Consider the following 461373-nt stretch of genomic DNA (forward strand, 5'->3'; position numbering starts at 1 on the left):
AAAAACAAATTGCTTTAAAAACGCAAAGATTTTATATTGTAATATTTTAAGGGAGCAAAGATGGAATCAATTTCATTGATTCTTTCTAAGCGTACACATAACCACATCGCTTCATCAGCGACATTGTCGCCCTCTTTTGCTTTCTTAAGATAAACCAGTTGAACCACTCATTCTTTGCGTTTCAAAAAAGAGTTATTCAATAAAGGTTGGGTGCTGGAAGAGGAAAGCTGGAGGTTACTTTAAGTTATAGTAATTGGATAGCTATTACAAAAACAAATTGCTTTAAAAACGCAAAGATTTTATATTGTAATATTTTAAGGGAGCAAAGATGGAATCAATTTTATTGATTCTTTCTAAGCGTACACATAACCACATCGCTTCATCAGCGACATTGTCGCCCTCTTTTGCTTCCTTAAGATAAACCGGTTGAATCGCTCATTCTTTGCGTTTCAAAAAAGAGTTATTCAATAAAGGTTAGGAGCTGGAAGAGGAAAGCTGGAGGCTACTTTAAGTTATAGTAATTGGATAGCTATTACAAAAACAAATTGCTTTAAAAATGCAAAGATTTTATACTGTAATTGTAATATTTTAAGGGAGCAAAGATGGAATCAATTTTATTGATTCTATCTAAGCGTACGCATAACCACATCGCTTCATCAGTGACATTGTCGCCCTCTTTTGCTTCCTTAAGATAAAACAGTAAAATCACTCATCCTTTGCGTTTCAAAAAAACAGCTACACAAAGTTGCCTGATTTTGGGCCAATGCAATAAAAACAATTCCGTAAAAATACTCCAAAGCCAAAAGATTTTAATGGAAACGTTTTAAAAATTAGCGAACAAGAAGATATATTCCGGCAGCAATTCCGGCATAAGCAACAACGGTAATAATATCAGCTATGGGCTGTGAAAACCGTTTTTCCGCAATTTTCTCGCCGTTGATCTGGTTCTTATGGAATTTCAAAGTTTTTTTAGCATTATGAACCGGGTGTGCTACAAGGCTGTCGCCTTCCCATTTGTCAACGATTACTTTATAGCTCTTGCCGTCAACGTCAATTTTAACATTTTTATTAGAGGTAAGTTTCTCCTGAATATTGATGGGTACAGGTACTTGTTGAGAACTCATACTTTTAAATTCAGCTGGTGTACTTTCTATTGGTGAAGAGGTAATATTAGCACGAGCTGTAGTCTGTTTAGGTTCTTGCCTGTTGTCGGTTGCTGCATTCACTTGCTTTTTAACCTGGTAAGTATAGCAGCTGGTAAGAGAAAATAATATGATGATGAGATAAAGATTCTTTTGCATTGGTTAAATTTAAGAATTAAACGGAATATTTAGCATTTTCTTTTGAAAGATCCTGTTTTTTTGGAATAGGGTAACTGTTTATTGATGTTTTAGGGCATACATTATGGGAATTTGTTTTCTTAGTTCTTTTGCTTATATCACCACTTAAATATAACGCAAAGTTTTTATAATGTAATTGTAAAAGATGGAATCAACTTCATTGATTCTTTCTAAGTGCACGCATATCTATATTGCTTCATCAGCGACATTGTCGCTTTCATTTGTCTTCTTAAGATGAAACAGCAGAATCACTCATTCTTTGCGTTTCAAAAAAGCTGCACAATAAACCATTGTATTATTTTATGCTGACCACCAGTCGTTATAACTCAAAGTAACTTTCAGCCTCCCTCTTCCAGCTCCCAGCGTTTAATAAAACAGACCAACAGCCATCTTTATAACCATTATAACTTCCAGCCTCCAGCTTCAAGACAAAAAAAAGGCTTTCAGGATAACTGAAAGCCTTTTTTACTATTTAAAAACCTCATTCTGATAAAGAAGATTGTCATCTTCGTCAAAGCTTATAATGGTTACTTTATATTGTTTTGCACTGTCGTTATTGAAAAATTTAATTCTTGGTGGAACATAATCGCTGTCAAATAAATTAGGATTCCAGTATAATGTTTCGCGGGTGTCATTTTCAATTTTTGCACTCTCATCTATCATTTCAACAAGAAATTCTGAAGGTTTATCATAACCCTTTATAGCAGATGAGTTATTCTTTGGTGCTTCTTTTCCTTTATTTTTAGACTTCATATTGCCTTTCATGGTATAGATGGCTACTGCATCACCTACTAATCCGGCTCCTTTCAGAATTTTTACCATAGCAATATTATTGATCGGCAAAGTGGAAATCATGGTAGGATCGGTAAGAATTTCATCTAAATAAAGCTTAGCCTGCTGGCCGCGAATGTAAGGAATACTTATCCCTGAATTATTTTTTTGAAATGTTAAACCGGCCGCTCTTCCCTGTAGCCAGTCTAATATATTGGTCATTCCGTCGGCATGCTGATCTTCATTCACAAAATCAAATATAGTAGAGTTCATAGAACTGAACATTCCGGTAGAAAGCTGTTGGTCCAGTTCTTCTTTTGGATCTTTCTTTTTTCCTACTAATTCTACTTCTTTAATTTCAATATCGGTACTTTCTGTCTTTTTGATGTTCTTTTGAGTATTAATTGCTTTGGCAATGGCTGGCGGAAGGGTTTTATTTCCATTGGCTTTTACGAGTTTATATTTCGTTTCCGGAAAATTACCGGTAAATGGTGTGGGATTTACCAATGGTTCTGCCGTTACAAATAAATTATCAGCAGTTGATTCTTTCCCATTTTCTGAATTAGCGAATAAGGAAACAGTCAAAGGTTCATCATTGCTAAGATTGTTTAAATAAACATAGCCGCTTTGGTCGGTTTGAAACGGACTGATAATGGGTTCGCTTTTCCCTGACTTCAACAATAAAACCACACTGGAATTGGACATCAGTGCGTTATTTTTAACAAGTTTTACCCTGTAAGAAAGGAATTTTTGAGATTTGGTCTTAATGGTTGGTACAGATCCACTCAATACGGAATTCCAGTCAAACCTCTTCCATTTTTCAGAAATAAGCAGAGCGTCTAAAGCTTCACTATTGGCATTTTTAGAAAAATATTGAGCCGGACTGTCTATTTTGGTAGTAAAATCTCCTGTTAACCAAAGTCCGCTTAGAATATTGTCTTCTTCAGGCTTCTGAGTTCCATCATCCTCACTTACCAAAACGGTATAATTTTTAAAATAAGATTCCGGAGAAAGATCAATACTATTGAAAGATCTTGGAGTCTGTTTAATGCTCTGGCCTATAATTTCAGCTTTCTCAATCTTTAAATCATTGGGCTTTATGAAACACAGCCTTTGGGCAACCAGATTATCCTGATCGTCAAAAATGGCTAATTGGAAAACTCCGTTAGCTCCATTGCTGATTTTGGTAGGAATAAGACTGGAAGCCTCATTGTTTAACTGTTTAATAGTAGCCTTATAAGCAAGGTGGTTATTGATAGTTCCTACAATTTTATAATTCTGAAGCTGTTGTTTTAAATTAACGCCTTTTAAAGTATATTTAATTCCGTCTTTTGAACTGTTAACCTCTAAATGAAGACCGCTGTCTGCAACCTGTGGAAGATCTATTGTTTTACTTTTCCCGGCATTATCCTGAATGATAACCTGGTATTTTTTTCCTGAAGCAGGAGTTAGGGTAAAAGAAGCCACATTTTTATCAAAAGACTTAAAGGTTGTGATAGAAATATTGGGGTTCTGTGCATCTACTATTTTTCCGGACCAGTTTTCCGGCAAAGAAGTATTGCTTGAAAGTCTTACAGCAAATTTTGTAGGCATACCATTAATGAAATTTCCCCCTTCGGGAAAGGCTTTTGCAGACCAGTCGGAACTTTTAGAAACTACTAATGATTCTGTGGAATTGGGGTTGTATACCGGAAAAGATTTAACAATCTGAAATTCTTCGTTAAAATTGGTCATATAAGGCGTATAAGCTCTTACAAAATACACCTGCTCCGGAAGATCTTCTTTCAGTTGAAAATCTCCGCTGCCTTCACCATTGGTGAGAAGTATGGTTTTCCAGTTTATTAATTTTTTATCAGAATTGTAGAGTTCTACAAACAGGGTAGTAGATAATGCAGAACGGTTATATCCATCAAACACAAAACTTTTGAACCAGATTTTGTCACCAGCGGCATATTGTGATTTGTCAGTAAGTACATATACTTTTTCTTGTTCGTAATTATCCTCAAGACTTGTAATTGCTTTTTCCAGTTTCGTTTGGGCCAGTATAGGTTGCACCAGAGAAAGAAGCAATACTCCGAATATATTTTTCATAGAAATCTTAACGCATTTTAATTCAGCGCTAATTTAATCATTTAAAGATTTGAAAATTGATATTTAGTGGGTTATTTCAAAAGAAAGAAACTAATAATGAATATTTTCAGTTGTTGGGTTGCTTGTTATACATCAGTGTTCAAAAATAGAAATTATCCATAAGAAGAGTAGATTACTGCCATACAGCCAAAATATTTTTATTATTTAATTTATCTTCACATCATGAATGCTATAAACATGAAACATGATATTTCTTATCATCTCGAAGAAAACCGTTTTATACTTTATATAGATATCACCAACCATAGCGGTGAAGAACGGAAATTTTATTTCTCTAATGATACAGGCAGCTTGGCCAGGAACGGGATAAGACTTTTTGATGCAAAGGATGAGGTAATAGAAGTCTATGAAAGAGCTTTTATCTCGCCTGCATATAATGCTGAGCCGGTTCCTGAAAATATACTGCCTCCCAATGAAACGCAACGGTTCGAATTTCCGGCTAAGGTTTTTGAAGAAGATGGCGAGCAGATATTATCCTTCAAAGGAATTTCATTCAGGATTCCCAGACATGAAAAATTTTATATCACCTTTGAATTTTCGAGAATACTATCTAATAAGTTGGAAGTAATGGTTTGAGCTGGATGAATCACATTGAACATAAGGTTGAAGCAATTAATGAAATGTAATCAAATGAATAAAGAAATCCATGAACTGCTCTATCACTATAACGAAAATGGGGATGAAGGGTACGATTTGAACGAAGTACAGCTCCTTGAAAAAATAGATATTGAGAGGATTGAAGGATTGAAATTGCTGCTTCATAGTAACGATCGATATATTGCTTATCAGGCGATGCTTATTTTACTCGCATGGGCAATACCGGAGGGATTTGAATTCATCAATCGGTTTATGAGTAAAAAATGGGCTGAAAAAGAAGAATTTGAACCCCATAGGCTTTATGGTGAAGATAATGTGTATGATATCATTACCAATGCATTGTATATTTCGACTTTTAATGGGAAAGACGAGCAGGAATTATATCCATATATCAAACAGTTTTTGAACCTATACGGAGGCCAATTTTTTGAATATCATTTAAAGCATTTTTTACTGAAGAAAAATTGTAGTCCACTTTTCAAGGAAATGGAGAAAGCGATGCAAAATGCTTTGGACAATAAAAGATACTATCAGGCCAGCCAATTATTTCCGGTACTGGTTCATTATGACAAAAATAAATTTAATGAATATAGGGAGGTTTTTACTCTTTTAACAGGCCAGGATAACAGGATTGCGTACAATGTGGAAGAAGCAGAAAAAATACATCAGAAGAATGAGAACTGACAGATTCAGTATCTTTAGGCATTTCTAAATGAGCCGGGTTTTAGCGGAACCACCTGTTTCTTTTTTCATGCCGGTACATGCATTACTAAGAATAGCATCAAGACAGCAACTGAAATTAATTTTGAGCTTTCATGGTATCTTTTTGAAACGTTAAATAAATTATTGTTGTGGAAAAATATATATGAAATTTTTTAATGTTTTTTTATCTATTTTCGGTGAAAATTGTGATACGTGATGATTGGAATAATAAATAATTAGATACAATAATTATCACTAATAAAACGGATATAAAGAAAGTGGATGATATTGTTCCTCACATTGTATTAAAGAGAAAAATTTATCCTTGAAGATGAAGAATATTGGCCTTATCTCACCCAATACTACCGTAGGTTGTCAGATATAATTACAATACAACTATAAGTAGTGTAATTACAACTAAGAGTATTTATAATTCTGATAGATAAGGATGGACTGGAAGCTATCTTTGTCCTGTCAAAAAGACTAAAAATACAAGAATATGGATATAAAGAAACTAGGCGATAAAATCGTTCAGGCACGAAAAGAAAACAGAATGTCCCAGGCGCAGCTTGCCCAACTTCTGTTTATCAGTCCGCAGGCAGTTGGAAAATGGGAGCGTGGAGAATCAGTACCTGATTTTATTACCATTAACCGTCTCTCTGAAATTTTTAATTTAGACCTTAACTATTTTTCAGAGAATGCACCCGTTCAAAAAGAAGAGTTGGCCATTAAAAATATGGCTAATAATACTGACCAAACTGGGCAAAAAAATAATGCAGAGGTTGAGTCTTCACATTCTGTAAGTGAACCATTACTCACTAATTTTAGCGGTGGAGCTTTCGTAGGGACAGATTTTGCTGGAGTAAACGCTCCGGAGAGAAAATTTTGGGGAAGTGATCTGAAGGGAGCAGATTTTTCCGAAGCAGATTTAACAGGCAGTTCTTTTAAGAACAGTGATGTGAGTAATGGTAATTTTGAAAGTGCAGATCTTACAGATTGTGTTCTATCTAATAATAACCTCTCTGGAACAAACTTTAAAAAAGCTGTTTTGCTTCGAACTGAGTTTTCCTCATCTGATCTTACTCAGGCAAGATTTACCGATATCAACTTAATTGATGTAAAGATAATGGGTGGTGATCTGAGAAAAACAATTTTTGAAAACTGCGAATTTGACGGGGTAGATTTTAGCTCTTCAGATCTGAGTGGACTTTGTCTTGATGGACAGCTTTTCATTAATGTAAAATTTGATAATGCCGGACTAAAAGGGGTCTCTTTTAAAGGAGCTGCGTTAAAAAATGTTTCTTTCCGATCTACATTTGCACTTACCAACAGATATTATAAAACCCTTAAAAGTATTGATTTTGAAGGAGCAATGATGGATAAACTGACCTATGCAGCCCTCAAGGGAGCTGGAGTAGATTTACCGAATGTAATAAAAGTATAGATTGTTTAATAATAACCAAAGAACTTCGTTCCATACAGAAAATGCTGACTGCATCTTTAAAAATATATATTAGAAATAAAGTTTAACGCAAAAATAAATAGTATGTCATTTCAAACCTATATTAAAAACATTGAAGAAAAAACAGGAAAGTCCCGTTCTGATTTTGAAAATTTAGCTGGGGAAAAAGGATTTACCGAAGATGGAAAAATAAAAAAGGGAGTAAAAGCAACAGAAATAATCAATTGGTTAAAAGAAGATTTTGAACTAGGGCATGGGCATGCTACTGCTATGTATGCCTATATTAACGGAAAGCGCGAATAAAAAAAATCTATCTCTGTAAAAAATGATAGGCACCTATTTTCCTAAATAAGTGCCTATCATTTTGATGAACTTGAAGGGATTATTTTTACATCACTTTTTTACAAGATTAAGCTGTTCTGCCAAATCAGAATACCATTATTCTATCCAAAAATGTCCCGTAGAATAGGTTCTGGCCTTACCTGCCACAATCACTCTTTCATTTTTGTTTTCACAATAGAGCTGGCCGCCTCTTTCTGATAGCTGGCGGGCAAAAAGCTTATCCTTTCCAAGTCTTGAAGACCAGAACGGAATGAGAGAACAGTGGGAAGAACCGGTTACAGGATCTTCAAGAATAGATGATTGCGGCGTAAAATATCTTGATACAAAATCACTGTCAGTACCTGCTGCAGTCACTACAACACCTCCGGGATCCAGGTTGATAAGGTCTAAAATAGATTTTTCAACGGTGATCTTTTTGATGTCTTCCTCAGACTCATAAACCAGTACGTAGTCTCTTGATTTGAAAACCTCCTTAGGCTGTATACTAAGAGATTTAATGATTGTATCCGGAAGAGTGGATGGTTCGGGCATTCTTGAAGGGAAATCCATATAATAAAATCCATCTTTTACATCCACTGTTAATTCACCGCTTGTGGTTTCAAAAACGATTCTGCTATTCGGATAATTTAAAATGGTAGCTAAGCAATGTGCAGTAGCAAGGGTAGCATGTCCACATAAATCCATTTCTATTTCAGGAGTAAACCATCTCAGATGAATGGTATTGCCATTATCAATAAAGAAAGCTGTTTCTGCTACAGCATTTTCACGGGCTATTTTTAAGAGAACCTCGTCGGGTAACCATGTTTTCAATGGAACAACACACGCAGGATTTCCCTGGAAAATTTCTTCTGTAAATGCATCTATTTGATATAATTCTAACTTCATAATTGAGAAATTTTAGATCGGTAACAAAGATAATTTATTTTACCGGATGGCTCTTGGGCTTATGATTTTTAAATGCAGAAAAACCCTCTGAAGATTCACTTTTTTCTTTTGTTTTTAAAGAGAATAGGGGATGTTGGTTCAATAGTTTAATAGTGGGTGATTCAAAATTCCAGCCCATATTTTTCTCAAGAAAATAAAAAACTGCTCCATCATGGGTTGTAATTTCAACAAAATACGCAGGAAATTTGTTCAAAGCATGTCTTACAGGCATAAAGGCGACTTCTTCTATTTGTTCAGCAGGATAAAGCATTTTGTTAATGATAAGGCTGTCATCGGCTAGAAAAACATTCGCAAGAGGAAGATTTTTTCTCAGCATCCGATGGTCTGATAAACATACAAACACTAGAAATAGAAAACATAGAATACTTGTACAGGCCAAATAAGCAGGCTCTTTTTCTTCGGTGAAAAAATAAAGTGATATCGTAACTATCTGAACAAAAATAACAATGAATCCATATCTGAAAAAGAAGAATTCGAAATAACTTGGATTTAATTTTTTCATGAATAAAAAGAGTTTGGTGGTTTCTGCTGCCATTATATTGAGCGCGCAGAAAATGCATTCCATTCTATAAAAATACAAAAGTTTATAGTCATATCTAGTCTGATATTTCTCACTAGGTTGTACAGTTTTAAATCTTGTTTAGGTCTTATTTTTGAAGGAATAAGGTTGTGAAAAAATCTATTTCAAAAATTGATACGGGTTTCTAATCATCAATAAAAAAATATCGCTACTTATTTAAAATAGCGATATTTTACATGTGTGCCCTTCAGAGGGTTATATTAGAATACCTTTTTACGGATATGAAACTACGATAATGATTTAGTATTGAGGTCTGTATCTGCAATTTTTGTGAGGAGTTTATCACATTTTTTTTCCTCGCTCAGGGTTGCCAGAAGATTTTTAAGGCAAACATTCTCTTTCAGAACTTTTGCATAGGCAGCAAGCGTTCCATAGGTTGCAATTTCATAGTGTTCTACCTTTTGTGAAGCTGCTATAATTCCTGTATCTCTTACAGATCCTGATTGGGTTTCTTTCATGATGTTTTTTCCTTCATCAAGAAGGCCTTGCATTGCATCACATTTTTTGGCTTGTGCTTTTTTCTTCAGGGATTTAAAACATTCCTCCAGCCTTTTTACATGAATTTCTGTTTCTCTGAGGTGATTTTCAATAGCCAGTTTAAGCTTTTTATCTGTTGCATTCTTATACATTTTAGGCAATGCTCCTACCAATGCTTTTTCTGCCCAGTACATGTCTTTCAGTCCATCTTCAAACAGGTCTTTCAGTCCTTTGGCAGCATTTTTCTTTGCTGGAGTTTTGGCTGTCTTTTTTGCCGTAACTGATTTAGCAGGTGCTCTTTTTGCTGTTGTTTTCTTTGTTACATTTTTTGTTGCCATAATACTTTAGATTTAATGTGATTGTTTTAACAGCTATAATTCTAGACCACTCAATAAACTAATTATTTTGCCGGTCATCCCTTTTTAATTCTCTTTCCACTTCATCAATCTCTGTTAAAGGAAGAAGAAAGTTGTTTTCAATATAGCTGCGGATATTTTCATCCGTTTTATTATTTACTTTTCTGATAAAAAGCTGATTGCTGGATTTCAGAGACTCTATGTAATTCAGGATATCCTGCTTATTCTGAAAAATTGTCTTCTCAAATATTGCCCTTTTATCATCATTTACAATAATATCATTAAATGATGTATTCATAAGAACGGTCTGAAAAAATGATTCGGCAGGTAAAAAGGTATGAAGATAATAATCTTCAAAATCCATTACTTTTTTATTGCTTGTTAAGAAAGCACAGGTTTCTCTTGTAAATATAAACCATTTTCCTCCAATATAGGGAGTTACCCCTTTCATAAATTCTCTTTTATAAATGAATGAGGAGATTATATAGGCTAATTCGGTGAAATGATTTTGTATTCTTTTCAGGGTATCCGGTCTGTAAAATTTCTGGTCGTAATAGAACAGATAATTCCGGCCTTTATTCACTGTAAGGAATTTACGTATGATGGATTGGGATTTAAGAGGATAATCTTCACCACTGAGATTGATGAAATAATCCCATTCCCGACTTGCATTTAAAAGAAATTCCATAGCATTAAGCTCTGCCTGGATCATACTGAAGCCTCCTGAAACAATATTCAGACTATCTAAAATAAAAACATTGGGAAATTGTACTATGTAGAGCTGTATTTCTTCTGTGAAGGCCGGTTGAGCCTTTCTGTCAATATGAATAAGATAGAACTGATCTTTTGTGTAAATTTTCTGAAACATCTCCTTGAATACATGAGGTTTATGATGTATCATAATAAAATAAGCAATTTTTATATGCGGTGTTGCATATGATTCCAGGGTTTGGGGCTGGGTCTGGGGTATGGGAAAAGCTGTTTGCATTTTGGGAAGCTTAAAATCATCCGCGTCTGCAAATAATTCGATTGACGTGCGAAAGGTATGAATAATTTTTTGATAATCAACCAATTAAATGTGGTTTTGTTTGTTTTTTTTATCGTAAGTTTGTAGAGCATTTATAAAACAGGTCACTGCCTTTGCTATTCTGTAATAGTTTAAAATCACAATTTTCTTTTCCAGTTTTGCTTTTTCAGCTACCATTTATAATCTTGATTTCATGAGTGAAACGGAGAAGATTATAAAAGTCCTACCATCAATAGGAGCGATATGTTATTGCTGGTCATAAACAATATTGAATAGTATTGTTGCAGATAAAGCAAGCAAAACGATAAACCGGAAAAGTACTCTTTATTTGTTTATCCTTATACCAACTCAAATTCTGATAAACAGATTTGCTTACCAACTACCGGAAGACCGGAATTTATAATGAGCTTTAAAAATTTAAACTTAATCAATCCCATTGTTCGTGCTGTAACGGAAGCTGGATATTCCAAGCCTACCGAAATACAGAGTGCTGCAATTCCACATATTCTGGCAGGAAAAGATATTATAGCATGTGCACAAACCGGAACCGGAAAAACTGCAGCATTTGCTATGCCTATACTACAGTTACTGAAAAGACATAACCCTGAACATCAAGAAATACGCACCTTAATTCTCACTCCAACCCGGGAATTAGCCATACAGATAGAAGAAAACTTTGGCATTTACAGCAAATATCTGCCTTTATCCCAACTTTCTGTTTTTGGGGGAGTTTCAATAGGTGGCCAGCTTGCTGCCCTGAGAAAAAGAGTAGATATTCTTGTAGCAACTCCCGGAAGGTTACTGGATCTGGTGAATCAAAGACATATTGATCTCTCTAAGCTTGAAATATTGGTTTTGGATGAAGCAGACAGAATGCTTGATATGGGGTTCATCAATGATGTGAAAAAAGTTTTAAGTTTAATTCCCCGTAAAAGACAAACACTGTTTTTTTCTGCAACCATGCCGGTAAGTATAAAGAAATTTGCAGAAACCATTCTGAATAATCCTGTAGAGGTTACTGTAACACCAGTGTCTTCAACAGCACAAACAGTAAAGCAATCTGTATATTTTGTAGAGAAAAAAGATAAAACAGATCTGTTGATAGATATCCTGCAGGAAAAAAACACTACTAGATCATTAGTTTTCACCCGTACTAAACATGTTGCAAATAAACTTGTTCAACAGTTAGAGGATGTGGGGATTTTTGCAGCAGCTATTCATGGAAATAAATCACAGGCAGCAAGACAAAATGCACTTGATGATTTTAAAAGCAGCAGAATTAATGTATTGGTGGCTACAGATATTGCCGCTAGAGGCATTGATATAGATGATCTTCCTAATGTTGTCAATTATGAACTTCCTAATATCCCGGAAACCTATGTTCACCGGATTGGAAGAACAGGAAGGGCAGGAGCAGAAGGTACCGCCATTTCATTTTGCGATACAGATGAGCGTGTGGATCTTAAAAATATTCAAAAGCTGATCGGATTTACAGTGCCGGTCAGATCATTTTATAAATAAATTCTGTAGCGTTTACAGAACACAATATTCAATTTTTAATAATAATTACAATGCAACAAGGCACAGTAAAATTTTTCAATGAAGCAAAAGGCTTCGGATTTATTACTCCTTCAGATGGGAGTAAGGACATATTTGTACATTCTTCAGGGTTGAGCATAAGTTCAATTCGTGAAAACGATAAAGTCGTTTTTGATGTACAAAAAAGTGACAAGGGCTTAAATGCTGTCAACGTAAAATTGGCATAATTTAAACTTGATTGTAGATATTTCAAAAGATAATTTTTTACAATTCCAGTTTCATAATTTTTATATTTTTTAACAAATAATATATCCATACCAATTTGTCTGGATATATTATTTGAACGGACATTACTATAAATACATTACTTTTTATTTCCATAATGTTCATTAACCTCTTACTGGTTTGTAAGAGGTTTTTAAAGATTTTGGAAAGAAGAAATCTCATGAGTTTAGTATTGAGTTATTCAGTAACAGGATAATTAAACACCAACATATACGTTTATAAGAAAGAAGAACATCATATGATTATTATCAACAATTTTATTGAATATAAAGCTCTTGAAGGCAAAATGATTGGGATTTCTGCCTGGCATACGATAGATCAGACTCAGATTAACAGGTTTGCAGAAGCAACCTTAGATTATCAGTGGATTCACACGGATAAAGAAAAAGCAGAAAAGGAAGGCCCCTTTAAGTCCACTATAGCTCATGGTTATTTAACATTATCACTTATTCCTTATCTCTGGAAACAAATTGCAGAGGTGAGAAATGTAAAAATGGAAATTAATTACGGAATTGAGAATCTTAAATTTGGACAGGCGGTTCCTGTGGATAGTGAGGTGAGACTACAAGCTACAATAAAATCTGTGACAGATCTCAGAGGAACGGTAAAGGTAGTGATGGAAGCGAAACTTCTAATAAAAGACCAAGCTAAACCGGCTTATGTAGGAGATGTTATTTTTCTTTATCATTTTCATATAGAATCATAATGATCTAATCTTATCACAAAATAATGTTCGATTGTTTTTTGTGCTTCTTTGCACATTAATAAAAGGTCATTCTTGGAGGTGTTCTCGAAACTAAAATCATCATGGGTTTCCACAATATATTCGGTTACGATTTCAATATTCATTATATCGAGTTCTGTTACATCAGTTTCCAGTCTATGTTCCTCTTTAAAAAAAGGAATTTTATGGAAAATAGTATCGTTAAACCGAAAAAGATGTATTGTTTTCACTGCAAAAATATTTAATAAATGAAAATTGAGTTTGGTTTATTTTGGAAGCTTATCTTTCATTTTCCTACTGATCCATCTTTTAGACAAGGTACGTTTTGATGGCAATGGGTACATGCCTCCTGAAAGGATATATAATAAGCTGTTCCAAAAATTATTTTTTCTGTAGAATTCATGACTATAGTTGGTTAATACTTTTAAGTATTCATGTTCATATTCCTTTGCTTCCTGTAATGTGTAATTTTTCGGAATATCTTTAATAATATCCATAGCGGTTTGGTTAAAGACTTTAGGTGAGTATTTTTCTATAAAGTCCAATTCAAGTCTGGATATACTGGTAAGTGGAATGAGTAAAGAAAAAATTTCATCATAAAAATTGCAAATAGTTACTTTCCATGATAATCTTTCTTCTTTTGGTAAAACCTGAATGGCCAGTTGGATGAGTTTTTTATGGCTCACCTCCAGTTCATCCATATAGATTTTGTTTTGCTGCCAGAATATAGATGCATTGATTTTATTTTTTTTAAAAATATTTTCCAGTATATATTCAAACTGTATTCTAATATATTTTATGTTCTCGCTCTGGTCTTCTAAAACAGACTGCCACAGATTATGCTGGCTTAAACTGCAATATGTACTGAATACCAATCTTGATCTGTTAATAAGCTGCTGTAATTCTTTTAACATTCTAAGAATTTCCGTTGCATCCCTTTCTAGGGTGATATTGGTATTTCTAATATAGAATAAAGCAACAAACTGTGAGTAATAGGTCCTTCTTGAAATATTTTTTTTATTTCTGAGTCCCAATTTGCTCTTTGGATGCTTAGTTAGCTTTTTCATCAGAGTTTTATTGTAAATCATTTTTTTTGATAGTCCCTTTTTCAAAGGATTTTTGCTGTATTTTAAGAGAAATAAGATATTGTCTTAAATCTTTGATCGTGATATTTTTTTCTGCGAAAGAAAAAAATAACGGAGTTTCATCTAAAAGTTCATACAGTTCAGGAAATTCTTTTTGAATTTCAACCGTTTTTTTAAATATCTTTTTTGTTAGAATTGATATGGTATCTACATTATTCATAGCCACTTTTTATTATTGTTACTATCATCTTAAAGCGTTTATTTCCTTTTACAGAATGAGATTTATGGGCGGGAATGATAATGCATTCACCTTCTTCCATAAAATAAGAAGCTCCGTCTATAATGATTTCTGCTTTACCCTCAATGATCTGTGCAACAGCATCAAAAGGAGAAATTTTTTCGGGTAACCCTTCTTTGTCATCAAATGATAAAGCACTGATATTGCCGGTTAGTTTTTCCAGAATTGTCTTGCTGACTACAGAATTCGGAATGTATTCTACAATCTGGCTGGTAATATATACTTTTGATTTCTCTAGTTCTTTATGATTCATCACAGCTTTTTAAGTATAAAAGACTAGACAGGTATTGTAAATAAAAGGGACAGAACTGTCTAATATCCCATCCCTTTTTCCAGTGAAAACTTTTGATAAATATGTCTTTATCATAGGCTTTAACTGTCCTTGAAAACAATTTATGAAAGATTAATTTCTTTGATGATATTGAGAACCTCTTCACGGTTTTTTCTTAATCTGTTTCCGATTCTTTCAAGCATTTCCTTTTCTTTACCTTCTTCAAATTTCAGATCATAATCTGTTAATGTTGAGAATTTTTCTTTCAGTTGTTTAGACTGTTCATTCCAGTCTTCGGGAATTTTGAAAGATTTATCGCCTTTATTGTGGTTTGTGTCCATAAGGTGGATTTTAGTGTAACTTCATTGCTACAATACAAAGTTGGGTGTTTAATGATCTATTGTATTACAGATTGTTTCTTTTATGTTGCACATATCACACGTTTACAAAATACCAGCCTGTTTTGAGCATCTGAAATACGGTTGTTCAGTTTGATGACTCTGATGAAGGGGTGGAAGTTATTGGGACTTTGGAAAAAATTACAAACTTAAAATACTACTATATAACTCCAAATAAGTGATTGATTATTCGTACCTTGCTGAATAACTACATTGAACTGGTGATCCGGACTATCAGTTCCTACATATTCTCTTCTTTTCATTATTTAATATTTCCGGTATATTATTACCTCTAGTCTGCTTCAAATCATTAATAAAGCTGTTTTGAAAAGGAAAATATAAAACTCTTGATTTCCTCCAAAGGACAATTCAATTGTAAATTATTACTGTTTTTATGAATATAAAAAAATATTTATGGATGTGGACGTTTTTGGTTCCTATCCTGGCGTGGCTCTCTTATATTGGAAATTCTGTTTTTTCTTCAGGGTATTACTCTGTGATTCTTACTTTATTTTTGATAGGAAGTGTTTTGGCTGCAGTGTATCATTCCGAAGTCATTGCCCATCGTTTGGGAGAGCCATTCGGAACTTTACTTTTGGCATTTGCCATTACGGTCATAGAAGTAGGACTTATTATTTCTATCATGATGGGAGCAAAAGGTTTAGAAACCATTACCCTTGCCAGAGATACGGTTTTTGCAGCAGTGATGATAATCCTTACCGGAATCATTGGAAGCTGCATTATAATAGGCTCTTTAAGATATAGAGAACAAAGCTTTACACTACAAGGGGTAAGTACCGCACTGATTACGCTTACCTCTGTTATTATTTTTGTGCTTATTCTGCCCAATTATACGGTAAGTCATCTCGGAGGTGAATATACGTCCTTCCAATTGCTTTTTATCGCCTTGATTTCTTTAGGACTTTATCTCGGATTTACTACGATCCAAACGTTTAGACACCGAAGCTTTTTCATTTCTCCACAAAACAAACTATCTAAAAATGAGCCTGTACAAAATAGTCATGAAATGATTTCCCGAAAACAATTGTATATCAGTTGTATATTATTAATCTTGTCCCTGGGAATAGTTGTTTTACTGGCAAAGCTTCTTTCAAAGGATGTTGAACATATCGTTGTTTCGGTTGGTGCTCCAAGGTCTCTTGTAGGTATCATTATTGCCGGTATCGTTCTCCTTCCGGAAGGGCTGGCTGCATTCAGAGCTGCCAAAAGTGATGAAATTCAAACCTCATTAAATCTGGCTTTTGGTTCTGCTTTAGCAAGTATAGGGCTAAGTATTCCTGCGATTGCCATTATATCTGTAATAACCGGCATAAGAATGTCATTAGGGATAGATATCAAATCAACAATACTTTTAGGACTGTCGCTTTTTATTATTACCGTCTCACTGGCAACGGGCAGAACCAATATCATGCAGGGAATTGTATTGATTGCTATTTTTTTAATTTACCTTTTTATTACGATAGTTCCATAAACTGCTGTGTATTAATATATAAATATAACAGTAAGTAAGGGTTGTTATTTTGGAAAACAGAGCCTTGCCATGAGGTAGCTTACTGTTGATTCGGCTCCCTGATTGAGATTAACATTTTTCTCTTCAAGTCCGTCATAACATCCACCTGTTGCAGGGTTATAAATGATCTGATGTAAATGATTTTTTCCTAAAAACCAACTAAAAGCATTCATCATCATCTGCAAATATTTTTCATCCTTAAAAACCTTGTAGAATGTAGATAAGGCCAGTATGGTGTAAGCAACATCAATAGGTTGTTCACCGCCAATTGATTCAGAAATTTTAACCGTTTCTTTCTGCAGCCATCCTTTGTTGGATATTACTTTGATGCCTCCTTTACTAAATATTTTAGAAAGCAAAAACTTGAATGATTCATTGGCAACCTGCTTATACATTTCGTCTTTGGTCGTAATCCATGCACACAATAAAGCTTCAGGGAGTACACTGTTTCCATAGGTCAGATAGCTTTCAAACCAATGCCAGTCTTTATGTTTTTCATGCTGATACATTTTCACCAGCCGATTGGCGAACTTTTTCAATAATGGAATATTGTTTTCATAGTTTTGATAATGCAATCCCTTTATGATAAAAGCCATTGCTCGGGTAGAATGAATGTTCTCAATAGATGAAAGACTTTTTTCAATAATGGACTCCGCTTCATCAGAAAACTGTTGAGGTAAGATTGTTTTTATTGAAAGAAGATATCCCAGTGCCCAGATAGCCCTTCCATTGGAATCTTCGAGATTGGTCTCATAATTCTGCTGGGCAAATTCCTTGTGTTGGTTTATATAGTTGAGAAAACTTCCATCTGGTTGTTGGCAGAACTTAATAAGCTTCAGATAAGTTGAGATTAAATCAAGGTCAGATTCATCTTTGCTTAGTTCATAATGTCTGCAGGCTACAATCATTGCACGGGCATTATCGTCCAAAGTATACCCGGAATTGATATCAGGTTTGTTGATTTTAGAGAACTGGATCATCCCAAAATCTGTTGTCATATTTTTGATATGGCTGAGATTGATGATGGGAAATGTATAATGTAATGTCATTTTATCTTTGCTGTATTGTTGAAATAATAAGGCGTGTGCAATTGAAGAATTCTCCCAGGCTGTGGGAGCCATTTTTTCCAAACTATTCGATCGCAATTTTTCTTGTGCAGTTTCATTTTTTAATAATGTATTCACGGCAGCAGCAAGCTGTTTCGGAGCTTCAAAATCAATAATAATTCCCAGATCTTCATTTAATACTTCCAGAGCATGGGGAATAGGAGTGGAAATAATAGGACAGCCACAACTGATGGCATAGGAAAAGGTTCCACTTACTGCCTGGTTTCTGTCTTTTGAAGTGAAAAGATAAATATTGGTAAGCTGAAGATAATCTAACAACTCATTCAAAGGCAGGTATTGATTGATAAAGTAAGTGTGTTTTTCCAAATGGAGTCTCTTAACAGTATTCTGCAAAAAATCACGGTATTTTTCCCCTTCATACTTAGTGATACCGGGATGCGTTTTTCCAATAATCAGAAACATCACATCCGGGTTTTGGGAAATAATTTCAGGCAGAGCTTCTAATGTGGTTTCAATATTTTTCCCCGAACCCAGCAAACCAAATGTTGAAAGAACTTTTTTATCTTTAAATCCATATTTCGCTTTCAGTGAAATTTTATCGATAAATGGCAGTAAATGAGTGCCGTGGGGTATCACTTTAATTTTATGAGATGGAATATCATAATCATTGGCCAGGATATCCGCAGAAATACCGGTCATCACAATAATAGATTTTACGAAACTGCTGATTTCTTTTACCCTTTCTTTTAATTCCCGATCCGGTTTCGGCAGAACGGTGTGAAAAGTAATAATGATATCTTTCTCTAGATTTTGAAGAAAAAGCATTAGTCCGTTTTTAGCTTCAGTGAAAAATCCAAACTCATGCTGAAGCATAACAAGTTGAATATTGTCATTTTTGTTGATTTTATCAGCCAGTTCCAAATAAGAAATAGCATCGGATGTATTGAGTCGATATTGAGGATTTTCTTCGTATCGATAGCTTTCATCTTCAGTTTCCATTGGGCAGATGATGATGGTAAATGATTCTTTGAACTTTAGCTGAAGAGATTTTATCAAATCCTGACAATATGTTGCAATACCGCACACCTTAGGAGGAAAAGTACTTATAAAGATAATTTCAGGCTTATAATTAATTGTGTTTTTTTTATTTTGGACAGATTGCCTTTTTGTCTTTTCCTCCACGTCTGAGTTTATATTTTTATTCATGTTGATATCTGTTTTTAAAGTCTGACATTCTTTATAGAATAGTCAAATTATGATGCGTACTGTAGTAATTCCTTCAATAACTCCGGGATGCTTAAAGAAGCAACAGCTATTCTTTTATCTGCAGCTCCGTAATAAATATGGAGTGTATCTTCTTCTACGATAGCTCCTGTAGGGAAGCAGACATTGTTCACTTCTCCCTTCTGTTCCCATTCTTCTTCGGGTTTGAAAAGAGGATAAGGAAGTCTTGAAATTTCTTTTTCGGGATTATTAAGATCCAGTAAAGCAGCACATGCGCTGTAAACATACCCTTCAATGGTATCATGTACGGCATGGTATATCAAAAGCCATCCATGTTCGGTTTCTATAGGGGGACATCCTCCGCCAATATAGCTTACTTCATGCTCATATTGGGGAGATAATACAATATGCTCTTTAAAGTGAAGGAAATAATCTTTCCAGAAATCAGGATTCAGATCTTCAATATTTTCTATACTTGCAATTTGGATATCGGGTTTTATGCGATGAAGAAAATAAAGCTTACCATTAATTCTTCTTGGGAAAAATATTACATTTTTATCCCAAAGGAAGACATCTTTATCCTTTTTATGAGAAGGAGAGAGTTTGTTGAAACGGATGTATTTTTCTCCTATTTCACCTTGGGATTCTGATAAAAGTATAAATTCTTTGTATGGAATTTTGGGAACAATAATGCCCCGTTTTTGCCATGATGTAAGGTCCTTAGATACTGCAAGGGTTCCCAATGCATTAATCCCGTCATAACTTGTATAGGTAAGATAAAATAAATGATCTATTTTTACGATTCTTGGATCTTCAACACCATGTTTTTCGTATTCAAACTCGGGGATGATAACCGGATCGCTCAACCGGGTTTCTATAGTCTTATAATCTGATAATATACAGTATCCGATACTGGAGAAATTATTCTTTGCAAGAGCTCTGTAAAATAAATGTATTTTTCCGTTATCCTTGATGACTGCAGGATTTAAAACACCCTCACTCTCAAAGTCTAATGCCGTTTTTCTGAGTATAATTCCGTTTTTTTTCAGGGATACCATTTAGTTGCCGGTATTTTGGGCTTCGTTTTCCCTGTCTCTTCGTTTATTCATTTTATCCTCCCGTTTCTCTTTTGCGGATTTCGCGGGTGGAGTTTTATCTGATTTCTTTTTTCCGTCTTTTTCTTTTGACATTGTGAAATATTTTTTGTTAACTGTAAATTTCAATCATTATAAAAGGAAAGCTTTGCAATTGTCTTTCAATTTGTTGCATAAATCATAGATATTTCCGATTTAATAGACTAACTTTGGGTAAATAACTGTTAATGAAATAATTGGCAGATATAAACAGTAAGGGAGATGAAGTTGTATATAAAATACATGGTAAGCTTGCGCTGCAAAATGGTTGTCCATCAGGAACTGGAAAGGCTGGGCATTAAAAATGCTATTGTAGATTTGGGAACTGTAGAATTATTGGATAATATCAGCGTCGAACTAAGACAGATTCTAAAAGAAAACTTACTTAAAACAGGACTTGAAGTATTAGATGATAAAAAAAGTATCCTGATAGAAAAAATAAAAAATGTAGTCATAGAAATGATTCATTATTCAGATGAACTTCCAAAAGAAAATTTCTCAGATTATGTAAGTGAAAAATTAGGATATGATTATACCTATCTGGCAAATACCTTTTCAGAAGTGAAAGGAATGACACTTCAGCATTTTATCATTATTAATAAAGTAGAAAAAGTAAAAGAATTGCTGTTGTATGATGAACTCAATCTTACAGAAATATCTTATAAACTCAATTACAGCAGTGTGGCCCATCTCTCTAACCAGTTTAAAAAGATCACAGGGCTTTCTCCTTCATTTTATAAGCAGTTGAAACAAAGACGTCTTGGAAATCTGGAAGACTTGTAAATGTGTGATATATGTAAGATTATTCCGGATATATATAGTTTAGTATATATTGAAACAGCCATCTTTGTAGTATAATAATCAGGAATTTATCAAATCCATTAAAGTTTATGCTGCCATAAGGTAGTACAATTTTTAGACAGGGAAATATAGTGAGCCGTTGAAAGTATTCATTATACAAATTACTGGTATCCGGTATTTTAAAATATTGTAGTAGTAAAGAAAGACTGGAAAAATCCAATATACACCATGATAAAAAATTAATAGGCTTAAGGATTCTCAACTTTGATAATGAGCATATTAAAATCCCGATAAAATAGTAGATCTGTTTTTAGAAGGTTTTAATTAATTAAGGATAGGAACTTATGGTTTCTGTCCTTTTTATCCATGTTTATGTGATGTGATAGGTTGGTGTAGAATAAATACTATCACCTGAACCCACAAAAAGACGTATGTTTAAACAACGTTTTTTACTCACCAGACAGGCTGTTCTTACAATTAACCCAATATCGGAAATCATGAAAACAATACATCTTTTTCAGTTTAAGAATTCCATTTCCCGGAAGCTTCCTTTTTTTAAGGAAGAATGTAGACTAGATAATTTAAATGATTTAATGGCCTATGACCTGATGAACACCGAGAAAGTGACCGAGTTCATTATTGAGGTTCATGATGATTTTATTTTTGAAGATATGAGCAGAGAAGACCTTTTATTAATGTGCAAAAATGCCAAGGAAATGATTGAGCATTATTTTGCAACAACAATGAATGATTATGACGTTATCTGAACATTAATTTCAGCAGCGTAAAAAGTTTTTTAGATCAACATTAAATAGTAGATGCAATGAAATTTCAGCAAAGTTTACTTGATTATATCAGTACTTCACTCATTACAATGAATGAAACGGTTTCTATAGCAGAAAGTGTAACCTCGGGATTAATACAGCTGGCTTTTTCCCAGATGCCTAATGCAAAGCTGTTTTACAAAGGAGGAATAACAACTTTTACATTGCCTGAAAAAGTTAAATTTTTAGATATCAATCGAATTGAAGCTCAGGAAAACGGTTTTGAGACTCAAAAAATGGCAGATACAATGGCTGTAAAGGTCGCTGAATCATTTGGAACAGATTGGGGAATTGCTTCTACGGGATATGCTGCATCTGTAAGAAATTCAGGCTTTAAAGTATATTCATTCTGCTCATTCAGTTACAAAGGAGAGACCGTGCTTTCCAAACGGATAGAGCTCAATGAAAAGACCCTGGCTTTAGATGCACAATTATATTATACCGAATTTATTTTAGGGTGTTATAAAAGTGCACTTAATCAGATATTAATTTAATATATATTGCTTATTATCAGTTAGAAATATTGGCTTTTAAGCCGATATCCATACCTTACAAAGTATCTTTCAAATCCGCCTGTAAAAATCACCCTTACAATTTAGCTGTATATCTAATTATATCATTAACTTTATCAAATCAGAGATCAGATATAGTTGACTGAAAAGATTATATTATGATAATGCTTATTTTCAGAAAACTATAACTTATCAAACCATGAACCTATTTCAACACAACAATTTTCCAAATGTAAAGGGCAGCAGAGTATCATTAAGACAGATTCTGGATACGGATCTGGAGGATCTTGTTGAGATTTCATTTTATGATGCTATTCAGGCGAAAACCGTTCAGCAGGCAGCTGAAATGCAGGCAAAAATCAATCAGGATTATAAAGATGGAAATTCTATTCATTGGGGAATTGTAGATAACATGACCCATAAAATTGTTGGAACTTGTGGCTACTACCGTGGATTAGATAAAGGAGAAGGTGAACTAGGCTGTGTTTTATTATCAAAATATTATGGACAGGGATATATGACAGAGGGAATGTTACTGGCTATTGATTTTGGACTAAATCAAATGAAATTAGAGCGAATCTGGGCTGCAACAAGTCAACAAAATGGTCCTGCTATTAAACTTCTCGAACGGCTTAATTTTATGAGAGTTAATGAGATAGATAACGACGAAATCGAATATGAACTAAGGTAGTTTTATTTTAACTATTTGGCTTGTATTTTATAGAAAACCTTTGAAGGAGACAAATATTTACAGTATGGGAGAACTAATTACTGAAGAAGTGTTTGCAGCACCACAATGGCAGAAAATAACCTATCGGATAGTAAGTCTTTTAGTATTTGCACTAGGAGTTAACGTTCTCATGATAAAAAATGGGGGATGGCTGCTTTTTTTAGCTCCTCTGATTTTCTTTATTGCTGTTTCCATGTTTGTATACACTCGTCAAAAACTTATTATTTCGAATAGTGAACTCCGTTTTGTGGGTGATTTTAAGAGCTATTTTATTTCCTGGAGTGATATTACAAAGGTTGATATGGTAAGACTTGGAAAATATAGAACACCAACAGTTACCATTTATTATTCCGGTGGAAAGCTGAAATTGAACAGAAGTTTCTATCTTGAGCCTCAGTTCAAAAGAATGTTATCACTAATGGAAACTAGAATTAATCCGGAATTATACACAAAGAGATACTGGGAAGTTCGTAACCAGATTGCCTGGAATATAGTTTAGAAAATGACAAAAACTTGCTTTACATTCATTACTGTTTGTGGTTTTTTGAAGCTGCAGGCATTATAAATATATAAAAAATGATCAAAAATAGTATACAATGGTTCATTGTTTTTTCCTTTGCCACATTTCTTTTTTCCTGCTCAGCCACAAAAAAGGTGGCAGAGACCGATACTGGAAAGGCTGCTGATAAATCTGATTTGCTTTATACGGAAATCCATCGTGTAGCTTTAGAAGCCACCCAAAATAATCATGTTCCGGGGGTAGCTATAGCAGTTATTCAAAATGGAAAAGTTCTCTGGACACAATGTATTGGATTGGCTGATATGGAAAGTAAAAAACCAATTACTACGGAAACTATTTTTAATGTGGGATCTGTATCGAAAATGGTATCTGCATGGGGATTGATACAATTGAGTGAAAAAGGGCTTGTAACATTGGATGAATCGGTTGATCCGTTCTTGGTGCGCTGGAAGCTGCCAGTATCCCAATATGATATATCAAAAGTTACTTTGAGACGTATTCTCAGTCATACAGCGGGGCTTTCGGTACACGGATATGGAGGTTCGGAACAGGGAACTCCATTGCTAAGTTTAGAAGAGTCACTTTCAGGAAAGACAAAAAGAAATGGAGAAAGTGTGCGTCTTATCAGTGAGCCAGGAACAAAATGGGAATATTCAGGTGGTGGTTACACCCTTGCACAATTACTGCTCGAAGAGCGAACGAAAGAAAAATTTTCAGACTACATGAAAAAGAATGTTTTTGAGCCTCTAGGGTTGAATCATACCCATTATGAATGGACAGAAGAAATGATGACAAGCTCTGCAACGGCTTATGATGCTTCAGGGAAACCAATAAAGAACAGGATATTTACAGAACAGGCTGCAGCCGGATTGCAAACTACAATTTTGGATTTGGCCCATTTTGCTGAGCTATCAATAACCTCTGATTCAAAACAGTTGAATAAAGTTTTGAAATCAACAAACCTGCAATTAATGGAGAAACCTGTTTTACCATTTTCTGATCAGGGAAAAAGTGGTCTAGGCTATCGGTTTATGAATTATGAAGGGTTTGAAACCATTGGGCATACCGGTGAAAATGAAGGCTGGAGTGCTGGGGTGTTTATGCATCTGCCTACAAAGAGCGGTATTGTTATACTCTGTAATAGTTCTAATGGAGACCGCGTCTGGTATCCTATTTACCAGAGTTGGGTAAAAAGAATCAAGGTAGATTAAAAGTACCTGATGCACTACATCATCTAAGAAGTATTCAGAAAGTCAAATAGAGTGGCTGGGATGTACTAGCGAAAAGAACTCTCAGTAGGTGTTTAGAGTTTAGAAATACCCCAATTCATAAAAATTATCATTCATGATTTTATGATTGTAAAAAGAGACAACTATTTGCTGGTTGTCTCTTAAAGTGATCAAAACAGGATGATTTTCAAACGCGGTTATAGATAATTTGGTTTGCTTGAGTCATATTAAAAGAGGATTACAGAACTCTTTTTTTGTCCTTAAGTTTCTATTTTATGGTATTGATCCTATACTTTTGCTTCTTTGTAGAAGACAAAAATCCTTACTAGGCTTTAGTTTTTCAATATATTTGATATTAAAATCGGTAGCCAATACTCAATCCAAATTTTGCCACAACGTCATGATCTGTTTTGTCTGCATTGAACAAAAGCTTTCCATAGCCAACGTTGGCTTCAAAAACAAGTCCTTTTTTTGTGACCAACTTCCAGCCAAGACCAGCACCCAGTGCAGCATCATAAACATCTTTATTTTCAGTGAATGTCACGTTGTCTGGTGCGTATATTTTTTTTCCATCAATGGAAGTGAACATTCCAAATCCTTCGACAAAAAAACCGGAAGCATATTTTTTTCCAAAATAATATCTGTAATAGGGGGAGATGTTGTAATTCATATCCTCATTTTTTGTCTGATCATAAACAATAAATGTAGAGATCCCCAGTGATGAACGTTTGTTGAGATGTCGTTCAAAACCTACTTCTACAGAACCGGATAATGGCGCAAGTAAATTCAGTTTAATTTCATTTTTTTTCTCATACGGATCTCCATTGGTTTCGTTGCTTTGAGCATCTACAGAATAAAAAGCAAACAAAAAGATGAGTAATAAAAAGGTTTTTTCCATAAAAATTAATTTAAATTATTTTAGATGCAAAACTCAAATAATTCAAATTAGAACAGGTTTCAAAAGCTTAAAAATGGAGAAAATGGTACCTATTTGATGGTATTTTTATATTCATTGGGGGTCTGGCCGGTAACTTTTTTAAAGGCTTTAAAAAAAGTTGTTTTTGAAGTAAACCCAGCTTCTAATCCCATTGTCAGTAGATTATAGTTGTCATATTCCGGATCTGATATCATTTCCTTCACAGCTTCCACCCGGTATTGATTGATATAATGGGCGAAATTGTCTCCTGTTATCGTATTTACAATTTGTGAAACATATCCTGCACTTATGCCTAGTTTTTCAGCAACTTTTTCTCTGTTTAATGTACTGTCGGTATAAATGTGCTCGTCTTTACAAAGAAGTTCCAGTTTTTGAAAATAAAGATTGTCAGCTGTTATAGATTCCTTGTATGCTTCTGCAGTGCTATTTTCTTGCGTTGTACTGTTTTCTGCAACTTGCAGATTGGGATGTATAATAGCCAAATCGTTGTTTAGAAAATGGTAGACAGCGTCTTTATTTTTTGCAAGCTTGTATTTGTAAATGCCTATGTAGGCTGTCCAGTGCATGATAAATGTTGCCGATAAAGCCAGCCCACTCATGGTAGAGGAAATGTCTATTCCAAAAAAGAAGCCAGTCATATACGTAATTAGCCAGGTAGATAATAATAAATAGAGCGTCGTTAATAAGGTAATTACCCATTTTTTCTCTTGTGGGTCTTTTAAGTGCCTTATCATAAAATAAGAGTAAAAAGGTGGAAACAGGATGATGATAAAGGCAAATAAAAACTGAATCAGTCTAAGTATATTGATGATGAAAATGCCTGAACCTGTGATTTTATAAATTCCTAAAATATCATTAAGATGGTATAGAATAACAAAAGTAGAGGAATAGACAAATGGAATGTAGTACAAATACGTTCTTTGTCTGTTCTTTACGGTATCATCAATTCGGTTTATTATAAACAGGAAGATGAAGACAGGCAGTAAAAATATCCACTCAATATAGTCCAGAAAACGCAGCAAAGGATAGGATGTAAATGCACCTTCAAGTTCAAAAACATAATTCAGTAAAACCATGGAAAGTGCAAATAGTAAGTAGGCTAAATACTTATTTGAATTACTATTGAATAAGGAAGATTTTAGAATAACTACGCCTAAGACTATTCCCTGAAAAATAGCAATATTTAAAAGTGTTGTATAGATCAATTTTATAAAAGTGGTTATAAGGATTTATGGTGGCTAAATGTAGCTCTTTCATACGAATTGATAAAAACAATTAACTTTTTTAAGGATCAGGACATCTGCTCAGCTGAAATGATTTATTAATTGGTGTAAAAATAAATGTTTTTTTAGTATTAACCCCGCCATTTTATCAAACTGCTGTTATATGCCATTTATTTTTATTTTCCATTGATGTCATCATACAGCTTATCCACTACTTTTTCTAAAATTTCTCCTGTTTCATTAAAGCTGGTGTTGGTCAATATGGATATTCCTATATTTTGTTTAGGATAAATCACAAACCAATTCTGCATTCCGTATATCCCTCCGTGATGCCTGTACATTAATTCATTACCATTTTCTATGATGTACCAATGATACCCTTCCCAAAAATCAGAGCCTTCTTTATATAATTTTTTATGAGATTCGTTGACAATAGGATTTGATGAGTCAAGCTGCAATTTCATATACTTCACCAAATCGGTAGTCGTAGAGTGCAATCCTGAAATTCCACCCCATAAAGTTCTGTTGAAGTTGGGCATTAACTCGTTTTTATCGTTATAGCCTTTTACCAGTCTTGTTCTGTCATTTTCATTGAGTGTAAACTTGGTTTGGTTCATGGTATTGGGTTTCAAAACAAATTCAATGACCAGTTCCTCAAAAGATTTTTGATATACTTTTTCAAGGATATAGGCGGTCAGCTCCGGAGCCGTGTTTGAATAGTAATAGACTTCTCCGGGTTTCGTCTCAATGTTGATGAGTTTTAAACCCTCCAGAAAAGCCTTTTTATTTTCGCTTTTTATAGGGAAATTAGGAAATCCACTGGTATGGGTGATGAGGTGTTTGATTTTTATAGGTTCACCTTTAAACTCTAAATTAGGATAAGGTTCATTAAGATAGATTCTGATATCATCCTCTAAATTTATTTTTTTATCAAGCACGGCTTTAGCGGCTACATAACCTGTAAAGGTTTTAGTGACAGAAGCTAATTCATAAAGGGTAGAATCGTTGGGTTTGTTTCCTTTTCCAATCGTTAATTCTCCAAAATGTTTGATGGTAGATTTTCCATCTTTAAGCACGGCAATGGAAACAGAATGAAATCTTTTGTCCTCCAATAGCTGAAGAGCATTTTTTGTAATCGCATTTTCAACATTTTGTTTATGGATTGGGTGAACACTTTTACATCCAAGTAAGGCAAAAAATAAAATAAGGGTTACATATTTCATGGTCAGAATTTTAATTTGATATTCATAATCTGATGCAAATATGCTGTAGAGAATCTTGAATAAAGTCCGTATAAAAAAGTCGGACTCATTTTATTCATTAAAATGAGTCCGATTATCTGCAATCCAAAGTCCGATTATTTGCAATTGATTATTTATCAGCTGTTTCTGAATGCTGTTGGCGTTTGATTCGTATATTTTTTAAACGAAGTATGAAAAGAAGATTTTGAATTGAAACCTACTTCATATAAAATTTCTAGCACCGTATATTCTTTTTTCGTGGGATCTTTCAGAATCATCATTGCTTTTTTAACGCGGTATTCATTCACAAAATCAAAAAAATGCTGATTGAGGTGATGGTTAATTAATACAGACAACTCACGAACAGGAATACTCACCTGATCTGCAAGTTCCTGAATTGTTAATGAAGGTTCTAAGAAAGGTTCTTTTTCAACCATGAATTTTTTAAGCTGTTCGATCTGAATATTTTTTGTTTCATCGGTTTTATTTTCAATTTCCGGAGTTTCAGCAAAATCTTTTGTCGGCTGTAAGGTAGAATCAATTCTTCGGAAAAGCTCAGGATAATTTAATGCCTTTAATATAAACCAGCAGGCAGCCAGTAAAAAGGAAGTTCCTGCCAGAATATGCAGCCAGATAAACAGATCGTTGTATGCAGTATATCGTATGATATTTTTAAAAATAATACATACATGGATGAATAAGAAAATGAGGGTAAGCTGAAACAGCCATTGGTATAACAAGGTGTTAGGATTCGTGTAGTTTTCAAGATAAACCTTCTTGTATTTTTTGAGGATCATGAATATACCAACGATATAAAAGAAAAACTGCAGTTCCCCGATGAGCTGATACGCAAACATTTCAGGGGAGTGCCACATCGTTGTAAAGAATTCTTTTTTTGCAGTACCTTCTGCAAGATAAAGCCTTGGAACTAATATTAAGTTGGCAACAATGAAAGGAATAAGATGCAGTAAATGCTTTCTTTTTAAGGTGAAATCAGAATAACAAATAGCATTCACATACAGATAGAAAAGAGGCATTACCAATAAGTACGCAGATATTTTGAAAGCTTTCAGATTGTAACTATCTACAAAAAGATGCATAAAAATTCCGCTGATATCAATGGCATTGATGATCAGGAATGCTGCAAATAACCTGTTTTCCAGTTTTCTTTCTGTTTTTACTGTTAATAAAAAAACAGAAAGCAGCAGCGATACAAAAACAGCTATCGCAGCAATAACTTCCAGAAAACTTAATTTGTCCATTAGTTTTTTTACAAAAATAGGATATAAGTGATAAAGAGAAATGATTATCAATCATCATTTTTCAAATATTGTGCTCTGCTGTAGAAAGTCTAGCGACTTTGAGCTGGTAAATAAGATCATTTCCTTTACACTTGATCCAATGTCAGGAGACTTCGAAGAGCGGGAAAGGGACTTTTAAGTTAAATTACCGTTTTTGATAGATCTATTGATATTCAGATTAGTAATGCCGGCCAGGCACCAAACGAATATAAAAATACCAGCAAATAAGTACCATTTTATGCACTTTTAAGCTTTTGAAACCTCTTCTAATTTTTCTTATGTGAATTTTGCATTTAAATAATTCAAAGTACATTTTATGAAAAAGTTTTTATTACTAGCTGTTGTTATTTTTATCACCTCATGTAGTCATGACGATTCAAACCCCTCACCAGATAGAAAAGCACTGGCACAGCAAAAACTTGCTACAGCTTTGTCCAACTTCCCCGGTTTAAGCCTTAGTGTAAAGACAGCTTCCGAGAATTATACCCTGGTTGCAGGAGATGCGGTAATGAATGAAAAGTCGATGGCTGCTTCTGCACTTCACTATATGCAGAGTATTTCAAAAACCTTTACCGCAGTTGCTGTCCTAAAACTGAAAGAGGAGGGCAAAATTAATCTCGATGCCAAAGTAAACACCTATCTTCCTGCCATTTGTAATCATCTGCCCAACGGAAATATCATTACGGTAAGGCAACTGCTTACGATGACATCAGGCCTTCCTGATTATTTGGATAGTGATCCGTTTTTAAACGATGTTGTTGCAGGGCCACTGCCTATGACGAGCGAACAGGTGTTGAGCTATGTATATAATCAACCTGCAAAATTTGCACCCGGAACCTCATTTGGGTATTGCAATATAAATTATCACTTGCTGGCTCTTATTATTGATCGTGTTACTCCAAACGGACATCGACAGTATATTACAGACAAAATAATTAATGCCATTGGACTTTCCAACACTTATTATATAGCAGGCTCGGCAAGCCATACGGCTCCCGAAAGAACAACGGCTAACTATCTGGAAATAGATGGCACTTTTAACGATGTGAGCGAATTGCAGTTAGGTACAGTACGTACCTTCATTGGCGATGACGGTATTGTGGCTTCCGCTCAGGATATAGCTGGATTTTACTACAAGCTGCTCCATGACAAAACGGTACTGTCACCCGCATTGCTGGAAGAAATGAAGGTTACGGAGAGTGATCAGGGTACTCCGATATATGGCTTAGGGCTATATTTTTATAAAACCAATGGCGGCCTGCAGGCCATCGGTCACCAGGGTAGTGGTATCGGAGCCGGTGCCAATGCTTTTTATTTTCCTTCCAAAAATACCAGCGTCGTCCTGTGTACCAACGCGGGAACGCTTTTCGATGCATTAAAAGAGGAGCAGTTACAGGCGTTGTATGAGGAAATTATAGGGATATTGCTTGACTAAAAACTAATTTAAACCGCCGTATCGCGTTCCTTACTTACGAAGATATAAGCTAATGATGAGCCATCGGTTAGCAGTAATGGAAAGAGAAGTAAAGAAATTGCCATTGGTCTCTTCATCAATATTGATACTGTCAACAGTCTGCTGCGCAAAATCTCCCGACTTTGAGCTGGTAAATAAGATTATTTTCTTTAAACTTGCTTCAAAATCAGGAGACTTCGGAGAGCAAGTGATGCGAACATTACTTATGATTTTACATTCATAAATGTACCGTAAACTTCGTAGATAAATAAGAAATGCCCCTTTTTCAGGGGCATTATATTATGGTGCTTTTACTTGCTCTATCTTTATGAATACTTTAGAAAGGTTGGGTTGGGCACTGCCTGAAGTGGGTGCTCCTACCATAATGGTTGCGGTATAAGCGGTTTTTGAAGAAGAATTACTGTCTATCCAGGTATATCTTCTATGTTCAGGTCCGCCACCGGCTCCATCTATAATACCTATGTTCCCCCAGTAAGCAGTTCCTATTGGCCCTGTGCCTTGAGGAACCCAAGAAGTTGATGAATCTGCCATACCACCCCATACTCCTGAAGTAATATTGTTTGTTGTTACAGCTGAACCAATATAACCACCATATTCGGTATTATAATTCCAATATAGATTAACGGTAGAACCTGTATTATTATACAATTGTACATTAGGAATGGCAGGGGTTGTACCACTTGTGGTGTCAAATATTACCCTGATCGAATACTTACCATCTGAAGTAGCAAGAGGTAAAGTATAGGCTTGTTTCCCGTTGGGATCGGTTGTTAGGGTAGGATATCCCATTACAGCGAGAGATGAAATGTCTGCACGACTGGTATTTCCCACTGTAGCGGTACAGTTTTGTCCTGCTGTTAAGAAAGGAACTGCAGTGCTGTTCAGAGGAAGGGTCATATCATTACCAGTGGTAGGAGTCCCAGTCACGGAGAATACCAATTCGCCATCACCAAACTCTAAAGTTCCGGGTCTTAGCTGGAAGGTTAATCCGTTCACGGTAAAAGGAGCTCCTGAATTATACGCACCTCCGTTTCCTTGGCTATAAGTAACTCTCAGGTTTCCGTTGAAAGGAGTACCGGCAGTATAAGTAGAAGGATTTAAGTAAGCTGTGGTACATTGTAATGCGGAAATCGCCGGAGAGATGGCATTTGTTGCTTGTGTAAGTCTCTGCCATACTGATCCGTCAAAATAATAATAGCCCATAGCAGTAACAAGGATCCGTTGTCCTGTGGCATCTCCGCCAGTAACATCCGTAATGTAAATTAATGCTCCTCTCTGATCGCTGCCATAGGTAGCCGTATTGGCTGTAAGCTCAGCTCTTGTAAGCCTCGGAGCCTGTAATCCGAATGTTTGTGTGTTATCTGTAATCACTCCTGAGCCATCTCTTTTAGCAGATACATCCATCGTTGTTTTTGGTAAAGTTGTATTGAAGCCTACTTGGGCAAACGAGAATCCAGAAATAAGAATAGCACTGAATTGTGTAAATTTTGTTTTCATGGTAAGGTGTTATTTTGTGTAAATCAAATATAACTTTTTTTCATGAATAAATAAAAAAAAACATTTATAGTTGAAAAAAAAGTAATTAACTCGTAATATTCTATTAAAATATGGGGGTTTCGGATTGGTTTGTAATGTTTTTAATTTCAGTATTTTAAGTTTGATTAAAACTATTTATATCAAATTCTGTCAAATTCTTTTTTTCTCTAAAATGATATGATTTTTGCTTAATATATAGATGTTTATACTCATTGTTTTATTTCTAATCGGTTCTAATATCTTGAAAATATAACTAAATATATTATAGTTAAATATAAATGGTTATAGGTGAATTTAATAAATTATCCAAAGTCTAAAATAAACGAGTTGCATTTTCTTGATAGAATTCTAAATTGTAAACACTTTTTTGGGTGTCAAGAGAACTTGACGAGACATTATTCAAAATTATCCGGGGTCAAACTGTTTAATTTTTATCTAAATCACATGCTTTGAGTGTTCTTTGATTGAAAATATTTTGTGACTTTTAACCCCGTTGAGTCTTCAATTTTTATTTTATATAAAATAGTTTAAACAGCTTTAAAGTATAATTGGGTACATCCAGGTATATAATGCCATAATTTTTCTATATTTAGAAGTGTATTAGTATACATGTTTATGAATGTTTAGAAAAATAGTTTGTGTTTATATTTTGCACTCTAAAGTATGCCTATCCATATTAATATAAGGTGACTATATACAATTTTACACCACTGTCATTGACTACGTCGAATCTTCGATTTCTGACGAAGGAAGAATCTCATAATATGGCTTAGATTCTTCATTTCACTTCGTTACATTCAGAATGACAGAATCATAATAATAAGATAACCGCATTAGTGTAAAATTGTATATAATTACCTAATATAAAAAAGATAATGCCGATAAACCCAATACCTCCGGACGGAGGCATGTTATATAAAGAAACAGATATGGCTCAGTTATTCCCTGAGCCATTAAATGCAATAACTGCTCTGTTATTTTTAGCCTTAGCCATTTTTTGGACCTTTAAAATCAAGGGTAATTTTAAAGAATATCCTTTTTTAACATACTGCTTAATTTTATTATACATTGGTGCCATAGGGGGAACTGTTTATCATTCATTCAGACAATGGCCGGTATTTATTATGATGGATTGGATGCCCATTATGTTGCTCTGTTTGTCTGCCGGATTTTATTTTGTAGTTCAGAGAATCAGATGGTACTATGCTGTTTTAATGGTTCTTGTATATCTAATGCTCATGTTTGCTTTGAGAAACTGGATTTTGATAGACAACACTTCTCTCTTTATCAACGTAAATTATGCCGTCATGGCTTCATTTGTGCTTTTTTCGGTAGTAAGCTATTTAATCTATACCCAATGGAAAGCTGGCAAATGGGTAGGCTTTGCTTTATTGTCATTTGTTTTTGCACTTACCTTCCGTATAGCTGACAAATGGGACTGTTTAAGTTTCGGAACACACTTTTTATGGCATACTTTTGGGGCGGCAGCAACATTTTGCATGTTTAATTATATCTACCTTACGCGGAATAACATTAAAAAAACATAAGTAGTTTTTATTTCTTTGCTGTACAAATTCTCCCGACTTTGGAGCTAGTAAATAAGGTCATTTCCTTCAAACTTGCTCCAAAGTCAGGAGACTTCAGAAAGTGGGGGAATAAATAAAAAAGCGAATGCACAACTTCTAAAAAGAAATAAAATTTCAAAAATCTATATAAAAGCAATCTAGCTTTATAAACGAGTAATTGTCAATCGTTTTTTGTACTGTCAATCCAACCAAAGCAAAGTGTTTCATCAACGGCTTCACTCCAACTTATTGAAGGGAGGTTAGACTTGTTTGTGTAATAAAGTCAAACAGGTTGTTTGGACTGTTGGTTTTTCCCAACCATTGTTTCCCACCTGTTCTGCTTTGAGGACAATATGTTTCTCCTTCCTTGTTAAGCATTCTGTTGTTCTAACCATTTTAAAATGGAGTGGGTAGTTTCTTCTGGCTTTTCTTGTTGAATCCAATGGCCACAATCCAGTGTAACAATATCCAAATTAGGAACAATATTTTTTAGGTTTTCAGATTTGGGAATCGTGTCCTGTTCACCATATATCATAAGAGTTGGTTGATGAATGATTGGGGTTACGTCCGCCATTAAGTGCCAGTTTCTATCAAGGTTTCTGTACCAATTTATACTTCCTGTAAACCCTGATGCTTCGAAAGCAGAAACAAATACAGACAGTTCGTTGTCTTTCATTAAGGGTTCTCCCAGTGGATTTTCTGCTCTTGCAAGATTGATCATTAGCATTCCGGGCTCTGGTGGTGTCGCAGGTACATTTTTGCGGAATATGTTACGGAGGAACTGAGAGGTGTTTTCATTCATTATAGCATCCGCTACTCCTGGCTGTTGATTGAAGTGAACAAAATAGAAGTCTCCTCCAAATATAGCTTCCATAAACTCAATCCATGGTTGTTCTCCGCGCTCCTGATAAGGCAAAGCCAAATTTATTATTTTATTTACCCGCTCAGGATGCAATAGTGCCAGGTTCCAAACGACATTGGCTCCCCAATCGTGACCAACAAAAATGGCATCTTCATATCCAAAGTAATCGAGTAGTGCGACCAGGTCACCTGTCAGGTGTACAATATCATATTCAGTTACTTCGGTCGGGCGGGATGAGTTGCCATAACCTCTCTGATTGGGAATGATGACATGATAACCAGCTGCAACCAATGCTGGCACCTGATGACGCCAGGAAAAAGCATGTTCCGGAAAGCCGTGGCAGAGTACAATAGGTTTTCCAGCATTCTGCTTACCTGCTTCAAAGACTTCCAGTTCCACACCATTGACTGAAATAAGAGTGGGGTTGGGAAAATGGGTTGGCTTCAATACTGAGCTAATTGCGTTTGTCATTTTTATTCTTTTAAAGATTAATTAATGATGCAAACTTACAGCAGCAACGTGACAGCAGTGTGTCAGCAGTCAAAAATAAATTAGATCTATTACCTTATGTTGCGTAAAGTCTCCCGACTTTGAGCTGGAAAAAAAGATTATTTCCTTTAAACTTGCTTCAAAGTTGGGAGACTTCGGAGAGCTCGTAATACACCTTCGTTGAAGTCGGGCAAACTACCTGAAAAAGAAGTAATTTGCGATAAAGTTTACATATAATGTAAACTTTTTTTGTATATTTGTTAAGTAATGTACGTATTAAATAAAATTACGGGTAAGAAACAGGCTGCAACAATAACTAAAATTGCTGCTGCTGAAATTTCGCAAATTAATAAAACCGGGCGATTTGATTTTAATTGGAACAAAGAAAAAAACTTTCATGTTTATAAATTAACAGCAGAAGACAAAGAAGAACCCATAGGACTGCTGTCAATAGAGGAGCGGTCACAGGATTATGCTTTGGAAATCAGACTTCTGGCGGTCTCCAAAGAAAATGTTGGTAAATCGCAGAATTATAGCAGAATTGCGGGCTGTCTTATTGCATTTGTATGCAGAGAAGCATTTAAAAAAGGATTTGGAGGGTATGTATGCTTAAAGCCAAAAACAAAACTTGAAAAACATTATATACAACAATATGGACTACAGTCAACCAAACTATATTTGATAACTGAAGGAGAAAATTCATTAAAATTAATTCAGGAATATTATGAAGACAAATAGAAAGGAAAGTAAGGAAACAGATTTTTCAAAGTTTACAGGTGAAGAACTTGCGGATGCTTTTGTCTTTCCTGCAGATCAAATTTTGAATGCAAAAGAGAAAAAAGAGGAGGAGGACTTTTGGGTAGCTCGTCGGAACCAATTTGATAATCGCACTCACAGGCAAAAAATGTATTCAAGATTGTTACAGCTAAAGTTTCAATTGGAAGACTATATAGATAGCAGTCAATATTTGGAAGCTTTTAGTTTTGGATTTTTTTTAAATGAGTATGTTAGCAGACAAGACAAAAAAGATAAGGACTTTGCTGTTGAGGTGGATGTGAAGCCAGCTGTACTTAGCCAATATATTAATAATCATCGAAAGCCGACAGATGAGTTCATCATCAGGCTTGAATTACATTCCAACGGACTGATTCCCGCGATAAATTGGTTTAAGGTTATCCAAAAAAATAAAGAACATGAAATTATGACCAATCAGAAATTAAGAGATGAAGAAAGTAAGCATGTTAAAAACAGACTTGGGTTTGCTTATTAGCTTTCATTTACTATAGCTGGTAGCTTTCAGATAAATCAAGACTTTCAGCAGTAACTTCGGCAGCAAAAACCCGATTGCAGATAATAGTTCTGAAGAAGGAATGTGCAAAACCGGAGAGTGGAGCTGGTGAAAAAATAATGTAAATCCTGCAATAATATAGAATTGTAGGATTTTTGTTTTTATTTCTGCTGTGTAAAGTCAGGATATTTCGGAGATTGAGAATTAAACATGGTTTTATTTTTACATTCTTAAATAATGATACTTTATTACCCAAAATATAATAAAATTGTTAAGGCTGAAAAACGAAAAAACCCTCTATTTTAGAAGGTTTTCTTATGTTAAATTTTAAAACATTATTAAATGTTTACTTGTAATTCAAATGGATTACTAATAGATCTTTTTCCAAATCGTTCTAATAATTGAACATTATCGTCTGGACTAATATTTTCTTTTATCAATATTTCTTTAACCTTAGGTTGTTTTAATCCTGGAATACGAATGTTAAAAAATGGCCATAACTTATCACTTTCATATTTTTTATTTATATCTGGAAAGCCTATTATTAAATTATAATCATTACTATTATTTTTAAACTCTTCCGAATATTCAAAATGCCATATACTACTTTCTTTAGAATACGACAATACCCCTACCTTTAAATCTTTTAAAAATAAGTTAAAACTCTTTACAATTGGTTGTAATTCATAACTATTAGAAGCATCTATAATTTCATCTACTGATACAGAAGATCCTTCTTTGCGTAAAATTGCTAAAATACGTCCTAATCCTAACATAATTTACTTTTTAATTTTTGAAATCTTTCTTTAATAATAATTCGTATAATTTTTTTTCTTTGCTCTGAAAAATAAATAAAAATCTCTTTTTCTAATAGATTTATTATTTTATTTTCCATTTCATCGTTTACAAGTTTGTCAATTATAGATTTGAATTCATCATTATAATTCCAAAGAAATTTGATTAATTCAAAATGATTAATTGATTTATCATCTTCTATACTAATTCTTGGACACGAATTTTTTAAATATTTATCTATTAAGGTTCCCTTATCTCTATCATAATTAATAAGATACCTTTCAATATTGGCTTCGTCAAAATTCCAAAGCAATCCTCGTGCCGAATCATATATTGGTGCAAAGATAACACTATTTTTTGTATTTTTGATATTCCTTATTATACCCCAATTGTAAAAATGTCTATCATTGTTACCTACAATAGCATCAAAAGTCAGCATTTTAACAAATTCTAGCATAATATATTCAAATTCATCAGGAAAAACATTTCTAATAGCATCTTTTACAAACTCAAAAGTAAATAGTTCTCTTGCCATTTTTCTATTATTAGCAATAGATCTAGCTTCATCTAAGTTTCCTATATATTCACCACAAATATCTGCAGCATGAACTAAGACTTCTTCTTCAGAATTTAGAAAAAATTTACTTAAAAATCTTATTTGATTATTTGCAATTACTAGTCTAACTTCATTCATTTTCAAACATAAAATATCACCAATCCTATTTATTGCAAATTCTATAATAGATTCATGAGGATACCATTTTTCGGCTGTTTTTGCAATATATGGGGTCCATGTCTCTAATTTTTTCTTTTTTAATTTTGAATTTTTAATATACTCATACATAAAAATAAATTGTTTTGGAGCATCACCATCTAATGGTATATCTCTTATATAGTAATTTTTATTTTTAAGAATTTGAATTTTATTAAGATTAAAAATTTCTCCAGAATTACTAATTGAAGTTTCAAGTCTTAGTTTTTTATCAATCATAAACCAAAAATAATTATTTTTACTAGTATAAAATACAATATTGATAAAATGCTTATTAATCTTTAATTGTTTTAGATTTTGGAATAAATTAAAAATCATTTTAATTCTTATTTTGTCATGATGAAGCAAATTTCCGCAATGATAACGACAAAACACGTCGTATTAAAAATAATTAATATTTTGGCTTCTTAACCAGTTTGTATTGTATTTTTTATTACTAGAATTAACAAATTTCATAAATGCATAATAAATAAATTGGCATTGTTATAATTTACTTGTCAGTATTTTCTTGAACAGTTGAGACAGTCGTAATAGTAGCTTCTTCTAGATTTTCAATGGTGAATTCTTTTAATAATTTCATAATTAATTGAATTATAGTAATATGCGTGTTGGGTTTTATTGATTTATGACAGGCTACATCTGAAGTTTAATGATTTAATAAATTAATCACTAAAGATTCTTACAATTAAAAAGTTATTATTAAACATGTATTTTAACTAATCTGCTAATTCAACTTATTGTAATAAAAGCTGCTTTAAAACTATAAAATATTAAAAGTTACTAACATCTATTAACAACTATTGTAAAATTGATTTTTAAATTTCCTATCTTTGCTAAAGTAGATAATATAAATGTGGATATATTCCACAGGCGGTAATGCTGAGTTTGTAATCAGAACGACTCAGGTTGCAGCCTGAGTCGTTCGGTAATTGGTTTAATTCAAAAAATCCGGATCAATGGAAACTTTTGAAAAAAATGGAAAAACTTATAAAAAAGTTTTTACCAGATCAATTAAAAAGAATGGTAAAACTATTTACCATCCAAAAGGAGGTTTATTTGTTTTCTACGTAGAAATAAAATAGTTCCTTTTTAATGATACTCCTTGTTGACGCAGGGAGTATTTTTATTTGTATCAACTTTTAATTATTGCTATTTAAAAATTGTTGTTGTCATCTGCAACAATGCAAATATATAACAAAATGTTTTATTTGAAACAAAATGTCATGACATTTTGTATATACATTTTGTGTATGTAGTGTAAATGTAAAATAGAGAAATATTTTTGTGTTTTCAAAATGTCAAATAATTAACATCAAACTGAAATTTCTTTAATTATTTTGGTACATCATTATCTAAATTTAAACTCTCAGCAGTATTATTTAAATAATGAATCATTAAAAAAATCTTGTAAAGTAATTTTTAAAAGAATACAGAATCTTTTTATAGTGTAAATTGTGACGCCTCGTTCACTTTCAAAACTTTCCCATCTGTTTACTTGTTGTCTGTCAATATCATGAAGCTTAGCAAAATCACTTTGGCTCAATCCGGTAGACTCTCTTAAATCAATTAATCTTTGAGTTATTTTATTTCTAAGTTCAATATCTTCATTGTTAAGTTTGCTCATTCAACAATTTTAAATTATTTGATAAAAATATTTGTAATCCATTTGGTTTACAAAATGTATTTTCTTACATTTGTCCAATAAACTACAATAAAGTAGTTTTGCGATACTTCAAAGAATAATAGAAGCTATTGCTTAGAATCTCGATTCGAAAACTGGTAATTTTTAGCATACGAGACGATAAGCAGGAAGCTCACGACCTAGGCGTGGGCTCTCTTATCTGTATGCAAGGTATACCAGTGCCCCGAATCGGATATTGTAGAGTCCCATGCCGTTTTATTTTATGCTGTTCTGCTTTTCTACAATCATCTTTTTCTAAGCTGCTTCACTAAATAAAGTATCATGATAGGATACAATGGAGTGTACAATCCATTGCGGTCTCAGGGCTTTCACGGGAACACAGATTTTATTTCTATTCATCATTTATCATACAGCTCAGCGCACATCGGTAGGCTGGTGGTCTCATGCATTCTAAAAATACAAACAATGAAAAAGATAAAAACAGATTTTGCTCCCCGGTTTCGGGCAGGTAAGAAGTGCTCCGGGTTGCAGCTGATGGAAATTTTCTTTCAGTTCAATGAGCTGGATGCTTCCAAAGAATTGCTCAGCAACATTATGAATTATGCGGTAAAGAGGAATAGCTGGATCCATGAAGATCCGGCGGTTATCTTTGAGTTTTACCAGTCGATGAGGTCCTTGATCCGGGCAGGGTATCTCATCATGCTGAAGGAAAGGCAATGGACGGTCGATACCCGGCCGGAAAAGATTTCCCCATGGGTTCTTGGTCTGCTTTCGGAGAAAGAATACCGGAATCCTCTGCTGGTTTTCAAAACAGCATTCAGGGAATACACCCTCAAAGAATTTGATTATTTTATGTCCGGAATTGTCTATTTCTCAATGGGTGTCTATGAAAATCTACCGGAAAGGAATATCGTGATGCCCTACATTCATACGGTTAAAATGCTGGATGCCGCACACCTTATCCTTCAAAGAAGGAGAGAAAAGAAAATGGCTGACGCAACTTCAGGATAAGAAGGTTGAGCGTAAATAAAAGGTTGGGAGTTGTTGATACAGATATCCTTATATTTTGTTGACAAGACTCAATAGGACATGTTTGAAATTATTTTTTTGATTAAAAAGATTAACTCAAAGTTTATCAATAATTCCGCTTTATTTTAAGTGGGCAAAGTGATGCGACTTCGTCAGGGATGAAGCGGTATGCTTATCCGTACGCTTCGACGAATCAACGAAGTTGATTCTGTCTTTTTGCTTCCTGAAAATATGTGTAATGAAGTTAAAGCTTTACGTTAGAAAAACACTTCATCAGTACATTATCTTTTCATATCACGATTTGTATAAACAGACAAATGAATGACTGAACTATTTAGAATATTCATAATCAACAAATAAATTGTTTTCCACATGTTGTATTCCCGGGGTTTTCCAAGCAATACGACCCGCTTCTTCTTTCTGATGCCAGGAATTTACTGTTCCTGTTAAAGTAACTGTGGTGCCGGATACTTTTATATGGATGTCACTATCATATACAATCCAGTTCATTTTCATTGCATTTTCAACATCTTTTTGCTTAATGGCATCTATTATTTCTGATTTGATTTTAATATTATTGATGATAGCCTTCACCCCTGGAAGACAGTAGAGTGCGTTTTTTGTCATTTCTCTTTGATAATCCCACTGCACTTCACCCTCTAAAGTTACCTGGCCGTCGTCTACAATTACTTTGATCATATTTTCAGGAATTAATACATTTGATTTAAAAGCTTCTACAATTTCATCGGCAATTTCAATATCGGTCTTTGATGAGGAATTTGGAATTTTTACTTTAATATTATCTACTAATACTTTTACTCCAATCACTTTTTTTGCAGCCTTCTCCGCCTCAATTTTTTTTGCATAGTTGTCAACGATTCCTGTAATAGAAACCACACCGTCTTTTGCGGTAACGCCAATTTCTGCAGCGTGTAATAATGGTTCCCATGTAATGGCATCCTGAACATTTTTTTGTAGCTGGGCATTTGTTTTCATAATATGTTATTTCTTATCCAAAATTCCATAAACTTTGTAGAAGATACTATGATATGCATCACGATGAAATCTGATACTGATCAGATATAAAAATTTAATCTTTATTAACCTGAGTTCGGGATAAGACATTTCTGTTTTTAATAAGTAAGGAAGTCTGGAGCTGGGAGAGGGAAGTGAACTGAACTGAGGTTAAAAATCTTTTTTATCTGATTTAGCAATATCATGTTTTTAAATGATCAATGTCATTATTTATAAATAAGATATTTTGGAAATTTACAGTAATACATTCAGAACAAGGGAAACTTCACTGAATATGTAATCTTTGTTTGAATCATTTTCTTACAAAAAGGTATTCTCTTGAGGGTACCCTTCGTGTAGCTGAAAAAATAATGAAAGATCAATTTAACCATATAATATAGAAATAATGATAGGAAACCAGCACCCATGGCATGATATTCTACCCGGAAACGATGTTCCTCGGATGGTAACGGCAGTTATTGAAATACCCAGCGGTAGTCATGCGAAATATGAAATTGATAAGGTCTCAGGATTCATCAGATTAGATAGAATTCTTTTTTCTTCCATGCATTATCCTGCCAATTATGGTATTATCCCGCAGACTTATTACACTGATGGAGATCCATTAGATATTCTTGTTTTATGTTCAGAAAGCCTCGTACCGTTAACCGTGGTTAATGCAAGAGTTGTCGGCATCATGGAAATGACGGATGAGGACAAAAAGGATCATAAAATACTGGCGGTGGCTGAAAATGACTCATCCTTGAAGCATATCAATGATATTGAAAATATTCCTGTTTATACCAGAAATGAGATTCAGAATTTTTTTGAAGAATATAAAAAATTGGAAGGAAAGACCGTAAAGGTATTTGGTATCAAAGGCAAAAAGGAAGCTTTCTCTTGTATTGAAGAAAGTTTATCAATGTATATTAATGAAATCAAGCCTAAAATAAAAGAGGATTAATGTAATAAGATCTTTTGATTTTATAATTTCATACCCGGCATCATGGGGATAAAGAACCAGCACACTACCGAAATAATGATTATACATATGACATTAAGTACAAATCCTGTTTTCATCATCGTCTGAATTTTTATGTTTCCTCTGGCAAAAATTATTGCATTTGGAGGAGTTCCCATAGGAAGCATAGATGAGCAGCTTGCACTTAATGTCATGGGAATCCCTAAAAGTAGAGGGTCGATATGTAAGGACAATGCTAAAGTAGTTACTACCGGCGAAAGGATCATCACCAAAGCCAGATTGCTGATTACTTCGCTTAAAAAAATAGAAATGGCAGATATGGTTACGATAATTAAAAGCAGATTACCGGTGGTAATATAGGCTAAACCGTTTGCCAACTCATGAGCTAACTGTGATATCTCAAGAGCATTGGCTAATGCAATTCCTCCTCCAAATAGCAGTAGTATATCCCATGCCATCTTTTGAGTATCGCGCCAAACCAGTAATCTTTCAGGTTTCCTATTTTTCTTGTTTCCGGATGGAATTAAGAATAAAAGAACAGCACTCAATAGGGCAATAACCGTGTCGTCCAGTTTAAAAAAAATCTGCCAATTATTTAACAGGTCTTTTGAAATCCATAATAAAACGGTAAAAATGAAAATCAGCAAGACTCGCACTTCGGGTCTGCTTATTGCTCCCAACTGAAGCTGGGACTTTTTTATCGTGTCTGAGGCCTCATCATTGTGTTGAATATTATTAGGGTACATTATTTTTACCAGTACTCCATAAAGCATTAATAATAAAACTAAAGTCAGCGGCAAAAACAGCACCATCCAGTCAGAAAAGCCGATGCTGTAATTAAACCTGTCTTTAATGTAACCCACATACGCAACATTTGGAGGGGTAGCAATGACAGTACCCAGAGCAAAGTTGGAAGCATAAGCAATAGAAAGCAATAGTGCTAAAGAAAAGTTTTGTGTATTTTTTTCATTTTTATTGTGATTATTAACGACGTGGATGACTGATACAGCCAATGGATACATCATCATGGTCGTTGCGGTGTTACTGAGCCATAAACTGAGGAAGCCTGTTGCCATAATAAAACCAAGGATGATACGATTGCCATTGGTTCCTGTGATTCTTATAATTCCCAAGGCTATTCTTTTGTGGAGATTCCATTTTTCGATGGCTATTGCAATAAAAAAACCTCCCATAAATAAAAAAACGATTGGATCTCCATAGCTTTGAGCGACTTCTTTTATGGAAGAAACACCAAAAGCAGGAAATAAGACAATAGGTATTAAAGCGGTAACAGCCATAGGTACCGCTTCAAATATCCACCAGATAATCATAAGAACAGCAACGGAAAGAACCTGATTAGCATGATGAGATAATGTAAAAGGATTAATTATAAAACTTAATACACTGAGTAAAAGACCAATGATGAGGCCTATTTCTTTTCTGTGGTTCTTGTAGTAGGTTGGCATGGCGGTAAGAATAAATGAATCATACTTTTGAATGGATTAACAATAATCATCTTTTTTGTCTTTCGGTTTCTTTTTTCTTTTTATTAAAATAACCTCTTAGTAAAAAATTATTCCTGGCGGCGGCTTCAAGTTCTCTCAGTTCACCGACGCCTTTCTCAATATTGATAATCGTGGAATCAACTGACTTTCCAAGTTTAGGATTGTTGGTGAGCTTCGATAAAACATTCTCATCATTGTTTATTTTTGAAGTAAACTCTATTAAATCATCAGAGCTTTTTTCGAGATTGCGGAGTGTCTTTTCTATTGAAATAGCTAAAGTATCGTTGGAAGATAATTGAGAAAGCACATTATTTTTATCATTGAGTTTTGTGGTGAAAATACTGATTTCACGAGAACTGTTCTGTAAATTAGAAATGCTGTTTTCAATATTATCTGACCATTTCTTATCGGTAAATATTTTTGCAACCGTTCCGTTTTTATTATTCAGTATAGGTGTGAATTTTGCCAATTCCTGAGAGCTTATTTGTAGATTTTCTATGGTTCTGTCAATTCTTGCAGCAAAATCCTTACTGGTCATTATTTTTGTCAACAGGCTATTTTTGTTATTCATTTTTGCACTGAACTCAACTAGCTGATCGGTAATTGCTTTTGTATTATCAGCACTTTTCTTTACACTTGAAAAGATGTCGTCTATTTCAATGGTTTTATAAGAGGCAATCATATCATTATCCTTCACAATGGTAGTGGAAGTGTTACCGGGTGAAATAATAAGAATTTTGTCGCCCATTAACCCGTCTGATGCTATACTGGCAACAGCATCAGTTTTTATATATTTCTGAACATCCTTTTCAAGTAATAACTTTACCAGAACCAGTGAATCTGAAACAAAATCTATTTTGCTGACTGTTCCGATGTTAATGCCGGATAGACGAATCGTACTGCCTTGCTTTAGCCCGCTGACATTTTTAAATTCTGAACGCAGCACGAAATTAGAGCCAAACAGGTTTCTGTTGACACCAATAAAATAGATGGTAATTATAAAAAGAAGGACGCCTATTGTGACAAAAATTCCCAATTTCCAGTTGTTTGATGATTCATTACTCATAGCTGTTTTGTTTATTTTTTAAAAAAAGATTTTACCCAATTATCAGTATTGTTTTCTATGTCATTATAACTGCCTTCAGCTTTAATGATGCCATCTTTCAGTACTATGATCCTGTCACCGGTATGCTTTGCACAAATCAGATCGTGGGTTATAATAATAGAGGTTGTATTGTATTTAATTTTGACATTTCGGATAAGATCTATGATTTCACGAGCTGTAACAGGATCTAATCCTCCTGTAGGCTCATCATAAATGATGATTTCCGGTTTAATAATTAATGCTCTTGCCAGTCCTATTCTTTTTCTCATTCCCCCGGACAGTTCTGCCGGTAATTGATCAATCGCTTCTTCCAGTCCTACATTTTGCAATGCTTCTATGACGGCAGATTCCATTTCCTGATCTGTGAGATTCTTATTATTATGCTGTAATGTAAAGATTAAATTTTCTCTCACAGTCATAGAGTCATATAAGGCTCCGTTTTGAAATAGAAAGCCAATTTTCATTCGTATCCGGTTAAGCTCATCCTCATTGAGTTTTGTGATATCTTTTCCCTTTATGAATATATCTCCTTTGTCAACCTTAGTGAGCCCTACCAGACATTTAACAGCGACAGATTTACCTGAACCAGATCTTCCCAATATGATAAGATTTTCTCCTTTTTCAACAGTAAAACTTATGCCGTTCAAGACCTTGTTGCTACCATAAGATTTATAGACATTTTTAAATTCTATCAGAGGTGTAACAGCTGCCGGCTGGTTATTCACGCCAGGTAAATTTTCAGTATTTTTCATTATAATTCAAAAAATAGGTCAGTTATCTGTACTGCTATCAAATCAATAATAAATATCATAAGTGAGGCTACAACAACTGCTGAATTTGCTGCTTTTCCTACACTTTTTGTCCCGCTTGAAGCATTAAATCCTTCATAGCATCCAATAATCCCGATGAAGAAACCGAAAAAAAAGGTTTTTATGATAGCCGGCAGTATATCTGCATATTCGAGGGATTCAAAAACATGAGAAAAATAATGTACTAAATTACTTTCACTATGCATATTAAGCCCAATAAAACCGCCTATTATTCCGACCAAATTAGTGTAAATTACTAAGAGAGGGATCATTAATGTTGTGGCCAGGGTTCTGCTTACCACGAGATACCGATAAGGATTGATGGCAGATACTTCCATGGCATCAATTTGTTCGGTGACTTTCATAGAACCCAGCTCTGCTCCAATACCTGATGAGACTCTTCCTGCACAGATCAATGCTGTAATTACCGGGGCGATCTCTCTTATTAATGACAAAGAAACCATACTGGGGATTAAGGACTCGGCTCCAAACCTTGCCATAGTAGGGCGTGATTGTATAGTAAGTACCAGTCCCATGATGAAACCTGTTATCGTTACCAGCGGTAATGACTGGTAACCAACAATAAAACATTGTCTTATAAACTCTTTGAACTCGAACCCCGGTTTGAAAATTTCTTTAAAAAATCGGAGAGAGAATGAAGTTATACTACCTACAAGAGTAAGCTGCTTTTTTAAATATCTTTCCACACTGTGATGTTTTATATATTTTAACTATCCACTATTTTTAAGAAATATTCTCAAATGATAAGTGAAAATTTATAGCCCGGAACTTTAAAAATTAGTAGCGATTATAGATTATACTCATAATCTACCTTTAATTCATTTTTGACTTTTTGTATACCCGGTGTTTTCCAGACAATACGTTCTGCCTCTTCTCTTTGTTGCCAAGTGTGTACTGTCCCATTTAATGTAACTGTTGTTCCTGATACTGATACATTAATGTCACTATCATCTATTGCGCTCCTCTTCAGTGCTTTTTTAATATCACTTTTTTCAACGGTGTTTTGGATTTCGGGATTGATGATGATATTATTATAAATTCCCTTAACTCCTGGAAGATACTTTACAGCATTTTCGGTAATATCACTCAGATAGTTCCAGGCTACTTCACCATCCAGATCTACCCATCCCTTTTCTACTTTTGCGATTATTTTATCTTCAGGAATAAATGTGTTTGATTTGAATGCGGAAATAATCTCTTTGCCTATTTCAATATCAGTTTTTACCCTTGGGTCTGGTAATTTTATTTCGATATTTTCTATCAGTACTCTCACTCCCAAAACATTTTTTGCGGTATGTTCAGCCTGTATTTTTTTTGCGTAACTATCAACAGTACCCGTTAATGAAACAATCCCATCCTTTACAATAACTCCAATTTCTGCTGATTGTAACATAGGTTCCCACTTGATGGCGTCCTGAACATCTTTTTGTAATTCTTCATTTGTTTTCATTTTGCTGTACATTTATACATCAAAGTTCCAAAAACCATGGAGAAGATAATATGATGTATATCACGATGAAATATGATGTACATCAGAGTAAATATTTGGTAAACTGTCCTTTATTATGGAAATTTGAATAGGTAGGAGTGCTGTTTTCGGACTGGAGCTAAACATGATCTCTAAATGCCCAGTTAACGGGGAACGGTAAACTTATAATGCTAAAATTTGGTAGTTTAAAAATAATAAAAATGAAAAAATCTATTTTAACAATCACATTGAACCCGTCGGTAGATAAAAGCAGTAGTGTTCAAAATATAGTTTCTGAAAAAAAAATGCGTTGTAACTCTCCTAAGTATGAAGCCGGTGGTGGTGGAATTAATGTATCCAGAGGATTAAAGAGATTGGGGATATCATCAGATGCTTTTTTTACTTCGGGGGGAAGAACCGGCAAGTTGCTGGAAGACTTACTTCAAGGTGAGCAGCTGAATGTATTACCATTCTATGTTGTGGCAGAAACGCGGGAAAATTTTACTGTTTCAGATATTTCAGATAAAAAACAGTACAGATTTGTATTTCCCGGAGATCCTTTAACCGAAGGAGAGCAAAAGGAAATTTTAAATAGCATTGAGGTAATGGATCAATTACCTGATTTTGTAGTAATCAGTGGCAGTCTTCCTATTGGGGGTGATCAGAAGTTTATGAAACAACTTATTAACCGGTGCAAGACAAAAGGGAGTAAGTTAATTGTAGACTCTTCTGGGGAGGTTCTCAAAATAGCTGCGGAAGAAGGTGTCTTTTTATTAAAGCCCAATATAGGAGAGCTGGCTTCTTTAGCAGGAAAGGAAAAACTGGAAGAAATTGATATAGATAAAACTGCCCGACTGATCATTTCTCAAGGAAAAGCTGAGGTTGTGGTAGTTTCATTAGGATCTCAGGGAGCAGTTTTATTTTCAGCAACTGAAAAAATTCAAATTGTGGCACCGGATGTTGAAGTAAAAAGTACTGTTGGTGCCGGGGACAGCATGGTAGCCGGAATGATTTCAGTTTTGATACAAGGCGGAAATTATAAAGAAGTTCTGTCAATGGGTATAGCTTGTGGATCAGCAACTACAATGGTTGAAGGAACAGGACTTTTTACCAAGAAAAATGCAGAGCGCTTACTTATGGAAATAAAGCACTACTCAGAATAGTTATTCTTATAACCTGTAATAACATCATTTAATTTGTTATAGATGAACGTAAATGCCAGGCCATTTTCTGATGTGTTTCTAAGAGACGAGTTATCAAATGACTTGTTGCTATGTCATGTAAGTCGTCCTTACAGTTTATGATATATCTACAAAGTATAAGAATAAGACTTTCATGATCTTCCAACAACTCTGTGATAAAAGCCTGACTGTTGTTTTCCGCTCTATTTTTTTCTGTAAGATGCGATAAACTCAGGTAGGTTTGTAAAGTTGCAGGTACAGTGTGGCCAATAGAACGTATTCTTTTGGCAATACTGTTTATGATTTTATCCAATTGCTTAGACTGATTTTTAAAAAAATTATACTTATCATTAAAATCAGATCCTTCCATATTCCACTGGGCATTTTTTGTTTTCATCAACAAGATGTTTTCATCTGCCAATATATTTATCAGTTCATCAGCAACTGCTTTACGATGATTTTCAGCGATTCCTATTTGTATTTTCATTTTTTAATTAGATTTATTGTTTTATTACGATCTGATATTTCACAGATTGATAACTGTCTTTTTTATTCTGCTGTGCAAAGCCTGTTCTTCTTTTATGTTAAAATTCTAATCCAGATAACTGTAAGAAGTAATGCCTTTCCTGTTGAGATATTTTGTCATTTCATCTTCGGCACTTCTTAGGTTGTTTTCATTTCTCAATAGTACCATTGCCAGTACTTTTTTCCAATCATTAGCATGTATATGTTTATCCGGATTCTGCCAGCTGCTTGCTATATGAGTGGAACTGTAGCAATTGCAAAGAACTGTACATATAAATATTGTAAAAAGGATAAGTCTGTGATATGGTAATTTATTTATGATTATGTGTTATGTTAATTCATCCCAAAGGTCACGAAACTGCATGAAAAATAATATGACAGGTATCACTGCGAAAAATGATGCTGGTCAGTTCATCAATTCAACATCTTAGAAGCATAAATTTTTAAATCAATTTACTTATAGCAATTATTGGGGGAGTTTTTACAAAAATAGATTAAAGTATAGCTGCATCATTATTTTTAGTGATGGCAGTCATTATTTGACAGTAAGGTAATTTGGAAATTTGTAGTATAAATTTCAGATTATGAAAGCTTTTTTAACATTCACCATTATTCTTTGCTTTGCAATAATCACACAAGCTCAGGATTTGAAAACAACGCAGGAGATTACTTCTTCACTTAAAGACAATATTACGCTCTCAAAACTGCATTACCCCAAATCGGTCATTAGGTTTTATGCCAGAAATAACTCTGAATGGGCATGGATAAATGCACAAAAATCAGATCAGTCTGAAATTGCAATGTTACTGCTGGAGTATTCTGAACAATTTGGACTGTCTTTATCTGATTATCATTGGGATACCATTTCTCTTCAGAAATTAAGGAGTTTGCGAGATACTTCTGCAGAAAAGGATCCAAAAGAGAAAGCAGTGTTCGATATTCTGATGACGGATGCCCTTATCACTTTCATCAATAATCTGCATTTGGGAAAATACAACCCTTTGTACAATTCATCATATATTGATACAAATGATATTAATGGATTCCGATCCGAAGATATACTAATGAATGCAAGACAGCAGAAAGATTTCCTCAAGACAATCCTCGAGGTTCAGCCTAAAATAAAAGCTTACACAGACTTTCAGAACTATTTAAATACGCTCTATGCGGAAAATGACTGTATGGCTCCACAAACGGGAATGGAAAAAATCATCATCAATATGGAGCGCTTACGATGGATTGGTACAAAAGATACGACCTATATTCTGGTAAATATTCCTTCCTATACATTAGAATTTCACCAGAAAGAGAATATATTTGATTTCAAAGTAATTATTGGAAAGCCAACTACCAAAACTCCGGTATTGGAAAGCCGTATTAATTATTTTACAACAGCCCCTGACTGGAAGGTTCCCCAAAGTATTTTCGTAAAAGAAATGCTGCCTAAAATCTTAAAAAATCCTCAATATTTAGAGAGCCATCATTATTCTATTTATGATAAGAACGGTAATCAAGTTGAAATAAGTTCATCAAAACTAAAAGAGATCCGTCAAAATCCTTATCGATATAGTGTAAGACAATCATCCGGATGTGATAATGCATTAGGAGCGGTGGTTTTTAGATTTGAAAACTCTTATGGAGTATATCTCCATGATACTTCTCAGAAACAATTGTTTAATAAAGGTGAGAGAGCTTTGAGTCATGGATGTATTCGTGTTGAAAATGCTGAGACGCTTGCATCCCTTATCTTAAAAAACGATGGCTCTGGAAATAAGATTCCCCTTTTAGAAAATGCAATGACTGAGTACAATAGAAAAGATTTTGTTTTAAAACAACCGATTCCCATCATTATTACTTATCTGACTTGCTTGATAAAAGAAGGAAAACCTGTACTGTATAAAGATATTTACCATTTTGATGATTCACTTGAGAATAAATTTAACCAAAATAAATAATAGAATTATGAGAACGATTGTAGTACCTACAGACTATTCAAAGCCGGCAAAAAATGCTGCATTTTATGCACTTCATCTGGCTAATGCTCTAAAGTGTAATATTGATTTGTGCCATGCCTTTGCTCTGCCGGTTGAAAGTCCCATGCTTGGACAGACTGCGTGGGCCTTATATGAATATCCGGCTTTACAGGATGAAAACAGTAAAGAGATGAAAAAATGGGTAAAAGTGCTTGAAGATAAAGAGAAAGCTTTATGGGGAGATGAGACTTTTCCTTATCATCCGTCGATATATTATTCTTGCGAGGGAGGCGATGCTGTTCAGGTAATCAATAATACAGCAGCCCATAATAAAACATTGCTTATTGTAATGGGGACTCAGGGTGCTGGGATGCTTGCCCGATTTATTTTTGGAAGCAACAGTCTTAAAATGATTGAAAATACACAACATCCGCTCCTGTTAATTCCTCAAAACCATAAGTATAAGGAAATAAAAAAGATCGCTTTTGCAACAGATCTGAAGAAAAAAGATATAAAAATAGCTCAATCATTGATTATGTTTGCCCAATACTTTGATGCTGAACTTTTAATTACCCATATTATTCAGAGCAATAATGATGTGACCCAGAATACTGCTTATGAGCATAAAAAAGAAGTGTTTTTAAAGGCTCTGGAAGGTAAATTCTGTTATAACTGTATTTACAGCGAAAATATAGATTACGGTTTAGATATACTGAAAAATAAAGATATTGATATCTTGGCAATGGGTCACGATCATCGGGATTTTCTCGAAAGATTTATCAAAAACAGCCATGCAGCCCGACAAGCTGCTACATTAGAAATTCCACTACTAATCATTCCGGAAATTGATCAGCTGTTTTTTTAATTAAGAATTCATTTTTTTAATCTTATTTTATATATAATAATTTAATGTTTTAACATTTTTCACATTCAAATGCCTTTAGTGTACTAAAATTCATAACTTTAATAATAGTTAAGATATGGATTATGGAAAGTACTAAACTTTTGCATGCTATTATAGAAACAGCGATTGATGGTATTATAACCATTGATAACAGGGGGAGAATAGAAAGCCTGAATCCCTCTGCGCTAAAAATATTTGGGTATAAAGAAGAAGAATTAGTAGGTAAAAATATTTCAGTACTGATGCCGGAACCTGATAAAAGCAGGCATGATGGGTACCTTCTTCATTACCAGGATACAGGAGAAAAGAAAATTATTGGAAAAGGAAGGGAAGTTAGAGGATTAAGAAAAGATGGGACACAATTTCCTTTCAGGCTTGCTGTAAGCGAAGTGCAATATCAGGATAGAGTGATTTACACAGGTTTTATCCACGATCTTTCCAAAGAAAAAGAAGCGGAAGAATCCCTTAAAAAATATGCCGTTGAGCTGGAAGAATTGGTCGAAAACAGAACAAAATCACTTAAAAAAATGCTTTATGAATTGGAAAAAGCAAAAGAAGAGTCTAGTATGGCCTTGGAAAAAGAAAAACAACTCAATCGGATGAAAAGCCGCTTTGTTTCAATGGCATCGCACGAATTTCGCACCCCTTTAAGTTCTATGCAGCTTTCTGCCGTACTTATTGAAAAATATCTTCAAACTTCGGACAATATCCAAATATTAAAACATCTTCATAAGATAAAAAATGCAATTGCCAGTTTGAATTCCATTCTCAATGACTTTCTTTCCTTAGAAAAATTGGATACAGGGATTGTAAAACCTCATTATGACTCATTTGATATTGTTAAGTTTTCAGAAGAACTCACAGATGAAATGCAGCTTATAACCAAAGAAGATCAAATCATTATTTATCAGCACACAGGATCAGAAAGCGAAATAAGCTTGGATCAAAACTTATTAAGAAATTGTTTAATGAACTTAATGAGCAATGCTATAAAATATTCAGGAGAACATACGTTGATTGAATTCTCTACAGAAATAAATGAAGATCAATATATGTTTTCAGTAAAAGATAATGGAATAGGAATACCTGAAGAAGATCAATCCGGTCTTTTTCAGCCATTTTTTAGAGCGCATAATATAGGAAATATTCCCGGAACTGGGTTAGGGCTCAATATTGTGCAGCGGTATGTAAATCTTATGGATGGTAGGATCCTTTTTGAAAGTAAATCAGGTAAAGGTACCGAGTTTACCTTATCATTTCAGAAAAAGTCAGTTAATAATACTCCAATTTAGTTCCAATGGAAAAAACACGCCTATTGATTATCGAAGATAATGATGATATCCGCGAAAGTACTTCAGAGATTCTTCAGCTTGCCAATTATGAAGTATTTCAGGCTTCTAATGGTAAGCAAGGAGTAGATATGGCTATTAAACATATCCCGGATGTGATATTATGTGATATTATGATGCCTGAACTTGACGGGTATGGAGTATTACATCTTTTAAGCAGAAGAGAGGACACTGCACTCATCCCTTTTATTTTTATTACGGCAAAAGTTGATCGGGGAGAAGTCCGAAAAGGAATAGAAATGGGTGCTGATGATTATCTTACCAAACCTTTTGATGATATGGAACTTCTCAGTGCTATTGAAAGCCGATTGAAAAAGAAAGAACGTCAGAAAAGCCTTTATAGCAATATTCTTACTCAAATGACAAATTTATTTCATGGTTCACATGGACTTGATGAATTAAATAAAGCTTTTGATGAACGAAAAGTGAAGTCCTTTAAAAAGAAGCAGATTATATATTATGAGGGTGATACAGCCAATGCTGTTTATTTAATTATATCAGGCTCAGTGAAGACAACAAAGATGACAGAAGATGGGAAAGAACTTATGACAGGAGTCTATAGTCCGGAAGAATATTTTGGAATTACTTCGTTATTTGCAGGAAAAGAATATAAAGAGACGGCTCAGGTATTGGAGGATGCTACACTTTGTTCGGTTCCCAGAGACGTAATTGACCAATTACTGTATAAATATCCTGATATAGCAGAAAAGTTTATTAAAATCCTTGCTCATCATGTTATTGCCCACGAAGAACAGTTATTGCAGCTTGCTTATTTTTCTGTAAGAAAAAGAATGGCAGAGGTACTTCTTAAACTACATACAAAATATCCCCACACTGAAAATTTTGAGATTTCCAGAGAAAACCTTGCTTCCATGGCGGGAATGGCTATTGAAACGGTAAGCAGGATTCTCAGCGATTTTAAAGAAGAAAATCTAATAGACAGAAATGCGGGCAGGATTACGATACTGGATGTTTCACGTCTTCAGAAATTAAAAAACTAATACTTGTCACGTTTTATAATGATTTTATACATTGAATAGTTCTATTGAGTTCAATACATTTGACTATTCAACAGACATTATGAAAGTGATAGTTTATAACATAAATCAAGAAGAAAAAGAACTTCTTGCATTGGCTAATCATAAAACACACAAGATTACCATCATAACAAATCCTTTGAATGAAAATACAGTTCATTTTGCAGAGGCAAAAGATGCTGTCATTATCATGAGTCAGGAAAATCAGCTTTCACATAGTTTTATCCTGAAACTTATTTCATTGGGAATACAATACATCATTTTAAGATCGGCAGAAAAATTTTTTACTGATTTATCAACTATTATAAATTCAGGAATACAATATGATATTATTAAATGTGCCGATTCAAGACTGGCTGTTTCCTTGATTATTGAAACTTTAAATGGTTGGGAAAAAAGTGACCGGGATCATATGAAAACCTAACTGAAATCATAGTCTGCATGCTGTTTCCATAATACCTTTGGAGTATCAAACTAAAATAATTTTTATTATGAAAACTTTAGAAAAAACCAATCAGTCTCCACTGGCGAATGTGATAGAAGATTTCTGGAAAAATGACGGATTTTTAGATGAATCAATGAAAATGGAAATGTCCATTAATATCATTGACAGGAATGGTGTATATAAGCTTAAAGTATCAGCTCCGGGATTCAAGAAAAAAGATTTTAAGGTAGCAGTGGAAAACGGATCACTGGTTATCAGTGCTGAAAAGAGTGTAGAGAAAAAAGAAGAAAATGAAAATTTTGTAAGAAAAGAGTTTTCTGCTTCCTCATTTTCCCGCAGTTTTCGTTTACCGGAAAACATCACTTTGGGTCATATAAAAGCCAATTATAAAAATGGATTGTTAAATATTACGATCAGTAAAACTAATCTGGATAAAAGGGAAGTAAAAGAAATTAAAATACGTTGATTTTTTTTCACTATTAATTCATAAAACCTGTTATTCATTTGAATAAATTTTCAAATGTCGTTTAATCGAGATTATTTTCAAATGAGCAACTGGGGTATAAAAAATAAAGAGATGGATACTATGATTATAAAATCCTTTGGAGGAGCGGGAACGGTCACCGGATCCAAGCATTTGCTAAAAACTTCCGAGCTTACCATATTAGTCGATTGCGGATTGTTTCAAGGGGTAAAATCGCTGCGTGAACAAAACTGGGAATCGTTACATATCGATTTAGCAGAAATAGATGTTGTCATTCTTACCCATGCCCATCTGGATCATTGCGGATATATACCTCTTCTTGTAAAAAACGGGTTTAAAGGTAAAATTTATATGACTGAACCCACGAAGGAACTGACAAAGTTAATCTTACTGGACAGTGCAAAATTACAGGAAGAGGATGCAGAAAAAGCAAACTATCATCATTATACCAAGCATAATCCTGCAAAACCCTTATACACGATAAATGATACTGAAAAATCTTTTAAACAATTTTTTACTGTTAAGGAAAATATCAGCCTACAATTAAGCAATCACATACAGTGCAGATTCAAGTCCTGTGGTCATATCATTGGAGCTTGTTCTGTAGAAATTGTATGTTTTGATAAAACTATTATTTTTTCAGGTGATATAGGGCGAAACCACAGTGCTATTCTCCCACCACCTGATTTTTTCACTAAAGCTGATTTTTTAGTGATGGAATCAACTTACGGAGACAGGCTGCATGACAACACAAATTTGTATGATAGTTTGGAGCATTGGATCAATCTTACGGTTAAAAACCATGGAAATATAATTATTCCGAGTTTTGCCGTTGGCAGAGCACAGGAACTCATGTATATTCTTTATCAGCTCAAGAAGCAGAACAGAATCCCTTACAACCTTCCTGTAATTATGGATAGCCCGATGGCGGCTTCAGCCACTGATATTATGGTTGAATATGCAGAATATACCACTGTAACTAAAGAAAAATGGCTGGATATTATTGAGAATATCAATATTAATAGAGAGTATACGAATACTCAGGAAATCGTTCATGATAAGCAAAGTAAAATAATAATTGCTGGAAGCGGTATGTTGACAGGGGGGCGTGTGCTTGAATATTTGAAACATGATATAGGAAATAGCCGGAATACAGTACTGATTGTTGGGTTTCAAGCAGAAGGTACTCGTGGAAGAGCATTAATTAACAGGTCTCATGAGTTGAAAATTCACGGAAAATATTACCCTGTAAAAGCAAATATAGTTGAGTTAACGGGATTATCTGCCCATGCGGATCAATCTGAACTGATGGAATGGATAAAAAAATATAAGAATCCCCCTAAACAAATCATGCTGGTTCACGGCGAACCCTCTGCACAAGAAGCATTACGGGTTAAAATTCAAACAGATTTGAAAATACCTGTTAAAATTTTGATAAAAGATAAGGAAGTGGCGTTGAGATGAGGGATGATATCGTTTAATTGATTTATAATTTACTTTATGGAACTTCTTACCAAAAATGCCATACAAATTCCAGAAGACTGTTATCTTCTGAAAAATGATAAAGGTGTGGTAATTTAAAATATCAAAATTATTAGTTAATAGATTGATTTTTAAAGTGTTAATTGCTTTTCTGAGGTCTCGATATCATTATTTTGCAGATGTAATACGAATGTAAAAGCACACCGATGGAACATCCGATAAATACAGGAGGAGTATTCATCAAAACGCCATAAACAATAATAAATTGCATTGGCAGTAAGCGAACAAACCCTGAGATAAAGAATATTCTTCATCTATTACGGACATAAAAATATTACTAGAATATCTTTTCAGTATTAGATTTTATTTGTGATATAAAACCTTACTGTTTGATTCTCATATTTTTCTAAATAAAGCTAGCCTGTGAATGGTGTACACATACATACTATATAGATATAATGCGAATGAAATTAAAATAAATAAGGAGGTGGTATTTTCCCGAGTCTTGAATACTGGCATTCCTCCATAAGGCCATACTTCATGTAAGTGCTCATACGCTCTATAAATCGTTGTATCCATTCATCAGGAAGAAAAGACATGAATTCATTCCGCATAATAGCTGTCTCATGAAACAGTCCGTTCTCATGGACAGACGGATTTCTTCCCTGCAGTATAGAAAGCATTTGTATTCTTATTTTTTCCAACTCTTTTATAGGGCAAAGTCCATAGGTATCATCAAAGACGGCAATCCAGATCATCCAGCGGTTGCAGGGTATAATATGTTCGTCGGGAATTGATAATGCTTCAGGAGTCATTCTTGCAGCAGCCATATGCAGCATCTGCAGTTTGTATCTTTCTCTTGCCTCTTCAGTCAAAAAAGTGTAAGCGTTATCATACCAGTCATCAGCAGCTTTTTTCATAAGCTCTGTAGGGGGCGAAATACCATCGGCCCAGGGATAGTATCCTGGAGGGAAAAAATCCTTTGGGTTAATTGTTAATTTTCTCTCTGTTTTCATAGGTTTGATGAATAGATTTTTTTAAAATAAATTTGTCAAACGGGTTATCATGGTGTATGATCATTTATATTGAATAAAGCCTGCATATCCTCTTTGCTCACAATAGGTTCTGCAGCTTCCAGAATCCTTTATTGTATAATGCAAACAGATGGTATAACCGATTGAAGTGTCTTATTATTCCTTTATAAAAATACTGTGTGGAATAATAATATCATCACCTTCTCTACCGTATTGAGGTACAATAAATGCCTTATGCTCATATCTGCTGGTGCCTGAATTATAGTACCAGTCTGGACAGCCACTTATTTGCAATTTAATATGATAAACATGATTATATGCTTCTTCTTGAAAAGAACCAAAGTCCGGAAGAGATTGATGCAAATCATCCAGCTCCTGAGCATATGCGTCATGCAGTTTCATAGCTTCTGTACAGGCTTCTTGATAAGAAATTTTATATTGATGTCTTAGAATAAAAATAATATTCAAAGATTCACTTTCTATTTCAAGCTCTTTTTTAAGAGAGGCAAAGTCATTCTGTATCACAATAATCAGAGATAATAGTTCTCTGCAACGCTGTATAATAGGATGATTGTAAATATGAACAGGTAATGCATAATTAACTGCAGGATCTATCAGATCCCCATAAGGCCACATTCCTATAGAATATTTTCGGAAACTAAGATAGTGGGCAAGTAAGGGATATGTTCTATTTTCAGCTTGTTTGAAGGGTATTTCTTCCATCATGCCATACATGATAAATTCATAAAAGTTAATGGAGACACGGTCTATCCAAAAACGAGGCATAAATGTTTCCCATTCTTTTCTGGCTTGTGCCATCTGGCGCAGAATACCAATCTCGTCTTCATGTGGATCTTCACCCATCATCACTTCATATACACGGTCTGCCATTATTTTCAATTCATTTGCAGGAGTCATCCCAAAAAAATCATCAAATAATGTGATATAGATCATTAATCTGGCACAGGGACGCATGCGCTCCATGCTGTCGCATGTTGGGTTCATATAAGTAGCGACCCTCGATAGAAACTGAGGTTTACATCTTTTTATTCCCTCTTCAGAAATAAAAGTATAGTCATTATCATACCATGCCTTTTCTTCTTCATCAAAAGCATTGGCAATTGGGCTGGGAATAGTTGGCCATGGATAACGGCACTGTGGAAGGATTAATTCTTCTTTCATTGTTGATTTGTTTTTAATATACTACATCTGTAATCCATATTCCGGTCTTGGATATTCTCCCGGTACTTCGTAGTAAGGTGATTTCCCCAAATGGTACCAGGCTCCCAATCCTGAGATCATCAACGTCATATGATGTACAAAGTTTTCTACATCCTTTTGAATAGCACCAAATTCCGGAAGGGTAGTCTTTAGTTCTACAAATTCCCTTACATAGTCATCATGCATCTGCATAGCTTCCATACAGGCTTCCTCCAATGAAATTTTGTATTGATGTTTTATGACAAGTATAATATTGAGCACATCCGGGCTTATTACCAATTTCTTTTCTATAGATGCAAAGCTATTCTGGAGGACCATAATACGGGACATCAGTGTCTTCAGCCGCTTAATAACAGGATGTTTTGAAACAAAATCCGGTGCAATAAAACCCATAGACGGTTCAACCGGATCAGAATAAGGATACACAGAGATTGAATATTCACTCATGAGGAGAAGATGGCTTAATGTTGGAAATTCCTGTTTTAATTTATAGGGGTTTTCCTCCATCATTCCATAAGTGGTGTAGTCATGGAAAGACTCTGCCCAACGTTGAAACCAATTGTCGTTAACGTAAGGACGGAATTCATCTCTGCTCAATGCAACCTGTCTCAGTAATCCGATGTCACCAGGTCTGGGATCTTCGCCCAGCATCACATTCATAATGTCATCTCTGACGGAAGCTAATTCTTTTACGGGGCAAAGCTCATAATAATCCTCATATAACGTTAACCAAACCATAAATCTTGCAATGGGTCTCATCTGCTCCATTGTTTGGGTAGCCGGAAACATATATGAGGCTGCTTGTACCAGATTATTTCTTTTGTATTTGGTTCTCGTTGCTTCAGACATGAACTGGTAGTCTCTATCAATCCAGTCATTCTGTTCTTCATAAAATGATTCTGCAAAAGGTGCAACTTTATAAGCCCAGGAATGTTGTAAAATAGGGATGTCTGATTGTTTCATTATTGTATATTTTAGATTAAAAAATATTTTTGCTTAAAGTGTTATCGAACCTGGTTCAACTTTTCTTTTAGTTCTCCTGCTTCCGGAAATTCCATGGCATTGTAACGATCCAGTTTTGTAGATACATTTTTCCATCCACTAAGCACCATGCTCATATAATGAACCCAGTTAACCACTGCATCCTGCCATATTCCAAAGTCAGGAAGAGAAGCCTGCAATTCTACAAATTCTTTCAGGTCCTCATTGTGAAGGCGCAAATCCTCAAGACATGCCTCCTTCAGGGACATCTGCCGTTCATACTGAATCACCTTTACAATATTGTAATAAATACTGTCGGTTGCTTCGTCTTTCAATACAGATTGTACTTCATTGAAAAAAGTAACAAGGTGGCATGCCAGTGTCTGTAAACGGATGATCACGGGATGCTCGTGGATCTCTTGTGGGAGTACGATTCCTGTTTCTAATTCCGTAAGCTGTAGAAAAGGATAAAGACAGATAGAATTTTCACGCAAAGCAATGCATTCGCTCACACTGGGATAAGCTTTGTTTTTCTTGTATCTTAATTCCGTTTCTAATCCTGTAAAATACCTGCTGATCATTTGGGTGAAACGGGCTACTGACTCCTGCGGGATAAACTCCAATAGTTCTGCTCTTAATGAAGCCAGCATGGGGCCTAAGGGGATTCCTGAGTCCTCGGCATTGATCTCTCCATTCAGTATGGCAATAGATTGGGCGTGTACATATCCTATATCTTCAGGTTCACTTTCTTCATACAGATCATCATTGTATAGGGTCCACAGCATCAGTCTGCAGACGGGCTTGAATCTTTCGGGTGATGCCGTTGGAAACCATTGTGCTGCAATATGCGCTGTTTTGGTCTTTTTGTACTTTTTCCGAAGATCGGGGTTCTGTTCATACAGCCAGAGATATTCTCCATCAATCCATTGATTTTCAGTGAACTGTTGTAGTTGTTCAGCATTGGGGTTTTTTAATGTGGGGAACGGATACCTGAACTGTTTTCGAAGGAGTTCAAGGGTACTAAAATTTTCAGTATTCATATTGTGATGATTATTGGTTTTGTTTTCATACTAATATACAATCGTATTGTATTATAATTGCATTTTATTTCACATAAAATTGAAATTTAATGTTAATATGTCTTAAAATGGTAATATTGATAGGGGAATTTTAAATATGATTTTTTTTAAAATAGGGTAAGAAATTTGGAATATCTTAAATTAAATTACTCCATTGAATACTTTTTACGATCCCATTTTAACATAAGAAAACCCCGATAATATAAAATTGAAAAAGGAAATAGAGTAGAATCTGAAAAAAATGATTGATATGTTGAAGGACTTTCAATATTTTTTACCTTTTATCAAATCTGATCTTTGAATAAATATGTTTCGTGCAGCTATTGATTTCATTTGTAAATCAATTTTACCCGGTTGTTTTTTATTAAAGAACTTGTTTAAACTCTTTATTTAAAAAAGTTTAAACAAGTTCAATACCTTTAAATGAGATTGGAAAAGAAATAAATCACCTAAAGAAAAAGAGATCATATTTTTTCAAAGAAATTCACCACGAAACAATAAGAGAAATAGAAGTCATCTTGACTTTTGTATGACCTCCATCTACATCACCACTTATGATAATAACCAAAAACCGCTTTATAATGAAATATCATCTTACTAAAAAGCTGTAATACTGGTAAATGATATCATTGAATACCTGTTTTAAGTTTATAAAGGATACAATTAATGATCTCACAGATAGGAACTTTGGATTTGAAACCTCTTTTTCCTTGGGGAATAGAAGAATTCTATTATATCTTTGCTCAGTACTTAGTACAAGGGATTGGATTTTTTTTGTTTAGCAGCACAAATTTCTAAATCCCTTTTTTAATTTTAAAAAGTCAAGACCACTTCATTATAATAAAGACAGACCCGGAAGTCTGTCTTTATTTGTCTCCATAGGAATTTTAAAAGAGGGATTTTGTGTTCTTAGAATCGTAAATTATGGAGTTATTTTAATATAGGTCATGGAGGTTCTGCCATCTGCATTATTAAAAACAATACCTGCTAATGTTGTTGATCTTATACCAGCATAATAGGTGGTGGGTCCTGCAACAGTAGTTACCAAAGAACCTGTACCTGTTCCACCAATTACGTTCCTATTAGTATCAGCTGAAGTTACAATTAGTATTTCTGTATTAGGAACTATATTTCCAGCTGTTGGTGCAGTGCTTAAAAAACCAGTGAGATAACCAAACCCACCTGTTACCTGAATTTCACCACGTATACTATAGGTAATAAGATATGTTCCAGCAGTTGGCAGTGTAATACTGGTGAGGTTATAATTAAAACCATTGGCAGGTATATTGGCAGTGCTAGTTAGTACAGACCGCCCTGATGCAGGTGCAAAGGCATTCCCTGTAACTGTTACAACATTTCCTGACTGGTCGACACCTAAAGTAGCGCCGGCAGAAACAGGGGTAGAAGAATTTAAGTTGGAAAATTTTAATCCTGAAGTATTACTGATATTCGAATTAATTTCCAACTTGTTAGTAGGTGTAATCGTTCCTATACCGATTTGGCCCGTCGAAGTGAAAACAAAATCATTAGCCTGTTGTGCAATATTGGGAGTACCTGCTACAGGATTGTCTTTATTTCCATCTATATGGAAAGTGCCTTGTGGATTGTTTGTATTTATTCCTACTTGGGAAAAAGTCAAAATGGAAATTAAAAATAACGGTAAAAAAATAGTTTTTTTCATTTTTATATAATTTAAAATTTTATTGTTTACAAAAGGATTTCTTTGACTGTAAAAACTATTGTAAACGAAAGGATAGAAATATTTCACCGCAAAACTACTTATGGGAGTCATTAAAAAAAAACATTTAATCTATCATTATACTGTTATTGATAATTGTCTATTTGATTGTAAATTAGATATTTATATTTTTGCTTTCATGATTAAGAAGTTTAATGAATGCAGATGGCAATATTTCTGTTTCTTTTTTAAAAACAAGCGAAAATTTATTAGGAGACGAAAAACCACACTCTTCGGCTAAAGAAGCAATTTTAAATTTTCTGTATTCAGGATTATTCTTAAGCTTTTCGATAATATAGGCGATTTTCAGCTCATTGATATAATTATAAAAATCTTTTTTTTTGTGTGTATTGATAACATGCGAGAGATACCTGTTGTTAGTATTACAATAAGTAGCCAGATAAGGGAGCGATAAATTTTTTCGGTTAAAAATTGTAGATTTTTCAAATTCTTTTAGTTTATATAGAATTTTTTCCTCTGTATCGCTGGTCATGATTAGTGTTTTGCTTTCCAAAAATTTAGTTTCATTGATTTCTTCAGATAAAGCTTGTATAGGGGTGGTATTTTCAATTTCGGTACTGACTGTTGCTATTTTATTTATAGAACTAATGACATCCTGTTTTGTTTCGTTAGACTTTTTTAGAACTTGTTTAAAACGTTTAATAATTCTTTTTTGCTTTCTTCTGTAAAAAATAAAATAGATGCTACTGCCAAGTAATAATAAGCTGCCCAGCAAAAAAAGATATTTATTGACATTGCTTTCCTTTTTTATTACCTTATTTTCTTTTTTTAGATTGGAATAAGTGTGATTTATAATATTATAAGATTTATCTATTAAATCTCCTTTTATTGAGTCTCTCTTTTTTGCTAAGTCACTAACTTTATTCATATTGAGAGTAATTTCATAATATCTTTGAGTAGTACTGTACATCACATTCTTTAACTCAAGATCTTTTGTTTTTTTTGAATAATCTTCCATAAGGCCGATGTATTTTTTTGCTTCATGAAGATTATCCTGATCCATATATATCATAGCCAAACCATTATATACAAGACAGGTAATAAAGTTGGTAGGTATTGTACGTAATGATTTTAACGCATTCTCATAATGTAATTTTGCTTTGTCCGTATTTTTAAGGTTATAATAGTTAAGACCAAGTAATTGCTCGTTATTCCCTGATCTTGTAGATGTAATTTCAGGACTTTGTTGTATCGAATTGAAATAAGATTGAGCTTTATTGATATAGAAAATAGACCTATTATAATTTTTTTTATGCTCTTCATAATATGCCATTTCCTGCATGAGAAGACCTTTCATTTCATTTGCAAATTTTTTGTCTTCGATATTTTCAGATACTTCAAATGCGATTTGGTAATACATTTTAGAATCGTCGTAAAGTCCTAAAATTCGGTATTGAGTTGCAAGAAAACCATATACACGGGCTTTTCCAATATTATTATCCATATTAGAAATAATTTTTTCCGCTTTTAGGGCAAATTCAATGGCATTCTTCAAATCCCCGGAATGTTGATATAATGAAGCAGAAAGCATCAGGCTTCTAATTTTCAAAATAGGTGTTTCTGAAATGGTATATAGTGAATCAGCCACTTTCAGTGCTTTTTTCATATTTACCTCAGAGGTTTCTAGATAAGTTTTATTATAAATAGAATTGAAAGAAATAATATCCTGAGAGTAAATAAAATTAGTTAAAAAAAGAAAAAATAAAATAAAGGATTTGTTCATTTGGTTATTGCTTTTGTAATTTATTTTCCACTATAAATGAAAAATTTCCCTTCAAAATAAATTAGAGTTTTTATTTTGATGGAAAATTTATAGTGCAAAAATATGTTATTATGCAATGAATTATTACTTGTATATATTAAGAAAAAAATAAGAAACCGATTTCTATCGGTAAATATCAAAGGAGAAATCATGAGACGCTCGAATGATATTGGGATACTAATATTATTTGGTTTATCAAGTTGTTGAAATGCAATTGTTTATCTTGTGGTTAGCTAGGGTGCACAAAGGGATTTAGCTTTTCAATGGTTTAATAAATTTTATTTGTTTTTTATATTACCATTATACGCTTATTGATACATTATAGTATCAGATAAAGAAAAAATAAAAATTGAAATAAGTGAATGATTAAGTAATTATGAACCATATTACTGCTGTCAAAGAATGTCCAATAATTTTTTTCGGAGTTGAATGATACAGTCAATGTTATAACAGGTAAATGAAAGTTTCCTCTTTTGGGCTCATTAGATTTTAGAACAAAACGTTACAGCGAAATCGAAAGAGATATTCCCAAAATAAATCTAGGTATGCTATCCAAAGAGTTGAAGGATCTGGAAGCTAATCGTTTGGTTGTACAAAAAGTATATGACGCCATCCCATTAACATTGAATATGAACTGAATGAATCAGGGAGTACTTTTCAAACAGTTATCGACGCGGTGTTGGAATGGGGCTTGGAGCACCGGAAAAATGTGATAGGTGATAACTTCAAGGTGGTTGTGAGGCTTTCCTACCTACATCTCCGCTGCCATGAATCAGTTTTAGATTTATTCTTTTCTAAAAATACCACTCCAGCAGTCTTTCCGTATCCCGGCTTTACATCATTGGTAACTGTAGCCCCAAACTGTTTTGTAATGAAGAATTTCTTGGCTGATAAAATTATTGTTTCCAGTAAATACAAGATTTTGAATTTTGTAAATGATTGGAAGCTCAAAATAATTTTTGATACCTAAATTTTTATGAGACTTGTATTTATTTTAAAGCTATTCAGGGTGATATCATTAATGATACCCTATCAAATTATCCTGTTGTCTGGAAGAATTTTGTGACAAATATAGATGATAATATTGCTCCTGAAGTTGTAGATGCAGTAGCACATTATTCCTATCTTGGTGCTCTTGCTGTTCGTAAGGATTTTGAGAGATCAAAATATCTGGAAATGATCAACCCTGTACCTTTGATTAGTCAACATTTTGATTGTAAATCTACTTTTTATGACTGTTTCACCGGGGATATTCCATTTTCAGAGCAGCAAATGAAGGCTATCGCTCAAAAAGAACAAATAGAACACCTTCTTGACAAAGATAAAATTGTACAGCTAATCAAAAATGAAATCAAGAATAAAAGGCCCGCCTATTTTCATATAGGTAACTTTACTTCCTGTGGCCACTCTACAGTAATTATAACCATTAAGCCTCTCAAATAGAAGATCAAGCTATAGTAATTAATATATATAGCACAGAAATTAAAATTATTTCAGTGTGTTTAAAAACGATAAAAAAAGTATAAGATGTTCAACTGTAATTTTTTTAAAGTTGAAAGAAAAACGATTTACTTATATTTGCCTTGCAAAGCAAATCTAAATGTTCAAAAAAGTAATCATTGTATTTATTCTTGGCTTTTATACGGTTTTTTGTTCGGCCCAACAGGTTCGACCTTCCAAATCATCTGAAATTTACCGTGAACTCAAAACCCTTAAACAGCTGCCTAAAGTTTTATACCTTGCGGCTCATCCCGATGATGAAAATACAGGATTGCTCTCCTGGTTAATCAACGACCAAAATGTAGAAACAGGCTATTTGTCTTTAACCAGAGGTGATGGTGGTCAGAATTTATTAGGTACAGAGCAGGGGGCTGCATTGGGTTTAATCAGAACGCATGAGCTTTTAGAGGCAAGAAAGTTAGACGGTGCCCAACAGTTTTTTACCCGGGCGATTGATTTCGGGTTCTCTAAAAATACTACCGATACTTTTAAACAATGGAATGCAGACAGCATTACAGCGGATGTAGTCTGGGTAATCCGTAAATTCCGTCCTGATATTATCATTTGTCGTTTTCCTCCTACTGCTGCGGCAGGACACGGACAACATGCGGCTTCGGCCGTGGTTGCAGAAAAAGCTTTTAAGCTTGCAGGCGATAAAACGGCTTTCCCAGATCAACTGAAATATGTGAATGTATGGCAGCCAAAACGTGTATTGTGGAATACCTTCCGTTTTGGTGGGGTCAATACGACAGCTGAAAATCAACTGAAAGTCACTGTTGGGCAATATGATGCGCAGCTGGGAATGGGCTATGGTGAACTGGCCGGATTAAGCAGAAGTTTACATAAAAGCCAGGGTGCAGGAACACAGTCTGTAGCCGGGATCAGAACTGAATATTTTGCCCACGTTACTGGTGAGCCTGCAAAAGCGACACTTTTTGATGGAGTAGTTAAAACCTGGGCCGCAAAAGGAAACGCTGATATTGACCATTCACTAGATGAAATTATTTCCGCTTTCAATTTCAATAATCCAGACCTTAGCTTGCCTGCTTTGCTTGCTTTGCGAAAAAAGATTATGACGCTACAGAATGCAGACCTGAAAAGCGATAAGCTTAAATCTCTTGACAATATCATTTTAAGCTGTGCCGGATTTATGGGCGAGGTGGTTACCAATCAGGCTGAAGCTGTTGCCGGGGATCATTACAATTTCAGGTTAAATTTGATTTCAAGAGCTACAAATCCTGTCGTTTTAGAAAATGTGAAATGGTTAAGTAAGTTAGAAAGCTTCAACAGAAAACTATCAAAAGATTCTTTAATTACCATTCAGCATGACATTCAGATTCCTGCAGATGCAGCACTCACAGAACCTTACTGGTTAGCAAAACCTCCCACGAATGCAGCAACTTTCTCTGTTCCGAATGATACTTTAATCGGTTTGTCTGAGGCGGAATCACCACTGAATGTTTTGCTTGGTTTAAAAATCGGTTCTGAAAATTTTCAGGTTAAACTTCCTTTATCTTTCAAGAAATTAGACCCGGTGCGTGGTGACGTGGTTGAAGCCTTGCGTATTGTTCCTGCATTGGAACTGAAATTTACACAACCACTTTATGTGGCCAAAGAAAATGAAGATTTACATTTGAGTTTACACTTTAAGGTTAATTCTAACAGACAGTACAGTAATGGTAATCTAAACCTGATGTATAACGGAGAACGATTAGGCGGTGCTGATGTAAGTTCGCTCAATGGAAAAGATACTACCATCAATTATGTTATTCCAAAAGCTAAGCTTGCCGCAATACATTCGGATCGTTTTCAACTGGATGCAAATTATGTTGAAAATGGAGTAATGTATAATAAAAAACAAGTATTAATTCAATATCCGCATTTACCCTCCTTACAATATTTTGCGCCTGCAACGGTAACCGTAATGAAAGGTGATATTCAGGCGAAGGTTAAAAAAGTTGGGTATATAGAAGGTGCGGGCGATTTCATTCCTGAGTTTCTACGCATTGCAGGTATTCAGGTAGATGTTTTGAAAGACGAAGATTTTTATGGCAAATTGGATGAAACTGCTGGAAACGGCAGTCAAAACAAGCTATCACAATATGATGCCATCGTATTGGGTGTTCGTGCCAATAACACAGAGAAAAAACTGGGCCGCTGGATGCCTTTTTTATGGTCTTATGTAAAAGGCGGAGGTAATTTGATGATGCAGTATAACACCAACCAGGATACAACCGTTGACAAATTGGGGATGTACAATTTCAGTATTGCCAATAAGCGTGTTACCGAAGAAAATGCTGCGGTTACGTTTTTAAATCCAAATCATAAATTACTGAACTTTCCGAACAAAATTACTGCGAATGATTTTAAAGGTTGGATACAGGAGCGCGGTGCCTATTTCCCTGCTCAATGGGATGCAGCATATGAACCGCTTTTTGAAATGCACGATGCAGATGAAGAGCCTCTTCAGGGATCAACTTTATATGCCAAATACGGGAAGGGTAATTTTATTTATACACCATTGGCATTTTTCAGACAGCTGCCTGCGGGAAATGTTGGAGCGGCACGTTTATTTTTAAACTTTTTATCTGCACAGAAAAACTAATGAACAAGCAACTTAAAAATTGGAATACCTGGTACATATTATTAGCAGCTGCATTAGTATTGCAGATCGCATTTTATTATTTGTTTACTAAATTCTGGGCATGAGTAATATAGATTGGACAGTTCTTATTTTTACCCTTGTTGCAGTGGTTGTTTACGGCGTATTGATCGGCCGTGGCCAGAAAAGCAACGAATCATACCTGAAAGCAGATAATAAAATGCCTTGGTACATTGTGCTTATAGGTATTATGGCTACGCAGGCAAGTGCCATTACATTTCTTTCAGCACCGGGCCAGGCTTATACAGACGGGATGCGTTTCGTTCAGTATTACTTTGGTTTGCCTTTGGCGATGATAGTTATCTGTATCACTTTCATCCCGATTTTTCAGCGCTTAAATGTTTACACCGCCTATGAATATTTAGAAAACCGTTTTGATAAAAAAACAAGGGTACTCACTTCACTACTTTTCCTTTTTTCCAGAGGCTTATCAACAGGAATCAGCATTTACGCTCCGAGTATCATCTTGTCAAGCGTTTTAAACTGGAATATTTATTTGACCAATGTTTTAACAGGTGGTATTCTGTTGATTTATACCTATGTTGGTGGTGCAAAAGCGATCGCTCACACCCAAAAATTACAGTTTCTCATTATTCTGGGAACAATGGCTTTTGCAGGTTATTTGCTTATTCAGAATATGCCGAATGGAATTGGTTTTAAAGATGCACTTTATCTGGCGGGAAAATCCGGAAAACTCAATGTAATCACCACAGAATTCGATTGGAAAGATAAATACAATATTTGGAGCGGGCTAATTGGCGGTTTTTTTCTGGCGCTCTCTTACTTCGGTACTGACCAGAGTCAGGTGGGGAGGTATATTACAGCGAAAGATAATACCAATGCAAAAATGGGCTTGCTGTTGAACGGATTGGTCAAAATTCCGATGCAATTTGCTATTCTCCTGATTGGTGCTTTGCTTTTCGCTTTCTTTTCTCTAAAACCGGCTCCGATTTATTTTAATGAACGCTCTTATCAATATTTAAAGGAAACAAAACCTGAACAGGCTGCAATTTTTGAAAAAGAACATCAGAATTTGCAAATAAAATTTAATGCAGAATCGAAAGAAATTCTAAAACTGAAAGAAACTCATTCTCCCCAACTTAAGAAAACAATTCAGGATTTTAAAAACACACAAACCCAGGTAAAAGCACTTCACAGCAGGGTAGAAGAAGCTATCAATAATTCAAACTATAATGCAGAGAAAACGGATACCAATTATATTTTTCTGTATTTCGTAAAAAATACCTTGCCTGTAGGGATGATCGGTTTACTGTTTGCCGTTATTTTTCTGGCCAGCTGGGGTTCAATTTCCGCAGCGCTGAATTCCCTTGCTGCCTGCTCATTAAAAGATGTTCATTTGATATTTAAAAAAGAAATTCCTGATGATGCAACCGAATTGAAGTATAGTCGCCTGCACACTTTAGCCTGGGGGATCTTTTCAATCGGTGTAGCCATGTTTGCCACTCAAATGGGTTCCCTTATTGAAGCGGTTAATGTATTAGGCTCTCTTTTCTACGGCCCGATATTGGGGATTTTTCTTGTCGCCTTTTACTATAAAAAAATCACTGGTTCCAATGTATTTATTTCTGCAATCTTATCAGAAATTGCAGTTATTGCCGTTTATAAATTCGATATTGTTTCTTTTCTTTGGCTTAACGTCATTGGGGCAGCAGCAGTAATTATATTTTCAGCAATCGGATTACTGTTTTGTAAGCAGAAAGCAGTAAATTCGTAAACAAACAAAGTAAACAAACAAAGTAAACATACAAACAAACAAAAATATTATGAAAACCATCATTAAATCTGCTGCCGTACTTGTTGCGACAATGACAATCTCCATGAATGCCTTTGCACAGGATACTAAAAAACCTGCCAGCCCTCCAGCTACTGCAACGGGGAAAATTAAAGATGCAACCATTACAATTGCCTATAGCAGTCCTTCTGTTAAAGGGCGTACCATCTGGGGTGGTTTAGAAGCTTATAATAAAGTTTGGCGTGCGGGAGCCAATGAAGCAACTACTTTCGAAACGGATAAAGACATTACCGTTCAAGGTAAAAAACTATCTGCAGGTAAATATAGCTTTTTCTTAATCCCTAAAGAAAGCGGAACCTGGACTGCAATTTTTAACAAAGAGCCAAAACAATGGGGTGCTTATAAATACGAAGAAGCTAAAGATGCTTTACGTGTTGATGTAAAAACAAAAGCTTTACCAGCAACACAGGAAACTTTAGTGTATAAAATAAACAATAATGGATTCACAATGGATTGGGATAAAATCTCAGTTCCTGTAGAGATCAAATAAATTTAAATGTCAGAAATTAAAATCCCGTATTAACGGGATTTTATTGTTTAAAATTTGATTTGAAAATTTTACTTCCCTATTTCTTTTTCGATTTTATCGATCATTTTTTCAGCATTACCGTTAGTTCCGCCAAGATTGATAGCTTTTTTATAACTCTCTAATGCTAAATCATATTGCTTATCTGTAAAATAGGCTTCCCCTAAACTATCGAATAGATTAGCATCTTTAGGAAACTCATTGGTTGCCAATTTAAATATTGTTATGGATTCATTGATTTTTCCGAGTCTTGATAGTTCATACCCCAATTTATTAAGTTCTGCCGGGTTCTCAAAACTATATTCATTTTTAGAGTTTTCTTTGAGTAAATAATAAGTCTCTATACCTTTATTTACATCGTTGAGAGATTCCTTTCTTATCGCTTGATAAATAGATTTTTTAGGAATTTCGTAATCTTTCCCTAACATCAGGTTGTGAATAGTATATCCCAAATCCCAAACTCTATTGAGATTATTGGACACCAGAATTATTGTAATATTATTTTTGAAATCGTTTAAAAAGATGGATTCAAATTTATAAGAAACTCCGTTATGTCTTTGAAGGTCTTCTTTTTCAAAGTATCTGCCAAGTGATCCGCCTTCCTCTTTTGCATATGGGTTATTCAACAAAGTTTGAAAGGATTTTTTGGATATTAAACGATTAGAATTCATTGCTTCAATCCATTTATAGAGATCATTGATATCTACCCAAAGCCAGCCACTAATAAATTTCAATTCCGGGCATCGGACATTGTCCACATCATAACAAGAGGTTCTGTTTGTAGAGCCAAATGTTGGATCAAATACCGAATTGGTCATTTTCAAAGGTTTAACAATGTTTTTAATGACAAATTGCTGGAAAGACATTCCGGTTACCTTTTCAATAATTCTTCTTTGCAAAAAGACATTGCCATTATCATACCTGTAACTGGTTCCTGGTTCAAAGAGTAGACTATCATTGCTTCTCAAAATATTCCATGTCTCCGCATCATTTTCGGGTTTTAATCGTTCGATTGGAGGAATACCACTAGCATAATTAATCAAATGACGTATAGAAACTTTTTCTGCCCATTTTGGTAATCCTAAATTAAATTTAGATACCTTGTCATCAAGAGTAAGAAGACCACGTTCAACTAAAATCATGATGGCAACAGCATTAAATTCCTTTGCAATAGAGCCAATGTTGAATATTGACTTGTTGTTTAAAGGAGTTTGTCTCATTTCATCGGTAAAACCCAATGATTTTTGATAGATAATTTTATCATTTTTAGCAATAAGGACATTTCCATTGAACAAACCTCTTTCATAAGATTTTGTCATTAAGGAATCAATTTGATTGATTTCTGATTTTTGTTCAGTCGAATTTTGATGTATCTTCTTTGTTTCTTTGGGATTATTTAACCCTTGGGCAGAAAGTATATTTGTAAATAAAACAGTTGTTAATAATAAGAAAAATCGATTCTTCATTTTAATTAGAATTTGATTGATTGTCTAAAATTTTCTGCAAAGATGCCTTAAAATGCCTCAGTACGCGATCGATTAAAAAAAGTCGAACCCATTTCTTAGAAAAAGAATGGATTAATTTGGATTTTTTCTAAAATCTGTTGGAGTTGTTCCTGTATATTTTTTAAAAGAAGTACTAAACGACGATTTAGAATTGAAACCAACCTGATAAAGAATTTCTAAAATAGTCAGTTCTTTTTGCAAAGTATCTTTCAATATTTCTTTAGCTTTTTCAATTCGATATTCATTAATGAAATCAAAAAAATGCTTATTCATATACAGATTAATCAAAGCCGATAAATCTTTAACGGACATATTTAATTGTTCTGCCAAATCCTGAATCGTTAATGAAGAATCTAAATAAGGTTCATTTTTAATCATAAATTCTTTCAAAGCTAGGATTTGTTTATTTTTTTCATCATCAATTATAGGAGAAGATTTTTGTTTCGGAATTAGATCTACGATAGGTTTCAATTGAGAATTAACTCCTCTGAAAAATTCAGGTTTGTTTAATGCAACAAATAGATACCAACACGTACAAAAGAAAAAGGCAAATCCGTCAAGGGTTACAATCCATTGTCTGAGTTCTCCCCAACCAAAGATAAAACTAACCAACCATCTTATAAGAACTAAAAAATGTAAAACATAATATAGAATTGTTATTTTGTAGAGTGCATTTAGGATAGAAATATTTGGATTTGTATAATTCTCGAGATAAACGGTTTTAGACTTTCTAATAACAAGAAATGAAGCAATAAAATAAACTTGAAATAGAAATTCGAAAAGAAAATAAAAAAAATGCATGATAGGCGTTTGATTCATAGTATTTATGAAACTCACTTTCGCAGCTCTATCTTCAAAATATATCCCTGACATCATATACAAATTGAAAGCAACAAACGGAATAGTATGCAATAAATGTTTCGGTTTTAATCGAAATTTGGAAAAACAAACGGACAATACATAGAGATAAAACAATGCCGGAACCAAATAGTTAATACTCCAACGAAAAGCCTCGAGGTTAATGAAATTAACGGGAAAATCACGCATCAAAAATTTACAAGCATCTACGGCATTTGTAAAAAGAAAAAAAGCAAGAAGCCAATTTGCAAGTTTGTGTTTAGTTTTTACAGTCAATAAAAATAAGGCAAGAAACAGCACCAAAAATATTCCTATAAATGTTGCTATTTCCAAAAAGCTGTATTTATCCATAGTTTTTTAACATAGGTGCAATTTAATATTTAAATAGGAAAGCTTAAAAAAGTATAGATGATTTTATCCAAATGTTAAAAATATTCCGACCAAAAGCTAAAAGTTGTATTGTTATAAATCTCAATACTGCCATGCTCTTGACTTATTTTGAAATAGTTAAAGTAATTATTGAATGAGCAAGGTAGAAAGGGAAGGCAGGATATACAAAAAAATACTAAAAAATCTTCCCAAATTTTGTGCTTAATCCAAGATCTCGAACTCGTAATAAGTAAATAAAAATGGCACCAACAGTCTTTAGTTGGCGCCATTTAGCTTTTTGTGACCTTGATAGCGGTCCGTTTTCTTTTGTTAATGGAAATATTAGTAACTCAACCAATTCTGCCAATGCACCTTTGGGCTACTTCAGATTGTCAGAAGAGGATACCAAAGATTATACTATTCAGTAGATGGGTACAATTATTTTAACTATATCACTAAATTAATAATTTGAAATATTATTTTTCTGGTGCCTAATCAAATGTTAATTTTAAAATAAGGAATTTAGAAAATATTCTATCCGATTGTTGGTAATTCAGTAATAGGAAGCAACCTACTGTTTACAGGAGGTTGTTTTGCTTTTAAGTCAATATAATTCAAGATCTCATCCTAGCTTTTTAAGTAACTGTTTAAAAATAAAATGGGTATATCTACTAAAATTTTTTAAAGCTATTTCTCAATGAGTATCTTCCTATTACGGTGCTGCCTGATGTTAATTACCAGATATTTTATGTAATCCAAAACATAGCATAAGTGTTATTTAATTATACAATACTGAATGACAAGTAGGCTTTATAAATGATATGATTTCTAAATCAGATAAGCACTGTGTTCTTAGGTGTGTTGGAGAACTTTAACAAAATAAGATTAAATAAAAAAGATGATTTTTATATAAAATTGAATAGTGTAATCATAAAAATACGATATTTCGTAGTTTGTTTTATTGTTCTTTTTTGAATAATGTGTTGCAAATCAGCTTGTTTATTGTTTTGGGTTATTTTTTGGCATTATGCTCATAAGTTTAATTCAAAAAAATATTAAAACAATGAGCACATTAACATTAAAAGACGGAACAGAAATTTTTTACAAAGATCAGGGACAAGGACCCGTACTGATGTTTCACCACGGATGGCCTTTATCCTCTGATGACTGGGATGCACAGGTGATTTTCTTTTTACAGAGAGGCTACAGAGTTGTTACACACGACAGAAGAGGCCACGGACGCTCCAGCCAGAACATCTATAATCATACTATTGAACAATACGCTTCTGATGCTGCTGAGCTGGTAGAATTCCTTGACCTGAAAGATGTTGTACACATCGGGCATTCAACAGGAGGTGGTGAAGTGATCCGTTATGTTAACAAATATGCAAACGGAAGAGCTAAAAAAGCGGTTCTTATCAGTGCAATTCCTCCGGTAATGGTTAAGAGCGAAAATAATCCGGATGGCGTTCCGATGGAAGTTTTCGATAACATCAGAGAACAGACGATGAACAACAGAAACCAGTTCTATTTTGACCTGACTTTCCCTTTCTACGGCTATAACAGAGAAGGCGCGAATGTAAAGGACGGCGTTCAGAGAAACTGGTGGAGACAGGGACTGATGGGCGGAATCGTAGCTCATTATGATGGGATCAAAGCCTTTTCTGAAACAGATTTAACCGAAGATTTAAAAGCCGTTGATATTCCTGTTTTGGTGATGCATGGGGAAGATGATCAAATCGTTCCTATTGCAAATGCAGCATTAAAATCAATTAAATTACTGAAGAACGGAAAGCTGATCACTTATCCGGGATTCCCTCATGGCATGCCGACTACAGAGCATCAAACCATCAATAAAGACCTTTTGGAATTTATTACTGAATAATCATCACTCCATTCAAATCCAAAAAATATGGAAAACTCAAAAACTTACGAATCTGTATTCAATCCTGAAGATTTTTCTATTGTTCCGGCTCGTACGTTCGACGAACTGAAAGTAGGTGAGGTGTTCAGAGCGCCAAGCAGAACTCTTACTGATGCACATGCTTCAGCTTTTCAAACGGTCTCTTGTGATAATCATCCGATTCATTACGATGTGGAATACGCAAAAAGATACGGTCACGAAGCTCCAGTAGTTCACGGTTTGCAGGTATTGGCTTTTACCGCACCGGGAGCAACCCTTTTGCCTAATTACTTCGGAAATGTTTTCATTGCTTTTTTAGAATTATCATGCAATTTTTTGAAGGAGGTACATTCAGGAGACACTCTGTATTCTTCATTAGCAATTACCGATTTAACGCCACAGGGAGACAAGGGTATAGTTACCACAAAAGTGACAGTCTATAACCAAAAATCTGAACTCGTTTTGGAAGGCCAGCATAAATATTTACTAAAAAGATAATTTCTTTTTTTGAATCTGCTGTCTTCTTTTAAATGGAAAACCTTTTTAAAGACGGCAGCTGATTCAATACTTTATCACCACTTTGACATTTTTAAAATAAATCTGTCAAAAATCAACCATTAAATATCATCATTATGAAACTAAAATCAATTCTTGGTGCTGCCGTTTTATTGTCAACGGTATTCTTTACTCATAATAATGCACAAAATACGGCGAAATCTACAAAGGCCAGAGCAGAATATATTGAAGTGGAACCTAATGTAAGACTTCATGTTTCCGACCTTGGAGAAGGAAAACCAGTTGTTTTAATTCACGGTTATCCGGTGAGTGATGCTTCCTGGGAGTATCAATACCTTCCTTTAATCAAAGCGGGTTATCGGGTTATAGGAATCACTTTGAGAGGATTCGGACAGTCGGACAAACCTTATGGAAAATATGATTATGATCAGTTTGCCTCTGATATCAAAGCTGTTTTAGACAAATTAGATATCAAAGATGCTACGTTGGGCGGACATTCTATGGGCGGTGCGATTGCTTTGCATTACGTGGCGAAATACAATAGCGCTCATATCAGTAAACTAGCATTGTTTGCTGCTGCTGCACCTGTTCATACCAAAAAACCGGATTATCCTTATCCGCTATTTACGAAAGAAGACATTACCAAATGGGTAGACCTTGTAAGTGTAGACAGACCGGGATTATTGAACACGATAGGTGAAAGATTCGTTTTATCTGCAACTTCTGTTTCACCTGGCGTAGGTGCCTGGTTGGGAGGGATCGAAATGCAGTCATCTGCTTATGCAATGGAGCAGGCGTTAATTGCTTTAAGAGACGAAGATCTTCGTGGAGATTTACCGAAAATCAAGATTCCGACTCTTATCATGCAGGCAAAACAGGACAGAATAGTGGCTTATGCTTTAGCTGAGCAAATGAACAAAGCCATTAAAGGATCTAAGCTTATTCCTTTTGAAAACAGCGGGCATGCATTGTTCCTCGAAGAAAAAGACAAATTCAATGAAGAATTATTGAAATTTCTTAAGCAATAAAAATTAAACTAAAATAACATCTAAAATAAACTTTATGAAACCATCATCAAAATTACTTTCTCCTGAAAATCATGCATTGGTATTAATTGATTTTGAAGGACAAATGGCATTTGCCACTAAAAGTATCTCTATGAATGAGCTGCGTAACAACGTTGCGGTATTGTGTGGAGCATCCAAAATATTCAATGTTCCGGTCATCGTTACAACGGTTGCAGAACAAAGCTTTTCAGGTCCGGTTTTCCCGGAAATTGAGGAAGCATATCCGATGGCAACATCAGGCTATATCGACAGAACAACAATGAACACCTGGGAAGATGAAGCTGCTTATAAAGCAATCGTAGGAACACAGAAACGGAAGTTGGTTTTCGCAGGATTATGGACAGGTGTTTGTATTGTTGGTCCGGCATTATCTGCGCTTGAGGAAGGTTATGACGTGTATGTAATTACCGATGCTTGTGGCGATGTAAGCGATGAGGCGCACGAAAGAGCCGTACAGAGAATGATCCATTCAGGAGTAAAACCTATGACTTCAATTCAGTATATCCTGGAACTTCAGAGAGATTGGGCACGTCAGGAAACATATGGCCCGGTAACTGATCTTATGAAAAAATACGGAAGCTCTTATGGATTGGGGATCCACTATGCCCATCATATGCTGAATCATTAAAATCCATATACCATTTTCAATGTTGAAATCTGCACCTTCAATACTGCTTTTAAAAGCTTTTATCATTACAGCTTTTTTATGTTTTGAAAACATTTCAGCCCAGAGTTTTAAACTCTTGCGCTACGATGAAAACTATGAATATCTGAAAGATTCTGTGAAAAGTTTTTATGATAAAATTAAATATCTCCCTCTCAATGAGAAGAAAAATGTCTATCTCTCATTGGGTGGCGAAGCAAGGTATGAATATGTGGATTTCAACAACGAAGATTGGGGAAGGTTTAAAATAGGGCACAACGATTTTTTTCTGCAGCGCTATGATCTTCATGCAGATTGGCATTTCGGGAAAAATTTCAGAATATTCTCGCAGGTCAGAAGTGCTTTGCAGAATGGGCGAAAAAACGGTTCCAGAGGCATTGATGAAGACCAGCTGAATATTCAGAACCTATTTCTGGATGCCGGCTTAGTGAATAAAGAAGATCAGAAACTGATATTCAGACTGGGAAGACAGGAACTGGACTACGGTTCCGGAAGATTAATTTCTGTAAGGGAAGGACCGAATGCCAGGTTGTCTTTTACAGGAGCTAAAATCATGTATTTCTATAAAAATATTTCCGTGGATGCTTTTGTGATGATGGCAGACTCTATCAATACCGGCGTTTTTGATAATACCATTTCAAAGCAGCTTAACCTTTGGGGACTTTATTCCAAAATTATTATTCCTAAAGCTGGAAACCTGGATCTATATTACCTGGGAATCTGTAGGGATGAGTCTGTTTTTGAAGCTGGAACAGCCAAAGAAAAACGCCATACGGTTGGTGGAAGGCTCTGGAAATATGGTGGCGGATTTATTTATAATCTGGAAGCTGCCTATCAGTTCGGACGCTTTGGAAATGAAAGGATCAGTGCGTGGACAGGTTCTGTGGATGTTGGCTATCTCTTTGAAAACCTTAGATTCAGCCCGAGCATCAATCTGAGAAACGATTATATATCAGGAGATCATTCTAAAAACGATGGAAAGCTCAATACATTTAATCCTTTATATCCGAAAGGTGGGTATTTTGGCTTCAGCCCACAAGTGGGACCTGTCAATTTAATTGATATTCACCCGTATATGACCCTGGATCTGACGTCTAAACTCAAGATGCAGATGGATGTTGTCTTCAACTGGCGATATTCTCTGAATGATGGAGTCTACCGGCCAAGCGGAGCATTGAACCGTCCCGGAAGCAGCTCAGATAAAAGATATATCGGAACGGCTTATTTAACCAGTTTCACTTATAATTTCAATAAACATTTCTCTTTAGTGAGCGGACTTCAGTATTTCCACAAAGGGCCTTTTATTGAAGATATCATTCAGGATGCAAAAAGCGGTGTTTTCTGGAATATACGGCTGGGATTCAAATTTTAATCATTACTAAATCATTTATTATGCAAAATTCAATTTCAAAATATATCAATTGGTCAAAAACAATCTTTACAGCTTTGATTTTGGCAGCTGCGGGAACAAACTTTGTTTCAGCACAGACTGTCGTAGAAAAGACAGCGGTCGGAACCTCAAAAACATGGGGAACTGTTGACGGGATTTCTATTGTAGGCCTGGTACAAGGACCTTCTGCTGCCAAAGCAGATCTACAGATTGCCTGTGTTTTTGAGTATACAGAAGGAGATATTTTCAATCCGCCTGCACTTCCCAAAGAACTGAACGGAATGGTCCATCTGGATGAAGCATTAAAAGGAATTATTACAGAAGTTCGTAAAAAAGGACAGTTCAAAGGACATGCTTTGGAAACCTTATTAATTAATCCTCCGAAAGGAAGTCTTGCCTCAGGAAAACTGCTGTTGATCGGGTTGGGAAACAGAAATTCTTTTGATGCTGAACTCATGAAAGAAGTGGGAAGTGTTGCGATGAGGGAAGCTTTGAAACTGCAGGTACATACCGTATCATTTGCCAGTGATATCAAAGATGCCGGAATCGATTCTCCAACAGCTTTGGTGGCAGAAAATGTGGTTCTGGGTGCTTTTGATGCCTATCGTGCACAGTCTTATTTAAATGCCCAGCATTTGTCCGATAAAATAAAATTAAAAAAACTGATTCTGCTGGCCGGACCATCTTTTTTCACCGTTGCAGGAGGAGGAATTCAGAACGCTATTTCGAAGTTGAACACCAAATAATTAAAGATGAAAGCAGATCTTATTGTATACAACGGAAAAATACACACTTTTAATAAAGAGACTCCGGAGGTTTCTGCAGTAGCCATTAAAGAAGGGAAAATCATTGCGGTTGGAAATGACGGACTGGCAGACCAGTTCGCAGATGAATCCACGGAACTGATTGATCTTAAAAAGAAAAGGGTAGTACCCGGAATAAATGATTCTCATATCCATCTGATTCGTGGAGGATTGAATTATAACCTGGAATTAAGATGGGATGGCGTTCCCTCACTGGCTGATGCGCTCAGAATGTTAAAAGATCAGGTAGACCGCACGCCTTCACCACAATGGGTACGTGTAGTGGGAGGATGGTCAGAATTCCAGTTTGCAGAAAGAAGAATGCCTACTTTGGAGGAAATTAATGCCATTGCCCCGGAAACACCAGTTTTTATCCTGCATTTATATGACAGGGCTTTAATGAACAGGGCAGCATTGAAAGCGGTAGGATTTACCAAAGATACTCCGGCTCCGGCAGGCGGACATATTGAAAGAGATACTAACGGTGAACCCACAGGGTTGATTATTGCCACCCCAAATGCTATGATTTTATACTCAACACTGGCAAAAGGTCCGAAGCTTTCTTACGAACACCAGCTGAACTCTACCCGACATTTTATGACAGAACTGAACCGTTTCGGAATTACCAGCGTCATTGATGCCGGCGGAGGGTTCCAGAATTTCCCGGATGATTATCAGGTGGTGAACGAGCTGAATGAAAAAAAACAGCTTACCGTAAGAATTGCTTATAATCTGTTTACCCAGAAACCTAAGCATGAATTTGAAGATTTCAGCGATTGGATAGACACCGTAAAATTATATCAGGGTGATGACATGTACCGTCACAACGGGGCAGGAGAGATGCTGGTATTTTCGGCAGCAGATTTTGAAGATTTTCTTCAGCCAAGACCGGATCTGCCTGAAAACATGGAAGCTGATCTTGAAAAAGTAGTCCGTTTACTGGTAGAAAACCGCTGGCCTTTCAGACTTCACGCCACCTATAATGAAAGCATCTCCAGGTTTTTAAATGTTTTTGAAAAAGTAAACCGGGATATTCCCTTCAATGGTCTTCCATGGATTTTTGATCATGCGGAAACCATTGATGAAAAAAATATCGAAAGAGTAAAAATGCTTGGCGGAGGAATCGCTATTCAGAGCAGAATGGCTTACCAGGGAGAATATTTCGCAGACCGTTATGGCTCTCCTGCTGCAGAAAGTACACCACCCGTAAAAAAAATGCTGGAAATGGGAGTTCCTGTAGGTGGAGGTTCGGATGCCACAAGAGTAAGCAGTTACAATCCCTGGGTTTCCATGTACTGGTTAACAGCAGGAAAAACCGTTGGCGGACTTCAATTGTATCACGAAACAAAACTGGACAGGGCAACAGCATTGGAACTGTACACAAAAGGCAGTGCGTGGTTTTCTCAGGAACAACAGAAAAAAGGTGATATCAGAGTGGGAATGTTTGCCGATCTGGCAGTTCTTAATCAGGATTATTTCAGTGTTGATGATGAAGAGATCAAAAATATTGAAGCAGAAATGACCATTGTAGACGGAAAAATAGTATATGCAAAAGGAACCTTTTCATCCTATGCTCCACCATCCGTTCCTGTGCTTCCTGATTGGTCACCTGCGAATCTTTACAACGGATATTACCCTGCTGGCGGACATTTACAGAAAGAAATAGAGAAAAATACTAAGCAGGATTTAAAAGCACCGCTAACTTCACAAATTCATAGCTGTGCAGGGAGCTGTGATATTCACCATCATAATCACAACCAGGCAAGAATGAGCAGTGTACCTGTTAATAATTACCACGCATTTTGGGGAGCTTTAGGCTGTTCCTGTTTTGCTTTTTAAACGTAAAAACTATGGAAATTTTAAAACAGATCCTTTCCTCGGATTTAGGCTCACCAATGAATAATACTGCATTTCTGATTTTCCGGGTACTCCTTGCCATTCAGCTATTCAGAGTACATGGCTTAAAGAAATTCAGACTGGAAAACGGACAAAGAGAAGTGATTCCAAATCCCCTGGGGATGCCTGATAAACTCAATGCCTTGGCGGCTTCGTTTGCTGATCTGGTGGTTCCATTTCTGATCATTTTAGGACTGGGAACCAGACTTGCGGTTTTACCGACAATAGGCGTTACGGCTATAGGATATTTTGTGGTTCACAGGAAAGATTCGCTGGAAGTACGGGATGTTCCTTTTATGTACACGCTGTCGTTGTTACTGATTCTTGCATTGGGTGCAGGAAGATATTCACTTGATTATTACTTATTAAATATATTATAAAATGAAAACTTCAATCGGAATTAAAAACGAAAATTTAGCAAAAGTTGCTGAAGTGCTGGTTGCAACTTTAGCAGATGAATTTGTATTGTATACCAAAACGAAAAAGGCACACTGGAATGTGGAAGGACCGGATTTTTACAACAAACATTTGTTTTTTGAAGCACAATATGAACAGCTGGACGGCATGATCGATGATCTGGCTGAAAGAATCAGAATATTGGGACATTATGCGCCGGCTACGCTCAGGGAATATCTTGCTTTAACGCATTTGTCTGAGCATCACCTGGAATCGAACGACAGTCTGACTTATATCAGAGAGCTGCTTTCCGACCACGAAAGTATCATCATTCATCTTCGTGAAAATATTGAAAACTTTGCTGTTGAATTCCGTGATTCAGGCACAAGCGACTATATTACAGGATTGCTGGAAACACATGAAAAAATGGGCTGGATGCTCCGTTCACACTTAAAATAACAAAATGGAGGTAAAACATAATATTGGTTTTGTTACCTTATTGTTAACCATGATTGCCGGATACTGTGATACAGTGACCTTTGTAGCGGCAGATGCCCTTTTTTCGGCACATGTTACAGGAAACTTTATTGTATTTGCCTATCAGTTTGTGAAAGGGTCGGATATTCATGCGTGGGTAAAGCTGCTTACTTTTCCGATATTTATTCTCGCTGTTATGGCGGGAGGAAGGATTGCCGGGAAAGTAATCAATCATTATACACTGTTATTCTGGGAAGGAGCATTGCTTCTTTTAGCAGGAACTATTGTTATAATTTTCAGTTATTACGGAATGTTTTCGGAAGTGGTGATGTATGCTGTTGCTATGATTGCAGTCTTTGCTATGGGACTTCAGAATGCCTTCGGAAAACTGTATGCGAAAGAAACTCATGGTCCGACTACAATGATGACAGGAAATGTAACCCAGGCCTCTCTGGATTTCGGAACGCTTTTATCAAACGGCTTTCATCACCCTGAGGCATTGGCAAGCCTAAAGAAGCAGTTGATTACCATACTCGGATTTCTGGTGGGGTGTTTTTTAGGGGCTTATGCAGGAAAACAGCTAGGGCTGGTAACACTGATTCTACCGGGGCTGGCAATGATAATCTGCTATTTTTACCACCGTAAAAACTAGCACGGGACTATGGCAGATTACAGGATAATAGATTATCTTTAAAAAATGAATTTCAGCCTTTATTTTTTATCTAAAAATCTACTAAAGATAGTATGTTTTTCATTGGTTTTTATGTTTTCATGCATAGCAGAAGCACAGATCAAAGAAAATCCCGCACTGTTGAGAAAACAGATTTCCTCTTCCACAAATAATGCTCAGAAAACTGTATTATTGCTGCGACTGAGTAATTATTATGTTACTAAAAAAGGAGAATTAAAAGCTGATCTCGACAGTGCTGCTATTCTGAACAGACAGGCAAAAGCACTGAATATAAAATTCGGAGATCCAATGTCTGCCGGAAAACTCATATTTCTGGATGCGAAAATAAATAAAGAAAGAGGAAACAAAACCATGGCATTTTCCGGAATGAAAGAAGCACTTTCCTATTTTGAGGCCCATCAATTTAAGGAACAGGCCGGAGAGGCATACAATGAATTATCGTATATGTATGACAATAAACCTGAATACTTTGATACTAAAATTAAACTGAAAGAAAAAGCGTTGGAATTTTTTAAGAATTCAGGATCAAAGGTGAATCAGGCAGGCGTTTTAAAAGATATAGGCGAGCTTTATTATATCAAGGAAAATCCTGATAAGGCTTTGGGTTTGCTCAAGCAATCCTTGTCCGTGTATCAATCAGTGAAATTCAGAGAATTACAAAGTGTGTACAATCTTATTTCCCAGGTTGAAATTCAGAAGGGGGACTATGAGGAAGCTCTCCGCTATGGACTTCTGGCAGAAAAAACTGCGGAAAGCGTGAATGATTACTCTTTACAGATGTGTTCTATTTACAGCAATATCGGAATGGTGTATTATTATCTTCGTCAGAATGATGATGCCATGAAGTATTGGGAAAAATCATTGGCCACTGCGAAAAAAAACAAAGATAATAGCTATATCAGAACGGTTGCTAATAATATCTCTACGATGCTGATCAGACAAAAAAAGTTTAAGCAGGCCATTACCATGATAGAAGAATACAGAGAACGGTATCCGATAGTAGACCAGAATTTTGAAATGTCAGAAAATTATATCCTGTTCAGCACTTATACTATTTTAAAGCAGTTTAACGAAGCAGAAGCATACTACAAAAAATTGGTGGCCTATTACGGTGAAAATGCGGAAAAGAATAATCAACAGGCTTCATTGCTGCGAAGCTTTGTCTTTTATCACTACCAGACCCGGAACTTTGATAAAATGTATCGTGAAGCCAGACTTTTTGATTCAATAGCCAAAAATAACGGGAATGATATGCTTCGTTCGGAAAATCATTTAATGTGGTTCAAAGCAGATTCTATACAAGGAAAATACCTTGATGCCATACAGCATTATCAGCTGTATAAGAAACTTTCCGATTCTGTTTTTAATGGCGAAAAAAGCAAGCAGATCAACGGCCTTAAAATTCAGTTTGAGACAGAGCAGAAGGATAAAAATATTCAGCTGCTGACCCAGAAATCAAAACTGCAGGATATTAAAATTGCCAATGATACTTTTATCAGATATGTCTTTATTGGGAGCATTCTGGCACTGATTCTTTTTGCTGCCTTGCTGTATAACCGATCAAGATTAAAAAGTAATGCAAATAAAAACCTGGAACTGAAACGTAAGCAGATTGATGAACAGAATGAACAGCTGAAGAAATTACTTTCCGAGAAAGAATGGCTCTTAAAGGAAATTCATCACAGGGTCAAAAATAATCTGCAGATTGTGATCAGCCTGCTGAATACACAGTCAGCTTATCTGGACAATGAAGATGCCCTGATGGCCATTCAGAACAGCCAGCACAGAATGCACGCCATGTCCCTGATCCACCAGAAGCTTTATCAGTCTGACAATCTTTCAATGATTGACATGTCATGGTACATTTATGAGCTGATTACGTATATCAAGGAATGCTATTCCTCTGACAGAAAAATTAATTTCACAGTGGATACTGATAAAGTTTTTCTTGATGTTGCACAAGCTGTTCCTATGGGATTGATCGTTAATGAAGCGGTTAACAATACGGTAAAATATGCCTTCCCGGAGGATCAGAAAGGTGAAGTTTCTGTTTCATTTAAAAATACCGGTGAGGATCTTTGTGAACTGATGATTTCAGATAATGGAGTAGGGCTTCCTGAAGATTTTAATATCGAAGAAACAGAATCTTTGGGCATGAATCTGATGCGGGGGCTTACCGATCAGCTGGATGGTACGTTCCATCTCGAAAACAAAGGTGGATTAAAAGTTACGATTACCTTCAGAAAAAATACAGAAATTACTCCTTCAAATTAAAGGCTGATTATAATGAAAGAAAAAATATTAATTGTAGAAGATGAATTTATTGTTGCCAATGATTTGAAACTGATGCTGATGAAAGCCGGTTATCAGATCACAGGAATTGCATCTTCAGTGGTTCAGGCCAGAAAATTGATTGCAGAAAATAAACCTGACTGGGTACTACTTGATATCATCTTAAAAGGTGATCTTACAGGAATTGACCTCGCCTGGGAACTGCGTGAAATCAACCTGCCTTTTCTTTATATTTCAGCCAATACCAACCAGTCTACCCTAGAGGCAGTGAAAGAAACGCAGCCTTACGGATTTATGGTAAAGCCGTTCCGCGAACGTGATATGATTGTCATGCTTGATATAGCAAAATATCGGTATGATATGGAAAGGGGCGGTGAATTGTGCGTTGATACTGGAAATAATGAAGTGATTGAAGGAATTATCGGAAAAAGCAAAGGACTTCAGGATGTTGTTGAAAAAATAAAAGTTGTTGCCCCTACAGAAACTTCTGTTTTGGTGGTAGGAGAAAGCGGAACCGGAAAGGAAAAAGTGGCCCGTTCCGTTCATGATCTTTCAGACCGTAGTGCTCATCCTCTTGTTGTGGTCAATTGTGCAGCACTGCCGCATGCGCTTATCGAATCCGAGCTTTTTGGCCATGAAAAAGGAAGCTTTACAGGGGCTAATATATTGAGAATCGGAAAATTTGAACAAGCCAGCGGAGGAACGGTCTTCCTGGATGAAATAGGCGAGCTGCCATTGGATTCACAGGTTAAATTGCTCAGAGTTTTACAGGAAAAAGAAATAGAAAGGCTGGGAGGAAATAATACCATTAAAGTAAACGTAAGAATTGTTGCAGCTACCAATCGTTCCCTGGAAAAAGAAGTGGCAGAAGGAAGATTCAGGCTGGATCTGTATTACCGTTTGAATGTTTTTCCTATTGAACTGCCTCCGCTGAGAGAAAGAAAGGAAGATGTCGTATTGCTGGCCCTCTTTTTCCTGAATAAATATGCTGCTGCCTCAAGAAAAAATATTACTTCAATAAGCGAAAAGGGACTAGAACAACTGTTAAATTACCACTGGCCCGGAAATATCCGTGAGCTGGAACATCTTATTGAAAGAAGTGTTTTATTGACAAAAACCACAGAAATAGAAAGCTTCGATCTGCCTAAAACAATTGAAAAACCTTTGGAAAAGCAGGGCCAGCTGAAATCATTGGAAGATATGGAAAGAGATCATATTATGAATGCACTTCAGAGTTCCAACGGAAAAGTTTCCGGGCCGGGCGGTGCTGCAGAGCTATTGAAGGTTCAGCCTCAGACTTTATATTCCAAAATGAAGAAATTAGGAATTGACAAAGGATATAAATAATCAGGAACAGAGCTAATTCGCGAAAGACTTTAGCCGATATCTTCTTTTAATTTTATTAATAATCACTCTTCAAATTGTTTGAGGATAGAATATTTACGCCTTTACGTATAATAATCAAAGAACAAATAACCAGATCATTATGGAAAAAGAAACACTTAGAATAGAAGGATTCAGCGACGCTGTTTTTGCAATAGCTGTTACTCTTTTAGTATTAGATCTTCACTTCCCTGAAGAAAACTCAATAAAGAACGGGAATGACCTGCTAGTTTTCCTGAGAAATCAGTGGCCTTCATTTCTGGCATTTATCCTTTCATTTTTCAGCATTTTCATCATGTGGGTGAACCATCATAAGATCTTCAAACAGATTTACAGCCGGAATTCTGCCATTATGTTTGCCAATGGGCTGATCCTTTTTCTGGTTTCGGCAGTTTCTTATCCTACCGCTTTGCTGGCAAGGTATTTTGACGGTCAGGCTTCTTCTGTTGTTGTGGCGCTCTATACCGGTATTTTTGTTCTGATCAATCTGGCGTATAATTTATTATGGTTTCTGGCCACCCGGAACAAAAAACTTTTACGCCCCGGCATTACCGATGCTGCTATAAAACATATCCATAATAATTACTTATACGGGCTGCCTATCTATGTTATTGCATTAATCCTGTCTTTCTGGACCCCGGCAGTTTCTTTGCTGATCATTTTGGGACTTTGGATTTTCTGGGCGTTGTCTTCCGGGAAAATAGAAATGACGCATGACAGGCATTATTCAGTCCCCTTAAAATAGTGTTTTTTCTCTATTCCAAGCTTCTGCATTTTGGAAATCAGTGTGGTTGGAGGTAATCCCAGCAGCCTCGCGGCACCTGTTTCACCAAAAATACGCCCATTACATTTTTCAATAATTTTTAAAATATATTCCTTTTCGAATTCCTGCAGGGTTTTGACCTGAAAATCCTGATCTGTATTTTGATAATCAATAACTTTCGGAAAATCCATTTCCCTGATGATATCGCCTTTTGCAGTCAGCATGCTTCTTTCAATCATATTTTCCAGTTCACGGATATTGCCGAGCCATGGATTAGCGATCATCATTTTTACTATTTTCTGAGAAAAACCTTTGATCTTTTTGAATGTCTTCGGGTACAGTTTCTCAAGAAAATAGTTTGCCAGTAAAGGAATATCTTCCTTTCTTTCCCGCAGTGCCGGAAGATGAACAGGAAATACATTAAGTCTGTAAAAAAGATCACTTCTGAACCGTCCTTCCGCTACTTCTTTTTCAAGGTTTCTGTTGGTGGCTGTAATGATCCGCACATTTACTCTGATTCTTTTGTTTCCACCAATTCTTTCAATTTCTTTTTCCTGAAGAACCCTTAGAAGCCTGGTTTGTAATTCCAGGGGAAGTTCACCTATTTCATCCAGAAAGATAGTACTGTTGTGTGCCTGTTCAAATTTCCCTTTCCGCTGTTCCGTTGCACCGGTAAAGCTGCCTTTTTCATGTCCGAACAATTCAGATTCTATCAGATTGGCAGGAATGGCTGCACAGTTTATTCTGATCATCTTTTTCCCGGAAAACTCTGAAAGTTCGTGAATGGCCTGTGCTATAAGTTCTTTTCCCGTACCCGTTTCTCCAAAGATGATTACATTGGATTGCGAAGGAGCTACCTGTGAGATCTGTTCGAAAATATGCTGCATCACTTCACTTTGTCCCACAATTCCCTGAAAACCGTATCCGCTTTTCTTTACTTCTCCGATTTCTTTCGGAAAGTTCTGAATATTTCCCTTAAGTGCTATCAACTGTTCATGAACATTAATATTATGAAGGGTAATGGAAAGCTGGGTAGAAATACCATTTAAAATTCTTTCCGGAATATCATTGAATGAAATGAAATTTCTGTAAAAAAGGAAAATTACGTTTTTACTTTCATTGATACCAGGTAAACCCAACCCGATAACCATTCGCATTTCCGAATCTTTAGCTTTGGTAAAATAAGAAGGAAGCAATGACAATTCTTTAAGATCAAAAAGGAGGGGCTCCGCTGAATCAAGACAGTTTTTAACATAAATATCAAGCTGATTATCTATAATACAATTTTGATTTTCTACCCAGCTGCTGAGAATTTCAACAGATTGTTTGTAATCCTTTATAATAATAAAATCATTAAATCTTAGTTCCGTTTTGAAAGACTTATTTAAAACAAGCTGAAGTTGTTTTGAATCCATAATGGTAGACAACTCTTTCGTTAAATGAGAAATAATAAATTGTTCTTTCTGCATTTCCTGCAGGCGTTTCATCATTTCTGCATTGGGATCAGAAAACTTGCTCATAGAAAAATTCTTACTTGAAAGTTTAAAGATAGGGAAATTGAAAACATATTCTATGAAAACAAGGTTTCTGTAGTAGATTATATATAGAAATTAATGATGTTGTATTAAAGGATGCTGTTACATTGTTCTTTTACTTTATGACCAGATAATCTTAGTCTATAAATTCATTGTTTCGCAAAACTTTAGTCCCGGAGTAGTAAAATTGGTAAAATAAAGCGATTATTTATGTGGTTTTTAACAATGAAAAGTGTGCTTTTTACATTTTTTTTTCAAGCAAAATGAAAAAAAAAAAGATTCTTCTTATCATAATATTTATTCTGAAAATCAAATTTTTTTTTTGTGCTGATTGATATTGCAATTAATTGTAAATTCATGTCTTATGAAATAAGTAAGTGTAAAATTAATGATAACCTTATCATATTTTTTATACAATTGATATCATGAAAATTCGATATGTAATATATTGATAAGCAGTAGATAATGGAGGATTTATTTTTTTTATTCAGATGAATTTTTATATTTGTAATGTTACCAAAATGTTAACGAACTAATGAATCAGAACTTTATCCATACCTATGTCTCTGTAGATTGTGTTGTCTTTGGATTTGACCATGAAAACCGGTTGAATATATTATTAGTACAACGCCATGTTGATGATATACCATTGGAAAAACAGATCAAACTTCCAGGAAGTTTGATATTCAGTGACGAAGATGTAGATGATGCTGCACAAAGAGTACTTCATGAACTTACGGGGATTAAAAAAATGGTTCTCAAACAGTTCAAATGCTTTGCCGATCCTATGAGAGCAAGTAATGCGCATGATATCAAATGGATGGATCAGGAATACAAACATCATATAGACAGGATCATTACGGTTGCCTATCTTTCTCTTTGTAAAATAGATCACAAGATCAACAGTACAAAATATGATACCGTAGACTGGTATCCTATTGATGAGGTTCCGGTATTACCTTTTGACCATAACAAAATTATCAATGAATCTTTGATGGAGATCAGAAAATGGATTGAATCTGATTTCTCCATTATTTTTGAGCTGCTGCCAAAAAGATTCACCATAAGACAGCTCTATCAGCTCTATAGCGCTTTAAATGAAAAAAATATTGATATTAAGAATTTCCATAAAAAAATATCATCATTCCCCTATATTGTTCCTTTGGATGAAATTCAAAAAGATGTATCACACCGTGCGGCAAGATATTACAGATTTGATGCTAAGATTTACAAGAAAAACAATACAAAACTTATAAAATAACCCCTCTTAAATATTATGTACTTACTAGGCTATGACATTGGCAGTTCTTCTGTGAAAGTGTGTCTCATTGAGGCATCCAGTGGAAAAGTGATTGCTTCTGAATTTTCTCCCAAAAAAGAAATGAAAATCACTGCGATAAATCCGGGATGGGCAGAACAAAACCCGGTTGACTGGTGGATCAATCTGAAATTGGCACATGAAGCTGTTATGCATGAATCCGGAGTACATGCTGAAGATATTAAAGGAATTGGAATCACCTGGCAGATGCACGGTTTGATTTTGGTAGATAAAGACCAGAACCTTTTAAGATCATCCATTATCTGGTGTGACAGTCGTGCTGTGCCTTATGGTGAAAGAGCTTTTAAAACAATAGGAGAAGAAAAATGTCTCTCCCATCTGTTGAATTCACCAGGAAATTTTACAGCATCAAAGCTTGCATGGGTAAAAGAAAATGAACCTGAAATTTTTGAAAAGATAGATAAAATAATGCTCCCTGGGGACTATATTGCGATGAGACTCTCAGGACAGATAGGGATGACCATCGAGGGATTATCAGAAGGAATTTTCTGGGATTTTAAGAACAACTGTATTTCAGAAGATATCATTAATCACTATGGCATACCGAAAAGTTTTTTTCCTGAAATCGTACCAACGTTTGGTATCCAGGCAACGGTTTCCAGGCCGGCAGCGGAGGAATTAGGCTTAAAAGAAGGAACGCCCATCTCATACAGGGCAGGAGACCAGCCTAATAATGCTCTTTCCCTGAATGTTTTTAACCCGGGAGAAATTGCCTCTACTGCAGGAACTTCCGGAGTGGTGTATGGAGTTCTGGACCAGCTGGAATATGATAAGTTATCAAGGGTAAATACTTTTGCCCATGTCAATTATACACCGGAACAGATCAGACTGGGTGTTTTACTGTGTATCAACGGAACCGGTATTTTAAATTCCTGGTTAAAACATAATTTCGCGACCTCACTCTCTTCTTATGGTGATATGAATGATATGGCTTCGCTTTCACCTATAGGATCAAAAGGATTAAGCATCATCCCTTTTGGAAACGGAGCAGAGAGAGTGCTTGAAAATAAGGATACAAGCTGTTCGATTCACGGAATTAATTTCAATATCCATTCAAAAGGTGATATTCTTCGCGCAGCACAGGAAGGTATTGTATTCTCTTATGAGTACGGAATGGATATCATGAGAAATATCGGAATGGATATTCAGGTCGTCCGTGCAGGAAATGCCAATATGTTTTTAAGTTCAATTTTTCGCCAGTCGTTATCCAGTGTCAGCAATGCAGTTATTGAGCTTTATGATACCGATGGCGCAGTAGGAGCAGCAAGAGCTGCCGGAATGGGAATAGGATTTTATTCAGGTTCCGGAGAAGCATTTTCTTCACTTGAAAAAATAGCAGTGATAGAGCCTGAACATGAAAAACAAGAACAATATTTAGAAGCCTATGCCAGATGGAAACTTCATCTTAACGAAATAATCTAGAACAATTACAACAGCATTTTTTATCCTCTTACTGACTTTTAAGAACCAGTGAGAAGGGAGTCTCTACGCAAAAAATTAAAACAAATTAAAAATAATCAAATAAATATGAACACTTTAACAGGTACAAAAGAGTTTTTTACAGGTATTGAAAAAATTAAATTTGAAGGGAAGGAAAGCAAGAACCCGTTGGCATTCCGCTATTATGATGCGGAAAGGATCGTAATGGGAAAACCTATGAAAGACTGGACAAGATTTGCAATGGCCTGGTGGCATACCCTATGTGCAAACGGAAGCGATCCGTTCGGAGGACCTACAATTCACCACCCATGGGATATCGGAAATGATGCAGTGACCAGAGCAATGCATAAAATGGACGCAGGTTTTGAATTCATGTCTAAAATGGGCTTTAATTATTACTGCTTCCATGATATCGATTTGGTAGACCCCGCCAATAATTGGAAAGACTATGAGAAGAATATGCAGGCTATTGTGGAATATGCAAAACAAAAGCAGAAGGAAACAGGAATTAAACTTTTATGGGGAACAGCCAATGTATTCACCCATGAAAGATACATGAACGGAGCCTCTACCAATCCCAATTTTGATGTTTTAGCTTGTGCAGGCACTCAGGTGAAAAATTCAATAGATGCTACCATAGAGCTTGGTGGTGAAAACTATGTTTTCTGGGGTGGAAGAGAAGGATATATGAGTCTTTTAAATACCGATATGAAGCGTGAAAAAGATCATCTGGCCCGTTTCCTTTCCATGTCAAGAGATTATGCCCGTCAGCAAGGATTTAAAGGAACTTTCCTTATTGAACCTAAACCAATGGAGCCTACCAAACATCAGTATGATTATGACTCTGAAACCGTAATTGGATTCCTGAGACATTATGGACTAGACAAAGACTTTAAACTGAATATCGAAGTGAATCATGCTACATTGGCAGGTCATACATTTGAACATGAACTTCAGGTTGCTGTAGATGCAGGACTTTTAGGAAGTATTGATGCTAACAGGGGAGATTATCAAAACGGCTGGGATACAGATCAGTTCCCGATTGATTATTATGACATGGTGCAGGCATGGCTTGTATTGCTTCCGACAGGAGGTCTGGGAACCGGAGGAGTAAACTTTGATGCCAAAATCAGAAGAAATTCCATTGATGCTGAAGATTTATTCATTTCCCACATTTCAGGAATGGACGTATTCGCTAAAGGCCTTCTTGCAGCAGCAGATATTCTTGAAAATTCGGATTACAAAAAACTGAGAACAAACCGCTATGCTTCTTTTGATAACGGAAACGGAAAAGCATTCGAGGAAGGTGCGCTTACCTTGGAAGACCTTCAGAGAATCGCTCACGAAATAGGTGAACCACAGCCAAAAAGCGGAAAACAGGAACTGTTTGAGGCCATTGTGAATATGTATATATAATAAAAAGATAAAAGGCTCATAAACACTAAGGATTTTTATATACTATAATTATTAAATAGCCTTTTGTTCAACAACTAATTAAAATAATAATTATGAACCGATTTTATTTCAATAAAAGCAATAGGGCAGCATTATTTTTTGCAATGACTTTATTGCCTTCCGGCATAGCATATTCACAGGTTAAGAAAGATACAGTAGCTAAAGAAAATAAAATAGAAGAAGTTGTGGTAATCGGATATGGTACGCAGAAAAAAGAAGCTGTCACCGGATCTGTTGCTTCATTGAGTGGTAACGCTATAAAAGAAGTACCTTCTGCCAACATTACAGAAGCAATTCAGGGCCGCCTTCCGGGAGTTGATATTGGAAGGACTTCAACAAAACCAGGTGCTGTACAGCAGATTCGTATCAGAGGTGAACGTTCTTTAACAGGATCCAATGATCCTCTTATTGTATTAGACGGCATTCCGTTCGTTGGATCTTTGGGAGATATAAGTCCATCAGACATTAAAACTTTAGATGTTCTTAAAGATGCTTCCGCTACTGCTATTTATGGTTCCCGTGGTGCCAATGGAGTTATCATCATAACTACCAACAGAGGAGGAAAAGGACAAAAAGCGAGATTTTCATATAATGCATATACCGGATTTCAGACTGTGTTTTCTCAATATCCAATAATGGATGGTCCTAAACTCGCAAAACTAAGAGCTGACGCTAACCTCTTTACAAATGGTCCGGATGAGTCTAACGGGACAAATACAGATTGGCAGGATCAATATTATGGGGTAGGACTTATGATGAATCATGATGTTGCAGTTACAGGTGGAACGGAAAAAGGAGGGTACAATTTCGGAGTTGCCTATTTCCAGCAAAATGGAGTGGTACCATTGCAACAATATAAAAGGCTTTCTATTAGAGGCGCTTTGGATCAGGAAATTAATTCATGGTTAAAGGTTGGGTTTTCAACGAATTCTAATTTCTCAGTGAATGATTTTAATGGAATAAGCGGGGCACCCGTTTTAGGGTATTCACCATTGGTAAGTCCATATCTTGCAGACGGATCACTAAGATTAAGAACAACATTTGCAAATGTTGACCAAACAGCTCTTCAAACGAGATCAATTTTAGAAGGGCTGGGTGACGCTTATGCAGACCGTACAAATGCATTCAGTTCTTATAATAATTTGTATGGAGAAATTAAAATTCCAGGTGTTGAAGGTCTTAAATACAGATTAAACGTTGGTTTAACATACAGGAACTCAAACAGTGGTTATTATCTGGGAACAGGTGCATTAAACTATCAGCCGGCTACTTTATCTTCAGCAAGCATAGGCAATTCTCTGACCACACAGTGGGTTTTGGAAAATATGGTAACCTACGATAGAAGTTTTGGCAAGCATAAAATTAATGCAACAGCTTTATATTCAGCTGAACAGACAAGATTTAACAGCTCGTCGATTGCCGCTCGTGATGTGCCTATTGATGCTTTTCAGTATTTCAATTTAGGCCATGCCCAAGGTGAAATAACCATAGATCCTAACAACCAGGGATATTGGAGAAGAGGACTGATGTCTTTCATGGGAAGAGCAATGTATCAATATGATAACCGTTACATGCTGACGGCAACAGTAAGATCAGATGGTGCTTCAGTATTGGCTAAAGGGCATCAGTGGCATACTTATCCGGCCATTTCGGTAGGGTGGAATGTAGCGAATGAAAGTTTCCTCCGAAACTCGAAATACATCAACATGCTAAAGTTACGGGCTGGTTTTGGTCAAACATCAAATCAGGCTATTGCTCCATACACAACTTTTGGTAGCTTAAGTACTACCCCTTACAATTTTGGAGGTACTAATGTTATAGGTAATTATGTGAGTTCAGCTCCTAACGCGTCTTTAGGATGGGAATTTTCGAAAACCTGGAACTATGGTGTAGATTTTTCGATTTTTAATAGGAGAATAACAGGTACTGTGGAATATTATGTTACCAATACTGAAAAATTATTGCTGAGCAAAGGATTACCTTCATCCAGTGGATTAGGGTCAGTTACCGAGAATGTTGGGGCATCTCAGAATAAAGGTTTAGAGATATCACTTAATGCAGTGGTCATTGATAATCCTGATGGCTTCAGTTGGGAAGTAGGAGGTAATTTATCTGCGAACAGAAATAAAATTACAGCGCTTGCTTCCGGAATGGATAGAAATGTAAATAATTTATGGTTTGTAGGTTACAATATTAATGCCTTGTACGATTATCAATATGTTGGTCTTTGGCAGCAGGGAGATCCATATTTGAATATTCTGGAGCCGCAAGTGGGTGCAGCACCGGGAATGATCAAAGTGTTATACACAGGAGAATACAATGCGGATGGTACACCAAAGAGAGCAATTAATGAAGCTGATAGGCAAATTATTAACACAAATCCCGATTTCATCGGTGGTTTTAATACGAGACTTGCTTATAAAAATATAGATTTAAGTATTGTAGGAGCTTTCCAGAAAGGAGGGGTGCTGATCAGTTCTATTTATGGATCAGCGGGTTACCTTAACAGATTAACAGGTAGAGGAAACAATGTAGATGTAGATTACTGGACCGAAGAAAATCCTGATGTAAGATACCCGAAACCAGGCGGACTGTTAAGTGGTGATAACCCTAAGTATGCTTCAACACTTGCTCTGTTCGATGCCTCTTTTGTGAAAATCAGAACGATTACCTTAGGCTATAATTTTAATAAAAACACTCTGGCCAGCTTAGGCGTTAGTAATCTTCGACTGTATATTACAATACAGAATCCATTTGTATTTGGTTCTCCTTATTACAGGCATTCTGGTATGGATCCGGAACCGAACTCAAGAGGTAATGAAAATCAGGCTGTAAACTCATATAAAGCGAATCAGCTTATTATAGGTACAAACAACCCGTCTACGAGAAATTATATGATGGGGCTAAATCTAACCTTTTAAAAATCAGGAATCATGATCAATTTAAATAAAAAATTCATTGCTGCTTTATTTCTAGCTTCAGTAGCATTTACAACTACAGGATGTAATGAGATATTGGATGAACAGCCAAGAGGGATTTATACTCCGGAAGACTTTACAACAGAAAGAGGTATATCGCAGGGTGTTACGTCTTTATACAGACAGTTGAGATTGCTTTATGGAAACGGTTATTGGTTAAATGCTAATATGACTGGTACAGATGAAGCCACCTGGGGACAGAGCGCAGACGGTAATTTTAAAGATCTTGATATGACAGGTGGTGCAGGCAGTATCAATTCCAATACCTTTCCCACAAGTATGGTATGGGGATCCGTATTTCCGTCGATTAATACTGCAAATGGAATTATTCAGAACGGATCCGGAGCAGGTATAGCAGAATCATTGATTTCGGAAGCAAGATTTTTCCGTTCGTTCTATTATTTTTTATTAGTGCAGACTTATGGAGGTGTACCTCTTGATCTGGGATCCGGAGAACTGGCTTTTAATATCAATCCCAAAACGACTTCAGTTAGAAATACGGTTACGGAAGTATACACTAAAGCAATCTTCCCGGATTTAATTAAAGCTGTTGAAAATCTTCCTGTTGACCCGCGGGTTAAAGGAGGGATAACCAAAAATGTAGCCCGTTTATATTTGGCAAAGGCCTACTTAACTTATGGATGGTGGCTACAAAATCCGAACGGTATCCCGACATATCCTGAAACTTCCCGGACGGATCCTGATGGCCACAACGCACAATGGTATTTTCAGCAGGCTTATGATGTTGCTTTAGCTGCAATTAATAATCCCGGACCATACGCGTTGCAGCCAACTTACTATGATGTTAATTTAGGATCAAATGATCGTAATAGTGAATGCATGCTGTATGCAGATCATACAGAAACCAGTGCCTATTTCAATGAGGGGGTAATTCAGGCAAGCTATGGTGATGGATGGTCACCAAATAATTTTGCATCCTGGATGATGACGTGGAATTATACCAACCTTAAAAGCAGTACATCAGCAACAACATGGACACCGGCAAGCCCGGTACAACGTGCCGCTTTTCAGCCGCTGGGAAGACCTTGGGTGAGAATGGCTCCTACCATCGAAGTAATTAAAAATACATTTTCGGATAAAACCAATGATTCAAGATACGATGGAACATTTACAACAGTATACCGTGGTAACTGGAATAAAGAAGGAACCGGGCTTACCAATGTAGGGACACTCTATAATGCAAATAATCTTCCGATACAGCCTAATGCTCCGGTTTTAACCTTTTTAAATGATGATTCTCAGACCCCAACATATCCAACCAACGCCGGCCAAAACGGAATCGGTGCCGGTACACTGCCGGGAAGAGCGGATTGGGTGGTGGCTCCTAGCGGAATCAGCAGAATTGTGTATCCTGGGATATGGAAAACTGGTCCTTACAGAACGGATAACGGAAATGGGTTAGGATATCCAAATCCGAGTCATACACGCCCTTTCTATGCAGCAAAATTCTCCGAGCTGTATTTTATTGCAGCAGAAGCGGCTGTAAAAGGAGCGTCCGGCGCAGTGTCTGCCAGAGATTTAATTAATGTGATCCGTGCAAGAGCAGGAAAATGGCGTTGGGATAATAACGGAAATGCAACAAAAATACAGGATAACAGTGCTGTTATGATAGCTGCAACACCATCAACCATAACAGTTGATTACATCTTAGCAGAAAGATCCAGAGAATATTTTGGTGAAGGCTACAGATGGTATGATTTGGTAAGAACCCAAACTTGGACAGAAAAAGCTGCATCATACTCCATTGGCGGAGCCAATTATGGAAATCATACACCACAAACAGTTACCAGGACAATACAACCTTTCCACTATCTGAGACCTATTCCTCAGGGACAGTTAGATGCTATGGAAGTATCGCCAGATATTAAAGCAAAATATCAGAATCCTGGATATTAATTACATTTCATTCTACATTCATATCAGCAACAGAGTAGGTGTGAAAGCACCTGCTTTGTTTATCTGAATTAAAACTTAAAGGTTATGGAAAAAACATGGCGCTGGTTTGGCAAAAAAGACAAAATAGAACTGAGTACACTTCGTCAGATCGGAGTGGAAGGAATTGTTTCTGCACTGCATGATATCCCAAACGGAGAAATCTGGAGTTTTGAGGCCATCAATGATTATAAAAACTATATAGAAAGCCACGGACTTCGCTGGTCTGTTGTGGAAAGTCTTCCCGTGAGCGAAGCAATCAAATACGGAGGTGAAGACCGTGACTCTTTAATAGAAAATTATATCATAAGCCTTGAAAATCTGGGTAAAGCAGGAGTTACAACAGTTTGCTACAATTTTATGCCTGTTCTCGACTGGGCTAGAACAGATCTCTTTCATGAATGGGAAGACGGTTCTTCATCACTTTATTTTGATAAAGCAAAGTTTGCGTACTTCGAAATTCATATTCTAAAAAGAGAAGGAGCAGAAAATGATTATAACCCGGAGATCCTTCAAAAGGTAGAAGCATTAAAAAATACCTTAACGGAAAAAGATAACAATGACCTGATAGACTCAATCATTGTAAAAACACAGGGATTTGTTAACGGAAATATCAAGGAAGGAGATGATAATCCGGTGGCTATTTTCAAAAATTTACTGGCATTATATGATGGAATAGATAAAAACCAGCTTCGCAGGAATATGAAATATTTCCTCGAAAAAATAATGCCTGTCTGTGAAAAATGGAATATCCAGATGTGTGTACATCCTGATGATCCACCATTTTCATTACTGGGCTTACCAAGAATAGTAACCAATGAAGAAGATATTGAATGGCTTCTGAAAGCTGTTGATAATCCTCACAACGGATTGACATTCTGTGCCGGATCTTTAAGCGCGAATCTTCAGAATGATGTTCCGGAACTGGCTCAGAAATTTGCCCACCGGATAAAATTTGTTCACCTGAGAAGTACAAATGTCTTTGAAAACGGTGATTTCATTGAGGCTCATCATTTAGGAGGAAGAGGAAAGCTCATTGAAGTGATCCGTGTTTTTGAAAAAGAAAACCCTGATCTTCCGATGAGAATTGACCACGGAAGGCTGTTAACAGAAGATATCGACAAAGGATATAATCCCGGCTATTCATTTCTAGGACGAATGCTGGCATTAGGCCAGATCGAAGGCGTAATGGCCACAGTTCAGTCAGAACTACAAAAAAATTAATCTGCGTTTGTAATAAAATAGTAAAAAGTAAAATGAAAGACCTGTTTAGTATTAAAAACAAAATAGCAGTCATTACAGGGGCTTCAGGTGTTTTAGGAGGCAGCCTGGCGAAAAGTTTTATAGAAGCCGGAGCAAAAGTTGTCGCACTGGGAAGAAACCAGGAAACACTGAACGCCCGTGTAAAAGAACTGACAGATTTAGGAGGAGATGCACTCGCTGTAGAAGCCAATGTGATGGATATTGAAAGCCTTGAAGCGGCTTCAGGGAAAATAAAAGAAAAGTACGGAAGTATTGATATTCTGCTCAATATAGCCGGTGGAAATATTCCGGCAGCTACTTTATCTCCTGATCAATCATTTTTTGATATGAATATGAAGGGATGGGCAGAGGTTACCGATCTTAATATCAACGGAACCGTTTACCCGAGCTATGTTTTCGGAAAAGTAATGGCTGAACAGGGTAGCGGAAACATTATTAATATTTCTTCAATGGCCGCTTATTCAGCTATTACAAGAGTGGCAGGATATTCTGCCGCCAAATCGGCGATCACCAATTTCACCCAATGGCTTGCTTCTGATCTGGCATTGAAATTCGGAGATAAAATACGCGTTAATGCAGTGGCTCCAGGCTTTTTCATTGGAGATCAGAACCGTGCCATTCTTTTGAATCCGGACGGAAGCTTAACGGAAAGAAGTAAAAAAGTAATTGCCAAAACACCCATGCAACGATTTGGGGAAGTGGAAGAACTGAATGGTATTGTACAGTTTCTATGTTCGGATGCAGCAAGTTTCATCACAGGAGCACTGATTCCTGTTGACGGAGGTTTCAGTGCATTCAGTGGAGTATAAAAAACTAATTTCCTTATAGATAATGAACAGGACCTTGGCGTTTCCATTCAAGGTTCCTGTTTTTAAAAAGTTGACTTTTCTAAAGTCTGAATACTTGAAGAGAATAAAAATCCAGGATTGTAAAAGTAAATAATGAGTAATTCCATTAAAAATAAAGAAATTTTCGGAGAATCGTTTTTGCTTGAATCAGCAAAGGCAGAGAATCTGTATTTCGGTTATGCGAAAGAGATGCCGATCATCGATTATCACAATCACCTTGAACCTGACGTTATTTCTGCCAATCAGAATTTTCGTTCTCCAACAGCTATCTGGCTGGATGGTGATCATTACAAATGGAGAGCCATGAGAAATTTTGGAATTGATGAACAGTTTATTTCCGGAAATGCTTCAGATCACGAAAAATTCATGAAATGGGCAGAAGTGGTGCCTTATACCCTTCGTAACCCATTATTTCACTGGACCCATCTGGAACTGAAAAATCCTTTTGGGATCAGTGAATATTTATCACCTAATAATGCAGATACCGTGTATCATCAGATGAATGAAAGTCTTCAGACATCCGGCTTTTTACCCCAATCCATCATTCAGAATTTTAAGGTTGAAGCGTTGTGCACTACAGATGATCCTGCCGATGATCTGGCTCATCATAAGGCTTTAAAGAACAGTAGCTTTAAAACGGCTGTTCTTCCGGCTTTCCGTCCTGATTCCTATATTAATATGATTAATCCTGAACACTATCTTTCAGGAATTAAAAAGCTTGAAAAAATCTGCGGATTTTCCATCACATCAGCCTCTGATCTGTTGAATGCTCTTCAATCAAGAATCAATTATTTTGTGGAAGTTGGAGCAAAAGTAGCCGATCATGGGTTTGAATATTTTCCGGATACTACAAAATGGAATCATAGCCTTGAAAAAGAGTTTTCTGAATTCCTGAAGGGCAATCTTTCAACATTTTCCGATCCGGAAGCTTTATGTGGTTATATGCTGAAAGAACTTTGCGAAATGTACGCAGAAAAAGGCTGGGTACAGCAGTTTCATGTAGGAGCAACCAGAAACAACAATTCAGAAATGTTCAGAAAAATGGGTGCCAACGCAGGATATGATGCCATTGGAGAACCGTATTACGCACAAAGGATGAGCATTCTGCTTGATGCACTGAATACGGAAGGAAAACTGGCCAAAACCATTATTTACAATCTGAACCCGGCATTTAACGAAGTTCTGGCATCCCTTGCCGGAAATTTCAATGAAGGCGGAATCAAATCTAAGGTACAGTTCGGAGCAGCCTGGTGGTTCCTCGATCAGCTTGACGGGATGACAAAACAGATGAATACACTTTCCAATATCGGTCTGATCAGCACTTTCGTCGGCATGCTTACCGATTCCCGGAGCCTGCTGTCATTCTCAAGACACGATTATTTCAGAAGGCTTTTATGCAATCTGTTCGGAAATGAGATGGAAAGAGGTCTTCTTCCCGATGATGAAAAATGGGTAGGAAAGATCATTCAGGATATCTGTTATCACAATACAAAAAATTATTTTGAAATCTAATACCATGCAGGATTCAGCTAAAATACTATGTTTCGGGGAATTGCTTCTCCATTTTGCCCCGGATTCCGAAGGAAACTGGCTCAATGGGCAGTCTCTGAAGATTTACGTGGGCGGTGCTGAATACAATGTAGCGGCAGCACTTTCCCAGTGGAAGAATGCTGTAAAATTATTATCAGCTTTACCTGAGAATTTTGTAGGAAATCAGCTGGAATTTCAGCTTAAAAATAAAGGAATAGAAGTCCTTGCAGAGAAAAATAAAGGGAGAATAGGAACATTTTACCTTTCTTCTGATGGAGATATGCAGAACGCTTCAGTGGTGTACGACCGTTTTCCGTCTGTTTTTACCCAATCGGATTTTGAAACTTTCAGTGATGATGAAATATTTTCAGAAGTAAAATGGCTGCATATCAGCACCATTACACCTGCTCTGAGTGACAATGCATTCCGCAAATGTCTGCACATCATGAAAGAAGCCAGAACAAGAAATATTATGGTTTCTCTCGATCTGAACTACAGAGCGTTACTTTGGCAAAACCAGAATCCTCATAAAATTAAAGAGCTGATGCCTTTTGTGAATGTGCTCATGGGAAATATCTGGTCTGTTGAGCAGTTTCTGAATATTCCTGTTGCATATGAGCTTAATGGAAATTTTGATGATGAAAATCTTCTGAGGCAGGCCCAAAAAACAGCTTTGGAAATCCGGAAACAATTCCCGGATGTAGAAAAAATCGCCAATACATTCCGCTTTACAAACGGAGAACAGGTCAATTATTTTGCCACCTTATTTACTGATGAACAGTTTTTGGTTTCAGAAAAATATGATGCAGACCAAATTGAAGAAAGAGTAGGAAGCGGTGATTCTTTTATGGCTGCTTTGATTCATGGAATTTTAAAAGGAAATCCTGAGCAGCAGATCCTTGAGGATGCTGCAAAAGTTGCTTTCAAAAAACTTTTTGTAAAAGGAGATACCATTGATGACAGCATTAATATCGAAAAATTATGAGTGAAGTACTACAAAAAATAAAAGACCAGAAAGTAGTTCCGTTGTTTTATAACGAATCGTTTGAAGTCTCAAAAAATACCATACAAGCTTTATATGAAGCAGGAATCCGTGTGATAGAATACACCAACCGAGGTCATCAGGCATTGGAGAATTTTACCAGGCTGAAAGAAATTTCCCACACAGAATTTCCTGGCCTTCTGTTAGGAATCGGAACGGTAAAAAACATACAGGAAATGGATGATTATGCCCATGCAAAAGCAGATTTCATCATTACACCGGTCATCAGTGAAGATTTGGTGAAACATGCTCTTGAAAAAAATATCTTTCTGATTCCGGGCTGTTTTACTCCTTCCGATATCAATATTGCATATCAGAATGGGTTAACACTGGTTAAAATATTCCCGGCTGACGCTTTAGGTAAGAACTACATCAAATCGATACAGCCTGTTTTCCCGGGAATGAGTTTCATGCCAACGGGAGGAATCCATGCTGAATCTGAAGATATCAGAGAATGGCTCAATGGTGGTGCCATGGCAGCAGGATTGGGAAGTTCACTCATCGGAAAAGATGTTAATGAAGAAGAACTGACTCTGAAAACAAAAAATTTATTACAACAACTTAATCATAACTAAATGCAGGCTCCTCAAAATCGCAATATAAGATGGTGGATGCTGTCTCTCGTTTTTCTTGCCACTACGATCAATTATCTTGACCGTCAGGTAATGGGCTTGCTGAAACCTGTTCTGGAAAAAGAATTCAGTTGGGACGAAAAAGATTACAGCTATATTGTGATGGCCTTTACCACTACTTATGCCATCGGCTACATGGCGATGGGAAGGTTTATAGACAGGGTAGGAACCAAAGTCGGGTATGCGGTTTCCCTTATTGTATGGAGTCTTGCTTCTATAGGACATGGTTTTGTGAAAAGTACCATTGGGTTTATCATGGCGAGAAGTACTTTGGGAATCAGTGAAGCAGGAAACTTCCCTGCTGCCATCAAATCTGTGGCTGAATGGTTTCCGAAAAAAGAAAGGGCACTGGCAACGGGTATTTTCAATTCGGGAGCAACTGTGGGAGCTATTTTAGCACCGCTGCTGGTTCCGTTCATTCTGGGACATTACGGCTGGAGACAGACTTTTGTGTGGATCGGTGCCTTGGGTATGGTTTGGATTATCCTTTGGTGGAAATTCTATGCCGTTCCGGAAAAAACCAAAAATCTCAGCAAGGAAGAACTGCAATACATAAAAAGTGACCAGGATGAAAAAACAGAGGAAAAAACCAAAATCCCTTTATCAGAATTACTCAAATATAAAGTAACATGGGCATTTGCTGTCGGTAAAATTTTAACCGATCCCATCTGGTATTTTTTCATGTTCTGGTTACCGGCATATTTCTCAGATGTGTTCAAAATGGATTTAACAAAACCATCCCTTCCGTTGATCATTATTTACAGCGGTACCACGATCGGAAGTATTGGCGGAGGATATCTCTCATCATTTCTGATTAAAAAAGGCTGGGCCATCGGAAGAGCCAGAAGCATTACGATGTTATTGTTTGCTTTGATGGTGGTTCCGGTAATGTTCTCAAAATATGTAGATAATATGTGGATGATCACGATCATCATTGCCTTTGCAACAGCTGCACACCAAGGGTGGGGAGCCAATCTTATGACTACGGTGGGAGATAAATTACCTAACAGCTATGTTAGTTCTGTCATAGGTTTTGGCGGAATGCTCGGTTCAGCGGCAGGAATTATTTTTCCGCTGTTCATCGGGATTGTTTTGGATACATTCAAAAAGGCAGGAAACATCAATGGCGGTTACAATATTATTTTCTTTATCGCAGGAATTTCATATGTTGCTGCCTGGGGACTCATTTCGTTGATTAACAGAAAGAAAACAGTTTAGTATAAAAATAGAGTTTAAAAAATAAAAATGAAATCCGGGCTTTACATGACCATCTGTCTCCTGATCACTATATCTTCCTTTGCCCAGAAAGGAGGAAAAAATAAACTGTGGTATGATAAACCGGCCAGACAGTGGGTGGAAGCTCTACCGATAGGAAACGGAAAGATTGCAGCAATGGTTTATGGAGACCCTTATCAGGAAAGACTTCAGCTGAATGAAGGGACATTCTGGTCTGGAGGTCCTTCCCGGAATGATAATCCCGATGCGCCAAAAGTCCTGGATTCTATCAGATATTATGTATTCAACGGAAATTATAAAAGAGCCCAGATCCTTGCTGATAAAGGATTAACAGCGAAAACAGTTCACGGTTCGGCATTTCAGAATATTGGCGATTTTACGCTGGATCTAAATAACCTTAAGGATGTCAAAAATTATTACAGAGAACTGGACATTGAAAAAGCAATCACAACCACTACATTTACTTCTGGAGGGGTTAACTTTAAAAGAGAGGTTTTTGCTTCAATTCCCGATCATGTAATCGTTATTAAATTAAGCTCGGATCACAAAAATGCACTGAATTTTACAGCAAGATTCGATAGCGAACTTAAAAAGAACGTTAAAGCAATTGACGCCAATACTTTACAGATGGATGGAATTTCTTCCACATTAGACGGCATCCAGGGACAGGTGAAATTCAATGCGCTGGCAAAATTCGTTACCAAAGGGGGGAGAACACAGGCTTCAGAAAATGGAATTTCGGTAATCAATGCTCATGAGGTCATGATTCTTATTTCAATCGCAACTAATTTTACAGACTACAAAAATTTAAATGCAGACGAAATTTTAAAGGCCAGAAAGTATATTGAACAAGCAGAACATAAAAATTTCAAAACCTTATTTCAAAATCATCTGAATGCTTATCAGAACTATTTCAAAAGGGTAGATCTGGATTTAGGGACTTCCGAAGCAGCAAAAAATCCTACAGATGTCCGGATTAGAAATTTTGCTGCTGGTTATGACCCGGAACTGATTTCATTGTACTATCAGTTCGGGCGCTATCTCCTGATTTCTTCCTCTCAGCCGGGTGGCCAGCCTGCCAATCTGCAGGGGATCTGGAACAGTTCCAACAAACCGGCCTGGGACAGTAAGTATACCATCAACATCAATACGGAAATGAATTACTGGCCGGCGGAAAAGACCAATCTTCCCGAAATGCATGAACCATTGATCCAGATGATAAAAGATTTGAGCGAAACGGGAAAAGAAACGGCAAGAATAATGTACAACAGCCGCGGCTGGGTAGCCCATCATAACACCGATATCTGGAGAATAACAGGAGTGGTGGATTTTGCCAATGCCGGAATGTGGCCGATGGGCGGAGCCTGGCTTTCACAGCATTTGTGGGAAAGATATTTGTACAGCGGAGATATAAACTATCTGAAAACAATTTACCCTGTTCTGAAATCTTCAGCACAGTTTTATGAAGATTTCCTGATTGAAGAGCCTACGCATCATTGGCTGGTAGCAAGCCCGTCAATGTCTCCTGAAAATATTCCGCAGGGACATCAGGGAAGTGCTCTGGCAGATGGAAATACAATGGATAACCAATTGATGTTCGACTTGTTCACCAAAACAAAAAAGGCGGCACAAATTCTCAATATAGACTCAGAAAAAATCAAAGTTTGGAACACTATTATTTCAAAATTGCCGCCTATGAAAATAGGAAGCTACGGACAATTGCAGGAATGGATGGAAGACCTGGACAATCCGGAAGACAACCACAGACACGTTTCTCATCTGTACGGATTATTTCCTTCCAATCAGATCAGTCCGTTTACCACACCGGAATTGCTGGATGCCTCCAGAACCGTACTCGTTCACCGTGGAGATGTATCCACAGGTTGGTCAATGGGCTGGAAAGTTAATCTTTGGGCTAAATTGTTGGATGGAAACCACGCCTATAAATTAATCAAAGACCAGTTGACGCTTGTAGAAAAAGACGGCTGGAATACCAAAGGCGGAACATATCCGAATCTTTTTGATGCACATCCGCCATTCCAAATTGATGGAAATTTCGGCTGTACTTCAGGGATTACCGAAATGCTTTTGCAGACTCAAAACGGTTTTATCGACATTCTTCCCGCACTTCCGGGAGAGTGGAAAAGCGGAAAAATTTCTGGACTGAAAACGTATGGAGGTTTCGAAGTCAGTATGATCTGGAAAAACAACAAAGCTAAAGAAGTCATCATAAAATCCGAATTGGGAGGAAACTGCAGAATAAGGCTTCCGAACGAAATGCAGCTTTCCGGAAATACAAAACTGAAAAAAGCGGAAGGTAGAAACCCGAATTCCTTATTTGAAATTCCGGAAACTCCGAAACCATTGATTTCTGACAAAGCAAAATTGAATCCTGTTGAAATTAAAACTGATCTTATATATGATTTCCCAACTGAAGCAGGAAAAATATATATATTAAGATGGAGTGATAAAAGCTGAAGAGACAATTTAAAACTACATTTATTAAAATAAAAACTAAAAAATCTATATATGAAAAAGAGGCTAATGAATCCTATTTTTTTGAGAAATAAAACCAATGTTATGGCAGTGGCAGCTTTACTTTCCATCAGTAACCTCTCTGCACAGACTTTTTCCGACTTCAACTACCATGGAAACGATAAAATATATAATGATAACCCTCTTAAACCGGACGAATTTTATTCCCCGATTCTACAGGGCTGTTACCCCGATCCCAGCATTACCAGAAAAGGAGAAGACTACTATCTCGTAAATTCTTCATTTTCAATGTTTCCGGGAGTTCCTATTTTCACTTCTAAAGATTTGGTGAATTGGAAGCAGGTAGGACATGTCCTGGACAGACCTTCACAGCTTAAAGTTGAAAAATCGGGAGTTTCGCATGGAATTTATGCTCCGGATATAAAATACAATAAACACAACGATACTTTTTATATGATTACTACCCAGTTTGCGGGCGGTATCGGAAATATGGTTGTAAAAACCAAAGATCTGGCAAAAGGATGGAGCGAAGTTCAGAAACTGAATTTTGACGGCATTGATCCTTCTATTTTCTTTGATGATAATGGAAAAGCCTATATTGTTCACAATGATGCTCCGCCAAAAGGTACCGAGCAGTACAACGGCCACCGTGTTATTAAGATCTGGGAATATGACCTCGAAAAAGACCAGGTAGTGGCGGGCTCGGATAAGATTATTGTAAACGGCGGCGTGGATCTTTCCCAAAAACCCATCTGGATTGAAGGTCCCCATATTTATAAAAAGAACGGTAAATATTATCTGATGTGTGCAGAAGGAGGAACCGGTGGTAACCACAGTGAAGTTATTTTTATGTCTGATTCCCCAAAAGGACCTTACGTTCCGGCTGGTAATAATCCGATTCTGACACAGCGTTATTTCCCGAAAGACAGAAAAGAAAAAGTAGACTGGGCAGGCCATGCAGATCTGGTAGAAACGCCGGATGGCCAATATTACGGAGTATTTCTGGCAATACGCCCGAATGAGAAAAACAGAGTCAATAAAGGCCGTGAAACATTCATCCTTCCGGTTGACTGGAGCGGAACTTATCCTGTGTTCCAAAATGGCTTGGTTCCGATGAAACCAAAATTAAAAATGCCACAAGGCGTTCAGAATCAAACTGGGCAAAACGGATTTTTTCCCAACGGAAATTTTACCTATAACGATAAATTAACCGATAAAAATCTCGATTACCGATGGATTGCCATGCGCGGACCTCGTGAAAGCTTCATTACTGTCACAAAAAATGGTGTGAAAGTAAATCCTTTTGAAACCAATATCAAAGCATTGGCTCCGGTTTCAGCATTGTTCCACAGATTACAGCATGAGTCTTTTGAAACTTCTGTAACTCTGGATTTTAAGCCTAAATCAGAAAAAGAGTTGGCAGGAATTACCTGTTATCAAAGTGAAACATTCAATTATGTTTTCGGAATCACAAAAAAGGATAAAGATTTCTACATTGTATTGGAAAGAACAGAAAAAGGACAATCAAAGCTGATCGCCAGTGAAAAGATCTCATTATCCAAACCGGTTAAACTGCAGGTTGTTGCTGATAAGGATGAACATAGCTTTAATTATTCACTGGATGGGAAGAGCTATAAAAACCTTGGCGGACCGGTTTCTGGAGATATACTTTCTACTGATGTGGCGGGAGGTTTTACAGGAAGCCTTATCGGGCTGTACAGTACCTCTTCCAATGATATTGTACCGCAATAGTATGAAAGATTTGTCATTCTGAATGGAACGAAGTGAAATGAAGAATCTCGTCTTTTACTGACAGTAGAGAAAAAATACTTGGTGACAACAATTAAGTATTTTAAAATTGAAAAACTAAGCGTAAAACCAAACATCACAGTATCTTTTGAAAATCAAAAAATCTTATATAGTTTCTTTATTGGGGTTTATCGGGCTGAATCTTCTTTCAGCCCAGGTAAATCCTTCCGGAAAACAGAGTACATCGTTTACCAATCCAATCATATGGGTTGATGCACCTGATTTATCTATCACCAGAAACGGAAATGATTTTTACCTGATCAGTACCACCATGCATCTGATGCCGGGAGCACCGGTAATGCATTCCAGGGATCTGGTACATTGGGAAATGTCCGGGTATGTTTTTGATACCCTGAATGACAATTCAAAATATGATTTATTGAACGGAACCGTTTACGGCAGAGGCCAATGGGCTTCTTCAATCCGCTATCACAAAGGGAAATATTACGTTTTGTTCTCTCCGAATGATGAACCTTTCAAATCTTATTTCTACGTGACTGATAATCCTGAAAAAGGAAAATGGAAATTGATCACAAGAACACGGCATTTTCATGATGCGTCTTTGTTTTTTGATGATGATGACAAAGTATATGTTTTTACTTCCAACAAAGTTTTTGAACTGAATCTTGATTTTAAAGAGGTCATAGGAAATCCGGATGGAACTGAGGTATTTCAGAAAGATGCTTCGGAAACCGGACTTTTGGAAGGAAATCAGATTATCAAAAGAAACGGAAAATATTATATGATGATGATTTCCTGGCCAAAAAACGGGAAACGCCGCCAGGTAGTCTACAGAGCGGATAAAGTGACAGGTCCTTACGAGAAAAAAGTAGTTCTGGAAGACAATTTTTTAGGATTTTCCTATGCAGGTCAGGGCGCTTTGATAGATGATAAAAACGGAAACTGGTATTCCCTCATTTTTCAGGACAGAAACGGAGTGGGACGTGTTCCGCTGCTGTTGCCCGTACAGTGGGAAAATGACTGGCCGGTATTGGGAGATAACGGCAAAGTTCCTTTGAAAGGAGAAATTCCGCTTCCGCCATTCAAAGCAAAAAATCATTTGGTGGAAAGCGATGAGTTTTCTGATAAAAAAATGAAAATCCAGTGGCAATGGAATCATAATCCTGTGAATGAAACGTGGTCTTTAGCTGAAAGAAAAGGATTTCTGAGACTAAAAACCAGCAGAGTGGTAGACAATCTGTATGCAGCACCCAATACTTTGACCCAGAGAATGGAAGGCCCGACCTCTTCAGCAGTTGTTGCGATGGACCTGAAAGGAATGAAAGATGGGGATGTTGCCGGTTTCAGTGCTTTCAACGGGGATTCCGGGATTTTGTCAATAGTGAAGGAAGGCCAAGAAAAATTCATTGTTTTTTCAACCAATGAAGTAAGCCTGGATACTAAGACAAAAGCGATTACAGGGGTTAAAAAAGAAGAGAAAAAACGGATTCCTCTCAATTCGGATAGCGTTTTCCTTCGTATTGATGCCAATTTTAACCTAGGTAAAGATCTTGCTGACTTTTATTACAGCACCGATCAGAAGAACTGGACAGAGATGGCAAAAGATTACAAAATGATCTTTGATTACCGGAGATTTTTTATGGGATCAAAATTCGCAGTTTTTAATTATGCCACTAAAAATACCGGAGGTTTCGTAGATGTGGATTTTTTCAGAATGAATGAAGCCGGGAAGTAAAAATAGTAACAAAAATCAGAAAGGCAGGGAAAGATCTGCTGTATATATTTAAAACAAAAGAATGCCTGTTATTTTTTTATTCAAAATAATAAGTGTTAAAAATACAAATAAAAAATCATGAATAAATCAGTTATATTGGCTTTAGGACTTGTTTTGTCGGGAATATTTGTTTCCGCACAAACTCTTGATAAACAGGCACCACAGGGTTTCGATGTGGAAAACTCTGCTATTTCCCACGGAAAAATTGACACGATTCAATATTCGTCAAAAACTGTTGGAACAACAAGAAAAGCTTTGATTTACACCCCGCCGGGATTCAAAAAAAGTGAAAAATATCCTGTGCTTTATCTTCTTCACGGTATTGGTGGAGATGAAAAAGAGTGGTTCAATCAAGGAAAACCCAATATTATTCTGGACAATCTGTACGCACAGGGAAAATTGCAGCCAATGATTGTTGTGCTTCCCAACGGTCGTGCGATGAAGAATGACAGAGCAACCGGCGATATCATGGCGAAAGATAAAGTACAGGCTTTTGCAACTTTTGAAAAAGATTTGCTGACTGACCTGATTCCGTTTGTAGAGAAAAAATATCCGGTTAAAAAAGACCGTGAAAACCGTGCTTTGGCAGGTTTGTCAATGGGAGGTGGACAGACACAGAATTTTGCTTTCGGAAACATAGATAAGTTTGCCTGGCTGGGAGCATTTTCTTCTGCACCCAACACGAAAGAACCCAATCAGCTTTTACCCAATTCACAAGATGCGTTAAAGCTGAAGCTGATTTTTATTTCCTGCGGTGATGCAGACGGGCTGATGCCTTTTAGCAAAAGAACCAGCGATTATTTGAGAAAAAATAAAATTCCTCATATTTTTTATATAGAACCGGGCGGCCACGATTTCAAGGTCTGGAAGAATGATTTGTATCTGTTTTCACAACTGCTTTTCAAACCCGTCAATCAGGAAGAAGTTAATTTTATTTTGAAGTCAGAATAAAGTATCAGGCTAAAAGCTTTTAATCCAAATTTCCTATTCTATGAATATCCGTAAAATATATGTCAGTTTAATTGCAATGATAGGGTTTTCCCAGATGGGATTCTCGCAGAATCCTATCGTCCAGACCAATTACACTGCAGACCCTGCGCCGATGGTGTACAATGACAGGCTGTATGTGTATACCACTCACGATGAAGACAATTCCACCTGGTTCACCATGAATGACTGGAAAGTATATTCCACGAATGATATGGTCAACTGGACAGACTACGGAACAGTTCTTTCGTATAAAGATTTCGATTGGGCAAAACGCGATGCCTGGGCTGCACAATGCATAGAGAGGAACGGAAAGTTTTTTATATATGTTCCGATGTGGTCCAAAACCAATAACAAAGGTGCTATAGGTGTTGCTGTTGGCGACAGTCCGTTTGGACCTTTTCATGACCCGCTTGGAAAACCTCTGGTTCAGAGTGAATGGGGTGATATCGATCCCACGGTTTTTGTGGATGATGACGGACAGGCTCATATGTATTGGGGAAATCCTAAGCTTAAATATGTAAAGTTAAATGAAGATATGATTTCCTATTCCGGAAATATTGTAGAAGTACCAATGAGCGAAGAATCATTTGGAAAAAGAGAGGGAAAACCTAATCCGGAAAGACCCACAAAATACGAGGAAGGTCCGTGGCTGTACAAAAGAAAAAATCTGTATTATCTTTTCTGGCCGGGCGGCCCGCTTCCTGAATTCATAGGATATTCTACCGGAAAAACGGCACAGGGACCCTGGAAGTATGGAGGAATTGCGATGCCCACTGAAGGAAAATCATTCACCAATCATCCTGGCGTTATTGATTTCCGGGGAAAAACCTATTTCTTTTATCACAACGGAGCATTGCCGGGTGGAAGTGGGTTTACAAGATCGGTAAGTCTGGAAGAGCTTACATTCAATAAAGACGGTTCCATTTCACCTTTTAAAATGACCAACGGAATTACAAAAGCTATTGCAACAGTTAATCCTTATTCATTCAACCAGGCTGAAATGATTGCATGGTCAGAAAATATAAAATCTTATCAGAATAAAGAGGCTGGTGTTTTCATCAAAGCAAAGAAAAATGGCGCCTATACCAGTGTAAAGAATGTGGATTTCCGAAAAAAAGGAGCCGTTGCTTTATCTGCAAGGGTAGGAACCACCCATAACAGTGACGTAACAATGAGCATTCATTTGGATGCTGTGAACGGCCCGGTTGCCGCAACGGTAAAGGTTCCGATGACGGGTGGGGATGATCGATGGGAAACGGTAAAAGTTCAGATTGCTGAAAAGATTACCGGTGTTCATGATCTGTACTTTGTATTCAATGGAAAAGCCTCAACAGATATTATGTATTTCGATTACTGGACCTTTCTTGAAAATAACTAATCATGAGAAACAAAGTTTTATATATCGTATTCAGCTTGCTTCTTATAAGCAAAAGTTTTGCACAGGTAGCGGAAGTTGCAAGTCCTGATGGGCAGCTAAAGCTTAGTGTTTTTTCAGAAAATGGAAAAGCCATGTATAGTGTTATCCTTCATGAAAAAATAATGCTTGAAAAATCTCCTTTGGGCCTTGTGACCAGCGAATCCGATTTTTCAAAGAATCTGAAATTTACCGACAGCCAAAAAGATATAGTTTCTAAGAAATACACGAACGGAAAAATCAAAAAATCTGAGGTTAATTATAACGCGAATACCTTAACGGTTAATTTCACCAACGCAGACCAATATCAAATAGGCATTGAATTTCAGGTGAGCAACAACAATATTGCTTTCCGATACAATATCCCACCCATGAAAGAAAGGCTGAGCGTTGTGGTACAGTCGGAAACTACCGGTTACAGGTTCCCGTCACAGACGACTACTTTTCTTTCCCCCATGATGAAGCCAATGACAGGTTTTGCCCGCACAGCGCCAAGCTATGAAAGCGGTTATAAAGCCGATGCTGAACTGGGAATGCCATCTGATTACGGGTATGTTTTCCCTGGCCTGTTCAATATCGGAAATGAGGGCTGGGTATTACTTTCCGAAACAGGGGTGAACAGTATGTATTGTGCTTCACACCTTGAAACCACAGCAGAAAAAAGCCTTTACAAAGTAGCCTATCCGGATATTGAGGAAAATAATGGTTTTGGAAGTATCGGAGCAGCAGTCTCACTTCCCGGAAAAACGCCGTGGAGAACAATTACAGTAGGCAGTTCCCTGAAACCTATCGTTGAAACCACCATTCCTTTTGATGTGGTAGATCCGATGTATGAACCTTCACAGGATTATCAGTTCGGGAAATCTACCTGGAGCTGGATTCTCTGGCAGGATAAAAGTATGAACTATGATGATCAGGTGAAATTCATAGATCTTGCTGCGGCTTTGAAATATCAGTTTATTCTTATGGATGCGCTTTGGGATAAAAATATAGGTAAGGACCGTATGAAAGAGCTTATTCAATATGCAAAATCCAGAAATGTAGGAGTATTGCTTTGGTACAATTCCAACGGAGCAGCCAATGATGCACCTATGGGACCGAGAAATAAAATGAGTTCATCCGTTGAGCGTAAAAAGGAAATGAAATGGCTGAAAGAAGCAGGAGTAAAAGGTTTGAAAGTGGATTTCTTCGGAGGAGACAAGCAGGAAACCATGCGCCTTTACGAAGATATTTTATCAGATGCCAATGATTATGGATTAACGATTATTTTCCATGGAGCGACTTTACCGAGAGGCTGGGAAGTAATGTACCCGAATTATGCAGGAAGCGAAGCCGTTCTCGCCTCAGAAATGCTCTATTTTTCAGAAGATGTACGTAAGCAGGAAGCTTTTTTTGCCACACTTCATCCATTCATCAGAAATACGGTGGGAAGCATGGAATTCGGGGGAACTTTCCTCAATAAATATTTAACGGAATCCAACAGGGATAAAAATAAAAGACATACCACGGATGGCTTTCAGCTGGCTACAGCAGTACTGTTTCAGAACCCGGTTCAAATGTTTGGTATCATGCCGAATAACCTGACCGATGCTCCGGAATTCCAGCTCAAATTTATGAGAGAAGTTCCGACACTTTGGGATGAAACGGTCTTCATAGACGGTTATCCCGGGAAATATGCTGTGGTTGCAAGAAGGCATGCAGATCATTGGTATGTGATTGGCGTAAATGCTGAAATGCAATCCCAAAAACTGAAAATAAAGCTTCCGATGTTGGCCGGGAAGACCGTAAAATTCATCAATGATGATACAAAAGGAAACACTTCAGAGAAAGAAGTAAAAGTAAACACAAAAGGAGATTTCAGTATTGAAATGCAGCCGCAGGGAGGTTTTATACTGAAAGGATAAAAGAAGTAAACCTATAAGGTTTGAATAGATAAAAAAAATACAGATTTTTTAAGGTTAAATAAAACTGATTATGAATCATTTAAAAATATTTTTTCTTGTCACATTGCTTGGGTTTTCTTTACAGATCACTGCAACAGAACCCTTCATCAGCACTGAGAAAAAAAACGAAAATATTGTTTTAAAAGAAAAAGCGCTCAATCTTTCGATTTTTACCAATTCCGGAATAGACCAGGGGATTATGAGAGCTGTGAAAAATCTGCAGACTGATTTTCAGAAAGTGACAGGAGAGCAGCCGGTTATTCTTGACCAGATTTCAGGATTGCGGTCCCCTTTAATTATAATCGGAACTGCCGGGACAAAATCCGTTATTGATGATTTGATCAGGCAAAAGAAGTTTGATGGAAAGGCATTAATCGGAAAAAGGGAAAAATATATCATTCAGAATATCAGCAATCCTTTTCCGGGAGTTTCTGAAGCCATTGTGATTGCAGGAAGCGATAAAAGGGGAACGATCTACGGAATATATGAAATGTCCCAGCAGATAGGTGTTTCTCCGTGGTATTATTGGGCAGATGCTCCGGTTCCGGTAAAAGAAAATTTATATTTCAAAAAAGGAATGTATACTGATGGTGAGCCTGCTGTAGAATATCGCGGAATCTTCCTTAATGATGAGGAACCCTCACTCGGAGGCTGGGCAAGGGCAACATTTGGCGGAGTAAACAGCAAGTTTTATGAGAAAGTTTTTGAACTGATCCTGCGCCTTAAAGGAAATTATATCTGGCCGGCGATGTGGGGAAAAGCATTTTATGACGATGATGCTCTGAGTGGGCCGTTAGCGAATGAAATGGGAATTGTCATGGGAACTTCCCATCATGAGCCTATGGCTTTGGCACAGACCGACTGGCATAGGTATATCAAAAAAAATAACCTCCCGAATGACTGGGATTACACTAAAAATGCGGAAGTTTTACAGAAATTCTGGAAATCCGGAATAGAAAGAAGTAAAAACTGGGAAAAGCTCGTTACAGTAGGAATGCGCGGCGATGGTGATGAAGCAATGGGAGAGGGAATCAATATTTCCCTGCTGGAGAAAATTGTAAAGGACCAGCGTAAAATCATTGCTGAGGTTACCGGAAAAAAAGCTGAGAAAACACCTCAGGTCTGGGCATTGTATAAAGAAGTTCAGGACTATTATGATAAAGGAATGCGGGTTCCGGATGATGTGATCCTGCTGTTCTGTGATGATAACTGGGGGAATGTAAGAAAGCTTCCGGACCTTTCAAAACCTTTGCATAAAGGAGGCTATGGTATGTATTACCACTTCGATTATGTGGGTGGCCCGAGAAACTCCAAATGGATCAACATCAGTCCTATCCAGAGAGTCTGGGAACAAATGAACCTTTCCTATGAGCATAAGGTAGATAAGCTTTGGATTGTCAATGTAGGAGATTTAAAACCCATGGAGTTTCCGATCAGCTTTTTTCTGGAAATGGCATGGAACCCGAAGCGGTTTAACGCTAAAAATCTTTTGGAATATACTGAAAAATGGGCTGCTCAGCAGTTCGGCGAAAAATATGCCGGAGAAATTGCCAGGATGATTAATCTCTATTCTAAATACAACAGAAGAGTAACGCCTGAAACCCTTGACAGCAAAACATACAGCCTGGAAAATTATCATGAATTTGAAACGGTTTTAAATGATTACAGAGCATTAGCCGTAGAAGCTTTACGTTTAAAAGAGCAGATTCCAGCTGAATATCAGGATGCTTATTATCAGTTGGTTCTGTACCCGATTGATGCCTGCAGCAACTTATACGAAATGTACTATGCCGTAGCAAAAAACAAGGAACTGGCAGCAAAAAAAGATCCGGAAGCCAATTTCTACGCGGATAAAGTGAAGGCATGCTTTGAGAGAAACACCTATCTGGACAATCAGTACAATAATGTGATCGCCGGCGGGAAATGGAAACACATGATGGATCAGATGAAAATAGGATACAAAAGCTGGGCAGACGGGAAAGAAAATATAATGCCTGAAGTCACCTATATTTCCGAAGCTGAGGTTCCCAAAGAAAAAGTATTTCAGGAAAAAAACGGCTATGTATCCATTGAAGCAGAAAACTTTGCAAGGCAGCATCAATCAGACCGAATCCATTGGGAAGTGATTCCAGATTTCGGAAAAACAAAATCCGGGGTGACTACATTTCCGCAGAATGCCTATCCAAAAAGCGATGAAAATATCTGGCTGGAATATGATATTAACTTTGAATCGAAAGGTGAATTTGAGGTTGAACTTCTTTTAGCACCTACCTTAAATTTTAACCACAATAAAGGACTCCGATACGAAATTTCGTTTGATGGCCAGCCTGCACAGGTTGTGAATTTCAATGGCCATTACAAAGGAGAATTGGGAAAATGGCAGTCCGAACATATCATTAAATCCGTTACCAAACATTCGGTTCCGCAGTCAGGAAAACATACTTTACTTTTCAGAGTACTCGAGCCCGGCATTGTCCTTGAAAAAATATTGATCAACACCGGAGGTTTAAAACCTTCTTACCTGGGCGCTCCGGAAAGTGAAATGCTTCATTGAGTGACAAAATATTAATAACAACATCTAATTATGGAATATTAATCTCATTTCAAACTCAAATCTAAAATCTAAAATACAGTTTCCTGACAGAGAATGACTTTGTAAACAACTTTATTTAACAGATCGCTGCCTGATAATTCAGGGTATTTTCCTGATGGTTTTTGAAAATTAAACTGTCTTGAAAGGGACTCTATTGCCCTTATTTCAATAGTTTACATATAAAAATCACGAATATTTAAACCAAAACATTATGAAAAAACTTTTAAGTCTTGTTACCATTCATTCTATATGTTTGTTTTTCAGCTGTATCCTATATGGGCAGCTTACTACGGTAAAAATTGATAAGAACATACCTTATCAGAAAATAACAGGTTTTGGCGGATTTGTCTGCAGTCCTCAGTTTGCCTATAATCATATGTCCACATCAGAGATTCAGACGCTTTGGGGAGCTTCCAGTGAAGGCGGATATAATATTATGAGATTATATATTCCCGAAAACAGCAGCAACTGGAGTTCCGTACTGGCTACAGCACAGCTTGCAAAATCAATGGGACTCACCATTTTTGCTTCGCCATGGACCATGCCTGCAGCCTGGAAAACCAATAACCATGTGAATGCTGTGTATACTGATGCCAACGGAGTACAACAGATAGGCTATCTGAAGACCGAAAATTATCAGGATTATGCGCTTTATCTTAACAGCTTTGTTACCTATCTTCAGAGCAATGGAGTAGAGCTTGATTATATTTCCATTCAAAATGAACCGGATGAAATGGCCCAGTATCAGGGATGTATCTGGACTCCTGCACAAATTACCAATTTTATCAAGAATTACGGTCAGCTTATCAACTGCAAAGTAATTGCTCCGGAAAGTGTTGGATTTACGGATAATTTTGCCACTGCTTTACTGGATCCTGCAGCAATGGCAAATTTTGAAGTGTATGGAGGACATCAGTATGGGCCTATCCAATCTACATACAAGCAATTCCAGAATTATAACAAAGAAATCTGGCAGACAGAATATCTGATCAACTGGAACTCCTCATCCACACAGCCGGCACGCGATTTCAGCTGGAATACAGATGCATTTACTTTTGCCAGCAGTGTCAACAATGCATTACTAGGAAATATAAATGCCTGGATTCATTATTCTGCCAAACGGTATTATGGCTTGATGGGTGATGGGATTTACGGAACAACCTCAGGAGTAATGACCAAAAGAGGCTATATCCTTTCACATTATGCTAAATATACAACCGGAAAAACAAGAATAGATGCGAAATGGAATGACAAAACTGGTGTTTTACAAGGCTCTTCCTATATTTCTCAGGATGGAAATCAGGTTGTTCTTATGGTTATCAATCCTTCTCAGAATGCTTATAGTTTGAAGGTTGATCTGCCTTTTTACACAATTTCAGGAACAAAAGTCCTTACCAATACACAATCCAATATGGTGAGTACACCCATTTCTATGAGTACGGCAACATTCCGGCCTACTGCTGATATCAGCCCTTCCAGTGTCATGACTTTTGTTTTTAATAAAAGTGGTGACAGACCTGCTTCCCTCATGACAGGCGGCGATATTCATTATAATAAAATTGAAACACAGACGGCCACCAGTGCAGGTTTTGGTACAGGATTCAATATCAGCAACACAACGGTAACGTTCTCCAATCCAAGCCCTCTTATCAGTAATAATATGACAGCGTCTAACGGATATCTTCAGCTTAATGACAGGTATAATAAACTGATCCTGCATGTAAACAGCTATACAACAGCGGGACAAAGCTATTCGGACAATACAACTTTATACTATATCAACAGTCAAGGGGTAACAAAATCATATAATTACGGCAAGATTAATTTTCCACAGGGGGGAAATTTTGATATAACATTCGATATTTCAAGACAGGTTCTTACAGACGGATGCAAAGGAATTTTAGGACTGAGAAATTCCAACTACAGCTCTGTGCTTACCCTTAATCTTGGGGATGTTTATTTCAATGTGGGAAATGAAATTGCTTCTAAATTCGGAGGAACCTATTCTGCAAGTGACAGCTATCTGATGGATGCGCTGGAAAACGGTTACTATACTTCAGTAGATTTCAGAACTGCAGCAGGAGTTACTTCCTCCAATAACTGGCAGCCTATGAGTGCCAATACCAACAGTGTCTATTATGTGAATTCCAATGTAAGCTCATCTGCCAATAATGTGATTTCAGGTACAGTTTGTTCAAATCTTGTCCTTTCCGGTCAGGGTATGGACTTTCAGGTGCCATTTAATTTTACTGCCAATACCGCTTCTTACAGCCGTATATTTAACGGTTATGACGTGCTAATCTTACCATTTCAGGCTAATATTCCATCCGGAGTTACTGCTTATACGATGTCACCCGGAGCAAGTAATATCAGTTATACTGCAATTTCAAACGGAATCATTCCTGCAAATATTCCGGTACTCATTAATGCAACAGGGAATATTACTTTCAACGGTTCAGGAAATGTTTCCACACCCAAAGCCATCACTGTTAATCAGATGAACGGAGTCTATCAGAGCATCAAAGTTCCGGCCAGTGCCTATGTTTTAAAAACAGAAAACGGAGTAACAGGCTTCTATAAAGTAACTGCCGGAAGTGAGCCTGTGATAGGATCTTTCAAAGCATATCTTACAGAAGAAAATACATATTCTGCCAATGTTCTTCCTTTAAACTTCGGATTTTTAAGTGGTAGAAATATTTCTGTTGAGGTTAAAAAAGAGGGTGTGAAAATATATCCAAATCCTGTAAAAGCAGATCTTTTCATTGATTCTGATTCTGCAGAAGCTATTGCAGCCATTTTTGATGGAAGAGGAAGTATCATCAGATCCGGATTGAAAATAAATTCAGGGAAAAACCATATTAATGTGGCGGATTTCCCGGCCGGTATTTACTTTGTTGAGGTTACTCAAAAAAATAATACAGTGGTGAAACAAAAATTTGTCAAAGAGTAAATTGAATCCAAAGAGGTTGTATCAAAAGTCAAATAATTGGCTTTTTGTCATTGACTACGTCGAATCTTCGACTTCTGACGAAGGAAGAATCTTATTGATAACCATACATATGAGATTCTTTACTGCATTTTCATTTCGTTCAGAACGACAATTTTGAGACAGCCTCTTTATTTCTATACAATTATAGGGTGAAACTGAAAAGTAAGCTGATTTATTGTTAATTTAAGTGTATTATTTACATTTATTTAAAATAGAACGTTATATTTGTTTTTCATTGCATTGCTGCTCAATGATACTGGCAATTAGTATAAAATAAGAATGAAAACATAATTATCCGTGAAAATCTGTGAAATCAGTGGATTGAAAATCATTAATCACAAAATCAACAATCATTTTTCGGAATTTATTGAAACCATACTACCTATGAAAAGAATTGTATTAATCCTATGTGCAACACTGGCAGCACCTTTATTCTTTGCCCAGAGCCATTACAAATATCCGTTCAGAAATCCGGATCTTCCGGTTAATGAAAGAATAGAGAACCTTCTTTCTTTATTGACAACAGAAGAAAAGATAGGAATGATGATGGATAATTCCCAGGCAGTTCCCCGTCTGGAAATTCCAGCCTACGGATGGTGGAATGAAGCACTTCACGGGGTGGCAAGAGCAGGAACAGCTACTGTTTTTCCACAGGCGATCGGGATGGCTGCCACATGGGATGTTCCGGAGCATTTTAAAACTTTTGAAATGATCTCTGATGAAGCACGGGCAAAATACAACAGATCTTTTGATGAAGCTCTGAAAACAGGACGATACGAAGGATTGACCTTCTGGACACCCAATATCAATATTTTCCGTGACCCAAGATGGGGAAGAGGCCAGGAAACCTATGGTGAAGACCCTTATCTGACCTCTGTTCTGGGTGTTGCTGCAGTAAAAGGTCTGCAGGGAAACGACCCGAAATATTTTAAAACCCACGCTTGCGCCAAACATTTTGCAGTACACAGCGGACCGGAATGGAACCGCCATTCCTACAATGCAGAAATTTCAAAAAGAGATCTGTATGAGACCTATCTGCCAGCTTTTAAAGCGTTGGTTCAGGAAGGTAATGTAAGAGAAGTAATGTGTGCCTACAATGCTTTTGACGGGCAGCCATGTTGTGCAAATAATACTTTACTTATTGAAATTCTCCGTGGAAAATGGAAGTATGACGGAATGGTTGTCTCAGACTGCTGGGCACTGGCTGATTTCTTCCAGAAAAAATACCACGGTACTCATCCTGACGAAAAAACAACCGTAGCAGATGCCCTGAAACATTCCACAGATCTGGAATGCGGAGATACCTATAACAATTTAACCAAATCCCTTGCAAGCGGGCTGATTACCGAAAAAGATATCGATGCGTCGATGCGCCGGATCCTGAAAGGCTGGTTTGAGCTGGGAATGCTTGATCCGAAATCTTCCGTTCACTGGAATACCATTCCTTATTCTGTAGTCGATTCTGAAAATCATAAAAAACAGGCACTGAAAATGGCACAAAAATCAATTGTGCTGATGAAAAACGAAAAGAATGTTCTGCCTCTCAGCAGAAATATTAAAAAAATAGCCGTTGTAGGCCCGAATGCTGATGACGGATTGATGCAGTTAGGAAACTATAACGGAACCCCTTCTTCAATTGTAACGATTTTAGACGGAATCAAAGCCAAATTCCCGAATGCAGAGATTATTTACGAAAAAGGAAGTGAAGTGGCAGATCCTTCATCCAGAACATCTCTCTATCAGAGTTTTATCAGTCAGAAAAACGGTGCGAAGGGAATGAAAGTAGAGTTTTTCAATAACAATGAATTCAAAGGCCAGCCGGCAAACACTTCCGTGAATTCCACTGCAATCAGCTACAACAGCTTTGGCGGGACCCAGCTTGCACCCAATGTAGGGAGGGAAAATACTTCAGCTATCATTTCAGGTGTTTTCAAGAGTACTTATACAGGTAATGTCGTGTTTTCTGCTTCCACCTCTGATATCTATACGCTTTTTGTGGACGGAAAAGAAATCGCGACAAGAAAAGGACCTGATGCTAGACATCCTTCAGAGTTTCCTGTAAAAATGGAAAAAGGAAAAGAATACCAGGTAGAGCTGCACCATACACAAAAAGGAAAATATGTGAGCATCAGCTTTGAAGTCTACAGAAAAGATCCTGTTAATTTTGCTTCGGTCAGAGAAAAGGTGAAAAATGCAGACGTTATCGTCTTCGCAGGCGGACTTTCTCCAAGTCTGGAAGGTGAAGAGATGATGGTCAATGCAGAAGGCTTCAAAGGAGGTGATAAAACTTCGATTGCTCTTCCTAAAGTTCAGAGAGACCTGTTGACGGAGCTTAGAAAAGACGGAAAACCTGTTGTTTTTGTTCTTTGTACAGGAAGTGCACTGGGACTGGATCAGGATGAGAAAAATTATGATGCCTTACTGAATGCCTGGTATGGCGGACAATCTGGAGGAACTGCCGTAGCAGATGTGTTGGCAGGCGATTATAATCCTTCCGGAAAATTACCCGTTACCTTTTATAAAAATATTGAACAGCTGGACAATTCCCTTTCAAAGACAAGCAAACACCAGGGATTTGAGAATTATGATATGCAGGGAAGAACGTACCGTTATATGAAGGAAAAACCTCTTTATCCATTCGGACACGGTCTGAGTTATTCAAAATTTGTTTACGGAGATTCAAAACTGAGCAAAAATACAATCAGTACCAGCGAAAATGTGACGATCACAATTCCTGTAACCAATATTTCAGAAAGGGATGGTGAAGAAGTCGTTCAGGCCTATATCAAAAGAAATAATGATTCCAAGGCACCGGTAAAAACATTAAGAGCTTTTGAAAGAGCTTTAATCAAATCTAAAGAAACAAAAAATATTCAGCTGACACTTTCCAATGACTCATTTGCATTCTATGATGAAAAAGCAGATGATTTGGTTTCAAAGCCAGGCGATTATACCATTTTTTACGGAGGAACTTCTGATGATGCAGGGTTGAAAAGTATTCCGTTAACAGTAAAATAAAAATTGATTCGGAACAATTGAAACCATTGCAAGCCTACAGTAGCTTTCAAAATATATGATCTATGACAACAAAAAATAAAATATTTTCCATTGCGATTTCCCTTAGTGCTGCTTTTCTTTCGGCTCAGAATAATACGGTCCGTACTTTTAATCTTGATCTGAAAGAAAGCCCAGCACCTATTAAAATACAACCCACCATGTACGGGATTTTCTTTGAAGACATCAATTTTGCAGCAGACGGAGGAATATATGCCGAACTGATTAAAAACCGAAGTTTTGAATTTGACGAACCTTTTACAGGATGGAAGCAACCCAACACAAAAACGCTTTCTCCTAACCTGGATTCCGGATTTCTGACCATTTATTCCGATCCTTCTAAAACCAATAAAAATTACGCGAGAATTACCGTTCTTAATAATAAAAATTATCTTTTGGAGAATGAAGGTTTCAGGGGAATAGGGCTTCATCAGGGAGAGCAATATGATTTCAGTTTTGATCTGGAGAATGTTTCAGGAAATATTTCAGCGGTCAATGCAAGCCTTGTTGATGAAAACGGAAAGGAAATTACTTCCGCGTCTACCCTTGTAAGAGGAAAGGGATGGCAGAAATATACATCAGTTTTCAAATCTCTTCAAACCGTTGAAAAAGCAAAACTGCGTATCACATTTACCGGAAAAGGAATTGTGAATATGGATATGATCTCACTTTTTCCTCAGGATACCTGGAAAGGCAGAAAAGGAGGCTTACGTAAGGATTTGGTTCAGAAACTAAATGATTTGCAGCCCGGATTTTTGCGGTTTCCGGGCGGCTGTATTGTAGAAGGAAGAACTTTGGCTGAACGGTATCAGTGGAAAAAAACAGTAGGAAATGTGGCAGACCGGGAATATCTTATTAACAAATGGAGTACAGGATTTCCGCATCGTCTTACACCGGATTACGGACAGTCTTTTGGATTAGGATTTTATGAATATTTCCAGCTTTCCGAAGATCTGGGTGCAGAGCCCGTTCCTATTCTGAGCTGTGGAATGGCATGCCAGTTCAATACTGCAGAACTGGTGAAAATGGAAGACCTTGATCCTTATGTTCAGGATGCTCTGGACTTGATTGAATTTGCCAACGGAGATTACAAAACAACAAAATGGGGGAAACTCCGTGCTGAAATGGGGCATTCGCAGCCTTTTAACTTAAAATTTATAGGAGTAGGGAATGAACAATGGGGAGCGGATTATATTGAACGCTATAAAGTGTTTGAAAAAGCCATTCACGCAAAATATCCTGATATTAAGATTATCTCCGGCAGCGGACCGTCACCCGATGGCGAATTCTTTGAATATGGCTGGAAAGAACTGAAGCAGCTTAACGCACAGATTGTAGATGAGCATTATTACAACTCTCCCGACTGGTTCATGAAAAATGCAGGCAGATATGACCACTATGACCGTTCCGGACCAAAAGTGTTTGCCGGAGAATACGCTGCCCAGTCTGTTGGAGTAGTAAAGCCTGATAATAAAAATAACTGGCTGACAGCCCTTTCAGAAGCCGCTTTTATGACCGGTCTTGAAAGAAATGCAGATGTGGTCTATATGACTTCCTATGCACCGCTTTTTGCCCATGCTGAAGGCTGGCAGTGGACACCTGACCTGATCTGGTTCAATAATCTGAAATCTTACGCTACTCCGAATTATTATGTTCAGAAATTATTTTCCAACAATAAAGGAACTGATTTGCTGAAAATAGAAAGTAACGGAAAAGCTTTGTCCGGGCAGGAAAAGTTATATGCTACAGCAGTGAAGGATGCAAAAACAAATGAGATCATTATTAAAATGGTCAATACTGATACTCAGTCCAAAACGGTTATTATCAAACCCGGAACTCTGAAAATGGGTAAAAAAATTACCAAAATCTCTCTGTCTGCACCATTACTTTCCACTGAAAATAGCTTTGATGCTGAACCTGTGAAACCTAAAGAAGAGATTTCTGAAGCCAAAAATGGCGAAGTCTCAACGGAAATTCCTGCCAATTCTTTAGTGGTTTTAAAAGTGAAAACGATTTAATAGGTTGTTATTTAGGTTATTATATAAAATAAGTGTGTTTTTTACATTTATTTAAAATAGAATCTTATATTTGTTTTTATCTCATCAGGAGAAATTTAAATCTCAATCATCAAAAACGTTTCATCACCATGAAAAAATATGTTATCGGGCTGGACTATGGTACAGATTCCGTACGGGCCGTTCTTATTGATACGGAAAACGGATCCGAAGTAACCTCTTCAGTCAGTTATTACCAGAGATGGAAAGAAGGTAAGTTTTGTAATCCCTCAGCCAACAGCTTCAGACAGCATCCTTCAGATCATATTGAAGGTCTGGAGAAAACTATTTCAGAAGTAGTACGGGAAAGCGGGATACCACCGGAGCAGATCGTTAGTATTTGTATTGATACCACAGGTTCTTCACCGCTTCCCATAACAAGTGAAGGAAAAGCATTAGCCCTGACTCCTGGATTTGAAGAGAATCCCAATGCCATGATGGTTTTATGGAAGGACCATACTGCTATCCGGGAAGCTGAAGAAATCAATACCCTTGCAAGAACCTGGGGTGGGGAAGATTATACAAAATATGAAGGCGGTATTTACTCTTCAGAATGGTTTTGGGCCAAAATACTACACATCAGCAGAATGGATGCAGAGGTAAAAAATGCTGCTTATACCTGGATGGAGCATTGTGATTATCTGACCTATCTTTTATCAGATCATAAAGACTTGGCTACCTTTAAAAGAAGCCGTTGTGCAGCAGGCCACAAAGCTATGTGGCATGAGTCATGGGGAGGTTTGCCCTCAGTAGAATTTTTAAACAGGCTTGATCCTTCTCTGGGAGAACTTAGAGAAAGATTATATGAAAAAACCTATACCTCAGAAGAAATTGCCGGCCACCTGAATGAAGAATGGGCTGAAAAAACAGGACTAACAGCCAATACCATTATCACTGTTGGAACCTTCGACGCCCATTCAGGAGCAGTGGGAGCAAAAGTGGAAGAAAACACCCTGATCAGGATCATGGGAACTTCCACTTGTGATATCATGGTAGCCTCAGGAGAAACCATCGGAGATACAACAGTAAAAGGAATCTGCGGCCAGGTTGACGGCTCTGTAATTCCCGGATTGATAGGACTTGAAGCAGGGCAGTCTGCATTTGGAGATGTGCTGGCCTGGTATAAAGACATTCTGATGTGGCCCGTTCACCAGGTTATGATGCATTCCGAAAGTATTTCAGACGAGCAGAAGACAAAGCTCGCAGAAGAAATGGAGGCTGGACTTATCAGAAAATTAACCCTTGAAGCCGAAAAAATTCCTCTTTCAGATGCCGTTCCAATTGCATTGGATTGGGTAAACGGAAGAAGAACACCGGATGCGGACCAGGAACTTAAAGCAGCCATCAGCCAGCTTTCTCTGGGAACAAAGGCGCCTCATATTTTCAAAGCCTTGGTCAATGCCATTTGTTTCGGAGCTAAAAAGATCGTTGACCGTTTTGAAGAAGAAGGTCTGAAAATCAATAAAGTGATCGGGATCGGAGGAGTAGCAAGGAAGTCACCATTTATCATGCAGACACTTGCTAATGTTCTGGATATGCCAATTGCTGTTGCCGCTTCAGACCAGACTCCTGCTTTGGGGGCTGCTGTTTATGCTGCCGTATCAGCAGGAATTTATCCGACAGTTCAGGAAGCAAGCATGAAAATGGGCTCCGGTTTTGAAGCGGAATACCAGCCGAAGCCTGAAGAAGTACAGCATTACAGAGAGTTAATGCAGCAATACCAGAAGCTCGCTGATTTTGTAGAATATAATACCCGATTGAAAAACAACAGGAAAGAACTTCAGAACTCCTGATCTCCCATTTTAACCTTTTGAATTACGCTCAAAATGAATACCTATAAAGAACTCCAAAGAGAATGCTATGAAGCCAATATGCAGCTGGATGCCCTGAAGCTGGTTGTTTATACCTTCGGGAATGTAAGCGCTGTAGACCGTGAGAAGGGCATTTTCGCCATTAAACCAAGCGGTGTTCCGTATGACGTTTTAAAGCCGGAAGACATGGTGATCTTAGATTTTGACGCCAATGTCATTGAAGGCAGGCTCAGACCCTCTTCCGATACAAAAACACATGCTTACCTGTACAAGAACTGGGACCATATTGGTGGGATTTCCCATACTCATGCTATCTATTCTGTAGCTTGGGCACAGGCGCAAATGGACATTCCTGTTTTCGGAACAACCCATGCAGACCATCTTACAACAGATATTCCCTGCGCACCACCGATGCGTGATGATCTGATCGAAGGAAACTACGAATACAATACAGGAATACAGATTCTCGAATGCTTTAAAGAAAAACAGCTCTCTCCTGAAGAAGTGGAAATGGTTCTGATTGGCAATCACGGTCCCTTCACCTGGGGCAAAAATGCAGAAAAAGCCGTCTACAACAGCAAAGTGCTGGAAACTATTGCCGAAATGGCTTATCTCACCAGGCAGATAAATCCTGATGCAGCACGCCTGAAAGACTCACTCATCAAAAAACACTATGAACGTAAACACGGCAAGAATGCCTACTACGGACAGGAATTTAAACACTAAACACTTCAACATAAACAACTATTAACGATCAACAAAATTATGTTAACACCTCTCAATACCAAAGAAATCTGGTTCATCACAGGAAGTCAGCATTTATACGGGCCTGAAACACTGGCTCAGGTAGCAGACCACTCACAAAAAATTGTGGAAGAACTTGAAAAATCTTCTTTCATCCCGGTAAAAGTCATTGTAAAGCCAACGGTAAAAACTACCGAAGAGATATTTGAAACCATAGCATCCGCCAATCATGCAGAAAACTGTATAGGAGTGATTACATGGATGCACACCTTTTCACCTGCTAAAATGTGGATCAGAGGATTAAAAATTTTACAGAAACCTCTTCTGCATCTGCATACCCAATTCAACAGAGATATTCCGTGGTCTACCATGGATATGGACTTTATGAATCTCAACCAGGCCGCTCATGGCGACCGTGAATTTGGTTTTATGGTAAGCAGGCTCCGAAAGAGCAGGAAAGTAGTGGTAGGACACTGGTCAGAAGAAAGAGTTCAGAAGCAGATCGGTGACTGGAGTCGTGTTGCTGCCGGCTGGGACGACTGGCAGGGAGCAAAGTTTGCACGCTTCGGAGATAATATGAGATTTGTAGCCGTTACAGATGGTGACAAAGTGGAAGCGGAAACAAAGTTCGGTTTTTCAGTCAATACCTGGGGAATCGGAGATCTTGTCGGAGTTATCAATTCTGTAAGTGAAGGAGAAATAAAAAGCCTTATGGAAGAATATGAGTTTTCTTATCACATGGCAGCATCCCTTTTGGAAGGAGGTGCCAACAGAAGTTCATTGCACACCGCTGCAAAAATTGAATTAGGACTTGAAAAGTTTTTAAAAGATGGAGGATTTAAAGGATTCTCTGATACCTTTGAAGACCTTCACGGGCTGGAACAGCTGCCGGGAATTGCAGTTCAGCGCCTGATGCAGAAAGGATACGGATTTGCAGGAGAAGGAGACTGGAAAACAGCGGCATTGGTACGTGCTATGAAAACAATGGGGCAGGGGCTTGAAGGAGGAAATGCTTTTATGGAAGATTATACCTATCATTTAGATCCTTCCAATCCTTCTATTTTAGGTTCCCACATGCTGGAAGTAGATCCTGTTCTGGCAGCCGGGAAACCTTCATGTGAGATTCACCCGCTCGGAATCGGAGGAAAAGCAGACCCGATTCGTCTTGTTTTTAACTCCAGAGGAAATATTGATTCTTTGAACGCTGCCCTGATGGATTTTGGAAACCATTTCAGACTGCTGATTAACAAAACCAAAGCATTGGAAATTACAGAAGAGCTGCCAAAACTTCCGGTAGCAAGAGTGCTGTGGAAACCTCTTCCTGATTTATATACAGCTGCAGAGGCCTGGATATTGGCAGGAGGTGCCCATCATACCTGTTACAGTGAAAATATTTCAGCAGAGCAGCTGGAAGATTTTGCTGAAATAGCAGGAATTGAATCATTAGTCATTGATGAAGATACCAGAATGCGTGATTTTAAAAATACACTTCGTTGGAATGAAATGTATTATCGTTAATTAATTTTAAAAAATATGTAAATAATTATGAAAAAAGCAACACATAATGGCATTTTTATTTTATTATTTTTAATTATTTTCGGCTGCACAAAAGAAAATAACAAACAGGATATTTCAGGAAAAATGGAGAATGTTCATACTTCAGACTATGGAGTTACGCCAAAAGGCGATTCTATTAAAATATACACGTTGACCAATAAAAACGGGATGAAAGTTGAGGTCATCAACTTCGGAGGAATTATCACTTCTTTAACAGCGCCAGACAGAAACGGGAAATACGAAGATGTAGTACTTGGCTTTACAAAACCTGAAGGGTATTTCAATGGCAACCCATATTATTTCGGCGCATTGATCGGAAGGTACGGCAACAGAATAGCCAATGCAAAATTCTCACTGGACGGTAAAACATACGAAATTGATAAAAATGATGGTCCCAACAGTCTTCACGGAGGAAAAGGAGGATTTCATACCAGATTTTGGAATATAGAACCGGTAAAAGATGCAAAATTTCCAACATTAAAGTTGACCTATACCAGCGCAGACGGTGAAGAAGGATATCCGGGGAAATTAACAACAACCGTTTTCTACATGCTTACAGACGACAATGCACTGGAAATTTCCTATGAGGCAGAAACCGATAAGCCTACCGTGGTGAATCTTACCCAGCATTCTTATTTTAACCTATCAGGAAATTTTACCAAAACGATTACCGACCATGAATTACAGATCAATGCAGATCATTTTCTTCCGGTAAATGAAACCCTGATTCCTACCGGTGAGCAGAAAGCAGTAAAAGGAACTCCCTTTGACTTCACTGTTTCAAAATCCATCGGTAAAGATATCAATGCAGACGACGATCAGCTGAAAAAAGGAAAAGGATATGACCATAACTGGATCCTTAATGGAAAAGGCCTCAGAAGTATTGCCAAAGTGTATCACCAGGGAACAGGAAGACTGATGGAGGTCTTCACAGATGAACCCGGAGTGCAGTTTTATTCCGGAAATTTTCTTGACGGAAAGTTTGATACCAAAACCGGTGGTAAGAATGAATTCAGAACAGGATTCTGCCTGGAGACCCAGCATTTCCCAGATTCACCGAATCAGTCTTCTTTTCCTTCCACAGAACTGAAGCCCGGACAGAAATACCAGTCGAAAACCATCTATAAATTCTCCGTTAAAAACTAAACTATGGGAAAATTAGCAACTATTGATATCATCATATTCCTGATCTATTTCGTAGTGGTAGCTTCCTACGGATTATGGATCTATAAAAAGAAAAAATCTGAATCTACAGGAAGCAAGGATTATTTCCTTGCGGAAGGATCTTTGACCTGGTGGGCGATTGGAGCCAGCTTAATAGCCTCCAATATTTCTGCTGAACAGTTTATCGGGATGAGCGGTGAAGGTTTCTTTGTTGGAATTGCTGTTGCCGCTTACGAATGGATTGCTGCCGTTGCACTGATCATCATCGCAGTCTGGTTTATACCGATCTATCTTAAAAATAAGATTTATACCATGCCCCAGTTTCTGGAAAGAAGGTATAATAAATCAGTTTCACTGATCATGGCTGTATTCTGGCTGTTTCTGTATGTTATCGTAAATCTTACTTCCATTCTCTATCTTGGCGCTCTGGCCATTGATACTTTGTTGGGAGGAGAACATCTTCACAGTATTATGATTGCTCTTTTGCTTATGGCACTTCTGATCGGCCTTGGAGGGATGAAAGTGATAGGATATACAGACGTTATACAGGTGGCAGTTCTTATTATCGGAGGTTTTGCCACGGTTTATATGGCTTTGCAGATTGTAGACCAGAGAATCAATGGAGCGGCTGTCGGGAATGCACTGGCTGGTTTCAATACCCTGATCAATGAGGCTCCGCAGCATTTTAAGCTGATTCTTGAAAAGCCGACCACCACGACGACGACTTTGGCAATGCCTCAGAATCTGGAGGTACAGAAATATGTGGTGTTACCAGGTCTGGCCATGTATTTTGCAGGTCAGTGGATTGTTAACCTGAATTATTGGGGATGTAATCAGTATATTACCCAAAGAGCTTTAGGAGCAGATCTGAAAACAGCAAGAACAGGAATTTTATTTGCAGGCTTTCTGAAGTTATTCATGCCTGTTATTGTGATGCTTCCTGGGATCGCTGCTTATGTATTATATTCCAAAGGACATCTTCCGGGATTCAACGGAGTGAAAGACGGGGCATACTCTGCAATATTGGGATTCTTGCCTGCAGGGCTTAAAGGATTGGCAATTGCAGCGTTGACGGCAGCGATTGTAGCCTCACTGGCAGGAAAAGTAAACAGTATCTCAACCATTTTTACCCTGGATATCTATAAGAAATACCTTAAAACAGATGCTACCGAAATCCAGATGGTGAGAACAGGCCGCTGGGTAATTATTATTGCAATGATGGCAGCATTGGCCTTCACCTGGACAGATGTTTTGGGAATTGGCGGAGAAGGAGGTTTCACATTTATTCAAAAATATACAGGCTTCATCAGCCCCGGAGTTTTTGCCATGTTCCTTTTGGGAATGTTCTGGAAAAGAACGACTGGCACGGCCGCTTTGGTAGGCGTGATTTTAGGCTTTGTCCTTGCGGTCTTCTTCAATAGTTTTGCTGTAGAAATTTTCGGAAAAGAGACCTGGATGTATACAGCTTTTACTTATGAAAAACTGGAGAATGGAGTAGTTCATACCATTACCGAAATTCCTTTCCTGATCAATATGGGATGGTCGTTTTTTATCACCATAATCGCCATGATACTGATCAGTCTTGCAGGTCCGAAAATTAACCCTAAAGCCTTTGCTATTGATGCAACAATGTTTAAAGTGGACAACAGAACTTTAGTCTTGATTGTGATGACACTGCTTTTACTGACTGCTTTGTATGTAAGGTTTTGGTAAACGTTGAATATGCTATAAGTGAATAGTCAATAGTGAGTTCGTTTCACTGTCAATTTTAGAATTAACTTGTGAAGCAAAATTGGCTTTTCACACATTATTAAAAATAGGATGCTTTTTGAGCATCCTATTTTTTTGTTTCAGAATTAGCTATATGCACTTCTATGGCGCTTAGTTCATCTCAATATATTTGAATCTGAACTTTGGTTTTGATCGTGATGGCAATGCTTTTACTGATTATTTTGTGTAGATTGAATATATGACAAAAGTGAATGGTCAATAGTAAATTCGTTTCACTGTCAATTTTGGAAATTCACCATTGACTTGCGAAGCAAAATTGACTTTTTACATAAATAAAAAAACCAGAATGCTTAAAAAGCATCCTGGTTTTTTTATTATATCTTCTGACAATTAGTTCATTCCAATATATTTGAACTTAAACAATTGACATGAAGTACCGTAATAATCCCAAAGGTGTAAGTTTGAATTGCCATCCATGGTACAGTTGGGAATGTCCCAGCCACGTGTAGGGTCCACCTTGGAAAGGATTTTATAATAACCATTGGAAACAGCAACTACCTGCCATGTCTGTGCATCATTACCATAGTTCTGCCAAAGCCTGATCGAAGTTCCCAGTGTATTACTATTGCTGGCCAGATCAATACAGCGGTTTGTTGCACTCGCTTTGGATACAAAACGCCAGTATCCATTGCCGGCGTCAATTGCAACCCAGCGTTGTGCAGCAGCACCATTTCTTGTCCATGGTCTTAACACTGCGCCATTGGCATCTTCTCCGGATTTTAGATCAAGTACTTTATTGGCATCGGTCTGAAACTCGATCTCGTAAATACCATTATTGACCAGACTGCTGGTTGTGTTACAGTTTCCAACAGGATAATTTGAGGATGAGTATTGCTGGAACCACTGTTTAACTGGTGCGGCGCAGGCTTCCCAATCGTTGTTGTAGGCTGTTCCTGCATTAGGATCGCCTTTGTGTAGGAGATTATCCGGGGCAAGAACATTCCAGCTCACATTGCCCGATTGATCCACAATATATTTTAAATTGGCGCCAAAGCCGTTTCCGCCTGCCGTCCCGGTTGTGCCGATGCCGAAGGTTCCATATCCCTGAGGTGCCCAATCGGTCTCAGTAATAGCGATTGGCGCAATGTCTGCAACCGGTTTAACATTGATATTCCATGCATTTTGAAAGGATTGATAATTGTTGACACCACCCCAGTAAGCAGGGTAAATGTGAACAGCATAGCCAATATTACCACCTGTGATCGGGTTATTGACATAGCCTTGGTAATGGGATTGCCAGCCCGTACCCGGTATCCAGCAAACATTGTTGGCCCCGTTGTTACGGATGATATTGACTAATGGCTGGAAGAAATTTTTAAGCGCTGCAAAATGTTCATTTCCTGTAGTACCCCATGTACCATTGGTCCCCAGGATTTCAACAGGTTCGTTGGCTAATTCGAACATCACGTTGTCAGCATTCTTTAAGCCCGGATGCTGCGACAAAAAGGTCCATACGGTTTTAAGGTAACTATGATAGGCATCATTGACTGCGATACGATGTGGGCATACACCAGGTGGGCGTAGGATGACATACATACCTCGGCTTCGTGCGTGGTTGATTAAAGGAATAATGACTTGATCAGTGTAGGTAACCAAGCGGTTATAATTGAATCGTGAGATATCATTCTCGGGGATAGCCGGGCCGGGATCATTGGTCCAATACGGATCGATGTGAAGGCGAATGTAATTAAGGTTCCAGCCATCAGCAGTGCTGCTGAGCTTGTTCATGACTGCTTTGTTATAGTTCAGAGCTCCCTGTACATTATAATTGTCCCAGGTACAGTAGCCGGAGTTCGAACCATATTGACAGCCATTGAACCAAGGGCTGGGTGTTATGGCAACCCCATGTAAGACAACGTTATTGCCACAGGGATCTTTGAGGTACTTGCCGCCGACATGCAGGGTAGGTGTTGTTGCCAATGCCAATGCAGAAGCATCTTTATTGGTCCTTAGGTTTATTTCAGATTCTTCTAGTAAAGTTTTTTCTTCTATCCGTGAGCAGCTGGAAAGAATGGTCAGTAGAAAGGCCAGAAGTAGCCACATTTTGTTTGTTCTCATAATTTATATATTTAAAGGGTTATTGATCTTATTTTTTAGCCATCAATATCTCGGTTCCCTAACCTGCGCAGGAGTATTGGGGTGGATAAGTGAAACTTCTTAATCTTTATTGACGCTGGATTTTGATGAGGCTTGATGTCATATTTTCTATTACACTGACTAACCTGCTTGTCTCCCGGTTTTCTTTATCTAATTCTCCAACACTAGTTTCGGACAGGATAATGGAATGATCTCTATTCAGTTTCGGATTTGAAAACCTTTTCTTCTCTTTTTCTGGGTTTACCATGTATGTAAGCATGGAGTTGTGAAAATTTGATTTACTATTAAATATGGTTATTAGTTTTGTATAAAAATACATATATTATTAAATATAAACCAATGTTTTATTAAAAATTAACATAAAAATCAATATCATAAATAAGATAATTGACAAATAGTTGTAATGCTTTCTGTAATAGGACAAAATAAAAGACCTTATCATAAATTTTCATTGACATACTCATAAAAAAGACGAAATGACTGTTTGGCTTGCCTGAAATTTGTCCATATAAGCATAAAAAAATCTCACAGAAGTGAGATTTTTATTATTCATCGTAAAATCATAGACGTATGTGGAGATGCGGAAAGTTGATGATGAGTTTTTTGGTTTTAGTTTTTTCAATCTTAAAATGCAACTTTTCTGAAAACATTTTTATTCAAAAAAAATTAAATAGATTTTAAATTTTAAACATAAATCCTTGTGAGATTTTTTTGTTATATTTTTTTTCGTCAAAGCGGTAAAGAAAAGAACCTTTTCTGGATGAGGTCATGTCCTTTTTATTGGTATTGACAAGGATATCCATACTATTGATCTTGCTGGTGAAATTCCGCTTGTCGAATTTTTCATCAAAAATAGCCTCATATAGATTCTGAAGATCTTTCATCGTGAATTTTTCAGGAAGAAGCTCAAACCCTATAGGCCCGGTGGAAGCTCTTCTTCTCAGTCTGGCCACAGCATCTTTTACCATTTCATTATGATCGAAAATAAGGTCAGGTGCTTTCTGAAGTTCAACCCATTTTGCACTGTACTGCTCATTGATCTGAATATCTTTCTCTATATTGATCAGTGCATAATAAGAAATTGACATGATTCTGGCTGTTGGTTCACGTTTGATTTCCGTATAACATTTCAGCTGCTCAAGATAAATATTCTCAAGACCGGTCAACGTATACAAAACCCTGTTGGCTGCCTCATCAGAAGTCTCGTCACTACCAATAAAGCCACCCATCAACGACCATTCACCCATCTGCGGTTCAAAATTTCTTTTTACCAAAAGGATTTTAAGATTTTCGCCGTCAAAACCGAAAATAATACAGTCAACAGCAACAAGGTGTTTGGGATATTGGGAGTAATCCTCAGTCATCTTTTATATTTTAATACAAAGGTAAAGCTTTTATAGATATAATTTTATATAAATGTAATTTATACACTTTTAAATCTGAATCATTTATTTCATTAAAATTATGGCTAAAGGATATTTTGGGAGTTGAAACAGTCATCAAAACTGGAAAATACCATTGAAATCAGGTTAATTGTATATGAATTGGATGTTAAAATTGTGTTAAAATTAAAATTTGAGTTAATAATAGTCAAACAAAATAGCTTGGCGTTAAAAATACGATAAGGTAATTGTTATATTATTGAAATTATTGCTAAAACATATCCTGAAATCATTTTCATTGGGAATCGCGTGATTGTATGATTTTATCTTTCTGTAAATTGATTATCTTATTTTTTATGATAAGGGTGCGCTTTTTTTGTTATTTTTAGGGCTTTAATAAAGGTTTTAAAAGAAAAAATGGATGGCACGGGTTCAAAAAATGTTTGGTATATTGATTCTTTCCATTATTTTAGAAATGTTGAATTAACATTTATCCATGACCCCAAGACTTTCGGTTCTTTTATTGTGTTTTGCTTCATTTACCTCAGCTCAGGTGAAGGAGAAAATTCATTATTTTCCTTTGGAAACTGTTCAGTTATCAGAGGGTGTTTTCAATAAAGCCATGATGGCAGACAGGAAATATCTCATGGCTATAGAACCGGATAGGTTGCTGGCTCCTTACCTTAAAGAAGCCGGACTGAAACCAAAGGCAGGGAATTATCCCAATTGGGAAAATACAGGATTGGACGGGCACATAGGAGGACACTATATTTCTGCTTTATCCCTGATGTATGCCTCTACAGGAGATTCTGCAATAAAACAGAGGATTGATTATATGGTTAACGAGCTGGAACGCTGTCAGAATACCTCTCCGGATGGATATATCTCAGGAATTCCGGATGGAAAAAAAATATGGAAAGAGATTAAACAGGGAAACATACGTGCTTCAGGCTTCGGTTTGAACGATCGGTGGGTACCTTTATATAATATTCACAAGCTGTATGCAGGATTACGCGATGCTTATTGGTATGCAAAAAGTGAAAAAGCAAAGACAATGCTTACCAGGCTTACGGATTGGATGATGAGTGAAGTCGCAGATCTTTCTGATGAACAGATACAGGATATGCTGCGCAGTGAACATGGAGGCCTCAATGAAGTTTTTGCTGACGTCTATGATATTACTCACGATAAAAAATATCTGCAGCTGGCTCACCGTTTTTCCCATCAGGCTATCCTTACTCCTCTTTTGTCAGGAGAAGATAAGCTTACAGGTCTCCATGCCAATACACAGATTCCAAAAGTAATCGGATACAAACGTATTGCTGATCTTGAAAACAATAAATCATGGAGTAATGCCGCTGATTTTTTCTGGCATAATATTACAGAGAAAAGATCATCAGTTATCGGAGGGAACAGCGTTAGTGAGCATTTTAATCCTGTCAATGATTTCGGCAGCATGATAAAAGGTATTGAAGGTCCGGAAACCTGCAATACCTACAATATGCTCAAGCTTACTAAAGAGCTTTATGCAACGCTGCCCGAATCATACTATATAGATTATTACGAAAAAGCATTGTACAATCATATCCTTTCCACGGAAAATCATGATCAGGGAGGGTTCGTTTACTTTACCCCGATGCGTCCCGGGCATTACCGTGTTTATTCACAGCCTCAGACTAGTTTCTGGTGCTGTGTAGGTTCAGGAATGGAAAATCATGCCAAATATGGGGAGATGATCTATGCCCGGTCGGATAAGGATTTATATGTGAACCTGTTTATTCCTTCCACGCTTACATGGAAACAGCAACGGGTAGTGCTCCGTCAGGTCAATAACTTCCCGGAAGTTCCTGAAACAACATTGATCTTTGATGCTGCAGGAAAGTCAGAATTTAATTTAAAACTGAGATGCCCGGAATGGACAACACCTTCGGAAGTGAAAATCCTGATCAACGGAAAACTAGAAAAAGTACAACGTGGTTCCGACGGCTATTTTACACTGACTAAAAAATGGAAAAAAGGAGATGTCGTGAAAATGACTTTACCCATGCATCTTTCCGCAGAACAACTACCTGACCGCTCCAGTTATTATGCATTCAAATACGGACCTGTAGTGCTTGCTGCAGAATACGGAACCGAAAATCAGCAGGGACTTCTTGCTGATGACAGCAGAGGCGGTCATATTGCTCACGGTCCGCAGATTCCTTTAAACGAAATTCCCGTTATCCTTGGAAATCCTTCCGAGGTAGTCAATCATGTTAAACCGGATAATAAAAGTCTGAATTTTATCCTTACAGGACTTTATCCGTCTGAAAAATTTAAAGAAGGCTTACGTCTTGTGCCGTTTTACAGTATTCAGGCAAAAAGATATATCCTGTACTGGCCGCAGGCTGATAAAAATGGGATAGAAAATACATTGAAGCAGAGAGCAAAAGAGGAAGCGGAAACCAGAAAGCTGGATATGATCACCGCAGATAAGATCCAGCTGGGTGAACAGCAGCCGGAATCAGATCATTTTATAGAAAGCAAAGACTCAGGCACAGGATATAGGGAAGACCGTCATTTCCGTGATGCCAAAGGCTGGTTCAGTTATCAGATGAAAAATAACGGAAAAAATGCTTCATACCTTTACCTCCTGTATTTTGATGCCAATACCAACTGTACGCTGAATGTTGAGATCAATGGTAAAAAAATCATCACTCAAAATCTGGAAGGGAAGTCTGGAAGCTCACCTCAATATCTTGTCTTTCCGATACCGGATTCAGAGAAGAATAAAGAAAATCTTACTGTAAAGTTCCTGGCAGAGGAAAAACTAATGACTGCTAAAGTCATCGAAGTCCGTTTACTGACAGGAAATTACGAAAAGAAATAAATGCTGAAATAAAACTAACAACAGATTTTTCCCATGAAAAACAGAACTTTATACTTATTACTTTTTTTGGCGGCAATTTGCAGTTTTCATGCAAAAGTAAGGCTTCCCGCTTTGGTTTCAGACGGAATGATCCTTCAGAGAAACCAGGATCTGAAGATCTGGGGATATGCAGATGCAGGAGAAAAAATTACCATTAAGTTTATCAATAAAACTTATAATACCACAGCTGATCAGAATGGCAACTGGGCTCTTATGCTTCCAAAGCTTAATGCCGGCGGTCCATTTACCATGATGATTAATGAGATCACGCTTAAAGATATTCTTATTGGCGATGTGTGGGTAGCCTCAGGACAATCTAATATGGAACTTCCGATGCGCAGACTGACGCCTCTGTATGAAAATGAAATTAAAAATGCGAATAATCAGAATATAAGATTCTTCACTGTCCCGCAGAAATACAATTTTAAAGCTCCGCAAAATGATCTTGACGGAGGAAAGTGGGAAAGTACAAACCCTCAAACCATTCTTAATTTTTCAGGGGTTGCTTATTTTTTTGCCAAAGAACTGAACGAAAAAAATAAAGTTCCTGTAGGAATCATTCATACCAGTCTGGGAGGCTCTCCGGTTCAGGCCTGGATGGATGAAAAATCACTGAAAAAATATCCGGAATATCTTGCTGAAGCAGAAAAATGGAAAAATGACGCCCTGATACAATCTACGGAATCCCAGGAAAGATCATTGAGCAAAGCATGGTATGCAGAGCTTGATCAGAGCGATATCGGGCTGAATCAGCACTGGGAAAAAGATAATGCAAACGATTCCGGATGGAAAACGATGATAGTACCTGGATCATGGGAGGATCAGGAAGGCTCGTTTGACGGTTCAGTATGGGTCCGCAAAGAAATTGTCCTGCCCAAAGGAGCAGATCAGAAAACAGCATTTTTAAATCTGGGAAGGATAAAAGATGCTGATGTTACTTACATCAATGGAATTAAAGTAGGAAATGTAACTTATGAATATCCGCCACGCTGGTATGACATTCCGAAAGGTGTTTTAAAAGAAGGGAAAAATACGATTACGGTAAGAGTAATGAATGGCAGCGGAAAAGGACAATTTATTGCTGATAAACCCTATTACCTTGAAATTGACGGACAAAAAACAGACCTGAAAGGCGAGTGGAAATATAAAATAGGAGCCAAAATGGAAAAAATGGCTCCGGGACAAACATTTATCCGCTGGAAACCGGTAGGACTTTATAATGCCATGATTCATCCGCTGATCAATTATAAAATCAAAGGATTTATCTGGTACCAAGGAGAAAGCAATACAGGAAAACCAAAAGAATACGGAGATTTGCTGTCGACAATGATCTCAGACTGGCGCTCAAAATGGAACAAGAATGATTTACCTTTCCTGATTGTACAGCTGGCCAATTTTATGGAGAAAAAAGATCAACCATTGGATAGCGGCTGGGCTGAGCTGAGAGAACAGCAGAGACAGGTTTCTCTCCATGTTCCTTATGCTGGGCTTGCAGTAACCATTGATCTGGGAGAATGGAATGATATTCATCCGCTCAATAAAAAAACAGTGGGTGACAGGCTTGCTTTACAGGCCCTTAAAATCGGTGAAGACAAAAAAATAATTGCTGACGGCCCTGTTTATCAGTCGATGAAAACAGAAGGAAATACCATTATTCTATCCTTTAAACCCGGTACAGATCATCTGATACAGGGAGACCTCAAAGGTTTTGCCATACAGCAGAAAGACGGCAGCTACCAGTGGGCAAAAGCAAAAACAAAAGGCAATAAGGTCATTGTATGGAATGATCAGGTAACCAGCCCAGTTAATGTACGCTATGATTGGGCTGATAACCCGGATGGAAATCTTAAAAGCAAAAGCGGACTTCCTGCTTCACCTTTTACAACAGAAGAAAATTAAATTTAACATAGAAAATCTTATCAAATTCAATGGATAATCAGCCACAAAAAATATCGGTAATAGAGAAAGTGGGGTACAGCTTAGGAGATCTGGCGGCCAACCTTGTTTTTCAGACCTTAGTTACCTATCTGACCTATTTTTACACAGATATTTACGGACTCAAAGCAGAGGATGCCTCTCTGATCACTCTTACCGTAGGTTTAATTGCCGGTTTTGGCTTTAACCCGCTTATCGGAGCGCTGGCAGACCGTACAAGTTCACGATGGGGGAAATTCCGTCCATGGATTTTATTTACTGCTGTACCCCTTGGTATTGCAGCACTGCTAGCCTTCAGCACACCTCACTTTTCCTATCAGGGTAAAATGATCTATGCTGCAGTTACCTATTCATTACTACTTTTATTATACGCATCCAATAACTTACCATATGCTGCTTTGAGCGGTGTTATTACGGGAGATATGGGAGAAAGAAACAGTATTTCTTCCTATCGTTTTGTAGCAGTAATGTTTGCACAGTTCTTTGTACAGGTATTTATGCTTCCTATCATCTTATATGTGGGTCATGGAGACAAGGCACAGGGAATTGAGACCGTTATGACATGGCTCGCTGTAATCGGATCCATCATGCTTTTGATTACCTTTTTTACCACCAAAGAAAGAATCATTCCCAAGCCGGAGCAGAAATCAAGTCTGAAAGAGGATTTAAAAGATTTATTCCAAAACAGGCCATGGATTATTATGCTTACCGTGACAGCATTTATATTTATCACGTTGGCCATGAAAGGAGGATCTTATGTATACTATTTTAACAATTATGTGGATGAAAATGCGCTGAAAAGTTTTATCTCACCCATTACAGCATTTTTTAATGCTGCCGGAATGAATTTCTTCGGAGAAGATCCAAAGTCTGCAGGATTCGGATTGTTTAATGCAGGAGGAATTGTGATGATGATCGTCGGAATTACCTTCTCTAAAAGACTGGCAGACAGATTTGGAAAACGTGACACTTTTATTGCTTCATTATTCATCTCTACACTGTTTATCCTGTCTTTTATATTTTATCCGCCGAAAGCGGTAGGAATCATGTTCTTGTCACAGGTATTACACGGATTTTTTTACGGAATCAGTACTCCGCTTTTATGGGCTATGATTGCTGATGTTGCCGATTATTCGGAATGGAAGAACAATCGTAGGGCAACTGCTATTATTTTTTCTGCGATGATGGTAGGATTGAAAGTAGGTCTCAGCATCGGAAGCTCTTTAGTAGCATTGATCATAGGAAAATACGGATATGTTTCGGTACATGGCAACGAACAGATTATTCAGCCCGAAACAGTGGCTGCAGGAGCCAAAATGCTGGTGAGTATATTTCCGTCCATACCGTTTTTCATTGCCTGCGGACTGCTTTTATTGTATAAGATCAACAAAAAAATGGAAGTTCAGATTGAAAAGGATCTGGCTGAAAGAAGAAAATAAAAACTATAATATGAAACGTATTTTAATTGGTTTGGCAGTTATTACTGCTTCCGGTCTGTCGGCGCAGAAATCTGACGGATCTTTGAAAAAAGCATTTCAGGATAAATTCTACATCGGAACCGCTATGAGCCTTCCCCAGATTGATGGCAAAGATCAGAAAGCAGTAGCGATCATCAGAAAACAGTTCAGTTCCATTGTGGCTGAAAACTGCATGAAATCCATGTTTTTGCAGCCTCAGGAAGGAAAGTTCTTTTTTGATGATGCCGATAAATTTGTTGATTTCGGGATGAAAAACAATATGTTCATCATCGGGCATACTTTAATCTGGCATTCACAGCTGCCAAAATGGTTTTTTTCAGATAACAATGGCAAAGATGTCTCTCCGGAAGTATTAAAACAACGCATGAAAACTCATATTACAACTGTAGTTTCCCGTTATAAAGGAAAAGTAAAAGGATGGGATGTGGTGAACGAAGCTATTCTTGAAGATGGATCCTATAGAAAAAGTAAATTTTACGAAATCCTGGGTGAAGATTTTATTCCTTTGGCATTTCAGTATGCACAGGAAGCCGATCCCAATGCCGAATTATACTATAACGATTATAATGAATGGTATCCTGAAAAGATAAAAACAGTCATTAAAATGGTTGAAAAGCTTAAATCAAAAGGAATCCGTATTGATGGAGTAGGAATGCAGGCCCACGTTGGCATGGATACACCTTCCATGGATGAATATGAAAAAGCGATTCTGGCTTATTCCAATGCAGGCGTTAAGGTCAATATTACAGAGCTGGAAATTAGTGCACTGCCTTCTCCTTGGGGAAGCTCTGCCAATGTTTCAGATACTGTTGCCTATCAGAAAGAAATGAATCCTTACACAAAAGGGCTTCCCAATGAGGTAGAAATGAAATGGGAAAAACGTTACCTCGATTTCTTTGGTTTGTTTTTGAAATACAAGGATAAAATAAGAAGAGTAACCTTGTGGGGTGTTACCGATAAGCAGTCCTGGAAAAACGATTTTCCGGTGAAAGGAAGGACAGATTACCCGTTACTTTTTGACAGGAAAGACAAGGAAAAGCCTGTGGTACAAAAAATAATAAAGCTTGCAGAGAAAAATTAAAATCAACAGAATTTTTACTTAATGAAAAAATCAAAATATTTATTCCCGGAAGATTATATGGCAGACCCTTCCGTTCACGTTTTTGAAGATAAAATCTATATCTATCCTTCTCACGACCGCGAAAGCGGAATTGAAGAAAACGACAATGGAGACCATTTCGATATGAATGATTACCATGTATTCTCAATGGATGATGTGGGTAGCGGAGAAATTAAAGACCATGGCGTAGTACTTTCAGTAAAAGATATTCCATGGGCGGGGAGACAGCTTTGGGATTGCGATGTAGCCTTCAAAGACGGGAAATATTACATGTATTTTCCACTCAAAGATCAGAATGATATTTTCAGGATTGGGGTTGCAGTAAGCGATAAACCTTATGGCCCATTTATTCCTGAAAAACATCCGATGATGGGAAGTTACAGCATCGATCCCTGTATTTTTGAAGATAACGGAAAATATTATATGTACTTCGGAGGAATCTGGGGTGGACAATTACAGCGCTACAGAGATAATAAAGCACTTGAATCTGCTGTAATTCCTGAAAATGATGAACCTGCGATCCATTCAAAGGTGGCTCTGCTGAGCGATGATATGCTGGAATTTGCCGAAGCCCCTAAAGATATTATCATTATCGATGAAAACGGGAAACCACTGCTTCATGGAGATAAACACCGCTTTTTTGAAGCGTCATGGATGCATCAGTACAATGGTAAATATTATTTTTCTTATTCTACGGGAGACACTCATCTGATTTGCTATGCAACCGGAGATAATCCTTACGGTCCGTTTACTTTTCAGGGTGAAATTCTTACTCCGGTGATAGGGTGGACTACCCATCACAGTATTGTGGAGTTCAAAGGAAAGTGGTACCTGTTTTTCCATGATTCTGTTCCGAGTGGCGGCAAAACATGGTTAAGAAGTATGAAAGTAATTGAACTGGAATACGATGATGAAGGCAAAATCAACACCATTGAAGGTCTGGAAGGCCAGTCATAGTGATTCTTTAATAACTTAAAATTTTTCAATGCGATATTTGAGATTATACATTCTATTTTTTCTGATCATTCCGTTACTCGCTTTCGCGGAGGACGGAAGTCAGTTATGGCTTCGGTTTCCTGCAAAAAACGGCATATCAGCAGATAAAATCATTTCCAAAGGAAACAGTTCCACGCTGAACATTGCCAGAAAAGAGCTAATTAGCCACTGGCAGGGACAAACGGTGGAACTTCGTACGGAAAATAAAGAGAAAAATCTGAAAGACGGCTACAGAATTGTTTCCACACCTGATAAAATCGTTATTTCTGCAGGTAAAGAAATAGGATTGTTGTATGGCGTTTATCATATTTTACGATTACAGCAGACAAAAGCTGATCTGTCTCATTTAAATAGTATTGAAAAACCTTCATATGATGTAAGGATTCTGGACCATTGGGATAATCTCGACGGAAGTATTGAAAGGGGCTATGCCGGAAGATCCCTTTGGAAATGGGAAGATCTGCCCGGAAAAATTTCTCCGCGCTACGAAGAATATGCAAGAGCGAATGCTTCTGTGGGAATCAATTCCGTTGTTTTGAATAATGTCAATGCATCTCCCAATATGCTTAGGGAAGATTATCTTAAAAAAGTCAGAGTTCTGGCTGATATTTTCAGACCGTACGGGATAAAGGTATATCTTTCCGTGAATTTTTCTTCACCTAAAGTCCTGGGTGGATTACAAAACTCAGACCCATTAAATAAAGACGTACAAAAATGGTGGAAAGATAAAGCAGCCGAAATTTACAGGCTGATTCCCGATTTCGGTGGATTTCTGGTAAAAGCCAATTCCGAAGGACAGCCGGGACCTCAGGATTACGGAAGAACTCATGCAGAGGGAGCCAATATGATGGCTGATGCCTTGAAACCTTATAATGGAATCGTGATGTGGAGAGCATTTGTTTACAGTCCGAGCAAAGATGACAGAGCCAAACAGGCTTATCTGGAATTTGTTCCTCTGGACGGGAAATTCAGGGATAATGTGATTATCCAGATCAAAAATGGTCCTGTTGATTTTCAGCCCCGTGAAGCGTTTAATCCTCTTTTCGGCGCTTTGAAGAAAACTTCAGAAATGGTAGAGTTTCAGATCACACAGGAATATCTGGGCTTTTCAAATCATCTGGTTTTTCTGGCTCCTTTATTCAAAGAAACATTGGAAAGTGATACGTATTCAGACGGACAGGGATCTACCATTGCTAAAATCACAGACGGTACATTAAGACCTGTAAAAATTACGGCTATTTCTGCCGTTGCCAATATTGGGGAAGATACGAACTGGACAGGCCATCATTTTGCACAGGCCAACTGGTATGCATTCGGCAGATTAGCATGGAACCATCAGCTGAGTTCAGAACAGATTGCAGATGAATGGATTAAAATGACGTTTACCGATGATCAGAACTTCCTGAATCCGGTAAAGGAAATCATGCTTTCCTCCAGGGAAACTGCCGTGGATTATATGATGCCGTTAGGGTTACACCATATCTTTGCAGGAGGACATCATTACGGCCCTGAACCATGGGGAGATTATAAAGGCGGAAGACCGGATTGGTCACCTGTCTATTACCATCAGGCTGATGCTCAGGGAGTGGGTTTTAACAGAACAAAAACAGGAAGTAATGCTGTCTCACAGTATTTTCCGCCACTTAATGAAAAGTATGGGAATATTTCAACCTGTCCGGAAAACCTTATCCTTTGGTTTCATCATGTTCCATGGGATTATAAAATGAAAGACGGAAAAGCGTTGTGGGACGAACTGTGCTACAACTACGATTCTGGGGTGAAAAAGGTAAGGGATTATCAGAAAATATGGGATAGAATGGAACCTTATATAGACGAACAGAGGTTTGCTGATGTTCAGTCAAAGCTCAGAATTCAGTCCAGAGATGCAGTATGGTGGAAAGATGCCTGCCTGCTATACTTCCAGACTTTTTCTAAAAAGCCGATTCCTTATGACATAGAACGCCCCGTTCATGAACTGGAAGATCTTAAGAAAATCAAACTGGATATGACCCATCATAACTAAAAAAATGAGGCAGCTCTTTTTCCGGATCGGAAATGGGGCTGCCTCAAAAACGATAACTATAAGTAAAATTTTAATCCAAAATAATTGTAATGATCGGTATGTCAATCTATCTGTACATATTCCGGTTTATCGGAGAAAAATCATTTTGTTAAAAACATTTCCGTTTTCTTCAACACGGATGATGTATTGATCTGCTGTTTTTGGGTCCAGATCAAAAGTAATATCCACTTTGCCGTCAGCATATTCTTTGTTCGAAGTATAATAAGTTGTATTGGAAAGATCATATACTGAAATGCTTACCGGCCCTGTTACCTCAGACATGCGCAGCTTTGCCATGTGCCCGGAAACGGAATATTCAGGCTTGTTGATTGTGTTTACTGGCGTTTTTTCCACTTCCATTTCATTTCCGTCACTGATTTTTATTCTGTATTTTTCTATTTTCACTTCCGATTCTGCTACCAGATAATATGTTCCCGGCTCAAAACTCTGAAGATCATAGGTCTTCGTCACATGATCCCCATCGGCAAGATTTTCGGAAAATAACTCGTCATGTGCACTGTTGTAAACAAAAACGGATACACTTCTGGCATTTGAAAGCTCAAAGTTTAAAGTTTTGGCTTGTACGTTTCCAAAGGAAAGGGAAAAATCTCTGTCCTTACTCATTACATTTGCTGAGAACAATAAGGCCCCTGCAAAAAATACGGCTTTTAATAATGTGCTCATGGGTGAAGGCTTTTAGAATTAATACTACAAAGCTATGGCAGCAATAGTTCTCAGGCTATAATTAAATTTTCATATTTATGCACTATATTAACTTTGTTTACTGTTATTAATGTGTTATTTGTTAATTTTGCATATGAAATTATTTATTCTTGGCCTATGAAACATGTAAATCCTTCTTTTGAAGCTATAAGGCCTACTGTAGGAAGTAGTTTTACCAGCCTGAAGTTTCTTACCAATGAGAATATAAAATCTCACGTATGGCACTATCATCCCGAGATTGAACTGATCTTTGTCTACAAAGGTTCCGGGAAAAGACAGATCGGGAGCAGCATTACCTATTTTTCAGATGGAGATCTGGCTCTGATAGGAAGTAATCTTCCCCACTGCGGGCTTACCAATGAAAATACCCATAACGACTATGAAATGGTTATTCAGTTCAAGCCCGATTTTTTGGGAGAACCCATCTGGAGCATACCGGAAATGCAACGGATCTCTGCTTTACTTGAAAAGTCAAAGGCAGGAATAGTATTTGGAGAAGAAGTGAAGAAAAAGATCGGAAAAGAAATTGTTGAAATGCATGACGCTTCCTCTCTGGATAAGCTGTGCAGATTTCTGAAGATATTGGATGAGCTTTCCGTTACTCAGGATTACAGAATTTTAAATGCAGGAAAATATTATCTTCAGACCCAGGTTGAAGACAACGAAAGGATTAATCTTATATTTAATTATGTCAAAGACCATTTCAAGGATGCCATAACCCTCGAAGAAGTGGCTGATCTTGCCCATATGAAAGTGCCGTCTTTTTGCCGCTACTTTAAAAAAATTACAAATAAAACCTTCACCCGGTTTGTTAATGAGTACAGGATTACCCACGCTCTTAAGCTTCTTGCAGAACAGCCTTTAAGCATTACAGAAGTCTGCTTTGAGTCCGGCTTTAATAATTTCAGCTATTTTAATAAAACTTTTAAGGAATATATCCAAAAAAGCCCTTCTCAATATCGGAAAGAATTTAATTACTTCATGGAATAATTTTTTTGCGGACCATAAAATTTACCTACTCATGATGATTTATTAAAATATAAGTGTAAATTTAACACTTATAAATAATAGTTACATTTATGAAATTTTTTATTGATACCGCCAACCTGGCGATGATAGAGGAGGCCAATGCCCTTGGAGTTCTGGACGGAGTAACCACCAATCCTTCGCTTATGGCGAAAGAGGGAATTTCCGGAAAGCAAAATATACATCATCATTATCTTGATATCTGTAAAATTGTGGACGGGGATATAAGCGCGGAAGTATTGGGAATTACTTTCGAAGAAATGGTTAAAGAAGGTGAAGAGCTTGCTGCATTACATCCAAGAATTGTTGTAAAAGTTCCAATGACTAAAGATGGAATCAAAGCCATCCGTTATTTTTCTGAAAAAGGAATAAAGACAAACTGTACACTTGTCTTCTCTTCCGGGCAGGCACTACTGGCTGCCAAAGCAGGAGCTACCTATGTATCTCCGTTTCTGGGAAGGCTGGATGATGTTTCTACAGACGGTCTTCATCTGATATCGGAAATCAGAGAGATTTATGACAATTACGCATTTGCTACCCAGATACTCGCAGCTTCAGTCCGACACAGCATGCATATTATAAACTGTGCAAAGATCGGAGCTGATGTTGTGACATGTCCTTTGGCTCCCATACTCTCTCTTCTTAAACATCCGCTGACAGATTCAGGATTAGATCAGTTCATCAAAGATTCACAAAAAATGAAATAAGATTGGCCAGAAAAAGTATAATCTCTGTTATAAATTCTGTAGTTTTATTCTTTAGATCACCTAAGATCTGTTTTATCAGACAAGATTGATATGCATGAACAGTTAATCAACCCAACTATAAAAAAGTTTAAGGCCGAATTCAACGCAGAGCCCGAACACATTTTTCTTTCGCCGGGAAGAATTAATATTATCGGCGAACATGTAGATTACAGTGACGGTTTTGTGTTGCCTGCTGCCATAGACAAATACATCTGTTTTGCTGTCAGAAAGCTGCCACAGACCAATTTCTGTACGATCATTGCGAAAGACCTCGGAGAAGAATATACATTTGATGTTACGATGGAGGTAAAACCGGTTCAGCAGATGTGGATGAACTATATTCTGGGCGTTTTCAGCCAGTTACAGAAGCCGGAAAACCAGTTTTTCGGAATGGAAATTGTCTTCAGCAGTACCATCCCGATGGGAGCCGGGCTTTCTTCTTCGGCAGCCCTTGAATGCGGTTTTGCCTATATCCTCAATAAGCTTTTTGATCTTCGGCTATCCAAAAAAGAGATTGCAGTGATCGGGCAAAAATCAGAACATACTTTTGCAGGAGTCCAGTGCGGAATTATGGATCAGTTTGCTTCCATTTTCGGAAAGGAAAATAAGGTGATTATGCTCGACTGTCATTCCCTGGAACATCAATACTTTGATGCAGACCTTAAAGGGTACAGCCTGTTGCTTTTTGACAGCTGTGTAAAGCATACCCATTTGACATCCGGCTACAATGAAAGACGTAAAGATGTTGAACACGGTAAAAAAGTTTTATGGAAAAACTTCCCCGAAGTAGAGAAGTACAGGGATTTTACCATAGCAATGCTTGATCGTGCAAAAGAAGAAATGGGAAGCGTTTCATACAAAAGATGTCTTTACCTGCTGAAAGAAATTCAGAGGGTAGAAATGGCAGCAAAAGCTATTTCAGAAGGAAATATGGAATATCTGGGAATTCTTCTCACAGAAACCCATGCCGGGCTTTCAACTGAATTTGAGGTCAGCTGTGATGAACTTGATTTTTTAGTGGAAAATGCATTACGACAGGAAGGAGTATTGGGATCAAGAATTATGGGTGGCGGTTTCGGAGGCTGCAGCATCAACCTTATTCAGGAAAATAAAGCTGAAGAAGTGATCCGGGCCATCACTGAAAAATATCTTGAACATTTTAATATTCAGATGAAAGTTTATCAAGTTAAAATTTCCGATGGGATAAAAGAATATACCAATGAATACATCATTTGACCGTAATAAGCATCCCCACAGAAGATACAATCCTCTATTGGATGAATGGATACTGGTTTCTCCACAACGGGCCAACAGGCCATGGCAGGGACAGAGAGAGGAAACAGCAGAAGAAAACCGTCCTGCATACGATCCGGACTGCTATCTCTGTTCCGGAAATAAGCGTGCTAACGGAGCCCGGAACCCTGCGTATAAAGGAACTTATGTTTTTAATAATGATTTTGGGGCATTGCTGAATGAAGAAGTTGATTTTTCTGAAGAATTTTCAGGATTTTTTACCCTTCTTCCGGAACGCGGAATCAACAGGGTAGTCTGTTTTTCTGATAACCACAGTCTTACCTTACCGGAAATGTCTGTGGAACAGATAAAAAATGTAGTAGATGTATGGCAGGAGCAGTTCAATGAATTGGCCGCTCTGGATCATATCAACTATGTGCAGATTTTTGAAAATAAAGGAAGCATCATGGGCTGCAGCAATCCTCATCCGCACGGCCAGATATGGGCACAGTCGTCAATTCCGGCCATGGTTCAGAAAACCCAGGATCAATTAAAATCTTATTTTGAAAAGAATAAAAGAACATTGCTGGAAGACTATCTTCAGCAGGAAATTTCAGCTGTAGAGCGCATAGTAACAGAAAATGAACATTTTGCCGCATTGGTACCATTTTGGGCATCATGGCCCTATGAAACGATGATTATCAGTAAACAGAAAAGGGAGAATATTTCAGCATTCTCTGAGGAAGAAAAAAAATCTCTTGCAGTTATTCTCAAGAATCTGACTACGATATATGATAATCTTTTTGAAACTTCATTTCCTTATTCTGCGGGAATTCACCAATCCCCTACAGATGGAAAGGAACATCCGGAATGGCATTTTCATATGCATTTTTATCCCCCGTTGCTCAGAAGCGCGGAAATAAAAAAATTTATGGTAGGATATGAAATGCTGGCAGAACCACAGCGGGATATTACCCCGGAACAAAGTGCAGCAATATTAAGAAACCTTCCCACCATTCATTACAAGAAAAAATAATAAAATCAATATCTTTGGAAAAGAATAAGCAAATTGTTATTCTGATACCTAACAGAATAATACTTTTCCCAATAAAATTATGGAACAGATTAAATTAATTGTGACGGACATGGATGGGACATTTCTCAATTCAAGCCATGAAATGAGTCCTGAGTTTTCAGAGGTCTACAAAGAACTGAAAAAAAGAAACATTCTGTTTGTGCCTGCAAGCGGCAGACAAATGCCGGGGATTACCCATTATTTCGGAGAGATAGAAAGCGAGATTGGTTTTATTGCAGAAAATGGAGGTTATGTCATCTATAAAGATCAGGAGCTTTTTGCCGATATACTGGAATATCAATATATTGTTGAGATCATCAAAGCGGTCCGTGAAATACCGGGTGCGAAAGCTGTACTGTCAGCTAAAAAAATGGCTTATTACGAAACCGAAGATCAGCAGTTTGTAGATTTTTTCTCGAAGTATTATACCGAAAATATGAAAAAGGATGATTTGACAGAAAAAATTGATGACACCGCCTTTAAAATAGCGGTCTACCATCCAGATGGCTCCGAAAAACATCTGTATCCGGTTCTTAAAAGATTTGAACAATTCGGTCTGGAAGTAGTTGTTTCCGGGGAGTATTGGCTTGACGTTATGAATAAGGATATTAATAAAGGGAATGCTCTGAAAATCCTTCAGAAATCTTTAGGCATATCTCCGGAAAACACGATGGCTTTCGGAGATTATATGAACGATATAGAAATGCTGAAGAATGCCAAATATTCTTACGCCATGAAAAATGCCCATCCGAACGTAAAGCAGGTAGCCAATTTTGAGGCCTCTACCAATGACAGCTTTGGAGTCCTGAAAACAATTAAGGATTACCTCCATTTGAATTAATTCATCCTTATAAAAAACTATAATACCAAAAACACTCACTTACTCTATGAATATAAACAAATCAACCGAAAGAAAACCGGCTAAACCCTGCTATGAGCATATTGGCGGAAAATTAGGACAGCTTCTTTTAGAGCAATTCGTTGAGAAGGGATGGATTGCCAAGGATCATCCTGCAGACCGCAATTATTATATTACAGATAAAGGACAGGAAGAGTTTACGAAACTGGGCCTTGATCTCTCACAAATAAAGGCAGAATAATAGTTGCCATATTACTTTTTCGGGACCGCAATTTTATAGCTTTCACGTAAACAGTTATTTTGCTTGATGTAAATCTGTGCCTGATAAACATAGGCACAAGCTTTTCTTCTGAAAACACGGTTTAATGAGAGATATTGAGCTTCAGGAATTTCTTCAGCTAGCTTAATAGATTTGCGCAGAATCATATTTCTTAGTTTTGGTGTAGCAGTCTGCCATCCACATATAGATTCTGTAAACAAAAAGTTTCGATTCTGCATTTTTATCTGGATCAACAAGTTTTAATACTTCTCTATTTTCTTTCCTTTCTTGTGGAAGCATATATAAATGGGAGTAATAATTGCTTGTGAGCTCTTTGTATAATGCAAGTAGAAATTTATCAGTTTTCACAGCTTCTTCATTCATGCCTTTCTTAATAATAGATTTTACTAAATCTTAAAAACGATACATATATCCACAATTTTAGTTGCAATTAAAATAAGTCAAGTTGGTGAAAAAAATTATTGAATTTTGTCTTTAATTAAATTCCTATTGAGCTAGACAAAGTTATGAGTTGAATTTTTTTAGTGAGAAAAAGTACAATTCAAAGCGAAATTTGTCCATTGTTGAGTGCGAAGAATTAAGTCAACTTTGGACTATCAAAAATAACAACAAATAAATATTTAAAGAACATGAAAAATTTAATTTTAACCGTAGGATTATTTACAACATTAATATCCGGCACTGTACATGGGCAACAATCAGGGGTGAAGCGAACAGATCTTCAAAGACATACTATTGAAGCTGCTGGTTATGAAACTATTCAGGCACGCATAGACTTGGAGCCAGGCATATCTGTCGGTATGCATTCCCATCCCGGAGAAGAGGTTATTTATGTGCTAGAAGGTATATTCGAATACCAGTTAGAAGGTGAGAAGCCCGTTGTTTTGAAAGCTGGTGAAGTACTTTTTATTCCGGCCGGAAGAAATCATTCTGCAAAGAATATTGGTGAAGCTAAAGCCTCTGAGCTCGCAACTTATATCGTTAAGAAGGATCATTCTCTTCTCTTATTTAAGAAATAATCTGATTTCACCAGAAACTCTTCGGCTGTTGAGATTAAAGTCCGACTTTATTTTCATTCGAAAAAGCTGTACTTAGTGTAGGGTAAGGTACTAACAAATGTCTAATAAACTGTCACTAGGTCATTCTTAGCTTAATAAATTAAGAGCTATCCATTTTATTTTCATGTAAATTGGCAAATGGTCCGAAACAGACGGAATAATCTCATGTTGCTTGGGCAGGTGGTTTACGGCATAAGAGCTGAAGGGTAGGATATTTAGAATCGAGAATTAAAATCTTAATAAACAAAGAAAAATCAGTTGCATTACTGCTTTTGAATTTCTTAATTTTACCAACAGAGGTTTAAAATAAGAAATTAACAACAATCTTTCAATCTTATAAATGATAAAGGAATTTTCATACAAAAAATTTGGCAACTTAGAATTCAGTAAAACCTCAATTCAAAACGATTCTCTCACAACAATAAATGAGCATATCAAAGTCCTCTTTATTCCCAAAAATGCTATTATTCAGGTGGATTTTCAGGAAATCGAAATGAATACTGACACATTGTTATTCATTAATCCGCATGTCATTTTAAAGCCCTGTGAAACTATCGGGGGCCAGCTGATGCATTTTAACCGGGATTTTTACTGTGTGGAAATCCATGATCAGGAAGTTGCCTGCGATGGTATTTTATATAATAATGTGTTTGAAATCCCTTTTATAAATCTAAACGAAGAACAGTCCGCTGAAATTCAAAAGATCATTAGAGATATCCAGTCTGAATTGAACGATGAAGATTCCGGTACGGAAGAGATGCTAAGGACATTGTTAAAACTAATTATCCTGAAATCTACGCGCATCTGGAAAAAGCAGCATAAATTATCTGACAAAGAACAACAGGCTGATGTTCAGTTTTTAAGAAAATTCAGCAAATTGGTCGAACAACATTATAAAGCGCTTCATACCGTTGCCGATTATGCTGATTTGATGTGCGTTACCCCAAAAAATTTGAGTAAAAAAATAGGATTAGTAAGTAAAGATACTCCCAATGAAATTATAAAAAACCGTATTATGCTTGAAAGTAAACGTCTTTTAGCACATACACAACTGAGCGTTAAAGAAATTGCGTATAGTCTGAATTATGAAGACGATGCTTATTTTGTTCGCTTTTTTACAAAACATTCGGGGATGTCACCGACTAGTTTCAGAAAACAGTTCTAAAAGTCCATTTTTGTATCTCATTCCCCATAAAAAGCACAATCTGCAGATTGTGCTTTTTTTCATGTATACCCCCAAAACTCAATGAGGCAAAAAGTGCAATTCAAAGCGAAAACTATCCATTGATGTGCCTTTAAAATTAACCCAACTTTGCCATAACAAAAAGAAAGTAATAACAATTAAATATTAAAGACATGAACAAGTTTACAGTAAAAGACGGAACAGAGATTTATTTCAAAGACCTAGGTGAAGGACAGCCGATATTCTTTCACCATGGATGGCCACTATCATCAGATGACTGGGATACGCAAATGATGTTTTTTTTAGAAAAGGGCTTTAGGGTAATTTCTCACGATCGGAGAGGTCACGGAAGATCTACTCAAACATATAAGGGTAATGATATGGACACTTATGCAGCAGATGTAGCAGAATTGGTTGAGTTTCTGGATCTGAAAGATACTATCCATGTAGGCCATTCAACCGGTGGTGGTGAAGCTATAAGATATGCGGCACAATATGGAAAAGGTAGGGTTGCCAAAGTAGTTTTGATAAGTGCGATTACTCCTTATATGATAGCCGATAAGAATAATGCGGAAGGAGTTCCCCTTGCAATCTTTGATGATATCCGGCATAATACACTTAACAACAGACAGCAATTCTATCAGGATCTTACAGTACCATTCTACGGCTACAATAGAGAAGGTGCTGTCATAAAAAAAGGAATACAGGACAACTGGTGGCGACAAGGAATGATGGGAGGTATAAAAGCACAATATGATTGTATCAAAGTATTTTCTGAAACGGATTTTACTGAAGATCTAAAAAGTGTAGAAATACCTGTTTTGGTTCTTCATGGTGACGACGATCAGATTGTACCTTATGCAACAACAGCTGTAAAAGCTGCAGAAATTTTAAAACATAGTACACTGATTATCTATCCAGGTTTCTCTCATGGTATGCCCACGATCAATGCTGATATAATTAATGAAGATATTTTATCATTTATAAAAGAATAAAAAATTAACTGGGTAAAAAATGCAATTCAAAGCGAAAGCCGTCCATTGTAATGCCTGAAGAATTAAGCCAACTTTGTCGTATCAAAAAATAACAACAATAAATATTTAAAGATCATGAAAAATTTAATTTTAACAATCGGATTATTTACAACGCTGATATCCAGCTCTTTATTTTCACAAGCTAAAAGAACTCCGGCGTCCTTTGGAAGAGAAGAATATGTTGAAGTCGAAAAAAATGTTAGACTTCATGTAACCGATCTTGGTGAAGGTGAGCCTGTAGTTTTAATTCACGGATGGCCATTAAGCGATGCAATGTACGAATATCAATATGCTGATTTTATTCAAAAGGGTTACCGGGTGATTGGGATTACTTTAAGAGGATTTGGCTTATCTGATAAACCTGGAGGCAAATATAATTATGATGTTTTTGCGGATGATATTAAGGTTGTTTTAGATAAATTGGAAATCAAGAATGCAACAATCGGCGGATTTTCCATGGGAGGTGCAACGGTCATTCATTATGTAGCCAAATACAATGCGGCCCATGTTTCCAAAATGGCGCTGTTTGGAGCAGCAGCACCTATCTGGACAAAACGTGCAGACTTTAATTATGGTTTATGGACCAAAGACGATGTTAACGGATTGATTAATCTTAACAATAAAAACCGTCCCGAGCTATTCGCCACATTTGGTAAAATCTTCCCGGCCAATGAAACCAGTGTATCTCCGGGGCATGGGGCATGGTTGGGAAATATTCAGGCTCAGGCATCACCTTATGCAATGGCTGAAGGACTTAAAACTTTACGGGATAGTGACTTGCGCAATGATTTAAAGAAAATAACAATTCCAACACTGATCCTGCATGGTAAGTTAGATAAAATCTGCTCATACGACCTTGCTGAACAAATGAAGGTTTTGCTTAAAAACTCAACTTTGGTTCCATTCGAAAAAAGCGGTCATGCACTTTTCATCGAAGAATTGGAAAAATTCAATGCTGAATTATTCAACTTCATTAAAAAATAAGTGAAACTAGAAAAGAGGTTAGCTGTCGCTAGCCTCTTTTTTAATCATAATCAATTAGAATGAACAAATTTATATTATTTCTGTTTTCATTGACATTAGTGTCATGCAGTTTAAAAAAAGAAATTGGGGCGGTAAAGCATACCCACTTACCAAGACCAATAGGTCCCTATAGCCATTCAACCAATTATGGTGATTTGATATTTATATCGGGTCAAATTGGATTGGATCAAAAAACAAACAGCATAAAACCTGGCATTGAGGCGCAAACAGTTCAGATTTTTGAAAACTTAAAGGTAATCCTTGAGAATAATGATTCTGATTTTAACCATATTGTGAAGACAACTATTTTTATTACAGATATGAAGCAGTTCGAAATGGTCAATAAAATATATAGCCGTTATTTCAATAATCGTTTTCCAGCGCGAAGTACCGTTGAAGTGATTTCATTACCCAAAAATGCAAGTATAGAAATAGAATGTATTGCCGTTAAAAATAAATAGTATAAATAGATCATATTTAGCACAAAATACTGTAATTAAAAATTGCCTGTCTGCAACATCTTTATTAATATTGTGTTAATATGTTAACAATGAAATTTTTGAAAGTTTTCGGTTTTCCTAAGGCTTATAGAATGTTATTTCTTCTGTTTTTCCTTGTTTTTTTTTCTTGTAAAGAATCTCAGAAAACGTCAGACAAAATTAGTATCGGATTTTCGCAGGGCCTGGGAAATCATCCCTGGAGATTGGCAATGAACCATTCTATGGAGATACAGGCATCGCTTCATTCCGAAGTAGAGCTGAATATACAGAAAGCAGAAAATTCTGTTAATAAACAGGTTAAGGATATACAAAAAATGATTGATCGTAAGGTGGATGTGATTATCATCTCACCCATTGACCCCGAATCCTTAGTTCCTGTGGTGGAAAAAGCGGCTGCCAAAAATATTCCGGTTATTTTGCTTGACAGGAAGATCAATTCAGAAAAATATACAACCTACATAGGCGCCGACAACTTGGAGATTGGTAAAGAAGCGGCCAATTACATTCTTTCAGATTCCAAAAATTATAAAAAAATAATTGAAATAAAAGGCGATGACCAATCTTCTCCAACCATAGAAAGAAGTCTCGGCTTTCAGGAAATCATTAAAAACAATCCCAATACAAAGCTGATAAAAACCTTTAAAGGTCTTCCGGCAGACGCTTTCAGGAGAACGCTGGATTCCTTGGGAAATCAAAGTCTGTATGTTTTTGCTTTTAACGATGAGCTTGCGGCCATTGCGTGGCAGGCTGCACGGAATAAAGGGTTGGAAAATCAAATCAAATTTATCGGAGTTGACGGACTGAATACAAAAGACGGCGGAATACAAATGGTGTTAGATGGAAAGCTGAATGCTACTTTACTGTATCCGACTGGTGGAGCAGAAGCGATAGAGACTGCGATTAAGATTCATAACGGTGTTGCTGTTCCCAAAAGAATTAAGCTCAGCACAACGATCATTGACCGGATGAATGCAGAAATTATGCGCAATCAGTTTGATAAAATCATTGAACAGCAGGGTGTTATAGAAAGTCAGGTACAGGCGGTTAAAAAACAGATTGAGCTATATTCTTCTCAAAAAGAATTGTTCCGATGGTCTATCATATTGTTGATATTGATGTTTTGCCTGGTTGCCTATTCTATTTACCTTATTTATGCAATCAAGATAAAAAATAAGCAGCTTATGCTTACCAATGAGAGAATTACTATTCAAAGAAATCAGATTGAAACCATTGCCAATGAGTTGAAAGACAGCAATGAAGCGAGAGTTAATTTTTTTACGGGATTGTCTCACGAATTTAAAACACCCATTACGCTTATTCTCAGTTCATTGGAGTCTTTGATGGATTCAGGCAAATCCAAAGGCACAAAACCAACATATGAGCTGGAGCTGATCAATAAAAACTCCAACAGATTATTACGATTGGTGGATAACTTATTGGACTTTAGGAAAATAGAAAATCAAACTTTTAACCTAAGAGTTTCCAAGACGAATATTTACGATTTTACTTATTCAATTTTTCGTGATTTTGAAAATGAAGCTAAGAAAAGAAATATCAAATTCGAAATTCATTCACAGAATAAAAATCTTGAGCTCTACATCGACAGAAACCTGATGGATAAAGTCTATTTCAACCTTTTGTCCAATGCTTTCAAATTTACGCCGGACAATGGAAAGATTGAAATTACGATTCAGGAAAAAGGAAATCAGGCAGTCATCAGCTTCAGAGATAATGGAATCGGAATACCTGAAAAAGAGATCAGCAACGTCTTTGAAGCGTATTTCAAAGGTTCCAACAACAGAAAAAACAGTTCAGGAATCGGGCTTCATCTTAGCAGGCAGTTCATTGGGCTTCATCTTGGGAAGATAGAAGTGAGCTCTTTTCAGGGAACCGAGTTTGTCATCAGTCTTTATAAGGGAAACAAGCATTTCAACGAAGACCAAATGGTAAAAGAGCTCAGTCTTGCAGATGCCGAAAGTCTGGCAAAAGATGCTGTTTTTGCAGGATTGGAAGAAGAGACAATTACCCAAAATCAGGAATCTCAGGGCGAACGTTATTCGCTGCTTTTGGTCGAAGATAATTCGGATTTGTCTTTCTTTTTAAGCAAAAAACTTAATAATGAGTTTGAGGTGATGGTTTCTGACGGTACGGATGCGATTGATAAGGCTTTGAGCGAAATTCCGGATGTTATTGTCTGTGACGTCAATCTTCCGGATAAAAATGGTTTTGAAATCTGTGAAATTCTAAAAAATGACCTTCGTACATCACATATTCCGGTCATTCTTCTGACAGCTCTGGACAATAAAGAATCTTATCTGCAGGGGCTGAAATCCGGCGTTGATCTTTATCTCACAAAACCTTTCAGTTACCCGATTCTGATACAGTCGCTGCGTGCACTGCTTTACAACCGCGAAAAACTACGATATTACTATACAAACAATATCGGCAGAATTGCGGACAGCAAGTCGTTTGGAAGCATAGAACAAACCTTTGTGAACAATCTGAATCACTTGATCAAAACCAATATCGACAATCCTGATTTTTCAGTAGAAAATCTTGCAGACCTGCTTAATATTTCCAGAATTCAGCTTTATAGAAAGATAAAAGCGATGTTTGATGTAAACGTGAGCGATTATATCAACAATTTCCGTCTGGAACAGGCCAAATCAATGCTGCAAAATCCTGAACTGACGATTTCTGAGATTGCATACAAAACAGGTTTTTCTTCCCCGAATTATTTTTCCACTGTTTTTAAAAATAAATTTGGCATATCCCCAAATGCCTTTAGAAAGTCTGCAGGGAAGGAGTGATAAGAAATGTATGAAATCAAATGATCACCTATTTGAAAGTAATAGGGTAATAACAAAATCTAAAGCTTACTCTATATTAAATATCAATTTTCACATCTAGTATTTTACAATATTCAGCAGCAGTAAATCAAACTGCTGCTTTTCTATTACACTTTTTTCAACAACGCACCTTCATTCGGACGAATAAACAGCTTCCTGAACGATTGATGACAGTACTTGTACGTATTACCCACATATGATAATTCCAAAAAGTTACTGACCCAAAAAGCATCCACCTTGCCCCGTTTTTCAGTTAAAACTTTCATAACACTACTTGTTGTTGAATCTTAAAAATATCAAAATACACGTAACATTTTTATAAAACGATGTTACAATTTTGTAACCTGATGAAACTTTAATAAAATTATTTTAAATTAATCTATTGATTTTTAACTAGTTGTGTTTTCTTAATAAATAATTAACCTTGCTGAAATATTTAGTTACATAATTAGACCTTCGGATTGCCGCCCCGGGATATATTAGCCACAAACAAATAAATATTTTAACAGATGAATAAAATTCTTATGTGGTCTATCACGGCAGCTTTGGCAGGATTTCTTTTCGGGTTTGATGTTGTAGTGATTTCCGGCGCAGACAAAAAATTGCAGACACTCTGGAACAGCTCAGATGCATTTCACGGAGCGGTCGTGATGGGGATGGCATTATGGGGTACAGTAATAGGGGCTATTTTCGGCGGAATCCCGACTAATACATTAGGACGGAAAAAAACGCTCTTAATCATTGGTGTCTTATATGCGTTTTCTGCCATAGGAACGGCACTTTCCAATGATCCTTATCTGTTTGCATTTTTCAGGTTTATGGGCGGTTTGGGTGTTGGTGCTTCTACGATTGCTGCACCGGCCTATATTTCAGAGATTGCGCCTGCAAAAGATCGTGGCAGAATGGTCTCCTTATATCAGTTCAATATTGTTCTGGGGATTTTAATTGCATTTTTATCAAATTATTTATTAAGCGGTATTGGCGACAACGACTGGAGATGGATGCTTGGAGTACAGGCAATTCCCGCAGCTATCTATACATTGTGTGTGTTTACCATTCCGGAAAGTCCAAGATGGCTGGTTTCCCATTCTCGAATAGAAGAAGCGAAAAAAGTGATGAAAATCCTGAGTCCGGATCAGGATTCTGAAACTTTGATCACCCAGATGGAAGATGACCACGCTGAATCGCCAAAGGAAAATATCTTTATGAAAAAATACCGTTTTCCTTTGATGTTGGCTTTTCTCGTAGCCTTCTTCAATCAGATGTCGGGAATCAACGCATTCCTGTATTACGCACCAAGGATTTTTGGTGAGGCAGGTTTGGGTGAGAAAACAGCACTGCTCAGCAGTATAGGAATTGGTGTTGTGAATATGGTTTTCACTCTCGTTGGAGTCAATCTTATTGATAAAGTCGGGAGAAGAACACTGATGTATTTGGGTTCTGTAGGGTATATCATTTCTCTGGGATTGGTTTCTATGGCATTTTATTTCCATTGGTCGGGATTGGCGATTCCTATTTTCCTGTTTCTTTTTATTGCTTCTCACGCTATTGGTCAGGGAACGGTAATTTGGGTATTTATTTCGGAGATTTTTCCAAATCATCTTCGTGCATCGGGACAGGCTTTCGGCAGTTCCACACACTGGCTTCTGGCAGCGATTATTCCATCACTGATTCCTACATTATTTTCCACTATCGGAGCAGGGACCGTGTTTTTAGTCTTTACCATTGCAATGGTATTCCAATTATTATTCGTGATGTTTATGATGCCGGAAACCAAAGGTATATCATTGGAAAAATTAAGCAAAACACTGACGAAATAGATATCAAATCAATATAATCATCGGGAAGAAAACCTATATAAATTGAATAAAGTGTTTTTAAATAATTCAAAAATTTCCTATTAAATAATCATAATGAAGAAAATCATATCAACTTTAATCATCGCTTCCACGTTTTATTCCGGGCTCAATGCACAATCGGATTCGAAAACGTCTGAAGAGCAGCTTTACAGGCCCAACTATCACTTCACGCCTCAAAAAGGCTGGATGAATGATCCGAACGGACTGTTTTATCTCAACGGAACTTATCACTTATTTTTCCAGTATACACCGTTTCAGAGTGTTCCGGATTTTGGTAAGATGCATTGGGGACACGCCATGAGTAAAGATCTCATAAAATGGGAAGAATTGGCTCCTGCAATTGCCTATGATGAAAAGGGGGCAATATTCTCCGGAAGTGCAGTTGTGGATAAGGATAATACATCGGGATTTGGCGATGGGAAGAATGTTCCGTTAGTAGCAATTTTTACCTACCATGATATGAAGAAAGAGAAAGCAGGGGAAATTGACGCACAGTCTCAGGCAATCGCTTATTCTTTGGATAATGGAAAAACCTGGACCAAATACAGCAATAATCCGGTATTGAAAAATCCCGGAATAAAAGATTTTAGGGATCCCAAAGTGTTTTGGGATGCTAAAAGAAAACAATGGGTAATGGGATTGGCGGTACAGGACAGACAGCATTTTTATGCCTCAAAAAACCTGAAAGACTGGACCTTCCTTTCAGAATTTGGTAAAGATTTCGGCGGACACGGCGGCGTTTGGGAATGTCCGGATCTTTTCCCGATAAAGGTAGAAGGAACCAATGAAGAAAAATGGGTGCTTATCGTTAACATCAATCCGGGTGGCCCAAATGGAGGTTCTGCTGCCCAGTATTTTGTAGGAGATTTTGACGGAAAAACATTCAAAATGGATGATATTTTTACAAAGCAGCTCGAAAAAGAAAAAGTGGTCTGGCTGGATTGGGGACGTGATAATTATGCGAGTGTTTCTTTTGATAATGTTCCGGATAACAAAAGAGTAATAATAGGTTGGATGTCAAACTGGGACTATTCACCGGATGTGCCGACGGAAAAATGGAGAGGAAGTTCCACTATTCCCCGTGAAGTAACATTGAAAAGGACCAAAGATGGTTACACTCTGAGAAATACTCCCGTTTCCCAGCTTAAAAATTACGAAGGAAAGACCGTTAAAAAAGTAATTAACCTTGTTTCGGATAAAAAGCTCATCAGCAAAGGAGAAATAGATCTTTCCAAAGCAGTTATCGATGCTGATCTCAAAAAAATGACGAAAGGCGTTTACACTTTTGCGTTGAAAAATTCATTGGGAGAACAGGTTGTTTTCGGAATTGATAATAACAAACAGGAACTTTTTATTGACCGTACCCAATCCGGGAAAACCGATTTTAAGAACAATTTTGCAGACAGGATTTCAAAAGCACCATTAGCAAAAAACTACCAAAACATAACGTTCAAAATTGTATTGGATAAAACTTCCATCGAAATTTTCTTCAATGACGGCGAAAAGGTAATGACCGAAATCTTCTTCCCTAATGAAAGCTTTTCGGAGCTGAGCTTATCCACAGATACCAAAGGAAGTACAGTGAACTTCAATGCTCATCAGATTAATATCAAATAAAAACTATAGTATGAAGAAATACAAAATAGCCATCGCCTTTTGCCTTTTGCCTTTTTCGTATGTATTTGCGCAGGAAGTCATTAAAGGTAAGGTAGTTTCCTCAAATCAGAAACCGTTGAGCGGGGTTATCGTAACTGTTTCGGAAACAGGAGCCAATACCACAACAGACAGCAGCGGTGCATTTCAGATCAATGATCTGCAAAAAGGGAATACTTTGATTTTCACTTATCCGGATTATTCCACTCGTGAAGTCGTGGTGGATGAAAAGACGGTTCTTAACATCGTATTAGCTGCAGAGAAAATAAAAAGCATAGATGAGGTGATCGTAACCGGATATACCAAGCAGAAAAAAGCAGACATTACCGGTGCGGTTTCCGTGGTGGAGATGAAAGACCTGAATAAGCAGGCCGAACCCAATCCGATCAAATCTTTGCAGGGAAGAGTAGCAGGGGTTAACATTACAGCAGATGGATCTCCTTCCGGCAGTAATACAAAAGTGCTGATTCGTGGGGTTGGAACCCTGAACAATACGGATCCGTTGTACGTAATAGACGGTGTTCCCACAAAAGCCGGAATGCACGAGCTTAATTCAAGTGACATCGAAACAATGCAGGTACTGAAAGATGCTTCTTCAGCAAGTATCTATGGTTCCAGGGCTGCCAATGGTGTAATCATTATCACTACCAAAAAAGGAAAAAAAGGGAAGATGAGAATCGACCTCAATTATTATACGGCATATTCACAATATGCAAAGAAAACAGAAGTTCTGAATGCCAAACAATTCGGACAGGTGCTTTGGCAGGCCAATATCAATGACGGACTGAACCCGAATAGCAACAATCTCAGCTACAGTTTTGACTGGGGTGTTCAGAATGGCATTCCGACTTTATACAACAGCTATGTTCCAGAATATCTGGATGCCGGAAAAACGATTAAATCAGCCAATACTAACTGGTACGATGAGGTTTCGCAGGCCGGGGTTGCCAATTCGCTGGATGTTTCTGCTTCGAGTGCTTCGGACAAAGGTTCTTACTTTTTCTCTCTGGGATATTATGACAATGATGGAATTGTGAAACTTACCAATTTCAAAAGGTTGTCTGCCCGTGTCAATACCTCCTATAACTTTTTCGATGGAAAACTGAAAATTGGTGAAAATTTCACCTTCAATAAAACCAATGAACTGATGGATCCGGGCGTTTTGGATCCTGCTTTACGTGCTTTGCCCATCATTCCGGTTCATACTGTAGACGGAATGGGGTGGGGCGGACCGGTTGGCGGAATGAATGACAGACAGAACCCTGTCCGGCTTTTGGAATACAATAAAGACAACGGCTACGAATACCAAAGATTCTTTGGAAATGTTTATGCCGAATTGCAGCCTGTGAAAAATCTGATCTTAAAATCAAGCTTTGGAATAGATCTTTCCAATTATTACAAAAGAATGCTGCAAAGAAGCTATGTTTCGGGTTATCTGCAAAACAAAACCAATGCAGTGAATATCGACCAGTCAGACACCGAGAAATGGACCTGGTCCAATACCGCACAATATACCGCAAAAGCAGGAAAACATCATTTTGATGTGTTGGGCGGAATGGAAATGTACAAGGATACGTTTAAAAATACCTGGCTGAGAAAAGAAGGATTCCTGATAGAAACACCAGATTATATGTATCCCGATGCGGGAACAGGAGATGCTTTCAACGGCGGAAGCTCCACGTATTACAGCCTGTTGTCCTACTTCGGGAAATTCTCTTATGATTATGACAACCGTTATCTTTTCTCTGCAACAATGCGTTATGACGGCTCTTCAAGATTCGGTAAAAATAACCGTTTCGGAACTTTCCCTGCATTCTCGGCAGGATGGAGAATCAATAAAGAACATTTTGCAGAAAATCTGATTCCGTTTTTCTCAGATTTGCGATTAAGAGCAGGTTGGGGGCAAACAGGGAACCAGGAAATCAGCAATTCGGCGGTGTATTCGCTGTATATCGCAAATTATGCAGGAGGAAATCCAACGTGGGCAACATCTTATGGCACGGCTTACGATATTTCCGGTGTCGGAAGCGGATTACTGCCATCAGGATTTATTGCAACACAGACAAAAAATGACGACCTGAGATGGGAAACCACCACGCAGACCAATCTCGGTTTAGATTTCGGATTTTTTAATCAAAAACTGACGGGTAGTATCGATGTATATAAAAAAGCAACAAAAGATATCCTGGTATTACCGCCTTATCTGGGTGTGATCGGAGAAGGAGGAGACCGATGGATCAATGGTGCATCGATGGAGAATAAAGGGATTGAAGTTGCATTGTCTTATCAGAATGAAACCGCAGGAGGTTTCCGCTACGAAGTTTCAGGGAACATCTCGATGAACCGCAACAAAATTACTGCACTTCCACAATCCGTTATCAACAATTACGGTGGAAACGGAACAACAGATAATATTCTGGGACGCCCAGTCAACTCAATGTACGGTTATGTTGCAGACGGACTTTTCAGGACTCAGGCAGAGGTGGATAATTCTGCAAGTCAGTCAGGTAAAGGCTTAGGGAGAATCCGCTATGCAGATCTAAATGGTGATGGAATAATTGATGACAAAGATAGAACGTGGATTGGAAATCCGAATCCCGGATTTATGTATGGTATCAACCTCAACTTTTCATACAAGAACTTTGATCTTTCGACATTCTGGCAGGGCGTCGGTGATGTGGATGTGATTAATTCAAAAAAATATCAGACTGACTTCTGGAGTGTGGATGATGTAGGTTCCAATAAAGGAACAAGGCTTCTGAATGCGTGGTCTCCGCAGAATCCCAATTCGGATATTCCTGCGCTTACGACAGTGGACAGCAATGCAGAATCCAGATTCTCATCGTATTATGTGGAAAGCGGGAGTTATCTGAAGCTGAGAGTTTTACAGTTGGGCTATACTTTTCCGAAATCTTTAACGGAACATTACAATATTGTTAATTTCAGAATGTATGCAAGCGTTCAGAATCTTTGGACGATAAAATCGAAAAGCTTTACAGGAATAGATCCTGAAACGCCGGCATTTGGTTACCCATTACCGCTGATGTTTAATTTTGGAGTTAATTTTTCCCTATAATTTTTAAATAATAAAAAATGAAAAAGAATATACTTTTAATAATAGCTTTTGCCTTTTTGCTTGGAACTACTTCCTGCAACGATTTTCTGGACAATGAGCCGAGGGGTGTCCTGTCGGAAGCTGATGTGGTAACACCTCAGAACGTGGATGGTTTTGTGGTTGCAGCCTATGCATCTCTTGGAAACGACCATTATGATACTCCTTTCAGTCTTTGGCCTTATGGAAACGTACGTTCTGATGATGCGTACAAAGGAGGAAGCGGAACCAATGATATCCAGACCTTTCACTTTTTTGAAATTTCAAACAATATCCGTTCAGATTTCGGTGAATTAGACAGATTATGGTATCTCAATTATGTAGGGATTTCCAGATGTAACAAGGCGATTGCCGCACTTAAGCAGCTTTCAGATTCCGAATATCCGAACAAGCAAAAGCGTATCGCTGAAATGAGTTTTGTAAGAGGGCATTACTACTTTTTGCTAAAAACGTTATTTAAATATGTGCCTTATGTGGATGAAAATACACCTATTGATGATTATCCGAAAATCTCCAACAAGGCAAAGACAGACCAGCAGTTATGGGAGGCTATTGCTTCTAATTTTGAATTCGCAGCTGCTAATCTTCCTGCAACACAGTCGGAAGTTGGAAGACCAAAGAAAAGCGCGGCTTATGCTTATCTTGCTAAAGTAAGGCTGTATCAGGCTTATGAGCAGGATGATAACTATACAGTAATGCAGGTAAATCCTGTCACCCTTCAGAAATCTATTGATGCTGCCAATCAGGTGATCGGAAATTACACATTGGAGCCTGACTTCGGGTATAATTTCCTGCCGGGAACACACGAGAACGGTCCGGAGGCAGTCTTTTCCATTCAATATTCTGACAATGACGGAACGCTTTTCGGAAGGCTCAATTACGGTGATATGCTTTCTCTGCCGCAAGGTCTGGGATGCTGCGATTTTCATAAACCAAGCCAGAATCTGGTCAACGCATTCAAAACGACACCGCAGGGACTACCGATGTTCGATACTTTTAATGATGTGGATCTTAATTACAATCAACTAAACAGTTACAAAGTAGATCCGAGATTGTATCACACCGTTGCCCTGCCCGGACTGCCTTGGAAATACGAAGAAAACAAAATCTTTCAGGAAAGCTGGAGCAGAAGTCCGGGAACTTATGGGTATTATTCTTCATTGAAGGAAAATGTACCTGTAGGATGTGGCTGTACCGTGAATGTAGACCCTTTCTATGGAAATTCCAAAAACAGAATCATCATAAGATATTCCGATGTTTTGCTGATGAAAGCTGAAGCGCTTATAGAACTGGGACAATATAATGAGGCTTTACCACTAATTAATCAGGTGAGACAGCGAGCTGCCAATAGTACCGTTCTTACAGGAAGTTACACCACCAACAATCTGATCAGCAAGTATGAGCCGGGAGTGAACTGCACTTGGAACCAGGATTTTGCAAGAAAAGCGTTGCGATGGGAGAGAAGGATGGAGTTTGCCATGGAAGGAAGCCGTTTCTTTGACCTTGTAAGATGGGGCGTTACAGCAGGAACGATGAACAGTTATTATTCTGTTGAGAAAACTAAAAGATCTTACTACTCGCAGGCGGGATTTGACCACGGAATTGAGGAATACTGTCCTATTCCTTTGGCACAAATCAATTTCAGCCAGGGACTGTACAAACAAAATAACGGATATTAAAAACAAGATAAGAATGAAATCGATATTCAAAAAAACTTATATTATCATCATTCTGCTGATTTCTGCGGCCTTTATCTGGTCTTGCGACAATCAGATAGAAGATGGACTTGTTACGGATGTTTCAGTCAATATTTCTTCTTTCAGGGTAAACGGTGTTTCTGGGGAAATTGATCATAAAAATGATAAAATCACAGTCACGCTTCCTTATGGAACAAGCGTTAAGATCTTAACTCCGGTTATTGAAATTCCACAGGGTGCCGTAGTTTTGCCGGCTTCAGGAGCAATGATTGATTTTTCACAGCCGGTTAAATTCAAAGTAAAAAATGGCAACATCTACAAAGATTATCAGGTAACTGTAAAAGCTCAGGACCCGATTATCAGCTTTAAGATCAACGGATTATCTGCTACCATCAATAATTCGGGCAAAACCATTTCTCTTACAATGCCGGAAGGAACCAATCTTACCGCATTGCAGCCCGTAATAGAAACAGGAAATGGCGTCAGCATCAATCCTGCTTCGGGAGCAACTCTTAACTTTACCAGTCCGGTTTCGTTTACTGTTTCTAATGGCAGTCTTACGGAAGTATATACGGCTAAAGTAACAACGCCTGTTTCCGGACCGTCCGTTGCATTCCTTGGAACGGCTGCTACAAGAACAGGATTGACAAACCCGGATGAGATTGCAGCTTCTGACTGGCTTTTCGGCAAATTTTCAGGGGCAGTGTATGTTTCGGTTACTGATGTCGCAAGTGGTGCGGCAAACCTCAACAATATTGATGTGATCTGGTGGCATTTCGATTCTGCGGTCACTTTACCGGCAGATGCGATGAGCCAGAATGTGACTTCTAAAATAAAGACGTATCTGAATGGCGGAGGAAATATTTTGCTTACAAGCTTTGCGGCGCAATATGTTGATGCATTGGAAATAGTTCCTGCCGGAAAAGGACCGAATAATGTTTTCGGAGATTTTCTTCCCAACGGATTTATAGATACAGGAAGTGATTGGGGAATCTCTTTCAAAGGATATGAGAATCATCCTGTTTTCGATGGTCTTCAGACCTACGAATCAGGAAAAGCCAATCTGCTTGAGAAAGGTACATTCCGTCTGAATCATACAGCCTGGTGGTTCCTTCCGGATTGGGGTGGATATGTAAATGGTGCTGGCTGGAGAAACCAGACAGGGGGCAATAATCTTGCCAGTGAAGCCTGGGACAATACTTTGGACGGGCGTGTTGCTATCGCTGAATTTCCTGGCGGAACAGCCAACAAAAAATGTGTGGTTATCTGTACGGGTGCCTACGACTGGTACAATGAAACCGTGAACGGAAACCCGAGCCAGCCCAACTCGTTTCAGGATAACATCAAAAAGATGACGGAGAACAGTCTCAATTATCTTGTAACCCATTAATATCAGAACCCATGTCAATTAAAAAAATATATGCAGCAGCCGTACTTGCGCTGGCAACATTCTCCTGTCAGAATCACGATTCGGATACAGAGGTGAATCCGGAAGATATTTACAGTAAAACCAATATCTTTCCTCAGCCGCCCAACCAGTGGATGGGCGAGAACAATCCTTATTATACAGAAGGCTATGCAGGCGATGTAATGCCTTATTATGAAAACGGGAAGTTCCATCTTTTCTTTCTCCACGATGCAAAAACAAAACCTGCAGGAGAAGGATTTCACGATATTCATAGCTTTGAGACAAGCAATTTCACAGATTTTACTTATCAGGGAAGACAGATTCCTTACGGAACTTCATCAGAAGCTGATTTTGGAGTAGGAACGGGAAGCCTTGTAAAGGTGGGGAATACTTATTATTACTATTATACGGGCCATAATGAAGTAGCTTCGTTTCTTTCAGGTAATCCACGGGAGAGTGTTCTGTTGGCAACAAGTACGGATATGAAAAACTGGACGAAAATCAGGAATTTTAAAATCACTGCTCCGGCAGGATATTATGATTATGAATTCCGTGACCCGCACGTTTTCTTTAATTCCGAAGACGGAAAATATTGGATGCTGGTCTCTGCTCAGACCTCTGACAAGAAAGCAGTCGTACTGAAATTTACCACCACCAATCCGGCAACCGGAAACTGGACCGTAGAAAATCCGATTTATACAACCAGCTCTTCCGAAAATTATATAATGCTGGAATGTCCGGATCTTTTCAAGATGGGCAATTATTGGTATCTTGTTTTTTCTGAAAACTGGAGCAGCAATACCGGAACGCATTACCGCATTTCGACTTCACCAAACGGCCCTTGGACTACACCTCAAAATGACCGTCTTGATGGCTCTTATCTCTATGCAGCCAAAACGGTTTCGGATAATACAAACCGTTATCTGGTAGGATGGACGGCAAGAAAAACTCCTGAAAATAATACCGGTGGAAAAGACTGGGCAGGAAATATTGTTGCGCACAGACTGGTTCAGAATTCAGACGGAACACTGGCTGTGAAACCGGTTTCAGGATTACCATCTGTATTTGGTCAGAATGCTGTGCTGACCGTTGATAAAATCACTGGAAACGCTTCTCAGAATGGAAGTAGTTTTAATTTATCCGCCAATTCCCAGGTCACTTTTTCGAAACTTCAGAAAGCCAATCAGATTAACTTTACATTGAATGTATCTGCCGGAAAAGCAGGAATTATTCTGGCACAAGATACCGACGCCGGAAGCGGAGTTAAGATTGCGCTTGAACCTGGAAATAACAGAATTGCAGCTTATGCAATGAATTCCGGTTCGGAGGATCTTATGAATTCTTATTCGTTAAGTTCGGTTTCAGGAACATCATATACTGTAACGGCTTCCATAAGCAACGATGTTTGTGTGATCTATATCAATGATAAAATAGCTTTCACCAATAGAATTTATACTATTGTTAATAAAAAATGGAGTATTTTTAGTTCTTCAGAGAGTTCATTCAGTAATATCAATATCAAAAACCCCAATTAATGTTTATCAATAAGAAAATTAATGTAATAAGTTTTGGAGAAGTACTTTTCGATGTTTTCGGAGAAGAGAAAAAAATTGGAGGAGCGCCTCTCAATCTGGCTCTCAGAACGGCTTCGTATGGACTTCCCGTTACAATAATCAGTGCTGTAGGAAATGATGAAGACGGAAAGGTAATTCTGGATTATAGCAAAGAAAATGCTCTTGAAACTGCCGGAATCATTGTCTCTCCAGAATACGAGACAGGAATTGTTCAGGTTTCTTTAAATGAACGTGGCTCTGCAACTTACGAAATCAGGTTTCCTTCTGCGTGGGATTTTATTTGTGCTGATGAGAAAATAATGGATATTGTTAAAGAGGCCGATGTTTTTTTCTATGGAAGTCTCGCTTGCAGAAATGAGGTTTCCCAAAAGACGCTTTTCTCTCTATTAGATTCCAATGATACAATGTTTAAAGTGTTCGATGTAAATCTCAGAAAACCCTTTTACAATATTCAGCTTCTGGAAAAGCTTATGAGAAGGGCGGACTTTATCAAATTCAATGATGAGGAAATATTGGAAATTGCTGCCGGAATGGGATTTGAATCCGATGATCTGGAGTCAAATATCAAATTTATATCAGAAAAAACAAGCACGCAGGCAATCTGTGTAACTCTAGGAAAACATGGGTCTATCCTGCTGTGGAATGGTCAATTGTACAGACACGAAGGGTATCCTGTGAAAGTAGCAGATACAGTAGGGGCAGGAGATTCTTTTCTGGCAAGCCTGATTGCGAAACTGCTTTCAGATCAAAATCCGGATGAAGCTCTAAATTTTGCCAGCGCTGTCGGTGCCTTGGTCGCAAGTTATTCCGGTGCAAACCCTAAGATTGAAAATTCTGAAATAGAGATATTTCTTAAGCAGAACGCTTATTGATTTAATAATTAATTTTCAATATTCCAATAGTAAAAGAAAACTCCTGTGTTTATGGGAGTTTTCTTTTGTTTAGATTCTATTATAGTCCAAACTGAGAAATTTGTTCAAGAAAAAGATAGTTACAAGCCTTCTTTTTTATTTAAATTAAATTTTGCCTGAAAAATAGTTACAAGTTCATAAATCTATAATTCACAAATTAAAACTTCTCGCAGAGCATGGTGTAGAAATATTGATCAACCCCCATATTTCTTGCTAAAAAAGTTACTCTGTAAAGATTAGTATCTCCCGGATAAGCCATATAGAACTCGTCAAGAGTATTGTTCGAATATGATGGATCCAGAGTTAACCATGTGTTTGCAGTAGTATATGCGGCAGTTATATTTGAGGTCACATTATTTGGGGCTATAAAAGTATTAACATTACTATTCGCTTTTTGAATTCTTGTATAATAAATTGTTGTATTGTCAGGATTAACTAATCTCATTTGTGGCAAAGGCCCGACTTCAAATCTGTACTGCATTTTTCCACAATCCATAACATTACCAATAGTTGGAGAATTTGAAAAATAAACAATTTTTTTATTCTCTATAGCCAGATCTTTCACTGTATTTAATAAGCTTGCTTTGTCCCAAGCATCTATATCACCATTTGGATTTGCAACGATTATATTATTATAATTAGAGTCTGTACTTTTATCAGTTAACGTTCTAATTCGCAAATCTCCATTAACGTCCAAAACTTTAGTTGGTATGGTTGTTCCTATGCCTACTTGCGCGTTAATGTAAAATGATATTAATGTAAAAAATAAAGAGATATTTTTCATATTTATAGAGTTTGTATATAAAATTTTTCACAAATAAGACCGTATGTAAAATTAGTACTTGTATTACTGATACGGGATAGAGTTAGCCTATATAAGTTATTCTGTTTAGGAGGTACAATGGTATAGATTCTGATCGTATAATTAGGGCCGGTGGTAAATATAGCTGGATCTAGTGACTGATAAGTTGAATAATTCAAATCTGTAAATGCAATTGTTCTATTGACAAAATTGTACGAATCATTTATCCATCTTTTAATTCCATAGCCTAAGTTAAAGTTTGTAATGTTTCCATTTGTTACAAAAGTGGTGAGAGAATTAAGTTTAATTTCAGCAGTATCCAGATTATTAATCCGGAAAGTGATATCTCCACAACTACACTCTTTAGTCTCGTCCGGCAGGGGGCTATTATAAACTAAACGTTTTACTTCAACATTGTTTGTTTCTGATTGTGCAATAGCAGATATATTGATATAATCTATATTACCTGTTGCATTACTTCCGGTTACAATTCTGTCATAGGAGGCATTATTAGTTACATCGTTTGTAGAAGTGACCCTTAAATCTCCGTTTATATCTAATTTCCTTGTGGGCATATTTGTATCTATACCAAACTTTTGATCCTGAGCCATTACAAGACCATTAAGCCCAATAACTAAAAATAATATATTCCTCATATTTAAAATTTTTCACAAGAAGCAACAAAATCCCAACTATCTATTCCGGTATTCTGCTTTACCTTATAAATAGTCAACCTATAAAAATCTGTATCATTCGGGTATTGAAAATGCATAATATTCTGTTCATAATCTGCTAAATTAGCCCGGGCAAATTCTTGATTAACATTCCAGTTAGAGGTGGTGAATATAAAGGGAACAGTGGAGGAGTCAGTTGGATTTTTTCCTTGATAAAACTGAAAGCCATTGGCATTAAAATTCTGCTCCATACTCATATAAATATTAACATCAGTTCCCGGATTTTCTGCTAACCTAAAATTGATCCGTGATTGATCTGTACTTTCAAAGACAAATAAAAATTTACCACATTTTAATGTTCTGGTAGGATCTCCGTTAGGACCAGGCATGTTATAGACTAAACTATAACTTTCTTTGTTGGAAGCCCCGGGTTCTATTGGCGGTTGCATGCTTGATTTTGTAACATAGTCTACATTACCGTTTATATCGGATGACAATATGCGATCGTACGCTGCAGTTTCCGATTTATTGGTCATTACTTGCACACGCATATTACCAACAACATGTAATTTTCGTGTTGGGGTTACTGTATTAATTCCGACCTGGGCTAAAAACATACCAGGTATAATAAATAATGATATAAGAATTTTATTTATCATAAGAAAATTTTTATAAAACCATAAGCTTAAAAATCCAAAAACGTAGTATGATGATGTTGTATAGTAGAAAGCTATTCTGATAGACTGAATTATTTAACTTTCAAATACATATCTAAATTACAAAATTATAATAAATTTTAAATAAATTATTTAAATTATTTTGTTTGTATTAGTACAGATATGATAATTTACATGAATTTAATAATTTTTCATTAGTCCGTAATTAGATTTCAAATTCCAGAGTTGTGTTCTCATCAGTAAGCTCTGTTAATAGGTTTAAAACTTTGAATATAACTTGGATGCATTTACATTATCTGGCTTTTTCAGATGGACTAAATATTTATTGTGAAAAAAATCAAACCATAAAATATAAGGCTGTAAAAGTTTGATATATAGCTTTTTATGGGTGTAAAAAAGAGATAACTATCAAATAGTTGTCTCCTTCAGCTTGGGCGCTATCCAAACTCTTTTTATACTGATATGGAAAATGTTTTGATTTTATTTTGTTGATAATGAAGTTTTTGTATGCTGTTGTTTTTAGTTTGTGTGGGTTTATTCTGATGGGATACTTTCCACTTTCTTAATCATTGCTTTTATAGAACCTGAATAAGGATCTAATTCTAAAGCTTTTTTATAGGATTTAAGCGCATTTGTTTTATCTTTTTTTGTGAAATAAGCTTCACCCAGGCTATCCCAGGAATTGGCACTCGTTGGAAATAGTTTTGTGTTTTCTTCAAAGATGATGATCGCATTTTCAACGGATTTTTCGTTTAAAAAAGCGTATCCTATTTTATTTAAAAGAACATCTTTCTTTCCTTTAAAGGTTGTATTGAGAGCATTAAGGTAAGCATAAACAAAAGCATTTTTTTCAGTAGTTTCTATATTCGGTTGTATTCCTTTTCCTTCCCAATTCGTTTTTGTAACCGGATGAATAGGCTTGATATAAGGAACCGAAATTGTAAATTCCTCATTCAGATGGATACGTTTAGCTCGATTAGCTCCTCCTTGTGTTGCTTCACCAACCACTACAGCTTTACCCCAGTGCTGTAATGTATAGGCCAATGCTTCCGCAGCAGAAAATGTTTGTTTACTTGTTAAAATGTAAATGGGTTTATTTTTAAATTTCTTTCCTTTTACATTGGGAAGTGAATAGAGTTGTGTCTTTGCTTGGTTTTCCCGCTCATAGAATTCACTTAATAATACAGGAGTTTCATCAAAGAAATAGCTTGATAATAATTGCATCATACTGGGAACTCCACCACCGTTTGTCCTTAAATCAATAATGATAGAGTTGGTGTTGCTTAGAAAATTCATGGCAGCTGTAGCCGTTTCTTCCGCATACTTTATATCAGCAAACAGGCGTAAATTTAAATATCCGATATTGCCATCCAGAATTTTGGACTCAATGAAACCATAATTTATCTCTGCCATTTGCATAGCTATTTTCCTCTCAGATTCCAGCTTCAAGATGTCGGTAGAGTTTCGTTTTTCTTTTGAGATATATTCCGGTTCAAACCTAACTTTAAGATGAGGATCATTGCTGACAGACTGAAGGTCCTTAGTCAGTAGTTTAGCAAATTCAGAAGGGTCTGTAAGCTTTTCATACTTGTTGGATCTGAAGTTTTTATCCAATTCGGTATTCATTTTTTTTGACAGTTCCAGGTCAATATAAGATTTTTCAAGATGTGTTTTTACGGAATTCAGTATCAAAGCTTTATCGTTAGGCTGTAATATTCTCTTTTTGTCCTGAGCCTTGAGAATTTGTACCATTGTCAATAGTATTAGTAATGTTTTCAAATACTTGTTCATAATATGATAATTTTCTACAAACGTATGGCCTCACTGGGAATGAGGTGTACTGTTTTTCATAAACCCTTTAATTGGCATCGTACATAACCAATTCAGGGCTATAAATGATACTTGTACGGGATTTAATAATGTTTGCGCTATTTCCGGGGGAGTTTATGCGTGTTTTAACAAAAATAAGCTTGATTATCATTAATTTCGAACAATGATTTCTTTTCTCAAAAAATACAAAGGTTTTATATACGGACTACTGATTCATCGGGTGATACTGATGGTTTTACTGCATTTCGGTCTTATTCATATTGATCATTCGGCTGTCTTAGCTAATATATTGAGCTTTATTTTTAGTTGGTTATTGATTTCTTTGCCCATCCAATATTTTCCTTTTTTAAAACAGCATGCAAGAATAAGCGTAAAGCTGCTTATGCTGATATTTGTTCTTTTTACAGTTATTGTAAACGATATGAACTCTAAAATACCTGATAATCCAATAACATTTGTGGGGTTAGTAGGTGTCGGGTTGTATTTTTTTTCAATCATAATGCCTTCCTATTTTAAGAAATATGCATTGAGCATCATTGGATTTTACATTTTATCATTAAGCTATTTTTATTATTTGAGAGTTTATACTAATGATGAGAAGATATACTTTGAGCAGGAAAAAGAAATTAAAATTATCTTAACAATTCCTTTTATCGCTTTAATTCTGGGATGGTTTTACCAGCAATGGAAAGGAATGAAAACACTTGAGTTAAAAAAATCACAGGCCGAGCTTTCGTTATTAAAGAGCCAGATTAATCCCCATTTCTTTTTCAATACTTTAAATAATTTGTATGGTTTAATTATTGAAAAATCTGCTGAAGCCCCTAATGTTGTTTTAAAATTATCAGATCTGATGCGTTATACCATTTATATGGGAAAAGAAGACCTTGTCCCATTGAGGGAAGAAATAGAATATTTAAAGAATTACATTGATCTGCATAGGATACGCTATCAGAAAAGTGTAGATATTATTTTAAATGATTCTCAATGTGAGGATTGTCAGATCGCTCCGTTAATTTTTATCATTCCTTTGGAGAATGCATTTAAGCATGGTGTAGAAAGCCTAACGAAAGATGCTTATATTCGTATGGATATAGAAGTTGCCCATGGGGTTATTCATTTTAGGATTGAAAATAATTTTGAAATGAAAGCAGAAAGCCAAACTGTTGGTATTGGGATTGAAAACTTGAAACAGCGTTTACAATTATTATATCCTAATCAACATCAATTACAAATTGAGGTTAAAAATTCTGTTTATCAATTAGACCTAACAATAGAAACCAGATGATCCACTATTTAATTGTTGATGATGAGCCTATTGCCCATCGTATTATAGAAAATTACTGTGAAAATTTACCCTATCTGAAAAAGAAAGGAAATTGCTTTAATGCCTTTGAGGCGATGCAGTTTTTAAATGAAAATACGGTGGATCTGTTGTTTCTGGATATTAATATGCCCAAACTTTCCGGTTTTGAGTTTCTGAAAACGCTGTCTAATTCTCCTAAAATAATTGTGACAACGGCTTATAAAGAATACGCATTAGAAGGTTATGAGCTTAATATTGTAGATTATCTGTTGAAGCCATTTAGTTTTGAACGCTTTATTAAAGCAGTAAACAAAGTGATTGATATCCCGGGCAATAAAAAACAGATGCCTTCATCTTATTTAATTGAAAATGAGGCAAATGTAGCAAGCTTCTTTCTGAGCAGCGACAAAAAGCATCACCAGATTCATTTTGAGGATTTATTATTTATTGAAGCTTATGGACATTATTCCAAAGTGTACCTTAAGAATGAAATGATTCTTGTCCATCAAAAAATTTCAGATTTTGAAGAACAGCTTCCCAAAGGTGATTTTATAAGAACGCATAAATCATTTATTGTTTCCAGAAGCAAGATTAAGCATATTGAAGGGAATAGAGTAGTGATTGAGCAGCATACAATACCAATAGGACAAACTTATAAGATGAATATCAGTAAGCTTTTTTAAAACCCATTCTATACTGGAAGATGTATTTTTCTAATATTTAATGGATAAAGTGCATGCACTAAAAAGCTACAACATGTTTCAGTTATGCTCTCAGAGTTTTATCTTGACTTTATATATTTTGCTTAAACCATTTTCTCCGGATGAAATATACTTTTGAAAGTCATTGGTCTTATTAAATCTTTGAGGAACCAGACTGTTTCTTCTGCTGGTAAAGTAAAGTGTGCCCGTTTTGCTGTTGTAAAAAGGACAGTATTCCATATACTTGGAATTGATTTCGTTACCCATGTGCTGTGCAGGTTGCCATTCACCGTGATTGTCTTTTTTTGATAGATAAAGATCTCCACTCCCCAAACCATCTTTTGCATTGTATTTTGTATAGATAAGCATCTGTTCATCTGCTGAAATAAAAGCATTGAATTCATAGCCTTCACTATTGATACTGTTACTCAATAATACTGGTTTTGAATACTCCTTGCCGTTCCATGAGCTGTAGTAAATATCATCTTTTCCAAGACCCAATTTGGCATCCATGGTTAAATAAAGGTTGTTATTATCTGATAAAGTCGGATAAAATTCATTGTTCTCACTGTTTACAATATTACCCATATTGATGGGCTTAGACCATTGATCTCTAAGGCTCTTCCTTTTTACAAACCAGATATCAAAATCACTTTTTATCGTTCCGGATTCCGATTTAGGTCTGTCTGAAGCAAAATACAGCCTCAGCCCATCACGGGATAAAAAAGGTTCCAGATAAGAGTATCCGTCACAAAATGGCAATAATATTGGTTTTTTCCATTTTTTATTTTTTACACATACGATTTGTGATAAATCCTGCCCCGGGCTCTGAATGGTAAAGTAGGCTTCTTTTTCATCATCAGTAATGTAAAAATCCCTTACATTCTGAAACTGATCCAAATAAGGACTTACTATTTCAATTTTCTGTCCTGATAGAGTACCGGAGATAAGAATTAATGCGGTTAAGAATTGCTGTGCTTTCATGGTTTGAAAATATGGTAATGTGTTGAATTTTATTTGATTGAGTTTTAATTATCAAGCAGTCTTCTATAATAATTGATCTGTCCTAAATGATAATCAAGATGTGCAATATAATGAATCAGAAAATGAATTGTTGATATTTTCTCTTCACCCGGAGCACGGGAATATTCATTTTTTAAAGACGCTTCGGTTAATGTGCTGAGAATACGATCTACCATAACAGCAGTAGCCTGAATTTTTTCTATAAGTTCATTTCTGGGAATGTTTTTTAAAGAGAATTCTAAATCCCGTTGCCTTATATAATCTGTATTTCCAAGCTGTGCTCCAATGAAATGATTGAGATTACCAATCAAATGCAGACAGAGGTTGCCTGCGGAATTGCTGATATTCTTCTCTGTTTTCCACATATTGATTTCATATTGATAAGCTTCTATTTCTGATTCTAATCTGTTCAAATCACGGGTGAAAAGAGACCTTAGGCTTTCTATTATCGTGTTTAAAAATTATTTTTTTCGGGATGCCTTCAATGTGAATTCAATTCATAACTGATAGTTCCATTGGCTATATAAAATTAGCTGTTTTAATCTTGAAATTATGATAAAATATTCCTTTATAGCTTTTCAATTTTAATCCTGTTTTAAGATGGTATCTATCTGATTCTTAAATGATTTTCCAATGGGTATGGTATACTTGTCTATCAGTATCTGATTTCCTTCTATGCTCCTGATATGCTTTTGAACCACCATAAAAGATCTGTGTACCTGAATAAAATTGTCTGTTGGAATCAATTCATTGAGAGCTAATAAATTTCCACGTATGGAAAGAATATCTTCTTTAAGCACAATCTTGACATAGTTTCCAGAAGCTTCTACAAACAAAATATCATCAATATCTATTTGTATATGTTTGTTGTTTGTCCGTAGGAAAACCTTCTCTGGTTTTTCATTGTGTTTTTCCTGTGGTACTGTGGTGGGGATTTTAGATGTATTTATAAATGCTTTATTGATGGCTTTTAAAAAACGATCGAATGAAAAGGGTTTAAGCAGGTAATCTACAATATTCAGCTCATAGCCTTCCAATGCGTACTCTTTATAAGCAGTCGTTACTATGACTTTGGGCTGATTGGGAAGGGTTTTCAGAAACTCAAACCCTTTTATCTTGGGCATATTAAGATCGAGAAAGATCAAATCAACAGTATGATCATTGAGGTATTCAATGGCTTCAATTGCATCGTAACAGTTCTGCATTAGCTGCATATTGGGTAATAATGAACAATACTTACTGATGATGTCATGGGCTACGGATTCGTCATCTACTATTATATATTTAAGACTCATAAGCTAAGTTTTAGTTGGACTTGATAGATGCTGTCTGCATAATTGGGGGATATTTTCAATTCATATTTTTTCAAATAGACTAATTCTAGCCGTTGCTTGAGATTTTGCAGTCCAATACCTTCTTGATCATCCACTTCCTCCTTATCAAAATTGTTTTCAATTTCAAAATCAATATGCTGCTTGTTAGCCTTTAACTGAATATGAACAAATGCATCTTTTCTTAGCTTTTCTACACCGTGTTTAAAAGCATTCTCTACCATAATGATGAACAGTAACGGCATTATTTTAATATTCCTGTCCTCCACATCTATATCAAAGCGAATATCAATGGTCTTATGATATCTCGTTCGATGTAAATCCATGTAGTTTTCTAAATAGGTGATTTCTTCGGCTAATGTTACCCAGTCATTTTGTCCCTCATAGATACTGTAACGCATCATATCTGATAAGGTAAGGATCATCTGTTGGGCTTTAGCGGTGTCTTGCTCTACTAGGCCATATAAATTATTTAAAGTATTGAAAAAAAAGTGAGGATTAACCTGGCTTTTCAAATGCATTAATTCTGCCTGCTTTTTTTCTTTTTTAAGTCTAAGAATGAGTTTGATCTGAACAATAATCCAGCGTAATACCCAGAGCGCCATAAAAGTAAAAAATAACAGACTGAAAACAACAAATCCATCCTCCTCTCCGAAAACATCGTTGAAAACCATAATTAAAATGGTTGTCACGATGAAAAAGTAGGGTATCAGTCGTTGAGTTAATCGGTTATTGAATAGCTTTTTAAAAAAGGTCATACCACAAAACTACCAAAAAATATCAAGTGACATATCATTGTTGTTATAGACATATCTTTAGAGGTGATGAATGTATATTTTATAGGTATCAAGAGCTTTCATAACCACATACAGATCATCCGGACCTGATCAAAAGTTATCCGCCCCCAGATCTTTTTTTAATCCTTTACTCTACCATACTTTTGGATCAAAAGAATAGTAATCATGGACAATCTGATCATTTCAAATCTTTCTAAAACATACAATAACGGAGTTAAAGCACTTCAAAATATTTCGTTGCAGATCCCCAAAGGTATGTTTGGCCTCCTGGGACCCAATGGAGCTGGTAAATCAACACTTATGCGTACAATAGCAACATTACAGGAAGCTGATCAGGGAGAGATTCACCTGGGAGGTCTCAATATTAAAATACATCCCAATGAACTTCGAAAAGTGTTAGGTTATCTGCCTCAGCAATTTGGGGTATATCCTGCAATATCCGCTGAGATGTTATTGAATCATTTGGCTGTGCTGAAAGGAATCATGAACCCAAAAGAACGTAAGGAAATTGTACGTGCGCTGCTTTATAAAGTAAATCTATATGAGGTACGGGCACAGAAGCTCGGTGGGTTTTCTGGAGGAATGAAGCAGCGTTTTGGTATTGCACAGGCATTGCTGAATAATCCTAAACTATTAATTGTAGATGAACCCACAGCAGGTTTAGATCCTGTAGAGCGGAATCGTTTTTATAACCTTCTTAGTGAAATAGGGGAGGAGACCATCGTGATCCTCTCCACCCATATTGTGGATGATGTAAAAGAATTATGTACTAGTATGGCTATCATTAATAAAGGAGAAGTGATAATTCAGGGAAATCCCATTCAAATTATAGAAAGTCTTAAAGGGCAATTGTATGAGGCGACCATACACAAAAATCAATTGGAACAATATAAAAAAGAATATCAGGTCATTAGCGAACGATTGTATTTGGGAAAACAGATTGTTCATGTGATGAGTGATAGCCATCCCGGCTCTTCGTTCAGGCCTATTGATGCCAATCTTGAAGATGTTTATATGTCTCAAATTTTTAATGCTTAATCTCAATACATTATGCTATACGAGTTTTTTATATTCGAATTTAAATACAGACTGAAACGACCTGAAACATATGTATTCTTTCTGCTTCTACTTTTGTTTTCAGCAGTAGGCGTTGAATTTATATTTCAGGGAATAGATTTAGGATTAATGAAGAAGAATTCTCCACTTGTGATTGCTAAAACCATGGGTGCTATTGCGGGATTGTCCATGGTTTTTGTTTCTATGATAATGGGTGTTTCTGTACTGCGGGACTTTCAGTACGACGTTACTTCACTTATTTATGTCAATCCTGTTTCCAAAAAAAGTTACTTATTGGGACGGTTTTTAGGATCTTTTGCTGTATTGCTTTTTATTTTCAGTGGTGTGCTCTGGGGAATGATTATCGGAGAATTTTTTCCTTGGAATGACCCGGATGAATTTCTACCTTTTCAATTCATCAATTATCTGCAGCCTTTTCTTTGGGTAGTTTTACCCAATGTGTTTTTTGGTGCTTCCATGTTTTTTGTGACGGGTGCTCTCAGCAAAAACCTGATGGTTGTATATACCCAGGGAGTGGTCATTTTTGTTTTATTTATGATTACTAAGGGTATTACCAATGAAACACTTCAGGCGTTACTTGATCCATTTTCTCTTACGACATTAACTAAAGTAAGTAAGGAATGGACGGTAACTGAAAGGAATTCATTATTGGTTCCTATATCAGGAATTATGCTGTTCAACAGGCTTTTATGGATAGGATTAGGTATTTTGATATTAGCGGTTGGTTACATTAAATTTAAGTTGATAGTAATAAATGAAAAGACCCTCAATAAAAAAAAGAAGCAAAAAGTTAGAATGCAGCCGGCTGCATTCCCTGCTGCCATACCTTCTGTTACACCTGTTTATCATATCAGGGCGAAGTTCCAACAATTACTTCTCAATGCATGGTTTCATAGCTTATCTATTTTAAAACTCATTTCCTTTTGGGCGATTATTATATGTTGCTTCCTTATTATTATTGTCAATTCAGTGAGTTTAGGAACCTCTCATGGGGTTGATAGCTATCCAGCCACATATCTTATTGTTGAAGAACTGAGGGAGATGTCCATTTACTTCTTCATGATTATTTTAGTTTTTTACTCTGGCGAAATGATGTGGAAGGAAAGAGATGTAAAACTCGATCAAATTCACGATACCACACCTTTCTCCGGCTTTGTAAATGTAAGCAGCAGATTTTTGGGATTACTGCTTATCTATGCCATTTTCATGATTGCACTTATTATTGCTGGTATCCTGTTTCAAACATTCAACGGTTACTATCACTATGAATTAGATGTTTATTTCTTTGGATTTTTTTTAGAAATATTTCCATTTCTGGCATTGTACACATCCGCAGCATTATTTTTTCAGGCGCTCACCGGAAACAAGTTTGTGGGGATGCTTACCACCATTACATTCGCTATTATTAACGTAGCTATTGGCATATTTGGTTTGGAACATGTATTAGTCAATTTTAGTGGAAATTCGTTGGCTGCTTATTCGGATATGAATGGCTATGGACATTTTCTAGTGGGGTATCTCTGGGTCAAAATCTATTGGGTGTTGTTTGGGATGATGTTCATGATTTTCGCCAGTATCTTGATGGTGAAGGGAGTTAAGACGGGACTTAGAAAACGATGGATAAATGGAGTAACCCAAATTGGAAAACCTTTAGCAACATTTGGTATAATATGCTTAGTTTTTTTCGTTGGAACAGGAGGGTATATTTTCTACAACACGAATGTATTAAATGAATTCTGGACAAAGAATGAACAGAATAACTTTAGAGCTGACTACGAAAAGTCACTGAAGCAGTTTGAATATATTCCACAGCCGAAAATTATAGATATTAATCTGAAAATTGATCTGTCACCTTCGCAAAGGTCCTATGAAATTTCAGGCTATTATCTGGTTGCTAATACATCACAGATACCTATTCGGGAGATTCATGTGCAAAAATTAATTGCATCAAACGTGGAATTGACGGATATAACCTTTGATCGTAAAGTAACAACGAAAAATATCTATAAAAAATATCATTATACTATTTACGAACTGAGCCGATCGTTAGCACCGGGTGACACTCTAAAAATGAACTTCAAACAAACCTTGAAACCTAAAGGCTTTGAAAATAAAAATTCCGATTTCGAAGTGATCTATAACGGAACTTTCTTTGATAATGCAGTGTTACCTGGTTTTGGTTATCGGAACAAATATGAATTGCAGGATGAGGATGATCGAAGAGAACTTGGACTGGCTCCACGACTGCAAAAAAACAAGCGTGATGATGTAAAAGAGTTAACGAATGCAAGAAACGGAAGTGACTCGGATGGGATTACTCTTGAAATAATATTAAGTACGGAAGCTCCACAAACTGTACTGACTTCAGGTGATTTGGTGGCTAAATGGAGTAAAGATGGTCGCAACTATTTCCATTATAAAACTAATCAGCCAATCATCAATTTTTATCCTGTTGTTTCAGCCAATTATGAAGTGATGAAGAATACCTGTATTCCGTCCGGAAATGCTCCAAACGGGTTTGTTGATTTAGAAATTTATTATCATAAAGGACACGAATACAATCTCCATCGAATGATGGAATCCATGAAAATGTCTTTGGATTATTACAGCACCCATTTCAGCTCATATCCATACAAACAGCTTCGTATTGTGGAGTTTCCAAGGTATCGCACATTTGCCCAGTCTTTTCCGGGTATTATCCCTTTTTCTGAGGCTATTGGCTTTATGATGAATATTAAGGATGAAAAAGATGTTGACATGGCATTTTATATTACCGCACATGAAGTGGCGCATCAATGGTGGGGATTGCAACTGGAGGCTGCCAATGTACAGGGACAAAAGATGATTTTGGAAACGCTGGCTCAATATTCTGCCATGATGGTGTTTAAGAAAAAATATCCGGATAAAAAAGTTCAGCAATTTCTGAAACTCCAAAGAGATGCTTATGGTGAAGGCTTATTAAAGTCAAAAAAAAATGAGTTACCATTAGCTTTGGTTGAAAATGAAAGCCATATTTATTATAACAAAGGAGCACTTAATATGTATGAACTACAGAAACATATTGGAGAAAAAAATATCAATAGGGCTTTACATAATTACCTTCAAGACTGGCGTTCTTTTGATAATCCTAAAAAACAGGATCGATATTCGACAACTTTAGACTTAATACCATATTTTCGAAGGGTAACTCCAGATTCTTTGCAATATAAAATAACGGATTTATTTGAACGGGTAAATAATCCTAAATAGAACAATCTTCCAGGCGATCAGCATATTTAAAAACTAAAATATTATATAGGAAAAATACAGTTTCAGTTATGACTCATGTTTTTTCTGCTTAATGGCTATAAATACCTTATATTCAATAGTAATAAGAAATATAATCACAGCAATTTCTATTGAAAAATACAGGATTCCTAAAAATTTTAACCTAAAAATCAAATAAGATGAAATTTTCTTTTCCCATACATTTTTTAATAATAGTTTGGAATTAACACATCCCAAAAAATATAGATATAAAAATTATAATTAAATAATCATGATATAGTAGAAATTTTTAATTTGCTCAGCTATATAAAATGAGGAGTTAATATACTTTAATGTACCATATTAGAAGCACATTAAACCACAGGTTCTATTCTAGAAAGGTTATACAAGATTTTGTAGGTTCTCTTATAAAAACTCATTTTATAACCTAACTGGTACATTTGAGTATATCATTGCCTAATTTATATATTACAAAAATTAGATTGTATAATTTCTGTATTGGTATCACTGCTATACTTGGAAATAAATAAGAGAGATTGATTTGGTTGAATTGATAATGAAATAAGGAAATACAAAAAAAATGACTATATTAATAGCTGCTTATGGAATTATTGAAACTTTTCCTTTCGTTGTTCCTTGTGATTTAAAATCATAGAACCCAATAAACTTTTATATAAAAAGGCCCTCAGATTAATCATAGAGCTATATAGTTATTGGTTTTTGGCTACTTTAATACTTATTTTGAAAAATGAACTTTTAACCCCAAAAGAATACTTACAATTAATTATATGATTTTTAAAAAGCTTAAGCTAAATATTAATATAGATGATCAAACTTTTAATAAGCTCTATCCTGAACACATAAAAGGTTTATCGTCTCAACATTGGACTCCTGTTGCTGTTGCTAAGATAGCTGCAAAATATTTAGCTGACAAACCAGATAAAAAAATATTGGATATCGGTGCAGGTGCAGGAAAATTCTGTTTAGTGGGAGCTGCTTCTACAAAGGGTAAATTCTATGGTGTGGAGCAAAGGTCTTCCCTTGTAAAGGTATCGAGAAAAATAGCAAATAAATATAAAATTAATAATGTAGAATTTATTCATTCCAATATTAATGAAACTATTTTTACTGATTTTGATGCATTCTATTTTTTTAATTCTTTTTATGAAAATATAGATAGTTCATGTGAAATTGATGATACAGTAGTAAGGGATAAAAATTTATATGATGTATATTCAAATTATGTTCGTGAACAATTGGACAAAACTCCAATTGGAACCCTTTTAGTGACTTATTGGAGTAAATGGGATGAGATTCCTGAGAGTTTTGATTTAATGGATACAGCTTACAATGGATTATTAAATTTTTGGAGGAAAGTTTCCTGATTAATTTAATAATAAAAAGCCAACAGGTAAACTTCCTGTTTTGTGACATGGCTTTCAGAATAATCTGGCGTGAATTTTTTATGCAGATTATATATCATTTCCCAAGAGATCATTTATTTGGAATTATTGGATGTTTTTGTTCCTACGTAAGGATGGGATGCGGTAAATACGTACCCATCTGCCTTCAGTGGGAAGATGGGTAATGAAAGTTTTCAAACACCTAAAATGAATATTGTTGCTCATTTATCTATCAGTATAACAGTGGATTAGAAAATGAAAAAACCGACATAAGAGAATGAAATCTTCAAATGTCGGTCTTGTGAACTTGACAGTAGGCTATTCAAACTCTTTTTTTACTGACATAGAACGTATTTTGGATTTATGTTGCTGATAATGAGATGAATTATCTCATACTGCTGATTTAGCATCTTATTAACTTAATATATGATTTCATTTTTTTAGATATTTGCATATGGCTCTATTTATAACTTTAGAGAATGTCTATAAATTGTACAATCTTGATTCTTCAAAAAAGACGGAAGGAATAGTTATTCTCAATCAGCAAAATGATCCAAAAAAGAAATATACAAATAATAGCCGTCTATTTGATGGTTTATTGCTAGGATTCTTGATACAAGGATCCATGAAAGCACAGATTCATTTTTTAGAATACGAAATGAACGCAGGTGATATTGCTATTTTACAGCCGCAATTGATGATCGACACAAAATCATTGAGTGAAGATGCCAAAATTGTAACAATTGGTCTTTCCTTAGATTTTATTACAGCATTTCCAATTTTACGTGAGTTTATAATGAACAACCAAATTAGATGGCAGCCAATTATCAGACTTCAGCCTGAAGAAATAAAGTTGCAAAATGAATTATTGACGCTTATACAGAACTTCTACAATAAAAAACCTAGCCATAATAAAACGGAAATGCTTCGACATCTTGTTATGGTTCTGATTAGTATGATTTCTGAAGTATATTCTTGTTTACCGAATAGCAAAAGCTTGGTGAAAAACCGTACACATGAGATTATAGATGATTTTTATCTACTAATTTCAAAGCATGCTAACCAACAAAGAAGCGTTGTGTTTTATGCTAAAAAGTTACATTTAACACCACAATATCTTTCCACTTTCCTGAAACAGAAAACTGGAAAATCTGTATTACAGTGGATTGATCATATCACAATTCTACATGCTAAAACACTATTGAAATCTTCTAATTTATCAATTAAAGAAATTAGCAATGAGCTTCATTTCGAAGAAACAAGTGTCTTTTGCAGATACTTTAAAAGAATAGTGGGAGTGTCACCAAAAACCTATAGAAACGAATAATAATTTATATTCTTTATTTCTAAACTATTTACGGATCGCTGAACATTATTAGCTTTCAGATTGTACGTAAACACCATTAAATTGTCAATACCTGCTTTTTATCTCTGTTTAATTTTACAACATGAAAAAAACAGGTAAAAAAGCAGCTATTGGATTTATATTTATCACGTTGTTGATTGATATTACAGGTTGGGGAATTATACTTCCCGTGGTTCCTAAACTCATTGGAGAACTTATCAATAGTGACCTTAGCGAAGCTGCAAAATATGGAGGTTGGCTTGGCTTCACTTATGCTATTACGCAATTTATATTTGCACCTATAGTTGGTAATCTTAGTGATAAGTATGGAAGACGCCCAATTATTTTAATTTCTCTTTTTGGATTTGCTATTGATTATGTACTATTAGCACTAGCGCCTTCTATTTGTTGGTTGTTTTTTGGAAGAATCATTGCCGGTCTTACTGGGGCTAGTATTTCAACAGCTAGTGCATATATAGCTGACATATCCACCGATGAAGATAGAACTAAAAATTTTGGCTTAATCGGCGCAGCTTTTGGATTAGGGTTTATTATAGGTCCGGTAATAGGTGGTTTACTTGGACATTATGGAGCAAGAGTTCCCTTTTATTTCGCTGCTATATTATGCATGGCGAATTTTCTTTACGGCCTGCTTATACTACCAGAAAGTTTAGAAAAAGATAAACGTCGGTCATTTAACTGGAAACGTGCAAACCCTATTGGAGCAGTTAATTTTTTAAGAAAACAGTCAAAAATATCGAATCTCGTCATTGCTTTAATTTTGGTCTATGTTGCCCTCCACGCTGTACAAAGCAATTGGCATTTTTTTACTATGTATAAATTTAATTGGGCGGAAAGAACTGTAGGTCTATCGCTTGGTTTGCTTGGCTTATTGCTTGGCTTAGTACAAGGAATTCTAATTAGATGGACAACTCCAAAATTAGGAGAACATAAAAGTGTATATTTTGGGTTGCTATTTTATGCATTAGGTTTAATGCTCTTTGCATTTACTAATCAAGGATGGATGATGTTTGTTTTTCTCGTTCCCTATTCCTTAGGTGGAATCTGTGGGCCCGCACTTCAATCAATAATCAGTAAAAATGTTCCTGCCAATGAACAGGGTGAACTGCAGGGAGCATTATCAAGTTTAGTGAGCGCTACTTCTATTTTGGGGCCTCCAATTATGACAAACTTATTCTATTATTTCACTCATGATAAAGCACCATTTCAATTTTCAGGAGCTCCATTTTTTCTAGCATCCATTTTAATGTTTATTAGTGTAATTATTATATATTTTGCTTTTCGACAAAAAAGTGAAAAAGAAGCTAAAGATTAAAAAAATGCAATAATAATCTCCAGTTTTTTGTTGCAATTCCAAGATTTCTCTTCAGTGAACTTTATGAGCGTATCTTCAAACACTTTTATAGATGATTTAATTCGTTTAAGCCAAATTAAACAAGAATTACAAAGCTCTTTTTTATCAAATAATTTCTTTTAATTTATATTTATTGCAGCTTAGTTTTAAAAATTAATAATAATCTACATTGGAATAATAAGTCTGTAGTTGGATGTGTTTGTTTTGTACCCATAGTCAGATTTTGTCCCTAAAGTTAGTACTATATGTAATTGCTGGGTTAATGGAATTTTCAGCTAAAATTAGTGAAAAACCTCCGGTATTAACTACAAAAGAGATGGCCAAATTGTTAACGAACTAATGAATCAGAACTTTATCCATACCTATGTCTCTGTAGATTGTGTTGTCTTTGGATTTGACCATGAAAACCGGTTGAATATATTATTAGTACAACGCCATGTTGATGATGTACCATTGGAAAAACAGATCAGACTTCCGGAAGCTTGATATTCAGTGACGAAGATGTAGATGATGCTGTACAAAGAGTACTTCATGAACTTACGGGGATTAAGAAAATGGTTCTGAAACAGTTCAGATGCTTTGCCGATCCTATGAGAGTAAGTAATGCGCATGATATCAAATGGATGGATCAGGAATACAAACATCATATAGACAGGATCATTACGGTTGTCTACCTTTCTCTTTGTAAAATAGATCACAAGATCAACAGTACAAAATATAATACTGTAGACTGGTATCCTATTGATGAGGTTCCGGTAGTGGTAATATTAGCGAAGGAACCTTAGGTTTGATTCCCAACAAAATTGATGGTACCATCTACTGCTTATATACTGACTACTAAAGTGAATTTCAAAAGTCATATTCTGTATTTTAGGATGTAAGGTTAATAGCTTGATTGATATTCCAGATGGTAGGTCTGGGTATTCATTCGATGGTGGAAATTACGCCAAAATGTCTACAAAAGGAAATTTGTCGGATGGAATAATCGTGAGAAAATGGGGTGAAATTTGGCAGATGGTTTTGGACAGCGCTTACACAGCAGATTTTGAAATATTTCGAAAAAAGCTCAAAATACTATGGATACCGAGGTCGATTTATGATAAGTGTAAGGTAAAGATATAGCTTGTTTATTGGATTACTTTCTATATGCTGTCAAAGTTATTCCTGTTTGTCTCTTGAAGTAGCGAGCCATATAAGATGTATCTTCAAAACATAGGCGATCTGCAATCTGTTGGATTGACATTTCAGATGTACGCAAAAGTGCTTTAATCTCTAGAATAACTTGCCTGTCAATTAAACCTTTTGGCGAATCATTCAAAAAATCTTTGGAGATTTGAGATAGATAGTAAGGGGTAATATTTAGCTGATCTGCATAAAAAGCAACATTTCGCTGCTCCGTACTATGTCGAGTGATCAGTTCCCAAAACTTCCAGCACAATATTTCTTTTCGACTGTATTGATGTTCCGCATTAATTTGTGTTAGTGAAACAGTTTCAGCTATTTTGAGAAAAAACAATTGTAAACTATTCCGCAACATTATATGTTGATGTGTTGTGCATGTATTTTTAATGTGTTTTATTTGCGCTATCCATCCATGCAATAGAGCTACTTCTGGTCCCTGAGGTCTACAAAGTGGAGATTGATATAAAAACAAGAAAAGTGGATTGGGTAAATCAAAGGCTACTTCAGCAGCTAGACTTCTATCTACAAGACAGTAGAACGCTTTAAAATCACCAGACACCCGTTGGACAACTGTAATATAGTCCTCAGCCAGGACCAATATATCATTAGGCTTTAGCAGATAATTCTTAAAATTAACACTCACTACCGAAGTGCCTTCCAGACATACTATTAACGATGTATAACTAAGCCGTAAGGGATATCCCAGACTTTGGCAAAGATTACTTTCCCCTAGCGCTAGTTTCTCTTTTCCTAGGAAAATATCCGGTGTGTAATTCATTATAGTACTTTTCATTTTTACCATAAATTTGGATTATTTATTGTAAGTAAGTGTGATTTGTTTTCAAAAGTACTCATTTTACGAAACTTTTGGCTATATCCCTATTAAATAAAGACTGTAATTTTGCCATGTACATTTAAAAATAGAATGTTATGATTTTAGAAACAGCAAGATTGATTTTGCGCCCATTCAGAGATACTGACGCAGCAGACTTATACAAATATGCGAAGGACGACAAAGTGGGACCAATAGCAGGTTGGCCTCCGCATAAGAGTGTGGAACAAAGTAGAGAGATAATCAAAACAATATTTATGCAAGATGGAGTATTTGCCATCACATTAAAGGAGGATGACATCGCTATTGGGATGATTAGTTTGATTTTGGGAGAGAAAAGTAATTTTCCAATCACCGAATCGGAAGGAGAAATTTCATATTGGCTAGGGGTCCCATTTTGGGGCAAAGGTATAATGCCTGAAGCAATTAGAGAAGTTGTACGATATGGTTTCGAGAGTTTGAGATTAGTAAACATCTGGTCCGGCTATTACGATGGAAACTCCAAGTCAAAGATCGCACAAGAAAAATGTGGGTTCCATCATCATCATGTGGAAGAAGCTAGCCTAAATGAGTTAATGAATGACATACGGACAGAACATATCAGTCGTATGACACGGGACGAATGGACCATGGCTGCCTATGGTAAGGTCTCATTCTGAGTATATTTTCAATTTAAAGTCACCACAGTTGTTGGATTAAATTGACTCCTTAAATATTCGACTACAGGCGAATTTAACATGGTAAAAAGTTGGATAGATACAAAAAGTAAAAAGTTTTTAACATACAATGGATACAAATAGAAAAGTTTATTCCGGATTGGAGGAGATCAAACCCTATTTCCTTAGTTTTAACAAGCTATATGATATCTGTCTAGATGGAGATTATATGCCGTGGTATGAAATGGGGTACTGGGACAATACTTTTATACCGTTTTTTATAGTTCAGGATAATAAGGTGATTGCAAATGTTTCTGTATCACCCATGGTGATGCTTCTACAGGGGCATTCCCATAATGTTCTACAGATTAGTGCAGTGATGACACATCCTGCTTTTAGAGGCCAGGGGCTTTCGCGTTATCTGATGAACCATGTTATGAGTCATTTCCGTGGGCAATATGAATTCATATACCTATTTGCTAATGCAGAGGTGTTAGGTTTTTACCCAAAGTTTGGTTTTGCTAGGTTAGATGAAAGTAGTTTCAGTCTTAAAGATTTAACAGATTTTGAACCCGTAAGTTCCGATTGGAGAAAGCTTTCTATTCAAATTAACGAAGATAAAAATCTCCTGGAGCGATTTGCTAAAGACCATAGACTTCTGTCAAATACCTTGTCGTTTGAGCCTAATCCTTGTTTGTCGACCTATCATTTTATATTACAGTTTGAAGATTCTTTATATTATTCAGAAAAAAGAGACTGCTTAGTGTTGATGGAATTTGAAGAAGAAGAGCTCAATATCTATGATATTTTTTCAATTAGACCATATAAATTAGAAGAGTTAATTCCTACTTTAGTTAAGACCCATACGAAAGAGATCAGTTTCTTTTTTGTTCCGGATACAGATTTTGGAGGAAAACTTGAGGTCGAAAAATATCCTTTCGATGATGATGCTCTTTACATATATCCTGAACACAAAAAGGATCTATTTATGGAGAACTTCGTCTTTCCAATAACTTCTCATTATTAAAGACAGTATTTTTAACATAAAGGGGATTATTATCGGTACTTCCAGTCAGTTGAGTATACTTTTACCAACTTTTAAACAGATCGTGGTGGAAAGTGGTGTTGCTGTCGAGATACGGATTACGGAATATTGTCGATCCACCAACGATGAAGGTATTAAAGTTTGATCGAAGTGCAAAAATTGACTACAAGAAGGTAGACATCCGTGGATTACAAATTATAAACAACATAATTATTTAAAAACAGATAATATGCATGTTTATACCTGTTAAATGAACATTTTTAGAATCTGAAAAGAAATACCTTTGTAAGGACATTTTTATTGAATGAATTGTAGAATCAATATACTGTTTTCCTCTTTCTTTTTTGGCCCGCCAGGGCCGAGATAAACTAATATGTCCGTTGCGTACGGATATCAGCTTCAGATTTTACTTCACGAATTTTTAATATTAAGTACCGCGACAGCTCTATCGCGGACTATAAATACAACAATAGATATGAATAATATCCCAAAGACTATAAATGAAAAACGTAGTCTAAAATTGCATCAGAATAAACTACATCCAGTTTGTCAGTTAAAAGAAAAAATCCAGCACTATTTCCACGATTTTAGGACTTTCGACGATTTAAATGAAGTCGTTAGTATAAAAAGTAATTTTGATGAGTTGCTTGTGCCGCAAGATCATCCGGCGCGATCTAGGAATGATACATATTATGTAGACTCAGCTCATGTGTTAAGAACACAAACTTCTGCGCATCAGAACGAATTATTGAGAGGAGGCTATGGTAGCTTTGTTGTTACGGGTGATGTTTATCGAAAAGATACTATTGATCGCACACATTATCCCGTCTTCCATCAAATGGAGGTGGTCAGGGTATTGCCCAAAGGGACAGATGCTCTTTCGGACCTCAAACGTACCTTATCGGGACTAATAGAATATTTGTACCCAGGCAAAGATTATAGATTTCTGGATGATAGTTTCCCGTTCACAGAGCCTTCGGTGCAGATCGAGGTTTATCAAAATGAAGACTGGATGGAAGTTCTTGGTGCAGGCGTCATCCATCCTAAGATTCTAGAAAACTGCAATATTGATGCTACAGGTTGGGCGTTCGGATTAGGCCTGGACCGTCTTGTACTTTCTTATTGCAATATCCCGGACATACGTTATTTATGGACTACAGACGAGCGTTTTATGAAACAATTTAAAAATGGTCTGTCCCAATTCCAAGAATACTCTAAATATCCCCCTGTTTATAAGGATATATCATTCTGGGTCAATGGATATACCGAAAATAGAGATAAACTTTGGTCTGAATATAATAATTTTTGTGAGATCATTCGTGAAGAAGGTCTTGATCTGGTTGAGGACGTTACTCTTCAAGATAAATTCCAAAAGGAGGAAAGGACGTCACTCTCCTATAGGATTGCTTATCGTTCAGGTCAGCGTACGCTTTCTAATGAGGAAATCAACCTAATCCAAGAGAAAATTAGAACAGTTCTTACTGATAAATTTGAGATTATCTTGAGGTAATTGTCAAATAGGTTCTGCAAACGAATAGTTTGCAGAACCTATTGTCATAAGACATTGGATAGGGAGGCAGAAGAAATTTTTAAATCCTAAAAGATATCAAGAAATGAATATCCAACACCAAAATAAGTCAAATATGGAAATTCCAGACAAAGATAATCCGTATCCTATAGAGGGAAACAAAAAAATATGCTTTCTAAAAAACATAGTAGCAAATCCAATGATTAGTGTTGGTGGCTACACCTACTATGATGACGAATACGGCGCTTGTAATTTTGAGAAAAATGTATTGTATCATTATGAAATAATTGGCGACCGTTTGATAATAGGAAAATTCTGTATGATAGCTTCTGCCGTTAAATTTATAATGAATGGAGCCGTTCACCGTATGGAAGGAGCCATTACTTATCCATTTAACCTCTTTGGGAGTGATTGGATACGTGCAACTCCTACTTTAACTTTAGATCAACTACCCTATAAAGGGAATACCATTATCGGAAATGATGTGTGGATCGGAAGAAATATTACAGTTATGCCCCGGGTAAAGATAGGGGACGATGCCATAGTTGCGGTCAACTCTACAGTTACGAAAGACGTGGAGCCGTACGTAATAATAGGAGGTAATCCGGCTAAATTGATTCGATATCATTTCTCATCAGAAGTGATCTGGAAATTACTGGTATGGTAATAAAATGGTAGGATTGGGATATTGAAACAGTCACTCAAAATTTAAAGTTGATCACGGATAAGGTGGACGATACAACCGTTGACATATTGTCCAATATAAGAGCAAAATAAATCAAAGAGAGATATTAACTAAAAACCTAAAGATAAGAGTCTCGGATTAAGATTACAAGCGATAAAGTCATCTTGACTTTTTTTAGAAATTTTCTGCATGCAATAACAATAAGAGCTAAATAATTGAATCCGATCCAGCTTGTTGCTTAGCCCTCAACTTTTGCGCTTGATCCGACTTTACATCAAAAAAATCAAACTATAAAGTATAAAGCTGTAAAAGTTTGATATATAGATTTTTATGTATAAAAAAAGAGACAACTATTTATTAGTTGTCTCCTTCAGTCTTAACAGGACCCTATTCAAACCAATTATTGATTGATATTGATAAAGTTCTAAATGTTCTTAATCAGATATAAAGTTATAATCTGAATATTTATAATGATTTATAAAATGTAAAAAAAGTTGAGTTTTAGAAATTCCGCCTGTGTCTATAGTTTTTTATTTTAACTATTTATGACTCTGAAATCTCTTGAGTTGAACTATTTGTTATTTTAAGGTTATATACCATTGAATTGTAAATTGTCATCTCCCACAACAAAATCATTTAAAATGTAGTTTTTAAATTAACTATTCATCATCTTTTTATGATCTATAATTGATGTATCAACAGCCAATTATATTATTACAACATCTCAATAAATTCCAAAAGGTCTTTATTAATAGTAACAGCTTCTGTAGTTGGCATTCCGTGAGGGAAACCTGGGTACGTTTTTATTGTACCGTTTTTTAATAATTTAATAGATTTTAAAGCGGCATTTTGATAAGGTACAATCTGGTCATCTTCTCCATGAAGAACCAAAACAGGAATATCAACAGTTTGCAAATCTTCAGTAAAATCAGTCTCAGAAAACGCTTTGATTCCGTCATAATGAGCCACGATTCCGCCCATCATTCCTTGTCTCCACCAGTTTCTTTGTACGCCTTCTTTCACATCAGCACCTTCTCTGTTGTAACCGTAGAAAGGGAAAGTCAAATCAATATAAAACTGTTGTCTGTTGTTCAAAGTCTGCTCTCTGATACCATCAAAAACAGACATCGGAACACCATCTGGATTGCTGTCGCTCGCTACCATAATTGGCGGAACTGCACTGATTAAAACTGCTTTTTTAGCTCTTCCGTTAGCATATTTATTCACATAGCGGATTACTTCGCCACCACCTGTTGAGTGACCGATGTGAACTACATCTTTCAAATCAAGGAATTCTACCAATTCAGCTGCGTCTGAAGCGTATTGCTCAATTGTGTGATTATAAATATCCTGGCTGGAACGGCCGTGACCTCTTCTGTCGTGCGTTACCACTCTGTAACCTCTTTGCAGGAAGAAAATTACCTGTGCATCCCAATCGTCTGATGATAATGGCCATCCATGGTGAAACATCAAAACTGGTCCTTTGCCTTGGTCTTTGTAAAAAATCTCTGTTCCGTCTTTTAATTTTAGTGTGCTCATAATTTAATTTTTTAAATGTTGTGATTACTTTATTTTAATATTTTGTTGTCTTAATTCTTTAGCAAATGTAGGATGGTTCAATTCGTTCCTCGTTAATCTAGTTTAATATCGTACATTTTTTGATTTTTTTTTGGCAGCTTTATCCGCCTTCCGTTCCCGCTTTTTTTGTCATTACGAACAAAGTGAAGCAATCTGTAGAAATTTTGTACAATCGCAATGACAAAAAAGAGCTCCACTCAAGTCGGGCTGTAGATTCGGTATAAAACAAGGTCCAACCTCAAATGAAAACTTAAGTGCTCTTATTTGCGTTATGATAAACTTATAAAAACGTAAGTGTTAAAAACCTTTTGTGTCTTTTGATTCCGTCGAATCTTCGATTTGTGATTTCAATTTTCAGTATTCTCCCTCAAAAGTTCAAACAAATCTTCCGCACCACCGTCGAATTTCTTTCCATTCACGAAGAAAGAAGGTGTACCGTTCACACCGCTCATAATCCCACTTTCAAAATCCAAATCAACTTTGTCTGCCAATGCTGTACTTTCCAAATCCTTTTCAAATTGTGGAATATTCAGTTTTAATTGTTCCGCCAGCTTCATCAGTAAGCTCTCATTCAAATCTCTTTGATTCTCATAAATCGCATCGTGCATTTCCCAGAATTTCCCCTGAAGATTAGCTGCTTCAGCTGCAATGGCTGCTGATCTTGCGTATTGATGCATCTCAGATAATGGAAAGTTTCTAAAAACAAATTTGATTTGACTTCCATATTCTTTCATCAACTCTTTCAGAACCGGATAAGCGGCACCACAGTATGGACATTGATAATCGCCATATTCTACAATCACAAGGTCTGAGTATGCATTGCCCTGTGCGTGGTCAGCCTGGCTGACGTTTGGTTTTAGTGACATAATTTATTTTGTGTTAAGGGTTTCTAAAGCGTCTAAAATTCCGTCTGCTCCCGGATTGATGGCTGTTGGTGACAGATAGCTCCATTCAATGATGCCATCTTTGTTGATGACGAAAAGTGCTCTTTTGCATTCACCTTCTTCCTCATCATAAACACCATATTTTTTAGCAGTTTCTCCTTTAGCTTCAAAGTCTGCGAGTAAAGGAAAATGTAAATTTCTCGATTGTGCAAATGCGAGATGACACCATTTGCTGTCTACAGAAATTCCGAAAATCTCTGCATTGTATTTTTTGAAAAATTTCAAAGTTTCATTGTACAAAGCCATCTGGTCGCTGCAAACCGGGCTCCAGTCGGCGGGATAAAAAGCGAGGATGACATTCTTTCCTTTGAATTCTGAGAGTGTAATTTTCTGGTCTGGAGTTGCATACAGTGTGAAATCTGGGGCAACATCGTTTTTCTGTAACATAATATTAGTTTTTAGCGTTAATTTTTGAAATCAATATTCCACAAATCATTAGCGATAAAGCGGGAATCATCAAAGTCCATTTTCCAAAATAATCGAGTAGGAAAGGAGCGATAGATGCACCGGATAAAAATCCTATCCACAAAAATAAAAGGTGAACAACATTGGATGTATATTCTATTTTCTCTGCTTTATTTTCAGTCATCGTCAGCATTGCGGTGTTCCTTGCCAAGCTGTTCAGAGTTCCTGTCACGAAGTCCGTATTTACTTTTTGGTTTCCTACTGAAGTCACAATCGTATTCATCAATCCCATTGAAAATCCAATAATCGCAATGGATAATAAATTGTTGATATCATAAAAATAAGCAATAATCGAATAGAAAATGAGAATTCCGGAAACTAAGTAAAATGTTAATATTTGTTTCTTAATTCTCTTCCATAGTGAAAGGCAGATTCCGGCATAAATCCCTAATGAAAAACAACTTATGACTGTAACTGATGTGATAATGATTCCTGATTTACCCGTTGAAATGGCCGCTCCAAGTGAAGTGGTATTTCCACTCATAAAAGAGACGTAGGTTTTCCATTGTATCAAACCTGTTGCATCGATATATCCTGCAATCAAAGCTAAAAATATGGCCACTCTCTCTTGCATCTTAATCGAATCAGACGAAACTGAAGTGTTTGTTTTGATGACAGAATTATCCATTATTTAGAGAGATTTAATTATAATCTTATTCCTTAGGCTGAATGAAAACTTTCTCAGTCGGTAATTTTTCGATTTCGCCATCTTTCAAACCGAAGTTTGTTGTTACAACATCTTTTGGATTTCCAGCCAGCCATTCGCTCAAATCAATCGATTCATATTTTCCGCTGTTGAAGCCAATCAGAATTCTGCAAACAGTGTCACCGGTATTTTTGATGTAATGTCCGGCTCCCATCGGCACATAACCAACATCTCCCGCATTGAATTGCTCAGTAACACAAGTAGATTCTGCCAGAAAAACCGACATTTCCGCCTGTCCTGAAATAAAATATTGCCATTCGTCCGCATTTGGATGCCAGTGCATTTCTCTTAAAGCGCCTGGCTGCAATTCCAAAATAGAACCCGACATCGTACTGCTGATAGGAAATTCTTTACTTGTTACCAATCTTTGCAAACCTCCGCCCGGAACAATTCTCGGTTGTTGAGAATGCAAAGGATAACGGTGAAAACTCGTCAATTCGATATCTGATTCATTTGGGCGGGCTTCCGCTACGAAAGACATCTCATCCGGAACAATTCCCGCTGCGAAGTAGGCTTCTTTTTGAGGTAAAGCAGCGACTTCTTCTAAAGTTAAATTTAAATTCTGAGCAACAATTTCAGGTGGTACACTTGAAACAAAATCAGTCACGCTGAACGTATGGTCCTCAGAAAAATTTCCGTTATCAAAAATCAAAATAAAATGACATTCCTCTGTTCCTGTCGCCTGAATTGAATGACCGTACCCTTTTGGAAAGTACCAGACATCTCCCGGTTCAAAATTATCGGTATAGCTGTGTCCGTCCGGATGAATAATCGTTGTACGAACTGTGCCTGAAATCACATAAGCCCATTCTGCGGCGTTGGCGTGCCAATGTAATTCTCTCATACTTCCCGGTTGCAGTCTCATAGAAACACCCGCAATGCCGATGGAAGCTGGGAAATCTTTTACGGAGGCGCCTCTTGTCGTCCCGCCGTCGTTAGTTCTTGGTTCTTTTTTCTCGAGTTCGTATTTGAAACTTAATGATGCAGTATTCATAATAGTAATTTTTATAATTAATGATTGTTTGTCTTTATTTCTACTGTAAAGCTACTTCAGTATCAAAGGATTTTGAAGTGATTCTCGGTGAATAGGCAAAATGAGTCGGTGGGAATTTGAAAGGAGTAGTTGATGAATTCTTAGAATGCCACTAATGCACGAATTTTTTAAACTCAAAATTTAAATACTTTCAAAAAATTAATTCATGCATTAATGGCTGTTAGCATTTATCTGTAGAGTAGAGAAAATAGATGAGAGATAAAAGATTTTCAATTCGAATTTTATTAATTAAAAACCTCTTAATGATGTTGATTTTTTAATAATAAAAATCCTTCACAATTTGCATTGAAAAGGATAGAAATCTTGGGTCAGATTATGATTTAATCTAAGTACAGCTTTATCTCACAAGAATAATCTTTCCTGTATGTGAACCATCATCAAGCAATCGGTGAGCTTCCGCAGCTCCCGAGAAAGGAAATGTTTTATAAATGACAGGTTTGAACTGTTTAGATTCAATTAAAGACCAGACATTTTTCTGAATCTCTTTGGCCAATTGTTTTTTGAACTCATATTCCCGGCTTCTCAAAGTACTTCCTGTGATGGTCAGGCGCTTGGTCATTACTTTCCAGATATCCAAATCGACACGACTGCCACTTACCGCATTGATGTGAACGAGTCTGCCTTCAGGTTTCAGTATGTTGATGTTTTTGGCCAGATAATCTCCGCCAATCATATCCAGAATGACGTCGACACCTTCATCTTGAAGTTCGGCTTCAAAATTCTGGGTCTTGTAATTAATGTACGAATCTGCGCCCAGTTCAAGACATTTCTGACCTTTCTCATCAGAACCGACCGTGACAATTACTTTTGAACTCAATGCGTGCGCAATCTGAATTCCCGTGATTCCAATCCCGCTGTTTCCGCCATGGAGCAAAAGGGTTTCTCCGGGTTGAAGATTTCCTCTCTGAAAAACATTAGACCAAACCGTAAAGACTGTTTCTGGTAAGCTTGCCGCCTCAGCAAAGCTTAAATCTCCCGGAACTGGTAAACATTGACCTTCTCTCACAGCGACATATTCTGCGTAACCGCCACCTGCTAAAAGTGCACACACTTTGTCACCAACGGTAAAATCTACGGCATCAGGTCCGCATTTTACAATAGTTCCGGCAACTTCCAATCCAGGAATTTCTGCAACAACACCGGCAGGAGCAGGATAATTTCCTTCACGCTGAAAAACATCGGGTCGGTTGATTCCGGCTGCTTTCACTTCAATTAAGACCTCGTCTCCGGATATTTCGGGAGTAGGGTAATCCTGTAATTCCAATACATCAGGACCTCCAGGTTTTGTAATAACGATTGCTTTCATTTTTTTTAATTTTAATATCAGATTCTTTCAAACTCTCTTCCAGGTCAGTTGATGAGTCACCAATCGTGAATTGCTGGTGAATGGTTTCTCACTTTCAAGATGCAGAAAACCATCTTTAAAGATAACGATTCTATTCTGCGTTTGCCCCGTCCAGTTGGGGAAAAGTGAGATGTACATCGTGTGACTTACCAACTGTTTTTCATCGTCCGTTTTGAACGGTCCCGAATACGCAAGATAGGTTGAGCCTTCGTGTGTATATTCTTCCGGCGTAGCATTGGTCCAATGTTCCTGATGAAAGTTTTCCCGGTGCATATCCATAATTTGTGCCGACATATAGCCGTCAGGATTATACATAATCAGCCCTTTCGGATTTTCGCCCATCGGATGTATAATTTCGCCATCGTTAACAGGAACTTCGATGAGTTCTACCAAAGTCCAGGTTCCTACAAGTTTTTGAAAAAGTGTTTCCATAACTTTAAAATGAAATGAGCGTACCGAGATACTCCCATTATGTTTTTTGAATTAGAAAGGCTGATTGTATTTTCCGGTCAACGCTTTGTTTTCGATACTTTTTGCAAAGTTGGGCGTTTCTTCGTGGTTGTGGGCGTCGGAAGCGGCTTGTCTGGAAGCAGCTGCATCAGCAAGATTCACGTTGTGTTCTTTCAGATATTCGAACATTTGTGGAGTGGCTGTGGCGTGGATTTCGTTGGTGTATAATGTTGTGTTATCATCGATTTTTGTGGCTTTCAGTTCCCATAAAACCTGAACTTTGGTACGGCCGCCTTTGGTGATGGAATCTGAGATGGATAACATTCTGCAGTAATCCGGACGGTGCTCTACCGCTACATAATGCTGAACCATCAAAGCATCTCCGATTGTTTCGACGTTTAAAGAAACCGGTTCGCCATCATAGGTGGTAGAGATAGCGGCTCCGATGTGCTGCGTGGAGCATCTTTGATATTCTGCATCGGGAAGATTTAATAACCAATCTGCGATATTTACTTTTTCGATTGGGGCATTGATAATCGCTGTAACTGTAGAGTGAGACAATGCGTTTTCTGGTGTTTGAATAATTTCCATAATGTTTAGAATTTTAAATTGTTTGTATCTGTTAATTTGATGATGTAAAACTACATTCAACAAATTTCAAAATCAATTGGTATTCGATGAACAGGCGGAAACTGTCGTTAAATGAGAAAATAAGATTGTCATATTCAGAAGATTATTTTAGGCAAAAAAAGGAAAAGTTGTTTGTTCCAAACAATGTTGTTTTATTTAAAAGTAAAATGCATTTTGCTTCAAACAAGTTGCGGGAAACAAACTGCAAAATAATCTTGACTTGGCGAAAGCAAAACACACAGTTTGTCATTCTGATAGGAAACCTAACGAAGTGGTTCGACGAAGTCAATCCAGGCAGTTTAGATTCTTTCAGAATGACAAAAAATGCCACAAAAAAATCACTGGAAAATTCCAATGATTTTAAATAGATTTAAATGAATATCCAATTATTTATACAGCCATTTTCTAATCAACTTAGTATAATTCGGCATCACCACATAAATCACCAGAAAAACCAGACAGCCTGTACTCACTAAAGTGTCAAAATACCGATTGGCAGGGATATTCATTAATCGTAAGGAGGGCAATAACAGCAATTGCATCAGCAATGATAAAGGATAAATGGCAGACCAGGTTGCCAGATATTGTTTCCAGCGAACAGGAACTTTGTTGTCTGTTTTTTCACCATAAAAAAGAAAATCTAACCCGGATTTGATTTCGTAATTATCTTCTTTTGTGAATAATGGGTGGGCCTTGTCAATCAACTTTCTTCTGGTATCAGATTCCATCCAAGTTCTGAGATTTTCAATCGTATTAAAGCGAATGATGACGGTGTAAACAAATGTCAGATTCGGAATCGGGCGAACGATTTGCCAGTCGATAAAACCTCTGGCGTTTTTGGAAACAGGCAGAATTTCATCAAGCCATTTTTCGTATTCGGCCTGTTTGCCGTCGAGAACGTGATGGGTAATGACCACCGATGCGCCTTGAGTTTCCATAATGAAATTGTTTTTTTAATTAATTTAATTATCGATGGCTTGCATAAATAATTGAGTTTCGAAGAAAGATTTCAATAAAACATCTTTTACTTCTTCCAAAGCTTTTTCTGATGCCGGATTTTCTTCGGTTGTTAATTGCAAAATATCTAATTTTTCCTCTAATAAAGGAAGCAAACCCATTATCGTTACACTCGATTTTAAATCGTGGGCTCTTAATTTCAGCAATTTAAAATCTTTATTTTCATAAGCCAGTTTCAGTTCCTGCAAATGAGTCGGGACATTATCTAAAAACTGCTGCGTCACGGTTCTTTCAAAATCTTTGTCGCCATTGCTAATAGACTTCAAATAAGTAAGGTCGATGAACTCATAATTAGAAATGATTTCTTCGGTTTTCGTTTCCGTTTTTTCGTTTTCTTTTAATCCGAAATTGGAGATTAATTTAAATAACTCGTCTTCTTTGATTGGTTTAGAAATGTATTCGTTCATTCCACGGCTCATACATCTTTCGCGTTCGCCCGCCAAAGCGTGTGCAGTCATTGCGATGATTGGCGTGTTCAGTTTCAGTTCTTCACGGATTGTTTGCGTGGCAACGTAACCGTCCATTTGTGGCATTTGGATGTCCATTAAAACCAAGTCACAATCATTATTTCTGAGAAATTCTACCGCTTCCAGACCGTTGTTTGCGGTATCAAAATCGATGTTCCATTGTGAGAGAAGATGTTTCATCAGACTTTGGTTGATAGCATTGTCATCCACGATTAACACCCTCAAAGGCGCATTTGTTTTATCTTTAAAATAATCTGTATCAATTTTAGGAATTATATTCAGCTGTTCTTTCGCAATTGTATAAGGAATGTAAAAATGAAAAGTCGTGCCTTTTCCCTGTTCGCTTATCACTTCGATATCGCCGTTTTGCAACTGAATTAGGCTTTTTACAATCGATAAACCAAGTCCGGTTCCTCCGTAATTTCGGGTAGTCGAATCTTCACCCTGATTGAATCTTTCAAAAATTTCGCTCAGTTTTTCTTTATCAATTCCGATGCCTGTGTCAGAAACTTTAAAACCGACAACGACTTCGTTTTCGGTCTGTTGTTTATTATAGATTTCAATATTGATAGTTCCCTGATGCGTAAATTTTATCGCATTTCCGATGAGGTTGACTAAAATCTGAGTCAGTCTCGTGGCGTCGCCATTCAAAGTATCTGGAATAGAAGTATCGATTTTGCTGGAAATCGTTAAGCCTTTTTCTTTGGCTCTTTCTACGAAGAATGTTTCGACTGAATTCACCAACCCATTGATGCTGAATATGCCTTTGGTAATGCGCATCATTCCGGCTTCGATTTTTGATAAATCTAAAATGTCATTGATAATCGCCATCAGATTTTCCCCCGAACGTTGAATGGACGAGACAAATTCTTTCGAAGTTTCATCCAAAGGTCTCTTCTGTAAAAGGTTGGTAAAGCCCAAAATTCCGCTCAAAGGCGTTCTGATTTCGTGGCTCATATTGGCGAGGAAGTTTTCTTTGGTTTGTGCGGCTACCGACGCTTTTTTCTCCGCAACATCCAATTCCTGAATCAACAGTCTTTGACGTTTGAACTGACGAAGAATGTGATAACCGACAATGGAACCGCTTAAAATCAAGAGAATCAGTAGGGAAATATCGTACAACCTCGCTTTTTGTCCCATCTCCTCGGTCTCTTTGCTGAGGTCAACCATATGAAGCTTTCTGCTTTCGTAGATTTTTGCGGTGATGGACGTGATTTCGTTCGAGATTTTTCTCGCTCTCGGGTTGGCAATGGAAGTATTGTCGTCCATATTTCCAAGGGTGTGATAACGGAGCAGCAATTTATCCTTCGTCGTTTTCTTTTCCATTGCAAGAACGCTCAGTCTGTGAATCAACCTTTCTTCTACGCTGTCTGAATTGTCTTTGGAAAGGGAGTCGAGAAAGTTTTCTATCTGACTGATTTTTTGGTCGATGCCTTCGAGATGAGTCGTATCATTGGTCGCAATAGAAGCTCTGATTCTGCTTTCAACGCCGAGAATATCGCGGTCGATTTCACGCAAATGATTGCTGGAACGCAGCTCGTTCAGAAGTCGGCTGTTATTTTGAATAAGCTCTTTGGTATTTTTAGCCGAATTGATTTGAACCGCTATCAACAGGAGAGAACCCGCAATAAATGTGAGGATGATGAAATAACTGAACCGTCTGTTTCCCATTACTGAGGATATTTTTTTCATAAATAAATATGTGCTTTTATAACATCTAGTTTGTCATTCCGTAGGAATCTAAACTGTTGAGATTGACTTCGTCGAACCACTTCGTTGAACCACTTCGTTAGGTTTCCTATCGGAATGACAAAACACTGTTTTTATGATATTATTTCTTTTACACTGAATCTGCAGCCCAACTTGAGCGGAAATCCTTTTTTGCTTGTTCTCAAGTTCTATTTAAACTGAAATCGTGTGCAAAAAAGATTGGGAGCGGAAGGTGGATTAAGCTGCCCAAACCTAACAAAGTGGTTCAACGTAGTCAAATAAAAATTTTAAAAGACATTCATTCTCGTGTTGAGAGCCTTTCGATAAGCATCTGCGACGGGAATGAATTTTCCGTTTATCATAATTCCGCCATCCTGAAGTGTGTCTATCTTGCCAACCGAAACGATGTAAGAGCGATGAACTCTGATGAAATGGTCTTTTGGGAGACGTTCCTCCGCTGTTTTCATCTTACCGTGGATGGCAAACATTTTTTCCCTGGTGTAAAACTTCACGTAATCGCCCATTGCTTCCGCATAAAAAATATCGTCGAGCTTCAAACGCCTTGTGATATTGGAATCTCTTACGAAAAGGAACTCATCTTTGGTCACTTCCACATCTTCTTTTCTGCTTTCCAAAATCGATTGCGCTTTGCTGACTGCCTGTAAAAATCTCGCAGGCATCACGGGTTTCAGGATGTAATCTGCGATATTCAGTTCGAAAGCTTCGAGTGCGTAATCTTTGTTGGATGAGGTGAAAATGATGATAATGTCTTTTCCTGAAAGGTTTTTGGTGAGTTCGATTCCGGTCATTTCCGGCATTTCGATATCCAAAAATATCAAGTCTACCTGATTATTCTGCAAATGGTTGTAAGCTTCAATTGCGTTGGAATATTCGTTGACAATCGTCAGATTCGGGACTTGTTTTGCCAAGTGTGCGAGCGTGGTTCTTGCGATATCGTTATCATCAACAATCAAGGCTTTCATAGGGATAGTTTATTATGGTTGACACAAATATAATTATTCCTTTTCTTATTTTATTTAATTTCTGAAGTAAGAACGAATCATCCAGGCCATTTCTTCGTGCGTTTCTATCAGGCTTGTGATGAAATCGCTGGAACCGTAATCTTTGTATTTTTCAGCGAAAGGTGTTACGTTTCCTCTTAGAAAATCGATGATGCTTTCGTGGTCTTTTAGTAAATCTTTCATAAAGCCCAATCCGTCATTGGTTCTGTCGCTGTACTCAGTAAGATGTGTCAATTCAAGATAGATTTTCATTGAGGCAGGTGCATAATGCCCGATTTTACGCAGGCGTTCTGCAACGCTGTCAATCAACTCGTCTAACTGTTTGTACTGTTCTTCGAAGAAAATATGGTTCGCGTGGAAGTTATCTCCAGTCACATTCCAGTGTGCGTTTCTTGTTTTGATGTAAAGTACAGTTTCGTCAGCTAAAAGTTTTGCCAATTGTTCTGCTACAGCTTCTGTGTTTTGCTCTGTAAGTCCAATGTTTGTTTTCATAATTTTAAGATTTAATTAAGAGCGGTATTGCTCTTTTTCTGATGTAAAGTTCAGAATGAATCTTAAAAAAATGATGACTTTTTCGGTGAATGGGCAAAATGGGTCGGTGAATTCAATTTTTAATGAAGTTTTATAATTAATAGAAAAATTATATAAAATGTGATTTATAAACTGGTTACATGTCCAGTATTTTTATCGTTATACATTGTTATATCAAAATTAAACAATCAACAAAAAGGAAAATAGAGTATTAGGACTTGCGCCACATCACAGCAATTGTAGACAATCAAAAAGAAATTTAGATTTTTATACTCAGTTTTTATCATATTAAATATCTCCTTTTTTAGAATTGCGCAAGATTTCAAAGAGATAACAGGGAAAATTTTTCACAGCTCGGGCTGCGTTAACATCAATGGAGAGAACTTTTTTTATAGCGAGGTCGAAATTATCAATAAAAGTAAAGTACCTAAAGAAGGCATTTTAGGAATGATGTAAAAAAAATAACTTTTGAGTAAAGAATGAATGTTTGAATAGATTTTATTAAAGTTTTATAAAACATTATTCTGGTTTACTCTGGCATAAAAAAACAAAAAAACATCTCCATTTAGATTAAAATGGCGCCATTTGGCTGTTTGTGACCTTGCTGGTAGGCTATCCAAACTATTTTTATAATGATATCGGAAATATTTAAATTTATGTGGTTGAAAATAAGGTGTTTATGATTTTATTCTTTTTGTTTGACTCCTGTTAAGTTATCTTCATGGGATTGTGATTTTGAAAATTTGAATATTTGGTTCTAATCAATTACGCACCTTACTTCCAATTATTTTTATCCGTATTGGTGAGTTTTTTAGTGTTGGTTATTTAGCAACTAGAATTAGTCTTTTCATTAAATAAGAGGAATGATGATATAAAAGGAAGGGATTCGAACTTATTTTGTTTTTAGCCTTGTTAGCACTGTTTTTCAACTGTTGTTAAATCTTTTTGCCACAATTCTGCCACAACCTTCATTTATTCGCTCTAAACTGCGTTTTTTATGTCTCGGCGGAAAGGGAGGGATTCGAACCATCTCTTTCTAAACACTTTAAAACCTTATTTTAATGTATATTTATAATTGCTGCCATGATTTTGCCACTAAAAATTATTAGCAAAAATTGACGCAACAATCAATCTATAACGACCTCAAAGAGCATCTATAATTCTTTATTGCAAAGATAGGTTTTTTTATGTTTGTTTGCAGACCCGATCTTTCTCGAAATATTTTCAATAAATCACTTTGCTATCTTCACTTTCTTTTATAATAAGATGCAGGGGTTAGAAAAGTAGCAAAACTTCTGGCCCTAGTTAGAGCTACTCGTAAAACAAACTTGTCTTGCTCAATTCTACTAGGTTCCATACTTACAATGGGGTTATATAGTTCTTCCCAAATTATTACTTTATCAAACTCCTTACCCTTAGATTTGTGTAGATTCATCACGAATACGCCAGAATATGTTCTATTAGTCATTGCGAAATGTTCTTGAAGATTAAAGAAGATTCTATGGTCCCTGATAATATGGAATTAATGGAGGAAAATTAGGATCATCAGAGTCCATATATCTATCAACAAAATCAATTTTAATTCTTTGATCTGGCTGAACATAATTGTGATTGTCCCCTACAATAAGCGCTTAAGGTTCTCTGCTCCGAACAACCATAAATATGTTCTGAAAATCCGGCTATAATATGACTAGAATACAAAAAATCCTATTTTTATCACGGATTAGGAGTTAACAGATAAATCCGTTCTCATGAACGGATTTATCTGTTAACTATTACGTTGTTGCTGATAGCCTTGCGATAGAAGATGAAATATGATCTCAAGAATTGCGCGCAATCAGATCTGATTTTAATAGGCGTTTTTCACCGTTAAATTGTAAGTGTCAGGTGCGCCTGGGATTCCACTTCCAGGCACCGACGTTTTCACTAGCGTAACAGGAGTCGTAATATTAACATGGTATTTGCCATTAGCATCTATAGTAACATCTGCTGTTCCACCTGAGGTCGCAGTTGCTGCATAATTAACTGCACCGCTTGTGACTGCAGTTCCTACGGTGCAAAGGAGCGACATATAACGTACATTAGGATTGGCCGACATTATACTACTGCTCGTCAATGTATATTTCCCTGCCCCTAAAGAAGATTGAAAAATAATTGTTAATGAGCTGCCAGAATAGGCACCATGATTACCCCCATTTCCGGATGTCGTAACCGTCATTCCTGCCAAGCCACCGGTATTACTTTGAGAGGAAGCTCCTCTATTATAGGAATAGGTACCCAGTTTCCAACTAGATTCAGATGCAGGCGGTTCGGGAGCTGGATCATCATCTTTGCTCCCGCAAGAAAATAGTACTGTGGAGCTGGCAAGTAAAATGTAAATAAGTGATGTTTTCATTTTATTTTATATTTATATTAGTTATTAATGGTTAAAATAGACGCTATTTTGATTGTACATTTTTATGACCTTCTGAATTTCCTGCCCAAGACCGCGATCAGTAAAATAATTAATATCGCTTTTATTGTCTTCATAACATTGGATTTGCTACGAAAATACGGGGTTCTCAGTTAGTAAAAATGCTTTGCTGATAGATAAGTCGAATAAAGCAGATTAAAACATGTTATTGAAGTCAAATGGATTTTGTCGACAGAATAGCTTCATTTATAGGACTATTTACGGTATCCGTCTTTTACCGATACCTTTCTTTTATAAAAATGTTATCTTTGATACTAACATGTCGATTGTAGAAAAAGCTATTCGCTATAGTACCATTTATCGGATTTCCAGCCACGTATTATTCTGGCTGGTAGTTTTCATTGTTCCTCAATATCAGACGGATATAAGTATCCGTGATATGCTGATCCAAAACTTATTTTACGTCTCTTTCTACATGATGGCCTCTTATTTTGTAGCTTATTTTATCATCCCCAAGTTTCAAAATGGAAAAAACTATTTGATCGTTATTCTTTATTTTATAATAGGCGGCTATGTACTTAGTGCTCTTTCAAGAATCATGGTTGTCTATGCACTGGAGCCCTTGATACGTAAGCCTCCATATAGCCAAGAGCCGATATTTGAAATTGTTACCGATCTGAGAAAACTCCTCACGGATTATTTTATTCAAAACTTTTCATTGGCATGGATTTTTGGCTTTATCAAGCTATCCAAAGACCAATATCTGACAAGACAACACACATTGCAGTTGGAGAAGGAAAAGGCTGCAGCTGAATTAAATGCTCTTAAAGCACAATTAAATCCACATTTTCTATTTAATACCTTAAATAATATCTATAGTCTTTCGTTGGTCAATTCGCCAATCACTTCTTCGTCAATAGCGGGATTGGCAGAAATCTTAGATCATATACTATATCGCTGCAACAGCAATTTTGTTGCTATGTCTACAGAGATTCATCTGCTGGAGAATTACATTGCATTGGAAAAAATCAGATATGACAAGCGTCTGAACGTATTTTTCAATCATGTCATCGATCAAGATGTGCAGATTGTCCCGCTCATCCTATTATCAATCATAGAGAATGCATTCAAACATGGTGCTGGAGAAGATATCGGCGAGCCGCGCATCGATATTGATCTAACAGTGGAGGCAGGCGCTCTACGTTTTAAAGTGGAGAATACATATGTTGGTCAAGAAGAACATGTATACACGGAAAAAATAGGGATGAGCAATTTACGCAAACAATTAGCATTGGTCTACTCAAAAAATTATGAATTTAGAACATATATTTTAGAAGGTAGATTTGTAACTTTACTCACCATATACAATTTAACTATTGATGATACTCGATTCAAAAGCAAAAGTACGATGTCTTTTAGTTGATGATGAACCATTGGCAATTCAGTTGCTCCAAACTCATCTAAAAAGAATGGATATATTCGAAGTGGCAGCAACTTCGACCAATGCCTTAAAAGCCCTGGAAATTATACGGTGTGAGGCAATTGACCTGATCTTTTTGGATATTAAGATGCCACAGATGAATGGAATAGATTTTTTAAAAACGCTGAAGCACCCTCCGGCTGTTATTATTACGACTGCTTTCAGAGAATATGCCATTGAGGGATATGATCTGGATGTTGTAGATTATTTATTAAAACCGATTACTTTTGAGCGTTTTTTTAAAGCAATAGACCGTTATCTTAGAACCCGAAAAATCCAGCCCCAAGACATAATGCCTACGGCAAAAGACCAATCGATCACCATCAGGTCAGGTGGCAAATTTCATAGGTTGGACATTGCTGATATTCTTTATATTGAAAGTAACAAAGATTATATTACCATCCATTGTAGCCAACGACATGTGACAACGAAATATAGGATCACCATAATTGAACAAGAATTAAGGCAATTCAATTTTCTACGTATTCACCGATCATTCCTCATTAATATAAATAAAATTACAGCTTTTACTGCGAATGATATTGAAATCGGCGAACGGGTGATTTCAATTGGTACCAATTACAAAGAACTTGTCCAGCAAGCGTTAAAATATCTCTGCTTAAAATAATTTGCCGAAAATGGCAGGCCCGCAGGAATTCAGTACAAATAGCCAGTCTACTTAAAATTATTTTATCACCCATCTTTTGAAAAGCGGTTGCAAATTTACATTTTTACGTGTTTAAAATCTGTATTAAATTTCAAAGGGAAGGAATGGTTATATAAATGAAATTATGAAAATTTATATAAAAGACTGTTCTTATTTATATTTTTAAGTACATCCATTCCCTCATCAAGTCCTAAAAATTCTTCAGTCATTAACGCACAAAACACACTGGCATATTCATTATAAATATTCGTTGCAAAGATACCTGTATCATCTGAGCCAAGTACAATCGGAGGTATTTTATGTCCTTCCATATTCCATTTTATCCAATTCTTAAGATGATATGTCGAAAAGTCTTTATGAAAGCCAATTCTAATATTACTTGTTGGCAAACTTTCGATAATGATTTCGTTTGTTGCCATGAATTCCAATAATGTTAGCTGAAACGTTTTTACTTGCTTCGGAGTTAATATGTTAAATGGTGAAATGCAGATGATTTTATCATAATTTTTTCGATAGTCAGCACTGTGATATTTTTTGAATAATTGATAAGCTTTGTTACTTTCTTTATTTTCCAAGCTTTCAATGAACCCCTTTTTAATAATCCAATCCAATTCAATTCAATTCAATTCAATTCAATTCAATTCAATTCAGAATCGTCATACACCCCTTGAATTTTAAGGTTATTATTGTAATTAGAGAATAAATGTAAAGGACAACTTGCTCTCATTAGCCATGCCTGTTCCAAGACTGTAGGCGGGTAGTAATCATTGTAAATGGAATAACTTAGATTATTTATTTCACTAATTACAGCAGGTAATGCTTTACTAAGTTTTTTCGATTTTTTAATGCATTCTAGGTAATCTTCAAGAAGTACAAATGTTCAACAAACCACATAGGCCAAATAGAATTACAAATGTTTAATTCAGCACTTCTGCCCCCATTTTGCCAAACCCCTGTTAGTGGCTGGCGTTTTTCTGTCAGCAAGTTACATTTTATTCATTTCGCTTACCAATGTTTCTAATAAAATTTTAGCGTCCCGATGTATTAACAACGATGAAGATTGTCCAGCCCAAAAGGATTTAAAGTCAGGGTTAGAGTTTGCAGTTGCAGGATATGCTTTTAGTAAACCCATAAATTTACTTTGTAATGGATATGGTGCAAATAAGTCTTCGTGATTTTTTAATTCTTCTGTAAGTCTGTTCCGAATGCCTCTTGATAGTCTGCCTGTAAATACTTTTGTAAGCGTTGTGTATTTTGCATCTGCTGTAAAAAGTATGTCTTTATGGTCTTGTGAAGCATTGGATTGTGTCGTTGCTAAAAATGCTGTTCCCATTTGTACAGCGTCTGCACCCAAAGCCAATGCAGCTTTTATTCCCCTTGAATCTGCAATGCCACCAGCCGCAATTATAGGAATTTTAAGGCTCTCTGCCACTTGTTGAATTAATGAAAATGTTCCTGTCAAAGAATCTTCTGCCGACTTTAGAAATGAAACTCGATGACCACCTGCCTCAAATCCTGTAGCAACTATTGAATCAACTCCTGCATTTTCCAATGCAATGGCTTCATCAACTGTTGTACAAGCACCAACGGTTAAAATTCTTAACGATTTGCACTTTTCTAAAATTTCAGAAGTTGGAATACCATAAACAAAACTAAAAACTTTCGGCTTTGCTTCAAATATTGCTTCAATTTGGTCTTCAAACTTTGCACCAAGGTTAGTTGGTCTTTTAGGTATTGCCAAACCTAATTCGTTAAAATATGGTTTGAAAAGTTCAACTAATCTCTCATATTCTTCATCGCCAAAAGTTGTCAAACGAGCATCTCTGTCGTTTACCCATAAATTGATGTTAAAAGGTTTATTTGTTTCTTTTCTGATGGCTTTACAAGTTTCAATTATTTCATTTGCTGAAAAAGGTTGTCCACCAAATGAACCTAATCCACCTGCATTTGAAACGGTACTTGTGAGATTTACAGATGAAAGACCACCACCGAAAGGACCTTGAACTATTGGGTAATCTACTCCCAACAGTTTTGTAAATTTTGTTTTATTCCACATCTTCTTTTTATTTATTTCTGTTGATTGCTTTGCAAAAGATAAAAGCGAAGTGCTTGAAACACCAGCTAAAACAATTGCTTTTACTGCACTTCGCCTTTTCATTTGTTTTAAAATTATACTTGTCCAATGAGTTTAAACTGTAAAACAAATTCATCGTGAATAAGCTTGTCTCCCAAGTTGTCAATAAATTTGCCTGAGCCATAACGAATATTGTACATTGTTCTGTCGATTATTATTTCGCCAAGTGAGTGTAGGAAATCGGTAAATATTTCAACAGAAGCAATAAAACTAACAGGATGTGAAATGTCTTTTATTGTCAGTGTTCCATCAATTTTTAATTTGTTGTTCTCTGTTTTTTCTGAACCTGAAATAACAAGTTTTGCAATTTTGAATTTATCAACTGCAAAAAAATCATCATTTTTTAAGTGTCCTAAAAAATCATCGTGAGTTTTTTTGTCTTCAATATCTGTGATAACGATTGAAGTCATATCAATTTGGATTTCGCCACTTTTGATAAAGTTGTCTGTGGTTTCAATAAAGCCGTTTGCAATATTGATGCCTCCCGTATGTAAGCCTAATACTTTTTTGCCAGTCCAGTTTACTGTACTGCTTGCTGTTTGAATTTTAAAAATTGCCATTTTAAGTTTGTTTAAATTATTAATGGCACAAAGGTCTGTGGAATGCAAAGAAATGAAAAGGATATACCACACAACTTTGATGTGAGGTACATCACATTATTTTTTGGCAGAATTGAAACGGCTCAAAGTTTCTCTTGTTACACCAAGATATGAAGCGATTAATTGCTTTGGCACTTTTTGAAAAAGTTGGGGATACTGTTCTAAAAGTTTGTCGTAGCGTTCTTTGGCGTTGCTACTCAATAAAGAAAGAACTCGATTTTGTAAGGCTACATTTCTTTTATTCGTTTTTTTGCGAAAGAAATGTTCAATTTTGTGCATTTCGGCACAAAGTTTTTCTCTGTTTCTAAATGAAAGACAAAGCACATCAGTTTCTTCAATACAGTCAATATTTACTGTTGCTGTGCTTTGGTTGTAATAGGCTTGATAGTCTGTAATCCACCAGTCTTGCATTCCAAATTGAATGATGTGGTCTTTGCCGTTGGCATCTGTACTATAAGATTTGAGGCAACCGCTCAAAATAAAAAAATCATTCTCAACGAATTGTCCCTCTTGAATTACAAACTGATGCTTTTTGAATTTCTTGTTTGTAAAATGCGACAAAATATAGTCAAACTCGGTGTCGGTAATTTGAATTATTTTTTCTATTTGTTGTCGTAAAATTTGGCTCATTAACTCTTGATATTTGTTGTCTGTTGTTACTGTGTAGGGTGTCCGTTACACTTGCCACTAACTTTCTAATTTACTCATTGCGTCAATAATAACAATAGATATTGCGCCATTTTTTTAATCTTTATGAATTGATATACATAATTATTTGATTTTCAATGATAAAAAGTGTGATTTTTATGCTTTTTTTGTGTGGACGCATATTTAAGCTAAATTGTATCATATATATATTGTGGGAAACTGTACCAAAGTCGGGCAGTAGTAAAAAGTACCCCATTATAATACTATTATAAAGTGCTTATTTATAGGGTATGATTATATTGGCTGCTTTTTCATGGAGTATTCAAGATAAACGCCTCATACGCTTTATTAAATTAGAAATGCTTTATTTAAAGTGTAATATGTAACGTGGTGTGTAAGGAACTAAACGTCTTTATATTAGCTTATAAAGGCGTCTAATTTCGATTATTTCTCTTTGATGGTATTCTGTTAATTAAGGCTTATTAAGTCTTTAAATAAGCTTTGTATGACCTCTGTATTTCTGTTACAGATTATGAAACCTGCGAAATCCGCTATCAATCTGACAGAAGGATTTTACAGAGTTTCTACTATCATATAATGATATAGTATGCATTATGCTGGTAGTAGGGCAGTTAATAGTAGGTAGCTGGATATGGGAAAAAAAAGCAGAATCTTTTTTATGATAGGCAGTGACTGGAAAAACTGTTAGTTAAAAATATTTATACCGTGACAGCTGGCTGTAGGTATTCTCTCTGGTTTATGCGAAGAGCAAAAAAAGAGGGACGATTGATGGGAATAGCTCCTTATGGATATATTAACAGAAGTCATGAAGATGGTAAAAAATATATTGCAATTAAGGATCCGGAGGCTTCCAATATTATCTGGGCATTTAATGAGATTTCCAAAGGTCATATTCCTGCTGACCACGTAAGGCTACAAATGAATAAAAGAGAGGGAGTATCAATGTCAAGAAGCGCTTTCGCCAAAGCGATGAGAAATCCAGTTTACTGCGGGAAGATCTATATTGAAGACTATAAACAAGAGGAAGCTTATTATACTGAAGGAAAACATGAAGCATTAATTAGTGAACGTTTGTTTAATCAGGTTCAACAGATTATGGACAAAAAAAGAAAAGTAGAAGGTCCTGGTGGAAGAGTTCTTGGAAACGAGCGTTTTCCCCTTAGAGGCCTTCTGATTTGTCCCTGGTGTGGAAAGAATCTTACGGCAAGTGGTGCAAAAGGAAAGTCTAAAACCTATTATTACTATCATTGCCATTATAAATGCGGATTCAGGTTTGACTCTGACAAGTTAAATGAACTCTTTGAGCTTGAAATTTCTAAACTAGAATACAATCCTATCATCAAAGAACTTATGAAGGAGATGCTTTTAGATAATTATAAACAATTCACATATGATATAGAAGCTAAAAGAAAGTCAATTTCAAAAGAGATCAATTTACTTAATGAAAAGGTTGCTAATGCAAGAGATAAATATCTTGTCGATAAATTAGATGAAGAGGATTATAAAGAGATCAAAAGGATCACGAAATCACAAATTGAACAATTGGAACAGGAAATTCAGCAAATGGTTTCGGATAGCAAGGAGCTTAACATTAGAACAAAAATAGAAAATGCACTTGACGGGATGGAAAACCTTGCAAACCTTTATCAGCAGGGAGATCTTCAAACAAAAAGGACGATTGGGTGTTTGATATTTCCCCAAAAAGTCGAATTTGACGGAAAAGGTTTTCAAACACCTAAAATGAATATTGTTGCTCAGTGTATCTACCAGTATAACAACGGATTAGGAAATAAAAAAACCGACATCGAAGAGTGAAATCTTCAAATGTCGGTCTTGTGACCTCGACAGGATTCAAACCTGTAACCTTCTGAGCCGTAATCAGATGCGCTATTCAGTTGCGCCACGAGGCCGTTTGTTATCTTGTTGTTTAACGGTTGCAAATATACCACTTTTTTCCGTTCTTTGAAACATGAAACAGAAAATTTTACTTTTATTCACGGTATTTTCGCTAATTGCTTGTAAAAGAGAACAAAAAATTTCGTCCTCAGATTGGACAAATATCTCCAATCGCACTCAATACAGGGAACAAGATGGAAGCTTGGAGCTGAAATCGGGAAATTTCACCTATAATTTCAAGCAAAATCAAACACCTTTCAAGAAAATTATCCTACTTAATGCCAGTATGGCGGGGTATATTTCAGAGCTTGGAGCAGAAAATTTAGTCATTGGAGTGTCAAGTCCGGAGTATATTTATTCAGAAAAGATTCAGAGCCTGATTAAAGAAGGAAAAATTCAGAATGTAGGAAGCGATCAGAAGTATAATGTGGAGAAAATCATTTCTATGAAACCGGATGCTATTTTTACCAATTATATAGCAAGTTTTGACAATGCTTACCAGCTGTTGAAGAACAATGGAATTCAGGTTGTATTCCTGGATGAATATATGGAGCAGCAGCCATTGCAAAAAACAGCTTATATAAAACTATTCGGAGAGCTTTTCGGAAAGGAAAATGAAGCAGAAATCAAATACCAGGAAGTGGAGAAAAACTATAATGATCTGAAGAAACTGGCCTTAACAGCAAAAGAAAAACCAGTTGTATTGGCCAATGAAATGTATGGTGATATTTGGTATCTTCCGGGTGGAAACACTTCCGTAGCTCATTATATTGCTGATGCCAATGCTACCTATATCATGAAAGATAATAAGGATGAAAAAGCTTTAACGATGAGCTTTGAAGAAGTATTTGCGAAGACCAGTGGTGTGCAATATTGGGTAAATGCAGGGAATCACACTTCAAAAAAAGAAATGCTGAAGATGAATAATTTCTACGGAAAGCTGGATGTATTTAACAAAGGAAAGCTTTATACAATGGCTGGAAAAGAAAGACAAATGGCTAACGACTTCTTTGAAAGTGGGGTAGTAAGAGCAGATTTAATCCTTAAAGATTATATTAAAATCTTCCATCCTGAACTTTTACCGGATTATCAGCTTACTTATATGAAAGAATTGCAGTAAATCGGACTATTTGCTTATTTTTGCCTTTCCTTTTTATAAAGTTATGTGGAAAAGAATTAAACAGTTTATTTTCATCGTTCTTGTTCTGAACGTGGTTTTTATCATTTGGGGAAGATTTTTTAATCCACCCATTACCCTTACTCAGATAGGAGGTCTTTTTGAGTATGGGAAATTACACAGAGACTATATTTCCTATGATGAAATGGGGAATAATGTAAAAAAAGCAGTCATTGCCTCAGAAGACCAGAAATTCTTTGACCATAATGGCTTCGATTATACGGCCATCGAAAAAGCAATGAAGTATAACGAAAAAGGCAAAAAAATAAGAGGTGGAAGTACCATTTCTCAGCAAACCGCAAAAAATGTCTTTCTTTGGCAGGGCAGAAGCTGGGTAAGAAAAGGGTTGGAAGCGGTCTATACTTTTATTATTGAAAAAACATGGAGCAAGGACATTATCCTTGAAAGATACCTGAATTCCATTGAGATGGGTCAGGGAGTATTTGGAGTAGAAGCAGCAGCACAATATTATTTCGGTAAATCATCCAAGGACCTGAGTACATCAGATGCAGCCTGGATTGCTGCTGTACTGCCGAATCCAAAGAAATACGATCCCAAGAATCCATCCCCTTATTTAAGAAAGAAACACAATTGGATCATGAGACAGATGAGGAATGTGAGTTTGAAATAGTATCTTTGTACTAATGAAATTCTTTAATTCCAGTACAAATTTTGAGTCAGTTCTTAAAAAATACTTTTCTTTTAAGAACGAAACCCTTTCTTTGGAACCCTTTGCAGAGTTGTTAGAGAGTGTAAAAGGGGCAGACTTTACAGATGTGCTTAACTTTCTCAGAAGCAACCCCAATTTTGCGGAAAACTTCAAGTATTATATCCATAATATTTTTAAAGGAAGACCATTCAACCTGTCACTGACTGAAGCTAATATTCTTTCTGAAAATGCCTTTTTTCCGGAACTTAAAAAAAGAATCCTGAATAAGGTGCTGCCACCTGTTGAAAATGAAAAAACAGTGTGGTACATGATTGATAATGTAAGTCTAAGACCTAAAACAGACTTAAAATATCTTCACAACCTTCCGGAAAACGAGGTTAATGAATTCCTGGCACTCATTGGAGCTGCAGATTTTATCATTAAGCCAAATGTAAAGAAGGAACTTATTTTCTCAATGAATATCCTTTCATGGAGGGTAACCGGAATGGCGATGGAAGTGGAAGTAGTAAGAATGGCGCCGCAATACAGGAATCTTTCCAATCCATTTTTGGCTCTTCAGAACGAATTGGAAGCATTGGCAGACGATCTTATTAAGGATCCTGAGCTACAATTACATTCTAAAGACAGCAGATATAAGCAGATCAAAATTTATTCCGAGCAGTGTCTGGAATTCGTTAATATAGCCTTTAAAAATTCAGCTAAATATGGAATTTCAGGGAAGATTAACCAATCATTGCTGAAGATCCGTCAACAGACCGAAAGAATTTATGAAATTGTACAGCTGCTGATTATTGACAGTGAAGAAGATATTCTGATAAGATCAAAACAGTTGGTCTTTAATATTCTGAGCTATAAATCACACAAAAATAATATTGCTGATCTTATCAACGACAGTACAAGGCTAATTTCTCACCTTATCACCAATCACACTGCAGAAGCGGGAACTCATTATATTACTTCCACCAGAAAGGAATATATGACCATGTTCTACAAAGCGAGTGGTGGTGGAATTATTGTAGGAGCACTCTGCGTCCTGAAAATGTTGTACGGATATATTCCCGGAAGTGACTTTTCACACGCGTTTCTATATTCCATGAACTATGCGATGGGATTTGTAATGATCTATCTGATGGGATTTACATTGGCTACAAAACAGCCGGCGATGACTGCCGCTACGATGACCAAAGTATTGTCTGAAGAAGGAAACAGCAAAAGAAATAATACCGAATTTGCCCACCTTGTCTCCAAGCTTTTCCGAAGCCAGTTTATAGCCTTCGTAGGAAACGTTTTACTGGCATTTCCGATAGCGCTTGCCATTATTTATGGACTGGACGTATTTTTCTCACAAAATCTTGCTGTAGACAGATCAGATAAACTGCTAAAAGACCTTGACCCTTTCAAGTCCAAAGCAATTCTTCATGCCAGTATTGCTGGTTTCTATCTTTTCATCTCGGGAATTATCTCCGGAAATATCGGAAACAACTCCGTATTTTATCAAATTCCGGAAAGAATTGCGAAAAACCTTTCCATCAGAAGCTTTTTCGGAAAGAAATTTGCCAAAGGGTTATCAAAATATTATGCTAAAAACTGGCCTGGAATTGTTTCTAATTTCTGGTTCGGAGTTTTCCTTGGAGCAACGGCACCTGTAGGGATGTTTTTCGGGCTTGATCTTGATATAAGACACATTACCTTTGCTGCCGGAAACTTTGCGTTAGGCCTTTATGGAAAAGATTTTTCCGTAGATTCCTATACATTCTGGATATCCTTTGTGACGGTTTTCTTAATTGGGTTCTTCAACTTCCTGGTAAGTTTCAGTTTATCCATGTTCCTGGCGTTTAGGTCAAGAAAGATGAATTTTGGACAGGTAAGTGAGATTTATAAAGAAATTTTCAGGTATTTTATCAAACATCCTTTAAAATTCTTCCTGCCATTAAGTTCAGGATTGGATAAAAAAGCAGATGATTTGATGAGCAGTACAATTTCCAATAAATCTGAAGAGCATTAAGATAATTTCCAGGTAGATAATCTAAAGTTAACCAACTCTACTTTTTTAGGAGTTCAATACGTTTTTCTAATTCAGGAAAAGGAGCATAGCCCTGTTCAATGATGGTGAACTTTCCATTTTTCTCAACCAGCATCGTTGGAAAAGACCGGGCGTATTGCACAGCTTCATTAAAGTTTTGCAGAGTAGCCTGCTTTATTTCTTCAGAATGAAAAGTCTCTGAGAATTGTTGTGGATTAATCCCTATACTTTCACAAATTTCAAGGTAAGTAGCATCCAGATTGAGATCTTTTCCCCAATAGTATCTTGCTTTCTGAACGGCAACCATGAAAGGAACAGTTTGTTCAGGAGCCATTTTTTTCACTGAAACGATAGCTCTGGATGGAATTTCACTGTCTAATATGATTTCCTGTTTCAACAATTCGAAATAACCTTCACCGAATCTTATTCCTGTACGTTCTGCTACTGCAATATCGTGTTGAAGAAAGAAATTAACCATCTGCGGTGATTGTTTTCTAACATTGGAGCCAGTCCACATCCCGCCGGGGAAAATTTCAAAATCTAAATCTTTTTTGTATTGATTGTATAGTTTTAAAGTGTGATCAGAATTCTCATAGCACCATCCGCAAAGAGGATCCATGATATATATAATTTTCATTTTGTTATTTTTTAGAAGTATTTTGAGCTTAATATAACCGGGCTCAAAACATTTATGGTTAATCTAAATTGGTGATAAAATTGTTTGTCAATACTCTATTCATGTATACTATTACCACGCAATGTTTACAATTTTTTTTAGGATACTCATGTTTTATTAGATCACAAAGGTGTTTTACTCAGCAATAAAGCGGCAAATGTCTTAGCTCAATAAAATGCCTTTTCGAACGTTTTTTTTCAAATTTGATTAAAAACATCTTGTGATCCCAGCTTTAAAAGAATCAGGAAATTTTCTTAACGTGAACTCAGGTTATTGTTAGTAGTGCCTTATTTCATCGCGTCCACTACCGTTTTGCTGTCTGCGAATTGTTCAAATTGTATGATTTTACCATCTTTCAGGTGCCAGATATGGGCAACGCGTGCAGAGAATGGTTTCATAGTTATTTTATAGGTTCCTGTATAAGTTCCAAAAGCAACTACTTTATCACCATCAGCAACATAATTTTCCGGCGTGAATTTATAATCAATCCATTCGCTTCCCAAACGGCTGAAAACATTTTTGGTAATTTCTTCCAATCCTACATAGGTTCCTGCATAAGGAAACCCTTTGGCTTCTGTCCATTGAACATCATCCGCAATATGCTGTGCTAATGCTTTTCCGTTTTCCTCGGATGTTTTTCCTTCGTATGTACTTTTTACAATTTCTAAATTGGTCATTGTCTCGTTGTTGTTTATTGAACAGCCTGATAGCAGAAATAAAGCCATCAGACTGTACATGATTGATTTCATAGGGTTAAGATTACCACTTCATTTCTCCGGTATTCACCTTAGCTCCAAGCTGAAGGGCCGTTTCAAAAGTCAAATTAGGATATTGAGTTTTAATAGCCTTTACCAAAGCTTCAGATGTTGTATTCGTTTTCAAAGCTTCTTCGTAGAACTGAATATATTCTTTATTATGTTGTATAGAAGCTAAATCTGTAGCATCAGTTGATTTTCCATGAGCAGGAATAACGATTGATGGGTGTAGTGATGCAATTTTATCCAATACTTTAATCCATTGAGAACGGGCTTCAGTTGTTTGTGCATCAGCCATCCAAAGATTGAATGTATTTCCGAATACGTTGACACCACCTACTACTGCTTTTGCGGAAGGAATATAAACAAACGTTCTTGCCGGGAACTCCTCTAAACCTATAACTTCCAATTTTTCACCTTCCAATTCAATGCTGTTTCCTTTCAATACTTGCGGTAATACAACATTGCTGGTTACTGCAGATCCTAACTGACCACCCCAGACATCAAGTTTCTTCTGTGCTGTGCTGGCAATTTCTTCCACCACTTTAGGGGTTGCATAAGCGGTAACTCCCGGGAAATGTTTTTTGAAAACTTCCAATCCGAAATAAAAATCAGGATCATTATGGGAAACATAGATAGCCTTTAAATTCTTCCCGGAATCTTTAATTTTCTGAGCTACTGTTTCTGCATTTGCTAAAGTAAACTGTGCGTCTACCAAAACGGCATCTGTTTGTCCGGAAACAATTACAGAAGCTACTCCGAAACTGTCTTCTGAAGCATTGTAAACATCTAATGTAAATTTTCCTGCTTCTAATGTTTTGAAATTTTGTGCTTGTGACATATTAAATAATGTTATGAATGTTAATACTGTTGTTTTTAATAATGATTTCATCTTTCTATTAATTGTATGGTACAAAATTACGGCTGTTGATTCTGATTCACATTGAACAAGTTCAATAAATGAAAATGAAGTGATTTGAGTTTTTGGGGTAGAGGAAGAGGTTGGGTAACTTAAAGAAATAGGTTGGAAGTCCCTAAGATAATTGCGGTCAAGCTGTTTTTAAAAAAGATAAAATAGAGATGTTATTATTTTCCTTTGGTTGTTTTTCTCCTGATTTTACTTAAGAATTCATGACTGATTCCAAGATAGGCTGCTACCTGCAAATTCGTAAGCCTTTGATTAAGGGATGGGTATTTTTCAATGAAATCCAGATAACGCTGGTCGGCAGTTTTGCTGAGATTATCAATCATTCTGCGCTGTAAAGCACTGTGTGTTTTTTGAGTCATAATCCGGAAAAGATTCTCTACAAAAGGGAAATTTTCATAAGCAAAATCCTTGTCCTTTTTTGAAATGATAAGCACCTCACTGTCTTCAATCGCTTCTATAAAAAGCTGTGAAGGACTTTGATTGGCAAAACTGTCAATATCTGTAAGCCACCAGTCTTCCATTCCAAAATATAGGATCTGTTCTGTGCCTTTGGCGTCAATATGATATACCTTGAAAAGCCCTTTGGTAACAAAAGCTTCAAATTTACATACTTCACCCTCTCTTAATAAAAATTCCTTTTTTTTGATGGTTTTTGACATAAATAAATTACAGAACTCCGTAATATCCGTTTGAGAACTTGAAATATGACGCGAAATATTGAGATGCAGGGCTTCGATCATTAGGAATGTGTTTGGTGAACAGTAGAATATAAAATATGATTATTAAAGGTATCAAAATTTTGGAATACACCATTGAATTTTTTACTTTGATTTGATAAACAATCCGATGAAATCAATATTTGTGCATTACAATATATGAGCTTCTAATTTTTATAAGTTCCGGAAGCGAATCCCCAATAGTCTTTTTCATCAACTCCGGTTTCTATATCAATTGGACTGTAATTTTTTAAAGCTCCAACAATTTTTATACTGTCATTTTTAAATAGAATGCCTTGAATTTCAGTACCGGAAATTTTATTTAAACTATCCTTTTTAGTATTGCCTAATATGAGTATTATTTTTTGAATATTAAATTGAGGATAGGCATACGATACTACTTTTCCATTGTGTCTTAAAAAATAGCAGGGAGATTTAATTTTTATATTTCCTGAAAATTTATAGGTATCTGGAGTGATTTTCAGTTTACTGACGCCACTATTATCTATTAATTCAAGTAAAACCCCATTAATTCTTGCAGTATCAGTTGTTACTGTTTTGTCAGTTGCTTTTGGAGCTCTCTTGTTGTCTTTGCAGGCTTGTAAACAACATATAATGATAGAAATATAAATTACTGTTCTCATATCAAAAGAATTTAAATTAATGGCCAGAACCATATTTCAATACCCAAAGATAAGTAATCAACTGAGCCTGCTCTCAAAGAATTTTTATCCCATAAATCAATATGATCTGTAGCTCCCCACCCATCCTTTATGAAAATTAATCCTTTATGCCTGAAGCTTTTACTACTCATTGTAGGATGTTTCTTTCTCTGAAGTTTCAATGTATTTCCAAAAACTTCAGGATGTTTATCTACCCAATTAGCTAATTCTTGAGCTCTCAAGATATGTCTAAACTTATCTTCATATTTTTCCCAACATTTTGCCCCGGAAAAAGAGGCTAGGTCCACTCCTGATTTATTAAAGGCTTCACTCATACGTATTGCACATTGATTGGGGAATTCTACAACATTGCATGGTTTGAGTGTTCCGGGATGATTTTTCCATAAAATATCAAATCTTATCATGTCGAAATAATTTCTATCCAAATTAATAAAAAAATATTAATTCAAACTAAAGGGAAATATTGTTTCTTGAAAAGATTTAAATTTCTGTTGAATTGTAATATTGCTATCCTATTTTAAAGAATTTGCAGATCATCAAACTTATCTTCGCCAAACTTGTCCTGGAACTTTTTCAGATAAAAAGTTTTACGCATTTTAAAATCATTTTTAAGTAAGGGAGAATCTATTTTAAGGATAATACATTTATTTTCAATATTCACACTTCTGATTTCATTGAAAAGGCTCTGGTCAAGATAATCTTCAAGAAAATCTTTAATATCAAAAGCCACAAGCTTGTCTTCAAAGCCATAGATTCTTGCAAATGATTTCACAAGTTCCGAGGATTGGTATTCGCGTTTTTTCTTCTTCTTCATAGTCGTGTTATATATCAAAAATGACACTTTCTTCATTAATCTTCTTTACAACACTTTCTGTACGTTCTCTGTGAGTATCCGTAATGAAAATTTGCCCAAAACTTTCTTTGTTCACTAGTTCAATTAATTGAGCCACTCTCGTATCATCAAGCTTATCAAAAATATCATCCAACAATAGAATAGGAGTTTTTTTGGTGAGTTCTTTAACCAGGTTCATCTGAGCAAGCTTTAAAGAGATCAGGAAAGATTTCTGCTGTCCTTGGGAACCTATTTTCTTGATGAGAATATGATCCATTTCAAAAAGAAGATCATCTTTATGAATTCCTTTGGATGTATACGTCAGCATACGGTCTTTTTCAAGGCTTTCCTTTAAAAGTTCCTCAAAAGTATGTTCCAATAGGTGAGATTCATAGATGACAGAAACCGTTTCCTTTCCACCCGAAATAATCTGATAGAAGTTTTGAACAATAGGATTTAATTGCTCTACAAATACCTTTCTTTTATTAAATATCTTGGTTCCGAATCTTGTAATCGGATCATCGTAAATTTCCAGCGATTCTTTATCCCAGGTTCTGTTTTTAGCAAAGTATTTCAGTAAAGCATTTCTCTGCTGAATGGTTTTCTGATATTGGATCAGATCAAAAAGATATTCAGAATCCGTTTGAGAGATCATAGCATCCAGAAACTTTCTTCGGCTTTCCCCGGAATCGGAAATAAGGTTTGAATCGTAAGGCGAAATCATTACACTTGGGAGATATCCGATATGATCTGCAAGCCTGTCGTAGCTTTTATCATTTTTTTTAATCACCTTCTTGGCTTCTTTAGGCTGGGTGATTCTGATATTGTCTTCACCGTCTTCATTCTGGATCTCTGCATCAATGGTGAAGAAATCTTCTTCTTTTTTTATGTTGTTCAGATCTGTATTCCCTAAAAAGCTTTTTCCAACTGATAAATAATGCAGTGCATCCAGGATATTGGTTTTGCCTACACCATTATTACCCACAAAACAGTTGATTTGCGGTGAAAATTCAAACTTTTTCTCAGAATGGTTTTTGAAATTATATAGGGAAAGCTTCTTGATAATCATTCGTCAAAAATACTCCATTATTAGTAAAAATAAAAAAGGAAGTGCCGAACAAGTTTCCACTCCGAACGAAAAATAGGTGTCATCTCTTTTGTTTTCAGAGAAATAAATAAAAATATATGTGGTAATACTGGACAGAAAAAATGCTACAGCGTATTGCGGTTTTAAATAAAAGATACCAATGAGGCTGCTGATGAAAACCAAACCATACGCAATATATTTTGTATTCTGAATGCCAATCATCATAGGGAAAGTTTTTACTGTATCACTATTCATATCCCGGATGTCAAACGGAAGAACCAAAGCGGTAATATAAAAGAAACTGATCAGGAAAATAGGCAGACTGAATTCAGGAAGAGTAAGCCAGCAGTTTACCAATGCCCAGACCAATCCTACATAAAATACTTTCAGTAAAGGAATTTTCCGGATATAGACCTCCAGAAAAAAACTGTTATACAGCAGCCCCAAAACAACAATAATGAACCATTTCAATAATCGCACCTCATTGTGATTATGGATGATTAAAAATGCACAGACAATACCGGCAACAGCATTCAGGACCAATATTCTGAAAAAATATTTAGTGTATTGATACTTAGTATAAATATATCCACTGAAATACGTGATGAAAATAAGGAGAATAGTAGGGAAACGGAATGTGTTTTGCTCTTTCATGAAAAATACTGCAAAAAGAGTTCCCATTAAGGAGACATAAATTTGACTGTCTATGACGGTTTTTTTCAGTATTTTTATAATGTTCATTTATCAAAATTAATATATATGAAAAGATTTTCCAAGATATTTATGCTTTCGTTGCTATCATTGGGCTTTTCACCGGTTATCGCACAGAAATATTATGATGACCAGTGGAAAAAAATAGCGGAAAACAGTCAGAAAGGAGCTTATAAATCTAATCTACCCATTATTTTAGACCTAGAAAACCAAGCTATGAAAGATAATAACACCATTCAGCTAATCCGTTCCCTGAAGGCGGAGTTCAGTATTGTGAACCAAACTGTAGATGACGATCAAAATGATGCCGCCTCAAAATTCTTTAAAAAACTTCAGGAGGCAGAAGGAAAACTGAAAGGTGAAGAGAAGCTGGTATATAAAGTTCTGTTGAATGGTTTTTTCCTGGATTATTTCAATCAAAACTATTGGAAAATCAATGGGCGCACCAATATCAATACGCAAAATCTTGCACAGATTGAGACCTGGACAAAGCTTGATTTTAAAAATTATCTAACCAAAAGCTATCAGGAACTGGATCTGCAGAAACAGGAGATGAAGAAAGCTTCATTGGAAAAATATAAAGATTTGTTTTCAGACACAAAAGATATCGCTTATTTCCCAAGTCTGTATGATTGGTATAGCCTTAAAAAGATAGCCTTTTTATCGGAGAATAATATTTTTACCAAAAATGAACTTGCAGAGAACAGAAAATCTATCAATATTATTTTTGATGAATTGATCGCACAGAATAACGGTAATCCAAAGCTATATTTTATGAAAGAAAAGCTGATGGATAACTGTAATTTCAATCAATGCAAAGACAAGCTTGAACAGCTTCAGAAGCTGGTTGCATCTGATGTGCAGGGAGATTATAAAGTAGTCATCATGGAAGATATTATGGAAGAACTGGTGATGAAAAATAAAGCAAAGGAGGCTATTGCTGTTGCGGCAAAGGCTAAAAGCGAGTATCCGAAATCTCCTTTCATTGAAAATATTAAAAACAAGGAAAACCAGATTATCAATCCGATATTAAGCATCAAATATGAAAAGCAGACCCAGAATAACCTGCCGATTCATTTTATCGCTGAGTCCAAGAATGTTTCAGAATTTTCGATTAATATTTATGAGGTAAAAGAAGACTTTTTATCCTTGATGAAATATGTACAGAACTCTTATGCTGATAACTATTTCAGTAAAGTAAAAAAGAATCTGGTAAGAAAGGAAACTTACCAACTTTCAGATCCGAAAGATTATCAGCTTCATAAAACATCATTGGAAATTAAACCTCTTCCTTCCGGAGTGTATGTTGCAGAATATTCACTGTCAGGAACTGATGGAAAAGAGATTGATCCTGAAAAGAATTTCTATTTTCTGGTTTCAGGAAACAAGATTATTTATCAATCCAGATCTTCCAGGAATTCACTGGCAGACGATCTGAAGTTGGTTAACAGTGAAAATGGAAAACCTGTAGCCAATGAAAATATCAGTTTTTATGAATTTGTCAGTAACAATTCACTCAATAAAATTGAAGGGAAAACCAATGAGAAAGGAGTTTTCAAATTTCCTTCTACTGCCAATAAAGAGTATTATAGAATGTACCTGATCCTACAGCCTAAAACCAATGATTTCCAAATTATGCAGGTATATGGAAATAATGGACGTGAAGATTATAATCCTAACAAAGAAGCCCTTTCGAAAGCACAAATTTTTACGGATAGAGCGATCTACAGACCAGGACAGATGGTGTATTTTAAAGTAGTGAATACCCGGTTAAATAATGAGACTGAATCAGTAGCTTCAGGATTGAAGCAGAAAATCACTCTGATGGATGCTAATAATCAGGAAGTTTCTTCCCAAAGTTTCACCACCAATGAATTTGGTTCCTATCATGGCAGTTTTATGTTGCCAAAAGGAAAACTGAACGGTACTTTTTACCTGAATACAGATGGAGCGAGTCAGGGATACAAAGATATCAGGGTAGAAGAGTACAAAAGACCAAAGTTTGAAGTTACTTTCGAACCCGTAAAAGATGAGTATAAATACGGTCAAACCATAGAACTGAAAGGGAAAGCCATGATGTTCTCGGGAGTAGCTTTAAGCAATACAATGGTAAATTACGAGATCAAAAAACAAAATATCCGTTGGAGATATTTCTGGTGGTACCCAAGAGGAAACGATAATGAAAACTCAATTTTGGGAGAAGCTAAAACCAATGAAAAAGGAGAGTTTGTTATTCGTTTAGATCTTAAGAAAGATGAAAAATTAGAAGGAATTCAGATTGATAACTATCAGATTAATGCTTCTGTTACTGATATTAACGGGGAAACACAAACAGCTAATACAGATTTGAAGGTAGCTTCAGTTTCTCATTACATCAAAGCTGATGAAATCAAAAATATATTTAGTGATGAAAATGCAAAATTAAAAGTAGAGACCAAGAATTATAACGAACAGGCTCTTAAAAAAGCATATCAGGTTAAGCTGTCAAAACTGTCTGCTCCGGATAGAATTTTTAGAGATAATTTCAAAGCAGAAGTTCAGAATCTTCCGAACTATTCAAAAACAGAATTTATCAGCAAATTCCCACACGATTTGTTTGACAAAAATGATGAAATCAAAAGCTGGAAAACAGAAAAAGTAATCGTAGAGAGACAACAGCAGCCATCTTCCGATACTCAGTCTTCTGATTTGGATTTAGGAAAACTGGAGGCAGGAGATTACCAGTTGGAGCTGTTCAATATTGAAGGAAAAGACACCATCAAAGCGGCTCAGTATTTCAGTGTTTGGGATAAAAACTCCCTGAAACCGACTCAGAAAACATTCTTAACGGTGATTGCACCAAAAGATGAAATTGCAAGAGGCGAAAAAACAAAAGTATATGTGTATTCTGCCATTCCTGATGCATTGGTGAATGTCTTTGTTCAGGATGGTTCCGGTAAAACGATTGCAGAAACTCATCAGTTGAAAAAAGGAATCCTTGAATATACTGCAGATATTCCAAAAGATAAAAGCGTTTCTGAACTGAATCTTCAGTTCCAGTTAGTGGCATTTAACGATGTGCAAACACAGACTGCTGCTCTGAAGATCAAGGACACGGAGAAACCTTTAAAAATTGAAACAGTTACCTTCAGAGATAAGCTGGAACCGAATTCAAAAGAAAAATGGACGGTAAAAGTTACTGGAAACGATAAAGAAAAGGTGAATGCAGAGGTATTGGCCAATATGTACGACATGTCTTTAGACCAGTTTGCTGTAAATACCTTTGGTTGGAATAAATTATATACGCCATTCAACATTATTACTTCTTATGATGTCAGAGAGTATCTGTTGCAGAAAAGCTATCAGAAACGATTGAAATATTATAATGGAAATTATGTGGCAGTTCCTAATTTTAATTGGTTTGATGGTAGTTTATTTTATAGCCTGGGAGGAAATGGGGGAATATCTCCTAAATTACGTCGTAAAGGTGCATTAGATGCAATGCCGGCAGCTCCTATTGCTAGAAATTCAGCAGTAGCTATTGAAGAAGTGGTGATGACAGGATATGGGCAAAAAGAGTCGGCTATAGCTGGTAAAGTTGCAGGAGTTCAAGTTGCAGAAGCTGATGCAGCTGTAAATCAATCTGAACCAAAAGAGGCATTAGAAAAAGTTCCCGTACGTCAGAATTTAAATGAAACAGCATTCTTCTATCCTGATCTGAAAACCGATGCAGAAGGAAACGTCAACTTTGAATTCACTTCTCCGGAAGCATTAACAAAATGGAAATTAATGTTCCTGGCTCACACAAAAGATGCAAGAGCGGCTACCTTGGAAAAAGAAGTGGTAACACAGAAGGAATTCTCAGTCACTCCAAACTATCCGAGATTCTTAAGAGAGGGTGATGAGCTGAATTTACAGTCAAAACTATCCAACCTTACCAATAAAAAAATGAATGGTTCTGCTGAATTACAGATTTTAGATGCCTTCACCAATGAAAACATTTCTTCAAAATTCGGAATTACCTCAGGAACACAGAACTTTGATTTAAATGAAAACGGAAATGGTGCATTAACCTGGAAGCTAAAAGTTCCAAACAATGTATCTTCTATCATTTTAAAAGTAGTAGCAAAAGCAGGAGCTTATTCTGACGGAGAACAACAGGCGGTTGCGGTATTGCCAAACAGAATGTTGGTTACCGATGCAGTGCCGGTTTTTGTGAAAGAAGGAGAAACAAAGACTTTTGTATTGGATAACCTTAAAAATAACACTTCTACAACCGCTTCAAATGTTTCCAATACACTTGAATTAACCACCAACCCGATCTGGGAAATTATGTTTGCTCTTCCAAGTCTGAAAAATGACCACAACAATTCAGCAGATGTTATTTTCAACAAATGGTTTGCGGATGTATTGGCTTCTGAGATTTTCAAAGCGAATCCTAAAATGAAGACCGTGTTTGATGAGTATCAGGGCAAAGGATTATTAAATTCAAACCTTGAAAAAAATCAGGAATTGAAACAGTTGTTATTGGATGAAACCCCGTGGGTACTGGAAAGTAAAAATGAGACTGAGCAGATGCAAAAACTGGCACTTCTGTTTGATGTGAACACCATGAGAAATTCAATTAACCAGAATTGGGATGATTTCAGCAAACTTCAAAATCCTGATGGCGGATTCTCTTGGTATGCAGGATATCCTAGCTCTTATGGTACCTCATTATACATCCTTAAAAACCTTGGAAAGATCAATCTATGGTTAAAAGATAATGCAAAAGAGTATCAGAGTGCAGGGCAGAATGCTTTAGTGGCAAAACTGATCCAGTATGTAGATAACGAGATCAGCAAATATGCAGATACTAAGAAAGAAAATATCTGGAGCAACTGGGTTCTTGATTATTTGGATACCAGAAATTACTGGGAAAAACAATATCCTTTAAAAGGAAAAGGAGCTGCTTTGAAAGCTTTGGTGAAACAAAAAGCAAAAACGGCAAAAATTACTGATTTTACCTTCTTCGGACTTCACCGTGCCGCTTTATTGATGAATGATTACGGAGTGAAAGATGTATCTGATAAATTGATGACTTACCTTAAAGAAACCTCTACAGATACCAAAACACAAGGCGTGTACTGGAAACAGAACCTGAACGATTGGGGCTGGTTCAGCTCAAAAGTAGTAAATCATGCAGGAGCATTGGAAGCTTTCAATAAATTAAAAGCAAATGACACGAACTTTATAGAAGATACGAAGATCTGGCTGGTAACCCAGAAAGAAGTGAACTCATGGGGAAGCTCAAGAGGAACAGCTGAGGTGATCTTTACGATCTTAAATTCTGGAAAATCGTGGACAGGTGCAGAAAGTGATAAAGCAACTATCGTTTGGGGTGGAAAAGAAATTGTTCCTCAGACTCAGGCAACAGGATATGTGAAGTCAACAGTGAAAACGGATGCTATAGATAAAAACCTTGGAACGGTAACCGTTACCAAACCAGGACCTGGAATTGTTCAGGGAGGCTTATTCTGGCAGTATTATGAAGATCTGGATAAAATTAAATCATCTGAAAATTATATTTCCGTAACCAAAGAACTGTATAAAAAAGTGAAAACGGTAAACGGAGAAGAACTTCAGAAGATCTCACCGGAAACACCATTGAAAGTAGGAGATAAAGTAACCGTAAGAATGATCCTGAATACAGATAGAGCAATGGAATTCATTCATATTAAAGATATGAGAGCAGCAGGATTTGAACCGGTTGATGCATTATCAGGATACCAGTGGAAAAATAATTTAGGATATTATCAATCTACTAAAGATGCGTCCACAAATTTCTATATTCAATATATGCCTAAAGGTAAATATGTGTTTGAATATGATGTAGTTGCTAATGCATCCGGAAAGTTCTCAAACGGCATTACGACAATGCAGAATTACTATGCTCCACAGATGAATGCACACACAAAAGGAACAGGAATTCAGATTTTGGAATGATTTTTGGCTATTAGGAATTACGTAAAATTTAAAACCAAATAAAATGAAATTTTCAAAAACTTTAATTACTGGATTGGTATTGATGGCTGGGGTAAGTGCTTTCGCTCAAAAGAAGGCTGAAAAGTTTGAAAAACTACAGATTGAAATGTTCCCAAAAGCTAAAGAAGGATACAAACAAGTATATATTCAGCTTCCGGTGGACAAAAATGAAAACGACTTAAAAGTGGAAGTTTTTGTAGGTGCTGAAAAAATGTTAGACTGCAACAACTACTCTTTAATGGGAGAAATAAAAAGCCAGGATCTTCAGGGATGGGGATACAACTATTATGAAGTAGAATCAAAAGGAGATGCAGCAGGGACATTAATGGCTTGTCTGGATAAAAAACTGTCTAAAAAGTTTGTTACCCTTAAGCCGGAAATCGTAAGATACAACAGTAAACTGCCATTGGTATTCTATGTACCAAAAGATATTGAAGTTCGTTACAGAGTATTAAGACCTGATAACGGGATGAAGAAAGCAGTTCAGAAGTAAAATTTGCAAGCTTATTATAAACAGAAAACTCCTCGCAGCAATGTGGGGAGTTTTCGCTTTTATATATTGCTCATGCACATTTTATCACACAATGGCTCGCAAAATTTTTTATGGGATGCCTATTTTTTTAAGATTGCTAAGGCATTTCACTCAGCAATGAAGCAGCAAATACCTTAGCTAAATGAAATGCCTTTGTCTTCTACGAAAGATGATCTTAAGAGGAGAAAGGTAAAAGTAGAGTTAAATTTTTTTTCAAGATTTTTTAGTTTTTAATTAACTTTTAAACGGTTTTGATAAGACTTTATTATAAAGACTTTTATACTTAAACACATTTTAAACTTATTTTAAATTCATGCTTTTGTTAAATTATCTTTGAGTATTTTAACATTTTTTGCATTATATTTGTTATAAACATAAACCATGAAAAACAATTTATTGATTTTTACGTTTAGTTTTTTTGCTTTTCCTGCTTGGGCACAGTCTGCGCCGGATTTTAAAGAACTTCTGGATAGTGCAATGGTTCGGGACTCGAACCTGAAGATGCAGATTACCCAAAACAAACTTACCGATCTTGATGAACACAAGTTAAAAGATATCTTTCTTCCTACTCTGGAACTAAGTGGTAAGGCCGGTTACCTTAACGGAACAGCAAGACTTACGTCCCCCGAAATTAATCTGGCTCCTTTTATCAATATTGCTGAAGGTACTTTCAATAACAACTTCAATGTATCCGGATTTTCAGGAGTAGCCAAAGCTGAAGCCAAGATGCTTGTGTATTCCGGCGGAAAGGTGAAGTATCTGAAAAAGGCCGTTGAGGAAAAGAAGAAATCTGAAGATGTCCTGTTAGAAAAATCCAGAGATGAGGTTGTGGCAGGTATTTCCAGAGCTTATGACCAGCTGGCACTCATCCATCAGTCTAAAAAGGTATTGGATGAAAGCAAAAAAAGACTGGACATCAACAAGAAAACGGCAGATAAAGCATTAGGCTATGGTCTGATTACTCCTTACGATCATAAGAAAATTGAATTGGCTCAGGCTACTTTAAATGCAAAAGTGGTAGAATATGAAGGGAAAAAAGAATTGCTTCTTACACAACTTTATATTTTAACGGGAATCAACAGGGAACGGTTGAGAATGATAGATCCGGTTTTATCTCCTGTAGAACTTCTTACGGCAGAAAAAGGAATAGAACAGAGAGCTGAAGTACGTGCTCTTGAACATGGGATTGCTGCTGCAGATTATAAAATAAAGGCAGAAAGAACATGGATGATTCCAAAAGTTCAGCTGATGGCCTCCGCATACTATATCGGGTTATACGGAAACCATATTAAAAGTTCTGAAAATATAGTTCCTGCCGTTCCTATTCTTGGATATGAAGGTAAAAAACTGGACTGGAGTCCCAATAATGTTAATATTTTTCCTTTAATCACAGCTGGAGTTGGATTTAAGTGGGAGATTTTTGACGGAAAAGAAGGGAAGCATGCTGAAGAAACAGCTAAAGTTGGTAAAGAAGTATTGCAGAATCAGAAAGAAGATGCATTGAAAAAGCTATCATTGAATCTGGCTAATAACCAGACCAATTATGATATTGCTACTGCACAGATCACTTTAAAAGCTAAAGAAAAAGAACTGGCTAAAAATGCATTGGTACAGGCCGAAAAAGAATTCAGATACGGAATGAGTAAATCATCACAGCTTATTGATGCGGAAAACGATCTAGAAGCTTCAGAGCTGGAATATCAGAATGCCATTTTCAACCAGAGAAGAGCTGCGATAGAGCTGATGAGGGCTACCCAGGAACTGGATATTACCAAATTTTATTTAATCCCATAAAAATTAAAATGATGCATAAAAATATAGCTATAGTCTTTGCTTCTCTGTTTTTACTGGGAAGTTGTGATAAGAAAAACGAAAAAATTAAAGAACCTGAAGGGAAAACCAAAAAGGATGTGATCTCTTTTGCACCAAAGGTGACCGGAAGGATTTTAAAAATATATGTTTCTGAAGGGCAGACGGTGAAAAAAGGAGACACTCTTGCGCAGCTTGATGTGCCGGAAGTTTCTGCAAAAATTGCTCAGGCTCAGGGAGCGGTAAGTGCTGCAACAGCTCAGGAACAAATGGCTAAAAACGGAGCGACACCGGATCAGTTAAGACAGCTTCAGGCAAAATATAAAGGACTGAAAGAGCAGTATGACTTTGCACAGAAGTCCTACAGAAGAGCCAATAATATGTTCCGCGACAGCTTAATGTCTCCACAGGCACATGATGAAGTGTATGCCAAACTTCAGGGCGCAAAAGCACAATATGATGCTGTAGTAGCAGAGTTGGATGATGTGAACAGAGGAACCCGTTTCGAAAAAGTGGAAATGGCAGCTGGGCAGGCTTCTCAGGCAAAAGGAGCATTACAGGAAGCAAATGTGGCTTACTCAGAAAGATATATCATTGCTACCAATGATATGGAAATTGAAACCATTAGTTTGAATACAGGAGAACTGGCAACAGCTGGATTTGCTTTATTCAACGGATATATTCCCGAAAGTACTTATTTCAGATTTACTGTTCCTGAAAGTGCCATTTCAAAATATAAGAAAGGACAGAATGTGAATATGCAGATCGTTTACAACAAAGAAAGTCTACGGGGAACAGTTGTTTATATCAAACAATTGACAAGATATGCCGATATTACTACCGCTTATCCTGATTACCAATTACAGGATGCCATTTACGAGATTAAAGTAAAGCCAACGGATATGAATAAAGCCAAAAGCCTTTTGGTAAATGCGAACGTTATCCTGAAATAATTACGAAACGAAATAAGATGGCAGCCTCAATACACGGAAGGCTCTGTCTGGTTATTTAAAACATTAAAATATACAGATGAAAGAATTTTTCCGTCTTTTAAAACGAGAGTTCAAGCTTTTTATCAGCAATTCAACATTAAGAACAGTGTTCTTTGTGGCACCAATCTTTTATGCCACTTTGCTGGGGTTTGTCTACCAAAGCGGAAAAGTTGAAAACACACCTGTATTAGTTGTAGATAGAGATAATACACCTTTGTCCAACCAATTAACTGAAATGTTGGATGATAATAAGAGTATTAAGATCATCAAATATATCCAGGAACCTTTGAGTATAAAGGATGAGGTTATTCGACATGAAGCAGCTGCGGTTGTAATTATACCATCCCGCTTTGAAGGCGATATGCTTCAGAAAAAATACCCTGAGCTGAATGTTTATATCAACACAGGAAACGTTTTAACGGCCAACTTTGCTTCCAAAGCACTTCAGCTTACCATAGGAACATTCTCTGCAGGAGCATCCATAAAAGCGTTACAGAAAGCCGGGATGCCTGCAGCAAAAGCTGCAACACAATATGAACCTTTCAAAGCCAACTATATTACCCTTTTCAATACTACCGGAAACTATTTGATCTTTATGTGGCCGGCTATGTTAGCAGTAGTGTTGCAACAGGTTATTTTGCTGGCGATGGCTGTAAGTTTTGCCGCTGAATTTGAAAGAGGATCCTTTGTAAAAGAATATCTGAAAATGAAAAAATGGGCATTCCCAACCATGCTGATTAAAGTAATTCCGATTTGGATATCTTCTATCCTGATCGTAGGTGTTTATTACTTTATGCACATGATTTTCAGGGTTCCAATGCCGGAGGGAATACTTAATTTTATTCTTCTGACAGCAGTTTTTGTAGGCTCAGTATCATTCTTGGGAGTATTCATCAGTATATTGATCCCGGATGCTTTGAAGGCTACACAGATTCTTATGGTAATTGCCTCTCCAGCTTTTATTATCAGTGGATTTACATGGCCATTAAGTGCAATGCCGGCATTCGTACAGTTTATTGCCAACATTATCCCACTGACTCCATTTTTACAGGCATTTAAAATTCTCTTAATTCAAAAAGGATCAGTAGAACTTACTTTCCCATATCTGAAACATTTAAGTATTCTTTTAGTTGTGTATGCCATTATTGGATGGATTGCTTTAAAGATTAAACTTTGGTTTATTTTCAAAAAAGCAGCTCCGCAGGAAATTGCTGTGGAAGGAGGTTCTGAAGTGGAGACTGAATAAATTATATTGGGGTGAAAAGTGAAAATATAGTTATGATGACAATGGTTCTCATTGGGTATTTATACTTATATTCTAAAGCTTTCATACTCTCAAACTTTTAAAACCACCCCGTCAAAAATTCTTTAAATTTTAGGCACCCCTCCGGAGGATGGGATTGGTCATGCATCAAATGGCACCCGAGATAGAATAGCTGTGAAAAAGATAAAATGACACCAAGATTCTCACCCTCTAAAATATTCAATCACTCAAACCCGAATCTGGCAACAAAAAATTCTCCCACCATAAAAATCAAACAAAAAAACTGATATATTTGTCTGTAGTAAAAACAGATCGTATATGGAAAATGTATTTGACGCAAAAGACGCTCAAAACTATATTGATAGAATAAACAGACTGGTAGAAGATACCCATGGATTATGGGGGAAAATGACAGTGGATCAGATGTTGGCGCACTGTTGTATTACTTATGAAATGGTGTATGAGCCGGAAAAACATAAAAAACCGGGATCTATTGCGAAATTTATTTTAAAGACTTTTGTGAAATCTAAAGTAGTGGGTGAGAAAGCTTATCCGAGAGATTCTCCTACAGCTCCACAGTTCTTAGTATCGGGCAGAAAAAACTTTGAAGAAGAAAAGAGAAGACTGGTTGGTTTTATCCAAAAGACCCAACAACTAGGAGCAGATGCTTTCGATGGTAAAGAATCTTTCTCTTTCGGAAAATTAAAAGCTCAGGAATGGAACAATATGTTTGCAAAACATTTGAATCATCACCTGGCTCAATTCGGAGTTTAAAAATCACAGTATGAAAAAACTTTTATTACTCTTTATTCTGGCAACCCAATTTGTGTTGGCACAGATGCCGGATATTTCAAATACATGGCTGAACAATAGTAAACCTTATACTGGGACTATTGGAAATAAGGGCCAGGAATTGAAACTTAAGATTAATATTTCTGAACAGAATAAAAAGAATGATCAGGAGTATTTTGTTTCAGGGTATTCACTTGTGGATACCCATTATGCCAAATTTGAAGGAACCATCACCATTTCGAAATATAGGGATTCTAAAAAACAGGGAACTGTATTTGGAGAATATGAACTGGCTGAAGAGAATAAAGGAAAACATTCCGGAGTTTTTAAAGGACGGTTCGTTTATAATTTTAAATGGAACAGGAAAACTGAAAAAGTGGAAGGGCAATATATTGAATTGATTGGTGATTGGAAAAGCTATGATGGAATCCTTACCTTTAAGACCCATCTGAAAAATCAATAAATCTAAAATAATTTCTCAACACTAAAAAAATATGAAACTAGGAGCATTTTCAATCAGCTTAAGTGTAAAAGACCTTCAGAAATCCAAAGATTTTTATGAAAAACTAGGATTTACAATCATGGCCGGAGCTACAGCGCAAAACTATCTGATTATGAAAAACGGATCTACTTTAATAGGTCTGTTTCAGGCCATGTTTGATGGAAATATGCTGACTTTCAATCCAGGATGGGATGAAAACGCCCAAAATCTTGAATCCTTTGAAGATGTACGTGAAATTCAGAAACGTTTAAAGGAAGGTGGAGTAGAATTGGATAAAGAAGCTGATGAAACTACTTCAGGGCCGGAGCATATCTACCTGAAAGATCCGGATGGAAATATGATCCTGATCGATCAGCACAGATAAACAGAATTCAAAACAATTTAAAACTTAACTAAAAAAACAATCATGGCATCAGTAAACGTTTACTTAACATTCAATGGGAATTGCAGAGAAGCATTCGATTTCTATAAGTCGGTTTTCGGAGGAGAATATCCTTATATCGGAACTTTTGGAGAAATGCCTCCGATGGAAGGGAAAGAACTTCCTGAAGAAGATAAGAACAAAATTATGCACGTTACCCTTCCGATCTCTAAAGAAACCGTATTAATGGGAAGCGATACAGGCGGAGAATGGGCTTCTAATTTCAAAGAAGGGAATAACTTCTCAATCTCCATCAATGCAGAATCCAAAGAAGAAGCAGAGAAGTTATTTAATGGCCTTTCTACAGGCGGACAGGTAACAATGCCATTGGCAGACACTTTCTGGGGTGCCTATTTTGGAATGTTTACGGATAAATTCGGAATCAACTGGATGGTTAATTATGATGATCCTGCGAAAATGCAGCAGCATCCATAAAACTGATTTTATCCAAAAAAATAATAAAGAAACCGACAGATATCTGTCGGTTTTTTCAATACCCATGTAGGCTGATTTTATTGAATAAGATTAGTTCTTTTTAATAATTTTATAGCTTTCTGATTCTGATTTCATGAGGTAAATTCCATCAGGAAGTTCGGTAATATCAATCTTATTGTCACCTTTAGCAGCTTCTGTTGTTTTCACAAGTTTCCCGGATTGGTCATATAAAATGATTGTACTGTTTTTTTCCAGATTTAGATTGAAGGCTCCGGACGAAGGGTTGGGATATACATTTGTTTTCTTTTGAGGTGTAATTTCTACAGTTCCTAAGGTCTGCGTTTTAGACCATGTAAATGCGTCAAGGCACATATAAACATAACCGCCGGTTGACTGCAGCTGGATCTCATCAATGATTATATTACTATAGTTTTGATTATTAAGGTTTGTAAGGTCAATCAGAGTGAATCCATTGTAAGTGCCTGTTGTTCCTACTGTAGCATTGAATGTCGTATTAAAACTGGAGGTTTTGGTGGTAGAAAACTTTGTGACTCCGCCTAACTTTCCTGTAATGATTAGCGTTCCCGATGAGGTGGATTGGTTTAATGCAGTGTTGCTTAAGAATACCCAAAATTTTGATACTTTAAATGAAGAACCGCTTTTAACACTGAAAGATGGAGAAGGGATATTCGTAGTTCCTGTGTTATCAATATAGGCATTATCATTGGCGGTTCCATTCCAGCCCGTATTTGGATAGTTTTTCTGAACCCTAAAAGTACCGGCTTGCGAAACAATGTTAAAAGTATAGCTATTATCGGTGAAGGATGTGCTGCCATTCACTGCATTTTCAAAATTCATAGTGCTTGTTTGTGCACTGACGTCTGCAATCTTACTTAGAAAGATAAGAATGGTAAAAAGGATAATTTTTTTCATGATGTAGATTTCTTATGGTTAGTGTTTTTAATATATCAGGATGCCAGGAGTGTATTGTTCATCTTTCTGTTCGATATAACTTAAATAATATCCCAAAGTAACGGTGAAATAACAAGTGAAAACAGCGTATTAAAATCCTAATTGTAAAACAGGTATAAATACGTGATTTTGATTATTCATATTGTTTTATTTTTGAAGAAAACAAATGAGATTGATATGATTGAAAATAAAATAAGTTTATTTAGAGCATATAATTTGTTTTTTTCATAACTTCATTTTGTACAAAACCTATAATTTAAAACAAATAACTATGGAATTACCTAAACATGCAGTAACATTAGAAGAAGCCATTAGATGGACTAAGAGGTGGCAATTAAAAGAATTAACTTCAGGGCTTGAAATAAAAGCGCACATGATCCCAAAAAAAGATGTACAGGATATTTTCAGCAAAGATTTGAACGTTGAACATCTTCGTGGCTACAATGCGATTAGTGATGACGGGACATATAAATTTTTAATGGTTGGGGTAGATGCTAAAGGGGATGATATGGTGAATTATGAAAAAGGATATTACGTCTATGATATGACCACACCATGCCCAAGTGTATGCTCAACGGTAATATGGTGGGACCAGTAATCTAAAATTGAAGATCATTGGATCATTGGATTGAAATATTGTCATTAATTGGAAAAGGCATTCTGCTGATTAATCTGGCAGTATACTGTATAGGCTTTTCCCGCTCAGGAAGAGCCTATACATTTTTTATAAGCTATTTGGCATGGATATTAATCTGTGAAATAATATTTTATGTGTTAAATTATCAGAGGATCAATAATCTGTTTTTTTCTCATTATTATCTGATTATTCAGTTCGTGCTGCTGGGACTTTTTTTCCATGAAATTTTAACTGAAAAATATCAAAAAAATACAGCACGATTTCTTTTAATGATGATCCCTTCGGTTCTGATCGTGCAGTATATAATAGATCCGGAGAAATATTACGTATTCAATTTATTTGAAATATTTATCACTTCCTATTCTCTCATTATTCTGGCATTGTTTCATTTATACAATATACTGGATACTGAAAAGAAATACAACTATATAAGCCTTGGGCTTCTGCTGTATCTGATAAGCAGTACGGTGATATTTCTATCTGGAAATCTGTATACGGTAATGAATACAAATCTGCACAGAGAAATCTGGGTTTTCAATGTGGTGATGTTTATCGTTTATCAGATTTTTATTTTTGCCGAGTATTTCTTTTCCCGTAGAAAAAATGTGTAATTACTGTTATGATCTTACAACATGAATGAAAATACAATTATTTCCACTATAGTCTATACCTTTTTGGCTTTTACCCTGCTGGCGGTTACGTTGGTCATATTTTATTATTTTTCAAATAAAAAAATAACGAAAAACCTTCTTCAAAAGAAAGAGTTGGAACTCAGGTATGAGAAAGACCTTACCCATGCCATTATAAGCTCTCAGGAAAAAGAACGGTTACGGATTGCTCAGGACCTGCACGATGATATCAGTTCAAAATTGAGTGTAGTCTCTTTGAATATCCATCTGCTGGACTTTGATAATTTAACGAGGGAAGAATATAATGAACTGAAAAATAAAATCATCAATCTGGTAAATACCACAGCAGAAAGTGCCAGACAGATCTCTCATGACCTGCTTCCTCCGATTCTCGAGAAATTTGGATTGCATGCCGCCATAGATGCATTGTGCTCAGAGATCAATATGTCTAAAACAGTACAGATTTCTTACGCCAATAACCTGTATTTCGCAAAGGCTGAGGATGAAAAAAATTTACATATCTTTAGGATACTTCAGGAATTGATTAATAACTCTATAAAACACGGGAAAAGTACTCATATTGATATAGTATTTAAAGGAAAGGATGGAAAAAATACATGTATCTATAAGGATAATGGTAAAGGATTTAGTCCCAATGAAGACGTTCTGAAAGGAGGATTAGGATTACGGAATATAAGAAGCAGGGTAGAACTTATCAATGGTACATTGAAGATAGAAAGTGAAAACAGCAAAGGAATTACCGTAGAATTTACATTTTAATTGATTATAAGATGGAAAAAGATACCATTCGCCTGATGATCGTAGATGATGAAGCACTATTTCGTCAGGGAATTTCATTGTTGATACAGAGAGAAAAAGATATTATGCTGGTGCGTGATTTCAGCAATGGAAGAGAATTGCTTGATGCATTTGTCACCCTTGAAGAGTTGCCGGATATTATATTGATGGATCTCAATATGCCGGAAATTAACGGAGTGGAGGCCACCAAACAGATTCATATCAAATACCCTCAGATCAAAATTATAGCCCTCACCAGCTATAATACGAAAGCTTTTATTGTGAATATGATCCAGTCTGGGGCATGTTCCTTTTTGAAAAAAAATTCAAGTCCCTCAGAGTTGGTCAATGCCATTAGGGAAGTACACCAAAAAGGATTCTATTATAACATCGAAGTAATGGAAGCTTTGCATCAGAGCCTGACTGCGCCTAAGAAGAAGGTTTCCAGTATCTTTGATGCCAATCACATTTCTAAAAGAGAGAAAGAAGTACTGGAGCTGATCTGTCAACAATACAGCACTCCTGAAATTGCAGACCAACTTTTTATAAGCTCAAGAACCGTAGAAGGACACCGTAATAGTCTGCTTCTGAAGACGGGGTCTAAAAATACAGCCGGTCTGGTAGTATACGCTATTGAAAGTAAAATGGTAGACACAAATTATCTAAAAGACAGATTCGATTAGATTTTATTGATATTTTCTCATTAAATTAGTTTTTATTTTTTAAATAAAAGACTAACCGACAGAAAATAGAAAAGATGAAATTTACAATCGGAGATATTACAGCAGCACATCAAAAAGTAAAGAGCGGGGCAGACTTTCCTCAATATATTCAGGCTATAAAAAGTCTGGGCGTTGCTCATTATACAACTTATGTTTCTGACGGAAATACAGCCTATTTCAACAGAGACCATCAATCGGTTCATACCGGAAGTAAATATGATACCCTTATCATTTCTGAAAAAACCAATCTTGACCATTTTAAAACCAGATTAAAACTTCATCAGCAAGGAGGTACAGATTACCATACTTTCTGTAATGATTGTGCAGAAAGCGGAATAGCTGGCTGGGTAATGAATCTGGCAGCAATGACCTGTGCTTACTTTGATAAAGACCGAAAAGAAATTTTGGTAGAGCAGATTCCTGAGTAAAATCACAGGAATTGAATATATCAGATCTAATGTTAGTTAATGTAAAACTTACATCGAATCAATCATGAAAATATCGTTTGCTATTATTGATTTAAAATATTATTTTTGTTAAAACGATAGATAATAGTAATTGATAAACATGAGAAAGGTTTTTACGAGGTTGGCATTCACAGTATTGAGCTTGGGGTCGGTTTTAACATGGGCGCAAAAAAATGATCTGGGCGCTTGGTATATGTATTTTGGAAACAATAAGATCAGTAAAAAACTTAACTGGCACAATGAAGTTCAGTACAGAAATTTTGATGCCATTGGAGATCTGGAACAACTACTGATCCGTACCGGAATTGGATATGATCTTAGTGAAAATAATAATAACGTATTGTTGGGATATGGCTTTATTTTAAGTCAGCCTTATGTAAACGGAGAAAAAAAAGAAAATATAGAACACAGAATTTTCCAGCAATATATTACCAAGCAGAAGTTCGGACGTCTCAACCTTCAGCATCGCTATCGTTTGGAAGAACGTTTTCTGGAAGACAATTTTAGAATGAGATTCCGTTATATGTTAGGACTGAATATCCCGATTACTCAGAAGGAAATGTTGCCGAAAACATTGTACGCCTCTGTATATAATGAGATTTTCCTTCATTTCAACAGCCCTACTTTTGATAGAAACAGAGTCTACGGAGCTTTGGGCTATGTGATTAACAAAAACATGAGAATTGAAGCCGGATATATGAATCAGATTCAGGAAAACAGAAACAGAGGACAAATTCAGATTGGTTTTTATAACAATATACCGTTTACCAAAAACTAATGTTGACTGTTTCTGCTGAATGCGCTGATGAAGAACTTTTAAGACAAGATATTGATTAAAATTAACACAAAAAATAACACATATGCATTCAGGAAAAAGATTTAGTGCACGGGAATTCATTACCTGGACACGCCGCAGCATTTATGCCTTAATTGTATTGGCAGCAATCCCTACTATTTTATATTTTTTAGGATTTAAATTCCTTTCCGTGCCATGGCAGCCCATCGCCATCATGGGAACTGCAGTAGCCTTTATCGTAGGATTTAAGAATAATGCGAGCTATAGCAGGCTTTGGGAGGCAAGACAGATTTACGGAGCTATTATTAACGACAGTCGGAGCTTTGGATATATTCTAAGGGATTCTCTTAATGCTAAAGATCCCGGTAAAGTAAAAGAAATGTTTCTTCGTCATTATGCATGGCTTACGGCACTTAGATTTCAGCTCAGAGAGTCAAGAGTCTGGGAGAATATGGGAACTGCCGAGTTTGATGAATATGCAAAAAAATATGACATTCCGGAAAGGCTTTCAAAACTGGATGATGAACTGAAGAAATACCTTTCAGAAGCAGAACTTCAGTATATTCTTGGCAAAAAGAACAGAGCTACGCAATTGATGGCCAGTCAAAGTAAAGAATTGTCTGAAGCGTATGAAAAAGGGGAGATTAATGACTTTCAATGGACGCAGATCAATCAGCAGCTGGTAAAATTTACCGACAGTCAGGGAAAAGCAGAACGAATTAAAAATTTCCCTTATCCAAGGAATTTCTCATCCATTACAACTTACCTTTTGTTGTTGTTTATTGTATTTGTTCCTTTCGGAATGTTGAAAGAATTTGATAAACTGGGAGAGGATTCCATGCTGGAAGGATGGACAATTTGGTTCAATATTCCTTTCTCATTATTGGTGACTTGGTGCTTTCATACATTAGACAGTGTAGGAGAGTCATCAGTAAACCCTTTTGAAGGAAGTGCCAACGATGTTCCTATTACCCAGATAAGCCGTACCATTGAAATTGATATGAGAGATATGCTGGATGAAACCGATCTCCCACCGGCAATCACTCCAAAAAACAATATTGTACTTTAAAATTAAAAGATTAAGAAAGAATTGGAGTTAGATTTAAATCTGTGTTATCTGCAAAATCTACGTGAGATAAAAAACAAACCTATAAGATTTAAATCAAAAAAATATTTGCCTTAGCCAATTTTCTCTGAAATTTTTAGTTCTAATAACAAAAAATAATACTTAAAAAAACTAAATCGAAATGATTCACAGTTATGTTATAATATCCATTGTAGTCTTACTGTCTGTAATGATATTGGTAATGATAGGGCAGAAGCTGAAAGTCGCTTATCCTATTTTCCTGGTGATTGCAGGATTGCTGATAAGCTTTGTTCCGGGAATGCCGCGTGTAGAGATAGAGCCCGATCTTGTTTTTCTTATCTTTCTTCCTCCTATTTTATTTGAAGCTGCATGGTTTACTTCATGGCAGGATTTTCATAAATGGAGAAAACAGATTTTTTCCATGGCTTTTGGATTAGTGTTTTTAACTTCCATCGTTGTTGCCTACCTTTCATCTTCTATTATTCCTGGGCTTACCATAGCGATGGGGTTTCTGTTGGGTGGAGTAAACTCACCACCCGATGCTGTAGCCGCTACTTCAGTATTGAAACACATGAAAATCCCTAAAAAGATCACCAGTATTCTGGAAGGAGAAAGTTTGATTAACGATGCATCCAGTTTAATTGTCTTTAAATTTGCTCTGGCAGCCGTTATTTCAGGGCAGTTTATCTGGAGAGATGCCATTCAGGATTTCTTTACCATGGCCATTGGTGGAATTGCAATGGGGGTAGCTGTAGGTTTTTTATTTGGGGCATTACTTAGAATTATTCCTACAAACTCCAATATAGATACGGTGATTACCCTGATTGTTCCTTACATTATGTATGTGGGAGCAGAGCACTTCCATTTTTCAGGAGTATTGGCGGTGGTTGCCGGTGGATTGTTGATGTCTTACAATTCTCATTGCTACCTGAGCCATACCTCAAGAATTCAATCCGGAAACGTCTGGAGTGTTTTGATATTTCTGATGAATACCATCATTTTTATCCTGATTGGTCTTGAATTGCCAATTGTTGTAGAAGGTTTAACAGATTATACTATTTCGGAAGGAATTTTATATAGTGTAGTGATTGGTGGAGCCATCATCGGAACCAGAATCATCTACAGTTATGCGTTGATGTATTTCCCAAGGCTTTGTTCTAAAGAAATAAGATTAAAAGTTCCGAAACCGGATTGGCGTGAACCTTTTATCATCAGTTTTGCAGCGATGAGAGGTGTTGTATCGTTGGCTGCAGCATTATCTATTCCTGCCTTTTTACCTAATGGAGAAGCATTTCCGCACCGAAATATCATTCTATTCGTAACTTTTGTTATTATCCTGATTACCTTGGTTGGACAGGGATTATTACTGAGTCCGATTCTGAAATTATTGAATATTCAGGATGCAGGAGGTGAATTGCCGGAAGAAAAGCAGGAAGTTATCCTCATGCGTAAACTTAAAGAAACAGCTTTGCATAAACTAGATAATGACTTTTCTGAATTGGCAGTGTCTAACAGCCTTGTTCGTCATCAAAAGCATAAACTGGAAAACGAAATGATGCTGATGGCAGATAAAGCCCAGTGCATGGCCTCTACCGGAGATTATGTAACGGCAGTCAATGAGAATAAAGATGTACTTCGTCAGGTTATTCAGGCTCAGAGAAATGAATTACATAGAATGAAAAAAGAGAAAATATTTGACGATCATGTGATGAGAACCATTGAAATGCAGCTGGATTTTGATGAAGCAAAAATTACAGGATTCTCTCACTGATAATATTAAGCCTTTACAATAACATAAAAATAAAACCACAAAAGTCACAAAAGAATTTAGGCTAAGGTTAAGATTAATACTAACTTGCATAAAGTTCACAAATTGAAAATTTACAGATTTTCAAAACTTAAATGTACTTCTCAACAGCAAGAATTTACTCTTAAAATAGCTTGGTATTTAAAAGCTTTTGTGACTAAAAACAATTGAGTAGTTCATTCAAACTTTAATAATATGAATACACCAATCACCGTTCAATACAGGATAAATGTTCCAGCTGAAAAAGTTTGGAAAGTATTAACGGATAAAAGTGAAATGAAGTGCTGGTATTTCGATATTCAGGATTTTGAACTGGCAGTAGGAAAGGTATTTAATTTCTACGAACCAGGAGGCGAAAATAAATACCATCATCAAGGTGAAATTCTTGAAATTATTCCCAATCAAAAATTAAAACATAGCTGGTGTTATCCTGATTTTTCAGACCAAAAAACAACCGTTACATGGGAACTGCAATCTGAAGATGATGGAACTTTAGTGAAGTTAACCCATGAAGATATTGAAAACTTCAAGGATTTGGGAGAAGGACTTTCAAGAGAAAATTTTACAGGCGGCTGGAATTCAATTCTAGGCCAAAGCCTGAAAGAATATCTGGAAAAATAAAAGAATGGTAGTATTAGAGCCTTTTCATATCCAAGACGCGTCGGAATTAATTTCAAACATAAAAGATCAAAGAGCACTCCTTCAGTTTGCCGGCCCCATGTACCGTTTTCCTTTAACGGAAGATCAGCTTGAAGGAGACTTGTCTGATGAAAACAGAACCCTGTTCAAAATAGTTGATGCAGAGAACCAAATTACAATAGGACACGCCCAGATATTCTTAAAAGAGAAAACTTTTCTGTTGGGAAGGATTCTGATCTGGGATGAAAACAACCGTGGAAAAGGCTACGGGAAAAAAGTAATGCAGGAACTCCTGAAATACGGATTTAATAATTTCAACAGAGAGTTGGCAGAACTTAATGTATACGATTGGAATATCGGAGCTATTGAATGCTATAAGAAAGTAGGCTTTACTATTGATCCGGATGTAAAGAATGAAGTGAAAATTGATGATGAAAACTGGGTTTCAATCAATATGAAAATTCACAGAGATACATTTGAACTATAGAAATCATGAGCAGATTCACCGGGCTCAGACCCATGCTTTGGACTGAAAATCTGGATGAAACCATAGGGTTTTATATTCATATTCTCGGTTTTGAATTGTTAAGCAGAAATGATGAATGGCATTGGGCTTCACTTCGAAAAGATCATGTTTACATAATGTTTGCTTTGCCTAATGAGCATGAAAATAATGTTGCTATCGGTTTTACGGGATCATTTTATTTTAATGTAGATAAAGTAGAAGAATTATGGGAAGATCTTAAAACAAAGGCCCAAATCTGCTATGAAATTGAAACTTTTGAATGGGGAATGAGAGAGTTTGCAGTATATGATAACAACGGATATATCCTACAATTTGGTGAACCTACGGATAATATTGGCAATACGGAATAAAATTTGCTATTTTTGGGGAAATATTTAGAAAGTCAATGAAAAAAAATATAATAGCGGGTTTCGCAGCAATTCTATTACTGGCATCTTGTAATAAAGATAAAGAGATTCTTGATACATTAAACACTTATAATAATTCAATGGAAGCAAAAGGATACCATTTCGGTGATAAACTTCAGCTTCCGAAAGAAGTAACGGAAAATGCAGAAAGCGTAACCATCAGCTTTGGAGATAAAGAAACTACAGACCTTACCATTGATCCGAAGTTTTTTACTTTAGGAGATAACGCGGTTACTTTCAATATCAAAACAAAAGGTGGAGAAGTGCTGAACCAGGATGCAACCATTAATGTTTTTGCAAAAAATCCTGAAAAAAATATTGCTTATCAGATTGTAGCAGAATATCCTCACGATCCGAAAAACTTTGTACAGGGATTCCAGGCAGAGGGAAATACCATTTATGAAAGCGATGGTCAGAACGGATCTTCACAAATCCTGAAATATACATTGGGAACAACTACACCACTTGCCTCCACAAAACAGGCTCCGGAGGATTTTTCAGAAGGAAGTACTATTGTTGGTGACAAAGTATACCAGTTAACTTGGCAAAGTAAAAAAGGATATATTTATGATAAAAGCTCACTGAAATTACTTTCAGAATTTGCTTATCCAAACGTATTAGGTGAAGGTTGGGGACTAACGTATGATGGGAAAAACCTGATCGCTTCAGACGGAAGCAAACTTTTATATTTCCTGGATGCTCATGATCCTTCAAAATTGATTAAATATATTGCAGTAGCAGGAAGCTCACAGGCATATGACCAACTGAACGAGCTGGAATACCATAACGGATTCCTGTATGCTAACGTATGGCAAAAACCCATCATCCTGAAAATTAATCCTGCAACCGGAGAAGTGGTAGGGACATTTGATTTCACAGAAATTGCAAAACAAAATACCAAAGGAAGTGATGATGTTCTGAACGGAATTGCTTTCAAAGGTGAAAATATGTTGGTAACAGGGAAGAACTGGCCGAAGATTTATGAAGTTGTTATTAAATAAGAAAACTTTCATAACAATTTCTATTCAAATAAAATAAGATGTAAATTGGTAGCGTTCCTGTGAGGAGCGCTATCTTAGTAAAAAGAATTTTGAGATTAATCTATCTGATATGCATTTTCATTTTCTGTTCCTCTGCGGCACAGAACATCCTTCCTTTGGATACTTTGAAGTTGAAGGAAGCTAAAGATATGCTCGCTGATGACTACGGAAACCTGTACATCTATAAAAATAAGGACTTTAGCTTTACCAAATATGATTCTTTAGGGAAGCAGATCGGGAAAATGATGCTTACGGTTCCTTATAAAGTACAAACCGTACAAAATCCTCTGAATGTGCCTTTGTTTTCTGAAAATGCCCAGGAAATGAAATTTGTGGATCAGAATATGAACGAAATCCAGCGAATTGATTTTAAACAGAAATTTGGATTTATCAGAATGGCTTATGCTGAGGATTTGCAACAATTATGGCTACTGGATGACAGTACAAAACGTCTGATACAATATAACTTCAGAAATGATACCACCATCAATTCATTTCCTTTTGATATCAGTTTTGAGGATCTGATGGATTTGCTGGTGTATGAAACTAAAGTATATGTTCTCACCAAAAAACATATCAGAATTTATAATCTGAAGTTCGAAACACTATTTGAAGCCCCGATAGATAACGGAAAACGATTCAGAAGAGAAAATGATACTATATTGGTTGTTGCCAATAATTCAATCTTAAAATATGTTCCAGAGAAAGGGATGAGTGTTGTTTTTGAAGATCCGGAAGCACAAATTGTGGATAAAAACATCCTTTCTTATTTTGAAATCAAGGGGAACAAGCTTTATCTTTACAGCCTTGAAAAAGTAAAGGAAGCCAGACAGCAAAAACAACAGGAAATTGAACTTCAGACCATAGAGCAGTCTACAGAGAAACCCGTAGAAAATGTTGAAGAAAAGTCCAATGGAGGAGAAACTGAAAAGAAACCCTCTGACAATATATTGGAAAAGTTGGTGGAAGAAACTTCTGAAGTTCAGGCAGCAGGCGGAGAAAAGCTTATCAATTAATTAGTAAATACAAGGAAAAAGAATATTATGCATATTGCAGTTACAGGAAACATTGGAGCAGGAAAAACAACTTTAACCACAATGCTTTCTAAGCATTACGGATGGGATGCACAATTTGAAGACGTAGATCACAACCCTTATCTGGAGGATTTTTATTCAGATATGAGCAAATGGAGCTTTGCACTGCAGGTATATTTTCTGGGAAGTAGATTTCGCCAGGTAAAAGAGATCAGAGAAAGTGGTAAAAACATTATTCAGGACCGTACTATTTATGAAGATGCACATATCTTCGCAGAAAACCTGAATGATATGAACCTTCTTTCAGACAGGGATTTCAGTAACTATTCATCTGTCTTTGATCTGATGAAATCATTTGTTTCCGCACCGGATCTTTTAATCTATCTGAAATCAGACGTTCCGAATCTGGTAAAGAAAATTTACAAAAGAGGACGTGAATATGAAGCGTCTATCAGCATTGAATACCTTTCAAAACTGAATCAGAAATATGAAAAATGGATTTCCAACTATACAGAAGGAAAACTGTTGATTATTGAAGTAGACGATTTAGATTTCGTTGAAAAACCAGAAGATTTTGGATTGATCCTGGAAAAAATTGAAACAGAATTACACGGATTGTTTTAACAAACTTTTATCAGAATATTAAGATAATGTCCATTGAATTCTTGGTAAATTTGTAATAGACAAGTTTAATTTTTAAAAATAATTAGAAATGTTAGTGAAGGTTTTACATAACGGAAGCTGTTCAAAGTCAAATGCAGTATTAGAGTATCTTGATGAAAACGGGGTGGCTTTTGAGATCATTAATATTATTGAAGATCCACTAAGTATTCTGGAGATTAAAACCGTATTGAAAAAGCTTAATCAGAGTGTTTTTCATATTATTCGAAAGACAGATAAGCTGTATATTGAAAACTATGCAGATAAAAATTATTCGGAAGAAGAATGGATTAAGATTCTCTCTGAAAATCCTTCCCTGATCCAGAGACCTATCCTGGTAAAAGGCTCAGTAGCGATGTTGGGAAGACCTATTGAAAATGTAAAATTCTTTATTGAGAAATAATAAATATATATATATAAGTTGCGGCTGTTTCGAAGAAACAGCCGCAACTTTGTTTTTAAATAGAAGCGAGATCTAATTCTCGTTCTGTATTCCAATAAAAAGGCCCTCATTTTTCTGACTGCCTTTTTTATTTTACAATAGAATAACGCCTTCTATTTTTGCTACTTCTTGATAAATATTCACTACCTGGTTTGCATCTAATACAAATGCATTAATGTTGCAGGCTGTGTATTTTCCATTTTTACTTTCGCGGTTTCCCAATGTAAATTTAATACCATCAAAAACTTTGTAAATTTCAGTAAGTTTTAACTGGTCTGTAGGAATAATAAATTTAAATAAATAATCCTCAGGAAAATCATGATGACCTTCCAGTTTTTCCTTTAAAGATTTATAGAAATCTTCAGGATTTGCGTGTTGATTTCCTTGTAATATATCCATCTTCAATTCTAATATAATATATAAATATAACGAATTTTTTTCTATTTTCCAAATGGCCCTAACAGGGACTTGGAGTTCTGATGCTCGTAATCTTCAATGATATTGAAGAGCCCGGCTACCAGTTGTTCAGAAGCAAGCTGGCTTAATCCGCCTGCGTTTACTGTATTTTGATTACCACCCAAAAGACTGCCCAGGAAATTGCTTCCGGCCAAAGCAGTGTTGATGGTTTTCACAATACCATATTCGTTCAGTTTTTCATCCACTTTCGGAGCGATAGCTGCAATAAGCTGTTGGGATGTTTTCTCTTTTAGGATCTGTGTAGCAGTAGTTCCTTCAATAATTCTGGTTACATCCTGAGCGTTTAAACTGTTTACGGCACCCTGTAGGATAGGTCTCGAAGTATTTACAGTGTAAGCAGCTGCCTGGGCAATATAATCTCTTTCCTTAGCAACCAGTGAAGGAGCAATTTTTTCCAGCATAGAGTTAATTTCCCTAAGCTGTTTCGGAAGAGCTTTATCTACCATATTATTTTGTAGGAAGGCATCTTTATTAGTATAAACGCCCATTCCTTTGTCAATACCATTGAGTAGCATTCTTTTAATAATGGAGAGACCCATGTCCGAAGTGGCAAGCGTTGTACAGGATTGTACAGTGGTGGTAATAATGGCACCGGTCCCCACTATAAGAGCCGCTGCAATGATATATTTTTTCATTAATCTTTTTTATTGCTTTTTTCAAAAACTGCACCAAAGGTAAATACTATTATCTATTTAACAAAATATTAATGATTAGTGAATTATTTGGTGATTTTTTTTGTTGAAAACATGAATTTGTTATTAATGATTTGACATTAAATTGATATTAATTTTGGTTTTAAATTGTTTAATTTGATTTTATTGGTGATTTTATGTAAAAAAATATGATTGTTTTTGAATTTTTAAGATATATTAACATGTTTCGGTTTTTTTTCTATTTTTGGCTAATGTCTTCATTTGAGAAATTAAATGCTTCAAAATGAGACAATGTTGAAAATCTGATTGTACGAATAAAATTGAAACTATATGAAACAAAGTAATTTAAAGTATCCATGCCTCATCGCAGTTTTATACTTCGGGATGAACGTGAATGCACAGGTTACAAAAGACTCTGCTAAAGTTCAGAAGATTGACGAAGTGGTCATGATCGGATATGGTAGCCGTAAGAAAGTGGATAATACAACATCCATTAGCTCCATCAGTGCAGAAGAAGTAACCAAAACCAAAGTTCTGAATGCTTCACAGGCCATTCAGGGGAAAGCAGCTGGGGTACAGATTATGGCATCTGATATGCCGGGATCTACGCCTATGGTAATGATCAGAGGTCTGGGAACGGTAACAGGAGGAAGATCTCCTTTATATGTTGTAGATGGAATGTTCCTTGAAAATATCAATAATATCAACTCGAATGATATTCTTACTTACGATATTTTGAAAGATGCTGCTGCATTAGCAATTTATGGTAACAGAGCAGCAAATGGAGTAATTATTATTACTACGAAGTCTGGAAAAGGAAAGTTAAGCGTTTCTTATGATGGATTAGTAGGTGTGAGAAGTCCGTTGAAGACTGTGAAAATGGCAAATGCGTCAGAGTTTGCAACCTATAATAATGCGGCTCTTAATTTGAATAGGTTTTCTACCAATCAACCAGTGAATACAGACTGGTTTAAAGAAATTACAAGAACAGGCGTTTACAATCAGCATAACCTCTCAGTATCCGGATCTTCTGAGGCTGTGAAATACTTTTTCAGTTTAAGTAATTATGACGAACAATCTATTTTAAGAGGTACAGATTATAATCGTGCTACCATTAGATCTAATAATGAGTTCAAGATTACTAAAGGAATTACACTTTCTCAAAATTTCAGTGTAGCATTCACAAAAACGACTCCAAAACCTTTTAATGCATTTACAACTGCTTATAAGCAATCTCCTATGGTTCCTGTTTATTATCCTTCAGGACAATTTGGGATGCCTTTTGTAAATGAAACGACAGGACTTGTAGATTATTCAGGGAAAAAATTTAATGATGTTACCAATCCGGTAAGCCAGTTATTGCTTAATAATGAGCAAAACAAAAATACTTTGCTGCAAGGAGGTTTGAAGTTAGATATAGATATCATTAAAGGGTTAAAATTTACTTCTCAGTTTAATGGAGAGTATTCAAACTATAAATCTTATAATTTTAGAAATGAGGTTGATATATGGCTTGCAGAAGAACCTACAAGGGTGCCTGGAGGCTTCTCAAATACGAACCCTGTTAATACTTTAGAAAACACACGGGAAGATTATTATAACTGGTCATTAACCAATTATTTAACATATAATAAAAAATTCGGAGTTCACGATATTGAAGCAACAATAGGTACTGAAACTACAGTAAGAAATGGTATTGACCAGCTTATTGTAAAAAGAAAAAATTTGTTGTTGAATGATTCTAATTATTGGAACCTTAACGGAACCGATTATGTAAATAATGTTCAAAGTTTGAAATCTGTGAAATACGACAGGAATACTACTGTTTCTTATTTTGCCAGAGCACAGTATAAATTAATGAACCGTTATTTACTAAGTGCAACTATAAGACGTGATGGATCTTCACAGTTTGCAGCAGGTCAAAAATGGGGAACTTTCCCATCATTTGGAGCAGGATGGATTATTTCTGAAGAAGAGTTTATGAAAGATGGATTCTTTGATCTGTTAAAATTAAGAGGAGGTTGGGGTAAATTAGGTAATCAAAGAGTTCCTTTGAATTACCTGCCTTTGAATTCGGGTAAAGATTACAACTATGGTTTTGGAAATGCTAATCCGGTAAGTAATGGTATTACTGTCAACAAAGGGTTTGATCCTGTATTAGGATGGGAAGTTACTGAAGAATCATCCTTAGGATTGGACTTTGGATTGTTTAATAAGAGATTAACCGGAGGTATTGATGTTTATAACAGAGAAACCAACAATCTTATTTTAGGAATTACCAATTATATTACTTCAGGACAGTCTGAAACTTATTATTCTCACGTAGGTGCAGTAAGAAACAGAGGAGCGGAATTTTCATTGAACTGGGCTGATAAAGTGGGCGAAAACTGGACTTACTCTTTAGGAGCTAATTATTCTTACAATCAAAATACATTGACCAAAGTAGATACAAGCAAAAATATTGCGCAGTTGAGTGGTGGAGATCTGGGCAATGGACAATGGGTCAAACTATTTAACAGTTCCACTGTCGGACACGCTTTGGGAAGCTTCTATTTATGGGAATATGATGGGGTAGATGCTAATGGTAACATGAAATATAAGGACCTTAATGGAAATGGTATTACGGGATCTGCTGATGCAGGAGACAGAAAATATTTTAATTCTTATATTCCTAAATCTACTTTGGGAATCAATGTTTCTTTAAGCTATAAGAACTGGGATTTTGCAGCAAATGGATATGGAGCCTTTGGGTTTAGTGTTTATAATGGTAAAAAAGCGCAGAGAAGTAACAGTGTAAATATCGAATCTTCAGTAGCTCAGGATTACTGGTCTCCATCCAATCAGAATTCATATCATCCAAAGCCTTATACAGATAATCCTATTGCCTCCACTTATTTCTTAGAAGATGGGGATTACTTTAGAATTAATAATATCTCAATTGGATATACTGTGAGGAATGTAGTAGATTATGTAAAATCAGTGAAGTTTTATGTAAGCGCGATCAATCCTTTTGTATGGCAAAAATATTCAGGATATTCCTCAGAGTTATCAGGATATAATCCGGCAGATGCGAAAACAGAAGGGGATCCTTACAAAATGGCAGGGGTAGAATTAAATGCTTACCCTACGTTAAAATCTTTTGTATTTGGTGTAAACGTAAACTTTTAGAAAAAATGAAAAGAAATAAGATATTATTAGTCTCTTTAATGTTATTAGGTTCAGTAGCTGCTGTACAAAGTTGTAGTGATGAATTTATTGATGTGAAACCCTCGGAGTCAATGACAATTGATGATCTTGAAAAATTTAATAATGATAATGGAGCTACTTACTTTGTGAATTCTATCTATGCTAAGTTTTTAGACTGGAATATGAGCACATTTGCCTGGATAGGGGTTACTTCTATTATTTCTGATGATGCTGATAAAGGATCTACTGATGGAGATACCGGATCTGATAAAAACCTTTTGGATGCATTGAATATTACTGCTACAACACCATCTTTTAAAGAACTTTTTGCGTCTAACTATCAGGGAATTAATAGATGTAATGAGGCTTTAAAATATATCCCGCAATTAGATAAAGCAAACTCTGAATTGCGTAAAAGGCTAATGGGTGAGGCAAAATTTCTGAGAGCATTTATGTATTTCACCCTTGTGAAATCTTTTGGAGGTGTTCCTTTGGTAGATCGTGTTCCTATTTTAGGAAATGCTGAGGATAAAAAAATGCAGCTAACAAGAGTTTCTAAAGAAGAAATATATGCCTTCATTGAAAAAGACCTGAAAGAAGCTATTGAATCATTGCCAGGGAAAGGAGCTTATGGAGGAACAGAGGTAGGAAGAGCATCAGTAGGAGCTGCTCATGCTCTTTTGGCTAAAGTTTATCTTTATCAGAAAAAATGGCAACTAGCTGCTGAACAATGTGATTTAGTGACAGGCTACTCTTTAACTCCTAGCTTTATTGATATTTATAAAGTTTCTGGAGAGAATAATGCTGAATCAATTTTTGAAATTCAAGGTTCAGGTGCTGATGCAGGAAGAGCTATCCAACAGTACAGTAAAGTCCAGGGAGTTCGTGGTACCGGAGGCTGGGGCTGGGGATTTGCAACACCTACTCAAGGACTATATGATGCTTACACAGCAGAAGGTGATAAAGAGAGAAGAGATGCTACCATTATCCATAGAGATATGACATTGTATGACGGAAGATATATTCCTAGTACAGTAGAGAACAAGTTCTATAACTATAAGGCTTATTCTTCAGCATTCTATGATAAAGATGCAACAGATACCAATATCCGTTATCTGAGATATGCTGAAGTTTTGTTAATCAAAGCAGAAGCATTGAATGAATTAGGACAAACAAGTGTTGCTATTCCATTATTAAATCAGGTGAGAGAAAGAGCTAAAATTACTCCAACTCCAGCTACCTCTCAGGCAGATGTAAGAACAGCAATCTGGAAGGAAAGAAGATTAGAGTTAGCTTTTGAACATGATAGATGGTTTGACTTAGTAAGAACAGGTCAGGCACAGGCGGCAATGGCTGCTGATGGAGGTAAGAAGTTCATCGTTGGAAAACATGAATTATTCCCACTTCCTTATGAATTTATCATGGAAGCAGGTGGATTGTCTCAACAAAACCCAGGATATTAATCAATAACCATAAACTAGAGGAGAGTGAAAATTCTCCTCTGGTTTTATAACCAGTAACACGATACCAATGAAAAGGACCCTATTGTCAATTGCCGTAACATCTTTATTCTTTGCTTATTCCTGTAAAAATGCTCAGGTTAAACCACAAACCGTTAAAAATAATAGCGTTAAAAGCACTATTACAGATGAACAGCTGATGGATAAAGTGCAGAAAGATGCCCTAAAATATTTTTGGGAGTATGCAGAACCCAATTCTATGTTGGGAAGAGAGCGTTATCATGAGGACAATATTTATCCTGATAATGATAAACATGTTATTACAACAGGAGGTTCGGGATTTGGATTGGCAACTTTACTGGTAGGAGTGGAGAGAGGATTCATTCCAAGAAAAGAGGCTGTGAAAAGATTGACTCACATCATGGATTTTCTGGCCAAAGCAGACCGCCACAAAGGCGCATGGTCACATTGGATCAATGGAGAGACCGGAAAAACCATTCCTTTTGGAAAAAAAGATAATGGCGGAGATCTTGTAGAAACAGCATTCCTTACTTCAGGGATATTGATGGTTCGTGAATACTTTAAAAACGGAAATGCAGAAGAAAAAGCTTTAGCAGCAAAATGTGATGAACTTTGGAAAGGAATTCAATGGAACTGGTATACCAAAGGCGGAGAAAAAGTGCTGTATTGGCACTGGTCACCCGAATACCAATGGGAAATGAATTTTCCATTAGAAGGCTATAACGAATGTCTGATTACGTATATTCTTGCGGCATCGTCACCTACTTATTCCATAGATGCAGAAACTTATTATAAAGGCTGGACCAGAAACGGAACCTACCTTACAGACAAAACAAAATACGGATTACCTCTGTATGTAAAACACAACTATGCCGAAGAATACGGCGGGCCACTTTTCTGGGCTCAATATTCATACGTCGGGCTTGATCCTACAGGATTATCCGATAAATTAGTGAAAAACTATTTTGATATTAATAAAAATCAAACCCTTATTGATTATAAATACTGTGTTGAAAATCCAAAACAATGGAAAGGCTACGGCCCAAACTATTGGGGGTTAACAGCCGGATATACAAGGAATGAGAATGGAAGTACAGGCTATACCGCTCACATGCCAGGTAATGACCATGGAGTCATAACGCCAACAGCTGCCTTGAGCAGCTTTCCATACACTCCAAAAGAATCCATGGATTTTTTACGATTCATCTATACTCAAAAGCCTGAATTTATCGGATCAGCAGGACCTTACGATGCGACATCCATCAATTATAACAACTGGTTTACACCAAGATATCTGGCCATAGATCAGGGAACAATAGCGCCCATGATTGAAAATTATAGAACCGGTTTCCTTTGGAAGTTATTCATGAATGCTCCTGAAATTCAACAGGGATTGAAAAAACTAAGCTTCCAATCTGCAAAATATGGAATAAAATAATTGATTGGAATAAGCTTACAAAGACCATTTCAGTCAATGATAAAAAATAAAGCTTTCTGATGTAGCAGATAAAACAAATTTATATGATTGCTCAAACACAATAATCTGCTTCATCTGCGAGAAAAACAAAATAAAAACCAAATCCAAAGGCGTTAGCCAAGATCTAATAGCACTATGAAATTAAAACATATTCCCCTTTTATTACTGCCACTTTCCCTACAGCTCAATGCTCAGGAAATAAAAGCAGAACTGAACAAAGAAGTTAAACGGCAGGAAAAAATGTCCTATATCTTGGATTATCCTAAAAATACAAAAGGAAATGTTCCTTTGATTGTGTTTCTTCACGGTTCTGGAGAAAGAGGAAATAATCTTGAGTTGGTAAAAGCTCACAGCCCATTCACTTATAAAAACCTGATTAAGGAACCGGTGGCTATTTTGGCACCACAATGTCCTGCAGATACCTGGTGGGATACGGTTACAGTGTATAATCTGATCAAGGAAATTCAGAAAAAATATAAAATTGATGCCTCCAGAATTTACCTTATCGGTCTTTCTATGGGAGGCTGGGGAACCTTAAAACTGGCTATGGAACATCCTGAGATGTTTGCTGCGGTAGCTTCAGTTTGTGCACCTACAGATCAGGTGATGACGGCCAATATTCAGCAATTTAAAAATTTGAATATGAAAATATTCCATGGCGGAATGGATGATATAGTATTGCCGGAAAATGCTTTTAAGTTTTACCAGAAGCTTCATCCTGTGAACCCGACAGCAGAATTGGTGATTTTCCCGAATGATAATCATAACTCATGGGATTCAGCCTATTCAAATCCACAGTTGTATGAATGGATGCTGTCTAAAAAGAAAGAAAAATAAGAATACATATTTCGTTCAACGAAAGAAAACTCATAAAAATCAAAACAATAATAACAAGAAGATAGATTTATGAAAAAGTTAATTGTACTTGCAACGCTGGCACTTTCACCAGTGTTTTCCGCTCAGGAAATGGTGGACAAGCCTGTACAGTCTTATCAGACTGCACAATATCAGGCCAAGAAGAAAGCCTTTGTAGACAATCTTTTATCTAAAATGACCTTGGATGAAAAAATAGGTCAGATGAACCTTCCAACCTCCGGAGACTTTACTACCGGTATGGCTCAGAGTTCAGATATCGGAAAAAAAGTAGAACAAGGGTTAGTAGGCGGGTTATTCAATATAAAAGGAGCGGATAAAATTAAAGCAGTTCAGAAAGTAGCTGTTGAAAAAAGCCGTTTGAAAATTCCAATGATCTTCGGAATGGATGTTATTCACGGATACGAAACTACTTTTCCTATTCCATTAGGATTAGCCGCTTCCTGGGATATGAATCTTGTGCAACAATCTGCAAAAGTAGCTGCAAGAGAAGCCGCTTCTGATGGGATCAACTGGACATTTTCACCCATGGTAGACATCTCCCGCGAACCAAGATGGGGAAGAGTTTCCGAAGGTTCTGGAGAAGATCCGTATTTAGGAAGTGAAATTTCAAAAAATATGGTGTATGGTTATCAGGGGAAAGATCTGGCCAATGGCACCAATATATTAGCTTGTGTAAAGCACTTTGCTTTATATGGAGCAGGAGAATCCGGAAGAGATTACAATACGGTTGATATGAGCCATGTAAGAATGTTCAACGAATATTTTCCACCTTATAAAGCCGCTGTAGATGCCGGAGTAGCTTCGGTAATGGCTTCTTTCAATGAAGTGGACGGAGTTCCTGCAACAGGAAACAGATGGCTTCAGACTGAAGTATTGAGAAACCAATGGAAGTTCAAAGGTTTTGTAGTAACTGATTATACCGGGATCAATGAAATGGTGGATCACGGAATGGGAGATCTTCAGCAGGTTTCTGCATTGGCTTTAAAAGCAGGTGTTGATATGGATATGGTAGGAGAGGGCTTTTTAACCACTTTAAAAAAATCATTATCTGAAGGTAAGGTTACTCAGGCTGAAATTGATATCGCAGCCAGAAGAATCCTGGAAGCAAAATATGACTTAGGTCTTTTCGATAACCCATACAAGCATGGTGATGCAAAATTAGCAGCCAAAGAAGTATACAATTTGGAAAACCGTAACATTGCAAGAAATGTTGCTGCACAATCAATGGTTTTATTGAAAAATGAAAATCAGGTGTTACCTTTAAAAAAATCAGGAACTGTTGCAGTGATCGGTCCCTTGGTGAATAACTCAATCAACATGGCCGGAACATGGAGTGTAGCTACAAAACATAACGTTTCAGTTAATTTAATGCAGGGACTTCAGGCGAATTATGGTAAAGAAGTGAAATTCCTTTCCGCAAAAGGAGCTAACATTGATTATGATGCAAAACTGGAAGAGATCTATGCCGCTCACGGAAAGAAAACCGATAGAGACAACCGCTCAAAAGAAGAATTGTTAAAAGAAGCAGTAGATATTGCCAATAAAGCCGACGTTATTGTACTGGCAATTGGAGAATCTGCAGAAATGAGTGGAGAATCTTCATCAAGATCAGAAATCACCATTCCTCAATCTCAGGTGGACCTGCTCAATGAATTGAAAAAGACAGGAAAACCAATCGCTATGATTCTTTTCACAGGCCGTCCGCTAGCACTAACGAATGTAAAAGACACTCCTGATGCCATTCTTAACGCATGGTTCCCGGGCTCAGAAGCAGGAAATGCAATGGCCGATGTTCTTTTCGGAAAAGTAAACCCGTCAGGAAAACTTCCAATGACTTTCCCAAGAAGCTTAGGACAGGTTCCTATTTATTATAATGCTAAAAATACAGGTCGCCCGTTAGATCAGAAACTGACTGATAAGTGTGAGTACCAAAGATTCCGTTCCAATTATATGGATGAATGCAATACTCCATTGTATGCATTCGGTTATGGATTAAGCTATACGAAATTCAACTACTCTGATATCAGTATTTCCAATCCTAATCCGAAGGGAGATCAAGCTATTCAGGCATCTGTTACGGTAACCAATTCCGGAAACTATGATGGTGCAGAAGTAGTTCAGCTCTACATCAGAGATATGGTGGGAAGTATTACAAGACCCGTAAAAGAATTGAAAGGTTTCCAGAAAATATTTTTGAAAAAAGGAGAATCCAAAAAAGTAACCTTTGAGATCACTCCTGAAAACCTGAAGTTCTACAACGGAGAGTTGAAATACGACTGGGAGTCAGGAGAGTTTGATATTATGATCGGAACAAGCTCCGATGAGGTGAAACATTCTAAAGTCAATTGGACAAAGTAAAAAGTGAAGAAAATTTTTCACAGCGATGTGTTTTATGGTTTTTTGGCATGGTTTTTATTAATACCCATCCTAGTTATCATAATAATACAAACAACATGAAAAAAACAATTTTATTGAGCGCAATGTTCCTTGGTACTTTGGCATTTGCACAACAAACACCAGTATTAGGCGGCGACAAAGATGCTCACGGATGTATCGGTTCAGCTGGGTATACCTATTCACAGATCAAGAAAGACTGTGTAAGAACTTTTGAAGAAAAAATCAAACTAAAAGAAGTTGCTACAAAAGGAGATTATATCGCAGCGGTTATTTTCAGCAAAGACAAAAAGAACGCTGAAGTTTTTGTTAAAGATGCAGAAGGAGGAAGCGTAATTCTTACCAGAGCAGGAAAAGCAAAAGCTTGGAAAAAAGGTGGTTATGTATTAACTCCTTACAAAAAAAGCGGATTTCAGCTTAAAAAGGATAATGTTGTAATCTATCAATAAAATCAGATTTTCAAAGAAAAAAGTAAGTCACTCGAAAGGGTGACTTTTTTTGTGAGTATATAAAACGAGTTATTGGCAGATTAGGCTATGCCGATCGGGATTTTCATGCCAATTAATGAAGATCATTGGATAATGAATGCCAATCCAAATAAGATAAAAATAGCTTAAGGATATTTCCATAGAACAAGACTTATGTTGTTTAAAAAATATAATGTGTTTTGTAACTAGGAATGAAATTAATATCTTTATTTCCAAAACACTTTTACCCCACTGAAAACATTAATAATTTAAATATGAAAAAACCAATTTTATTTAGCATGATGTTCCTTGGCTCTTTAATTTTTGCCCAACAAAAAACTCCGGTTTTGGGAGGTGATAGAGATGTTCATGGTTGTATAGGCTCGGCAGGTTATACCTATTCACAAATCAGAAATAATTGTGTAAAGGTTTTCGAACAGAAAATCAAATTAAAGGAAGTAGGTTCAGATAAAAGCTATACTACCATGACGGCTGTTATTTTTAGTAAAGATATGAAGCGGGCCGAAATTTTTATCCCGGAGGGAAATGCCAAAAGCATTATTCTTGAAAAAGAAGGAAAAGGCAAAATCTGGAAAAGCGGAAGCTATATTAAAGAAACATATGTGTTAGTTCCTTACAAGAAAACCAGGTATCAAATTAAAAAGGATGATGTAGTCATTTATCAGTAAGATCAAATTTTTTAAAATATAAGACCACTTGAAAAGAGTGGTTTTTTTATGGATTTATATTCCAGGTTTTAAATATCTTCTTTTTTTCAGGAGCTTCATCCCGCTATCCACTCATACTCCTCGCGCCAAAGCGCTACCCTGAGCGAAGTCGAAGGGCCAACCGCTTGCTGCGGGGTAACCGTTGCTATCGGGGCTAGGGTATGAGTGATAAGTAATAAATGATAACGATATTGGTGTTAAGATTCAATATTACTTATATTATTTTATATCTACCCAGTCTAGTTTTTGGGTATCAATTATCAATTATATTGCTGCAAAACAGGGAAGTCTACCATACAATCTCCTAGTATTTATAAAAATTGATAATAACAAAAGCCTGACTGATGTCAGGCTTATCTTTTAAATGCATTTTTCAGCATCATATATTCTGCAGGCTCCGTTTTCGCGGTATTGACAAGTTCCGCTTGGACAGCTTTGTCCCGGTTGTGGAACCCATCCGCCGGAGATCATTTTTAAATCAGTCTTTGTTAGTTTTTTTAGATTTTTCATACGTTTAATTTGTTTCTGGTTACTCTACTCTGTAAGCTTTTCGAGGTCCGCTTGTAACGAATTTATTAAAAAAGTTTAAATAAAATCACTATCTATTGAAAAAACAATTAGATTTTATAAATAAATGTAGATTTACAGAAACACTTTTGAGTGATACAAGCTAAGAGGATAGTTTCTAAAAATTGAGTTCATGGGAAATAATACAGAAATAGAAATCGATAAAAACAGTAAAAGAATTATTAAAATATTTGTAGCTGTTTTTGTAGGTATTTTTGTACTTACAATATTATATCTCATTATAAATTCAAATGAGCTGGTAAAACGACAATTATTATCTATTGAAAGATATACAAGAGTAATTGATATTTACAACAATAAAAAAGAGCATAATTTTCCATATGTTAAATATTCTAATGGAACTCAAAAAATTTTAGAATTTCCATATCAAATAGGTGATTCTGTTTCAAAAAGTAAAGGAGATTCTATAGAGTATATTTTCAGAAAAGACAGTATAATAAAGAATAATTATTTTGAAGAAGCAAGAACAAATGGTTTTTTAAAATAGACTAAAAATTCCGCTGCTCAAAGTCTCCTGACTTTGAGCTGATAAAATTCAGAAAATTATTACGTTTATTGATGCAGATGTTAATATAGAACTACGAAACACGAACCCAATAGAATGATAAGGGAAAACTCCTCAAAATTCTCTACAAATCACGACTACAAAAATCATAAAACCAGAATTTTCATCTCTCACTGAAAAACCGTATTTTTGTACATCTAAAAAGTAAAAGAACGAATGAATTCCTACAAAAATCCATTGGAAGAGCGCTATTCCAGTGAAGAAATGTTGTTTAATTTCTCACATAATAACAAATTCCGTACCTGGAGAAAACTTTGGATCGCTTTAGCAGAGATCGAAAAAGATTTAGGGCTTGAAATTACAGACGAGCAGATCGCTGAATTAAAAGCTAATGCTGAAAATATCGATTTCGATAAAGCAGCAGAATACGAAAAGAAATTCCGTCATGATGTAATGGCTCACGTTCACACCTATGGAGATGTGGCGCCTTCAGCAAAAGGAATTATTCACTTGGGAGCAACCTCAGCTTTTGTAGGAGATAATACAGACTTAATTCAGATCCGTGACGGACTTTTAATCCTGAAGAAGAAGTTGGTGAACGTAATGAAAAATCTTTCAGATTTTGCGATTCAGTACAAAGATCTTCCAACATTAGGATTTACACACTTCCAACCTGCACAGTTAACAACAGTAGGAAAGAGAGCTACTCTTTGGTTACAGAGTTTAGTTCTTGATATCGAAGAATTAGATTTCTTCCTTGAAACGCTACGTTTCAGAGGAGTAAAAGGAACTACGGGAACTGCTGCAAGTTTCCTTGAGCTGTTCAACGGAGATTATTCTAAAGTAAAACATTTAGATAAAGAACTTTCAAAAAGATTCGGATTCGAAAAAGTATTTGGAGTTTCAGGACAGACTTACGACAGAAAAATTGATGCTAAAGTAGTAGCATTATTAGGAAATATCGCTCAATCTGCTCACAAATTCACTAACGATTTACGTTTGCTTCAAAACCTTAAGGAAATTGAAGAACCATTCGAGAAAAACCAGATCGGTTCATCGGCAATGGCTTACAAGCGTAATCCAATGAGAAGTGAAAGAATCGGGGCATTGGCAAAATATGTGATGTCTTTAACAACAAGTTCTGCAATGGTGGCTTCTACACAATGGTTTGAAAGAACATTGGATGACTCTGCCAACAAGAGATTAACCATTCCTCAGGCATTTTTAGCAGTAGATGCAATCCTATTGATCTGGAACAACATCATGAACGGAATTGTGGTATATCCGAACAGAATCAACAAGCATATTGAAGAAGAACTTCCTTTCATGGCAACAGAATATATTATCATGGAAGAAGTGAAAGCTGGTGGTGACCGTCAGGAAATTCACGAAGTAATCAGAGTTCATTCTATGGAAGCTTCCAAGAAAGTGAAGGAAGAAGGAAAAGAAAACGACCTGATCGAAAGAATCTTAAACGATGATTCTTTAAAGCTGGATAAATCAAAATTAAAAGAAGTTTTAGATCCGAAGAACTTTATTGGGTTCGCGCCAATTCAGACAGAAGAATTTGTCAAGAATGAAGTGCAGCCGATTATAGACCAGAATAAAGATTTGATAGGATTAGAAGCTGATCTTAAAGTATAAAACAATATGCAGCCTTTTGGGCTGCATTTTTTATTTTAAACCCAACCATGAACAAAGTCCTTTTACTCATTACAATGATTCCCATACTTGTTTTTTCTCAGGAGAAAGAAGTTTTAAGATATTTTACTTCCAAAGACAATTTAGTGGGGGTGAAAAATCAAAAGGGAGAAATCATTATTCCTGCACAATTTAAAATTTACTCAGATCTTAAAGACGGAGAAGTCGTAGATGGAGAAACCATTCTTTTTGACGGCGAGAAAAAAGGAGATAAACCTCAGAAAAATACCTGGGGATATGTCTATGACAGAAAAGGAAACTTTCTTTACACACCATTCCTGTATGATAACGGACCCGATTATTTTGTAGAAGGACTAAGACGTTTCGTTAAAAATGGAAAGATAGGTTTTGCAGATAGAAACGGAAAAACTGTTATTGAACCCAAACATGATTTTGTTGACCATTTTACGTATGGATACGCTTCATTTTGTGATGGATGTAAAAGGAATGATGATGACGGGTATATAAAAGTACCCGGTGAGAAATGGGGAATGATGAATACCAAAGGGGAAACGGTTCAACCACTTACCAAATATTCTGATAAGGATGTGAAAATCGTTGGAAAATATTATCCATACCCTTTTCATTATAATGAAAAAGAGAAAAATATTCTTCAGTTTTTTGATAAACAAAATAAACTGCTGTCAGATCTTTATTATGTAAATGTTTACAATAAGATCCCTGAAAAAGAAAAGAGATTGTTTTTTGAAATTGTAGAAAGACCAAAAGAAAACTTCCCGTATTATCAGGTAAATACCTATGATTATACGAAATATGATTTGGGAATGCTTAATCGTTTTAAATTTTTGGTTTCAGAAGATGGGAAGACATTTTATACGATAAGAGATTATAATGAAAAAAAAGTTCCTTTTGGAGAATGGCTGAGAAATGAAATAGAAGAAGCTAAACAATTTCAAAAAGAACATCCTGATAACCCGAATAAATTCAAAGATAACCAGAATTAAACCTCATGAGAAAAAATCTACTCATATGTATTCTTGCTTTGGTATTTGTGAAAAACCATGCACAAAGTGATAAAACAGTGTACTCAATCATAGATGCAGCTGCTCAGAAAGTGGCGAAAGAGTCCAAAGCATATTCTGTTTCTGTTGGAATAATCAAAGACGGGAAAATCTATACTAAGCACTTTGGTGAAATAGACAAAGGAAAAGGGAACAAGGCAGATGATAATACTTATTTTGCCATAGCTTCCGTTACTAAGCTTTTTACAGGTCAATTATTGGCTCAGGCAGTGTTGGAAGGGAAAGTAAATCTTGATGATGATGTTCGTAAATATCTGAAGGGATCCTATCCAAACTTAGAATATAATGGAGTTCCGATAAAAGTAAGGAATTTAATTTCTTATGAAACAGCATTGCCTAGAAATCTCCCTATTGATGATGAGTTAAGAAAAAATATGACGGATGAGACCCCTTTTCTTTACGAGAAACTCAACGAAGGATATACCAAGGAAGATTTTAAAAAAGATCTGGGCACTGTAAAATTAAACATGGAGCCGGGAAAAGAATATAAATACAGTAATTTGAGTCTGGAATTGGCAGGACTCATACTGGAAAATATTTACGGAAAAAGCTATGAAACCCTTTTGAAAGAAAATATCTTCTCAAAAGCTGGAATGAACCATACCAAACTTGAACTTGATAAAAATGAAGCTCAGGCCAACGGATATCATGAAAATTATCGTCTGATGCCGGTTTCAAAAAGTCTTTTATGGGGATCTGGTGGCTCGAAAACCGAATCTACAATGGGAGATATGGTGAAGTTTTTAAAAGAAGAACTGAATCCACAAGATAAAATAGTACAGGAGTCCCAAAGAAACATTAACAATAGTAAAGAAGGCTGGTATGGATATTTTTGGGATAAGTATTGGATTACCGAACATGGTAAAAGAGGATTTAAACATGGTGGATCCTATGGGATAAATAGCTTGTTTACCGTATTTCCTGAGCTGAATATCGGAATCTGTATGATTGTGAACATCAATGGACCTGAAACATTTACCGCACTTTATAATGGTACAAGCAGTTTAGTAGCCGATCTTATTCCAACTTCAGAGAAAAAGCAGGTGTATGGGTATTCCGTAAAGGGAGATAAAATCGTTTTTTCTTACACCCATCCGAAAAACCTGAACGGAAACCTGATCAATACAGTTTCTGTAGCAGGAAGTTTCAATAATTGGGATCCTGAAAATAAAGAATATCAGATGATAAAAAAGGATAAAAACCTTTATGAATTGGAGGTTCCTATCTCCCAATTTGAAAAAGGAAAGCCCTATTCTTTTAAATTTGTATTGAATAAAGAAGAATGGATTGGAGCTTCTAAAAATGTATCCAATAATGACGGGACCAAAGATAATAATCTGGCATTCGTATTATAAGAAAAAGATTGAGCTTAAAGAAAGTAAAAAGAGTAAATTTGTACTCAATAAAATTAGGATGTATCATAACATCTAAAAGAGCAGCCAATGGAGAGGAAACAAAGGATAACAATAAGGAAGTGCTACTCTGAACTCAGAAAAGTAAAAAGAAAAATAAATCTAATATTAAAATCTGACATCTAATGTCTAATAACAAAAGAATTTTCGTAGAAAAAAGAGGAATTTTCGATGTTGAAAGTCCAAAAATTTTTGATGAAGTAAAAGCAGTTGTTCCGGCAATTCAAAGTGTGAAAGTCTACAATGTGTATGATATCTTCAATTTGAATGACGGGGAATTCGAGAAAGTAGTAAACAATACTTTTGTAGATCCTGTTACTGATATTTTACATACAGAAAACCCTGCAAAAAGCATCCATTTCGGGATGGAGTTCCTGCCTGGTCAGTACGATCAGAGAGCAGACTCTGCACAACAGTGTATCGCTTTATTAACAGAAAATGAAAAGTCAAAAGTAAGAAGTGGAAAGTTAATCGAATTTGTAGGAGTATCAGAAGCTGATTTGGTGAAAATCAAAGACCTTTTGATCAACAAAGTAGAATCTCAGGAAAAAGACTTATCTGTATTGGATATTCCTGCTGATGAAACACCATCAAAAGTAATCATCCACGAAAATTTCATCAATTTCAATGATGCTGAACTTGAAAACTTCTATAATAATCACGGTTTTGCATTAGGATTAGATGACCTGAAATTTATTCAGGAATACTTTAAAACTGAAGAAAGAAACCCTACAGAAACAGAACTGAAAGTATTAGACACGTATTGGAGCGATCACTGTCGTCACACAACTTTCGAAACAGAATTGTCAGATATTCAGTTTGAAGGAAGGTTCAAGCAGACATTGGATACTATTTTCAATGATTATATCGAAAAAAGAAAATTCTTAGGCCGTGAGCTGAAACCAATTTCTTTAATGGATCTGGCGACAGTTTGCGGAAGATATTTCCATAAAACAGGTAATTTGGAAAATTTGGTGGTTTCTGACGAAATCAACGCTTGTACAATCCAAATTGAAGCTGAATACGATGGTAAAAAAGAACCTTGGTATTTATTATTCAAAAACGAAACGCACAACCACCCAACGGAAATTGAACCTTTCGGAGGAGCTTCTACTTGTTTAGGAGGAGCAATCAGAGACCCTTTATCAGGAAGATCGTTTGTGTTTCAGGCGATGAGATTAACAGGGGCTGCAGATGTTTTAGAATCCGTAGACAAAACATTACCAGGGAAATTACCTCAGAAAACAATTACCAAACAAGCTGCGAACGGATATTCATCTTACGGTAACCAGATTGGTCTTGCAACCACTATGGTTTCTGAAATCTATGATGAAGGCTACAAAGCTAAAAGAATGGAAGTAGGTTTCGTTACCGGAGCCGTTCCTGTAGACTGGGTAAGACGTGAAAAGCCTGCCAATGGTGATTCTATCATCATTTTGGGAGGGGCAACAGGTCGTGATGGAGTTGGAGGTGCTAGCGGAAGCTCAAAAGAACAGGACGAAACTTCTATCCACACCATGAGTTCTGAAGTGCAGAAAGGAAATGCCGTTGAAGAACGTAAAATCCAGAGATTATTCAGAAACCCTGAACTGACAAGATTAATCAAAAAGTCTAATGACTTTGGAGCAGGAGGTGTTTCTGTTGCCATCGGTGAGATTGCAGACTCTCTGGAAGTAAACCTTGATGTATTACCATTAAAATATGAAGGATTAAACGGAACAGAACTGGCTATTTCCGAATCTCAGGAAAGAATGGCAGTTGTGGTAGATCCAAAAGATAAAGAAAAGTTCATCAGATTCTGTGAAGCTGAAAACATTGTAGCGGTAGAAGTAGCAAAAGTAACAGATTCAGGAAGAATGCAGATGTTCTGGAAAGGAGACAAAATTGTTGACCTTTCAAGAGCATTCCTTGATACGAACGGATGTTCAAAATCTCAGGAGGTTAAGATCAACCACCTTGAAGAAGTAAAAGTAGAAACTAAAGCATTCAACGAAGAAAACTTCGTGAATACTTTAAAAGATAAAAACGTAGCTTCCCAAAAAGGACTATTGGAAATGTTTGACTCTTCCGTAGGAGGGACAACCGTTGCCATGCCTTTAGGTGGAAAATACCAACAAACCCTAATGGAAGGTAGTGTGCAGACACTGCCGATCTTAGGAGCAAAAGATATCAAAACCGTTTCCTTGGCAAGCTGGGGCTTCGATGCTGAAATCTCAAAACAAAATTCATTATTGGGAGCATCTTATGCCGTGGTAGAAAGTGTGGCGAAGATTGTGGCGATGGGAGGTGATTATAAAAACATCAGATTAAGCTTCCAGGAATATTTCGAAAAGCTAGGTCAGGCTCCTGAAAAATGGGGTAAACCATTAGCTTCTCTTTTAGGAGCTTATGATGCACAGATCAACCTTGGATTAGCAGCTATCGGTGGTAAAGATTCCATGAGTGGAACCTATCAGGATCTGAGTGTTCCGCCAACATTGATATCTTTTGCATGTGCTAACGGAGACAAACAAAATATCATTTCTCCGGAATTTAAAGCGACAGGAAACAAAGTCTATTTCTTCAATCACATCGCTCAGGAGAATGGTCTTCCAAACTATGATGCTTTAAAAGACGTTTATGAATTCATCTTTGAAAACATTAAGTCAGGAAAAATCGTTTCTGTAAAAACAGTAAAAGATGGTGGAGTAGCCGTAGCATTGGCAAAAATGAGTTTCGGAAACAGACTGGGAGCTGAAATTAACGCTGATGAAAATACTTTATTAGCTAAAAATATCGGTAGCCTAATCATTGAAGCTAAAGAAGAACTAGGCAATGCATCTCTTCAGTTAATCGGAGAAGTGAAAGATTCCGGTATTGTAAAGATCAACAATCTTGAAACCCAAATCTCAAATCTTGAAGCGGCATACACCGGTACATTCGAAAACCTTTTCCCAACAGCGGAAAAAGAAAAGATTACGGTTGAAATTGATGAAATATCAAACTCAATCAACCCAAGAAATATCATCATCAAAAAACACGGAATTGCACAGCCTAAAGTATTTGCTCCTGTGTTCCCAGGAACAAACTGTGAGTATGATACCTTAAATGCATTCCAGAAAGAAGGTGCTGTAGTAAGCAGCTTACCTTTAATCAATATCAGCCACCAATTGCTGGATGAAAGTATTGATGCATGGGTAGAAGAGATCAAGACCTCTCAAATCCTTGCTTTCTCAGGAGGTTTCTCCGCTGGTGACGAGCCGGATGGTTCTGCAAAATTCATTGTTAACGTTTTAAAGAACGAAAAAATGAGAAATGCAGTTCATGAATTATTAGACAGAGATGGTATGATTATCGGGATCTGTAACGGATTCCAGGCTTTGGTGAAATCAGGATTGTTACCTTATGGAAGAATCAAAGATCTGGATGAAAACTCTCCTACATTGGCTCACAACGCCATCAGAAGACATATCTCTCAGATGGTAACGGTAAAAGTAGTGAACGATGAAAGTCCATGGTTAAAAGGAATGAAAGGTCAGACCTTCACCATTCCGATTTCTCACGGTGAAGGACGTTTCATGGCTTCAGAAGAAGAAATCAAGAAGTTATATGAAAACGGACAGATCGCAACGCAGTACATCGATTTTGATGGAAACATTGCCCACGGAATGCCATTTAACCCTAACAATTCATTATTCGGAATTGAAGGTGTTACCAGCCCATGTGGAAAGATCTACGGAAGAATGGGACACCCGGAAAGATTTACGGATGGTCTCATGAGAAATATACCAACCGCGAATTATCACAATATATTCAAAAACGGTGTTGAATACTTCAAATAACAATACAAGAAAAATGATCGTCATCCATGGCGGTCATTTTTCATCTTTAGACGGTTTCTACGAAGAAGTTTCCAATGTTTTAATGAAAGACACAGATTGGAAAGTAGGATCCTTAGATGGTTTTGATGATATTCTTTATGGCGGCTTCGGAATCTTTGAAAACAAGGAGGAAGTTGAAATCGTTTGGAAAGACTCACAAAAATCAAAAGAATACTTAGGACTTAAAGCAACCCGGGAATTCTACGAAAACAAAATCAAACAGGGAAAACCTTTCAATATAGAATTAATCCAGCGAAAACTACAGGATTTAGTAGAAGGGAAAGGATAAACATTGTTTGAAATTCTGGTAGAAATTATTGAATCACACGAGAATATTATACTGACCTTGGATTGATGAGTAATGAGTAATGAGTTGAAATTTTGAAACGATAATACTTCAATACCGTTAATGTTTTCCATCCAGCTTCATCCAATCAACTTGTTGATTCTTCTTAGCTCCCTAAAATCTGCAGAGTAATAATAAAATCTTTGCGTTTAAAAAACAAGACGCATTTAAACCATTAAGGAAAATGAAGATTTTAAGGCAAGTTAAGCTTCATCAAAGATGAATTTAAGGCATTGCTTAAATAAATAGCTTCAGCTATTCTCTTAACTCTTCTTAACGACTTAAAAGCTCTTAATGGTTTACTTGTTTTCAAAGTTTTCCATTTAGCTTCATCCAATCAACTTGTTGATTCTATCTTTGCCTCCTGAAATCAGCAGAGTAATAATAAAATCTTTGCGTTTAAAAAACAAGACGCATTTAAACCATTAAGGAAAATGAAGATTTTAAGGCAAGTTAAGCTTCACCAAAGATGAATTTAGGGTATTGCTTATATAAATAGCTTCAGCTATCCTCTTAACACTTCTTAACGACTTAAAAGCTCTTAATGGTTTACTTGTTTTCAAAGCTTTCCATTTAGCTTCATCCAATCAACTTGTTGATTCTATCTTTGCCTCCTGAAATCAGCAGAGTAATAATAAAATCTTTGCGTTTAAAAAATAAGACGCATTTAAACCATTAAGGAAAATGAAGATTTTAAGACAAGTTAAGCTTCATCAAAGATGAATTTAAGGCATTGCTTATATAAATAGCTTCAGCTATTCTCTTAACTCTTCTTAACGACTTAAAAGCTCTTAATGGTTTACTTGTTTTCAAAGTTTTCCATTTAGCTTCATCCAATCAACTTGTTGATTCTATCTTTGCCTCCTGAAATCAGCAGAGTAATAATAAAATCTTTGCGTTTAAAAAACAAGACGCATTTAAACCATTAAGGAAAATGAAGATTTTAAGACAAGTTAAGCTTCATCAAAGATGAATTTAAGGCATTGCTTATATAAATAGCTTCAGCTATGCCCTTTACTTTTCTTAACCACTTAAAAAAACTTGATGGTTCAAAACGCTTTTCAATACAATTTTACATTAAAAAATCTCTCGCAGATTAACCAGATTCAGCAGATTTTATTTTACTTTGAAAAATATTTGGAAAGCTTTGAATAAGAAGCAAAAATCAATAAACAACAGAATTAATTGAATGAAGAAAATAGTGTATGGACTGTTCTTTGGGGACAGTATAACATATGGAGAATATGATGGCGTTTTTGGAGGCTGGGTAGATATTTTAAAGAGATATGCTCTGCAGAAATTTCATGAAGGAAATGGTGATGAACTGATTGTATTCAATTTAGGAATCGGCGGTGAAACCACAGAAGGGTTATTGAAACGAATGCCAGTGGAATTAAGTGCAAGAAATTCAGCGGATGGAAATCTGGTTTTCATAAGTTACGGAGCCAACGATCTTGCTATTAAAGAAGGAATACAGGTAGTGAATCCTGAACAATTTAAAAATAATATCATCACAGCAGTTCAGAATGCCCAACAGTTTTCCAATGATATTTATCTGGTCAGTATTCTTCCTGTTGCTAAAAATATAGATGGAGTAGTGGTGAGCTCAGGAAAATTAAGATCAAACGAAGCAGTAGTTGCCTACAACAAGATTCTTAAGGATATTGCAGGAGAGTACTCCTTAGTGTATATTGATTTTTATAAAGCATTGTTAGAGGATAAAGAAATTTTGCTTTCTGCAGATGGTGTTCATCCTAACGAGAAAGGCTATGGAATGATGGCCGAAATTGCAATTCCAATCATTGAAAAATATCTATAATGCCTTATTTATTTTCTTACGGAACCTTACAGAAAGAACAGGTTCAACTCGAAACATTCGGACGCATTTTACAGGGAGAAAAAGACATATTATCCGGATATAAACTGAATATACTTGAAATTACAGATCCGGAAGTTTTAAGAAAGAGCGGCCAGAAATACCATCCAGTGTTGGAATTTTCAGGAAAGGATGAAGATGAAATAGAAGGGATGCTGTTTGAAGTAACAGACTCAGAAATCCTTCAGGCAGACGAATACGAGGTAGATGATTACAAAAGAATCGAAACCATTTTTAAATCCGGAAACAAAGGATTTATTTATGTAGGGAAATAATTTTTTTTTGAATTTATCTATCATGAGTGAATTTTATTTAGTAGTTTTAAGTTGCAAAAAAAAATTACTATGAAAAATTTAAAAAGAATTAAAAGACAAGAGTTAAAAACCGTAAAAGGGGGAGGTGCTCCATCTCGAATTATTTATCCAACAGATGAAAACGGAAATTGCAGCACAGCACCTTATTACTACTATTGTCCAAAATATGATGGCTGTATGACCAGTGAGTCATGGGATGCCTATTGCCCTTTATAAAATAAAAATAATCTAATGAACAAAACGTTTCTGAAAAGTATTTGATTTTCGGAAACGTTTTATATTTTAATCCCAATCCATTGCTTTAGTCAAAACATAAAAATCAACCTGTAAAACATCATCTATCATTTATCAATCATTATTCATCTAAAAAATTTCTCCTGACAAACAGTTGTCACAACTTCCTTCTATCTTTGGCCTACAACAAAAAATCAAGAAATGAACAACGTGAAAATTGAACCTTTTAAAGTAATCGGAATCGCAGTAAGAACAACCAATGAGAATGAGCAGGCAGCAAAGGATATTCCGGTATTATGGGAGAAATTTATGCAGGAAAATGTGTTGGAAAATATCCCGAACAAAATAGATAATACCGTTTATTCTATTTATACGGATTATGAAAAAGACCACACAAAGCCTTATACTACACTGTTAGGATGTAAAGTAGAAAGTCTTGATAATATTCCTCAAGGAATGATAGGGAAGTCTTTTGATGGTGGAGATTACGTGAAATTTACAGCAAAGGGAAATCTTGCAGAAGGCTTGGTCATCAATGAATGGTTTAAAATCTGGAATATGGATTTAGAAAGAACTTTCACCGCTGATTTTGAAATATATGGAGAAAAAGCTCAAAATCCTTCTGATGCAGAAGTAGATATTTTAATTGCTGTGAAATAAGCAGAATATTTAATAAAAACTCATCTCCATTTTTGCAATAAAAAAGCCTGCTCATCATGACGATAGCAGGTTTTTTTCTTAAATGAATCTGAACATGAATTTAAATTTCATACATATTGTTTCTGCTAAAAAATATACTTCCAATACACCAAAACCCCAATAATTATAGAGGCAATGGCTATTAGCACAACAGCTCCGGCTGCAATGTCTTTAATAAATCCGATTCTTTTATCAAAATTTGGCTGAACGATGTCACATATCTTTTCGATGGCTGTATTGAAAATTTCAGCACTTAAAACAGCTACACAAGCCATAAGAACAAGGGCCGTATCAATAGTGGTAAGCTTTAAATAGAAAATAAGGAAGAGATTAATAAAGAAAGCAAGGAGTTCAATCTGGAAATTTCTTTCCGTTTTTATCATCACTAAAACACCCCGGAAAGCATTCAGGAAACTTTTATGGAGAGGTGGTTTTTGCATACTTCTTTTACTTTTTTCAACAAAGATAGTTTTTGTATTTTGATTGTTGCCGCTAATCTGTTATATTTGAAATAGGAAGATTAGAATATATTCAGCAGTCCATATTTTAATGCAAAAATATACTGCTATGGAAACCAGAACGTAATATCGGGTCTGAAACCCCATTGACGATCTTTGTTAAAAACTCGTCGGGATTATTCTTTTCTTTGTTGTATGTATTTATTATATTTGTAGAAACTTATTTTATAAATCTATGAAATTTATTATTTCAAGTGGTGAACTGCAGAAGGCGTTGCAAACTGTAAGTGGCGTAATATCAAGCTCTCAATCGAGACCGATTTTAGAAAACTATCTTTTTGAATTAGACGGAAATAATGTTACCATTACAGCATCTGACGGCGAGACAACTCTTGTAACTTCTCTGGAAGTAAAGTCTGATGACTCAGGTAAATTTGCTGTTCCTGCTAAAATTTTTCAAGATTTTATCAAGACGTATGGAGAACAGCCTTTAACATTTGTTGTAAAGGACAATGCGGAAGGAACTGGAAGCCAGCTTGAGATTTTAGATGAAAAAGATAATTTCGCAGTAGCATTAGATAATGCTGACGACTATCCTGAATTGCCGGAATTCGACGCTTCTCAAAGTGTCGTAATGCCAGCTGGAGTATTGTCTGAAGCTTTAACCAATACATTATTTGCCACCAGTAACGATTCACTTCGTCCGGTAATGACAGGAGTATTATTCCAATTTGGAGAAAACGAAACCAATTTCGTTTCTACCGACTCTCACAGGCTTGTTGTTTACAAAAGAGCGGACCTGATGAATGCTGAGCCAATGGAGTTTATCATGCCTAAAAAACCTTTGAATATCTTCAAAAATATTCTGGCAAGTTCCAATGAAGACGTGAAAATCGACTTCAATGAGAATATGGCTAAATTTACTTTCGGGAAGCATATTTGGATCTGTAGACTGATTGACGGTAAATATCCAAACTATACAGCGGTAATCCCTAAAGAAAACCCGAATGTATTAACCATCAACAGAAACCTTTTATTAGGAGCAATCAAAAGAGCATCTATCATGTCTAATAAATCTACCAACCAGGTAAGATTTAAACTTTCAGGAAATATTCTTCACCTTCATGCAGAAGATACAGAATATGCAAACAAAGCAGATATGCAGATCCCTTGTGATTACAACGGAGAAGATATCAATATCGGATTCAGCTCTAAATTCTTAACTGAGATGTTAACGATCTTAGGTTCTGATGATATCACAATGAAAATGTCTCAGCCAAACAGACCGGGAATTATTGAACCGCTTGATGGCCTTGAAGAAAACGAAAACATCTTAATGTTATCAATGCCGGTAATCGGATTGTAAGATTAAAAACAAATACTAAAAAAGCTGGAGTAATCCGGCTTTTTTGTTTCCGAATGTACTAAAGGCTTTTAATGATTTAAAATATTTTCAATATTTTATGTGAAGCTTCATCAAATCAACTTGTTGATTCTGTCTTTGCTCCCTTAAAATAAGCATGTAAATAATAAAAACTTTGCGTGAAAAAAATATTCATTATAATTTAAACGCTAAGATGGCGAGAAGAGACATCATAAACTGCATATATTTTTTCGCAATGAGATTTTCATTCAGTAAGGACAATGAACTGTAGACCAATTGAGATATGGTAAATAAACATTTGTTCCTGGCTAAGTGAAACGCCTTTGCGTTCTTAAAAATTAATTATATAATTGTAAAATCTTAGCGTGCATTGCGTTAAAAACAATTCAGAATGTAAGTAAAATAATAACGTAGATTATAATTCTCATTATGGAAGTGAAAATACAATCTTGCCCGTCTTCACATTTTCTTTCAGAATTTACTACTGAAAACTATAGTGTAATAATATGGAAGGGTACAGGAGTATTTTCCGTAGATGGAATTAACTATTCTTATAGTGGTTATAATATTCTGTTTATTTCCCCTTATCAAAAACTGAAATTATCTTCCGATTCAGAAGAAAATATTACTGTTCTTCTTTTTCACGGGGATTACTACTGTATTGAATACCATAAGGATGAAGTAGCCTGCAATGGACTTCTTTTCAATAATATCTATGTGAACCCCGGTATAAAACTTTCAAAAGAGAATTATGAATACATCCTGGAACTTTTTAATCATATAAAGAGGGAAGAAAAAGAGAATCATCAGTTTTCACAATCTATTATCAAAACATATATCCAATTGATTCTTGCGATCTGCAGCAAGCAGAAAAGCGGGATTGAAAATAATTCGATAGCCAACGAAAAACTACCCAACAAAAATGCTGTAGAATTTCAGAAATTATTGGAAGGAAACTTTAAAAAGGAAAAAGAACTTTCATTTTACAGTGATAAGCTCAATATTACCAATAATACTTTAAGTAAACTGGTCAAAAAAGAATTTGGAAAAACACCGAGTCAGTTAATGAATGAGAGAATCATTCTTGAAGCTAAAAAATTGCTTCATTTAACATATCGTTCCATAAAAGAAATTGCATCAGAATTGGGATTTGATGATGAGTTCTATTTCAGCAGGTATTTCAAAAAATCAATAGGCTGTTCTCCAAGACAATACAGGGAAAAAGTAGGCATTTCTGTGGTGGCAAAAATGTCCATGTAATGTCCTGAAATATCTATGTTAGGGCTGTAGGCATGTGAATACCTTTGTTAAAAAAGTAAATCATATGCAGAACAGTAGATTATACAATTGGTTATTAAAATTGGATGCCTATTTCTTCAATTTTCTGAGAATATCAATATTTGTGGTTATGGCCTGGATTGGTGGACTTAAAGCCTTTCAATACGAAGCTGACGGAATTGTTCCATTTGTTGCCAATAGTCCGGTCATGAGTTTTTTTTATAAAAATGCCGATAATAAAGTGTTAAACGAAGATCAGAAGCTGGTTTCAGAATATACACTCTATAAAAATCCTGAAGGGAAAGTAACTAAGAAAAATATTGATTGGAACAAAGAAAATGGAACGTATGCATTTTCATATGGATTGGGCACAATAATCGTTGGAATAGGAATATTGGTGGTATTGGGAGTTTGGTTTCCTAAAATTGGAGCAGTGGGAGGAGCTTTAACGTTTCTAATGGCATTGGTTACTTTATCTTTTCTGGTGACTACTCCCGAAGTATATGTTCCCAACCTTGGTGGTGATTATCCAACACCTCAATACGGATTTCCTTATCTTTCAGGAGTGGGGCGTCTTGTTATAAAAGATATCATTATGATGGCTGGCGGGCTTGTTTTATTCTCCGATAGTCTGAAGAAAGTTTTGAAACCATCTGCTCAGGTATTTTAAATGGCTTACTGAAATTTTATGGAGAAGCAGAGTAGAGATTGATTTATCCAACCTTCCGAAGAGAAAAAAAGAAAATTAATTCTCTTAAAATCGCTTTGAAATTTCTGTATTTCTCAAAAAAACACGACATTTGTACCGCGAAAAACCGACTCAATCATTGGGCGGAATTTCAAATAAAAGTTTCAAAAATAGAGCAAATGAAACCTCTCGTTTCGTTTGACGAATTAAACAAGTAGATAGATAAGCAAATGAAAATATCAAACAACTGGCTGAAAGACTTTGTAAAAACGGAATTGAAAACTGAAAGAATCGGTGAATTCCTAACAGACATAGGTCTTGAGGTTGAAGGGATAGATAAATTCGAAAGTGTAAAAGGCAGTCTGGAAGGAATTGTTGTAGGTAAAGTATTAACCTGCGAAAAGCATCCGAATGCTGATAAACTGAAGAAGACAACAGTAGACGTAGGAAACGGGAAGGTACTGAATATCGTTTGTGGCGCTCCCAATGTAGAAGCAGGGCAAACAGTTCCTGTAGCAGTTGTCGGAACAAAAATCTATGATAAAACCGGAAACTTTTTTGAAATTAAAGAAGCAAAAATCAGAGGTGAGGTTTCTCAGGGAATGATCTGTGCAGAAGACGAACTAGGTCTTAGCGAAGATCACGGCGGAATTATGGTTTTAGATGAAACCAAATATGAAGTAGGAAAGAACTTTGCAGACTATTTTGAATTGACGAATGATGAAGTTATTGAAATTGGTTTAACCCCCAACAGAACGGATGCAATGTCTCACTATGGTGTTGCAAGAGATCTGCATGCTTTCCTTTCTACCAATCAGCAGAAATCTCAGTTTATTAAAGTAGCTTCTGAATCTTTAAATAATGAAGGTTCTCACGATTTCAAACTTGAAATTGAAGATACAGAGCTTTGTCCAAGATACATTGGTGCGGTGATTGAAGAAGTAAAAGTTGCAGAATCTCCAAGCTGGTTAAAAGACAGATTAAAAGCAATCGGATTAAGCCCGATTAATAATATTGTAGATATTACCAACTATATTCTTCACGGATACGGGCAGCCGCTTCACGCATTTGATGCAGATAAAATTGCAGACAAAAAAGTGAAAGTTGGAGTTGTAAAACCGGGAACAAAATTCACTACTCTGGATGGAGTAGAAAGAACCCTGAATGGTACTGAGATCATGATTAAGGACGGTAAGGATACACCAATGTGTATTGCCGGAGTTTTCGGTGGTGAAAATTCAGGAGTGTCTGAAACTACAAAAACAATATTCCTTGAAAGTGCTTACTTCAATCCGGTAGCGGTAAGAAAAGGAGCAAAAGTTCATAGTTTAAATACGGACGCTTCTTTCAGGTTTGAAAGAGGTGTAGATCCGAATCTTACCAGAACAGCGATTACTCATGCTATTAAAATGATCCAGGAAATTGCTGAAGGAAAATTGATAGGGGAGCTTTTAGAAGAATATCCTAAGAAAATAGAAGATAACTATGTGATCTTAAGATTCTCTAAAATTGAACAGATTTTAGGAACAAAAATTCACAGAGAAAAAGTAAAAGAAATCCTAAAGGCATTGGAAATCCAGGTTTTAAATGAAATTCCTAACGGTTTTGAAATTTCTGTTCCTGCTTACAGAGCAGATGTAACAAGAGAAATTGATGTTATTGAAGAGATTTTAAGAATCTATGGATACAATAAGATTGATGCCCCACAAAAGATTTCGTTTACACCGGTTAAGCTGAGCGCAAACGATCAGGATGAATTGGAGAACAACTGGGCGAGAGCTTTACAGAACCTTGGTTTCCATGAAGTAATGAACAATTCATTAACTTCTGTAAAAGATGAAACGGATGCTGTAAAACTATTGAATCCTTTAAGCGGTGATCTTGCATTCATGAGAAAATCCCTATTAGAAGGGCTTCTTCAGAACACAGTTTACAATATCAACAGAAAGAATGAGGATATCAAATTCTTTGAATTAGGAAAGATTTATCACAAAAAAGATAAATACGAAGAAAGAAAACAGTTAGCCATTATCGTTTCAGGAAGAGATGTAGCAGAGAACTGGTTACAGCCTAAATCTGCAGTAAGTTTCTACAACCTTAAGGCTTATGTAAAAGTTTTATTGGAAAGATTAGCAGTAAACTATAAAGAAGTCGCTTTAACTGACGAAAGATTCTCTGATGCATTAGCGTATGAAGCAGATGGTAAAATCTTGGTAAGAATCGGAAAAGTGGCTCAGGCATTATTGAAGGATTTTGATATTGATCAGGATTGCTTCTATGCTGAAATTGAACTTGAACTGGCTCAGGAGTTACGCTCTAAAAACGAATTGAAGTTTAAAGACATTCCGAAATTCAACAAGATCAGAAGAGATTTAGCTTTATTGATTGATAAGAATATTAACTATCAGGAGCTCTATCAGATAGCAAAGAAAAACAAATCTCCATTCATTAAGAGCATCAATCTATTCGATGTATATGAAGGGAAAAATCTTCCGGAAGGTAAAAAGTCTTACGCAATGAGCTTCGAGTTGTTAAACGAAGAAAAAACACTGGAAGAAAAGGAAATTACAGAAGTAATGGATTCCTTAATTAAATCTTTCCAGAAAGAATTCAATGCAGAGTTAAGATCATAATAAAAGATATAACAATTTTAGAAAGTCGGGCTTTAAAGCCCGACTTTTTATTTTTTAATTTTGAAATTTTACAAAATCCAGATAAAAAGTAGGGTTTCCTGCGTTGAAGGTTGTAGGAACTATTAAATTAGTTTTTCCGGCAACTACAGTATAAGTTCCCGGATTGGCAAAATAAAGGACTCGGTTTTGATCTCTTGGAAACATAAAGGCCGCGGTATTGGATCCGCAATAGCTCCTCCATACATCCCCAATACCATTAATGTAGAAGAAATAATCATTACATTCTGAATTAATGGCTATGCCACAACGGAAAAAGTACCATCCCTTGTCCGGAATAATCACACTCAGTCCAGTGTTATACGGGCCTCCTGCTGGGCCGGTGAAAGGGTTTACAAGCGTTCCGGAGGCGGGAGTCCAGGCATTGGCGAAAGCTGTTACAACAGTAGTAGACCACGTTGCCACACCTGTTGGGTCACTCGTAAGCACTTTACCCAATCCCTGAGTTCCATCAGTTATTTTTAAGGCCCCTGCTGTGGTTCCATTATTAATTTCCAGAGGAACAGATGGAGTAGTGGTTCCTATACCTACTCTGTTATTAGCGCCATCTACGGATAATGTAGTGTTGTTAACAGAAAAACCGTTAGTGGCGGAGGTTGTAAAGGTAAGAGGGAAATTACCCTGCAATATATTTGTATTTCTGTTAAGGCTTCCTCCTAATTCTGCTTGAGTGCCGTTTAAAGAAAGTCCGTTTGTTGCTGTTATCAGGGCATTACTGCCTACCTTTTGCCAGATATTTCCATCAAAAAAGTAATAACCTTCTGCTGTGATATTAGCTGTCTTTGTGCTCGATACTGTTACAGCTGATGTCGCATAGATAAGTGCTCCTTTCTGATCTGCTCCGTAACTGGTATCTCCTGCTTTAATCTGATCTCCTGTGAGTCGGGGAGCTATAATTCCTTCAGGCTGACTGCCATCAGTAGTTTTAGCGTTGATGTCAAGGCTTGCCTTAGGATCAGGAGTGTTAATGCCTACTTGGGAAAAAGCTAAATTAAAGGATAGTAGAAACACGACGGTGTAGAAGTTTTTTTTCATACTGTTTAAAATCTTTTCAATTTTTTAAAGTTTAATCTTGATACAGTAAAATTGTTGTTAAATATTGATATTAGCACTAAATTAGTGTTAAATTTATTATTAATTTATGTTTATGTTTATATTTTTCAAAATTATGCATTTGTATTTGTTTATTGTTAATTTTTATTAATGATTTTAATCCGTTGTGTTTTTTATTTTAGAATGGTAATAGAGGAGAATAGGTATTCCTTTCGGAGAAGCAAGATGTATTATATTCTTTGGCAGAATAGATCCAAAATATAAAGTGTTAAAGAATAATAAAATTGGTCACAGCCCGTTTAAATAATATAAAATCCGTAAATTTGGGTTAATTCAAATAGTAAAAAATGAAAAATCTTTTTTTAAGTATATGTACAGCAGCAGTATTGGCTTCATGTGGAACCATGACAAGCCCGTCTGCTTCTAAAGTAGGAAAAGCTCAGCCGGCTCTTGCCAATACAAAATGGACATTGGCTGATAACGTAAAGGGCAAAATCCCAACATTAAATATTGAAGGAGAAAAAATTAATGGAAATGCAGGCTGCAACAACTATTTTGGAACGGCTACCATAGATCCTTCTACAGGAGGATTTTCTGCAGGACAAATGGGTTCTACAAAGATGATGTGTAACAATATCGGAGTAGAGCAGAATTTTATGGATATGATGGGAAAAGCTAACAAATATGTAATTTCAGGAACTACCCTGGAGCTTTATAAAGACAATCTTTTATTATTGAAATTCAATAAATCAGAATAAAAAAATAAAAGGAACTCAATTTGAGTTCCTTTTTTATGATTTAGATTGTTATTAATCTTCCTCTTCTTCGTCGTACTTAGCCAACTCTTCATCGCACCATTTGAAAGCTGCTTCCACTACTTTTGTAGCTTCATCTGCCATAGTTTCTTCATCATCTCCTTCAAGATCATCTAACCACTCAACTTCCTCTTCCTCAACGTTTAGGATAAATCTTGGATATTCTGTATGAACTACGAATAGATCTTCTGGAAATTCCGAATTATCTGCTAATAAAAACTTTGGTAATTTCATTTTTTTAATGTTTTAACTTTGAATCAAAGATAATAAAATTATTGATATTTATTCTTGTCGATCTTAACTTTTTGTAAAACTTTATAGCGTGTTAATGTTGTTTTTTGTATAGTATCCTGAGGCTTGACTGTGATGGTTACCTGAGGATTTACAGTACTGATTAGCTCGGCTATCTGCACTTTTTCCAAATCCTTTTCCTCAATAATAAAAAACTTTAGAGGAACTTTATCCAGGTTTTCTGATTTTAAAAATTGGGTAATCACTTTTCTGTTTTCAAGATAATTTCCTTTTGAAAGCCATGTAAACAGCATTCCGGACATTAAGCTTAAAACACTAATGATATAGACTTTGGTATTGAAAATTTCAAATAACTTTTTAAAATAAACCAACCATAAAGGAAAGCTGAATGCAGCTATTAATCTATAATCTATAGGCGTTAGAGAATAAAAATACTGTATAAAATAAGAACAGATGATTCCTGTTACTCCTATGAAAACATAAAAGAATTCAGTATCTGAAAGCTTTTGTTTAACAAAAATGAAAATCATGAAAAGGATATTTAAAAGTCCGATTCCGTAAATTCCATAATTGATGATTCCCCCTGCAGGATTGGCCATGTGAATAAAAGGATTAAATGCAGTACACAACCCCTGGAATAATTCTACCAATAATTCCGGAGTAGTATGAAGGCCCATTTCTAAAAAGTCTTTTATATAGTCCTTATTAAAATAATCGATGAATAAAAATTTATACAAAACAATGAAAACCATTCCTATGGCTGCTGAAATGATGAATGCAGGTCCATATTTTCTTTTCCAGAAAATAAGTCCGTACAGCCCTGTGCCACCAATAATAAACAGAGCACTATATCTTATATTATAGAGTATAATTAAAGATAAAGAAAGGTAGAAAACAGCTTTCAGACCTTCTAGTTTTCTGTCAATAATAAGAGCTGAAGTATATAGAAAAAGAAATACAAAAGGTAAAATAAGCGCCTCGCTCATGGTAAAAGCAAAAATGGAAATAATACTGAATAAGCTGCATACCACAATGGACTCTCTGAAATAGAATCTCTTTTTCCAGGCGAATAAAATAATAAACAGACAGCCAAGAATGCCTATTAGCTTACTGCTCCAGAATTCATCAAAACCAAAGTAAGTAAAGAATTTTATGGCGGCAGGGTAGCCTAAAGGGGTTGTTGTATTATCAATAACAGGTAATCCATGTGCAAACCTCATAAAGCGGATAGAGTCCGGATTTACCCTTCCTTTTTCATTCAGTAAAAAACGAAAAATGGTCATCACTAAAGTAATGATGACCAATAGTATTTGAATGTTTTTCTCTTTAATTTTCATCAAAGCTGTAGTTATTTAGTATAATAGGGGTTTAGAGCCCAAATTTATAACTTATAACGCACAACTCATAATTTGAGAAATTATTTTAAAAACATTTTTGAAACTTTTTCAGCTTTTTTGCTTTCAGAGTAATCATAGAAACCTTCTCCAGATTTTACACCCAGTTTTCCAGCTGTTACCATGTTTACAAGTAATGGGTTTGGTGCATATTTAGGGTTTTTGAATCCGTCATACATAACATTTAGAATCGCAAGGCATACATCAAGACCAATGAAATCTGCCAATTGAAGGGGCCCCATTGGATGAGCCATCCCTAATTTCATTACCGTATCAATTTCCTCTACCCCTGCAACACCGTTATAAAGAGTTTCTATAGATTCATTAATCATTGGCATTAAGATTCTGTTAGCAACAAAACCTGGATAATCGTTAACCTCTACCGGAACTTTTCCTAGTGTCTTGCTCATTTCATAAATAGCACTGAAAGTCTCTTTAGAAGTAGAATATCCTTTGATGATTTCTACCAGTTTCATAATAGGAACCGGGTTCATAAAGTGCATTCCAATTACTTTGTCTGCTCTTTTCGTAGCCGCAGCAATTTTCGTAATAGAAATAGAAGAAGTATTGGTTGCAAGGATACAGCCTGCAGGAGCTAATTCATCCATCTGACCGAAGATCTTTAATTTAAGATCAAGATTTTCAGTAGCTGCTTCTACGATAAGGTCAGCTGCTCCTACTGCATCATTAAGTGCTGTGAAAGTAGTAATATTCCCTAAAGTTTCAGCTTTTTGCTCTTCTGTAAGGTTTCCCTTTGCAATGATTCTGTCAAGGTTAGTAGTAATGGTTTTCAATCCTCTGTCTAAAGCATCCTGAGATACATCCACAAGATTTACTTTAAAACTGCTTTGTGCGAAAGTATGTGCAATACCATTTCCCATGGTTCCTGCGCCGATAACTACAATGTTTTTGATCATTTTTCCTTTATTTTTTATAGATAGTTAAATTTTTTGCATTCATAAGATCCTCCTGATGAGCAATATCTGTTGGATCAAAATTTATATTTCCGATGTTTTGCGACTTTTTGTTATTATTCTGATTGGAAACCGAAGCCGTAAGTCCACGTACAAGTCGTTTTCTTTGGTTGACTGTCAGAAAGTCAGTTCCAACATATAATTCAAATTCACCTTCTTTGCCCATTCCTTTTTGCATAAGGATTTCCATACTTCTTATCTGATTTTTTCTTTTGAATTCTTTCAGATAGCTGATAGAAGGTTTTTCAGAAGCCGGACCGCAACATACACTGGTATAGCTGATCTTTAAATAGTTTTGATTCTTCTGCGAAAAGAAGAATGTGGAGCAAAATAAAGCAGCTGCTAATAGTATCTTTTTCATAATGACGAATTCAGAGAATCCATCCGATTCTCCGTGCTAAAATTAAGCTTAATATTTTATTTATTAAAATTATCCCAGACCGCTTTGGAAATATCTGAAATTATCTTACAGTTTTCAGCTTCAGTTTCTTTGGAATTGCTTACATATATGGCTATAGCATAATGCTTTCCGTTCGGAAGAGTGATGATGCCCATGTCGTTTTCTGCGATCGTAAGAATGTTGTCTTTTATACTGGATGATCCTGTTTTATGGGCTGCAGGAGTTCCCTTAGGGAGTTGTTCCACAATTTTATTAGCTCCGGTTTTAGTTCCCTGCATAATCTTCATCAAATAATCTGTAGATTTTTTCGAAAGTAACTTGCCGGCATAGAACTTTTTCAAAAGCTGTACGGTAGAATTGGTTGTGGTATAATTTTCATACAGGGAATCCCATCCGTTAAGGGCCATTCCACGTTCACTATGTTTAATCTGGAAGTCTTTTACGCCTCTAGAATCCATAAACTTCTGTACAGCCTGCGTTCCTCCCACAAGTTCTATAAGAATATCACAAAGATTATTATCGCTTAATGCTACTGTATAATCAATGATTTCATTTAAGGTAGCTTCTCTATTTCCTTCAGGATATTTTGTCTTGTATGGAGACCAGGTATTATAAAGTTCAGATTTTTTAATAAAAACCTTTTGATCTAACGAAAACTTTCCTTTATCTACAAGGTTCAGTGCAGCGCAGGCAATATGAAATTTGAAAACACTCATCATGGCCAATTTCTTATCTCCATTTTGGCTGTATTTAAAATTATTTTCAAAACCCAGAACAGAAACTCCTACTGTAGCTTGTTTATTTTTTGTAATGGAATTTATTTTTTGTTCCAATGAAGATTTTTGTGCTGATGCAAATGCCGATATTAAAAGGAAAATTGTGGTTATTTTTTTCATAAAGCAGATTAAAAAGAAATCCCTTTTAGAGAGTAAAAGGGATCTGCAATGTAAGGTAATTCCTGTTATTTTATTTCAAAATAATTCAGATTTACACCATCATTTTCAAAGATGATTCTGATTCTGTTTTCTCCCTTCTGAAGCGGAATGTTTTTCGCAGAAATGGTTGTCCAGTTTTCGTTTTTGCCGGTAGCTGGTAGCGTTATATTGGCTAATAATTTTCCTGAAGCATCCTCCATACTTATTTTTGAAGATACGGTGCTTGAATATCTGATGTCAAACGTATAATTTTTACCTGCTTTGGAATTGACGGTATACTGTAACCATTCCCCAGCTTCGGTTTTTCCCACATAATAATGATTGGTTATTGTATCATTACAGGTATAGATATCAACACCGTCATTTCTCATCTGCTGGCCGGAATTCCATTCTGATCTTTTAGCAGGATCACTCACCCAGAGATTGATAAAATCCTTATCCAGATAAGCAGAACCCATTCTTCCTAAATCATAGTCTGAAGCAAATACTCTTCCGGGAACCTGATGATGTTTGAACGGTTTTGTAGAGCCATCTGTCACTTGTCTGAATAGGGCATCAATAACATCTTTTTTAACCTCCACGTTGCTGAATTTATAGTTGTCAGCAATTTGCATCAATGCTTTTTTAGCATATTCCTTTGAAGGTTTTTCACCACCATTCTTCCAATAATTCAATAATTTTTCATATTCAGGAGTTATTTTTACATTGGTGATGCCGGCAATATTGTCAATCTTTTTCATAGGCCAGAAAGCATATCCGATATTATGTTTATCCAGTAGCTGAATAAGTTCCGTAAACCAGACATTAGAGTTTTCTCCGGTTTCTCCTAGCCAGATCGGCATATTATGTTTTGCCCTTAAATCTAAAGCAAATTGTATAGTTTTATCATCATTATCGTTCCAATATTTATGGAAACTAAAAGCCATGTTATGGTCCCAGATCGGTATCAAACCATTATAATTATTCCCCCAGCCATTGCCTTCAATAAAAATAATGTGTTTTTGATCTACTTCTCGGATCGCCGTAGTAATGTCTTTCTGTAATTTCCAAAGAGGAGCGTTTGACATTTCGTCTGTACCATTTGGATTTTTCCCGGTGAAATTGATATTAGGTTCATTGATGATATCATAGCCACCTATCCATGGTTCGTTTTTATAGCGGTCTGCCAGTTTTTTCCAAAGTGCAATTGTCTTTCTCTGATTCTCTTCACTTTCCCAAAGAGAAGGTTTGGATTTATCGTTATCAGAAATATTGGCATCATTTCCCTGCCCGCCAGGAGCCGCATGAAGATCAAGGATCAGGTATATCTTATTGTCTTTACACCATTGAAGCAAGTCATCCGTCATTTTAAAACCTTCTTCCAACCAGGTATCTTTACCTTTTGCAGGTTCTTTTTCTATAGGAAACGTATACAGATTATAATGCAGAGGAAGCCTGATAGAATTGAATCCGGCTTTTGCTAAAAAATCAATATCCTGTTTGGTGATTCCATTCTTTAAATAGGCTTTATAAAACTCCTGCATTCCATCTTCACCAATCAGTTCAGCTATTTTTTCCTTGATCTTATATTGAGGACCTGCAAAATCAGCTGTTTTCAGCATATAACCTTCCTGAAGCATCCATCCGCCTAATCCAAGGCCTCTCAATTGGATATTTTCACCTTTATCATTAACGATTTTTTGCCCGGAGGTTTTTAATAATTGTGATGTCCCGAATTGAGACAATAATAAAGCGGATATTAGGATGGTTCTTTTCATAGTTTGTTTTGATTTTAAATTTATAGAGAAGGGGTGTGTGAAAATAGAGTGTAATCAAAATAAGAGTCTACATTGTGACCACTTATTTTGATTGGAATCCATTGCATATGTAAAACAAAATCTTTCAATTGTTCATTGAATTGTTGTTCAAATATATTGTTTTTTTATTTTGAAATGGATTTTATATTGATAAATTACTAATTTTCCATTTGAAAATTATATCAATAATCCATAAAAAATGCTATCTCAATAACCATTGATTACTAAGATAGCATTGTTGCTATTTCTGTTTATGGAAACAGCGTATTTTTATTTTTGGCTGATAAGCTTCATAATTTCCAAAGCAACTTTTAACGCTTCAGTTCCGTCTTCAAGAGAAACCTCCACATTTTTATCAGCGGTGATAGCATCAGCAAAAGAGTTCAATTCATCAAGAATAGCATTGTTAGGCTGAATGTTTGGATATTCAAACAAAATCTGATTTTTCTCTCCATCAGCATTTTCAATAATCATGTCGAATGGAGTAGGGTTTTCCGGAGCATCCTTCATTCTGATTACTTCTGCTTTTTTCTCAAGGAAATCCACGGAGATATAAGCGTCTTTCTGGAAGAATCTGCTCTTTCTCATAGCTTTCATTGAAATTCTGGAAGTGGTTAGGTTGGCAACACATCCGTTTTCAAATTCTATGCGGGCATTGGCAATATCCGGAGTTTTGCTTACTACACAAACCCCACTGGCGTGGATGTTTTTTACCTTAGATTTAGCAATGCTTAATAAAATATCCAAATCGTGAATCATAAGATCCAGCACCACAGAAACATCTGTACCACGAGGGTTGAATTCAGCCAGTCTATGGATTTCGATGAACATAGGAGTGCTGATGTATTCCTTAGTGGCAATAAAAGCTGGGTTGTATCTCTCAACGTGTCCTACCTGTGCTTTGATTCCTTTTTCTTGGCATAAACGAAGGATTTCTTCTGCCTGTTCCAGTGTTTGGGTAACCGGTTTTTCAATAAAGAAATGAAGTCCTTTTGCGATAGCCTTTAAAGCATAATCATAATGATAGACTGTCGGGGTGACAATATCCAGCATATCAATCTGCTCAAGCAATTCATCAAAGTTTTCAAAATATGTATATCCGAATTCTGCTTCTAATTTTTTTCCGTTTTCAACATCTTTATCGTGGAATCCTACAAACTCATATCTATCTGACTGATTAAGAAGTTTTAAGTGGATCTTTCCCAAGTGTCCGGCACCTACCAAACCTGCTTTTAACATAGCTGTATTAAATTTCTGTAAAGATAGTGAATGTATAGTATAAAAATACATGACTTTTTACTTGGATATTTTTGGGTGGCAAGCAGTAACGGATATAGCTCTTATTAATTAAAAGAATTGTATTAAATTCGCGTTCTATAAAAATTATCAGCTATGAAAAAAATATATTTCATCTTATCCGTAGCAGGATTAGTGGCTACTGGATGCTCAGGTTCCGGAGATAATATTGCTACTGAAGTACACAATAATCAACCCCCACAACCTAAGTGTGAGACTCCTACAAATTTAAATTTCAAACCGTTATATAATATTTTCTCATGGAGCAGTAATAGCGGCCAGGGAACAGGATTTTTTGAAGTACAGTATGGGGAACAGGGCTTTACTCTAGGGAGTGGTACTGTAGCTGAAGTAAGCAATACCTCATACAGTCTTCCATTATTTACAGGTAAGAAATATGATTTGTATGTAAGAAAGAACTGTGGAACTGTTGATGGAAAGAGCAATTGGGCAGGACCTATTACCATTCTTTCTGAAAATACTACCGCTTGTGTAAAACCAGGCTATGTCAATTATACAACATCTACTTCTTCCGTTTATGATCCTACTTTTTCAGCCACGGTTTCTTGGGAGACTGATGGTATTTCAGTGTATGAAGTATATTTAGGGACGAGTAGTACACCTCCGGCTCCGGGAAATGGTGATCCGGTTCTTCCTGGGCACAATGCTGCTTTTGTTAACTTAAATAAGACAATTTCTTATATGTTCTATGTCAGAAAAAGATGCGCAGATAATACCTATACCGATGTCACTTCACAAGTTGTAAAATGGAATTAATATCTAAAATAGAAGCTGTCAGTTTTTTGACAGCTTTATTTTTTGTGGATAATTCTTTCATCCGATTTCTGAAATCTAAAATCTAATTTCTTACTTTTGTCATATGCAGGATTCGTTTGTACATAAAGGAAAAAGAAAGAATTTAGTAGAATATCTCAGATACAGAATCGGGATTTCGGATGAAAATGTACTTTCGGCAATGAATGATATTCCGAGACACCTTTTCATTGAAAGTATTTTTGAAGACTTTGCCTATGAAGACAGGGCTTTCCCTATCCTGGCGCATCAAACCATTTCACACCCTTCTACAGTTGCGGAACAATCTGAGCTGTTACAGGTGAAGGCGGGTGAAAAAGTACTGGAAATCGGGACCGGATGCGGGTACCAAACTGCCGTTCTCATAGCAATGAAAGCTCATGTCTACACAGTAGAAAGACAGAAGGACTTATTTGATTTTTCTAAAAATAAGCTGAGAGAGCTTCATTTATATCCTAAATTTCAAAGTTTTGGAGACGGTTTTGCCGGGCTGCCTACTTTTGCTCCTTTCGATAAAATTATTGTAACCTGTGGAGCAGGTACTTTACCTACAGAATTGCTAAAGCAGTTGAGAGTAGGAGGGATCATGGTGATTCCATTAGGACCAACAGATGAGCAGGTTCTATATAGATTCACAAAAGTAGGACCCACTGAGTTTGAAAAAGAAGAATTTGGAGCATATAAATTTGTTCCGATGTTGGGGAACACAAATCAATAGGAATTACAATAAAATCTTTAGATGAGCTTCCTTGCAATATCATTTTTATTTAAATCTTAAAAATAACAATGAAAGTTTTTATTAATAAAAGAATTCCAGAGATTGGAATCCATATGTTACAAGAAGCAGGATTGCAGATTATATTTCCTGAAAATGAAAATATTACTGATGCAGAATGGCTGAAATATTGTCAAAATACAGATGTTATTGTAAACATTGGCGGTGATTTTAAATATGACAAAGCATTTTTTGATGCTTGCCCTAATATAAAGGCCATTGCATTGTATTCTGTTGGGTTTGATCATGTGGATATTAAAGAAGCCAATCAAAGGAATATTCCTATAGGAAATACACCGGATGTGCTGAGCAGAGCGACTTCTGATGTTGCTTTTTTACTGATGCAATCGGTAGCAAGGAGAGCCAGTTATAATTTTCAGAAGGTAAAAGAAGATAATTGGGGAAGTTTTAATCCTTTGCATGCTTTGGGACAGGAACTTTATGGCAAGACATTAGGTGTTTTTGGATTGGGAAGAATAGGTTTTCAAATGGCTGAAAAGTGTAAAAAAGCTTTTGATATGGAAATCATTTACCACAATCGTCATCGAAATGAAGAAGCTGAAAGAGAATTGAGTGCCACGTATGTTTCCTTTGATGAATTGGTCAGAAATTCAGATGTCCTGAGTGTTCATGCCAATTTTACCCCTGAACACAAGGACCTTTTCAATGAATCTGTATTTGAAAAGATGAATTCCAATGCAATTTTTATCAATACAGCAAGAGGTGGTTTTCATCAGGAACAGGATTTATACAATGCATTAACTGAAGGAAAGATCTGGGGTGCGGGCCTTGATGTGACCAATCCGGAACCCATGTCTGCAGATAATCCTCTCTTGGAGTTATCGAATGTATGTGTATTACCGCATATTGGTTCTGCAACCATTGAGGCTAGAAATGGAATGGCAAGACTAGCTGCTGAAAATATTATTGCCTTTTCAAAAGGAGAAGTGATGCCCAATTGTGCAAATCCTGAAGTATATTCTGCTCACACATCATAACTTGGAATTATTTTTGTTCTCAATAGAGTAACCCTTAAAATCTAAATATCATGGCACCAGAAAACAATATTAATGAGCAGAATAAAAGGCTGGAACGTATGGATTATGATCCCAGTGAAGATATATTCAAAAGAGAAAAACATATTTCGCTTGATGGAGATGGGAATCCTATATTTGATGAAGATATAGATGAAGATAAAATAGATAAAGGTTTAGATATTCCCGGTGCAGAAGACGATGATGAAATGGAAGAAATAGGGGAAGAAGATGAAGAGAACAACTATTGGAGCCTCAGCGATAATGAGGACGACCATGAAGAAGAAAATGATGATGTCTTAACTTAGACTTCACACAGATAAAATATTTGCCTTGCTGATTTTCAGTGAGGTTTTTTATTTTTGAAATTGATAACCTAATCTTGTAAGAAGAAATTCCCCTCCTTTGGAGGGGTGGATTCAAAAATTATTCAATTTTTGAAGACGGGGTGGTTCCGTAATGCTGAATAATAAAATCCTCTAACTCTTTCATTACCAGATCAAGATTATTCCTTACATCAAAATCAGTAATCCTAAAAACCAAAAGTCCTAACGACTCCAAATATTCTTGTCTAATACCGTCATAAACTTCCTTCTCATCATGGCTTGAACCATCAATTTCTATAATTAATCCTAGGGATTTCACATAGAAGTCTACTATATAATTTCCAATAATTCTTTGTCTGTCGAAATCAATTTCATAAAAAGTTTTTGCCCGGACTTTTTTCCAGAAGATTACTTCACTCAGGATTCTGGCTTTACGCTTTTCTTTTAATAATATTTTTAATCTGGGATTGTAGGGAAGGTTTTCTACAAAACTCCTGTAAATAGGAATCCTATTGATGTATGTTACTATTTCTTTCATTTGTGTGTTTTATTTTAACCACCCCGTCTTTCAAAATTCAAGGAATTTTGAAATCCACCCCTCCTCTGGAGGGGAATTTGAGTGTGTCTATTTCAAATATAGGATTTAAATTGGCTATTGGTTATATTTTCACAGGATTGATAATCAACTTTTTCACCTATTCATTCTTTTCCCCTTTGCTTTTTCCCTCTTTTGTTGTCTATATTTCATAATTTGAATATCTTTAAAACTTCAAACATTGTTTAAACATAGAACTTTAAATAGCAATATGACATTTCAAGAACAGATACAGCAGGGGATCCCTAATCAGCTGCCGCAACCAAAAACATATGAGACTAATATCAACCATGCTCCAAAACGTAAAGAAATTTTAGGAGAAGAAGAGAAAAAACTGGCGTTGAAGAATGCTTTACGTTATTTCGACCCTCAATTTCATGCAGAGCTGATTCCTGAATTTAAGCAGGAATTGGAAGATTACGGAAGAATTTATATGTATCGTTTCCGTCCGGATTATGAGATGAAAGCAAGATCTATTGAAGATTATCCGGGTAAATCTGAGCAGGCAAAAGCCATTATGCTGATGATTCAGAACAATTTGGATTATGCAGTAGCTCAGCACCCTCACGAATTGATTACGTATGGTGGAAATGGTGCCGTATTCTCCAACTGGGCTCAATACCTGTTGACGATGAAATATCTGTCTGAAATGACTAATGAACAAACCTTGGTGATGTATTCTGGACATCCGATGGGATTGTTCCCGTCTCATAAAGATGCACCAAGAGTAGTAGTAACCAATGGGATGATGATTCCAAACTACTCCAAACCGGATGACTGGGAGAAATTCAACGCTCTTGGAGTAACCCAATACGGACAAATGACTGCGGGAAGTTATATGTACATCGGGCCACAGGGAATAGTTCACGGAACTACTATTACCGCTTTAAATGCTTTCAGAAAGATCAATAAAGATCCTAAAGGAGGTCTGTTTGTAACTTCCGGATTAGGAGGAATGAGTGGAGCTCAGCCCAAAGCAGGAAATATTGCTGGTTGTGTTACGGTATGTGCCGAAGTAAATCCAAAAATTACTAAAATCCGTCACGATCAGAAATGGGTAAATGAAATTTATGAAGATCTGGATGCATTGGTAAAAAGAGTAAGAGAGGCACAACAAAATAAAGAAACGGTTTCTTTAGCTTACCTTGGAAATATTGTTGATGTTTGGGAGAAATTTGACCAGGAAGATTTAAGAATTGATATCGGTTCAGATCAGACTTCTCTTCACAACCCTTGGGCTGGTGGATATTACCCGGTAGGACAAAGCTTTGAAGAGTCCAATACAATGATGGCTGAAGATCCTGAATTATTCAAGGAAAAAGTTCAGGAAACATTAAGGAGACACGCTGCAGCCATCAATAAACATACAGAAAAAGGAACTTATTTCTTCGATTACGGAAATGCCTTCTTACTGGAAGCTTCCAGAGCAGGAGCTGATGTAATGGCAGATAATCCAACCTTAGGGAGAGAATTCAAATATCCAAGCTATGTTCAGGATATTATGGGACCTATGTGTTTTGATTACGGTTTTGGGCCATTCCGTTGGGTATGTGCAAGCGGTAAGCCGGAAGATTTACAGAAAACCGATGAGATCGCATGTTCAGTATTGGAAGAAATGATTAAAAACTCTCCTGAAGAAATCCAACAGCAGATGAAGGATAATATTCAATGGATTAAAGGAGCGCAGGAAAATAAACTGGTAGTAGGCTCACAGGCAAGAATCCTGTATGCAGATGCAGAAGGAAGAATGAAGATAGCTGAAGCCTTCAATAAAGCGATTAAGAACGGTGAGATCGGACCTGTAGTATTAGGTAGAGATCATCATGATGTTTCAGGAACGGATTCTCCTTACAGAGAGACTTCCAATATTTACGACGGTTCAAGATTTACTGCGGATATGGCCATTCACAACGTGATTGGTGACAGTTTCCGTGGGGCAACTTGGGTTTCCATTCACAATGGTGGTGGAGTAGGCTGGGGAGAAGTAATCAACGGAGGTTTCGGAATGCTGCTGGATGGCAGTGATGATGCAGACCGAAGATTAAAGTCTATGCTTTTCTGGGATGTTAACAACGGAATTTCAAGAAGAAGCTGGGCAAGAAATGAAGGTGCTATTTTCGCGATTAAAAGAGCAATGGAAGCTGAACCTAATTTAAAGGTAACCCTTCCCAACCTTGTAGATGAAAATTTACTGTAAATCATAAATAATTCAGCATTGGCAAGTATTAACAAAAAATTGTTTTCACACCTCAATGTAGAGGATGATGATCCTGTTTGGGAAAAATTTGCTGATGTTGAGTTTGCAAAGAAAAACATATTCTCGGACAATAAAGCCTATCTTGTTGAAGATGGGCTTGTCCGTAAATATTATATCAACAGTACTTCAGATATCAATACTGAAGTCTGTGCAGAATTCTACTTTCCCGGTGATATTTTTACCGTTGGAAATAAAGGTTCTGAAGGGATTTATGAATCCATCAACAGCGGACTTGCCTGGGAAATTACTTTGGATGAAGTAAAAGAAATGTTCGCAGTAAGCCCTGAATGCCGTTTTGTACAAAACTACTATCTGAGTAGAAAGCTGAAAGCTGCTATGAAGCGTGAAATGCTTTTACTAAAAAATACGCCTCAGGATCTTTACGAATATCTATTAGCCAATAAACCACACTACATTCAGAATATTCCTTTGAAATATCTGGCTTCCTATATCGGGATTACCCCTATTTCCTTAAGCAGGATTAGAAAGAGGATTACTTAGAGGTTGGAAGCTTGAAGATGGGGGCGGGAAGTTATCAAGGTTATAATAATCTATCTCATATTTTTAATAAGAGTTTTTATTCTGTTTTTTATAAACGCAAAGTTTCAATCTTAAATATGCATTATTTTAAGTGGGCAGTGATGCGACTTCGTCGTTGATGAAGCTGTATGCTTATCCATACGCTTCGACGAATCAACATCGTTGATTCTATCCTTTGCTCCCTTAAAATAAAGCTGTAAATTATATTTCTTTGCGTTTAAAAAAAATAAACAGGACTATTATTCATCAATTAAAAAATTGATCAGAAATTATAGGATGATAATTAACTTCCACCTCCGTTTTTTCATTAGGATCTAGTAATCTATCTCATATTTTTAATAAGAGTTTTTATTCTGTTTTTTATAAACGCAAAGTTTCAATCTTAAATACGCATTATTTTAAGTGGGCAGTGATGCGACTTCGTCATTGATGAAGCTGTATGCTTATCCATACGCTTCGACGAATCAACATTGTTGATTCTATCCTTTGCTCCCTTAAAATAAAGCTGTATAATTATATTTCTTTGCGTTTAAAAAAAATAAACAGGACTATTATTCATCAATTAAAAAAGTGATCAGAAATTACAGGACGATAATTAACTTCCATTTCCATTTTTCCATTAGGATCTAGTAATCTATCTCATATTTTTAATAAGAGTTTTTATTCTGTTTTTTATAAACGCAAAGTTTCAATCTTAAATACGCATTATTTTAAGTGGGCAGTGATGCGACTTCGTCGTTGATGAAGCTGTATGCTTATCCATACGCTTCGACGAATCAACATCGTTGATTCTATCCTTTGCTCCCTTAAAATAAAGCTGTAAATTATATTTCTTTGCGTTTAAAAAAAATAAACAGGACTATTATTCATCAATTAAAAAATTGATCAGAAATTATAGGATGATAATTAACTTCCATCCTCGTGCTTCCATCTCCCAGCGTTCATTAATTAACTTTTGTTTATTGTTTCACCCTCCATAAGTCTTTTACTTTGCTGAAAAAAAAGTATGGAAATACAAAAATTAAACTGGGCAGGAATAAAACTGCTTTCTAACGGCAAAACCATTTTAATAGATGCAGTAGAAGATTTCTCTTATTACAAACCCGTTCTGGGGGATGCTGTAGAGCAGGTGATAAACTTCTCAGATCATGTGCAGGCAGATTATATTCTGTTTACTCATTTGCATTTAGATCATTTTGACAAAGGAGTTATCAAAAAATGCCTAAAAAATGATGGAAAATTGATAGTGTATTCAGAACTGGAACCATTGGTGAGAAAGCATATGGATGGTGTTGAAATGGTAGTCCTGGGTTTGGATGAAACTTTCAATGAGAATGGGATCGCTTTCAAACCTGTATTTGCGATGGATGGAGTGGGAGAAATTCAGTCTTCCTGGATTGTGGAAGATGCAACCACTAAAATTTTCCATGGTGGAGATACCATCTGGCATAACCAATTCTGGAAGTTGGGAAAAGAAAATAAAGATATCGATTATGCATTTTTACCCGTGAATGGAGTGGTTGTCAACTTTGAGATTATTGGGCTGGAATACAGTCCGGTCCCGGCTTCTCTTAATTTGAAGGAAGCCTTTGCTGCAGCTCATCTTTTACATGCTAAAAAGCTGGTTCCTATACACTATGGATTGTTTACTCATGAGAAATCTTATATTCCACAATTGTTTGATGATAAGGATTTGAAAAGAGTTTCTGATGAGGTGGGTCAGGAGTATATGGTTTTGAAGGATGGAGAATGTTATTGAAGTATTAATTTTTTTGTTGGAAATCGTAAAGGGCGCAAAGTTTATTTTAAAAAGGCTGTTGTAAGGCGCAAGGATTTTATCTTCGATAAAATTAAACACCGCATATTTTTAAATTCTCTTGCAGATTATGCAAATTAAGCAGATTTTTGTAAAAACTGTAAACTCTGTGAGGAATATTTTGCATTCTCTTTGTTATTCCGTAGGAATTTCAATAGATTTTACATCTCTCCTGGAAAAGTATATAAGTTGGTTTGTATTCTTTATTGCCTAATTATAACGAAGTTTTGTATTTTTAACACGATACTTATAGATAATAACCATCATGAATAAATACTTTTTCAGTTGCGTTTTCGCAGTTCTATTTTTTATCCCTGTTTTTGCATGCCTTAATGGTGAAGAAATGATTTTGGCCAACAGAGAAATTCTGTATTCAGATTATGAAAGAGAAGTGCCTTATGGACATGAATTTGGAAGCAAAGAACGACTGGAAGCTTTCTTAGTTACTTTAGAAAAAGGATATAACAAAACCAAGGATCTTGATTATCTTTCTGACCAAGGGTTTGTCTTAATTATTTTGGGAAGATACAAGGAAGCCATTGAACTATATAAAAAAATTGAATCTATACAGCCGGAAAGATATTCTACAGCATCCAATATAGGAACTGCATATGAACTTACAGGCAATAATACGGAAGCCTTAAAATGGATTGAGAAAGCAGTGAAAATTAATCCTAAATCGCACTCATCTTCAGAATGGATTCATATAAATATTTTAAAAGCTAAAATTAAAGGAGATCAGTATATTTCATCGAAAAATTTGATTGGAAATGATTTTGGGAATGATAAATACCCTAGATCTAATCTAAGTATAGATGATCTTCAGTTGCTTAAGATGCAGTTGTATTATCAGCTAAACGAAAGAATATCCTTTGTAGAACCAAAGGATAAAATAGTAGCACAGCTTTTATTTGATCTGGGAAATATTGCTCTTTTGATGAACCAAAAAGCAGATGCTAAAGAAGATTATCAATTGGCTACAAAGTATGGATTTAATAATTCTGTTTTTGAGGAAAGAATAAAACTTGTAGCTAAGGAAAAGAATGAAACCACAAGAAATATTGTGAATGGGGTAAAATATTATACGAAAGAACCACAGGTATTTCATTTGATGGAAGCTGTTATGTCTGTCGCAGCGTTGTTATTGGCAGGGTTTATCATTTTTATTTTCAGGAAGAAAGTTGCTTTATTGCTAAAATAAAGCTTTTAATTTGCTTGTCTTTTTTGTTGGAAAAACGCCAAGGCGTAAGGCTTTTTTAGCTTTATGTATATTTAAGGCTCAAGAAAATCTAAGATTTTTAACAAGTATTACACTGAGATTTTAAGCCACTAATACACAAATACAATCATTCGTGCATTAGTGGCTAATCCAAAAGCAGTGTTTAATTTTATCAGAGATAAAATCCTTGCGCCTTACAACAGCCTTTTTAAAATAAATTTTGCGCCCTTTACGATTTCCAACCTTTTTCATCAATAAAGCATCTTTATAGTAAAAGGTCTACTATGAAAATTACTATTCCAAAACCCTGTCATGAAAACTGGGACAACATGTCTCCTGATGAAAAAGGAAAATTCTGCTCCGTTTGCTCAAAAACAGTTCATGATTTTACCAGCTTCTCAGATGAAGAACTTATCAGTAGTTTTAATTTTAATAATGATATTTGTGGAAGATTCCGGGAAGATCAGTTGGGTATGAATCTAAACTTTTCATTAGCGAGTAAACTGGCGTTGGGATTGTTGGCTGTCAGCAGTTTTACCACTACTGTGAATGCACAGGAAACAAAAATTGAAAAGGTAAAAACTTCAGAGAAAGTACCCGGAGTTAAGATGAGTGTCATATCTACTGATTCTTTCAATAGAAATCAATCATTAAGAATTGGTGCTCCCGTTTTAACCCCAGAAAACAGACCGCTGGTTTTACTGGATGGTAAAAAGATTTCGTTGGAAGAATTACGTGCGGTAAAACCTGAGGCTATTGAAACTGTCAGTACTTTTTCAGAAAAAGAAGCTGTAGAAAAGTATGGTGAAGAAGCTAGAAACGGTGCCATTGTGGTTACTACTAAGAAAAAAAAGAAGCATTGAAAAAATATAAAGCAAAATACCATCAACAACAATTTGTTGTGTTTGATGAAAAACATGCTGAGATGGGCAGAATCGTAGAGGTAAGAAAGTTATTTTTCTTAAGGCACTACATCATTCTGAATTCCAGAAGTTATGATATTAAAAATGTAGGTTTTTTAAAAAATGATGTTGAGCTTTTTAACGGTAAAAATGTAGTCTATTTTACAGACCTTGCTAAAGAAAGGATTATTAAATCCGGCCAAAACGTAAAAATATATTATTTTAAATTGAAGAGTATACATCAATTATTTGAAAAAGGAAAAGTGCTGATAGAACTTAGGAAAGAAAAAATAAAATCAAAAGAACCTGTTTTCCATATTGAAGCTGATGATACTGCAGACGATTTATTAATCCTGTTGTTTTTACATTATTCTACCAAAGAATTTAACGGTATAGGAGATGATGGTTGATATAAAAAAATAAACCTCTGGAAAGTTACCAGAGGTTTATTTATAATTATAAAAATTAGTTTAGTTTTTCACAGCCTGAATAGCCGCTGCATAATTAGGCTCCTGAGAAATATCCGGAACCTGTTCCTCATAAATAATAGTTCCCGAAGGATCAATCACCACAACAGCTCTGCTGAGAAGTCCTTTCATGGAAGATTCTACCATTTCTACCCCGTAGTTCCATCCGAAATCTGAACGGAAGTCGGAAAGCATCACAACATTGTTAATTCCTTCAGCCCCGCAAAATCTCTTTTGAGCGAAAGGTAAGTCCTTAGAAATGCAGAGAACTACCGTATTAGGAAGATTTCCTGCCTCTTCATTGAAATGATGAACAGATGCTGAGCAAACGCCTGTATCTACACTTGGAAAGATATTCAGGATCACATATCTCCCTTTGTAAGCATCCAGGCTCTGGTCATTCATATTAACGTCTGTAAGGGTAAATTTAGGGGCCGGTTTGTTGACATCCGGTAATTTGGAATAAGTACGTACAGGCGTTCCTTTTAACAAAACAGTATTGATAGGTTTAGATTTTTGAGCAAAACCCATTGCTGAGAAAAAGAATAACGTACTGAAAACTATTTTTGAAAACATTGAAAATTTATTTTTATCAAAATTATCGTTTTTTTCAGTTGGTTGGGTTAATTTTCATTCAAATAGCTTTTAAATAGAGCAAATCTATTGAATCATTATTCTGAAAATCAATTTTTACGTTTACCTTTATTCTTCAAAACTTCAGATTCAAATTATTAAATACTAAAAATATGAGTTCAGCAAACAATGCATCATTTCAAGATATTTTTAAAAGTGAAAACGAAATCCCCGAAGAATATAAAGTACCGGAAATTCATCAGAAAGTTTATCTTCTGAATGGCGAATTGGTAGAATGGAAAGGAGAAACGCAGAATATTTATTCTCCGGTTTGCATTCCTACAGAAAACGGATTAGAGAGAAAGTTGTTGGGGAGCATTCCCAATATTGGTCCGGAGGAAGCTATGGAGGTTCTTGAAGCTTGTGTGAAAGCTTATGATAATGGTCTGGGAGAATGGCCTACAATGTCTGTAGAAGGAAGAATCAAATGCATGCAGAAATTTGTCTATTTGATGATCCAGCAGCGTGACCTGATTATAAAGCTGCTGATGTGGGAAATCGGGAAAACACTGGCAGATTCTACCAAAGAATTTGACCGTACTGTAGATTATATCAATCAGACTATTGATGCTTTAAAAGACCTGGATAGAGAATCTTCCCGGTTCCAGCAGGCGGAAGGTACCATTGCACAGATCAGAAGAGCACCGCTGGGTGTGGTTTTAAGTATGGGGCCTTTCAATTATCCTTTGAATGAGATCTTTACAACGCTGATTCCTGCACTAATTATGGGGAATACTATTTTGTTTAAACTTCCTAAACATGGCGTTTTGGCTCATTATCCTTTATTAAATGCCTTTAAGGAAGCTTTTCCAAAAGGAACGGTGAATACTTTATATGGGAAAGGTTCTGACATTATCACTCCTATTATGGAAAGTGGTAAAGTCAATGTTTTGGCTTTTATTGGTTCCAGTAAAGTAGCGAATGGATTGAAAAAATTACATCCAAAAGTGAACCGTCTGAGAGCAATTCTGAGCCTGGATGCTAAAAATGCAGCTATTGTTACTAAAAATGCCAATCTTGATGTAGCAGTAAGTGAATGTATTTTAGGGGCACTTTCATTCAATGGGCAGCGTTGTACAGCACTAAAACTGATTTTTGCACAAAAAGAAATTGCTGCAGAATTTACGGCAAAGTTAAGTGAAGCCGTTTCTGCTCTGAAAGCCGGTTTACCGTGGGAAAAAGAGGTGAAAGTAACTCCGCTTCCGGAAGTGAATAAGCCGCCTTATCTGAAAGAATGTATTGAAGATGCCATACAGAAAGGTGCTGCAGTGTTAAATAAAGACGGTGGTTATACAGAAGAGTCCTTTGTTTTTCCAGCAGTTGTTTATCCTGTAAACAGCGATATGAAATTGTATCATGAAGAACAGTTTGGACCTGTAATTCCAGTAGTCCCGTTTGAAGATATTGAAGAGCCTATCAATTATCAGGTGAACGCTTCTCATGGAATGCAGGTAAGTATTTTCAGTGAAGATCCACAGGAAGTAGCAAAACTAATTGATCCTTTTGTAAACCTGGTAAGTCGTGTCAATATCAACTGTCAGGCACAGCGTGGTCCAGACGTATTTCCGTTTACCGGAAGAAAAGATAGTGCAGAAGGTACGCTTTCCGTTTTTGATGCGCTGCGTTCATTCTCCATCAGATCTCTGGTAGCTGCGAAACTTACAGATTCCAATAAAGAATTATTGAATACTATTGTTAGAGAGCATGATTCCAACTTTTTAAGCACAGACTATATTTTCTAATTCGAATCTCTTGCTGTATTTAAGATCATTACAAAGATTTTTAAATAAACTGAACTAGAAACTGTTTGTCTTCTATAAAATTTTCTATCTTTAAAAAATTGAGCTGTTAAAAGAATATCAGATGAACGAGATTAAAAATCAGATGTATTTTATAGAAGAATTTTTGGAACTTGTGAAGAATAAACAAGACAGAAAGGAATCTTATGATCCGGAATACAATTACGCAGTCTATTCTTCAAAAGATGAATTTGAACCTGAAATGAAAGTTTTCATCGGAGACCACTTAGATATAGGAGATAACGATAACGAAATCTTACCCGATTTTGTATACCATAATAAGCTTAACTATATGTGTTCTGATGAAAATATTCAAGATGTGGTGGATCTTGCTTTCCGGCAGTATGCTGATGTTTCTTTTTCTCAGCTTATCACTGCCCTGAATCACTATCTTGAAAAAGATGACTTTTTAGATTTCAAATAAAATACAACTAAATAGTAATATAACACCCTGATATGGAAAAAATATCAGGGTGTTATTTTTATGTAACATTTTTGTTTTTTCTCTACGAACTGTACAGGTAATTATTACAATTAGAAACTCTTACCATTATTTCGAATTATTTTTAAAGAGTAAAATTAACGGTTTCGGCGGGCTGAAAGCCCGCCGAAACCTATCTATAAGTATAAAGTGATTTAAAATAAAGAATATGGTTTTCAACCTATAAATTTCTTCCTTCTCAAAATTAATTCTTACCTGTTTTTTCCTTGCCAATTTCATTCCTGATCCAATCTAGCTGGGGATCTTTTTTATCAATAATATCCTGCATACTTTCCTTGATCTCTACATCAGGAACAACTCCTTTTTTAGTATCTGAAAAATCAATATTTGGCTGTACCAGAAGTAACCCGATTGGAAATCTGATCTCAGAATTCGGAAGTTTCTGAAAAGAATAAAAGCCGGCTACAGTTCCGTCATTGGCACCTCCGGTTTCTTCACCCACAAGAGTAGCTCTTTTATCATTCTTAAGCTTTGCTGTAATAATAGAAGAGGCAGAGAAGCTTCCCCCGTTAATCAGAACAAAAATTTTACCGTGAAAAGCTCCCTTATTGGGTTTTGTAGGTTTGTCAGCTTTCATTTTGTAGAAAACCTTTCCATCTTTTTTATAAGTACTGAAAGCCTGGGCAAAAAAGTAACTTGGATAAGAGATGCTTTTAATAGCATAGTCTAACGGAGTACTTTTTCTAAAATAATTGGTCCTTAACGGGATATCCCTTGAGGTAACCTGAGAAGGTTTTATTAAGGTAAAAGGCTTATCCGTAAGATAGGAATACAGATTATTGATTTCATAAAGAGAGCCACCATAATTATTACGGACATCTATGATGAGGTAATCTGCTTTTGCATTTTTAATCTTCGCAAATGTTTTTCTATAAAACTCGTCCGAATATTCTCGGGAAAAGCTTTTCACTTTTATATAAGCAATGGTGCTGTCTTTATCCAGAAATTTAAAGCTCCGGTTATAAGAATTGCTGGCTGCAACATAATCATTCAGCTTTCTTTCCTGAGTCCGTTTATTCATTTCCTTATCCTTTCCAATATCAGTATCAGATTTTGATTCTCTGCTTAAAGTATAAATATGTTTTTCACCTTTATAAAGAGTTTCCATCGTTGCTCTGTCGGCAAGTCCGTTTTCTGCAGTATAATAATTGAAGAATAAATCCTTCAAAAAATAAGGCTGGAAAGTGGTATTATATCCATCACTGCTGATAAGGTTTCTGTATTTTTTGATATATTCTGAAACCGGAACATTATCTATAGACAGAATTTCAGTTCCCGGTTGAATATTTTCAATAGAATCTTTGTTTTCTGTAATATACATCTGATCACCGGAAATATAATATCCGAATCTGCTGAACAGTCCTTTTTTTTGTTCTAAATTCTTAATTTCCTTTTTGGTGAATTTTTTTCTGGGAACTCTTAATGAAAGATGTCCTTCCCGTATTCCTGCAATCACAGGTTGAAGTTTAAAATAAAACTGAAGCGGGGTAAGTGGCTCATTAATAGTTTGCTTAAGACTGTCGAACTTATGTTCCAATTCCTGCTTGGGAATATACCAATACAGTTGTGGATGCATCTGCTGAAGTTTTGAGTAGGCAAAATCCACATCTTCTTTAAGCTGCTCCGGGGGAATACATGAAGCCCGCTGTTCATTGTGTCTTTTAATAGATGCACAGGAGGAAAGCATGGCCAGAATAAATATTACCGAGTATTTTTTCAATAGATCTTTGAGTTTTTTTAAGCCGCTAAAATAGAAAGATTAAAATTAATCATCACTTAAATGAATAATAAATTTTCTGAAACACATGATAAATTTAGTTAAAAAAATGTACTCAAATGCATCTTATTTTCATATAAGAGCAAAACTCGGTACCTTTGATGTTTATTTTTACAAATGATGTATTGGATTCTTGCGGTTGTGATTTTATTGGCAGCAACCTATTTTATAGTGATAAATGGAGCCGCATTCGGAGCCGTGCCCAAAGGAAAACGATTGGATCGTATCAGACAGTCGAAGCTTTACAGAAATAAACAATTTCAGAATATCAGCCATACACCATCTCTTGCTGAAGGATACAAGATGACCAAGGTTACTTATGATTTCTTTTTAGGTAAAAAACATCCATTGTTAAAACCTTTAAAGGAAATTCCTTCTATTCATACGGACTTGAAAAGTCTGGATAAAAATACGGATATTTTTATCTGGTTGGGACACTCATCTTATTATGTACAGACAGATGGAGTTTCATTTTTAATTGATCCTGTATTAAGCCTATATGGTTCACCTTTCAAATACTTTAACAAAGCTTTCAAAGGATCTGATATTTTTAAACCTGAAGATATTCCTAATCTGGATTATCTTGTGATTACCCACGACCATTTTGACCATCTGGATTATCCTACGGTTAAATCAATTAAAGATCGTACAAAGATGGCTATTGTTCCATTAGGAGTAGGAGCACATCTGGAACGGTGGGGATATGCAGAGGATCAACTCATTGAGGAAGAATGGGATGCAGACGTTGAATTGAAAAATGATATAAAGTTAATCTTTACACCAGCCAGACACTTTTCCGGCAGAAGACTAAAGCAGAATGACACTCTTTGGACTTCCTATGTACTGCAGACTCCTACAAAGAAAATCTTTCTTGGTGGTGACAGCGGCTATGATTCGCACTTTAAAATGATAGGGGAAAAATACGGTCCTTTTGATTTTGCAATCCTTGAAAACGGACAATATGGGGAAGCATGGAGATATATCCACACCTTACCCGAAGATACTATTCAGGCAGCAATAGATATAGATGCCAGACATATTATTCCGGTTCATACCGCTAAATTTTCACTGGCGCTTCACCCATGGAATGAACCTTTACAAAAAATAACAAGCTTAGGTACAGAAAAAGGGTTGGAAATCCTTACTCCGAAAATCGGAGAGGTGGTAGATCTGAATCGTAAAGATCAGCAATTTACTGTCTGGTGGGAAGACTGATTAAGCATGCCAGATATCCTTATATCTTCTGGGATGATTTTCAAATTGCTGACGGACAAAATCACATTCCGGGTCTACAAGCAAATCTTTTTCTTCTGCATAGCGAACCAACTCATCCAGTAGTAACTTGGCATAGCCTTTACCCTCACGTTCCTCGTCAAGCTTGGTATAATATACAATAAGAAGTCTTCCGTCAACCTCGATGGACATATAACCTGCTTTTTTCTCATCAATAAACAACTGCAGTTCATCCTGATATGGAGATACCATAAATTTTATATTTTCCATAATTACTGAGATTTGGTTGATAAAAAAATAATCTTGAGAACTCCCGAAAGCATTCTCTTCCTTAAAATTACAAAATTATTTAACATGAAATAATAGTTTTTGAGAATCTTAACGAATTTTATAAGAAGATTAGATAAAAGATCTTGTCATTAAAAAACTATCACCCTTGCACATAACCATACGGATATCAGCATCAATAGGGGCGGGCTATAATCCTGAGCATAAACAGAAGGTTTACGAACGAATTTCACGAAGGAAGCCCGGCCGCTCAAAAGATTAAATCATTCCATTGTCTTTAGCCAAAACTTAAAAATTCCGTTTTATTCATGATTTATATGATTTGAGGTGTGAAATTGCAATCAGCTGACATCCATAAATTATAAACTTTAAACCATGAACCTTAAACCCATACCTCTGTTTAATAATATATACAACAATAAAGGTGCTGTATTATTAGCAATTGTAAATCACAAAACTTATTGAAATTTGCACATTATTTAAAAGATAATCAGTTATTTATGATTTTTGTTAACAAATATTGGGAATTACGATCAATAATTGGCACTTTAATTGACTATTTCATTGTGTTTAATTTAAAAGAGGAATGAAATGAAAAAGTTATTGCTAACCGCATTTTTGGTTGGGACGTTCAGTCTGAGCTATGCCCAATCGGATTATTATAATGATTATAGAAGAAGTATTTCAGATATCAACTGGCAAACCGTGGTTGCAGATCTGTTGCTTTCCACAACACAAGCCAATCAGGTTTATGCATTAAATGACAGATATCGCAATTATGATTCATGGAATAGAGTCTATGTGGTAGAGCCAGGAAGATGGAGAGGAGACCGATATTCAGAATTGGAAAGAATTCTTGGTAGAGAAAAATATATCGTTTTTAAAAAGAAATATTATAGAGGAGAAAATCCTGTTATTGTATACGGAAGAAAAAATGATTATAAAAAATACCGTAAAGAACAGGAAAAATACTATAAAGAAAGATCCAAGTATTACAAAAAACAGAATAAACACAACCATGGGCACCATGGTGACTGGGATTAACCATTATCAATTTTTATATATATTCACTATTGAAATGGCTGGCATTCGTGCTGGTCATTTTTTTGTTATGAATGATGAATAATAAAAACAATATCAAAAGGAATGGACTTTAGCTCATTCAAATAAATAAACAATCTTCATCCGGCTTTAGCCAAAACTTAAAAAACTCTATGATTTATTTATCATTCCGATATGAATATTAAAGGTTTATTCAGGCAAATAGTTTATATAAAATATCAATAAATATTAACGGAACAACAGAACTTCCATCATCCATCTTCCTGCCCATTAATCTGCTTTCCATTTAAATAAACAATTATATTCCTTGATTTGTTTGAATTTTATAACTTTGAGCTATGGAATCCAACGAATCAATACAAAGTTTTTATGAACGGAATGCTCCCGGTTTAGGACCTCTATGTTTAGGAGCCAACAAAATGGGGCACTTTAATGTGTTTTCGCGAGATCACTGTTCTCTGTTATCACCATACAGCAGGAGAGATTATTATAAGATTTCATTGATTATAGGAAAGGGGAAGCTTCATTATGCGGATAAATGGATCTATGTAGACCGCCCTGCATTGTTGTTTTCCAATCCTATTGTTCCTTATTCCTGGGAAGCAGATGATGACGATCAGAAAGGCTGGTTTTGTCTTTTTACAGAATCATTTTTACAGAATGGAAGCCGTTTAGGAAATCTTCAGGATTCACCATTATTTAAAATTGGTGGAACTCCGGTTTACTTTTTGGAAGAAGAGCAGCAGAAAACACTTTCGGATCTGTATATCAGAATGATGGCGGAAATTGAATCGGATTATGTTCATAAATATGATATGCTGAGAGCTTACCTTCACCTGATGATCCATGAAACGATGAGAATGCATCCGGCAGAAACGTTTGAGCCTTATCAGAATGCATCCCAAAGAGTAGCATCCTTATTTATGGAGCTGCTGGAAAGACAGTTTCCGATTGACAGTCCTGAAGCTTTTTTGAAGCTAAAAACGCCCAATGATTATGCACAGAGCCTTTCTATTCATGTTAATTCTTTAAACCGTTCCGTAAAAGAGATTACAGGGAAAACTACTAGCCAGCAGATTACAATGAGAGTTATTCAGGAAGCTAATGCCCTGCTAACCCATACAGACTGGAATATTGCTGAAATTGCCTATGGACTAGGCTTTGAAGAACCTGCTTATTTTACCAATTATTTTAAAAAACAGACTGGGATAGCTCCCAATACCCTAAGAACAAACCTTGTTTGATTTTTATAATTCTTAGTTTGAATTCTATATCAAAGGAGACTGTTTCATGTTCTAATTTTGTCCTATAAATTTAAAACCAAAACCATTATGAAATTTAAAAAATTAGGAAACACCGGTGAACAACTTTCTGCTATTGGATTAGGCTGTATGGGAATGAGCTTTGCTTATGGTCCGTCAGATGAACAGGAAAGTATCAGTACTTTGCACAGAGCATTAGATTTAGGCGTTAACTTCTGGGACACAGCGGATATGTATGCCAATGGAGAAAATGAAAAGTTAATTTCTAAAGTCTTAGTACCTAACAGGGATAAAATTTTCATTGCTACTAAATTCGGATTCAGATTTAAAGATGGAGTAGCTAGTCATAGCGGTGCTCCGGGAACTTATTTCGATGGTTCTCCGGAATGGATCAGACAAGCGGTAGATTTAAGCCTTCAAAGGTTAAAAATAGATACCATAGATCTGTATTATGCACACAGGGTAGATCCAAATGTCCCAATAGAAGAAACTGTAGGAGCAATGGCAGAGCTGGTTAAAGCGGGTAAAGTAAAATATATAGGACTTTCTGAAGCTTCAGCAGAATCTATCAGAAAAGCCAATAAAATTCACCCGATAGCTGCTTTACAGTCAGAATATTCTATCCTTACCAAAGATGTTGAGCATGAGATCCTGCCAACCATCAGAGAATTAGGAATTTCCTTGGTGCCTTACTCACCATTGGCAAGAGGACTCTTCGCTAACATTAATGAAGTACAGAACCTTGGTGATGATGATTTCAGAAAATCATTACCCCGTTATCAGCAGGAATACCTTGAAAATAACACGAAATTAGCTAATGAAATCAACGAGTTTGCAGCTTCCAAAGGAGTAAAAGGAACTCAACTGGCATTAGCATGGGTATTAAACCAAGGAGATGATATTATCCCAATCCCAGGAACCAAACGTATCAAATATCTGGAAGAAAATGTTGCTGCGGCTAATATTGAGCTGTCTCAATCTGATTTGGATACGATTGATGCCATTCTGAAAAAATATCCTAATGTAGGGGAAAGATATAATGAAGGTTCAATGAAATTGGTCAATAACTAAAGACTATACTTACACTGAGTTTCTGAATGGCAGAAGCTCAGTTTTTTCTATAAAATACATGACATTCATTGACGTAGAATATTCCATATAAGGGAATGTTATTTGAATTATAGTGAATGTAGAAACATTACTTAAATTATGAATAGAAGAGAATTATTGAAAAGCGGGTTGCTGGCTGGAACATTAAGTTTTATACCTTTTTCCAATGTATTTGCAGAAACAAAAATCATCTCGAAAAAAACAGGAGATGATCTTTCCGGATTTAAAAAGATTAAACTCGGAGAACTGGAGCTGTTTGTTCTGACAGACGGATACATTCATGAAGAAAACCTGAATTCATTTGCCCCAAGAGGAAATATTTCTGAATTGAAAACAATCCTTAAAGATAACTTCCGGGCTGATCACTACATTGATATGGCAGTTAATATTCTGCTTGTTAAAACAAAAGAAAAACTGGTGCTAATGGATACCGGGATGGGAATATTTGCGGATGAAAGAACCGGGTTTCTGTTAAAAAGTCTTCAGAAAGCGGGATTTTCAGCACATGATATTACGGATGTATTTCTCTCTCATGCCCATCCGGATCATATCGGCGGAGTGGTAGATAAGCAGAATAAACTTGTTTTTCCCAATGCTTCCATTTTTATTTCAAAAATAGAACACGATTTTTGGATGAATGCTTCCATTAAAGATTTTAATAACAGCGCTTTGAAAGCTCATCCCGAAAGGCTTAACCAGATTATTCCGGCCCTTCAGAATATATTGAAAGCTATTCAGCCAAAGTTGAAATTCTATGATTTAAACAAGACGCTGTATAATCATTTCAATTTTCAGTTAGCTCCAGGACATACTCCCGGTTTAACTGTTACTACAATATCATCAGGAAATGAAAAGCTGATGTATATTGCTGATCTTATTCACTCAGATGTTATTCTTTTCCCTCATCCTGATTGGGGATTTTCAGGAGATACAGATCTGGATATTGCGGCCGCTTCAAGAAAGAAATTGCTTAAACAGCTGGCAGATACAAAAGCCAGGGCATTTGCTTCCCATTTGCCATGGCCAGGACTGGGCTTTACGAAGATAAAGACTCCTGGATTTGAATGGATTCCTGAGAGTTTTATGAATTGAGATAGCTTTTAAAATATTCAATAGGAGCGGGCTATTATCCTGAGAATAGTCGAAGGAAGCCCGCTCTCATTATAAAAAATCATTCATCTGGCTTTAGCCAAAACCTAAAGATAGATTGCTCAAATTTTCAAAGCATAATTTATCATTCTTAGCTTATCGAAGAATCTCTAAAAATTATACTTCAAATTAAATCCAGTAAAGAAATACGCCTTACTCGATCCCGGATTCACATCCGTATAAATGGCAGCATTGTTATACTGGTTATCCTTATCAGTATCATTAATGCTGTTTCCATAGAAAAGGAAGGTGTAATTGACCTGGCTGGTAAGATTGTTTCCGGCTACAAAAACATCCAGATCCCACTGATTGAAACTGTGTTTATAACCGATCTTGGAGTTTAAAAGGCCGAAGCTTTTCACCTTATTGCTATTGGTGAAATCGGTGTAAACACTTCCCATATAATTATAGGTATTCTGCCAGTACAAACCGATGTTGGTATTAAAATCCAATCCTACTGATATCTTTGTTTTAGGAACACCTACCACGTTAGCTTTATCTCCGTTCTCTTTAAAATAAGTGGAGTATTTAAAATCATTATAAGTGTAACTTACAAAAGGTTGAATTCTTGAAATAAATAAATTTTTCGGTTTGTAAGAATAGCCTACACTCATTTCCAAACCTTTATTTTTCTGTTCTCCAGTGTTTGCCCAGTAAGTATAAGGCGTTTGTTCCGGATTAGACATTCTTCCGCCTAGCTGAGTAAGCTTATCTTTAATATGGATGCTGAATAATGAAAACTGATAATCTATAGAAGTATCATCTATCAGTCCCTGAATACTGAAATCCCACATTCTGGCTTTTTCAGCCACAAGATTATCATTCGTCACATTCAAACCAGTGATAAAAGCTGTTACGGAAGTAGGAGCGTTATATCCTTCACTGTAACTAAGATTAAAGATCTGGTTGTTCCATGTTTTTTGCAATGCAAAATGAGGGCTTGCCACTGCTTTGAACTTCTTATCAAAGGACAGGTCTTTATTATACAGATCTTTACCATTGACAATAAACAATCCCGGAAGCGCTAAGAGGTCCTTCCTTTTATAACTAAGCTGATTAATACTTACTCCTGCAAGGAACATTAAATCCCAGGGTTTATAAGTGATTTTTTCAACCGCAAAATAGTTGGACTGATTGTTTGTATTATTGAAGTAAGAACCATCGTACAGAGGCCTTAAGACTGGCTCTTCTGTTATTTTTACACTTTTATAGCGATAATTGGTAATGGTGGATTGTGATTGCTGAATTTCTACCCCAAATTCTGTCTGACTTTTGAAATGTTCCCACTCCTTATTAAATTCAAATACAGATCTGAGTCCATAATTAGAAAAAGAGGAGGTTTCATTAGCTCCTGCCGCAATTCTTTCACCAGTAGTACCAGTATAGAAAACGGTGGTGTTATTTTTGAAATTGGGAGTGATCTTCCAGATATGTCCGATTCCTACCCTTGAAGTAACAAATTTTGTTTTCGCTCCACGCCTTATGTAGGCGAAGTTTCCATTATCAATTCCATTATAATAATCGTCATAGGAAATCTGACCGGAAACCTGTTCCAAAGAATTACCATGAGAGGCCAGTAACGTTATTTTCTGATTGGAATTAAGCTTAAATTCTCCATTGATATTATAAAAGTTTTTAATGCTTTTACCATGAGGGCGGTATCCGTCACTTCCAATATGTCCATAATTAGCAGTAATGGAATGATTATCACCCACGCTTGTTGCAGAAGTAGAGCTTTGAAATAATCCGAAAGAACCGGTCATGAACTGTTCTGAAACAGAATTTCCCTTTTTGCTTTCCGGCTGCATATACAACCTTACTGCACCTCCGGAACCTCCGCCATATAATGTGGCTGCAGGACCTTTTATAACTTCTATACGGTTGACCAGTCCGAAATTGACATCATCCAACACCGTAACACCATCAGCTCCGGTAAGCGGAATATTGTTGAGGTACATTTTGATTCCCCAATTGTTGAATTTCTGATCGTTCCCATATCCTCGTATGACAATTCTCTGGCCACCCAACTGGGTTCTTTTTTCTACCTGAACACCAGCCATAGTAGTAAGGCTTTGTTCTATAAATGCTGGATTATTTCGGTTGATTTCATACTCGGAGACTATTTCCGTGGATTGTGCGTGTTTTTTAAATTCTTCCCTTTCTTTTATAACTTTTGATCTCGCATGGATGGCCACTTCATCAATACGATTTTCATTTTTCTGGGCATTAGCAAAAGCGATGGCTGATAAAGAAAGAGCAAGGATGTAGATCTTTTTCATTAAGATAGTCTGTTTTTTACAAACATATTGAAAAAATGGGAAAACTGAAATGAATCATCTGTTATTTTTAATAATTAGATGGAGTATTGTTAATGTATATTCTGTATAGGTGAATTGTTTTTAAAATTTAAGTTTTATTCAACAAAAAGCCCCTTGAAAAAGGAGCTTCTGTTTATCTTATTTAACCTGTTCAAATTCAAAAGGAATTTTCATTTTTTCATTAGAAATTATAGCTTTTAGTTTTTTACTTTCCGATGAATACTTAATTTGTTTTGGGAAATCCAATGAATCATTGATACATGTAAATTCATTGTTTTTTAATTCCGTCATTTTGAATTCAATGAATTGTTTTTCTTTCGGAGTTTTCACTAATAGACTCCATTTTCCATTGGAATTCACAAGCTTCATAGTTTCCTTGCTAATAGTGTCTCCTTTTTGTATAGTAAACCCAATTCCTGAATATTCTGTCGGGCTTATTTTGTTCCAGTTTTCAAAAGTTTCCTTTCCTGCCTTTTCGTTTGATCTTTTCCATTTGCCGGTTAACCAATCAATATTTACAATATTTTCTGTTGCTGGTTGGGTTTCTGATTTTCCACTTTGATTGGTTTTTGTACTTTGGTTACAGGATAAAACTAATATTGATGCTGATAAAAGAAGTAGCGGATTTTTCATGATAATAAGTTTGGTTCTTGTAAAAATATAAAAAAATCCAAAAAAAAGATCGTATTCCTTTGTTGATGTGTTGCCAAAATACAAAAACCTCGCAACTTGCGAGGTTTTTTGTATGATTAATCGAGTCTCTAAAAATTAGATTCCGTCAATAATTTCATTTAAAACAGTGCTTGGTCTCATTGCAGCGTATGTTTTGTACGTGTCAGTTTTGTAATAACCTTCAATATTTTGAGGCTTACCTTGAGCACCAATTAATTCAGCATTGATTACTTCTTCATTTTCTTTCATTGCAGCAGCAATAGGAGCAAACTGAGCAGCCAATTCAGCATCAACAGTTTGGTTAGCTAAAGCTTCAGCCCAATACATTGCTAAATAGAAGTGAGAACCTCTGTTGTCAATCTGACCTACTTTTCTTGCAGGAGATTTATCGGTAGCTAAGAATTTAGCGTTAGCTTCGTCCAATGCATCTGCTAAAACCTGAGATTTTGTATTCCCCTGAGTTTGTGCTAAATGTTCTAAAGATGCCTGTAATGCTAAGAATTCACCTAGAGAATCCCATCTTAAATAGCCTTCTTCAAGGAATTGCTCAATGTGTTTTGGAGCAGAACCTCCGGCACCTGTTTCAAATAAACCACCACCGTTCATTAATGGAACAATAGAAAGCATTTTTGCAGAAGTACCAAGCTCAAGGATTGGGAAAAGGTCCGTTAAGTAATCTCTCAATACGTTTCCTGAAACAGAAATAGTGTCCTTACCTTCTCTTGCTCTTTTCAACGTTTCCGTCATAGCATCTTTAACATCAAGAATTTTAATGTCAAGTCCGTTTGTATCATGATCAGCTAAATATTTTTCAACTTTTTTGATCATTTCTCTATCGTGAGCTCTTCCTTTATCTAACCAGAAAATAGCTGGAGTATCAGAAAGTCTTGCTCTGTTTACCGCTAATTTTACCCAGTCTTGAATTGGGGCATCTTTAGTCTGACACATTCTGAAAATATCACCAGCTTCAACTTTTTGAGAAAGAAGAATGTTTCCACTTTCATCCTGAACTTCTACAGTTCCGTCAGCAGACAATTGGAATGTCTTATCGTGAGAACCATATTCCTCAGCTTTTTGAGCCATTAAACCAACGTTTGGAACAGATCCCATAGTTGTAGGGTCTAGTTTTCCATGCGCTTTCATATCATCAATTACAGACTGATAGAAACCTGCATAAGAACGGTCCGGAATAATACAAACTGTATCTTCTTCGTTTCCATCCTTATTCCACATTTTACCTCCGCCTCTTACAAGCGCAGCCATAGATGCGTCAACAATGATGTCAGAAGGAACGTGGAAGTTAGTAATTCCTTTGTCAGAATTTACCATAGCTACTCTTGGTCCTTCAGCCAAAGCTTTTTCAATATCCGCTTTAATGTCAGCTTCCTGAGCATTTCCTTTGATTTTTTCAAAAAGATCAGCAAGACCGTTATTTGGATTAATATCTAAAGACTTGAAAGTCTCAGCATATTTAGTGAATACCCCTGTAAAGAAAGTCTCTACGATAGCTCCGAAAATAATTGGATCAGAGATTTTCATCATCGTAGCCTTAAGGTGAGCAGAAAGAAGTATATTTCTTTTCTTAGCCTCTTCAATAGCTTCCTGAACAAATACTTTCAAAGCATTAAGGTTCATTACAGAAGAATCGATTACTTCACCAGCCTGAAGACCTGCGAAGTCTTTCAATACTGTTTCCCCTTCATTTCCTTTGAATACGATTCTATATTTTGTTGCGTTTTCTAACGTTGTAGAGTTTTCTGTTCCGTAGAAATCACCAGTGTTCATGTGTGCTACGTCAGTTTTGCTGTCAGAAGCCCAATCACCCATTCTGTGAGGATTTGCTTTTGCATAGTTTTTAACAGCTTTTGGAGCACGTCTGTCAGAGTTTCCTTCTCTTAATACAGGGTTTACAGCACTTCCTAAAACCTTTGCATATTTAGCTTTAATGGCTTTTTCTTCATCATTCTTAGGCTCAGCAGGATAGTTAGGTACTGCGAAACCTTTTCCTTGTAATTCAGCAATAGCGGCATCCAATTGAGGAACAGAAGCAGAAATGTTTGGTAATTTGATAATGTTAGCATCCGGTTGAGTTGCCAATTCTCCTAATTCTGCCAAAGCATCACCAATTTTCTGGTCATCCTTTAAGAACTCAGGGAAGTTAGCTAAGATTCTGCCTGCCAGGGAAATATCCGGAACAGCGATCTCGATGTTTGCTGATTTAGTGAAAGCTTTTACAATAGGTAAAAACGAGTGTGTCGCCAGCATTGGTGCTTCATCCGTTAATGTGTAGTAAATTTTTGATTTTTCTGACATTATACTGTTATTTATTATTTGAAATTAAAGTCCCACAAATTTACTAAATATGATTGTTTTTTTAAGGAATTTTTAAATAAAAAAGAAGCAAAAAGCTTCTTTTCATTTTTAGATCTGAAGAATTGTATATTCTCGGTTCCTTTAAAATTGATATTAAATTCAACTTTGAAGTTTTTAAGAGTGGAGGTTAGGTTGGGAGTTGCATAAAAAACTGATGGCCAGACTAAAGTATTTTTATTTTCACTTTAAGATTAATTTAACCTTATATTACATAGAGAAATTTTCTTTTTTGATTAAATTTGAAAAACAAAAAAAATAAATATTATGTCAACGACAATCACTTTAAAAGGAAACGAAGTACACACAATAGGAACATTACCAGCTGTAGGAACCACTGTTAAAGATTTTGCATTGGTTGATTCAGGATTAAACGTGAAAACTCTTGAGACTTTTGAAGGAAAAAAGAAAGTATTCAATATTTTCCCAAGTATCGATACGCCTACTTGTGCAGCTTCAAGCAGAAAATTTAATGAAGAAGCTTCCAAACTTGATAATACTGTTGTAATCAACGTTTCTAAAGACCTTCCGTTTGCATTAGGAAGATTCTGTGCAGCAGAAGGATTAGATAAAGTTGAAACTCTTTCAGACTTCAGAAGCAGCTTTGGAGATGATTATGAAGTAACCATTACAGATTCTCCATTGAAAGGTTTATTAAGCCGTGCAGTAATTGTTACAGATGAAAATAATAAAGTGATTTATACTGAGCAGGTTTCAGAAATTGCTAACGAACCTAACTACGATGCAGCATTAGCAGCATTGAACAAATAGTAGAAATAATCTTTGTAAAAAGCCTTGTGAAACTGATTTGCAAGGCTTTTTTTGAATCCCAAATATATGATCTTAAACCACTACGAAAAATACGGAGAACTCTTTCAGGTAGATCAGGAACATTTTGATGAGTTTTATTCCCTTCTTAAGGATACCCAGCTTTTAAAATCAGATTTTTTTCTGAAGCAAGGTGATAAATGCAGATATTTGGGATTTATCAAGAAAGGAACAATCAGATGCTTTTATATCAATGACCAGGGTAGAGAAATTAACTTCGGGTTTTATTTTGAAAATGAATTTTTTACCGATTATGAAAGCATACTTTGTGATACCGTATCCAATATGAACATTCAGGCACTGGAAAATTGTGAGATTTTACTGTTGAGCAAAGAAGATTTGCAGATGCTATATCAGAAAGAAGCTTATTGGCAGAAATTCGGGCGGGTGATGAGTGAAAAAATTTATCTGGATGCCAAAAAAAGAATTGATGATTTGATATGTCTTTCTCCGGAAAACAGGTATCTGAACCTTTTAAAAAAGCAGCCTCTCCTTTTCCAGAAAATAGCACAGAAACATATTGCAAGTTATCTGGGGGTTACAGAACAGTCATTAAGCAGGATCCGGAGCAGGATCGTAAATTAACTTAAGTTAACGTCCGGAGGTGTTTTAGGTTGTAGCTTTACATTATTAAAATTTAATACTTAACATCATGGAACAAAAAGATTTAACCGTTATTTTGGTACACGGAGCCTGGGGAGACGGATCTCACTGGCAATACATTATTCCTTCTCTGGTGAAAGCTGGCTATAAAGTAAGAAGTGTTCAGAATCCTCTTACTTCTCTGCAAAACGATATTGATAAAACAAAAGATCTGATTGATGCTCAGGAAGGAAAAGTTCTTTTAGTAGGACATTCTTATGGCGGAGCAGTGATTTCAGGAGCCGGACATCATGATAAAGTAGTTGGATTGGTTTATATTGCTGCTTTTGCTCCTGATACCGGTGATAGTTTAGGATCTCTTTTAGGAAGAAGAGAATCTCCGGGCGGAGCAAGTATTTACCCTGATAATAAAGGTTTTTTATGGATCAAATACGATGAGTTTAAATCCGCCTTCAGTCAGGATCTGGATGATGAAAAAGCGTTGGTAATGGCATTGTCTCAAAAACCTATCCATGGGCAGTGTTTCGGAGATGTTGCAGGAGAACCGGCATGGAAAACAAAACCAAGCTGGTACCAGATTTCATCTAAAGACCGTATGATTCCGGCTGAAACGGAAAAAGAAATGGCAGAACGTATGCAGCCTAAAAAAATCATTACATTGGATGCCGGGCATGCCTCGTTAGCTTCACATCCTGAAGAAGTTACAAAATTGATTTTAGAAGCAGCATCTTCACTTTAAAATATAAATTAATCATAAATACATATAAGGCTCTTGAAAATTTTAAGTATTTTCACAGAGCTTTTTTTATTAATAAAGATCAAAATGGTAAAAAGAATCGTAGCCAATATAAAAACGAATGACCTTACAAAAGGGAACCTCTTTTATCAGAATATTTTAGAACTTGATATTTTGATGGATCATGGCTGGATTAAAACCCTTGGAACTTATGAAGAAGCAAGAGTACAGATTAGTTTTGCAGAACAGGGTGGAAATAACACCGAAGTTCCGGATTTATCCATTGAAGTAGATAATGTGGATGAAATCTATGATAAAATGAAGCAAGCCGGCTTTGAAATTACCTATGAAATCACCAATGAAGATTGGGGTGTCCGCAGGTTTTTTGTAAAAGATCCGTTTGGAAAATTAATTAATATTCTTTCCCATCAATAAACACAACACACATTATTCAATAGAAATGATGGTCTCATAAGCCGTATAACTTGGCCTTTGTCATTCTGGCGAAGGAAGAATCTTATTAAGAATTAATTGTTTGAGATTCTTCATTGTATTGTATTCAGCATTCATTTGGAATATTAAGCCTAACTTTGTTCTTCCAAAATTGAAAAATGAAACGTTCAGGCACCGCAGATTTACCCCTTCACTATGGCAAAGTACCGCCATGGCTGTATGAACGTATGTCTGTTCTTGGTCTTTCTATTGTTGAGGCTATCCTGACAGATTATGGTAAAGATGAAGTGCTTCGTAGGCTGGCTGATCCGTTTTGGTTTCAAAGTTTTGGAGCAGTAATGGGCATGGACTGGCATTCCTCGGGAATAACCACTTCAGTAATGGGAGCTTTGAAACGTTCCATTAATCCCAATTCCCAATCACTGGGACTTTATATTTGTGGTGGAAAAGGGAAATTTTCAAGAGAAACACCATCAGAACTCATTCAGATTGCTGAGAAAACAGGTTTGGATGGAAACGAATTAGTAAGAGCCAGTAAACTTTCTGCTAAAGTTGATAACACAGCCATTCAGGATGGATATCAATTGTATCTGCATAATTTTATTTTGTCCGATAATGGAAACTGGAGCGTTATTCAACAAGGAATGCATGACTCGGATGGAACAGCAAGACGCTATCATTGGCATTCTGAAAATATAACTTCATTTGTAGAAGAACCGCATACCGGAATTAATGGGATTTCAAGAGGGCGTATTTTAAATCTTACCGATTCCGAGGCAGCAGAGAACCGGAAAGGAATTCTGGATATTTCACACACAGATTCCATAGAGGTTATGAAAGATTTTTCAAGATTAATACTTCCTGCCCATCATGATGTACAGGCTTCCGATGTGGATCTTAAACGGTTGGGAGCTCTTTTATATATCACCCGTGAACAGCAGCCTCAGAATTTTGAAGATTTACTGATGCTGGAAGGAGTTGGACCGAGAACCATGCAGTCTCTGGCTTTGGTAAGTGAAGTTATTCATGGAGCCCCGTCGAGATTTAGCGATCCTGCAAGGTTTTCTTTTGCACATGGAGGGAAAGACGGACATCCATTCCCAGTTCCAATCAATGTATATGATGAAAGCATCAGTATTCTCAGAAAAGGAATCGAAAAGTCAAAACTTGGAAACTCAGATAAGTTAAATACCTTAAATAAACTTCATCAGATGGTAGCCAGAGCTGAAAAAGATTTTAGTCCGGATTTTGATATTCAGGAGGTTATTGAAGAAGAACGTCAGAATTCATGGCGGTTTGGAGGAAAAACGGTTATGGGTGATGCTCAGAAACCGGCTCCGCCTAAACCTATCCAGCTATCTTTATTTTAATAGGAAAATATAAATCAAGCTCCGTAATAGTTTTCTCCCAAAATCTTAACTTTTCCAACAATAACAATAAATATCTGTATAACCATTCCTCTCCTCCGTAGGGGTGACAAAAATTTAAAGAATTTTTGACAGGGTGGTTTCCTCCCTTAATCAAGTCTCTGTTTAATTATTTACTTTTATTAAGTGATCATAAATTCAGTGAAATATGTGATATTAAATCCCTGTAATATGATATTGTTTAATAATTATTACCTTTAATTCAATTAAAAATTTTATTTTTAAAGTCTTAAAAAAATGACCAAATGACTCACAAATCCCTCGAAATATGCTACGATTTTCCTTTTTTTCTTCAGGAAGAGCTTGATGAAATATTTCAGGCCCATGAAAAAATATCCTTTCAAAAAGGGGATTTTATTCTTGAAGAAGGCAAAATGGCCAATGAATACTATATTCTGGATAGTGGGCTGGCCCGATCATTTGTCAATGATTTTAATGGAAATGAAGTAACTACCCATTTTTTCGTAGAAAATGAAGTGATTATTGAGGTCTTATCTATGTTTCAGAGGGTTCCAACACAGGAAAATATTGTTTGTATCACAGACTGCGAATGCTGGAAACTGGATTATGATACTTTTCAGGAACTGTTCCACAAAATCCCGAATCTTAGAGAATGGGGAAGAGCATGGATGTCTAAAGAGCTTTTCGATTATAAGCAAAGGTCCGTAGAAATGTTCACTTTATCTGCTACCAGAAGATATCTGAATCTCTTGGAACAGAAATCTAAAGTCATACAGTTTGCTCCATTAAAACAGATTGCCTCTTACCTTGGAGTAACAGACACTTCCTTAAGCAGAATCCGTAAAGAATTAGTCTCCCATCCCAAGAAAATTTAAATCTTGCCCTATGGCAAGTAGATTTTCATCATACCTTGGTAATTTTGGTTAAAAGTTTAACACCAAAATTATACAAAATGAAAATCAATCAGATCTATGTCAATTTACCTGTAAAAGACGTACAAAAAACAAGAGCATTCTGGACAACACTTGGTTTTTCCATTAACGAGCAGTTTTCGGATGATAAAGCAGTGTGTGTAGTGATGAAAGAAGATCATATCTACACCATGTTTCTGAAAGAAGAATTTTTTCAAACCTTTACCAACAGACCTTTTGCCAAAGGAGATACAACTCAGGTACTTCTTGCCATTGGAGTAGAAAGTAGAGCGGAAGTAGATCAGATGGTAACAGCTGCCATTGAAAATGGTGGTTCCAAATACAGCGAGCCTATGGACCACGGTTGGATGTATCAAAGTGCCTTCGCGGATTTAAACGGACATCAGTGGGAAGTAATGCATGCAGATCTTTCTAAATTACCTACAGAATAGTTTATTAATCAAAATATCACATGAGATATGGAAACAAAATCAAATGAGATAGAATTGGTGAAAAACCAAATCTCCAGCACCATCAAGATTGTGACACTAAATACGGAAGGCATTACTCATGAAGAATCAATGATCTTTCCTAATAACGAAGCCAATTGTATGAACTGGATTCTTGGGCATTTGATTTACATCAGAAATCCATTATTGAATATTCTGGGCGAAGAATCCATTTGGGACAGTGAAAAATTTTCATGTTACAATAGAGGGGAAATCGCCTGGGAAAGAAAAGATGAGTTTGTCAATTTTGAAGAATTAAAATTATATCTCCAACAATCTCAGGATAAACTGCAAGCAAAACTGGATATGCTTGAATATTTTAATGCAGAAAATGTTAACGATATTTCAACTCTTTGTCTTCATGAAATTTACCACGCAGGACAATTGGGTTATCTCCGAAGAATTTTGGGAAAACCAGGAGCAATAAAATAAACTGTTAAGCATGAAAATCTGCTAAATCTGCAAAATCAGCGAAAGAAAATAAATGATAGGGTTGTTGGGAAACGCAAAATATCTAGATTTTAACTAAAAAAATAAAATAATGAACACACCAAAATCAAAAAGAATGGAGCTCATTATTCCGGCTTATAGAATGCATACCCAAAGCTTTGTGAATGTTTTGGATGGCATTTCGGAAGAAGACGCCCTGAAAAGAATTGAAAACAAAACCAATCATATTGTTTGGATGGCAGGAAACTTCGTGAATATGCGCTATGGCCTTGGTTGGGTATTAGGTCTTCAGGATCAGGATCCTAATAATGACTTGTTCTTTCAGGGAAAGGCATTGGATGAAAGTATAAATTATCCAACTCTGGCAGATTTAAAGAAAAACTTTCATGATATTTCTTCAAAAGTATACCAGAAGTTGTTTGAAATAACAGACGAAGAGTTAGATGAGATCTTCGAAATAGGGATGAATATTCCTTTCATTAAAGAAACTAAACTCAATTTTGTAGGAATGTGCATTGGTCGTGAAGATTATCTCTGTGGTCAAATAGGTTTGATGCGTAGAATTTTAGACTATCCTGGAATGAAATATGATGTGGATGAAAACCTTAATTATTAATGATGAACCCAATAGAAAAAGGATATAAAAGAGTCAATGGAATTCAGTTGTATTATGAAATCTACGGTTCCGGAAAACCTCTGGTTTTAATTCATGGAGGTGGTTCCTCTATTCTGTATGATTATAAAGAGGTTATTGAAAGACTGGAAAACAAGTTTCAGCTCATTGGAATAGATCTCCAGAATCATGGTCTAAGTGAACACCGGGATATTCCTGAAACATTTGAACAGGATGCCGATGATGTGGCGGCACTTTTAGCTGAACTGACCATTCATAAAGCTTCATTCTGGGGATTCAGTAATGGGGGAAACACTGTAATGCAGATTGCACACCGTCATCCGAGAATAGTAGAAAAGCTGGTAGTTGCTTCAGCATTTTATAAAAGAGAGGGACTGATGGACGGCTTTTTTGAAATGATGGCAGAAGCTACTTTTGAATCTATGCCTGAGCCTTTCAAAATCAATTTTTTAAACCTAAATCCTGACTTTTCTAAACTGGAAAACCTTTTCGATAAAGACAGTAAGAGAATGCAAACCTTTGCAGACTGGGACGATGAAGTGCTGAGTTCTATAGAATCTCCAACCCTGTTCATCAGTGGAGATAAAGACGTGATGAAACCGGAACATACCGTTGCCATGTGGCGATTGGTAAAAGGTTCACAATTAATGATTCTTCCGGCAACTCATGGAACCTATATGATGGCTGATTTTGATGGAAGTCTCAATGAAAATTTGATCAATTTTACAATCAAAGAAGTAGAAACATTTTTAAATTATCATAATCACTAATTACACTCATTTTTTCACATTAAGATTCGTGTCAATTGTGTTTAAGCAAAATAATAAATAACATTTTAAAATTAAAAATCATGGCAAAATTAAATCCGTATCTAAATTTTGATGGAACAGCTGAAAAAGCTTTCAATTTTTACAAATCAGTTTTTGGAGGTGAATTCGTAGGCGAAATTCATAAAATGGGAAATGCTCCCGGTACTGAAAATCTTTCTGAGGAAGAAAAAAACAGAGTAATGCATATTGCACTACCCATTGGAGGCGACCTCTTAATGGCTTCAGATATTGTTCCCAGCTTTGGACAGAAGTTAAATGTGGGAAATAATAATTATGTTTCTATTTTCCCGGATTCAAGAGAAGAAGCTGATAGACTTTTTAAAGGCCTTTCTGAAGGTGGGAACATAGAAATGCCAATTGAAGATCAGTTTTGGGGCGACTATTTTGGAAGTTTTCAGGATAAATATGGCGTCCATTGGATGGTGAACTATAATGAAGAATATGGGAAATAATCTTATATTTAACTAATTATAAAAAGAGATGCCCATTTTCGGGCAGCTCTTTTATTCAATTAAAAAAAATTAAACTATGGATCCAATTAAAATAGACATTACCATTTTAGCACCGGTAGAAAAAGTATGGAATTACTTCAATGAACCTAAGCATATTACCAGATGGAATTTTGCCCATGAAAGCTGGCATTGCCCTAGTTCTGAAAACGATCTGAAGGTAGGTGGAAGGTTTAAAAACAAAATGGAAGCAAAAGATAAAAGCTTCGCCTTTGATTTTGAAGGGATATATGATGAAGTAACCCCTCACAAACTTATAAAATATCACATGGAAGACGGGCGTAAAGTAGAGGTGATCTTTGATAAGATTGATGAGAATACCACAAAAGTGATTGAAATTTTCGATCCGGAGAAACAAAATTCTGTGGAAATGCAGAGAGAGGGCTGGTATGCTATTCTCAATAATTTCCACAAGTATGTTGAGAATCATTAAAAACATTTTTTATAGCCATGATCAATTTAGTTATCATGTCAAAGAGTTTGAATTCCATTTATGCTGTTAGCTATGATCCTGAAGAGGATTTTCTTGTTGGAGTGATTGCAGTGCCTGCAAGAAAAGCCTTGAAGAAAGAAAAAATAAATTCTTTGGAAAAACTGTCGGATTATTCTGAAAAGGAGATCTTACAGCTACATGGTTTCGGAAAAAATACAGTGATGAAGCTGAGAGACTATATGAAAGAGCATCAAATGTGTTTTAAAGAAGCATAAAAGTAAAAAGACTTGATTTTTTATCGTGTCGTTGCCAATAGATGAATATAATTCTCTTTGAACGCAAGGGCATTAGATTTCTTTTGCTTTATGTTTCTCTTTGCTAAAGAAGTTTTTCTTGTCGGGTAGCGTAAGCACTGTCTTTGTCTTTCTGAATGTAGCAACGCATAATGAAGAATCTCAACATAGAAAATCTCCCGCAGATTCCGCAGATTTTTAATCTCAATTATCTGCCCAATCCGGGAGATAAAAAAACAGAGTCTTTGTGATTCTGAATATAGCAGTGCGCAAGAATCTCAATGTAAAAAATCTTACACGACTCTACATTTTCTACAGATTTTATGAATAAATTGCCTATAAAATAAATCTTAAAAAATTTAAACTTATGAATAACGATATTTTCCCATGTCTCTGGTATGATGGAGATGCTAAACAATCCGCAGATTTTTACTGTAAAGTTTTTGACGGAGAAGTTACGGCAGATACTCCGGTTGTCATGAACATAGATTTATTTGGGCAGAGATTAATGCTGCTTAATGGCGGTCCTCAATTCAAAAAGAATCCTTCTATTTCTTTTATGGTGATCTGTGATACGGAAGATGAGGTTCAGAAATATTGGGATCAACTGTTGGTGGAAGGATTGGCTCTCATGGAGCTTGGCTCTTATTCCTGGAGTAAGAAATATGGTTGGGTTCAGGATAAATATGGAGTGACCTGGCAATTGTTTTTAGGTGAAAAACCGCAAGAACAGAAAATAGTTCCAACTTTGATGTTTATTCATGAAAATAATGGAAAAGCCAAAGAAGCGATGGAACTTTATACCCAGACATTCCCTAATTCAAGCATTGGAAACGTTTTGAAATATGGTGACGGAAGTGAAGGACATCCTATCCCGGAGCCGGCAGAAAATGTTCAGCATGCCAACTTTGTAGTTGATGGCTACTCATTATTCTGCATGGATAATTCTTACGATCACCAGTTTGATTTTAATGAAGGAATATCACTGGTAATAATGACAGATGATCAGCAACAAACCGATACGTATTGGAATGCACTCACTTCAAACGGAGGAAGAGAAAGCATGTGTGGCTGGTTGAAAGATAAATACGGCTTAAGCTGGCAGATTGTACCTAAAAGACTGATTCAGCTGATGAATGATCCTAACCAGGAGAAAGCTTATAAAGTGGTACAGGCCATGATGGAAATGCAGAAAATTATGATTCAGGATTTAGAAGACGCTTATAATTCTTAAAAATATTTCGGCTTGCTGTTTGATACTATTTAGACAAAAGGTTTGCTTATGAAAATACAGAACAAATCACAATCTAAGTCGAAAGTCCCTAAAGAAGGGCTGTTTCCGGAAATTATCCGGGATAACTATCAGGGAAGCCGAAAGTTATTGGATAAGAAAGCCGTCATTTCCGGAGGAGACAGTGGAATAGGGCAGGCAGTGGCCGTTCATTTTGCCAGAGAAGGTGCAGATGTTGCTATTATCTATAAAGAAAGTGACGATGATGCCAAAGAAACCCAAAAACTGGTAGAAAAAGAAGGACGAAAATGTCTTTTGATCAAAGGTGATCTTACCCTGAAAACATTCCGGACTAAGTGTGTTGATAAGGTTAAGAAAGCATGGTTGGATATTGATATCCTTGTTAATAATGCGGGGATTCACACTTCAAAAAACAGTTTGGTAAAAATTTCGGACGAACAGATTCAGGAGACATTTGATACCAATATCATTTCCTTGATTTCTTTTACCCGGAATTTTCTGCCGTTAATGAAAAAAGGAGGCAGGATTATCTGTACGACTTCTGTTACAGCCTACCGTGGAAGTGATCATTTGATTGATTATGCTGCCACAAAAGGGGCCATCTTGTCTTTTATCCGATCATTGGCTGGTAATCTTGCGGAAAAGAAAATTCTGGTTAACGGAATTGCTCCGGGACCTATCTGGACCCCTCTTGTAAAAGAAGCTTTTGATAATCTTTCAACATTTGGGAAAGATACCCCTTTGAAAAGAGCAGGGCAGCCATCAGAAGTAGCCCCGGCTTATGTTTTTCTTGCCTCTGAAGATGCCAGTTATATCACAGGCGAAGTGATTCATATCAATGGCGGAGATTTTGTTGGAGGCTAGAAGTTGTACATAACATTTTATACTCTAATGCCTTTAAACTTTCAAAGTCAAACATACCACTTAATATATATAAATATGGAACAATTATCATACGAAATAGAAATCAATGCAGAACCAGAAAAAGTATGGAGTGTCCTTTGGGGTGATATTACTTACAGACAATGGACTACTGCTTTTACGGAAGGCTCTTTTTATGAAGGAACATTGGAAGAGAATAACATCATAAAATTCTTAGATCCCAAAAACAATGGGATGTACAGCAGGGTTGAAAAAGTAATTCCCAATCAGGAAATAAAATTTCTGCATTTAGGAGAAATTTATGATGGGATTGAAGTTGCTCAGGAATGGGGGGATGCAACAGAAGCTTACTTTCTGGAAGAAAATGATGAAGGTACATTATTGAAAATAGCTATTAATACTCCAGCTGAGTTTAAATCTTTTTTTGAAGAAAAATTTCCAAAAGCAATAAATATCGTTAAACACCTTTCGGAAAATCAGCTTTAAAGAAGTGCTCATTTGACACATAATCAATCACAAAAATTTTAAAATATGGAAACCTTATCGTACGAAACAATAATAGATGCTCCCTTACAGAAAGTATGGGACATTCTCTGGAGTCCGGAAACCTATAGTCAATGGACACAATACTTTGGTGCAGGATCTTCCGTCATGAAATCTGATTGGCAGGTAGGTGGAAAGACCTACTTCCTGAATGAAAAAGGAGATGGAATGGTTTCTACCATAGATAGTCTGGATGAACCCCGTCAAATTGTTTTTAAACATTTGGGAATGACTGAAAACGGAGTAGAAGACACACAAAGCAAAGAGGTGATGGAATGGAGCGGTTGTTTTGAAAAATATTTTCTGATTGATCTTGATGGAAAAACAAAACTTCATACGGAAGTTCAGGTAGAAAAAGAATGGCGGGATCATATGAATACAGGATTTACAAAAGGACTGATGATAGTGAAGAATCTGGCGGAAGGAGTTAACCTTAGTGCAGTGTAAAAGTATTTAAAGTTGCTGGTTAGCAATGTATGTCTCTTGTCTTAAATCTCTTAATCTCTTGTCTTTCAATTCAAAAAAATATGAAACTATTAGTAATCCTCTTCGGTGCATTTATCTTAGCTTTACTGGGAACCATGGTGGTTCAGGGAAAGCCTGATCTTTTATTTTCAGGAAATCTTGGTATGGCGGTTTTTATCATATTTACAGGTTTTTCCCATTTTAAATTTCAGAAAGGAATGGCAATGATGATTCCCGATTTTATCCCCGCTAAAATGTTTTGGGTGTATTTTACCGGACTTTTAGAAATTGCAGCCGGAATAGGTCTCATGATTCCCACCATCCGTGAAATAACAGCCGTTTTACTGATTCTTTTTTATGTATTGGTTTTTATAGCCAATATCAAATCATCCCAAAAGAAAATAAATATTTTTAAAGCCGATTACACCGGCCCGGGAATGCAATATCTTTACTCTCAAAGAATTCCCATGCAGATTATTTTAATAGTATGGACCTGGTATTTCGGAATCTATTTACATTAATTAAACATACAGGCAGCTCTCAAGGCTGCTTTTTTATTTTAGAAACTTTTCAAAATAAATGTTAAATATTGTAACGTTTTAAGTTTTGAATTGTCTTATCTATAAAGAATCTGATTTTTTATTGATTGAAATATTGAATTGGGGGTTCTGTTTTTTTAACTTTAAAAACGTAAGTCATGAATCTAAATTCCAAAATTTTCGGTACAGCTTATATTGTACTTTCTTCTATTATGATAAACGCACAAAACTCTGCGGGTAAACTTCCGGGAGATCCAACGCTTCCGTCTACCAAAGCCAATCTTGAGAAACTGGTATCCTACGATAAAGGAAACTTCAAATATAAAGTGGAAGACTATTTTGCAAGGCCAAAAGCTTCAGCATTTAAAATTTCTCCTGATGGAAAATACCTTTCTTATAAGGAAAAAGATAAGGACAGTAAAAACCATGTATATGTTAAAGAGCTCAATACAGGGAAAGTTACCAAAGCCATTGTTGAAAAAGATGATCTGATAAAAGCCTATGGCTGGTTGAATAAAAGTCGTTTGTTCTATACTCAGGATAAAGGTGGAAATGAGAATATTCACTTATATGCTGCAGATGTAGATGGAACAAATCTTAAGGATTTAACACCATTTGACGGAATTACATTAAGCGATATTATTCCGATAAAAGATACTGATTTCGTTGTGGTTACAATGAACAAAAACAATAAGCAGATCTTCGAACCTTTTAAAATCAATTTTGTAACGGGAGAAATGACTCAGTTATATGAAAATAAAGATGTCAACAGTCCTATTGATGGGTATATTTTTGATAAAGACGGTAATTTAAGAGGCTATAATATTCTTGAAAACGGACTGACCACTAAAACCTATTACAAAGATTTACAGACTGGGAAATTCAATCTTCTGAAATCCGCAGACTGGTCAGACACTTTCAGTATTATCAGGTTTAATGATAACTCTAAGAATAAAGATGAAGCGTATGTAGTGACTAATCTGGATAGCGATAAAGCTAGAATTGTGTTATATGATCTGAAGAAAAATGCTGTTATCAAAGAAGTATATGCTAACCCTGTGTATGATGTAAGCTCCATAAGTGTGGCAGGTAAGAGCAGAAATTATGAACTGGACTATATCAGCTATGAAGGCTTAAAAGGAGAAACAGTTCCGGTAAGTAAATTTTATAAAGAAATTGATGATAAATTAAAGGCCCAGTTTGGAGATAAAGAATTTGGTATTGTTTCATCAGATGATAATAATGATAAACTTTTGGTAGTGGTGGGAAGTGACAAACTATATGGAACTTACTACGAGTATGATACTAAAACCAAACAAGCAAAACTTCTTTATAATCTGATGCCACAGCTGAAAGAAGAAGATATGGCTGAAATGAGACCTATTGAATTCAAAAGCAGAGATGGATTAACCATTCGTGGATATATTACCCTTCCTAAAGCAGCATTGGAAGGGAAAAAAGTTCCTTTGATTGTAAACCCTCACGGTGGTCCACAGGGCATCAGAGATCACTGGGGATTCAATCCGGAAACTCAATTGTTTGCAAGTAGAGGATATGCAACACTTCAGGTGAATTTCAGAATATCAGGTGGTTATGGAAAAGGATTCCAAAAAGCCGGATATAAGCAGATCGGAAGAAAAGCCATGGATGATGTAGAAGATGGAGTGAAATATGCTATCAGCCAAGGTTGGATAGATAAAGATAAAATAGCAATTTATGGAGGAAGTCACGGTGGTTATGCGACTTTAATGGGCTTAATTAAAACTCCGGATTTATATGCCTGTGGAGTAGATTATGTAGGTGTATCCAATATTTTCACCTTCTTTTCTTCCTTCCCGGAATACTGGAAGCCCTATAAAGAAATGGTAAAACAAATCTGGTATGATTTGGATAATCCTGAAGAAGCAAAAATTGCTAAAGAAGTATCTCCGGTTTTCCAAATAGACAAGATCAAGAAACCATTATTTGTGGTACAGGGTGCCAATGACCCTAGAGTAAACATCAATGAATCTGATCAGATAGTAAAAGCGATGCGTGCCAAAGGTTTTGAAGTTCCGTACATGGTAAAATATGACGAAGGGCACGGATTTGGAAAAGAACCTAACAGAATTGAACTGTATAAATCAATGCTAGGATTCTTTGCTGAGAATTTTAATAAAAAATAAATCGGCAATTTTTATAATTTTGGAAACGGAGGATGTGATATCTTCCGTTTCTTTTTTGTCATTGCGAGCGAAGCGAAGCAATCTTTATGGTCGTTGTTCGTTAGGCGTTGGAAAACCCCAATGGTGCAAATAATATTGACAAACTATATGTTTTAAGGCGTAAAGATTCTATCTGCGATAAAATTTGATCTTCCATTGATGAAAAAAATTGTCAAGCGCTTTTGTTATTCAGAGCGGAACGAAGTGTAGCGTGGAATCTCATCATCAATAATTTAAAACTCCGATGAATAAAAGAAAAACCGAAATTCCGGAAAAATATTTTAAATTTATTAAAGTAAAACCAAAAGGATAGCCGTCTTGTCAGTATGGAGGTTGTCGAAAAAATAACAATGCCACAGAAGGATAAAGAAAGCATCATCTCACAGACCGTTTCCAACTACGGAGGAAAATTGATGTCTTATATTCGTCCCAAAGTGAGAAACACGGAGGATGCGGAAGATATTCTGCAGGAAGTGTGGTTTCAGTTCAGCAGTCTTACCAATCTTTCTGAGATTGTAAATGTAGGAGGCTGGCTGTACAGGGTAACGGCGAATAAAATTACAGACCGTTATCGTAAAAAGAAAACAGAAAATCTTGAAGATTTCGTCTATGAGGACGAAGACGGAAGCTTTTCCATCAAAGATATTTTATTGATGGATGAAAGCGCCGGCCCTGAAGTGAAGATGTTTCAGGATGAGATCTGGAAAAAACTGTTTGAAGCACTTGATGAACTCCCCGAAAAACAAAGGCTGGTCTACGTAGAAAACGAACTCAACGACAAAACCCTCCAAGAGATCGCCGATGAACAGGGAGAGAACATTAAGACTATTATCAGTAGAAAAAATTATGCTGTGAAGCATTTGAGAAAAAGATTGAGAAAATTATACGAAGATTTAAAAAGTTAGAAAAAGAAATTATGAATCATAAACACAAAAAAGGCTGGATTTTTTTATTGTTATGTCCACCATTAATTCTCTTAGCCGTTACCTGGATTGTAATGTCGCTTTGGAATTGCCTGCTTCCGGAAATTTTAGGGGTAAAATCTATTACATTCTGGCAAGCGATGGGAATCCTGATCTTAAGTAAAATTCTTTTCGGAGGTTTTCATTTTGGAAAAGGAATGAGAGACTTCAAAGAACGAAAAATGAGAGAGAAAATGGAAGGACTATCGCCTGAAGAGAAAGAAAAATTTAAAGAAGCCTGGAGAAACAGATGTTCCGGAGGATTCTTCAACAGAAATAACGAATAATTTAAAAATTTTAAAGAAGTAGTAAAGTAAAATTGAAATTCATTCGTCTCTATAAAAAACAAGAAGTAGTAAAATTTAAAATTTTGAAAAAATGAAAAATTCAGCATTAAAAGGAGCTCTTGGAGCGTTAGCCGTAGTAGGTATAGCCTTAATCGCTAAAAAGGCAGCACAAAGAAAAAGATTTATCAGAGGTGTTTTTGATGAATACGGTATCAAAGAAAAATCCCCTTTCGGATTAGCCGATAAGATCAGAGAAATGAATGACGAAGAATATCAGGAACTGAAAGGTAAATTCAAAAAAGAATTCAGTTCAAGATGTTGCAGAAAGGATAATACCTGTGAAGCATAAAAAGTAAAATACTCAATTGAAATTGTTTAATTCGGGCTCAGGAAGCAAAGCTTCCCGAGCCCGAATTTTTTATTTTAAATCTTCCAATAGAAGAGTGCTACTCTGAATGCTTAGAAAATCTGATTATTAAATACTAAATTTGTTTTTCTGTTTAAAATGAACATTATAATGGCTTCAAAGAATATTTTTATTACCATACTTACTGTTTTCTCTATCATTGTGTATGGACAGAAATCTAAATTAAAGCAGAAACAATATATTTTCTTCCTGCATAATAAATTTCTGGAAGAGCATACGCTTGATGAAGCGCATCCTAAATATGGTATTGTGGAGTATGAAAAAGTTCTTCATCAATTGAAAGACAGTAGTAATATTATTCTTTTTGAAAAGAGGAAACCCCATACTGATCCTGCAGTATATGCTCTAAAAATAAAGAAACAGATTGATCGTCTGATTAAAAAAGGAATTAAAGCTGAAAATATTGCGGTTGTCGGAACATCTCAGGGTGGTTATATTGCACAATATATTTCCTATTATCAAAAAAATCCGGAACTGAAATTTGTTTTTATTGGGGCTAGTTTTAAAGATGATTCTTTGGAGAAAGATCCGGATTTCAGGCTTTATGGAAAAATACTTTCTATTACAGAAAAATCAGATGATGGCCATGTTCCTTTATCTCAGGAGCAGCGATTCATCAGATCGAATATAAAGAATTATAAAGAGATTGAGCTTAATACAGGACTTAATCATGGATTTTTATTCAAAGCTCTTGATGCATGGATTATTCCTACAAAAGAATGGATTTATAGTAAGTAGATAGAAAAGCAGACTGAAGCCATATTTTAGCAGCATACAATTTTATCAAAGATAAAAACACACTGTTTGTGAATATTCTCTGCGTTCTTGCGTTTTTCTAACAGTTTAGATTAAACTTTGAAACAGATGCAATTTTACCATAAACCCAAAGCAAAAAGAAAAATAAATCCTTATTTTTGTGTTGCTCAATGAAAGACTACTACTATTTTCTCGGCATATCCCAGGATGCTTCAGATGAAGACATCAAAAAAGCATATCGAAAACTATCCCTAAAGTATCATCCTGATAAAAATGATAATGACGATTTTTTTGCAGACCGTTTTCGTGAAATTCAGGAAGCGTATGAAACATTGAGTGATTCTGCAAGAAGGAAGTCCTATGACCAGAATTTAGAAAGCCATCAGAGAAGTTTCAGATATAATATTCCGCCTGCTATAAAAACTTTTACAGCCAATAAAATTCACGCAAAAAAAGGAGAGGAGATTATCATCAGCTGGCAGACAAGCAATGCTGATGTGGTGAAGGTTCTGCCTTTTGGGCTTGAAAAACCTTATGGAGAAAGGGTCTTTAAGATTACAGAATTTAAAGACGGGAAATTCCAGTTATTACTTCATGCAACAAACTCTCTATTGCATAAAACCGTAGTTCAGGGAATTACGATCACTGAGGTTTTTGAAAATGATACTGAGAAATTCAAAAATACAGTGGATGAAATGTTTAAGCCACAACCTAGAACAGTAATGAACAAAACCGGTCAGCCTAAAATTATTATGCTGTTTTGGGGAGTTATTATTTTGGCAGTTGCTTTATATTTCCTGATAAGGGAAATTATTTAAGCCATTTTCTTCCTTCCTGGACACTTTTTACATCTTTTCCCCTTCTTGAATTTCTTGCAGCAAGATTTCTTTTCACAGAACATCTCTTCATTTTTGAATGCATATACAGGAGCCAAAGGCGGAACTTTAAACGGGACAATCATATTCATGGTGCAAATATATTAATTTAGAATAAATATAATTAATAAAATTTCATAAAATTCTTTAAACCTGATGAATAGAATATTTACCTTAGCACTTCGCTTCTCATTACCCCTAAAAACTCACAGAAGTAGACCATTGAATTCTCCAGGCCTGAGCCTCTAAGTTGGCAAAATTCTGTCTTCTTCCATAGCTGCCTTCTATACCTATTCTCATTTTTTTATAAGGATGAAAAGCGATATTCATTCCAATATGTTGGAAGTTTTTTGTCATATCTTTAGAAATAAAATCTTCATTTCCTAGGTTTGAATAGCTGATAAAAGCCGTAGAGTACCATTTGGGACTCCACCAATACTCATAAATTCCAGTAAGATTGAACATGGATAATGTTTTTAATCGATTTCCATCATTCGGATCAGGCACTGCGTCATATTTTTCTTCGTTTAAATTAGAGTTATTCGTCTCAAAACCCTTTCCAAAAGAACTTTGAATACTTACAATATTATTGTCGTTAAGATAAATTTTGCCCGAAACCAAAGCTCCCCAGCCCATTATGGTCCTGGTTTTATATGAATCCTGAAAAGTAGATCTGGTATCATAGCTGATAGGAGTTAAAATACCTCCAATTTTAATATAGCTCCTTTTATTTCCATATCGGTATATGGTTGTAAATGTAGGGATTATAGCTCTTTTTTTCCACCCAAGCGAATCGGCAGGAAGGGTGATGCTGGGAATATTGAGATCTTCCATGGATATCGACAAAATTTCTTTTGCGGAAATAGTAGTCGTATAGCGAAGTTGGATTCTTCGGGTAAAGATCATGCCATTAGGGGGAACAAAGTCAAATATACCCGGAACAATTTCGAGATCGGAAAAGTTACTCCAGGTGTGTCCAATAAGCCATTTATTCCATTGGAGATATGCATGTCTGAGGCGGGGTGCGGTAGTTCCATTAGTTCCATAGAAGTCTATCTCTGTATAAGCTGATAAACCATTTTCTGTTTTTTGTTTTATCCCTAAGCCTATTTGCGACTGTTTTATACTGAAATTAGGGTTGATGCTATTGCGTTGAGGAATTTCTATGGAGTGGGCAATAAAGCCGTCTTTTACTTTCATATTCTGAAAGTCAAGCATAAAATCAGTTTGTATAAGCCCTTTGGCATAGAGATCCCATTCTCTCTGATTTTCATTTTTGATTGTAGTGAGGGTAACCTGAGCAGAAACTTCTGTACAGGAGATCAAAGCTGAAAATAGTAAGGGAATAAATCTTGCATACGCATTCTTCATCGTGAATTGTGTCTTTTATGGGCAGATTTTAATTATTCTCTCATAAATATTGTTGTTTTAAGATTATTAGTTTTTTTTGTTGATTGGTAATGAAAGTGGATGTGTCTTTAATTTTTTTTATTTATTGAGCTTTATTCTCTTTAGTGTGAAGTGAAGCTACAAAATTATTTGAAAAATGATTTTTATAATATTTTTAATTGAATTGAAAATATTGTAGTATTTTAAACCTGATCAGTTCTTTTTTATTGGCAATAAATACTGTATATTATTGATTGATATTTATAAAATTAATGCTTTTTTTATTTTAAATAAGTTAAATTTTAACATATTTTCATTAAACATGAACTGTGGTGGAATGAGGGGATGTTTGTTTGACTTATCTGGAATTTTAGCTGTTGTACAATCGTGTAAAAAATTGTAATTTTACCCATCTTTTTACAAACAAAATCTAATAAATAAAAATGAATACAGAACAGTTTGTGAGCCGTCACATTTCCCTAAATGAAGCCGATAAACAGGCGATGTTGGAAAAACTTGGCGTTTCTAGTATTGAAGAGTTAATTTCTCAGACCATTCCTTCTTCTATCCGTTTAGAAAAAGATCTTGAGATCTCAGATGCACTTTCGGAATACGAAATGCTAAACCACTCTAAGGAGTTGGCATCAAAAAATACCGATTATACAAGTTATATCGGTTTTGGATACCACAATACACTTTTACCATCAGCGATTCAGAGAAATATCTTTGAAAATCCAAGCTGGTATACTGCATATACTCCTTATCAGGCTGAAATTGCACAAGGAAGATTAGAAGCTCTTCTTAATTTCCAGACTGTAGTGTGTGATCTTACAGGTTTTGGTCTTGCTAATGCTTCTTTATTGGATGAATCTACTGCTGCTGCTGAAGCAATGCACATGTTCTTCAATAACAGAACTAAAGATCAAAAGAAAGGAGAAGCGAATAAATTCTTTATCTCTGACCTTGTATTGCCTCAAACAATCTCTGTGTTGAAAACTAAGGCCGAAGGATTAGGAATTGAAGTTGTTGTAGGAGACCATAAGACTCATGCATTTGATGCATCTTATTATGGTGTTTTATTACAATATCCCGGTAAAAATGGAATTGTTCTGGACTATACTGAAAACATCGTAGAATATAAAAAATTAGACCTTCAGGTAGCTGTAGCTTGTGATCCAATGGCATTGGTGAAATTGAAATCACCGGCTGAAATGGGTGCTGACTGCGCAGTAGGTACTTCACAAAGATTTGGTATTCCATTAGGATACGGAGGGCCTCACGCAGCATTCTTTGCTTGTAGAGAGGAATATAAGAGAGACATTCCTGGAAGAATCATTGGAGTTTCTCAGGATATGTATGGGAAACGTGCATTAAGAATGGCGTTACAGACAAGAGAACAGCACATCAAGAGAGAGAAGGCAACTTCCAATATCTGTACTGCTCAGGTTCTTTTAGCAGTAATGGCTGGTATGTATGCTGTTTATCATGGTCCAAAAGGATTGAACTATATTGCTGATCAAATTCACTTTAAAGCAAATGCTTTGAAAGGAGGGCTTGCAGCATTAGGATATCAGGTAGTAGAAGAGCCTATCTTCGATACGGTGAAAATCACAATGCCTGAAGAAGAGAAAGGAAGACTGATGAGAATGATGCAGGATCACAGACTTAACCTTAACTACTTCACAGAAGGGGTTGTAAGTATTGCAATCAACGAAAGTACTACATTGGAGAAATTAAACTATCTGATGGCTTCTTTCGCTCAGTTCAAAGACAAACAGACTTTCAAATTAGAAATCAAAGAAGGATACAGTATTCCTGAAGAAAACCTTAGAAAGGATCAGATTCTTACAGAAGAAGTATTCAACAAATACCATACGGAAACAGAATTGATGCGTTATATCAAGCGTCTTGAGAGAAAAGATTTATCATTGACACACTCAATGATCTCTTTAGGATCTTGTACGATGAAATTAAATGCTGCTACTCAAATGCTTCCGCTTTCATGGGCAGATTGGGGTAGTGTACATCCATTTGTACCGGTAGATCAGGCTGGAGGATATCAGCAAATGATTGCAGAGCTTGAAAAAGATCTTGCAACAATCACTGGTTTCGCTGGGACTTCATTACAGCCAAACTCCGGAGCTCAGGGAGAATATGCAGGATTGATGGTCATCAGAGAATACCATATTTCAAGAGGAGATCACCACAGAAATGTAGTATTGATTCCTCAGTCTGCACACGGAACAAACCCAGCTTCTGCTGCTATGGCAGGAATGAAAATTGTAGTTGTTAAAAACCTTGAAAACGGGGAAATCGACTTTGAAGATCTAAAAGCTAAAACAGAATTACATTCAGCAAACTTATCTGCTGTAATGATTACATATCCGTCCACTTACGGATTCTTTGATGCTAACATCAAGGAAATTACTAACCTTATCCACGAACACGGAGGACAAGTATATATGGATGGTGCCAACATGAATGCTCAGGTAGGATTTACAAGTCCAGGAAACATCGGAGCAGACGTTTGTCACTTGAACCTTCACAAAACTTTTGCAATTCCTCACGGAGGTGGAGGTCCTGGAGTAGGTCCAATCTGTGTGGCTAAACACTTGGTGCCATTCCTTCCATCCAATGCAAACATCAAAATCGGAACTAAAGAAGCGATTGAAGGTATTTCAGCTGCACCTTACGGTTCAGGATTGATCCTAAACATTTCTTATGCATACATCAAGATGTTAGGAACAGATGGATTGAAAAAAGCTACAGGTCACGCGATCATGAATGCTAACTACCTTAAAGAAATTTTAGCTGAGCATTTCCCAATTTTATATTCAAACGAAAACGGAAGAGTGGCTCACGAATGTATCGTAGATTTCCGTCAGTTCAAATCTTTAGGAATTGAAGTGGCTGATGTAGCGAAGAGATTAATGGACTATGGATTCCATGCTCCTACCGTTTCTTTCCCAGTGGCAGGAACATTAATGATTGAGCCTACAGAATCTGAAAGCAAATCTGAAATTGATCGTTTTGCAGAAGCTTTAATTGCTATCAAGCATGAAATTGATGAGATTGCAAACGGGCAGGCTGATCCGGCAAACAACGTATTGAAAAACGCTCCTCACACAGAACAATTGGTAATCTCTGATTCTTGGGATAAACCATACAGCAGAGAAAAAGCTGCTTATCCGCTAGAGTGGGTAAGAGACCACAAATTCTTTGCTTCAGTATCAAGAGTAGATGAAGCTTACGGAGACAGAAACTTAGTATGTACTTGTGAGCCAATTGAAGCTTATATGTAATCAGAGTTTTTTCTAGATATACCAAATCCCTTTCAGCAATGAGAGGGATTTGTTGTTTTTTAATTCTGCAAAGTCAGGAGATTTTGGAGCATTAGTTGTTATGGTAAGCAAAGCGAAGCACTTTCAATAACTAAACTAAATACTTTCCTGTAACTTTATATAAGGCCAAACTAAATAAAAAAGCCTCTCAAAATTTTGAGAGGCTCTTTGTGTTATATTTATCCTGTTATCTTCTCTTATAGCTGTAAGCCACCAAAATAGCTACGCCCATAGTAAGTACGGTTATCATTGAAATGGTTTCAATGGAGATTCCACTTTTCATCTGTGTGTTTTCTTTTTCACATGAATAAAAGAATAATACTGTCAACAACAGACAGCTCGATAGTAATTTTCTAATCATAATTGCATTTGTTTGGTTATTAATGTTTTTTAATCAAAAAGTATACCGATTTTGTGGACTATATGTAAAGTGGTTTTTAGGAGCAGCTACATTCAGTTTTCATTTATTTTCCGGGAGATTTTAGTAATGACTGCCTGGTGCTGGAAATAATCGACAGTGGTAAGAATAATAAAAAATAAGCCGGGAATTACAAGTTCTATGATCAAATGTTGAGTGAAGAAATATAAAATTAGGAAAAGAATCCCTGCGTATATCAGGTTAAATAGGATAGGATAAAAGGTTTCAACCTTATAAGTTAGTATTTTTGCACTTTCATTATAAATAAAATATTCTTTGCCGGGCGATAGTATCAGGGGAGATCTTTTTGAAAAATCGAGTTTAATAAGACTGTCTTTTCCTGTAACTATGTTGTCATGAATATCTATATCATTCACCTCTCTTTCCATAAATGAATCGCATGCAGCATCAGTGATATTTTTTGCAGTCACTCCCTCTTTTATTTTTATTTTAAATGTATAGAACATATTTCGTTATTTTTTACTCTTATCATTGTTTCCTTCATTCCAATAGTAACTGTCCGGATAGATTCTTGCACCAAATACAGCGGTTCCAACACGTACAATAGTAGCTCCTTCTTCAATAGCAGTTTCAAGATCTCCGCTCATTCCCATGGAAAGTTCATTCATTTCTACATTGGGAATATTTTCAAGGATGATTTCCTGCTTTAGGTTTTTGAGGATTTTAAAACATAGTCTTACCTTTTCCTTTTCTGCACTGAGTAAACCGATAGTCATCAAACCTTTTATTTTTAATGTAGGGAATTTGGAAACCTTCCGGGTTAATTCTATAGCATCATTTGGAGATACTCCGAATTTACTTTCCTCATTGGAGGTATTTACCTGAATTAAAACTTCAAGAGTTCTGTTCTCTGCAGAAAGTCTTTGGTGTAGTTTCTCCGCCAGTTCTAAACGATCCAGCGACTGAACACAGGTGACATCATATTTTAGAATATCTTTGATTTTATTGGTTTGAAGATGACCAATAAAGTGATTGTTGTGTGGATTTTCCTTCAGTTCTTCATATTTCTCCTTCAGCTCCTGAACTTTATTCTCTGCAATTAAGGTCTGACCGTTTTCCAGAGCGATTTTAATACGTTCTGCTGAAACAGTTTTAGTGGCCAGTAAAAGTTTAACTTCATCAGAATTTCTTCCTGCTTTTTCGCAGGCGTTTTGGATTCTGGTATTGATGATTTTCAGGTTGTGAAGGATATCGTCTTTCATGATGGGATGATTTCTTGGGCCTCCAGTTTTTTTATTAACGCTGTTTTTACGGCTGTTAACGCATGGTCTTTAGCTTCTGCAAAAGAAATAGAATATTTCCTTTCAATGGTTCTCATATCCTCTGGAAATTGGCTAAGCAGTGTGTCGTAGAAGGTATCCAGAAACTCAGCAGAAGGCATTTCGTAATTGATCCTCAGTTGAAAACGTCTCAGCAGAGCAGTATCAATAATCTCCGGATGATTGGTAGCACACAGTAAAAGGGCGTTTTCGGGATAATAATCAATAAGCTGAAGTAAAGTATTCACTAGTCTTCTCATTTCACCAACATCTTTATCATCGCTTCCTCTTGCTTTTCCAATCTGGTCCAGCTCATCAAGGAAGAGAACAGATCTTTCTCTGGCTGCCTTATCAAAAATCATTTTAATATTCTGGGAAGTTTCACCAATTCTGGAAGAAACAATATTGCTTAAATTGAGAATGATAATACTTTTTCCAAGTGCATTGGCAATGGCTTTTGCTGTCATTGTTTTTCCGCATCCTGAGCTGCCCTGAAGAAGGATCTTATGATTCACCGGGAGACCATATTCCTGAAGTTCTTTGCTGTAGGTATGTTCCTTAATAAGCTGTACAAGCTGATCTCTGTTGCTTTTATTGAGAAATACATCGTTAAGGCTTACTTGTTCTTTATCATGGATAATAAGGTTGTACAGATTCATGATGATTATTAATGGTTCTTGAGTCTAACAAAGATAAGGCTTTATTACATGGCGCAAAGTATCCTGATTGAGAATAAATGGGTAGGCCAGAGAAGGGTAATGGTCAATTAATGATGAGTAAGAGTTGAGTATAGCAATTATCTTTTTTCATGGGTATTATTATAAAAAAATAAACCCGAACTAATGCTCGGATTTATCATTTGGATATTAAAATTTGTTATGAAACTAAGATCTTTTTGTTTATGTTTTTGGGCCCTTTTACCCTATTGGTAAAAGAGCGATCTGATTTCTCAGAGTAAAAACATAAAACAATATAATTAGTATAGTTTTGCTATAGGCTTCTTGATTTTAATGATTAGTTTCTTTCTCTTCTTACTGTCATGAAATATGATGAGAATACTACTAAACATGTTGCGATACCGATATAAGTTACCATTTTGTATTATTTTTAATTATTTGACTTTTTTTTATCAATCTTTCAATTGCAATATTACAGCTTTCAAATCACGTGCCAAAGTAAATCACTATGATGTATATCAGTGTGTTATATAGGGTTTTGTTAAATTTTAAGAAATTTTTTGTTTACATTTTGTTAATGTGTTATTGTGAATTTATTGATACATTTGTTGTTCTGTCTTTAAAAAAATGTAAAAATGTTAACTGTTTGCAGACTTATATATTGGACTTGATAAAACAAACAATAAATAATGCGATGCATAATACTACTATGGAGGGATAATTAGAGGTGTGAAATTTCAGCGTGAATCCGATTTTTATATTAAGAAAATTTATTTTTATCATTGATTTTTGTGTTGAGTATTTTTGTCAGTTGTCAAATTCTATGACATCCTTGGTATGTCAGAATAGTAAAAATAGCTTTTCTTTGTCAGTTCCATGAGATTAAAGAAGGAAACAAAGAAGTTGTGAGGAAACTTTTTTGGGAACAGGGGGGAGGTTTTGTTATTTTTGCTTAAATAATACTTTATGGGACGCAGTTATCTTTTTCTGGCTTTGGCCATTGTATTTGAAATCATAGCCACAACCTTTCTGAAAAAATCAGAAGAGTTTTCCAAACTGTGGCCATCCGTGGTTACGGTAATAGGATATGCCTGCGCTTTTTATTTTTTAAGTCTGAGCCTTCGTCAGATTCCGGTTGGAATTACGTACGCTATCTGGTCTGGAATTGGAATCGTTTTCATCACCATAATTGGAGTGGTGGCATTCAAGCAGGTTCCGGATCTGCCTGCCATTATTGGAATTGCACTGATTATTATCGGAGTCATTGTAATTAATGTGTTTTCAAAAATGGGCACTCATTAATATCTGATGAAGGTGTTTAAAACCATTTATCAGTTATCCCCACTATTTCCATAGCATTACTTATTTTAACCTCTGTATGTCAGACTGGAAAAACTGAAACAGAAAAATGTTATCATAAAAAATTTCCAGACTGTTTTCGATAATAAAATCTGTATGATGAGTGGTGTTGGTTACTGTGTCTTCTTCTACAAATACAAACCAAAGCTCAGCCAGTTCATGTCTTCTTTTAAACTCTTCGGAGGTATTGCACTCTATGAAAGATGAATGTTTCAGATTGTAAAACAGAATTCCTTTTTTTATTCCGTTTTGTTCTATAATATTAATAGGATGTTGGATGTAGTTGAGGATTTTGATATTCAGATCAAAACATTCTATAAAGTGATGAAGATCGATGAGTTGTATTACCTTTTCTTCCTGTTGGGATTCTGTCATAAAAAAACATTCTGATGTGATCTCTTCAGTGAATTCCTGAAAAACGGCTAATTCCATATGCATTAATTAAACAGGGCAAAGAAAGACAGAATACCGATGCGTAAATTTATTTTTATACAAAACCGCCGGTATTTTATACGAAATCCAATCAGGTAGAGAATGTATAATTGGTATAATAAAATTTGGGTTTTGTATAATATTATAGGCATAAGTTAAGGGATTACCTATTTTTGTATTATATATTAACCCAAGAATATGAAATATAGGCTATGGCAATTTAAAGAAACATTCGCAATGGATTTTCTGGTGGAAAATCGTTACAAATATGCCAGACACCTGTTGTTTCTTATATCATTTTTCCTTTGGCTGTACAGTGCCAGATTCTGGCAGGGGTTTTCAGGAGTACATCAGCTGTATGTATTGCTCTTTGTGTATTCGATACTGATTACCATGATCTATATTAATATTTATATTCTGGTGCCGAGGCTTTTCTTTACTACACGATATATTGCCTATCTGGTACTTCTCATCATGATGGGAGTAATAGGGATTAATATGATAGGGTTTGGCTTCAGATCGGTTTTTGCCGATTTCAGGGTTGAAAACATTCCCAGGGATACCGAAAAAGGAAGTGTTTATGAAGGAGTATTGATGTGTATTCCTATTATCTTTACCACCACTACAGTTAAGCTGCTGCAGAAATGGATTAAGGATAATCAAAGAATCAATGAGCTGAGTAATCTGACCATGCAAATGGAACTGAACGAGCTTAGAAACCAGATCAACCCTCACTTTCTTTTCAATATGCTGAATAATGTAAAAGCGCTCATCAGAACGGATCCTGCAAAAGCTTCTGTGGTGATTGTCAAGCTTTCAGAGTTTCTCAGGTATCAGCTTTATGAAAACAGTGCAGAGAAAACATTGTTAACCTCAGAAATTGATTTTCTTTCTAATTTTTTAAACCTAGAAAAAATAAGACGTGAAAATTTCACTTTTGATATTCAGACAGAAGCTGACAGCAGAACAATTAACACAACATTTATTCCCCCAAACCTGTTTACGACTTTTGTAGAAAATGCAGTAAAACACAGTGTTGATATTAGTGGTAAAGAATCATATGTGAAAATAAACATTAGTATTGAAGGTCAGAACCTCTATTTTAAATGTATCAATTCCCGGAATCCGGACTATCTTATTACAGATAAAAAGAACAGCGGACTTGGGCTTGCCAATATTACCAGAAGACTAGAACTTCTTTACCATGGTACTTTTGACTTAAAAATAACTTCGGAATCTAAAGAATATACCGTCCATTTAAAAATTCCTGTATGATGAATTGTATTATAGTTGATGATGAACCTTTGGCAAGAGCCGAAATGCGTTCGCTGATCAGTGAAACATCAAAGATTGATATTCTGGGTGAATTTTCCAATGCTCCTTCTGCGCTGGATTTTCTTAAGGATAATAATGTGGATCTTATTTTCCTTGATATAGAAATGCCTATGGTGACAGGGCTTGAATTTGCAGAAATGCTTCCCAAAAAATCTCTGATTATCTTTACTACAGCTTATTCTCAATATGCTTTGAAAAGCTATGAACTGGAAGCGGTAGACTACCTTTTAAAACCAATTGATCCGCAAAGGCTTGAAAAAGCTATCAATAAAGCCATCTTATACACCGAACTTTTATCTAATAATACCATAAAGAATACCGTAGAATCTAACACTGCCGATTTTTTATTCATTAAAGCAGACCGAAGATTTTATAAGATCGGTTTTTCAGATATTAAATTTATAGAAGGGCTGAAAGATTATGTAGTGATTCATACCAGACAGCAGAAGCTTATTACAGCAATGAATCTGAAGACAATTCATCAGAGAATTTCAGGAGAGAATTTTATCAGAGTAAGTAAATCGTATGTAGTGAATGCTGACTATATTGATTCATTTGATAACCATAATATATACATTGAAGAAGCAGAAATTCCTATCGGAGAAGTATATAAAGCCGAGTTCTTTACAAAATATACTGATGGCCTTTTAGGGGCAGACTGATTTTCATAAGTAATGAATGATGAATGATGAATGATGAATGATGAATGATGAATGATGAATGATGAATGATGAATGATGAATGATATTGCTGATAGACTTCAATATTGGGTTGGCTGTATCAATAGGAATGGGCTTTAGCCTGCTCGAAACTTAAAATAAAAATATATTCGGTCCAATTGTCATTCCGTAGGAATCTCAATAATATATTTAAAAAATATAGATTCTTACAGAATGACAAAACTTGTTGGTATCTCTATTGTTTTTGCCCCACAAAACGGATCACGGAACCCGTTCCGTTATGAAATAAACCTTCCTGAAGCTCAATTTCTGCCTCTTGAAGTTCCATAATAGAATAATTAGGGAAATCTGCCTTAATTTCTTCTATAGAAAATAAAGATTCTATATCTTTTGGGCCGCCTACTTTTTCATTTTTCGTGACATAATCAAGATGCTTTTTACTGAAAGCTTCGAAAATAATAAATCCACCTTTACGAAGATACTGATCCAGCATTTGATGTATGGATGATTTAATGTCTGCAGGAAAATGAGCGTAGATAAGAGCAATTACATCAAACTGCTGTTTATGATAGCCTAATGTCTGGAGTTCACCAACCTGATAATCGATTTTTACATTGTTCTGCTCTGCCAATTGTAAAGCTTTTTGTCTGCCTTGTTCACTAATGTCAAAAGATGAAACCTTCCAGCCATGTAATGCAGCATAAATAGAATTTCTTCCTTCACCATCAGCAGGAAACAGAATGGTGCCGGGATTTAATTTTTTGAGCTGCTCTTCCAGATAATTATTGGGTGCTGTTCCATATACAAACTCTTCTTGGGTGTACCTTTCATTCCATTTGTCAAGCCATGTGCTGTCTTTCATTTTATAGTTTTATTTTTATCAAATGTAGGATGTTTTATCTGTATTAACTAACGGAAAAAACTCTGATGGTAATAGATTTTTTGAATGATAATGTCTGCTTAAGAAATCTCTAAATACTATTCCATACAATTAAAATTTGGAGTAATTTTGAAAAATGATGAATTTAAACCAGATTTTCACCAATCAACGTACAGGAAACAATCCAAATACTAAAGCTTCAAGAACTGATTTTCAAAGGGATTTCGACAGAATTATCTTCTCTTCTGCATTCAGAAGACTGCAGAATAAAACTCAGGTTTTCCCTCTTCCCGGAAGTGTTTTTGTTCATAACAGGCTGACACATTCTCTGGAAGTATCATCTGTGGGAAGAAGTTTAGGAAGTATTATTGGTGAATTTATTGCTGAGGACTATAAAAATGAACTTACTGAAGATTCAAAGAATTTTTATCTGTATAATTTAGGAAATGTAATTGCTGCGGCATGTCTTTGCCATGATGTAGGAAATCCGGCTTTCGGACATTCAGGAGAAGATGCTATTGCAAGCTATTTTGAAAGAAACGAAAAAGACCTGAAGTCCAAGTTCAATGAAAAAGAATGGGCAGATCTGGTTAATTTTGAAGGAAATGCCAATGCCATCAGAGTATTGGCACAGCAACAGCAGGGAAAAGATGCGGGAGGAATTCAGCTTACCTTTTCTACTTTGGCGAGTATTGCAAAATATCCGTGTGAAGCCGTAGCAAAGAAAAAAGGAATCATCCATCGTAAAAAATTCGGATTTTTCCAGAATGAAAAAGACATCTTCCTTGAAATTGCAAAAGGAACCCAACTTATCTCCGAAAGCGAAGAACCACATATCTTCAAAAGACACCCTTTTGTATGGCTGGTAGAAGCTGCCGATGATATCTGCTATAATATTATTGATATGGAGGATGCCCACAGATTGGGAATCGTATCCACTGCAGATTGTAAGAATTTATTTTTCGAATTGGTGAAATCCGAGACTGATGATGTTAAAAGAATTGAGACAAAGTTAAGCTCTATCTCTAATGAAAACGAGCAAATTTCTTACTTAAGAGCGAAAGTAATCAATGCCTTGATCAATAAGTCGATTGAGATGTATAAATATAACTTTGAAACAATTCTTGAGGGAAATCTTGATAACGGTTTACTTGATATCTATAAAAAAGAAAACAATGCTTTACAGGATATAGAATCATTCTCTATCGAAAAGATTTACAACCATAAAGCTGTAGTTGAAATTGAGAATGCAGGATACAATGTAATGTATGAATTATTGGATCATTTCATTCCTTCCATTCTGAAACCGGAAGAGGAGAGAAAATCTTATGATAAAAAAGCTTTAAAATTACTTCCAAGGCAGTTTGTCTATGAAAATGGGACAGATTATCAAAAAGTATTAGGAATCATAGATTTTGTTTCCGGAATGACCGATAACTATGCCACCGATCTTTATAGAAAAATTAAAGGAATTGATATCGGAATGACGGTATAATTCTACAAGGCTGGAAGTTACTTTTCTGACCTCAATAACTTCCAGCTTCCAGCCTCAAACTTCCTTCCCTGTAAATCTTCCCTAGTTTAAATATTATTTCTATCTTTATAAGAATCAATACTAAAAACTAAACTATGGGTATTTTTCTGGCTCCCGTTATTATTTTCGGGCTTATTATTTTATTTGCATCGTTTTTTGTAGTTAAACAGGAGACGGCAGTAATCATTGAACGTTTTGGAAAATTCCAGGGAGTTAAGCATTCCGGGCTTCATCTGAAGCTTCCCATTATAGATCAGATCGCGAAAAGGTTAAACCTTAGAATTCAGCAGCTGGATGTAATGATTGATACCAAAACACTGGATAACGTATTCATCAAGATGAAGATTTCCGTTCAGTATCAGGTCATCAGAAACCAGGTAGGAGATGCCTATTACCGTTTGGAGAATCCGGAAAATCAAATTACCTCTTTTGTCTTTGATGTTGTGCGTGCAGAAGTTCCGAAGATGAAACTGGATGACGTTTTTGTGAGAAAAGATGATATTGCAGTAGCCGTAAAAAGTGAGCTTCAGGAAGCGATGAACAGCTACGGATATGATATTATCAAAGCTTTGGTAACGGATATTGATCCGGATGAGCAGGTAAAACATGCTATGAACAGAATCAACGCGGCAGAAAGAGAAAAAACAGCGGCAGAATATGAATCCGAAGCACAAAGAATCAGAATTGTTGCTGTTGCTAAAGCAGAAGCTGAATCCAAAAAGTTACAAGGGCAGGGGATTGCCGATCAAAGAAGAGAAATTGCAAAAGGACTTGAAGAATCAGTAAGGATGCTGAATAATGTAGAAATCAATTCTCACGAAGCATCAGCTCTTATTGTGGTGACACAGCATTATGATACCCTGCATTCCGTAGGAGCAAGTAACAGAAGTAATCTTGTTCTTCTTCCCAATTCCCCAACGGCGGCCAGCAGTATGCTGAATGACCTTGTTGTAGCAATGACAACAGCCAATACAGTAGGAGAAGCAAGCAAAGGAAAGTACCCTGAGCCACCACAAAAAGAATCAGGATATTAATAAGAATGGAAGTAGGGAGGCTGGAAGCTGGAAGTTATGCTAGTAAAAAGAGGAAGTAAAATTTTTTTAATTAGTTTATAAGACTAATGAAAGTTTACTTTCCTAATATAACTTCCAGCTTCCATCTTCAAGCTCCCAACAATAAAATAAAAAAGCTTCAGAAATTTCTGAAGCTTTTTGTTTTTATTTCTTGGTTTTAGAAACCTGTTCAACCAATGTATATTTTATTGAGGAAGCATCTGCCGGGGGATTTGCGATCTTTTCTGTTTTTACTTTTAAAACATATTCGTAACCCGGCTCATAAGTGAACCCTTCAATATTGTTGTAGAAATTACTCCAGTTTTCAGAAGCGTTTTCTTTTACCTGTAGGCACTTCATACGACCTGCTCCTGCAGAACAGTCTACCGTTTGTGCTCCTACTATAAGTATTTTTTCACCAGCTGCTGAAACCTCTTTTTTTGTTTTAGAAACTTGCTTTATCAATGTATATTTTATTGAAGAAGCATCTGCCGGCGGATTAGCAATTTTTTCTGTTTTTACCTTTAAAACATATTCATACCCTGGTTCATAAGTAAATCCTTCGATGTTTGTGTAAAAATTTGTCCAGTCTTCTGAAGCCTTTTCTTTTACTTGCAAACATTTCATAGGAGCTACTCCTGTACAGTCTGCTGTTTGTGATCCTACGATGAACGTTTTTTCATCTCCGGCAGAAACTCCAGCTGTTGTTGTACACTGCGTCATTGCGAATAATGCTAATGCAGGCGCTGCCCCTTTTAGAATTGTTGCTATACTTTTCATAAACTTGATTTTAGACCTTACCTCGCAATTACCATGCCGAAATTTTCTTGAATTAGCGGATTTCAGGTATTGTTTTTTGGCTTTTTAATCATTTAATTTGAGGGCTCCAATAAACGAAGTCAAGAGAGATAATATATTTAATATAATGAAAGATGGGGTTGTAAATATGGGAGGTCAAGAAATTATAGGTAGAAAAAAGACTCCGAATTGTATTCAGTTTTATGACTAAACTTAAGGAATAGGATTGAGGTTTTTAGAGTTTATATTTTGAAGGTAAAAAAGAATTTAAATTGATGAAAAAATTATTAGTATTAATTTCTACTGTTTCTATAATGGGTAATGCATTGGGGCAAAAAGTAGATAATGCATTGCAAGGATATTTTGAAGAACAGGGAAATGAGACTTTTTATAAAAGTTTCAATTTTGATGGAAATGGTAAAATAGTGGATGGTTTTAAAAGCAGTTATTATTTTACCAGAAATGACAGCTTAATCGTTATTCCGGATAAAGACGTATTTGTTTTTAAAATTAAAAAAGATAAGTTAATCGGTATTTCAGACTGGGTGAAAAACGGAGTCTGGATTCGTAAAAAAGACAGTACGGAAGTTAATAACAGAGTAAATCCTGCAGAAGCTCAGAAAAGAGCGGCTTTATTGGCAGGGTATTATGATAAGACGAAAAATATGTCAGGGTTGGATGCTCTGTTTTCAAATACAAATGACTACACCAAAATTAGTGATGACTTTTGTAATCAAGGGCTTGCTAAGGCTTGTCTTAATGCATTTGGGTTGAAGATGATGGAATATACCCCGGGATTTTTCGGTGATCTGGAAAAAATTAAAGAGAAAAAACTGAAGCCTCATCCGGAGCTGATAGAACTTTCCAAAAAAATAATCAATCTTGGAGACATGGAAGGATATAATGTTTTGGGAGCCTACTATCACCTTTTAGGACTTCGTGAAAAAGCTTTTGAAACCTGGAAAGAAGGGGAGAAGCATGGTGATCCGGCTTCAATGATGTCTATGGGACTTATTGAAGTGGGTGAAGAGATGGATAAAGCTCCCAAAAACCCTGGTATTAAAAAGAAAAAGAAAAAATAATGAAGAGACTGCTGTTTTTTTCTGCTTTGGTTTTTAGCGTTTTGGCAAGTGCACAGAAATTAAAGAAGGAAGACGTTATAGGATTCTGGAAGTTAAAAGAATCCGGATTTTACGAAGGGAAAAATAAAGTGGTTAAAGACTTTAACAACTGCCGACTGATGCGTAACTATGCTATACGAGAAGATGGTTTTGCAGTGTATAACTATACAGAAGGGAAGGTGGAAGATTGCGCCCCATCAGAACCAAGACTTTCTTTCTGGAAGATTGTAGACAACAGGATTCAGTTTTATGTGGATGATAAGAATATTCTGGAAGAAGTTGTGGTAACTGTAAATAAAGATAAAACACTGACTTTCTCAAGTTATATTCCTGTTCCGGTTAAAGATAAAGATCCCAAGCTGGAAAAAATATTAAATACCATTCACTATGATATTGTAGAATCTGTATATTAAGATGAGCCTATGAATTATGTTACGGTTATTTATCTCCTGAATTTACTGGGGTATGCCATTTATTTCTTTGGAAAAAGTGGAAGTGAGGTAGATATTACTCCTACAGAGTATATAATTTCTACGATAATGTCGCTGCTTTTAGTCCTCGCAGGATATCTTAATGCAAAGCAGAAAAAAAACTATAGATCGGTTCTTTGGATGTTTTTTGTCAATATATTATTCTTTATAATGTCTGGGGTGTTTGATCAGTTTGGAAATGATTTTAATTTGTTCTCAACGGGGAATGATAGTTTTATTTTTACCTTGGCTTTAATCATATATAATGGCTATCTATTCCCTTTAATTGTAACGTTGGACAAAAGCGGTTTTGCACTGATATTGCCTGTCTTATTATCCTTTATTCTTCCATCTTTAGGATATTGGATCAAGAAAGTAACTGCATCGAAAAATTCAAATTCCTCTGAAGAAATTTAATCTGAATGTTGAGCATTTGGGCGAAGAGATATTTGTCATTCCGACGAAGGAGGAATCTCTGGTGTAAAAGGAGATTCTTCATTTCACTTCTGAACTACGTTCGCAGACCTTCAGTCTGTATTCAGAATGATGGCAGACAGCATAATAGGTAATTGGCATTATACTACTTAAAGCGAAGTTAATCTTAATATCCTTATCACCTTAATTCTTCTTAATGGTTTAAAATAACGGTCAGGGATATTCTAAACATATAAATTTGAGCTACTAAAGAGTCTAGCAAAATTATATACAAAGCCAAGGAGTTTTGGAATGAAATTAAGGTTTTTGTATAGGGCTATTCATTCCTTTAAACTTTTGTCTGCCGATTAATAATTCAAAGAAAAGCTTGAAATCCGAAATTAATGACCACAGCGGATATTTAAAGGTCGCAGGCTTATTTCTTTCGATAACGGCGTGGCTAAACCATGCAAATCCATATCCCACAATGGGAATATACCATAGAAATCTTTCCTTTCCTGAACTGATAACATATCCTATCACAACAAATATAAGCAGTGTACCGATAAAGTGAAAAATTCGGGTGCCTGTTTTACTGTGTTCCGTAAGATAAAACTGATAAAATTCACTGTATGTTTTGATTCTTTCAGACATAGCGGCATTAGTTTGTTATTTCTTTTGGATTTAAAGCAATAATGCTGCCGATTTTATAATTAAGGAATAAAAAAGAAAAGGCAAAATGGTTAATAGTTCCATTTTGCCTTTTTTAATATTTTATATATTGTTTTAACTATTTCATAGCTGTTAAGCTTTATTCAGTTTACTGTTTTTGTATCCGTATCCGAAATAGATCACTAAACCTATAATAAACCACATCCCAAACCAGAACCAGTTCTCATGGCTCATTCCGGTAAGGAGGTATAAACAAGAGCTTAATCCTATTAATGGAATAAGAGAAAGGTTCTTGATAAAAGTAACCGCACATAAGATTAGGTTGATCAAAATAAAGAAGAAAATAGAGGCTCTGAACTCACCATCTTTAGGATCACTCCAATTCATTAACGTTTGGAAAAACTCAGGTTGCCAGTAGTAGAAAGTAATCAGTCCACCAATGAAAATAACCGGGAAAATAATTTTACCGTTGATATAAGGAAGGTGGAATCTGCCTTTTATTTTTTCTTTAGCCGGAAGTGTTAAAACTCCGGCACAAACCAAAACAAACGCGAAGATGGTTCCAATACTTGTGAAATCAAGGATGAATGTTTTATCCGTAAATAAGATAGGAATTCCTACTACAATCCCTGTAACGATGGTTGCAAAAGATGGAGTCTTGTATTTTGGATGAATTTTAAGGAACTTCTGAGGCATTAATCCATCACGGCTCATGGCATACCAGATTCTTGGCTGTCCCATCTGGAAAACCAACAATACAGTAGTGATGGCAACAATCGCAACGAAAGAAACTACCAGTTCCATCCATGCTACATTAGCATTTGTTTTTTCAAAGATGAATGAAAGCGGGTCTCCCACACCATCAAATTTTCTGTAATCTACCATCCCTGTTAATACCAGGGTAAGGGCGATATAGATCACAGTACATAATACCAGAGAGATAATCATCCCTTTTGGCAAGGTCTTTTGAGGATCCTTTGTTTCTTCAGAAAGAACACTTAAGGCATCAAAACCAATATAGGCAAAGAAAACCCCTGAAACGGCACTCATAACCCCTGTAAACCCATTCGGCATAAAGGATGGAGTTCCTGTTGTAGGGCTTATTGGTGTCCAATTATCAGTATTGATATAAGCGAAACCAACTAAGATAACCAATAGAATTACTCCTAACTTTAAGAGAACTAATGAGTTATTGAAATTTTTACTTTCCTTTACTCCTACATAACAAAGCCATGTAATTAACCCATTGATGACCAAAGCAGGTACATCTACAATAAACTTAAGACTTCCAATCAGTGGAGCGGTATTCCATGCATTGATTAATTCTTTATTTTCTGAACCCATCTTGATGGCTTTGCTGGCTTCCGTATAACTGCAGGTCAGGTAATCAGGAATATGCATTCCAAGACGTCCTAAAAAGCTGGTGAAATAATCAGACCATGAAAAAGCTACGTAAATATTTCCAAAAGAATATTCCATAATCAATGCCCAGCCGATGATCCAGGCAATTAATTCCCCGAAACTGGCATAAGCATACGTATAGGCAGATCCTGCCGTAGGAATTCTGCTGGCAAATTCAGCATAACATAAAGCTGTGAAACCACAGGCAAAGCCGCAAATCAAATAGAGAAGGATCACACCCGGGCCACCTCTGAAAACGGCTTCTCCCAAACTGCTGAAACTCCCAGCTCCTATAATGGCCGCAATACCAAAAAATACGATGTCCCATACACCTAAAACTCTTAAAAGTCCTGTTGAAGTATCTGTATCCGAATAGACTTTCCTTCTAAAAAGTTGACTCATTCAATAACTATATTTGATTTGAAAAAAACAAATGTAATGATTTTTTATTTTGATGTTAACAGTCGTTAAGAACAATTAGATAAAAATACTTAACGGAAAGCCTTTAGTCTTTATAAACAGGTATTTCCACATAGCTGTCGTTATACCATTTTATTTCCATCGGTTCCCCGGCATCCTTTATCGTTTCATCACTTACATCTTTACCTGTCCCATAATTAATCTGCCAGTTCGGAGTTTTGTTAACGCCCACCAATAAGAGTAATTTGCTTCCCTTTTCTATCTTTTTACTCATAACGTAAGCGTTTTTTATGGGAATCTGTTCAATGGTATTGGGAGTGAGAAGCTGGCGTACTTCATTATCTTTAGAATAGCTGGCTCTTGCAAGATGAGAAGATAAAGAGATAAGTTTTCCATCCGGTCTTATTTGATAAAGATAAGTATTGGTGTCCACATCCTTTTTATTAATTGAAATATTGAATACTCCGGAAAAATTTCCACTGATGATAAGATCTTTATCCAAAACTTCACTTTCAAAATAAATGGAATTGGTTGTTTTAATACTGTCTTTTTTGCTTACAGCATAATAGGTGTCTTTATCACTTCTATTTTTGAGATCAACAGTAAGTGGTGTAAAACTTTGTTGGGTAGGTTTATTAAAAACAGAAGAATTGTTTTTACTGTTCTGAAGATAAAACTTAAGACTGGAACTGTGCATTTTATCCAGATTGGGAACATGTTTCCATGCATTGGTATTCATCACCTGAAAATTAACCTTGTCTTTTAAAATTTCCGGTTTCTTACCATTTTTAAGAATATAATCGAACCAGGAAAAAGCAAGATTATCAATACTGATTCTCGCAGCCGGATCTATAGGGTTTCCTTCCACATAAGTAAATCCAAAGTTTTGTGCTCCGCCATGATTATAAGGCCCCATTACCAGATAATGTTCTGCATTTTTATTGTATTTAAGGTGTTCTCTGTAATAATATAGTGCCCCAATCTGGTCATCATCATAATATCCGGTAGTGGTGAGAATAGGAATATTGATTTTAGCAAACTCCTCTCTATAAGGAACTATTTTCTGCCAGTATTGGTCATAACCCGGATGATCCAGCCATCTTTGGAATATTTTGCTGGGCTTACCACTGATAGTATCCAAAGCTCTGAATGATTTTCCGCTTTTATACCATGCCGTATTAATAGAGTCCCATTTTGTAGCATTACTGAAATCAGACTCATCGGTATATTTATTATTGGTAACATACCGGATCCATTGCAGCATATAGTTCATAAATACATTATTCTGGGCAGGATAATCAATCCCGATCCCTACAGAGACTTGTGGTACAATGGTTTTTAAAGCCGGATGCAGGTTCTTCACAGCAGCCCATTGGCTGAATCCTACATAGCTGCCTCCAATCATTCCCACTTTGCCATTGCTCCAGGGTTGTTTGCTTACCCAGTCTATCACTTCATAAAGATCCTGTGATTCATGCTCAAAAGGATTGTTCTCATCATTGCTGTTCCTTTTGCCTCTGGTATTAACTACTGTTCCCACATAATTGTAAACAGCTGCTCTTTTCCCGAAAAAAAGGTCAATTTCTCCGGCATAAATATTACTGGTAAGAATAACAGGAAGCGGAGACTTATTTTCCTTTTTTCTGATGATGGTTATGGTAAGGGTATTTCCATTCTTGGTTTTAAGGTCTCTCGTTTCTGTAGTAAATTTTTCCTTATCCTTTAAAGTCAAAAGCTGCATAATTTGAGGATGGATGCTGGAATAAGTCTTATAGTTTAAATAAGCTTTGCATAATGACAAAGCCGAAACGTAGTCTATACTGTCTTTTCCTTTTTGCTTATCCAGCAATTTTTTGAATAACTTCCTGAAATTATTGGCATCACCATTCACGGCAAGCCCAACTCTGGGAAGCAAATGTTCATCCAGGCTTTCGTATTTTTTATTAAATGCTATATGAAGTGCTTTAGAAAATGAAGTTTTCGTTTCCGCTTCTGTTAATTTTGCCATACTATAGACTTCGTATCCCATAGATTTATATCCTGCCATATTATGGTCTGCAAACTGTTTACGATGTTCGGCCAGGGTCAGAATGGATTTTTTGTAGTCTTTAGCCACCATCTGCAGGCGGAAAAGAGCATCTGAAAAATCTACGTCGTTTTTAGGTTTGTGCTTCACGGTCTGAAGGTTAGCAATCACCTGGGTAGCCAATTGAGGCATCTGTTGTTCCAAAATAAGAGAATCTGCGACTGCTGTTTTCGGGAAATAAAATTTTTGAGCCTGCATCAGGTTGACAAAAATTAATGCTAAAAGTATCTTAAATTTCATGTTACAGTGTATTTATGGTATGTTTTTAGCTGCTGTTGAGAAAGTATCAGATCAAAATGTATTTTGTTAACTGTTTACTAAAATTGTTTACATTTTTACCAGACTAAAGTAAGAATTTTTATCATGCAATAGTGAAATGGTTTTTACTGTTAAGAATTCACTGCTTTGCGGTATTAAGTCTGCTAAAACTTGCTTAAACAATAAGTTTTTAATATTTTCGTTAACTTATTTAGACTAATTTTCTTATATCAAGAAGAATGAAATCAAAAAAAATACTTTTAGCGGCTGCGGTCATCTATTTCGGAATTTCCGATGCTCAACAGTCCCAATATTTTACCCAGAAAGAAAATTATAGATTCAATCTAGCTGAAAATCTTTATCAGACTAAAATATACAACGCCTCCCAATATGAATACGCAAGACAATATTTCTACAATCAGAATTTGTCCCGTTCAAAGAAGGAGGCGGCTCAGTTTTTTGATAATGTGATTGGCGTGATTCTTCAGAAAAATCATGCTGAAGAAGGATTGACAGCTTTCATGAAAGAGTATCCTAATTCTGCTTATTTTGCCCAGGCCAATCTTCCTTTAGCGGATTATTACTTGGCGAAAAAAGATTTTGACAAAGCATTGGAAACTTTGAAAAAAGTTAACCAATATCAACTTTCAAAAGAGGAGAATACCCAGTATATTATGAAATTGGGTTATGCTAAGTTTATGATGGGAGATTCTAAAGGAGCTACTGACGCTCTGGAAGAAGCCTATAAAACAGCAGATCAGTCTCAAAAAGGAAATATAGCTTATATGCTTGGTCACCTGTATTACAGTAACGGGCAAAATGACAAGGCTTTTCAGTATTTTGATTCGGTAAAGGATCAGGATAAATTCTCAAAGCTGGTACGTCCGTATTATGTACAGATGTATTACAATGATAAGAATTATGATAAGGCAATCTCTGAAGGGAATGCTTTATTAAACGAAAATATTTCAGAATCTTATAAAGCAGAAGTACATAAGATCATCGGAGAGAGTTATTTCATGAAAGGTGATTATAATGCTGCTTATCCTCATTTAAAAGATTATCTGAATGTACAGCAGAACCCCTCTGAAAATGACCTTTATGAGATGGGATTTGTTGCTGCTCAGCTGAAAAAGTATGACGAAGCGGTTTCTTATTATAACCAGCTTGTGAACAGCAATTCGGCATTGGTGCAGAATGCCTATTATCAATTAGGAAATGCTTATTTAGCAGTTGATAAAAAACAGGAAGCCCTTTCCGCATTCCGTTCTTCTTACCAGATGGATTATGATGCGAAAGTGAAAAAGCTGGCACACGAACAGTATGCGAAACTGGGATACGATATCGGAAACCCGTTTGAAAACCCATCTGCTGTTCTTCAAAGTTATATCAACGAAAACCAGAATGCAGCGAATGCTTCAGAAATGAGATCACTACTGGTGAAATCATACCTATACTCCGGAAACTATAAAGAAACATTGAATGCTATTGACCGATTACAGGGTTCAACACCTGAAATCAATAAAGTAGATCAGGAAGTTTCTTATTTACTGGGAACAGAAGAATTCAATAAAGGAAATTATGATGAAGCAGAGAAGTATTTCTTAAGAAGCTTAGGATTTAATATCAATAAAGAATTTAACAGCAGAGCTTTATATTGGTTAGCTCAGGTATATTACCAGAAAGGGAATTATCCGTCTGCCATTGTTCGTTATGAAAAGCTTCTGAATGAAAGCTTCCCTGAAAAACAACAGTTGCCTTATGATTTAGGATATGCTTATTTTAAAGCTAAGAAATTCGATCAGGCTGCTACGTACTTCAAACAATATCTGGCCAACCCTAAACCTGAATTTAAAAATGATGCAGAACTTCGTCTGGCAGATATTCACTATGCAAATAATGATCTGAATGAAGCGATTGCGATCTACGATAAAAATGCAGACGCTACAGATTATACTGTATACCAAAAAGCGATGGCTTTAGGATTTAAAGGTGATACTCAGGCGAAGATTACCAATCTGAAAAACTTATTATCAAAATATCCGGATTCTGAGTATTATGATGATGCTCAATATGAAATAGGAACGGCTTATGCGGCTCAGGATGATTTTGCCAATTCCAATGATTATTTTGGAAAGGTTATTAAAACGTCTTCAGACAAAGATTTAATTGCGAATGCTTCTATTTACAGAGCACAGAATTATATTGATCAGAACCAGAATGATAAAGCCCTCTCTGAACTGAAATCGCTGGGAGAACAGTATAAAAATACAGCGTATGCTCAAAAGATCGTTCAGGCTGCAAAACCAATTTTCACAAAAAATGGTGATGTTTCAGGCTATGAAAGCTTTGCCAGAAATATAGGAGTGAATGTTGATGCTTCAGAAATTGATGAGATCAACTTATCCACCGGAAAACAGTATTTTGCGAAGAAAGACTACAAAAATGCTATTTCTTATTATGAGAAATACCTAACGCAGAATCCAACGGGAGAAGGTCTTTATCAGGCTAAATATGAATTGGGAGAAAGTTATTATCAAACCAACAATTCTACAAAAGCACTGCTTGTTTTACAGGAAGTAGCCGGAGTTCAGAATGATTATCAGGATGATGCTCAAACCCGTTTAGCGCAGATCTTCATTGCACAGGGAAATACGGCTGAGGCTAAGAAATATTTGGAAGGCATTAAAAATTCATCCAATATCAGCATTAAAAATTATGCGAATGTTGAATTGATGAAGCTTTATGCAGATGAGAAGAACTTCTCTGAAGCAGAAAAATTAGCCAATGCAGTCATTGCTAATTCTAAAAACTCTGCAGCAGTTATTGAAACAGCGAAGGTTATCAAGGCTAGAAGTCTGATGAATTCAGGAAAAGATAAAGAGGCTCAAACGGCTTATACTTCTCTTGAAAAATCGTCTAATACTTCGGTAGCAGCAGAAGCATTGTATGCAAAAGCTTATTATCAGAATAAAGGAAAAGCATTCAAATCTTCCAACGAAACAATCTTTAAGCTTGCCAACAACTATGCCTCTGAAGAATATTGGGGAGCAAGAGCGCTGGTATTGATGGCCAAAAACTATATTGGTTTGAAAGATAACTATCAGGCAAGTTATACATGTGACCAGATTATCACCAACTATAAGAGCTTCCCGGACATCGTAGCAGAAGCGAAAGAAGTTAAAAAGCAGATTAAAAAGTAAAAATGTAGTATCCTATTCATGTAAAGAGCTATTCATACAATTTACGTGGATACATAAATACAAGAAGTAGTAATGAACAGAAAAATTCAATTATTATCCATCATATTTTTAGGGGTTTCGCAGTTTGCGTTTTCCCAGATCAAGGAGGAGAAACTGGTTCTTAACAAAAAGAGAGAGCCGGAAGTGAAGAAGATCGAGAAAAAGAAGACTTCCGTGGAAACCATTAAAAATTATCCGCCGGAAGAGAAATCCCAGAATCCTGTAAAATATACCATTACAGACGTTCCTGCGGTTTCTGACTTCAAAACTTCTACCATTCAGGGAGAGGATGTAGCTCCAAAATTTGACGGGACCGCTCAGAATAACTATGTCCAATTTGGAATGGGGAATTATGGGAAGATCCTGTTAGATGGGAATGTATCCAAAACCCTTCAAAATAAGTTCGAAGTAGGAGCAGATGTACATTTGTTGTCTACAAGTGGTCTTAAAAATGATTACGATTGGAAATCAAAACAAACATCCGCAACGATAGGAGCTTTCCTGAACTCTTATGGAGATAAAGGGAAATTCAATATCAATGCTGAATATGGATTGAATAACTATAACTATTATGGGATTTATGCTTTAGCACCGTCAGCAGATGTTGATCTGAAGCAAAAAGTCAATCAGTTCAAAGTAAATGGATACTATGATTTTTATTCTAATGAAATTTTGAATGACGTAAGAGTAAAATCATCATTCCTGAAGGATCATTTTGATGCCCAGGAAAATCAGGTTTCAATTTTGGCGAATTTTTCTAAACACGCTGTTGAACTTGGAAAATCAGGAATCAACCTGAATGCTGATTTAGGAGTAGGTTTAGAAGCTGTGAAAACAGATTTTGAAATGGTAGATAAGAATTCTTCCAACTTCTTTAATACGAATTTAACTCCAAAAGTAACGTTTAGAAAAGGGGAGTCTTATTTGATGTTAGGATCAGGGTTTTCTTTCCTGAATGCTAAAAACTCAAACAGACTGATGGATCAGGTGAAGAACAATAAGACCTATTGGTTTCCACGGGCTGAGTTCCAGGTAGCCGCAGCCAAAGAATTTAAATTCTATGGTGGGGTAGACGGTGGTCTTAAGCTTAATACTTACGCAGACCTTCTTCAGGAGAATCCTTACGCGCTTTCTGACCAGTATTTAAAGCCTACAGAAACAAAATATCACTTTTATGTAGGGTTAAGAGGAGATATTGATGAAACATTAAAATATGACTTCTCTGCCGGTTTCGGAAAAATGAAAGACATTATGTTCTTTAAAGCAAACAGCCTTTTTGATAATAATTACACCCTTAACCGTGCTGCCTATGACTATGCGAACACATTCTCTGCAATCTATGATGATGGAAATGTAAGCGATATCAAAGGAAGTATACAATATTTCCCATTGGAAAACTTAATGATCGACGGGGAAGTAAGGTTTACAAAGTATAATTTGAAGAACTACGACAATATCTACAATGTTCCATTAGTGAACGCAAGCATTGGTGCTAAATATACGATGCTCGACAAGAAATTATTGTTAGGTTTCAAAGGGATTTTCGCAAGTGACAGAACAACTAACTCCTTTTCAATTGAAGGAATAGCAGATGCTCAAGCTCCTAATGGGATGATTTACCGTTCTTTAGAAAATACGAACGATAAAGTTGGGGGTTATGCCGATTTAAATCTTTCAGCAGAGTACAAAATTCACAAAAATTTCAGTATTTTCGCACTCGGAAATAACCTTCTAAGCTCAAAATACCAAACCTATAAGGCTTATAAAGTCTTAGGTCCACAGATTTTGGGTGGTGTGAAGATTACCTTCTAAAATATAAGCAATGAGTAACTAATAATGAACTATATTTGTATACTTTATTATTAGTTACTTATTACTCATCAAAAGGCTTCGTAGTTCAACTGGATAGAATATCGGATTTCGGCTCCGAGGGTTGGGGGTTCGAACCCCTCCGAAGTCACTCGGACGGACGAGACATTTTTTAATGTTTTGTCCGTCTTTTTTTGTTTGTAAACCATTGTGTAAGATATGAGATCAGGCTGAGTTTAATTTGGGTGTTCGAAATACATTTTCTTCAAACTCAAGTTTTTCAGCTAAAATCGAACACAAAATGAACCGTTTAGTTTCTGTATCCCCTTTTGAATAGAGTCTTGACAGGTTTGGTACAGCTTCTAAAATCTTTTCGACTTTTTTTGTAATGTCCAGATTTTTCTTGTCATCTTCTGATTTTGTAATTCCACTTCTAAGTTGTCAAGTACTATACCGTAAGATCTTTTTTTTGCCATCAACACTTTTCTGAATATGTTTAAAATTAAACAATATGATCTCCTTAAATAATTGTCTTGCACCTAGGTTAAAACTCATATTTCTTAATTGTTTTTCAAAGACCCTATTAACTACTTTAGAATTGTATCAATAGCCACATTTTGAATTACAATGATAGTAATAGTAAACGTTTAATTTTCCCCTTGACCTGCTTTCTGAAATATGCTCATCACATCGGGGACATTTTAAAAATCCTCTGAGTGGTAAATGCTCTGAAACCAAAATTTTTCCCTTTGGCTGTTCGTTTTTAGCTTTTCCATTGAGTATTTGTTGAACTTGTATAAAGAGAGATTCAGAAATTAATCTTTCATGTTTCCCTTCGACAATACATTCCTCCTCATCTTTATGAGCCTTTATAAAAATTTTCCACGATAAATAGGATTACGGATAGACTTGTAAAATGAACTTCGACTGATTGGTGCTCCTCCCGTAGAATGCATTTTTTTTTGTATTTGATCTATTGCATATTTTTCTTTGCAAAGCTCATTGAATGGCAGCGCATATTTGAGGCTTCTGGTTCTTTTATTGCGATATATTTCCTTCCATCTTGAATCAATGTGTCGTAATTTAAGGATTTTTCAAAATCTAAACAAATATTATTGTCTATTTTGTAATAAAACATTGATAATTTGGTGATTATGTTTTTAGATTTATTTATTCTATTTTGTGTGATTTTTTTTAATATTATTATTTTGTTAAATATTTTTTATTATTTTTTATTTTTTAATGTTTATTTAATTGTATTTTGGTATTATTTTGTTATTTTTGACCGTGTTTATTTTTTATTGATTCTATCGAAATTTGATGATTTTTCAATATATGTGTCAAGAACTTATTAGATTCAATTAATAATGAGAAATAACTATGAAAAAACTAATAATACCTGTGATTTTTTTAGTTGGATTATCCAATATGAATTCTCAATTAGGTATAATGACATTTGCTCTCTTGGCCAGTCTTCCTATAGAACCAAAAAATATTTCATCTCCTACGGGAATGGACTTGATTCACCGGATAAAACTCTCTCCATTTGCTCAGCTGAAAGCATATAATGTAATGCTGTTATACGAGTTACTGTAAAACCTACTCAGAAAGCAAGTACATTATAATATAGTTCAGAAGCTAACCAGTTGTAATAAATTATTGATTAATTCTATGAAAAAGATGATTTTGTTTTTTTTATTATTTGCTCCTAAAGTTTGGTATGCACAGGATGGGATAGGTGGAAATGCTAATATTCCGGAAAATTCTGCAGGTATATTATTCTCAACACTCATTCTTTTCCCCTTTGTTGATTCTATTCAGAATCAGAACAGGATGTTGTTTTTTTGGATAATGCTGCTAAGGCAGTATTTAAGGGGTATTATTTCTTGGAAGATGTTAGAAGATTATCGCAATATATTCCAGACCAAGAGTCTGGGAAAGAACCTTTTTGAAAAGATGGATTTATGGAAAGAATAAATATTAAAAACAGGATGGTCTTGATCTTTTTTTTGTTTTTATCTTGTGTATTCTATACTCAGAAATGGTCTCCTGAAAAAATAGACCGTTTACAAGACACAATAGGAGCCCAATACCTACAGGGAGGCAGGATTCATGATGGGATTGAACAAACTAAAAAAGCAATACGATTATCAGAGGAAATAAATTATACAAAAGGTCGGGCAAGAGGATATATTCATATGGTAAATTTTCTCCATTCTTTGGGGAAATACAATGAAGAACAACTATACCTGCAAAAGGCGGAAGCTCTTTATTATACATTTGATGACGATCCTGCATTGCTGTCAGCGTTTTTTGCCGCGTATGCAAAAAATTATCAAGAATTAGGATTGATTGAAAAATCTAACGAAAGCTTTGATAAAGCACTAAAGGAAGCACTAAAAATAAAAGATGAACAGCGAAAAAGGAAACGTTTGCATTATATTTATGGAAGTAAGGCTATAAACTTCGGACTGATTGGATATAATGATTCCATGTACTATTATGTACACAAAGCTTACAAAATTTTACCCAGAGTGGTGGAAGCAACTAATCTTACAAGTTATTTTCTTGAAAATAAGAAAAATCTGGACTCTGCAAAATTTTATCTTCATGAGGCTGAAGTTTTACTGAAAAGCTCTACGGAAACATTCGACTATTTGGTCTTTAATTATATGTCCGGCCAGTATTATGAAAATATAAAAAACTATAATAAGGCTTTGGAGTTCTACGAAAAATCTCTCACTTTATCAATTAAGATGAACAGGCCTAAAAATATGATGAAGAATTATAAAGAAATAGCTGAAATTTATAATCTCCAGAACAATGTTTATAAAGCTAATGAATATCTGCAAAAATATACAAAAATTCGGGATAGCTTTGAGAAAGGTAATTTAATCGCTTTACAGACCTCTGGAAAAAAAATCATTAACGATGAAAAGAAACAGATTCAAGAGTCAAATAAGAAATGGTATTACATTATTGCAGGATTATTTTTAGGGATAACAACTCTAATAGTTTTACGGTGTGGTACCTATTACAAGAAAGTGCAGGAAAAAGATCTATTGTTGAAAGAAAATACAACAACTATTTTGCAAAAAGATTTACAGGTTAAAGTATTGGAGCAAAAAGTAAATGAAACTTTTGATGAAATAATACAATTAGCAAAAGAAAGCCATCCTGAGTTCTGGGGACGTTTTCAAGAGGTTTATCCCGATTTTCGCAGTAAAATTCTCAGTATTAATCCTACTTTAAAAGTTTCCGAACTTGTATTAACTGCTTATATTTATTTAGGATTCAATACAAAAGATATTGCTAATTATACCTTTAAGGCTGTTCAGACTATAAAAAATAATAAATACAATTTAAGGAAAAGATTAAATATCCCTGCACAGGAAGATATCGTAGTTTGGATAAGAAATCAGACAGGGTAAAGAATTTAGAATTTAGGAAGGATTTCAAATATTTCTGAAAATAGAATATAGCTCTTGGGGTAAAAAGTATGTTCTGATTGATATGTTTTCTACACTAATTTTGGTAAGGTACTTTGTTGGTACCTTATTTTTTTTGATTTAATCGATGACTTGTTTTGCTTTGTGCCTTCAAAATTTTGAAACTCTAAATTTCCCCATGTAAAAAAACACTAATGAAAAATAATGGATACTTTGATCTTAAAAAACTCATGATTGAACAGGTAGATAAAACCTTAGAAATATTATACAAAGATCGTATCCGTGATCTTTATATTGTATCATAATTATCATTGTCTTTAAGAAATACTAATTAAAGCTGTCTATTGGCATGAGTTCGAAACAAAACAAAACAAATTATAGAGAAAAAAATAAGATTTATTATATAGCTATTGGAGGTGTTGCTGCAGCGGTTTCATTAATGTATTATTTGTTATTTTCTTCAAATGACAGGAATACGGAAAAAGCAGATCTATTGATTGATAAAAACAAGCACAAGATCTTTGATGAAATTATTCAACTGGCAAAGAATAACAGTCCCGAATTTTGGGCGCATTTTCAGGAACAGTACCCTGACTTTCGGAAAAAAATTTTGGTACTTAATGCTAACCTTAAAGTTTCTGAACTTATCTTCTGTGCATATATTTTTTTAGGCTTTACAACTAAAGATATAGCTAAGTATACTTTTAAAGCAGTACAGACCATCAAAAACAATAAAAGTAATTTAAGAAAAAGGCTTAATATTCCTGTTCAACATGATACAACCTTATGGTTACGAAAAAAACTTGAAGAATAGTTTTTTGTTGATTATCAGTGTTTTGAAATATTGAGTACTTCGTTGGTACCTAAGTTTTTTGGTTACATAGAGTAATTTTATGTGATTTGTAATAAGTAACACTGTAATTATCCAGGTTTACTACTAATACAGATTAAGATGAAAAATTATAATTATATTCTGGCTTTTGCCATTCCAATTATAGCAGAATATATCTAATGGTAAAACACAATTCTAAAAACATGTACAATGCAAAAAAAATTTATTATTTATGGAGCTATACTAGTTCCCATGTTCTCTTTAGCTCAAGTGGGGATAAGGACAATTTCTCCTAATGCGAGCCTTCATATAGAGCCGACAAGTATTTCGGCTCCTACAGGGATAGATGGAATCTTGATTCCCAGGGTAAAATCATTTCCTATTGCTCAGTCGAAGGGGCATACCGTTTTCTTATTTCAGCATGCTACACTTCCGGATGGTTTTTATTATTGGGATGGCATAAGCTGGGTTTCCTTTCTTAGCAATTATAACCGGCTGTATGATGATAGTATTTATGCAGTAACCGGAGTTGGTTATTCTGCTTCAGGAAATACAGAGAATAGTGTATTATTTAGCACATTAAAGGCATATGATACCACAGGTTTTTCTGTTTCTGGTAATCAGATTACTGTAGGGAAAAGTGGAACTTATCTGGTCAGTCTTAATTCCGCATTAAAAAAAACTGTTGGTACAGTCAATGAGAATAGAGCAATTTATACTTATCGGATAAAAAAGAACGGAGTAACAGTTTTGACAACTTCTAACTCCATAACTAATGAAGGTACAACAGCAACCAGCGTGGCGCTTAGCGGAATTTTAAATCTGGCTCAGAATGATGTTATAATAGTTACTGTACAGAAAACTACTGAGACAGGAAGTACATCATACACAGGTTATGGAACCAACTGTATTACAATGACGTACCTGAATGATTAATCTTTAATGCTATGAAAAAGATAACTTTATTTTTCTTAATGCTTCCTCTAGGATGTTTGTTTGGTCAGAATGGGATAGGTATAAACACCAGTGCTCCGCAGGCTCTGCTGGATATACAGGCAAAAAATACTGGAACTCCGGAAAACTCTGCAGGTATATTATTCCCAACTGTAAGTCGCTTTTCGTCAGTGGATCCTATTCAGAATCAGAATGGAATGTTGGTCTTTTTGGATAATGCCGGTACAGCAGGTTTTGAGGGGTACTATTTCTGGGATGATGCCAGAAAACTATGGCAGTATATTTTCCAGACTAAGATTCTAGGAAAGAATCTATTTAAGACGATTGCTTCAGGAAATGGATTTCCTGTAATTGCAAGTGGTGATTCAAATACTAATGTTTGGTTTAAAGCACCGTTCACAGGTTTGGAAGCTCCGGATGCCAATTATACATTACAGAATGGCGATGTAGTTGTAGGGAAAACCGGGAATTATTCATTATTCTTTACCGGTGGTGTATACAAAAATATGGGTGATCTTGGAGCAACAATAACAGAAGTGGGAGTCTTTATAAATAATGGGACAAGTCCTGTTCTTATAGCAAAATCACCTTTACCGTCAGCTGATAACGCTAAAAGGAGTACCAATCATACGATTTCGAATATTATAACATTAACGAAAGGACAGAGAATATCGGTGCAAACAAGAAGAACTAATTCCTGTGATACGGCTGTTGGGCCGGAGTCAGTTTATACACTAACCTTATCTTATTTGGATTAATAATTATGAAAAATATTTCAACTTTATTTATAATCGGTAACATCTTTTGTTTTGGCTTTTTAAGTTCTCAGGTCGGCATCAATACCAATGCTGCCAAAACCACATTAGAAATTAAAACAAAAGACAAAGATAATCCGTTGAGCAATGAAGGAGTAATCGTATCAAGGGTAACCTCACTGAATATAACAAGTGCCAAACAACATGGATTATTGGTTTTCCTTGACTTCGAAGATCCCCTCACTGAGGCTATTGAAAAAGGGTTTTATTGGTGGAACAATACAAGTAATACATGGATTCCCATTTTTTCTATGAATAAGATGACCAGGGACAAAACCATTACCTATGTAAGCTGTAAAAATGTATTTGATGAAGGCCCCTTAACTTCTGTTTCAACCAATGTAAGAACTCTTGGTTTTGACAGTACTACACTTATTGCTAATGATGCGAGTAACTTTGCAGTCAATGCTGCTGGAGAACTGGTTGTCCAAAAAGCAGGCACCTATCATGTTCAGGGCGTACTTTCTCTTCACAGCATTACAAATGGTAATAATGCAGCCAGAGATGCCTATGAAGGAATCATTTTGGTAAATGGTGCAGAGCCTGTACCTAATCTGCGCACTGCATACGGATTTCCTAGCGGCCAAAATGTTCTTGACAGCAACACAGCAATTTCCGGTTTTGTGACCTTAAATGTAAATGACAGGATCCGATTCTCCATAAACAGATATTATAAAGACCCTACTTTTACAGATTCTGCTACAATTACCCCCAACGGTATGCTTTCTAATCTTACGTTGCGGTATATGGGTAATTTTTAAAAAAATTATCTATGAAGTGTAAAAACTGGATAGTCTTATTTTTCAGCTAAGCCTTTGTTGATACTTTATATTGTATGGAATGTCAATGCTTCCTTGTTCAATTTCAAAATTGAAATACAAAACCAAAATGGAAGTTTCAACTCATACCGGTGTTATAAGATTGGTCTTCCTACGATTTAATTAAAAAAAACATAATAAAAATACACAATGAAAAATTCAATTATTTTGGAAACTGCTTTGGTTTCTATCCTTATTTTGATCAAGTCTTACTGATACACTGAACCGCGATATAGTACTGGATTCAATATAGCCAACAATAGTATTCTTAATTTTTATATTACCCCAAACATTTATTTAGAGGTTATTTCATAATGCTTATGTATCGGCAATAATGTTTTATGATTAGCTGCAAACACCTGACGATTAAGTATGCTGAAAATGAAAAACACTAACCTTCATTACAAGCTTTATTTCTGTATGCACTCTTCGCAAATTTTAATGTTGCCTGAGATTCAGTGATCAAAACTCCTAATTCAATGAATTTGGAAAGAACAAGGTAAACCTGGTCAATCTATAAATCATATCGAAAACTCTAAATGTTAAACTTTGAAATATTATTATTATGAAAAATTTATTATTTGCAATCTTATTGGTATTACCCAATATTATTTATTCGCAGGCAGGAAATGTCGGAGTAAATACAGTAGTTCCGGGCAGTACTTTTACTGTGAATGGATCTATAGCGGGGCAGTATAAAAGGACATCAGTTTCTACAACACTTGGTATTGGAGATTTCTATATGGCTTTTACTGGTTCTTCAGCAGGGACATTCACTTTACCAGCTGCAATAGCAGCAGCACCTGCCACTGGAAATATACTAGGCAGGGTTTATTACATCAAAAATGTTGGAACTGCGCCGCTTACAATTACAGCAAGCGGAACTGAACTGATTGATAATCAATCTGGGGCGGGTGTTTCAAGTGTAATCCTAACTCCTGGTGGATATACAATGCTCATCAGTAAAGGAACAACAAGTGGAACTACCTGGGAGTTAGGGATTTTGATCAATAAAACAACTCCAACAATTGCTGCATTAGGAGCTTCTGATACAGTTACCTATTCTGGAACTACACTAACAAATTTCAATAACAGTATTCCTCAGATTATTCCATTTTCTATAAGTGATGTTATTGTGAACCAGGGAGGTTCCGCAGCCTGGAACGATGCAGGAGATTACTGGCAGATACTTGAGTCAGGTGTTTATAAAATAGAGGGGTATGCTTATTTTGGAAGTGGTGGAGCTGTTTCAGGAACTGGAGCTTTTACGGGGATCAACTTGAATATTACCAAGAATGGAACTGCTCTTTCAAATATTATTGGTGGAAACAGGGGTAATATTGATAATAACGGAGCCGCAGCTGGAAATACACCCATAAGTGTGAATTGCATTGTACATCTTAATGCTGGGGATAAAGTATATCTTACAATGAACTGGGGGGCACTGAATAAGCCTACGGTAGATGCTCATATTTCTACCCCTGCTTCTTTGTCGGAAAGTCGAAACTTTTCTTTACAGCAATTATCTACACCATAATCATTTTGGAAATTGCTGTAAAAAGCAATTTCCAGCTTTTAAAAATTAATCTACATACACACAGAATTTATTAATCAGCTAAAAATTAGCTTTAATACTAAGATGAACATAGATTTTAAAAATATTTATATAGGATCACTGATCAAGCAAAGGGTTTTGGAAACTGGAATTGAAACAGAACGTATTTGTAAGTTTTTCAAATGCACTATTGAGCAAATAGACCAAATGTTTTTACAGAAACAACTGGATACTGATGCTTTATTAAAATGGTGCAAATTACTTGAATATGATTTTTTCAGAGTCTATTCTCAGCATTTAATATTATATGCTCCACCTGGAAGAGTTAATTCCAGTACCTCCACAAAAGAAAAGGAATCTCAGCTTCCGCAGTTCAGAAAAAATATTTACACCAAAGAAGTAATCGATTTCATTTTGGAATCCATTGAATACAAAGAAAAAACAAAGGAACAGATCATAAGTGAATATAAGATTCCTAAAACAACTTTACATAATTGGATCAAAAAATATGCTGTAGGAAATAAGGCAAAAACTCAGGTTAGTAAGCTAAAACTAAATATAAAATAATATTATTAAACACAATATGCAAAAATCAACTCCAGATTATCATCAGATCTATAATGACATAATCAACAAAAAATGCCCATCTAGAAAAGAGGAATGTAAATTCTTGTTGAATAAAGAAAGCTTATCTGTATTAGATGTCATTGAGCTTAATAATAAAATTTTTGGTTTATCAGATCAGATGACGGAAGCATTTAATCAAAGTCATCGATCTTACAATAAATCTTCCATACTTATGATTTTAGATTATCAAAGAAAAAATAAATTGAGTAATTCACAGCTTGCAAAACATTTTAAGTTAAGCAGGAATACTGTAACTAAATGGAAGAGGCTGTTTTTAAGTATAGCGGATAGTGTAGGTGAAAATATTCCAAACTAATTGAGATTCTCTTATCTGGTTAGTAATGTGAATTTTTTTCAACAGAAGCGTAAAAAACTATGTTTAAAGGAACTATCAATGGATCTCAACAGAATGCGCCATGAAAGAATTTCTATTAAAAGTTAAAATATATAATTCCAAAAATAAATAGAACAAAAACGATTTCTTATTGCTCTTTTCGATTCTTAAGAATTGAAGTATAAAACACTAAAAAATACACTTATGATGAAAACTATTACCTTACATTTCCATACATACGACTCTTAAATAGTTCTTATACTAGCTTTGATAGTTAAGAGTCTATTGGTCTACGGACATACAAAATCTATAATTTTTAGTAAATATCTTATTGAGATTTCAAAACATTAGCTGCTCTGTTGATCAGTTTGCAAATGTTTTGTTTTAAAATATTTACTATTTAAAAACCGCATTATAATTTTTAAAATCATAATACGCGAAAACACATTTGATAATAAATTTTAAACAATAAGTGATGAAAAAACAATTATTATTGGGAATATCCATTCCCTTTATGACGTTTGCTCAAATTGGAATCAATACGTCAAATCCATATCATTCAGCTGCTCTGCAAGTAGAATCCGGTAATAAAGGCATATTGATTCCAAGAGTAAATATCACAAGTACTACATCTCAGTCTCCAATCTCTGTTGCTCCTAAGGATGGATTATTGGTTTATAACTCTGGAACTTCAGCTGGAACTTCCCAAACACTTTACTTTTGGGATTCTGCTGCTAATTCTGGAAGTGGGGCATGGAATAAATCATTGTATTTCAAAGAAACGCCCAAGGTTGCTTATATCGGGTTGTTAAATAATACCCCAAAGTTAAATAATTTTGTTGCGGGTGAGCAAGAAGCGTTGGTAAGCGGTTCAACAAACAATTACTATATCATCAATTCCGGATATATGCCTCTGTTGGATTTTGTCTATAATACGACATTGAATGCATGGGAAATCGTTTTGGGGCCTGGGAGTTATACTTTGGAAATAGTACATCAGTTAAATGCTCCTCCGGCTAATCCTTCAGGTAATGCCGTTGCAATTCAAGGGAGTTATTACAATATGGGATACTATAGTGATCTTGAGCTTTACGAATATAATCCGGTTACAAATAGCATTGGAAATTTCATATCAACCAAACGGGTTGAAGGAGCGGTTGTATCCAAAATCAATGAAAATCATAAAGTTCGCTTGCTTCATAGTTTTGACGTTGTATCTACAGTAGCCGTTAACTTTAATATTGGAAGAATGGCTGGGAGTAGTTTCAATGATTTGGTTACTGTTTTGGCCAATGGAACAATTATTAAAATAACAAAATTAAAATAACACAAAGATGAAGAATATATTCATTACTCTCTTTTTATTTTTTATAGGAAATTTATATGCTCAGGTGGGAGTTGGCACAACAAACCCTCATCCCTCATCTGCATTGGAGGTATCCGGTAATACAGGCAAAGCTTTCATTCCTACAAGAGTAACTTTAGGAGAGCTGTTTGATAATACCAATCCCATTAAGAATCCAGCAGAAGGACTAATTGTTTACAATATTGGAGGAACTCAAATGGAAGGCTTCTATATATGGAACAAAGGACTATGGAGTGCAGTAGCGGCTTCAGCTAATTCCGTTTCCAATGCTGTTGTAACGAATAATGTATCAAACATAATGCTGACCGGATTAGCCAATGGGGTTTTTCAGACCATGACAGGAGGTAGCATGATCTTTAGTAGTATTACAGGAGTAAGCTATGATCCTTTAACAGGTAATATAAGCCTCCCAGCAGGAAAATATTCCGTTACAGTGGCATTGAATATAGTTGTTCCGGATGAAGCTCCGTCGATGGGGTTAGGAAGTACAATACGCACTCATGTGCATTATTATGAAGCAAAGTTAACTAATACTTCAGGAACGGTACAATATGGATCCAGTGTTTTGGAAAATGCCACGTCGAACGCCAGTGCAGATAAAAAACACGCCGCTAATTTTTCATTTTCCGTCGAACTCATTTCTCCAACAACCATTACATTTAAACTGTCACATCATACAGGAGGTACTTATGAGAATGGTTTAGGAGGTTTTTCACCCAATAACGGAAGAATAACAGTTTCAAATTCGCTAATTCATGTCCAAAAATCATTATGATGAAAAAAATATTTATAATTATCAATATTGCTTTGGTTTCTATTGTAAAAGCACAAGTGGGAATCAATACCACTACACCTAATCTTTCTTCAATGCTGGACATTGTGTCCTCTGATAAAGGAGTTTTATTTCCTCAATACGAACTTGCTTCCTTAACAAATAATACGTCACCAGTAAATGACCCCATAAAGGGCTCCATTATTTATAATAAAGGAACAGGTGTATCTAATTATCCTAAAGGATATTTTTACTGGACAGGCAATGCTTGGGAAAGAATGCTTATGAATAATGAAGTAGATCAGATCTTAAGAATTCAGGTTTTTGGCGGAACTTCAGGCCAGCCGATTATAATTCCTAATGGTACAGGGAATAATATTGTTTCTTTTAACAGTACAGGAGTTATAAATACAATACCCGGCGTTACATTTTCAGGTGGTCAGAATATTATCCTACCTGCAGGAACATATAGGGTAGATGTCACTTTGGACTGTTATAATGACGACCCTTCTGTAGCAGGTTTTATTACGAATTATAGCTTTTTCGTAGTTAATGCCGGAATTGTTAATACGAGTAATGCCTTGTTAACAGATCTCAAAACGGGAACTCAGATTTCAGGTAATGGATATGCACCCGGAAGAATACAAGGGTATAAGTTCTCATATATATTACAACTTCCTGCGTCACAGTCTGTAAGATTGATGTTAAATCACGGTAATGGATTTTCAGAAGGTGGAAATACATATGCCAATCAATCAGGACTGGTTGTTACTTTTTATAAAATGTACGAGTGATTTCCATTTCAGTCCATAATGATTAAATAATCAAACTTTATATTTTAACTAAAACATTTGTTATGAAAAATCTTTTATTAATCGCCGCTGTTTCCTGTCCGGCTTTGGTTTTTGCTCAGATAGGTATCAATACCGAATCTCCAAGAGCTACATTCGATGTAAGTGCAAAAAGAAATGCTGCAGGAATTGCAGATAATACACAGACATATGGTTTGTTGCCACCGCGTCTTACAAGAGCAGAGTTGACAGCTAATACTGCTGTTTATAATGTCAATCAGACAGGAGCAATAGTTTATATTAGTGATGTGTCCGGAGGAGATACTAACTCGCCGAGGAATAATGTAAATTCTGTGGGACATTATTATTTTGATGGTACACTTTGGCAGAAGATATCTGTACCATATACAGCAACGAATGGGGTTACGATGTCTGGAAATAGTATAAAATTAGGTGGTACCCTTGTTGAGCCCACTACTATTTCAGGATTGACGGATGTCAACAAACTGGCTATGACAGCTACCGGAGTAGATGCTATTAATTTAGATAGTAATACTTTAAGTCTTGATGCTACCAATAATAGAGTGGGTATAGGGCTTAATAATCCTTCCGAAAAATTGGATGTTGCTGGTAATATATCGGTTAATACAAATTCAACCGGTACAGCTTCGTCAGTGAAGTTTTACGAAGATTTGGCAAACGGATCTAATTTGATATCCGTACAATCTCCTGCAAATCTTCCTGCGAATAGGACTCTGACTCTTCCCTCAAATGCTCCGGTCAACGGATATGTTTTGACAACAAATGGTGCTGGAGTAACACAGTGGGGAGCTATGAATCCTGCTTCAGCAACATTAGCCTCTATCTCCTTAACGAATGAAGCGTTAGGTGCTACCAGCATTACGAATGGAGGAATTGATGGTGGCAGCGTAAATCAAAGGTTCTTTCAAAAGTTTGATACCACCGTTACAGATCCCAATGGTCGTTTTAATCTTACTAATGGAACCTATACAGTTGCCCAATCAGGGATTTACTTAATTACAGCCTATATTATGCCTAATTCTATTCCAGACCGGAATACAAATGGTTTTTTTTATCCTGTAAATCTTGAAATAAGAAAAAATACAGGTGGAAATCCTTCAGGGGGAACTATTATAATGGATAATGCAACAATACGATGGGCAACACCACTGCAGGCAGCACTGCGTTATTCCGTAGTTGTTACAGGAATGGTTTCATTAACTGCCGGAGATACCCTCAATGCAGTGGTTTATCTTACTGGAACAAATGCCGCCGCAAGTGCAACTGGTGGTATTTCCTATCCGGCAACTTTTGGTTATGCTAACCTTGCCGAATTTAAAGCACTATTCAGTGTTACTGCACTGTAACTAAAAATAGCAATACCCTCAAAAAGGTATACCTTTTTGAGGGTATTTTTAATTCATTATTTAATCTTCATTTTAAACCTGTTTAAACTTTTATTTTTCTTAGGAATCAAATAGAAAAGGCCAGATAATGTAGGCTGATCCATGTGATATTAATTGTTTCATATCTAACCAGCAAAGCCTTGAAACTGGTCCTGGATGATTTTCTTCCCTGACATTTCAATATTCCAGCTTCTAAAAATTATTTTTGATACTATTAACCAAAAGAGCTTCTTATTTAAAATCATTCTTAATGAAAAAAAATATAATTTTTATGGAGTTAAAAAGCTGATTTCTATATTGTTATTATCATTGTATTTGGTTTCTACAACCGAACTTTACCAGCTTTTGAAGATGCCGCTTCTCATTGAGCATTATATTCAGCACAAAAAACTCAATCCTGAAATGTCGCTTACAGCATTTCTGAAAACCCATTATGATCACCCTTTGAAAGACAGTGACCACGATCAGGATCAGAGATTGCCATTTGTTTCACATACAAGCCTGCTCTCTGTGGTTTTCACCATTAATCCTTCCTTGGATTTTCATTGTATAGAGAAGGCATTTAATCCTATTGAAATTAAGAAGACCTTTTATAAAAGTGCTCTTTACAATAAAAAAAATCTCAATTCTATCTGGCAGCTGCCAAGATTTAGTCAATCTTAATCTGTTTTTCTCAGTTATTTTTTTTGACTGGGAAGGTATTCTGTTTCTCAGAGAAGTGTCTGTATGTAATGCGGATGCATTGAACCTATGTCAAGAATGGTGAAATGCCACTTACATCCTATACTGTTGTTCATCGGAATGCAAAGCTGTCCGATACTCAAAAATCAGAAATAGAACAATGGGTGAAAGAAGTGAAACAACAGATTGAATAGTAGGTTGTTAAAAAACGGAAAGAGTATTCTGATATAACAAAAACAATCAGTAAATTTAATATCATATCCATTTCATATGAATTACAATATACCGCACAATTTAAAAGGGCTTACAGAAGCTGAAGTAGAGGTTTCCAGAAAAAAACACGGATATAACCGCTTGGAAGCGGTTAAGAAAGAATCATGGGCAGACCTCCTTCTCAACATTCTGAAAGAGCCAATGTTGATTCTGCTTATATGTGTTTCCTTCATTTATGTACTTACAGGAGATTATGGAGAGGCATTGTTTATGTTTGCTGCTATTGTAGGAGTTACCGCAATTTCTTTTTACCAGGATAACCGCAGCAAGAAGGCGCTGGAAGAACTTGAAAAGCTTAATGAACCTTTGAGTAAAGTAATCAGGAACTCAAAGGTCATAGATATTCCTACTTTTGAAATAGCAGTTGGAGATCTGTGCATTACCGAAGAGGGAAATCTTATTAATGCTGACGGAAGAATTGTTCACAGCAACGATTTTTCTGTCAACGAATCTTCCCTTACAGGAGAGAGTTTTTCGGTTTTCAAGGATAGCAGATCCGAAGATAATAAAGTGTACAGCGGAACAATTACAGTTTCTGGGCTTGCCGTTTTTGAGGTCGAAAACATTGGAAAAGAAACTAAAGTAGGAAAAATAGGTCAGTCTATACTGAGCATAAAAGCAGAAGTATCTCCACTGCAGATTCAGATCCGTAATTTTGTAAAGGGGATGGCTGTTATCGGGATTTTCATTTTTCTGGCAGTATGTATCTTCAGTTTTGTCAAAACAGGAGATTTTGTGACCAGCTTACTCAGTGGGCTTACATTGGCAATGTCTGTTCTTCCTGAAGAAATTCCTGTAGCCTTTACTACTTTTATGGCTTTGGGTGCCTGGAAGCTGATGCGGGAAGGAATCATCATTAAACGAAGCAGTATTGTGGAGACCCTGGGAAGCATTTCAGTAATCTGTACAGATAAAACAGGCACGATTACGGAAAACTCCATGAAGTTGAAGCATCTTTATAATTACCGTTCCGACAGGATTTATGAAGAAAAGGAGTTTGAAACAAAAGAACTGCATGAGCTTATTGATTATGCGATGTGGAGTAGTGAGCCCGTACCTTTTGATCCTATGGAAATAACACTGCATAAGATCTATGAACAGAGTCAGAAACCTGATCAAAGAAAAGATTATCAGCTATTTCACGAATATCCGCTGGAAGGCAAACCGCCGATGATGACCCATCTTTTTGAAAATGAACAGAAAGACAGAATTATTGCCGCTAAAGGGGCTCCGGAAGCCATCATCAGTGTTTCCAATCTTTCAGAAGAAGAAAAGAATAAAATCAGAAAGATTATAAAAGACTTCGGAGATAAGGGATACAGAGTTCTGGGTGTTGCCAGATCTCATTTTGAAGGCAGTAACTTTCCTGATAAACAGCAGAATTTTACATTTGATTTTTTAGGACTGACCGTATTTTATGATCCTCCGAAAAAAGGAATAAAAGAAGTATTTAAACATATTTATGATGCGGGAATTAAAGTAAAGGTAATTACCGGAGACAATGCTGATACCACAAGAGCTATTGCACTGCAGGCAGGAATAGAAAGCAATACTCCGCCTGTCAACGGAAGTGAAATTACCGCCTGTTCAGAAGCAGAAATAATAAAGCTTTCTGAAAATACCACTTTATTTACAAGAATGTTCCCCGAAGCAAAACTTCAGGTGGTTAATGCACTGAAGGCACAAGGTCATGTAGTAGTGATGCTGGGGGATGGAGTAAATGACGGCCCCGCTTTAAAAGCCGCTCATATCGGAGTGGCAATGGGAAATAAAGGGACTGAAATTGCTAAATCAGCCGCAGCACTGGTTATTACTAATGATGATCTGGATAAACTTGTTATAGGCATAGCTGCCGGACGTAGAATCTATGCTAATATAAAAAAAGCTGTTCAGTATATTATTTCCATCCACATCCCTATTATACTTACTGTTTCCCTGCCTCTGTTTCTGGGCTGGGTATTTCCACATATCTTTACGCCTGTGCATGTTATTTTTCTTGAACTGGTTATGGGGCCCACGTGTTCTATTGTTTATGAGAATGAGCCTATGGAAAAAAATGCAATGCAAAAGCCTCCAAGAGCACTTACAGAAACGTTTCTGAACTGGAGAGAGCTCACAATAAGCATTATTCAGGGGCTCCTCATTACGGCAGGAATATTATGGCTGTATCAGTATTCTGCCGGCCATGGAAATGATGAAGCTAAAACCAGGGCATTGGTTTTCACTACGCTTATATTTTCCAATATACTGCTGAGTCTGGTGAACCGTTCTTTCTATTACAGCATGCTGGAGAGTTTTAAGAACCGGAATATCCTGCTTGTAGGGATATCTGTACTGGTTGTACTTCTCCTGCTGATCATTCTCTATGCAGCTCCTGTTTCAGGATTTTTCAGTGTTACCGCTCTCAGCATAAAAGAACTTGGGCTGGCACTGCTCACTGCTTCAGTTTCTGTACTGTGGTTTGAAATTTATAAACTCATAAAAAGGTATTATTTTAGGAAATAATTAACATGGAAAAATAATCATCCATAATAAAGAAATATAATTTTGATTGGTTAAAAATTTGATTTCCATATTGTTGCTGTCGCTCTATTTGATTTCTACAACCGACTTGTATCAGCTGTTGAATATTCCGACTTTGATAGAACATTATTGAGAACATAAAAAGCTGAATCCGGAAATGTCTCTCACCGCATTTCTGAAAACACACTATGATCATCCCGTTAAAGATGATGATTATGGTAAAGATCAGAAGCTACCCTTTGTTATTCACACAACACCATTGGCATTGATTTTCATTATTGGAGATACATTTCATTTTGAACTTAAGAACAATCATTTTAAGCAAATAAAGTCTTGGAAAATGCCTTCAAAGAATGACAATTTCGGCTATAAAGGTTTTCTCAGGACAGTCTGGGAGCCATCAAGGTATTTGTTTTCCTGATACTTTACACAAAACTGGTCTTCATTCACTGTAGGCCAATATATACTGTATGCCATGAGTTGGTGTATGGTGTTCAACTTAATATAACCTGAGTTCGGGATAAGAAAATAAAAAACTGGATTTTGAAATATTAATATACTATTTTTCTGTAGTTTAAGAATGTTAATATTGGATTTATATTCTTTTAGCCTGTCTTTTTAGATATTTTTTTTGCAGTTATTTAAAAATAAGATTTGATAAAGATTATAAATAAACTTTTATTAGTATATTTGTATACTAATTTTTTAATATGAACTTTAATCTCATAAAATCAGTTGTGGAACTTGTTCAGCAATTTATGGAACAAAATGAAGATAAAGTGTCATACAGCTGCGATCTTCAAGGGTTTATAGAATGGATCAATGTTTCCTTTAAAGCTGATTCTAAGTCAGAAGATCCGGCTTGGATAGGGAAGGAGTCAGGAAGAAGTTCTGATAGTATCATCAATACTTTATTGATAAGAATGGGGAGGTATGCAAAAACATATTCCCGGTCAATCGGTAATTCCGTTTTTTCAAGCCAGGATGATTTTATTTATCTGATCGGCCTCAAAACGATGGGGGCAATGACAAAAATGGAGGTGATAAAGCACAATGTGCACGAGAAATCTTCAGGGATGCTTATTATTAACCGCTTAATACATAACGGCTGGGTTGAACAGAAAGTTTCTGAAAAAGATAAAAGGATAAAGCATATTCAGATAACAGAAAAAGGGCTTACTGTATTGGAGGAGCATATGGATGAAATCCGCAAAGCTTCAAGAGTAGTCGTAGGAAACCTTACGCATTCTGAACAAATGCTGCTCATAGCCATACTCTCTAAACTGGATGAGTTTCATGATTCTTTTTATCGGATGAATCTGGAATCCAGAAATCTATTGGATAATGTGTATAAAAGGTTGAACTGATAAGTATTAAAATTACCTGTTAAAACTATTAAATAAATAACAATGAATACTGGAAACTTAAGAAAGAGAATTGCGGTGATAGGTTCCGGAGTTTCCGGACTCTCTGCTGCTACATATGCTGCGAAATCCGGAAATGAGGTACATGTATTTGAGAAGCATCATCAGCCAGGCGGTCGTGCAAGACAATTTAAAACAGAACAAGGGTATGTTTTTGATATGGGACCCAGCTGGTACTGGATGCCTGATATCATTGAAGGTTTTTTCTCTGATTTTAATTGTAAAACATCCGATTTTTTTAAGCTGGTTTCTTTGGATCCCCAATTTGAAATGGTTTTTTCAAATGAGAAGGTTTCAGTTCCTGAGAAAAATGAAGATATTCGTGAGCTATTTGAAAAAATAGAACCCGGAGCAGCCAGACAGTACGATAATTTTATGCAGTCTGCCCAATTTAAATATGAAGTGGGAATGAAAGACTTTGTAACAAAACCCTGTTATAGCTGGCTTGAATTTGCTTCTTTAAAAATAGCAGGCAGTGCACTGAAGCTTGATCTTTTAAGCGATTTCAGGAAGTATGTTTCAGGTTATTTTACAGATTCGAAACTCAGATCCTTGATGGAATTTCCGGTTATCTTTCTTGGAGCTTCACCAAAGCGTATTCCTGCCCTTTACAGCCTTATGAATTACGGCGGATATGTTTTGGGAACAAAATATCCGATGGGAGGATTTTATCAGCTGGTTCTTGCTATGAAAGAAGTGGCTGAAAAACAGGGAGTGATTTTTCATTTTAATCATAATGTGCAGAAAATCAATGTTGAAAAGGGAGAACTTACCTCATTAACAGTAGATGGTAAAAATTATGAATTTGATGCAGTTATTGCTTCATCAGATTATCATCATACAGAAACATTAATACCTAAATCACTCAGAAACTACAATGAGGCATATTGGACATCCAGAACTTTTGCGCCTTCATGTCTTATTTATTATCTGGGAATCAAAGGGAAAATTCCCCGCTTAAAACATCATACACTTTTTTTTGAAAATGAGCTTGACAATCATATAGACTGTATTTATAAAAATAAGGAATGGCCCGATAAACCGCTTTTTTATGCATGTTGTCCTTCAAAAACAGATCCTGATGTAGCCCCTGAAGACTGTGAAAATCTTTTTTTACTATTACCCCTTGCACCAGGAATACACGATGAGGAATCTGTAAGAGAAAAATATTTAATGGAAATGCTTGAAAGGATTGAAAAACATACTGGTGAAACTGATATTTTTTCCAAAATTGAATATAAAAGAAGCTATTGTGTAAGTGATTTTATTTCAGATTATAATGCTTATAAAGGTAATGCCTACGGTTTATCCAATACTTTATCTCAGACAGCGGTCTTAAAACCTAAAATAAGAAACAGGAAGATCAGCAATCTTTTTTATACAGGGCAGCTAACGGTTCCAGGACCCGGAGTTCCTCCATCAGTAATTTCAGGGAAAATTGTAGCGGCTGAAGTCAATAAACTAAAATAAAATAATATGAAAAAATTGTTTGATGAATTGTCTTACCAAGTCAGTAAGCACACTACAAAAAAATACAGTACCAGTTTTTCATTGGGAATACTGGCATTGAAACCTTCCATCAGGCCTGCTGTTTATGCTGTATATGGTTATGTGCGTCTTGCAGATGAGATTGTAGATAGTTTTGATGGCTATGATAAAGAGAAGCTTCTGAAAAGATTAAAGGCTGAAACTTATGATGCACTGGAAGATGGCATATCACTCAACCCCATTTTGCATTCATTCCAGGAAACCGTTCGTCAGTATGGCATTAATACACAGTTGATCAATCAGTTTTTACACAGCATGGAAATGGACCTTCATAAAATTGATTATAACTCGGATTTATATAAGGAGTATATCTATGGATCTGCGGAAGTAGTAGGTCTGATGTGTCTGCAGATATTTACAGAAGGCAATATACAGCAATATGAAAAGCTTAAACCTTTTGCAATGAAACTAGGATCAGCTTTTCAGAAAGTTAATTTTTTAAGGGATCTTAAAGATGATTATCAGATTTTAGGAAGAACTTATTTTCCTTCCCTCAATATGTCGGTTTTTGATAATACAGTAAAAGTTAGGATTGAAAAGGAGATTGAAGAAGAATTTAAAGAAGCATTACAAGGAATAAAAAAGCTGCCGGGCTCATCCATTTTTGGAGTATATCTGGCATACAGATATTATCTTTCTCTGTTTGAAAAAATAAAGAAAACAAGCTCGCAGAATATGTTGCAAAAAAGAATCAGAATTGCCAATTCACAAAAGCTAGTGGTTGCGTTCAAAAGCTATATCCGTTACAAATCTGCTTATTTCTGATAATGCAGTTATGGCTTAATAATGATTTTTGGAAGGTTTAACCATCAATAAAAAAATAATGTACAGATTATACAGAGAACAACAGCTGAATTGCAATATTGAAACGGCATGGAAGTTTTTTTCATCTCCTCATAATTTATCGGAAATAATTCCTGAAAGTATGAATTTTGTGGTTCTTTCAACCCTTCGGGACCAACCTGTTTTTAAAGGAATGGAAATAAATTACACTGTTTCTCCTTTGTTAGGAATTCCTATGAAATGGAAGACCATCATCAGCCAGGTAGAAGACTATAAAAGCTTTACAGACTTTCAGAAAGAAGGCCCGTATAAGTACTGGAACCATTTTCATGAATTTATTCCTAATGAGAATGGAGTACTCATTAAAGATACTGTAGATTATGAGCTCCCGATGGGAATCTTAGGCAAAATAGTTCATCAGTTATTTGTAAAAGAAAAGCTCAGGAGTATTTTTGATTTCAGGTATAGGGTTTTAAATGATCTTTTTAACAATAAGCATACTTAAAATGAATTTTCTGATCGTTTTTGTGGTATTTATTTCCATGGAGGGAGCTACCTGGTTGATCCACCGGTATATTATGCATGGGTTTTTATGGAGCCTGCACAGGGACCATCATGATCATAGTCATAATGGGAAACTTGAAAGAAATGATCTGTTCTTTTTCATTTTTGCAAGCCCAGCCATTGCTTTATTATATCTTGGAGTAAAGCAGGAATTCAGTTATTGTTTTTTTATCGGTCTGGGAATAAGTCTTTACGGAATGGCTTATTTCTTTGTGCATGATGTTTTTATTCATCAGAGGGCAAAAGTTTTTACAAAAACAAAGAACCCGTATTTCCTTGCGATCAGACGTGCTCATAAGCAGCATCACAAACATCTGGGGAAAGAAGATGGAGAATGTTTTGGCTTTCTGTGGGTTCCTGTTAAATATTTTAAAATGTTTTTTAATAAAAAATGATGCCTTATACTTACATACTGATTAACTTTTTCACTGTCATTATTTGCTTTTTGGCCTCTTTTGACGGAAGGATACAATTCAATAAGCTTTTCGGAAAATTTCTACTGTCATCCACTATCGTGGCAGTTCCTTTTATTATTTGGGACATATGGTTTACTGCAAAAGGAGTGTGGTGGTTTGATCTCAATTACACCTTAGGAGTTAAATTAGCGGGACTTCCCGTTGAAGAATGGCTGTTTTTTTACTGTATCCCTTTTGCCTGTGTTTTTACTTACTATTGTCTGGAAAAGTTTTTTAATCTTGGCTGGGCTAATGTATTAAATAATCTCATTGTATTTACTGCTGTTATTTTTCTTAGTGTGACAGGGATTCTTTATTATGAAAGAATATATACTTTGCTTACTGTGATCGTAACGATAATCACGCTTTGCTATCTCCATTTTATCGCTCAAAAAGAATGGTTAGGAAAGGCCAGTTTTGTATATCTGATTTTGATGCCTGGCTTTTTTGCAGTGAATGGAATCCTGACAGGCTCTTTAATTCCTTCGCCGGTTGTTAACTATAATCCTGATGACTTTTTAGGGGTGAGAATGGGGACTATCCCTGTTGAAGATGCCGTTTACGGGTACAGCCAGTTTTTGTTAAATATTTATTTCTTTAAAAAAATAACCAAAAATGAAAAATAGAGTAATTTTTATTGTATTGCTAGGTTTAGTACTATTAAATAGTCTTGCCTCCTGTTCTTCTATGCCTGAAAAAGCACGACCTGTGAGTCAGTTTGATGTCAACCGGTATTTAGGGACATGGTATGAAATAGCAAGATTCGATTATCGTTTTGAAAAAGATCTTGATAATGCATTGGCTCAGTACAGTCTTAATGCAGACGGAAGTGTAAAAGTAGTCAACAGCGGATATAATTTTAAAAAGAACAAATGGGTTTCTGCAAATGGTACTGCCAGATTCAGAGGAGGGAAAGATGTTGCAGCCCTAAAAGTGAGTTTTTTCGGACCGTTTTATGCAGGATATAACGTAGTTGCGCTTGAAAATTACAAATATGCATTGGTTGCCGGGAGAAATTTAGACTATCTGTGGATTCTTTCCCGTGAGAAAACCATTCCGGAAAATATAAAACAAATTTTCATCTCCAAAGCTCAGGAGATCGGTTATGATACATCAAAACTTATCTGGGTAAAACAGGATAAGAAAAGTCCGTTCGACAAATAAATAATCAACTTAAAATCAGTAAAATATGGTTACAATACAGGCGCAATCAAAGATACCAACAGATTATGGAGTATTCACTGTATATGCATTTTCAGAAAGTGAAGAAGACTGGACTCCTCATTTGGTTTGGGTGGCGGAAAATATAGATTTTGCCGGGACGGTCAATGTACGTTTCCATTCAGAATGCATCACCGGAGAAGTTTTTCATTCCAAAAAATGCGAATGCGGGCAACAGCTGGATGCTGCTATGAAATATATGTCTGAAAACGGAGGGGTCATCATCTATCTCCGCCAGGAAGGAAGAAATATTGGAATTATTAATAAACTTAGGGCCTATGAACTTCAAGAGCAGGGCTGGGATACCGTTGAGGCTAATTTGAAACTGGGGCTTCCTGCAGACGGAAGAAACTTTGATATAGCCGTTGAAATGCTGGATATTCTAAAGATCAAAGAAATAAACCTGTTAACTAATAATCCCGACAAGATCAAATGTGTAGAGAATAGCGGGATTATCCTCAACAGCAGAATTCCTTTGGAAATTGATTCTAATGAAGTGAATGAAAGTTATCTCGTTAAGAAAAAGAATTACTTTGGTCATCTTTTGGAAAAATTTTAAATATCTTTTGTCTATAAGATTCAAATTAAATTTTAATGTTTTTTTAACACAATAATTATTTTTCAGGCACGATGATTGTTTATTTATATACCAATTACTAAAATATTATATTATGAATAATTCAGATTACAACAAAGCAGAAAATGCAGTAGATCAAACAAAAAACTCTTTAAAAAATGCAGCTGATGAGGCAAAATGGAAAATCAATGAGTTAGCGGACAAAGCTAAAGATTTTATCAATGAAAAAAGAGATAATGATCAGGAAGCAACTCAGGAAGACTGGTTGGATAGGGTGAAGTCGAACTTTTCAGATGTATGGGAGGATATTAAAGATAAAGCTGATGAAGCTTGGGAAAGCACCAAAGATGCTGCTGAAGATGTGAAAGCAGAATGGAGAAAGAAGACCAATTAATGTTAGTGTAATAAATGCCCGGAACTTATAGTTTCGGGCATTTATTATTTCATTTCAATATTTAGTTTATTTGTATCTTAATTTAAAACATGTTCTGGCCTATAAATTTATCTCTTATATAATTTCCTTCATTCTTTTTTATTTAAATAATAGTTTATTAATATTCTTTTTAATTTGTTTATTAGTATATTTGTGCATGTTTTTATAAGGCGAATATCTATCATGAATAAAGTGAATATTTTTTGGTTCAGAAGAGATCTTAGATTGGATGATAATACAGGGCTTCATCATGCACTGAGTGCAGGATTAAAGGTTATTCCTGTTTTTATTTTTGATACTGATATACTGAATCAACTTCAGAATAAAAATGACAAAAGGGTAGATTATATTCATCAGGCTTTACAGGACATTCATAAAGACCTGAAAAAATATAACAGTGGTCTTTATGTTTATCATGGTACTCCAATAGAAGTATTTAAAAGAATAATCCGGGATTTTAATATTGATAAGGTCTTTAGCAATAGGGATTATGAACCGCAAGCCATACAACGGGACCGGCAGATAGCAGATTTACTGTTGAAATATCATATTCAATTTAAAAATTTTAAAGATCAGGTCATCTTTGAAAAAAATAATATTCTGAAAAATGACCTTTCTCCATATACTGTTTTTACTCCATACTCAAAGAAATGGAAAGAAAATTTGAAGAATATAGAATCGGTTACTACAAACCCGGCACAGTTTGCAGATTATAACGGATCTTCTGAAATCATTTCATTAAAAGAAATTGGATTTGAGAAAACAGATCTTGAATTTATAAAACCGGAGCTGGAGAGCAGTATAATAGATTCTTATGATAAGTACCGGGATTTTCCTGCAATGGATCATACCAGTCATCTTGGGACTGCACTTCGTTTTGGAGTTATTTCAATCCGGAAATGTGTACAATATGCAGTTAAGCATAACGAAGTATGGCTTAATGAACTTATATGGAGAGAATTTTTCATGCAGATTCTGTATCATTTTCCAAGTGTTGTTCATCAGTGTTTTAAAAAGAAATATGAGAATATTGTTTGGAGGAACAATGAAAAAGAATTTAAGGCGTGGTGTGAAGGTAAAACTGGATATCCAATTGTAGATGCCGGAATGAGGCAGCTCAACGAAACAGGATTTATGCACAACAGGGTAAGAATGATCACAGCAAGTTTCCTTACTAAACATCTGCTTATTGACTGGAGGTGGGGAGAGTCCTATTTTGCTGAAAAACTGCTGGACTACGATCTGGCTGCCAATAATGGAAACTGGCAATGGGCTGCAGGCTGTGGTTGTGATGCTGCGCCTTATTTCAGGATATTCAATCCCTATGAGCAAACAAAAAAGTTTGATAAAGATACTCAGTATATCAGAAAGTGGCTTCCGGAAGATTATAGGGAAAAGCCCATCGTGGAACATGAAAAAGCCAGAGAAAGAGCATTGAAAGCTTACCAAGAAGGATTGGCAGAATAACCGATAGTATAACTATTCACTAATAAATAAATAACATTGGCTAAAAAAGGAATTTTATTGATCAATCTTGGCTCTCCGAGATCTACTGCAGTTGAAGATGTAAAGGAATATCTGGATGAATTTTTGATGGATGAAAGGGTAATTGATTACCGTTGGATCTTTCGGGCACTTCTTGTGCAGGGAATTATTCTGAAAACAAGACCTGCCAAATCTGCCAGAGCCTATAAAACGGTATGGACAGACGAAGGATCACCATTGATCGTTATTACAGAAAAGATTCGGAAAAAACTTCAAAAACTGATAGACGTGCCTGTGGAAATAGGGATGAGATATGCTGAACCAAGCATTGAGACAGGCATCAGGAATCTTGTTGAAAAAGGAATCACGGAAATTGTACTGTTTCCTCTTTATCCACAATATGCAATGAGTACCACTGAAACTGTTATTGAAAAAGCAGAAGAGATCAGAAAGAAAAAATTCCCAGGTGTAAGAATCAACTACGTACAGTCTTTTTATAACCGAGATCTATATACGGACTGCCTGGCGGAAAGTATCAGGGAGAAGCTTCCAGAAAATTTTGATGCTTTATTATTTTCTTACCATGGCGTCCCTGAACGACATATTTACAAAACAGATCCAACAAAGACGTGTAATATGAACGATTGCTGTTATAAAGATACGCATCCCAGTCATTCATTTTGTTATCGACACCAGTGTTTTAGTACCACAAATAGGGTTATCAGAAAGCTTGAATTGTCAAAAGATAAAGTTATTGTTTCTTTTCAGTCCAGATTGGGAAAAGACAAATGGATAGAGCCCTATACAGATCATACATTAGAAACTATTCCACAAAAAGGAATTAAAAACCTTGCGATTGTTTGTCCTGCATTTGTTTCAGACTGCCTGGAAACCCTGGAAGAAATTTCCGTTGAAGGAAAAGAGCAGTTTCTGGAAGCTGGAGGTGAAACCTTCACCTATATACCTTGTCTGAATGACGAGGACCGCTGGATTGAAGTCGTCCGTATACTATGTGAAGAGCAACTTAATCAATTTTATTTACTATAGTTTTGATCATATATTGCGTAACTCTTTAAGGAATTAGGTATTTTTGTAAACTATTTAACGGATATGAATTATACACTTATTAAAGATTTTATAGACTTACTGCAGGAGTTTGAAACTGAAGTCCGTGCTTGTCCTGATTTGTATCCGGGAACTATTCAGGGCTTTAAAGAATGGATTTCTGATAAGGATAATAGTAAGGAGGAAAATCATCCTGAAGAACCTTATTGGGATGGGAAAGAAAATGGAAGAACACCGGAAAGTGCCATAAGTACATTGCTTGTTCATCTTAACCGATATGCGAAAACATACTCAAAGTCTGCAATCTCAGATTCAGAATTCTCTACCCAGGAAGACTTTATTTATCTGATTAATTTGAAAGCTTTTGGTGAGATGACTAAGATGGCACTTATCAAAAAAAACATTCATGATAAGCCCGTGGGTATGCTTATTATTGGCAGACTGTTACGTCAGGGACTTATTGAACAGACAGATTCTGATTTGGATAAACGCAGTAAGTTAATCCGTATTACCGAAAGAGGATTATTAATCTTGGAAAATCAAATGGAAAAGATTCGCCAGGCAACCAATATCGTAGCTGGAAATCTCAATTATCATGAAAAGATGGAGCTTATACGTATTTTAAATAAACTGGATCGCTTTCATTATCCTATTTTTTCACGAAATATTAATTCTGATCAGCTCATCACTACTGTATATGATGAGTATACATTTAAGACTTTTTAGACTTTTAAATTGATAATTAATATTTCTGTGGATATACTATTTTTAGTGGTTATGGTATGTTTTTCTTGGAATTAGTCCGGTTATCTTTAAATTCTATAAGTTTAGCTAAATCCTCAATAAAAGTGTTTGGAAAATGTACTTCTGCAATCACAAAGCTCCTTTTTTAGGGGCGTTTTTTATATATACTATTTCCAAAATTTACCCGATAATGATGGTTTATTGTCTATAAACAAAAATCAGCCATTATTTAGCAGAAAATGACAATAGAAAAATCAGCCATAAGGGAGATGGATAAGGTGCAAGATGAAATCAAGAAAGAAAATCCGGCACCAACAAAAGCATTAATTTCCCATTAATACACGGAATATTTAGGGTAAGCTAGAAATATGGAAGACCTCTTCCTTTCAAACAGAAAGGCAGAATTATGGGAAAAGCTTACGGAAAGGTTTAGTACTGAAATAGCTCTGAATTGCCCCCTTCAAAAAAAAACTGCTGTGCAAAGTCTTCAGATTTTGAGCCTATAGGGCTATATTGCTTTTACATTCATTACAAACAAGAAAAGCCTACCCCGATTTTATCTAAGGTAGACTCATATTATATTTAGATAAGTAGATTTCTTATTTTGGATATACTGTTGCAATAAATTGCTTATCTGTAGGAGATAAAATGGTATTGCTTCCAACACTGAATCCGTTTGTAGTTAGCGTTGAGCTGATGCTATAGTGCATAATAGACTGTGTATCGTAAGCACTATATTGTGTTTGTGAAGTTGAATATTTTGCAAAAAGGTTGTTGTCTACCTGAGCTTGAGTCCAGTAATTTGGAGCACCTGCATAATAAGCATATACTTTTGGCTTATCCCATGGAATAGCTGCTAAAGGATGTTGATGCTCGTGGATCATTCCAAGGGCGTGGCCAAATTCATGTATGACTGTTCTGCTGAATTCCGTATCACTTGTTGAATCATTAAACCAGCCGAAGTTCATGGTTTCCTTATTAGAAGCAATACTAAGAGCATCTTTTCCAAGATATGAATAAGATCCGGCACCAGAGGTAAATGTTACACGAATTTGTGGTGTTCCGCTTGTAACAAAATTAAAAGTAATGTTGGCATATTTGGACCATTCTTTAGCGTATTGTATCACCTTGTTGCGAACATAGGTACTACCTCCGTAAAGACCTACAGTGATAACACTACCATTTGCCCATTTTTTACTGGTAATAACAGCTCCCTTAGAAGCCGTTCCTGGAGTCTTATCGTCTCCGGGAAGATAAACATCTTTACACATTTGTGTTTTTTCGAAACCAGCAGGGATATCTGCTTGAGGGATGGCCAGTAATCCTGAAAGTGCTTGTTGGTCTTGTGGGGCTTTTTCATCCACACTATCATTTGTAGTGTTACATGATACTAAAGCCATTGAAATAAATGATCCTAATAAGATCTTTTTGTGTAGTTCCATAACGTTGTTTTTTTATATTGATTAGTGGTTTTTTTGAACACAGAAAAAAATAATCTATTCTATGTGAATTAAAATTAAAATAAAAAACAATTTTCTTTCTTATTTTCTTTTGTAAATTAAGATCAGGTAATGTCTACACACATACTACATTTAATTTAATTGCCCTCCCAGAGAGGGATTTCAATGATGTAAAATTGTGTAGGTTTATTTTTATACCATCTTTTAATAGCATCGCTATTTGGAATATTAAACGATGTGAGTCCACACAATGGGTATAATCTTATTGAATAATTTCTCTTTTTCTTAAGAACTCCTTCAAAAAATAAATTGGAGTTTAAAATTTATAAGTTGAATGAGAATGATTGAGCCAATTAGATATTTTTATTTTATTGACTATCAGGTTTCTGATGTTTAATATTTTTAGGAATTAAAATATAGATTTAAAGGAAGAATAAAGAAGCTGGCATACTGTTTCTTTAGCAGCAGGGATCAAAGTAATTTGACATGACCAGAAAGCAAAATAAACTTATTGACACTTGAAAAATAATAATGAATTAATGAATATCTAAAAAGCGGCTGAGAAAAATTCCCAGCCGCTTTGTTCAAGTATTTGTAAAAGAAAAAAATGATATAGCTAAAGTTGAATAATTGTCTTTATTGCTCTACAATAGTCAATGAATTATATACACCGTTGCTGGAGATATCAAATTGGCTGATAGTACCGTCAAATGCAACGGTGATCCAAGTGAAAGGTCTTAATTTATCTCCTTTGTTCAAATAAACACTCACGGTACAGGCTGAACCCACAGGTACAGCATTAGGGCTTGCTCCGGTATCAGAAGCATAGCCATTATTTGTTTTTACTCTTTGGGTAATAGTTCCGGCAGGATTTCTTACTTCCCAGATGGCTTCTGTCTGATTATTTCCGCCAGTATTTACCTGGCTGGATTGTAATGCAAAAGTAAAGGTGGCAAAATACACCCCGGTTCTGGGGGCAATAAATTCACCGGTAGCCGGATTGAAATTACTGGTGGGAACACCAGAGTCAGAATCTAATTTTTCTGCCCAGTTAGTTAAATAAGATGATCTTCGTTGTACGATTCCGGATTTAGCTCCTATTTCCGATGGGTTTGAACTTTCAAATACATAGGTGTCCTGGGTAATTTTATTCGCCATAACAACAATACGAGGCTTACCTTTTGGGAAAAAACTTACCCAATTTGTCCCATCTGAAAACTCTAGGTATCCCTTTACTCCAATTGCAGGGCTTGCAACATAGCGTAAAGCACCGGGACCAACTTGTGCAGCTGTTTTATCAGTGTTTCCTACAGCAACAGAACCGTTGGCTCCGCTGCGTAAATCTATAGCAACTTTTGGGTTGGCGACCAATACTCCTAGTTTTCCGGATTTATCTATTATAACCTTACCTGCATCAGTTTTGACCTCAAAGGGGTTTGTTGGGTTTTCTATTCCTATCCCAATTTGAGCATTGGCAAGAGTCCCAAAAAGTAAGAGAATAAAAGAAATGACTAAATTTTTTATATATTGTTGTTTCATTATTGTTGTGTTTATAATTCACTAATACTCAAATTATTAAACTTTCCGTCATTCAAGGTGTTTCTGGCAGAACCTATATTATGTTTGACGCTGAACTTAATGGTATTACCTGTTTTAAGGTTAAAAATTGCATTACAGTTTCCACTTATATAATTACTGACAGTGCCAGCCTGGAATGCAGGATAAGAATTAATGGTTTTATAAGTTTGAATGTTTTCAATATTCCGATCACTTTCTATTGCTGTCTCTATAAAAGTATTTTTGGGAATAGTACCATTAGCCAAAGTAATATTGAATGATACTAGATAAAACCCATCTCGGGGAGCGGTAAAAATACCTGTAGAAGGATCAAAATCACCATTGGGAGTTGTTCCGAGATCTACTGTTTCTGTCCAACCTGATAGGTAAACCGTAGCATTATTTCCAATGCTTTGAGCCGTGTTCTTATTGGCATTCACAAGTGCTTTGGCAGGAGGAGTAAGAGGCAAAGCAATCCACTGTTCTCCATCAGAATATTCTAAAAAACCGCCTGTATTATAGCGTATTGCGCCAATATCGGCTTCACTAGGGGATTGTGTGCCAGCTCCTAGGCCAATAAGTCCTTTATTGTCTGGAGATCGAAGATCTACTTTGGTTATTGGATTTAAAACCCCAAGTCCCAGATTTCCTGTTGCGCTTACCACAACATCATTTGATAACTTCGTTGGATCAGGAGCCATTCCATTATCTTTTGCAGCATCAATTTGTAAAGGTTGTAAAGGTGTATTTGTATAAAAGCCTACCTGGGCATCTATTTGAGTTGAAGAAAAAAATAGAACACAAGCAAGGAATTGATAAGTGAAGATAATTCTCATAATAAATAATCTGTTTTTTAATGTTCTATAATGGTTAGATTGTTGAATCCATCATCCGGATTGGTGGGATCTGTAGCGTTGGTGGTTACTCTGAGTGCGACCGAGCCACTTGATATAAGATTATGCCAAAGTCTCGTTGCAACCTTTGTACCCGCAGTTAAAGTAAGGGTAACTGTACTTGATCCTCCTGCCTGGGTAGATCTTGTAGAATTCGCATCATCAGCAGTACCAGTCATAGATTGTCCGAAAGTTTTATAAACAGATGCAAGTATTGTATTGCTTGTAGTGTTATAAAATTGTGATTCTACTCTGGAGCCATCATTGATAACAGCTCCACTAAAGTTAAAGGTCAGCAGGAATGTATAGGTGCCATCGCGGGGAGCAGTAAAAATACCGGATGGTGCATCAAAACTATTACTCATATCTCGCACTATATTCCAATTATTAATATTGGTAGCTGTATTCTGTGTTATGGACTGGCTGCTTATCTTACGTGCCACTACTACCGATTTTTGAGGAGCTATATAGGCTTTATGCCAAACGGCTCCGTCCGAGACTTCAATTTTAGGTCCTACAGGTGTATTGGCCACGTCATATCTTACAGCACCAGCACCAGCATCTATCGCAGACATGGTAGTTGTACTGAGCCCTAAAGCATTCTCATTCCCTGCAGACCTCATATCAAGCTTTACCTTGGGATTAAGAACCCCTGCTCCAATAAAGCCGGTTGTTTTGTTAATAATAATATCATTGGCTACTTGTACTGCAGATACATCATCATTAGCTGGATTATCTTTAGCACCATCTATATGTAAAATACCTTTAGGATTTGATGTTTGAATCCCAACTTGGGAAAATGCAGTGCTAATAGAGAAATAAAATACTCCCAAAATGAGTATTAGAAAACGTATTCTTTCTTTCATGTGTATATTTTTTTGATTTTGAATGATGATAAAATTCCAGTGCTATTAATACAGTTAATACAGTCTCAAAAAAGGAATAGAAGCTCCTTATCTGGAAAGTGATTTTCCCATGGGTTATGATACTTCTACCTATAAATGGGTGACAAACTGTGAATTATTAAACAAATTCTTTTTAGTATTTTAAGGTTTAATATAATAGGCTCTGTTTCTCATATATTATCAAAGTCCAAAAATATTACATTTACTTAATATATAGTTGCTTAACGTTATAGATATAGTTATGTAATGTATATAGATGTTAATCGATATGTAAGTTACGTTAATGGTGAGCAAAAACTATTGAATGAGTTGCATTGAATTTTTGTACTTGATGTTGAGGAATGATAATTGGTAATAATGTAGGATGAATTTATAGAAGTAATGCTCTAAACTGCCAATCGCCTTAGATCACTCAAAGGCCTCCTGTTAAGTTAAGTCTATATCAGTCTGAAAAAGTATAGATACAAAAAATCCTCGAATGACTTCGAGGATAAAAACTAATAACCATGAAAACTCAAATTAAACATGAGAATCGGGTGCAAATTTAATACAAATTAAATTACTGGGCAATTGTAGTTATCAATGAGTTGTATTGTGAATTTCGTTTGCTTTTTAAAATTTTAAGTAGATAGAGATAAAACTAAAGTTAACATTTATTAATATTGTTTATTTTTTGAATTTAATATTACGTAAAGCTTATAATGTGATAAATTTTTTATTTTTAAAAAGAAAGAGAAAAATATTTTTTGGATTTAAATATCTAGTTTATACTAGTGATTATTTGATAAAAAGAATAAATACCGAAAATAAATAACCTTTTTTCATTTAACATCCAAGATAACTTTACACCTATGCTAAAAAAGCAAAACCGTTTTCTAAAAACCTATTTTTATTGAATTAAAAACATGATCAACTCAATCGAACTTAATTTGCCTCGTACGAGCAAAAAGAGGTTTCTTTTATTTCTTGTAACCATTGTCTTGGTTAGTTATGCTGAAGCTCAATCTGTGGGAGATATACTTTTAAATCTAAACTATGAAAATGGAACTCTAAACCCTTGAATTACGGGAGTAAACCCTAAGAACGCTACAGCATCAAAGTAACTATGCTTTAGTAGATGATAAAACAAATTATACAGCCTATAATAGAGGTCCTGTTGGCGGAGATCATGGTTATATTAAATGGGGAGTATATGTAACACCTCCGGATATTAAACGTATTGTTTATCATGATGATATAAAAGTTATTGATCTTGGCGGAACAGCTGTGCCGGATTTTAAAAGGCAGGCTGCTGAAATAGTATATGCCAGCCAATCTCATTTACCTTAGACGATCAATACATCAAACAAATATACAGCCTGGAAGTTTTTAAAAGCTTCCAGGCTTATTATATGATAGGTTCAAATGATTTCAGTAATGAAATTTTCCATCTTTGGAATGTATAGCAAACATACCAATGAAGGAGATAAATTTATAAGGATTGACTCCAAAAAGATATGGTGTCAATAAAGAATCAATTGCAAAAAATTAATTAAGATTATAGTTTGCAATCACCAGACCTAATATAAAATGTACATAATTCTGATCCGTTTCCTGTCTGTTAATCAGCTTATTTTTATATTCGTAAGAATTTAATGCCTGTGTTAATCTCTGATAAGTCTCAAAATTGTCATCTTTAATTTTTACCCTTATATTACCATCCTTCCTGTTAATGAGTTGATTATCTAAGGTTCTTACTTTGAATAAAACGTTAGATAATTTCGGACGGAAATTCATTGCCCCGATATATCTTTCAACAATATTGATCTTGAATGTATCAAATATGATGTTGTGAAAAACAATTTTAGAGTTAGGCTCCTGAGTATTGAGCTCGAGCTTATAATTCATTATAATTTAAATTTTAGTAAAGATAGGCTTAATTATACCACATAATAAAGCCTTGTTAATAGATCATTCTCATAATCATGATAGTACATTATCTGTCATCAGAATGAATGAGTAAAGATAAAGTTTTTTATTGATAAAAAAGTATGAGAAGATTAAATATAATGCATTAATGCCTAGTTGGGACATATGTTAAACCTATGAAATAGGTTTCTGTAAGGGCATTTGAAAATTATTTCTTTGACTTAAATAACCTGAGTTCTGGATAAGCTATTTCTGTTTTTAGTAAGTAAGGAAGCCTGGAGCTTGGAGAGGGAAGTGAGTTGAGGTTAAAAAACACACTTACAACCCTGTCATTTATTATTCCTTTAAAGACAGCTTCATCAAATTTTACTACAACGTCAGAAATTGTAGCTCTGATAGTAACTTCCAGCCTATTATCCTTAATTTTATTATCCCGAACTCGGGTTAAATATTTAAACTCAAAGAAAATATTTAAATTTATAGTTCTCTAATTTATTTCAAAACATTCAAAAAAACTAAAAAAAAATTGAAGAAAATAGTAAGCATAATGCTTGTCATTTTAGCAGGCCTGAAATTATGTGCACAAAATACCTATGTATTTTTTGGTTCATTTAATCATGATAAAGAAACTGAAGGAATCTACGTCTATGAATTAGACACTCTCAAAGGTAAACTATCGGAAATAACATCCGTTAAAGGAGTTTTAAATCCATCGTTTCTGACGCTTTCACCGGATGGTAAATATATTTTTGCCTGTACTGAAAGTAAAACGAAGAATGCAGGAAGTGTAAGCAGTTTTGCGTTTAATCCTGAAAAAAAGACCCTTACTTTTATCAATAGCCAGAAAACGGGTGGAGAAAACCCTGTTTATCTTGCAGTTCATAAGAATGGAAAATGGCTGATTAATGGAAACTATACTGAAGGCAGTACTTCTGTTTATCCTATCTCAGAAAAAGGGTTGATACAGCCAAGAGTTCAGAATTTTCAGTTTTCAGAAGGAAGTGTAAATCCGGATAGACAGGACCGGGCTCATATTCATTCAACTGTTTTTTCTCCTGATTTTAAGTATGTGTTTTTACCGGATCTTGGAGCCGATAGAATCAGAGCTTATGCATTTGAAACAGATAAAAAAGAGCCATTGGCAGAAGCTGAAAAGCCTTTTACTCCAACTCCATTAGGAAGTGGACCAAGGCATCTTACTTTCCATCCGAACGGGAAATTCGCTTATTGTATTGAAGAAATGGGGGGAGCCGTAAGTGCTTACCAATATAAAAATGGAAGACTGGAGCCCATTCAGAGAATCAATACCCATTCCGATCAGTATAAAGATAGTTTTGAAAGCTCAGATGTTCATATTTCTCCGGATGGACGTTATCTGTACGCTTCGAATCGGGGAAATGAAAACAATATTACCATTTTTTCAATTTTGAATGACGGTACTTTAAAAACGGTAAGCTATCAATCCACAAAAGGAAATCACCCGAGGACCTTTACCATTGACAGCTCCGGGAAATTTTTAATTGTAGCTCATCCGGTAAGTGGAACTGCTGTTGTTTTTAAACGGAATGCGGAAACAGGATTGTTAAAAAAAGTAGGCAGGAAAGTAAGGCTGAACGGAGTTTCTACCGTACAGATCAGAAAATATTAATATCCAGTAATGAATGCTTTTCTTTGTTGAGTGGAACATTCTTGCGATTTTTTATAAGAGTTTTACTATTATAATTTTGCGATTATTGTGTCAAAATAATAACAAAAATAAAAAAGCAGAGATCAATTCTCTGCTTTTTCTTTTTTAACCACTTGATTCATAATTAAGATCACTCCAAATAGGAGAATCGCAATGATAAGATATCGCCAGGAAAGGTTTTTTTGTTCTGTTACTGTTCCGCTTACAGAAATAATAAAACTGGTAATCGAGGTGATTACATACACCAGTCCGCCCATCAATCCACCGGCTGTTCCTGCATTTTTAGGAAAATACAGCATACTCGTTGTAAAGAACGAAGTAAATAAAACCCCCGAACAGATATGAATAAAAAAGGCAAAAGGAATCATGATATAAAGACTTTCTGCAAAGTAGCTGGTCGTGATTAATCCGGCAATCAGTATCAATTGAAGGATAATTGGCAGTAAAATTCTCGATTTAAAATCCAGACCCAGTCTGCGTTTCCCGATAAAACCTCCGATCATCCATGAAAAACCTAAAATCAAGGTACAGTATCCAATGACTACAGGAGTAAAATGGAAAGTATTCTCAATAATGAAAGGTCCCGTAATATTGAAGAGCATTACAATAGAATAGCTTAATCCGAGGATAATGATCCCCAACATAAAGATCTTATTTTTAAGCATCATTGAATACAGGCTGATGTTCTCTGAAAGATCCAGCTTCTTCTTCTGTGGAAGACTTTCTCCACTGAAGAACCATTCAAAAAGAAATAAAAATCCTGCATAAAAGGCAAGAAAATAAAAGTTAGCATGCCAGTTAAAAAGCTTTTCAAGATAACCGCCAAGGAAAGGTGCCAGAATAGGGCCACAGGACCATGCAATCGTAAAATAACTTAGATAATGCTTTACCCGTTCCGCATCATAAATATCTACAAAAATAGCGCGGGTAGCCACAACAAGTACGGAGACAGCAATCCCCTGAAGGATACGAAGGAGGCATATCAGTAAAATGCTGTTGGTCATGGTAATGAAAATACTGCTCAGGATCAAAACCAATAAAGCAAGTAATTTAGGACGGTAACGGCCGATGCTGTCTAGAATTCCACCTACAAACAGCTGGGAAATTCCATAGCTCAGCAGGTAAGACGTTAAAGTGATCTGTATATCTTTTTCCGAAACCATCATTTCCTTAGCCATAGAAGGGAAGGATGGTAGGTAAATATCGGTGACAAACCCTGAAAGCGGGATAGACACAAAGGCCATAATGGTTATTAATCTGATGCGTTTCTCAGATGCTTCTCTCAACATATTCATTCATTTTTTACCATGCAAAAATACTTCAAGAATAGAAAATTCAGTTTTAAAAGACAAAGCAAAAATTACAAAATTCAAATATTTAGAAAGAATTCTTAAATTTCAAAGGAGAAGTCTCGGCATGTTTTTTAAAAAAATTATTAAAATGGGAAGGTTGTTCAAAGCCAAGGGTATAGCCAACCTGTGCAATATCCCAATTGGTATATTTTAGAAGGTTTTTAGATTCCTCAAATATTTTTTCCTTAATAATTTGTGTAGTAGTAAGGCTTGTAACCGATTTTACGGATGAATTCAAATGGTTGACATGTACATTCAGATGATCTGCAAAATCAGAAGCCGTTTTTAAAGCTAAAGGGTAAGCTGGAGAATCCAAAGGGAACTGTTTGTTCAGAAGCTCATCAAACAACCTGTATAGACGGACATTGGCAGGAAGCTCATTAAGGCTTACGTCCTCAACACGGTTTTGAAGAGCAAGGTGTAAAACAGAGGCGAGGTTACTTTTAATGCCGCTGCAACGGAAAGGATAGGTGGAATAGTTTAGTTTGTACATCTGCTCAAAATACATCGTAGTCAGTTGGATCTGTTCCTCATCCAGAAATATAAACGGTTTACTCCATTCTTTAAATAAAGAAGTCTTTTTAAACAAGTTAAACTCTGAATTTACATTAAAAAATTCCTGATTGAATAGACATGAAAATCCTTCCTGGAAATCATCCTCACATTCCCAGGTATAAGGGATATTAGGGGATGGAAAGAAGAGTACAGGACGGTCAACATACATAGTGTGAGATCCGTAATGGGCAGTTCCTTTTCCTATAATAAAACAGATTTTGTAATAATCACGTCGGTTATAGGGGCTTTTAAAACTACAATACTTTCGCGGAATGATATTGAAATGGGTTTTTCCGGTCTCAAGATCAGCATCAGATATTTCGAGAATGTTTCTACGGGTACGTTTGTAGTAATCTTTTATGGTTTCCAGTTGATCGCTCATTGTTCCAGAATTATAAAAATCAAAGATAGGTAAATCTTTGGATTTTAAGATTTACCTTCAATAGTTTTTATGATTGGTATTGATTTAAGATCCTTTAATTCTTACTGACCTGCATTTCTATAATATAAGACGGAAGTTGAAAAGGCGTTGTTTTTGTATTTTCCTTAATGGCAAAACCCAATTCTTTCAGAAACTCCAGGAGTGGATCTTCTGTAAGGATGTTGGTCCATATGATATCAGTGAATGAAGCAGCTGCTTTACATTTTTTCCATAGAGATTCACGGGTCTCAGGCGTATCATATTCCTTAAGAATAACAAAATTAAGCTCTGTAAACCTTTTCCCTTCCGGTGAACCCGGGTATCCGGAGCCGCTTTTTACAATGCCATAACCTACAGGTTTTTGACCTGAATAGGTGATAATTAGCTGATTAGACAGATTGTTCAGTTCATTAATCATTTTCCTGGGATCCCAGTCCTCAATATATTGTTTGATCTCTTCCTCCGGAATAAGTTCTTTATAAGTAGAATGTAAAGAAGATTTGATGACTGTAAAAAGATCATCAACACCTTCGTCTGAACCTATGGTGAATTTTGAAATGATTTCCATTCTTTTTTCTTCAAAATTAGGAGATTAATCTATTCCGAAAGGGTACAGATGACTAAAATGTAACCGGTACAGACTCTAATTTTGTAAATTTGTTCAGTACAGATTGATATAAGTTGATGAAAACCTACAAATACGAAACTTTTACAGCAATTATTGAAAAACAGATCCGTAATGGAATCTTACACAGTGGTGACAAGCTGCCATCTATCCGGGAAACAAAGGAAAGATATCATCTAAGTACCAGCTCAGTACAAAGTGGTTTTGAATATTTAATCATTAAAGGTCTGATTGAAAGCAGTCCACGCTCAGGGTATTTTGTAGCCAAGAAAAGAGACGAGTATATTCCAGAGACTAGAACGAAGCTTTCTCCAGTGGTACGGGATGAAAAATTTATGAAGAATATACTGCTGACTTCCAAAAGAATTTCAGAATCGAGTTCCTTTAATACAGCGGTACCTGATGATCTTTTAATTCCACAGAAACTGATCTTAAGAACTATGCAGGAAGTGATCCGTGAAAAAGGAGCTTCTTTGTTGAGGTATTATCCTTCCAACGGGCTTGAAGCACTGAGAAAACAGATCGCAAAGCAAATGGGAATACATGGCTGCAGGTTTAATCCTGATGAACTTATTATTACAGATGGTGCTCTACAGGCATTAACCATTGCATTAAGTTCTGTAACCAAGCCTGGTGACGTTGTTGCAGTGGACAGTCCCTGTGTATTTTCTACACTGGAGGTAATTGCTAATCTGGATCTGAAGGTTATTGAGATTCCTATACATTATAGAAATGGTTTTGAAACTGAATATTTTCGAAAGGTTTGTGCTGAAAATGATATCCAGGCCCTGATTGTTACCCCGAATTTCCATAATCCAACCGGAATCATGATGAGTGATGAAACCAAAAAAGAGGTGTTGAAAGTTGCGGAAGACTACCAGATCTGCATTATCGAAAATGATATGTACTCTGACCTTTACTTTGAGGAAAAAAGACCATCCAGCATTAAAAGTTTTGATAAAAAAGGATGGGTAATGACCTATTCTTCTTTTTCGAAAACACTGGCTCCCGGGATTCGTTTAGGTTGGCTGCATGCCGGAAAGTTTTATGCAAAAGCAGAAAGAGCAAAGTTTGCCCTGGGTCGATCTGTATCTCCGCTTTATCAGGAACTTATTTTGAAACTTTTAGAAGGGAACAGCTACGAAAGACATTTGCGGTCATTCCGGAAAAAGTTAAATCAACAGGCCAATCAGTTGCTGGAAGTTTTAAGGAGACGCTTTCCACAGGATTCATATTTTCATAGGCCGCAGGGAGGATATAGCATTTGGGCACAGATGCCGGAAAATATGGATATAAAGAGATTTCATCAGTATTGTGAAGAACATAAAGTCTTATTCACTCCCGGAAATACCTTTTCTCTTACAGATAAATACGATCACCATTTTCGGGTTGTCTTTGCAGAGAGAATTACTCCTGAAAGTCTTTATCTATTAGAAGAGACAGGAACGAAAGCTCATGAGTTTACTCTAAATGAAGAATAGTTCATAGGTTGATAAAATAAAGGACTCCAGTATCTATCTATCTTTTATTACAGCTGAGTGCTTTATATTTTCTATCTCCGGAAGGTTGAAAATGGGATGATTTATCCCCGGTCTATTCAATCAGATATTTAATATTTATACTTTTATCAATTTCCAATTGCGGAGTTCCATCAATAATTTTGAAAGAAAAGCCATCAATCCATTTTTCTTTAGGAAGATCAATATCTTCACCATTAAGAATATGTTTTTGGAAGGAATAGGAGATGTCCTGATCCAGATACTTTTGAACAAACTCAATGAAAAGTTCATCCGTAAACTTCACTTTTTTCTCTCTACAGGTTTTCAGTAATTCCCGCATCAGATCATCTAAAGATTTTTTATAATGGGTTTTCATCATAATTTGATTATCCAGCCAGAATGCAAAAATAGCCCCGCGTCTGTAAGGAACTTTCTCTACATTCCTGCTTTTCCAGAAGTCATCTTTTATTCTGTAATTAGGAATATTTCTTTCCGGATTTTTCCAATGGTGTTTAATAACTTCGGTGTTAAACGACTTTTGCCACTCATCTATTGAGAGGTCCTTTATTCTTAACCTATTTTTATACGTGTAATAATCGGTAAAACCTTCGCTGAACCAATAGTTCAGTTCCTCATGCTTATTTTGAATTGCATTCCCGATCCATTCATGCATTAATTCATGGTGAAAGAGATACAGATAAGAATTCTTATTATTAAAAGGATTATTAGTTCCCTGGATCATAAATGCATTTTTAATAGCAGAACCTGTAGTGCTATAGCCTTTATATAAGCTGTCTTTTTGAGAAACAGTAGGAGTCATTGTAATGGTAAAATAATCCTGGTCATAGTCTTTCCAGAAGTCCCTTTGAGATTGAACGGCTTTCTTCAGATTGGAAAATAAAAAATCATCCGTAAAACCGTTGTTCCAGTCATCTCTCAATGCAAAATAAACGGGTTTATCATGTATTGTAAAAGAATAAAACCTGTAATCACCTCCTATAAATAAAGAATTATAAAAGCCGTCCCAAAGTATTGTTTTTATTTTCAGTTTACGAATTTGAGAAGCAAAATTATTATGAAGCCTGAACTTTTCCGGGAAATTCATCCATTCAACAGAGAATTCAAATTCCTGCTCATCCGGCATTTTTGTAAAAGAGAACGGAACCATGAAAAGATTCTTACCCAAAACATGAAAGAAGGTATTGTTGATTCTCGGTCGGTTGAAGATTTTATAATTAGGATCAGTAAAATCTTGTTTGATATGATAAACCAAGGAAAATTGAATTCCTTTTTTCTGATGAAGCTCTATTTTGTTATTTTCAGGCTTGATTTCGAACTTAATACCAGGGTTTTCTTCCTGTAAAAGAACAAGATTTTTAAAAAGGTCATTCTCACCCCAATTTTCATTGGCATAATAAAAAGATAAAGTATCCGATGCCTTTTTCAATGTATAATCTACCTGTACTTTTAAGCCATTCTTTGCAAGGTTTTCATCATAATATACTTTATAGCTGATTTTATTTTGAGAATGAGCCATGAATGGGAGTATAAATATCAGAAAAATTATTTTTTTGAACATGGGTTAAGTCGTTTTTCCAAATTTAGTATAAAAATCCAAAAATTAAAGGCGGCTTATGGTTCGTTTTGAAATAGAATTTTTAAAACTTTCAGAACTTGCTGCCAATACAATAGAAATTAGGAAGAAAAATGAATGAGGAAGAACTAGGTGAAATTTGATCCACGAATGATTACAGAAGGATTTTTAGGAAAATGAGAGGCTGAAAATCGATAAAAATCTGTTCAAGGGTAGAAATATGTTAAAATTTCAACCATTTTGCTCAAACTTTTTTCTCTGCTACTAGGCTGGAATCACCATAAAACCTATATTTGCAGCCTAAATTTTTAAATATAATGAAAGAACTAATTGAAAAAATCAACGCAGAATTTGAAGCGTTCACAACTGAGGCAAACCAACAAGCGGAAAAAGGTAACAAAGCAGCTGGTACAAGAGCTCGTAAATCAGCTTTAGAATTAAGCAAATTGTTCAAGGATTTCAGAAAAGTTTCTGTAGAAGAATCTAAGAAGTAATTCAACCTTTAGCCGGCTTTTGTAGCCGGTTTTTTTATGCCCTTATTTTTAGTCATTGCGAACCGAAGGTGAAGCAATCTCACCTTTGAAATATGTTGAACTTCGCAATGTCACAAAGTCTAATCAATACTAATGCAGGAATACTATAATAAAACTATTCGTGTATTCTTGAAAACAATTTGTATTGTAACTCTTTGCGTTATTGTTTTTTCCTGTAACACTTAAGAAGCTCCAAAAATATCTTATTTATTAATGAGATTTATTACTATATTCTTCTTAATTTGTTTCAATCATATTCATATCCATTTTTTACGTTTATCCTTTCACCATCTCCGCAATTTCTTTTATCTTTAATGCAATCAATATACATTATGAGGATAAATAGATTTTTTGCAGTACCGGCTGTAATGTTGGCTGCCCAATTTTCATGGGCTCAGGTAAAGGTAGACCCGAAAGAGAACCTTAACCCAATCGTAAAAAGTTTTGTAGATGAAGTAAACAACAATTCCCAGCTTGAAGAGATGGCTTATGAGCTTTTGGACGGAATAGGCCCACGTCTTGTGGGAACCCCGGAAATGCTTGCAGCTAATGAGTGGAGTGCAGAAAAACTCCGTTCATGGGGAATTGACGCTAATCTTCAGCAGTTCGGAACCTGGAAAGGATGGCAGAGAGGAACTACCCATGTAGATATGGTATTCCCAAGAGTGAAATCTTTGTCAGCCACTCAACTGGCTTGGAGCCCTGCTACCAAAAAAGCTGTTGAAGCTGAGGTAGTCGTTCTACCCAAAGTATCATCTAAAGCTGAATTTGACAAATGGCTTCCTTCTGTAAAAGGAAAAATTGTGCTGATGGCTCAATACCAGAAGTTAGGACGTTCTGATGAACAAATCAAAGAGTTTGCAACTCCGGAACTGTATGAAAAGCTTAAAGCAGAAAAAGATCAGGCAGCCAAAGACTTTGCAGCGTATGTAAAGAACATTGGATATGATAATAATACCCTTCCTGAAGCGCTGGAAAATGCAGGAGCAGCAGGAATTGCCATTTCAAACTGGACTGGAATTATGGGAGCAAACAGAATTTTCGGTGCAAAAACTTCCAAAATTCCAATGATAGACATTGATGTGGAAGATTACGGGATGCTTTACAGAATGGCAGAGAAAGGAGCCCAGCCTAAAATTAAGATAGATGCCCAGTCTAAAGTGCTTCCTGAAGCAAAGAACTTTAATACGATCGGTATGATTAAAGGGAAGGAAAAACCGGATGAGTATGTCATTCTTTCCGCTCATCTTGATTCATGGGATGGTGCTCAGGGAGCTACAGACAACGGGACAGGAACACTTACGATGCTTGAAACCATGAGAATTCTTAAAAAATACTATCCTAATAATAAAAGAACAATAGTGATTGGGCTTTGGGGAAGTGAAGAACAGGGGCTGAACGGTTCAAGAGGCTTTGTAGCAGATAATCCGCAGATTATTAAAGGAACACAGGCTGCATTTAATCAGGATAACGGAACCGGACGTGTCATCAATATCAGTGGTCAGGGGTTTGTAAAAGCTTATGACTACATTGGTAAATGGCTGGATGGGGTTCCAAAAGCAGTAAGAAGCCACATCAAAACAGATTTCCCTGGAATGCCTGGCGGTGGCGGATCAGACCATGCTTCATTTGTAGCAGCAGGTGTACCCGGATTTTCATTGAGTTCTTTGAACTGGGGGTATTTCGGATATACATGGCATACAACAAAAGATACGTATGATAAAATTGTTTTTGATGAGGTGAAGAATAATGTGATCTTAACAGCAGCATTAGCTTATATGGCTTCTGAAGATCCTGAATTCACCAACAGAGAAAAAAGGGTAATGCCTAAAGACGATAAAGGAAATCCGGTACAATGGCCGGAAGTAAGAGAACCTAAAAGAAGTTCTAAAGATTATAAGTAAGATTTTATTACAAGAATATAATTTTTCAAGAGGTTGCCTAAAAAGGTAACCTCTTTTAATTTTTCGATATTTTATATCACTTTATATTGAAATAATATCATTATGGCCACTTTCTTACAATTAAAATTATGTACAAATGAAATGCTTTGTAACCATATTGCATGCAGTCTAATCGGTTAAATTGTGTATTGATTAAAATTTAAAATCAAGAAGAAAGGTTTAAAATGATTGATAAATAAGGTTGTTTCCAAAATGGAGACAGCTTTTTTTGCTTTATACAGTATTATGTTTTTGTACATATTTTCAAGAATAATATGCAACAAAAAAACAAGCAAATACAAAAAGAGGTATGGTGCGGATTTCTAATTTTAAAAATCTTTTAGAATTAAAAACACACCACATTATGAAAAAAAAAATTTCGGACCCGAAAGATCCGGTTCATAAAACTGATCCTATAGAAAAACAAAATTTTTATATTGTAAAATCAGGAGAAACCCTGAAAAGTATTTCACAGGATCTTATGCTTGAAAATCCCCGATACCTTTACGAATATCATAATCAACATTGCAGTTTTCTGGATATTATTCCTGATAATGGAAGATTAAGGTTGCTGCAAAAACTTTGTATTCCTGGTTGGGAAGAGATTCTGAAGATGAACTTCATGATACAGGAACGTGGAGAGAGCTTATATAAACAATTTCCGAAAGGGAAAATTCCTTTCAATGCAAAAGCTTTTTCCGGTGAGTATAAGATCAGACAAACTGAAAGTGATGATGGGGTGCAGAAAAATGAATATGCTTATTCAATTCACTTTAACTACATAAAAGAAGAGGAAAAAGGATATCATCTTCATTTTTCTATGAGTGATTTCACCAAAGACGGTGAAGAACTGGAGCAGAAGATTAATAGTCTGGCGTCCGCATTTGTGAAAATTATTTATCCGGTAACATTCATTATAGACAGGTCTGGAAAATTGATGGCTGCAGAAACCCATAAACCGATCAGAGATATAATGAATGAAATTGAAGCATTAAAAAAATATCATCAGGGTTCTTATGCATCATTGCATATCAATCAGATGAAAGATAAAATGGCGAATTCAAAGGTCATTTATAGTAGTCTGAAAAAGATATTATCCATACAGTTTCTTTTCAGTTGTTTTTATCAGGCTCACTATAACATGCAAGGTCTTGCATCTCCTTATACAGATGAATTTTCATGGCTGGCTACGGCTTCTCCGGTCAGGATGGAAATCATCAATCAAATTGTAGCAGAAGAGAAATCCGGATATATAGAAGTTGTACAGACGGGAAAATCAGTGGATTACCGTACAGTTGAAGAACTGTATGATCCTGACATGGAATACAATGCATTGGAAAAATATCACGAAAAATTACTTATAGCAAGCCATTCGGCAATATATATGTTGAATGTTGAAGATTTTTCTGTTCATAAACTCAAAGCAGAATTTGATATTCAGATTGCCGATTATGAGAAGTCTATGACTTTTGAATTGGAAAAAATAGCAGGATAATTTAAAAAAAACACGATTGAACCTAATCAACACAAAAATTATGTCAGAAAATTTATCAGCACATGATGGTAAGCATTTTGTCATTCAAAAAGGCAAAGCTTGCTGTAATCAGGGAGATTTGTTCCCTCAGTTTAAGGTGAGCTCTCATCAAAAACATTACTGGAACCATAAAGAAGGTACAGCAGATTATCTTGCCGTAACGGAAGAAGACGTTCAGTTTAATCCTTCCGGGCCAAGCTTCGGAAAATGTAGGTTAAAACCTTCCTCAGGTGGATACTTACCCTGTGCTTATGCTCCAGCCGGGAAATGGCAGAAGACTTATGAAAAAGTAAAGATTATGGGGAAAAGCTGTCTTTCTGAAATCTCTGAGCTCATGTGCAGTACCGGAGGAATAATTACAGTGAAGGAACACGGTCAGACTTCTACGATGAACCGGCAAAACATAACACTGGCTGATTCTCAAAGTTACCATTTTATTAATCCGTTTATGGATTTAAAAGAATCCCGGGAAGAGCTGGAAGAACCGGATCCGATTTACGAATAAAGCATTTCAAAAACTAGCAGACATGGCAAAATTGACTATTTCAGGCAGTACCCAACCTGTTGTTGGAAATACAGAGGCTTATTCACTTTCGGTTTTTGATAACCTGATATCTTCCAATTCCTTTTCTTTCCCACCACCCAGAATAGACTGGAATATTCATGTACAGGACCGTAAAGGATGGCGGATCACTCATGGAAATGAAAAAGAAGGCGAGTATATTACCTATAAATTCACTCATAAAAGTTTACAATATAAAGCTGTAAAGATTGAAGTAACGAGAGGGAAGGACAAAGGTGAGCTGTATATAAAACCCCGGCAGGCCGAGGAACCCCAAATACTCCGTGTAGATTTATTGGACATTAATTCTCAACACCTGCAGAGAGGAAAACTGCTTCATTATACGGATACTTTAATTGCTAAGGCTCATTGTGTAGGGATGTTCGGTTATAAAGTATCTTTTACCTTATGGGAAGACGATGCGGTAGGTAAGGGGCATGACCCGGTGATTAATATGATGAACAGAATCAATCCGGTACCTCTTATAGCAGAAGTGGATCATGAGGGCGTTGCTAAAGTAGTTTTCAGGCTACCCAGCTATACCATGGCAGTACAGATCGCTAATGCTCAGGTAGCAAGGGGGGATAAAAGTGAGGGTAAAGCCCACGAGTATTATGTGACGGCAGAAATGGTTTCCAAACATATTATGAAAGCCAGTCCCAATGTAAATGTAGCTAATCCTACTCATATTCCTGAACCTGTTAAAAAGCCAAAACCAAAAGAAACTCCTGATGGCCACAGGAAGCCTCCGGTTGCTCCTGAAAATAACCGTAGAAAACCTGATAAACCCAAACCCAAAGTGGAAACTCCAAAATTTCCACAAACCCAGGCTGCAAAAAAACAGGCAGATCCTGAAGGAAAAATTTTAGGTGCAGAATTCACAGATAGTACAGGAAATCCCTTGAAAAGTGCTAAAACTGGTGATGCTGTATCGATTAAAATCGTCAGTCAAAGTATGAAAGGCAAAAATGTAGTGGTAAGAATCTGGGAAGAAGATTTGTCAAGGTACAGCAATGATCTTATGTATGAAAAACAAATAACACTGACTTATGATACTAATAACTTTATTAACGGTATCATCCTGACCAAAGATATGTATACCAAAAGCTACGAATGGGGTGAAGGCAATGAACGGGAATATTTTATAGAAGTTGAGCATTTGAATACCTCTGTAACTTCTCAGGTAATCACTCTAAGTGCTGGTGCAGAACGAATAAAGGTAGATGCTAATGATTCTCCTTCAATTATTAAAGAAGCCAAATTACAAACTAAAAATTGTGGAGGTAAATATTGTATTGATAAAAATTCTCCTCCAAGCGAAATTATAAGAGAGATTAATATACGTTTAGGTGGTTTTGGAGGCAATATACCAACAGATAAATTTACAGAAAGATCCGAAAAAATGATTAAACAGTTTCAGAGAGATTATATGAAAGTTCCTGAAACTGGAAAGGTATGTGGAAATGTTCTAAGAGCAATTGATGAGTTTTCAAATAAATATCCAATTCCTTTTAAACGGATTAAATGTAAATGTGGAAAATGCTCTGGTTTTGGAAATGCGAGACATTTTGATCAGGCACAAAAAAATAATATCTCTGAAAAATACAGGAAATATGAATATCCAGGAATACATCGCTCAATCTACTGGGCAACTAAAGCAATCATGCACTATTTTGCAACGTTAGAAAGTGGACTGGGATACAAAATAGGTGATATCTCATCAGGATATAGATGCCAAGAAGATAATGCTATTAATAAGCGTAATACAACTAATCACATGGGGAAAGCATTGGATTTACACGTATATAAAGCAGATAATGATAAACGAGCCAATGGAAAGGATAGGGGTGCGGATGAAGGTAGAAGTCTTTTTTCAAAATATTCAAAAGCTAGAATAAACTGGACTACAAAAAATGAATTTTCATTAGAGCCTGCTAATATTGCTCCTACTTGGATACATGTAGATGTTCGGGAGTTTGAATTAATCTACTTAAAAGATCAATTTTTTGCAAACTCTGCCCAAACAGCAGAAGGAGAGAGTATTATTTCTATTGCAATGAAATTCAACAATAATGTCTGTAGTTGTGGAGGTAATTTTTCATCTGATCATAAAGAACAGAAAATTGAGCATTTAGATAAAGAATTTGATATTGAAGATGCTAAAGAAGCATTAAAATATATCCATGACAATTTTGGACGAGAAAGAGCCATTGTTATTGAGAAGATGTACCGTCTGGAAACATCACATTTTACCTCTTTACAATATAAAGAAACCGGTACACCCGGAATGGAAGCCCATGGGGAGTCTCCTTATTATGGATGGGATTCCAAGTTTTGGGAAAGTAATCCAGAATATATTCCAATGGGATTAACTGGAATTAAAGAAGGAAAAGGAATTGGTTACAATAAACAGGATACAAAAAATAATAAACAGTTTATTATTTTTCCGTCAGTAAAAGCGGGTATGTTATATTTAAATGCCTACATAGACCGTTACAACGGAAATTATGCCAGATGGTATAGCACTTCTGAGGTAGGACAGAAAAAATATATAGAGACACTAAAAGGAATAAGACCACAAATTGTAAATAATTTTTAAAAATGAAAAATTGCCTATTATTTTTATACATAATAGTCCTAAGCTTATTAAGTATATCATGTAAGAAAAGTGAAACATTATTGACTTCATCGAAGAATAAGAATATTGAAGCACATGATATTTTGGTTAGTAAGCAGGATGATAATGCTTTATTAAATTTTGTTACATCTACATCTTTTGATTTCAAAGGATATTCTTTAGAAAATATTAGGGCATACATAGATAATATAACAAATAATATTGCTCAGATAAAGATATACATTGAAAACTCTGGAGGTACAGGAACATTAGGGTGGATGAAAGTTGATTTTTTCAGTGATAAGGTTTATGATATTACTATCGACCCGGAAAACCCTAAAGAATTAAAATTCAATAAAGAAAAATATATAATTTTTAAGAATGAAATTCTTGGTTATGAAAGCCCAGATATGGTTATAAATGATACCACGAAATCTCATAAACTTCCTATTGAGTGGTCTTCAGAAAACAATTTATTATCTGTTAAATTATCAGATACGTTTTTCAATTTAAAAATTGATAACCCGAACAATGATTATTTTGTTACCTATTTACCTAAAACAGAAATTTTTATACCTATCATCTTATCAAGTTGTGATGCATCTGGATATTGTGAGGAATATTTAATTATAATAAAAGATAATAAGGAATATTCGAAATTAAAAATTTATTATAATACAGCAGCTGATGGGAATCTGAATAGTTATGAAACAAGAGTTTATAAAATTAGCGAAGACTTTTTTGTTGATTTGAAAACTGAAAAATATGTTAAAGATAAACTCATTTCTGAAAAAAGACAAAAGTATAAAATTAATACTGAGGGGAAAATAATCCTACAATAAAGCAAGGTAAATAGATCCTTTTATTTATATTCTTATGGTATTAATTAAACCATGAAACAAGTTATATTAAACATTTCCTGTCTTTTGGGAGTATTGTTGATTTCCTGCTCTGGTGATGGAAATCATAAACAGAAAAAGATAAAGAAGAAAATAATGATATCACAAAATTAGGTGATGAGTTAGAAGGAGAGGATGAACTTATTTCTGGTGAGTTATTTAAACACTGGAAAGGCTTATATATTATGGGAAATAATGATGTAATTGATGGTTGGGGGAGAGAATCTATTTCTTATACAGAGTTGAATATGATAAAACCTGATAGTTGTATATTTAAAAGTTGGTTGGCAGATAATAAAGGTAAAAGGTATAATAAGGATGATAACAATCAAGAATACATTGGAGGAATTTTTGCTACAACCAATAAAGATTCTATAGAGTTTTTTACAAAAAGAATAGTAGAAGGAGGGAGTGAGAACCTATCACTTCTATTAACATTGATTAAACGAAAGAATGAATACTTTATATCTAGTTTTCTTACCTCTCCGCCTCATAACGGGATTATTGAAATGCCACTATAAAAGATCCGATAAAAACAAATCCGGCTTACAAAACTGTAAACCGGATTTTATTTAAATATACTTTTTTAAATCAGAGAATACTGAAATCTGGGCTTCATGCTGATGGGACAGCTTTCCAAAGCCATATTCACAGAAGATAAACGGTAAATTGTTGGAAGACGCAGAATCATAATCGGTCTGTGTGTCTCCAATGTATACAGAATCTTCGATGGATAAACCATTTCTTTCCATAAGGAGCTGTATGTTTTCTGCTTTAGATTTTTGAGTCCGCCCATGAGATTCAAAATCTACAAAGAGAGTACGGAACTGATAATATTCTAAAAATGCTTCAATATATCCGTCCTGACAGTTGCTTACGATAAAAAGATTGTGAGTATTGGCAAGGCTTTTCAATGTTTCTTCAACTCCGGGATAAAGAATACCTCCTTGTATACCCAATACCTCCTTTTCCCTGGCTACAACCTCTGAAAGAAGCTCCTGAATCTGTTGGTCCGAAACTCCGGGAAGCATATCCTTCAGAATATCATGAGCTAATAAACCCATATATTGGTTCATATCGTCAGGTTTCAGTTCTTGTTGTATCAATTGATGCTTATTTAAAACATCATTCCATATTTTGATGATCGTTGCTCTGGAATCCCATAAGGTTCCATCCAGATCGAAAATTAAATTTTTATATTTCAAAGTGTCTCTTGTTTTAAATGAATAGCTCTTTACTCTGATGGTATCATTCTGAATACAGACTGAAGGTCTTACGAATATAGTTCAGATGTGAAGCGAATAATCTAAGTCATAAATGAGATTCCTCCTTCGTCGGAATGACAGTGATGTAGAATTATATATAGTTGATATACTTATAAAATCATACTCAACTGTACTCTTTTCCTAGCCTCATCCACTTCCGTTACTTTTACCCTCACATGCTGATGCAGTTTCACCACTTCATTCACATCCGATACAAATCCATCCTTCAGCTGAGAAATGTGAACCAGCCCGCTTTCTTTGATCCCAAGATCTACAAAACATCCAAAAGCAGTAATGTTATTGACAATTCCCGGTAGAATCATGCCTGCTTTCAGGTCTTTGATACTTTTTACATTAGGATCGAATTCAAATACCTTGGCTGCTTTTCTCGGATCCAGACCTGGTTTTTCAAGTTCTTTTAAGATATCTTTTATTCCCAGAATTCCGATGTCTCCGGTAATATAATTTTCAGCCTTTACCAAGGCGATTTTCTCCTTGTTAGCGATTAGTTCATCAGTTTTAATACCCAGATCCTTCGCCATTTTTTCTACAATACCATAGGCTTCAGGATGCACAGCAGAATTATCCAGTGGATTTTTTGAATTGGCAATTCTTACAAATGCTGCTGCCTGCTGAAAAGCTTTTTCTCCAAGTCTTGGAACCTTTTTAAGTTGCTTTCTGTCTTCAAATGCACCGTTTTCGGCTCTGTAATTCACAATATTTTCAGCCATTTTCTCTCCGATTCCGGAAACGTAGCTTAATAAAGATTTACTGGCTGTATTTAAATTGATTCCTACGGAGTTTACACACTTCATCACCGTAGAATCCAGTTCATTTTTCAATTGAGTCTGGTCCACATCATGCTGATATTGCCCAACACCAATGGATTTTGGATCAATTTTTACCAGTTCAGCCAACGGATCAGAAAGTCTTCTTCCGATAGACACTGCGCCACGAACTGTTACATCATAAGAGGGAAACTCATCTCTTGCAATTTTGCTGGCAGAATACACTGAGGCACCTGCTTCCGAAACCACAAAAACCTGTAAAGGCTTATCAAAAGCAATCTTCTTAATAAAAAATTCAGTTTCACGGCTTGCTGTTCCGTTTCCGATAGAAATCGCTTCAATATGGTAAGCATTCACCATAGAACGGATCTTTTTCATAGCCATTCCTGATTCATTCTGGGGAGCGTGAGGGTAGAGGGTCTCATTATGAAGCAGATCTCCCTTCTCATCAAGGCAAACCACCTTGCAACCACTTCTGTAACCAGGATCAATGGCCAGAATTCTTTTCTCTCCCAATGGCGGTGCTAAAAGTAATTGACCTAAATTTTCAGAGAAAATCTCGATCGCTTTTTTATCAGCCTTTTCTTTGGCTTCCTGTAGGGCTTCATTGGAAATAGCAGGCTCCAAAAGTCTTTTATAACTGTCTTTGATCGCTAAAGCAATCTGTTCTGAACTTTCATTATTAGACTTGATGATCGCTTTTTCAATAAAATCGATGGCTTCTTCCTTATCAATCCCCACATTGGTTTTCACAAAACCTTCCGCTTCTGCTCTCAGCATAGCCAAAAGTCTGTGAGAAGGTGTTCTGCTGAGGTTTTCTTCCCATTCGAAATATTGTGAGAATTTTTGAGCATCTTCTTCCTCTTTTTTAGCCTTCACCACTTTAGAAGTAACAACAGCCTTACGTTGGAACAAACGACGCAGATTCTTGCGGACATACATATTTTCATTGATCCATTCCGCCATGATATCTCTGGCTCCCTGAAGTGCATCTTCCTCAGAAGGGACCTCATTATTCAGATATTTTGAAGCTAACAACCGAACATCATCGTTCCTTTGGCTCATAATGATCTTGGCTAAGGGTTCCAGTCCTTTTTCCTTTGCCGCATCTGCTTTGGTCTTTTTGCGTTTTTTAAAAGGCAGGTATAAATCCTCCAGCTCCTGAAGATCAAAGCTTTCTTCAATTCTTTGTTTCAGCTCAGGACTTAAAGCCCCTTGTTCTTCTATGGATTTTAAAATAGATTCCTTTCTTTTTACAATTTCATCAAACTGCTTGCTGATCTTGGCGATCTGTTCAATCTGGGTTTCATCCAGATTTCCGGTTTTATCTTTCCTGTAACGGGAAATAAAAGGAATGGTACAGTCTTCTGCTAATAATTGTAAAGTATTGTTGATGCTCTTTTCAGAAATATTGAGCTGTTTCTGTATAAATTCTACGGTCGTCATTGTTCTGTTTTCGGAAAGCTAAAATAACGTTTTAAAACGAAAAAAGGCGAGTTGCCCCGCCTTGAATGTTTTCACAACGGAATAATCCTTATTGTGAATTGCTTTCAAAATTATTACTGCAAATATAGAAGAATTATTTTTATGAATTATTATGGGAAACCGTATTTTAAACACAAAAGGTAGTTTTAAATTTATAGAATAAAACAAGGACTTCAAACTGAAATCCTTGTAAAATTTATAAAGCAATTCACAACACTCTACAAATATTAAATAAATTAAATTATTTAATAATCAAGAGTTGTGATGAAATAAGTATCAATACTTGGGGTATTGATAAATTGGGGTTGGAATCCAAAACTAGTTCTTCGTCAAGAAAAATCTTATTTCTGTAACAAAGATATAAAAATAAATTATATTTGTAGAGTGAAACATTAAATTTATAATAATATGAAAATACTTGGACTAGATTTGGGCATTTCATCAATTGGCTGGGCTTATGTTCAGGAAGATTCTAAGAATTCTGAAAACAATAAAATTATCAAATTAGGAGTTCGGGTAAATCCGTTAACTGTTGATGAACAGTTGAATTTTGAAAAGGGAAAACCAATTACCACCAATGCGGGAAGAACTTTAGCCAGAAGTGCGAGAAGAAACCTTCAAAGGTTTAAGTTAAGAAGATCCAATCTTATGGATGTTTTAAAGAAAAATAATATTCTCAAAGAAACAGACCTGCTTGCGGAAGTTGGAAAAAACTCAACCTTTCAAACTCAGGAATTAAGGGCAAAGTCAGCAAAAGAAAAAATAGAACTTTCAGAGTTTGCCAGAGTTTTACTTTTAATCAATAAAAAAAGAGGATATAAAAGCAGCCGTAAAGCTAAAAACGATGAGGATGGGCAGATTGTAGACGGAATGGCTGTTGCCAAAAAATTGTTTGAAAAGAATTTAACACCCGGAGAATATTCATATCAACTTTTACAACAGGGCAAAAAACAACTGCCTGATTTTTACCGTTCAGATTTACAGGCAGAATTTGATACGATTTGGAATTTTCAGAAACAATTTAATCCTGAAATTTTCACCCATGAACTTTATGAAAAACTTCAAGGTAAGAATAGAAATGCAACCTGGAAAGAATTAGAAATTCCATTTTCTCTTGTAGGCATCAAGCAAACCGGAACGATGCAGGAGAAGAAAGTTGAAAAATACTTTTGGAGAAGCGAAGCGGTGAAAAAACAATTGGATTTTGAAAGTCTGGCTGTTGTATTTCAGGAGATCAATAGCAACCTGAATAATTCCAGTGGTTATTTGGGAGCAATCAGCGATCGAAGTAAGGAACTGTATTTTCATAATCAAACTGTTGGGGAATATTTATTTGAGCAGTTGAAAGAAAATCCGCATACAAAGCTTAAAAATCAGGTTTTCTACAGACAGGATTATTTGGATGAATTTGAGAAGATATGGGAAATTCAATCGAAGTATTATAAAGAACTAACGAAGGAGTTAAAGGAAGAAATTCGGGATATTGTTATTTTCTATCAAAGGAAGCTCAAATCACAGAAAGGTTTAATCAGTATTTGTGAGTTTGAAAACAGAGAAATTAAAGTGACAGAAAACGGAAAGGTGAAAAATAAAACAGTTGGTTTAAAAGTAGCACCAAAGTCTTCTCCTTTATTTCAGGAATTTAAAATCTGGCAGGTTCTGAATAATTTACAGTTTCAAAATGTAAATACAAAAGAAGTTTTCCCAATAGATTTAGACTTTAAACAATCCATTTTTAATGAGGTGAATATCAAAGGAAAACTTTCTGCAAAGGATGTTTTAGATCTTGTCGGTTATTCAGGAAAAGAATGGAAAACTAATTTCAAAGAGATTGAAGGAAATTATACCAATGAAAATTTATATACCGCTTTTCTGAAGATTATTGCTAGTGAAGGAATAGAGTTCCCAAAAGAATTTAAATTAACCATTGATGACGAAATTAAAGTTTCTAAAATAAATGTTTCAGCGGAAATCATAAAATTATTTGTTATAGAAAAGCTGTCAGCATTGGGAATTGATACTTCTATTCTGAACTTCAATCCTGAATTGGAAGGACGTGATTTTGAAATGCAGTCTTCTTATCAATTGTGGCATTTGTTGTATTCTTATGAAGGTGATGACTCTCCCTCCGGAAATGAAAAACTGTATGAATTATTGGAAAAGAAATTCGGGTTCAAAAAAGAACATTCCAAAATAGTAGCGGAAATTGGTTTCCCTCAGGATTATGGAAGTTTGAGTTCTAAGGCGATGCGAAATATTTATTCATATATTAAAGAACATAAATACAGTATAGCTTGTAACTATGCAGGTTACAATCATTCTAAAAATTCATTGACCAAAGAACAATTGGAGAATCGAATTTTGAAACAGCAATTGGAGGTTCTTCCAAAAAATTCTTTACGAAATCCCGTGGTTGAAAAGATTTTGAATCAAATGATCAATCTTGTGAATGAAATTTCTAAAGAATACGGAAGACCTGATGAAATAAGAATAGAGCTTGCACGAGAACTTAAATTTAATGCAGAAGAACGCGCCACGATGACTTCTGAAATTAACAAAGCCACAATACAGCATCAGAAATATACGGAGGTTTTGCAACGAGAGTTTGGTATAAAAGTACCATCAAGAAATGATATAATCCGTTACAAATTATACTTAGAATTGGCAAATAATGGCTTTAAAGATGTATACACAAATGTGAAAATTGAAAGAGAAAATTTATTCACAGACAAATATGATATTGACCACATCATTCCACAATCCCGATTTTTTGATGATAGTTTTTCCAATAAAGTTTTAGTTCCAAGAAGTGCTAATCTTAAAAAAGGAAATTTTACGGCATTCGATTATCTTGAGATTGAAGGAAAGGAAAAATTAGAGAAATTCCTCAATATCATAAAGGACCTGTATGACAAAGGAGCAATTACAAAAGCAAAATATGAAAAACTACAGAAAAAAGGCTTTGAGATAGGAGACGGTTTTATTGAAAGAGATTTGCGAAATACACAATATATTGCAAAAAAAGCCAAAGATATACTTTTAGAAATTACAAACTATGTAATCCCAACTTCGGGAAGGATTACGGATAAACTTCGTGAGGATTGGAATCTTATAAACACAATGAAGGAGCTTAATTTGGAAAAATACAGAAAATTAGGTCTTACAGAAACGGTTATCAATTCAAAAGGAGAGGAAAAGCAGAGAATTATAGACTGGACAAAAAGGAACGACCATCGTCACCACGCAATGGATGCTTTAACGGTTGCTTTTACAACACATAATCATATTCAGTATTTGAATTACTTAAATGCGAGAAAAAATGAAGCACATAAAGAGCATAAAATAATTATAAATATTGAAAATTATATTACAGAAGTAGTCGAAAAGAAAAACGGTTCAAAGGAAAGACGATTTAAAGAGCCTGTTAAAAATCTTAGAGCAGAGGCCAGAAAACATTTGGATGAAATATTAATTTCTCATAAGGCTAAAAATAAAGTAGTTACCAAAAACATCAATAAAATTAAGAAAAAAGGTAGCGTAATTGCAAAAACAGAACTGACTCCAAGAGGACAACTGCATAAAGAAACTATTTACGGAAGTTCAAAATTTCTTAAAACAAAAGAAGAAAAGATATCGGGAAAATTCGATGTAGAAACTATTCAGAAAGTTCAGAATGAAAGATACAGAAATGCTCTGTTGAAAAGATTACAGGAGTTTGGCGGAGATTCTAAAAAAGCATTTACAGGAAAAAATGTCATTTCTAAAAATCCAATATTTCTTAATAATGAAAAAACGGAACAATTACCTGAAATTGTAACTTTAGCTTGGTATGAAATGGGTTATACCATCAGAAAAGCTGTTAATCCAGATAATTTTAAAGATTTCAAGAATATTGAAAAGGCTATTGATAAAGGAATTCGTGACATTTTAACTAAAAGACTGAAAGAATTTAACGGAAATTCTAAAGAAGCCTTTTCTGATTTGGATAAGAATCCTATCTGGCTCAATAAATCAAAAGGTATTTCAATAAAAACTGTTACCATTACAGGAATTAATAATGCAGAAGCTCTACATCATAAGAAAGACCATTTGGGAAAAGATATTTTAGATGAAAACGGTAAAAAAATAGCCGTTGATTTTGTGAGTACAGGAAATAATCATCACGTTGCAATTTATGAAGATGAAAATGGCAATCTACAGGAGAAAGTGGTGAGCTTTTATGAAGCCGTAGAAAGAGTAAATCAAAATTTACCTATTATTGATAAAGAATACAATTCTGAATCAGGCTGGAAATTCTTATTTACAATGAAACAGAATGAAATGTTTTTATTTCCTTCAGAGGATTTTGATCCAAAAGAGAATGATTTATTTGATGAAAATAATCTAAGTTTGATTTCGAAACACCTTTTCAGAGTGCAGAAGTTTACAATTAAAGACTATTTCTTTAGACATCATTTAGAAACAAATGTTGAAGATAATTCCTCATTAAAAGGAATTACCTGGAAAAGAGAAAGTTTAAATGGGATTAGAAATATTTTGAAAGTAAGATTGAATCATCTTGGAAAAATAGTTCAAGTCGGAGAATATTAAATATTTTAAATTATGGTCACCCGCTCCATCTACATCGGCAATCCCGCTTATCTTAAACTCAAAGATGAGCAAATGTATATTTTAGAACCTTCCACTAAAGAAATGAAAGGCAAAGTCCCGGTGGAAGATTTGGGATTGCTGATGTTGGACCATTTCCAGATTACTATTTCTCATCAATTAATTCAGAAAATGATGGGAAATAATGTGGTTGTGGTGAGTTGCGACGGTCATCATTTACCCCACGGAATTATGCTTCCATTGTATGGACACACTGAACATTCCGAACGAATCAAGGACCAACTGGAAGCCAGCGAACCCCTCAAAAAGCAGCTTTGGAAACAAACCGTCGAATGTAAAATTGAAAACCAAAAAGAAGTTTTAAAACGGTTAGGAAATTATTATGAACCGATGACTGATTATCAAAATAATGTGAAAAGCGGCGATGTCACCAATATGGAAGGCATTGCAGCACAGCATTACTGGAAGTATCTCATTAGTTTGGATTTTCTGAGACAGCGTTTTGGAGATTCGCCCAATCAGTTTTTCAATTTTGGGTATTCGGTTCTCAGAAGCATTGTCGCAAGAGCAATCGTTGAGACCGGATTGCTTCCCGTTCTTGGAATTTTTCATAAAAATAAATACAATCCTTATTGCCTCGCCGATGACCTGATGGAGCCTTATCGCCCTTTTATCGATTTATTAGTAATGCAATGGCTTGCAATCAATTCAGAAACGGAAGAATTGACTAAAGAATTTAAAGCTTTCATCTTACAGATTGCGACCAAAGATGTAAGAATAGATGATAAAACCAGACCATTATTGGTTGCGGTGAAAACAACAGCTACCTCACTGTATAAATGTTATACGGGAGAAAAACGCCTGATCTCTTATCCTGAACTGATATGAATGCCGAAAGGTTTAATGCTTACCGAATTATGTGGGTTTTAGTATTATATGATTTGCCAACAGAAACTAAAGCCAATATGAAAGATGCCAACCGCTTTCGTAAATCTTTGCTGGATGATGGTTTTACATTATTTCAGTTTTCAATGTATGTAAGGCATTGCCCAAGTCGTGAAAATGCTGAAGTTCATATTAAAAGAGTGAAGTTTATGCTTCCAAAAGCCGGTAAAGTGGCTATTATGTGCATCACTGACAAGCAGTTTGGAGATATTGAAATATTCTTTGCCAGAAATAAAGAAGAACCGCCTCCAACCTTTCAACAGCTTGAATTATTCTAATTTTAAAATCCTAAAAACAAAAACAATCTGCTGATTTTCAGTAGATTGTTTTTTGAGGCTGTGACTAATCACGAAGATAATAATTTTTGAAAGCAATTCACAACTTTTTTCCTCGCTGGTGTTTTCTTTATTATGCTGTGACTAATCACGAAGATAATAATTTTTGAAAGCAATTCACAACGCTATCAGTGGAACAATATGAATTTTTGGCGCTGTGACTAATCACGAAGATAATAATTTTTGAAAGCAATTCACAACAGGGAGTACAGCGATGAGAAAAGTTTAGAAGCTGTGACTAATCACGAAGATAATAATTTTTGAAAGCAATTCACAACTATTCAAACTTGATGAATAAATAATACTCCGCTGTGACTAATCACGAAGATAATAATTTTTGAAAGCAATTCACAACAAACAGTAAATAATTAATAACAACTAAATCGCTGTGACTAATCACGAAGATAATAATTTTTGAAAGCAATTCACAACAGCAGTAACAGGAACATCTCCATCAATCCCGCTGTGACTAATCACGAAGATAATAATTTTTGAAAGCAATTCACAACAGTTTGGTTAGTAATTCTAAACATTCTCTAGCTGTGACTAATCACGAAGATAATAATTTTTGAAAGCAATTCACAACAATGTTGTCAATAAGCCTTAATGGAGTTACGCTGTGACTAATCACGAAGATAATAATTTTTGAAAGCAATTCACAACTTTAAAGGCATTATTAAGTTTTCTTGTTTCGCTGTGACTAATCACGAAGATAATAATTTTTGAAAGCAATTCACAACGAAGGCGAAAAGATTAGTTTCAATTCAAAAGCTGTGACTAATCACGAAGATAATAATTTTTGAAAGCAATTCACAACAAATACTGCATACTTTATCATAATTTCATTGCTGTGACTAATCACGAAGATAATAATTTTTGAAAGCAATTCACAACCGGAAGAATTGAATAAATATCATACGGAGAGCTGTGACTAATCACGAAGATAATAATTTTTGAAAGCAATTCACAACGGTTTTTCCGTTGATCAGATACAGCTGAAGGCTGTGACTAATCACGAAGATAATAATTTTTGAAAGCAATTCACAACACGAGATACACAAAAGAGTTGTCGGGACATGCTGTGACTAATCACGAAGATAATAATTTTTGAAAGCAATTCACAACAGAAGTTGCTGAAGGAAAACTTGGATCTAAGCTGTGACTAATCACGAAGATAATAATTTTTGAAAGCAATTCACAACCTGATTAATTGCCTGAACTGCTTTCGCTTTGCTGTGACTAATCACGAAGATAATAATTTTTGAAAGCAATTCACAACTCCATCCCGATCAAGGAATTCTTTCTGGACGCTGTGACTAATCACGAAGATAATAATTTTTGAAAGCAATTCACAACTGATATTCTTCCTGGTTGATATATCCTTCAGCTGTGACTAATCACGAAGATAATAATTTTTGAAAGCAATTCACAACTACTGGCAAGTAATTGTGAATAAAGACGGCGCTGTGACTAATCACGAAGATAATAATTTTTGAAAGCAATTCACAACGCTTCACTAAGGGCGTAGTATTCATTACGCGCTGTGACTAATCACGAAGATAATAATTTTTGAAAGCAATTCACAACATCATCTTATGATCCTAAAAAGTTCAAAGAGCTGTGACTAATCACGAAGATAATAATTTTTGAAAGCAATTCACAACTCACTTTCCGTTAACTCATTTTCAAACTCCGCTGTGACTAATCACGAAGATAATAATTTTTGAAAGCAATTCACAACACGGCCTGTAAATACAAGGCTTATCCCAAAGCTGTGACTAATCACGAAGATAATAATTTTTGAAAGCAATTCACAACGATAAACTAAACCACAATCGAAATGAATAGGCTGTGACTAATCACGAAGATAATAATTTTTGAAAGCAATTCACAACACTCCCTTAAGGCTAGAATCTAACACGCACGCTGTGACTAATCACGAAGATAATAATTTTTGAAAGCAATTTTGAAAAAGAATACAGAAAAAATACCCCTAAAAAGTGTCTAACTTGTTGGGGGTAATCCAAACCGGGGGACCTTATTTATGGTACATATGGAATACATCTGCAAGAGCAAGGTATACCAAGCTCTGGATCACATATAGCCATATCGTCACAAGTATGCAAATAGCCCGCTGGGCAGTAATCAACTCCTCCTTTAATAGATTTTAAGTTATCTCTTGTAACTCTTTTTAAGTTCTTCATGGTATAATTTTAATTTGTGAGTGCTAAATATATAAATTATTCTTTATTTAGGGATTTAACATAAGGATATTTTTGTAAATATCTCAAGATGTCTTTAAAGCAAACAGAAAAAAAATAGTATGATGAAATAAATATTTCCAGTTTTCGTTTATTTTTTACCATGTTATAATTTCTAACGTTGGTAAGAAAAATTACATTTCTTGATGTATGATAAGAGAAGCCCCATAAGGTTTTTCTATTTTTGTACCCGAAAACAATAAACTTTTTTAAACAGTTCAATAATATGAAAAAAATTAGCGTAATTGCATTAGTAGGAGTAGGATTGCTTTTAGCATCATGTGATAAAGGAAAATCTGCAGATACTGCAGCAACAGCTCAGGAACAAACCGTAGCAGAAAGCAAAGGTGAAACTTTGGCAGTAGATGCAGTAGGTTCAGTAGTAAACTGGAAAGCTTTCCATAAAGGAGGTATGGCACCTCGTTGGGGAACACTTGCTGTAAAGTCTGGAGATATCAGTGTTGATGGAGGTCAGGTTTCCGCAGGAAACTTTATCATTGATATGAACTCAATCAAGGTAGATCCTGCATCAGTAACTGAAAAAGATAAAAAACCTGCAGATCTTGAAGCTCACCTTAAAAACCCTGATTTCTTTGATGTAGCGAAAAATCCTACTTCAGATTTCAAAATTACAAGTGTTGCAGATTTGAAAGAAGCACCAAAAGACGCTGTAGCAGGAGCTAATAAAACCGTAAGCGGAAACCTTACATTATCAGGAAAAACAATGAATGTTACTTTTCCTGCTAAAGTAGATGTAGCTGAAAACTCAGCTGCTATTCAGGCTAAATTTACTGTAAACAGAGCAGATTGGGGAATCAAATTCGGAACTTCTGAAGCAGATCCTGCAGAATGGATGATTAGCAAAGACATCGAAATTGCTATTGATGTAAAAGCTAAAAAATAGGTTAATCAATTTTTTTGATAATATACAGAGCTGTCTTATTCAAGGCAGCTCTTTTAGTTTGTGTCTATTTTTAACCTTTTTTAGGAGTTTATAACATCCGGACGGCATTATTTTTTCTTTCTATTAAAGATAACACCCAAAATCATAATATCATGTCAAAAAAAATTGCAATTCTGGTGACAAACGGCTTTGAAGAAAGTGAACTTCAATCACCCAAAGAACATTTGGAGCAGCAGGGATGGACAGCTCATATTGTAAGTCCTGAATCAGGAACCATCAGATCATGGGCAGAAAAAGACTGGGGAAAAGACTATCGTGTTGACAAAACGCTGGATGAAGTAACGGCTTCTGAATATGATGCTTTAGTGTTACCCGGTGGTGTCATTAATCCGGATCAGTTAAGAACAAACGGACAGGCTCTGTCATTCGTGAGGGATTTTTTTATACAGAATAAACCCGTTGCAGCTATTTGCCATGGACCGCAGGTTTTAATCAATGCAAAGGTGGTTAATGGAAGAAGTATGACTTCCGTAAAATCGATCAGTAAAGATCTTATTAATGCCGGAGCCCATTGGGAAGATAAGGAAGTGATGGTAGATAATGGGCTGGTAACAAGCAGAGCTCCAAAAGACCTTCCTGCTTTTAATGCTAAAATGATAGAAGAATTTAAAGAAGGAAAACATGCGGGCCAAGTCTTATAGCCTGTATCTAAAACTTTGTAAAACCCGTAATTTTAAAATTCCGGGCTTTTTTTATAAGGGGTGAAATATATTTTAAAAATATTGCTGATGTTAAAAACTGATCAATTAAAAATCCATGAATCCTGAATACGTACACAATATTCACTTCCGAGATACAGAGGGTTACCATGTTTTTCAGACCAGAATCCGTCTAATATATCTGGACTCAGACAACGGTATACCGCAACCCCTTTATAGATTTTGTGGTCATCCCCTTCATAGTTAAAGTTAAGCACTAAGATACGGTCTTTATAAAATCCTGTTCCGTTCTGCATATGATCGCCAATTATCCATTGGGCAATAATGCGGGCATTTTCATCAACTGATAAAACCAATGTGCCTTGATAGGAAGTTTGGTCAGATTCTTCCTGGTTACTTCCCTTTATAGAATAGGTTCCTGCTAAATCATGTACTGTCATCGATTCATTTATTATGGGAGGCAAATTTAAAAAATCTTATGCTGATAAATATTATAAATGTCTTGTGGAGCATCTGACATTTATTAGGAAGCATTCTCATATATAAATTAAACTTTATTTTTGCAGCAAATTAATTGTAGTATGATTCCTTTTCTGCTGATTGCCAACCTTATTACCTTCGGAGTTTTCGGATTTGATAAACTACAGGCTAAAAGACATCAATGGCGAATTTCCGAGAATGCTCTTTTAGGTCTTTCATTGATAGGCGTTATAGGTGCGGCTTCAGGAATGATCGTCTTTAACCATAAGGTTTCTAAAAAATCTTTTCTGGTGAAGTTTTTTCTGGTGGTTTTAATTGATGTTGTATTGTTATATCGATTAATAAGACATTGATGGATAATATTTAATTAAGAGAGATGTTTTTTTGAATCCGGTTTTTTCTTACATTTATTATTCAATAACCAAAAACAATATAACTATGAAAAAACTAAGAAAAATTGCCAGAAATGAAATGAGAAACGTTCAGGGAGGAATTGCAAAAGGAATGGTAAGATGTAAGGATCCGGATACTTGTGCAGTCAGATGGGGATGGCCTACAGGGCTCTCCAGTAATTGTAATGATATGGACATTATATGTGGAAGCGCACCTGCTGTAGATCCATGTGAAACGTCTTTATGTATATAGCAGCCCAAGAGTGTTTTAGAACACTCTTTTTTTATGCCTCTGTAAACGTGTATTTTAAACAGAATATTAATTATTTATTTAATAGAATTGTTTTTCATTAAAAATCACTATTTTTGCACTCGTAAAAATCCTATATGCAAAACATTAGAAATATTGCGATTATCGCACACGTTGACCACGGGAAGACGACTTTGGTTGACAAAATCATCCACGCTACTAATATTTTCAGAGAAAATCAGGAGAGTGGAGAATTAATTATGGATAACAATGATCTTGAAAGAGAAAGAGGGATCACCATCTTATCCAAGAATATTTCTGTTACTTATAAAGACACTAAAATTAACGTAATTGATACTCCTGGTCACGCGGATTTCGGTGGAGAAGTAGAGAGAGTATTAAAAATGGCTGACGGAGTTATCCTGTTAGTGGACGCGTTCGAAGGACCAATGCCACAAACAAGATTCGTACTTCAGAAAGCTTTAGAATTAGGATTGAGACCATTAGTGGTTATCAATAAAGTAGATAAACCAAACTGTCGTCCGGACGAAGTTCACGATCAGGTATTTGATTTATTCTTCAACCTTGAAGCTACTGAGGAGCAATTAGACTTCCCAACATTCTATGGTTCTTCTAAGCAAGGTTGGTTCAATACTTCATTAGAGCAAACTGAAGATATCTTACCATTATTAGATGGTATTTTACAATATGTTCCTGAGCCTAAAGTAACTGAAGGAAACCTTCAGATGCAGATTACTTCTCTTGATTTCTCTTCATTCTTAGGAAGAATTGCAATCGGAAAAGTAACAAGAGGAGAGATCAAAGAATCTCAATGGATTGGTCTTGCACAGGCAGATGGTAAAGTTGTGAAAGGTAAAGTTAAAGAACTTTATGTTTTCGAAGGATTAGGAAAGAAAAAAGTAACTGAAGTACAAGCAGGAGATATCTGTGCTGTAGTAGGTTTCGATGCATTCCAGATTGGAGATTCTTTCGTAGATCTTGAAAATCCTGAGCCATTGGAAAGAACGGCTATTGATGAGCCTACATTGAACATGACGTTCTCTATCAACAATTCACCTTTCTTCGGGAAAGATGGTAAATATGTTACTTCTAACCACCTGAAAGAAAGATTAACAAAAGAATTAGAGAAAAACTTAGCATTAAGAGTTCAACAAACTGATGATGCTAACACTTTCTTAGTTTTCGGTAGAGGTATTCTTCACTTATCAGTTTTAATTGAAACGATGAGAAGAGAAGGGTATGAAATGACAATCGGCCAGCCACAGGTTATCTTAAGAGAAATTGACGGAGTAAACTGTGAGCCTTATGAATCTTTAGTAGTTGATGTTCCTGAAGAGTATGCATCAAGAGTTATCGACTTAGCTACTCAGAGAAAAGGTGACCTTCACATTATGGAAACTAAAGGAGAGATGCAGCACATGGAATTCGAAATTCCTTCAAGAGGTTTGATCGGATTACGTTCTCAAATGTTGACAGCTACTGCAGGTGAAGCTATTATGGCACACCGTTTCACAGAATACAAGCCTTTCAAAGGAGCTATTCCTGGAAGAAATAATGGAGTATTGATTAGCAAAACTACAGGTCCTGCTACAGAATATTCAATTGCAAAACTACAGGATAGAGGTAAGTTCTTCGTGGATCCGGGTGAGGAAATCTACACAGGGATGATTATTGGAGAGCAAAACAAACCTGGAGATCTTGTTGTAAACATCGTAGAAGCAAAACAGTTGAACAACATGAGAGCTTCTGGAAAAGATAAAGATACTGGTGTTGCACCGAAAATCTTATTCTCTCTTGAAGAATGTATGGAATACATCCAGGCTGACGAAGCGATCGAGGTAACTCCGAACTTCATCAGAATGAGAAAGAAAATCCTTTCAGAAGAAGAAAGAAAAAGAGTTGAAAGATCAGGAAAAGCTTAATTATTTCTGATTTAAAATCAAAATCATATAGAAAAGCCTCGAATTTTTCGAGGCTTTTTTTCTAAATAATCGGAAAAATTGTTTATTTTTTCAAAAGAATATCCGAAATATCAAAATATAATTTAAAGTAGTTTTACGGCTATGAAAATGAGTAAACTAAAACTTATCGTTTTATTGGGAGTTCTTGCGTCTTACAGTACCTCATGTTCCGTTCAGAACAATGTTACGAAGACTCCTCCTGTTAAAAATACAACAAAACCAAACTCCAACAATACTACAACCCAGCCAAAACCTCCTGTAGCAGTAAAGCCAACAACAGGAACGTCAACGGAAGAAACGTTCAGAACCACTCTTCCTGAAATCAAAAGAGAGTTTCGTGGCGCATGGATTGCCAGCGTTGCCAATATCAACTGGCCGTCAAAAAACAACCTGACTGTAGAGCAGCAGAAAGCTGAAGCCATCAGTATGCTGGATATGTTGAAAGATAATAACTTCAATGCTGCTATTTTTCAGATCAGACCCTCTGCAGATGCTTTATACACAAGTAATATTGAACCCTGGTCTTACTTCTTGACCGGAGAAACAGGGACGGCACCTTATCCAAGCTATGATCCGTTATTATTCTGGACCGAAGAAGCTCATAAAAGAGGGCTGGAGTTACACGTTTGGTTGAATCCTTATCGTGCTCATCATACTAACGGTGGTACAGTGAATAAGATGTCTATGGCCAATAGAATGTCTGACCTTGTCGTGAGATTAAAAAACGGGATGTATTGGTTTGATCCGGCTAACCCGAAAACACAGGATCACGTATCCAACGTAGTAAAGGATATTGTGAAAAGATATGATATTGATGCGATTCACTTTGATGATTATTTCTATCCATACGCTACTTACAACAAAGGAGCAGATTTCCCGGATTATGCAACATGGAGTGCTTATCAAAGCAGTGGTGGAACTTTATCAAGAGCAGACTGGAGAAGAGATAACGTCAATAAATTTGTAGAACGAATCTATAAAGAGATTCATGCAGAAAAAAATAATGTAAGATTTGGAATCAGTCCATTTGGAATCTGGAAACCGGGATATCCGGCAGGAATTGTAGGATCTTCTCAGTTTGATGAATTGTATGCAGATGCCAAATTATGGTTAAACAAAGGTTGGGTAGACTATTTTTCGCCACAATTGTATTGGCCAATCGATTCAAAAGGGCAGGGCTTTGAAGCATTGCTGAATTGGTGGCAGTCAGAAAATACAATGAAACGTCACTTATGGCCGGGTTTGAATACAGTTGAGATTAAAACTTATGATCGTCCAACAGAAATCAAGAACCAAATTGAGATTTCCAGACAAATATTAAAGAATAATGCAGGTGAAATTCACTGGAGTATTGCAGGATTAACTAAAAATCCGGGAATGCTTCCGACTCTTAAAAACGGTCCATACAGTGAAAAAGCATTAGTGCCGAAATCTCCATGGATCAAAACAGTTCCATTGCAGACACCAACATTATTTATTAGTGATAATGGAAGCTTTGCACAGACAAGATGGAGTGCGAAAAATGCTTCAGAAGTTTTCCAGTGGGTACTTTTCACTCAGTATGACGGAGAATGGCAAACAGAAATCTTACCATTGGATACCCTTTTCAAAGATATTTCTAAATTCAAAAATGGCAAAAAACTAAATGGAGTAGCGATCAAAGCCATTGACAGATTAGGAAACGAAAGTGACTATACGGCAAAAAAGATCAAATAAAGAAAAACTAACGATGGTATTGTAAATGCTGTGTAAGTTTTAATGAATATAAAAGGGTTTAGCTTTAAGTTGAACCCTTTTTTTATCAAATTATTAGCGTTCTTGAAATGACAAGTATAGCATTTAGCCTATCATTAAACCTATCTATATAAGTACAAAGCATGTCACTTACAATAACTAAAGTGCTAAAACCTTTGTAGGTAGGGTTTTACACGAAAGTTTTCCATGTCGTTTTTTATTTTAGAATAACTATAAATTATTAATTTAAAACAAATAAAATCAATGTGATATAATTTAATTTTATCTTTTTAAAGTAAAATAAAAACCTTAGCGGAATCATTTTTGCATGAATAACCTCATAATCACCAAAATATAACATTATGAATACTAACAGACTTTCCGCAAATGTGGAAAAAGCACTTAGTGACCAAATGAATAAGGAGATTCATGCATCACACATTTTTTTATCGTATGGAATTTGGGCCGATGATAAAGGCTATCAGGGAATTGCCAATTTTCTTTACCGACACGCCCAGGAAGAAAGAAACCATTCGATCAAATTCATGGAGTACATCTTAAACCGTGGTGGAAAACCCAAAGTGGGAGTCATTCCGGCACCTCCGGCCGATCCTAAAACACTGACGGACTGTTTTAAAGGTGTTTTCAAACATGAAGTTGACAACACAACCGCCATTTACAAAATCGTAGATCTTTCCATGGCTGAAAAAGACTGGGCCACATGGAATTTTATGCAGTGGTTTGTACAGGAACAGATTGAAGAAGAAACATTAGCTCATAACCTGATTGATAAATTAAAAATCGCAGGAGGTGACAGAGCCACAGACGAGTCTTTATTTACTCTAGATAAAACTTTGCAGGAAGCACCGAATGACGTACCATTGGCTCAGGAAGCCACAGGAAATAATCCGTAGAAATCATCGGTAAAGTAAAAACGGTTTGAAAATCCGTCAGAATGCTGATAGATTTTTTATTATGAAACTCCCTTAAAATTCACTATCTTTGCACGCTGAAAGTTCAGGAATCAACAACTAAGGCCAGGAGGAATAAAAACTTCAAACCTTACCCATTGAACTTTTAGGACCTAAACCTTAAACTTTGAATTTTACAATATGAAATGTGGAATTGTAGGCCTACCGAATGTAGGTAAATCAACACTTTTTAACTGTCTGAGCAACGCAAAAGCTCAATCAGCGAACTATCCTTTCTGTACTATTGAACCGAACCTGGGAACAGTTTCAGTACCGGATCAGAGATTGTTTGAACTGGAGAAAATCGTAAAACCTGAGAGAGTTTTACCAGCTGTAGTTGAGATCGTTGATATTGCAGGTCTTGTAAAAGGTGCCAGTAAAGGAGAAGGATTGGGTAACCAGTTCCTGGCAAATATTCGTGAGTGTGAGGCAATCATCCACGTTTTAAGATGTTTTGATAACGGAAATATCGTTCACGTAGAAGGTTCAGTAGATCCATTAAGAGATAAAGAAATTATTGATATTGAACTTCAGTTGAAAGACCTTGAAACAGTAGGAAAAGCAGTTGAAAAAGCTAAAAAATTCATCAAATCCGGTAAGAAAGAAGATCTTCTTACTTATGAAACGCTTCAGAACTTACAAAAGTTCCTTGAAGATGGGAAAAATGCAAGAGAATTTGCAATGGATGACTTTGCAAAATCAGTAATTGCTGAAGTTCAGCTTCTAACGAACAAACCGGTACTTTACGTTTGTAATGTAGATGAAAACTCTATTAAAAACGGAAACGACTGGATTGGAAAGATTGAGGAAATGGCTAAAAACGAAGGCGCAGAAGTTGTCGTTTTAGCTGCTCAGATTGAAGCTGATATCAATGAACTTGAAACTTTTGAAGAAAGAGAGATTTTCCTTGATGAACTAGGGCTTACAGAACCAGGAGTAAATCGTTTGATTAGAAAAGCTTATGATCTTTTAAAACTTCAGACGTATTTCACTGCCGGAGTGAAAGAAGTAAGAGCTTGGACTATCGGACAGGGATGGACAGCTCCTCAGGCAGCTGGAGTAATCCACACAGACTTTGAAAAAGGCTTTATCCGTGCAGAAGTAATCAAGTATAACGATTATATGACTTACGGTTCAGAAGTAAAAGTGAAAGAAGCCGGAAAATTATCTGTAGAAGGTAAAGAATATATTGTACAGGATGGTGACATCATGCACTTTAGATTCAACGTATAAGAAAAAATATTAAAGTTAGTTTTATAAAAAAACGCTTCCATAATATAATTTGGGAGCGTTTTTTGCATTCAGTAGCAAAACTTTTTAACATGAAATATATATGCCTGTCGATATTTATTTTCCTGCTATCCTGTACAAAAACTGTTGAGGATCGATGTTTTATCACTACTGAAGACAAAATCCAGAATGCCTATAAAGAAGATAACCCTTATACTGTAAATCAAATTCTTAACAATAAACCGAGATATCTTGAAATTGTAAATCTTGCCAAATACAGAAATTTTAAAAAGGACAGCATAGAATCCGGTCGGTTTTGGGATAATGAGGAAATATGGAAAGCCCACATAGAAGAATTTAAAATATTTCAGAAAAAATTTCATGATGAGTTTGGGTTTTCCAGCCGGCAGGAAGTGGGGAATACAACATATGCCTTAGGATCTAATAAGTTAGGATATTGGTTATTGAAAATTCAGGATAATAAGCCTTCTGCTTATTTTTTAGGGCTAAGCTTTAGTCATTATTATATCAATAAAATTCAGGAGCAGCCAATGATCAAAGACGGATTTCTTCAGCTGGAAGGAAGCCTTGTAAAGATTATCAAGGTGGGTGGCCTTCCAGGGTATGATGATTATTCTGCAATAGAGGATGGTAAGTTATTTAAAATTAACTTGAAGGATTTGTTTAAAGATTCGGATAATGATGGGTATAATGATATTTTCGAAAAAAGTTTTGGATTGAATGAAAATAATAGGGATACAGATGGGGATGGAGTTGATGATTTTAATGATCTGAATCCTATGTTCCGGTCTGAGAATAATAAATTTGTTCAGTTATACGAAATGCTGTTACCTCAATATTCCGGAATTGAAAATTTCAGGAACTTACATTATTCATTTGAGTTTTTCATAAGTGACTGTGATTATTTCCATCAGATCAATCCTTCCCTCAGAGTCTTGTTTTTACCTGAAAATGAAGAGAAACAAACCTATTATACAAGAGTGACTGATGTGGTAGACCATGGTGTATCTAAGTTGAAGCGAGATCATGAAGCTACTGATTACTATTATATTGAAACATGGGGGAGTAGTTACTCAAGTGATTACTCCGCAGTATTTAAAGACGGTAAATGGATTCTGAAAAATATAGGATCAACTGTAATTTAAAACGGACTGTTTACAATAAAAAGCACTTTCAAACCAATGAAAGTGCTCAAATTATAAAAAATAACATAAGGTTCATGTTTAGTCCAGTGGCGGATCCAATATGGTTCTGCACTTTCTTTCAAAGCAGCTGTTACCAACAGTTGTACATAAACCTGTTGCGGGATCAATACATCTCAGTAATCCACCGGTGATTGATCGTAATTCTTTTTTGTTCAGCTTTTTTCCGCTGTTTAAGTTTTGATTTTCCATAATTTCTCTATTTTAAAAATGGACTTATTATTAATCAAACGGAGGTTTGGGTAAATATAAACAGATTCTATCATTACTCATTTCTCCAGCTATTTTAGGCATGTGCTTATGGTTCTAATACAGGTCTGCACTGTAACTCAGCACACCCCCATCCAAAAATTCGGCATTGCCCGGTCATAGGATCTATACACTGTCGTAATCCTCCGGTAATGCTTTTTAATTCTTTGTTATTGAGTTTTTTTCCTTTGTTTAAGTTTTGATTTTTCATGATTTCTTATTTTTTTAAATGAATTTATTGTAGTTATTAGTCAAATGGAGGTTCAGGTACATACCAGCATGCTCTTTCAGCGCATCCTGTTCCTGTTATTTTACATCGGCCTTTTTCGTCTATGCAAGAGAATGATCCACCAGTAATGGTTTTTAACTCTTTCTTATTTAATTTTTTTGCATTTTTCATAGTATTAATTTTAAGAAATTTGATGATTACTCTATAGTGATGGGTGCCGGTCTGCATTCTTTTTGTCCGCAGACAGGAGAAATAATGGTACAGCCATTGGGATATGGAGATTCACATGGTTCATATGGAGTTGGGCAAAGTATCGGCTCCATACAGTTAAGGAGTCCCCCTCTAATAGTTGTAAGTTCTTTTTTGTTCAGCTTTTTACCGAACTGTAAAAAATGATTTCCCATGGCTTTGATTTTTAGTGAGTTAGTTGAATGCTAATGTAGTGAAAATATTCATTTGTATATCACTTGTTGTAGAAAAAATGGAATAAATATTTTTACTTTTATTAAAAATCAACTTTGTATATTTGAATTTTACAACTGATTGATTATGGAGAAAATAGTGCATTCCTCGTTAGAAGATTTTTATAGGGAAATGACTGCCAAGCTGGGGAAAAGCCTGGAAGATATTTTTCCTAAGGGCCTCCATAAAGATCTCGGACACTTTAATGTATTTGATATTGCACAAACTATTGAAAGAGTAAAAGCTACTTCCGAAATGCCCTATAACAGGCGAAAGTATTATAAAATTAGCTTAATAAGAGGGAAAAACAGAGCAGAGTATGCCGATAAGATTATTTCAATAGAAAAAAACGCACTGTTGTTTGCCACTCCTAAGGTTCCTTACCATTGGATTCCGGAGGATGCACAGCAGTCGGGAAGTTTTTGTGTATTTACTGAAGACTTTTTCATGAAAGAAACCTCTTATAATACCCTGGAAAGTCTACCTATTTTTCAGCCGGGAGCCATTCCTGTATTTGAAATTGAAGATGAATTGGCAGATGAAATAGAACTTCTTTTTAAAAAAGTAAAAAACGAAATAGATTCAGATTATCTATTTAAATACGATCTGATCAGAAATTATGTCTGGGAACTGATTCACTATGGCCAAAAGCTGCAGCCTGCCACCAAAATCTCAATATCAAAAGATGCTTCCATGAGAGTGGTGTCTTTATTTATAGAATTATTGGAAAGACAGTTTCCCATAGAACCCCTAGAGCAGAGATTACAACTGAGAACTGCAAATGACTATGCCGAAAGGTTGTCCGTACACGTCAATTATCTTAATAAAAGACTAAAAGAAAGTACCGGAAAAACCACCACAGAATTTATTGGTGACCGAATTATTCAGGAAGCAAAGATTCTTTTAAGACAAACCCAATGGAATGTTTCAGAGATATCCTATACTCTCGGTTTTGAAGAAATAGCCCACTTTTCAAACTTTTTTAAAAGAAAAACATCATTTACCCCTTTAGAATTCCGTTCATGATTTGAATTTTGCAAATTTCGGATTGATTCAGGTAAATCTTTTCTGCTGTAAATATTTCAACTTTGTATCAGTAAAAACAACCAAAAATATGGAAACAAAGACAAAAATAGTATTAGTAACCGGAGGCAACAGGGGTTTGGGTAAAAATTCAGCCCTTAAGATCGCCGAAAAAGGACTGGATGTTATCATTACGTATAGAAGCAATAAAGAAGAAGCTGAAGCAGTTGTTCATGAAATAAAGGCTACGGGCAGAAATGCTGCAGCGTTTCTGCTGGATACAAAAGACCGTAAAAGCTTTGATGCATTTGTGAAGAATGTCACAGGCTATTTAGAAGAGACAACCGGAAGTTTACATATTGATTATCTTATCAATAATGCCGGAACAGCATTATATTCACCTATTGCAGAAGTTACAGAAGAGCAGATGGATGATATGGTAGACATTCATTTCAAAGGAGTGTTTTTCTTAACTCAAAAACTATTGCCTTTCATTAATGATGGTGGGGGTATTATTAATATCTCTTCAGGATTGGCAAGATTTGCAACACCCGGTTCTTCAGTCTATGGATCAGTAAAAGCAGGAGTAGAGATGCTGACTAAATATATGGCCAAAGAATTGGGATCAAGAAAGATTAAGGCCAATGTAGTGGCTCCGGGAGCCATTGAAACGGATTTCGGGGGTGGAAGAGTAAGAGATAATAAAGAGATCAATGAAATGGTGGCTGGTGCTACAGCTTTAGGTAGAGTAGGTCTTCCTGATGATATTGGTGGAGTAGTCGCATTCCTTTGTACTGATGATGCCGGATGGATCAACGGACAACGAATTGAAGCTTCAGGAGGAATGTTTTTGTAAAATCCTCTTCTCTGGATTTAAAATCTTTATTAATTATAAAAAAGTCTATCTCAAACAGAGATAGACTTTTTAAATATAATGTAAGAGTTGTTAAATTAAGGAGTTTTGCATTCCGGCTCCCCACAAAATCTTCCGTACTGTATGCATTCTGGATAGCCTTCCGGCCGACAGATTCTTAATCCACCTTTGATGGTGCCCAATTGTTTTTTGTTCAATTTTCTTCCGTTAAGCTGAATATTGTTTTTCATAGTTTAGATTTTATAAATGGTTTGTTATTAAGGTCTGCATATTTTTTGTCCACAATAAGGAGAAATCATAGCACAGCCGTTCTCATCAACATTTGAGTGGCATGGCTCCATATGAGGCAGGCAGATCTCCTGAGCAGGCATACAATTCAGTAGACCTCCTGCAATGGTTTTTAATTCTTTTTTACTGAGCTTTTTTGCTTTTAAAGAAGTTTGATTTTTCATATAGTGATATTGAGATGTATGGTTGTAAAATTAATTCCAAGGTTCTATTGGCTGGTCTGGTTTACATTGATCTTCTGCACACTTCGGGTGATATTGTCTGCATCTTAATGAAGGATCAAGACACATCAAAAGACCTCCATTGATGCTTCTTAGCTCTTTTTTATTAAGTTTCTTTCCTTTTAATAATGTTTTGTTTTTCATGATTCTGATTTTTAATGAGTTAGTTATTACGAATATATGAAAAATTTCAATAGTAAATCACTTATTTGAGAAAAAATAAATATATTACTTTCTTTTTTGTTCTTGAAAATAAATATTATTTAATAGTAGATTAAAAACAGCTCTGTTATCCTAACAATTATATTTTTGAAAGATTCTCTAAAGCTTTTTCCAATGTTTCCTGTTTCTTAGCAAAACACAGTCTGATAACATTTTCATTCAGCTTGTTTTTGTAAAATGATGAAAACGGAACACTGGCTACTTTGTGATTGATGGTGAGTTCACTGGCAAAATCAAAATCATTTTTGTCCGAAATTTTAGAGTATTTTACAGCCTGGAAATAGGTTCCTTCACAATCCAATAGTTCGAAAGAAGTCCCGGAAAGTCCTTTTCTAAGGAAATCTCTTTTCTCCTGAAAGAACTGATTAAGGTGAAGATAATGTTCATCGTTTTTCATATACTCAGCCAAAGCAAGCTGAATGGGAGTGTTAACACAAAAAACATTGAATTGATGTACCTTTCTGAACTCATCCGTTAAAGCTTTGGGAGCAGCACAATATCCTACTTTCCAGCCTGTAACATGAAAAAGCTTTCCAAATGAAGCCACAAGAAGACTCCTTTCCTTAAGTTCAGGATATTTACAGATGCTTAAATGCTGTTTTCCATCAAAAACAATATTTTCATATACTTCGTCACTTAAAATAAGGATCGAAGTCCCTTTTACCAATTGAATCAGCTCTTTAATATCCTCTTCTTTTAATATTTTCCCTGATGGATTGTTTGGATTATTAAGGATAATCATTTTGGTTTTATCGCTTATCAGGCCTTTTACAGCAGTCCAGTCGATTTGAAAATCTGGAGCTTTCATTTCAAACCGTTTTACAATACCTCCAAAAAGCTCAATGGTAGGCTCATAGCAATCGTAGGCTGGTTCAAAAATAATCACTTCATCATCTTTTTTGATAAAAGCAGCAATAGTAGTGAAAATAGCTTGGGTTCCTCCTGCGGTAACCGTTATTTCCGTATCAGGATGATATACAGTCTGATGGCTGTTCTCAATTTTTCTTGCAATTTCTTCCTTTAAGCCAATCATTCCTCCCAAGGGTGCATATTGATTAAAACCTTTTTTCACAAAGTGATCTACATTATTTAATAATTCGGGATCCGGCATAAAATCAGGAAATCCTTGAGAAAGGTTAATCGCTTCATTTTCATTGGCAAGCTGTGTCATTTGACTGAAAATAGTAGTTCCTACATTGGAAAGTTTCGATAAAGGAAGTTGTATCATAAAAACAGATTTTGTTGATACCGAATTTAATGAATTATTTAAAACGCTGTTCATTTAAATATTTCTATTATAATCTATATGCCTAAACAAAATAATTCTTGGCATTTAAAAATTATTTTAGATATCTGTGTAATCAGAAAATTTTAGGTTGGAAAGCGCAATAGCGCAAAGAATTAATCATACAGACCATATTTAAGGCGCAAGAGAATCCAAGATTCTCAGCAGGGAAACACCTTCACAAGACTTCTATTACCATATTTTATACATTAGTAAAAATTATTCGTGAATTCGTGGCGATTATAAAAGCATATTTTAGCAGTATACAATTTTATCGGAGATAAAATCCTTCCACCTTAAAAGCAGTTATTCAAAAAAACTTAGCGTCCTCGCGTTATTCCAACAAATATTCTTAGAAATTTCAAGCACAAAAATGTTTTTTAAACATTTGTTTGAAGAATGTAACTTTTTGCTTTTAAATATGTTCGATGATGTTTATATTTGTTATGCTAAAAATAATATAGAACCAATGACAATGAAAATTAAGAAGATTGAGTTTCCGGCAAAATCCATTTTGTCGCAGGGAAAAGAAAAGTTTGATTATACGGATAGCTTTGCAGGCGGACTGGTAGGAAATGGACAGAATTTCGATATTACCCAAATCGGAAAAGCTTTTTTTACAAGTGGGCCAACATGGGGAAAGAAAATGTTTGCTTTCAGAAACAAGATGGTGGGATTGTTTGGTTTAAAAACAGGTGCAGAGACTGAGCCGATGAAAGAAGCTGACAGTTTTACTTGTGAAGTAGGAGAGCGTGTAGGTATTTTTAAGGTTTTTAATAAAACCAGTAATGAGATTGTTCTTGGTGAGGATGATAAACACCTGGATTTCAGGGTTTCTCTTTTATTTGATAAAAACCAGGGTGGGCAGGATGAAAATTCTTTAACGATTTCCACTACGGTTAAGTTCCATAACTGGCTGGGAGTATTATACTTTTTACCGGTACGCCCCTTTCATAAACTCATTGTTCTGGCAATGCTGAAAAATATAATAGGCAAACTGGAAAGTATTAAACAATAATTTCAGAGGATAAATGTCGGAATAAAGACATTTATCCTTTATTTTTTGTTCAATTAAGTCTACTTTTTGTGATACGAATCCTGATTTCAGGAAGAATGTTGATAAAAAAATGAAAACTAAAATTCGGATAATTTTGGACAATTTCGTACTTTTGTATGTTTGCTGAAATCATATATGTCACAAGAAATAAATCTAACCTACTCCGAAGAGAATATTAGAACCCTCGATTGGCAGGAACATATCCGTCTGCGTCCCGGCATGTACATCGGGAAGCTGGGGGACGGGTCCTCTGCCGATGATGGTATTTACATTTTGCTTAAAGAAATCCTGGATAACTCCATTGATGAGTTTAGGATGAGATCCGGGAAAAGAATTGAAATAAAGCTGGATGACGGCAAGGTTACTATTCGTGACTTTGGCCGTGGAATTCCGCTGGGAAAAATGGTTGATGCCGTTTCCAAAATGAATACCGGAGGTAAGTACGACAGTAAGGCGTTTAAGAAATCTGTCGGATTGAACGGGGTGGGTACAAAAGCGGTAAATGCACTTTCAGAATACTTCAGAGTACGTTCTTTCCGTGATGGAATGATGAAAGTGGCAGAATTTTCCCGTGGTATGATCAAAGAAAACTTTGATGAAAAAGAAACTTCAGACAGAAACGGAACTGAAATTTCATTTATTCCCGATGGTGAAATCTTCCTGCATTTCAAGTACAGAAAAGAGTATATCGAAAGAATGCTCCGCAACTATGCGTACCTGAACCCGGGACTGAAAATAGTATTCAACGGCGAAACTTATTTTTCTGAAAATGGTCTGAAAGATCTTTTGGAAGAAGAACTGGAAAGCGATATCCTGTATCCGATCGTTCATTTAAAGGATGAAGATATTGAAGTTGCCATTACCCATTCTGATAAATCACAGACGGAGACTTATTTTTCATTCGTTAACGGGCAGAATACTACACAGGGTGGTACTCACCTTAATGCTTTTCGTGAAGCGTATGTGAAAACAATCCGTGAGTTTTTCAATAAAAATTTTGATGCTTCTGATATCAGAAAATCAATCATTGCAGCCATTTCCATTAATGTGGAAGAACCGGTTTTCGAATCTCAGACCAAAACAAAGCTGGGATCTAATGATATGGGACCTAACGGGCCAACCGTAAGAACCTTTATTATTGATTTTCTAAAAAGCAAGCTGGATAATTTCTTACATAAAAATCCTGAAATAGCAGAGGGAATTCAAAGAAAGATTCTGATCTCTGAGAGAGAGAGAAAAGAGCTTTCAGGAATCCAGAAGCTGGCAAGAGAAAGAGCTAAAAAAGTATCCCTTCACAACAAAAAACTGCGTGACTGCAGACAGCATTATAACGACCAAAAAGCTGAGAGAAAAGGAGATACGCAGATCTTTATCACCGAGGGAGATTCCGCATCCGGATCAATCACTAAGTCAAGAGATGTAGAAACACAAGCGGTATTCTCATTAAAAGGGAAACCTCTGAACTGCTACGGATTGACGAAGAAAGTGGTGTACGAAAATGAAGAATTTAATCTCCTTCAGGCTGCTTTAAATATTGAAGAAAGTTTGGAAGACCTGAGATACAATCAGGTAATTATTGCAACCGATGCCGATGTGGATGGAATGCACATCCGTCTGTTGATGATTACATTCTTCCTGCAGTTCTTCCCGGATCTGATTAAAAATAATCACCTTTATATCCTTCAGACCCCATTATTCAGGGTTAGAAATAAAAAAGAAACAAGATATTGCTACTCAGAAGCAGAAAGAGTAAAAGCCTTGAATGATTTAGGAAAGAATCCTGAAATTACCCGATTCAAAGGTTTGGGAGAGATTTCTCCTGATGAATTTAAGCATTTCATAGGAAAAGATATCCGTTTAGAACCGGTAGTAATAGGAAAAGATCAGACCATAGACCAGTTACTGGAATTTTATATGGGTAAAAATACACCGGACAGACAGACTTTCATTCTTGAGAACCTGGTAGTGGAAGATGATACTGACATAGATAAAAAGCACATTCTTGATGAAGTAAGCAGCCAATAACTGATGAACACCAGATAAGAATCACAATGAGATTAAGTAACCGTAGTAAAACATCATTTTATAACTTTATAAACACACTGTTGATGATGATAGCAGTGTTTGGAATAATAGGGTTTTTAGCCAATGAATACAGATTTAATGTATTAGGAGTTGAAAGCTATTTGATGATAATTGTTCCCATATTATTATTAGTAATCTTTCATCTTACCGGGCGACAGATTTTTGAATACGACAGTGATGGTGAAGCGCTGCATTTTAAGAACAGGAATATCATTCCTTTTTTAAACAAGCCTCTTCACGATGAATTTCCAAAATATAAACTGGTAAAATATGACGTAATCAGTATTTTCTTCGTCAAAAGACTATACATTACCGTCTCAAGTAAGAATAATGGGTCTACCATTCTGAAATATCAGATTTCTTATTTAACAAGAAAAGAAGTAAACGATTTAAAACTCTCTCTGAATAAAGTTGTAAAAGCTAATAAAGAGAAAAAAGATTAATATAACAGATGACGACAGAAGAATATTCGCATGAGGGTGAAAGCTTGAAGAAGGTTTCCGGTCTATATAAAGACTGGTTTCTGGATTATGCTTCCTATGTAATTTTGGATAGGGCGATTCCTTCGATATATGACGGGCTAAAGCCTGTTCAGCGAAGAATTATGCACTCTATGCGAGAACTGGAAGATGGCCGTTACAATAAGGTGGCCAACATCGTGGGAAATACCATGAAGTATCACCCTCACGGTGATGCCTCCATTACAGACGCCATGGTGCAGATCGGGCAGAAAGAATTGCTGATCGATACTCAGGGAAACTGGGGGAATATCTATACAGGAGACTCTGCCGCCGCCGCGAGGTATATTGAAGCAAGACTGACTCCTCTAGCATTAGAAGTCGTCTTTAACCCGAAAACTACAGAATGGACAAAATCCTATGACGGCAGAAATAACGAACCCATTGATCTTCCGGTAAAATTCCCATTGCTTCTTGCACAGGGAGTGGAAGGAATTGGAGTAGGACTTTCCACAAAGATCCTTCCGCATAACTTCAATGAGCTTATTAATGCTTCTGTAGCTTATTTAAAAGGAAAGAAATTTGAGATCTATCCGGACTTTTTAACAGCCGGTTATCTGGATGTATCGGAATACAATGATGGCCACAGAGGCGGAAAGGTAAGAGCCAGAGCTAAAATCACCCAGACAGATAAACATTTGCTGGTGATCTCTGAACTTCCTTATTCCAAAACAACAAGTGATCTGATTGATTCTATCCTAAAAGCGAATGAGAAAGGAAAGATCAAGATCAAGAAAATTGAAGACAATACGTCCGATAAGGTTGAGATCCTGATTCATATTCATAATGATGTATCTCCGGATAAAACAATTGATGCCTTGTATGCCTTTACAGACTGTCAGGTAACGATTTCTCCGAATGCCTGCGTGATTGTGGGGGATAAACCAATGTTCCTGAATGTTTCCGATATTCTGAAAACGAATACGGATCACACGGTATCATTGCTGAAGAAAGAGCTTGAAATAGAACTTCATGAGCTTCAGGAAAGCTGGCATTTCTCTTCATTGGAAAGGATTTTCATCGAAAACAGGATCTATCACGATATTGAAGAAGTAAAGACCTGGGAAGATGTTCTGAAAACTATTGACAAAGGATTAAAGCCTCATACCAAACATCTTTTAAGAGCGGTAACAGAAGAAGATATTCTAAAATTAACAGAGATCAGAATCAAGAGGATTTCAAGATTCGATTTAGATAAATTTAAAGAAAATATTGCCTCTCTTGAAGGAAAAATAGAGCAGGTAAAACATCATCTTGCCAATCTGATTGCGTATGCTATTGAATATTATCTGAATATCCAGAAGAAATACGGAAAAGACAAGCAGAGGAAAACAGAACTAAGAATCTTTGATACCATTGATGCAACCAAAGTAGCTGTTGCCAATGAGAAGTTCTACGCCAACTTTGAAGAAGGCTTTATCGGAACTTCACTGAAAAAAGATCAGTATATGTTCGACTGTTCGGATATTGATGATATCATTACTTTCAGAAAAGATGGTAGCATGAAGGTGGTAAAAGTGGAGGCCAAAACATTTATCGGAAAAGATATTCTTCACGTTGCTATATGGAAGAAAAACGATAAAAGAACAGTGTATAACATGATCTACCGTGAAGGCAGAGAAGGACCTTACTATATGAAGCGTTTCTCTGTAACAGGAGTAACAAGAAATACAGATTATCCGTTAGCTTCAGATAAGAAAGGCTCAGAAACATTATATTTCTCAGCCAACCCGAATGGTGAAGCGGAAACGGTTACCGTTCTTTTAAAGCCCAATCCGAGAATCAGAAAGAATAAAATGGAGATCAATTTCTCTGATCTTGCTATCAAGGGACGTGATTCCAAAGGAAATCTGGTAACCAAATATGCAGTGAAGAAAGTAGACCTTAAAGAGGAAGGTGTTTCTACATTGGCTCCAAGAAGAATATGGTTTGATGATACCGTAAGAAGGCTGAATGCTGATGTAAGAGGTACTCTGCTGGGGAGCTTCAAAGGAGATGATAAAATTCTAACGATTAATACCAATGGAGAGGTAAAACTCGTTTCTTTTGATTTAGGAAACCGTTTTGATGATGAATATCTGGTATTGGAAAAATGGAAGCCTGAACAACCTATTACGTGTATTTACTATGATGGAGAAAAGGATATTTATTTCATTAAAAGATTCTTACTGGAGAATACTGTAAACATACAGACCTTCATGCCATCTGAGCATCCGAAATCATTTATAGAGAATGTAATCGTAGCGAATGATGTAACAGCAGAAATTATTTTTGCCAAAGATAAAGGGAAAGAACGAGATCCGGAAACCATTAATATAGACGAATTCATTGCCGTAAAAGGAATTAAGGCAATAGGTAACCAGTTTACGAAATTTAAAGTGAAAGCCATCAATATTACCATTCCTGAACCTGTAGAAGAGGAACCGGAAGTATATGAAGATCCGGAGCCAACCGGGGATATGGATGAAGAAGGTGGAATTATCGGAGATTTGTTCCAGGAAGACGGAGCTAATGAAACTGAATAGAACTTATACTTAAGAATAAAATAAAAAACATCAGATGGATATATTGGTTTTAATTATTATTGCGGTCACTTGTGTATTTAGTTACATGGGATTCAACAATACGGCTTTATTTGAAAAATATAAATTCAATGTAGGAGCCATTGCCAACCGCAAAGAATATATAAGGCTGATAAGCTCTGCATTTTTACATGCAGATTTTATGCACCTGTTTTTTAATATGCTGTCCTTATACTTCTTTCAGGGAGTGGTGGTTCATTTCTTTGGAGAAATTGGATTCTTAATTATTTATTTTGGATCAATGATCCTTGGAAACTTATTCAGTTTACAGATTTATCAGAAACAGCCTTGGTATTCTGCGATCGGAGCTTCAGGTGCCGTTTCGGGAATCATTTTTGCTTCCATAGCGATGGCACCGAATGAAATCAGTGTGAATTTCTTACCCGGATGGTTATTTGGAACTTTGTACTTCGGATATTCAGTATACATGATGCTGAATCCTAAGCAATGGGATAATCTGGGCCATGCTGCTCACCTTGGAGGAGCCTTTTTTGGGCTAGTGTACTCTATCGTACTTCATCCGCAACTGGCTATGACTAATATTTTATACCTTGGAGTCATGTCATTACCGCTGATTTATCTGGGATACCAAATTTTTGTCAGGAAACGAATCGGATAAAAAGACTATTTTTAATCTAAAATATCAAAACCAATGAACACATTAGAATTAAACAGTTTCATCGTGATACTTATCTATGGTTCATTGGTTTTGCTTTCTCTACTCAACATTGCCAACCCTTTAATGGGGAACAGGAAAGCCAATTTCTGGTTTGGAATCTTTCTCTTTCTCTGGTCCACATTCTGGTTAGATGAGATTCTTTTTCTGATCACCGGTTCACCCATTGAGTTTCACTCCTTATTTTTGGTTCGGATGGTACAGTATCTTACTCCCATCTTTTTTTACTTCAGCGTATTATTTTATACCAATCCTTCTTTCAGATTTAAAATAACAGATGTAAAGTTTCTGTTGTTACCGGCAGCATTCGTGATATGCCTTGTATTGGTTAGAATAGGTTATACAAGACCTTTCGAGTCTTTGAGCATTATTCTTATTTTGGTTCAGGCCTTGTTTTATACCTTACTTTCTTATATCACCATCAGAAAACATCAAAGAAAGATTCAGCAGTTTTCTTCCAATACTGAAGGAATCAATCTGAACTGGCTGGAATACATTATTCTTGTGATTCTTGCTGTGAATATTATCTATGTAGTGTATAACCTGTTTTATGACCCCAAATCATTAAACTTCTTTATCAATGCTGTATTCCTCTTGGTCATTTATTGCGTGGGCTACTATTCTTTAAAACAGAAAGAAATTTATCCATTGGAAGAAAAGCAGCGTGAGGAATTAATCTCTATTCAGGATGATTCTGATTCTGAAGAGGTAAAAAGAAAGCTGATGCCTAATGAAGAGCTGGAAAGAATCAAAACACAGCTTGAAATTATTATGGAAACTCAGAAACCTTATTTGGACAGCGAACTGAACCTTATTAAGCTGGCTGAAATGGTATCTGTTTCTACTCATCATTTATCCTATGTGATCAATACCGGTTTTCAAAAGAACTTTTTCCAATACGTGAATGAATTCAGAGTTGAATATGCTAAACAGCTTCTTAAAGATTCCGAGAGTAAATTATCCATTCTGGGAATAGCTTACGAGTCAGGTTTCAATTCTAAAACTTCTTTCAATACTACTTTCAAAAAAGTGACCGGACAAACCCCTTCCGAGTTTAAAAAATAAGTTCCGGTTTATAAACTTTTACTTCTGAAATAGATTTAATTAATTATATATCAGCCTGTTGTGTTGTTTCTGTTTTTTAATTGAAAATAGGTTCGTTCAGATAACCCGGAACATTCGAAGGACATTTCTACGATAGCTTTGTACTGTAAAATTTAATCTTATGGATACCAAAGAATCATATGCTGTGGTTACAGGAGCAAGTCAAGGGCTGGGAAAAGCTTTTGCTGAAAACCTGGCAGAGAAAAATATCAATCTTATTCTGGTAAGTCTTCCCAATCAGAATTTAAAAGAACTTTCCCGGGAGCTTGAAGAAAAGTATCATATAAAGGCCCATTGCTATGAAGTAGACCTTTCTGTCAATGAAAATGTGATGAAGCTTACAGAATGGCTTAATTCGTCTTTTAATATCTATATTCTAATCAATAATGCAGGTCTTGGAGGAACGAAAAAGTTTACCGAGGCCACTTCGGACTATATCAACACGATTTTGCAGGTGAATGTTACCGCTACATCGCTTATCACTCATCAATTACTTCCTAATCTTTTAAAGCAGCCTAAGGCTTATATTTTAAACGTTTCAAGTATGGCAGCATTTTCTCCAATAGGGTTTAAGACGGTATATCCCGCTTCCAAAAGTTTTATTCATTCCTTTTCAAGAGGGCTTTATGAAGAATTAAAAGATACCAATGTTTTTGTAAGTGTTGTGAACCCCGGGGCGATGAAAACCAATGCTGATGTTTGTAAAAGAATAGAAAAACAAGGCTTTTGGGGCAGACTGACGCTTTTAAATCCGGATAAAGTAGCAGCTCGTTGTATTCGGCAGTTATTTAAAAAAGATTCCGTAATTATGGTCAATCCAATAAGCTGGCTGGTGATGAGGGTGCTTCCGATATGGATTAAACTTCCCCTGATGACCCAAGCTATAAAAAGAGAGATCAAAGCATGAAAAAAGTTTTTGTAACCGGAGCAACCGGGCTTCTGGGAACCAATATTATCATTAAATTATTACAAAATGGTTATTCTGTTATTGCTCTGGTGCGCCAGAAAAGCAAGTATCTGGGCGAAGAAAATGAAAACCTGAAGCTGATTGAAGGGAACCTGACTTCTGATCTTTCATCATACCTTACAAATATTGACTGTATTATTCATATAGCTGCAGAAACAAGTCAGAACCTGATTCGTTATGAAGACTATAAAAAAATAAACTACGATATCACTGTAAACTTGTTTTCCCAATCAGAAGCCTGTGGGGTAAGAAAGTTTCTGTTTGTAAGTTCAGCCAATACCATTGGATATGGAAGTGAAAAACAACTGGGAAATGAAAGAGAGCTTCAAAAATATCCTTTTACAGAATCTTTTTATGCACAGAGCAAGTTGGAAGCTGAAAATTATCTTTTAGAGAACCATAAGAATACGGAAATCATCATTCTGAATCCTACCTTCATGATTGGAGCTTATGACACAAAACCCAGTTCCGGGAAACTGATCTTCTGGGCCTGGAAAAAGAAGCTGATCTTTTACCCTAAAGGAGGAAAGAATTTTGTTCATGTGGAAGATGCAGCCAACGGAATATTAAATGCTATTGAAAAAGGAAGAACCGGAGAAAAATACCTTTTAGCTAATGAAAATTTAAGCTACAGAGTATTTTTTAATAAAATAAACCGAATTACCAAACAAAATCCAATCATGATAGCCATTCCTCATAGGTTTTTAAGCTTCCTTGGATTGATTGGTGATGGTTTGAGAAAATTAAAGATAAAAACAAACCTCAGTACTGCCAATATGCAAGCACTTCAGATCAGAAACTATTATTCTCATCAGAAATCAGTAGAGGAGCTCGGGATTCAATATCAGCCTATTGATAAAGCAATCGAAGATGCTGTTCAGTATTTTATGAAAAGCAATAGGAATTGATTTTCATTTCGATAATAAAAAAACCAGCTTTTAAAAGCTGGTTTTATCAAATTATTTTGTTATTGTCTGAGTTACATTTCTGTTGGAAATAACGCAGGCTTTGCTACAGTTATTTGTACTTGAAATATTAACCTGTACCAGTGCCGGCAATGATCTGTATTCTTCCTTATTATAAGGAGCTTCAGTACCATTGCTTCCACCTCCTTTAATATCATATTGAATTTGGGCAACTCCGGTAAATCCACTCGCAGGCCTAAAAGAAAGCGCTCCGGTAGTGGATGAATAGATCCATGTTCCTTGGCTGTTGGTATAAACACCACCTGTTATATTCGGAATCACAGCCCCATTGTTATCCAAAAATCGGAATGAATTAAAATCAAGGTTATTATATGAAAGTGTTGGCAGATTTTGACCACCTGCTGAAGAATAAGCCGCATCATTAAGCAAAGGATAATATATTGACTTGATTCCGGGGCAACCTGCAAACAGGTCATCCGTTACTTCGGCAGCGTAAGGTCTTGTAACTCCTAAGTTTTTCAATAAATGAATATTTTTGGCAGCTCCAGTGGAAGCAGCAAACCCAATTCTGAAAGTAGAAGGGGCGGAAGTATCCAGAGTTCTTACCGTAGAGTTAGATATAGTAGTTTCAGTATATTTCAGAGAAGTTGGGTAGTAATAATTATCAATCACTTTCTCCTTCACGTTTCCGTGCTGTATTTCCAGGGTTATATTGTAACCGCCGGCAGGATTGGGAACCAAAACGACATATGCTTTACGGAATCTTATATCATTTTCATTTTGAGGAATTGTAGTTCCTCCGCTTTCAATACTGAATTGCTGAAGAGTCGTATTTTTAATGCCAATATATTTTCCTGTGTTGGTGTCCAGATAAGCAGATCTATTGTTACTGGAAGGGGAAGCATTGGTTGCTATACTGTAAAGCAATGGGTAACCATTATATCCTGCAGGTTCAGCCGACGATAGATATTGGTTTCCACGCTTACCTCTTAAAGAAACATTGCTTCGCCCATCGGCTAATCCAACTCCAAATATTCCATTTCTGATTCTTTCACTCTGGTTAAAGCTTGTTTTAAAATTTCCAAATTCATCCAGCCCTATTCCAAGATAGGCTCCTCTCAGTCCTTCTGTGGATTCCCGACCTCGTACAAAACTATATCCTAATCCTCCTCCAAAATATCCGAGATTAAGCTGATTTTTAGGGATAGATCCATCTACCAGGAAGATAGAAATGCCATCTCCTCCGTTAGTATTTCCACCATAAATGGCAAATTCAAATTCGAATTTAATTCCCTGGTCACTTTTGAATATCTTATCAGCCAGGATAACTCCTCCTGAAATATTATTTAGGCTGCGGGTTAGTCGTAATCCGTCTGTGGTAAAGGTAGCGTCATTCTGGACACCGCTTGTTGCAACTTTATAAGCTTCCTGAGGCTGTAATCCCTCTGTAAAGTTGACAAAATAGGGATATCCGGTTCCTTGTTCATTTTGTGCCTGAATATTTTGTGCAAAAATGAATAATGGGAAAATAAGTAAAAACCTTTTGTATCGTACAATTGAGGTACTTTTTATCATAACTCAATTATTTGACAACAAAAACAATATTGATAAAAGAACAGTCTGTAGCTGCTGCTTTTACATCATACCTCATTACACCATCATCAGAAATAGTAATATTACTGAATACATTAGGATCAGCATCAGTTACATAATAATAAAGATCTTTGCTGGAAGGAAAAAAAGGAATGGACGCAGGAGCACTGGTACTTTTTGCTCTTGGAGATCCGAACTGAGCTTTATACAGTGTGTATAAATCTTTAGTTCTACCAGTTGCAGTGGTAGAAGTATCAAAAGAAACACTAGGCATGTAAAACATTTTTACAGCATTATTGCTAATACATAACCAATCTGGGCTGGTTGGTGTTCCTACATTCTGGCTTAAACATTTCTTATCAGTATCATAAATAAGAAGTGAATTGGCCGGATTGGAAATAGCATCTCTTTTGGCAGTAGTAAGTCTTGGTATCAGCATTCCTTTACTTTGACTGTAGATATCAAGGGCTGCACTGGCGTCTGGCGTAGATGTGTTTATCCCTATCTGTGCAAATGAAAATGAACTTACTAAAACGATCGGTAGAAATAATTTTTTAATCATGATGTTCTTAATAATTTTTATCTGTGTACTTTATGTTTTTTTTAAATGGTTATGTTTTTAGTTAGGAATAATCTTCTTGAGGCTTAATTCCATAAAGGAAATAAGTATCTCTTACAGTTCATTAAAACAATGAATTGGAATGTTCAAAAAATGACATAATGAGGCCTTTTATTTCAAAAGCCAATAACAGATGTAACAATGATGTCTCCTAAAGAAACATGCTATGTTTAACCTGTAAAGTCGAAAAGATAAATTGAGTTAAGTGGCTGTGTAAGCCCTTAAATAAGTAAGATTCATATTCCCTCGTGTTTTTTGTAAATATACGAATAAAATACTTGTAGGCTTGCTTTTAGGAGGTGAAATTTTAATTCATCTTCAATGATTAATTTAATTATTATATTTCAGTTTAAATTTTTATATAATAAATAAATTATTTAGATTATTTTTAATGTGTAAATCTTTATGTTTTATTAAAAAATCTTAAAAATGAGCCATAGTGACATGTATAAATTGGAGAAAATACTGGAAAATTCTCCTTTTTTTATCTAAAGAACTGAAAAATAGTCTAGTTTGAAAAATTAGTCAAAGCTTCATCCAACGTTTCTACAAAATTGACATGTCTTGTCTTATTACTTTCAAAAATAAAATCCTTCATGCTTTTGCTTTCGTACTTGCTGAAATCCCCAACAATAGCCAATCCGATACGGTAATTAGAGAATTTTTGCAGTATTTCTCCTGCAATTTTGGTTTTCAGATCAAAGAAATCAGGAGTAATGTTTTTTTCATAAACAATTACTTTATTGAACCCCTGATAATAGATATTTCCCATGAGATCCAACCCATCTTCTGCAGATTGAATGATGATTTGATCCGAAGTAACTTCCGCAATCTTTATATTTCCGGCATTGTGTGGTTTGATGACCATGATTTCTGTGATAGAAGGTTAGGTTTTTATGAGAGATAAAATTACTTATTTTCTTCCATAAATAAACCGGTCATTTTCAGATAAGTCTTTTAATAACTGTACATTGGAGAAATAATTATATAATTCTAATGTTTCAGGTCCTAATTTTTGATTGATTTCTAAAAATAAAAGTCCATCACATTTCAGATATTCTCTGGAATCCTCTGCAATTTTTCTGTAAAAGATCAAAGCATCAGAAGTAGGAGAGAATAGCGCCATGGTAGGTTCAAATCCTTTTACGGAATTCTCGATCTCTGTTTCTTCCTCAATGCCTATATAAGGTGGATTTGAAATGATAATGTCATATTCTTCAATGAGCCGGGTATTCAGATAATCTGCATGAATAAACTGAACATCAAGATGATGATATATTGCATTACGCTTTGCCGTTTCCAGTGCCTTTTCAGAGAAATCTATAGAAGATACTTCCGCTTCCGGAAAATGTTTTTTCAAAACCAAAGGAATCACACCGCTTCCCGTACCAATATCAAGAATCTTTAATCCAGAACCTTTATTTTCTAAATTTTGAATCTCCCGGATCGCTATTTCCAAAAGTTCTTCTGTTTCAGGACGCGGAATTAAGACATGTTCATCCACAAAAAATGTCATTCCATAAAACTCCGTTTCCCCAAGAATCTGTTGGTAAGGTCTTCCGGTTTTTAACTCGGTGACCAGATGGCAAAGCTTTTGTTCATACTCTATCAGAAGCTCCTGCTCTGAAAATCTTCTCTGCTCAAACGAGTCAAAACCTGCTATTTTCTGAATACATATTGAAGCTAAAAAAGCACTTTCCGACTCAGTATAAAGATCGGAAAGTGCTGTTTTGAAATATTTTTTTAATGCCGATATTGTCATTTATCTTGTGAAAACCAGTTTAGTGTCAGTAGATTTTTCTTCATTAATTCTGTATCCTTCATAATTGAAGGCTTTTACATCATCCAACGTCTGAGCATTGGTTTCTGCACAGAATCTTACCACAAGACCTCTTGCATGTTTGGTATAGACTACAATCGTTTTCAGTTTACCTTCTTTCAATTCATAAAAATCAAAATCAATTACTTTATGGTTCAGCTTTTTCCTGTCAATTACTTTTCCATATTCATTGCTGGCCAAATGAAGCAGGATTTCTCCTTTTTTCATTTCAGTATTCAGCTGTTCAGTGATTTTCTCTCTCCAGAACTCATATAGGTTTTTATACTGATCGAACTCAAAGTGACGACCCATTTCCAGCCTGTAAAGCATTACTTTATCAGATGGTTTAAGAAGACCATATAATCCGGAAAGCATTCTGTAGTTTTTTTGAAGATAATCTACCGCAGTTTTATCAAGTGTTTTGGCATCTAGCCCTCTGTATACTTCTCCTGTAAAGGCAAACATAGCAGGTGCAGATTCTTTAGCTGTAGGTTTGGATTTCCATTTTTGATTTCTTTCCCAGTTTTCATCAGCCAGTTTAGGCGAGATCTCCATAAGTTCGGAAAGGTATTTTGGTGATTTTTCTTTTAAATAAGTTTGTATAAAAGCTGCATCTTCAATGAATTTAGGGGTAGTGGATTTCAACAGGTCTGTTGAATTTTCTACGTTCATTAATTTTGCAGGTGATGTTACAATTTTCATAATGTTAAAATACAGATAAATGTTTAAAATCAATAAAATTCATAGCCATCAGAGTGACAAAGTCAATCATAAAATGACAGACAATAAGAATTTTAATATTTGAATATTTTTTATAAAACATAGCAAAAACGACTCCAATAAAGAAAGGTACTACTACCTGACCAATGGTTCCGTAAGTGCTGTGGAGAATTCCGAATAAAGCGGCAGACACTAAAATCCCGGCCAACGGACTGTTGTATATTTTCTCAATCCTTGGCTGTATATACCCCCGCATAAGAAGCTCCTCTACAGCACCGGCTGTAAAACAGGTAAAAATAATTAAAAAATAATCATTTTTAAAGAGGGAAGTGAATTGCAGAATTTTGCTGCCATCTTCTTTATGGATTAAAAACTGAATTAATCCATTCAAAATAGCTCCTCCGAAAACACAGACCAAATATAAAACGATCACAGCCTTGATGTTGAATGAAATTGAATACTTCTTTTCTGTTTTAAGTAAAAAAGAACCTTTTTCAATAAAAAGACTGTACAGAAATGTGATAAGTAAAACGGCCCATATGGCAATTCTGCTAAGAGAGAAAGTATTTCCCATAACAGTTTTTGCTCCTGTAATCAGCATGATTACAGGGAAAACATACAGCATCACGATGCCTAAAAGCACAAATGTGAGCAGAATTCCTATAGAATATTTTCCATTAAGCCCCATAAAACCTATCAACTGTAATGCTTACATTAAATTAGAAAGTGAATAGTAAACGTCAAAAATTTTGAATTAGATAATTCCTTTTCCCTGACGGATAATTTCAGGTTCTCCTGAAGTAAGATCTACAATAGTTGATGCTACATTATCTCCATATCCGGAATCAATAACAATGTCTACCAAATGGTCGTATTTTTCAGCAATCAATTCAGGATCTGTAGAGTATTCGATAATTTCATCATCATCTCTGATAGAGGTTGAAGCAATAGGATGTCCCAATTTTTCAACAATTAATTGCGGAATCGGGTGATCCGGTACACGGATCCCAATTGTTTTATGTCCTTTATAAGCTAAAGGTAAACTTTTGTTGGCCTCAAGAATAAATGTAAATGGCCCGGGAAGATGACTTTTCAGAAACCTGAAAACTGAAGTATCAATAGGCCTTGTAAAGTCGGAAAGATGACTCAGATCATTACAGATTATCGAGAATTTTGACTTTTCAAGTTTTAATTTTTTCAGTTGAGCCAGCTTTTCCATGGCTTTTATATCAAAAATATTACAGCCAAGCGCATAAATTGTATCTGAAGGATAGATAATCAATCCGCCATTATTTAATGTTTTAATGACTTCATTCACAAGATTTTCCTGTGGGTTGTCGGGATAAATTTTTAATATCTTTGCCATAAAACAAAGATACAAATAATAAAATAGTTTTCATAAAAGTCCTTTATTTAAAAGAAAAATTAGGATTTGTGAAAAATATTCGTACCTTTGCAATCCAATATCGCGGGATGGAGCAGTAGGTAGCTCGTCGGGCTCATAACCCGAAGGTCATCGGTTCGAGTCCGGTTCCCGCTACTAAGTAAGTGTTTTCGGTAAACACTCTAAAAATACACCGCGGGATGGAGCAGTAGGTAGCTCGTCGGGCTCATAACCCGAAGGTCATCGGTTCGAGTCCGGTTCCCGCTACTAAGCAAGTGCTTTCGGTAAGCACTCTAAAAATACACCGCGGGATGGAGCAGTAGGTAGCTCGTCGGGCTCATAACCCGAAGGTCATCGGTTCGAGTCCGGTTCCCGCTACTAAGTAAGTGCTTTCGGTAGGCACTCTAAAAATACACCGCGGGATGGAGCAGTAGGTAGCTCGTCGGGCTCATAACCCGAAGGTCATCGGTTCGAGTCCGGTTCCCGCTACTAAACGAGAGAAGTAATTTGATATTGCTTCTCTTTTTTTATTTCCTGTTATGAATTTTTCGCATATTTTACTAATGATACAAGTTGATTAATACTTCTACCAGCGTCTTCGTCATGGCGAACAAAGTGAAGCAATCTCAATTTTGAAAATAGGTTGGAAGGTGCAAAGTTGTTTTTTTATATGTATTAGTTTTTAAGGCGCAAGGAGTTTATTTATTCGTGTATTTGTGGCAAAAATATTGTGTCTGTTTTCTATCTCCAAGAAACCGGATGAAATCTTTGGTAGTCCAGAAAATATTAATCGTTTTTCTTCGTAGCTACTACAGAATAAACCATAGGGATTTTATCTTCTAAATGGGCTATTCTATATTTTTTAGGTTCAAATTCAACGGTTCCATTGAAACAATTGTAAGGAGAGTAATCAAATTCATCAAGGCTGTTGATTTCAAGTCCATTTTTGATAAGACTGTTCATTACTTCGCTTAATCCATGGTTCCACATAACATAAGATTGAGTGATGTCAGCGTTTCTGTCTGCATAAGTTCCGCTTTCAGTTTCTACGATAGCTCCCGAATTAAAATATCTGTATCCTACAGTCTCAAAATTGTCATCAAACATCCAAACTACGGGATGGAATTCAACAAATACAAGTTTTCCGTTGGGTTTTAGAAAATGTGAAATAACTTTTGCCCATTGATCAAGATCCGGTAACCAGCCAATAGTTCCATAGCTGGTAAAAACAATATCAAACTGCTTGTCCAGATGATTAGGCAGATCATAAACGTCAGTGCAGATAAATTGAGCGTTTGAATTTGTATCATTCGCCAGTTTCTGAGCACTTTCAACCGCTTTATCAGATAAATCAATTCCTGTAACATCCGCTCCAAGCCTGCTAAGAGAAATGGTATCCTGTCCAAAATGACATTGTAAATGTAAAACTGATTTTCCTTTTAAATCTCCTAATAGGTTCAGTTCAATATTATTTAAGGAGTTTTTTCCTTTCAAAAATCCATCCACATCATAAAATTCAGAATTGATATGAGCTTCGGTTCTGTTATTCCATGAGCTCTTGTTAATTTCTATATAGTTATTCTCCGGGTTCATTTTGTAATTAGTTTTTAATGAATATGAAAGCTACTAATTTACATAAAATTTATGTTTATTTTAAATGATAGATTTGTTGCCATTTCCACTGCTGATATTCATTTCTCATACAATGAGCACAGGGACGATATCCATTTTGTAAAGCTTCAGATTCATCAGTAAAAAAAATTCTGTTGTCTCTTTTCATTCTTTTTCCTGATCTACAGTCAAGCAATCCGTAGATTTTCAGGTTTTTATTTCCACCCAGACGAATTTCCTCTTTCCGGATTTTACTTCTTAGTTCGGTATCTGAGATTTGTGAATGTAATTGCATATTTTTAGTAGGAAGCTGGAGGCTGGAAGAGGGAAGTTCTTGAAGCCTGAAGTTTGAATATTGCTGTATTGTAACTAATTGAATTAAATTGGTGTTATGGATTTTCTGTCTACTATTAACTTCCATCCTCACGCTTCCATCTTCCATCCCAATCAATTCTCTGCATCATGGAAAATAATTCCCAATGCATAACGTTTTCCTGTTTTCACTTCACTTACACCATGTTTCATATTGATCCTGTAATATCCTTTTGTTCCTTTTTCAGGTTTAAAATTGGTGGTGAATATAAGGACATCTCCTTTTTTAGGTTTTAAAACAATGGCTTTGGATTGTGCTCTTGGAACCTGCTGGGTAAGGACAAACTCTCCACCTGTAAAATCATGTTCTGGTTCGCTAAGCATCAATACAATTTGAATGGGAAAATAAAGCTCTCCGTATAAATCCTGATGTAAAGTATTGAAGCCTCCTTCCCCATATTTCAAAATCAGGACAGTAGCTTTTTGTTGATTGTTGGCATGGCATTGCTGTAAAAAAATCTGATGCTCTAATGGGAAAGATGTATTTATATTCAAGGCTTTGAACCATGTGTTGGCAATGGGAGCAAGATGCGAATAGAT

General features: G+C 35.9%; 418 protein-coding genes, 6 tRNA genes, 1 pseudogene and 1 CRISPR repeat array (1 of these 426 only partly in view). Of the genes and pseudogenes, 280 read left to right on the forward strand and 145 right to left on the reverse strand.

What is annotated here, in order from left to right; genetic code table 11:
- Positions 1-830: 830 nt before the first annotated feature.
- Complete coding sequence (locus J2772_RS00005) at positions 831-1301, reverse strand: hypothetical protein (RefSeq protein WP_209912279.1); 471 nt, start codon at positions 1299-1301, stop codon at positions 831-833.
- Between the two features lie 507 nt (positions 1302-1808).
- Complete coding sequence (locus tag J2772_RS00010) at positions 1809-4202, reverse strand: hypothetical protein (protein ID WP_209912280.1); 2394 nt, start codon at positions 4200-4202, stop codon at positions 1809-1811.
- A 237-nt stretch (positions 4203-4439) separates the two neighbouring features.
- Between J2772_RS00010 and J2772_RS00015 the strand changes: the two genes are divergently transcribed.
- From J2772_RS00015 to J2772_RS00030, 4 genes are all read left to right on the forward strand, one after another.
- Complete coding sequence (locus J2772_RS00015) at positions 4440-4838, forward strand: hypothetical protein (protein ID WP_209912281.1); 399 nt, start codon at positions 4440-4442, stop codon at positions 4836-4838.
- A gap of 54 nt (positions 4839-4892) precedes the next feature.
- Positions 4893-5543 carry a hypothetical protein gene (locus J2772_RS00020; RefSeq protein WP_209912282.1) on the forward strand — a complete coding sequence of 217 codons (651 nt, stop codon included), beginning with the start codon at positions 4893-4895 and terminating at the stop codon, positions 5541-5543.
- Between the two features lie 517 nt (positions 5544-6060).
- Positions 6061-7005 (forward strand): pentapeptide repeat-containing protein, encoded by a 945-nt coding sequence (locus J2772_RS00025; RefSeq protein WP_209912283.1) that lies wholly within the window; start codon positions 6061-6063, stop codon positions 7003-7005.
- Positions 7006-7107: 102 nt separating this feature from the next.
- On the forward strand, positions 7108-7326 hold the full coding sequence (locus J2772_RS00030; RefSeq protein WP_209912284.1) for a DUF4287 domain-containing protein: 219 nt from the start codon (positions 7108-7110) through the stop codon (positions 7324-7326).
- Between the two features lie 135 nt (positions 7327-7461).
- Here the strand turns inward: J2772_RS00030 and J2772_RS00035 are convergent, their stop codons facing one another.
- The 4 genes from J2772_RS00035 to J2772_RS00050 all read right to left on the reverse strand — a co-directional run bounded on the left by J2772_RS00035 (position 7462) and on the right by J2772_RS00050 (position 10624).
- Positions 7462-8250: a PhzF family phenazine biosynthesis protein gene (locus J2772_RS00035; protein ID WP_209912285.1), complete on the reverse strand. Its 789-nt coding sequence runs from the start codon at positions 8248-8250 to the stop codon at positions 7462-7464.
- Between the two features lie 34 nt (positions 8251-8284).
- On the reverse strand, positions 8285-8812 hold the full coding sequence (locus J2772_RS00040) for a hypothetical protein (RefSeq protein ID WP_209912286.1): 528 nt from the start codon (positions 8810-8812) through the stop codon (positions 8285-8287).
- Between the two features lie 305 nt (positions 8813-9117).
- The gene (locus tag J2772_RS00045) at positions 9118-9705 is read right to left on the reverse strand and encodes a ferritin-like domain-containing protein (protein WP_209912287.1); all 588 of its coding nucleotides are present in this window, start codon (positions 9703-9705) and stop codon (positions 9118-9120) included.
- Positions 9706-9763: 58 nt separating this feature from the next.
- Positions 9764-10624, reverse strand: coding sequence for a beta-1,6-N-acetylglucosaminyltransferase (locus J2772_RS00050; protein ID WP_245365006.1), 861 nt, complete (start codon positions 10622-10624; stop codon positions 9764-9766).
- A gap of 528 nt (positions 10625-11152) precedes the next feature.
- Here J2772_RS00050 and J2772_RS00055 point away from each other — a divergent pair.
- The 3 genes from J2772_RS00055 to J2772_RS00065 all read left to right on the forward strand — a co-directional run bounded on the left by J2772_RS00055 (position 11153) and on the right by J2772_RS00065 (position 13280).
- Positions 11153-12271 (forward strand): DEAD/DEAH box helicase, encoded by a 1119-nt coding sequence (locus J2772_RS00055; protein ID WP_209912289.1) that lies wholly within the window; start codon positions 11153-11155, stop codon positions 12269-12271.
- 50 nt (positions 12272-12321) lie between these two features.
- Entirely contained in the window at positions 12322-12516 is a 195-nt protein-coding gene (locus J2772_RS00060; protein ID WP_045498816.1) for a cold-shock protein, read from the forward strand.
- A gap of 296 nt (positions 12517-12812) precedes the next feature.
- Complete coding sequence (locus tag J2772_RS00065; RefSeq protein WP_209912290.1) at positions 12813-13280, forward strand: MaoC family dehydratase; 468 nt, start codon at positions 12813-12815, stop codon at positions 13278-13280.
- Here the strand turns inward: J2772_RS00065 and J2772_RS00070 are convergent.
- The 5 genes from J2772_RS00070 to J2772_RS00090 all read right to left on the reverse strand — a co-directional run bounded on the left by J2772_RS00070 (position 13265) and on the right by J2772_RS00090 (position 15293).
- The gene (locus tag J2772_RS00070; RefSeq protein WP_209912291.1) at positions 13265-13528 is read right to left on the reverse strand and encodes a heme oxygenase; all 264 of its coding nucleotides are present in this window, start codon (positions 13526-13528) and stop codon (positions 13265-13267) included. The genes J2772_RS00065 and J2772_RS00070 overlap by 16 nt on opposite strands.
- Before the next feature lie 36 nt (positions 13529-13564).
- A complete protein-coding gene (locus tag J2772_RS00075) occupies positions 13565-14365 on the reverse strand; it encodes a hypothetical protein (RefSeq protein WP_209912292.1) in 801 nt (266 codons plus the stop codon).
- Between the two features lie 7 nt (positions 14366-14372).
- Positions 14373-14603 (reverse strand): hypothetical protein, encoded by a 231-nt coding sequence (locus J2772_RS00080; RefSeq protein ID WP_209912293.1) that lies wholly within the window; start codon positions 14601-14603, stop codon positions 14373-14375.
- Complete coding sequence (locus J2772_RS00085) at positions 14596-14934, reverse strand: cupin domain-containing protein (protein ID WP_209912294.1); 339 nt, start codon at positions 14932-14934, stop codon at positions 14596-14598. The genes J2772_RS00080 and J2772_RS00085 overlap by 8 nt, the downstream gene beginning before the upstream one ends.
- Before the next feature lie 140 nt (positions 14935-15074).
- Positions 15075-15293, reverse strand: a complete 219-nt coding sequence (locus J2772_RS00090; protein WP_209912295.1) for a hypothetical protein — start codon at positions 15291-15293, stop codon at positions 15075-15077.
- A 451-nt stretch (positions 15294-15744) separates the two neighbouring features.
- On the opposite strand from J2772_RS00090, the gene J2772_RS00095 reads away from it, so the two are divergent.
- Complete coding sequence (locus J2772_RS00095) at positions 15745-16842, forward strand: calcium:proton antiporter (RefSeq protein ID WP_209912296.1); 1098 nt, start codon at positions 15745-15747, stop codon at positions 16840-16842.
- 44 nt (positions 16843-16886) lie between these two features.
- Here J2772_RS00095 and J2772_RS00100 read toward each other — a convergent pair whose 3' ends face one another.
- From J2772_RS00100 to J2772_RS24270, 3 genes are read right to left on the reverse strand one after another with little or no spacing between them, the layout of a single operon-like run.
- Positions 16887-19154: a glycosyltransferase gene (locus J2772_RS00100; RefSeq protein ID WP_209912297.1), complete on the reverse strand. Its 2268-nt coding sequence runs from the start codon at positions 19152-19154 to the stop codon at positions 16887-16889.
- Between the two features lie 47 nt (positions 19155-19201).
- Positions 19202-20230: a pesticidal protein Cry7Aa gene (locus tag J2772_RS00105; RefSeq protein WP_209912298.1), complete on the reverse strand. Its 1029-nt coding sequence runs from the start codon at positions 20228-20230 to the stop codon at positions 19202-19204.
- On the reverse strand, positions 20231-20362 hold the full coding sequence (locus tag J2772_RS24270; protein WP_262899055.1) for a hypothetical protein: 132 nt from the start codon (positions 20360-20362) through the stop codon (positions 20231-20233).
- Positions 20363-20527: 165 nt separating this feature from the next.
- Between J2772_RS24270 and J2772_RS00110 the strand changes: the two genes are divergently transcribed.
- From J2772_RS00110 to J2772_RS00135, 6 genes are all read left to right on the forward strand, one after another.
- Complete coding sequence (locus J2772_RS00110; RefSeq protein ID WP_209912299.1) at positions 20528-21088, forward strand: helix-turn-helix domain-containing protein; 561 nt, start codon at positions 20528-20530, stop codon at positions 21086-21088.
- Positions 21089-21603: 515 nt separating this feature from the next.
- A complete protein-coding gene (locus tag J2772_RS00115) occupies positions 21604-21873 on the forward strand; it encodes a heme oxygenase (protein ID WP_245365009.1) in 270 nt (89 codons plus the stop codon).
- Positions 21874-21929: 56 nt separating this feature from the next.
- Positions 21930-22424 (forward strand): CinA family protein, encoded by a 495-nt coding sequence (locus J2772_RS00120; RefSeq protein ID WP_209912301.1) that lies wholly within the window; start codon positions 21930-21932, stop codon positions 22422-22424.
- Between the two features lie 217 nt (positions 22425-22641).
- Positions 22642-23133 carry a GNAT family N-acetyltransferase gene (locus J2772_RS00125; protein ID WP_209912302.1) on the forward strand — a complete coding sequence of 164 codons (492 nt, stop codon included), beginning with the start codon at positions 22642-22644 and terminating at the stop codon, positions 23131-23133.
- Between the two features lie 64 nt (positions 23134-23197).
- The gene (locus tag J2772_RS00130; protein ID WP_209912303.1) at positions 23198-23671 is read left to right on the forward strand and encodes a hypothetical protein; all 474 of its coding nucleotides are present in this window, start codon (positions 23198-23200) and stop codon (positions 23669-23671) included.
- A 155-nt stretch (positions 23672-23826) separates the two neighbouring features.
- A complete protein-coding gene (locus tag J2772_RS00135) occupies positions 23827-24903 on the forward strand; it encodes a serine hydrolase domain-containing protein (RefSeq protein ID WP_209912304.1) in 1077 nt (358 codons plus the stop codon).
- Positions 24904-25276: 373 nt separating this feature from the next.
- Here the strand turns inward: J2772_RS00135 and J2772_RS00140 are convergent, their stop codons facing one another.
- The 4 genes from J2772_RS00140 to J2772_RS00155 form a co-directional block, all read right to left on the reverse strand.
- The gene (locus J2772_RS00140) at positions 25277-25819 is read right to left on the reverse strand and encodes a DUF3575 domain-containing protein (RefSeq protein WP_209912305.1); all 543 of its coding nucleotides are present in this window, start codon (positions 25817-25819) and stop codon (positions 25277-25279) included.
- Positions 25820-25908: 89 nt separating this feature from the next.
- Complete coding sequence (locus J2772_RS00145) at positions 25909-27063, reverse strand: helix-turn-helix domain-containing protein (protein ID WP_209912306.1); 1155 nt, start codon at positions 27061-27063, stop codon at positions 25909-25911.
- 194 nt (positions 27064-27257) lie between these two features.
- Entirely contained in the window at positions 27258-28304 is a 1047-nt protein-coding gene (locus tag J2772_RS00150; protein WP_209912307.1) for a serine hydrolase domain-containing protein, read from the reverse strand.
- A gap of 155 nt (positions 28305-28459) precedes the next feature.
- Complete coding sequence (locus J2772_RS00155; RefSeq protein ID WP_209912308.1) at positions 28460-29584, reverse strand: helix-turn-helix domain-containing protein; 1125 nt, start codon at positions 29582-29584, stop codon at positions 28460-28462.
- 469 nt (positions 29585-30053) lie between these two features.
- Between J2772_RS00155 and J2772_RS00160 the strand changes: the two genes are divergently transcribed.
- Positions 30054-31058: a serine hydrolase domain-containing protein gene (locus J2772_RS00160; RefSeq protein WP_209912309.1), complete on the forward strand. Its 1005-nt coding sequence runs from the start codon at positions 30054-30056 to the stop codon at positions 31056-31058.
- A 318-nt stretch (positions 31059-31376) separates the two neighbouring features.
- Here the strand turns inward: J2772_RS00160 and J2772_RS00165 are convergent, their stop codons facing one another.
- Positions 31377-32594, reverse strand: coding sequence for a hypothetical protein (locus J2772_RS00165; protein ID WP_209912310.1), 1218 nt, complete (start codon positions 32592-32594; stop codon positions 31377-31379).
- Between the two features lie 914 nt (positions 32595-33508).
- Here J2772_RS00165 and J2772_RS00170 point away from each other — a divergent pair.
- The gene (locus J2772_RS00170) at positions 33509-34180 is read left to right on the forward strand and encodes a hypothetical protein (RefSeq protein ID WP_209912311.1); all 672 of its coding nucleotides are present in this window, start codon (positions 33509-33511) and stop codon (positions 34178-34180) included.
- A gap of 388 nt (positions 34181-34568) precedes the next feature.
- Here the strand turns inward: J2772_RS00170 and J2772_RS00175 are convergent, their stop codons facing one another.
- Positions 34569-35531, reverse strand: a complete 963-nt coding sequence (locus tag J2772_RS00175; protein WP_209912312.1) for an alpha/beta fold hydrolase — start codon at positions 35529-35531, stop codon at positions 34569-34571.
- Positions 35532-35816: 285 nt separating this feature from the next.
- On the opposite strand from J2772_RS00175, the gene J2772_RS00180 reads away from it, so the two are divergent.
- Together J2772_RS00180 and J2772_RS00185 are read left to right on the forward strand one after the other, a co-directional pair.
- On the forward strand, positions 35817-36287 hold the full coding sequence (locus J2772_RS00180) for a hypothetical protein (protein ID WP_209912313.1): 471 nt from the start codon (positions 35817-35819) through the stop codon (positions 36285-36287).
- The gene (locus J2772_RS00185; RefSeq protein WP_209912314.1) at positions 36274-36819 is read left to right on the forward strand and encodes a helix-turn-helix domain-containing protein; all 546 of its coding nucleotides are present in this window, start codon (positions 36274-36276) and stop codon (positions 36817-36819) included. Before J2772_RS00180 ends, J2772_RS00185 begins: the two co-directional genes overlap by 14 nt.
- A gap of 356 nt (positions 36820-37175) precedes the next feature.
- Here the strand turns inward: J2772_RS00185 and J2772_RS00190 are convergent, their stop codons facing one another.
- From J2772_RS00190 to J2772_RS00200, 3 genes are all read right to left on the reverse strand, one after another.
- Complete coding sequence (locus tag J2772_RS00190) at positions 37176-37613, reverse strand: HipA N-terminal domain-containing protein (RefSeq protein WP_209912315.1); 438 nt, start codon at positions 37611-37613, stop codon at positions 37176-37178.
- Positions 37607-38722, reverse strand: coding sequence for a HipA domain-containing protein (locus tag J2772_RS00195; protein WP_209912316.1), 1116 nt, complete (start codon positions 38720-38722; stop codon positions 37607-37609). Before J2772_RS00195 ends, J2772_RS00190 begins: the two co-directional genes overlap by 7 nt.
- A 1057-nt stretch (positions 38723-39779) precedes the next feature.
- Positions 39780-40028: a helix-turn-helix transcriptional regulator gene (locus tag J2772_RS00200; RefSeq protein WP_209912317.1), complete on the reverse strand. Its 249-nt coding sequence runs from the start codon at positions 40026-40028 to the stop codon at positions 39780-39782.
- 483 nt (positions 40029-40511) lie between these two features.
- Here J2772_RS00200 and J2772_RS00205 point away from each other — a divergent pair, with 483 nt between their 5' ends.
- Complete coding sequence (locus J2772_RS00205; protein ID WP_209912318.1) at positions 40512-41057, forward strand: hypothetical protein; 546 nt, start codon at positions 40512-40514, stop codon at positions 41055-41057.
- Between the two features lie 348 nt (positions 41058-41405).
- Here the strand turns inward: J2772_RS00205 and J2772_RS00210 are convergent, their stop codons facing one another.
- The gene (locus J2772_RS00210; protein WP_209912319.1) at positions 41406-42071 is read right to left on the reverse strand and encodes a BON domain-containing protein; all 666 of its coding nucleotides are present in this window, start codon (positions 42069-42071) and stop codon (positions 41406-41408) included.
- A gap of 424 nt (positions 42072-42495) precedes the next feature.
- On the opposite strand from J2772_RS00210, the gene J2772_RS00215 reads away from it, so the two are divergent.
- Positions 42496-43053, forward strand: coding sequence for an inorganic diphosphatase (locus J2772_RS00215; RefSeq protein ID WP_209912320.1), 558 nt, complete (start codon positions 42496-42498; stop codon positions 43051-43053).
- A 20-nt stretch (positions 43054-43073) separates the two neighbouring features.
- Here the strand turns inward: J2772_RS00215 and J2772_RS00220 are convergent, their stop codons facing one another.
- The 5 genes from J2772_RS00220 to J2772_RS00240 form a co-directional block, all read right to left on the reverse strand.
- Positions 43074-44537 carry an SLC13 family permease gene (locus J2772_RS00220; RefSeq protein ID WP_209912321.1) on the reverse strand — a complete coding sequence of 488 codons (1464 nt, stop codon included), beginning with the start codon at positions 44535-44537 and terminating at the stop codon, positions 43074-43076.
- A gap of 46 nt (positions 44538-44583) precedes the next feature.
- Positions 44584-45642 (reverse strand): MlaD family protein, encoded by a 1059-nt coding sequence (locus J2772_RS00225; protein WP_209912322.1) that lies wholly within the window; start codon positions 45640-45642, stop codon positions 44584-44586.
- Between the two features lie 11 nt (positions 45643-45653).
- Complete coding sequence (locus J2772_RS00230) at positions 45654-46433, reverse strand: ABC transporter ATP-binding protein (RefSeq protein ID WP_209912323.1); 780 nt, start codon at positions 46431-46433, stop codon at positions 45654-45656.
- The gene (locus J2772_RS00235) at positions 46433-47197 is read right to left on the reverse strand and encodes an MlaE family ABC transporter permease (RefSeq protein ID WP_209912324.1); all 765 of its coding nucleotides are present in this window, start codon (positions 47195-47197) and stop codon (positions 46433-46435) included. Before J2772_RS00235 ends, J2772_RS00230 begins: the two co-directional genes overlap by 1 nt.
- 101 nt (positions 47198-47298) lie before the next feature.
- The gene (locus J2772_RS00240; protein ID WP_209912325.1) at positions 47299-47961 is read right to left on the reverse strand and encodes a BON domain-containing protein; all 663 of its coding nucleotides are present in this window, start codon (positions 47959-47961) and stop codon (positions 47299-47301) included.
- Between the two features lie 239 nt (positions 47962-48200).
- Between J2772_RS00240 and J2772_RS00245 the strand changes: the two genes are divergently transcribed.
- On the forward strand, positions 48201-49142 hold the full coding sequence (locus J2772_RS00245) for a 1-phosphofructokinase family hexose kinase (protein ID WP_209912326.1): 942 nt from the start codon (positions 48201-48203) through the stop codon (positions 49140-49142).
- 28 nt (positions 49143-49170) lie between these two features.
- Here the strand turns inward: J2772_RS00245 and J2772_RS00250 are convergent, their stop codons facing one another.
- Positions 49171-49647: a Dps family protein gene (locus tag J2772_RS00250; RefSeq protein ID WP_209912327.1), complete on the reverse strand. Its 477-nt coding sequence runs from the start codon at positions 49645-49647 to the stop codon at positions 49171-49173.
- Positions 49648-50269: 622 nt separating this feature from the next.
- Here J2772_RS00250 and J2772_RS00255 point away from each other — a divergent pair.
- From J2772_RS00255 to J2772_RS00285, 7 genes are all read left to right on the forward strand, one after another.
- Positions 50270-51640, forward strand: a complete 1371-nt coding sequence (locus J2772_RS00255; protein WP_209912328.1) for a L,D-transpeptidase family protein — start codon at positions 50270-50272, stop codon at positions 51638-51640.
- A gap of 7 nt (positions 51641-51647) precedes the next feature.
- Positions 51648-52523: a universal stress protein gene (locus J2772_RS00260; protein ID WP_209912329.1), complete on the forward strand. Its 876-nt coding sequence runs from the start codon at positions 51648-51650 to the stop codon at positions 52521-52523.
- Between the two features lie 122 nt (positions 52524-52645).
- Complete coding sequence (locus J2772_RS00265; protein ID WP_209912330.1) at positions 52646-53854, forward strand: PAS domain-containing sensor histidine kinase; 1209 nt, start codon at positions 52646-52648, stop codon at positions 53852-53854.
- 5 nt (positions 53855-53859) lie between these two features.
- Positions 53860-54912 (forward strand): response regulator, encoded by a 1053-nt coding sequence (locus J2772_RS00270; protein ID WP_209912331.1) that lies wholly within the window; start codon positions 53860-53862, stop codon positions 54910-54912.
- Between the two features lie 79 nt (positions 54913-54991).
- Positions 54992-55372, forward strand: coding sequence for a hypothetical protein (locus J2772_RS00275; protein WP_245365013.1), 381 nt, complete (start codon positions 54992-54994; stop codon positions 55370-55372).
- A gap of 67 nt (positions 55373-55439) precedes the next feature.
- Positions 55440-55859: an Hsp20/alpha crystallin family protein gene (locus tag J2772_RS00280; RefSeq protein ID WP_209912333.1), complete on the forward strand. Its 420-nt coding sequence runs from the start codon at positions 55440-55442 to the stop codon at positions 55857-55859.
- Positions 55860-55970: 111 nt separating this feature from the next.
- Positions 55971-57341 carry an MBL fold metallo-hydrolase RNA specificity domain-containing protein gene (locus J2772_RS00285; protein WP_209912334.1) on the forward strand — a complete coding sequence of 457 codons (1371 nt, stop codon included), beginning with the start codon at positions 55971-55973 and terminating at the stop codon, positions 57339-57341.
- A 488-nt stretch (positions 57342-57829) separates the two neighbouring features.
- On the opposite strand, the gene J2772_RS00290 is transcribed toward J2772_RS00285, so the two are convergent.
- The 6 genes from J2772_RS00290 to J2772_RS00315 all read right to left on the reverse strand — a co-directional run bounded on the left by J2772_RS00290 (position 57830) and on the right by J2772_RS00315 (position 65039).
- Positions 57830-58375 (reverse strand): terpene synthase family protein, encoded by a 546-nt coding sequence (locus J2772_RS00290; protein WP_209912335.1) that lies wholly within the window; start codon positions 58373-58375, stop codon positions 57830-57832.
- Positions 58376-58549: 174 nt separating this feature from the next.
- Positions 58550-59575: a terpene synthase family protein gene (locus tag J2772_RS00295; protein ID WP_209912336.1), complete on the reverse strand. Its 1026-nt coding sequence runs from the start codon at positions 59573-59575 to the stop codon at positions 58550-58552.
- A 21-nt stretch (positions 59576-59596) separates the two neighbouring features.
- On the reverse strand, positions 59597-60577 hold the full coding sequence (locus tag J2772_RS00300) for a terpene synthase family protein (RefSeq protein ID WP_209912337.1): 981 nt from the start codon (positions 60575-60577) through the stop codon (positions 59597-59599).
- 41 nt (positions 60578-60618) lie between these two features.
- Complete coding sequence (locus tag J2772_RS00305; protein WP_209912338.1) at positions 60619-61635, reverse strand: terpene synthase family protein; 1017 nt, start codon at positions 61633-61635, stop codon at positions 60619-60621.
- 961 nt (positions 61636-62596) lie between these two features.
- Positions 62597-63355 (reverse strand): hypothetical protein, encoded by a 759-nt coding sequence (locus J2772_RS00310; RefSeq protein ID WP_209912339.1) that lies wholly within the window; start codon positions 63353-63355, stop codon positions 62597-62599.
- A 172-nt stretch (positions 63356-63527) separates the two neighbouring features.
- Positions 63528-65039, reverse strand: a complete 1512-nt coding sequence (locus J2772_RS00315) for a helix-turn-helix domain-containing protein (protein WP_209912340.1) — start codon at positions 65037-65039, stop codon at positions 63528-63530.
- Positions 65040-65668: 629 nt separating this feature from the next.
- Here J2772_RS00315 and J2772_RS24370 point away from each other — a divergent pair.
- Complete coding sequence (locus tag J2772_RS24370) at positions 65669-65833, forward strand: winged helix-turn-helix transcriptional regulator (protein WP_209912341.1); 165 nt, start codon at positions 65669-65671, stop codon at positions 65831-65833.
- Positions 65834-65942: 109 nt separating this feature from the next.
- On the opposite strand, the gene J2772_RS00325 is transcribed toward J2772_RS24370, so the two are convergent.
- Positions 65943-66113, reverse strand: coding sequence for a hypothetical protein (locus J2772_RS00325; RefSeq protein WP_209912342.1), 171 nt, complete (start codon positions 66111-66113; stop codon positions 65943-65945).
- A 144-nt stretch (positions 66114-66257) separates the two neighbouring features.
- On the opposite strand from J2772_RS00325, the gene J2772_RS00330 reads away from it, so the two are divergent.
- From J2772_RS00330 to J2772_RS00345, 4 genes are all read left to right on the forward strand, one after another.
- Entirely contained in the window at positions 66258-66638 is a 381-nt protein-coding gene (locus J2772_RS00330) for a hypothetical protein (protein WP_209912343.1), read from the forward strand.
- Positions 66639-66795: 157 nt separating this feature from the next.
- On the forward strand, positions 66796-69300 hold the full coding sequence (locus tag J2772_RS00335; protein WP_209912344.1) for a PIG-L family deacetylase: 2505 nt from the start codon (positions 66796-66798) through the stop codon (positions 69298-69300).
- 100 nt (positions 69301-69400) lie between these two features.
- The gene (locus J2772_RS00340) at positions 69401-71092 is read left to right on the forward strand and encodes a sodium:solute symporter (protein ID WP_209912345.1); all 1692 of its coding nucleotides are present in this window, start codon (positions 69401-69403) and stop codon (positions 71090-71092) included.
- Between the two features lie 49 nt (positions 71093-71141).
- Entirely contained in the window at positions 71142-71660 is a 519-nt protein-coding gene (locus J2772_RS00345; RefSeq protein WP_209912346.1) for a DUF2911 domain-containing protein, read from the forward strand.
- Between the two features lie 68 nt (positions 71661-71728).
- On the opposite strand, the gene J2772_RS00350 is transcribed toward J2772_RS00345, so the two are convergent.
- Together J2772_RS00350 and J2772_RS00355 are read right to left on the reverse strand one after the other, a co-directional pair.
- Positions 71729-73015, reverse strand: a complete 1287-nt coding sequence (locus J2772_RS00350; RefSeq protein WP_245365015.1) for a serine hydrolase domain-containing protein — start codon at positions 73013-73015, stop codon at positions 71729-71731.
- Between the two features lie 258 nt (positions 73016-73273).
- Positions 73274-74410, reverse strand: coding sequence for a helix-turn-helix domain-containing protein (locus J2772_RS00355; protein ID WP_209912348.1), 1137 nt, complete (start codon positions 74408-74410; stop codon positions 73274-73276).
- A gap of 278 nt (positions 74411-74688) precedes the next feature.
- On the opposite strand from J2772_RS00355, the gene J2772_RS00360 reads away from it, so the two are divergent.
- The 14 genes from J2772_RS00360 to J2772_RS00425 all read left to right on the forward strand — a co-directional run bounded on the left by J2772_RS00360 (position 74689) and on the right by J2772_RS00425 (position 88651).
- Positions 74689-74856 carry a hypothetical protein gene (locus J2772_RS00360; protein WP_209912349.1) on the forward strand — a complete coding sequence of 56 codons (168 nt, stop codon included), beginning with the start codon at positions 74689-74691 and terminating at the stop codon, positions 74854-74856.
- Between the two features lie 635 nt (positions 74857-75491).
- Positions 75492-76313 carry an alpha/beta fold hydrolase gene (locus tag J2772_RS00365; RefSeq protein WP_209912350.1) on the forward strand — a complete coding sequence of 274 codons (822 nt, stop codon included), beginning with the start codon at positions 75492-75494 and terminating at the stop codon, positions 76311-76313.
- Between the two features lie 27 nt (positions 76314-76340).
- The gene (locus J2772_RS00370; RefSeq protein WP_209912351.1) at positions 76341-76829 is read left to right on the forward strand and encodes a MaoC family dehydratase; all 489 of its coding nucleotides are present in this window, start codon (positions 76341-76343) and stop codon (positions 76827-76829) included.
- A gap of 134 nt (positions 76830-76963) precedes the next feature.
- The gene (locus tag J2772_RS00375; protein ID WP_209912352.1) at positions 76964-77875 is read left to right on the forward strand and encodes an alpha/beta fold hydrolase; all 912 of its coding nucleotides are present in this window, start codon (positions 76964-76966) and stop codon (positions 77873-77875) included.
- A 34-nt stretch (positions 77876-77909) separates the two neighbouring features.
- Positions 77910-78542: a hydrolase gene (locus tag J2772_RS00380; RefSeq protein WP_209912353.1), complete on the forward strand. Its 633-nt coding sequence runs from the start codon at positions 77910-77912 to the stop codon at positions 78540-78542.
- Between the two features lie 19 nt (positions 78543-78561).
- Complete coding sequence (locus J2772_RS00385) at positions 78562-79950, forward strand: alginate export family protein (RefSeq protein WP_209912354.1); 1389 nt, start codon at positions 78562-78564, stop codon at positions 79948-79950.
- Between the two features lie 20 nt (positions 79951-79970).
- Positions 79971-80714, forward strand: a complete 744-nt coding sequence (locus tag J2772_RS00390; protein ID WP_209912355.1) for a M17 family peptidase N-terminal domain-containing protein — start codon at positions 79971-79973, stop codon at positions 80712-80714.
- 6 nt (positions 80715-80720) lie between these two features.
- Positions 80721-82610 carry an amidohydrolase gene (locus tag J2772_RS00395; protein ID WP_209912356.1) on the forward strand — a complete coding sequence of 630 codons (1890 nt, stop codon included), beginning with the start codon at positions 80721-80723 and terminating at the stop codon, positions 82608-82610.
- An 11-nt stretch (positions 82611-82621) separates the two neighbouring features.
- Positions 82622-83047 (forward strand): DoxX family protein, encoded by a 426-nt coding sequence (locus J2772_RS00400; RefSeq protein WP_209912357.1) that lies wholly within the window; start codon positions 82622-82624, stop codon positions 83045-83047.
- A gap of 1 nt (position 83048) precedes the next feature.
- Positions 83049-83522 (forward strand): Dps family protein, encoded by a 474-nt coding sequence (locus J2772_RS00405; protein WP_209912358.1) that lies wholly within the window; start codon positions 83049-83051, stop codon positions 83520-83522.
- A 4-nt stretch (positions 83523-83526) separates the two neighbouring features.
- Positions 83527-84192 (forward strand): YoaK family protein, encoded by a 666-nt coding sequence (locus J2772_RS00410; protein WP_209912359.1) that lies wholly within the window; start codon positions 83527-83529, stop codon positions 84190-84192.
- Positions 84193-84303: 111 nt separating this feature from the next.
- Positions 84304-86505: a histidine kinase dimerization/phosphoacceptor domain -containing protein gene (locus J2772_RS00415; protein WP_209912360.1), complete on the forward strand. Its 2202-nt coding sequence runs from the start codon at positions 84304-84306 to the stop codon at positions 86503-86505.
- Positions 86506-86517: 12 nt separating this feature from the next.
- Positions 86518-87870, forward strand: a complete 1353-nt coding sequence (locus tag J2772_RS00420) for a sigma-54-dependent transcriptional regulator (RefSeq protein WP_209912361.1) — start codon at positions 86518-86520, stop codon at positions 87868-87870.
- Between the two features lie 139 nt (positions 87871-88009).
- Positions 88010-88651, forward strand: coding sequence for a TMEM175 family protein (locus J2772_RS00425; protein ID WP_209912362.1), 642 nt, complete (start codon positions 88010-88012; stop codon positions 88649-88651).
- On the opposite strand, the gene J2772_RS00430 is transcribed toward J2772_RS00425, so the two are convergent.
- The gene (locus tag J2772_RS00430; RefSeq protein ID WP_209912363.1) at positions 88630-90189 is read right to left on the reverse strand and encodes a sigma-54 interaction domain-containing protein; all 1560 of its coding nucleotides are present in this window, start codon (positions 90187-90189) and stop codon (positions 88630-88632) included. The two genes, J2772_RS00425 and J2772_RS00430, sit on opposite strands and share 22 nt — an antisense overlap.
- Positions 90190-90739: 550 nt before the next feature.
- On the opposite strand from J2772_RS00430, the gene J2772_RS00435 reads away from it, so the two are divergent.
- From J2772_RS00435 to J2772_RS00560, 26 genes are all read left to right on the forward strand, one after another.
- A complete protein-coding gene (locus J2772_RS00435; protein ID WP_209912364.1) occupies positions 90740-91465 on the forward strand; it encodes an NUDIX hydrolase in 726 nt (241 codons plus the stop codon).
- 15 nt (positions 91466-91480) lie between these two features.
- Entirely contained in the window at positions 91481-92965 is a 1485-nt protein-coding gene (locus J2772_RS00440) for a xylulokinase (RefSeq protein ID WP_209912365.1), read from the forward strand.
- Between the two features lie 105 nt (positions 92966-93070).
- Entirely contained in the window at positions 93071-94399 is a 1329-nt protein-coding gene (gene xylA, locus J2772_RS00445; RefSeq protein ID WP_209912366.1) for a xylose isomerase, read from the forward strand.
- A gap of 92 nt (positions 94400-94491) precedes the next feature.
- On the forward strand, positions 94492-97359 hold the full coding sequence (locus tag J2772_RS00450) for a SusC/RagA family TonB-linked outer membrane protein (RefSeq protein ID WP_209912367.1): 2868 nt from the start codon (positions 94492-94494) through the stop codon (positions 97357-97359).
- Between the two features lie 12 nt (positions 97360-97371).
- Entirely contained in the window at positions 97372-99333 is a 1962-nt protein-coding gene (locus J2772_RS00455; RefSeq protein ID WP_209912368.1) for a RagB/SusD family nutrient uptake outer membrane protein, read from the forward strand.
- Between the two features lie 84 nt (positions 99334-99417).
- Positions 99418-100593, forward strand: a complete 1176-nt coding sequence (gene uxuA, locus J2772_RS00460) for a mannonate dehydratase (protein ID WP_209912369.1) — start codon at positions 99418-99420, stop codon at positions 100591-100593.
- Between the two features lie 32 nt (positions 100594-100625).
- Positions 100626-101441, forward strand: a complete 816-nt coding sequence (locus J2772_RS00465) for an SDR family oxidoreductase (RefSeq protein WP_209912370.1) — start codon at positions 100626-100628, stop codon at positions 101439-101441.
- Between the two features lie 132 nt (positions 101442-101573).
- Positions 101574-102992, forward strand: coding sequence for a glucuronate isomerase (gene uxaC / locus J2772_RS00470; protein WP_209912371.1), 1419 nt, complete (start codon positions 101574-101576; stop codon positions 102990-102992).
- On the forward strand, positions 102982-103995 hold the full coding sequence (locus J2772_RS00475; RefSeq protein ID WP_245365017.1) for a sugar kinase: 1014 nt from the start codon (positions 102982-102984) through the stop codon (positions 103993-103995). Before uxaC ends, J2772_RS00475 begins: the two co-directional genes overlap by 11 nt.
- A complete protein-coding gene (locus tag J2772_RS00480; RefSeq protein ID WP_209912372.1) occupies positions 103992-104627 on the forward strand; it encodes a bifunctional 4-hydroxy-2-oxoglutarate aldolase/2-dehydro-3-deoxy-phosphogluconate aldolase in 636 nt (211 codons plus the stop codon). The genes J2772_RS00475 and J2772_RS00480 overlap by 4 nt, the downstream gene beginning before the upstream one ends.
- Positions 104628-105902: an MFS transporter gene (locus J2772_RS00485; protein ID WP_209912373.1), complete on the forward strand. Its 1275-nt coding sequence runs from the start codon at positions 104628-104630 to the stop codon at positions 105900-105902.
- A gap of 27 nt (positions 105903-105929) precedes the next feature.
- Complete coding sequence (locus J2772_RS00490) at positions 105930-108398, forward strand: glycosyl hydrolase family 95 catalytic domain-containing protein (protein ID WP_209912374.1); 2469 nt, start codon at positions 105930-105932, stop codon at positions 108396-108398.
- 51 nt (positions 108399-108449) lie between these two features.
- Positions 108450-110168 (forward strand): glycoside hydrolase family 43 protein, encoded by a 1719-nt coding sequence (locus J2772_RS00495; protein ID WP_209912375.1) that lies wholly within the window; start codon positions 108450-108452, stop codon positions 110166-110168.
- Positions 110169-110313: 145 nt separating this feature from the next.
- Positions 110314-111921 carry a glycoside hydrolase 43 family protein gene (locus tag J2772_RS00500; RefSeq protein WP_209912376.1) on the forward strand — a complete coding sequence of 536 codons (1608 nt, stop codon included), beginning with the start codon at positions 110314-110316 and terminating at the stop codon, positions 111919-111921.
- A 117-nt stretch (positions 111922-112038) separates the two neighbouring features.
- Positions 112039-112911, forward strand: coding sequence for an alpha/beta hydrolase (locus J2772_RS00505; RefSeq protein ID WP_209912377.1), 873 nt, complete (start codon positions 112039-112041; stop codon positions 112909-112911).
- A gap of 40 nt (positions 112912-112951) precedes the next feature.
- A complete protein-coding gene (locus J2772_RS00510; protein ID WP_245365018.1) occupies positions 112952-114328 on the forward strand; it encodes a glycoside hydrolase family 43 protein in 1377 nt (458 codons plus the stop codon).
- Between the two features lie 2 nt (positions 114329-114330).
- On the forward strand, positions 114331-116268 hold the full coding sequence (locus tag J2772_RS00515; RefSeq protein WP_209912378.1) for a glycoside hydrolase family 97 protein: 1938 nt from the start codon (positions 114331-114333) through the stop codon (positions 116266-116268).
- Positions 116269-116338: 70 nt separating this feature from the next.
- A complete protein-coding gene (locus J2772_RS00520) occupies positions 116339-118861 on the forward strand; it encodes a glycosyl hydrolase 115 family protein (RefSeq protein ID WP_209912379.1) in 2523 nt (840 codons plus the stop codon).
- Between the two features lie 250 nt (positions 118862-119111).
- Positions 119112-121850: a T9SS type A sorting domain-containing protein gene (locus tag J2772_RS00525; RefSeq protein ID WP_209912380.1), complete on the forward strand. Its 2739-nt coding sequence runs from the start codon at positions 119112-119114 to the stop codon at positions 121848-121850.
- Between the two features lie 423 nt (positions 121851-122273).
- The gene (locus J2772_RS00530; RefSeq protein WP_209912381.1) at positions 122274-124907 is read left to right on the forward strand and encodes a beta-glucosidase; all 2634 of its coding nucleotides are present in this window, start codon (positions 122274-122276) and stop codon (positions 124905-124907) included.
- 62 nt (positions 124908-124969) lie between these two features.
- A complete protein-coding gene (locus tag J2772_RS00535; protein ID WP_209912382.1) occupies positions 124970-126961 on the forward strand; it encodes an alpha-L-arabinofuranosidase C-terminal domain-containing protein in 1992 nt (663 codons plus the stop codon).
- A 128-nt stretch (positions 126962-127089) separates the two neighbouring features.
- Positions 127090-128790 (forward strand): ribulokinase, encoded by a 1701-nt coding sequence (locus J2772_RS00540; RefSeq protein WP_209912383.1) that lies wholly within the window; start codon positions 127090-127092, stop codon positions 128788-128790.
- Between the two features lie 33 nt (positions 128791-128823).
- The gene (locus tag J2772_RS00545) at positions 128824-129534 is read left to right on the forward strand and encodes an L-ribulose-5-phosphate 4-epimerase (RefSeq protein ID WP_209912384.1); all 711 of its coding nucleotides are present in this window, start codon (positions 128824-128826) and stop codon (positions 129532-129534) included.
- 39 nt (positions 129535-129573) lie between these two features.
- Positions 129574-131070: an L-arabinose isomerase gene (gene araA / locus J2772_RS00550; protein WP_209912385.1), complete on the forward strand. Its 1497-nt coding sequence runs from the start codon at positions 129574-129576 to the stop codon at positions 131068-131070.
- A 27-nt stretch (positions 131071-131097) separates the two neighbouring features.
- Entirely contained in the window at positions 131098-132255 is a 1158-nt protein-coding gene (locus tag J2772_RS00555; RefSeq protein WP_209912386.1) for an aldose epimerase family protein, read from the forward strand.
- Between the two features lie 3 nt (positions 132256-132258).
- The gene (locus tag J2772_RS00560; protein WP_209912387.1) at positions 132259-133986 is read left to right on the forward strand and encodes a sodium:solute symporter family transporter; all 1728 of its coding nucleotides are present in this window, start codon (positions 132259-132261) and stop codon (positions 133984-133986) included.
- A 408-nt stretch (positions 133987-134394) separates the two neighbouring features.
- On the opposite strand, the gene J2772_RS00565 is transcribed toward J2772_RS00560, so the two are convergent.
- Entirely contained in the window at positions 134395-135990 is a 1596-nt protein-coding gene (locus tag J2772_RS00565) for an RICIN domain-containing protein (protein WP_262899056.1), read from the reverse strand.
- On the opposite strand from J2772_RS00565, the gene J2772_RS24115 reads away from it, so the two are divergent.
- On the forward strand, positions 135899-136225 hold the full coding sequence (locus J2772_RS24115; RefSeq protein ID WP_245365110.1) for a hypothetical protein: 327 nt from the start codon (positions 135899-135901) through the stop codon (positions 136223-136225). The two genes, J2772_RS00565 and J2772_RS24115, sit on opposite strands and share 92 nt — an antisense overlap.
- Before the next feature lie 613 nt (positions 136226-136838).
- Here J2772_RS24115 and J2772_RS00570 read toward each other — a convergent pair.
- Positions 136839-137525, reverse strand: a complete 687-nt coding sequence (locus J2772_RS00570; RefSeq protein WP_209912389.1) for an NUDIX hydrolase — start codon at positions 137523-137525, stop codon at positions 136839-136841.
- A gap of 514 nt (positions 137526-138039) precedes the next feature.
- On the opposite strand from J2772_RS00570, the gene J2772_RS00575 reads away from it, so the two are divergent.
- Genes J2772_RS00575 through J2772_RS00600 form a run of 6 tightly spaced genes read left to right on the forward strand, consistent with a single transcriptional unit; the run spans position 138040 to position 148003 of the window.
- The gene (locus J2772_RS00575; protein ID WP_209912390.1) at positions 138040-140412 is read left to right on the forward strand and encodes a glycoside hydrolase family 127 protein; all 2373 of its coding nucleotides are present in this window, start codon (positions 138040-138042) and stop codon (positions 140410-140412) included.
- A gap of 33 nt (positions 140413-140445) precedes the next feature.
- A complete protein-coding gene (locus J2772_RS00580) occupies positions 140446-142350 on the forward strand; it encodes a sialate O-acetylesterase (RefSeq protein WP_209912391.1) in 1905 nt (634 codons plus the stop codon).
- Between the two features lie 29 nt (positions 142351-142379).
- On the forward strand, positions 142380-143825 hold the full coding sequence (locus J2772_RS00585) for an MFS transporter (RefSeq protein WP_209912392.1): 1446 nt from the start codon (positions 142380-142382) through the stop codon (positions 143823-143825).
- Positions 143826-143835: 10 nt separating this feature from the next.
- Positions 143836-144945, forward strand: a complete 1110-nt coding sequence (locus J2772_RS00590) for an endo-1,4-beta-xylanase (RefSeq protein WP_209912393.1) — start codon at positions 143836-143838, stop codon at positions 144943-144945.
- A gap of 21 nt (positions 144946-144966) precedes the next feature.
- Positions 144967-145941 carry a glycoside hydrolase family 43 protein gene (locus tag J2772_RS00595; RefSeq protein WP_209912394.1) on the forward strand — a complete coding sequence of 325 codons (975 nt, stop codon included), beginning with the start codon at positions 144967-144969 and terminating at the stop codon, positions 145939-145941.
- A 28-nt stretch (positions 145942-145969) separates the two neighbouring features.
- On the forward strand, positions 145970-148003 hold the full coding sequence (locus J2772_RS00600) for an alpha-glucuronidase (RefSeq protein ID WP_209912395.1): 2034 nt from the start codon (positions 145970-145972) through the stop codon (positions 148001-148003).
- A gap of 126 nt (positions 148004-148129) precedes the next feature.
- Here the strand turns inward: J2772_RS00600 and J2772_RS00605 are convergent, their stop codons facing one another.
- Positions 148130-148726 (reverse strand): hypothetical protein, encoded by a 597-nt coding sequence (locus tag J2772_RS00605; protein ID WP_209912396.1) that lies wholly within the window; start codon positions 148724-148726, stop codon positions 148130-148132.
- Positions 148727-148882: 156 nt separating this feature from the next.
- On the opposite strand from J2772_RS00605, the gene J2772_RS00610 reads away from it, so the two are divergent.
- From J2772_RS00610 to J2772_RS00635, 6 genes are all read left to right on the forward strand, one after another.
- Positions 148883-149755, forward strand: a complete 873-nt coding sequence (locus J2772_RS00610; protein ID WP_209912397.1) for an AraC family transcriptional regulator — start codon at positions 148883-148885, stop codon at positions 149753-149755.
- Positions 149756-149844: 89 nt separating this feature from the next.
- The gene (fsa, locus tag J2772_RS00615) at positions 149845-150498 is read left to right on the forward strand and encodes a fructose-6-phosphate aldolase (RefSeq protein WP_209912398.1); all 654 of its coding nucleotides are present in this window, start codon (positions 149845-149847) and stop codon (positions 150496-150498) included.
- Between the two features lie 90 nt (positions 150499-150588).
- Positions 150589-151773, forward strand: a complete 1185-nt coding sequence (gene galK, locus J2772_RS00620; protein ID WP_209912399.1) for a galactokinase — start codon at positions 150589-150591, stop codon at positions 151771-151773.
- Positions 151757-152806, forward strand: a complete 1050-nt coding sequence (locus tag J2772_RS00625) for a UDP-glucose--hexose-1-phosphate uridylyltransferase (protein WP_209912400.1) — start codon at positions 151757-151759, stop codon at positions 152804-152806. The genes galK and J2772_RS00625 overlap by 17 nt, the downstream gene beginning before the upstream one ends.
- A gap of 79 nt (positions 152807-152885) precedes the next feature.
- Positions 152886-153686, forward strand: coding sequence for an HAD family hydrolase (locus J2772_RS00630; protein ID WP_209912401.1), 801 nt, complete (start codon positions 152886-152888; stop codon positions 153684-153686).
- Between the two features lie 46 nt (positions 153687-153732).
- The gene (locus tag J2772_RS00635) at positions 153733-153945 is read left to right on the forward strand and encodes an ArsR family transcriptional regulator (RefSeq protein ID WP_245365021.1); all 213 of its coding nucleotides are present in this window, start codon (positions 153733-153735) and stop codon (positions 153943-153945) included.
- Positions 153946-153956: 11 nt separating this feature from the next.
- On the opposite strand, the gene J2772_RS00640 is transcribed toward J2772_RS00635, so the two are convergent.
- Positions 153957-154130 carry a hypothetical protein gene (locus tag J2772_RS00640; RefSeq protein ID WP_209912402.1) on the reverse strand — a complete coding sequence of 58 codons (174 nt, stop codon included), beginning with the start codon at positions 154128-154130 and terminating at the stop codon, positions 153957-153959.
- Positions 154108-154347, reverse strand: a complete 240-nt coding sequence (locus tag J2772_RS00645) for a hypothetical protein (protein WP_209912403.1) — start codon at positions 154345-154347, stop codon at positions 154108-154110. The genes J2772_RS00640 and J2772_RS00645 overlap by 23 nt, the downstream gene beginning before the upstream one ends.
- A gap of 266 nt (positions 154348-154613) precedes the next feature.
- Here J2772_RS00645 and J2772_RS00650 point away from each other — a divergent pair, with 266 nt between their 5' ends.
- From J2772_RS00650 to J2772_RS00710, 13 genes are all read left to right on the forward strand, one after another.
- A complete protein-coding gene (locus J2772_RS00650) occupies positions 154614-155003 on the forward strand; it encodes a cupin domain-containing protein (protein ID WP_209912404.1) in 390 nt (129 codons plus the stop codon).
- Between the two features lie 379 nt (positions 155004-155382).
- On the forward strand, positions 155383-156207 hold the full coding sequence (locus J2772_RS00655; protein ID WP_209912405.1) for a helix-turn-helix domain-containing protein: 825 nt from the start codon (positions 155383-155385) through the stop codon (positions 156205-156207).
- 191 nt (positions 156208-156398) lie between these two features.
- Positions 156399-157220 carry an alpha/beta fold hydrolase gene (locus J2772_RS00660; RefSeq protein ID WP_209912406.1) on the forward strand — a complete coding sequence of 274 codons (822 nt, stop codon included), beginning with the start codon at positions 156399-156401 and terminating at the stop codon, positions 157218-157220.
- A 114-nt stretch (positions 157221-157334) separates the two neighbouring features.
- Complete coding sequence (locus J2772_RS00665; protein WP_209912407.1) at positions 157335-158243, forward strand: alpha/beta fold hydrolase; 909 nt, start codon at positions 157335-157337, stop codon at positions 158241-158243.
- Between the two features lie 59 nt (positions 158244-158302).
- Positions 158303-158743 carry a Rid family detoxifying hydrolase gene (locus J2772_RS00670; RefSeq protein ID WP_209912408.1) on the forward strand — a complete coding sequence of 147 codons (441 nt, stop codon included), beginning with the start codon at positions 158303-158305 and terminating at the stop codon, positions 158741-158743.
- Positions 158744-158832: 89 nt separating this feature from the next.
- The gene (locus tag J2772_RS00675; RefSeq protein ID WP_209912409.1) at positions 158833-161592 is read left to right on the forward strand and encodes a substrate-binding domain-containing protein; all 2760 of its coding nucleotides are present in this window, start codon (positions 158833-158835) and stop codon (positions 161590-161592) included.
- A 548-nt stretch (positions 161593-162140) separates the two neighbouring features.
- Positions 162141-163451 carry a sugar porter family MFS transporter gene (locus J2772_RS00680; RefSeq protein ID WP_111954651.1) on the forward strand — a complete coding sequence of 437 codons (1311 nt, stop codon included), beginning with the start codon at positions 162141-162143 and terminating at the stop codon, positions 163449-163451.
- Positions 163452-163544: 93 nt separating this feature from the next.
- Complete coding sequence (locus tag J2772_RS00685; RefSeq protein WP_209912410.1) at positions 163545-165107, forward strand: glycoside hydrolase family 32 protein; 1563 nt, start codon at positions 163545-163547, stop codon at positions 165105-165107.
- A 10-nt stretch (positions 165108-165117) separates the two neighbouring features.
- Positions 165118-168219: a SusC/RagA family TonB-linked outer membrane protein gene (locus J2772_RS00690; RefSeq protein WP_209912411.1), complete on the forward strand. Its 3102-nt coding sequence runs from the start codon at positions 165118-165120 to the stop codon at positions 168217-168219.
- Between the two features lie 17 nt (positions 168220-168236).
- Complete coding sequence (locus tag J2772_RS00695) at positions 168237-169934, forward strand: RagB/SusD family nutrient uptake outer membrane protein (protein WP_209912412.1); 1698 nt, start codon at positions 168237-168239, stop codon at positions 169932-169934.
- Between the two features lie 13 nt (positions 169935-169947).
- Entirely contained in the window at positions 169948-171342 is a 1395-nt protein-coding gene (locus tag J2772_RS00700; RefSeq protein WP_209912413.1) for a DUF4960 domain-containing protein, read from the forward strand.
- 11 nt (positions 171343-171353) lie between these two features.
- Entirely contained in the window at positions 171354-172895 is a 1542-nt protein-coding gene (locus tag J2772_RS00705) for a glycoside hydrolase family 32 protein (protein ID WP_209912414.1), read from the forward strand.
- The gene (locus J2772_RS00710) at positions 172895-173806 is read left to right on the forward strand and encodes a carbohydrate kinase family protein (protein WP_209912415.1); all 912 of its coding nucleotides are present in this window, start codon (positions 172895-172897) and stop codon (positions 173804-173806) included. The genes J2772_RS00705 and J2772_RS00710 overlap by 1 nt, the downstream gene beginning before the upstream one ends.
- A 196-nt stretch (positions 173807-174002) precedes the next feature.
- On the opposite strand, the gene J2772_RS00715 is transcribed toward J2772_RS00710, so the two are convergent.
- From J2772_RS00715 to J2772_RS00730, 4 genes are all read right to left on the reverse strand, one after another.
- Positions 174003-174629: a hypothetical protein gene (locus J2772_RS00715; RefSeq protein WP_209912416.1), complete on the reverse strand. Its 627-nt coding sequence runs from the start codon at positions 174627-174629 to the stop codon at positions 174003-174005.
- Between the two features lie 2 nt (positions 174630-174631).
- On the reverse strand, positions 174632-175303 hold the full coding sequence (locus J2772_RS00720) for a hypothetical protein (protein WP_209912417.1): 672 nt from the start codon (positions 175301-175303) through the stop codon (positions 174632-174634).
- 2 nt (positions 175304-175305) lie between these two features.
- Positions 175306-175980, reverse strand: coding sequence for a hypothetical protein (locus J2772_RS00725; protein WP_209912418.1), 675 nt, complete (start codon positions 175978-175980; stop codon positions 175306-175308).
- Between the two features lie 552 nt (positions 175981-176532).
- Complete coding sequence (locus J2772_RS00730) at positions 176533-177750, reverse strand: S41 family peptidase (protein ID WP_209912419.1); 1218 nt, start codon at positions 177748-177750, stop codon at positions 176533-176535.
- Between the two features lie 241 nt (positions 177751-177991).
- Here J2772_RS00730 and J2772_RS00735 point away from each other — a divergent pair, with 241 nt between their 5' ends.
- Both J2772_RS00735 and J2772_RS00740 read left to right on the forward strand, forming a co-directional pair.
- The gene (locus J2772_RS00735) at positions 177992-179116 is read left to right on the forward strand and encodes a sensor histidine kinase (RefSeq protein ID WP_209912420.1); all 1125 of its coding nucleotides are present in this window, start codon (positions 177992-177994) and stop codon (positions 179114-179116) included.
- A complete protein-coding gene (locus J2772_RS00740; protein ID WP_209912421.1) occupies positions 179113-179817 on the forward strand; it encodes a LytR/AlgR family response regulator transcription factor in 705 nt (234 codons plus the stop codon). Before J2772_RS00735 ends, J2772_RS00740 begins: the two co-directional genes overlap by 4 nt.
- A gap of 90 nt (positions 179818-179907) precedes the next feature.
- Here the strand turns inward: J2772_RS00740 and J2772_RS00745 are convergent, their stop codons facing one another.
- The 4 genes from J2772_RS00745 to J2772_RS00760 all read right to left on the reverse strand — a co-directional run bounded on the left by J2772_RS00745 (position 179908) and on the right by J2772_RS00760 (position 182863).
- On the reverse strand, positions 179908-180819 hold the full coding sequence (locus J2772_RS00745; protein WP_209912422.1) for a PD40 domain-containing protein: 912 nt from the start codon (positions 180817-180819) through the stop codon (positions 179908-179910).
- Between the two features lie 44 nt (positions 180820-180863).
- Entirely contained in the window at positions 180864-181307 is a 444-nt protein-coding gene (locus tag J2772_RS00750) for a DinB family protein (protein WP_209913418.1), read from the reverse strand.
- Positions 181308-181442: 135 nt separating this feature from the next.
- Positions 181443-182153 (reverse strand): LytR/AlgR family response regulator transcription factor, encoded by a 711-nt coding sequence (locus tag J2772_RS00755; RefSeq protein ID WP_209912423.1) that lies wholly within the window; start codon positions 182151-182153, stop codon positions 181443-181445.
- Positions 182150-182863 carry a sensor histidine kinase gene (locus J2772_RS00760; protein ID WP_209912424.1) on the reverse strand — a complete coding sequence of 238 codons (714 nt, stop codon included), beginning with the start codon at positions 182861-182863 and terminating at the stop codon, positions 182150-182152. Before J2772_RS00760 ends, J2772_RS00755 begins: the two co-directional genes overlap by 4 nt.
- Before the next feature lie 288 nt (positions 182864-183151).
- On the opposite strand from J2772_RS00760, the gene J2772_RS00765 reads away from it, so the two are divergent.
- From J2772_RS00765 to J2772_RS24125, 7 genes are all read left to right on the forward strand, one after another.
- Positions 183152-184024, forward strand: a complete 873-nt coding sequence (locus J2772_RS00765) for an ABC transporter ATP-binding protein (protein ID WP_209912425.1) — start codon at positions 183152-183154, stop codon at positions 184022-184024.
- 12 nt (positions 184025-184036) lie between these two features.
- Positions 184037-187312 carry an ABC transporter permease/M1 family aminopeptidase gene (locus J2772_RS00770; RefSeq protein ID WP_209912426.1) on the forward strand — a complete coding sequence of 1092 codons (3276 nt, stop codon included), beginning with the start codon at positions 184037-184039 and terminating at the stop codon, positions 187310-187312.
- Positions 187313-188118: 806 nt separating this feature from the next.
- On the forward strand, positions 188119-188715 hold the full coding sequence (locus tag J2772_RS00775) for a class I SAM-dependent methyltransferase (protein WP_209912427.1): 597 nt from the start codon (positions 188119-188121) through the stop codon (positions 188713-188715).
- Between the two features lie 472 nt (positions 188716-189187).
- Entirely contained in the window at positions 189188-190060 is an 873-nt protein-coding gene (locus tag J2772_RS00780; RefSeq protein WP_209912428.1) for a helix-turn-helix domain-containing protein, read from the forward strand.
- A gap of 121 nt (positions 190061-190181) precedes the next feature.
- Positions 190182-191414, forward strand: coding sequence for a TCR/Tet family MFS transporter (locus tag J2772_RS00785; RefSeq protein WP_209912429.1), 1233 nt, complete (start codon positions 190182-190184; stop codon positions 191412-191414).
- Positions 191415-191792: 378 nt separating this feature from the next.
- The gene (locus J2772_RS24120) at positions 191793-191939 is read left to right on the forward strand and encodes a hypothetical protein (RefSeq protein ID WP_245365026.1); all 147 of its coding nucleotides are present in this window, start codon (positions 191793-191795) and stop codon (positions 191937-191939) included.
- Positions 191936-192238, forward strand: a complete 303-nt coding sequence (locus J2772_RS24125; RefSeq protein WP_245365027.1) for a hypothetical protein — start codon at positions 191936-191938, stop codon at positions 192236-192238. The genes J2772_RS24120 and J2772_RS24125 overlap by 4 nt, the downstream gene beginning before the upstream one ends.
- Positions 192239-192588: 350 nt before the next feature.
- On the opposite strand, the gene J2772_RS00795 is transcribed toward J2772_RS24125, so the two are convergent.
- The gene (locus J2772_RS00795; protein ID WP_209912430.1) at positions 192589-193413 is read right to left on the reverse strand and encodes a helix-turn-helix domain-containing protein; all 825 of its coding nucleotides are present in this window, start codon (positions 193411-193413) and stop codon (positions 192589-192591) included.
- Between the two features lie 152 nt (positions 193414-193565).
- Between J2772_RS00795 and J2772_RS00800 the strand changes: the two genes are divergently transcribed.
- The 4 genes from J2772_RS00800 (at position 193566) to J2772_RS00815 (ending at position 197363) form a co-directional block, all read left to right on the forward strand.
- Positions 193566-194126: a GNAT family N-acetyltransferase gene (locus J2772_RS00800; protein WP_209912431.1), complete on the forward strand. Its 561-nt coding sequence runs from the start codon at positions 193566-193568 to the stop codon at positions 194124-194126.
- 127 nt (positions 194127-194253) lie between these two features.
- A complete protein-coding gene (locus J2772_RS00805) occupies positions 194254-195150 on the forward strand; it encodes a GNAT family N-acetyltransferase (protein ID WP_209912432.1) in 897 nt (298 codons plus the stop codon).
- 493 nt (positions 195151-195643) lie between these two features.
- Entirely contained in the window at positions 195644-196678 is a 1035-nt protein-coding gene (locus J2772_RS00810) for a hypothetical protein (RefSeq protein ID WP_209912433.1), read from the forward strand.
- Between the two features lie 217 nt (positions 196679-196895).
- Positions 196896-197363, forward strand: a complete 468-nt coding sequence (locus tag J2772_RS00815) for a CatB-related O-acetyltransferase (RefSeq protein ID WP_245365028.1) — start codon at positions 196896-196898, stop codon at positions 197361-197363.
- Positions 197364-198095: 732 nt separating this feature from the next.
- On the opposite strand, the gene J2772_RS00820 is transcribed toward J2772_RS00815, so the two are convergent.
- The 14 genes from J2772_RS00820 to J2772_RS00885 all read right to left on the reverse strand — a co-directional run bounded on the left by J2772_RS00820 (position 198096) and on the right by J2772_RS00885 (position 211371).
- Positions 198096-198920, reverse strand: a complete 825-nt coding sequence (locus J2772_RS00820; protein ID WP_209912434.1) for an alpha/beta fold hydrolase — start codon at positions 198918-198920, stop codon at positions 198096-198098.
- A 386-nt stretch (positions 198921-199306) separates the two neighbouring features.
- Entirely contained in the window at positions 199307-199825 is a 519-nt protein-coding gene (locus J2772_RS00825) for a DsbA family protein (RefSeq protein WP_209912435.1), read from the reverse strand.
- 3 nt (positions 199826-199828) lie between these two features.
- A complete protein-coding gene (locus J2772_RS00830) occupies positions 199829-200290 on the reverse strand; it encodes a redoxin domain-containing protein (protein WP_209912436.1) in 462 nt (153 codons plus the stop codon).
- 4 nt (positions 200291-200294) lie between these two features.
- Entirely contained in the window at positions 200295-200996 is a 702-nt protein-coding gene (locus J2772_RS00835) for a YoaK family protein (protein WP_209912437.1), read from the reverse strand.
- A 25-nt stretch (positions 200997-201021) separates the two neighbouring features.
- Entirely contained in the window at positions 201022-202068 is a 1047-nt protein-coding gene (locus tag J2772_RS00840; RefSeq protein WP_209912438.1) for a cupin domain-containing protein, read from the reverse strand.
- 397 nt (positions 202069-202465) lie between these two features.
- Positions 202466-203434 (reverse strand): NAD(P)H-quinone oxidoreductase, encoded by a 969-nt coding sequence (locus J2772_RS00845; protein ID WP_209912440.1) that lies wholly within the window; start codon positions 203432-203434, stop codon positions 202466-202468.
- 27 nt (positions 203435-203461) lie between these two features.
- Positions 203462-203905, reverse strand: coding sequence for a lipocalin-like domain-containing protein (locus J2772_RS00850; RefSeq protein ID WP_209912442.1), 444 nt, complete (start codon positions 203903-203905; stop codon positions 203462-203464).
- A 51-nt stretch (positions 203906-203956) separates the two neighbouring features.
- Positions 203957-204514 carry a hypothetical protein gene (locus J2772_RS00855; protein WP_209912444.1) on the reverse strand — a complete coding sequence of 186 codons (558 nt, stop codon included), beginning with the start codon at positions 204512-204514 and terminating at the stop codon, positions 203957-203959.
- 425 nt (positions 204515-204939) lie between these two features.
- Complete coding sequence (locus tag J2772_RS00860) at positions 204940-205491, reverse strand: antibiotic biosynthesis monooxygenase (protein ID WP_245365030.1); 552 nt, start codon at positions 205489-205491, stop codon at positions 204940-204942.
- Positions 205492-205515: 24 nt separating this feature from the next.
- Entirely contained in the window at positions 205516-207708 is a 2193-nt protein-coding gene (locus tag J2772_RS00865) for a hybrid sensor histidine kinase/response regulator (protein ID WP_245365032.1), read from the reverse strand.
- Between the two features lie 326 nt (positions 207709-208034).
- On the reverse strand, positions 208035-208730 hold the full coding sequence (locus J2772_RS00870) for a LytR/AlgR family response regulator transcription factor (protein ID WP_209912448.1): 696 nt from the start codon (positions 208728-208730) through the stop codon (positions 208035-208037).
- 54 nt (positions 208731-208784) lie between these two features.
- Positions 208785-209261 carry a Dps family protein gene (locus J2772_RS00875; RefSeq protein WP_209912450.1) on the reverse strand — a complete coding sequence of 159 codons (477 nt, stop codon included), beginning with the start codon at positions 209259-209261 and terminating at the stop codon, positions 208785-208787.
- Positions 209262-210546: 1285 nt separating this feature from the next.
- Positions 210547-210768, reverse strand: coding sequence for a 3'-5' exonuclease (locus J2772_RS24375; protein WP_209912452.1), 222 nt, complete (start codon positions 210766-210768; stop codon positions 210547-210549).
- 381 nt (positions 210769-211149) lie between these two features.
- Entirely contained in the window at positions 211150-211371 is a 222-nt protein-coding gene (locus tag J2772_RS00885; RefSeq protein WP_209912454.1) for a hypothetical protein, read from the reverse strand.
- A gap of 661 nt (positions 211372-212032) precedes the next feature.
- Here J2772_RS00885 and J2772_RS00890 point away from each other — a divergent pair.
- Entirely contained in the window at positions 212033-213136 is a 1104-nt protein-coding gene (locus J2772_RS00890) for a sensor histidine kinase (RefSeq protein ID WP_209912456.1), read from the forward strand.
- Positions 213137-213182: 46 nt separating this feature from the next.
- Positions 213183-213821, forward strand: a complete 639-nt coding sequence (locus J2772_RS00895) for a LytR/AlgR family response regulator transcription factor (protein ID WP_245365036.1) — start codon at positions 213183-213185, stop codon at positions 213819-213821.
- 161 nt (positions 213822-213982) lie between these two features.
- Here J2772_RS00895 and J2772_RS00900 read toward each other — a convergent pair whose 3' ends face one another.
- From J2772_RS00900 to J2772_RS00915, 4 genes are all read right to left on the reverse strand, one after another.
- Positions 213983-214471 (reverse strand): hypothetical protein, encoded by a 489-nt coding sequence (locus tag J2772_RS00900; protein ID WP_209912461.1) that lies wholly within the window; start codon positions 214469-214471, stop codon positions 213983-213985.
- Between the two features lie 374 nt (positions 214472-214845).
- Complete coding sequence (locus tag J2772_RS00905; protein WP_245365038.1) at positions 214846-216018, reverse strand: NAD(P)H-dependent flavin oxidoreductase; 1173 nt, start codon at positions 216016-216018, stop codon at positions 214846-214848.
- A gap of 11 nt (positions 216019-216029) precedes the next feature.
- Positions 216030-216554 carry a YceI family protein gene (locus J2772_RS00910; protein WP_209912463.1) on the reverse strand — a complete coding sequence of 175 codons (525 nt, stop codon included), beginning with the start codon at positions 216552-216554 and terminating at the stop codon, positions 216030-216032.
- Positions 216555-216650: 96 nt separating this feature from the next.
- Positions 216651-217223 carry a Crp/Fnr family transcriptional regulator gene (locus J2772_RS00915; RefSeq protein WP_209912465.1) on the reverse strand — a complete coding sequence of 191 codons (573 nt, stop codon included), beginning with the start codon at positions 217221-217223 and terminating at the stop codon, positions 216651-216653.
- Positions 217224-218030: 807 nt separating this feature from the next.
- Here J2772_RS00915 and J2772_RS00920 point away from each other — a divergent pair.
- Entirely contained in the window at positions 218031-219077 is a 1047-nt protein-coding gene (locus J2772_RS00920) for a recombinase family protein (RefSeq protein ID WP_209912467.1), read from the forward strand.
- Between the two features lie 21 nt (positions 219078-219098).
- Here J2772_RS00920 and J2772_RS00925 read toward each other — a convergent pair.
- Positions 219099-219172 (reverse strand) — tRNA-Arg (locus J2772_RS00925).
- Positions 219173-219231: 59 nt separating this feature from the next.
- On the opposite strand from J2772_RS00925, the gene J2772_RS00930 reads away from it, so the two are divergent.
- Genes J2772_RS00930 through J2772_RS00940 form a run of 3 tightly spaced genes read left to right on the forward strand, consistent with a single transcriptional unit; the run spans position 219232 to position 223010 of the window.
- Positions 219232-220278 (forward strand): ABC transporter substrate-binding protein, encoded by a 1047-nt coding sequence (locus tag J2772_RS00930; protein WP_245365039.1) that lies wholly within the window; start codon positions 219232-219234, stop codon positions 220276-220278.
- 43 nt (positions 220279-220321) lie between these two features.
- Entirely contained in the window at positions 220322-220966 is a 645-nt protein-coding gene (gene mtgA / locus J2772_RS00935) for a monofunctional biosynthetic peptidoglycan transglycosylase (RefSeq protein WP_209912469.1), read from the forward strand.
- A gap of 13 nt (positions 220967-220979) precedes the next feature.
- Positions 220980-223010: a recombinase gene (locus tag J2772_RS00940; RefSeq protein ID WP_209912470.1), complete on the forward strand. Its 2031-nt coding sequence runs from the start codon at positions 220980-220982 to the stop codon at positions 223008-223010.
- Positions 223011-223047: 37 nt separating this feature from the next.
- Here the strand turns inward: J2772_RS00940 and J2772_RS00945 are convergent, their stop codons facing one another.
- The 9 genes from J2772_RS00945 to J2772_RS00985 all read right to left on the reverse strand — a co-directional run bounded on the left by J2772_RS00945 (position 223048) and on the right by J2772_RS00985 (position 229446).
- On the reverse strand, positions 223048-223665 hold the full coding sequence (locus J2772_RS00945; protein ID WP_245365041.1) for a DsbA family protein: 618 nt from the start codon (positions 223663-223665) through the stop codon (positions 223048-223050).
- Between the two features lie 326 nt (positions 223666-223991).
- Positions 223992-224453 carry a nuclear transport factor 2 family protein gene (locus J2772_RS00950; protein WP_245365042.1) on the reverse strand — a complete coding sequence of 154 codons (462 nt, stop codon included), beginning with the start codon at positions 224451-224453 and terminating at the stop codon, positions 223992-223994.
- Positions 224454-224463: 10 nt separating this feature from the next.
- Positions 224464-225300 (reverse strand): MBL fold metallo-hydrolase, encoded by an 837-nt coding sequence (locus J2772_RS00955; protein WP_245365044.1) that lies wholly within the window; start codon positions 225298-225300, stop codon positions 224464-224466.
- A gap of 245 nt (positions 225301-225545) precedes the next feature.
- The gene (locus J2772_RS00960; RefSeq protein WP_209912474.1) at positions 225546-226127 is read right to left on the reverse strand and encodes a Crp/Fnr family transcriptional regulator; all 582 of its coding nucleotides are present in this window, start codon (positions 226125-226127) and stop codon (positions 225546-225548) included.
- 143 nt (positions 226128-226270) lie between these two features.
- The gene (locus J2772_RS00965; protein WP_209912476.1) at positions 226271-226747 is read right to left on the reverse strand and encodes a hypothetical protein; all 477 of its coding nucleotides are present in this window, start codon (positions 226745-226747) and stop codon (positions 226271-226273) included.
- Positions 226748-226758: 11 nt separating this feature from the next.
- The gene (locus tag J2772_RS00970; RefSeq protein WP_209912478.1) at positions 226759-227190 is read right to left on the reverse strand and encodes a type VI secretion system amidase effector protein Tae4; all 432 of its coding nucleotides are present in this window, start codon (positions 227188-227190) and stop codon (positions 226759-226761) included.
- 113 nt (positions 227191-227303) lie between these two features.
- The gene (locus J2772_RS00975; protein WP_209912480.1) at positions 227304-227600 is read right to left on the reverse strand and encodes a hypothetical protein; all 297 of its coding nucleotides are present in this window, start codon (positions 227598-227600) and stop codon (positions 227304-227306) included.
- Between the two features lie 7 nt (positions 227601-227607).
- The gene (gene recF, locus J2772_RS00980) at positions 227608-228687 is read right to left on the reverse strand and encodes a DNA replication/repair protein RecF (RefSeq protein ID WP_209912482.1); all 1080 of its coding nucleotides are present in this window, start codon (positions 228685-228687) and stop codon (positions 227608-227610) included.
- A gap of 3 nt (positions 228688-228690) precedes the next feature.
- Entirely contained in the window at positions 228691-229446 is a 756-nt protein-coding gene (locus J2772_RS00985) for a hypothetical protein (protein WP_209912484.1), read from the reverse strand.
- A gap of 18 nt (positions 229447-229464) precedes the next feature.
- On the opposite strand from J2772_RS00985, the gene J2772_RS00990 reads away from it, so the two are divergent.
- The 9 genes from J2772_RS00990 (at position 229465) to J2772_RS01030 (ending at position 242166) form a co-directional block, all read left to right on the forward strand.
- Positions 229465-235380, forward strand: coding sequence for an alpha-2-macroglobulin family protein (locus J2772_RS00990; protein WP_209912486.1), 5916 nt, complete (start codon positions 229465-229467; stop codon positions 235378-235380).
- Between the two features lie 43 nt (positions 235381-235423).
- Positions 235424-235912, forward strand: a complete 489-nt coding sequence (gene eco, locus J2772_RS00995) for a serine protease inhibitor ecotin (protein WP_209912488.1) — start codon at positions 235424-235426, stop codon at positions 235910-235912.
- A gap of 420 nt (positions 235913-236332) precedes the next feature.
- Positions 236333-237745, forward strand: coding sequence for a TolC family protein (locus J2772_RS01000; RefSeq protein ID WP_209912490.1), 1413 nt, complete (start codon positions 236333-236335; stop codon positions 237743-237745).
- Positions 237746-237756: 11 nt separating this feature from the next.
- Complete coding sequence (locus J2772_RS01005; protein WP_209912492.1) at positions 237757-238713, forward strand: HlyD family secretion protein; 957 nt, start codon at positions 237757-237759, stop codon at positions 238711-238713.
- A 76-nt stretch (positions 238714-238789) separates the two neighbouring features.
- On the forward strand, positions 238790-239998 hold the full coding sequence (locus J2772_RS01010; RefSeq protein WP_209912494.1) for an ABC transporter permease: 1209 nt from the start codon (positions 238790-238792) through the stop codon (positions 239996-239998).
- Positions 239999-240334: 336 nt separating this feature from the next.
- On the forward strand, positions 240335-240790 hold the full coding sequence (locus tag J2772_RS01015; protein ID WP_209912496.1) for a DUF1569 domain-containing protein: 456 nt from the start codon (positions 240335-240337) through the stop codon (positions 240788-240790).
- A gap of 10 nt (positions 240791-240800) precedes the next feature.
- Positions 240801-241271, forward strand: a complete 471-nt coding sequence (locus J2772_RS01020; RefSeq protein ID WP_209912498.1) for a hypothetical protein — start codon at positions 240801-240803, stop codon at positions 241269-241271.
- A gap of 31 nt (positions 241272-241302) precedes the next feature.
- The gene (locus J2772_RS01025) at positions 241303-241674 is read left to right on the forward strand and encodes a VOC family protein (protein ID WP_045498267.1); all 372 of its coding nucleotides are present in this window, start codon (positions 241303-241305) and stop codon (positions 241672-241674) included.
- Between the two features lie 42 nt (positions 241675-241716).
- Entirely contained in the window at positions 241717-242166 is a 450-nt protein-coding gene (locus tag J2772_RS01030; RefSeq protein WP_209912500.1) for a VOC family protein, read from the forward strand.
- A 90-nt stretch (positions 242167-242256) separates the two neighbouring features.
- Here J2772_RS01030 and J2772_RS01035 read toward each other — a convergent pair whose 3' ends face one another.
- Positions 242257-243099, reverse strand: a complete 843-nt coding sequence (locus J2772_RS01035) for a T9SS type A sorting domain-containing protein (RefSeq protein ID WP_209912502.1) — start codon at positions 243097-243099, stop codon at positions 242257-242259.
- 412 nt (positions 243100-243511) lie between these two features.
- Here J2772_RS01035 and J2772_RS01040 point away from each other — a divergent pair, with 412 nt between their 5' ends.
- From J2772_RS01040 to J2772_RS01110, 15 genes are all read left to right on the forward strand, one after another.
- Entirely contained in the window at positions 243512-243736 is a 225-nt protein-coding gene (locus J2772_RS01040; RefSeq protein WP_209912503.1) for a hypothetical protein, read from the forward strand.
- Positions 243737-243753: 17 nt separating this feature from the next.
- Positions 243754-244386, forward strand: coding sequence for a hypothetical protein (locus J2772_RS01045; protein WP_209912505.1), 633 nt, complete (start codon positions 243754-243756; stop codon positions 244384-244386).
- Between the two features lie 21 nt (positions 244387-244407).
- A complete protein-coding gene (locus J2772_RS01050) occupies positions 244408-245184 on the forward strand; it encodes a sensor histidine kinase (protein ID WP_209912507.1) in 777 nt (258 codons plus the stop codon).
- Between the two features lie 11 nt (positions 245185-245195).
- A complete protein-coding gene (locus tag J2772_RS01055; protein ID WP_209912509.1) occupies positions 245196-245885 on the forward strand; it encodes a response regulator transcription factor in 690 nt (229 codons plus the stop codon).
- 74 nt (positions 245886-245959) lie between these two features.
- Positions 245960-246352: a DUF1398 domain-containing protein gene (locus tag J2772_RS01060; RefSeq protein ID WP_209912511.1), complete on the forward strand. Its 393-nt coding sequence runs from the start codon at positions 245960-245962 to the stop codon at positions 246350-246352.
- A 139-nt stretch (positions 246353-246491) separates the two neighbouring features.
- Positions 246492-247169, forward strand: a complete 678-nt coding sequence (locus J2772_RS01065; protein ID WP_209912513.1) for a DUF2490 domain-containing protein — start codon at positions 246492-246494, stop codon at positions 247167-247169.
- An 82-nt stretch (positions 247170-247251) separates the two neighbouring features.
- Positions 247252-248256: a bestrophin family protein gene (locus tag J2772_RS01070; RefSeq protein ID WP_209912515.1), complete on the forward strand. Its 1005-nt coding sequence runs from the start codon at positions 247252-247254 to the stop codon at positions 248254-248256.
- A 178-nt stretch (positions 248257-248434) separates the two neighbouring features.
- Complete coding sequence (locus J2772_RS01075; protein WP_209912517.1) at positions 248435-250045, forward strand: Na+/H+ antiporter; 1611 nt, start codon at positions 248435-248437, stop codon at positions 250043-250045.
- A gap of 231 nt (positions 250046-250276) precedes the next feature.
- Positions 250277-250702 carry an SRPBCC family protein gene (locus J2772_RS01080; protein ID WP_209912519.1) on the forward strand — a complete coding sequence of 142 codons (426 nt, stop codon included), beginning with the start codon at positions 250277-250279 and terminating at the stop codon, positions 250700-250702.
- Positions 250703-250706: 4 nt separating this feature from the next.
- The gene (locus J2772_RS01085; protein WP_209912520.1) at positions 250707-251207 is read left to right on the forward strand and encodes a GNAT family N-acetyltransferase; all 501 of its coding nucleotides are present in this window, start codon (positions 250707-250709) and stop codon (positions 251205-251207) included.
- Between the two features lie 5 nt (positions 251208-251212).
- Positions 251213-251596 (forward strand): VOC family protein, encoded by a 384-nt coding sequence (locus tag J2772_RS01090; protein ID WP_209912522.1) that lies wholly within the window; start codon positions 251213-251215, stop codon positions 251594-251596.
- A gap of 35 nt (positions 251597-251631) precedes the next feature.
- On the forward strand, positions 251632-252654 hold the full coding sequence (locus tag J2772_RS01095) for a glutaminyl-peptide cyclotransferase (protein ID WP_209912524.1): 1023 nt from the start codon (positions 251632-251634) through the stop codon (positions 252652-252654).
- A gap of 89 nt (positions 252655-252743) precedes the next feature.
- On the forward strand, positions 252744-253709 hold the full coding sequence (locus J2772_RS01100) for a hypothetical protein (protein WP_209912526.1): 966 nt from the start codon (positions 252744-252746) through the stop codon (positions 253707-253709).
- Positions 253710-253736: 27 nt separating this feature from the next.
- Positions 253737-254351 (forward strand): deoxynucleoside kinase, encoded by a 615-nt coding sequence (locus J2772_RS01105; RefSeq protein ID WP_045498229.1) that lies wholly within the window; start codon positions 253737-253739, stop codon positions 254349-254351.
- Positions 254352-254439: 88 nt separating this feature from the next.
- Positions 254440-254790: an ArsC/Spx/MgsR family protein gene (locus J2772_RS01110; protein WP_209912528.1), complete on the forward strand. Its 351-nt coding sequence runs from the start codon at positions 254440-254442 to the stop codon at positions 254788-254790.
- 132 nt (positions 254791-254922) lie between these two features.
- On the opposite strand, the gene J2772_RS01115 is transcribed toward J2772_RS01110, so the two are convergent.
- Positions 254923-255228: a DUF493 family protein gene (locus J2772_RS01115; protein WP_209912530.1), complete on the reverse strand. Its 306-nt coding sequence runs from the start codon at positions 255226-255228 to the stop codon at positions 254923-254925.
- A 41-nt stretch (positions 255229-255269) separates the two neighbouring features.
- On the reverse strand, positions 255270-255941 hold the full coding sequence (locus J2772_RS01120) for a DUF4197 family protein (RefSeq protein WP_209912533.1): 672 nt from the start codon (positions 255939-255941) through the stop codon (positions 255270-255272).
- 348 nt (positions 255942-256289) lie between these two features.
- Here J2772_RS01120 and J2772_RS01125 point away from each other — a divergent pair, with 348 nt between their 5' ends.
- The 7 genes from J2772_RS01125 to J2772_RS01155 all read left to right on the forward strand — a co-directional run bounded on the left by J2772_RS01125 (position 256290) and on the right by J2772_RS01155 (position 266529).
- A complete protein-coding gene (locus J2772_RS01125) occupies positions 256290-259127 on the forward strand; it encodes a SusC/RagA family TonB-linked outer membrane protein (RefSeq protein WP_209912535.1) in 2838 nt (945 codons plus the stop codon).
- A gap of 5 nt (positions 259128-259132) precedes the next feature.
- Positions 259133-260608: a RagB/SusD family nutrient uptake outer membrane protein gene (locus J2772_RS01130; protein ID WP_209912536.1), complete on the forward strand. Its 1476-nt coding sequence runs from the start codon at positions 259133-259135 to the stop codon at positions 260606-260608.
- A gap of 67 nt (positions 260609-260675) precedes the next feature.
- Positions 260676-262064 carry a glucoamylase family protein gene (locus J2772_RS01135; protein WP_209912538.1) on the forward strand — a complete coding sequence of 463 codons (1389 nt, stop codon included), beginning with the start codon at positions 260676-260678 and terminating at the stop codon, positions 262062-262064.
- Between the two features lie 174 nt (positions 262065-262238).
- Positions 262239-262940, forward strand: a complete 702-nt coding sequence (locus J2772_RS01140; protein WP_209912540.1) for a prolyl oligopeptidase family serine peptidase — start codon at positions 262239-262241, stop codon at positions 262938-262940.
- 69 nt (positions 262941-263009) lie between these two features.
- On the forward strand, positions 263010-265337 hold the full coding sequence (bglX, locus tag J2772_RS01145) for a beta-glucosidase BglX (RefSeq protein WP_209912542.1): 2328 nt from the start codon (positions 263010-263012) through the stop codon (positions 265335-265337).
- 95 nt (positions 265338-265432) lie between these two features.
- Complete coding sequence (locus J2772_RS01150) at positions 265433-265822, forward strand: hypothetical protein (protein ID WP_209912545.1); 390 nt, start codon at positions 265433-265435, stop codon at positions 265820-265822.
- Positions 265823-266115: 293 nt separating this feature from the next.
- Positions 266116-266529 (forward strand): hypothetical protein, encoded by a 414-nt coding sequence (locus J2772_RS01155; RefSeq protein WP_209912546.1) that lies wholly within the window; start codon positions 266116-266118, stop codon positions 266527-266529.
- Positions 266530-266928: 399 nt separating this feature from the next.
- Here J2772_RS01155 and J2772_RS01160 read toward each other — a convergent pair whose 3' ends face one another.
- Positions 266929-267078, reverse strand: coding sequence for a bacteriocin-like protein (locus tag J2772_RS01160; protein WP_209912549.1), 150 nt, complete (start codon positions 267076-267078; stop codon positions 266929-266931).
- A 190-nt stretch (positions 267079-267268) separates the two neighbouring features.
- Here J2772_RS01160 and J2772_RS01165 point away from each other — a divergent pair, with 190 nt between their 5' ends.
- The 10 genes from J2772_RS01165 (at position 267269) to J2772_RS01210 (ending at position 279107) form a co-directional block, all read left to right on the forward strand.
- A complete protein-coding gene (locus J2772_RS01165; RefSeq protein ID WP_209912551.1) occupies positions 267269-267643 on the forward strand; it encodes a hypothetical protein in 375 nt (124 codons plus the stop codon).
- 234 nt (positions 267644-267877) lie between these two features.
- On the forward strand, positions 267878-269305 hold the full coding sequence (gene purB, locus J2772_RS01170) for an adenylosuccinate lyase (protein ID WP_068943786.1): 1428 nt from the start codon (positions 267878-267880) through the stop codon (positions 269303-269305).
- A gap of 47 nt (positions 269306-269352) precedes the next feature.
- The gene (locus tag J2772_RS01175; protein ID WP_209912553.1) at positions 269353-270327 is read left to right on the forward strand and encodes a WG repeat-containing protein; all 975 of its coding nucleotides are present in this window, start codon (positions 269353-269355) and stop codon (positions 270325-270327) included.
- A 5-nt stretch (positions 270328-270332) separates the two neighbouring features.
- On the forward strand, positions 270333-271760 hold the full coding sequence (locus tag J2772_RS01180) for a serine hydrolase (protein WP_209912555.1): 1428 nt from the start codon (positions 270333-270335) through the stop codon (positions 271758-271760).
- A 182-nt stretch (positions 271761-271942) separates the two neighbouring features.
- Positions 271943-275638, forward strand: coding sequence for a phosphoribosylformylglycinamidine synthase (locus J2772_RS01185; protein ID WP_209912557.1), 3696 nt, complete (start codon positions 271943-271945; stop codon positions 275636-275638).
- A complete protein-coding gene (locus tag J2772_RS01190) occupies positions 275622-275966 on the forward strand; it encodes a ribonuclease inhibitor (RefSeq protein WP_245365047.1) in 345 nt (114 codons plus the stop codon). The genes J2772_RS01185 and J2772_RS01190 overlap by 17 nt, the downstream gene beginning before the upstream one ends.
- A gap of 1246 nt (positions 275967-277212) precedes the next feature.
- Entirely contained in the window at positions 277213-277842 is a 630-nt protein-coding gene (locus tag J2772_RS01195) for an SGNH/GDSL hydrolase family protein (protein ID WP_209912560.1), read from the forward strand.
- On the forward strand, positions 277842-278174 hold the full coding sequence (locus J2772_RS01200) for a gamma-glutamylcyclotransferase family protein (protein WP_209912562.1): 333 nt from the start codon (positions 277842-277844) through the stop codon (positions 278172-278174). The genes J2772_RS01195 and J2772_RS01200 overlap by 1 nt, the downstream gene beginning before the upstream one ends.
- Before the next feature lie 69 nt (positions 278175-278243).
- A complete protein-coding gene (locus tag J2772_RS01205; RefSeq protein WP_209912564.1) occupies positions 278244-278429 on the forward strand; it encodes a bacteriocin-like protein in 186 nt (61 codons plus the stop codon).
- 219 nt (positions 278430-278648) lie between these two features.
- Positions 278649-279107, forward strand: a complete 459-nt coding sequence (locus J2772_RS01210; RefSeq protein ID WP_209912566.1) for a GyrI-like domain-containing protein — start codon at positions 278649-278651, stop codon at positions 279105-279107.
- A gap of 125 nt (positions 279108-279232) precedes the next feature.
- Here the strand turns inward: J2772_RS01210 and J2772_RS01215 are convergent, their stop codons facing one another.
- Entirely contained in the window at positions 279233-279586 is a 354-nt protein-coding gene (locus J2772_RS01215; RefSeq protein WP_209912569.1) for a diacylglycerol kinase family protein, read from the reverse strand.
- 253 nt (positions 279587-279839) lie between these two features.
- Between J2772_RS01215 and dnaN the strand changes: the two genes are divergently transcribed.
- From dnaN to pheT, 4 genes are all read left to right on the forward strand, one after another.
- A complete protein-coding gene (dnaN, locus tag J2772_RS01220) occupies positions 279840-280970 on the forward strand; it encodes a DNA polymerase III subunit beta (protein WP_045498178.1) in 1131 nt (376 codons plus the stop codon).
- 447 nt (positions 280971-281417) lie between these two features.
- A complete protein-coding gene (locus tag J2772_RS01225; RefSeq protein ID WP_209912571.1) occupies positions 281418-282248 on the forward strand; it encodes an AraC family transcriptional regulator in 831 nt (276 codons plus the stop codon).
- Positions 282249-282312: 64 nt separating this feature from the next.
- Positions 282313-282936: a DUF417 family protein gene (locus tag J2772_RS01230; protein ID WP_209912573.1), complete on the forward strand. Its 624-nt coding sequence runs from the start codon at positions 282313-282315 to the stop codon at positions 282934-282936.
- Between the two features lie 248 nt (positions 282937-283184).
- On the forward strand, positions 283185-285587 hold the full coding sequence (gene pheT / locus J2772_RS01235; protein ID WP_209912575.1) for a phenylalanine--tRNA ligase subunit beta: 2403 nt from the start codon (positions 283185-283187) through the stop codon (positions 285585-285587).
- A gap of 54 nt (positions 285588-285641) precedes the next feature.
- Here pheT and J2772_RS01240 read toward each other — a convergent pair whose 3' ends face one another.
- Positions 285642-286679 (reverse strand): hypothetical protein, encoded by a 1038-nt coding sequence (locus J2772_RS01240; protein WP_209912577.1) that lies wholly within the window; start codon positions 286677-286679, stop codon positions 285642-285644.
- 365 nt (positions 286680-287044) lie between these two features.
- Between J2772_RS01240 and J2772_RS01245 the strand changes: the two genes are divergently transcribed.
- On the forward strand, positions 287045-287455 hold the full coding sequence (locus J2772_RS01245) for an META domain-containing protein (protein ID WP_209912580.1): 411 nt from the start codon (positions 287045-287047) through the stop codon (positions 287453-287455).
- Positions 287456-287506: 51 nt separating this feature from the next.
- Here the strand turns inward: J2772_RS01245 and J2772_RS01250 are convergent, their stop codons facing one another.
- The 7 genes from J2772_RS01250 to J2772_RS01280 form a co-directional block, all read right to left on the reverse strand.
- On the reverse strand, positions 287507-287746 hold the full coding sequence (locus tag J2772_RS01250) for a hypothetical protein (RefSeq protein ID WP_002977986.1): 240 nt from the start codon (positions 287744-287746) through the stop codon (positions 287507-287509).
- Positions 287747-287784: 38 nt separating this feature from the next.
- Positions 287785-289101, reverse strand: a complete 1317-nt coding sequence (locus J2772_RS01255) for a hypothetical protein (RefSeq protein WP_209912582.1) — start codon at positions 289099-289101, stop codon at positions 287785-287787.
- Between the two features lie 80 nt (positions 289102-289181).
- On the reverse strand, positions 289182-290072 hold the full coding sequence (locus J2772_RS01260) for a 3-hydroxybutyryl-CoA dehydrogenase (protein ID WP_209913430.1): 891 nt from the start codon (positions 290070-290072) through the stop codon (positions 289182-289184).
- A 10-nt stretch (positions 290073-290082) separates the two neighbouring features.
- Positions 290083-290493, reverse strand: a complete 411-nt coding sequence (locus J2772_RS01265; RefSeq protein WP_209912584.1) for a hypothetical protein — start codon at positions 290491-290493, stop codon at positions 290083-290085.
- Positions 290494-290549: 56 nt separating this feature from the next.
- Positions 290550-291428, reverse strand: a complete 879-nt coding sequence (gene bla-A / locus J2772_RS01270; protein WP_209912586.1) for a CGA/CIA family class A beta-lactamase — start codon at positions 291426-291428, stop codon at positions 290550-290552.
- A 65-nt stretch (positions 291429-291493) separates the two neighbouring features.
- Positions 291494-293224 carry a cellulase family glycosylhydrolase gene (locus J2772_RS01275; RefSeq protein WP_209912589.1) on the reverse strand — a complete coding sequence of 577 codons (1731 nt, stop codon included), beginning with the start codon at positions 293222-293224 and terminating at the stop codon, positions 291494-291496.
- A 309-nt stretch (positions 293225-293533) separates the two neighbouring features.
- A complete protein-coding gene (locus J2772_RS01280) occupies positions 293534-294502 on the reverse strand; it encodes a Gfo/Idh/MocA family protein (RefSeq protein WP_209912591.1) in 969 nt (322 codons plus the stop codon).
- A 153-nt stretch (positions 294503-294655) separates the two neighbouring features.
- On the opposite strand from J2772_RS01280, the gene J2772_RS01285 reads away from it, so the two are divergent.
- The 4 genes from J2772_RS01285 to J2772_RS01300 all read left to right on the forward strand — a co-directional run bounded on the left by J2772_RS01285 (position 294656) and on the right by J2772_RS01300 (position 297489).
- A complete protein-coding gene (locus J2772_RS01285; protein ID WP_209912593.1) occupies positions 294656-295336 on the forward strand; it encodes a hypothetical protein in 681 nt (226 codons plus the stop codon).
- A 103-nt stretch (positions 295337-295439) separates the two neighbouring features.
- Positions 295440-296090: a protein-L-isoaspartate(D-aspartate) O-methyltransferase gene (locus J2772_RS01290; RefSeq protein WP_209912595.1), complete on the forward strand. Its 651-nt coding sequence runs from the start codon at positions 295440-295442 to the stop codon at positions 296088-296090.
- Positions 296091-296158: 68 nt separating this feature from the next.
- On the forward strand, positions 296159-297145 hold the full coding sequence (locus tag J2772_RS01295; RefSeq protein WP_209912598.1) for a 2-hydroxyacid dehydrogenase: 987 nt from the start codon (positions 296159-296161) through the stop codon (positions 297143-297145).
- Positions 297146-297195: 50 nt separating this feature from the next.
- A complete protein-coding gene (locus J2772_RS01300) occupies positions 297196-297489 on the forward strand; it encodes a hypothetical protein (protein WP_209912600.1) in 294 nt (97 codons plus the stop codon).
- A 118-nt stretch (positions 297490-297607) separates the two neighbouring features.
- Here J2772_RS01300 and J2772_RS01305 read toward each other — a convergent pair whose 3' ends face one another.
- Complete coding sequence (locus J2772_RS01305) at positions 297608-298045, reverse strand: endonuclease domain-containing protein (protein ID WP_209912602.1); 438 nt, start codon at positions 298043-298045, stop codon at positions 297608-297610.
- Positions 298046-298313: 268 nt separating this feature from the next.
- Here J2772_RS01305 and J2772_RS01310 point away from each other — a divergent pair, with 268 nt between their 5' ends.
- From J2772_RS01310 to J2772_RS01335, 6 genes are all read left to right on the forward strand, one after another.
- Positions 298314-300299, forward strand: coding sequence for a urocanate hydratase (locus J2772_RS01310; protein WP_209912604.1), 1986 nt, complete (start codon positions 298314-298316; stop codon positions 300297-300299).
- 18 nt (positions 300300-300317) lie between these two features.
- Positions 300318-300860 (forward strand): Crp/Fnr family transcriptional regulator, encoded by a 543-nt coding sequence (locus J2772_RS01315; protein ID WP_209912606.1) that lies wholly within the window; start codon positions 300318-300320, stop codon positions 300858-300860.
- Positions 300861-301905: 1045 nt separating this feature from the next.
- Entirely contained in the window at positions 301906-302658 is a 753-nt protein-coding gene (locus J2772_RS01320; protein ID WP_209912608.1) for an MBL fold metallo-hydrolase, read from the forward strand.
- Between the two features lie 322 nt (positions 302659-302980).
- Positions 302981-303916, forward strand: coding sequence for a tetratricopeptide repeat protein (locus J2772_RS01325; protein ID WP_209912610.1), 936 nt, complete (start codon positions 302981-302983; stop codon positions 303914-303916).
- 302 nt (positions 303917-304218) lie between these two features.
- Positions 304219-304797 carry a hypothetical protein gene (locus J2772_RS01330; protein ID WP_209912612.1) on the forward strand — a complete coding sequence of 193 codons (579 nt, stop codon included), beginning with the start codon at positions 304219-304221 and terminating at the stop codon, positions 304795-304797.
- Positions 304794-305246, forward strand: a complete 453-nt coding sequence (locus J2772_RS01335; RefSeq protein WP_209912614.1) for a hypothetical protein — start codon at positions 304794-304796, stop codon at positions 305244-305246. The genes J2772_RS01330 and J2772_RS01335 overlap by 4 nt, the downstream gene beginning before the upstream one ends.
- Positions 305247-305306: 60 nt before the next feature.
- On the opposite strand, the gene tpx (J2772_RS01340) is transcribed toward J2772_RS01335, so the two are convergent.
- Complete coding sequence (gene tpx / locus J2772_RS01340) at positions 305307-305807, reverse strand: thiol peroxidase (RefSeq protein ID WP_394337821.1); 501 nt, start codon at positions 305805-305807, stop codon at positions 305307-305309.
- 242 nt (positions 305808-306049) lie between these two features.
- On the opposite strand from tpx (J2772_RS01340), the gene J2772_RS01345 reads away from it, so the two are divergent.
- Together J2772_RS01345 and J2772_RS01350 are read left to right on the forward strand one after the other, a co-directional pair.
- Positions 306050-307678, forward strand: a complete 1629-nt coding sequence (locus tag J2772_RS01345) for an NADP-dependent glyceraldehyde-3-phosphate dehydrogenase (RefSeq protein ID WP_209912616.1) — start codon at positions 306050-306052, stop codon at positions 307676-307678.
- 121 nt (positions 307679-307799) lie between these two features.
- Positions 307800-308159, forward strand: coding sequence for a hypothetical protein (locus J2772_RS01350; RefSeq protein WP_209912618.1), 360 nt, complete (start codon positions 307800-307802; stop codon positions 308157-308159).
- Positions 308160-308421: 262 nt separating this feature from the next.
- Here J2772_RS01350 and J2772_RS01355 read toward each other — a convergent pair whose 3' ends face one another.
- A complete protein-coding gene (locus J2772_RS01355; protein ID WP_209912620.1) occupies positions 308422-309957 on the reverse strand; it encodes a S41 family peptidase in 1536 nt (511 codons plus the stop codon).
- A 174-nt stretch (positions 309958-310131) separates the two neighbouring features.
- On the opposite strand from J2772_RS01355, the gene J2772_RS01360 reads away from it, so the two are divergent.
- Positions 310132-311229, forward strand: a complete 1098-nt coding sequence (locus J2772_RS01360) for an MBL fold metallo-hydrolase (RefSeq protein ID WP_209912622.1) — start codon at positions 310132-310134, stop codon at positions 311227-311229.
- On the opposite strand, the gene J2772_RS01365 is transcribed toward J2772_RS01360, so the two are convergent.
- On the reverse strand, positions 311230-311517 hold the full coding sequence (locus J2772_RS01365; protein ID WP_068943752.1) for a GNAT family N-acetyltransferase: 288 nt from the start codon (positions 311515-311517) through the stop codon (positions 311230-311232).
- 609 nt (positions 311518-312126) lie between these two features.
- Between J2772_RS01365 and J2772_RS01370 the strand changes: the two genes are divergently transcribed.
- The 4 genes from J2772_RS01370 (at position 312127) to J2772_RS01385 (ending at position 316061) form a co-directional block, all read left to right on the forward strand.
- A complete protein-coding gene (locus J2772_RS01370) occupies positions 312127-312579 on the forward strand; it encodes a hypothetical protein (RefSeq protein WP_209912625.1) in 453 nt (150 codons plus the stop codon).
- A 356-nt stretch (positions 312580-312935) separates the two neighbouring features.
- On the forward strand, positions 312936-313841 hold the full coding sequence (locus J2772_RS01375) for a helix-turn-helix domain-containing protein (RefSeq protein WP_209912627.1): 906 nt from the start codon (positions 312936-312938) through the stop codon (positions 313839-313841).
- A gap of 87 nt (positions 313842-313928) precedes the next feature.
- Positions 313929-314930: an aldo/keto reductase gene (locus J2772_RS01380; protein ID WP_209912629.1), complete on the forward strand. Its 1002-nt coding sequence runs from the start codon at positions 313929-313931 to the stop codon at positions 314928-314930.
- 138 nt (positions 314931-315068) lie between these two features.
- On the forward strand, positions 315069-316061 hold the full coding sequence (locus J2772_RS01385; RefSeq protein WP_209912631.1) for an MBL fold metallo-hydrolase: 993 nt from the start codon (positions 315069-315071) through the stop codon (positions 316059-316061).
- Positions 316062-316228: 167 nt separating this feature from the next.
- Here J2772_RS01385 and J2772_RS01390 read toward each other — a convergent pair whose 3' ends face one another.
- The 3 genes from J2772_RS01390 to J2772_RS01400 all read right to left on the reverse strand — a co-directional run bounded on the left by J2772_RS01390 (position 316229) and on the right by J2772_RS01400 (position 321421).
- Positions 316229-318397 carry a TonB-dependent receptor gene (locus J2772_RS01390; RefSeq protein ID WP_209912632.1) on the reverse strand — a complete coding sequence of 723 codons (2169 nt, stop codon included), beginning with the start codon at positions 318395-318397 and terminating at the stop codon, positions 316229-316231.
- A 177-nt stretch (positions 318398-318574) separates the two neighbouring features.
- Positions 318575-319069: a DUF6265 family protein gene (locus tag J2772_RS01395; protein WP_245365052.1), complete on the reverse strand. Its 495-nt coding sequence runs from the start codon at positions 319067-319069 to the stop codon at positions 318575-318577.
- Positions 319070-319204: 135 nt separating this feature from the next.
- Entirely contained in the window at positions 319205-321421 is a 2217-nt protein-coding gene (locus J2772_RS01400; RefSeq protein WP_209912634.1) for an NADP-dependent isocitrate dehydrogenase, read from the reverse strand.
- A 324-nt stretch (positions 321422-321745) separates the two neighbouring features.
- On the opposite strand from J2772_RS01400, the gene tpx (J2772_RS01405) reads away from it, so the two are divergent.
- The 24 genes from tpx (J2772_RS01405) to J2772_RS01520 all read left to right on the forward strand — a co-directional run bounded on the left by tpx (J2772_RS01405) (position 321746) and on the right by J2772_RS01520 (position 339190).
- Positions 321746-322249, forward strand: coding sequence for a thiol peroxidase (gene tpx / locus J2772_RS01405; protein WP_209912637.1), 504 nt, complete (start codon positions 321746-321748; stop codon positions 322247-322249).
- 66 nt (positions 322250-322315) lie between these two features.
- Complete coding sequence (locus J2772_RS01410) at positions 322316-322891, forward strand: Crp/Fnr family transcriptional regulator (RefSeq protein WP_209912639.1); 576 nt, start codon at positions 322316-322318, stop codon at positions 322889-322891.
- A 67-nt stretch (positions 322892-322958) separates the two neighbouring features.
- A complete protein-coding gene (locus tag J2772_RS01415; protein WP_209912641.1) occupies positions 322959-323648 on the forward strand; it encodes an alpha/beta hydrolase in 690 nt (229 codons plus the stop codon).
- A gap of 84 nt (positions 323649-323732) precedes the next feature.
- Positions 323733-324080 carry a VOC family protein gene (locus J2772_RS01420; protein ID WP_209912643.1) on the forward strand — a complete coding sequence of 116 codons (348 nt, stop codon included), beginning with the start codon at positions 323733-323735 and terminating at the stop codon, positions 324078-324080.
- Positions 324081-324256: 176 nt separating this feature from the next.
- On the forward strand, positions 324257-325468 hold the full coding sequence (locus tag J2772_RS01425) for a DUF763 domain-containing protein (protein WP_209912644.1): 1212 nt from the start codon (positions 324257-324259) through the stop codon (positions 325466-325468).
- Between the two features lie 302 nt (positions 325469-325770).
- Complete coding sequence (locus J2772_RS01430; protein WP_209912646.1) at positions 325771-326361, forward strand: Crp/Fnr family transcriptional regulator; 591 nt, start codon at positions 325771-325773, stop codon at positions 326359-326361.
- A 77-nt stretch (positions 326362-326438) separates the two neighbouring features.
- A complete protein-coding gene (locus J2772_RS01435) occupies positions 326439-326849 on the forward strand; it encodes a VOC family protein (protein ID WP_209912649.1) in 411 nt (136 codons plus the stop codon).
- A 27-nt stretch (positions 326850-326876) separates the two neighbouring features.
- Positions 326877-327338, forward strand: coding sequence for a hypothetical protein (locus J2772_RS01440; RefSeq protein WP_209912650.1), 462 nt, complete (start codon positions 326877-326879; stop codon positions 327336-327338).
- A 109-nt stretch (positions 327339-327447) separates the two neighbouring features.
- The gene (locus J2772_RS01445; RefSeq protein WP_209912652.1) at positions 327448-327972 is read left to right on the forward strand and encodes a DinB family protein; all 525 of its coding nucleotides are present in this window, start codon (positions 327448-327450) and stop codon (positions 327970-327972) included.
- 2 nt (positions 327973-327974) lie between these two features.
- Positions 327975-328760 (forward strand): alpha/beta fold hydrolase, encoded by a 786-nt coding sequence (locus J2772_RS01450; RefSeq protein WP_209912654.1) that lies wholly within the window; start codon positions 327975-327977, stop codon positions 328758-328760.
- 80 nt (positions 328761-328840) lie between these two features.
- Positions 328841-329272 carry a VOC family protein gene (locus J2772_RS01455; protein ID WP_045498079.1) on the forward strand — a complete coding sequence of 144 codons (432 nt, stop codon included), beginning with the start codon at positions 328841-328843 and terminating at the stop codon, positions 329270-329272.
- A 76-nt stretch (positions 329273-329348) separates the two neighbouring features.
- On the forward strand, positions 329349-329762 hold the full coding sequence (locus tag J2772_RS01460; protein WP_209912656.1) for an SRPBCC family protein: 414 nt from the start codon (positions 329349-329351) through the stop codon (positions 329760-329762).
- A 17-nt stretch (positions 329763-329779) separates the two neighbouring features.
- Complete coding sequence (locus tag J2772_RS01465; RefSeq protein WP_245365054.1) at positions 329780-330037, forward strand: DNA-directed RNA polymerase subunit alpha C-terminal domain-containing protein; 258 nt, start codon at positions 329780-329782, stop codon at positions 330035-330037.
- Positions 330038-330422: 385 nt separating this feature from the next.
- Positions 330423-331289 carry a VOC family protein gene (locus tag J2772_RS01470; protein ID WP_209912658.1) on the forward strand — a complete coding sequence of 289 codons (867 nt, stop codon included), beginning with the start codon at positions 330423-330425 and terminating at the stop codon, positions 331287-331289.
- A gap of 48 nt (positions 331290-331337) precedes the next feature.
- Complete coding sequence (locus tag J2772_RS01475; protein WP_209912660.1) at positions 331338-332171, forward strand: SDR family oxidoreductase; 834 nt, start codon at positions 331338-331340, stop codon at positions 332169-332171.
- A gap of 75 nt (positions 332172-332246) precedes the next feature.
- Positions 332247-332675 carry an SRPBCC domain-containing protein gene (locus J2772_RS01480; protein WP_209912662.1) on the forward strand — a complete coding sequence of 143 codons (429 nt, stop codon included), beginning with the start codon at positions 332247-332249 and terminating at the stop codon, positions 332673-332675.
- A gap of 45 nt (positions 332676-332720) precedes the next feature.
- Entirely contained in the window at positions 332721-333179 is a 459-nt protein-coding gene (locus tag J2772_RS01485; protein ID WP_209912665.1) for an SRPBCC family protein, read from the forward strand.
- 80 nt (positions 333180-333259) lie between these two features.
- Positions 333260-333718: a hypothetical protein gene (locus J2772_RS01490; RefSeq protein ID WP_209912667.1), complete on the forward strand. Its 459-nt coding sequence runs from the start codon at positions 333260-333262 to the stop codon at positions 333716-333718.
- A 176-nt stretch (positions 333719-333894) separates the two neighbouring features.
- Positions 333895-335901 (forward strand): alpha/beta hydrolase family protein, encoded by a 2007-nt coding sequence (locus tag J2772_RS01495; protein WP_209912669.1) that lies wholly within the window; start codon positions 333895-333897, stop codon positions 335899-335901.
- Between the two features lie 389 nt (positions 335902-336290).
- On the forward strand, positions 336291-336845 hold the full coding sequence (locus J2772_RS01500) for an RNA polymerase sigma factor (RefSeq protein ID WP_245365056.1): 555 nt from the start codon (positions 336291-336293) through the stop codon (positions 336843-336845).
- Positions 336846-336856: 11 nt separating this feature from the next.
- Positions 336857-337189, forward strand: a complete 333-nt coding sequence (locus J2772_RS01505) for a hypothetical protein (RefSeq protein WP_068943722.1) — start codon at positions 336857-336859, stop codon at positions 337187-337189.
- 91 nt (positions 337190-337280) lie between these two features.
- Positions 337281-337538 (forward strand): hypothetical protein, encoded by a 258-nt coding sequence (locus tag J2772_RS01510; protein WP_209912673.1) that lies wholly within the window; start codon positions 337281-337283, stop codon positions 337536-337538.
- Positions 337539-337706: 168 nt separating this feature from the next.
- The gene (locus J2772_RS01515) at positions 337707-338354 is read left to right on the forward strand and encodes an alpha/beta hydrolase (protein ID WP_209912675.1); all 648 of its coding nucleotides are present in this window, start codon (positions 337707-337709) and stop codon (positions 338352-338354) included.
- A 188-nt stretch (positions 338355-338542) separates the two neighbouring features.
- Positions 338543-339190 (forward strand): J domain-containing protein, encoded by a 648-nt coding sequence (locus tag J2772_RS01520; protein WP_209912677.1) that lies wholly within the window; start codon positions 338543-338545, stop codon positions 339188-339190.
- A 255-nt stretch (positions 339191-339445) separates the two neighbouring features.
- On the opposite strand, the gene J2772_RS01525 is transcribed toward J2772_RS01520, so the two are convergent.
- Positions 339446-340618 (reverse strand): DcaP family trimeric outer membrane transporter, encoded by a 1173-nt coding sequence (locus J2772_RS01525; RefSeq protein ID WP_209912679.1) that lies wholly within the window; start codon positions 340616-340618, stop codon positions 339446-339448.
- Positions 340619-341079: 461 nt separating this feature from the next.
- On the opposite strand from J2772_RS01525, the gene gcvP reads away from it, so the two are divergent.
- Positions 341080-343938, forward strand: a complete 2859-nt coding sequence (gcvP, locus tag J2772_RS01530) for an aminomethyl-transferring glycine dehydrogenase (RefSeq protein ID WP_209912681.1) — start codon at positions 341080-341082, stop codon at positions 343936-343938.
- Positions 343939-344164: 226 nt separating this feature from the next.
- Here gcvP and J2772_RS01535 read toward each other — a convergent pair whose 3' ends face one another.
- The 4 genes from J2772_RS01535 to J2772_RS01550 all read right to left on the reverse strand — a co-directional run bounded on the left by J2772_RS01535 (position 344165) and on the right by J2772_RS01550 (position 346334).
- The gene (locus J2772_RS01535; protein WP_165852266.1) at positions 344165-344338 is read right to left on the reverse strand and encodes a hypothetical protein; all 174 of its coding nucleotides are present in this window, start codon (positions 344336-344338) and stop codon (positions 344165-344167) included.
- A 92-nt stretch (positions 344339-344430) separates the two neighbouring features.
- Positions 344431-344862: a hypothetical protein gene (locus J2772_RS01540; RefSeq protein ID WP_209912683.1), complete on the reverse strand. Its 432-nt coding sequence runs from the start codon at positions 344860-344862 to the stop codon at positions 344431-344433.
- 6 nt (positions 344863-344868) lie between these two features.
- Positions 344869-345618: a YggS family pyridoxal phosphate-dependent enzyme gene (locus tag J2772_RS01545; protein ID WP_209912685.1), complete on the reverse strand. Its 750-nt coding sequence runs from the start codon at positions 345616-345618 to the stop codon at positions 344869-344871.
- The gene (locus J2772_RS01550; protein ID WP_209912687.1) at positions 345615-346334 is read right to left on the reverse strand and encodes an AAA family ATPase; all 720 of its coding nucleotides are present in this window, start codon (positions 346332-346334) and stop codon (positions 345615-345617) included. Before J2772_RS01550 ends, J2772_RS01545 begins: the two co-directional genes overlap by 4 nt.
- Before the next feature lie 984 nt (positions 346335-347318).
- Between J2772_RS01550 and J2772_RS01555 the strand changes: the two genes are divergently transcribed.
- A complete protein-coding gene (locus tag J2772_RS01555) occupies positions 347319-347654 on the forward strand; it encodes a DMT family transporter (protein WP_209912689.1) in 336 nt (111 codons plus the stop codon).
- 60 nt (positions 347655-347714) lie between these two features.
- Here the strand turns inward: J2772_RS01555 and J2772_RS01560 are convergent, their stop codons facing one another.
- Positions 347715-348143 (reverse strand): hypothetical protein, encoded by a 429-nt coding sequence (locus J2772_RS01560; RefSeq protein ID WP_209912691.1) that lies wholly within the window; start codon positions 348141-348143, stop codon positions 347715-347717.
- A 198-nt stretch (positions 348144-348341) separates the two neighbouring features.
- Between J2772_RS01560 and J2772_RS01565 the strand changes: the two genes are divergently transcribed.
- Positions 348342-349418 (forward strand): sensor histidine kinase, encoded by a 1077-nt coding sequence (locus J2772_RS01565; RefSeq protein WP_209912693.1) that lies wholly within the window; start codon positions 348342-348344, stop codon positions 349416-349418.
- Positions 349418-350140, forward strand: coding sequence for a LytR/AlgR family response regulator transcription factor (locus tag J2772_RS01570; protein WP_209913436.1), 723 nt, complete (start codon positions 349418-349420; stop codon positions 350138-350140). The genes J2772_RS01565 and J2772_RS01570 overlap by 1 nt, the downstream gene beginning before the upstream one ends.
- Before the next feature lie 253 nt (positions 350141-350393).
- Here J2772_RS01570 and J2772_RS01575 read toward each other — a convergent pair whose 3' ends face one another.
- On the reverse strand, positions 350394-351020 hold the full coding sequence (locus tag J2772_RS01575) for a class I SAM-dependent methyltransferase (RefSeq protein ID WP_209912695.1): 627 nt from the start codon (positions 351018-351020) through the stop codon (positions 350394-350396).
- Between the two features lie 157 nt (positions 351021-351177).
- Between J2772_RS01575 and J2772_RS01580 the strand changes: the two genes are divergently transcribed.
- Both J2772_RS01580 and J2772_RS01585 read left to right on the forward strand, forming a co-directional pair.
- Complete coding sequence (locus J2772_RS01580) at positions 351178-352533, forward strand: deoxyguanosinetriphosphate triphosphohydrolase (protein ID WP_209913438.1); 1356 nt, start codon at positions 351178-351180, stop codon at positions 352531-352533.
- Positions 352534-352667: 134 nt separating this feature from the next.
- Positions 352668-353606 carry an SPFH domain-containing protein gene (locus J2772_RS01585; RefSeq protein WP_209912697.1) on the forward strand — a complete coding sequence of 313 codons (939 nt, stop codon included), beginning with the start codon at positions 352668-352670 and terminating at the stop codon, positions 353604-353606.
- A gap of 183 nt (positions 353607-353789) precedes the next feature.
- Here J2772_RS01585 and J2772_RS24130 read toward each other — a convergent pair whose 3' ends face one another.
- Entirely contained in the window at positions 353790-354404 is a 615-nt protein-coding gene (locus J2772_RS24130; protein ID WP_245365058.1) for a DUF4377 domain-containing protein, read from the reverse strand.
- Between the two features lie 293 nt (positions 354405-354697).
- Here J2772_RS24130 and J2772_RS01600 point away from each other — a divergent pair, with 293 nt between their 5' ends.
- The 3 genes from J2772_RS01600 to J2772_RS01610 are packed head-to-tail and all read left to right on the forward strand — an operon-like array spanning position 354698 to position 356430.
- A complete protein-coding gene (locus tag J2772_RS01600; RefSeq protein ID WP_209912700.1) occupies positions 354698-355504 on the forward strand; it encodes a hypothetical protein in 807 nt (268 codons plus the stop codon).
- Positions 355504-355956 carry a lipocalin family protein gene (locus J2772_RS01605; protein WP_209912702.1) on the forward strand — a complete coding sequence of 151 codons (453 nt, stop codon included), beginning with the start codon at positions 355504-355506 and terminating at the stop codon, positions 355954-355956. Before J2772_RS01600 ends, J2772_RS01605 begins: the two co-directional genes overlap by 1 nt.
- A 9-nt stretch (positions 355957-355965) precedes the next feature.
- A complete protein-coding gene (locus J2772_RS01610; protein WP_209912704.1) occupies positions 355966-356430 on the forward strand; it encodes a hypothetical protein in 465 nt (154 codons plus the stop codon).
- A gap of 315 nt (positions 356431-356745) precedes the next feature.
- On the opposite strand, the gene J2772_RS01615 is transcribed toward J2772_RS01610, so the two are convergent.
- The 3 genes from J2772_RS01615 to J2772_RS01625 all read right to left on the reverse strand — a co-directional run bounded on the left by J2772_RS01615 (position 356746) and on the right by J2772_RS01625 (position 361246).
- Positions 356746-357081, reverse strand: a complete 336-nt coding sequence (locus tag J2772_RS01615) for a DUF962 domain-containing protein (protein ID WP_209912706.1) — start codon at positions 357079-357081, stop codon at positions 356746-356748.
- A 150-nt stretch (positions 357082-357231) separates the two neighbouring features.
- Complete coding sequence (locus tag J2772_RS01620) at positions 357232-358902, reverse strand: APC family permease (RefSeq protein WP_209912708.1); 1671 nt, start codon at positions 358900-358902, stop codon at positions 357232-357234.
- A 103-nt stretch (positions 358903-359005) separates the two neighbouring features.
- On the reverse strand, positions 359006-361246 hold the full coding sequence (locus J2772_RS01625) for a CocE/NonD family hydrolase (protein ID WP_209912710.1): 2241 nt from the start codon (positions 361244-361246) through the stop codon (positions 359006-359008).
- A gap of 257 nt (positions 361247-361503) precedes the next feature.
- Here J2772_RS01625 and J2772_RS01630 point away from each other — a divergent pair, with 257 nt between their 5' ends.
- The 3 genes from J2772_RS01630 (at position 361504) to J2772_RS01640 (ending at position 366466) form a co-directional block, all read left to right on the forward strand.
- Entirely contained in the window at positions 361504-364467 is a 2964-nt protein-coding gene (locus J2772_RS01630) for a tetratricopeptide repeat protein (RefSeq protein ID WP_209912712.1), read from the forward strand.
- A 72-nt stretch (positions 364468-364539) separates the two neighbouring features.
- Positions 364540-366318, forward strand: a complete 1779-nt coding sequence (locus tag J2772_RS01635; protein WP_209912715.1) for a TonB-dependent receptor — start codon at positions 364540-364542, stop codon at positions 366316-366318.
- A gap of 74 nt (positions 366319-366392) precedes the next feature.
- Positions 366393-366466 (forward strand) — tRNA-Arg (locus J2772_RS01640).
- A gap of 452 nt (positions 366467-366918) precedes the next feature.
- On the opposite strand, the gene J2772_RS24380 is transcribed toward J2772_RS01640, so the two are convergent.
- A complete protein-coding gene (locus tag J2772_RS24380) occupies positions 366919-367194 on the reverse strand; it encodes a recombinase family protein (RefSeq protein ID WP_209913442.1) in 276 nt (91 codons plus the stop codon).
- A 792-nt stretch (positions 367195-367986) separates the two neighbouring features.
- On the opposite strand from J2772_RS24380, the gene J2772_RS01650 reads away from it, so the two are divergent.
- The 28 genes and pseudogenes from J2772_RS01650 to J2772_RS01785 all read left to right on the forward strand — a co-directional run bounded on the left by J2772_RS01650 (position 367987) and on the right by J2772_RS01785 (position 393813).
- On the forward strand, positions 367987-368292 hold the full coding sequence (locus tag J2772_RS01650) for a hypothetical protein (protein WP_209912716.1): 306 nt from the start codon (positions 367987-367989) through the stop codon (positions 368290-368292).
- A complete protein-coding gene (locus tag J2772_RS01655) occupies positions 368280-369746 on the forward strand; it encodes a tetratricopeptide repeat protein (RefSeq protein ID WP_209912719.1) in 1467 nt (488 codons plus the stop codon). Before J2772_RS01650 ends, J2772_RS01655 begins: the two co-directional genes overlap by 13 nt.
- Positions 369747-370113: 367 nt before the next feature.
- On the forward strand, positions 370114-370578 hold the full coding sequence (locus J2772_RS01660; protein WP_209912721.1) for a helix-turn-helix transcriptional regulator: 465 nt from the start codon (positions 370114-370116) through the stop codon (positions 370576-370578).
- 228 nt (positions 370579-370806) lie between these two features.
- The gene (locus J2772_RS01665; RefSeq protein ID WP_209912723.1) at positions 370807-371532 is read left to right on the forward strand and encodes a hypothetical protein; all 726 of its coding nucleotides are present in this window, start codon (positions 370807-370809) and stop codon (positions 371530-371532) included.
- Positions 371533-371543: 11 nt separating this feature from the next.
- Positions 371544-372308 (forward strand): hypothetical protein, encoded by a 765-nt coding sequence (locus J2772_RS01670; protein ID WP_209912725.1) that lies wholly within the window; start codon positions 371544-371546, stop codon positions 372306-372308.
- A 5-nt stretch (positions 372309-372313) separates the two neighbouring features.
- Positions 372314-373126 (forward strand): hypothetical protein, encoded by an 813-nt coding sequence (locus J2772_RS01675; protein ID WP_209912727.1) that lies wholly within the window; start codon positions 372314-372316, stop codon positions 373124-373126.
- Positions 373127-373748: 622 nt separating this feature from the next.
- Positions 373749-374720 (forward strand): hypothetical protein, encoded by a 972-nt coding sequence (locus J2772_RS01680; RefSeq protein WP_209912730.1) that lies wholly within the window; start codon positions 373749-373751, stop codon positions 374718-374720.
- 225 nt (positions 374721-374945) lie between these two features.
- Positions 374946-375305: a transposase gene (locus J2772_RS01685; RefSeq protein WP_317194471.1), complete on the forward strand. Its 360-nt coding sequence runs from the start codon at positions 374946-374948 to the stop codon at positions 375303-375305.
- Positions 375306-375321: 16 nt separating this feature from the next.
- A complete protein-coding gene (locus J2772_RS01690) occupies positions 375322-375681 on the forward strand; it encodes a helix-turn-helix domain-containing protein (RefSeq protein ID WP_209912733.1) in 360 nt (119 codons plus the stop codon).
- 493 nt (positions 375682-376174) lie between these two features.
- Positions 376175-377026, forward strand: coding sequence for a hypothetical protein (locus tag J2772_RS01695; protein ID WP_209912735.1), 852 nt, complete (start codon positions 376175-376177; stop codon positions 377024-377026).
- Positions 377027-377033: 7 nt separating this feature from the next.
- Positions 377034-377840 (forward strand): hypothetical protein, encoded by an 807-nt coding sequence (locus J2772_RS01700; protein WP_209912737.1) that lies wholly within the window; start codon positions 377034-377036, stop codon positions 377838-377840.
- Positions 377840-378631, forward strand: coding sequence for a hypothetical protein (locus J2772_RS01705; RefSeq protein WP_209912738.1), 792 nt, complete (start codon positions 377840-377842; stop codon positions 378629-378631). The genes J2772_RS01700 and J2772_RS01705 overlap by 1 nt, the downstream gene beginning before the upstream one ends.
- A 62-nt stretch (positions 378632-378693) precedes the next feature.
- Positions 378694-380016 carry a hypothetical protein gene (locus J2772_RS01710; RefSeq protein WP_209912740.1) on the forward strand — a complete coding sequence of 441 codons (1323 nt, stop codon included), beginning with the start codon at positions 378694-378696 and terminating at the stop codon, positions 380014-380016.
- Between the two features lie 195 nt (positions 380017-380211).
- On the forward strand, positions 380212-380718 hold the full coding sequence (locus tag J2772_RS24335) for a hypothetical protein (protein WP_317194472.1): 507 nt from the start codon (positions 380212-380214) through the stop codon (positions 380716-380718).
- Positions 380719-380819: 101 nt separating this feature from the next.
- A pseudogene (locus J2772_RS01720) lies at positions 380820-380930 on the forward strand (heme-binding domain-containing protein); the annotation flags it as partial.
- A 76-nt stretch (positions 380931-381006) separates the two neighbouring features.
- The gene (locus J2772_RS01725; protein WP_209912742.1) at positions 381007-383514 is read left to right on the forward strand and encodes a cation-translocating P-type ATPase; all 2508 of its coding nucleotides are present in this window, start codon (positions 381007-381009) and stop codon (positions 383512-383514) included.
- A gap of 728 nt (positions 383515-384242) precedes the next feature.
- Positions 384243-384899: a MarR family winged helix-turn-helix transcriptional regulator gene (locus J2772_RS01730; protein WP_209912744.1), complete on the forward strand. Its 657-nt coding sequence runs from the start codon at positions 384243-384245 to the stop codon at positions 384897-384899.
- 42 nt (positions 384900-384941) lie between these two features.
- Complete coding sequence (locus J2772_RS01735) at positions 384942-386426, forward strand: phytoene desaturase family protein (RefSeq protein ID WP_209912746.1); 1485 nt, start codon at positions 384942-384944, stop codon at positions 386424-386426.
- Positions 386427-386432: 6 nt separating this feature from the next.
- The gene (locus J2772_RS01740; protein WP_209912748.1) at positions 386433-387269 is read left to right on the forward strand and encodes a phytoene/squalene synthase family protein; all 837 of its coding nucleotides are present in this window, start codon (positions 386433-386435) and stop codon (positions 387267-387269) included.
- A 55-nt stretch (positions 387270-387324) separates the two neighbouring features.
- Positions 387325-387792, forward strand: a complete 468-nt coding sequence (locus J2772_RS01745; RefSeq protein ID WP_209913446.1) for an SRPBCC family protein — start codon at positions 387325-387327, stop codon at positions 387790-387792.
- Position 387793: 1 nt separating this feature from the next.
- Entirely contained in the window at positions 387794-388246 is a 453-nt protein-coding gene (locus tag J2772_RS01750) for a sterol desaturase family protein (RefSeq protein ID WP_209912750.1), read from the forward strand.
- The gene (locus J2772_RS01755) at positions 388243-388932 is read left to right on the forward strand and encodes a lycopene cyclase domain-containing protein (protein ID WP_209912752.1); all 690 of its coding nucleotides are present in this window, start codon (positions 388243-388245) and stop codon (positions 388930-388932) included. The genes J2772_RS01750 and J2772_RS01755 overlap by 4 nt, the downstream gene beginning before the upstream one ends.
- Positions 388922-389470, forward strand: coding sequence for a lipocalin family protein (locus J2772_RS01760; protein WP_209912754.1), 549 nt, complete (start codon positions 388922-388924; stop codon positions 389468-389470). Before J2772_RS01755 ends, J2772_RS01760 begins: the two co-directional genes overlap by 11 nt.
- Positions 389471-389495: 25 nt before the next feature.
- A complete protein-coding gene (gene ribA / locus J2772_RS01765; protein WP_209912756.1) occupies positions 389496-390086 on the forward strand; it encodes a GTP cyclohydrolase II in 591 nt (196 codons plus the stop codon).
- A gap of 112 nt (positions 390087-390198) precedes the next feature.
- A complete protein-coding gene (locus J2772_RS01770; protein ID WP_209912758.1) occupies positions 390199-390498 on the forward strand; it encodes a hypothetical protein in 300 nt (99 codons plus the stop codon).
- Between the two features lie 219 nt (positions 390499-390717).
- Positions 390718-392004, forward strand: a complete 1287-nt coding sequence (locus J2772_RS01775; protein ID WP_410494382.1) for a cryptochrome/photolyase family protein — start codon at positions 390718-390720, stop codon at positions 392002-392004.
- Positions 392005-392040: 36 nt separating this feature from the next.
- Positions 392041-393069 carry a ferrochelatase gene (gene hemH / locus J2772_RS01780; RefSeq protein WP_209912763.1) on the forward strand — a complete coding sequence of 343 codons (1029 nt, stop codon included), beginning with the start codon at positions 392041-392043 and terminating at the stop codon, positions 393067-393069.
- 63 nt (positions 393070-393132) lie between these two features.
- Entirely contained in the window at positions 393133-393813 is a 681-nt protein-coding gene (locus tag J2772_RS01785) for a MarR family winged helix-turn-helix transcriptional regulator (RefSeq protein ID WP_209912765.1), read from the forward strand.
- Between the two features lie 617 nt (positions 393814-394430).
- Here J2772_RS01785 and J2772_RS01790 read toward each other — a convergent pair.
- From J2772_RS01790 to J2772_RS01810, 5 genes are all read right to left on the reverse strand, one after another.
- Positions 394431-395273 carry a M12 family metallopeptidase gene (locus J2772_RS01790; protein ID WP_209912768.1) on the reverse strand — a complete coding sequence of 281 codons (843 nt, stop codon included), beginning with the start codon at positions 395271-395273 and terminating at the stop codon, positions 394431-394433.
- A 654-nt stretch (positions 395274-395927) separates the two neighbouring features.
- A complete protein-coding gene (locus J2772_RS01795; RefSeq protein WP_245365063.1) occupies positions 395928-396830 on the reverse strand; it encodes a hypothetical protein in 903 nt (300 codons plus the stop codon).
- Positions 396831-396841: 11 nt separating this feature from the next.
- A complete protein-coding gene (locus tag J2772_RS01800; RefSeq protein ID WP_209912770.1) occupies positions 396842-397684 on the reverse strand; it encodes a hypothetical protein in 843 nt (280 codons plus the stop codon).
- A gap of 17 nt (positions 397685-397701) precedes the next feature.
- Complete coding sequence (locus J2772_RS01805; RefSeq protein WP_209912772.1) at positions 397702-398607, reverse strand: hypothetical protein; 906 nt, start codon at positions 398605-398607, stop codon at positions 397702-397704.
- Between the two features lie 1566 nt (positions 398608-400173).
- Positions 400174-400533, reverse strand: coding sequence for a hypothetical protein (locus J2772_RS01810; RefSeq protein ID WP_045497910.1), 360 nt, complete (start codon positions 400531-400533; stop codon positions 400174-400176).
- A 568-nt stretch (positions 400534-401101) separates the two neighbouring features.
- Here J2772_RS01810 and J2772_RS01815 point away from each other — a divergent pair.
- Positions 401102-402202 (forward strand): lactonase family protein, encoded by a 1101-nt coding sequence (locus J2772_RS01815; RefSeq protein WP_209913450.1) that lies wholly within the window; start codon positions 401102-401104, stop codon positions 402200-402202.
- Positions 402203-402324: 122 nt separating this feature from the next.
- Here the strand turns inward: J2772_RS01815 and J2772_RS01820 are convergent, their stop codons facing one another.
- The 3 genes from J2772_RS01820 to J2772_RS01830 form a co-directional block, all read right to left on the reverse strand.
- The gene (locus J2772_RS01820; RefSeq protein ID WP_209912774.1) at positions 402325-403530 is read right to left on the reverse strand and encodes an MFS transporter; all 1206 of its coding nucleotides are present in this window, start codon (positions 403528-403530) and stop codon (positions 402325-402327) included.
- 88 nt (positions 403531-403618) lie between these two features.
- Positions 403619-404530 carry a helix-turn-helix domain-containing protein gene (locus J2772_RS01825; protein ID WP_209912776.1) on the reverse strand — a complete coding sequence of 304 codons (912 nt, stop codon included), beginning with the start codon at positions 404528-404530 and terminating at the stop codon, positions 403619-403621.
- Between the two features lie 94 nt (positions 404531-404624).
- A complete protein-coding gene (locus J2772_RS01830; RefSeq protein ID WP_209912778.1) occupies positions 404625-405137 on the reverse strand; it encodes a hypothetical protein in 513 nt (170 codons plus the stop codon).
- Between the two features lie 116 nt (positions 405138-405253).
- On the opposite strand from J2772_RS01830, the gene J2772_RS01835 reads away from it, so the two are divergent.
- A complete protein-coding gene (locus J2772_RS01835; RefSeq protein WP_209912779.1) occupies positions 405254-406675 on the forward strand; it encodes a PLP-dependent aminotransferase family protein in 1422 nt (473 codons plus the stop codon).
- Between the two features lie 112 nt (positions 406676-406787).
- Here the strand turns inward: J2772_RS01835 and J2772_RS01840 are convergent, their stop codons facing one another.
- Complete coding sequence (locus tag J2772_RS01840) at positions 406788-408272, reverse strand: M1 family aminopeptidase (protein ID WP_209912781.1); 1485 nt, start codon at positions 408270-408272, stop codon at positions 406788-406790.
- Positions 408273-408604: 332 nt separating this feature from the next.
- Here J2772_RS01840 and J2772_RS01845 point away from each other — a divergent pair, with 332 nt between their 5' ends.
- The 7 genes from J2772_RS01845 to J2772_RS01875 all read left to right on the forward strand — a co-directional run bounded on the left by J2772_RS01845 (position 408605) and on the right by J2772_RS01875 (position 416896).
- Entirely contained in the window at positions 408605-408781 is a 177-nt protein-coding gene (locus J2772_RS01845) for a histone H1 (protein WP_034684091.1), read from the forward strand.
- Positions 408782-409152: 371 nt separating this feature from the next.
- Entirely contained in the window at positions 409153-410724 is a 1572-nt protein-coding gene (locus J2772_RS01850) for a M28 family peptidase (protein ID WP_209912783.1), read from the forward strand.
- A gap of 403 nt (positions 410725-411127) precedes the next feature.
- Positions 411128-412258 (forward strand): hypothetical protein, encoded by a 1131-nt coding sequence (locus J2772_RS01855; protein ID WP_209912785.1) that lies wholly within the window; start codon positions 411128-411130, stop codon positions 412256-412258.
- A gap of 40 nt (positions 412259-412298) precedes the next feature.
- Entirely contained in the window at positions 412299-412802 is a 504-nt protein-coding gene (locus J2772_RS01860) for a DUF4280 domain-containing protein (protein WP_209912787.1), read from the forward strand.
- A 22-nt stretch (positions 412803-412824) separates the two neighbouring features.
- Positions 412825-415458 (forward strand): hypothetical protein, encoded by a 2634-nt coding sequence (locus J2772_RS01865; RefSeq protein ID WP_209912788.1) that lies wholly within the window; start codon positions 412825-412827, stop codon positions 415456-415458.
- A 2-nt stretch (positions 415459-415460) separates the two neighbouring features.
- A complete protein-coding gene (locus tag J2772_RS01870; RefSeq protein WP_209912790.1) occupies positions 415461-416318 on the forward strand; it encodes a hypothetical protein in 858 nt (285 codons plus the stop codon).
- A 242-nt stretch (positions 416319-416560) separates the two neighbouring features.
- Positions 416561-416896 carry a hypothetical protein gene (locus J2772_RS01875; RefSeq protein ID WP_209912792.1) on the forward strand — a complete coding sequence of 112 codons (336 nt, stop codon included), beginning with the start codon at positions 416561-416563 and terminating at the stop codon, positions 416894-416896.
- 51 nt (positions 416897-416947) lie between these two features.
- On the opposite strand, the gene J2772_RS01880 is transcribed toward J2772_RS01875, so the two are convergent.
- Both J2772_RS01880 and J2772_RS01885 read right to left on the reverse strand, forming a co-directional pair.
- The gene (locus J2772_RS01880) at positions 416948-417580 is read right to left on the reverse strand and encodes an HAD family hydrolase (protein ID WP_209912794.1); all 633 of its coding nucleotides are present in this window, start codon (positions 417578-417580) and stop codon (positions 416948-416950) included.
- Positions 417581-417750: 170 nt separating this feature from the next.
- Complete coding sequence (locus J2772_RS01885) at positions 417751-419874, reverse strand: Tex family protein (RefSeq protein ID WP_209912796.1); 2124 nt, start codon at positions 419872-419874, stop codon at positions 417751-417753.
- 447 nt (positions 419875-420321) lie between these two features.
- Here J2772_RS01885 and cas9 point away from each other — a divergent pair, with 447 nt between their 5' ends.
- The 3 genes from cas9 to cas2 are packed head-to-tail and all read left to right on the forward strand — an operon-like array spanning position 420322 to position 425744.
- Positions 420322-424503, forward strand: a complete 4182-nt coding sequence (cas9, locus tag J2772_RS01890) for a type II CRISPR RNA-guided endonuclease Cas9 (RefSeq protein WP_209912798.1) — start codon at positions 420322-420324, stop codon at positions 424501-424503.
- 12 nt (positions 424504-424515) lie between these two features.
- A complete protein-coding gene (gene cas1 / locus J2772_RS01895; protein WP_209912800.1) occupies positions 424516-425409 on the forward strand; it encodes a type II CRISPR-associated endonuclease Cas1 in 894 nt (297 codons plus the stop codon).
- A complete protein-coding gene (cas2, locus tag J2772_RS01900) occupies positions 425406-425744 on the forward strand; it encodes a CRISPR-associated endonuclease Cas2 (RefSeq protein ID WP_034678328.1) in 339 nt (112 codons plus the stop codon). The genes cas1 and cas2 overlap by 4 nt, the downstream gene beginning before the upstream one ends.
- A gap of 57 nt (positions 425745-425801) precedes the next feature.
- A CRISPR array of direct repeats spans positions 425802-427773; the repeat unit is 47 nt; unit sequence GCTGTGACTAATCACGAAGATAATAATTTTTGAAAGCAATTCACAAC.
- 70 nt (positions 427774-427843) lie between these two features.
- Here cas2 and J2772_RS24385 read toward each other — a convergent pair.
- On the reverse strand, positions 427844-428005 hold the full coding sequence (locus J2772_RS24385; protein WP_410494377.1) for a bacteriocin-like protein: 162 nt from the start codon (positions 428003-428005) through the stop codon (positions 427844-427846).
- A 283-nt stretch (positions 428006-428288) separates the two neighbouring features.
- On the opposite strand from J2772_RS24385, the gene J2772_RS01905 reads away from it, so the two are divergent.
- Complete coding sequence (locus J2772_RS01905) at positions 428289-428966, forward strand: YceI family protein (RefSeq protein WP_209912802.1); 678 nt, start codon at positions 428289-428291, stop codon at positions 428964-428966.
- Between the two features lie 152 nt (positions 428967-429118).
- A complete protein-coding gene (locus J2772_RS01910; RefSeq protein ID WP_209912804.1) occupies positions 429119-429667 on the forward strand; it encodes a type 1 glutamine amidotransferase domain-containing protein in 549 nt (182 codons plus the stop codon).
- A gap of 101 nt (positions 429668-429768) precedes the next feature.
- Here the strand turns inward: J2772_RS01910 and J2772_RS01915 are convergent, their stop codons facing one another.
- Complete coding sequence (locus J2772_RS01915) at positions 429769-430125, reverse strand: hypothetical protein (protein WP_209912806.1); 357 nt, start codon at positions 430123-430125, stop codon at positions 429769-429771.
- Between the two features lie 141 nt (positions 430126-430266).
- On the opposite strand from J2772_RS01915, the gene J2772_RS01920 reads away from it, so the two are divergent.
- The 7 genes from J2772_RS01920 (at position 430267) to J2772_RS01950 (ending at position 437890) form a co-directional block, all read left to right on the forward strand.
- The gene (locus tag J2772_RS01920) at positions 430267-430518 is read left to right on the forward strand and encodes a DUF1294 domain-containing protein (RefSeq protein ID WP_209912808.1); all 252 of its coding nucleotides are present in this window, start codon (positions 430267-430269) and stop codon (positions 430516-430518) included.
- Positions 430519-430603: 85 nt separating this feature from the next.
- Complete coding sequence (locus J2772_RS01925) at positions 430604-430810, forward strand: bacteriocin-like protein (RefSeq protein ID WP_209912809.1); 207 nt, start codon at positions 430604-430606, stop codon at positions 430808-430810.
- Positions 430811-430944: 134 nt separating this feature from the next.
- Positions 430945-432750 (forward strand): translational GTPase TypA, encoded by a 1806-nt coding sequence (typA, locus tag J2772_RS01930; protein ID WP_209912811.1) that lies wholly within the window; start codon positions 430945-430947, stop codon positions 432748-432750.
- Between the two features lie 141 nt (positions 432751-432891).
- Complete coding sequence (locus tag J2772_RS01935; RefSeq protein ID WP_209912813.1) at positions 432892-434505, forward strand: family 10 glycosylhydrolase; 1614 nt, start codon at positions 432892-432894, stop codon at positions 434503-434505.
- 380 nt (positions 434506-434885) lie between these two features.
- Entirely contained in the window at positions 434886-435437 is a 552-nt protein-coding gene (locus J2772_RS01940; RefSeq protein ID WP_209912815.1) for a ferritin, read from the forward strand.
- A 198-nt stretch (positions 435438-435635) separates the two neighbouring features.
- The gene (gene ychF / locus J2772_RS01945) at positions 435636-436727 is read left to right on the forward strand and encodes a redox-regulated ATPase YchF (RefSeq protein ID WP_209912816.1); all 1092 of its coding nucleotides are present in this window, start codon (positions 435636-435638) and stop codon (positions 436725-436727) included.
- Positions 436728-436816: 89 nt separating this feature from the next.
- On the forward strand, positions 436817-437890 hold the full coding sequence (locus tag J2772_RS01950; RefSeq protein ID WP_209912819.1) for a hypothetical protein: 1074 nt from the start codon (positions 436817-436819) through the stop codon (positions 437888-437890).
- A gap of 78 nt (positions 437891-437968) precedes the next feature.
- Here the strand turns inward: J2772_RS01950 and J2772_RS01955 are convergent, their stop codons facing one another.
- From J2772_RS01955 to J2772_RS01970, 4 genes are all read right to left on the reverse strand, one after another.
- Entirely contained in the window at positions 437969-438139 is a 171-nt protein-coding gene (locus tag J2772_RS01955) for a bacteriocin (protein WP_209912821.1), read from the reverse strand.
- Positions 438140-438245: 106 nt separating this feature from the next.
- On the reverse strand, positions 438246-438407 hold the full coding sequence (locus tag J2772_RS01960; protein ID WP_209912823.1) for a bacteriocin: 162 nt from the start codon (positions 438405-438407) through the stop codon (positions 438246-438248).
- Between the two features lie 36 nt (positions 438408-438443).
- Positions 438444-438596, reverse strand: a complete 153-nt coding sequence (locus J2772_RS01965) for a bacteriocin-like protein (protein WP_209912824.1) — start codon at positions 438594-438596, stop codon at positions 438444-438446.
- Positions 438597-438622: 26 nt separating this feature from the next.
- Positions 438623-438829, reverse strand: coding sequence for a hypothetical protein (locus J2772_RS01970; RefSeq protein ID WP_209912827.1), 207 nt, complete (start codon positions 438827-438829; stop codon positions 438623-438625).
- 145 nt (positions 438830-438974) lie between these two features.
- On the opposite strand from J2772_RS01970, the gene J2772_RS01975 reads away from it, so the two are divergent.
- Positions 438975-439913: a helix-turn-helix domain-containing protein gene (locus J2772_RS01975; protein ID WP_209912829.1), complete on the forward strand. Its 939-nt coding sequence runs from the start codon at positions 438975-438977 to the stop codon at positions 439911-439913.
- A gap of 88 nt (positions 439914-440001) precedes the next feature.
- The gene (locus tag J2772_RS01980) at positions 440002-440766 is read left to right on the forward strand and encodes an SDR family NAD(P)-dependent oxidoreductase (protein WP_209912830.1); all 765 of its coding nucleotides are present in this window, start codon (positions 440002-440004) and stop codon (positions 440764-440766) included.
- A 95-nt stretch (positions 440767-440861) separates the two neighbouring features.
- On the opposite strand, the gene J2772_RS01985 is transcribed toward J2772_RS01980, so the two are convergent.
- The 4 genes from J2772_RS01985 to J2772_RS02000 all read right to left on the reverse strand — a co-directional run bounded on the left by J2772_RS01985 (position 440862) and on the right by J2772_RS02000 (position 442743).
- Complete coding sequence (locus tag J2772_RS01985; RefSeq protein WP_209912832.1) at positions 440862-441014, reverse strand: hypothetical protein; 153 nt, start codon at positions 441012-441014, stop codon at positions 440862-440864.
- A gap of 27 nt (positions 441015-441041) precedes the next feature.
- The gene (locus J2772_RS01990) at positions 441042-441236 is read right to left on the reverse strand and encodes a bacteriocin (RefSeq protein ID WP_045497837.1); all 195 of its coding nucleotides are present in this window, start codon (positions 441234-441236) and stop codon (positions 441042-441044) included.
- 30 nt (positions 441237-441266) lie between these two features.
- Positions 441267-441437, reverse strand: a complete 171-nt coding sequence (locus J2772_RS01995) for a bacteriocin (protein ID WP_209912833.1) — start codon at positions 441435-441437, stop codon at positions 441267-441269.
- Positions 441438-441594: 157 nt separating this feature from the next.
- Positions 441595-442743, reverse strand: coding sequence for a methionine aminotransferase (locus tag J2772_RS02000; protein WP_209912835.1), 1149 nt, complete (start codon positions 442741-442743; stop codon positions 441595-441597).
- Between the two features lie 532 nt (positions 442744-443275).
- Here J2772_RS02000 and J2772_RS02005 point away from each other — a divergent pair.
- The 8 genes from J2772_RS02005 to J2772_RS02040 all read left to right on the forward strand — a co-directional run bounded on the left by J2772_RS02005 (position 443276) and on the right by J2772_RS02040 (position 452697).
- Positions 443276-443818: a DUF2867 domain-containing protein gene (locus J2772_RS02005; protein WP_209912836.1), complete on the forward strand. Its 543-nt coding sequence runs from the start codon at positions 443276-443278 to the stop codon at positions 443816-443818.
- Between the two features lie 174 nt (positions 443819-443992).
- A complete protein-coding gene (locus J2772_RS02010; RefSeq protein ID WP_209912838.1) occupies positions 443993-445882 on the forward strand; it encodes a DNA topoisomerase IV subunit B in 1890 nt (629 codons plus the stop codon).
- 83 nt (positions 445883-445965) lie between these two features.
- Complete coding sequence (locus J2772_RS02015; RefSeq protein ID WP_245365066.1) at positions 445966-446385, forward strand: hypothetical protein; 420 nt, start codon at positions 445966-445968, stop codon at positions 446383-446385.
- Between the two features lie 8 nt (positions 446386-446393).
- Positions 446394-448985, forward strand: a complete 2592-nt coding sequence (locus J2772_RS02020) for a DNA gyrase/topoisomerase IV subunit A (RefSeq protein ID WP_209912842.1) — start codon at positions 446394-446396, stop codon at positions 448983-448985.
- 34 nt (positions 448986-449019) lie between these two features.
- Entirely contained in the window at positions 449020-449661 is a 642-nt protein-coding gene (locus tag J2772_RS02025; RefSeq protein ID WP_209912843.1) for a rhomboid family intramembrane serine protease, read from the forward strand.
- A gap of 33 nt (positions 449662-449694) precedes the next feature.
- The gene (locus J2772_RS02030) at positions 449695-450783 is read left to right on the forward strand and encodes a helix-turn-helix domain-containing protein (protein WP_209912845.1); all 1089 of its coding nucleotides are present in this window, start codon (positions 449695-449697) and stop codon (positions 450781-450783) included.
- A 160-nt stretch (positions 450784-450943) separates the two neighbouring features.
- Positions 450944-451729: an SDR family NAD(P)-dependent oxidoreductase gene (locus tag J2772_RS02035; protein ID WP_209912847.1), complete on the forward strand. Its 786-nt coding sequence runs from the start codon at positions 450944-450946 to the stop codon at positions 451727-451729.
- Positions 451726-452697 (forward strand): NAD-dependent epimerase/dehydratase family protein, encoded by a 972-nt coding sequence (locus J2772_RS02040; protein ID WP_209912848.1) that lies wholly within the window; start codon positions 451726-451728, stop codon positions 452695-452697. Before J2772_RS02035 ends, J2772_RS02040 begins: the two co-directional genes overlap by 4 nt.
- 51 nt (positions 452698-452748) lie before the next feature.
- Here J2772_RS02040 and J2772_RS02045 read toward each other — a convergent pair whose 3' ends face one another.
- The 7 genes from J2772_RS02045 to J2772_RS02075 form a co-directional block, all read right to left on the reverse strand.
- Entirely contained in the window at positions 452749-454290 is a 1542-nt protein-coding gene (locus tag J2772_RS02045) for a lectin-like domain-containing protein (protein WP_245365068.1), read from the reverse strand.
- Between the two features lie 7 nt (positions 454291-454297).
- On the reverse strand, positions 454298-454870 hold the full coding sequence (locus tag J2772_RS02050) for a hypothetical protein (protein ID WP_209912850.1): 573 nt from the start codon (positions 454868-454870) through the stop codon (positions 454298-454300).
- 565 nt (positions 454871-455435) lie between these two features.
- The gene (locus J2772_RS02055) at positions 455436-455795 is read right to left on the reverse strand and encodes a DUF4180 domain-containing protein (protein ID WP_209912851.1); all 360 of its coding nucleotides are present in this window, start codon (positions 455793-455795) and stop codon (positions 455436-455438) included.
- Positions 455796-455840: 45 nt separating this feature from the next.
- Positions 455841-456689, reverse strand: coding sequence for a peptide chain release factor N(5)-glutamine methyltransferase (gene prmC, locus J2772_RS02060; protein WP_209912853.1), 849 nt, complete (start codon positions 456687-456689; stop codon positions 455841-455843).
- Positions 456690-457448 carry a peroxide stress protein YaaA gene (gene yaaA, locus J2772_RS02065; RefSeq protein ID WP_209912855.1) on the reverse strand — a complete coding sequence of 253 codons (759 nt, stop codon included), beginning with the start codon at positions 457446-457448 and terminating at the stop codon, positions 456690-456692. It abuts the gene before it with no gap.
- 4 nt (positions 457449-457452) lie between these two features.
- On the reverse strand, positions 457453-458154 hold the full coding sequence (locus J2772_RS02070) for a CPBP family intramembrane glutamic endopeptidase (protein WP_209912856.1): 702 nt from the start codon (positions 458152-458154) through the stop codon (positions 457453-457455).
- A 66-nt stretch (positions 458155-458220) separates the two neighbouring features.
- A complete protein-coding gene (locus J2772_RS02075) occupies positions 458221-458832 on the reverse strand; it encodes an L-threonylcarbamoyladenylate synthase (protein ID WP_089736094.1) in 612 nt (203 codons plus the stop codon).
- A 101-nt stretch (positions 458833-458933) separates the two neighbouring features.
- On the opposite strand from J2772_RS02075, the gene J2772_RS02080 reads away from it, so the two are divergent.
- From J2772_RS02080 to J2772_RS02095, 4 genes are all read left to right on the forward strand, one after another.
- Positions 458934-459006, forward strand: a tRNA-Met gene (locus J2772_RS02080).
- A 38-nt stretch (positions 459007-459044) separates the two neighbouring features.
- Positions 459045-459117, forward strand: a tRNA-Met gene (locus J2772_RS02085).
- Between the two features lie 38 nt (positions 459118-459155).
- Positions 459156-459228: transfer RNA gene (locus J2772_RS02090), tRNA-Met, on the forward strand.
- Between the two features lie 38 nt (positions 459229-459266).
- A tRNA-Met gene (locus tag J2772_RS02095) sits at positions 459267-459339 on the forward strand.
- Between the two features lie 297 nt (positions 459340-459636).
- Here the strand turns inward: J2772_RS02095 and J2772_RS02100 are convergent.
- The 3 genes from J2772_RS02100 to J2772_RS02110 form a co-directional block, all read right to left on the reverse strand.
- Positions 459637-460443: a class I SAM-dependent methyltransferase gene (locus J2772_RS02100; RefSeq protein ID WP_209912858.1), complete on the reverse strand. Its 807-nt coding sequence runs from the start codon at positions 460441-460443 to the stop codon at positions 459637-459639.
- Positions 460444-460498: 55 nt separating this feature from the next.
- Positions 460499-460756 carry an Ada metal-binding domain-containing protein gene (locus tag J2772_RS02105; protein ID WP_209912859.1) on the reverse strand — a complete coding sequence of 86 codons (258 nt, stop codon included), beginning with the start codon at positions 460754-460756 and terminating at the stop codon, positions 460499-460501.
- 152 nt (positions 460757-460908) lie between these two features.
- A protein-coding gene (locus J2772_RS02110; protein WP_209912861.1) for a 2OG-Fe(II) oxygenase crosses the window boundary here: on the reverse strand, positions 460909-461373 show its 3' portion. Its footprint extends 249 nt past the window's final position; 465 of the gene's 714 nt are visible here — the last part of the coding sequence; its start codon lies beyond the right edge, outside the window; the stop codon is at positions 460909-460911.

It is taken from the genome of Chryseobacterium jejuense (assembly GCF_017877355.1).
GTDB lineage: Bacteria > Bacteroidota > Bacteroidia > Flavobacteriales > Weeksellaceae > Chryseobacterium > Chryseobacterium jejuense_A.

What these genes read in the sequence shown, in the direction of transcription:
- J2772_RS00005 (WP_209912279.1), bottom strand. Translation starts at nt 1,301, where the DNA reads ATGCAAAAGAATCTTTATCTCATCATCATATTATTTTCTCTTACCAGC.
- J2772_RS00010 (WP_209912280.1), bottom strand. Translation starts at nt 4,202, where the DNA reads ATGAAAAATATATTCGGAGTATTGCTTCTTTCTCTGGTGCAACCTATA.
- J2772_RS00015 (WP_209912281.1), top strand. Translation starts at nt 4,440, where the DNA reads ATGAAACATGATATTTCTTATCATCTCGAAGAAAACCGTTTTATACTT.
- J2772_RS00020 (WP_209912282.1), top strand. Translation starts at nt 4,893, where the DNA reads ATGAATAAAGAAATCCATGAACTGCTCTATCACTATAACGAAAATGGG.
- J2772_RS00025 (WP_209912283.1), top strand. Translation starts at nt 6,061, where the DNA reads ATGGATATAAAGAAACTAGGCGATAAAATCGTTCAGGCACGAAAAGAA.
- J2772_RS00030 (WP_209912284.1), top strand. Translation starts at nt 7,108, where the DNA reads ATGTCATTTCAAACCTATATTAAAAACATTGAAGAAAAAACAGGAAAG.
- J2772_RS00035 (WP_209912285.1), bottom strand. Translation starts at nt 8,250, where the DNA reads ATGAAGTTAGAATTATATCAAATAGATGCATTTACAGAAGAAATTTTC.
- J2772_RS00040 (WP_209912286.1), bottom strand. Translation starts at nt 8,812, where the DNA reads ATGAAAAAATTAAATCCAAGTTATTTCGAATTCTTCTTTTTCAGATAT.
- J2772_RS00045 (WP_209912287.1), bottom strand. Translation starts at nt 9,705, where the DNA reads ATGGCAACAAAAAATGTAACAAAGAAAACAACAGCAAAAAGAGCACCT.
- J2772_RS00050 (WP_245365006.1), bottom strand. Translation starts at nt 10,624, where the DNA reads ATGATACATCATAAACCTCATGTATTCAAGGAGATGTTTCAGAAAATT.
- J2772_RS00055 (WP_209912289.1), top strand. Translation starts at nt 11,153, where the DNA reads ATGAGCTTTAAAAATTTAAACTTAATCAATCCCATTGTTCGTGCTGTA.
- J2772_RS00060 (WP_045498816.1), top strand. Translation starts at nt 12,322, where the DNA reads ATGCAACAAGGCACAGTAAAATTTTTCAATGAAGCAAAAGGCTTCGGA.
- J2772_RS00065 (WP_209912290.1), top strand. Translation starts at nt 12,813, where the DNA reads ATGATTATTATCAACAATTTTATTGAATATAAAGCTCTTGAAGGCAAA.
- J2772_RS00075 (WP_209912292.1), bottom strand. Translation starts at nt 14,365, where the DNA reads ATGAAAAAGCTAACTAAGCATCCAAAGAGCAAATTGGGACTCAGAAAT.
- J2772_RS00080 (WP_209912293.1), bottom strand. Translation starts at nt 14,603, where the DNA reads ATGAATAATGTAGATACCATATCAATTCTAACAAAAAAGATATTTAAA.
- J2772_RS00085 (WP_209912294.1), bottom strand. Translation starts at nt 14,934, where the DNA reads ATGAATCATAAAGAACTAGAGAAATCAAAAGTATATATTACCAGCCAG.
- J2772_RS00090 (WP_209912295.1), bottom strand. Translation starts at nt 15,293, where the DNA reads ATGGACACAAACCACAATAAAGGCGATAAATCTTTCAAAATTCCCGAA.
- J2772_RS00095 (WP_209912296.1), top strand. Translation starts at nt 15,745, where the DNA reads ATGAATATAAAAAAATATTTATGGATGTGGACGTTTTTGGTTCCTATC.
- J2772_RS00100 (WP_209912297.1), bottom strand. Translation starts at nt 19,154, where the DNA reads ATGAATAAAAATATAAACTCAGACGTGGAGGAAAAGACAAAAAGGCAA.
- J2772_RS00105 (WP_209912298.1), bottom strand. Translation starts at nt 20,230, where the DNA reads ATGGTATCCCTGAAAAAAAACGGAATTATACTCAGAAAAACGGCATTA.
- J2772_RS24270 (WP_262899055.1), bottom strand. Translation starts at nt 20,362, where the DNA reads ATGTCAAAAGAAAAAGACGGAAAAAAGAAATCAGATAAAACTCCACCC.
- J2772_RS00110 (WP_209912299.1), top strand. Translation starts at nt 20,528, where the DNA reads ATGAAGTTGTATATAAAATACATGGTAAGCTTGCGCTGCAAAATGGTT.
- J2772_RS00115 (WP_245365009.1), top strand. Translation starts at nt 21,604, where the DNA reads ATGAAAACAATACATCTTTTTCAGTTTAAGAATTCCATTTCCCGGAAG.
- J2772_RS00120 (WP_209912301.1), top strand. Translation starts at nt 21,930, where the DNA reads ATGAAATTTCAGCAAAGTTTACTTGATTATATCAGTACTTCACTCATT.
- J2772_RS00125 (WP_209912302.1), top strand. Translation starts at nt 22,642, where the DNA reads ATGAACCTATTTCAACACAACAATTTTCCAAATGTAAAGGGCAGCAGA.
- J2772_RS00130 (WP_209912303.1), top strand. Translation starts at nt 23,198, where the DNA reads ATGGGAGAACTAATTACTGAAGAAGTGTTTGCAGCACCACAATGGCAG.
- J2772_RS00140 (WP_209912305.1), bottom strand. Translation starts at nt 25,819, where the DNA reads ATGGAAAAAACCTTTTTATTACTCATCTTTTTGTTTGCTTTTTATTCT.
- J2772_RS00150 (WP_209912307.1), bottom strand. Translation starts at nt 28,304, where the DNA reads ATGAAATATGTAACCCTTATTTTATTTTTTGCCTTACTTGGATGTAAA.
- J2772_RS00155 (WP_209912308.1), bottom strand. Translation starts at nt 29,584, where the DNA reads ATGGACAAATTAAGTTTTCTGGAAGTTATTGCTGCGATAGCTGTTTTT.
- J2772_RS00165 (WP_209912310.1), bottom strand. Translation starts at nt 32,594, where the DNA reads ATGAAAACAAAATTTACACAATTCAGTGCTATTCTTATTTCTGGATTC.
- J2772_RS00170 (WP_209912311.1), top strand. Translation starts at nt 33,509, where the DNA reads ATGCCGATAAACCCAATACCTCCGGACGGAGGCATGTTATATAAAGAA.
- J2772_RS00175 (WP_209912312.1), bottom strand. Translation starts at nt 35,531, where the DNA reads ATGACAAACGCAATTAGCTCAGTATTGAAGCCAACCCATTTTCCCAAC.
- J2772_RS00180 (WP_209912313.1), top strand. Translation starts at nt 35,817, where the DNA reads ATGTACGTATTAAATAAAATTACGGGTAAGAAACAGGCTGCAACAATA.
- J2772_RS00185 (WP_209912314.1), top strand. Translation starts at nt 36,274, where the DNA reads ATGAAGACAAATAGAAAGGAAAGTAAGGAAACAGATTTTTCAAAGTTT.
- J2772_RS00190 (WP_209912315.1), bottom strand. Translation starts at nt 37,613, where the DNA reads ATGTTAGGATTAGGACGTATTTTAGCAATTTTACGCAAAGAAGGATCT.
- J2772_RS00195 (WP_209912316.1), bottom strand. Translation starts at nt 38,722, where the DNA reads ATGATTTTTAATTTATTCCAAAATCTAAAACAATTAAAGATTAATAAG.
- J2772_RS00200 (WP_209912317.1), bottom strand. Translation starts at nt 40,028, where the DNA reads ATGAGCAAACTTAACAATGAAGATATTGAACTTAGAAATAAAATAACT.
- J2772_RS00205 (WP_209912318.1), top strand. Translation starts at nt 40,512, where the DNA reads ATGAAAAAGATAAAAACAGATTTTGCTCCCCGGTTTCGGGCAGGTAAG.
- J2772_RS00210 (WP_209912319.1), bottom strand. Translation starts at nt 42,071, where the DNA reads ATGAAAACAAATGCCCAGCTACAAAAAAATGTTCAGGATGCCATTACA.
- J2772_RS00215 (WP_209912320.1), top strand. Translation starts at nt 42,496, where the DNA reads ATGATAGGAAACCAGCACCCATGGCATGATATTCTACCCGGAAACGAT.
- J2772_RS00220 (WP_209912321.1), bottom strand. Translation starts at nt 44,537, where the DNA reads ATGCCAACCTACTACAAGAACCACAGAAAAGAAATAGGCCTCATCATT.
- J2772_RS00225 (WP_209912322.1), bottom strand. Translation starts at nt 45,642, where the DNA reads ATGAGTAATGAATCATCAAACAACTGGAAATTGGGAATTTTTGTCACA.
- J2772_RS00230 (WP_209912323.1), bottom strand. Translation starts at nt 46,433, where the DNA reads ATGAAAAATACTGAAAATTTACCTGGCGTGAATAACCAGCCGGCAGCT.
- J2772_RS00240 (WP_209912325.1), bottom strand. Translation starts at nt 47,961, where the DNA reads ATGAAAACAAATGAAGAATTACAAAAAGATGTTCAGGACGCCATCAAG.
- J2772_RS00245 (WP_209912326.1), top strand. Translation starts at nt 48,201, where the DNA reads ATGAAAAAATCTATTTTAACAATCACATTGAACCCGTCGGTAGATAAA.
- J2772_RS00250 (WP_209912327.1), bottom strand. Translation starts at nt 49,647, where the DNA reads ATGAAAATACAAATAGGAATCGCTGAAAATCATCGTAAAGCAGTTGCT.
- J2772_RS00255 (WP_209912328.1), top strand. Translation starts at nt 50,270, where the DNA reads ATGAAAGCTTTTTTAACATTCACCATTATTCTTTGCTTTGCAATAATC.
- J2772_RS00260 (WP_209912329.1), top strand. Translation starts at nt 51,648, where the DNA reads ATGAGAACGATTGTAGTACCTACAGACTATTCAAAGCCGGCAAAAAAT.
- J2772_RS00265 (WP_209912330.1), top strand. Translation starts at nt 52,646, where the DNA reads ATGGAAAGTACTAAACTTTTGCATGCTATTATAGAAACAGCGATTGAT.
- J2772_RS00270 (WP_209912331.1), top strand. Translation starts at nt 53,860, where the DNA reads ATGGAAAAAACACGCCTATTGATTATCGAAGATAATGATGATATCCGC.
- J2772_RS00275 (WP_245365013.1), top strand. Translation starts at nt 54,992, where the DNA reads ATGAAAGTGATAGTTTATAACATAAATCAAGAAGAAAAAGAACTTCTT.
- J2772_RS00280 (WP_209912333.1), top strand. Translation starts at nt 55,440, where the DNA reads ATGAAAACTTTAGAAAAAACCAATCAGTCTCCACTGGCGAATGTGATA.
- J2772_RS00285 (WP_209912334.1), top strand. Translation starts at nt 55,971, where the DNA reads ATGGATACTATGATTATAAAATCCTTTGGAGGAGCGGGAACGGTCACC.
- J2772_RS00290 (WP_209912335.1), bottom strand. Translation starts at nt 58,375, where the DNA reads ATGAAAACAGAGAGAAAATTAACAATTAACCCAAAGGATTTTTTCCCT.
- J2772_RS00295 (WP_209912336.1), bottom strand. Translation starts at nt 59,575, where the DNA reads ATGAAAGAAGAATTAATCCTTCCACAGTGCCGTTATCCATGGCCAACT.
- J2772_RS00300 (WP_209912337.1), bottom strand. Translation starts at nt 60,577, where the DNA reads ATGAAACAATCAGACATCCCTATTTTACAACATTCCTGGGCTTATAAA.
- J2772_RS00305 (WP_209912338.1), bottom strand. Translation starts at nt 61,635, where the DNA reads ATGAATACTGAAAATTTTAGTACCCTTGAACTCCTTCGAAAACAGTTC.
- J2772_RS00310 (WP_209912339.1), bottom strand. Translation starts at nt 63,355, where the DNA reads ATGAAAAAAACTATTTTTTTACCGTTATTTTTAATTTCCATTTTGACT.
- J2772_RS00315 (WP_209912340.1), bottom strand. Translation starts at nt 65,039, where the DNA reads ATGAAAAAAGCACTGAAAGTGGCTGATTCACTATATACCATTTCAGAA.
- J2772_RS00335 (WP_209912344.1), top strand. Translation starts at nt 66,796, where the DNA reads ATGTTCAAAAAAGTAATCATTGTATTTATTCTTGGCTTTTATACGGTT.
- J2772_RS00340 (WP_209912345.1), top strand. Translation starts at nt 69,401, where the DNA reads ATGAGTAATATAGATTGGACAGTTCTTATTTTTACCCTTGTTGCAGTG.
- J2772_RS00345 (WP_209912346.1), top strand. Translation starts at nt 71,142, where the DNA reads ATGAAAACCATCATTAAATCTGCTGCCGTACTTGTTGCGACAATGACA.
- J2772_RS00350 (WP_245365015.1), bottom strand. Translation starts at nt 73,015, where the DNA reads ATGACAAAATCTTATGAAAGAGGTTTGTTCAATGGAAATGTCCTTATT.
- J2772_RS00355 (WP_209912348.1), bottom strand. Translation starts at nt 74,410, where the DNA reads ATGGATAAATACAGCTTTTTGGAAATAGCAACATTTATAGGAATATTT.
- J2772_RS00360 (WP_209912349.1), top strand. Translation starts at nt 74,689, where the DNA reads ATGGCACCAACAGTCTTTAGTTGGCGCCATTTAGCTTTTTGTGACCTT.
- J2772_RS00365 (WP_209912350.1), top strand. Translation starts at nt 75,492, where the DNA reads ATGAGCACATTAACATTAAAAGACGGAACAGAAATTTTTTACAAAGAT.
- J2772_RS00370 (WP_209912351.1), top strand. Translation starts at nt 76,341, where the DNA reads ATGGAAAACTCAAAAACTTACGAATCTGTATTCAATCCTGAAGATTTT.
- J2772_RS00375 (WP_209912352.1), top strand. Translation starts at nt 76,964, where the DNA reads ATGAAACTAAAATCAATTCTTGGTGCTGCCGTTTTATTGTCAACGGTA.
- J2772_RS00380 (WP_209912353.1), top strand. Translation starts at nt 77,910, where the DNA reads ATGAAACCATCATCAAAATTACTTTCTCCTGAAAATCATGCATTGGTA.
- J2772_RS00385 (WP_209912354.1), top strand. Translation starts at nt 78,562, where the DNA reads ATGTTGAAATCTGCACCTTCAATACTGCTTTTAAAAGCTTTTATCATT.
- J2772_RS00390 (WP_209912355.1), top strand. Translation starts at nt 79,971, where the DNA reads ATGCAAAATTCAATTTCAAAATATATCAATTGGTCAAAAACAATCTTT.
- J2772_RS00395 (WP_209912356.1), top strand. Translation starts at nt 80,721, where the DNA reads ATGAAAGCAGATCTTATTGTATACAACGGAAAAATACACACTTTTAAT.
- J2772_RS00400 (WP_209912357.1), top strand. Translation starts at nt 82,622, where the DNA reads ATGGAAATTTTAAAACAGATCCTTTCCTCGGATTTAGGCTCACCAATG.
- J2772_RS00405 (WP_209912358.1), top strand. Translation starts at nt 83,049, where the DNA reads ATGAAAACTTCAATCGGAATTAAAAACGAAAATTTAGCAAAAGTTGCT.
- J2772_RS00410 (WP_209912359.1), top strand. Translation starts at nt 83,527, where the DNA reads ATGGAGGTAAAACATAATATTGGTTTTGTTACCTTATTGTTAACCATG.
- J2772_RS00415 (WP_209912360.1), top strand. Translation starts at nt 84,304, where the DNA reads ATGTTTTCATGCATAGCAGAAGCACAGATCAAAGAAAATCCCGCACTG.
- J2772_RS00420 (WP_209912361.1), top strand. Translation starts at nt 86,518, where the DNA reads ATGAAAGAAAAAATATTAATTGTAGAAGATGAATTTATTGTTGCCAAT.
- J2772_RS00425 (WP_209912362.1), top strand. Translation starts at nt 88,010, where the DNA reads ATGGAAAAAGAAACACTTAGAATAGAAGGATTCAGCGACGCTGTTTTT.
- J2772_RS00430 (WP_209912363.1), bottom strand. Translation starts at nt 90,189, where the DNA reads ATGAGCAAGTTTTCTGATCCCAATGCAGAAATGATGAAACGCCTGCAG.
- J2772_RS00435 (WP_209912364.1), top strand. Translation starts at nt 90,740, where the DNA reads ATGAATCAGAACTTTATCCATACCTATGTCTCTGTAGATTGTGTTGTC.
- J2772_RS00440 (WP_209912365.1), top strand. Translation starts at nt 91,481, where the DNA reads ATGTACTTACTAGGCTATGACATTGGCAGTTCTTCTGTGAAAGTGTGT.
- xylA (WP_209912366.1), top strand. Translation starts at nt 93,071, where the DNA reads ATGAACACTTTAACAGGTACAAAAGAGTTTTTTACAGGTATTGAAAAA.
- J2772_RS00450 (WP_209912367.1), top strand. Translation starts at nt 94,492, where the DNA reads ATGAACCGATTTTATTTCAATAAAAGCAATAGGGCAGCATTATTTTTT.
- J2772_RS00455 (WP_209912368.1), top strand. Translation starts at nt 97,372, where the DNA reads ATGATCAATTTAAATAAAAAATTCATTGCTGCTTTATTTCTAGCTTCA.
- uxuA (WP_209912369.1), top strand. Translation starts at nt 99,418, where the DNA reads ATGGAAAAAACATGGCGCTGGTTTGGCAAAAAAGACAAAATAGAACTG.
- J2772_RS00465 (WP_209912370.1), top strand. Translation starts at nt 100,626, where the DNA reads ATGAAAGACCTGTTTAGTATTAAAAACAAAATAGCAGTCATTACAGGG.
- uxaC (WP_209912371.1), top strand. Translation starts at nt 101,574, where the DNA reads ATGAGTAATTCCATTAAAAATAAAGAAATTTTCGGAGAATCGTTTTTG.
- J2772_RS00480 (WP_209912372.1), top strand. Translation starts at nt 103,992, where the DNA reads ATGAGTGAAGTACTACAAAAAATAAAAGACCAGAAAGTAGTTCCGTTG.
- J2772_RS00485 (WP_209912373.1), top strand. Translation starts at nt 104,628, where the DNA reads ATGCAGGCTCCTCAAAATCGCAATATAAGATGGTGGATGCTGTCTCTC.
- J2772_RS00490 (WP_209912374.1), top strand. Translation starts at nt 105,930, where the DNA reads ATGAAATCCGGGCTTTACATGACCATCTGTCTCCTGATCACTATATCT.
- J2772_RS00495 (WP_209912375.1), top strand. Translation starts at nt 108,450, where the DNA reads ATGAAAAAGAGGCTAATGAATCCTATTTTTTTGAGAAATAAAACCAAT.
- J2772_RS00505 (WP_209912377.1), top strand. Translation starts at nt 112,039, where the DNA reads ATGAATAAATCAGTTATATTGGCTTTAGGACTTGTTTTGTCGGGAATA.
- J2772_RS00510 (WP_245365018.1), top strand. Translation starts at nt 112,952, where the DNA reads ATGAATATCCGTAAAATATATGTCAGTTTAATTGCAATGATAGGGTTT.
- J2772_RS00515 (WP_209912378.1), top strand. Translation starts at nt 114,331, where the DNA reads ATGAGAAACAAAGTTTTATATATCGTATTCAGCTTGCTTCTTATAAGC.
- J2772_RS00520 (WP_209912379.1), top strand. Translation starts at nt 116,339, where the DNA reads ATGAATCATTTAAAAATATTTTTTCTTGTCACATTGCTTGGGTTTTCT.
- J2772_RS00525 (WP_209912380.1), top strand. Translation starts at nt 119,112, where the DNA reads ATGAAAAAACTTTTAAGTCTTGTTACCATTCATTCTATATGTTTGTTT.
- J2772_RS00530 (WP_209912381.1), top strand. Translation starts at nt 122,274, where the DNA reads ATGAAAAGAATTGTATTAATCCTATGTGCAACACTGGCAGCACCTTTA.
- J2772_RS00535 (WP_209912382.1), top strand. Translation starts at nt 124,970, where the DNA reads ATGACAACAAAAAATAAAATATTTTCCATTGCGATTTCCCTTAGTGCT.
- J2772_RS00540 (WP_209912383.1), top strand. Translation starts at nt 127,090, where the DNA reads ATGAAAAAATATGTTATCGGGCTGGACTATGGTACAGATTCCGTACGG.
- J2772_RS00545 (WP_209912384.1), top strand. Translation starts at nt 128,824, where the DNA reads ATGAATACCTATAAAGAACTCCAAAGAGAATGCTATGAAGCCAATATG.
- araA (WP_209912385.1), top strand. Translation starts at nt 129,574, where the DNA reads ATGTTAACACCTCTCAATACCAAAGAAATCTGGTTCATCACAGGAAGT.
- J2772_RS00555 (WP_209912386.1), top strand. Translation starts at nt 131,098, where the DNA reads ATGAAAAAAGCAACACATAATGGCATTTTTATTTTATTATTTTTAATT.
- J2772_RS00560 (WP_209912387.1), top strand. Translation starts at nt 132,259, where the DNA reads ATGGGAAAATTAGCAACTATTGATATCATCATATTCCTGATCTATTTC.
- J2772_RS24115 (WP_245365110.1), top strand. Translation starts at nt 135,899, where the DNA reads ATGGCAACCCCATGTAAGACAACGTTATTGCCACAGGGATCTTTGAGG.
- J2772_RS00570 (WP_209912389.1), bottom strand. Translation starts at nt 137,525, where the DNA reads ATGACTGAGGATTACTCCCAATATCCCAAACACCTTGTTGCTGTTGAC.
- J2772_RS00575 (WP_209912390.1), top strand. Translation starts at nt 138,040, where the DNA reads ATGACCCCAAGACTTTCGGTTCTTTTATTGTGTTTTGCTTCATTTACC.
- J2772_RS00580 (WP_209912391.1), top strand. Translation starts at nt 140,446, where the DNA reads ATGAAAAACAGAACTTTATACTTATTACTTTTTTTGGCGGCAATTTGC.
- J2772_RS00585 (WP_209912392.1), top strand. Translation starts at nt 142,380, where the DNA reads ATGGATAATCAGCCACAAAAAATATCGGTAATAGAGAAAGTGGGGTAC.
- J2772_RS00590 (WP_209912393.1), top strand. Translation starts at nt 143,836, where the DNA reads ATGAAACGTATTTTAATTGGTTTGGCAGTTATTACTGCTTCCGGTCTG.
- J2772_RS00595 (WP_209912394.1), top strand. Translation starts at nt 144,967, where the DNA reads ATGAAAAAATCAAAATATTTATTCCCGGAAGATTATATGGCAGACCCT.
- J2772_RS00600 (WP_209912395.1), top strand. Translation starts at nt 145,970, where the DNA reads ATGCGATATTTGAGATTATACATTCTATTTTTTCTGATCATTCCGTTA.
- J2772_RS00605 (WP_209912396.1), bottom strand. Translation starts at nt 148,726, where the DNA reads ATGAGCACATTATTAAAAGCCGTATTTTTTGCAGGGGCCTTATTGTTC.
- J2772_RS00610 (WP_209912397.1), top strand. Translation starts at nt 148,883, where the DNA reads ATGAAACATGTAAATCCTTCTTTTGAAGCTATAAGGCCTACTGTAGGA.
- fsa (WP_209912398.1), top strand. Translation starts at nt 149,845, where the DNA reads ATGAAATTTTTTATTGATACCGCCAACCTGGCGATGATAGAGGAGGCC.
- galK (WP_209912399.1), top strand. Translation starts at nt 150,589, where the DNA reads ATGCATGAACAGTTAATCAACCCAACTATAAAAAAGTTTAAGGCCGAA.
- J2772_RS00625 (WP_209912400.1), top strand. Translation starts at nt 151,757, where the DNA reads ATGAATACATCATTTGACCGTAATAAGCATCCCCACAGAAGATACAAT.
- J2772_RS00630 (WP_209912401.1), top strand. Translation starts at nt 152,886, where the DNA reads ATGGAACAGATTAAATTAATTGTGACGGACATGGATGGGACATTTCTC.
- J2772_RS00635 (WP_245365021.1), top strand. Translation starts at nt 153,733, where the DNA reads ATGAATATAAACAAATCAACCGAAAGAAAACCGGCTAAACCCTGCTAT.
- J2772_RS00640 (WP_209912402.1), bottom strand. Translation starts at nt 154,130, where the DNA reads ATGATTCTGCGCAAATCTATTAAGCTAGCTGAAGAAATTCCTGAAGCT.
- J2772_RS00645 (WP_209912403.1), bottom strand. Translation starts at nt 154,347, where the DNA reads ATGAATGAAGAAGCTGTGAAAACTGATAAATTTCTACTTGCATTATAC.
- J2772_RS00650 (WP_209912404.1), top strand. Translation starts at nt 154,614, where the DNA reads ATGAAAAATTTAATTTTAACCGTAGGATTATTTACAACATTAATATCC.
- J2772_RS00655 (WP_209912405.1), top strand. Translation starts at nt 155,383, where the DNA reads ATGATAAAGGAATTTTCATACAAAAAATTTGGCAACTTAGAATTCAGT.
- J2772_RS00660 (WP_209912406.1), top strand. Translation starts at nt 156,399, where the DNA reads ATGAACAAGTTTACAGTAAAAGACGGAACAGAGATTTATTTCAAAGAC.
- J2772_RS00665 (WP_209912407.1), top strand. Translation starts at nt 157,335, where the DNA reads ATGAAAAATTTAATTTTAACAATCGGATTATTTACAACGCTGATATCC.
- J2772_RS00670 (WP_209912408.1), top strand. Translation starts at nt 158,303, where the DNA reads ATGAACAAATTTATATTATTTCTGTTTTCATTGACATTAGTGTCATGC.
- J2772_RS00675 (WP_209912409.1), top strand. Translation starts at nt 158,833, where the DNA reads ATGAAATTTTTGAAAGTTTTCGGTTTTCCTAAGGCTTATAGAATGTTA.
- J2772_RS00680 (WP_111954651.1), top strand. Translation starts at nt 162,141, where the DNA reads ATGAATAAAATTCTTATGTGGTCTATCACGGCAGCTTTGGCAGGATTT.
- J2772_RS00685 (WP_209912410.1), top strand. Translation starts at nt 163,545, where the DNA reads ATGAAGAAAATCATATCAACTTTAATCATCGCTTCCACGTTTTATTCC.
- J2772_RS00690 (WP_209912411.1), top strand. Translation starts at nt 165,118, where the DNA reads ATGAAGAAATACAAAATAGCCATCGCCTTTTGCCTTTTGCCTTTTTCG.
- J2772_RS00695 (WP_209912412.1), top strand. Translation starts at nt 168,237, where the DNA reads ATGAAAAAGAATATACTTTTAATAATAGCTTTTGCCTTTTTGCTTGGA.
- J2772_RS00700 (WP_209912413.1), top strand. Translation starts at nt 169,948, where the DNA reads ATGAAATCGATATTCAAAAAAACTTATATTATCATCATTCTGCTGATT.
- J2772_RS00705 (WP_209912414.1), top strand. Translation starts at nt 171,354, where the DNA reads ATGTCAATTAAAAAAATATATGCAGCAGCCGTACTTGCGCTGGCAACA.
- J2772_RS00710 (WP_209912415.1), top strand. Translation starts at nt 172,895, where the DNA reads ATGTTTATCAATAAGAAAATTAATGTAATAAGTTTTGGAGAAGTACTT.
- J2772_RS00715 (WP_209912416.1), bottom strand. Translation starts at nt 174,629, where the DNA reads ATGAAAAATATCTCTTTATTTTTTACATTAATATCATTTTACATTAAC.
- J2772_RS00720 (WP_209912417.1), bottom strand. Translation starts at nt 175,303, where the DNA reads ATGAGGAATATATTATTTTTAGTTATTGGGCTTAATGGTCTTGTAATG.
- J2772_RS00725 (WP_209912418.1), bottom strand. Translation starts at nt 175,980, where the DNA reads ATGATAAATAAAATTCTTATATCATTATTTATTATACCTGGTATGTTT.
- J2772_RS00730 (WP_209912419.1), bottom strand. Translation starts at nt 177,750, where the DNA reads ATGGTACAAATTCTCAAGGCTCAGGACAAAAAGAGAATATTACAGCCT.
- J2772_RS00735 (WP_209912420.1), top strand. Translation starts at nt 177,992, where the DNA reads ATGATTTCTTTTCTCAAAAAATACAAAGGTTTTATATACGGACTACTG.
- J2772_RS00740 (WP_209912421.1), top strand. Translation starts at nt 179,113, where the DNA reads ATGATCCACTATTTAATTGTTGATGATGAGCCTATTGCCCATCGTATT.
- J2772_RS00745 (WP_209912422.1), bottom strand. Translation starts at nt 180,819, where the DNA reads ATGAAAGCACAGCAATTCTTAACCGCATTAATTCTTATCTCCGGTACT.
- J2772_RS00755 (WP_209912423.1), bottom strand. Translation starts at nt 182,153, where the DNA reads ATGAGTCTTAAATATATAATAGTAGATGACGAATCCGTAGCCCATGAC.
- J2772_RS00760 (WP_209912424.1), bottom strand. Translation starts at nt 182,863, where the DNA reads ATGGTTTTCAACGATGTTTTCGGAGAGGAGGATGGATTTGTTGTTTTC.
- J2772_RS00765 (WP_209912425.1), top strand. Translation starts at nt 183,152, where the DNA reads ATGGACAATCTGATCATTTCAAATCTTTCTAAAACATACAATAACGGA.
- J2772_RS00770 (WP_209912426.1), top strand. Translation starts at nt 184,037, where the DNA reads ATGCTATACGAGTTTTTTATATTCGAATTTAAATACAGACTGAAACGA.
- J2772_RS00775 (WP_209912427.1), top strand. Translation starts at nt 188,119, where the DNA reads ATGATTTTTAAAAAGCTTAAGCTAAATATTAATATAGATGATCAAACT.
- J2772_RS00780 (WP_209912428.1), top strand. Translation starts at nt 189,188, where the DNA reads ATGGCTCTATTTATAACTTTAGAGAATGTCTATAAATTGTACAATCTT.
- J2772_RS00785 (WP_209912429.1), top strand. Translation starts at nt 190,182, where the DNA reads ATGAAAAAAACAGGTAAAAAAGCAGCTATTGGATTTATATTTATCACG.
- J2772_RS24120 (WP_245365026.1), top strand. Translation starts at nt 191,793, where the DNA reads ATGAATCAGAACTTTATCCATACCTATGTCTCTGTAGATTGTGTTGTC.
- J2772_RS00795 (WP_209912430.1), bottom strand. Translation starts at nt 193,413, where the DNA reads ATGAATTACACACCGGATATTTTCCTAGGAAAAGAGAAACTAGCGCTA.
- J2772_RS00800 (WP_209912431.1), top strand. Translation starts at nt 193,566, where the DNA reads ATGATTTTAGAAACAGCAAGATTGATTTTGCGCCCATTCAGAGATACT.
- J2772_RS00805 (WP_209912432.1), top strand. Translation starts at nt 194,254, where the DNA reads ATGGATACAAATAGAAAAGTTTATTCCGGATTGGAGGAGATCAAACCC.
- J2772_RS00810 (WP_209912433.1), top strand. Translation starts at nt 195,644, where the DNA reads ATGAATAATATCCCAAAGACTATAAATGAAAAACGTAGTCTAAAATTG.
- J2772_RS00815 (WP_245365028.1), top strand. Translation starts at nt 196,896, where the DNA reads ATGATTAGTGTTGGTGGCTACACCTACTATGATGACGAATACGGCGCT.
- J2772_RS00820 (WP_209912434.1), bottom strand. Translation starts at nt 198,920, where the DNA reads ATGAGCACACTAAAATTAAAAGACGGAACAGAGATTTTTTACAAAGAC.
- J2772_RS00825 (WP_209912435.1), bottom strand. Translation starts at nt 199,825, where the DNA reads ATGTCACTAAAACCAAACGTCAGCCAGGCTGACCACGCACAGGGCAAT.
- J2772_RS00830 (WP_209912436.1), bottom strand. Translation starts at nt 200,290, where the DNA reads ATGTTACAGAAAAACGATGTTGCCCCAGATTTCACACTGTATGCAACT.
- J2772_RS00835 (WP_209912437.1), bottom strand. Translation starts at nt 200,996, where the DNA reads ATGGATAATTCTGTCATCAAAACAAACACTTCAGTTTCGTCTGATTCG.
- J2772_RS00840 (WP_209912438.1), bottom strand. Translation starts at nt 202,068, where the DNA reads ATGAATACTGCATCATTAAGTTTCAAATACGAACTCGAGAAAAAAGAA.
- J2772_RS00845 (WP_209912440.1), bottom strand. Translation starts at nt 203,434, where the DNA reads ATGAAAGCAATCGTTATTACAAAACCTGGAGGTCCTGATGTATTGGAA.
- J2772_RS00850 (WP_209912442.1), bottom strand. Translation starts at nt 203,905, where the DNA reads ATGGAAACACTTTTTCAAAAACTTGTAGGAACCTGGACTTTGGTAGAA.
- J2772_RS00855 (WP_209912444.1), bottom strand. Translation starts at nt 204,514, where the DNA reads ATGGAAATTATTCAAACACCAGAAAACGCATTGTCTCACTCTACAGTT.
- J2772_RS00860 (WP_245365030.1), bottom strand. Translation starts at nt 205,491, where the DNA reads ATGGAAACTCAAGGCGCATCGGTGGTCATTACCCATCACGTTCTCGAC.
- J2772_RS00865 (WP_245365032.1), bottom strand. Translation starts at nt 207,708, where the DNA reads ATGGGAAACAGACGGTTCAGTTATTTCATCATCCTCACATTTATTGCG.
- J2772_RS00870 (WP_209912448.1), bottom strand. Translation starts at nt 208,730, where the DNA reads ATGAAAGCCTTGATTGTTGATGATAACGATATCGCAAGAACCACGCTC.
- J2772_RS00875 (WP_209912450.1), bottom strand. Translation starts at nt 209,261, where the DNA reads ATGAAAACAAACATTGGACTTACAGAGCAAAACACAGAAGCTGTAGCA.
- J2772_RS24375 (WP_209912452.1), bottom strand. Translation starts at nt 210,768, where the DNA reads ATGACTAATAGAACATATTCTGGCGTATTCGTGATGAATCTACACAAA.
- J2772_RS00885 (WP_209912454.1), bottom strand. Translation starts at nt 211,371, where the DNA reads ATGTCGCTCCTTTGCACCGTAGGAACTGCAGTCACAAGCGGTGCAGTT.
- J2772_RS00890 (WP_209912456.1), top strand. Translation starts at nt 212,033, where the DNA reads ATGTCGATTGTAGAAAAAGCTATTCGCTATAGTACCATTTATCGGATT.
- J2772_RS00895 (WP_245365036.1), top strand. Translation starts at nt 213,183, where the DNA reads ATGGATATATTCGAAGTGGCAGCAACTTCGACCAATGCCTTAAAAGCC.
- J2772_RS00905 (WP_245365038.1), bottom strand. Translation starts at nt 216,018, where the DNA reads ATGAAAAGGCGAAGTGCAGTAAAAGCAATTGTTTTAGCTGGTGTTTCA.
- J2772_RS00910 (WP_209912463.1), bottom strand. Translation starts at nt 216,554, where the DNA reads ATGGCAATTTTTAAAATTCAAACAGCAAGCAGTACAGTAAACTGGACT.
- J2772_RS00915 (WP_209912465.1), bottom strand. Translation starts at nt 217,223, where the DNA reads ATGAGCCAAATTTTACGACAACAAATAGAAAAAATAATTCAAATTACC.
- J2772_RS00920 (WP_209912467.1), top strand. Translation starts at nt 218,031, where the DNA reads ATGGGAATAGCTCCTTATGGATATATTAACAGAAGTCATGAAGATGGT.
- J2772_RS00930 (WP_245365039.1), top strand. Translation starts at nt 219,232, where the DNA reads ATGAAACAGAAAATTTTACTTTTATTCACGGTATTTTCGCTAATTGCT.
- mtgA (WP_209912469.1), top strand. Translation starts at nt 220,322, where the DNA reads ATGTGGAAAAGAATTAAACAGTTTATTTTCATCGTTCTTGTTCTGAAC.
- J2772_RS00940 (WP_209912470.1), top strand. Translation starts at nt 220,980, where the DNA reads ATGAAATTCTTTAATTCCAGTACAAATTTTGAGTCAGTTCTTAAAAAA.
- J2772_RS00945 (WP_245365041.1), bottom strand. Translation starts at nt 223,665, where the DNA reads ATGAAAATTATATATATCATGGATCCTCTTTGCGGATGGTGCTATGAG.
- J2772_RS00950 (WP_245365042.1), bottom strand. Translation starts at nt 224,453, where the DNA reads ATGAAATCAATCATGTACAGTCTGATGGCTTTATTTCTGCTATCAGGC.
- J2772_RS00955 (WP_245365044.1), bottom strand. Translation starts at nt 225,300, where the DNA reads ATGTCACAAGCACAAAATTTCAAAACATTAGAAGCAGGAAAATTTACA.
- J2772_RS00960 (WP_209912474.1), bottom strand. Translation starts at nt 226,127, where the DNA reads ATGATCGAAGCCCTGCATCTCAATATTTCGCGTCATATTTCAAGTTCT.
- J2772_RS00965 (WP_209912476.1), bottom strand. Translation starts at nt 226,747, where the DNA reads ATGAGAACAGTAATTTATATTTCTATCATTATATGTTGTTTACAAGCC.
- J2772_RS00970 (WP_209912478.1), bottom strand. Translation starts at nt 227,190, where the DNA reads ATGATAAGATTTGATATTTTATGGAAAAATCATCCCGGAACACTCAAA.
- J2772_RS00975 (WP_209912480.1), bottom strand. Translation starts at nt 227,600, where the DNA reads ATGAAGAAGAAGAAAAAACGCGAATACCAATCCTCGGAACTTGTGAAA.
- recF (WP_209912482.1), bottom strand. Translation starts at nt 228,687, where the DNA reads ATGATTATCAAGAAGCTTTCCCTATATAATTTCAAAAACCATTCTGAG.
- J2772_RS00985 (WP_209912484.1), bottom strand. Translation starts at nt 229,446, where the DNA reads ATGAACATTATAAAAATACTGAAAAAAACCGTCATAGACAGTCAAATT.
- J2772_RS00990 (WP_209912486.1), top strand. Translation starts at nt 229,465, where the DNA reads ATGAAAAGATTTTCCAAGATATTTATGCTTTCGTTGCTATCATTGGGC.
- eco (WP_209912488.1), top strand. Translation starts at nt 235,424, where the DNA reads ATGAAATTTTCAAAAACTTTAATTACTGGATTGGTATTGATGGCTGGG.
- J2772_RS01000 (WP_209912490.1), top strand. Translation starts at nt 236,333, where the DNA reads ATGAAAAACAATTTATTGATTTTTACGTTTAGTTTTTTTGCTTTTCCT.
- J2772_RS01005 (WP_209912492.1), top strand. Translation starts at nt 237,757, where the DNA reads ATGCATAAAAATATAGCTATAGTCTTTGCTTCTCTGTTTTTACTGGGA.
- J2772_RS01010 (WP_209912494.1), top strand. Translation starts at nt 238,790, where the DNA reads ATGAAAGAATTTTTCCGTCTTTTAAAACGAGAGTTCAAGCTTTTTATC.
- J2772_RS01015 (WP_209912496.1), top strand. Translation starts at nt 240,335, where the DNA reads ATGGAAAATGTATTTGACGCAAAAGACGCTCAAAACTATATTGATAGA.
- J2772_RS01020 (WP_209912498.1), top strand. Translation starts at nt 240,801, where the DNA reads ATGAAAAAACTTTTATTACTCTTTATTCTGGCAACCCAATTTGTGTTG.
- J2772_RS01025 (WP_045498267.1), top strand. Translation starts at nt 241,303, where the DNA reads ATGAAACTAGGAGCATTTTCAATCAGCTTAAGTGTAAAAGACCTTCAG.
- J2772_RS01030 (WP_209912500.1), top strand. Translation starts at nt 241,717, where the DNA reads ATGGCATCAGTAAACGTTTACTTAACATTCAATGGGAATTGCAGAGAA.
- J2772_RS01035 (WP_209912502.1), bottom strand. Translation starts at nt 243,099, where the DNA reads ATGAAAAAAATTATCCTTTTTACCATTCTTATCTTTCTAAGTAAGATT.
- J2772_RS01040 (WP_209912503.1), top strand. Translation starts at nt 243,512, where the DNA reads ATGATCCCAAAAAAAGATGTACAGGATATTTTCAGCAAAGATTTGAAC.
- J2772_RS01050 (WP_209912507.1), top strand. Translation starts at nt 244,408, where the DNA reads ATGAATGAAAATACAATTATTTCCACTATAGTCTATACCTTTTTGGCT.
- J2772_RS01055 (WP_209912509.1), top strand. Translation starts at nt 245,196, where the DNA reads ATGGAAAAAGATACCATTCGCCTGATGATCGTAGATGATGAAGCACTA.
- J2772_RS01060 (WP_209912511.1), top strand. Translation starts at nt 245,960, where the DNA reads ATGAAATTTACAATCGGAGATATTACAGCAGCACATCAAAAAGTAAAG.
- J2772_RS01065 (WP_209912513.1), top strand. Translation starts at nt 246,492, where the DNA reads ATGAGAAAGGTTTTTACGAGGTTGGCATTCACAGTATTGAGCTTGGGG.
- J2772_RS01070 (WP_209912515.1), top strand. Translation starts at nt 247,252, where the DNA reads ATGCATTCAGGAAAAAGATTTAGTGCACGGGAATTCATTACCTGGACA.
- J2772_RS01075 (WP_209912517.1), top strand. Translation starts at nt 248,435, where the DNA reads ATGATTCACAGTTATGTTATAATATCCATTGTAGTCTTACTGTCTGTA.
- J2772_RS01080 (WP_209912519.1), top strand. Translation starts at nt 250,277, where the DNA reads ATGAATACACCAATCACCGTTCAATACAGGATAAATGTTCCAGCTGAA.
- J2772_RS01085 (WP_209912520.1), top strand. Translation starts at nt 250,707, where the DNA reads ATGGTAGTATTAGAGCCTTTTCATATCCAAGACGCGTCGGAATTAATT.
- J2772_RS01090 (WP_209912522.1), top strand. Translation starts at nt 251,213, where the DNA reads ATGAGCAGATTCACCGGGCTCAGACCCATGCTTTGGACTGAAAATCTG.
- J2772_RS01095 (WP_209912524.1), top strand. Translation starts at nt 251,632, where the DNA reads ATGAAAAAAAATATAATAGCGGGTTTCGCAGCAATTCTATTACTGGCA.
- J2772_RS01105 (WP_045498229.1), top strand. Translation starts at nt 253,737, where the DNA reads ATGCATATTGCAGTTACAGGAAACATTGGAGCAGGAAAAACAACTTTA.
- J2772_RS01110 (WP_209912528.1), top strand. Translation starts at nt 254,440, where the DNA reads ATGTTAGTGAAGGTTTTACATAACGGAAGCTGTTCAAAGTCAAATGCA.
- J2772_RS01115 (WP_209912530.1), bottom strand. Translation starts at nt 255,228, where the DNA reads ATGGATATATTACAAGGAAATCAACACGCAAATCCTGAAGATTTCTAT.
- J2772_RS01120 (WP_209912533.1), bottom strand. Translation starts at nt 255,941, where the DNA reads ATGAAAAAATATATCATTGCAGCGGCTCTTATAGTGGGGACCGGTGCC.
- J2772_RS01125 (WP_209912535.1), top strand. Translation starts at nt 256,290, where the DNA reads ATGAAACAAAGTAATTTAAAGTATCCATGCCTCATCGCAGTTTTATAC.
- J2772_RS01130 (WP_209912536.1), top strand. Translation starts at nt 259,133, where the DNA reads ATGAAAAGAAATAAGATATTATTAGTCTCTTTAATGTTATTAGGTTCA.
- J2772_RS01135 (WP_209912538.1), top strand. Translation starts at nt 260,676, where the DNA reads ATGAAAAGGACCCTATTGTCAATTGCCGTAACATCTTTATTCTTTGCT.
- J2772_RS01140 (WP_209912540.1), top strand. Translation starts at nt 262,239, where the DNA reads ATGAAATTAAAACATATTCCCCTTTTATTACTGCCACTTTCCCTACAG.
- bglX (WP_209912542.1), top strand. Translation starts at nt 263,010, where the DNA reads ATGAAAAAGTTAATTGTACTTGCAACGCTGGCACTTTCACCAGTGTTT.
- J2772_RS01150 (WP_209912545.1), top strand. Translation starts at nt 265,433, where the DNA reads ATGAAAAAAACAATTTTATTGAGCGCAATGTTCCTTGGTACTTTGGCA.
- J2772_RS01155 (WP_209912546.1), top strand. Translation starts at nt 266,116, where the DNA reads ATGAAAAAACCAATTTTATTTAGCATGATGTTCCTTGGCTCTTTAATT.
- J2772_RS01160 (WP_209912549.1), bottom strand. Translation starts at nt 267,078, where the DNA reads ATGAAAAATCTAAAAAAACTAACAAAGACTGATTTAAAAATGATCTCC.
- J2772_RS01165 (WP_209912551.1), top strand. Translation starts at nt 267,269, where the DNA reads ATGGGAAATAATACAGAAATAGAAATCGATAAAAACAGTAAAAGAATT.
- purB (WP_068943786.1), top strand. Translation starts at nt 267,878, where the DNA reads ATGAATTCCTACAAAAATCCATTGGAAGAGCGCTATTCCAGTGAAGAA.
- J2772_RS01175 (WP_209912553.1), top strand. Translation starts at nt 269,353, where the DNA reads ATGAACAAAGTCCTTTTACTCATTACAATGATTCCCATACTTGTTTTT.
- J2772_RS01180 (WP_209912555.1), top strand. Translation starts at nt 270,333, where the DNA reads ATGAGAAAAAATCTACTCATATGTATTCTTGCTTTGGTATTTGTGAAA.
- J2772_RS01185 (WP_209912557.1), top strand. Translation starts at nt 271,943, where the DNA reads ATGTCTAATAACAAAAGAATTTTCGTAGAAAAAAGAGGAATTTTCGAT.
- J2772_RS01195 (WP_209912560.1), top strand. Translation starts at nt 277,213, where the DNA reads ATGAAGAAAATAGTGTATGGACTGTTCTTTGGGGACAGTATAACATAT.
- J2772_RS01200 (WP_209912562.1), top strand. Translation starts at nt 277,842, where the DNA reads ATGCCTTATTTATTTTCTTACGGAACCTTACAGAAAGAACAGGTTCAA.
- J2772_RS01205 (WP_209912564.1), top strand. Translation starts at nt 278,244, where the DNA reads ATGAAAAATTTAAAAAGAATTAAAAGACAAGAGTTAAAAACCGTAAAA.
- J2772_RS01210 (WP_209912566.1), top strand. Translation starts at nt 278,649, where the DNA reads ATGAACAACGTGAAAATTGAACCTTTTAAAGTAATCGGAATCGCAGTA.
- J2772_RS01215 (WP_209912569.1), bottom strand. Translation starts at nt 279,586, where the DNA reads ATGCAAAAACCACCTCTCCATAAAAGTTTCCTGAATGCTTTCCGGGGT.
- dnaN (WP_045498178.1), top strand. Translation starts at nt 279,840, where the DNA reads ATGAAATTTATTATTTCAAGTGGTGAACTGCAGAAGGCGTTGCAAACT.
- J2772_RS01225 (WP_209912571.1), top strand. Translation starts at nt 281,418, where the DNA reads ATGGAAGTGAAAATACAATCTTGCCCGTCTTCACATTTTCTTTCAGAA.
- J2772_RS01230 (WP_209912573.1), top strand. Translation starts at nt 282,313, where the DNA reads ATGCAGAACAGTAGATTATACAATTGGTTATTAAAATTGGATGCCTAT.
- pheT (WP_209912575.1), top strand. Translation starts at nt 283,185, where the DNA reads ATGAAAATATCAAACAACTGGCTGAAAGACTTTGTAAAAACGGAATTG.
- J2772_RS01240 (WP_209912577.1), bottom strand. Translation starts at nt 286,679, where the DNA reads ATGAAAAAAAACTTCTACACCGTCGTGTTTCTACTATCCTTTAATTTA.
- J2772_RS01245 (WP_209912580.1), top strand. Translation starts at nt 287,045, where the DNA reads ATGAAAAATCTTTTTTTAAGTATATGTACAGCAGCAGTATTGGCTTCA.
- J2772_RS01250 (WP_002977986.1), bottom strand. Translation starts at nt 287,746, where the DNA reads ATGAAATTACCAAAGTTTTTATTAGCAGATAATTCGGAATTTCCAGAA.
- J2772_RS01255 (WP_209912582.1), bottom strand. Translation starts at nt 289,101, where the DNA reads ATGAAAATTAAAGAGAAAAACATTCAAATACTATTGGTCATCATTACT.
- J2772_RS01265 (WP_209912584.1), bottom strand. Translation starts at nt 290,493, where the DNA reads ATGAAAAAGATACTATTAGCAGCTGCTTTATTTTGCTCCACATTCTTC.
- bla-A (WP_209912586.1), bottom strand. Translation starts at nt 291,428, where the DNA reads ATGAAAAAAATAACCACAATTTTCCTTTTAATATCGGCATTTGCATCA.
- J2772_RS01275 (WP_209912589.1), bottom strand. Translation starts at nt 293,224, where the DNA reads ATGAAAAGAACCATCCTAATATCCGCTTTATTATTGTCTCAATTCGGG.
- J2772_RS01280 (WP_209912591.1), bottom strand. Translation starts at nt 294,502, where the DNA reads ATGTTAAAAGCAGGTTTGGTAGGTGCCGGACACTTGGGAAAGATCCAC.
- J2772_RS01285 (WP_209912593.1), top strand. Translation starts at nt 294,656, where the DNA reads ATGAAAAAAATATATTTCATCTTATCCGTAGCAGGATTAGTGGCTACT.
- J2772_RS01290 (WP_209912595.1), top strand. Translation starts at nt 295,440, where the DNA reads ATGCAGGATTCGTTTGTACATAAAGGAAAAAGAAAGAATTTAGTAGAA.
- J2772_RS01295 (WP_209912598.1), top strand. Translation starts at nt 296,159, where the DNA reads ATGAAAGTTTTTATTAATAAAAGAATTCCAGAGATTGGAATCCATATG.
- J2772_RS01300 (WP_209912600.1), top strand. Translation starts at nt 297,196, where the DNA reads ATGGCACCAGAAAACAATATTAATGAGCAGAATAAAAGGCTGGAACGT.
- J2772_RS01305 (WP_209912602.1), bottom strand. Translation starts at nt 298,045, where the DNA reads ATGAAAGAAATAGTAACATACATCAATAGGATTCCTATTTACAGGAGT.
- J2772_RS01310 (WP_209912604.1), top strand. Translation starts at nt 298,314, where the DNA reads ATGACATTTCAAGAACAGATACAGCAGGGGATCCCTAATCAGCTGCCG.
- J2772_RS01320 (WP_209912608.1), top strand. Translation starts at nt 301,906, where the DNA reads ATGGAAATACAAAAATTAAACTGGGCAGGAATAAAACTGCTTTCTAAC.
- J2772_RS01325 (WP_209912610.1), top strand. Translation starts at nt 302,981, where the DNA reads ATGAATAAATACTTTTTCAGTTGCGTTTTCGCAGTTCTATTTTTTATC.
- J2772_RS01330 (WP_209912612.1), top strand. Translation starts at nt 304,219, where the DNA reads ATGAAAATTACTATTCCAAAACCCTGTCATGAAAACTGGGACAACATG.
- J2772_RS01345 (WP_209912616.1), top strand. Translation starts at nt 306,050, where the DNA reads ATGAGTTCAGCAAACAATGCATCATTTCAAGATATTTTTAAAAGTGAA.
- J2772_RS01350 (WP_209912618.1), top strand. Translation starts at nt 307,800, where the DNA reads ATGAACGAGATTAAAAATCAGATGTATTTTATAGAAGAATTTTTGGAA.
- J2772_RS01360 (WP_209912622.1), top strand. Translation starts at nt 310,132, where the DNA reads ATGATGTATTGGATTCTTGCGGTTGTGATTTTATTGGCAGCAACCTAT.
- J2772_RS01365 (WP_068943752.1), bottom strand. Translation starts at nt 311,517, where the DNA reads ATGGAAAATATAAAATTTATGGTATCTCCATATCAGGATGAACTGCAG.
- J2772_RS01370 (WP_209912625.1), top strand. Translation starts at nt 312,127, where the DNA reads ATGAAAAAGTTATTGCTAACCGCATTTTTGGTTGGGACGTTCAGTCTG.
- J2772_RS01375 (WP_209912627.1), top strand. Translation starts at nt 312,936, where the DNA reads ATGGAATCCAACGAATCAATACAAAGTTTTTATGAACGGAATGCTCCC.
- J2772_RS01380 (WP_209912629.1), top strand. Translation starts at nt 313,929, where the DNA reads ATGAAATTTAAAAAATTAGGAAACACCGGTGAACAACTTTCTGCTATT.
- J2772_RS01385 (WP_209912631.1), top strand. Translation starts at nt 315,069, where the DNA reads ATGAATAGAAGAGAATTATTGAAAAGCGGGTTGCTGGCTGGAACATTA.
- J2772_RS01390 (WP_209912632.1), bottom strand. Translation starts at nt 318,397, where the DNA reads ATGAAAAAGATCTACATCCTTGCTCTTTCTTTATCAGCCATCGCTTTT.
- J2772_RS01395 (WP_245365052.1), bottom strand. Translation starts at nt 319,069, where the DNA reads ATGAAAAATCCGCTACTTCTTTTATCAGCATCAATATTAGTTTTATCC.
- J2772_RS01400 (WP_209912634.1), bottom strand. Translation starts at nt 321,421, where the DNA reads ATGTCAGAAAAATCAAAAATTTACTACACATTAACGGATGAAGCACCA.
- tpx (WP_209912637.1), top strand. Translation starts at nt 321,746, where the DNA reads ATGTCAACGACAATCACTTTAAAAGGAAACGAAGTACACACAATAGGA.
- J2772_RS01410 (WP_209912639.1), top strand. Translation starts at nt 322,316, where the DNA reads ATGATCTTAAACCACTACGAAAAATACGGAGAACTCTTTCAGGTAGAT.
- J2772_RS01415 (WP_209912641.1), top strand. Translation starts at nt 322,959, where the DNA reads ATGGAACAAAAAGATTTAACCGTTATTTTGGTACACGGAGCCTGGGGA.
- J2772_RS01420 (WP_209912643.1), top strand. Translation starts at nt 323,733, where the DNA reads ATGGTAAAAAGAATCGTAGCCAATATAAAAACGAATGACCTTACAAAA.
- J2772_RS01425 (WP_209912644.1), top strand. Translation starts at nt 324,257, where the DNA reads ATGAAACGTTCAGGCACCGCAGATTTACCCCTTCACTATGGCAAAGTA.
- J2772_RS01430 (WP_209912646.1), top strand. Translation starts at nt 325,771, where the DNA reads ATGACTCACAAATCCCTCGAAATATGCTACGATTTTCCTTTTTTTCTT.
- J2772_RS01435 (WP_209912649.1), top strand. Translation starts at nt 326,439, where the DNA reads ATGAAAATCAATCAGATCTATGTCAATTTACCTGTAAAAGACGTACAA.
- J2772_RS01440 (WP_209912650.1), top strand. Translation starts at nt 326,877, where the DNA reads ATGGAAACAAAATCAAATGAGATAGAATTGGTGAAAAACCAAATCTCC.
- J2772_RS01445 (WP_209912652.1), top strand. Translation starts at nt 327,448, where the DNA reads ATGAACACACCAAAATCAAAAAGAATGGAGCTCATTATTCCGGCTTAT.
- J2772_RS01450 (WP_209912654.1), top strand. Translation starts at nt 327,975, where the DNA reads ATGAACCCAATAGAAAAAGGATATAAAAGAGTCAATGGAATTCAGTTG.
- J2772_RS01455 (WP_045498079.1), top strand. Translation starts at nt 328,841, where the DNA reads ATGGCAAAATTAAATCCGTATCTAAATTTTGATGGAACAGCTGAAAAA.
- J2772_RS01460 (WP_209912656.1), top strand. Translation starts at nt 329,349, where the DNA reads ATGGATCCAATTAAAATAGACATTACCATTTTAGCACCGGTAGAAAAA.
- J2772_RS01465 (WP_245365054.1), top strand. Translation starts at nt 329,780, where the DNA reads ATGATCAATTTAGTTATCATGTCAAAGAGTTTGAATTCCATTTATGCT.
- J2772_RS01470 (WP_209912658.1), top strand. Translation starts at nt 330,423, where the DNA reads ATGAATAACGATATTTTCCCATGTCTCTGGTATGATGGAGATGCTAAA.
- J2772_RS01475 (WP_209912660.1), top strand. Translation starts at nt 331,338, where the DNA reads ATGAAAATACAGAACAAATCACAATCTAAGTCGAAAGTCCCTAAAGAA.
- J2772_RS01480 (WP_209912662.1), top strand. Translation starts at nt 332,247, where the DNA reads ATGGAACAATTATCATACGAAATAGAAATCAATGCAGAACCAGAAAAA.
- J2772_RS01485 (WP_209912665.1), top strand. Translation starts at nt 332,721, where the DNA reads ATGGAAACCTTATCGTACGAAACAATAATAGATGCTCCCTTACAGAAA.
- J2772_RS01490 (WP_209912667.1), top strand. Translation starts at nt 333,260, where the DNA reads ATGAAACTATTAGTAATCCTCTTCGGTGCATTTATCTTAGCTTTACTG.
- J2772_RS01495 (WP_209912669.1), top strand. Translation starts at nt 333,895, where the DNA reads ATGAATCTAAATTCCAAAATTTTCGGTACAGCTTATATTGTACTTTCT.
- J2772_RS01500 (WP_245365056.1), top strand. Translation starts at nt 336,291, where the DNA reads ATGCCACAGAAGGATAAAGAAAGCATCATCTCACAGACCGTTTCCAAC.
- J2772_RS01505 (WP_068943722.1), top strand. Translation starts at nt 336,857, where the DNA reads ATGAATCATAAACACAAAAAAGGCTGGATTTTTTTATTGTTATGTCCA.
- J2772_RS01510 (WP_209912673.1), top strand. Translation starts at nt 337,281, where the DNA reads ATGAAAAATTCAGCATTAAAAGGAGCTCTTGGAGCGTTAGCCGTAGTA.
- J2772_RS01515 (WP_209912675.1), top strand. Translation starts at nt 337,707, where the DNA reads ATGGCTTCAAAGAATATTTTTATTACCATACTTACTGTTTTCTCTATC.
- J2772_RS01520 (WP_209912677.1), top strand. Translation starts at nt 338,543, where the DNA reads ATGAAAGACTACTACTATTTTCTCGGCATATCCCAGGATGCTTCAGAT.
- J2772_RS01525 (WP_209912679.1), bottom strand. Translation starts at nt 340,618, where the DNA reads ATGAAGAATGCGTATGCAAGATTTATTCCCTTACTATTTTCAGCTTTG.
- gcvP (WP_209912681.1), top strand. Translation starts at nt 341,080, where the DNA reads ATGAATACAGAACAGTTTGTGAGCCGTCACATTTCCCTAAATGAAGCC.
- J2772_RS01535 (WP_165852266.1), bottom strand. Translation starts at nt 344,338, where the DNA reads ATGATTAGAAAATTACTATCGAGCTGTCTGTTGTTGACAGTATTATTC.
- J2772_RS01540 (WP_209912683.1), bottom strand. Translation starts at nt 344,862, where the DNA reads ATGTTCTATACATTTAAAATAAAAATAAAAGAGGGAGTGACTGCAAAA.
- J2772_RS01545 (WP_209912685.1), bottom strand. Translation starts at nt 345,618, where the DNA reads ATGAAAGACGATATCCTTCACAACCTGAAAATCATCAATACCAGAATC.
- J2772_RS01550 (WP_209912687.1), bottom strand. Translation starts at nt 346,334, where the DNA reads ATGAATCTGTACAACCTTATTATCCATGATAAAGAACAAGTAAGCCTT.
- J2772_RS01555 (WP_209912689.1), top strand. Translation starts at nt 347,319, where the DNA reads ATGGGACGCAGTTATCTTTTTCTGGCTTTGGCCATTGTATTTGAAATC.
- J2772_RS01560 (WP_209912691.1), bottom strand. Translation starts at nt 348,143, where the DNA reads ATGGAATTAGCCGTTTTTCAGGAATTCACTGAAGAGATCACATCAGAA.
- J2772_RS01565 (WP_209912693.1), top strand. Translation starts at nt 348,342, where the DNA reads ATGAAATATAGGCTATGGCAATTTAAAGAAACATTCGCAATGGATTTT.
- J2772_RS01570 (WP_209913436.1), top strand. Translation starts at nt 349,418, where the DNA reads ATGAATTGTATTATAGTTGATGATGAACCTTTGGCAAGAGCCGAAATG.
- J2772_RS01575 (WP_209912695.1), bottom strand. Translation starts at nt 351,020, where the DNA reads ATGAAAGACAGCACATGGCTTGACAAATGGAATGAAAGGTACACCCAA.
- J2772_RS01580 (WP_209913438.1), top strand. Translation starts at nt 351,178, where the DNA reads ATGAATTTAAACCAGATTTTCACCAATCAACGTACAGGAAACAATCCA.
- J2772_RS01585 (WP_209912697.1), top strand. Translation starts at nt 352,668, where the DNA reads ATGGGTATTTTTCTGGCTCCCGTTATTATTTTCGGGCTTATTATTTTA.
- J2772_RS24130 (WP_245365058.1), bottom strand. Translation starts at nt 354,404, where the DNA reads ATGAAAAGTATAGCAACAATTCTAAAAGGGGCAGCGCCTGCATTAGCA.
- J2772_RS01600 (WP_209912700.1), top strand. Translation starts at nt 354,698, where the DNA reads ATGAAAAAATTATTAGTATTAATTTCTACTGTTTCTATAATGGGTAAT.
- J2772_RS01605 (WP_209912702.1), top strand. Translation starts at nt 355,504, where the DNA reads ATGAAGAGACTGCTGTTTTTTTCTGCTTTGGTTTTTAGCGTTTTGGCA.
- J2772_RS01610 (WP_209912704.1), top strand. Translation starts at nt 355,966, where the DNA reads ATGAATTATGTTACGGTTATTTATCTCCTGAATTTACTGGGGTATGCC.
- J2772_RS01615 (WP_209912706.1), bottom strand. Translation starts at nt 357,081, where the DNA reads ATGTCTGAAAGAATCAAAACATACAGTGAATTTTATCAGTTTTATCTT.
- J2772_RS01620 (WP_209912708.1), bottom strand. Translation starts at nt 358,902, where the DNA reads ATGAGTCAACTTTTTAGAAGGAAAGTCTATTCGGATACAGATACTTCA.
- J2772_RS01625 (WP_209912710.1), bottom strand. Translation starts at nt 361,246, where the DNA reads ATGAAATTTAAGATACTTTTAGCATTAATTTTTGTCAACCTGATGCAG.
- J2772_RS01630 (WP_209912712.1), top strand. Translation starts at nt 361,504, where the DNA reads ATGAAATCAAAAAAAATACTTTTAGCGGCTGCGGTCATCTATTTCGGA.
- J2772_RS01635 (WP_209912715.1), top strand. Translation starts at nt 364,540, where the DNA reads ATGAACAGAAAAATTCAATTATTATCCATCATATTTTTAGGGGTTTCG.
- J2772_RS01650 (WP_209912716.1), top strand. Translation starts at nt 367,987, where the DNA reads ATGAAAAAGATGATTTTGTTTTTTTTATTATTTGCTCCTAAAGTTTGG.
- J2772_RS01655 (WP_209912719.1), top strand. Translation starts at nt 368,280, where the DNA reads ATGGAAAGAATAAATATTAAAAACAGGATGGTCTTGATCTTTTTTTTG.
- J2772_RS01660 (WP_209912721.1), top strand. Translation starts at nt 370,114, where the DNA reads ATGAGTTCGAAACAAAACAAAACAAATTATAGAGAAAAAAATAAGATT.
- J2772_RS01665 (WP_209912723.1), top strand. Translation starts at nt 370,807, where the DNA reads ATGCAAAAAAAATTTATTATTTATGGAGCTATACTAGTTCCCATGTTC.
- J2772_RS01670 (WP_209912725.1), top strand. Translation starts at nt 371,544, where the DNA reads ATGAAAAAGATAACTTTATTTTTCTTAATGCTTCCTCTAGGATGTTTG.
- J2772_RS01675 (WP_209912727.1), top strand. Translation starts at nt 372,314, where the DNA reads ATGAAAAATATTTCAACTTTATTTATAATCGGTAACATCTTTTGTTTT.
- J2772_RS01680 (WP_209912730.1), top strand. Translation starts at nt 373,749, where the DNA reads ATGAAAAATTTATTATTTGCAATCTTATTGGTATTACCCAATATTATT.
- J2772_RS01685 (WP_317194471.1), top strand. Translation starts at nt 374,946, where the DNA reads ATGTTTTTACAGAAACAACTGGATACTGATGCTTTATTAAAATGGTGC.
- J2772_RS01690 (WP_209912733.1), top strand. Translation starts at nt 375,322, where the DNA reads ATGCAAAAATCAACTCCAGATTATCATCAGATCTATAATGACATAATC.
- J2772_RS01695 (WP_209912735.1), top strand. Translation starts at nt 376,175, where the DNA reads ATGAAAAAACAATTATTATTGGGAATATCCATTCCCTTTATGACGTTT.
- J2772_RS01700 (WP_209912737.1), top strand. Translation starts at nt 377,034, where the DNA reads ATGAAGAATATATTCATTACTCTCTTTTTATTTTTTATAGGAAATTTA.
- J2772_RS01705 (WP_209912738.1), top strand. Translation starts at nt 377,840, where the DNA reads ATGAAAAAAATATTTATAATTATCAATATTGCTTTGGTTTCTATTGTA.
- J2772_RS01710 (WP_209912740.1), top strand. Translation starts at nt 378,694, where the DNA reads ATGAAAAATCTTTTATTAATCGCCGCTGTTTCCTGTCCGGCTTTGGTT.
- J2772_RS24335 (WP_317194472.1), top strand. Translation starts at nt 380,212, where the DNA reads ATGATTTTCTTCCCTGACATTTCAATATTCCAGCTTCTAAAAATTATT.
- J2772_RS01725 (WP_209912742.1), top strand. Translation starts at nt 381,007, where the DNA reads ATGAATTACAATATACCGCACAATTTAAAAGGGCTTACAGAAGCTGAA.
- J2772_RS01730 (WP_209912744.1), top strand. Translation starts at nt 384,243, where the DNA reads ATGAACTTTAATCTCATAAAATCAGTTGTGGAACTTGTTCAGCAATTT.
- J2772_RS01735 (WP_209912746.1), top strand. Translation starts at nt 384,942, where the DNA reads ATGAATACTGGAAACTTAAGAAAGAGAATTGCGGTGATAGGTTCCGGA.
- J2772_RS01740 (WP_209912748.1), top strand. Translation starts at nt 386,433, where the DNA reads ATGAAAAAATTGTTTGATGAATTGTCTTACCAAGTCAGTAAGCACACT.
- J2772_RS01750 (WP_209912750.1), top strand. Translation starts at nt 387,794, where the DNA reads ATGAATTTTCTGATCGTTTTTGTGGTATTTATTTCCATGGAGGGAGCT.
- J2772_RS01755 (WP_209912752.1), top strand. Translation starts at nt 388,243, where the DNA reads ATGATGCCTTATACTTACATACTGATTAACTTTTTCACTGTCATTATT.
- J2772_RS01760 (WP_209912754.1), top strand. Translation starts at nt 388,922, where the DNA reads ATGAAAAATAGAGTAATTTTTATTGTATTGCTAGGTTTAGTACTATTA.
- ribA (WP_209912756.1), top strand. Translation starts at nt 389,496, where the DNA reads ATGGTTACAATACAGGCGCAATCAAAGATACCAACAGATTATGGAGTA.
- J2772_RS01770 (WP_209912758.1), top strand. Translation starts at nt 390,199, where the DNA reads ATGAATAATTCAGATTACAACAAAGCAGAAAATGCAGTAGATCAAACA.
- J2772_RS01785 (WP_209912765.1), top strand. Translation starts at nt 393,133, where the DNA reads ATGAATTATACACTTATTAAAGATTTTATAGACTTACTGCAGGAGTTT.
- J2772_RS01790 (WP_209912768.1), bottom strand. Translation starts at nt 395,273, where the DNA reads ATGGAACTACACAAAAAGATCTTATTAGGATCATTTATTTCAATGGCT.
- J2772_RS01795 (WP_245365063.1), bottom strand. Translation starts at nt 396,830, where the DNA reads ATGAAACAACAATATATAAAAAATTTAGTCATTTCTTTTATTCTCTTA.
- J2772_RS01800 (WP_209912770.1), bottom strand. Translation starts at nt 397,684, where the DNA reads ATGAGAATTATCTTCACTTATCAATTCCTTGCTTGTGTTCTATTTTTT.
- J2772_RS01805 (WP_209912772.1), bottom strand. Translation starts at nt 398,607, where the DNA reads ATGAAAGAAAGAATACGTTTTCTAATACTCATTTTGGGAGTATTTTAT.
- J2772_RS01810 (WP_045497910.1), bottom strand. Translation starts at nt 400,533, where the DNA reads ATGAATTATAAGCTCGAGCTCAATACTCAGGAGCCTAACTCTAAAATT.
- J2772_RS01815 (WP_209913450.1), top strand. Translation starts at nt 401,102, where the DNA reads ATGCTTGTCATTTTAGCAGGCCTGAAATTATGTGCACAAAATACCTAT.
- J2772_RS01820 (WP_209912774.1), bottom strand. Translation starts at nt 403,530, where the DNA reads ATGTTGAGAGAAGCATCTGAGAAACGCATCAGATTAATAACCATTATG.
- J2772_RS01825 (WP_209912776.1), bottom strand. Translation starts at nt 404,530, where the DNA reads ATGAGCGATCAACTGGAAACCATAAAAGATTACTACAAACGTACCCGT.
- J2772_RS01830 (WP_209912778.1), bottom strand. Translation starts at nt 405,137, where the DNA reads ATGGAAATCATTTCAAAATTCACCATAGGTTCAGACGAAGGTGTTGAT.
- J2772_RS01835 (WP_209912779.1), top strand. Translation starts at nt 405,254, where the DNA reads ATGAAAACCTACAAATACGAAACTTTTACAGCAATTATTGAAAAACAG.
- J2772_RS01840 (WP_209912781.1), bottom strand. Translation starts at nt 408,272, where the DNA reads ATGTTCAAAAAAATAATTTTTCTGATATTTATACTCCCATTCATGGCT.
- J2772_RS01845 (WP_034684091.1), top strand. Translation starts at nt 408,605, where the DNA reads ATGAAAGAACTAATTGAAAAAATCAACGCAGAATTTGAAGCGTTCACA.
- J2772_RS01850 (WP_209912783.1), top strand. Translation starts at nt 409,153, where the DNA reads ATGAGGATAAATAGATTTTTTGCAGTACCGGCTGTAATGTTGGCTGCC.
- J2772_RS01855 (WP_209912785.1), top strand. Translation starts at nt 411,128, where the DNA reads ATGAAAAAAAAAATTTCGGACCCGAAAGATCCGGTTCATAAAACTGAT.
- J2772_RS01860 (WP_209912787.1), top strand. Translation starts at nt 412,299, where the DNA reads ATGTCAGAAAATTTATCAGCACATGATGGTAAGCATTTTGTCATTCAA.
- J2772_RS01865 (WP_209912788.1), top strand. Translation starts at nt 412,825, where the DNA reads ATGGCAAAATTGACTATTTCAGGCAGTACCCAACCTGTTGTTGGAAAT.
- J2772_RS01870 (WP_209912790.1), top strand. Translation starts at nt 415,461, where the DNA reads ATGAAAAATTGCCTATTATTTTTATACATAATAGTCCTAAGCTTATTA.
- J2772_RS01875 (WP_209912792.1), top strand. Translation starts at nt 416,561, where the DNA reads ATGGGAAATAATGATGTAATTGATGGTTGGGGGAGAGAATCTATTTCT.
- J2772_RS01885 (WP_209912796.1), bottom strand. Translation starts at nt 419,874, where the DNA reads ATGACGACCGTAGAATTTATACAGAAACAGCTCAATATTTCTGAAAAG.
- cas9 (WP_209912798.1), top strand. Translation starts at nt 420,322, where the DNA reads ATGAAAATACTTGGACTAGATTTGGGCATTTCATCAATTGGCTGGGCT.
- cas1 (WP_209912800.1), top strand. Translation starts at nt 424,516, where the DNA reads ATGGTCACCCGCTCCATCTACATCGGCAATCCCGCTTATCTTAAACTC.
- cas2 (WP_034678328.1), top strand. Translation starts at nt 425,406, where the DNA reads ATGAATGCCGAAAGGTTTAATGCTTACCGAATTATGTGGGTTTTAGTA.
- J2772_RS24385 (WP_410494377.1), bottom strand. Translation starts at nt 428,005, where the DNA reads ATGAAGAACTTAAAAAGAGTTACAAGAGATAACTTAAAATCTATTAAA.
- J2772_RS01905 (WP_209912802.1), top strand. Translation starts at nt 428,289, where the DNA reads ATGAAAAAAATTAGCGTAATTGCATTAGTAGGAGTAGGATTGCTTTTA.
- J2772_RS01910 (WP_209912804.1), top strand. Translation starts at nt 429,119, where the DNA reads ATGTCAAAAAAAATTGCAATTCTGGTGACAAACGGCTTTGAAGAAAGT.
- J2772_RS01915 (WP_209912806.1), bottom strand. Translation starts at nt 430,125, where the DNA reads ATGACAGTACATGATTTAGCAGGAACCTATTCTATAAAGGGAAGTAAC.
- J2772_RS01920 (WP_209912808.1), top strand. Translation starts at nt 430,267, where the DNA reads ATGATTCCTTTTCTGCTGATTGCCAACCTTATTACCTTCGGAGTTTTC.
- J2772_RS01925 (WP_209912809.1), top strand. Translation starts at nt 430,604, where the DNA reads ATGAAAAAACTAAGAAAAATTGCCAGAAATGAAATGAGAAACGTTCAG.
- typA (WP_209912811.1), top strand. Translation starts at nt 430,945, where the DNA reads ATGCAAAACATTAGAAATATTGCGATTATCGCACACGTTGACCACGGG.
- J2772_RS01935 (WP_209912813.1), top strand. Translation starts at nt 432,892, where the DNA reads ATGAAAATGAGTAAACTAAAACTTATCGTTTTATTGGGAGTTCTTGCG.
- J2772_RS01940 (WP_209912815.1), top strand. Translation starts at nt 434,886, where the DNA reads ATGAATACTAACAGACTTTCCGCAAATGTGGAAAAAGCACTTAGTGAC.
- ychF (WP_209912816.1), top strand. Translation starts at nt 435,636, where the DNA reads ATGAAATGTGGAATTGTAGGCCTACCGAATGTAGGTAAATCAACACTT.
- J2772_RS01950 (WP_209912819.1), top strand. Translation starts at nt 436,817, where the DNA reads ATGAAATATATATGCCTGTCGATATTTATTTTCCTGCTATCCTGTACA.
- J2772_RS01955 (WP_209912821.1), bottom strand. Translation starts at nt 438,139, where the DNA reads ATGGAAAATCAAAACTTAAACAGCGGAAAAAAGCTGAACAAAAAAGAA.
- J2772_RS01960 (WP_209912823.1), bottom strand. Translation starts at nt 438,407, where the DNA reads ATGAAAAATCAAAACTTAAACAAAGGAAAAAAACTCAATAACAAAGAA.
- J2772_RS01965 (WP_209912824.1), bottom strand. Translation starts at nt 438,596, where the DNA reads ATGAAAAATGCAAAAAAATTAAATAAGAAAGAGTTAAAAACCATTACT.
- J2772_RS01970 (WP_209912827.1), bottom strand. Translation starts at nt 438,829, where the DNA reads ATGGGAAATCATTTTTTACAGTTCGGTAAAAAGCTGAACAAAAAAGAA.
- J2772_RS01975 (WP_209912829.1), top strand. Translation starts at nt 438,975, where the DNA reads ATGGAGAAAATAGTGCATTCCTCGTTAGAAGATTTTTATAGGGAAATG.
- J2772_RS01980 (WP_209912830.1), top strand. Translation starts at nt 440,002, where the DNA reads ATGGAAACAAAGACAAAAATAGTATTAGTAACCGGAGGCAACAGGGGT.
- J2772_RS01985 (WP_209912832.1), bottom strand. Translation starts at nt 441,014, where the DNA reads ATGAAAAACAATATTCAGCTTAACGGAAGAAAATTGAACAAAAAACAA.
- J2772_RS01990 (WP_045497837.1), bottom strand. Translation starts at nt 441,236, where the DNA reads ATGAAAAATCAAACTTCTTTAAAAGCAAAAAAGCTCAGTAAAAAAGAA.
- J2772_RS01995 (WP_209912833.1), bottom strand. Translation starts at nt 441,437, where the DNA reads ATGAAAAACAAAACATTATTAAAAGGAAAGAAACTTAATAAAAAAGAG.
- J2772_RS02000 (WP_209912835.1), bottom strand. Translation starts at nt 442,743, where the DNA reads ATGATACAACTTCCTTTATCGAAACTTTCCAATGTAGGAACTACTATT.
- J2772_RS02005 (WP_209912836.1), top strand. Translation starts at nt 443,276, where the DNA reads ATGAAAATTAAGAAGATTGAGTTTCCGGCAAAATCCATTTTGTCGCAG.
- J2772_RS02010 (WP_209912838.1), top strand. Translation starts at nt 443,993, where the DNA reads ATGTCACAAGAAATAAATCTAACCTACTCCGAAGAGAATATTAGAACC.
- J2772_RS02015 (WP_245365066.1), top strand. Translation starts at nt 445,966, where the DNA reads ATGATGATAGCAGTGTTTGGAATAATAGGGTTTTTAGCCAATGAATAC.
- J2772_RS02020 (WP_209912842.1), top strand. Translation starts at nt 446,394, where the DNA reads ATGACGACAGAAGAATATTCGCATGAGGGTGAAAGCTTGAAGAAGGTT.
- J2772_RS02025 (WP_209912843.1), top strand. Translation starts at nt 449,020, where the DNA reads ATGGATATATTGGTTTTAATTATTATTGCGGTCACTTGTGTATTTAGT.
- J2772_RS02030 (WP_209912845.1), top strand. Translation starts at nt 449,695, where the DNA reads ATGAACACATTAGAATTAAACAGTTTCATCGTGATACTTATCTATGGT.
- J2772_RS02035 (WP_209912847.1), top strand. Translation starts at nt 450,944, where the DNA reads ATGGATACCAAAGAATCATATGCTGTGGTTACAGGAGCAAGTCAAGGG.
- J2772_RS02040 (WP_209912848.1), top strand. Translation starts at nt 451,726, where the DNA reads ATGAAAAAAGTTTTTGTAACCGGAGCAACCGGGCTTCTGGGAACCAAT.
- J2772_RS02045 (WP_245365068.1), bottom strand. Translation starts at nt 454,290, where the DNA reads ATGATAAAAAGTACCTCAATTGTACGATACAAAAGGTTTTTACTTATT.
- J2772_RS02050 (WP_209912850.1), bottom strand. Translation starts at nt 454,870, where the DNA reads ATGATTAAAAAATTATTTCTACCGATCGTTTTAGTAAGTTCATTTTCA.
- J2772_RS02055 (WP_209912851.1), bottom strand. Translation starts at nt 455,795, where the DNA reads ATGGTCATCAAACCACACAATGCCGGAAATATAAAGATTGCGGAAGTT.
- prmC (WP_209912853.1), bottom strand. Translation starts at nt 456,689, where the DNA reads ATGACAATATCGGCATTAAAAAAATATTTCAAAACAGCACTTTCCGAT.
- yaaA (WP_209912855.1), bottom strand. Translation starts at nt 457,448, where the DNA reads ATGAAAATTGTAACATCACCTGCAAAATTAATGAACGTAGAAAATTCA.
- J2772_RS02070 (WP_209912856.1), bottom strand. Translation starts at nt 458,154, where the DNA reads ATGGGGCTTAATGGAAAATATTCTATAGGAATTCTGCTCACATTTGTG.
- J2772_RS02075 (WP_089736094.1), bottom strand. Translation starts at nt 458,832, where the DNA reads ATGGCAAAGATATTAAAAATTTATCCCGACAACCCACAGGAAAATCTT.
- J2772_RS02100 (WP_209912858.1), bottom strand. Translation starts at nt 460,443, where the DNA reads ATGAACCCGGAGAATAACTATATAGAAATTAACAAGAGCTCATGGAAT.
- J2772_RS02105 (WP_209912859.1), bottom strand. Translation starts at nt 460,756, where the DNA reads ATGCAATTACATTCACAAATCTCAGATACCGAACTAAGAAGTAAAATC.